This window comes from Roseobacter denitrificans OCh 114, from assembly GCF_000014045.1.
Lineage (GTDB): Bacteria > Pseudomonadota > Alphaproteobacteria > Rhodobacterales > Rhodobacteraceae > Roseobacter > Roseobacter denitrificans.
In genome coordinates this window covers 3,169,449-3,630,821 of record NC_008209.1, presented here as the reverse complement: position 1 = coordinate 3,630,821, position 461,373 = coordinate 3,169,449, and the positions used below count along the sequence as shown (strand labels likewise).

Genomic DNA, 461,373 nt, shown 5'->3' with positions numbered 1-461,373 from the left:
CAGCGGCGGCGGATGTTATCATCACAATCAATGGCGAGCAGGCCGCGACAGTTCAGGTGCCCCGCACCGTGCCCGCAGCCTTTACCGCGACCGAGAGTTTCGATGTTGGTCGCGACCTCGGTTCACCCGTGTCTTTGAGCTATGAGGAAAACCGTCCCTTTGCTTTTGACGGCACCATTCACAACGTTCAGATCGCACAGGGGGCCGCATTGAGCGAGTGATGCAACCCCCTGAGGTCAGCGCGAAGACAACGATGGAGGTCGTACCCCGCGACGGCGTTGGGATAGGTGCCTGCGGGACCGTGATGCCGGGAAACCTGACGGTCGCAAGGGTCACGTATCGACGGGATTGATCCACATCGACCGTGGCACCTTTCAGACGGGATCGGACAAAGGCTGGCGGTAGGAAGCCCGCGCGTCAGAGGGCTGACGACGGAGATTGCCGCGCGTCTATTTCACCGCGCCCGCCGCCATGCCCTTGATGATGTATCTTTCAAGGAAGATCGCGACGATGATCAACGGGAAGATCGCCGCCGTCGACAGGGCGGCCATGGACCACCAGTTGATGCCTTGCGATCCGGTCTGAGAGGCCACCATCACCGGCAGCGTTGTTGAGTTCGTGGCCGTTAGAAGGGCGGCAAAGAAATACTCGTTCCAGCACAGCACGAGGCTGAGGATAAAGGCCGCGACCATGCCGGGCAGGGCGATGGGCAGGACGATCTGCATGAACGCGCCCCAGATGCCAAGCCCGTCGACCAATGCGGCCTCTTCGAGTTCCACCGGGATGCCCTGAAACTGGTCGCGCATGATCCAGATGACAATCGGCAGCACCATCAGCGTATACAGCAGGATCAGACCGATGCGGCTGTCCAACAGGTCCAGCGAGCGGTAGAGCACCAGAAACGGCAGCGCCAGCACCACCGGGGGCAGGATCATCTGGCTGAGGAAAAAGAACGAGATGTCGGAATTGCGCATGAATCCAAAGCGGTAGTTGAACCGCGACAGCCCATAGGCCGCAAGCGAGCCAAGCACGACCGCAAGGGTGGAGGCGGAAACGGCGACGATGGCACTGTTCCAGAAGCGTTTGAAGAACTCTTCGCGCACGGTGGAAACCTCACCGATCAGACGCGGTGACAGGCCGAGGCTTTCCCAGCCGCGCCATTTGGGCTGGAAGTCGACCCATGGGATCATATTGCCCTTCATCACGTCGGGCGCGAGTTTGAACGACGTCGTGATCGTCCAGAAAATCGGGAACAGACAGACAAAGGCCCATGTGATCAGGGCAGCGTAAATTGCAATCCGACTGGCCCACCATTTCGTCGGCATGCGCTGGTCGCCCTCGTGATCCTTGAATACTGCGGTCATGCGGGGCGCTCCATCCAGCGGCTCACGAGTTTCAGCAGGAGCGTGACAAAAATGACGATCAGCACCAGATAGATCATCGCCAGCAAGGTCCCGTAGCCCACGTTGGAGCGGTCCCGGTATTCGCGGAATATGAAACTGGTCACGCTGTCCGTGGCCCCACCCGGCCCGCCGGAGGTCACGTTGATGATGATATCAGCCAGTTTCAGTTTGAAGATAATGCGGATCACGATCGCGGTCACCGATACGGGCAGCATCAGCGGGAAAATCACTTCGCGAAAGCTTTGCCAGCCGGATGCGCCATCGACTTTCGAGGCCTCGATGATCTCGCGCGGGAGCGCCTGCAAACCGGCCAGCAGCATGATCATCATGAAGGGAATAAACGTCCATGCGTCCATGGCCATGATCATGAAACGGGCGATTTCCGGCGTGCCGAAGAAGCTCGGTTCAATGCCCATTTCGCGCAACACGCGCGAGATCGGGCCGAAACGGACCTCCAGCATGGACTTGCCGATCATCCACGACACCGCCACAGGGCTAAGCATCAGCGGCAGCAAAAACACCACGCGAAAGAACTTGCGCGCCCTGATCTGCGCATTCAGCAGCAGGGCCAGACCGAAGGCGATGACATATTCCACACTGACCGCCAGCACGTAATACACCATGTTTTTCAATGCGTTCCAGTAAAACGTATCGTTCCACATCTCGCGCATATTGTCCCAGCCGTTTGGCTGCGGCCCATTGGGTGACGCGAGGTTCCAGTCAGTAAATGATATATAAAGCGCAAAGAGCAGCGGAAAGACCACAAGGCTGATCACAAAGAGAGCCGCAGGCAGCACAAAAAGTGTGCGTTTGCCCTTTTCACCGTTCACGATGACCTGTGCTGCACAAAGTGCCGTGGCCCAGAGCATATAGGCGTAAAGCACCGGTCGCCACGTATCAAAACCTGTCGTCACGCGGCCTGTCTCAAAGGCCATCTGCCATGCGGCCAACACAAACACCAAAGCCGCCGACCCCCACACAAGCGCCTTACCCAGCAGCCTGCGCTGATCCGAGATTGCATCCGCCGTAACCGTATGTAGAAGATCACCTTCGTTCGTCATAACGGGACGTTAGCGAGGATGGTGCAGAGTGTTAAGGCGAAAAAATCTCTGCGCGTGATTTTATGAAAACCCGATTCTGGCCCGTGGCCGGGGACTTTTCGTCAAGATGCTGGAAAGTGCGGGTCTGGGGGTGGTGCAGTAAACGCGCGGTGGCTTTTGTGCTGTTGCGTCCGTGTGAAGCAAAACAGTGGATCAGACCTGAGATCGAGAAATCAGACAATTCTTCTGACGCTTGAGCGTCTGTGCCGCCGGATGCAAGCGTTGCTTTGATCAGGGAGGTCCGCACTGCATCCTAACCACCTTATATGACCGAGAGCGTGAAAGGGCGCGCAGAGGTGCGCGCCCTTTCGATGTCCTGACAAGATCCCGTCTTGTCAGCCCCTGGTTATCACAGCGAGGATGCGGGCTTGCTTTCGATTTCTGTCCAGTTCTTGTCCGCCGTATCGATGGTGCCTGCTTCGTCCTTGAGGAACAGGTTGTGCGCTCCATCGGAGGAATTCAGGTAGAGTTGACCGTCAACCACCTTGAACAACTCAGGTTTAGTGGCGATTTTCTTGCCTTTGCTGGCCCCGACCGTGCACCAGCCGCCATAGGCAGGGGCAAATTTCGCCGGATCAGCCTGGAAAGCCGCCATGTTCTCGGCAGAAGAGAATTTCCAGACGACATCCATGTGCTCGTATTTGAAGTTCGCATCACCTTTTACCGGCTTTCCGGCCGTGTGATAGGCGACGGCATCATACCCATTGATGGCGATGTTCTTGTTTGTGTCGGAGATAAAGAATTCGTCAGCCGCGTGGGCACTGCCGACGGAAACGAGGGCGGCCAATGTGGCAATGGCAAAACCCCGGCGAATATTCTTGAGTGTCATGTGAAGTCCTTTTACTGAAGTGATCCGTTTGCGTGCCACAAGCCTATGTGGTGGTCGCGCGAATGACTAATGAACTCGGTTGACGTTTCATTCACAGTTTCGCCAAAAGTCTGTGATATCCGCGCGCACTGTTGACGCGCGGCGCAAGAGCAATTCATGCCTGCTTGCCACGGCGCTTGCTGTGCACGGGGCATGCAACCGGCGTGCGCGATAAGGTGTTGACCCCATGGCGCGCAAGGAACGGTTTGGTTTCGATGGGTGGCGCAGTCGCTGCGCAAGAGACGTTTTGCGCTTAGGTGCTGCAGCCCGGGTTGTACCCGGACCCGCCGCTGCAAGTCATGCGTGGTGTTTACGCTGCCTGATCAGGGCAGAAGGCGCGGAAACAAACCGCGCCTTCCCTTTTCAACCGGACTATGAAAGGCCCAGAGATGCCTTGTAAAGCGCGATCTGGCTTTCGCGACCGATCTGGTCGGTGATCTTCTCCCAGGCTGCCGCGATGGCGTCTGCCGTTTCCTGTGCTGAGGCGTATTGACCGGCGTAGCCCTTGGCCAATTCGTCTTCGGCGACGGAATAGTATTGGAAAATACCGGGAATGCGCGGTTCCACAGCGGCGTTCGGATGGTTGTAGCTGTCCGCGTTTGAACCGAGGTAGTCTTCGACAAAGGCGCGGTCATAGCCTGCCTCTTCCCACTCTTCATACTGGAAGTGCGAGTTGCGATAGGGCTGGAACCCGGTTGGATAAGCAGATGCCCAGAGCGAGATGTCTTTGCCGCCCAGATGTGCGGCCACCGACCACGCCGCCTTTTTCTTCTTCTCGTCGCCCTCTACGGTGGCCATCACATAGATGCCCCAGCCGATATAGGCGTTGTTCGGGGCGACGTTGGGCATTTCATCCCATTGCCCTGCGGCGGTGTTCCAGACCTTTTCGCTGCCCGGGTTGATGCTGAAGCCCACTACATCACCGACAACGGAAGTGTCGGACGTGCGTGCGGATGCACCAACATCGCCCCACCAGCTGATCATGCCGCCGGTGCCTGCAAGGAACTGCTGGAAGGCCGTTGTGCCGGGGTCTGCGTTGATCTGATCGGTGGGGTAAGCACCCGCTTCGATCAGATCCATCACGTCCTGGATCGCCTGCACGAAGGCCGGATTGTTCACGCGGGGTTTCATCGTGTCGGGATCAAACAGCCATGCCGGATCATCAGGGTGTTTGGCATAGGGAGCCGCGCGGTTTTCGAGGAAATAGAACCCGAAACCGCCCCAGCCCTTGAGCGGGTCCAGATAGCCATGCGCGGGCAGACCGGTCAGCGGATCTTCCTTGCCGATGAGGTCTTTGGTGATCTGATTGACCTCTGGCCATGTCGTTGGCACATCACGACCGGTGATGGAATCCGCGCCGAAATAGTCCTTGCGATAGGCGAATGTATGTGTGTCGCCATCAATCGAGACGCGATATGTCTTGCCATCCCATGTGCCGACCGGCGCTTTGAGGTAATCCACATAGTCGTCCATGTCGATCTGCTCTTTGACCCAGTCCGGCATCTCCGAGGCGAGGCCCTTGCCCAACACGTCGCCTTCAAACGGGGCACCCATTTCGATGATGTCGAAATCCACCGTCCCTGTCGCAATCGACTGTTGCAGGCGGGCGTTGTAATCGGCCTGTGCGAGGTCGATCCAGTTGATCTTGGCCCCGGTGTAATCCTCCCACGCGCGCAGGAAACCACGGAAGATGAAGTTGTGCTGGTTCTGGTTGTTCAGTCCCATGAAGGTCAGCTCAACCCCTTCGAATTCCCCTTCGGCCACATTCGCCTTGGTGCCTTCCATGCACATCGCGCCGACCTTCTGATAGTCGCTGTCCGTCGGCGTTCCCATGCCCACGCCGGGGATTTTCAGGATATCGGCACGCACATTGCCGTGCCCGTCCGCCATTGCGGCCCCTTTTGGCATCATGGCCATGGCGCCAACGGCGGCGGTGCCCTTGAGCATCTGGCGGCGATTCAGTTTTTGCGCCGCGCGGATGTAGTTGTAAAGTTCGACCTTCATTTGTGTCCTCCCTGGAAGTAAGTCAGATCTGCTGGAACGGGCAGGCGGCAGATAAGCCAGCCATCAGGTTTATCTGATTGACCGATACCGTAAGCTCCCCCATCAACGCGCGAGTATGGTCGAGAAATACGTTTAGTCAACAAAAGCTGTGTGACCCCGTGGACAGTGAATTTTTCATTGTTTAGCATCGCGTTAATTCAGGGGGAGTGGAAACGGCATGGCTGACGTCAGGATCGCGGATATTCGCAAATCATACGGGTCTGTTGAGGTCATTCGTGACCTGAATGTCGATATTGCGGATGGTGAGTTTGTAGCACTGGTTGGTCCGTCAGGTTGCGGGAAATCGACGCTTTTGCGCATGATCGCGGGGCTTGAGCCAATCAACGGCGGGACGATTTCCATCGGGGACCGTGTGGTGAATAACCTGCCCCCCGCGCAGCGCGACATTGCCATGGTGTTCCAGACCTATGCGCTTTATCCGCATAAATCCGTGGCCGAGAACATGGGCTTTGCGCTCAAGGTCGCCAAGACCGACCGCGCCGAGATTGACCGCCGCGTCAAAGAGGCGGCAGAGATCCTCAGCCTCACCGATTATCTGGACCGCAAGCCAAGGCATCTGTCCGGTGGGCAACGTCAGAGAGTGGCGATGGGGCGCGCCATCGTGCGCGATCCGCAGGTGTTCCTGTTCGATGAACCCTTGTCGAACCTTGACGCCAAATTGCGCATCCAGATGCGTACGGAAATCAAGGAACTGCACCAACGGCTCAAGACAACCACTGTGTTTGTCACCCATGATCAGATCGAGGCGATGACCCTTTCCGACCGTATCGTTGTCATGCAGGGCGGGGTGATCGAACAGCTCGGCACCCCGCTTGAACTTTATGACAACCCGGCCAATGAATTCGTGGCAACTTTTATCGGTGCGCCGTCGATGAACCTGCTGTCTGCCGAACTTGTGGGCGGGCAGATTCGCATCGGGGATCATTCGTTCGCGGGGCCGTCGGGGTCTGGCAAGGTCAACCTTGGGGTGCGGCCCGAACATCTGATCCTGTCGGATGACGGTCTGCCCATGGAGGTCAAAGTGGTCGAGCCGACCGGGTCGGAAACCATGGTGTTCTTGCGCTACGCAGGTCAGGACGTCACAGCGGTGTTTCGTGAACGCCACGCCTTTGCGCCGGGCAGCACCATTCACCTGATGCCAGATCCGGACCGGCTGCATTGTTTCGATGCGCAAACCGGCCAACGGATGGTGTGATCAGGTCGTGCTGTGCGCAGTCAGGCAGGCATCGCTGTGGCGGCGCCAACCGGAGTAAAGCGATGAACAGGAAAGGACGTGATCCATGTTGAAAGGAATTGACCCCATCTTGAATGCGGAGGTGCTCTTTGCCCTGCGCGCAATGGGTCATGGCGATGATCTGATCATTGCGGATACCAATTTTCCCTCTGACAGTGTCGCGCGGGATACTGTGCTGGGTGAAATCCTGCGCATTGACAGACCCGCTGCCGAGGTGGTGCGCGCGGTGCTGTCCGTCTATCCGATTGATACATTCGTCGATGATGCCGCCGCCCGAATGGAGGTTGTGGATGAGCCAGACACGATCCTGCCCGTCATGCAGGAGGTTCAGCAAGAGGTCTCTGCCGCTGGCGGGCTGACAATGATGAGCATCGAACGGTTTGCGTTTTACGACCGATCCAAAAAAGCCTATGCGGTGATCCAGACCGGTGAGCGGCGGTTTTACGGCTGCTTTGCCTTTCGCAAGGGCGTTGTGCCACCGGATGCGTCATAGATGGGCCGGGTCGTTATTCTGGGCGTATTCGTGGCTGATACGGCCTATCGGGCGGACCGTATGCCAAGGATGGGCGAGACGATCATGGGCAAATCCTTTGCCCTTGGTCCAGGCGGCAAAGGGTCCAATCAGGCCGTGGCATCTGCGCGGCTGGGGGCTGAAACACATCTGATTTCGCGGCTCGGGCAAGATGACTTCGGCCGGTTGGCGCTTGAGACCTGGCGCACAGCTGGTGTCACCCCGCATGCGGTCCAGATGGCAGACAGCTACACCGGTGCCGCACATATCTTTATCGAAGAGAGCACGGGCGACAATGCGATCATTATCGCGCCCGGTGCTGCGGCCTTTATCAGTCCGCAGGACGTGCAGGCACAGGCGGCGCTGATCAAGGGCGCGGATGTCTTCGTCACCCAGCTTGAACAACCGATGGACGCCGCCGTCAAAGCGCTTGAAATCGCGCGACAGGCCAGCGTCACGACAGTCCTGAACCCCGCACCCGCCGCCCCTTTGCCGCCCGGCATGTTGGCGCTGTGCGACTACGTCACACCCAATGAAACTGAAACCGAGGCCCTGACCGGCGTTGCCGTTACCGATGCAGGCAGCGCACAGAAAGCTTGTGAGGCCCTGTCAGAGATGGGGGTCGGCCGTCCCATCATCACCATGGGCGAACAGGGTGCCTATCTTGCAGGCCACGGTCTGGTCCCGGCCGTGAATGCCGGCCCGGTCGTGGAAACAACCGGTGCGGGGGACGCCTTCAACGGCGCCTTCGCGGCGGCCCTCAGCGAAGGCATGCCCGTCGAACGTGCGGTGCAGTATGGATGCGCCACTGCGGGCATATCCGTGACACGGCCCGGCACCGCACCTGCGATGCCAAGCCGCGCAGAGGTCGAGGCGCTGCTTTAGGCTGCGGATACACTCGGGCAGCGCCACTCTGGAGGTTGAAGGGGCGATGATCTGCGCCTCTGATCGGTGGCGTGTGATGCGGCATGACTGCAGGCTGATGTACGCGAGGCAAAGCGTGCCCCAAACAGACCAGTCTTTCGTTAAGTACACGTTTTAAAACCACTAATCATCATATTTTCTCCGCGTTGCAGTCGCGTTTCGCAATCGTATCAGACCCGTTTCCCCAAGCGCTTGATGCGCCACGCAGGGCACCAGAGGCATGTTCCCACGCAGCCTGGTTTGACTCAAGGCACTAGTTATGGTTGTATTAACTTTTAGATTACTGCCATTTTACAGCGCTGTTTTACAATTCGCACGATTTGCAAGGGTGTTTGACTGATGCCTTTTGATCTATCCTTGGTTGATCTTTTTCGCCCCTATATTCTGCGCGGCGAAGCAACCCCTTGGCACGCTGTTCTCTCCGTCATTTACGTTGAAAGCTACGAGACCGCGACCGGCCCCGGTGGCATGGTCATCCGTGGCATCGGGCGTTTTTCGGGGGATGTGGACCTGCCCACTTTTGATCCCAGCACAGGCACGCTCAGCGGGGCGGCGGCAAATTCGGAAGGACATCCCAGAAACCAGCCCGACCGCTCAGAACCGTGGCTGGACGTAACCGACACAAAGGTCGAGTTCAGCATGACCGTCCCGCGTGTGTCGGGCGCCATTATCGCCGACGGTGTTGCGGGGGTTGCCGGTGGGGATGCTGCGTTTCAAGCGGTGCGCGATGTGCTGGACGCGCTTGACGCGCCCCCGATTGATCCGCCGCCGTCGGATTATCCAAACACCGGGTTCACGCTGGATCTGGTCCTGTCGGGCATAGAAATGCGCCCGCCGTTCCTGGAGCCTGCCGAGATGCGCGCGGATGGCTTGCTGGTGCCACATCCGTCGCGCCGCGACGTCGTGTTTCATCTGCCCAAGGTCAAGCTGCGGCTGACCCAAGGGACCGATACGAACGCGCAGGTGCAGGTCTGCCTTTTGTCGCTGGGGGCCTCTGGCCTTGATGATCCGGGCGCGCTTTCGGCAGCCGAGCTTGTCACCATGGAGCCGCATCACGCCTTTATCGGGTCAGGCCGCGTGGTGGGGTTTGGCTTTCGCTCTGCCTATCTGGACCTGTCGGATGGCTACACACCGCCCGAAGTCCTGTCGCAATTCGGTTTTGATGAAGCCTGGACCGGGCTTTACCTCCCGGAAATACGGATTTTCTTTGCCCCTAACGGGGCGGAGGATTTCGCCGTCAACGCAGGTGTTGAAAACCTGTTGATCGGATTGGGTGGCTCCAACGGGGTCACGGGCGATTTTGATGTTGCTGTCATCAATCAGGGCGGCGGCGATCTGGTGATCGGTGCGAATTTCTTTGCCAGTGACGGGCGCGGGATCGGTATCACGCGCACCAGCCCGGGCAATGCAACTGCGGCCCTGCCGGAAACCACGCGGCTGGCGGTGGATGTGCGCGGGGGGCGCGCGCCTTACAGCGTCACCGTGGATCAGGGCAGTGGGGCGCAGGCGGGCATCGTGCATGACGTGACAGCGCCCGCAACCGGCACCCGAACGATCACGATTACAGCGAGTGATGCAAGCGCGCAGCCCAAACAAGCAACCCTGACCGTTTCGGTGGGACGGCGCGCGCCGCCCGCGATCGCGCCGCCGCCGGGCGCTCCGCTCGCCGCCATTCTGGAAACCACATCCATCACGCGCGGCGCGCAGTCGCTGGATGCACCGCCGCTGGCCTTGCTCAGCGACAACCGCGAGACGGGCGGCGTCAGGGTCAGTCTGGCGGGGTTCAGCGTGCCACCCGCAACCGAGTGGCGCATTGACGGCGGCCCGCCCACGGTCGGCGTGACGGTGGATATCGAAGTGACGGGCGGTCAGTCCCGCGCGATCGAGGCGCGCACGCCGGACGATGCGGTGACATCGCTCGTCGGGTTTTTCCGTTTTGATACGCCACCCAAGGTGGATTACACCGATTATGCGCGCGTGCCGGGGCATATCCGTGACAAGGAAGCACTGACCGCGAGCAAAACATCAGATTGGCAACCGGGGGCGCGGGCCTTTGATGTCGCCTACGCGGATATTCTGTCGCGCATCAATCCCAAGGATGTCACCATCACCGGCACGGCCAGTTGGGACGGGGACGATTCCAAGGCGCAGTATAACTGGAAGCTGAGCCAACGGCGTGCAGAAGGGATGCGCGCCTTGATCGAGGATCGTTTTCCACCCAGTTTCACCGGCGCCAACGCACCCTCGGGCGAGACCTTCACCGCCAGTTGGCGCGACAGCGTCTGGAAAACCCAAGGTCCGACCAATAGATCGCAATACTGGAAAGCGACTATCAGCGGCTTTTCGGTCAACCTGCCGGGTGAGGTCATCACCGGCACCGTGCGCAGGCCGGCAGCGCCCGAGCCATTGCCGCCCCCCGTGGTGCCCGATACACCGCCCAATGATCCCGCCACCCCGGATTGGTTCCATTCGGCGCGTCTGAAAGTGCGCATAATCCGCAACCAGTTCGTCGCACTTGAGCTTTCGGGCAAGATTGATTTCCAGACCGGTCTGGAAAGCACGCTGCAAAACGGCGGGGCGACCGAACTGCCGGATGATATTCGCGGGATTGGAAATAATCCGGCGGACGGTATTACCGATTTCCTGTTTCTCTACCAGACCGACCCGGCAAGCCAGACCGATGAGGTCAAGCTTTATATCGGCGCGGACCCGGCGGATAAAGACGGGCTTTTGATGACCGGGCAACTGCCGGGGCAAACCCTGAAGCCCAAGAACTTCGGGCGCGATCTGCTGGGCATGACCACGATTTTCACGCCCTTGCTGGCGGAGAGCACGCCAGCGCAGGGCTCGGATGGCAGCATCGCACCTCTTGTGGCGTCGGCTGCCGCGGTGGGTGTTGCAACGGGGCTGGCACAGGCGGGGTTTTTCAACATCGAACGGGTGATCCTGTTCGGCGGGGAAGGCGCGTTCCGGCGGCAGGGGGATCGCTGGCTGATGAGTTTCCTGTTCGATGTGGAGACGGCCGTATCCGTCAATATCGCGTTTGGCGATGGCGACCCGCTGCTGGAAATCCCGCGCGATACACCGCTCGCCGTGCGCTACAAAGCCATTGGGCTGAGCTTTGGTGTGCCGCCCGGCGGGGGCGGTCAGTTCGACCTGAGACCCGTTTTCGACAGTTCCAAAGGCTATTCCATTGATGTGTCCGGCCCCGGCGCCATCCGCGTGGCTGACCCTCTGGGGCAGATTTTACAGGTGCTGGGCGCGCGGATTGCACGGACAAACCCGCTGAATTTTGAAATTGACCTCGGCTTTGCCATTGATCTGGGCGTGGTGTCGGTGGATCGCGCGCGGGTGCGCATGCCGATTGATCCGCTGGGACCGCCGGAACTGACCGCCTTTGGCGCGGGGTTGAAAGTGCCGGGTGTGCTGGAGGGATCGGGCTATCTGGAGTTCAACAACGGGGATGCCGGCACCGAGATCAAGGGCGGCATTGATGTCCGCCTGATCCCCGTCAAGATGCGGATTGCGGCGCAAATCGCGATTGCGCAGATCCCGGAATCTGCGGGCGGCCCGGCAACAGGTGTGGCCATCGCGCTTGAGGTCGAACTGCCTGTCGCCATCCCGCTGGCGCAATCGGGCTTTGGCATTTACGGTTTTGTCGGTCTTTTTGCGATGCATTACGCGCGTGACGAAGACGGGATCACCTCGCTCACCCCGGCGCTGGAATGGCTGAAAAACCGCGCCAATGGGGATCCTACGAATTTACGGGCCTGGAAAACCAACCTCGACAGTTGGGCCTTTGGGGTGGGGATCACGCTGGGCACGATGGGCAGTCCGATCATCTTTAACGTCAAGGGCATGTTCCTGCTGGAATTGCCCGGGCCGCGTGTCCTGCTGGTGGTCAAGGCCAATCTGCTGGCGGTGCTGCCAGCGCTCAAGGACAAGACCGCCGAAGGCACGTTCCTCTGTGTCATTGATCTGGATTTCGGGCGCGGGACGCTGACCATCGGCATTTCCATTGACTTCACCATCGACCCGCTGGTGGAAATCAAAATCCCGATTGAGGCGTTCTTCAACCTCAGGGATGGCAAATTCTGGCACGTGTATCTCGGCAGTTTTGCGGGCAAGGACTTGCAGGACAACCCGTTGCCGGGTCCGATCCGTGCGTCCATCCTCGGGGCCTTTGACGGCTCCGGTTATGTGATGTTCTCCGGGCATGGTATCCCCAGCTATCAGCCGCCGGGCAACAATCTGCCCGCGCTCAGCCAGGTCAATGGCTTTGGGATCGCCGCCGGGCTTGAGGTGTCGATCATCTGGGGGAACACCTCGATCAACCTCTACCTCAAGGTGACGGCGGGCTTTAACGCGATCATCGGGTTCCAGCCATTTTACGTGGGCGGGCTACTCTATATCCGGGGCGAGTTGAAGCTGTTCATCATCAGCCTGTCGGCCTCTGCGGCTCTGTCTGCGCAGGTCGGGGAGCGGGCGGATGGCACGCAGGTCAGCCGCATTGATGGTGAGGTTTGCGGTGAGCTGGACCTCTTCTTCTTTTCCATCAAGGGCTGCGTCGATTTCCACATCGGCGAAGACTCCAAGATACTGCCCCCGCCCCCCGATCTTTATGCGGGGGCCGTCTTGGTCAGCCGCACGCCCGCACTTGCCGAAGGCACCGGGGTGGATCGTGGCATCGACAGCAAAATCGGAGACATGCCGCGCGGCACCAGCGCCCCTGCGGATGCGGACATCCCCGTCGTGCCGATTGATGCGATCCCGGTGATCAGCCTTGCGATGCCCGCATTGGACGGGGGCATCACTCCGCTGGGTGAAACGCCGGGTGGCAACACCGGCGCCCCCGCGGGTGGTTTTATCGCGCGGGGTGATTTCGCCTACCGCTTTACAATGACCGAGGTCACGCTGGAACGGGTCGGGGAGACCGATGCGGTCATGGCCGGAAATACGCCGTCAACATGGTGGACGCTTGAACCGCCCGATGGTGAAAACCTGACCACGCATCTGTCCTTGCTGAACTGGGTGCCGAACCCGGCACCCAAAGCGCTGGAACGCACGGAAATTCTTGAGGAAACGATCCGCGAAAGATGGGGCAAGGTATGTGAGCCCGCAGCCCCTGCGGCTCCGGTTCTGTGGACCTTTTCGGACGAACGTCTCGGCCCCTCGGCCACAGGTTGGGATCTTAAAGGCACCGCATGGCCCGATCCTGTTGATGCCAAGCGCTCGCGTGATCCGGACGTTGAACTGCATGTGCATGAAACATGGCGTTCGGGTGATTTCGCGCTCGATCAGATGCGCGGCATCGTCCCCGCGGTCGTCGAAGGGGGCTTGGTTGATTGCGCGCCCGAGGACCGCGACGGAAACCTAAATCGCGGCGGCTTTGAAACTGGCCGCCTGACGACAGGCATCAGGGGCGGTGATCTGACGGGTGCGATTGTCACCTCAGGGCGCGATCTGACGGGCACGCTCAACAAGATAGATGAAACCGGCATCTCCGCGTTGAAGATGCGGACGCTGACGCGGAACATGTCCTTGGGGGCAGGTACGTTGAACAAGAGTCTTGGTGACAAGATGACGGCCAAGGCAACGTTGAACACCAAGCTGAAACGCACGGCGGAGCGCGAAAAGGTCAACCGCGCGATCGCCGGATCTTTTGGTACGATCAGCCCGGTCGATGAGCTTTCGGCGGAGCATCTGGAGCTTGGCGAAGCCATCCGCCGGGTCACGCGTGGCGTTGAAATCCAGCGCAGCGCCCTGCTGGGCGTGCTGGCTGGGGCGAGTGCTGCGGGCCCGCATGGCACAACGGTGCCGGGGGGTGGACAGGTCGATGAACCCAAGTGTCCGGGCCGCGTGCTGGCCTCGCCGCTTTGGGACACGGGCGCGCCGGTCGTTTTCGGAGATCGCAGCCGTTCGGACGAGATCGCAGATCAGCTTGCGGCCCTTGGCCTCAAACACGGCCCCCTGTCCGACGTGATCGAAGTGGACAGCGGCGCCATCCTGTCGGGTCATGTGCTGATGTGGGTCAATCGTGGTCTTCTGAATGATGATCAGCAAGGCACCGGGCGGGGTCTGATGATCCACTTCCTTGATGCGGATGGGGATATTCTGGGGATGCGCCCGGTGCGGGTGTCGGATTTGCTGACTGTCACCAGCCTGCCTGCGAACTGGATGGATATGAATGGTCCGTGGTTTGAGGATCTCTATCACACGGTGCTTTATGGACAGATGCGCCTCAGCCCGCGCCAGCCCGTTTGTGTGGAGCTTTCGCCGCCCGAGGGCACGGAACGCTTCAGGATCGGTGTGCTTTATCTTGACGAAAAACAGGCGCAGCGTTTTGAGCAAGAGGGACGGCCCTATTATGTGGGCGCGATTGAACTGACCCGCCTCAGCGAAGCACGACGCGAGGCCTACGACAACACGGAGATCGAAAAAGACCGTCAGGTGATCGAAGACCTGGTCAGCGGCGCGAGCGCGGATGTTGCATTGCTGTTCCCGGACGCGCTTTACCGTGTCACATGTCGCGCCGATGTGCGCATCCTTGATGAAGAAGGCGATGAGAGCGACGGTGCGGATCAGGAAGCAACCTTCTGGTTCAAAACAGACCGCGCGGCCCCGAAGCGCCTTGATCCGTGGATCCTGTGCACCTTGCCAACGGAGGGGGAGGCACATGTCTTCGGCCTTGATGCGCCGCGCTTTGTCTTTGCGACGAATTCGGTCGATCAGCTCTTTGCAGCCTATGGCAAGGAGTTGCGCGTCAGGCTCAAGGCCGCGTCGTTCCGGCAGGTCGATGAACCGGGCGCGCCGCATCCCGTTCCTATTGATGCAGGCACGCTGGAATACGTCAAAGCCCATGTGCTTTCCCCGTTTGAAGCGGTGGTCGAAGACGTGCTTGGCGAGAGCGGTCCTTGTGTGCCCATTGACGAAAACCGGGTGCGTCATTCGATGCTGACCCTGCCGATCCCGCTTGATCCCTATACCGACTATGTCATTGATATCGAGGCGGTCGACATCGGCGCGGATGCCGAAACGGTCGGTGATCGGGTCTACCGGTTGAACTTCTCCACCGGTCAGTTCGGCCAGATGGAAGACTTTGCCAGTGATTTTCAGGCCACCCTTTACGAGCATCGCTTTGTGCAAAGCGGCGCGTTGCAGGCGATCGGGAATGATCCGCGTTTTGCCGGGCGCAGGCTGGACAGCATCCTCGCCGGTCAGGAACTTCTGAGCACCATGGGGCCGGAACTGGATGAGGAACTGATCGGTGCGGGTCTCGAACCGATGGACGTGCCCGGTGCGGCCCGTGTCATCGTCTTTTGGGAGCAGGCGAACCCGGCCGCCGATCCGCAGCCAGCCGCCTTGCTGCTGGATGCCAGCGAGCCGATGCACCGGATGCGTCCGATCCCGCAGGAAGTCACCGAAGAGGACCCCGACGGCATTGCGGCCACCCGCTGGCGTCTTGAACCTGCGCCGTGGTTATCCATCGCCGAAAATGCGGCATCGGATGACATCGTGGACAAGATATTGTTTGCGCCGGGGGCACAGCGCGCGCTTGTCACGCTCAAGGCCGGGTCGCGTGGCAAGAGCCTGCGCATGGATATGATCCGCAAGGCCTTTGACGAACCCTATCTTGATGAAGGGTTTTCGGGGAACGTCGAGATCGAGATCATTGCAACGGACCTGGCCCGCGCGCCCTGGGAAGAAGAGTAGGGGATGGCGGTGAAACGGACATTTTTCCCATATTGGTTCCGCGGTCAGGGCGCGATGATCACGGCAAGCTCTGTTTTGCGACCCTTTGCTGATGAGAATGATGTTGTGACGGCGCCATTTGGTCCCACAGGGGATACCGCCGCCGGGGCGGACGCCTTGCGCGGAACGGCCCGGCGCGAAACGCAGGGCATCGACCTCAATGATTTTGGCAATCACGTCTTTTCGGTCTTTCTGCGCTGGCAGCTCAACCCATCTGTTGGCCTGCCTTCCGAGCCGTTCAAGGTTTGGCGGCGGATCGCCTTTCCGCTGTTGTCCAAACCGGTTGCGGCAATGGCGCAAAAACTGGACTTGCCGCCGCTGGGCACGGTGCATCAGTTCTTTGAGCCGATGATGTCGGTCAACGTCACGATCAAGAGCAACGGCCCCCCCCTGACGGTCAACATCGCGCCGCTCGCAAATGGTGTCGGCTTTGAAAACATTCTCGGCTTTGAGAGCCTGAACATCCCCGCAAATGGCCAGCGGCGCTATCAGTTCTACGCCCCGCATATCACCGCGCTGCTGATCAGCGGTGCGGACGGTCAGGAGGTCAGCATCATCGGCGAACCTGTATCCCATGCCAATGAGATCGAAGGGTGGGAGTTGATCGAAACCGTCGGCCTGCCGGTGGACCCGGACAAATTCGCTGACCTTGGCGGACAGGCACATGGCAAGGAACAGGGTCTTGTGGGCGCCGAGTTGTCCGCCATGGAGGCTGCGAAACAGCGGTTTTCGCGCGGCCTGAACCCGTTCGGGTGGTATCCGACCTTTCCAAGCGGGGCCAAAGGGCCGGTTTGGGAAATGCCGGATCCGGCGGGCATGATTGATGATGCGCAAAAGACGCTGTTGCAGATGCTGCACAAGGCATTGCAGGCCCCGCCCAACCAACAGGTGAATGTGCTTGAGACGCATGTGATAAACCCACCGGAAAACCTGAGCGGTGAGGCCATGCCCGCGGAAAAGGGCGAGGCGAATGTATCGCCGATAAAGCTGTTGCAGATGGCCGTGGGCACCGATCCGATGCAATCGGTGCTGATGGGGTTCGGCACCGGGTTTCCCTATGTCAATCTTGACCCGATTGTGTTTGGTGACCGCAGCTTCCTTGGCTCCTCCGACATGGCTGATTACGACTACATGATCACGGGTCTGTGGGCGAATGACCTGAACGGCAAGGGAGAACCGCGCGAATTGGCTGCGATTATCCCGCGACCCCGCCGGGTGATGCGCCCTCTGACGGCGGCTGATATGCGTGTGCATTTCCTGTCGCACCAGCGGCCCGCCGTCCCGGATGGACCCTGGATTGCGACCAGCCGCGCCAGTTGGGAGCGCCTGCCGCTTGATAACCTGAATCCCGTTTCAAGTTTTGCCTTCAGTCGCGCAGAGAGCGGCACGACGGACCCCGCAACGCCGCTGATGGAGCGGCGACCTTCGGGCAAGGGGCACATGCCAATCGGAAACAATGAAAACCGCAAAGACCCGGAATACCCGCGCCAATCCGCGTCCGATACCGGGTTTTTGATCCCCAATGCCGCCGGTGCGGTCAGCGCGGAATATGGGATCGCGACCCAAAATCTCTTTGGGATCTGGAGCCCATGGGCCACGCGCGCATTTTCCAGCACACAGCCGCCGCCTGACCCGGTCAACATCGTATCCGCTGAACTCAGGCCGATTGATACCGGCAGCGGCACGGTATGCCCGGCGGATCTTGTTGTAGAATTCGTCGTCGACTGGCGCGTGCGATCGGTCGCGCGCATTGACTTTCGCGGTCGTCTTTTCGCAGCCCCCACACGGCATAGCGAACCGCCGGGCGGTTTGCCCGGGGCCGGTCTGCAAAAATCCATCGGCGGGGCGGTTCAGAATGTGCATATCACCTTTTCGGGTGATACTGGGGCCCTGGTTGATCCAGGCGTGCCCGGGTTGGACGGTGTTGCGAGCGTGGTGAACCTTGATGCGCAAGGCAGTGTCGAAGTGGCGACGCCGGGTTTTGCCACGCAGGGTCACGCGCGGCGCTACCGGGTGACCATCCCTGCCTTTTCGCTGGACTACGCTGCAACACCGCATGTGGGGCTGGCGCTTCAGGCGCGTCTGCGCGAGGCAGTCGCACCGGGGCGGGCAGGGGGCTATGGCCCCCGCAGCAAGCTGACCTATGCGTCGGATCCGCGCGCGCGGCCCACGCAAGTCATTGATATCGTGCGTCTTGCCAGCCTGCCGGATGCCAAGGGCGAATGCCACGCCATTGTCGAATGGCAAAGCGTGCCGGGGGCGGAGGGCTACATCCTCTATCAAAGCACAGAAACCAGAATGCTGGCGAGCCGGAACCTGCCAGAGGCTTTGTCCGGTGTCTCTCTGAGCGACCGGCTCGCCACGCTGAAGGGGGCATTTGCAAACAAGCCGGACCGCAGGGATTTCAACCGGGTCAACAAGAAACTGCTGACGGGCACCAATCTGGATGTGGCTTTGCCGCGCGGCTCGCAGGCGATTCACCTGTTTGTCGTCCTCCCCGTCAGCAGCGGCGGCATTGAAGGCCCCTGGCCCAGCGGGCCTGATGCGGACAAGGCGCTGATCCCCTTCGTGGCCCCGCGCATCGCAACGCCCGCGCCCCCCACCATTGAAGCCCTGCCAGTGGAAGGACCGGGCGGGTTTGCTGCGCGCATCCGTGTTGAAACCCGCCCCGCGTCCGGGGCGCGACCGGGCCGTATTGATCTTTATCGCACGCGTGTCGCGGACGCGGCGCGCCGCCTGGATAGTATGGGGCCGCCGCTGGCGTCGCTGACAGGCAGCACTCCCGACTGGGTGGCCGGGTCCGACACAAATGGATCGGAAACATGGATCACGGATGTGACCGGCACGGATGCGCCGGCCGGGTCGTGGAAACCGCAGTGGTATCGCGCCATCGCCTGGGGGTTGGATGATCCGCAACGCGGCGTGCGCAAGGGCCGCGGCCGACCATCGCCCGCCGTGTCGGTTGTGATCCCGCCTGCTGGCCCACCGCCGATGACGCCACCGGTGCTGATCTGGCCCGGCGGCGGGAACCTTGGCGATATATTGGTTTCATTTACCTCCACCGCGCCGGTTGATGCCACCGAACTGGGATCTCATACGATTTCGGTTGATGTGCGCTTTGAGGGGCAGGAACAGCCGCATTTCTTAACCGTCCCGGCGGAACCTGCTGACGACCCGCGCACTCCGGGCCAGAAACTGCCGGGCGCGACGCCATTGGAACTGGTTTCGGAAACCCCTGAAACAACGCAGACCGGGTTCTGGCGTGAACCGGATGGTCAGGCGCGCAACTATCGCCTCTTTATTCGCCGCCCCGCCGCAATGCCCGGTGGCAGCATCACGCTGAGACTCACGGACCCGCTTGGCCGGGTGACCGAGCATATGGCCCGGTTTGCGCAGGGCTCCATAATTCCGCCCCCGAGCCTGAGCGATGTCGACAGCTTCAGCATTGCGGGCCGTGGGACGGTATATTCGGTCACGACAAATGCGCCCATCACCGGGCCGCTGGAATACAGGGTTCGGATCACAATCAGACCACTGTCGCAAAAGGGCGGTGTTTTCGGGCCGGACCGGCTGCGCGCCTTGCGGGGCCGGACAGAGGAGATTGGCCGGTTTGGCCGCCGCTCCGGCAGCGAGCGGGACATCTCCGAAGGCCGGATCATACGGCGGTTTGAACCGCGCCCCGGTCCGATCATTGATCTGGGCTCCAACAGGCCCAAGTCGCAGTTCATCACGGACGGCAAGAACCTTGTCTATGAAGCAGCCCTTGATGACGTGCCTGTGGGCGGTGTTCCGGCAAGCACAGCCAAGAAATCGCCCCTTTTTTCCGCCAGCCGTCAGAGCATCGGGGGACGCACGGGCATCACCGTATTCGCGCGTGCTGACCTGCGGGCGATCACCTTTGAGATCATCATGCCGGATGGGCGGCGCGTCTCAAGTTCAGATCGGGAGTGAGCTTAATGACACAGCTTAACGTCTTTACGCTGACACCGCAGGCCGCTGCACAGGCCCTGCAGGATAATGGGCTGGATGCTCTGGGCCTGACCATGGCGCGCCTGTCCAATGTCTGGGGCAGCGCCAACCCGGCCTTTGATGCAAACACGCTGCGATTGACGCCATCGGGCAACGCGCTGGCCCCATTTCGCGGCACGCTTGAGTATCTGGATCAGGGGCATGAATTTCGTGATGTCACGGGGGCGGGGATTGCCGGGCCGGTTGCGGCATTTCGTTTGCATCCTCAAGCCGTTGAGCGCCTCAGCCGCCTGATGGCACGCTATGCCGTGGCCCCTGCGCCGCACCACCGCCCCGTGCCGGAGACGCTGGTCTTTACAGGCGCGGTACCGACGCCGGACCGGTCGCCGCAAACCTATGAGCCGGGTGAGAGTCTTGGTCGCACGGAACCCATGAGTTTTCACGACGCACGCGGCTTGATCATTGACCCGATTTCGATCGCAGCATTGTTTGATGATCTGATCACGACTTTTCCGGCCCTCGATTTCTCAAATGGCGCGGGCACGGGCGGGCCGGGCGGCGTTGGGACGATTGCGACCGGGTTGGGCGCGGGCACGGGCGTTCTGGTGCAGGTGGTGGATTTGCACGGATCACCCTTTGTGGGGCATCTGGGTGACGTTGGCATCGAAAAACAGGCGGCAGATACCACGTCGACAGGTGTGCCTAATGCGTCGGGTCTGATGACTTTGGCCGCGGCTGAAACGGTTGCGGCCACGGGGGCGAATGCCGCAAGCCGCATGCGGTTGGGATGGGCAACCGGTGGCACCATGGGGGCAGGGCCCCTGACGCAGCCTGCGCTGCCGGGTGGCATATCGTTGCCGCGCCAATTCCTGCGCGCCTATGCGGTTGATCTGGATTGGCATCTGCGGGGCAACCGCACCACAAGCGCCGTTGCGGGCGTGCCGGGCGAGGATGGCGACATGCCCTCCGATCTGAAACCGCAGGTGCGCAGCGAAGTTGTGATTGACTATGTGGTCGATGGCCCCGACCTGATGGCACGTGCGGATGCTGTGCTGGCGCGGGTCGAGGGGGCCCCCGGCGACCCGCTCATGTTTGTCGTCGCACCGATCATCGAAGATGAGGTCCCAACGCCTGCTGCGCCCGGTGCCGCGGCCCGCTGGCCCGCGTTTCCCACCCCGGCGGGCGCTGGCATGTTCGGGCCGAACCCGGCGCCAATCGTGGGCGCCACGGCGACATGGAGCGCTGATGAAGACGTGATCGTGCAGATCCCGGCCGACGCGGTGCCCGATGGCAGCGCCGTCAGGCTCTATTCCCAGCAGTTCGTTTCCATTCCCGCTATCGGAGAGACACCATCTTTCAAGCGAGGCGATGGCGGGGCGGCAATCGCCGTGGCAACCCAGCCGACGCTCATCCGGGTGCATAATCCGCTTGGGTTAGGCGCAGGGGATCCCAAACCCGATCCGGCAACGCTGGTCTTTGATCTGGTGGTCACACCGCGTGGCCAGAACCGCCGCCTGTTTGCTGCGCGCACCTTGCTGATTGCGCCGGGGCCTGCCGCCTTGCCCCCCGATGTTTTCGCGCCCGCGCTCGACCGTATGGGTGGGCTGTCCGACAATCTGAAATCGGTAGCCCCGGTTCCGATTTTCGGCACGGATGACGGGCCGGATGACGGCGCCGCGGGCACGCCTGTGGATGCCGCGCGTGCGCTTGCGTCCGAAACGGTGCCGCGCACCGGGCCGAGGCTGCCGACCATGGGGCGTCTCGAAGGCATCGTCGTCAGTGGTATCGGTTCGGCCAACGTAAGCGCCGGGCTTGACTGGGACGGGGTGCTGAGTGCTGCACCCTGGTCGCGCGACACGATGTCAGCCAGCCATGCGCAGGGCAACCCGGGCAACCCGCCCGGACCCGATACCCACAGCAGCGCCGTTCGGGTCGAGGGGGCGCTTGGCTATGACCTCGCACGCCACGCAGTGCGCCGCGTGCAGCCGTTCATTCCCTTGCCCGGTGGACCTCCTGTCGGGCAGGCACCGGGCTGGCTGGCGATGTCGGGCGGGGATAACATGAACCCGCCGGTACGGGCAGGTGCGGCGCCAGCGGGCGCCACATCATCGGGCGTTTTGCTGCACTCCATCGCGGCGGTGGCTGAAACGCCAGAACTGTCGCTGTTGCCTGATGGCAACCCGCTCAACTCAGCCACCCCGCTTGATTTGCAAACGGTGATCAATGATGTGGCCGCTGCTTTGGGCCTGCCGGCCCCCACGGTGGATGTCACCAACGGCAACCGCTTGCTGAACGAGTTGCGCCGCGAATATGAGCTGTCGGTCCATGGCGCGCGCGATGCGCTGTGGTCTTTGGCACGCGCCTTTCACGAGGCGCAGGAGCTGGTCTATGTGGAAACCGCAGGCCTGGCCCGCACGGTCCATACCGGTGCTGGCAGTGGCGCGGTCACGGTCGACCTGATCCAGATACTGGCGGACCGTCTGGCTGTGCAACCACGGCTCAAGGTCATACTGTGCACGCCGCGCGAGACCGATTTTGTCGATCCGCCATTTGTGCGCGCCGCGATCCAATTGCGCAACGAAGCACTTCTGGCGTTACAAAGCGTGGCCGCCGATCGTGTCGTCGCCTTTCACCCGGGGGCCTTTCCGGGACGGGCGGCACGGTTGCAGGGTACGACTGTCGTTGTGGATGATGTCTATTCGCTGACCGGTGCCACGCATCTGCGCAGGCGCGGCGTCAGTTTTGATGGCAGCGCGGCGGTCGCCTCTGTCGATCACGCCATCGCGCAGGGCTATAGCGCCAAGGTCAGAAATCAGCGTATCCAGTCGATGGCGGCACGTCTTGGCATTTCGCCCAGAGACGCCAGCGGGCTGCCATCGTCCGATTTCATCCGCTTGCAGCGCCCGGCTGCGGCATTTTCATTGGTGCGGGACCTTGTCGAACAGGGCGGGCTTGGCCGGTTAGAACCAAACTGGGACGGGCCGACAGACGCTGCTGTGATTGCGCAGACAGCGGAGGTTGCAGACCCCGACGGCAGTGACGGCGCCAACCTGTCGCTGTTTCTCGCAGCCCTTTTGGCCTGAGGTAAAGTGGCGTTCAGGTATTCTAGAGCGTCATGCGAAATACACCGATCATATAACGCTGCCTGAAATCAGAGATTTCAACGCGTTATGTGATAGATGATGTGCCGGGTTCTTAGTCAGACGTGACAAGTGCTGGCTATTTCTTGGCCGCTGCGGCCTCGGCTGCTTCCTGCTCCACCTGTGCCTGAACCGCACCGCTTGCGGCGGCCTCGATGGTGGTGCGTTGCTCTTCGGTCATGCCGTCCTGATCATCTACACCGGGCAGTGCAACGCGCACTTCGCGACGGGCGAATTCGATGCCATTTGCCTCGAATTCCTTGCGTACACGGTTGTAGATTTCCTTGCGGATGGTGAATTGCGTGCCGGGTTTTGCCATGAACTTACCGCGCATGACAATGCCCACATCGTCAAACTGAAACACCCCTTGGCTTTTGAAAGGCTCAAGGAAATCGTTCTTGAAGAGCGGGTCTTCGAGCATCTCTGCGCCGATCTTCTTGAAGATCTTCTTGACCTTGTTGGGGTCGGTGTCAAAGGGCACGGTGAACATCAGTTTCATGATGACCCAGTCACGGCTGAAGTTCGTCACCTTTTCCACGCTGCCATAGGGGATCGTATGCACGTTGCCGCGATGGTGGCGCAATTGCATGGAACGGATCGAGATTTTCTCGACCGCCCCCATTGTCCCGCCCACGTCCACATATTCACCAACGCGGAAAGCATCATCAATCAGAAAGAAAACGCCCGACACGATATCGGTGACGAGTTTCTGCGCGCCAAAACCGATGGCCAGACCCAAAATCCCGGCCCCGGCCAGCAAGGGCGTGATATCAATACCCAACGTGCCGATGGCAAGCAGCCCAAAGATCACACCAATCGCAATCTGCGCGGTCATCAGAACCAGAGGTAAAACCGTTGCGAGGCGCGAGCCACCCGCGCCGCCGCCTTCACCGGCTTCCTGATCAGATGTCATGCTGGAGGACTGCTCGCGCGCAAGGCGTCGGTTGATCCACAGCGACATCAGTTCGAACACGATGTAGCCGATCGCACAGATCACCAGAAACTCAACCAGATTGCCGATGAACTGTTCACCTGCACTGTTTGCACCCACGTTGGACAGGTCAATTTCCCACGCACTTGCGATAATCAGCACGATCATCCCAAAGGCGAGCACGCGCCCGATGCGGATCAGGCTGCGTTTGTTGGACTTATACGCCTGCTCTGCCACGGGGCCTTCACCGATCATCGGCGGTTGGAGGTGGCGCACCAGACCGCGGATGATCGTGTCAATGATCGGAGCCATGAGCAGCCAGAACATCGTTGTGTAGTGCGGTGCCTTGAGCAGCAACGCGATGTTGCCAAAGCCTGCCACGATCGTCGAAACCACCCAGATAAAGGCGGATACAAAGATCGCAAACATGGGATAAAATTGCGCCACCTGAACGTCATATCTGGTTCTGTCGGGGTCATTGCCCAGCATCATTTCCACAAGACCTTCGCGGGCTGTCCAGGCAATGACAATAATGTAGATGTGCAGCGCCAGCGTGAGCCAGAACCCCAGACGCGTCTCGCCGATGGGCACGCCGAACTGGGCGTTGAACCCGATGATAAACATGGTGAATCCGCCCAGCAGACCCAACCCGATCAGGTTGCGATGCAGGTATTTCGCCCAATGGTCATTCACACTCACCAGACGATATTGCGGCTCGTAAGGCGCAAGTGCAAAGCGTGACAGCGCCGCAATCAGCCTCGGTATAAGGATCAAAAGACGAACGGCCGGTGCAAGGATGGCAATCTGCTGCGGGCTCAGGAACGACGCGCCGATGATGCGGATCACGATGTAGAAAACGGCGAGGCCCAGAATTTCGCGGCCAAAGCGCTTGGCCAGAAAAACCAGCGTGTCGCGCAGCGAACCTGTATCTTGCGCAAGCGTCTTTTTTGTGCGCCGTTCCAACGTTTTGGTGACCAAGAGTTCGGCCGCATAGCCCAGAGCAAGGATGCCGACCAAAAGCCCGAATAAAACCGCCAGTCCGCTTGCGCCGAAACTGCCTGCAAAGGTGGCGAAGGCTTCGATCTGGCGTGCAAAGAGGATCGGAATGCGCTGCACCGCTTCGACCACGGGGGTGTAGAACGCTTCCCATGTCCGCGTCAGTGTCACGGCAAGTGATTGAAACTCAACCGTTTCCTCGGTGGATTCCGTCGCGACCGCATCCAGCCGCTCCAACAACATGACGCGCACCTGATCATCGGACATGCGCGCAACCATTTCGCGAATGGCTTCAGACGACAGCGGTTCTGGCATCTGTGTCGCGGCAGCCTCACCATCTACTGTTTGTGCATGAAGTCCCGGTCCGGGGGCCGCAATTGCGATGAAAAGCAAAGAAATAAAGACAATTAAGGGCAGCGCGAAACGAGTGAGCATGCAATTCTTCCTGCGGTTACTCTTTTGGCCTTAAGCATCATCTGTTTTCTTTGCAACCGGTAAGTGCAAACAAATGCTGCGCGTTTAACTGCACCGATTGTGGCCCAATTCGGCGGTTTTGCGCGTGTCCGGCGCGTTTTTTTGCCGCGCGCGCAGTCACATCAATGCGCAATCCGCGCCCGGCGGCAGGGGCTCTGCGCCCTCTGGCAGCGTGGGCGTATACTCGAAACTTGCAATGCTTGTCCCGCTGTCAAATGCGATGAACAGCTGGTTCGAACCGGGACGTATCGCAATGCCTTCGGGGTCCATGCCATATTCCAGCAGCGACGCGGTGGCGAGCAACTGGCCGTCAGCATCAAATTCGTACAGGCTGTTGGTGCCCTCCATATCGTCAACGATCAGAAGGTGCCCGCTGCGTGGGTCACGGGCGATGCCTTGTGCTTCGCTCAAAGGGGGCGTCAGTGTCATGGTGTCGATGCGGCGGATAATTTCGCCGGATGGGGTCATCCAGGTCAGGTATTCGGGGTCGTCCTCAACCATGATCAGCGTGCCATCTGCGTCCACCGCCAGGCCTTCGGTATCAGCCCATTGCGACGAAATCCGGAACGGATCAGCCAGCGCTGCGCCATTTTTCGTGATGCGCTGGAACCGCCCGGCGCCATCGGCCACGAGCAGATTATCCCCTTCGAGCGTGATCGCCTTGATCCTTGAAAGCCCGGAGGAAATGCGGCGCAGTTCCAGCCCGTCAAGCGTCATCAGAATGGCTTCGGGGCCTTCATTGGCAATCCATAGCCCGCAAAAAGCCGGGTCATAATCAAGGCTGGACGGGTAATTCAGATCGAACTGTCCGGTCAGTTTCAAATCCAATGCAGATCCCGGACCAGCGAAGCTCAGAACAAACAGGATGACGAAACGATACATGACAGACCCTCCGTTTTGCGGCGCCCTAACCCGCGCGTAATTCCCTGCCTCGTCGGTGCGCTGGAAACCATAATACCCGGTTCCAACATTTAAGCATTATTTGTCTTGACCTCTGCGTCGGATCGCTCCCAGGCATCCCAGTCCGGCAACGCCTTTTGCATTTGCGCTTACGTAACATAAGCCTCCCAAAGAGATGACAAATCGACCTTGGCCCCCAAGCGTCCGCAAAGCAGGAAGACGCCGCTAAATTTTCGCTGCAACAACAGGACATCAATTGGCAAGGGCGGCGGTACGAACCCCTCCTGGGCCAGTGCCATGCCTTCGGTTTGCATCTGTTGCGACAGGTCGGTTGCGGCAAATTCAAACTCTGTGCTGTCGCGCAGGGCGCCAAAGGCGAGCCGGATCATCTTCACGATCCGATTTTTGTGTACCTCCGGCGTGTCGGCGGCAAAAAAGCCAATGTCCTGTGCCGTTTGAAAGATCGCGGCTGTGTCGTCCTGCAACCCGGCGCGCATCAACACACGGTATTGTTGCACGACGACCGGATCGAGCGTGCGCGTTGCGCCAAAGTCAAGCAAGACGACTTGGCCCGTGTCAGGCTGATATCGATAGTTTGCGAAATTCGGATCGGTTTGCATCAAACCAAACTCGAAGAGTTCTTTCAACGTCAATTCAATCAGATGTTTCGCAATCCGGTTGCGCGTCTCCTGCGGCGCATCCTGCGCGCTTTCGATGGGTTCGCCTTCGACATAGCTCATGGCAAGAATGCCGGCTGTTGTCCAATCGCGGTATAGTTCCGGTATGATGAAGGCCGGATCATTGCGCAGCAGTGTGCCAAAACGCATCAGTTGCGCGCCTTCCAATACGTAATCGGTTTCATCATGCAGTTGTTTGCGCGCTTCTTCCAGATAAGGGGCGAGTTCGAAGCCTTTCGGCAAAAGGCCTGACATCCGCATCAGAACGCCGACATTTGCCACATCGCTGTCAATGCTCCTTGCGACACCGGGGTACTGCACTTTGATTGCAAGATCACGCCCGTCTTTCAGTTGCGCACGATGCACTTGCCCGATGGACGCCGCGGCAATGGGGCGGACGTCGAATTTCTTGTATTTTTGCAGCCAGCCTTCAGGCCAATTTGCAGCAAGTACCTGTTTGAGTTGTGCCGGCGGCATGAAATGTGCATCATCTTGCAGTCGAGCCATGATCTGCGCGAGTTCAGGTGGCAAAACATCACCCGTATCCATTGACATCAATTGACCGATTTTCATCGCGGCGCCGCGCATCTTTGCCAGTTGATTGGCAACGCGCGTGACATTCTGCGGTGTAAGCAACAGATCCCGCATCGAAGGGCGCTGACCTTGGCCGAGCTGCGCCAAGCCGTTTACGGCCATACTCCCGGCCACGCCGGCTGTCATGGAACTCAGACGGCCCAAACGGGCGATACGCCCTGACGGGACGGCCAAGGCGCGGGGATCGTCAGCTCTATCAATCATGGGCTTGACGTAGGTGGCAAGTACCGCACGGCAATGGAGGTTCGTGCCATTTTAGCGTGACTGAGCGGGAGTGCGGGTAACGGGTGCGAGAAAAACGTTCGAGAAATCGGTTACCGCCTTGGACAGATGCCGAGTTTGCCTGTGTGAGTGCTTAGGCTGTGACGGATATGGAAATTGCGAGCGCTACCTCTCCCCAAATGCGTTTTCCAGCGAACGGCTGATTGGTTTTAGCAGATATGCCAATACCGTTCGTTCATCAGTCACAATTTCGGCCGTTGCAGTCATGCCGGATTTCAAATCCCTTTGCCAGACACCTTCACCTATCGAGGCGTTGCCCAAGGCAACAGTGGCACGAAAGTGTTCTTGACCCGTATCGCTATCCATCACCGAATTAGGTGAGATACTTATGATTTCGCCCTCCACTTGCCCGTATCGTCTCGGATCGAAGGTGTCGAACTTCAATGCAACCGGATCACCCGTTGAAACATGACCGATGTCAGATGGGTTCACTTCAATCTCTGCAACAAGGCTTTGCTGAGTTGGAAGAAGTTCAAAAAGTACGTCCCCAACATTCACGATTTCGCCCGGATTTGGGAAGCCAATTGCGTGTAGAACGCCGTTTGCGGGCGAGCGTAATTTCAGCTTGTCGCGTTGTTGCACAACGGTTTCCAATTGACCCTTCAGCGCCTCGCGTTGCAATTCCAGTTCAAACAGCTTTTCGGTGTATTTTTCCTCCATAGACAGGCGGTTTTGCACGACCGAGGATTGCGAAAGGCTAACCTCCTTTTGAAGTTGGGACAGTCGTACATCTACATCAACGAGGCGCGCCTGCAATTGGTCCAGTCGGTCCTTTTGCGCATCAAGATCGCGCGAAGTGGTCAGCCCTTTGTTGAACAGGTCTTCATCTTTTTGGACTGACAGTGTTTTGGCGATCACGCGCTTTTCGGCTAGTTTTCGCGCACGCTCAAGCGTTGCGAGCGTTTCTTCCAGCCTTGTTATCAATTCCTTCTGCGCGCGCTGTCTGCTCTCAAAGAGTTGCAGTTGGGTATCAGCAAACTCCATCTCAGGATTGGACAAGGGCTCAGTCGTCGGATTGTCGGTTGTAACACCTGCAATTATTGCCTGAAAATTTTTCACTTTTGTTTCAATCGCCAGAAGCTCTTGGCGCAGGTTTTGTTCGAGTTGGTCCAGGGATGCGGAGGATAGCTCAGCCAAAACGTCACCGGTTTGAACCACTTGTCCTTCGTGAACGTGAACTGAAACGACTGTCCCGCTTTCTGGTGCCTGAATCTGGTGGTATCTTCCGGTCGGAACAAGCGCGCCGCTTGCGCGTGTCAACTCAGGAACGACTGTGGAGGCGGCCATCCACAAGGAACCACCAAGAAAGCCAACAAGCGTCAGGATCAGCAGGCTGGCCAGTTTCGGGCCCCGCCGCGCTGCGCGGGCGTCAGACTTCGCGAAAACACCCTTTTTGCCCCGTTTCAACTTGGTCTGCGTCATGTCAACTTGCTCCCGTGCGGTTTAACAAAGCGTTGAATTTTTTGAGGCCTGCATTGCCAAGGTCATCCGCGACGACCCTGCCGTTTTGCAAAAATATGTAATGGTCTGCCAACTGGGCAACACTGATGTCCTGCGTCGCAACGATGAACGTGCGAGAGCCTTTGAGGTCTTGCATGGTGCGGAGCAATGCAGCGCGGTGCTTTGTGTCCAAACCCGCGAACGGTTCATTAAGCATGCAAACAGAACCACCCCTTGCGATCGTGCGCGATATCCCCAGAGCTCGCAGGGTTGACAGTGGCAGCGTGCTGCGAAACGCCTCGGATAGCCGTGTATCCAAGCCATCGGTAAATCCGTCGATTTCTTCGAGAAGGTCCATCTGCACAAGGGCCTCAATGACGTCATCCCGGCTTAAAGACGGTGCGGCCAGTTTGAAATTCTGATAGATCGTGCCGTAAAACAACTCTGGCGGTGAGAGGCAATAACTCACGGAGCGTCGCAAGTCATCGACTGCGATGTGCCTTAAATCCAGATCATCAATCTGAATTGAGCCCAAGCTGGGTTGATAAAAGCCCTGCAGGAGGTTCAACAGAGTTGTCTTTCCGCTGTTGCTGCTGCCACCGAGCACGACAAACTCGTTTGCTTTGATGTCCATTGATACTTGTGACAAGACCGGCGCGCTTGCGGAATCGTAACGATGTGTAACGCCTGAAACAGAAATCTGACCTTTGAGTGTTTTCTGATGGTTCTGTGCTACGCCGCGTACCATCTCTTCGGGCAGGTTCAAAACGCGGTCACTTTGCGTCTTGCTGTTTTGAAACGAAACAATCTGCGCTGAGTTTGCATAAAGAGCCTGTAGCGGTGTCAGCACTTTCCAAACCAAAGACAAAACGGCAATCAAAGCGCCAAAGGACATAGTGCCTTGCATGGCACTGAGCGTGCCAAGAATTACGGCGCCCAATCCAGCGATTGCCATCAGGCTTTGGCCAAGGTTTTGCGTGACCAACTGGAGTTGTGATGCAAGACGCGTTGCGCGCGCAGCTTTCCGGTTCATAGCTTCACCTTGCTTGGTCCAGTGGTCAATTAGGCCAAGTCGCTGAATTGCTTGTTGATTTTGCGCGGTTTCAAACATGTAACTTTGCAAAGCTGCTTTGTGCTCTGCCGCACTGGCGTTGCGCGACGTTTGTATCGGCAAGGTAATGCAGGTGATGACAACGAATACGATGATCAGCGCTACGATCAAAAAAGCGATTTGAGGTGATAAAATGTATAAAACGGCCAGAAAAATCAGTGTGAAGGGTAAGTCGAGTACCGCCACCAAAATCTGGCCGGTAAATACATCGCGCAGGCTTTCAAACTGTCTAAACCTCGCCAATTGTTGTTCAACGCTGGCCTTTTGGATTTGCGATACCGGCAGAGCAAGTATCTTTTGAAACAAAGCGAGGCCAAGACCAAGTTCGGTTTCGCGCCCCATATGAGCGATAACCCGATATCTGATGAGGCGAAAACCAGCGTCGGTTGCCAATAGAATGAGGGCTACCAGAGCCAAGGACGTTATCAGGTCAACGGAGCCTGACGGGATCACACGGTCATAGATCACCATTATCAGCAAGGGTGTTGCAAGACTTGCCAAGTTGGACATGAACGAGGCAATGAACAACCATGGCATCAGACCTTTGAAGGGCCTGGTAATCTGGCTGAAACTATACCTGGTTTTCGCGTTTTGTTCGTTTTGGAACCGCTCAAGGCGGACCAGTCGTCCCGCCAAACTACTTGCTTTGACCCAGCGAGGGTCGGTGTCTCCCAGTTGGCAAACGAGAAGGTTGCCTTGGTCGGCGTCAAGAATTGCTTGCATGCAATCTTGGGTATCAACGAACAAGGCAGGGCAATCGTCAGCTTCTATTTCATTGAGTTTGCAGCGTTGCGAAGATGTGGGGACACCCAGATTTCGAAATGTGCTCACCATGTCAAACGGAGTGAGTTCGTCGGACATGTGTGGCACAGCTTCAAACAACCGATTTTGACTGCTGTGCCAACCTGCAGCTGACATCAATTGGTTGAGCAGGTTGAAGCTGGGTGAAACAGCTTTGTCCATCACGCGCTCCGCTCTTGTAAGGGCCCGATCATCAATTGTTTGGCCGCTCGTCTGTCGGCATGACCGTCTTCAATCCAAGCATCGATGTTTTTGGCCTCAGGTTGGTTGAGATTCAAACTTGCGTCCGCGTATTCCAGCAGCTCTTGGTCCATACTTGCGATTATGAGTGTCGTGTGTTGGTGAATGTCCTTGATCAGCGACAGAAAGCCATCGCGGGTAACTTTATCCATCGTCGCAGTGACATCGTTGAGAAGCAGGATTTTTGGTTGTAGCGCCATGGCCCTGACAAGAGAAATCCCCAGCAAAGCTGCCTGGTTGTTCGTTAAGGCCGGGCAGTCTTGCATCAGCGTATTGTAGCCAAGTGGTAAACGATGAAGTGCTTTGTCGAGCCCCAAACGCTCTGAAAACTCCAGCGCCCGTGCAATGCTTTCGCCATCCCCGAAAGCGGAAATATTACTGAGGACCGTACCCGCAAAAACAACAGGTTGTTGGTCGGCATAACCAATTCCACCGGTGCCTCTGGCATGAATCATGTCATGTGCAGGAACGCCATCGACAAGCACGCGTCCCTTTGTCGGTTTTTTCTCGCCCAGTATCAGTTGCATAAGCGCGGATTTGCCCGAACTCGCATTCCCAAGCAGAGCAAGGCTTTGATTGGGCATGATATCGGCGTTTAACCCTTGAAAGAGATAGCCATCCTTTGTCGGGTGTTTCAGCGCAACGTCTTCAAAACAAACGCGTCCCGCGAGCGGCGTTTCGTTTCCATTTGCCGTTGTACGGGAGGGAAGCGCAAAAGTTGCGTCCAATTTTGAACGGGACAACGATAGGTTTTCAGACTGAACCCACAGGTTGAGTGTTTTTAACATGGGTTGTATCGTGCGGCCGTTTAGAAGCATGCAGGCTGCAAGTTCGGCGATACCTAAATTACCGACTATAATCAGGTATCCGCCAAACAACCCCATTGCCGCCACGGCCATCTGCGAAAATAATGCGCCAAAAGACTGCGAAAAGCCGGAAATCTTGATAACGCGCTGACTTATGTCGACGGTCTGATCCTGCAACAATTCGTAGCGTCGTTTGATCTGGGCTTCCATCGCATTGGCTTTGAGTGTCTTGATTTGCGACAGGACCTCAACGAGGAAGGAGTACCGCCTGTCATCCAGTTTCTTGCGTTCCTCAAAAACCGAGGACTGGACTTGCTTCAGCCCGATTTTGAACATGATAAGCAAGGCAATACTGGCCAAAGGAACAAGAACCAGCCAGCCACCGATCAAACCGATCATCGCAACGAACAGTGCAGCGAAAGGTAAATCTATCGCTAAAATTCGCCCCTGACCTGCATAAAAGGTTCTGACTTGGGAAATTGCGCCAAAATGATCCAGATGCGCAGCCGGTGTCACCTTGGCGAAAGCGGTCGGATCGGCGTTAAGACTCGTTTGCATGAAACGAGTTGTCAGCGTCTGGTCAAACACCTCGCCAACGTTGCTTAACAGGACGACGCGGGCCCACTTCAATGTGAATTCCAGTATGGCGACCAAACACATCCCCAAGAAAAGGATGACGAGCGTTTCAGTCGCTTGGAAAGGGATCACGCGGTCGAAAATCTGCAGAACAACAAGCGGCAGGGCGAGCGCGAGTATATTTAAAGCAAAAGTGGCCGACAAAACGGCGGCGCCAACCCTTGGCCGAATTTCTTTTGCTACTGTCGCTTCGTCTGATGAGGTCATGCCGGCCCACTTTCCTTACAGGATTTGGATAGTGCCGGTGCGTTTACAAATCACTTAACCTGACTGCGTATGAACATAAAGATAAGTAAACTTTGAACTGTATTGAAAGAACGCGTTAAGACTTTTTTTCCATGTTTCTTTCATGCTGCCCAAAATTGACGTGGGAAGTTCAAATGGTTGACGATGACTATGCAGACGGGTCGCAAGGTGCGCCACAATCAGACGCGGAAGATCTTAAAAAGAAGGTCGCAGAGCAGTCACTGAAATCTGCAGGGCAGGTTTATGAAGACCCTGCACGCGGATCGCTGCATTATGGCAAAGACGAAGATCCTGAGACGGCGAACGAAGCGTTCCTCGACGGTGCCGCGCCTTTGATTCCTCAGCAGGGCGGGGCAGAAGACACCATTGCATCACAGAGCGAATTAGGCACGGGACCAACGCCTGACTTGCCGGCAAACGCCGCCGGGCCTGGCGCGAGCGAGTTTTCTTATACCGAGGGTGCGCTCTCACTTACGGATGCCGCGCCGCACTCAAGCGCGAACCGCTCGGCGCGCGCAGGCGAAAACCTCGACATTCCGCAGGTGACATCTGCCCAAAGCCCTGCCGCTGTGATCGACCAAGAAGAAGGGATGGTCGCGCAAATGGGTCAACGGCAGCTGCCAGCGGGCGGCCAGATGAGCGCAGAGACCACTCAATCACAGGGTTCTGAGGACGCCGCGCCCGAAGCAGTCCACCTTTCGAATGCTGCAATCGCGGAAAACGTCGAGGGGGCCGTTCTGGGGCGGTTGAGCGTCAGTGATGCTGACGTGGGTGATGTGCACCGTTTTTCTGTTTCGGATGATAGGTTCGAGATACTGGAGGGTGTCGTCAAACTTAAGGAAGGCGAAAGCCTGAGCATGGATGATGCTGCCAGTCTTACGCTGGAGATCACAGCAGTAGATAGCGCAGGCGGTACCGTAACCGAGCAGTTTTCTGTGAATGTTGTTGATATGCCTGAGGTCAGCCTCGACGCCGGGTTTCATGCCAGGTATTTCGATGTAGACCAGACCCTGCGCAAACTGGATGATATAGACTGGAGCGCAGAACCAACGCATCGGGAACTCGTAGAGCATATTGATTATACCAATGGCAGGGGTTCCTTCTGGGAGGGAGGCGCCACAGATACATTTGGTGCACAGATCAGCGGAAACATTGAGGTGGAAGAAGGTGGTACGTTCAATTTCTTCATGGGCGGCGATGATGGCGTGGTTCTTTACGTCAATGGCATAGAAGTTATTGAGGATGATGGCCTGCATTCCTACCGGACGCGGTCAGGCGAGATCGACCTCGAACCCGGCACCCATGTGATCGAGATACGCTATTTTGAGAATTACGGCCACGCGGGCCTGAAGCTCGAATGGGAAGGACCAGGAATTGAAGGCCGTGAATTGGTCACGACGCCACCCGTTGATGATCTGCAGACGGTGACTGGCATGCCGCTTTCTGTCCGTCTGGATATTGAACAAGGGTATGAAAATACATCTCACACGATAAAAGGCTTGCCCGACGGTAGTATCGTTCAGCTTGGTGACCAGCTCGTAGAGGTTGGCGAAACAGGCAGTATCGATATCTCTGGCAAGGATGTTTCTGTCGTTCAAATCACGCCACCGGTTGATTTTACAGGTGATGTCTCTGCGATCTTGAAAACGACGGTGACGCTTGAGGGTGGTGGTGTTGCAACAAGCCAAACTCCGATGGGTTTCAAGGTCAACGCTCTGGACATGTACACACCTGAGCTAGATGTCCAAACGGGTTTCAAAGCTACCTATTTCGATGTCGACCACAGTTTGAGCGCGCTGGATCAGATCGACTGGTCTGGCACGCCGACGCATGAGGAAGTCGTCGGCGAAATTGATTATGAGAACGGTGCAGGATCGTTCTGGGAGGGTGGTCCCAAGGATACATTTGGTGCAAGAATTACGGGCGACGTTACCGTTGAGGAGGGCGGCGTATACAATTTCTACCTCGGTGGTGACGATGGCGTTGTCCTCTACGTGAATGGTGAGGAAGTGGTTGAAGACGACGGGCTGCATTCCTTTCGGACCCGCGCCGGCGAAATTGAGCTTGAGCCCGGGACGCATGAAATCGAAATTCGTTATTTTGAAAACCACGGCGTTGCAGGGTTGAAGCTGGAGTGGGACGGCCCGGGAACAAATGGCCGGGAGCTTGTTCAGGCGGATAGTGATTTAACTGCGGAGCAGAATGGCGCGATCGACATTCGTCTTGATACCTCCGGTTTTATGTCTCACGGACCTGCCACGCTGTCTGGTCTGCCTGCGGACACCATTCTGGTCAGTGGTGATATGACTGCGGTCGCAGATGGGAATGATGTTGTGCTTGAGGGCTGGAACCTCGATTTGATCGAAGTCATGCCCCCTCCCGGTTTCTTGGGCGATATAAATGTTGATGTGTCAGTGCCTTCTTACGCCTTGAACGGCTCCGAACAGGAAGTCAGTACGTCCTTTCAGATCAGTGTTGTCACCGACGAGCAAAGTTTGGAGAGAAATGGAGGTCAGGAAGATCTCGTGCTGCTGGAACAATCAGATGATTCCGAGCAGACGTCAGGGTGGTCCGCCGATGCGACCGACGGGGGTCGTGATAGCAGTTCCGGTGATGACGACATATTGGACGAAGCTGTCGCCAGCGGTCAGGGCGCGGAACAAACGTTTGAGGTCGCGGAAACCTATGAGCGACAGGATTGGTGAAACGTGGCTGCGGTAAGCCACCGAAGTCAGGTGCCGAGACTCGTTTGTGCAGGCAGCCGGTAAGCCGCGTTACACTCAGAAGCTCTATGAGGACTTGAAAGCGGGGCAATCCTTGTGAGCCAGCTGCCACTCGCGCAAAGGTTGGGGTTGCGAGGAATTGATCTAACACTGTTCATTGTTTCTGCCTCAAAACCTGTAAGGCAACCGGCGAGGACAAAAGCGCACAGATCGTCCTCGGATGAGACGACTGAGCAGTGACCCCAGCGCGTTCCGAACATTCCAAGGAGGTTGCGCGCGCCAATACAGCGTTTATGCGCTTGCTTTTTGCCATCTCGACCGGTGCGACGGTTTTGAACCCCGAGCAGAAGATATTCGACCGCAAGGTTGGTCTGTAAAGCTCTGGGAAGTGATAGCATTTTCCAGTTGGTCTCATGGTGTTCGCCGCACCGACGTTCAATGGCATGACTAGGGTGCCCGGAATGGCCATAGCTTATACTCGAGGCGTCTTTAACACAGGCTGTCAAGGTTGCGGTTGTTGCGCTGGATAGACGGAAGTGGCGCGGGTCGAAGGCAGTTTTTTGATGGTGCCCGTTTGTTTTGCCTGCCAGAAATGGCGGTTAGCAATCAGGACTGACAGCCTAAGGGTTCGCTTCCGTTGATTGTACAGGCCTTGATCAGGCAGGCGATGGCTGTCCAGTTTTCTGTGTCTTGATCATGGCCTGCGATACTGCCTTTGTTGTGTTGTGCATCAGCTTGATTGCTGCGAGGAAAATGAATCGGTGCGGACCAGTCACGCTCTTTCTGCGCGGGTGATCCTGAGGTGTTTCGCTGGCGAGTCCAGCATTATAAAGCACCAAACCCACCGCACCCCGTTGGCAGGCTAAAGCATCAAACGCAGTGCCGCCGCGCGAGCGAGCAAACGAACGCCATGAGCGTCACAGCGCTTTACTTGCAACATGGTTCGACTCTGCGCAGTATGGGATCGGCGATACAAGAGTAGATTAACCTTGCCCAAATCATCAAAGCCAAGATCGCCCGTTACAATGCGGGACGTTGCGCGGGCCGCAGGCGTTTCCCGTATGACAGTATCGCGCGCGTTGCGCGAAAACAGTCCCATTTCATCTGAAACACGTGAGCGCATTTTGCAACTCGTGCGCGATATGAACTACGTGCCTGATCAAATGGCCGGCAGCCTGACCACGAAAAGATCGGGATTTGTGGCTGTTCTGGTCCCCTCGCTGAACAACCTGCATTTTGCCGAGACAGTGCAGGCTTTGACGGAAGAGCTAGAAAAAATTGGTCAGCAAATCCTGCTCGGTTACACGGATTATTCAGTCGAACGCGAGGAAAAGCTCGTTGAAAGCATGATGCGGCGCAGGCCGGAGGCGATCGTTTTGTCCTACGATGGCCACTCTGACAGAACCATTCAATTGCTCGGCGAGGCCAATGTTCCCGTTATCGAACTATGGGAACGACCGGACAATCCCATCGGGCACACTATAGGGTTTTCCAACTGCGAGGCAGCGGCCGAAATGACGCATGGGCTGATCCAGCGTGGATATCGCAACATCGCCTTTCTGGGTGAAGCGGATGACGCGTGGACACGCGGCGCGGCGCGGCGGCGCGGCTTTTCGCAGGCCATGCAAGCTGCGGGCTTGTCTGCACACCGGATCCTGCAACTGGGAAAACCGCCGCTCTCGATCCAGGATGGTGCCGTGGCAACGCCGGAACTGCTGCGTCGGTATCCGGATGTGGATTGCATCTTTTGCGTCTCGGATGTTCCGGCGTTCGGGGTTTTGTCCGCGCTGACCGGGTTGAACAAATCGGTGCCTGATGACATCGGCGTCGCGGGTTTCGGTAATTTTGAAGTGTCGCGGTTTTCAAACCCATCAATCACGACCGTAATTGTGGACCCAAAACGTATCGGTCAGGCGACAGGGACCCTTTTGTCCGACCTGTTTTCTGAAGCGTATGCCGCAAACGCGGCCCCAAGGACGGTCGCTGTGAAGGCCGAGTTGAGCTTTCGCGGCAGTACCAAATCCGGCTGAATTTAAAAGAAACGAAGCTGACACCTTCAAAAATTACTTGTGTTACCGGTCACAATCAATACGGTGGCGTGAAAATGTGACATAAGGTGCGGGCTGAATGCCGACTATTCATCTGGAAAACCTGATCAAGCGATACGGTGACGTAGAGGTTTTGCACGGCATCGAACTTGAGATGGCCGATAACGAATTCACGGTTCTTGTCGGGCCTTCGGGTTGCGGAAAATCCACGACGTTGCGCATGATCGCAGGGCTTGAGGATGTGACAGAGGGTGAAATCTACGTGGATGGGCGGCCCGTCAGCCGACTTGAGCCAAAAGACCGTGATCTGGCGATGGTGTTTCAGGATTACGCGCTTTACCCGCATATGAACGTCGCTAAAAACATGTCCTTCGCTTTGCGCCTGCAAAAGCGTCCCAAGGCAGAGATCGACGAAAAGGTCCGCACCGTCGCAGCGACCCTCGGGTTGAGCGATTATCTCAACCGCAAACCGGGTGAGCTATCAGGCGGTCAACGTCAGCGGGTTGCCATGGGGCGCGCGCTGACACGGGATGCCAGCACATTTCTTTTTGATGAACCGCTTTCGAACCTTGATGCCAAGCTGCGCGGTCAGATGCGCGCCGAACTGGCACTGATGAGCCAGCGTGTTCATAAGAACATGATTTACGTCACGCATGATCAGATCGAAGCGATGACATTGGCGGACAGGATTGTGGTGATGCATGGTGGGTACATTCAGCAGCAGGGCACCCCAGAAGAGCTGTTCAAGCACCCGGTCAACAAATTCGTGGCGGGTTTTCTGGGCATGCCACCGATGAATTTTCTCAACGCCGAAATCGAGCAGCGGGACAACAAGGTCTATGCCAAGGGTGACGGGTTTGATCTGTTGCTGCAGGGCGAGAGGGCGTCGGCGGCCCTGCGGAACAAAAGCAAGGATGTGATCATTGGCGTACGGCCATCCGACCTGACCTATGCGCCCGATTGCGACAGGGAGCATGCGTTGGAATTGCATGTGATGGTGTCGGAATACGTAGGTGCGCAGTCTGTTTTGCTCTGCACCTGCGGCGGGGCAAAAATCATGGTTGAACTTGGCTCGGACACGCCTGTCGCATTGGGCCAGACGCTGACGTTTGCGGTCAATTCAGGGGGGATACATCTCTTTGACCGCCAGAGTGAGGTTGCACTGTAGCGGCCTGAATTTTTTATGGGAGGAACCAGATGTATACGACACTAAAACGGGCAGGGATCAGCGTTTCCGCTGCGCTCTTCATGACGGGTGCGGCTTTCGCTAACCCTTATGCTGAATACGCGGGCACGACGCTGATCGTGAACTTTCCCGCACACCCGCATTACAATGCGGCAATGAAGGTTCTGCCTGAGTTCACCGCAGAAACCGGGATCGAGGTTGAGGTTGATCAACTTCCCTACCTCAAGATGCGCGAACGTCAGACGTTGGAGCTTGCGCAGGACGAGGGGGAATACGACCTGATTTCCTATGTTGTGTTTTCAAAGGCGGACTACGTTTTCGCGGATCAGCTTGAAAACCTTGCCAAATATTTCATGAACCCCAAGCTGGCTGACCCGAATTATGATGCCGAAGACCTGATCGACGGGTACGTTCAGAACATCGGTGTTGCGGGCGGGGAAAAAGGCTATCTGCCCGGTCCGACGGGCTCGCTCTTCGGGATACCTTTCGGGTCGGAAACTTCCGTGCTGGCCTATCGCAAGGACATCTTTGAAAAGCACGGGATCGCCAAGCCTGAAACCTACGACCAATTGCTGGATGCGGCGTGTAAAATACCCGAACTGGAACCCGGCATGGGCGGTATGGCATCGCGTGCCGCATCCGGACACCAGGCCAGCCATGCGTTTTTGCTGCACCTCGCGCCATTGGGCGGGCGCGTGTTTGATGATGCGTGGAACCCGATCATCAACAACGCCGCGGGCAAGCAGGCGGCCGAGGCGCTGAAGACCATCGTGGATTGTGGCCCCGAAGGATCGCTCAGCTTTGGACCATCCGAGGCGGCGGCGGCCTTTTCCAACGGCGAGGCGGCCATGTTCCTTGACTCCATCGCCTTCATGCCCGGGTTTGAAGACCCTGACCGCTCCAAGGTTGTGGGCAAAGTCGGCTATGCCATGCACCCCGAAGGTGTGCGCCGGGGCAGCCAGACAGGTGGCTTCGGAATCGCGATCCCGAAGAATGCTGAAAACAAGGAAGCCGCCTTTTTGCTGATGCAGTGGCTCACCTCCAAACAAGGGGACCTCAAGGTCGCGATGGCCGGCGGCAACCCTTCGCGGTTCTCCACCTATCAGGACCCCGGCCTGAACGAGAAATTCCCGTTCTCGGCCACATTCGGTGAGGCGCTGAAATATGCAGACCCGGACTGGCGCCCGATCATCCCCGTCTGGGGCAAGATCAACGCTGATATCGGCACCACGATGTCCAAGGTGCTGACCGAAGATCTCGATATCCAGGAAGCACTGGACGGCGTTGCCGAGCGGACGCGCGCCGTGATGGAAGACGCCGGCTATTATACCTGGCAGTAACCTCCCAGCGTTCGGGGCGCGCGCTGTTTTGTGCGCCCCGGGCCTGTTTTAGCTGAACCGGAAAAGAGTGGTTTTCATGCGCATCGCCATGGCCAACCGATTGACGCCTTACATGTTCATGGCCCCTGCCGTGCTCATCATGGCCATCGCGCTGATGTATCCGCTGGGCTACATGATCTGGGGCAGTTTTCGCGAATGGAACCCCAGTCAGACAATCGGCGAGGCCGAATTCGTTGGTCTGAAAAACTACATTACCCTTTGGGGGGATCCGAATTTCCACGAAAGCCTTGTGGTCACGCTGAAGTTTGCGTTCTTCGTTGTGACATTGGAGATGCTGATTGGTGTAGGCCTTGCGCTGCTGCTGGATCGCAACATCCGCGGCATGTCCATTTTGCGCACATTGTTCATTCTGCCGATGATGATCGCACCGGTGGTGGTGGGGCTGATGTGGCGCTACATGTACCACCCGACCATCGGCACATTTAACGGCTTTCTGGACAAGCTGGGTCTGCCCCGGGTGGACTGGCTGGGCGAACATGCGCTGATGTCGATCATCATTGCCGATATCTGGCAGTGGACGCCCTTCATTTTCATTCTGTCACTGGCAGCGCTGCAGTCCTTGCCCCGCTCCGCACTTGAAGCGGCGCGGATTGACGGTGCGACCGGCTGGCAGCAAATCTGGCATATCAAACTGCCGCTGATGATGCCCGTGCTGATCGTCACCGCGCTTTTGCGTCTGATTGATGCCTTCAAGGTGCTCGAGGTGATCCTTGTGATGACCGAAGGCGGGCCGGGTCTGTCCACGGAAATCCTTGCCTTGCGCATTTCCCGCACCGCGACGGAGTTTCGCGAACTTGGGGTGGCCGCGGCCATGTCGAATTATCTGCTTATTCTGCTGCTGTTTTTGACCCTGGGCATGTTCGCCTTCACCCGTTGGCAAGAGGCGCGCGCGGCCCGGCTGAACGCCATGATTCAGGAGGAGGACAGCTGATGGCCGCCAGACAAGAACGCCAACCGGTCGGTTTTTACGCCATCATCGTGGCGCTGGTCTTTATGTCTGTGGGGCCGGTTCTGTTGATGCTGGTCAATTCGTTCAAGCTGGATGTCGACATCCTGTCGGGCGGTACGGGCTTGTTGTTTTTGCCCACGATCCAGAATTATGAAACAGCGCTATGTGATATTCTCTGGTACGAAATCGACCACCTTGATTTCTGCTCGTTGAAATTCGGGGGCGCATTCATCAACTCGCTGATCATCGCGCTGATCTCGACCCTGCTGACGCTGATTATCGGCTGTATGGCGGCTTATGCGTTGGTGCGGTTCAGATTCATGGGCCGTGACACAGTGTCGATGAGCACGCTGATGGTGCGCATGGTCCCGCCCGCCGTGTTGCTGGTGCCGGTGTTCGGGCTGTGGAACAATGAATTCTGCCTTGATCGCGATGGGTTGATCGGCGGCATGATCCGCGACACCTTTGGCGGGCGCGGTGATGTTTGTCTGGCCGGGACGCATTCGGGGATCATCCTGATCTATGTCGCGATGAACCTGCCCTTTGTGATCTGGATCCTCCAGAGTTTCATTGTTCAGGTGCCACGATCGTTGGAAGAAGCCGCGCGCGTGGACGGGGCCGGCCCGTTTCAGGTGTTTTTCAAGATCGTTTTGCCGCTGATCAAACCGGGCCTCGCGGCGGCGGCCATTTTTACCTTTCGGATTGCATGGAACGAATACCTGCTGGCCTCGGCTCTGAGTGATCGTGATACCCGCACCGTACCCATTCTGATCGTAAACAACATGTCGGAATTCAATGTCGAATGGGGCGTGATCATGGCCACTGGCATGCTGCTTGCCATCCCACCGATCATCTTCACGCTCTTTGCGAGCCGTCAGATCATTACCGGCATGACGGCGGGCGCGGTCAAGGGATGATGTGGGACTGGCTGCTTGCGCCGATTGACCCGACACGGGTGCATGATGTCGGCTTTGCGGTTTCATGGCACGCGCGGACAATGGTCATTGCATGGGGCGTGATTGCCCCGCTGGCCGTTCTGATCGCGCGGTTTTTCAAGGTTTTGCCGGGTCAGGACTGGCCACGCGAATTGGATGTGCAGGTCTGGTGGCGCTGTCATCTGTTCGGGCAGTTGACGGTTGCCGCGCTTTCCGTCGTGGGGTTCGTTTTGCTCTACTGGGTCTCTTCTGACGGGCCTTTGTCGTGGCACGGGTGGCTGGGCTATGGTGTGCTTGCGGCCCTTTTTGTGCAGGTCACGCTCGGCTTCATGCGCGGTGACAAGGGGGGGCCGACCATGCCGGGCGGCACCATGCGCGGGGATCACTATGACATGACACCATGGCGCCTGTTCTTTGAACATGCACATAAATCTGTTGGATATGCGGCGATCCTGTTGGCCTTGGCGACAATCATTTTCGGGCTGTGGCACGCGAATGCACCGCATTGGATGTGGCTGACCTTGGGGCTGTGGTGGAGCATGCTGCTATGTGCATTCATCGTGTTGCAGCGCAAGGGTTTTGCCGTGGACACCTATCAGGCCATCTGGGGCGCGGACCCGGCGCATCCGGGCAACCAGCGCGCGGCACCGGGGTGGGGCGTGCGCCGTATGAATATACCTGATGAACAGAAGGAAGAACGCGATGTTCGGGATGATCGACGGGACCGGCTTCAACGCAATTGACCCCAGCTTTGACGATTGCCTGATCGGTCACGCGCGCGTGGAGCGGTTGTGGACCGGTGCGCGCTGGTCCGAGGGGCCTGTTTGGTTTGCGGCGGGGCGCTACCTGCTTTGGTCGGATATTCCCAATAACCGGATTCTGCGCTGGGATGACACCGATGGCAGTGTTTCGACCTTTCGCCAGCCTTCGAACAATTCCAACGGACACAGCGTGGACCGGCAGGGGCGTCTGGTTTCTTGCGAGCATCTGTCCCGCCGGGTGACGCGCACCGAGCCTGATGGCTCCATCACCGTGATCGCTGACAGCTACCAGGGAAAGCGGCTGAATTCGCCGAATGATGTTGTGGTCAAATCCGATGGATCAAGCTGGTTTACGGATCCGTCCTACGGCATCATGATGGATTACGAGGGGAGGCGCGCGCCCAGTGAAATCGGGGCGTGTCACGTTTACCGTGTCGATCCCAACGGGGACATTCGGATCGTCGCCGATGATTATGTCAAACCGAACGGGCTGGCCTTTTCCCCGGATGAAACGCAGCTTTATATCGCGGATACCGGCGGCACACATATGCCTGATGGCCCCGCGCATATCCGGCGCCACAGTGTGGCAGCTGATGGCACGCTGAGCGGTGGCGATGTCTTTGCCACCTGTGACAGCGGTTTTTTCGATGGGTTCCGGCTGGACACGGACGGTCGCATCTGGACCTCTGCGGCGGATGGCGTGCATTGCCTGTCCCCGGATGGGAAACTGCTCGGTAAAATCCTGATACCGGAGTTTGTGGCCAACGTCTGTTTTGGTGGCGAAAAACTGAACCGATTGTTTATCTGTGGCACCACATCGCTTTATTCGGTTTTCCTGAATGTGAACGGTGTCTCGCCCTACGGCCGTTTTTGACGGTGCTTTACGGCGGGAAAATCGGATGACACGCCCGAACATTCGACAAAGAATTAGTCAGGGGCGTCTTCCCGATAACCCCATGCACCGGTTTCGGCGGAATTTTCTGGGCAAATCGCGCCAAAGGATGTTGGCTAGAGGGCAAGACCTCAAGAACACCGGACGATTGAAGACATGAAAGCCAGCAAGACGACCTCCTTCAGCATGCGCCTCGCATCGCTCGTCCGCCAGATTTACCCCGACATTGATGCTGATATCCTCTCCAGCAAGATCGTTGAGGCGTTCTGGCCCGAGGGCACCAAGCCGCGCAAACGCGGGCGTTTGCCGGGCAACAACCTGTGGACGGAAAAAGACGCGCTGCTGATCACCTATGGCAACTCTATACTGGACGGGTCTCACAAGCCGCTGGACCTGCTGCATGACTTTTTGCTGCGCTACATGAAAGGCGTGGTCAATGGCGTGCACATCCTGCCGTTTTTTCCATTCACGTCCGACGATGGCTTTGCGGTGTCCGATTTTCGCGCGGTGAACCCGCAGCTTGGCGACTGGGCCGATATCAACCGGATCGGGGATGCGTTTCACCTGATGTCCGATCTGGTGCTGAACCATGTGTCCAGTCAGGGCGCGTGGTTCAATGCCTACCGGCAGGGGCAGGCGCCCTATGATCGCTTCTTTTTCGAGGCGTCCCCCGATGATGATCTGTCGGCAGTTGTCCGGCCCCGCACCACGCCTTTGCTGCAACAAGTCGACACGGTGAACGGGCCGCGCCATGTCTGGTGTACCTTCAGCCATGATCAGATTGATCTGGATTTCCGCAATCCGGAGGTCTTGCTGGAATTCCTGCGTATCATCCGGCTGCATGTGGACAACGGGGTGCAGATCATCCGCCTCGATGCGGTTGCGTTTTTGTGGAAGGAGGTGGGATCGTCATCCATCCATTTGCCCCAAACACATGCGATTGTGCAGCTGATGCGCATGCTGTGCGACTACGCGGCGGAGACGATCATTCTATTGACCGAGACCAACGTGCCCAAGGCCGAAAATCTCAGTTATTTCGGGAATCGCAACGAGGCGCATGCGATTTACAACTTCCCGCTGCCGCCGCTGATCCTGCATGCCATGATGTCGGGGTCCGCGCGGTATCTTCGGCGCTGGCAAAGCGGGATGCCGCCCGCGCAACTGGGCTGTGCCTATCTGAACTTCACGGCCAGCCACGATGGGATCGGCATGCGCCCCGCAGAAGGGGTGCTACCGCCGCAAGAGCAGGCGCGCATGATCCAGACGGTGCGCGACATCGGAGGGCTTGTGTCGATGCGCGCGCTACCGGATGGCGGCGAGGCCCCTTACGAGTTGAACACGACCTTCTTCGAGGCCACATCACGCACTTTCAAAGGAGAGGATGCCCTGCATTTCGACCGGTTTGTCTGTTCGCAGACCATCGTGATGTCGCTGGAAGGAATCCCCGCCTTCTACATCCACGCCATGCTCGCCACTCCGAATGATCACGCACAGGTCGCGCGGCGCGGGATGAACCGGGCGATCAACCGGCACAGATGGGATTACCCCACTTTGCAGGCGCATCTGGCGGATACCGGGTCGATACATGCGCGCGTGCTCGCGGCCTTGTCCGCGCGGTTGCGTTTGCGGGCGCGTCAGTCCGCGTTTCACCCCAATGCCACTCAATTCACCATGGCGTTGGAGGATCGGGTTTTCGGGGTCTGGCGCCAAAGCCTCGATCGGTTTCAGTCGATCTTTGCCCTGCATAACGTCAGCGATGAGGTCGTTGAAATCCCCGCTGTTTCCATGAACCTCATTGAGGATGAAGACTGGATTGACATTCTGAGCGGTGAAAAGATCGATACCTTCGCGGATACGATCGAACTCGCCCCCTATCAATGCCGGTGGATTACCAACCGGGCGCAACCGGGCTGACCTCGCGGCCCCCGTTACTCGTATTCTGCTTCATCCGCTGCGGCGGCCGCACGTAGATCGGTCAGGAATCGCGGATCCGCCGAATGCACCCGGTTCCACGTCGGGATAAAGGGCGTCTCATGCGGGTTTTCGATGAAAACCTGACCGGCGCGCATGATGTTTTCGGCAAACAGTTCAATCGCGGTTTCCTCTTCGTGGCGGTCAAGCGACAGACCATTCATTTTGGCGTCGTTGTAATAGCCCTCCAGCAGGTCCAGTGCGCTGCGGTAATAGGTGGCTTTCAGCGCGCGAAAGGTATTGGCGGTGAAAACCGTCCCGTCAGCGGCCAGTTTGCGAAAGATCGCCTTGCAAATATCCGTGGACATCCTGCTGAGGCCAGCATCGGCGTCATCAGTGCTCAGCGTCTGATGTTTGTGGTCGTAAGCATCTGAAATCTCGACCTGACACACCGCTTTGGGGGCGAGGTTGCGCCAGGCCTCGGACAACACGCCAATCTCCAGCCCCCAGTCTGAAGGGATGCGCAAATCCGGCAGGATCGCGGTGCGCATGGCAAATTCGCCCGACAGCGGATAGCGGAAACTGCGCAGGTAATCGATGTAATCCCTGTCACCGATCACACGTTTCAAGGCGATCAACAGCGGGCTGACCAGCAGCCGCGTTACCCGCCCGTTCATCTTGTCACCGCCAATGCGCGGGTAATAGCCCTTGGCGACCTGATAGGGGAAATTCGGATTGGCTACAGGGTAAACGAGGCGGGACAGCATTTCGTTCTTATACGTCAGGATATCGCAGTCGTGGATGGCCATCACCGCGCTGTCCGCACAGGCGATCAGATACCCAAGAGCCGACCAGACGTTCTTGCCCTTGCCCTGTTCTGCGGGGGCAAGGCCCATTGCATCAAGGCGCGCGCCAAGTTCCAACATACGCGGGCTGTCATTCCAGATCACCACATGGTTCTGGTTCAGGCCCTTGAAAAACTGCTTTGCATGGCGAAATTGCGCAGCATCCGCCTGATCAAGGCCGATGATGATGCGGTGCAGATAGGTGACCTGCGACAGTTCAGACAGAATGTTGGGCATCGCGTCGCCTTCAAGTTCCGAATAGAGACAAGGCAGGATCAACGAAATTTTGCGCGTCTGGGCAAAGGTCACCAACTCGTCATTCATCTCGGCAAGCGCGCGCGTCCGCAGGTTATGAAGGGTCGTGATGTTTCCATTCTGATGGAAATCGGCCATGTGGGAGTGTCCTTTTTATAAGTCGAGCCGCTCAAGCAGGCCCAGTATGGCTGTGTTCCACCCGACGGGGCCAGCCTGTTGCGCGCGGATAATGTGGCCTTGCGCTTCGCCTTTCAACTCAGGCAGCCTGCGGCCCTTGGGATTTGGGATCACAATACCGAAGTCTGCCGTTTCCAGCATTTCCACATCGTTGGGTGCATCGCCCAGGGCGATTGTATGTCGCGGTTTGTAGTGGTTGATGATCCTGGCCATCTGGTCGGATTTGTTCTTTCCATGGGACAGGGTAAGGAACCGGCCACCTTCGCGCGTGCTGATACCGAATGCACGCAAGGCCGCTTTGAACTCGACCAATGCGGCGTCATCGCCCCCCCAAAGCCCCGGTTCGGAAAAGGCACGTTCCCTCGCCTGTGCTGCGGCCTTTGCGGATAGCCCTGTCAGTTTTTCGATTTCGGCCGGTCTGAGATCGCCAAACCCGGTAAAATGCTGGCGCAACGCATCAGGTATCTCGCGCAGAGCGGCCCTGATCTGTTGGTATGCGTCAGGGTCGGGCGTGGCGTGGGTATGCGCGGGCACCACCCCGGCGCCGTTTTCGATGATGGCAGGCCAGGCGCCCAGTTGCAGTTGCGCGCGCAGGGCGCTGACTTCAGGTGCGGTTTTGCTGCTGGCCAGAACGACGCCAGCCGATACCCGTGAAAGCGCATCAAGTGCGGGCCGTGCGGCGGCCCACTCATACGTGTCGTGATCAATCAATGTGCCGTCAAGATCGGTGAAGACCAACAGAGGCGGTGCGTCTTGCATAGCGCTGATCTTGCCTCAGCCATCGTGGAACAACAAGACGGCGGTTGGCGGATTACGCCGAAAATCCGGCACGATCTGACGTTTCGACATTTCTGACGTATGTGTCGCCTGTTTTGTCACCCCGGGGCGCGATCCGCGCAGACTGATCTTTGCGGTGGAAACCGGGCTCAACTGTTTTGCGGCTGTTCCGGCATAAACAGATCGGACAAGTGCCGGTTTTCCCACTCAGGTGTCGTATTGAGAGCAACCACGCGCCAGCCTGCGTCGGTGTTTTTCAAAACGTAGTCAAGGCGACCTGTCTGCTCCCACGTTTGCCCGCCCAGATCGTAAGTGGCATGATAGCGCGCTGTCGCGCGTGCAACGATCGAGGACACGCCCAACACTTCGATCTGCGATATCTCATGGCGCGTGCTGTCAAAACGCGGCAGCAATTCTGCCCATATCTCGATCACCGTCCGCTCTTTGACCCGGGCTCCCTGATCGGTTTCCAGTGACAACTGGTTCAAAGTCACATGATCGCCGAATTTCATATCCAGACGGCTCCAATCCTGAGCATCGGCAGCTGTCGCGATGCCCTTGATCGTGGTCAGGATGGCCGCTTCGTCATCCGCAGCGGCAGGAAGCGGCACCGCAAGCAGGGCGGCGAGAATGATGTGTTTCATGGTTATGGCCTTTCTTGGGGGGGCGATGTCCGCCAATCTTTTCGAACTTACTGTCGGTCCTGATTGTTTGCGCGGTCATCCTTGTGCTGCCCCTAGAGATAGACGCAACGCGTACAGACTGATTGAACCGGTCTGCGCGATTTTTGAACAATCCTGCTTATTCGCCTCCTGCGTTGGAACTATTGATTTTTTTCAACTTTGGCGATAAGATGTCGATGTTTAAAGAGAATGGATTAGTTCGATGCTCCGCATTATTGCCCTGATAACCTTGTTCACTTTCGCAAGCTTGCAGCTTTTGCAGGTTTCCGATCAGTCGAATGACATTGCTGCGGGACCTTGTAATCCTGCAGTTCAAAAATGTTGGTAGGGCATCACCCGGACCGCGTGAACTGAGATGAACTGGCTGATTTACATCGGCGTGGTTTGTTTTGGTGCGATTGCGCTGCTGATCGAAGCGCGCAGAAACTACCGCGAGTCGCTGACGCAGACACCTTTCCAGCGCCATCCGATCCTGCAAAACGCGCGCGTCTCCGATCTTTGCACGCAAAAGGACGGCTTTTTCGGGTTCATTATCTATTCGATGCTGTACCTTGTGTCATACGGCATCATCCTGTCGTCCGCTGAACTCTATGAGTTGATCCGCAACGCCAATATGGCAAAACTTGAGGTCGGCGCCACGGCGAGTTTTGACCCCTTTGGCAATGATATACTGAACCTTGAGGGCACGGTCTACGCAAAGCCGATTTTCGTCTCCGCCTTTCTGATTGCCATCATGTCGGTAGGCGTGATGCGACCGATTGAGAATATGGTGCGGTCTGCAGCGCACCGCATTGCCGGTATTCCACGCGGGGTCTATCGCGTGATCGACGCGCTTCAAACGCAGGAAACAACACGGATTTGCAAGACGCGCAAACCCGGCGCTTTGACGGCCCATTTTCGCAAGACACTGGCACAAGCGCTGGAAGCGGAGGATGAAGAAGACGGCGCAAACCCCGAAGATAAGCTCGCCCCTGACCTTGCCGGGCGGCGCGAAGAGATCGACAAGGCGCTGACCATTATCGATGCGCTATCGCTTGCAGTGACGCCCAGCAAACGGGCGCAGTATTTCCCCGTGGCAGAGCTTGAAGAGCTGACCAAGATGTCGCGCCAGCTGGAGTGCGAGTTGACGGAGCTGTCCGATCTGCTTTTGGGCTATGATCCCACAACGACTGACGGGCTGGTGACACTGCACAAAACGGCGCTGCGGGTTGCTGAAAACACCAAGGCCCTGTTTGCCGTGCACTATATCCGCAACAATCAATCGGTGAAAAACCTCGATCCTGCGACGCCATTGGCAAAGATCGTGCATGTGATTGATCGCAATTACGTGCCGGAAAAAAATTCCTTCGCGCTGTCGGCGTTCTTTTCGTCCTTTTTATCGGTTGTGGCTGTGTTCATGATTTATGCCTTTTGGCATCAGGGGATGGTCGACAAGGAAGTGCACAGAGCGGCTGACCAGATTGAGACGAGTATTGCATCTTTCAACGCGAACCCACCGAAACGCTTTGAGCAAGCCGCGCCGCTGACCTTGACCGGGTGTTTTGTGACCAATCCAAGCGACGCCTGCGTCTATGTGATCAATCAGGGCAAGGTCGCCTATAAATACGACATCCGCCCTGATCTGCTGGTTCAGGCGGCATGGGACACCTTGCAGATGGCCCTTGTCACGCTAGCCGCCGCAGGTGCTGTGATCTTCGGGCGGGATGTCCGAATGGAACAGGAAAGCTGGAAGCCGGGGTGGAGCATGCATCGCATCCCCTTTTTGCGCTTGCTGGGTTTGTGCGTCGTCCCGGCGGTTCTGGCGTTTATTCTGGCGATTGCCGGATCATTGCTGGAACTCGCGTTTGACAGTAATTTTCAGGTGACGCAGTCGCAGATCATTTTGCAGATCGACAATGACTTTATCTACTACGCGATGATGCCACTGGTCGGGTTGTCGGTTGGCTTTGGCGTATTGGTCATTCTGGATAAACACGATGATTTCAGCCGCCTGCGCACGATCTTGACGCTGGCTGTGCCTTGCGCCATTTTTGTTGGTTTCCTCGTCGCCGCGGTGGTCTTTTTCAGCTATAAATTTGATGATTTCCCCTTGTTTGAGGGCAATCAGTGGATCACCTACAAGAAACGGGATTGGCTGATTCAGGCCTTCTTGCCGATGCTCTTCCTTGTGCTTTTTGCATTCTTCATTGAACTGACCGAGGACCGCTCCGAGGATGAAGAGGGCGAGGAGGCCGCAGGTGAGCAGAGAAAGCCGACAGGCTGGCTGCGCAAGTTCGTTGAAGGCAAACCGGCTGCGAAAGACGCGGGCCTCCCTCCCCAAAAGGATGTTGCGTAATGCGCAGGCTGGTTGGCACAGTGGCGGCAATCTGCATGGCGTTTTCTGCCGGCGCAAGCGATGAGGTTCAAACGGACACGAGCGCCCGGCAGGACAATTATCAACTGCGCATCGGGGTGCGCTCCAAGGCGATGCCGTTTTCCTTTCAGGCCGAAACGATGGTGGATGTTCTGACAGCGGCGACGCCGGGTCCCCTGTCCACGCAGAGGTATACCGGTTACATCACCCGCATCTGCGACTCCGTGCTGATCGAGATGATGCTGGATGCGGATGGGCCTGTCGGCCTTGCCCGCGACGGCGTACAGATCGTGGACCTCGACAAGGAAATCGCAAAGCTTGACAAACAGCCGAGCGAAGGACGGTTCGGCCTGCTGAAGGGCTATGAAGTCGAGATCGAAGCAGAGGGAGATGACAGTGCCACTCAGGTCGTCAGGACAGAGACGGTGGCGCCGACAATCGACATTCTGTGTGATCCCGCGACAATCACCAACGCCCGGCGCACCGGTCTGATCATTTCGCCGCCGGTTTATCTGACCGGGGTGTCTTATCTCACGCAGCCCGGTATCAGCCGCCAGATCGGCGGCATTGATGACGGTTCCTGCCCACAGATTCCGCCCGACAATCCAAAGGCTGCCAAATTCCTGTTTGGGCTGGTTGGCAATACGTCATCGGCGCGCTCGGGCATCCGGGCCTTGCTCGCGACGAACGAAATGCCGCAGTATCGCGACGCGCTGATCGCTTTTCTGCGTGGCGAATCCAATTGTGATCTGAGTGCGCAACAAAGACAGGCGATCAGTATTTTGCAGAACAATCTGAATGGCGAGATCAGCGGCTCCGTCATGATGTTTCGCTCGCATGAGCAGGCAGCAGAGGCTTTTTGCAACGGCCAGATCGGAAATTACATTGGCGACAGGGAGATCATTCTCGCCAATGTCAGCAACATTCCCGGCTGTGATTTCACCAACGGAAACCGGACCTTCACCACCGACCGATATGCAATATTCGGGCGGCTGGATTATGGGGATGACCCCGAACGGGCGCTGCGCGTCGCTCGGTTCTTTGAAATCCTGTCGCAAAAAATCGTCTCGCACCCGTCTATCATTGATCAGGCGTTTTACGATACCTTCCACCCCACATCGCCCACCCCAACACTGGATATGTTTTTCCGTTCGGTGCGCGGCGCGCCCTGAACGCGCTGTCCAGACCGAAATGGCCAAGGCGCAAACAGGTTTGGGTTCGCCGCTTTAAAGCGGCTGACGACGTACCCGAAACTTCAAGTATGATCCAACGCATTGAAGTCTTTGGTTTCAGGCGGCGTCGGGTGTTTCAGGTTTTAGCATACCGCTTTTTGCACATGGTGCCGTTGATCGCTTTGCAATCCGGCGTGACAGCGGCCTGTGAACCGCGCCCTTGGGAGCTATTGAAAACTGCACAGATTTATGTGTGACTTTACCCTGTCAAATTGATTTGGGCGGCCAACATCCGCCTGCGGTTGCAGGTGCGGTGCACCTTCGCGTTATCAATTTCGGTGGCATCCCGCCCTCGTTACGGGCAGGTTTCACGGTACAATAAATGAGCTAAGGGAGGACGACATGCTCGATTCAACGGTTGAAGACCAGACACAGGCGTTTCTGGATCAATTCGGCAAGGCGCTGGCAAGCGGGGATATCGCGGCCGCGACAGAGATGTTTGCGCAAGACTGCTATTGGCGGGATCTCGTGACTTTTACGTGGAACATCAAGACGGTCGAAGGCAAAGATCAGGTCGAAGACATGCTCAGGCATCAGCTTGCGACCACGAAGCCCAGCAACTGGCAGGTGGCAGACGGGGAGGTTCCCACCGAAGAGGGTGGCGTGACCACCGCATGGATACAGTTTGAAACCGAAGTCGCGCGCGGCTACGGGCTGGTGCGGCTGCGGGAGGGGAAAATCTGGACCCTGCTGACAACCATGGTCGAGTTGAAAGGCCATGAAGAGCCGAAAGGGTTTGATCGCCCCTTGGGCGCAAAGCATGGCGCAGGCAAGAACCGCAGCACATGGCAGGAAGAGCGCGAAAAGGAACTGGCGGAATTGGGCTATACCGAGCAACCCTACTGCCTGATTATTGGCGGCGGTCAGGGCGGCATTGCTTTGGGCGCGCGGCTGCGCCAGCTTGGGGTGCCGACGATCATCGTGGAGGGCAACGAACGTGCCGGGGACAGTTGGCGCAACCGCTATAAATCGCTCTGCCTACATGATCCGGTCTGGTATGACCATCTGCCCTATTTGAAGTTCCCGGACAACTGGCCGGTCTTTTCGCCCAAGGATAAGATCGGCGACTGGCTGGAAATGTACACGAAGGTGATGGAGCTGAACTACTGGACCAAAACCTGGGCCAGGTCGGCCAGCTATGACGAGGCGAGCAAGGAATGGACGGTCGTGGTGGATCGTGACGGGGAAGAGGTCACGCTGAGGCCCAAGCAACTGGTGATGGCCACGGGGATGTCCGGGAAAAAGCGAATGCCCGATTTCCCCGGCATGGATACATTCAAGGGCGTGCAGCAGCATTCTTCCGAACACGACGGCCCGGACGACTGGGCGGGCAAGAAAGCCGTGGTGATCGGGTCCAACAATTCCGCGCATGATATTTGTGCAGCCCTTTGGGAGAGCGATGTGGATGTCACGATGGTGCAGCGCTCATCAACGCATATCGTGCGCTCTGAAACGCTGATGGAGGTCGGCCTCGGCGCGCTTTATTCCGAAGAGGCGGTGCGCAATGGTATGACCACCGAAAAGGCGGATTTGATCTTTGCCTCGCTGCCCTATGCGATCCTGCATGAGTTTCAGATACCCGCCTATGCGCAGATGAAAGAGCAGGACAAAGAGTTCTATGACGGGCTGGAAAAGGCCGGGTTTCAGCTTGATTGGGGCGATGATGACTCGGGCCTTTTCATGAAGTACCTGCGCCGGGGCTCGGGGTATTACATTGATGTGGGCGCAAGCCAGCTGATCATTGATGGTGAGATCAAACTGGCCAGTGGGCAGGTCACTGAAGTGGTCGGGGATGGTGTTATCCTTGATACCGGTCAGATGCTTGAAGCCGATCTGATTGTTTATGCGACGGGGTACAACTCCATGAACGGATGGGTTGCGGACCTGATGGGCCAGGAGATGGCCGACAAGGTCGGCAAGGTCTGGGGCCTTGGCTCGAACACGACCAAGGACCCCGGTCCATGGGAGGGGGAGCAACGCAATATGTGGAAGCCGACCCAGCAGGAAAACCTCTGGTTTCATGGTGGGAACCTGCACCAATCCAGACATTATTCGCAGTTTCTATCGCTTCAGATCAAGGCGAGGATGGAAGGCATCGAAACACCGGTCTACGGCCTGCAGGAAGTCCATCACCTGTCCTAAGGCCCACAGCGGCCCGCCTTCGCTGGCGGGTCGCATACCTGTCGGAGCGCCTTCAGGTTACTGAGCGCCGGATGCCGGGATTTCCGGGCATGTCGCTTTTTGAAAACGACAGCGCTGTTTTAAAGGTATTTGTTCACCAGATTTTCCAGCCGCTCCTGCCGTCCTGAGCGGGGCTGTGGGTTGATGCCTTTTGCAATCACCAGATCTGATATCTCCGCCAGATCAGAGGTCAGCAGTTTTTGCCCCAAACCTTCTGACCAGCCTGCATAGCGCGCCTCGCGCGCGGCCTCTAGCTTGCCATCCTCCAGCATGGCCGCAGCGGCCTTTAACCCCGCAGCGCATGCATCCATACCACCCACATGCGCAAGGATCAGATCCGCCGGGTCAAGCGATTGCCGGCGCAGCTTGGCATCAAAATTGGTGCCCCCTGTGTCGAAGCCCCCGGCGCGCAGAACTTCGTAATAGGCAAGCGCCATCTCGGGGACATTGTTTGGAAACTGGTCGGTATCCCAGCCGGATTGGTAGTCATTGCGGTTCATGTCGATCGAGCCGAAAATCCCCAGTGCCCGTGCGAGCGCCAACTCATGTTCAAAACTATGGCCTGCAAGAATGGCATGGCCCTGTTCGATGTTGACTTTGACCTCACCTTCGAGGCCGAAATCCTTGAGGAAGCCATAGACCGTCGCCACATCGTAATCATACTGGTGCTTGGTCGGTTCCTGCGGTTTGGGTTCGATCAGGATGGTGCCTGCAAAACCGGTCTTGTGCTTGTAATCGACCACCATTTGCAACATACGGCCCGCCTGCGCGCGTTCGCGGGCCATGTCGGTGTTGAGCAGCGTTTCATAGCCTTCGCGCCCGCCCCAGAGCACATAGTTCTCGCCGCCCAGTTTCCGGGTCGCATCCATGCAGGATTTGATCGTCGCGGCGGAATAGGCAAAAACCTCGGGGTCGGGATTGGTCGCCGCCCCGGCCATAAAGCGGCGATGCGAGAACAGATTGGCCGTTCCCCACAGCAGTTTGACGCCTGTTGCGTCCATTTTTTCGGCGAAATAGTCGGTGATTTCTTCGAGGTTCTTGGTGCTTTCGGCAAAGGTGTCGCCTTCGGGGCGTACGTCTGCATCGTGAAAACAGAAATAGGGCACGCCCAGACGTTCAAACATGTCAAAGGCGACGTCCGCCTTGAGTTTCGCCAGCTCCATCGTGTCCCCGAACCACGGACGCTCAAAGGTCTGCCCGCCAAAGGGGTCGCCGCCCGGCCATGCAAAACTGTGCCAATAGGCGCAGGCAAACCGCAAGTGATCCTTGAGCGTCTTGCCCATGACGACCTCATCCGGATTATAGTGCCGGAACGCAAATTCGTTCTCGGTATCGGGTCCCTCATAGCGGATGGCGGGGATGTCCTTGAAGAAATCGGTCATGAGTCAAAGGTCCTTCAGAAGTGTATAGGCATGATTATACCGCGCATGCGCATCGGCCATGGCAGCGTGCAGGGCAGGATCAGGGTCAACGCTGCGGGAGATGGGCGGCTGCGATGCAATGTCCGCGCCCCCGCCTGTGCTGGCCATCATCGCCAATCGCGCAGCGCCCAGTGCTGCGCCGAAATCACCGTCCCTGGGGACATCGAGCGTGATGTTCAATGTCGTGGCCAGCATCGCGACCCAGTGATCGGATTTGGCCCCCCCGCCAAGCGCCAGCGCGCGTGTGACTTTCGTGCCCGTGGCGCTCAGCGCGTCCTTGCAATCGGCAAAGGCAAAGCTGACACCCTGCAAAACGGCGCGGGCGGCGGCCTTGGCGTCTGTCGCATGATCAAGATGCAGGAACTGTCCACGGATTTGCGCGTCGTTATGCGGTGTCCGCTCCCCGCCCAGATAGGGCAGAAACAGCGTCTTTTCGGGCGCGCGCACGACGCCAAGGTCGCGGGTCAAGGCCGCCGCACTCTGACCCGTGAGCCGGGCAAGCCATTCCAAAGCGTCAGTTGCCGCGAGGATCACGCCCATCTGGTGCCACGTGTCGGGCAGCGCATGACAAAATGTGTGCACAGCAGAGGAAGGGGCAGGGCGGTAGCCCGCGTTCGCGGCAAAAAGAACCCCCGACGTGCCCAGCGACAAAAACGCAGAGCCTTCCGTGACAACGCCCGCGCCGATCGCGGCGGCGGCGTTGTCACCGGCCCCGCCCGCGACGGTGCATTGCGGGACACCCGTCTGCGCGGCAAGATCCTTGCGCAATGTGCCAGATGGGGTCGACCCCTCGACCAGCGCGGGCATCTGCGCGCGCGTCAGGCCGCATTCAGAAAGCAGCGCATCCGACCAGTCCCGTTTCCCGGTGTCAAACCACGCGGTGCCCGCCGCATCCGACATCTCCGAGAAATATTCACCGGTCAGGAACCGGCGCAGGTAGTCCTTGGGCAGCAGGACTTTGGCGGTCTGATCGAAGACATGCGGCTCGTTTCGGCGGACCCATTCGACCTTGGGTGCAGTAAATCCGGGAAAGACGATATTGCCACTGATATCGCGAAATTGCGGATCGGCGTCCATGCCTGCGGCCTCGACGTGGCTGCGCGTGTCGTTCCAAAGCATACAGGGCCGCAGCGGCGCATCATCTGCCCCGATCAACGTTGCGCCATGCATATGGCCCGACAGGCCAATACCCATAACCTCGCCGCAGGCCGGGTGTGCTGCCAAAGCGCTCAGTGCTTCGATGGCAGCATCGCACCAACTTTGCGGGTCCTGTTCGGACCATCCGTCCTGCCGGCGCTCCACGCTCAGGGGAACAGCATGTTCGGACAGGATGTTCTGTTGTGCGTCCATCAGGATCGCCTTGAGCGATGAGGTGCCGAGGTCCAGGCCAATGAATGTCACGGTGCTACCTCAGCTTGACCCAGGCCGCATTGCGCGCGGACGACCGCACGCAGGCGTCGACAAACTCGACACCGCGCAACCCATCCATCACTGTCGGGTAGATCACCGCTGCATCCGCCTTTGAACCATCGCGGTGGGCTTCTATCGCATTTGCCGCTTCGGTGTAGATATTGGCGAACCCTTCGAGGTATCCTTCGGGGTGCCCGGGGGGCACGCGGCTCATCCGGGCGGCGGCATCGCCAGTGCCCGCGCCGTTGCGCGTAAAAAGCCGTTTTGGTTCACCAAAAGGCGTATGCCAGAGGTAATTGGGGTCTTCCTGCGCCCACTCCAGACCTCCGGTTTCCCCGTAAACGCGGATGCGCAGCGCGTTTTCATTGCCCGGCGCCACCTGGCTGCACCACAGCATCCCCTTGGCCCCACCCTCAAAGCGCAGCATCACATGGCCGTTGTCATCCACCTGCCGCCCGGGCACGAATGCATCAAGGTCCGCAGCGAGGCTTTCGACCTCAAGACCGGTCATGAAGCGCGCGAGGTTATGCGCGTGGGTGCCGATGTCGCCGGTTGATCCGCCCGCGCCGGATTGCGCGGGGTCGGTGCGCCAATTGGCCTGTTTGAAATCCTGCTCGATCGTCAGCCAATCCTGCGGGTATTCCACCTGTACGACACGTATCTTGCCAATCTGACCGCCGGTGATCATCTCGCGGGCCTGACGCACCATCGGATAGCCGGTGTAATTATGCGTCAGAATAAACAGCGCATCCGAGTTTTCGGCGGCTTTGACCATCTTCTTGGCATCCGCCAGCGACGAGGTCAGCGGCTTGTCACAGATAACGTGAATGCCACGTTTGAGAAACTCGCGCGCGGCGGCATAGTGCACATGGTTGGGGGTCACGATTGCCACAGCGTCGATGCCGTTCTTCAGCCGCGCCTCACGGATCGCCATCTGTTTGAAATCATCATAGATACGCGCCAGTCCGATGGCTTTGCCGGAGGCTTGCGACTTTTCCGGCGTGGAGGACAAGGCACCTGCAACCAGTTCGTAGCGATCATCAATGCGCGCGGCAATCCGGTGAACCGCGCCGATAAAGGCGTCATTCCCGCCGCCGACCATACCGAGTTTGATCTTTGTCATATTATGAAATCCCCAACATAGGTTTGTTTCTAACTTTCTGCGGCTCGCAGACGGCAAAGCCGTGCTGGCCGCGGCGCACCCTTGCCGCCCCAAGGAGCGCGCGATATTCTGATTGAGCTACCTGCGTTCCAATCGGCAGGGATATCCGCGAACGGCGGGGGAAAAAGGCCGTGGCCTTCGCGTGCTGTCATGTCTGTTCCTCCCGGTTCTTCTGCCGCTTTGCGCGGTTTTTTGGTGTCAGATGCGCGGGGCTACCCCGCCGCCTTGCCGCTGTTTCGAGTGAGCCGCATCGATCTTGTCCAAATTCATTGCATGCTCAGGCGAGGGTTGCCAGACCCTCGAACAACCGTGCCACGGCTTCGGCACCCGGATCATTGTGCCCGATCAGGTTTTCCTCTGGCACGTAGGAGGCGCGGCCCGCTTTGGCCTGCCCGATGCTTGCGGTCTCGCTGGCCCCTTTGCGCGCTGCCGTGGCTGCCGCTGCGATGCCTTCGTTCAGGGCGTGCAAGGCAGGCTCCAGCGCGTCGATCATCGTGCGGTCGCCCTTTGTTGCGCCGCCCACTTCGCTGATCCGTTCCAAGCCCGAGACAAGCGCTTTGGCGGGTGGCAGACCCTTGGCCGCCGCATCGCCTGCCGCCCCGAAGAAAATGGCAAGGATCACGCCGGAGGACCCGCCCATGGTCTGGCTGAGTTCATTGCTGAGGGCACGGAACAACTGTGCCGGATCCGCCAGCGGCAGACGGTCCAGCGCCCCTTTGAGATCGCGCGCAGCAGTGGCCAATGTGCTGCCCGTGTCACCATCGCCTGATTTCGCATCCAGCGCGTTCAACTCCGCTTCGCTGGCGATCAGCAGATCGCAGGCATGCGCGACCAGTCGGCGGGTTTGGTCATTGTCCGAGGCCGTGGGCTGAACCGGGCTCAACCCATCGGGCAATGCGATGACGGCGGGCGCGCTGATGGTCTGCATGCCGGGCCAGGCGGGCATGTCCACGCGATAACCCAGATGGGGCAGGATCGTCTCATCGACCGGCAGGACGGACAGGGAAAACCCATGCATGTCCAGCGATGTCATCAGCGGCGCCGGGCCGATGATATGCTTGATGTTTTTCGCCTTGGCCGAGGTTGTCAGCACGTGGGTCAGGACACTCATCTCCAGCGGTGTGGTGGCACCCAGGTTGTTCAGGATGGCAACGTGAGGTTCTTCACCGATCCTTGGGGCGAGTTTATCAAGCACCATATCCATGGCGTTTCGCGCGTCTCCAAAGGCAACCTGCTGCACACCGGGCTCACCGTGAATGCCGAGGCCAAGTTCTGCCATACCCGTTGCGATGCGGTCTTCTTTCTGCGCGCCGGGAACCGTACAGGTGTCGAGTGACATGCCAATCGTGGCCATTCTTTCGATGGCGTTTTGTGCAGCCTTGCAGATATCCTCAAGGGGGGCCCCTTGTTCCGCCATGGCTCCGGCGATTTTGTGGACAAACAACGTGCCCGCGACACCGCGCGGCTGCGGCAGATCCGGCAGCGCGATATCATCACCGACAACGACCATGGAAACCTTGAGGCCAAGCGCGCGGGCGCGCTCTGCTGCCAGCCCGAAATTGAGCCGGTCGCCCGTGTAGTTCTTCACGATCAAAAGACATCCCGCAGGCCCGGTCACGGCCAGAAGTGCGGCAAGCACCGCGTCCACCGATGGCGAGGCGAAAACCTCACCGCAAACAGCTGCCGTCAACATACCGCGCCCGACGAACCCGGCGTGCGCGGGTTCGTGGCCTGAACCGCCGCCTGAAATCAAGGCAACCTGCGATTTATCCCAATCGGCACGGCAGACGACCTTGATATGCGGATAGCCGTCCAGACGCCGCAGCGACCCGCCAGCACTGGCCAACAGCCCGTCAATCGCATCGGTGACCAGCGTTTCCTTTTTATTGATGAACTGCGTCATGCGTGTCTATTCCTCTTATGCAACTGGCTGACGGTGCGCTGTGCGCTGGACATCCGCCCAAACGTGTTCGCGGTCTTGTTTGCGACAGTGTTCCTGTGAAAGGGACCATGGGCGATGCCAAAGCTGTGTTTGCACCGCTCCATTGCGCCTTTGGCTCGGGACATAACGTTGCGCCCAGCTCTCTTCACCTCAGACCTCCCCCGCCTTCGAAAGCGACTGTAGTGCAGGTGGAAAGGTTTCGTCAAACGGCGTGATAAAGCCGTATGTTCGCGGGTCTGGGCACAGGTTCGACAGTACCGGGTGTTCCCGTTTCGAAACCGGAATGGTGGACGAAATGCCAAGAAAGATGTGCTCAGGCCACGTTCACAAAGCGGCACTGCGAACAATTTTAGGCAATCGTTCACCAGACCCTAACCAAAAGCACCTATAGCGGGGGTTTCGGAGTAGGGGTGGCGATGAAGTTCGAGACACTTCAGAGGATGTATATGGATCTCACCGGCGATGCGGTCGTGGTTGGATGCATCTCGCCCGGCTGCGATGTCCTGCGGGTCGCCTATATCAACAAGGGCTTCACGCGTCTGTTTGGCTATGCCCCCGAAGACCTGCGCGGACGCTCTTTCGAGGAGGTCGGTGAGCTTCAAACCACGTTGCGCCTCTATGACGCGATCGCTGGGGAAGAGACGGGCTGTGCGCAAAACCTGTCAACGCAATCGCAGTTTACGCGGGCTGATGGCACGCAATTCTGGGCGAGTATCTCGTTCCTGACCACCGGTGATAACCCGGAGGAAGATCGCTATATCTGCGCAACCTATCGCGAAATTTCGGCTTTGAAGGATGCTGAAGCAAAGGCCACCCGATCGCGCGCGCGGCTGATGGCGGCCCTTGATGCCTATCCCTCGCCCTTTGCAATTTACGACAAGGATGATTGCCTGATCGTGTGGAACGACGCCTACAGCCGGTCGATGACGGATGATCCTGCGGCGCTTTATGTTGGAATGCATCGCACTGAAGCGGCCCGCATTGCCATCGAAGGCGGCAAGATCGTGCAGGCCATCGGAAAGGAAAAGGAATGGGCCTCCCTTGAGCATCAGGAAGCGGATGTTGCCAAACCCGTGCAGGATCTGGAGTTGGCAGGTGACATCCATCACCGGTTGTTGAGATCACGTGCCAAGAACGGTGATCTGGTTATGCTGAGGATTGATACAACGGAACTTGTGCGACAACGCCGCGCGCTCGAGGCGGTTCAGGAGCGTCTGGTTTCTGCCATCAATGCCTATCCGGACCCGTTCGCGATTTATGATGCGTCACATAATCTGGTGGTCTGGAATCCAGCCTATGCGCGCTCTGTCACCGACACCCCCGAAAAGCTGCGCACCGGCACCAACCTGAAGGATCTGTTGCGCCAGGCGGCCTATTGCGGGCGTATTCCCGCGGCCCGGGGTCGGGAGGAAGAGTGGCTGCAAGCATACTATAGCCCGCACCTTCTCGACAGATCTGTCGAGGATTTCGAATTCGCGGATGGTCAGCACTTCCGGATTGTGCGCTCCAAAACCAAGAATGGGGAATATGTGGTTCTGCGGCTGAACATCACCGAAGTGGTGAATCAGCGGCGCGCGGTCGAGCGATATACAAAAAAGCTGGAACGCGCCAATGAAGAGATTAGCCACATCGCCGGTCATGATGCCCTCACGGGGTTGGGAAATCGGCGTCATTTGTCCCATAGGTTTCAACAGCTTGCTGAATCCCGCTGCAGGCAGGGTGGCGAAATAGCCATGCTGCACATTGACCTAGACCGTTTCAAACAGATCAATGACACGATGGGGCATGCGGCGGGTGATCATGTGTTGTTGGAAACCGCGAACCGGATCAGGAACGAGGTCGAACCGCAGGATGTCATCGCGCGCATCGGGGGGGACGAATTTGTGGTGTTGCTCCGGTTCGAAACCGGCAGCACGCGGCCCTTTCAGTTGGCAACCACTTTGCTCAAAGAGCTTCAGATGCCGGTCTATTTCGAAGGCAAGGAATGTCGGTTCGGTGCATCAATAGGCGTCGCAGAGACACCGCTCTCAGAAGTGGACAAGTTGCTGACAAACTCTGACATTGCGCTTTACAAGGCCAAGCGTGCAGGGCGGGGACGGTTGGGTTTCTTTGACCGAAGTGATCTACAGGATATCCTCAAAAGAAAAACGATGGCGGACGACATATTGCGGGCGATCGAACAGGATGAGTTCGTGCCATATTACCAGCCACAGATCGACGCCGAAACAGGTCATGTCGCGGGTGTTGAAGTTCTGGCGCGCTGGCAGCATCCGCAAAAGGGAATTGTTCTTCCCGAAGCGTTTCTGGCGATTGCAACCGATCTGAACATCACGGCAAGTATTGATGAGCTGATCTTTGAAAAAGCGATGAAAGACTGCGAAGGGGTGCTGCCGCGAATGCCATCCTGCCCCTCACTGTCTTTTAACGTCAGCGCCAGCCGGGTGCGCGAGAACAGCATCAATGACATCAGAGCGCGCGTTTCAGGGTATTCGGGGAAAATCTGTTTTGAACTCCTGGAGACGATGTTCGTCGAAGAGGAGGACGATGCATTCCTGTTCCAGCTGGACCGTTTGCGTGACATTGGCATCACCATTGAAATAGACGACTTTGGCAGCGGAAACGCTTCCGTTGTTGCGTTGCAGCGCATCGCGCCGGACCGATTGAAAATAGATGGTCGTTTGATTGCACAAGTGACGGAGAGTGACAGTGGTTTGCGTCTGGTGCGTTCCATTGTCGAAATCGGGCTCGCGCTCGAAATGGGCGTCACTGCTGAAGGTGTGGAGACGCGGGAGCAAGCGGCGGTACTTGCCGACCTCGGGTGTGATCGGCTGCAGGGTTTCCTGTTCGCCAAGCCGATGCCATTCGAAGACCTTCTCAGCTTCTTTGCCAGAGATGCCAGTACAGGATTTGCCGGGAACTGATCACGCGCATGATGTTATGCACGACGGAGCGTCGGGCGCGCGTTTGCGGGTCTGCCCCACGGGCGCCAGGGTTTTTGAAGCCGCAGGCGGAGCGCTGTGCGGTCGCGCCTGTCACCCAGACAGGGTCAGATCAGATGCTCAGGTTGATCACGGCGCGCAGCGCACTCGGTTAAAGCCTGCGATCGGGCGTTTGAAGGGGGATACCACCTTCGGGATGACAAGGCAATTCAGTCTTGCAGCCGACGCTCATCTTGGTTTTGATGCGTGTTGCAAGGGTTGGATGACGTTCGCAAACAGTGATGAGCCAATCAATATCTGCCTATGCGATAGTGCTGGCCCGGCTGGCAAACACCATTCGACAGGGCGCAGCGGGCAATAGATCATCCGCCCTTTCGCATCGGTCAGGCGCATGAAGTCAGCGAACCCCCTGGCAGAGAAACGTTGTCGGCCCGGTTGATGCAGGGCAGTAAAACCGCGAAGCCTTGGCGCAAAGCACCGTAAAAAGGCCGTCGCCCCCAGCGTGCAAATGGCGCAGTGGTTTACCAATCGTGACCTTCGGTGCAGCGGCATTTTTTGTGCGCACCGTCTCAGGGAAGGGCAATGGCACATCCCGCGTCTGATCCTCAGCCTGCCATTTTCTTTGGTCCTTCCTTGTTTTTTGCCGCGCTGCTTCGCACTTTGGCTGTGGTGGCGACGTGGGGTGTTTTCCAGAGGTGTTCTGGCAAATCCAATGCGCGCTTCAGCCAGCCAGTTGCGTTTTCCGAAGCCCTGAGAGCGGGTTCATCGCCAGCGATTGTCAGGCTCAATTGGGCGGCGTCGTGTTGCGCGGTGACTGTCAATCGGGTCCCGTCCGCTGCAGGTCGTGGATGATCAAGCAGGAATGCCGTTCGTCCCCAATGCCCATCCGATTGCAGGCCATTTGACAACACAATATCAGGCGCCAGCTCCATCTCGAAACTCACAAAAACGGCATGAATGGTGCCGGTTTGACCGCAGGCAAGGTTTGTTGTCGTACGCGCGGATCGTACAGTCGGTATGGTGAAATCAAACCCGAACAAGTCTGATGCCGGTCCCAAAGGGGTAAGCGCGCAGGCCGCGACATCGTTCGGCGTAAGCTGTGCGACGCTGGCAAAGCGATGAAAGGCGCTGAGGTCAAACTCTTCCGCCTCAGTCGGGCGCATCAGGTTCATCAATGCGTCGCTTTGCACGAGTTGCGCGATCAGCTTGCCACTTTCCGGAATCGCGCGTGCATTTGGTTTGGCCAGCATGTGCATGGCATGGGTAAGAGTGGCAAGCGCCCCTTCGCCAAGCAGGACGGTATCGACTATTTCCGAGATCACGACATCCGCCGGCTCCGGAATATCCACACCAACAACAAGATTATGCGACAGTTTCGGGATGACCGTGATGCAATCACTCAGGCCATTGTCCCGGATCACCTGCATGGCGGCTTGCGCGATCAGGGGCTGTTGTTCGCAGGTATAGACATGTTTGGCACCCGCACGCGCTGCCAGCATGGCGGTCAAACCCGCGCCGCAGCCAATGTCCAGCACGATGTCACCGGGCTTCACCTTGGCGTTTATGGCCCTCGCGTAAGCGTTGTTGCGCGTCTTGTCGGCAAGCATCGGGAAATGCCAGCGCGGCACGAACATCTGGTGCAGCCTTTCGCGCAGCACCCGCGCCTCATGATGGTCGGGTGCCAGGGCGAGCGTTTGCGCCAGCAGCTGTGATGTGCGCAGGCCACCATCCGTCAGCGGTTCCAGTTTTGCCAGTTCAACGAGGGTGTCCGCCTTCTGCGCGCCCCGCTGGGGCTGTTCGATATGTTCTTGTTTGTGTTGCAAAGATGTCGGTGAAATTCTTTCAGCCAATTTTGTTTTTCCTCATGTGGTGCAAATCCTGCCAAGCGGCATCATCCACGTGAGGCTCTAAGATATCGTAAAGGGGTGTGATGCCATCCGGTGCATGATCATACTGTCGGTTTGGTCGGTGCCGCCGAAAAGAAAACAACGGGGGCTTGCCTGACAACATCAGGGCAAATGCGCCTATTCCGCCTGCAGTGCCTCAAGATCAATGCCGCGTTTTTCAGCGCTGGCGCGCACAGCCGAGCGAAGTTTTTCGCTGCGCGACAACAAACGCCTGAAACGGGTTTCATCCAGAACAAGGAAGGTTGACGGGGCAATCGCACGGGCCTCGACACGCAGCTTTTTCCTAATCAGAATTGCCATCTGTCCGAACATCTCTCCGCGACCCAAGCGCCATGATTGGCCCGCACTTTCCAACTCAACGGCGCCGGATGCGATGAAATAGACCTGTTTCTCCGAGTTGTCCTTGCGGATCAGGATGTCGCCTGCATTGGCGTATTTCGTTTTGAACGTCCGGCACAGACGTTTTACGGCATCCTCATCAAGGTCCACAAAGAGCGGGAACTGTCGGATCAACTCCACCCGTTGCAGCGCCAGATCAAGATGCGGGCGTTCTTCGATGGCAGCCCGGCGCGTGCCAAGGTCCTGTATCAGCATGCCATGCACCTCGGAACCGATCAAACCATCGTCGCGCATGGTGTTGTATTCCCGCTCTTCTATGCGAAGTGCGGTGCGTCTGATGAAGCGACGCTCCAGTTCCTCGGCATAGCCCGGATATTGCAGGCGCAGCCCTTCCAGCGCGGTCTCGACCATTTCGATGCGCCTTGCGAGCATTTCCTGCAAAAGATCCGCAAGGCGGCGGCCGTAGATCCGGCGAATGCGACCCTCGATGAATGCCCCCAGATCCTTGAGGATCAAGCGTTGTGACAGCAATTGTTCAAAGCGATCAGCCGTCATGCGGGCCAGCGGGTAGGATATGCCCACACGGCTATGCAGCAATACAGCGGCGCGAAATGTTTTGCCATAGGCGACAGAGCGGCGCGCGGCGCGTTGATACCCGGTGCGCCCGCCGATGCGTGCGGCTTCAATCAGGCGATCCGCATTCTGGACCACCTGTTCGGCCATCGACGCGGATATGGTGCGTTCGCGGACGCGTTCGAGGATCATGTCCCGCTCAAAAGCGGCCAGTGCGATCAGGCCCAGAGTAACGCGATCACGCTCCAGAATGTCGTCCGTGTCCTCAGCCAGTTTCACGGCGGCATCCAGCCGCTCCCCAAACTGCTTTGCTTCTGCGCGCACGATGTCATGCGTCAGATCGTAGTTTTCCGAGGTGCGCGCCACGTCCTCGCGCACGGTTTGCAGGGCGACGGCAATAACCTGCCGCGACAGCGCATCCTCGATGGGGGACAAGCGGTCAAGGCCAAGCCGCCGGATCACCAGACGCAGGGTGGTCCCCTGAACCATCAGGGTGAAAAGCGTGAAACCGGTGGCCAGAATACCCACCACGCGCTGCAACTCATCCGGGACCCGCGCGCTTTCGGTAACAGCAAGAGCAAGCGCCAGCGTCACAGCCCCGCGCAGACCGCCCCACAGGATCGCGACACGGTACTGCCGCTCGACCGGTGGTGAAATCCTGAAAACAGTCAGCAGCGGCAACAGTCCGAACAGGATCACGACACGGGCTGCGATGGCCGCGAGGATCACAACGATGAGCAGGACGAAATCGCCAAGGCGGACTTCCTCAAGAAGGCGGGGAATGAGCAGGGCTGCGAGGATGAAGATCAGCGCCCCGGCCCAATGGGCCAACAGGCCCCAGACTTCGCGCAGGTTTGCCCAGGATTGCGGTGACAACCGGCCCGGTCCGGTCAGGTTCAGGGTGAGGCCTGCGACAACGACAGCAATCACACCGGAGGCGCCAACGCTTTGTTCTGCAACGATATAGGCCAGATAGGGCAGCGCGACAGAGATTGAAATCTGCGCCAGTTCATAGCGCCCGAACAGGGCCATGACCCAGACCGCGCATCGCGCGGCCAGCCACCCGATCAGCGCGCCGCCGATGATCAGCAGTGGAAATTGCATGAATGTGTCGCTCAGGGTGGGGTCAGGCAGACCGAGCATGACAAATCCCATGAACAGCCCAAAGAGCGCGATGGCCGCGGCATCGTTCAGCAGGCTCTCGCCCTCAATGATGCGCGACAACCGGCGCGGTGCCGAGATGGACCTGAAGATCGACACAACGGCCGATGGGTCCGTGGTGGAGACGATCGCACCCACCAGCAGACAGGCCATCAGCGGCAGGGCACTGACGGAGGCGAGCGCATAGCCTACCGACAGCGTGGCGACGACCACGGCGACGACGGCAAGGGTCAGGATCGGAACCCAGTCATCAATCATGCGCCGCAGGTTCATGCCCAATGTGGCCTGAAACAGCAAAGTCGGCAAAAAGACATAAAGAAACACGTTGGATTTGATCGGCAGGCCAAGGATCGCTTCGGCCACGGGGTTCAGCACATCCGTCAGGTCGGTGCGCAGAAAGAACAGCGCGCCCACCCCGATCAGAATGCCGACCAGCGCCAGAATAACGGTGTAGGGCAGCTTCAGACGCGCGGCCAACGGCTCCGACAGCCCGATGACGAGGAAAAGCGATGCTATGATCGTGGTGATTACGACGATGTCCATGATCATCCGATACCACATGGCTCGCAGCGCGTGTGCAGAAACAGGGGATGTTCAGCCGGAAAAGCGATCAGGATGAGAAACCTGCCCTTGCGGGCAAAGCGCGTTTTTCTGAAAAACCTGTCCGCTGACAGAGGGCGAAGTGAAACGATGCGGGCCTTGTGGGGTAAGGCATTTGGTTTGCCCACAGCGACTAAAGCCGCCTTCGATGAAAGGGGCGGGTCGCGCTCAGGATGTCTTGCCGGCCCAAAACGCGGCGGCCTTGGTGTATTCCTCTTCATGGAATGCCGCCGCTTCAGGCCCGGCATCATCGCCTGCAAATCGTCCGACGCGCGCGGCGCAGTCGAAAAAACCGGGGGCGGGCAAACCGCCCCTTGCTTTGCTGATCACGAGGGCTGCGATCAGGGGGTGGGACCGGGCGGCGTCCTCTTCGATCAGAAGTTCCAGCGCCACTGTCAACTGGTGGATGGTGTTGGGCGGTGACAGAGACAGATCGCGGGCCAGCGCCTGATAGGTGATCGGCGTCGCTTGCCCGGCAAGCGCGCACAGACGGGCGCGAACCCGTGCTGCCAGCGCATGTGATGTGGAGTCGGCGTTGGGCAAATCAGACCTCTCTGGTGGCGATGGGGTGCCGTCGGTTTTAACTGACGTCTGCGCATATGTCAGGCACTGCTCGCAGGTTTTGCGCAGAATGGTGCCGGGTCTGCTCGCTGCGCGGCGCAGCACCTAACCGATCACATGAACAACCGGCCGACGGGCAAACGCCAGTCGGTTTGCATTTTAAAACCACCTGTTACTGCACAGTTCCCTGCGCGCGCTTTTACAACGCGCTGTCCATCACCGAGCCCAGACGCCGGACAAATTCGGCCGGATCGGCGGGCGTCTCGCCGTCCGCAATGCGCGCCTGATCCAGCAGCAAATGTGCGGCATCCTTGAGCAACGTGTCAGACGCGGCTGCGCTGCCTTTCGCCCGTTCAGCCAGTTTCGTGATGATCCTGTGATCCGGGTTCAACTCAAGCACCCGTGGCATTGCGTCCTGCAACTGACCATGCCGTTTCAGCATTCTCTCAAGGTTGACGTCGATGTCACCCTCATCCGCGATCAGACAGACGGGGCTATCCGTCAACCTTTTGGAGGGGCGCACGTCCTTGACCGATGCGCCAAGTTCCAGTTTGAGCGCGGCAATCAGATCATTCAGATCGGGTGCTTGCGCCTCCTCTTCGGCATCATCCGCTTTTTCACCCTCGTTGATCTTGTCCAGATCAGCCGCCCCACGTGTGATGGATTTGAACGGCTTGCCTTCAAATTCCGTGATGTGCTGGAGCCAGAATTCATCGACATGATCAGACAGCAGCAACACCTCGACGTCCTTGGCCCTGAACCCTTCCAGATGCGGGGATTGCGCGATCTTTCTCGCGTCATCGCCTGCGATGTAATAGATCGCGTCCTGACCCTCCTTACAGCGGCTGATGTAGTCGGCAAGGCTGGTCACATCGCCGGATTTTGTGGACGAGAAGCGGCAGATTTCAAGGATGCGATCGCGCAGGGCGGGGTCTTCGATCAGCCCTTCCTTGAGGACCGGACCGAAATTCTGCCAGAAACCTGCATAGTCCTCGGGGGATTTTTTGGCCTTCTTCTTCAGCTCGCTCAGCACTTTCTTGGTGACAGAGGTTTTGATCTTGGCCAGTTTCGGATCCGACTGCAGCATCTCGCGCGAGACATTGAGCGACAGATCCTGCGAATCCACCACACCGCGCAGAAACCGCAGGTAGGCGGGGATCAGATCGCGTGTGTTGTCGGAAATAAATACCCGGTTCACATAGAGCTTCACGTGGCTCTTGCGCTCGGCCTCATAAAGATCAAACGGCGCCATGGAAGGCACATAAAGCAGGCTCGTGTGATTGACCGTGCCCTCAACGCGGTTGTGCAAGACATGCCATGGCTTGTCGAAGGCGTTCGAGACGTGGTGGTAGAATTCTGTGTGTTGTTCCTCGGTGATCTCTTTGGGCGCGCGGGTCCAGATCGCGGAGGCGGAATTCAGCGCTTCCGTGTCCAGCCGCACCGGAAAGCTGATGTGTTCGGAATAGGTCTTGATGATGTGGCGAATGCGGCTCTCTTCGAGGAATTCCTTCGCGTCCTTTTTCAAATGCAGCGTGACGGTCGTGCCGCTTTGGGCGCGCTCGCCGGGCTCGATCGAAAATTCGCCCTTTCCGTCTGAGGACCACAGCCAGCTTTCGTCCTCACCCGCTTTGCGCGTCAGCACATCCACACGCTCGGCCACCATGAATGCGGAATAAAACCCGACACCAAACTGGCCGATCAAGCCGATGTCGCCCTTTTCCTCGGATTTCAGCGCGTCCAGAAATGCACCGGTGCCGGACCTTGCGATGGTGCCGAGCGTGTCGAGCAAGTCACCATGGTTCATCCCGATGCCGTTGTCGGAGACCGAAAGCGTCTTTGCCTTCTTGTCAACCGCGAGCGAGATGGCGAATTCATCCGCATTTTGTGCAAGGGACGGGTTCGTCAGCGCCTCATAGCGGAGTTTGTCGCAGGCGTCCGAGGCGTTGGACACCAGTTCCCGCAGGAAGATCTCACGATTGGAGTAAAGGGATCCAGCAACGATATCCAGAAGCTGACCCACTTCCGTCTGAAAGGAAAATGTTTCTTTTACGCTTGCATCAGTCATTGTGAAAACCTCTTTTCATGTGGCGTCGGGGCCGATCGTGCGCAGGAACATAAGAAAATCGACTGTCGTTTCAAGCGCCTGTCGGTCCAGATGCAGTATTCCTTGAACCGCCGTCAAACGCATTCGTTTTCGGGCCTCGGTGCAAATCAGATTGCTGTTTTAAGGGCCGCGGCAGGTTTCCTCAAGAAGATAGCCGCGACGCGGGGACGTATTATTTTTTCGGCAGGTCTGCGCCATCCGCGCCGAGATCCCAAAAGACACCCGCCATGACCTGCAATGCGTCGCAACAGACGGATTTCAGTACATGTTCATCGGGCGCATGTTGCGCGCAGCCCCGATAGGAGTGCGGCACCCAGATCGTGGGAACCTCAAGAATATCGGTAAAGCTGTCATTCGGGAGCGACCCGGCAAGGTTGGGCAGGATATGCAGCGCCCCGCCACTGGTTTCGCGGATCGAGTTTGCGACGAATGCCGCCCAAGGGTGATCGGGGTCAAGACGCGTGGCCGAAAAGAAGCCGCGCGCATGCTCTAAGATCTGGACGTCTTCAAACCCATGCGCATCCAGATGGCGGCGCAAGGCGGGCACTATATCCGCCGGGTCAGTGCCCACCACATAGCGCAATTGGCATGTGGCGCGCGCCCATCCCGAAATCGCGTTGACCGGGGCCTCAGGTGTGCCGCAAACCTGAGCGAGAACCGCGAAACTGTTCCACCCGAAAACCCGCTCGGCGGGGGTGAGACCTTCTTCGCCCCAATCGGGCTTGACTGCTGGCCCATCCCTATCTGTGACCGGCAAATCCCTCAGGGCAGCGCGCACCCCAACGGTCAGGCTGTCGGGGCGCCATTCGGGCACCTTGATCTGGCCCCGCCGGTCGGTGATCGACGCCAGCGCATGCGCAAGGATCATCGCAGGGTCCGCCAAAAGCCCGCCCCAGTTGCCGGAATGATGCGCGCCATCATGTGTTTGCACCAGCAAATCAAAGGTCGTCGCCCCGCGTGAGCCCATGAACATGGTCGGCACGCCGGGTTGCAGGCGCGGGCCATCCGATGCGATCAGGACATCCGCCGCAAGACGCTCCTTGTAGCGTGCAAAGACCTGCGCCAGACCGATTGAGCCAACCTCTTCGCTCATTTCGATCACGATGCGCAGGTTGAACCCAAGACGCCCGCGCGTGGCCAGCACGGCCTCGACGGCGGCGATATTGATCAGATGCTGGCTCTTGTTGTCCGCCGTGCCGCGTCCATAAAGGCGGTCGCCTTCGTCAACCAGCGTCCATGGCGCAAGGCCCTCGCGCCACATAACCTCCTGAGCAAGCACGGTATCCCCGTGCCCATAGGTCAGAACGGTGATCTGGTCGTCGCTTTCGCGCCGCTCACCGATCAATAGCGGGCCGCCATTTGCGTCAGGGTTTTCAATGATTTCAAAGCTGAACCCCATCGCGGCAAGGCGCGGCCCGATGGCGACGTTCAGATACCGCGCGCTTTCCTTTCGCGCCATTTCGCTGCGGCTCTGGCTTTCGGTGCGATAGGCCACGAGGTCCGCCAGGTCAGACTGAAACTGCCCCTGATCGAAATATGCGCGCGCGCGCTTCAGTGCGGCGGTGCGGGTCATCGTATTCCCTGTTGTCTGTTGTGTACGCTTTTTCGTCCTGAAACCGAAGTGCCCCTGTTGGGTGTAAACCCTTAATCGAGATCGCTCCACGGCCAGGGTTTCACGGTGCTCGCCGCGGTCTGGTATCTGGCCGCCTTGGCGACCCAAATCCCCAGGTCGGTACCAAAATCCGCAATCCGTTCATTGGGTTGCTTGTTGTTGACCAGCATGATGATGAACTGGATGACGGTCATCACCCCCAGCACCGTTTGCGCAAACGAAATCATGACGGCGATGATCAGCACGTAGATCAGCCGTTCCAGCAGGTTGTCCGCCCCTTCAGGCTCGATCTGCTCGCCGTGCAGGCGCCCGGCGATCTTGTCCTCGTCGTTGTTCATGCGCGCTCTCCAAACCTGGCTGTGCCCTCGCACCGGATCATATCTCCGCCGGGCGTCTTTAATCAATTGATCTCTGGTTCTGGTACGGATGCGCCGAATTCCGTGCGCAGGAAGTCAAAATCACACCCTTTGTCCGCCTGTTCGATGTGTTTGAGAAACATCCAGCCATAGCCGCGTTCATAGTGCGGTTTGGGCGGCACCCAGTTTTGCCGCCGCTTTGCCAGTTGCTCTTCGGTCAATTCCACGTCGAGGCGGCGGTTCGGAATGTCGAGCGAGATCATATCTCCGGTTTCGATCAGCGCGAGCGGCCCGCCCACAAATGCCTCAGGCGCCACATGCAGGATACAGGCTCCGTAACTCGTGCCGCTCATGCGCGCATCGGACAGGCGCACCATGTCCCGGTGCCCTTCGTTCAGCAGCTTTTGTGGCATGGGGATCATGCCCCATTCGGGCATGCCGGGCCCGCCCTGAGGACCCGCGTTGCGCAGGATCAGAACGTGGTCGGCGGTAATGTCCGCCTGCGGGTCATCTATGATCGACTTCAGTTCGGCATAGGAATTTGCCACCATCGCAGGCCCGCGATGTGTCATGAACTTCGCATCCATCGCAGCGGGTTTGATGACCGCGCCATCCGGTGCCAGATTGCCCTTGAGCACCGCCAGCGACCCTTCGCCGTAGACCGGGTTGCGCAAGCTGCGGATCACATCGCTGTTGTAATTCGTGGCACCCGCGATGTTCTGGCCGACCGTGCGCCCCGAAACGGTCATTGCGTCCAAATCCAGCTTGTCGCCCAGTTCTTTCATCAGCGCGGGCAAGCCCCCCGCATAAAAGAAATCCTCCATCAGGTAGTCCTTTCCGGAGGGTCGGATATTGGCAATCACGGGCGTCGTTCTTCCGATTGCGTCCAGATCATCAAGCGTCAGAGGCACCCCGGACCTGCGTGCCATGGCAATCAGGTGAATGATCGCATTGGTGGAACAGCCGGTGGCCATGGCAACGGTCACGGCGTTCGCGACACTGCTTTGGGTGATGATCTGATCCGGCGTCAGGTCCTGCCAGACCATATCGACGATGCGTCGCCCGCAGGCGGCACTCATGCGCTGGTGGTTCACGTCAGGGGCCGGGATGGACGACGCCCCCGGCAGACAGAGGCCAAGCCCTTCGGCGATGGCCGTCATGGTGCTGGCCGTGCCCATGGTCATGCAATGCCCATAGGACCGCGCGATGCCCCCTTCGAGCCCTTGCCATTCCTCTTTGGAGATGTGCCCCGCGCGCCGCTCATCCCAGTATTTCCATGCATCGGCCCCGGACCCCAGCACCTTTCCGGCATAATTGCCCCGCAACATCGGACCTGCGGGCAGGTAGATGAAGGGAAGGCCCATGGACACCGCGCCCATCACAAGCGCGGGCGTGGATTTATCGCAGCCGCCCATCAGCACCGCGCCATCGACCGGGTTCGCGCGCAGGACTTCTTCGACCTCCATCGCCACCATATTGCGGTACAGCATGGCGGTTGGTTTCAACAATTGCTCGCCCAGTGAATGGACCGGGATTTCCACCGGCATGCCGCCTGCCTGAAGCACGCCCTTTTTGACGAAGGCGACCCGGTCCTTGAAATGCATGTGGCAGGGTTGCAACTCGGACCATGTATTGAGGATGGCGATGACCGGTTTACCCTCCCAATCCTCGCGCGACAGCCCCATCTGCATCGCGCGCGAGCGGTGGCCGAAGGACCGCAGATCGTCCGGCCCAAACCAGCGCGCGGAGCGGAATTGATCATATGGTTTCTTGTGCATCTACCGCTGTTCCCTTGCGACTGCCGGGAGCATAGCGCCAAATAAGCGGCGGTTTCCATGGGGTGCCTGTCTTTTGATGCGCTGCATACCCATTGCAAGGAGGCTGGAAGACAGAACCGTCAGGGCAAGGATCACCGCACAACGGTGCCGCCAAAGCAGGCCGATTGCGCGCCAAAAGGGATGTCCCCCTGTTTTGGTTAACCGTGCTTTAACCAAAACTGCGCATTTTATGCGATTGAAGAAACGAAATCGCTTTGAGGATTATGGGCATGAATAGCTGGCTGGCATCCACCTCTTCACTCTTGCGCAAGAAGAAGAGGTCTTCGGGCTCGGACCTGAAACACCCGCCTGCGCGCAAGATGCAGGGGTTTTCCGAAGACGCGCTGCGCGGCCTTGATGATCTGGAAGCGCGGATACCGCCTCCCGACACCGAAACGAAGCCGGCGTTCACACCCTCTTACAAACACACAGAACGCCTGTCCAAGGACGCGGCAGCGGGTGGGGGGCTGCTGATTGACGGTGCGGGCAATAAAGTCCCGCACTACTGGGGGCATCGTGAACGGCTGCGCCAGCGGTTCCTGAAAGGCGGGCATGCGCCCATGCCCGAGTACGAAATACTGGAGCTCTTGCTGTTCAATGCGATTCCACGCATCGACGTCAAACCTCTGGCAAAACGGCTTTTGAGCGCGTTTGGCGATCTGAACGGGGTCGTTGCGGCCTCCGAACACCGGCTGATGCAAGTCGAAGGGGTGGAGCCCAAAGTCTATTACCAGCTCAAACTCGCCGAAGCCTTTGCACAGCGCATGGGGCAGGCAAAGATTCTCGAGCGTTGCGTTCTGTCGTCCTGGGATGATCTGATCGAATATTGCCGCACGACGATGGCGCATCGCGAGACGGAACAGTTTCGGGTTTTGTTTCTGGACCGCAAGAACGTCATCATTGCCGACGAAGAACAGGCCAAGGGCACCGTGGATCACGTACCTGTCTACCCGCGCGAGGTCGCCAAGCGTGCGTTGGAGCTTAACGCAAGTGCGATTATCCTGGTGCACAATCACCCCTCGGGGGATCCATCGCCAAGTACACAGGATATCACGATGACGGATCAGGTATCCTCTGCCTGCCTTGCCATTGGCGTCACCATTCATGATCATGTGATCATCGGCAAGGAAAGGGAATTTTCGTTCAAGGAAGGTGGCTATTTGGTCTGACGCCGCCAGAAGGCGCCCATCTTGTGGCGATACGCTCACCATGTGCCTTCTCAGCATGGACCGCCGATTCTGTGCATGGCATGCGTATGGCTTGAGACGAAATTTGCAATACAGCAAAAGGTATTATCAAAAAGCACCCACGCCCTCGCGCGGGGCGCTCACACCATACCAAAGCGTCGGGTCTTCACCGTTGACTTGCGTCGTCGTTCGCGCAAACCTCGCCCCGTGGTTGAGGGTGTTTGCGTTCTCGCCATGCAAAATAGAAACGACGAGATACATTCTGGGAGGAATAAAAATGATCAAGCGCAGCTTGGCGGCGATGCTTTGCACGTCCATCTTATCCACGCCACTGATGGCACAGGACAACATGGACAAACTGAGCAACATGCAAAAGACGGACGCCACGTTCACTTTTGTTGAGCAAGACGGGGCGCGGGCGGAATCGCTCAAGGCAATCATCGACCATATCAACGTGCCGGACGGTTTTGAGGTGAGCCTTTACGCCGTTGTGCCGGATGCGCGCTCCATGGCGATGGCACCGCAGGGCACCGTGCTGTTTGCGGGCACGCGCAAGGATAAAATGTGGTCCATCGTGGATCGTGACCGCGACCGTGTGGCGGATGAGGTGAAGGATTTCGCACCCTCGATCACCTTTGACATTCCCAATGGGCCTTGTTTCTCGCCAGATGGGTTCCTCTATATCGCCGAGCGCAACCGGGTGCTTGTGTTCCCGGCGGCTGAATTCTTCTTTGAAGGGCCGGACCCGGCGGTAGGTGTCGTCGTCGCGCAGGGTGAACTCGTCCCGCCGGAGGAAGAGAGCTTCAACCACACGGCACGGGTTTGCGATATCGGACCTGATGGCAAACTCTACATCTCGCTCGGCCAGCCACATAATGTGCAGCCCGTTGAAAAACTGGAACTGTACGACGAATGGGGCATCGGCGGCATCATCCGCATGAACACCGATGGCTCGGAGCGTGAAGTATACACCCGCGGTGTGCGCAATTCTGTCGGTCAGGACTTCAACCCGGCAACGGGTGAGTTGTGGTGGACGGACAATCAAGTCGACGGCATGGGGGACGATATCCCGCCGGGTGAGTTGAACCGTCAGACCGCAGCCGGGCAGCATTTCGGCTTCCCCTGGACCAACAGCCGGGTGGAGATCCCCGCCTATAAGGATGTGCCGCGACCAGAGGGGGTCAGTTTTGTGGAGCCTCAACTCGAGTTGACGGCCCATGCGGCGGATTTGGGTATGCGGTTCTATCACGATGACAGCTTCCCCGAAGCCTATCACGGCGGCATTTTCTGGGCGCAGCACGGGTCGTGGAACCGCACCGAACCTGTGGGCGCACGGGTGATGTTCACCGCCCTTGACGAAGAGGGCAACGCCGTCGGCGCGCAGGTCTTCGCGGACGGTTGGCTGAACGAGGACACGGGCGAGTATCGTGGCCGTCCGATGGACATCGAATTCCTGCCTGATGGCTCGATGCTGGTATCGGATGACTTTGCCGGTGCGATCTGGCGGATTGCCTATGTCGGATCGCAGTCCGAATGAAGGCTCTGATGACACTGTTTCTCGGCGGGCTGATGCTCGCCGGGGGCACCGCCGTGCCTGTGCTGGCGGGGGACCCGGAAGCGGGGCGGAAGATCGCTAATATGTGCCGTACCTGTCACGGCATTGACGGCTATGCGACCATACCGATTGCGCCCCATATCGGGGGGGAGCCGGTGGAATACCTTGAAAGCCAGTTGATGGCCTTCAAGACCGGGCAGCGCCAGCATGAAATGATGAGCGTTGTGACGGCGGGTCTGACGGCGCAGCAGATTTCTGACGTGGCGGCGTGGTATGCCGCACATGAAGCGCGCGCGACACTGCCCGAGGGTGTTCTGGCGGCAAATGCGCCGCAAGCCTGCGTGTCCTGTCACGGCGCGGATGGCATTTCGCTGCTGCTTGATGCGCCAAATCTCGCCGGTGAAACGAACATCTACATTGATACGCAACTCAAGGCGTATAAGCGCGGGAAACGCCAGCACGATATCATGTCTGATGTGGCCGCTGGGCTCTCAGATGAAGAAATCAGGGCGATTGCGGATTGGTATGCCGCCGTAGGGTTGGAAATCCTGCCCCCACCTGAGTGAGCGGCGAAAAAGCCCAAAAACACGCGAGCTTGCAAAACCAGATGCGCCAGTCTGAACGGGTTTACCGTCCGGATTGGCGCATCTGATGTTTGCCGTCTTGCGCGGCACCGACCTGCGCATTGCACATCGCTTCTTGCCTTTGATCAAAGGAAGGGGCCGCGAACACGTGATGCACGGTTCAAGCGTCATGCGAAAAACCTGAAGCTCGTAACGCTGCCTGAAATCAAGAATTTCAACGCGTTACGTGATACTTGATGTTTCCGGTATTTCGTCAGACGCTTTAATTCAAAACGCTTTAACCCGTTGGTTCCAGCAGCATCGGGAACCAGTCTGTCCGAAGGCGCTGCCCCTCTTTCATGTCATGGCCGGGAAACGGCGGTGATGTCGGGCCAGGGCGCTCTACGTACCGTGCATCATCGCCCAGCAAACGCAGGGAAAACGCCCGGCGGCGGGTGCCGCTCTCATTGCCGCGCGCGCCATGCAACGTCTTGTAATTGAACGCCACGGCGTCGCCCGGTTCCATCTCATATTCGCGGATGTCCATCCCTTCTGCGTCTGGGTCGGGCACCTGCATGTAGTCGTCATCATTGGGATAAAAGCTGGTTTCGGCCAGCCAACGCGTGGGCAAGACCGGTTTTTCCCACAGATGCGAGCCCGCGACACAGCGCAGGGATGCATCGCGCACTGGATCGAGCGGCGACCAGAAGCTGACGGTCTGCTGCCCTTCCACGAAGTAATAGGGGCTGTCCTGATGCCACGGCGTCGGTTTGGATGTGCCCGGTTCCTTGACCAGCACATGGTCGTGAAACATCTGAACATTCTTTGATCCCATCAGTTCTGCGGCAACCGCAGCGGCCGGCGATGCCTTGATGGCTTCGGCAAATTCGGGAATGCGGGTCCAGTTGCAATAATCGTCAAAGAATCTGCCGCCTTCTCCCTCCCTGAGGTTTTCGGCCGCATAGGGTCCGGGGTCCGCCATATTGCGCGCCACGCCTGCGCGAAGCTGCTCGACCTGATCCTTGAACAGGCCTTTGACAAGGACCACGCCGTCGCGGGCATAGGCGTCGATGTGGTCTTGGGTGAGGAGGGGATGTGTCATCGGGTGCGTCCTTAATGAATGGATGATCGTGCGCGGGCTATTCGGCCATCTGGCGATCGACCTGTTGTTCTTCGTTGATCATCGCCTGCAACTGGCGGCGAAAGCGAAGCTGTCCGCCATCAATGGGCAGGTCGATATGCGGCGAGGTCTTGTTGGCCATGCCTTTTTGTACATCGTTCAATACGGCGCGGTCTTCTTCGAAGGCGTGCTGTACATCCTCGCTCATCATCTTGGACAGGGCTTCATCATCGGGTCGGATGTTGCGCAGCTGGAACCAATAGTACCGCGTGCGGCCCTCATCGGTGGGTGTCATGAAGTTATAGCTGTCCATGATGAAGGTGTTTTCATGCAAGGGGCCATCAGGCCCGCCAGTGCCCGCGGGCGTGAACACCGCCTTGATCAGGGCATGGGACGGGTAGCGGACCTCGTAGTGCTGAAGGCGGTCGCAATTGCCCTCGAACTCGACGACCTTCTTGTAGAACGGGGCCGGTTCATGATCCATCATCCAGCGATGCACGATCACGCCATCATCGGTTTTGGTGATCCGCAGGGGTGTGTCCTTGGTCGCATCTGCGGCAAAGCTGCTTTGATGCACCCAAGCCACATGGGTCGGGTCCAGCAGGTTGTCGCACATCAGCAGATAGTTGCAGTCCAACTCCATCGCCGCACCGCGGTTTATGCCCCAGGCCGGATTGTCGTAATTTTCGATCTCAAAAATATCGGCAGGATCGGCCAGCGCGGGGTTGCCCATCCAGATCCACACCAGCCCGTATTTTTCATGCAGCGGATAGGCATGCACCTTGGCGTTGGAGGGAATGCCGCCAGAGCCAGGCGCCCAGACACATTGGCCCACGCAATTGAAGGTCAGGCCGTGATAGCCGCATTCAACCGTATCCCCTTTGATGCGCCCCTTGGACAAGGGCAGCTTGCGGTGCGGGCAGGCGTCCTCCAGCCCGACCAATTCCCCGGATTCAGAACGGAAGACGCAGATTTTTTCACCAAGCACCGTAATCTGTTGCAATTCGCGCGTGATCTCATGATCCCAAGCGGCGACATACCAAGCATTTTTCAAAAACATCTGCGTGTTCCTTTTGTTCAGCGGCCCAGGATACCGGGCAGGTTCAAGCCATTCTCGCGCGCGCAATCAAGGGCGACATCATAGCCTGCATCGGCGTGACGCATCACCCCTGTCGCCGGGTCATTCCACAGGACATTCGCAATGCGGCGGTCTGCATCCTCGGTCCCGTCACAGCAAATGACCATGCCCGAGTGCTGCGAAAAGCCCATGCCGACACCGCCCCCGTGGTGCAGCGATACCCATGTCGCACCGCCTGCCACGTTGAGCATCGCATTCAAGAGCGGCCAGTCCGACACCGCGTCCGAGCCGTCTTTCATCGCCTCTGTTTCGCGGTTGGGCGAGGCCACAGAACCAGAGTCCAGATGGTCGCGACCGATGACGACCGGAGCGCTCAGTTCGCCAGTGCGCACCATTTCGTTGAACGCAAGACCCAGCTTGTCACGCAGGCCCAGTCCTACCCAGCAAATGCGCGCGGGCAGGCCCTGAAACGCGATCCGCTCGCGGGCCATGTCCAGCCAGTTGTGCAGATGCGGGTCGTCGATCAACTCCTTGACCTTGGCATCTGTCTTGTAGATGTCCTCGGGGTCGCCCGACAGCGCGCACCAGCGGAACGGGCCGATGCCCCGGCAGAACAGCGGGCGGATATAGGCGGGCACGAAGCCGGGGAAGGCAAAGGCGTTTTCCAGCCCTTCCTCTTGTGCGACCTGCCGGATGTTGTTGCCGTAATCCAGCGTGGGCACGCCCTGATTCCAGAAATCGACCATCGCGGCGACCTGTGTCTTCATGCTGGCGCGCGCGGCTGCCTCAACTGCCTTGGTATCGCTTTCCTGCTTTTCACGCCACTGCGCGACGCTCCAGCCTTGCGGCAGATAGCCGTGAATGGGGTCGTGGGCAGAGGTCTGGTCGGTGACCATATCAGGTTTCACGCCACGCTTGACCAATTCTGGAAACACATCAGCCGCATTGCCGATCAGGGCTACGGATTTGGCTTCACCCGCCGCCGTCCAGCGCTCGATCATCGCCAGCGCTTCGTCCAGATCATGGGTTTTTTCATCGACATAGCGGGTGCGCAGACGGAAATCGGCGCGGGTCTCGTCGCATTCCACCGCGAGGCAGCAGGCCCCGGCCATGACCGCCGCCAGCGGTTGTGCACCACCCATGCCGCCCAGACCGCCGGTCAGGATCCAGCGGCCTTTGAGGTTGCCATCATAATGCTGGCGACCCGCTTCCATGAAGGTCTCGTAGGTGCCCTGCACGATCCCTTGTGTGCCGATGTAAATCCACGACCCGGCGGTCATCTGGCCATACATCGCAAGGCCCTTTTTATCGAGCTCGTTGAAATGTTCCCACGTGGCCCAATGCGGCACGAGGTTCGAATTGGCGATCAGCACACGCGGTGCATCCTTATGCGTGTTGAACACGCCCACCGGTTTGCCCGACTGCACCAGCAGCGTTTGCGTCTCCTCAAGGTCTTTCAGCGCGGCGACAATCGCATCGAAATCTTCCCACGTGCGCGCGGCACGCCCGATGCCGCCGTAAACCACCAACTCATGCGGGTTCTCGGCTACATCCGGGTGCAGGTTGTTCATCAGCATGCGCATGGGCGCCTCGGTGAGCCAGCTTTTGGCCGTGATGTCCGGCCCGGTAGGGGGGTAGATGTCGCGCAGGTTATGACGGGCGTTGGTCATGGTTTTCTCCTTCAGTGCGCCAGCAGGTGGCCGGCGATGATATTGCGTTGAATTTCAGAGGACCCTTCGTAGATGCGCATGATGCGCAGATCGCGGGTCAGTCGTTCGATCGGGAAATCACGGGTATAGCCATAGCCCCCGTGGATTTGCAGCGCCGCGTCGGCCACACGATCCGCAGCCTCGCTGGCCTTGAGCTTGGCCATTGCCGCCGCTTCGCTGAAACGCGCGCCCGTATCGCGCTGCCGGGCCGCCTCAAGCGCCATGAGGCGCGCGCCGTATAGGTCGAGCGCCATGTCGGCGAGCATCCAGCGGATGCCCTGTTTGGCGCTGAGCGCCTCGCCGCCGATGACGCGATCACTGGCATAGGCTTTGGCCGCATCAAGGGCCGCTTGCGCCATGCCGATACATTGCGCGGCAACTTCGACGCGCCCATTGTCCAGCACTTTCATCGCCGTGCGAAAACCTGACCCTTCCTCGCCCAGCAGGGCCTCTGCCGGCAGGTGGCAATCCAGCGCCAGCGAAAACACATGCCCGCCCTTGAGGCCCATGGTTTTTTCCGCAGGTCCGGCGGTAAATCCGGGCGTGTGCTTGGGCAGGATGAAGGCGGAAATCCCGCGATGCCGCGCCGTCGGATCGGTGACCGCAAAGACAATGAGCACATCCGCAACGCCCCCGTTCGAGATGAAACACTTGGACCCTGTCAGGTGCCATCCATCCCCCTCGCGGGTTGCGCGGGTTTTCATATCGGCCGGATCGCTGCCCGCTGAAGGCTCGGTCAGGGCAAAGGCACCCAGTGCTTCGCCTGTGGCCATTCTGGGCAGCCAATGGGCTTTTTGCGCCTCGGTGGCGCCGATCAGAATGGAATCGCTGGCCAGAAAATGCGCGGTGAGTGCCGAGGCCGTCGATCCGCATCCACCGGCCACGATCTCAACGGCGCGCAGCAGGGCAGGGGCGGAAATATTCGAGCCGCCAAAGGCTTCGGGCAGGTTCGCCCCCATCATACCCGCCTCTGCCAGCACCTTGAGTTGCGCGTGGACGAAATTCGACGTCTCGTCCGTTTGCGTTGCAAGGGGCGCGATCTTGTCCGCAACGATCCGTTCGAGCACATCGCAAAACAGGGTCTCGTCGTCGTTCAACATATGCCAGATGAAGGTCATAGAACCACTCCCTTGTCGCGCAGATGGGCCAGCCGCGCCGCGTCCACATCGCAGAAATCCGACAGGATGCGGGTCGCATCCGCGCTCAAACCCGGTGCGGGGGTCTGGGCCATCGGTTTTTCACCGTCAAACCACACGGGCTGCCCCACTAGTGGGCGCGCGCCGTCCTGAACGAGGGTGCGCGCCTTTGCATGTGCGCTCGTGCTTGCCTCGGCGATGGTCCAGATCGGGGCAGAGGGCAGTTGCGCCTCGGCCAATGCGATCATGGCATCTTCTGTCGTTTGTTTTGCGCTCCACGCCTCGATGCAGGCCTTGAGCGCGGGTTCGTGCTTGGTGCGCAGGCTATCGGTGCCAAAGCGTGCATCCTGCGGCAAATCAGGCTGCCCGATCAGGACCGCCAGTCGGGCGAATTGCGCCGGGGTCAGCACCGCGATCACCACCTGACCGTCCCGCGTGGCAAAGCATCCGAAAGGGGTCGATAGCGGGTGCCGGTTGCCGACCCGCTCCGGCGTCTGGCCAGCATAAAAGTGCAGCGCGTGGCTGGTGGTCAAAAGAGAATAAACCGCGTCGTACATCGCGATGTCCAGCACGGCACCTTGTCCTGTGCGTCCACGATTGACGAGTGCGGCAAGGATCGCCCAACTGCCAAACAGACCGCCCATCAGATCAGCGACCGATTCACCGGTTTTGAGCGGCGCGCCGCCCTCTTCGCCGGTGGCAGCCATCAGGCCGGACATGGCCTGTACGACCAGATCATAGGCGGGCAGGTCCCTGAACGGTCCTGTCTGCCCAAAGCCCGACACGCGTGCATAGATCAACCCGGTGTTTTGCGCACGCAAGGTGTCAGGACCAAGCCCGATCTTTTCAGCCACGCCGGGGCGGAAGTTTTCGACAACCACATCGCAGCCTCTGGCGATCTGCTGCGCAAGCGCCAGCCCTTCGGGGTCTTTCAGGTTCAGTGCGATGCTTTTCTTGCCGCGATTGTTCAGCGAAAACAGCGCGCTGTCACCATCAAGGAATGGTCCGATGTGACGATAATCATCCCCGCGTGGCGGCTCCAGTTTGATCACTTCCGCCCCCAGATCGGCCAGCAACGCCGTGCAATAGGGCCCCGCAAGAACGCGGGTGAGGTCCAGAACCCTGATCCCGTCCAATGGCTTCATGTCCGCAATTCCGGCGCGAGGTTAGCTAGACCGTTCAACATCTGCGCCAGATGAAGGCGCAGCCGCGCAGCACGTTTGTCGTCATAGGTCCAGGGCGCGGCTTCGGACTCCAGATAGGCCGATTGCGCGATTTCCATCTGGATCGCATGCCAGCCCTGCGCGGGTCGTCCGTAATGACGGGTTGTCCAGCCGCCTTTGAAACGGGCGTTCAAAACGCTTGTGTACGCTGGTGCGGCGGCGGCGAGGTCCCAAACACATTGTTCGATCCGGGGCGCACAGGTCGCGCCCGAATTGGTGCCGATGTTGAGATCCGGCAACACACCATCAAACAGGAACGGGATATGCGAGCGGATCGAGTGGCAGTCATATAGGATCGCCACACCGTGCAGGTCCTGCACACGGGCCATCTCAGCCGCAAGTGCCGCGTGATAGGGCGCGTGAAAATCGCGTCGACGGGTGTCGATGTCTGCCTCGTCGGGCGGCGTATCCCAGATGTCGCGCCCGTCAAAATCCGTAAGCGGGATCAGGGTGGTGGTGTTCTGACCGGGGTAGAGGCTTTCGCCCTCGGGATCACGGTTGGCGTCGATCACATAGCGATGGAAGTTGGCCGTCACCGTCGTCGCATCCGCCAACAGACCACCATAGAGCCGGTCGATATGCCAATCTGTGTCCGCCAGCAGGCGGCCATTATCGTTCAGTCTTGCGGCAATATCATCGGGCACATACGTACCCGTATGGGGAAAGCCAAGAACGATGGGGCTGCTGCCCTGATGAACGCTGACGGGGGTCATGCGGCCTCTCCCTTGACGAAGGCAGGCAGATCCACGCATGCCGCCAGCGTGCCGTTTGCAACCAAGGCGCTGGCGGCTTCGATAGAGGGTGCCATGTAGCGGTCTTCGGCAATCGTTGGCACATGCGCGCGCAAAACGGCCATCGCGGCCTTGAGCGGGGCGCTGGTTTCCAGAGGGGCGCGGAATTCGATGCCCTGCGCGCCGCACATCGCCTCAACGCCAAGGATCACATTCAGGTTCGCGTTCATCCGCAAAAGGCGCCGGGCAGCGTGGGCTGCCATGCTTACGTGGTCTTCCTGATTGGCGGAGGTCGGGGTGCTGTCGGTCGTGCAGGGATTGGCGAGATGTTTGTTTTCGCTCATCAGCGCGGCGGTGGTCACTTCGGCGATCATCAGGCCGGAGTTGAGGCCCGGATCAGGCGTCAGAAAGGGTGGCAGATCAAAGGACAGTGTCGGGTCGACCATGAGTGCGACGCGCCGCTGCGCAATCGCGCCCAGTTCCGACACGGCCACGGCGATCTGATCGGCGGCAAAGCCCACGGGTTCGGCGTGGAAGTTCCCCCCCGAAACGATCAACTCGTCCTCCACCAGCACCAGCGGGTTATCGGTGACGGCGTTGGCCTCGATTTCGAGTGTTCTGCCTGCAAAATGCAGAATATCCATCGCGGCACCGGTCACCTGCGGCTGGCAGCGGATGCAATAGGGGTCCTGAACCCGCGTGTCGCCCTCCACATGGCTTTCTCGGATTTGCGAGCCTGCCATCAGCGCCCGTTGCGCGCGCGCCACGGCAATCTGACCCGCGTGCCCGCGCAGGGTATGGATTGCATCCTGCAAGGGTGCGGTGGACCCCATGATCGCATCGGTGGACAAGGCGCAGGTCAGCACGCAGGTCGCCGCATTGCGCCACGCGCCCCACAGGCCGACAAGCGCGCAGGCGGTTGAAAACTGCGTGCCGTTGATCAGCGCCAGACCTTCTTTCGCGCCCAGCACGATGGGGGTGATGCCCGCGCGGCGCAGGGCGTCACCTGCGGCCATGCGTGTGCCTTCGAAAACGGCCTCACCTTCACCGATCATGGCTGCGGCCATATGCGCCAGCGGAGCCAGATCGCCCGATGCACCGACCGACCCTTGGCTGGGGATCACCGGCGTGACGCCGCGCGCGAGCATGTTTTCAATGATTTCAAGGGTCGTCATGGCCACGCCGGATGCGCCACGGCCCAAGGACAGAAGTTTCAGCACCATCATTAACCGGGTGGTCGCTGCATCCAGCGGCTCACCCACGCCGCAGCAATGCGACAGGATCAGGTTGCGCTGCAGGGTGGCGACATCCTTGGCGGCGATCTTGACGCTGGCCAGCTTGCCAAAGCCGGTGTTCACGCCATAGACCGCGTCATCACCGGCGGCGGCCTTTGCCACAAGCGCCTGCGCCGCTTTGATCCCGGCATGGGCCGAGGGGCACAGTGTGACAGCGCGATTGTTCGCCCAGATATCCTGCAATTGCGCGAGCGTTGCCGCACCCGGTGTCAGCGTGAGTGTCATATCGCCCCCTTGAAGATGCGCTGATGCAGCGGGTTGAACCCGATGCGATAAGCCAATTCGCTTGGATGCTGCGCGTTCCAGACGCACAGATCGGCGCGCGCACCTGCCATGATCCGGCCGCGATCTTGTTCACCCAAAGCAGCGGCAGCATGGGCCGTCATTCCCAGCAAGGCTTCCAGCGGGGTCATGCGAAACAGGGTGCAGGCCATGTTCATCGCCAGAAGTGGCGATGTCAGTGGCGATGATCCGGGGTTGCAATCCGTGGCAAGCGCCATGCGTACAGCGTGCTTGCGGAAAGACGCGATCGGCGGGACCTGCGTTTCGCGCAGCGTATAGAATGCGCCGGGCAGCACGACCGCAACCGTGCCGGATTTCGCGAGCGCCTGCGCGTCGGCATCCGTGGCATATTCCACGTGATCCGCGCTCAGCGCGCCATAGCGCGCCGCCAGTTGCGTGCCGCCGATGTTTGACAATTGCTCAGCATGGAGTTTGATCGGCAGGCCAAGCTCCCCCGCCACGTCAAAAACGCGCGAGATTTGCGCCGTGTCAAAGGCGATGCCCTCGCAGAAACCGTCAACCGCGTCGACCAGCCCCTCGGCATGTGCGGCATGCAGGGTCGGAATACAGATGTCGTCGATATAGGCGTCCGGGTTGCCCTTGAATTCCGGCGGGACAGCATGCGCACCGAGAAAGCTGGTGCGCACATCTACCGGGCGGGCGCTTGCGATCTGGCGGGCGACGCGCAGCATCTTGAGTTCCGTGTCGCGGTCCAGCCCGTAGCCGGATTTCACCTCGATCAGCGTGACACCTTCCGCGATCAGTGCATCTACTCGGGTCAGCGCATCGGCCAGCAGCGCCGCCTCGGATGCGCCGCGCGTGGCCGTCACGGTCGATACGATTCCCCCGCCTGCGCGCGCCACTTCTTCGTAGCTCGCACCGTTCAGGCGCAGCTCGAATTCGGTCGCGCGATTGCCGCCGAAAACCACATGCGTGTGACAGTCGATCAGCGCCGGTGTGACCAGCCGCCCGCCCAGATCATGCGTTGTTTCGCTGCGATAAGCATCAGGCACATCGGCACTTGGCCCCACCCAGGCGATCTGGTCACCATCAGTGGCGATGGCACCTTCCTCGATCAGACCGTAGTCCTGATCGTCCCGCAGGGTCACAATTCTGGCGTTGGTGAAAAGCATCCGTCGACTCACTTGCAAGTTGGCGTTCTTGGTGTTTTATGTGCATACATAATATTATGTCAAGCGGAGTGAACCATGCAAAGGATTTGGGCTGAAAAGGCGCTGTTGCCCTCTGGCTGGGCGTCGAATGTGCAGGTTGATATTGATGCGCAGGGCCGCATCGGTGCGGTCCAGACCGACGCACCCGAGACCGGCAGCCGCGTTGCGATGTTGCTGCCCGCCCCCGTCAATGTGCACAGCCATGCCTTCCAACGCGCCATGGCGGGCCTGACCGAGCGGCGCGGCCCCGACCCAAGCGACAGCTTTTGGACATGGCGCCAGTTGATGTTCCGCTTTCTCGACCGCCTGACACCGGAGCATATCGAAGCAATCACGGCATTCGTGCAGATGGAGATGCTGGAGGCGGGATATGGCGCTTCGGTCGAATTTCACTATCTGCATCACCAGCCGGGCGGCGCTGTTTATGACAGTATCGCGGAAACATCCGAACGCGTGGTGGCCGCAGCGGATCGTACGGGCATGGGGTTGTGCCTGTTGCCCGCGCATTATCAATTCGGCGGCTGTGACCAGCGTGACCTGACCACGGGGCAGATACGGTTCGGCAACACGTTTGATCGGTTCCAGAGGCTGCATGCGGCGGCCTCGACCAGCATCAGGAATGCTTCGGCAGATTGCAGCATCGGCGTCGCGCCCCATTCCCTGCGTGCGGTCGGCATTGCCGATCTGCAAGCCTATGGCACGGCATTTCCGGACGGTCCGATCCACATGCATCTGGCTGAACAGCGCGCCGAAGTCACGGAGGTCGAAGCGCATTGGGGCGCGCGGCCCGTGGTCTGGGCGTTGGACAATATGGAGCTTGACGCGCGCTGGTGCCTTATCCACTGCACCCAGATGACCCCTGACGAGACGATCAGCCTTGCGCGTTCAGGTGTGGTTGCGGGTCTTTGCCCGATCACCGAAAGCAGCCTCGGCGACGGGATTTTCGATGCGGTGCGCTGGGTCGATCATGGTGGGGCCTTTGCGATCGGGTCTGACAGCAACATCCGCATTTCCCTGAGCGAAGAGATGCGGACGCTGGATTACTCGCAACGGCTGCGTGATGGCACGCGCGCAGCGCTGGCATCGCCCGGGAAATCAACGGGGCGGCGGATTTTTGATGGCATCCTGCAAGGTGGGGCGCAGGCGGCGCAGCGTGCGTCGGGGCGTATCGAGGCCGGATGCTGGGCGGATATGCTCTCGCTCGATACAACCTCGGAACACCTGTGGGGCAGGGACGGCGACACGGCGCTGGATGCATGGATTTTCGCAGGCGATGACCGTTTGGTGACGGACGTCTGGTCTGCCGGGCGGCATATGGTGAAAAACGCGCAGCACGTTGCGCGCGCGAAGATCGTCGCAGATTACAAACGAACAATCGAAGCGTTGCGGAATGCGTTGTAACCGCCCCTGATTGCGGGTTCGCGAATGCTGCGGGCCCCTGTGCGGGCCGGTTTCGGGCGGCATTTCGGATGCGTGTTTCTTGACAGCACAGAACGACAACCGCATCACAGGCGCAGGTGAAGCACAAGTGGGCGGGTGGTCATGGACAATACGGCAAAGCGCATTCAGCACTGGCAATCCGTCCTTGCGCAAAAGTGGCACATCAATGCAGAGCTGACGCCGCTGGACGGTGAATATGACCTGAATTTCCGCGCGACAGCCGAGGATGGCGCGGGCTATATCCTCAAGGTCATGCGGGTGGGCTGCGACCACTGGCTTGTCGATATGCAGGTGAAAGCCTTTGAACACATTACTGCAAGCCAGCCGCAACTGCCTTGTCCCACAGTTATCCCTGCGGCGGATGCGGCGTCTTTGCTGACGATCGGGGACGAGAATGGGCAGGAACGCCTTGTGTGGTTGCTGGGGCAATTGCCGGGGCAGTGCTATGCCCATATCGCCCCCAAAAGCGAGGCGTTAATCCATGAGGTGGGGCAGGTGCTCGCCGGGACGGCCATGGCCTTGGCGGATTTTCACCACGATGGGCTGGCGCGGGATTTCAAATGGGATTTGATGCGTGCGGGGTGGATCGGGGACAAGACAACCTGCATCACCGACCCCGCCCAGCGCGAGATGATTACCGATATCCACGCGCAGTTTGCCGCCCTGATGCCCGCGTTGAACGCGCTGCCGAAACAGGCCATCCACAATGATGCAAATGACTACAACATCCTTGTCACAGGTGCGCTGTCTGCGCCGCGCCGGGTCTCGGGCCTGATTGATCTGGGTGATATGTGCGCGGCCCCCCGGATCTGTGATCTTGCAATTGCGGCGGCCTATATCGTGCTTGATCATGCCCGCCCCGAAGCGGCGCTTGCCGCGCTCGTTGCTGGGTATCATGCGGTTTATCCGCTGACGACGGACGAGCTTGACATGCTCTGGCCGTTGCTGCGCATGCGCCTTGCGGTGAGTGTCGTGAATTCCACGCTCATGGCGGCGGATAATCCCGATGACCCGTATGTGACGATCTCGCAGGCGCCGGCCTGGCGGTTTCTGGAGGGCAACACCCTGCACGCCGGCCTGCTTGCCGCCCGCCTGCGAGCAGCCTGCGGTTTGCCCGTGGTCGAAGGGGCCGAGCGGGTTCAGGCATGGCTGGGGCAGGAACGGGGCAATTTCGCGCCTTTGATGGGGTGTGATATCTCAGACGCCCCGCTGGGTTCGCTTTCTGTTGAGCAGTCAACCTGGCCCCGGAACCCGTTTCACATGCCATTGGAAGAAGCCGCCAGAGTGGGCGCGGAATTCGAAGATCAGGGTCGCATCTGGCTGGGCTATTACCATGAGCCGCGCCTGATCTATGCCGAACCCGCCTTTCGCAAGGGGCCGTGGAAGGCCAGTGACCGGCGCACGGTCCATCTGGCCGTTGATGTGTTCACCGCAGCAGGCACGCCCATGTTCGCCCCCCTGCGCGGCGAGGTGTTTGTTGCCGAATATCGCGCCGGACATCTGGATTACGGCGGTGTCATTATCCTGCGCCATGAAACGCCGCAGGGCGATCCGTTTTACACGCTCTATGGTCATCTCGATCCGGAGTTTCTGGACCGGCTGCGCGTCGGTCAGGTGATCGAGCGGGGCGAAGAATTCTGCCGTCTGGGCGATGCAACGATGAACGGCGGCTGGGCTGCGCATGTGCATTTTCAGCTGGCGCTGACGACTGAGGGCATCGAGGCCGATTGGCCCGGTGTCGGTGACCCTGACGAGATGTATCTGTGGCGGGCCATCTGCCCCAATCCTGCGGCATTGCTGAACCTTGAGGACGACAAGGTGCGCTATGTTCCGACCTCAAAACACGACATTAGGGAAGCGCGGCAGCAGAAGTTTGGCGGCAACCTGAGCCTGTCCTATGCGGATCCGGTGATGCTGGTGCGCGGCTGGAAACACCATCTGTTCGATGAATGGGGCCGCCCCTATCTGGATGCCTATAACAACGTGCCCCATGTGGGTCATGCCCATCCGCGCATTCAGGCGGTGGCAGCCGATCAGTTGAAGCGCATCAATTCAAACACCCGCTATCTGCACCCGGCACAGACTGCGTTTGCGGACAAGATTCTGTCGAAACTGCCGGATCATCTGCAGGTCTGCTATTTCGTGAATTCGGGCACCGAAGCCAACGAATTGGCCCTGCGTCTGGCGCGCGCTCATACGGGTGCCAAGGGGATGGTCACGCCCGATCACGGCTATCACGGGAACACGACCGGGGCGGTCGATATCTCTGCTTACAAGTTCAACAAACCGGGCGGTGTCGGGCAATCCGACTGGGTGGAACTGGTGGAAATTGCGGATGATTATCGGGGGTCCTTTGGCCGCGATGATCCGATGCGCGCGCGGAAGTTCGCCGATCTGGTGGACCCGGCAATTGCCTCCCTGCAGCGCAAAGGACACGGGGTTGCGGGCTTTATCGCCGAAACCTTCCCGTCCGTCGGCGGGCAGATCATCCCACCCAAGGGCTACCTTGCTGCGGTCTATGCGAAAATTCGCGCCGCCGGGGGGGTGTGTATTGCGGATGAGGTACAAACGGGTCTGGGGCGGCTGGGCGCGTATTACTTTGGGTTTGAGTTTCAGGAGGTGCTGCCCGATATCGTCGTGATGGGCAAACCCATCGGCAACGGGCATCCGCTCGGCGTGCTGGTCACAACGCGCGAGATCGCGGCGAGTTTTGACAACGGGATTGAGTTCTTTTCAACCTTCGGGGGCTCAACACTGTCATGCCGGATTGGCCATGAGGTTCTGCAGATCGTGGACGATGAAAATCTGCAGGATAACGCGCGCCAGATCGGTGGGCAGTTGATGGCAGGTCTCAAGACGCTGCAAGCGAAATACGATTATGTGGGGGACGTACGCGGTATGGGGCTGTTTCTGGGGGTGGAACTGATCCGCTCGGACGGTTCGGAAGCGCCTGAGATATGCGCCTATGTCAAAAACCGCATGCGCGATCATCGCATCCTGATCGGCAGCGAAGGGCCCAAAGACAATGTGCTCAAAATTCGCCCCCCGCTGACCATCGAAGCTGAGGATGCCGCGATGATCATAGAGGTGCTGGATCACATCCTTGGCGAAGTTGCCTGAGCGTGCCTGATCACTTGAAATGTTTGTTCAGGTGGTCGGAATAATCCTGATAGGCCCCGATACAGTGGCTGACCCAATCCGGATTGTAATAGGTGTCGAGATAGCGATCCCCGCTGTCGCATAGCAATGTGACGATTGACCCATCGCGTCCGGCTTTGATCATGTCCTGTGCGCGCTTCAGTGCCCCCCAAAGGTTCGTTCCGGAGGAGGGCCCCGTCTTGCGCCCGATCAACTCTTCGAGCCACAGCATGGTTGCCACGCTCGCAGCATCCGGCACCGCGATCATGTGATCAATGACGCCGGGCTGAAAGGAGAGTTCGACCTTCGGCCGCCCGATCCCTTCGATACGGCTGGATTTATCCGACAGCAGACTGCGATCCCCTGTCATGTAGCTTTGATAAAACACGGAGTTTTCCGGATCCACGACCGTGAGTTCCGTATCATAGCCCTTATAGCGAATGTAACGGCCCAGGGTGGCAGACGTGCCGCCGGTGCCCGCACTCATTACCAGATGCGCGGGGATGGGATGGGGTTCCTGTTCCATCTGGGTGAACACGCTTTCGGCAATGTTGTTATTGCCCCGCCAGTCGGTGGCACGCTCGGCATAGGTGAACTGATCCATGAAATAGCCACCGATTGAGGCGGCGAGCGCAACCGAGGCGTCATGCATCTGCGGTGCGGCATCCACGAAGTGAACCTTGCCGCCATAAAACTCGATTTGCCGGATTTTGCTGCGGGCGGTGCTTTTGGGGAGAACGGCGATAAAGGGAACGCCGATCATCCGCGCGAAATAGGCCTCCGAAACGGCGGTGCTGCCAGAGGAGGCTTCGACGATGGGTGTGTCCGCTTTGATCTTGCCATTGCACAAAGCGTATAAAAAAAGCGACCGCGCGAGGCGATGTTTGAGGCTGCCTGTGGGATGCGTGCTCTCGTCCTTCAGATAGATGTCCACACCGGTGAGGCGCGGCAAGGGGAGCTTGAACAGATGGGTATCAGCCGAGCGATGCGCATCGGCGTTGATCTGTCGAATGGCGTGGGCGACCCAATTGTCCATTAAAACTCTCCTTTTGCGCGGCAGTCCTTGGCCCCTTTAAATGGATTTGAGCAAAAGCAAAAGCGCGCCCGTGGAAGAAATCAACCGCATCAGAAAATGACCAGTCGCGGCGCGATACAAGTGAGCTTCGGTTTTCAGCCGGGCGCGAAGTGGCTGCTGGTGCGCTGGCTGCCCGCTGCGGCAACAGGCCTCAATGCAGTCACGGAAACCGAAGGGTGCAGGGACCACACAGGGGCAGAGCAACCCACCCCCTTGCGCGTTATTCTGTTTTGTTTCCGAGGTTTATCATGACGGCGTCTTTTGCCTGTTGCAGGGTTTCGGGGTTTGTGGCGGCGCGGGCCATGATGCGCAGGCCGGAATAGACCGTGAGGATCAGTTGCGCCTGTTGAGCGCGCGCGTCCCGGGTCATGTCCGGGCGTGCCTCGCTCAGCGCATGGGCGATGGCGTGGCGCATCCGGTCATAGCCTGCGCGCACGAGGGCTGCCGTTTGTGCATCGAGTGCTGCGCGATCCGCCGAGGCGTTGCACAGGAAGCAGCCACGGCTGTCGGCGTGATCGCGCAGGGCGGTGAGCGGCGCGGAAAGAAACCCGTCGATCCGCGCCAGCGGGGCCGTGTCAGGCGCGCGCAGGATGCGCACCGCCCCCTCCACCATCCGGGCGTCGTAATGTGCAAGCGCCTTGAGGTACATCGACTGCTTGTTGCCAAAGGCCGCATAAAGGCTCGCCTTGCCCAGCCCCGTGGCCTTTGTGATGTCGCTCAGCCCTGTCGCCTCATAGCCGTGTTCCCAGAACAGATGCATGATTTTCGACAGGGTCTCATCGGGGTCAAATTCCCTCGGGCGCCCGGGTTGCTGCATGTGTCATTGTCCTCGCGAAGCTGTGAACAGATAGTTGTTGACCGATTGGTCCGTAATCTCTAGGTGTTGGTCATCGGCACTGACGCCGCACAGCTTTACCCAAATAAAGACCACTCGGTCAAGAAAGGAAACACATCATGACACATGTCACAGAAACCCCCGCCGCCGCCGTGAACCTCGCCGATCTGGGCGACACCGTGGCGAATGCGGGCACCCATGCGATCCGCTTTTCCAGCGCGATCGTGCTGGGCTGGATCGGCGCGATGAAATTCACCGCCTATGAGGCGGGCGCCATCGAGGGTCTGGTCGCCTCCAGCCCGCTGACCAGCTGGCTCTATTCGGTGTTTTCGCTGCAGGGGGCGTCGAACCTGATCGGATCCGCCGAGATCGCGATTGCCCTGCTGCTGGTGGTGGGTGCGAAATTTCCCAAGGTGGCGCTGCTGGGGGCCCTGGGCGCGCTGGCGACCTTCTTTGTGACGGCCAGCTTCCTGTTCACCGCGCCCGTGACCGAGCCGAGCCTCGGCGGCTTTCCCGCGCTATCGGTCGTGCCGGGCCAGTTCCTGCTCAAAGACATCGTCCTGCTGGCCGCCGCGCTGTTCTTGTCCGGTGACGCCCTGCGCCGCATCGCCCGCAGCTGACCCATCACCGCCCCCGCCAATGCGGCGGGGGCGCAGACCCGGAGACACCCCATGCCCCCTGAAATCACACTCTACACCAAGGGCTATTGCCCCCATTGCAAAGCCGCCCGCGCCCTGCTGAGCGCCAAAGGCGTGCGCTTCGTGAACCACGACATCGACATCACCCCGGAGCGGCGCGGCGAAATGATCGCCCGCGCCGGCGGGCGCACCACCGTGCCGCAAATCTTCATCGCAGACTTCCACGTCGGCGGAAACAGCGACCTCACCGCCCTCAACACATCAGGCACCCTCGACGCGCTGCTCAATATCAAACAACCAGCGTGAAACCAACACTGGTGACAAAAGGACCAAAACAATGAGCGAATATGACGTAGACGTTGCAATCCTCGGCGCTGGCACGGCCGGAATGGCTGCTTACCGCGAGGCCGCAAGGCAAACCGACAGGATCGCCCTGATTGACGGAGGTCCTTTGGGAACGACCTGCGCAAGGGTCGGGTGCATGCCCTCCAAACTGTTGATCGCGGCGGCAGATGCCGCGCATGAAGCGCGCCACACCGCGAAATTCGGCGTTCATGCAGGCGATGTAACAGTCGATGGCGTTGCCGTGATGCACCGGCTGCGCACAGAACGCGACCGTTTCGTGGGCTTCGTCAAGGAGGCCGTGGATGAATTCAAGGACGATCACCTGATCCGCCAGAATGCGCGGTTTGTTGATGATCACACCTTGGAACTGGCCGATGGCACCCGGCTGAGCGCCCGCACGGTGATCATTGCGACAGGCTCTCGCCCCGCAGTGCCGGCCCCCTTCGAGGTCGCAGTGGATCGGTTGATCATCAACGATGATGTGTTTGACTGGCAGGATTTGCCCCGCTCGGTTGCCGTCTTTGGCGCAGGTGTGATCGGGCTGGAACTGGGTCAGGCGCTGTCGCGTCTGGGCGTGCGGGTGCATCTCTTCGGGATGGGCAATGCCGTCGGCCCGCTGAGCGATCCGGATCTGGTGGCCTATGCCCGTGACACATTCGGGGCCGAGTTCGCCGCGCATTTTGATGCTGAGACGAAGATCACGCGCGACGGTGACGCGGTCGTGGTGCAGTGGCGCAACCGCAAGGATGCCAGCGACACAGGCGAAGAGCGGTTCGATTTCCTGCTGGCCGCAACGGGGCGTCGGCCCAACCTTGACCGGATCGGGTTGGAAAACACCTCGCTGGTGCTGGATGCGCGCGGCACGCCAGATATTGACCCGCAGTCCATGCAGGCACGAACCAAGAGCGACACGGGTGCACCGATCTTTGTGACCGGCGATGCCGCTGTTGATCTGCCCCTGTTGCACGAAGCTGCGGATGAAGGCCGGATCGCAGGCGAGAATGCCGCCCGGTATCCCGAAGTTTACCGCCGCGTGCGCCGCACGGGCCTCGGCGTGGTGTTTTCTGACCCGCAGATCGCGATTGCCGGTCGTGGCCACAAGGCATTGACAGAGGCGGGTGTCGATTTCGCCTATGGCGAGGTTTCCTTTGAGGATCAGGGCCGCGCGCGTGTCATCGGCAAGGACAAGGGTTTGCTGCGTGTCTACGGGGATCGCGAAACCGGGCTGTTGCTCGGGGCCGAGATCATAGGCCCGGCGGCGGAGCATCTGGCTCACCTGCTGGCCTGGACCATCGAGAGCAAACTGACCGTTACCGAAGTGTTGCAGCGCCCGTTCTATCATCCTGTGATCGAAGAGGGCCTGCGCACCGCGCTGCGCAACCTTGCAGCCACATTGGATTTTGGCCCCAATCCGCCGCTGCGCTGCATCGACTGCGGGCCGGGCGGCTGATAAGAACGACTGAACATGACCGTCCTGCTCACCCCCTTTCTGCTGATGCTTGCGTTTTGTGTCGGCTATGCGATCCGGCGCGGCAGTATCTGTGCGGTTGCCGCAACGCAGTCGCTGATTGTTGAACGCCGCAGCAGACGTTTTCGCGCTTTTGGGGTCGCGGCGGCAGGGGCGGGGGCAGTGATCTTGCCCTTGCACTGGCTGTTTCCGGCCAGTGCGACGCTGTCTGCCGGATACCCCGTGACGGTGCAGGTTCTCCTCGCGGGGGTTGCCTTCGGGCTTGGCGCGCGGATCAACCGGGCCTGCGCCCTTGGCACGCTGGCGCATCTGACGGGCGGTAACCTTGTCTATGGGCTCACGATTGTCGGGATGGTCGGCGGGGCCATCGCCATGGCCTCGCTCGGAACCGGCGCTGGCAATGACGCGCCGCTGCGCGTCTCCCCCCTCGAACAGCCGGGCATGGGCGCTTTGGCCGTCTGGGGCGCGCTGGTCGTGGTTCTGATTGTAGCGCTTTATCGGCGCGCGCCCCGCTGGCTGCGCAACATGCGCGATCCTGCATCCACGCGCATGGGGCCGTATCGGGCAATGCTGGTGGTTGGTGTCTGTGGTGGGCTGCTCTACACCTTGGCGGGCAGCTGGACCTACATGAGCCTTCTGTCGCATCGTGCCGAACGTCTTGTGCACCCCGACGCCCATGCGGATGGTTTGCCGGTGGTGATGTGTGCCGCGACGGTCGTGATCGGGGGCCTCATCGCGGCGTGGTGGTACGGTGATTTTGATCTGCGCCGCCCGAAAGCGTGGGGCGGCGCGCGCTGCCTGTCTGGTGGGGCCATCATGGGCGCATCGGCTGCCATCATCCCCGGCGGCAATGGTACGATGCTGATCCATGGCCTGCCGTCACTGGCGCCGCATGCCATCGCCGCCTACGCCGCCATGACCGTCACCTTGTGCCTGTCGTTTCTGATCCGGCGCAGGACGTGATCCACATGGGAATATGTCCGTTGCCCCGCAGTGGCGCTATTGAAGCGCCGGAAAGTAGTCAGCGGGCGACATGCGGACTTCGGTCAGATTATCGTCACTGTTTGTCAGAACCACAACCTTCGGTCCGAGGGTCTGCGCACTGCGCGCGGGCGCGGAAGCGGCCATTTTAATCGCCATTCTGGCCTGCACCATCGGGTCATCAAAAGACGCGGCCAGCACACTGGCGTTCATCAGGCCACGTTTGACCGTGTGGTTGACATAGGTCGCCACGAGAACGGGTTTGTCCCTGTGCGGGCGGGTTGCCAGCAAACCGAGCGCGGCCTCGATGGCCGGGGCGCTGCCGATCAGATAATTGGCACCAGGGTGGCGTTCCAGCGCCTGTTCGCTCAGCGCAAGCTGGTGGCGCAGGCCGGTATCTGCACCCAGCACGTCGAGGATCGTCACCGAACTCCGGGCAAGCCCTTCGCGCAGTCCGGCCTCCAGCGGACCCGTCCAGCCGGACCCGGCCGGGCCGGTGACAAGAACGGCCGTTTGCGCAGGCGAGCCTGCCGGATGCAGCGTGCTCAGGTGCTGGCCCAGAAGATATCCCATGTCGCGCCAGTCCACACCGACACGACCGGCCAGCGCATCGCTGTGCACCGCGTTGACCAGTCCAAAGACAGGGACATCCCGTGCCGCGCGTTCAATCGCCTCTGTCAGGCCGTTATGATCGGACGCCACCGCCCCGATCAAAATCGCATCGACCCCGCGCGTCACGCAGGTCTCAAGCTGGTCAATCTGCACAGCCGGGTCGCCATACCCGCCCGCCTCAAAGAACAGAATGTCTGTGTTGTTGCGCTGCGCCTCCTGCTCAAGGCCAAAGCCGACACTGAGCCAGTATTCATCCTTGAAATGGGGCACCAAGGCACAAAACACCTTGTGCGCCTGCGCCGCGGCCGACGGTGGCAGGGCCGTCACAGACAGAGTGAGCGCCAGACAGAATGTGGCGATTGTGCCGATACCGGTAGCCCCGTAGTGTCCGGTTATGCGACGAACGAGTTTTGACACGCGGCTTATTCAAATCCTGAGCGCTTTGGCGGCTTTGTCCATCATGGTGGGCCTCGTCGCGATTGGCGTCAACCGCTATCTGGTGCGCACGCAGGAGGCGTTGATCCAAGCCAATCTGCCCGCGATCGAACTGGCCAGCCGGATTGGCACATCCACCGAAGTCGTGGGATCGCTCGCGGCAGCCTTCGTTCAGGCGGACACAAGCGGTGACCTCTCGCAGATTGCGACCGCCCTGCAAAGCACGGTTCGCGACATCGAAGAAGGCGCGCAGAGGCTCGCCGAGATGACGGTGGCTGCGGATGAGGTCAGCGAGGGCTCGCAGGCGCGTGAGATCGTCGCCCGGATGACGACCAACGGGCATGCGGAACTGCGGCTGGCGGGACAAATCCGTCGCATGGCGCAGGAAGTTGCACAAGAGGGCGCGCGCCTTGATGCCCTGATCGCGGCGCAGACGGACCTGTCCCGCCTGCGGATAACGGCTGGTATTGCGGACCTCTATGACAATCCGGAGGCCAACCCGCGCCCGGCACTCGATGCATTGGCGGATCGCTATTTCTTTGCCTTTGAGCGGCTCACGGAACTGGCGCGGATGGTGGATGCCTTGCGGTTGCAGTTTCAGCAGGTGCCAGAAATAACGACACTGGCGCAGATGGCACAGATACAGACCGAGCTGGAGGCAGGGATCACCCTTGCGCAACGCCGTGTGGCCTATCTGCCGTCCCCACAGGCGGCGCAGGAAGCGGTGGCGTTGTTGCAGCGACAACAGCAGGCCGTAGCCAGTGGCGGCTTGACGGAAGCGTCGCGCGACAGGATCGCGCTGCGGGCGCTGATCGCGCAGGACAGCGTCTTGTTGCAAAACACCATCGCGGCACTGTCCGAGCGCGCGCGGCAGGCGCGCGATCTGGTTCAGGCCGAGGGACTTGCGCAGATTGCAGCGGCCAAGACGCGCTCCTCATGGATGCTTTTTGGCTTGCTGGTGGTTATCACGGGCGCGGTCATCGCGGGCGGGTTGCTGTGGGTCTATGCGCGCCGGCAACTCGTCACCCGACTCGGGAACATATCGCGCCGGATCGTGGCTGTGGCGGGGGGTGAATATGGACAGCCTGTTGCGATCAGTGGCCATGATGAAATCGGACGGATGGAAAAAGCGCTGAACATCCTGCGGCGGCGGGCGCAGGATGCGGCCCGGTTGCGGGGGCATCTGGAGGAGGCGGTGATCGCGCGCACGGGCGATGTCGTGGCAGAGATGCAGGCCTCGGATGCGGCGCGCGCCGAGGCCGAAGCGGCCAACCGCAGCAAGACCGAGTTTCTGGCCCGGATGAGCCACGAAATCCGCACGCCCCTGAACGGGATCATCGGTATGCTCGATCTGTTGCAGGCCGATATGACGGACCCCGAGGCCAAGGCGCGCACCGCCACCGCGCTGAATTCGGCGCGCGACTTGCTGGACATCACCAATGACATCCTGAATTTTGCTGGCGGCGAAGACAGTGCCAACCGTGGCAATCCGGTGCATTTCCCGCTGCGGGAACTGGTCGGGCAGTTGGGCCATCAGGTGCAGTCGCTGGCCGCGCAGAAAGGGCTGGAGGCGGTGGTGGACCTGTCCAACCCGGCACCGCTGGTCGTGTTGGGCGACGTTGTGAAGATCCGCCAGATCGTCGGGAACCTGATATCAAACGCGGTGAAATATACCCCTCACGGTGCGGCAACGCTGGTCGTGGATCACGCCATGGATGCGCAATCGGGGCAGCCCGTGCTCAGCTTTACGGTTGCCGATACCGGTGTCGGCATGACCCGTGAGGCGATTGCCCATGCCTTTGATGCCTATATGCGCACGGATGCGGCCAAACGCGCCGGGATCGAGGGCTTGGGCCTTGGGCTGGCGATTTCGCGCAAGTTGACCGAGGCGCTCGGGGGCGCGCTCAGCATCGAAAGCGAGGTCGGCGTGGGCAGTCGGTTCACCCTGACCGTCCCGGTGCTGCACGGCGATCCCGCACAGGTGGTGCAGGAAGAGGCGCCGCTCGGTGACGCCTGCATACGCCGTGATGTGCTCGTCATTGACGATCATGCGGTCAATCTGATGGTTGCGCGCGGGTATCTGGAACGGCTCGGCTGTCGCGTCACGGTGGCGCAGACCGGCGCCGCCGGCGTGCAAGCAGGTCGGGCGGGGCGCTTTGATCTGGTCCTGATCGACCTTGATCTGCCTGACATGGGCGGGGCGGATGTGGCGGCTGCGCTTGCACAGCAGGAAAATGCTCCGCTGCTGGTGGCGCTCACCGCCCACCTTATCGAGGACACGCCGGAAAACCGGCAAAGGCTGGGCGTTGCGCGGGTCCTGTCCAAACCGGTCTCACCGCGCGCCCTGGCCAAAGTGCTGGACGCTGGCACCACGGATGCGGTGCCCGCCGATTACGCGGGTGTTCTGGACAGCCTGTGCGGTGACGCCGCCGACTTGGGGCCGCAGATCACCGGGCAGATCGTGGCAGAGTTTCTGGATGATTTGCCCCGTGCCGTCGGTGCCATTCTTGATGGCCCACCGGGGAGCGCGCGTAAGAGCGCGCACAGGCTCAAAGGGGCTGCAGCCAATTTTCGGCTCGAAAGCCTGTGCGCGGTTCTGGCTCGCATCGAAGCGGCAGAAAACGGCGCGGACGCGGCCTTGCGCAGCCTTTTGAAAGACGCAGCACAGGAGGCAAAATCAGTGCTGCACAGGGCGGCACAGGCGGCGGAGCTTCAGATCGCGCCGGGATCGACAAAATGATAGCCGCGACCGTGTTCGGTCAGTATCCATTCGGGATTGGCGGGATCATGTTCCAGTTTCTTGCGCAAACGACCCACGACCACATCAATCATCCGGTCATTCGAGCGCAGCGCCCGACGGCCCATCATTTCGGCCAGCCGGGCCCGGCTGAGCGTCTGACCGGGGTGATCGGCAAGCGCGCTCATGACGTCGAATTCCTGTTTGGTCAGCGTTTCGGTGCGGGCCGCTGAAACCAGCCTGCGCCGGATGCGGTCAAAGGCCCATGGGCCGAATTCTTCAACGGGTGCTGCGCCTTGCGGGGCCTGTCCGATATCGGCAATCCGCGCGAGCAGATTCTTGACCCTGGCGGCCAGTTCACGTTTGTCAAAGGGCTTGGTGATGTAGTCATCGGCGCCCATTTCCAGACCGACGATCTTGTCCACCTGATCGTCGCGTGCCGTCAGCAGGATGATCCCGACCCTTGAGACGCTGCGCTGTTCGCGGGTGATGGTCAGCCCGTCCTTGCCCTCCAGATTGATGTCGATGAGCAGGAGTTCCGGGGGATCTTCGGCGATGATCTGTTCCATCGTGTCGGCGTTTTCGGCCTCGCTGACACGGTATCCCTGTTCTCTCAGATACGCGGCTAATCTTGTTCTTGTGGTTCTGTCGTCTTCGATGATGAGGATGTGTTGGGGCATGGTTTTTATTACATTTGCTTACATTTTCGCACAACCCTGTTTGCGTCGGATCAAGGTTTGAGGTTTCGCGTTATCGTAGTGTGGGGGCAGATCTTAATCTCACAGGAGGCAGGCATGTCCTTTTCCCAACCGACCCGACGCAGCTTTTTGCAAGGTGGTGCCGCTGTTTTTGGCGCAACCAGCCTGATGGGCACAACGGCGCTTGCAGCACTTGATCCGAACTCTTTTGACGGGCGTGTGTTTCACGCAACGCACTACGGCCCGTTTGAAGGTGTCGTGCGCGACGGCAAGCTTGTCGGCCTCAACACCATTATGGACATTGACGCCCGCCCAACCGAGATGCTGACCACGGGGGTGATGGACCGGACCTATGACAAGTCTCGCATCAACTATCCGATGGTGCGCAAATCCTATCTGGACGGCTGGGAAACCGGTGACATCAAGCCCGAGTTGCGCGGCAAGGAACCCTATGTCCGTGTCGATTGGGACACGGCCTGGAGCCTGACGGCCAAGGCGTTGCTGGACACGGCCACAAACCACGGCAATGAGGCGATCTTCAGTTCCTCCTACGGTGGGTGGTCCAACGCGGGCACCTTCCGCCCCAACGTGCTGCAGGGTCGGTTGATGAACCTGATCGGGGGCTGCACCGTGACCGCTGGCGACTGGTCGGCGGGAGCCTCGCAGGTCGCGCTGCCCCATATCATCGGCGATATGGAAGTCTATTCGACCCAATCCGCCTGGGAGACCATCCGCGATCACTGCGAGGTCTTTGTGCTGGTGGGGTGTGACCCGATCAAGAACAACCGTGTGGAGTACCGCGTGGCGGACCATGGCATGTATGCGCATTGGGAAACCATCCGCGATTCAGGCGTGAAGTTCATCTCGATCAACCCGCAGAAAACCGCCTCTGACGCCTATCTGGATGCCGACTGGGTCCAGATCGTGCCCAACACCGATGTGGCGCTGTTTTGTGCCATGGCCAACCACGTGCTGGCCGAGGGTCTTGAGGACCGCGCCTATATGGCGAAATACACGGTCGGTGCTGACAAGTGGATCGCCTATGTCAACGGCGAGGAGGATGGCGTTGCGAAAACCCCGGAATGGGCGGCGGAGATCACCGGGATTGAAGCTGCGAAAATCCGCGAGATGGCAGAGCTTTTTGCCAAATCCAACACCAATATCGCGGGGGCCTGGGCGCTGCAACGCGCACAACACGGTGAGATGACCCATTGGGCGATCATCAACTTTGCCGCACTGACCGGCAAGATCGGGAAACCGGGCTGCGGTGTCGGCTTCAGCTGGCACTATGGCAACGGCGGCATGCCGGCTTCGGGAAAATCGAACCCGGCGGGCCTGAGCCAGGGGCGGAATTTTGTCAAGACCGTCTGCCCGGCGAGCCGCATCACCGACATGCTGGAAAACCCCGGCAAGGAAGTGTTCTACAACGGTAACACCCATACCTATCCGGATGTGAAGGTCGTCTTTAACGCGGGCAACAACTTCATGAGCCACCAGCAGGATACCAACCGGCTGATCCGGGCGCTGGAGAAGGTGGAAACCGTGGTCAGCGTGGATGTCTGGTGGACCGCGGCGACACGCTGGGCTGATATCGTCATGCCTGCCGCCTCGACGCTGGAACAAGATGATATCTCCTCTGGCGGGACCTATTCCAACGACAAGGTCTATGCGATGAAAAAGATGATCGAACCCGTGGGCGAGAGCCTGCCGGATTACGAGATCTTCGAAGGGCTGGCCGATACGCTGGGTCTGTGGGCGCAGTTCACCGATGGCGAGGACAAGATGTATCACATCCGTCGGGCCTATGAGAAATCCAGCGCCGCCGCGCATACCCCGTTCGAAGAATTCTGGGAAAAGGGCTTTGCCCGTCAGGAGGTGCCGGAAGAGGCGCGCAAATGGACCCGCCACGGGGCGTTCTTTAACGATCCCGAAGGCAACCCGCTGCACACAACCTCAGGCAAGATCGAGATGTTCTGCGAGGATTTTGCCAAGCTCGACATCGACGACATGCCCGGCATGCCGATCTGGATGGAAAAGCACGAATACCTCGGCAACGCCAAGGAGGGCCAGTTGCACGTGGTCTCGCCACACCCGTGGTTCCGTTTGCACAGCCAGATGGACCAGTCGGAAAACCTGCGCGCGCTTTACAAGGTGCAGGGGCGCGAACCGGTGCGGATCAACACGCAGGATGCCGCCGCGCGCGGGATCGAGGACGGTGATCTGGTTGAGCTTTACAACGACCGGGGCACGGTGATTGCAGGCGCTGTTGTCAGCGACGAGATCATGCCCGGTGTCGTGTCGATCTACGAGGGTGCATGGCCGCAGCTTGACAGCAAGGGGCGGTGCAACTCGGGTCTGGTGAACTTCCTGACCTCGACACAGCGTTCGTCCGGTGTGGCGCAGGCAACGACTGCGAATACCACCCTGTGTTCGATGCGCAAATGCGAGGACCCGGAGGGGCCGAACCTCGCCTATGAGAAACCCGCGATCCTTGAGGAGTATGACTATGCCGCGATTGACTATGACAAGATCGGTGTCGATCGCCTCTATGAGCTGACCGAAAAGCTTTATGCGGATATGAGCCCGGGCGAGAAGATCTACTTCGAGCGCTGCACGGTCTGCCACGCCCCGCGCGAGGTGACCCACTTTACCCAGCAGCAGTGGAAGGGCATCACCCCATCCATGTTCCCGCGCGCAGGTCTGGACGAAGCCGAGGCGGCTCTGGTGACAGAATATCTCATGCAGAACGCCTCGGATGCACCAAAGTAAACGCATGTGCAACACAAGACGGGAGGCTGGTTTTTCCAGCCCCCGTCAAAAGCGCGTCGATCCTGACGCGCGCTGCCACAGGCGCAAGCAACACAGGGCCAGCAGTTGAATAAAACATGCGTTAGGCCCGATAGATAAACCTGAAAGGACGAAAAAGATGAGCAACGATCTACCCGGCGCGGCAGGAAATCTCGCCGCCGCCCATCCGGAGGTCTGGGATGCCTATGCCAGTCTGGGGGCCGCCACTGCCAATGCGGGCGAGCTGAGCGCGCGCGAACGGCGCTTGGTCAAACTGGCCCTTGCAATTGGTGCCGGGTCCGAAGGTGCGGTGCATTCGCATGCGCGTCGCGGTCTCGCAGAGGACATCGCCCGGCAGGACCTGCATCAGGTTGCTCTTTTGGCCATCGGGCCGTTGGGCTTGCCGCGCGCGGTTGCGGCGGGCACATGGATTTCGGACGTCACCGAAGCCTGAAGCATATCTTGAACCGGGCGCTGCGATGCGCAGCCCGGTTCAAGGTCAGATTGTCCATGGCCGATGCGACAGAGTGGCTAGCGTTGGGGCCGAATCCTTTAGCGTTCCGCGCGTTTGCGGCGGGGTGCTGCGGTGTCTGACTGTCCCTCGCGGTGAAAGATGTAGATGCCCGAGCCAAGGATGATTGCCACGCCGATCCACGTCAGCGTGTCCGGGAAATCGCCAAACACCAGAAACCCGAGGGCCGTGGCGGTTACGATTTCCAGATACTGAAACGGTGCCAGCGCGGTTGCGTCTGCGGATCGGTAGGCTTCGGCGATCAGCACAAAGGATGTGGCCGCAACCGCGCCAGCGCAAAGGATCAGCAGCCATGTCGACGTATCACTGGCGGCAGGTATGAACGCCGTCATGCCCGTCGTGCCCAGACCCGCAGACAGCAGGATGAGGCCAAGCCCGGCATAGATCGTCGTGCCACATTGAACGGTCAGGCCGGAGCGGGTCACGGTTGCTTTCTTGAGCACGATCATGTTGAGTGCATAGGCAAAGGCGGAGATCAGCGGCAGCAAGGTCGCCCAGCCATAAACGTCAAAACCGGGGCGGATCACGATCATCGCGCCGATCAACCCGACACCGACAGCGGCAAGGCGGCGCGGTCCGGCGGTTTCCCCCAGAAGGAACGCGGCAAGAATGGTCAGTATCAGCGGCTCGACAAAGAAGATCGCAAGTGCCGTCGTGATCGGCATCACCGCGAAAGCGCTGATCAGGCTGGTCAGCGACACGATCAGCAGCCCGCCCGACAGCGCCACAACGGGCGAGAACATCGCCCCGCGCAGACGGTGCCGCAGCACATAGGCCACCGGCACCAGAAACAGCGCCTGCGCCAGAATACGGCAGAGCGTGACACCGACCGGGTTTAGTGTCTCACTGATCAGTTTCGCAAATGTATCCCCCAAAGGAAGCAGCAGCATTGCCACGATCATGCAGATCATCCCGGTATTGGGTTTGGCAGGTGCAGCAATGTGGAGACCGGGCAGGGACGGGTTCTGGAACATCTTGGGACCTCAACAATCACTTCGGGACCGCTCCACTGCGGGAGCCGTCCAAATCCGGGCGTTCAGGATATTTGCGGTAAGGACAGAAAGCACACGACGCCATCGTGCGCACTGCCATTGATGCGCAGTTAGGCCGCCGCCCGGTTTGGGTCAACATGGGCAATGTGAAAGCCGCTATGCAAAAAGCGAATGGCTCACATCCGGACACGTCAGGGCGGTTTATCCGGGGCAAGCAGGTATCACCGCCATGTTTTTCGCGGCTCAGCGGTGGCGGATAGATGGCAGCCTCCCGTGATTATCCGCGAGTAACTCATAATGAAGCTGAAGAATATGAATTATGCTAATAATTAAAATGCTGATAGGCAGCGGCGACCAAACTCGGGGGGTGCCATGTCTTTACACGATCATCACTGCGTCAATGCACTGAGCGCGACCGCGCGCGAGCGCATCCTGATCATGGATGGTGCCATGGGCACGATGATCCAGGGGCTCGGTCTTGGGGAGGATGATTACACCGGTCATGGAACCGGCATGCCCTGCGCGCATGCGACGGACCTGCCTCAGAAAGGCAACAACGACCTGTTGTCCCTGACACAGCCGCAGGCGATCGAACAGATCCACTATGATTTCGCCATCGCAGGCGCGGATATCGTTGAAACCAATACGTTTTCCTCAACCGCGATTGCACAGGCCGATTACGGTCTTGAGGCTGCCGTCCATGATCTGAATGTGGAGGCGGCGCGCGTTGCGCGGCGCGCGCTGGACCGGGCCACGGCGCTGGATGGCAAGCCGCGCTACGTGGCCGGGGCCGTTGGCCCGACCAACCGTACCGCGTCTTTGTCCCCCGACGTGAGCAATCCCGGCTACCGCGCGGTGACTTTCGATGATTTGCGCCTCGCCTACCGCGACCAGATCCGCGCGCTGATCATGGGGGGCGCGGATCTGATCCTGATTGAAACCATTTTTGACACACTCAACGCAAAGGCGGCCATTTTTGCCGCGATCGAGGCGTTTCAGGCGCAGGGCATCCGCCTGCCGATCATGATCTCCGGCACGATCACCGATGCATCCGGGCGCACGCTTTCGGGGCAAACGCCGACGGCGTTCTGGCATTCGGTGGCCCATGCCCGGCCGTTTTCCGTAGGGCTGAACTGCGCGCTAGGGGCGGGCGCGATGCGGCCGCATATGGCGGAGCTTGCGGGCGTGGTTGACACGCTGACCTGCGCCTATCCCAATGCAGGGCTGCCCAATGCCTTCGGGCAATATGACGAGGGCCCCGAAGAGACCGCGGCACAACTGGCCGGGTTCGCCCAAGAAGGTCTGCTGAACGTGGTCGGCGGTTGCTGCGGCACCACGCCCGAACACATCCGCGCCATTGCGGAGGCGGTCGCCCCCTTTGCGCCGCGCCAGTTGGAAAAGGAGCAGGCGGCATGACCCGGTATTTGCGCCTGTCCGGGCTTGAGCCCTTTGTCCTCACGCCTGATATTCCCTTTGTGAACGTCGGTGAGCGGACCAACGTTACCGGCTCTGCGAAGTTTCGCAAGCTGATCACCAATCGCGACTATGCCGCAGCTCTTGATGTGGCGCGCGATCAGGTGGAAAACGGGGCGCAGATCATCGACGTCAACATGGATGAGGGGCTGATCGACTCCAAACAGGCGATGATCGAGTTCCTCAACCTCATCGCATCCGAGCCCGACATCGCGCGCGTACCCATCATGATCGACAGTTCCAAATGGGAGGTGATCGAGGCGGGCCTGCAGTGCGTGCAGGGTAAATCCGTGGTCAATTCCATCTCGATGAAAGAGGGCGAGGAGGAATTCCGCCATCACGCCCGGCTCTGTCTGGCCTATGGCGCCGCTGTTGTGGTTATGGCCTTTGACGAAGAGGGCCAGGCCGATACCGCCGCCCGCAAGATCGAGATTTGCGCACGCGCCTACCGTATCCTCGTGGAGGAGGTCGGTTTTCCGCCCGAGGATATCATCTTTGATCCCAACATCTTTGCGGTCGCCACGGGCATCGAAGAGCATAACAACTACGGCGTCGATTTCATCGAGGCGACCCGCTGGATCCGCCAGAACCTGCCTCATGCGCATGTGTCGGGCGGGGTGTCGAACCTGTCGTTTTCGTTTCGCGGCAATGAAACGGTGCGCGAGGCGATGCATGCGGTTTTCCTCTATCACGCCATTCAGGCGGGCATGGATATGGGCATCGTCAATGCGGGCCAGCTGGCTGTCTATGACCAGATTGACCCCGACCTGCGTACGGCCTGCGAAGACGTGGTGCTCAACCGGCGCGAGGATGCCACGGAGCGGATGCTTGACATGGCCGAACGCTTCCGGGACGGTGCGCGCGAGGAAAAGGTGCGCGATCTGGCATGGCGGGAATGGTCCATTGAAAAGCGGCTGGAACATGCGCTGGTCAACGGGATCACGGAGTTTATCGACGCCGATACCGAAGAGGCGCGATTGCAGGCCGAGCGTCCGCTGCATGTGATCGAAGGGCCGCTGATGGCGGGGATGAACGTGGTTGGCGATCTGTTTGGGTCGGGCAAGATGTTCCTGCCGCAAGTGGTGAAATCCGCCCGTGTCATGAAACAGGCGGTCGCCGTTCTGTTGCCCTACATGGAAGAAGAAAAACGCCTGAGCGGTGGGGACGGGCGCGAGGCGGCGGGCAAGGTCCTGATGGCCACGGTCAAAGGGGATGTGCACGATATCGGCAAGAATATCGTGGGCGTCGTGCTGGCCTGCAACAACTACGAGATCATTGATCTGGGCGTGATGGTCCCGCCGCAGAAAATCCTCGAAGTCGCCAAGGCGGAAAACGTGGATATCATCGGCCTGTCCGGTCTGATCACGCCGAGCCTTGACGAGATGGTACATTTGGCCGGCGAACTGGAGCGGGAGGGCTATGACATCCCGCTGCTGATCGGCGGGGCGACCACATCCAAGGTACACACGGCCGTCAAGATTGCCCCGCGCTACACCAAAAATCAGGCGATTCATGTGCTGGATGCCAGCCGTGCGGTGGGTGTGGTCAGCAAGTTGCTCAACCCCGAGAGCCGCGATGGCTACATGGAGGGCATTCGCGAGGAATATGTGAGCGTGATCGAGCGTCATGAACGCTCCGAACGGGCAAAGGAGCGTGTGCCGCTGGCCGCCGCGCGGGCCAACGCCATGAAGATTGATTTCAGCGATTACACCGTGCCCGCGCCGACCTTCACCGGCACCCGCGTGATTGAGGATTGGGACCTCGCAGAGATTGCGAAATACATCGACTGGACGCCGTTTTTCCGCACATGGGAATTGAAGGGCGTTTACCCAAAAATCCTTGAGGATGAACGGCAGGGCGAGGCTGCGCGCGCGCTATTCGCCGATGCGCAGGCCATGCTGAAACAGATCATTGACGAGAAATGGTTCGGCCCCCGCGCCGTCGCCGGGTTCTGGCCGGCCAATGCGCATGGTGACGACATTCACCTCTTTACCAGCGAGGACCGGGACACGCAGTTGGCCACGCTGCATACCCTGCGCCAGCAACACGCCAAACGCCCCGGGCGGCCAAATCTGGCCCTGTCCGACTTTGTCGCGCCTGTCGGGACGCCGGATTACGTCGGTGGTTTTGTCGTCACCGCAGGCCCGCAGGAGGTCGAGATCGCCAAGCGGTTCGAGGAGGCAAACGACAGCTATTCATCGATCCTCGTCAAAGCGCTGGCGGACCGGTTTGCCGAGGCCATGGCCGAGATGCTGCACCAGCGGGTGCGCCGCGAACTCTGGGCTTACGCGCCCGACGAAGGGTTTGCCCCGGATGAACTGGTGGGTGAGCCCTATCGCGGCATCCGCCCTGCGCCCGGCTACCCGGCCCAACCGGATCACACGGAAAAACTGACCCTGTTTTCCCTGCTGGACGCCGAAGCCAACACCGGGGTCGAACTGACACAAAGCATGGCCATGTGGCCCGGTTCGTCTGTATCAGGGCTCTATATCGGCCATACGGAGGCCTACTACTTTGGCGTGGCCAAGGTGGAACGCGATCAGGTGGCCGATTATGCCGCGCGCAAAGGCATGGAGATGGAGGAGGCGGAAAGGTGGCTTGCCCCCATCCTGAACTATACGCCGACCCCGGTCGCTGCTGTTGCCGCTGAATGAACGGGGTGTCGTTCCTTGCCGTTCGATTTCAACGGGCAAAGCGTAAGCTGAGGGTGTTTGTGATCGCTTGAAGGTGTCCGCGCGCGGCACACCTCTGCCTGCTGGGCGGGGCGCAAGTGTCATCGGGCATGTGCGAGGGTCGATCATTTGACACGCAGACGCACCCGAAACGCGGCCGGTTCTGATGAAAGCAAAAGGGACGCCATCGCTTGGAAAACAGGGTGCCACATTCGGGGGACAAATGGCCGCATCTTTGTGGGCCCGGACGGCAGGTTGCACCGGGGTTTTACCCTAGAAGTGCCCGCCTGTTGCAGCTAAGGCTTGCGCCAGTCGGTGAGCGATTCAAGAACCATTCGGAGATGTTATGCCACCCCGTCCCAACATTCGACATGTCGTCTTTTTCAGCGCCAAGGATAAGGCGGATTTACCTCGTATTATCGACGGGTTATCGCTGTTGGCGGATATCCCGCACTCGGAGGTTTTCGAGGTGCGCCAGAACACTCGTGATGACGCACTGTCGGGCGAAGTCGACGTTGTCGTCTATGCGGAGTTTGCGAGCAATGAGGATTTGACGGCCTACAAGGCACATCCACTCTACCTCAAGGCCATCGACATCGTGCGGCCCCTGCGTGATCTGCGCATCGCGGCGGATTTCTGAACTTGGCCAGCCGTGCTGCCCCACGACAGGTGATTTTTGACAATGGCCCGCTCGCGGGGGCCAGCGCATTTGTCGATCCTATTCAAACGATCCGCGCGGATGCGCCCGAAGACGTGGCCGCAGCCTTTGCCGCGATGGAGCAGGCAAGGGCGCAAGGTCATTGGCTGGCGGGATATGCCAGTTATGAGCTCGGCTATGTGTTTTCGCATAAACTGAGCGATCTGATGCCGGACAACCGAACCGTGCCGCTGCTGTGTTTCGGTGTTTTTGAGGCGCCATCCCAGGCCCAGTTTGATCACCCGCAGGTGCCCGCGCGCCTGCGGGATCTGGAACCTGTATGGGATGAAGCACAATACAACACCGCCTTTTGCGCGGTTCAGGATTTCATCTCGGCCGGTGATGTTTATCAGGCCAATCTCACCTTTCCGCTGACCGCCCGATATGACGCGCCGCCGATCGCGCTTTACCGGGATCTGTGTGCCAAACAACCGGTGCCGCATGGCGCTTTCGTTGATTTGGGGGGGCCTGTGCTGTTGTCCCGCTCACCTGAATTGTTTTTTACCATCGACGACAGTGGCCATTTTGAAACCAAGCCGATGAAGGGAACCGCCGCACGCGGAGCCACCCCGCAAGCGGACAGCCGGCAAAGGGCATGGCTGCGGGGCTCTGAAAAGAATCAGGCGGAAAATCTGATGATTGTCGATCTGCTGCGCAATGATGTGAGCAAACTGGCCAAGGTGGGCAGCGTCAAGGTGCCGGACCTGTTCAAGGTTGAAACCTATGCCACCCTGCACCAGATGACGTCACGCGTCACTGCGCAGATTTTACCCGGTACCACGCTGCATGATATATTCGAGGCCTTGTTTCCCTGCGGCTCGATCACCGGCGCGCCAAAGATCAGGGCGATGCAGATCATCCGCGCGCTTGAGAACGGGGCGCGGGGTGCCTATTGCGGCTCGATCGGCTGGATTGCCCCCAATGGTGCGATGGAATTTAACGTCGCCATCAGGACAGTCATCTGTAACGAGGACGGAACGGCCACGCTCAACGTCGGGGGCGGGGTCGTCCATGACAGCAGCGTGGGTGACGAATACGCGGAAGCGATCCTGAAATCCCGCTATGCTGTCTGACGGCTGCATCGTGATTGAACCGCGCATCCGGCGCAAGGCGGCCTGTTATCAGCGGCTTAGAGCGTCTGATGAAGCACCTGAAACATCAGGTATCACGTAACGCGTTGCAATCCTTGATTTCAGGCAGCGTTACGTGATCGCGGTTTTTCGCATGGCGCTTCAGTGTGTGCTGCCTGACCTTTGTGACAGGGGCATCGCTCAGGTCATACGCTGCAAGGTGCCATCGCGTTTGATAAAATGATGCCAGCCGACCGCCATCGCGATATGGCCCAGAACGAGCAGGCCGAGGATCCAGCCCAGTTCCCCATGCCATTCGGCCATTGCATCCATCCACGCGATTTCAGTCTCACGCGCGGCAAAGATTTCAACGCCCAGATAGCTGAAGCCTCGGGTGCTGCCTGCCGCGGCAATCAGGCGGAGTGTGGGAACAATCACCATAAGCGCATAGATCGCCAGATGCCCCACACGTGCCATGCGCCCGATCAGGCCTGAGCCATGTGCAGGGCGGCGGTGCATGTTGATCAGCCCCCAGAGACCGCGCAACAGCACGAGCAGAAACAGCGTGGTGCCGATAGGTGCGTGATAGGCCCAGAAAAATTCGCGTATGGGGTCTTCGCGGGGCAGGGCCCAGCGGGTCGCCGAGGTGACAAATTGCATCGCGAAGAGCAGGGCCATGCCCCAATGGAGGCTCCGGGAAATGAGGCTGTACCGTTCAGGGGTGTCGAAAAATCGTGGCATTCTGGCTCCTCTGTTTCGAATTAGGTGTGTCGTTGGTGGCGCGGGGTCGCGTGATACGCGCGCGCTTGGTTGTGGCTCAAGATCCGCCGCATAGCGAAAACCGATGTGGCGATGGCCTCGTTCAGGGCCGTGTAATCCGGTGGTTCGTGTGGCGATGCGGAAACAGCCCCCGCACAAAAGCAGGTTGGCGCAAGCCGCCATCATCTGATGAATTTTCGCGCTGATGATGGTTCTTTTCTCATTAAGACCCAACTCGCGAGATGCCGCCGGGAAAACGTCGGCTTTGTAATTGTTCCTTGCCTCCTTTCCTTCTTGCACTGTGTGTTTTGCATGGCCAGTCGGCGTCATGCGGGTTTGTTAAACGGGTAGCGCGCGGTGGGCTTGCGACCACCGAGCACTGTCTCGTCGGACGGCGTCGCGCGGGTCGGCGCGTCGTTTCAATCCAGCGCGGATGCTGGGCGCAGGGTGCCTGTGCAGTCGCCAAAGCCGATCCGGTATCCGTCGCCTTTGGCGGCACCGCGCAGGGTCAGCGTGTCTCCGTCTTCCAGAAACGTGCGGGTCTCGCCCGTGTCCAGCGTCAGCGGTTCCTTACCCGCCCAGCTCAGTTCCAGCAGGCTGCCGCGGTTTTCCTTTTCAGGGCCGGAAATCGTGCCGGAACCGAGCAGATCGCCAACCCGCATCGGGCAGCCGCTGGTGGTGTGGTGGGTCAGTTGCTGGGCTGCGGAGTAATACATCACGTTGTAATTCGTGCGCGACAGGATGGTTTCCGATTTGCCTTCTGGGGCGAGGCCCACTTCGAGGTCGATATCATAGAGCATCGGGCCCGTTTCTGCGAGGTATGGCAGCAGTTCCTTTTCGCGCGGCGGGGTCGAGGCGCGGAAGGGCTCAAGTGCGGCTTTGGTCACGATCCACGGGCTGATGGTGGTCGCGGTTGCCTTGGCCTGAAACGGGCCAAGCGGCTGGTATTCCCAGGCCTGAATGTCGCGCGCGGACCAGTCGTTGAGAAGAACGTAGCCGAAGATCATGTCGTCGGCCTCTTGCACGCTGACGCGACCTTTCGAGGGCTTGCCAACAATCGCGCCCATCTCAAGTTCCAGATCGAAGCGCTTGGACGCCTCGAACACCGGCATCTCCGCGTCCGGTGCTTTCAACTGTCCGTTGGGGCGGGTGATGTCCGTGCCGCTGACCACGACCGACGATGCGCGACCGTTATACCCGATCGGGATATGCAACCAGTTGGGCGGCAGGGCATTGGCCGGATCGCGGAACAGCGATCCGACGTTGAACGCATGGTGACGTCCCGCATAGAAGTCGGTGAATTCCGTCACGATGAAGGGCATCTCGAGCTTGGCATCGGCCATGGCAACCAAATGTGGCTCAAGGTCCGATTGCTGCGCCGCACCTTCTGCCAGAGCGGCCGTCAGGTGCGCACGGAAACTGGCCCAGACATCCGAACCCAGTGCCATGAAGTCATTCCATGTGCCACGGGCAAAAACGCCGGTTTCGGGCAGGTCAAGCAGACCGGCCTGTACAAGGGCGGTTACATCGAGGATGCGCGCGCCAATCGCGACACCTGCATGCAGGTCGCTGTCACCGACACGGAAAGCCCCATAGGGCAGGTTGTTGAGCGGGAAGTCGGTGTCGGGCGCATTGGCGCTTTCGACCCAAGAGCGGAGAAGTTGTGTCATCGTTTGTCCTTCAGGTGGCGTCTGGCTGGTTTTCGGGGCGTGCGGCATCGAAAGCCGGCAGTTTCAGGGCCTGTTCTTCGATCTCAAGCAGGCGGGCAAAGGGCGTCATGTCCACGCCCCAGCGGTGTGCGTTATAAAGCTGCGCAACAAGGCAGATGTCGCAAAGCAGCGGCGTGTCCGAGAAGCTGTAGGCGGGGCCATCGGGCAGCAGCGCCTGATAGGCGTGGAAACCTTGCGTCATCCAGTGGCGCATCCATTCGATGCCTTGATCGGCGCTCGCCCCGTGTTCGGATTTCAGGCGGTTCATGACCTTCAGGTTGTTCACGGGGTGAATGTCGAGCGCGATGATCTGCGCCGCCGCCTGCACCTTGGCCCGAAGCAGGGGATCGCTTGGCAGCAGGGCGGGGTCAGGCACGACGTGATCCAGATAGTCGAGGATCGCGAGCGATTGCGTCAGCGCGGTGCCGTCCTCCAGCACCAGTGTGGGCACCCCTTGGACCGGGTTCAACGCCACGTAATCCGGTCTGCGCTGATCGCCCGCCACAAGGTCCACCGGGACTGTCCGATAAGACAGCCCCTTGAGGTTCAGCGCCACCCGCACCCGGTAGGATGTGGTGGATCGCCAATAGGAATAGAGCGTCAGCATGGCGCTTACTTCTTGCCCGGCGTGCCGTCGAATTTCTTTTCGATGTCCGCCCAGCAATTGATGTAATCGTCCTGCAGCGGCGCTTCCTTGCCCGCGAACTGGGTCAGTTGCTGGGGGAAGCGGGTCTCGAACATGAAGGACATGGTGTTGTGCAGCTTGTCCGGGCCGAGGTTGGCGTTGGAAGCTTTCTCAAAGGCTTCGCGGTCAGGGCCATGGGGCAGCATCATGTTGTGGAGGCTGATCCCGCCGGGCACAAAACCCTGCGGTTTGGCGTCATACTCGCCATAGATATTGCCCATCAGCTCGGACATGATATTCTTGTGATACCAAGGCGGGCGGAAGGTATCCTCCATCACCATCCAGCGCTCGCGGAAGAGCACAAAGTCGATATTCGCCGTGCCGGGTTGACCAGAAGGTGCGGTGAGAACCGTGAAAATCGACGGGTCGGGGTGGTCAAACAGGATCGCACCGACTGGGCAATAATTGCGCAGATCGTATTTGTAGGGCGCGTAGTTGCCGTGCCAGGCCACCACGTCGAGCGGGCTTTGCCCGATCTTGGTCTGGTGAAACTGCCCACACCACTTGACCGTGACGGTTGAGGGCACTTCGCGGTCCTCAAAGGCGGCAACCGGTGCCTTGAAATCGCGCGGGTTGGCCATGCAGTTGGCACCGATGGGGCCGCGGCCCGGCAGTTCGAACTTCTGGCCGTAGTTTTCACAGACAAAGCCGCGCGCAGGCCCGTCCAGCAATTCCACACGGTAAACCAGACCACGCGGGATGATCGCGATTTCCTTGGGTTCAAGGTCGATGATCCCCAATTCGGTCGCGAAACGCAGGCGGCCTTCCTGGGGCAAGACAAGCATCTCGCTGTCCGCAGAGAAGAAATAGGCGTCCTGCATGGATTGGGTCACGAGATAAACGTGGGAGGCCATGCCCACCTGTGTGTTCACATCACCCGCCGTCGTCATGGTGCGCATGCCCGTCAGCCATGTCAGTGGCTCATCCGTATGCGGGATCGGATCCCAGCGGTATTGGCCCAGTGACGTCACATCCGGATGGATGTCGGGCGCAGAGCGGAAATGCGGCAGGTCAATCCTCTCATAGCGGTGGGAGTGCTTGACCGACGGGCGGATGCGATAACACCACGTGCGCTCGGGGCGCACATCGGTAAAGGCGGTGCCGGAAAGCTGCTCGCCATATAGCCCATAATTGCATTTTTGCGGGCTGTTCATGCCCTGAGGCAAGGCGCCGGGCAGGGCTTCGGTCTCGAAATCATTGCCAAATCCGGGCATGTAGCCAGGATTCGTCAGCCCGCCATCAGCCTGGACAAGAGGCGCGATATCTAGGTCTTTCATGGCATGTCTCCTCACGTTTTATGTGGTCGGCACCGATGCGAGTGACGGTGCGTTTAAACCGGCTTTGACGGGTGGGTCAAATTCGTTTCACTTGCAACGATTACCATTCCGTGCCAGAATGAGTCAAGATCATTTCATATGCAACGAAATCGAAGGTGGCGGATTTACATGACCTCAAGTGATTTCAACCTGTCTGAATTCCTGCCTTACAAACTGTCGGTGCTGTCATCGCGCGTCTCCAAGATGCTCTCGAAGGTCTATGGCGCGGAATACGGGCTTTCGACGCCGGAGTGGCGGGTACTGGTCCATGTTGCGCGGCGCGAAAAGATGTCTGTTCGCGAAATTCACGACAGTGTCTATCTGGACAAACCGAGCGTCAGCCGTGCGGTAACCAAGCTGGAAAAGGCGGGGCTTTTGGTAAAAACCACCTGCGATGCCGATCACCGCCTTGTCGAGATCGAAGTGACTGAGGCCGGGCTGGATGTGTTCAACGGGATCGTGCCAGCGGCCCTGTCGTTTGAAGAGGCGCTGATGAGCGCATTTTCAGATGCCGAGCGGGATCAGCTGAACACGCTGATGGAGCGCCTGCATGATGTTCTGGACGGGCAGCCGGGCGCGACGCGCCGGCCGCAGGTGGACGATGAAGCCTCAAAGACACTGCGCAATGGTGCCGATAAGCCGCGCGCGCGTGCCTCCAGTGACCCAGCAGGGCACTAAGAAAAACGAAAAGATTGAAGGCACTGGCAAAACAGCCGTTGTCACCGGTGCGATTGCGTCGCAAGGAAACATCAGTGGTGCGTCGGCCCTTGGAAAGCGCTGGAAAGCAACCGGGCGCGGTGTGGTCTGAGGCACGGAAGCCCCTGATCCAAGCGCAAGGCGGCATCAGGGCCTAAATGTCAGCGCCGGAGGCAAAGTGCCGACCTATGGCGTCTGCGGCTTCGGTGAGCCGCTCAAGATATGCGTCGGCGACCTCCTCAACGCTGTTTCTCTCGGCCAGCCAGACCAGACTGAGCGCCCCGATGGCGCGCCCGTCAGCACGCATGGCCACGCTGATCGCATTTGGAATGCCGCCATAATCCACTGCGCGGCCCCAATATCCGTATTCGCGCGTGGCATATCCCTTTGTCCTGATCTCCCTTAATTTGTCTGGCAGGCGCAAGGCGGCCTCTCGGTCTTTGCCCTTGGTGTTCACAGCCAGTTTGGCGGCGACCTCAGCCCTTTCATCCGCGCCAAGTGCTGCCAGAAACGCGCATCCCAAAGCCGAGCGAAACGGCGATGGCCGGTAGCCGATACAGTCGGGAAAGATACCATGTTCGGAGAATTTTCGGGTTGTGTCGACGATTTCGACGCGCCCGTTTCCGATTGCTGCTGCAAGATCCACACCGACACCGGTTTCTTCGGACAAATGGACAATTTCCGAACTGCCCGCCTCGACCAGAGCGTCGAGCGCGGCCGGCGCAGCGCCAAGGCGCGGAAATCGCGACCCGATCCTGTATCGGCTGTCGCTTCGGCTTTGCGTGAGCCACCTTTGGTTGACCGGAGTGGCACAGATTCTCATGATCGTGGGCTTCGGCAGTCCGGTTTGTTCGGCCAAAAAAGCCAGTGACGTCACGCCGCTACCGGAAACGACTTCGAGTATTTTCATGCTGCGCTCGACAGAGCGGTTCAACTTGGTCATCGCATTCCACCTGGTGAAACGCATGTTCGACCGGATCGGCTTTTCTATCTAGATATTTGTTTCAGAGGCGGGGCGGCGCGGGGGAAAAAGCGCTGCAACCGCCCACTGAGGAGGAGGGGAGCAATGCACAACATCGTGTCAAAATCAGTTGCTGGATTGAACCTGGCGTTATCCGCGCTGGTGATCGTAGTTGTGTTTTACGTGTCTGTGTTCGGCGTTTTCAGTGAATCCTACCTCCGGGTCGGGATGCTGCTGGTCGGCGGTCTGCTGATTCTGCTGGCGCAGATCGAGCGCAGCAACAGCCCGTTGGGCAGGGTGTTGGCGCTTGTTACGGCGGGTTTCCTCGGCCTCGCGGTCTATCAGTATTTTCGCGCCGCCGCAGAAATCGAGACCGGTCTTTATTTTCTGACCTCGGCGGATATCTGGCTTGGGACGCTGGGATTGATCGCCGTGATCGAACTGACGCGGCGGTCCGTGGGCATGGTCATGGCGGGCGTTGCGGCTTTCGTACTGCTTTATGGGGCCTTCGGGCAGTTTGCGCCGGGCTTCATGCGCCATGCGGGCATGACGTCCGAGGAATTGATTCAGGTCCTTTGGTATTCCTTTGACGGTGTATTCGGGCGCCCCATGGCCACGGTTGTTTCAACCATCCTGATCTTCATCATCTTCGGGGCCATTCTGGAATTTCTGACGATCGACAAGGTGCTGGTAAAGCTGGCACTGGCGGCCACGGGGCGGGTGCGGTCTGGCCCTGCGGCGGCGGCGACCATTGCAAGCGGGCTGTTCGGCACGATCTCCGGCAGTGCGGTGGCCAATGTCGTCGGCACCGGGGTCATCACGATCCCGCTGATCAAGAAGCGCGGTTTCAAGGCGCATTTCGCAGGGGCCGTGGAGGCCGCGGCTTCAAGCGGAGGGCAGATCACACCACCGATCATGGGGGCGGTTGCCTTTATCATGGCCGATGTGACTGGCGAGCCTTACCTGACGATCTGTGTCGCTGCCGCCGTGCCTGCGATCCTGTATTACACAGGGCTGTTCATGGCGACCTCAAGTGCCGCGCGGGATATGGACCTTGATATCTCCGACCAGCCCAAGATGAGTTTCGCATGGCGCGAAGTTGCGCAAATCATTGTTTTCATGCTGTCCCTGACGGCTATTGTCGTGGCCATGGTTGGGGGGTCTTCGCCGGCTTATGCGGGTTTTATCGGCGTGGCCTTTGCCGTCGTGTTCGGCTTTGCGCTTAAACCCAGCCTGCTGACGGACGCGCAATCCTGGCTCAGGTTCATCCGCTCCGCTGGCATGATCTCCGCGCAGTTGGTGGTGATCGTGGGTGCCGTGGGCATCATCATCGGCATTCTGAACCTCACCGGTGTCGGCCTGCGGTTTGCCTCTCTGGTGGCCAGCTATGCGGATGGGCAACTGGTGGTGTCGCTGCTGCTGATGGCTTTGGCCTGTCTGCTCCTGGGTATGGGCATGCCGACGGTGCCCGCCTATCTGATCATCGTGCTTGTGATGGGCCCTGCGTTGCAAAAGCTCGGCGTGCCGATCATTCACACACATATGTTCGTGCTGTATTTCGGTGTTTTGTCGGCGGTGACGCCACCTGTGGCGCTGGCCGCTTTTGCCGCGGCACCGATTGCCGGGGCAGGGGCGATGCGCACAGCGGTGGAAGCGTCCCGGCTGGCCTTGCCCGGTTTCGTGATCCCCTTCGCCTTCATCTACCAGCCTGCGATGTTGCTGGGCACGGGATACCCGTTGGCGGAGTCCGCGCAGTCGATCCTGTTCGTGGCCCTTGCCGTGCTGCACATCTCGCGCGCCTGTTACCCGGGCAAGGGCAAGGCGCGTTATGCGCCCATCGGTCTGGCGCTGGCCTTTGCACTCCTGTTCTTCGGACCGCTTGTTTCGTGGATTGCCGTCGCAGCGACCGCTGCGCTGTGGTCTGCGGTCCGGTTCGGAAACTTCCTGACACCTGAAAAGACCTGAATACTGAGGAGGAACGACCCATGACACATTCAATTTTGACCCGCCGGTCGCTGTTGGGCAGCGCAGCAGGCGCTGCCGCATTGGCCGCTCTGCCCCGCGCAGCTTTCGCCAAGGAATTGCTGCGCATGTCCACCCTTGGGCCGGGCACCAGCCCGAACCTCGTGATGACGACATTCGCCAATATCGTGAACGGCGCGCTGCCGGATTATGAAATCCAGCTGAACGCGACCGGTGCCGCCACGCGCCACGTTCTGGAGGTGGCCATGGGCCGCAGCGATTTCTGCATGTCCTCGCCGGTGATCCATGCGCTGATGCGCCGTCAGGCCGCCATGTACGAAAAGATCGAACAAGCCCCTGAACTGGTCAAGAACCTGCGCACCGTGCTGAACTTCCCGATGGGCGTCTATCACATCGCCGTTTACGGGGAGTCCGGCATCACCGCGATGGATCAGATCGCCGGCAAACGCGTCTTCCTCGGGCCGCCCGGTGGTGCCGCATTCACGACCATGCAGCGTCTGTTCAAAGCGGTTGCCGGCCTCGAAGCGGGCACGGATTACGAAGCTGTCACCCTCGGCTGGGACGCTGCTGCCGCTGCTTTCCAGGATGGGAATATCGACGTCTATTGCAACCCGACCAACGCGCCCAGCCCGGCGCTGACTCAGATCGCCGTTACCAACGAGATCCGCTTCCTCGGGATTCCCGCTGAGGCGCTGGAAAGCGAAGGGGTGCAGGCACTTGTGGGCCGCCCCGGTTTCAGGGCGGCAACACTGCCTGCGGGCATTTATGGTGACAACCAGCTTAACGAAGAGGATGTCACGACCCTCGGCGTGACCGTGGGCATCGTCACCAATCAGGACGCGGACGAGGAGATGATCTATCAGATGACCAAGGCCTTCTACGCCGGGGTCGAAGAAGCGGGCGATGGGTCGCCGTGGTTGCGGGCGATCACCCCCGAAGGTGCCGTGCAGGACATCAACCTCGCCCTGCACCCCGGTGCGCTGCGCGCCCTGAGCGAGATGGGTGTGGCCATCCCGGACGCCGCCAAAGGCTGACCGGTCTGGCCGGGGCGCATATCCCCGGCCATTCCCCCTTGTTTTCAATCATTTGCAGAACACGGATGCTCTTATGCCAAAAAACGTACTCTTCATCATGTGTGATCAACTGCGGTGGGATTACCTGTCCTGCGCGGGGCATCCGGGCCTTGAAACACCCCATATCGACGCGCTGGCAAAACGCGGCGTGCGCTTTGACCGGGCCTATGTGCAATCGCCCATCTGCGGTCCGTCGCGAATGTCCTTTTACACCGGGCGCTACGTCAGTTCGCATGGCTCGACATGGAACAGCATCCCGCTGAAGGTGGGTGAGATGACATTGGGCGATCATTTGCGCCCGCTGGGAGTGCGCACGGCTCTGTGCGGCAAGACGCATATGGCTGCCGATGCCGAAGGCATGAAGCGCCTTGGCCTTGCACCCGACAGCACCATCGGGGCCTTGGTGGCGGAATGCGGGTTTGAGCCCTATGAGCGCGATGACGGGCTGCATCCAAGCACGTCCTACGGCAAGCGCAACAAGAACTACGATCAATTCATGAAGGAACTCGGCTGGGAGGATGAAAACCCCTGGGACAGCGTGGCCAACAGCGGTGAGGACGCCGATGGCAATATCCTCAGCGGCTGGTTCCTCGATAACTCTGACCTCAAAGCGCGCGCCGCCGATGAGGAAAGCGAAACGCCCTATATCACCCGCCGCGCGATGGATTTCATCGAGGAGGCGGGCGATACCCCTTGGTGCCTGCATCTGAGCTACATCAAACCGCACTGGCCTTATATCGTGCCCGCGCCCTACCACGACATGTACCCGCCCGAAACACATTCCCCCGTGCTGCGCCATGACGTGGAAAAGGACGACCCGCACCCGGTCTTTGGTGCTTTCATGGAAGAGCGCGTGTCCAAAGCCTTCACCAACCAGACCACCCGCACCAAGGTGATCGGTGCCTACATGGGCCTGATCAAGCAGATCGACGACCAGATGGGCGAATTGATGGCCTACCTTGATGCCAAGGGCCTGCGGGATGACACGTTGATCGTCTTCACCTCGGATCACGGCGACTATCTGGGCGATCACTGGCTGGGCGAAAAGGAGCTGTTTCACGACCCATCGGCGCGCATACCGCTGATTGTGGTGGACCCCAGCCGCGAAGCTGATGCGACGCGCGGCACGGTTTCGGATGCGTTGGTCGAAGCCATCGACGTGGTGCCCACCATTCTCGACTATTTCGGCGGACAAGAGGTGCCGCATATCATCGAGGGCAAGTCCCTGCGCCCCTTGTTGCACGGCCAACAGGAAGCGCTGCGCGATTTTGTGGTGTCTGAATATGATTATTCCATGCGTCAGGTCCGCCGTCGTCTTGGCGTCAGCGTCGCGGATGCCAAACTGACGATGCTGTTTGACGGGCGCTGGAAATACGTCTTTGCCGAAGGGTTTCGCCCGATGCTCTTTGATCTGGAAACCGACCCGGATGAATTTCACGACCTCGGCGGTGATCCCGCCTACGCAACCGAATGCGACCGCCTTCAGGCGTTGTTCTTTCAGTGGACCCGCCGTATCAGCCAGCGCACGACCATTTCGGATGCCGAAATCGAAAGACGTGGCGTCGATCTGAACGAGGCGAGGGCGGGTATCATCATCGGTTTTCCAACAGAAGCCGACCTTGAGGCCGCGCTTGAGGCGGATAAAAAGCCGCCGTCCTGAACCCGCCATCTAGCAGTAAAGGGCAGGCTGCCATTGCCCTGTCTACTATCCACGATCCACCTGGAAGGACACGCCCATTTGTCGGACGGTATCAGTGAAAAAATGAAAAAGGCGGGTGCAGCGATCAGGGCGCCTGCTAGACTGCCAGATGAATGGGCCCGTGCCGCGATGCCAAAGCGTCTTGGACCGGCGAAAAGAGACATGTCGCTGGGTAAGCGCCTGAAAGAAATCTCGAAGTGAGGACATACTGTGACCCAATACAAGACCGATTTTGAATGGACACGCCAGCAGTTCGATCTGCCGGAGGGGATGATCTATCTCAACGGTAACTCTCTCGGCCCTATGCCGCGTGCGTCCGTGCCAGCCATGACCCGCTTTCTGAACGACGAATGGCGCACCGAATTGATCAAGGGGTGGAACACAAAGAACTGGTTCATGCAGACCAACACACTGGGCGACCGTATCGGACGTCTGATCGGGGCCCCCGCGGGCTCCACCTTGGTGAGCGATACGTTGTCCATCAAGGTTTTTCAGGCCGTCGCGGCGGGTATGGCGATGGTGCCGGACCGCAAGGTGATCCTGTCGGACAACGGAAATTTCCCGACGGACCTCTACATGGTCGAGGGGCTGATGAAGCTGAAAGACGCAGGCTATGAGATGCGCAAGCCCGATCCCGAAGACGTCATGGACCAAATTACCGAAGACGTCGGCGTGGTGATGCTCACTGAGGTCGATTACCGCACGGGCCGGCGCCACGACATGAAGGCGATCATCGACAAGGCCCATGCGCTGGGCGCGGTGGTGGTCTGGGATCTTGCGCATTCCGCCGGTGCGGTGCCTGTCGATGTGGGTGGCTGTGACGTGGATTTCGCGGTGGGCTGCACCTATAAATATCTGAACGGTGGGCCCGGCGCGCCCGCGTTCATCCATGTGGCACCCCGTCTGCTCGACACGGTCGAGCCGTTCCTGTCGGGCTGGTATGGGCATGAAGCCCCCTTTGCCTTTGACACCGCATTCCGCCCAATGCCGGGCAAGATCGAGCGGATGCGGATCGGCACGCCGTCGATTGCGTCTTTCGCGCTTTTGTCGGTGGCGCTCGACATCTGGGACAAGGTCGATATGGACGATTTGCAGACGCGTTCGGCAGAACTCTGCGGGCTGTTCATCCGCGAGATCGAGGCGCGTTGCCCCGGTTTGGACCTGATCACGCCGCGTGATCCAAAGCAGCGTGGCAGCCATGTCTCCTTTGCGTTTGAGCACGGCTATGCCTGTATGCAGGCGCTGATCGCTGATAATGTGATCGGTGATTTCCGCGCGCCCAACGTCATGCGGTTCGGGATAACGCCGTTGTTTGTGAGTGAAGATGATATCATCGCCGCCGTCGACAAGCTGGAAAAAATCCTCAAGCAAGAGCGCTGGAAAGATCCGCAGTTCCAGAAGCGTTCGCTTGTGACCTGATCGCAGGTAAAGCCCTGTGTGTCATATGTGGGCTGTGAAAAACCGGTCAGCGCGCAGCGCACAACCGCAGTTCTTTAGCCGCGCGCAATCTGTGCCCAGCGGGCAGCGTCCCTGCACCAGCGCGGTGGGGCCCACAGCAACCATCCGGCGCGGTCTGAGGCGTGTGCGCGCACGATTGGAACCCATGGGTTGCTATGTTGTTACCGGGGCACGGCGGCGCGCGATCGCGGATATGACGCTCATCGCGGCAAGGGCGGAACTGCGCGGGTTGTCGGGCAGGGCCGTGCCTTCGATCCGGAAGCTGAAGCGGCCGAATGCGCCGGATGCCTCTATTTCGTGAATGTTGGCAGTGACATCAGGGTCGGCGATCAGCGTCACACGTGTTCGCTCGAACCCCAGCCCTGCAATGGCCACGGCGGCCGCAACATTCGCATTCTTGGGATATTGCCGTGCCGCCTGCCGTGCTGTGCCCTCGAAATGGGCCGCGGCTGTTGTCAGCATATCCAGATCGACCCGTTCCTGCGCCGCAGAACCACGCCAGCCCGCAGGTGGTTTGCGCCCTGTGTAGCGCACCGCGCTCAACCCGCCGACCCGGGCAGCCTGCAGACAATCGAGCGCACCGATGGCCCCGCTTGCCAGATGCAATTGCGCGCCGCCGGTTAGTGCTGCTTGCCGCAGGCTCTGTTCAACGTGTTGATCCGCCAGCGCGCCGAGTGAGACCGTGACCAGATCAATGCCTCGTTTCAGGATGGCGGCGCCGTGTTCGATCAGGGCTGCATGCCCCGCGCAATCCACCATCAAATCCAAGCCGGGAGGCAGGTCGCACACGTGGAACACGCGGGTCATGCCCGTGTCCTGCGCCCCGATCAGGCGCTGAGGCCGCACCAGAGAAACAACCGGCGCGCGCCCGTCCCGGTCGAGTTGGTCCATCACGTAGCGGCCAATGGCACCTTCGCCGATAATACCGATCTTCATGCTGGCCTCCCCTGTTTCATTCTCAGTAGCGGAAAACACCGGCGCTTTGGTACTGTTTTCTCACACATTATTTTTGACCGCCGAGCATGGCATATGCTTGATTTTTCTCTTTTCTCGCAGGGGCACGCTCTGCCGGACCTATCGGGGACGCGCGATGGAACAGGCAGAACGAGACACCTGCGCATGTGTGATACAACACCGCGTCCGGGCGGCGCGCGCTGCGGTGCAGCGGATGTCGGTGTTGACTCAACCTGTCGTAAAGTGCAAAATTTTACACATGGTGGAATAAAATACGATTTGGCCTCGGTGCCAGATCGGTTCCATGGGGGAATGAATGGCGCTCACGGCGGAAAAGATGGCGATGGAGGCGAGCCTGTCGGTGCGCGCTGCATGGCTGCATTACGTCGGCGGGCTGACGCAGGCGATGGTGGCCAAACGTCTTGGTGTGCCATCGGTCAAGGCGCATCGCCTGATTGCGCGGGCGGTTCAGGATGGGCTGGTCAAGGTCTCGATCGAAGGGGACATCGCGGAATGCATCGCACTGGAAAGCGCGATTGCGTCGCGATACGGGTTGAGGACCTGCGAAATCGCGCCTGACCTTGGGGAGCCGGGTTTGCCGCTGCGCACGCTCAGTCAGGCGGGCGCGTCGTTCATCAAACGGGAAATCGACAATGGCGATCATGCCTGCATCGGTATCGGCCATGGCCGCACGCTGGCCGCATCGGTGGATCAGATGGGCCGCTGCGACGGCAGCAAGGTCAAATTCGTCTCGCTGCTGGGCGGGTTGACGCGCAATTACTCGGCCACGCCGCATGATGTGATGGCGCGGCTGACCGCCAAGACAGGTGCGGCGGCCTATGTGATGCCGGTGCCCTTCTTTGCCAATTCGGTCGAGGACCGCGAGGTGCTGTTGAACCAGCGTGGTGTGTCCAAAGTGTTCGAACTGGCGGCCAATTCCGAGCTTAAGATCGTCGGCATCGGTACGACGGAAACGAGCGCCTCACTGGTGTCATCGGGTATGATCGAAGCGCTGGAAATCAAGGATGTGGTCGCCAAGGGCGGCGTTGGTGAGCTGCTGGGGCAGTTCTTTGATGCCGAGGGGCGCACGATCCGCACGGCGCTGACGGAACGTACAATGTCGGCAGGGCTGAATGGCTCTGAGGGCAAGGAGATTGTCGCCATCGCAGGCGGCAAGGAGAAGGTCGGCGCGATCCGATCTGTTTTGATGAACGGTTGCCTGAGCGGCCTCATCACCGATGAGCGCACGGCACGCGCGCTTTTGCAAGACTGATACGAGTTTGAAACCTAGGGAGGAAATCTAATGTACGATAAAGAAAACAAGCTGATAGACAGCTTTACGGCTGGCAGGATGAGCCGGCGGGAACTGTTCCGGGGCCTCGGCGCGCTCGGCCTGTCCACATCCGCCGCAGCGGTGCTGGTCAATGCATCCGCCACGCGCGCACTGGCGCAGAACGGCTTTGACTGGAAAAAGCACGAAGGCACCACAGTGCGCCTGCTGCTCAACCAGCACCCCTATACGGATGCGATGATCGCCAACCTTGAGAACTTCAAGGAACTGACCGGCATGAACGTTGAATATGACGTCTTCCCCGAAGATGTATATTTCGACAAAGTGACTGCCGCCCTGTCGTCAGGCTCCAGCGAATATGATGCCTTCATGACCGGGGCCTACATGACATGGACCTATGGTCCTGCGGGCTGGGTCGAGGATCTGAACGAATGGATCATGGACGACACCAAGACGAACCCGGATTACATGTGGGAAGATGTGCTCGAAGGTGTGCGCAAGTCCTGTGCATGGAGTGGTGTGCCCGGTGCGCCCATCGGGTCTGAGGATGCCAAACAATGGTGCATCCCGCTGGCCTATGAGCAGAACAACCTGACCTACAACAAGCGGATCTTCGACGCCAACAACCTGTCCGTTCCCACCAACATCGACGAGTTGCTGGACACGGCGGCGGCGGCCAAATCCGTCATGGAAGGCGGTTATGGCATCGGTGTGCGCGGCTCACGCAGCTGGGCGACGATCCACCCCGGGTTCCTGTCGGGATACACCAACTTTGATCAGGTCGATCTGACCGTTGGCGATGACGGCATGTTGTCAGCGGCCATGAACACGGACGTATCCAAGGAATACCACAGCAAATGGGTCAAGATGATCCAGGATTCCGGCGCGCCTGACTGGTCCACGCACACATGGTATCAGGTCGGCACGGATGTGGGGGCTGGCAAGTCTGCGATGATGTTTGACGCGGACATCCTCGGCTACTTCATGAACGGTGGCGAAAATGCAGAAGCGGGCAACCTTGCCTTCTCCGGCTTTGCGGCCAATCCTGACGCAGCCGCGCCGACGCCAAACATCTGGATCTGGTCGATGGCCATGTCGCGGGCCTCGCAGAACAAGGATGCCACATGGTACTTCCTGCAGTGGGTCACGGGCCCTGAGCATGACCTTTTCGGTGCGCGCGAGATGGACCTCGTGAACCCGGCGCGTGCTTCGGTCTGGGCGGATGAGATCTTCCGGGATAAACTGTCATCGAAATATTCGGGATACGTCGAAATGCATGATGCATCGGCACCCGGGGCATCGATCAAGTTCACCCCGCAGCCGCTGTTCTTTGACCTTACAACCGAGTGGGCAGAGACGCTTCAGAAGATGGTCGCCAATGAGGTGCCTGTGGATGAGGGGCTGGATATGTTGGCCGAATCCGTCAACACCCAGCTTGCTGAGGCTGGCCTGCACTAAGCCGGCCTTGACAAACGGGTCCGCCAGCCCTGTGCAGGCGGGCCCCACTGTTTCACATACGCACAATGTGAAGTGCTTGCTCCGAAAGCGCTCGGAGATACAGGAGACGATTGTTCATGTCAGACGCAACGATAGGCGCCCCGCCCCGCAGGCGATTTAAAGTCAGCAGACGGATGCTGCCCTATGTGCTCAGCCTGCCTGCCCTGCTGGTCTGTATCGGCATTCTGATCCCGTTTTTCACGGCCGTGCTGTATTCGTTGCAGCGCTATCGTCTGTCGCAACCCTGGGCGCGGGAGTATAACTGGGGCCAGAACTACCTGAATTTCCTGTCGGATGCGTCGTTCTGGAACACGCTGAAAGTCTCGCTCACCTATGCGTTCTGCGCGGTGGGGATCGAACTGCTGCTCGGCTTGGGGATTGCCCTATTGCTGCAAAAGCGGACACGGTTCAACAATTTCGTGTCGATCATGCTGCTTATGCCGTTGATGACGGCCCCGGCGCTGGCGGCGCTGATGTGGAAGCTGATGACGAACCCGGGCTTTGGCATTCTGTCCTATTTTGCAAATTCGCTGGGCTTTACCGATTTCAACTGGGCGTCCGATCCGCAGACCGCAATGCTGACGGTCGTGATTGTCGATGTCTGGGTCTACACACCCTTTATCATGATCCTGCTGCTGGCCGGGCTGCGCTCTTTGCCGCAACAACCCTTTGAGGCCGCCGCATTGGACGGTGTGCCGCGATGGTTCGTGTTTTACCGCATCACCCTGCCGATGCTGACGCCCTTCCTGCTGACGGCTGTGCTGTTCCGCATGATCGAGAGCATTCAGCAGTTCGACATCATCTACGCGATGACCCAAGGGGGACCGGGCGATGCCCTGACGGTGTTCCAGGTCGAAGCCTATCTGAACTTCTTCCAATCGACGAATGTGGGGCGTTCTGCGGCGCTGATGATGATCCTCTGGGCCATCACCTACTTCCTGTCGAACATCTTTATCAAAAACTGGTTGCGCCTGCGTGAGCGGCAGCGCGGTGAAAGCTAGGGGCAAGGCCATGAATACCACCTCTCCACTTGAGACTGTCCTGCGCGGCATCGCGATCACCCTTGTGATCCTGTTCTTCATGTTCCCGATCTTCTGGATCATCCTGATGTCGTTCCAGACCAATGCAACGATCCTGCAGGTGCCACCTTCGGTGTTCTTTGAACCGACATTGCAGAATTACCGCGGGCTGATCACCGGCCAGCTTGTGACGGATACCAGCTCCCTTGAAATCAGGTTCATGGGCAATCTGTTCAACTCGCTGTTCTTGTCGACAGCCTCTGTCGCGGTCGGTCTGATCCTCGGTGTGCCTGCCGCCTATGCCTTTGCGCGGCTGAAATTCCGCGGTTCCGAAGACATCGCCTTTACGCTTTTGTCCTTTCGCTTCGCGCCGCCCTTGCTGGTCCTGTTGCCACTGACAATTTATTTTCAGCAGATTGGTTTGGCCAATACCTACGGCGGGCTGATCTGGGTCTATCAGTTGATCGTGCTGCCCCTCATCCTGTGGATCGTGCGGGGTTATTTCGAGGATATTCCAGCAGATATCGAATATGCCTATCGCATTGCAGGCCACCGCTGGTGGACGACATTCCGCAAGATCGCGCTGCCTCTGGCGGGGCCGGGGATCGCGGCGGCGGCGTTGCTGGCGTTTATCTTTGCCTGGAACAACTTTATCTTTGCGCTGGTGCTTGCCTCGGCGGACAAACAACCGGTCACGGTTGGCGCGCTCGCCTTCATCACCGCCTCCGGCGTGCAATACGGGCAGATCGCGGCGGGCATCATCCTGTCGATTGCGCCGACTTTTGCGCTCGCGCTTTATGCACAACGCTACCTTGTCGAAGGCCTCAGCCTTGGCGCGGTGAAAGGATAGACCATGACTCTGGCGCTTGAGAATATTGTCAAAGCCTTCAAAAAGGACGTGGTTCTGGACGGGGTCAGCCTGTCGGTCGATCAGGGGGAGACGCTGGTGCTGTTCGGCCCTTCCGGTGCGGGCAAGACCGTGCTTTTGCGCCTGATCGCCGGTGTGATCGAGCCGGATCAAGGCACCATCACCATTCAGGGGCGCGACATGAACGGTGTCGAGCCAGAGGACCGGGGCATCGGCATGGCGTTCCAGAATTTCGCCCTGTTTCCGCATATGGATGCGACTGACAACATCGCGGCCCCCCTGACCGCGCGCAACATGAGCAAATCGGGGATCACGGAGACGGTGGGCAAGATCGCCCGGATGCTCAAGATCGAACATGTGCTGCACCATAAGCCCAAGGAATTGTCCAACGGTCAAAAGCAGCGCACGGCGCTTGCCCGCGCCCTTGCGGGAGAGCCTGACATTCTGCTGCTTGATGACCCTTTGCGCAATGTGGATGCGAAGCTGCGCTTCGAGATGCGGCTGGAACTGCCGCGCCTGCTAAAGGAGCAGAACGCCACGGTCATCTACGTCACACAAGACTACAAAGAGGCGATGGCACTCGGGGACCGGATCGCGGTGATGAGCGCAAGCGGGATCGAACAGACCGGCACGCCATCCGATATCTATCTCGCCCCGGCCAATATCGAGATTGCCCGCCTGTTTGGCGACCCGGTGATCAACCTGTTAGATGTTACGCTCACACAAGGCGCAGGTGGTGTGCAATTTACCCTGTCCGGTGTTCCCGTGACCGTTGATGCGGGATATGCCGAAATGGTCGGGCGTGCGTGCACGGTTGGCATTCGCCCCGAAGCGATCCGCTTTGTCGAAGAAGGCACCGCCGGGGCGATCCCGCTCGTGATTGAAACCGAAACGCCGTTGAACGAGAAAACCGTGACGCTGGGGCTGACGCAGAATGGTCGCGAAATCATGGTGTCGCGCCCGGCAGGCAGGCCGGGACCTGCGCAGGGGATGGGCTTTGTCACGATTGATGCAACCCACATCCATCTGTTTGACCGCGCCACAGGCAACCGGGTTGCACCGACACAGGCCGCAAAAACACAAGGAGCCGCATGATGAGCGCGCTGTTGAAACTGACGGGCGTCGACAAGTTCTACGGTGCCATCGGCAAAAGCGTTCATGCGGTCCAGAACATCGACATGGACGTGATGAAGGGCGAGATCATCGCGCTTCTGGGCTCATCGGGCTGCGGTAAAACCTCGACCTTGCGGATGATCGCAGGCTTTGAGGAAACCAGCCGGGGGACGATCGAACTGGCGGGCCGCGAAATCCAGACGCTGCCGCCGGTTCGGCGCAATGTGGCGATGGCCTTTGAGGGGTATTCGCTTTACCCGACCGTGACCGTGGGCGAAAACATCGCCTTTGCGCTCAAGGCCGCGAAACTGCCCGCCAGCGAGGTAGAGGCCAAGGTCAAGGAAGTGACCGAGATGCTGGAGATCACCGACATCCTGCATCGCTACCCCACCTCTGTGTCTGGCGGGCAACAACAGCGGGCCTCGCTGGCGCGCGCGCTGATCCGGGATGCGGATTTGCACCTTCTGGACGAACCCATGGGCCAGTTGGAACCGCAATTGCGTACGCTGCTGCGCGGGCGGATCAAATATTACATCAAGGAACGCGGGCTGACGGCGATCCTCGTGACGCATGATCAGACCGAAGCCAATGCGCTCGCAGACCGGATCGCGGTGATGGAGGGCGGTGTGTTGCAGCAATTTGCCGCCCCGCAAACCATCAAGGAGGCACCGGCCAATCTGTTCACCGGTACGTTCGTGGGCGAGCCGCCGATGAATGTCTTCACCGCGCAGGCCCGCGATCAGGATGGGCACCTGCAACTGGACCTCGGGCAGGGTCTGCATCTGACCTATCGTGCTGACGCTTTTGCGCCCGAAGTGCGCGCGACCCTCTTGGCGCGCAAGGAGATCGTGCTGGGCGTGCGCCCCTATGCGGTGCACCGTGACACGGCGGGCGCTGAGGCAAAGGTCATCGCGAACCAGTGGTTGGGCGATCAGAGCCATATCGCCGCCAGTTTTGCAGACGGTACCATCGTTCTGGTCGAACATGACCGGGCGGATGTGGCGGTGGGGGATGCCATCCATGTGCGTCTCGCACCGGAGGATTTGCATGTCTTTGACAAGGACACGGGCGCCGCCCTCAGCCACGGGGCACATATGGCATGACGGCTCAGGCGCGTGATATTCTGATCGGGATTGATGCCGGGACCTCGGTCATCAAATCGGTGGCATTTCTGCTGGACGGTACGCAGATCGCCGTTGCCTCTGTGCCCAACCGCTATACCACCCGCGCGGATGGGGCGGCGTTTCAGTGTCAGGATACGACATGGGCGGATTGCGCCCGGACCCTGCGCGATCTGGCCGACAAGGTGCCCGATCTTGCCCGACGCACCGCGGCCCTTGCGGTGACGGGGCAGGGGGACGGCACGTGGCTTGTGGGCAAGGACAACCGGCCCGTGACGGATGCATGGCTTTGGCTTGATGCGCGCAGTGCTGCCACGGCGGCCAGCTTGCGCGCAACTGAGCCGCCGGAGCGGTTCCAGAGCACCGGCACCGGGCTGAACGCCTGCCAGATGGGCGCGCAGCTGGCGCATATGGATGCGACGATGCCGGAGGTGCTGGACGCCGCCGAGGTGGCGCTGCACTGCAAGGACTGGATGTATCTGAACCTGACCGGCGTGCGGGCCACCGATCCGTCAGAGGCCAATTTCACCTTCGGCAGTTTTCGCACCCGCGCCTATAGCGGCGCGGTGATTGCCAGCCTTGGGCTGACCCATCGCCGTGGATTGCTGCCCGAAATCGTGGACGGTGCGCAGCAAACCCATGGCCTGTCCGCACAGGCCGCCGCGCAGACCGGGCTGTTGGAAGGAACGCCCGTGGCGCTGGCCTATGTGGATGTGGCCTGCACCGGGATGGGCGCGGGCCTTTACACGCCGGATGCCGCGACGGGCTGCACCATCGTGGGATCAACGGGGATGCATATGCGCGCAACCCCGGCGGCAGATGTCACCCTGAGTGCGGAGCCTTCGGGCTATGTCATGGTTTTGCCCGTGCCGGATCTCGTGGCGCAGATCCAGACGAATATGGCCTCGACGCTCAACATCGACTGGTTGCTCGGTCTGGGGGCGGATTTGATCCGCGAGATGGGCGGCGCTGTTGAACACGCCGATCTCGTTGCCCGGATCGAGGGTTGGCTGGCGCGCACAAACCCCGGCGAGGTGATTTATCATCCCTATATCTCGGAAGCGGGAGAGCGTGGACCCTTTACCGACACAAATGCGCGCGCCGCTTTCATGGGGCTCGGATCAAAGCATGGCTTTGCCGATCTTCTGCGGGCGGTCATCGAAGGGTTGGGCTATGCGGCGCGCGATTGCTACGACGCGATGGGCGGCGTCCCGACCGAGGTGCGCCTGACGGGCGGGGCTGCGCGCTCGGCGGCGCTGCGCAAGATTTTATCTGCCGCTCTGGGCGCAAATCTATGCACGACCGCGCGCGAGGAAGCCGGGGCGGCAGGGGCTGCGATGACGGCTGCGGTGGCGATCGGGGCCTATTCGGATATGAATGCCTGCATCGCCGATTGGGTGCAGCCTTTGCTCGGTCCTGCCGAAGCGCCGGACGCGGACCTTGCGGCGCGCTACAGCGCCCTGTTTCCATCCTACCGCACCATTCGCACAGATGCCGCCCCGATCTGGGCGACGCTCGCCGCCACCAAGGAGACACATCATGCCTAAGTCAGTCGCGATCATAGGCGATCTGTTCATGCTGCCGGAAAAATTCGCCGATGCGCTTGCAGCGGCCTGTGGCGACGCGGTGGAGATTCGCACCCGCAAGGATAACTGGCCCGATGAGCCGATGGAACATGGCTATTCGGTCAAGGGCATGGATGACCTCAAGGAGTATTTCGGCACGGCGGATGATGTGGTCGATTTTGTCGGGGATGCGGAAATTCTGGTGACCCACCTGGCCCCAGTATCGCGGGATATGCTGGCGCGGATGCCGAACCTGAAACTGGTCGCGGTGTCGCGCGGCGGGCCGGTCAATGTGGATATGAAGGCTGCGGCGGAACACGGGGTCACGGTGGTCAACACACCGGGGCGCAATTCCAGTGCCGTTGCGGAATTTACCCTTGGCGCCATCCTGACCGAGACCCGCAAGATCCGCGAAGGCCACGAGGCGTTGCGCAAGGGCATATGGCGCGGTGATCTCTACCGGGCTGACATCACGGGCCGCGAATTGAACGAGATGACCGTGGGCGTCATCGGCTATGGCAATATTGGCAGCAAAGTGGTCAGGCTGCTGCGCGCCTTTGGAACCAAGGTGCTGGTTTGCGACCCCTATGTGCAACTGGCCCCGGAGGATGCGCAGGCGGGGGTGGAACATGTGACACTGGACCGCCTGTTGAGCGAGGCGGACGTGGTTACGCTGCATGCGCGCGTTACCGATGAGACAAAAGAAATGATGAATAAAGAGGCCTTCAAGAAAATGAAAAACGATGCGTTATTCGTGAACACGGCCCGTGGCCCGATGTGCAATTACGATGATCTTTACACCGCACTGGTGGAGGGTGAAATCGGCAGCGCCATGATGGAAACCTTTGGTGTCGAACCGGTGCCCAAGGACTGGCCGCTGCTGCAATTGCCCAATGTGACCCTGACCCCGCATATCGCCGGGGCGTCGGTGCGCACCGTGACCTATGCGGCGGAACAGGCCGCCGAAGAAGTCCGACGTTTCATCGCGGGTGAACCCGCGCGCAACCCGTGCTGATCTGATGGGACAGCGCGAGGATATCATCACAGCCTGCAAGAAGCTGGAAGCGGACGGGCTTAATCGGGGTGCATCGGGCAATGTGTCGATGCGGGATCGCGATCATATGCTGATCACGCCATCGGCTGTTGGCTATGACGTGATTGCGCCGGACATGATCGCCCGGATGCGTCTGGACGATGACAGCGGCGGTTGGGAGGGGCCGAACAAACCCTCATCCGAGTGGCGTTTTCATCGCGACATTCTGCGCGGGCGCTCGGACATCAACGCGGTGGTGCATACCCACGCGCCCTATGCGACCATTCTGGCGATCGCGCGCAAACCGATCCCGGCGGTGCATTACATGATCGCGGCCTTTGGCGGCCCCGACATCCGGGTCTGCGATTACGCCCGCTATGGCACGGCAGAATTGTCAGAGCATATCCTCGTCGCGATGGAGGGGCGCAATGGCTGTCTGATGGCCAACCACGGCATGGTGGTGGGGGCGTCTGACCTCACGCGCGCGCTTTGGCTGGCGGGTGAGCTGGAAGCGCTGGCGCATCAATATGTTCATACGCTGGCGATTGGCGGGCCGGTTTTGCTGAGCGACGCCGAGATCGAAGAGACTGCCAAAGGGTTCGAAAGCTACGGCGTGCAGGCAAAGGACACCGCCCAATGAGCGAACCCTGCGACCTCTTCATCATCGGGGGCGGCATCAACGGGGCAGGAATCGCGCGCGATGCTGCCGGTCGTGGCCTCAAGGTTGTGCTGTGCGAAAAGGATGATCTGGCGCAGGGCACATCTTCGCGGTCGGGCAAGCTGGTCCATGGCGGGCTGCGCTATCTGGAGTATTACGAATTCCGACTGGTGCGTGAAGCGCTGATCGAACGGGAAGTCCTGCTGAACGCCGCGTCGCATATCATCTGGCCAATGCGGTTCGTACTGCCCCATTCGCCGGATGACCGACCTGCCTGGCTGGTCCGACTGGGGTTGTTTCTTTACGACAACCTTGGCGGGCGCAAAAAGCTGCCCGGCACAAGGGTGCTGGATTTGCGCCGCGCTCCCGAGGGCGTACCGCTCAAAGAGGGGTATAAAAAGGGATTTGAATATTCCGACTGCTGGGTCGACGACAGCCGTCTGGTGATCCTGAACGCGGTGGATGCCGCTGAAAAAGGGGCCGAGGTTCTGACCCGCACGGCCTGCACATCGGCACGGCGCAATGGCGACAGATGGGACATCACCGTGCAGGGCCCGGCGGGCACACGCGCCTTTTCCGCCCGCGCGCTGGTCAATGCGGCAGGTCCGTGGGTGACGGATGTCGTCGGACGCGTGACCGGCACCAACAGCAAGCGCAACGTGCGGCTGGTCAAGGGCTCGCACATCATCACGCCGAAATTCTGGGAGGGTGAGCAGGCGTATCTGGTCCAGAACCACGACAAACGCGTGATCTTCATCAACCCTTATGAGGGTGACAAGGCCCTGATCGGCACGACCGATATTGCCTATGATGGCGCGCCTGAAGCGGTCACAGCGGATCAGAGCGAGATTGATTACCTGCTGGCGGCAGTGAACCGCTATTTCAAACAGGAATTGGGCCGTGACGATGTGGTCCAGAGCTTTTCGGGCGTGCGCCCGCTTTATGATGACGGCGCAGGCAACCCGTCGGCCGTGACGCGCGACTATGTATTCGATCTTGAAACACAGGGCGGTGCGCCGCTGTTGAATGTCTTTGGTGGCAAGATCACGACCTTTCGCAAGTTGGCAGAACATGCGCTACAAAAGCTAGATGGCTTTTTTCCGCAGATGGGTGCGGATTGGACGGCGAAAGCGCCGCTGCCGGGTGGTGATATTGCGGACGCGGATTTTGACCGCTTTGTTGCGGATATTCAGCGCGAATACCCCTGGCTGCCACAGGACCTTGTGCTGCACTGGGGCAGGCTTTACGGCACGCGGATGCGGATGATCCTTGGGGATGCAACCGCGCTGGAACATCTGGGGGTTCAATTCGGCCCGCGCCTCTTTGAGGCAGAGGTGCGCTATCTCGCGGCCCACGAATGGGCGATGTCCGCGCAGGATATCCTGTACCGCCGCACCAAGGAAAATTTGCAGATGAGTGCTGAGCAGATCGACGCGCTTAACGTTTGGGTTGCGCAAAATCTGGAGCCGCAGACATGACGACGCCGCCCGCTGATCTGGCAGAGCTTGCCAGCCTGTCCGCCCGGATCGGGGCCGATCCGATGCTGATACAGGCGGCGGGGGGCAATACATCCGTCAAGGATGGCGGTGTGATGTGGATCAAGGCATCGGGCACGCTTTTGGCCGATGCCGAGGCGCGCGATATCTTCGTGGCCTGCGATCTGCCAGCCATGCGGGCCAGTCTGGAAAAGGGCGAGGCCCGCGCCGATCAACCGATGGAGTTTGCGCTGGCGCAGGACGGTTTGCGCCCCTCGATCGAAACATCGCTGCACGCGGTTTTTGATCAACGCATCGTGCTTCATGCGCATTGTGTCCATACGCTGGCGCATGCAATTCAGGCCGACCCGGTCGAGGCCATCGGTGACAAACTGGCCGGGTTCAACTGGGGCGTCACACCCTATGCGAAACCGGGGGCCAATCTGGCGCGGCAGGTGCGCGATCTGGTCCGGCAAGGCTGCGACGTGATTGTTCTCGGCAACCATGGTGTGATCGTTGCGGCCGATACGGTCAGCGCGGCGGGTGATCTGCTGCTCGGCATAGCTGAGGCGCTGCGCCTGGAGGCGCGACCCCGTCGCGCGGCCTCACCGAGTGATCTGCCTGAGGGCTGGGTGGCGGGCCCGGCCTCCCTGTCTGCGGTGGCCTGCGATCCTGCGCTCTTGGGGATGGCGACGGGTGGCAGTCTATATCCCGATCACGTGATTTTCTGCGGCGTGGGGGCCATGGCCTGCGACACACCACCCGTGGGCGACAGCCCGCCCTTTGTCCTGATCCCGGGTAAGGGGGCCGTCATGCGCGCAGATGCAACCGCGGGTGCGTGGGCCCTTGCGCAGTGTCTTGGGGATGTGCTGACGCGTGTGCCCGAAAGCGCCGTTTTGAACTATCTGAGCATGGCGGAAAATGGCGAATTGCTCGATTGGGACGCCGAAAAATATCGGCAGGCGCTGAATGGCTGAGCTTTACCTCGGTATTGATCTGGGCACCTCCGGCGCGCGGGCCGTGGTGATTGATGCGGCGGGGCATCTTGTCAGCACGGGCAAATCTGCCCATGCCGATCACCCCGGTAGCCCGCGTGCCTCGTCCGTCTGGTGGGCAGCGACCGAACAGGCGGTCCTGGCGGCACTGGAGGATGTTGACGCGCGCGACGTACGTGCAATGGCGGTTGATGGCACCTCGGGCACGATGCTGGCGATTGATGCCATGGGCGTGCCCTTGTCCGACGGTGTGATGTATAATGACGTCTGCACCGATACGGACCTGTTGGACCGTATCACCGCCGCCTCACCCGAAACGACCGCAGCACGCGGGGCCACCAGTGGGCTGGCGCGGGCGGTGCAGCTGCTGGCGCATAAGCCCGCACGTGTGGTGCATCAGGCCGACTGGATCGCCGGGCAGTTCAGCGGGCGCTGGATCAGTGACGAAAACAATGCGCTTAAAACCGGATATGATCCCGTCAGCGGCGTTTGGCCCGACTGGATCGCGGAGGTGATCGACCCGGCAGTGTTGCCGGAGGTCGTGGCACCCGGCACGGTGGTCGGGCAGGTGGGCGACACTCTCTTTGGTCTCAGCCCGGATTGTGCGGTGGTTGCGGGCACCACGGATGGCTGCGCGTCCTTTCTGGCCACGGGCGCGGCGCAGGCGGGGGAAGGGGTGACGGCGCTTGGCAGTACGCTGACGATCAAGCTCTTGTCCGATCAGCCGGTATTCGCGCCGCAATTCGGTATCTACAGCCATAAGATATTGGGCCTTTGGCTCGCGGGTGGGGCGTCCAACACCGGGGGCAATGCGCTGTTGTCGGTCTTTTCCGCGTCTGAGATCGCGGCCCTGTCCACCCGGATCGACCCTGAGACCGACACAGGATTATCCTATTACCCGCTGGCCAAACCCGGTGAACGCTTTCCCATCAATGACCCGGAACACGCACCGGTCATGGGGCCGCGCCCGGCAGCGGACAGCACGCATCTGCAAGCCATGTTCGAAGGGATCGCAGACATTGAAGCGCAGGCCTACGCGCGGCTGGCTGAGCTTGGCGCGCCCGCCTTGCGCAGCGTTCGATCCGTCGGCGGCGGGGCTGCGAACCCGGCTTGGTGCAGGATCAGAGCGCGTCGCCTGTCCGTCACGATGCCCGAACCGCTGTCCGGTGAGGCCGCGTTTGGCACAGCGCTATTGGCACGGTCCGCTTTATGAAAACGGATTTGATGACCCTTGCCGCGCAGTATGACGCATTTCTGATCGACCAGTTTGGTGTGCTGTTGGATGGCGCAGGGGCGTATCAGGGGGCAGCGGCGGCCTTGTCCAGCCTGACGGGGATGGGCAAGCAGGTGGTGCTTTTGTCAAACTCCGGCAAGCGCGCTGCCCCGAATGCGGCGCGCCTGACGCGGTTGGGGTTTGATCGGGACAGCTATATCACCGTGATGTCCTCCGGGGAAGCGGCCTTTGGCGAAATCAAAGGTCGGATCGGGCAGGATATCGCGCCTGGTGCCGCCGTTTGGGTTCACGCGCGTGACGGGGATATGTCGGCGGTTGCAGGGCTTGACCTGACCCCGGTGAATGAGGCCGCTGCGGCGGATCTGCTGATCATCGCAGGCAGCCGCGCAGATGAATTTGACCGTGCGCATTACCGAACATGGCTGGCCCCGGCGGCGCAGCGCGGCGTGCCCGCTTTTTGCACCAATCCGGATATCAAAATGCTCACGCCACAGGGGCAGCGGTTCGGGGCAGGGGCCATTGCGCAGCTTTATGAAGAACTGGGCGGCACGGTGGAATGGGTTGGAAAGCCCTATCCGCTGATCTACCGTATGGCGCAGGCGGTTTTGGGGCCGTCGGAACGCATTTTATGCATTGGTGACAGCCCCGAACATGATATCGCAGGGGGGCGGGCCGCAGGCTTTGCGACGGCTTTGGTGCGCACAGGATTGCATGCCGGTCTGTCCGAGGCTGCGCTGCTGGAGCATTGCCGCGCCACGGCGATGCCCGATTTCATAATACCGAGCTTTCGCTGGGAGGGGCCTTGATGGCATTGACGCTTTCGCTGAACACGAACCCGCTGGTCAACCGCTTTGCACAGCCGGACGACCTGATCGACACCGTCGCGCGGGATCTGCGCATCCGTGATCTGCAACTGACCCATGAGTTCATCAACCCAAGCTGGCCCGCCCCGGTCGCTGCGCGGCTGACCAAGTCGATGGGCGCAGCCCTGCGCCGCACCGGGGTGCGCGTCACCAGCGGCATGACGGGGCCCTATGGGCGGCTCAACCACTTTGGCCATCCTGACCCGGACGTGCGGCGCTATTACGTCGAATGGTTCAAGACCTTTGCCGATATCACCGCTGAATTGGGGGGCACGTCGGTGGGTACGCAGTTTGCGATATTCACTTACCGTGACTACGATGACCCGGACCGGCGCGCGGCCCTGATCGACACGGCGATCGAGTGCTGGGCGCAGGTCGCGGAACACGCCAAAAGCGCCGGGTTGGGGTTCATTTTTTGGGAACCTATGAGCATCGGGCGCGAATTCGGGGAAACCATCGCAGCGGCGCTCGCGTTGCAAGAGCGGCTGGACGCTGCCGACATGGCCGTCCCGATGAAAATGATGGCCGATATTGACCATGGCGATGTGACCAGCCCTGACCCGGCGGATTATGACCCCTATGCCTGGGCGCGTGCGGTGCCAAAGGTCAGCCCGATCATCCACATCAAGCAAAGCCTGATGGACAAGGGCGGTCACCGCCCCTTTACCGCCGCGTTCAACGCGCAGGGCCGTATCCAGCCAGCACCCTTGCTGGCGGCCTTGGCTGAGGGCGGTGCGCTGGACAATGAAATCTGTCTTGAACTGTCCTTCAAAGAGCGCGAACCAAATGACCGCGAAGTGATTGGTCAAATCGCGGAAAGTGTCGCCTTCTGGGCACCACACATTGATAGCGGCGAGCAGGATTTGAACATATGAACAATGTACTGATGGTTGAAACGAGGTCGTCGCATGTCTGAACCGTCTTTTTGGATTGGCACCAGCTGGAAGATGAACAAGACCCTTGCCGAGGGGCTGGATTTTGCCCGTGCACTCGCCGCAGCGGACAGTGCGCGTGATCCGCGCATCCAGCGGTTCGTTGTGCCACCCTTTCCGATGGTGCGGGACATCAAGGCCGCCTTGGCCGATACCTCGGTCAAGGTCGGGGCGCAGAATATGCATTGGGAGGACGCAGGCGCGTGGACCGGCGAAGTTTCCGCGCCGATGCTTGTGGATTGCGGCCTCGACCTTGTGGAACTGGGCCACTCCGAGCGGCGCGCGCATTTTGGCGAAACGGATGAGACCGTGGGGCTGAAGGTGGCGGCCGCCGTGCGACACGGGTTGATCCCCTTGATCTGCATCGGCGAAACGCTGGAGGAACGCGAGGCGGGGCGCGCCAAAGAGGTGCTGGCAGCGCAGGTCAGCGCCGCGCTGGCGCGCGTTACCGGCAGCGCGCCGGTTTTGCTGGCCTATGAACCGGTCTGGGCGATTGGTGAACACGGCATCCCCGCGACATCGGACTATGCCGACGCGCGTCAGGCCGAGATCATCGACGTTGCTGGCGAAATGCTGGGGCGGCGGGTGCCCTGCCTATACGGCGGTTCGGTCAATCAGGACAATTGCGAGGAATTGATCCGCTGCCCGCATATCGACGGGCTGTTCATCGGGCGCGCGGCATGGGACGCGACCGGCTATCTGAAAATTCTGGAAAAATCTGCGGCAACCTTGGACTTGGGAGAAACGACATGAAAATTGCAGTGGCAGGCGATAGCGCGGGCGAAGGTTTGGCGAAAACCCTCGCGGAGCACCTTGGCGCGCACCATGACGTGGTCGAGATGTCACGCACGCAGGACGGCCCGGATGCGTTTTATGCGGACCTGTCCAACCGGGTCGCTCGTGCTGTGATCGCGGGCGAGGTTGAGCGTGCCATTCTGGTCTGCGGCACCGGGATCGGCGTTTGCCTGTCGGCCAACAAGGTGCCGGGTATCCGCGCGGCACAATGCCATGACACCTATTCCGCAGGCAAAGCGGCCACGTCAAACAACGCGCAGATCATCACGTTGGGGGCGCGCGTTGTCGGCGCGGAACTGGCCAAGGATATTGTGGATGCCTATCTCTCCAGCCATTTTGATCCCGAGGGGCGCTCGGCTGGAAATGTGCAGGCGATTGACCGGTTGGATGCCGCCTATAACAAGGCGTGATCCAGCGCGTCTGACGAAATACCTGAAACATCGAGTATTAGGTAACACGTTGAAATCTTTGATTTCAGACAGCGTTACATGATCGAGGTTTTTGGCATGACGCATTAAGCCCGTCAAAACGTGATTTGCAATTTCACATCCGCTGGCCGCTGTTCCACGGCCCGGTCAAAGGCCGCAATACTGTCGGAAAACGCGAACGTCTCTGAAATCAGCGGTTTCAGATCAACCTTGCCCGATGCGATCAGATTGATGGCGCGGTCATAGACATTGGCGTAGCGGAAAACGGTTTCCAGCCGCACTTCCTTGGCCTGAAGGGAGACGATGTCCATCGGCACAGGCTCCACCGGCATGCCCACCAGAACAATAGCCCCGCCGGGGCAGACAAATTGCGGGGCTTGTAGGATGGCTTGCGCCGCCCCTGAGCATTCAAACACAAGGTCACAGCCCCAGCCGCCTGTTTCGGCCTCGATCCTTGCAACCGCGTTGTCATCGCCCAGATTGATCGGAACAATGGCGTCATACTGGCCGATCAGGTCCAGCTTGGGCTCGGCAAAATCGGTGATGACCACTTTGGAACAGCCACCCGCCAATGCGGCCAGCGCGACCATCATGCCGATCGGGCCGGCGCCCTGCACCAGGGCCACATCGCCCGGTTTGATCTTCGCGCGAAACGCGGCCTGCATGCCGATGGCAAAGGGCTCGACCATCGCGCCCTCCCCGAAGGTCACATTGTCCGGCAGGGCGTAGGTGAATTTGGCCGGATGGACGACTTCAGGCGTCAGGCAGCCGTGGATCGGCGGCGTCGCCCAAAACCGCACGGCGGGATCCACGTTATAGATGCCCAATTTGGCCGCGCGGGAGTTCGGATCGGGGATGCCCGGCTCCATACAGACCCGGTCGCCTTTTTGCAGATGGGACACGGCGGTGCCGACCTCCACCACGGTGCCCGCGGCCTCATGGCCCAGCACCATCGGCTCCTTTACGACGAACGGGCCGATTTTCCCATGGGTGTAGTAATGCACATCGCTGCCACAGACACCGACCGTGTGCACCGCAATTCTGACGTCATGCGGACCAAGGGCGGTGTCGAGGTCTATCTCGCGCAGGGCAAGTCTGCCCTTTTCTTCCAATACGAGAGCTTGGGGCATAATTGGCCTTTCACAGTTCCTTAGGGTGCGCTGGTCAAACAGGTCTCCGACTGTTGGTCGAAAATATGGCTGGTTTGTTTGTCCACGGTGACATGCAGTGTTTCGCCGGGAACCCAATCGCGTCTTTCGCGTGAAATGACGCAGGCTTCCTTGCCGCCTATCCTGCCATAAAGATGTGTCTCCGGGCCAGTGGGTTCAGCCACGGAAAGCACCATCTTCAAATCTGACTCCGTGTCCGACAGGCTGAGGTGCTCGGGCCGGACACCCAGCAGAATTGCCTGCCCGTCTTGCAAGGCCAGACCATCGCGCACAGCAACGCGGGCGCCGCCGATATCAAGCGCGGTTTCGCCACCAGCGGTTTTGACAATCCCCTCAAGGATATTCATGCCGGGCGATCCGATGAACTGCGCCACGAACAGGTTCCTGGGGTTGTCATATACATCAAGCGGGGAGCCTGATTGCTCGATCACCCCGTCGCGCATGATCACCACGGTGTCGGCCATTGTCATCGCTTCGATCTGATCGTGGGTCACATAGACGGTGGTGGTTTTCAAACGCTGGTGAAGCTCCTTGATCTCGGTGCGCATCTGCACGCGCAGTTTGGCATCAAGGTTGGACAAGGGCTCATCAAAGAGAAACACGTCAGGGTCGCGCACGATCGCGCGGCCCATGGCGACACGCTGGCGTTGCCCGCCCGAAAGCTCTTTGGGATAGCGGTCCAGATAGGGTTCCAGCGATAGAATGCCGGCGGCCCAGGCGACCCTCTCGTCAATTTTGGCCTTGTCCATCTTTTTCAGATTCATGGAAAACGCCATGTTGTCGCGCACCTTCATATGCGCATAGAGGGCATAGTTCTGGAACACCATGGCGATATTGCGGTCCTTGGGGTGGACACCGTTCACGCGCCGCTCCGCGATCTTCACGTCACCCGAGGTGATGCTTTCCAGTCCCGCAATCATGCGCAGAAGGGTGGATTTACCACATCCCGAAGGCCCCAGCAGCACAACAAACTTGCCGTCTTCTATATCCAGATTGATGCCGTGCAGGACCTCAACATTGCCATAGGTCTTTTTCAGGTCTGCGATTGTCACTGACGCCATATCTGTGCCCACTTGGTTCCTTGCCAAGACATGCCTCCGGCTGCCTTGATGTATTCAACTTGCACGCCGCCGCCCCGAAAGGCGACGGCGCGTGTCACGGGTGAGAGGCTTAGCGCAGCTCTGCTTCTGCGACCTGTTGGTCCACCAGTTTCGCGATCTGATCCATGCAGGCTTTTGGATTGCCATCATAGTCCTGACCGGTGAGCAATTTGCCCAGTTCGGTCGGGATTTCATTGTTCGCAAGACCGGCCCAGATCGCCATGTCCGGCTCGGACGCCATATAGTTGTTGATCGTCTCGAGCACCGTGCCAAGGTGGCGGGTGGTGCCTGACCCTTCCAGGTTCTTACGCTCCAGAATACGCGGGTCGTTGTAGGACGATGTGCGCATCGGGGCAAAACCGCCCGCAAGCGTGCAGCGTGTCATGATGTCCTTGGAACAGGCCCACTGCAGGAACAACCACGCAGCGTCTATGTTGCTGGAATAGCGCGACAGGGCGATCGAGGATCCACCCTGATGGCCCCAGTTTGGAATCTCACCAAAGCCAACTGCATCGCGACCACGCAGGGTCGATGGACCTTTGAGAGGTGTCGTCATCTCCCACAGACCTTTCACAGCGGAATCATCCGCATTCCAGCCGGGGAAGAATTCCGCCCACGACTGGCAGAGCGCGATCTGGCCTGAGGCCCCCATCTGCCACTGGCCATCCCACGTTGCGGCGACGGAGTTCGCTGGCGCATTTGCCAGCAGGTTCATGTACCACTCCAGCCCTTCAATGCCCGCGGCATCATTGCCCGAGAACATCTTGTCGGAGTCAAAGATTGACCCGCCGTGGCCCCAAACCGCCTGCGACCAGTCACATTCCAGCGAATAGTGACCGGATTTCGCCTGAAGACCGGTGCCGTAGATGCCGTTTTCCTGCTCTGCTGCGGTGATCAGTTCCACTGCCTGCGTGAAGTCTTCATAGGTCTGGGGAACTGCAATGCCGTGCTTTTCAAGGATGTCCTTGCGGTACATCAGCGTAAAGATCGGAATGTCGAAGGGAAGGCCGATCCACTTGTCCTGATAAAGGCTGATGCCTTCGACCAAGGGCTCGGAGAAGTCATCAAAATCGAAACCCGGCATCGCAAGGTCGGGCTTGTCGGCATAATATTCCCGTGGATCAATCGTGTCGCGCGAGAAAGTCGCAGTCCACGCCTGATCGAGGTAGTAAAGGTCATAGGTGCCAAGCTGGCCCTGAACGTCCTGTGTCGCCTTGGCCAGAACCTGCTCAAGTGGCACGATTTCGATTTCCACGTTGATCCCGGTCAACTCGGTGAACTCGGATTTCAGCTGGTTCAGAACAACGGTGGGCGGTGTTGATTCCGAGGTGTAGCGGATCGTGGTGCCGGCGAAGGGCTTGCCCGCTTCACGCAGGAAGTTCGCGACATCCTCCGGCGTCTCCCCATGGGCATCGGCCATCGCCATGTTGCCAAAGGAGCGGAAACCGCCGAGCGAGCCTGCGGCGAAAGCCGACATGCCGACACCGGCCATGCCCAGTTTGCGCAGAAAATCCCGTTTCGAGATGCGTCTGTTCGTGAAGTCATTGGCGCTGTCTATGATGAAGCGCTGCTTGTCGTGGGTCCTGAAGCTCATTTGGATACCTCCCTGATATAATTTGAGCCGTATTTTGCCCTCGAATGAGGGTTCGTAAGATCAGTCCTTTATTGCCCCCATCGTCAGCCCGCGCACCAGATGGTTCTGAACGAGCAGGATGAAGATAAAGCCCGGTATGATGGCCGATGTCCCAAGCGCCGAAATATATCCCCACTCGCTCCCCGTGGATGTCACGAAGGTGGTGATTTTGACCGGGATCGTGCGGATCGAGCTTGTGAGGAACAGGGCCAGAAGAAATTCGGTCCAGGAGAAAATGAAACAGAGCACCGCGGTGGCCGCCAGACCGCCTTTTGACATCGGCAGGATCACTTTCCAGAACACCTGCCAGCGCGTCGCACCGTCGATCATGGCGGCATGGTCGATATCGACCGGAATGTCGTCGATGAAGGATTTCATCAAAAGCACGGCGATGGGTAAATTGATCAGCGTATGGGCAATGATCAGGCCCACATAGGTGTCGCGCAGCCCCATGTCGTGAAAGATGAAGACGAGGGGAATGATGATCGCGATGGGCGGCAGAAACCGCTGTGACAGAATCCAGTTCAAAAGGCCTTGCGAGCCTCGGAAATTCATGCGGGACAGGCCGTAAGCGGCCAGCATACCCATCCCGGCCGACAGAATCGTCGAGCCGACAGCCACGATGATCGAGGACAGGATCGAACCGCGCCCGTCATAGGAATTTCCCCCACTCGTGCCGAAATCCGACCGGGTGTTCTGGTTCACGTCAATCGAGGATTCGCCCAGCAGGGTCACGCGGTAGTTTTCCATGGTCGGCACGAAATCGAACCAGATCACGCCATCTTTGTCGAAAACCGCCGAAATCGGTTTGATCGAGGTCAGCGCGAACCAGAAGATCGGAAACATGAAAATCATCACGATCAGGATGGCCGCCGTGTAGCGCGCGATGATGAAGGGCCGGGACTGTTCCATCAAAAGCGTACCTTGAAGACTTTAATGAAGACATTGGCAACGATCAGCACCACCAGAAGCGTAAAGATCGCAACGGTGGACGCGAAGGGGAAATTCGCGCTCTTGAAATAGATCGTTCCGGTGTAGGCGGTCAGGGTTTCGGTTGCGGTGCCCGGCCCGCTGTCCGTCATCACCTTGACGTAGTCAAAGACGCGGAACAGGTCGATGCCCCGAATGAGCACCGCCAGTGCAATGATTTTGGACATCATGGGCAGGGTCAGCTTGAAGAACGCCTGCACATCTGTGGCGCCGTCAATCGCAGCGGCCTCAAACGGGTCTTTGGGCAGGGCGCGCAAGCCTGCCAGCATGATCAGCACCATGAACGGCGTCCATTGCCACACATCCACGATTATCACAGCCAAAAGCGCGGTGGAGCCGGTGGCCAGAAGCGGGTCGTCTTTCGATATGATCCCAAGATCGTAAAGCGCATGGCTGATCACACCAAAGGAGCCATCATACATCAGCAGGAACATCATTCCCGTGACCGCAGGCGGCACCACCAGCGGCAGTGTCATCAAGGCGCGCAGAATGCCAAACCCCTTGCGATCCGTGTCCAGCAAAAGCGCGATCAGCATGCCCAGCGTCAGCTGCAAGATGATGGCCACGAATGTATAGGTGAGGGTCACCTGAAGCGCATCCCAAACCCGTTCGTCGGCCCAGAGCCGCGACCAGTTCCATGCAGGATCAAAAGTCTCCATCCGCGTCGCCGGGTTGCGTTTGTACATCGTCAGCCACAGCGAATAGAGGATCGGGTAAAGCCCGAACACCAGAAGCAGCGAAATGCAGGGAAACAGCCACGGCAGCGGGTGTTCCGACGTCATCCACCGCGGCAGGCGCAGACGGTTGTCTGCTCTCTCATCGGCTGATGGGTGCACCGTGCTCACCCTCAGTGGCCTCCCGGACGGACCCAAGCGGTGGCGGTGCGGTTTGCGCGCAAACTCATCAGAATGTCCTCCCTCACCTTGGTATCTGGAACCGACTTTGCCATCTTTGCCGCTCAAAGCCCGCTGTATTCGGCGCGTTTGAACGGAAAAACGTGACAGACATTGCCCGTCGCCAGACCAAGCTTTCCCCTCGAAACCCTATACCATTCAAAAACAAAAAAAAAGAGGTAGTTTACATGTGTAAAGAAAGCTGCGCGCAAAATATATGCGCCCCGCGATCTGCGCGCCCTGACGGCGTCATTGGACGTGCGCTAAACCCGTTGTTTTCGGTAGACTCAGGTCGTCGGACAGATGAAGTCTGGCCGGATGCCGCAGCGGCGCATATACGCGGCAACGTCGTGGCCCTTGAACAGCCCGTGATCCTCGATCAGTACGGTTTTCATGCCCGCCGCAGCGCCGCCCAAAACGTCAGTGTGCAATGTGTCCCCGACCATGGCGATGCGCCCGGGGGAGACTGCGCCAAGGCGATCCATAACCGCCTGAAACGCATTGCCGAATGGCTTGCCGAAAAATTGCGGCACGACGCCGGTGCGATCTGCCAGCGCATGGGTGAAAAACCCGGGCTCGCAACTCAGTCCGGTTTCGCGCGGGGCCACAAGATCGGGGTTGGCGCAGACAAGCGGGCGCATCCGGGCGCGTAAGGCCTGTTCCAGCGCCTGCATGAGCGCGTCATCAATGCGCTCGCTGGAGAGCATCAAGAATCCATCCACTTCGGGCTGTGCCTCTGCGGTCCAGGCGACGATATCCAGATCTATGTCGTCCAGCGTGTCGCTCGCCTTGCACACGGCACCCCAGCGGCCCTTTGGCAAGTCGGTGCGGATATTCTGAACGCAGACATCGCGGCTGGTCACGATCTCATCGGCGGAAAAATCAAACCCCAGGCCCCGGAACTTGGCCACGGCAAAGGCATGATCATCGCTTGCGGCATTGGTCAGCACGATCAGCCGTTTGCCCATGGCGCGCAACTGCGCAATGCGCTCCACCGCGCCGGGAATGGGCGTCGCGCCCACATTCAAAACCCCGAAGGCATCCAGCACAAAGGCGTCCACATGCGCCGCAACATCCGCGAGCGTGCGGCAGGCCTGCGGTTCTGCGCAGAACTGCGCGCCCGGCAAGCGATCCCGGATTTGTTCATAGCGATCAAAGGCGGCCTCGGTGGATAAAACGGCGGCATAACTCATTGTTGTTCCTTGGTGAACTTGCGCAGCCCGGCGTTCCAGTCAGACAGAAGCGGCCACAGTTTTTCATAATGCCCGCGCAATTCCCGGTAGCGTTTGACGCGTTCGGGGTCGGGCTGCACGGTTTTCACGATCTCACCTTTCATGGCAAGAGAGGCCTCTGACAGGGTTGGATACCACCCGGCGCCCTGCGCCGCCGCCATTGCCGCCCCGAGAGATGACGCCTCGCGCACATCCGATTGCAGCACCTCCACGTTCAGCGCATCGGCCATGATCGACAAAAACAGGTTGGAAGAAGAGCCGCCACCAATCGCGACCACCTTGTTGAGCCGTCGGCCCGTCGCCTCGCGCGCTTTTTCAAAGGCCATTGCGGTATCAAGTGCGAGGCCTTCCAGAATGGCGCGGTAAATGTCGCCCGTCTGTGTCGATCCGGAAAGACCGGCGATCACGCCGCGCGCATCGCTGTCCCAGTTTGGCGTCATCGAGCCTTGCCAATAGGGCAGCACCACCAGCCCATGCGCGCCGATCGGGCTTTGTTGTGCCTCTTTTTCGAGGGCCGTCAAGAAGGCTGATTGTTCCTCTTTTTTGACCTGCGCCAACTGCTGCGTCATCCAGTCGATCAGGAAGGTGCCGGCCTTGAGCAGCGTTTCATAGATATAGCCTTGGTCGGCGACCGCGATTTCCGTGCGAAACGCCTGCGCATGTGCGTAATCGGCGGAGTAGCACCCCGCAACCAGCGCCGTGCCGAGGTTCATATAGGCGATGCCGGGTTCAACGGTTCCGGTGCCGGTGGCGGCGCATTGACCATCCCCGCCGCCCGCGACGACCGGAATACCCGCAGGCAGCCCGGTTGCCTCTGCGGCTCGCGCCGTGAGAGGTCCGATCACAGCACCGGGGCGATACAAGTCAGGCAGGATCGCCGCGTCAATGCCCGCCGCGTCCAGCAATTCCTGCGACCAGCACCCGTTCTTCATATCCACCATGCCCATCGGGTCGGCCGATGCCAGCGATGTCGCCCAACGCCCCGTCAGATTGCGGGTGATAAAGCAATTCACATCCGCGAAATGGCGGATCCGGGCATAGATATCCGGGTGGTTTTCGGCGATCCACAACATGCGATAGATCGGGACAATGACATCCACCGGCTTGCCGGACAGCGCGCGAATTTTCTCCGCGCCGTGTTTTTCGGCAAAGCGGCGCTGCTGGCCTGTCGCGCGTTCATCAAGCCACAGGCTGCCGGGCAGTAACGGTTTTTCATCCTCGCCAAAAACGCAAAAGGTCTCGCGTTGATTTGAAACCGCAACGGCTGCAACGCGGCGCGCATCAATCTGGCCCGTCACCTCGCGCAGCGCCTCTTTCGTGCTCAACCACCAGTCTTGCGCGTCTTGCTCAAAATGTCCCGGTTTGGGATTGGAAAGCGCGATGGGACACCGCCCTTCGGCCACGAACTTCCCCTCGCGCGTCCATGCAATCGCCTTGGTCGCGGTGGTCGATGAGTCGATACCAATCACGCAGTCTTTGATTTCAGGATGCTCTGTCATAATCCTCGCCGCACCGTTTCCAACAGTCGCTGACGCACCGCCTGCGCGCATGCCTCTGCGACATTATCCATCCCTTGGCTTCAGAATTTCTGCCGCGTCGGCGTGATGCAAATTTCCTGGATCAGCGCGTTTTGTGGCATCTGATAGCTGTGCAACATGATGGATGCCACATGTTCCGGGCCGATCCCGCCGCCGATCTTTTTCTTGTTGTCCTGATAGGCCTTGAGCGTATTGGGATCATTCACCGCGCCGAGGACTTCGGTTTCGATGATGCCGGGGGACACAACAATGACCCGCACATCGTAATCGGACAGATATTCGCGCAAGGATTCAGACACCGCGTGGACAAAGAACTTGGTGCCGCAATAGACCGTATGATCCGGATAGATTTTGCGCCCGGCAATCGAACTCATCATGAAAAGCGTGCCTGCGCGGCGCTCCATCATGTCCGACATCACCGCATGCACCGCGTTCATCACGCCCTTGGTGTTGATGTCGATCATCTCGTCCCATTCTTCCGGGGGCTGCGTGCCGATATCGGCAAGCCGCGCAATACCAGCGTTGCAGAACATCATATCGACGGGGCCGTATGCGGCTTCGCCTTTTTCGACGGCTGCACGGATCTGGGCACGGTCGCGCACGTCAACTTCGCAACACACCGCATTGGGCAGGTTCAGCGCCTCCATCCGGTCGAGCCGGCGCGCCATCAACAAGACAGGATGCCCGGCATCCGAAAAGGTTTTTGCCACGGCGGCCCCGATACCGGAACTGGCGCCCGTAATTGCGACCAATGGTTTTGTGCTCATCTTACCCTCCCCTGAAATGGCCTACGTCTGGATTGCGATGAATTGCTCAAGCTGACCGGCATTGGCGGCGATATCGACAAAGGAGAACCTGTCTCGCATCTCATGTCCATGGCGCACGGCCTCGCGGTAAAATTCAAGGTCAATCCCGAGGTCCGCAGCGGTCGTCGGCGCGCCCGCATCCGAGAGCAGTTTTTCCATCTCCTCGACCGGGATCATGAATTGGCGCAATTCGCGCTGCAACTCCGGCCACAGGGCGGCCAGTTTCTGATTGACCGCGTCCAAGGCGTCGCCGTCCAGTGCCTTGCGCTGCAATTGTTGGATACAGTCGGCGGCGGCGCCCCCCATGCGCTGTTTCATTCCTTCGGTATCAATCGGCGTCGGTTTCATGACCGGTGCGTTATCCTGCGCCAGAAGCCCCTGCTGAATGCGCGCCATGGTCAGGCTGGCCACACCCACCTGTTGCCCATGCAGCGTGCCGGGATGCCGCGCCCCTGCAAAGCAATCAATGTAATGCGATATCTGATGCTCACCCATGGAACCGGGGTTGGACATGCCGATAAACCCGATGCCCAGACCACAGAGCGTCAATACGCGATAAAGCCGTGCCGTTGCTTCGATATCGCCTTTCGGCAAAAGATGGGCACATTTGTTCAGTTCGATTTCATCCGCGATTTGAATATCAAACGGGACGGAGCGATAAAGCGTGCCGAGCACGCGGTGCGACATCCACCAATCGACCTGCGCGACCGAGCGGGCAATGCAGTCTGCAAACCCCGATGCGGTAAGATGCGAAGGTGCTGCGGCAGAGACAGCCATATCCACGAAGAACCCCGCCGGCGCCTGTGCGGGCAGCGAAACCTTCAAACCTGAATCCAGTGTCATGCTGGCCGTGGTTGACGTATATCCGTTCATCGAGGCCGCAGTGGCAAACACCGCATAGCGCCGCCCGTCCTGTGCGGTGACGTATTTGCACAGATCGTTGAGGGTGCCTGAGCCGACCGCGATGACGCTGTCATATCCCTTGAGTTGGTCCGCCAGTGCGGCTGCTGTCTGCATGTCCGCATGGGGGTTTTTCAGAACGATTGCCGGCTCGCTGCCGATGCGTTTCAGCGCGCGCGCGACCCGCCCGCCAAGCACGTCATAGGTGTTTTCATCCGCGACAACCGCAAGCTTCTCGCCCAGTTTAAGCCGGGAAATGAGCGCCTCTTCCTGCCCATCAAGGCTTTGTTCGAACACGATGGATTCGTAGGGAACCGACACCTTCTTGCCAGCCTCGGCATCATAGAAGTCGCCTGTCACAATATCGTCAATGAGGGATGTCCAGTTGCGGCTGTCTATTTCCGCTAGGCCCATGGCGTTGCTGCTCCCATTGCTGGATTGATGTGCGAAAGTCGGCTTAACCTAGCAGTATATTTACAAATGTAAATTACAAATATACATCTGTATCAGCGTTGTGCCCACGCTTGAATTGCGTCAAGAGTATCCTCTTTTGGCCAACAGAACTGACTGCGCATATGAAACGGATGAAAAAACCGGTGGAATTTTCGGATGCGGCTGTGTGGGCGGCATGGCTCTACTATGTGGATGAGCTGACACAAAAGGAAATCGCAGACCGGCTCGGCACATCGCGCGTGACGGTGATCAAGCTTCTGGCCGAGGCCAAGGAGCGCGGCCTCGTTAAAATCGAAATTGACACGACCGTTGCCTCGCATGTGGCATTGTCGCGCCAGATGGCGGATCGCTTTGGCCTGCAGGAGGCGCTGATCATTCCGTCGCTCAAAGATGGCGATGACCTCAAACGGCTGGGCCGTGCTGCGTCGATGATGTTGGTTGGCAGCCTGAAGGATGGCGAAACGCTTGCTGTGGCCTGGGGGCGTACGGTCGCGGCGGTTGCGCAATCCGTGCCCGGCCATACGCGGGTGAATGACATCACCGTCTGTCAGCTTGTGGCCAGTCCGGACGGGATGGCCAGTGATTTTTCGCCTGAACTCTGCTCGTCTCTGTTGGCCAATCGCCTGGGCGCCAAATGCGTCAACATCCTTGCCCCGGCGGTTGTCTCCAATGCCGGTGTGAGGGCGAGCCTGATGGCGGAACCCTCGATCGCCGCTCAGTTCGAGGTGATCCGCAACGCCTCCACCGCCTTGTTCGGTGTGGGCGAATTGGGTGCCGGGTCCACAATCTCGACCCATAACGTGCACAAGCCCGAAACGCTCAGCGCTGTGGAGGCCGATGGCGCTTTGGCGGTCATCATGGGGCTGTTTATCGACGCGGATGGCAACGAAGTACGTTCTGCGGTCCATGACCGGTTGATCGGCGCGACGCTTGAGAACCTGCACGCGATCCCGCGGCGCATCTGCGTGGCGGGTGGTTTGCATAAAACAGCCGCCATCCGGGCGGCCTTGCGCGGCAATCTGGCGACCCATCTGGTGATCGATGAGGCAACCGCGCAAAATGTCCTGCGCTCGGATGTGAGTGATCAGCCGGGTTGATCGCGCAAAGGGCCACGCCGCGCGCAAGGGGGTCAGCCCATTTGGGCCACAGGCCACCCGCCAGCGCGTTTTCATCACTTGCCGCGCAAGCCCATGTCCCAAAAACCGATCTCCAGCCGGGTGGCGGTGGTAAAGCGGGTTTGCAATTGCGGCCAGCGCACAGATGCGCTTGGGTCCGGTCCCAGACGGCGCGCGACGGCGGCGTCCAACAAGGCCCCGACCGATCGCATGGCGTCCTGATACCCTGCGTCTGCATAGGTGGTGATCCAGTCGCCATAGGGCGTGTCGGGCGCGGCCGTGGCGGCCAGTCGTGTTCCGATTTCGCCATAGCCGAAACAACAGGGGGCAAGTGCCGCCAACAGGTCAAGCAAATCCCCCTGCAGCCCTGCATCCATCACGTAGCGGGTATAGGCGAGGTTTTCGAACTCTTCACGGGCGGCAAATAGGGTCGCTTCGTCAATGCCCTCTGCGGCGCAGGTTTTCACATGGAGGGCCATCTCGTGATTGACCAGCGCATCAACGGTGCGGGCTGCATACCTCATCTCGTCGAGCGTCTCTGACTTGACCACGGCCAGCGACCACGCCCGGGCGAAATGAACAAGGAACACGTAATCCTGAACAAGGTAGTGGAGAAACGCGCGGCGCGGCAGCGTGCCATCTCGCAGACCTTCGACAAAAGCGTGGTGGGTATAGGCATGCCATGGCTCAGGGCATCCGTCACGCCAAAGCGCGAAAGTCTCGCCATAGATGGATTTGGTCATGTGATGGTCCTTTTGTCGGGTGTGTTCAACAAAGACGGGGGGTCAGAAACCCTTCACGTCCTTTGGGAATAAAACGATGCCAAATGGTGCGTGGGGCCGTGGCCGGTCCCGACAGACAAGGCGTCTGCCGCCGCGATGGCCTGTGCGACATAGGATTTGGCTGCGGACGCAGCTTTGGCCGGGGGGTGTCCTTTGGCCAGTTGCGCAGCCAGGGCCGAGGACAGGGTACAGCCGGTGCCATGGGTGTTTTGCGTGGCGGTGCGCTGTGCATCAAACCATGTCACGGTCTCGGCGGTCACAAGGCAATCGGGGCTTTCAGACCCCTCAAGATGCCCGCCTTTCATCAGCGTCGCTTTGGGGCCAAGCGCGCAAAGGGCGGCACCTTGTTTGGCCATGTCATCGCGTGTTTTGGCGATGTCGGTGCCAAGCAGATGTGCCGCTTCGGGCAGGTTGGGTGTCAACACGGTCGCGATCGGCAAAAGCGCGCAGCGCAGGGTATCGACCGCCTCCGGTTCCAACAAGGCCGCGCCCCCTTTGGCAATCATCACCGGGTCAAGCACGATGGGAATATCGCCGTGGCCCTGCAACGCATCTGCCACAGCGGCTGCGATCACGGCATTGGCGATCATGCCGATCTTCACCGCATCCACACGGATGTCGTCGAAGATGGCTTTGATCTGGGCCTGCACAAAGGCGGGCGGGATCAGGTGAATGCCGCTCACGCCTTGCGTGTTCTGTGCGGTCAAAGCTGTGATGGCGTTCATGGCAAAGGCGCCATTGGCGGAAATGGCCTTGATGTCGGCCTGAATGCCTGCGCCTCCGGAAGGGTCAGACCCGGCGATACTGAGGACGTTGGGTATCATGCTTTATGCTCCGGTTTGAAACTATGAAAAGCGCCAGCCGCCGCCTGTGGATCGGGCTGACCACAGATGGCGGACACGACGGCCATGCCATCGGCACCGCTGGCCGCGACGGCGTTGGTATGGTCGTGTTTCAGACCCCCGATCGCGACAGTGGGCAGGGGCGACAGCGCGACCAGACCCGCCAGCCCGTCAAAACCGATGGGCTGCGCGTGGTCATCTTTCGTTGCCGTCCCAAAAACGGGCCCCAGCCCGAGGTAGTCCACCAGCGTGGGGTCTGCATCGCGCACGGTTTGCGCGGTTTCGCAGGACAGGCCCAGAATTCTGCCGGGGCCAAGCATCGCGCGTGCCTCAGCGGGGGTAATGTCGCCCTGACCGATATGCGCACCGTCCACATCTGTGGCCACGGCGGCGACGACATCATCGTTGATGACCAGTGGCACGCCGCTGCTCTGCAGGGCATTCTTGAGCGCGATGGCAAGCTCAATGCGCTCTGGGGTCTTTGCGTGTTTGTCGCGCAACTGCACCATCGTCACCCCTCCGGCCACGGCACGCTGAACCGTGTTCATAACACCGGCCTCGGCGCAAAGCTGCGGGTCCGTCACGAGATAAAGCCGCAAACGGTCTTTGAGCAGCCCCGTCATCTTATGACCTGCGCCAGTTCAAAAGGTTGCGTATTGGCAAGCGCGTCCAGAAAATGCATCTGGAAACTGCCCGGCCCGTCGGCGCGCTGTGCAGCCGTGCTGCCTGCTACCTTGAAATGCGCAAGTGCGGCCAGCGCTGCGTCAAAGGCCGGGCCTGTGGCCGCATATGCGCCCATCAGCGCCGTCTGTGAACAGCCCAAAGCCGTGACCTGCGGCATCAGGGACGAGCCGCCGGAAACCTGCGCTTCCCGCGTGCCGTCGGTCAGATAATCAACGGGTCCGGTGATTGCGACGACTGTGCCGAACTGTGCCGCCAGCTTTTTCGCCGCGCCTTGTGCTGCGTCTACACTGTCCCCGCTGTCCGCACCTTTACCGGCCCCCGTTTCCCCGGTCAGCGCCAGTATCTCGGAGGCATTGCCGCGCAGGATCGTGGGGCGCTGCGCAAGCAGTTGCTGGGCCGCTTCTCTTCGATATACGGAAATGAAATGTGCAACAGGGTCCAGAACCCATGGGATGTTTTGCGCGCTCGCTGTTGCTGCCGCCGCCATCATGCTGGCCTGCCAGGGGGTGGAAATCGTTCCGATGTTGATCGTCAGCGCACCGCAAATCGGCGTAAATTCGGCAATTTCTTCGGGGGCGTGCACCATGGCAGGCGATGCGCCCGCTGCCAGGACCACGTTCGCGGCGATGTTCATCGCCACGTAATTCGTTATGCAGTGCACCAAAGGGTTCTGGTCGCGCAAAGCCGTCAGCAGGTCGTGTGGAGCCATCTGTTTTCCTCGTTTCGCGGGCGAAAAGAGGCGTGATCCATGTAGCATAAATGCTCATGTGACCTCCCTCCGCCAGCATTATCTGGTTCAGGTTCAAAGGGTACGTCTCAGCTTTTCAGCGCCCCTGGTGATGCGACGGCTATTTGTTTTCGCGCGCGTCGTCAAACGGATTTGGCCCAAAGCGATTTATTCGGCGGCCGACACGCGGCCCGCTGCAGGACGCGCGCCAATCTGCACATCCCTGCCGCTTGAGGCGACGCCTTGCGATCCGCCGACGGGAAGGTTTATCCGATTGCACCCGGTTTAGTAAGTAAACAGTTGTTGCGTTATCGGTCGGACTTGACCCATACTGAGTGTATAGGGCGACGTTTGAAGAGCCGCCATAAAACTGGGAGGATTTTATGAAATACCTTGCTGTAGCAACATGCATTGCATTGGCGTCGGGGGCCACGACGACTTCGGCGACCGAACTCGTGGGCGCTGTGCAGTTTGATGAAAACCACGCCTTTACAAAAGCGCTTAGAGAATTCGAGCGTGTTGCAGGTGAATGCTCCGGGGGGTCGCTGACGTTTGATCTGCACCTGAACTCAGAGCTTGGACTTGAGAAGGATTACTTCGAAAACATGAGCCAGGGCATTGCGGTGGATTACGCCATTGTCAGCCCGTCGCATATGTCGACCTTTTCGCAAAAGGCACCCTTAATGGACATGCCGTTCCTGTTCCGCGACCTTGATCACTGGAATGCGGTGATGGAACAGGATGCGCTCGCGCCCCTTGCCGCGGATGTTTTGGCGCAGGCGGATGTGCGGCTGATCGGCTATGCGGGCGGTGGCACGCGCAACCTGATCGTAAACAAGCCCGTGACCACGATGGAAGAACTCGAAGGGCTGCCGATGCGCGTCATGGGAGCACCGATCCAGACCCGTATTTTCGAAGCCATCAAGGCGGCCCCCTCGGTCATCGCCTACAGCGAAGTGTATAACGCCATCCAGACCGGCGTGATCGACGCGGCTGAAAACGAGGCCGCAGGCATCGAACAGATGAAGTTCTATGAAGTCGGGCCGGAAATTTCGCTGACGCGCCATGCGATCACGGTACGTCCGATTGCGTTTTCGAACGCGACCTTTGAGCGGCTGACACCGGAAGAGCAGGCCTGTGTGATGGAAGCGGGCAAGGCCGGTGGCAAGCTGGGCCGCGATATTGAAAGCGGACAGGACAGTGAAAAGCTCGCGGCGATGGAAAAGGCGGGCTTGCTCCAGACCCATGAGTTCGTGGAACGCGACAAGCTTCTGGAACTCGCTGGTCCTGTCAAGCGGGCCTACGCCGAGGAACTCGGCGCCACGGATGTGCTTGAAGCGATCGAAGCGGTGAACTGATCCACCCGGGTTCCGCGCCTCACGGTGCGGAACCCAACCCTTTCTCTTGCAAAAAACGAGACGCGCTATGCGTATGTTTCTGGAAGGCTACTACCGCCTTCTGAAAATCCTCATCACCTTGTTGATGGCCGCGCTGATCGTGCCGGTCACGATGCAGATTCTGAGCCGCTATACAGGCATGGTGCCGCGCTATATCTGGACGGAAGAGATCGCGCGCTTCTGTTTTGTATGGATTATCCTGATCGGTGCGATGATCGCTGTTCGGGACGGCACGCATTTCGACGTTGATGTATTGCCCCATACGCAGAACCGATACGTTGAATTTGCGTCAAAACTGTTTGTGCACCTGTCCATTCTTGTGATGGCGCTGTCGTTCCTGTGGTGGGGGCGCGATTTCTTTGTGCTTGGTGCACGTCAACAATCCGAAATATCAGGTCTGCCCATGTGGATGATCTATGTCGCCTGGCCCATCGCGGGGGGCACATGGGCGATATTCACCGTTGAGCGCATATTCGATGATTTTCAGGCGCTGAAGACTGGAGCGATTGATGGGGCCGGGTGAAGTCGCTGCCATTCTGTTTGGCACCTTTGGGATCCTTGTCGCGCTGCGTGTGCCGGTCGCTTTTGCGCTGGGGCTGGCCGTGGTGCCGGTCTTTTTCATCGAGGATCGCCTGACGCCCGTGCTGCTCATGCGCGAGATGTTCAAAAGCTACAACGCCTTCATCCTGCTGGCGGTCCCGTTCTTTCTGCTGGCGGCCAACCTGATGAATGCGGCGGGCATCACCGACCGGCTGATCCGGCTGGCGCGTGCGATGGTGGGGCATCTGCCGGGTGGGGTGGGGCATGTGAATGTGGTTGTCTCCATGCTGTTCGCCGGCACCTCTGGCTCCTCTACGGCGGATGCGGCGGGCATCGGGTCGCTCCTGATCCCGCAGATGAAGAAAGAGGGCTACGATTCCTCTTTTGCGGTGGCCATCACGGCCTGTTCCAGCGTCATGGGGGTCATCATTCCGCCCTCGATCCTGATGATCGTCTGGGGTGGGCTGATGTCGGTGTCCATCGGAGGGTTGTTTCTGGCTGGCGTGGTGCCCGGCATTCTGATCGCGGGCTCGCAGATGATCACGGTCTATGTCTACGCCAAGCGGCGCGGCTACCCGGTGCACACACGTTCCACCTTGATGGAGCTTTTCCGCGCGGCAGCCGGCGCGTCTTTGGCGCTCATGACGCCGCTGATCATCGTGGGCGGCATCGTCGGCGGGTTTTTCACACCGACCGAAGCTTCGGTGGTCGCTGTCCTTTATTCGCTGTTTCTGGGCATGCTCATCTATCGCACCATCACGCCGCGCCAACTGCCGCACATCCTTTATGACAGCGCGCGTTTCGCCGCGATTACCCTGTTCTGCATCGGCACGGCATCCGCCTTTGGGTGGTGTCTGGCCTATTTCAAAATCCCTGCCACATTGGTGGCCTACATCGACCAGTTGGGTTTGGGCGTCATCGGAATCGGGATCATGTGTGCGCTTGCGTTCCTGCTGATCGGCATGTTCATCGACGCAATCCCCGCGATCATCATTCTGGGCACGGTGTTGTTCCCGGTGACGCAGCATGTGGGGATGCACCCGATCCATTTCGGGATCATCGGGATCATGAGCCTCGCGTTTGGGCTGGTCACACCGCCCTATGGGCTTTGTCTGTTGATCAGTGCAGCCATCGGGCAGATAAAACTGATTGATGCGCTAAAGGACGTGGCGGTCATCCTGCTGCCGATGATTTTCGTGCTTCTGTTCATCATTCTGGTTCCCGACCTTATTCTTGCCCTGCCGCGCTGGCTGATGCCGAATTTCATTCAATGAAACATGGCCGGTGTTTTTTGTGGCGCAGCACCCCGCCAGATTTGGCGACCTGTCTTCACAGTCCTACCCGCGTTTCAGCCGGGTGCCGACCGCGACCTGTCATGCGGTCTGCGGCATCGCAACGCGCGCAGATTGCGGGGTCGCGAGATGAGGCAAGAGGCGCCGGAAAGCAGGCAAGAACCTGTTGAAGCGCGGGACAAGTCCGATCGCGGCAAGACCGATGCAATATTTGGAGCAGGACCCGATCGGATGGGAGCCGTTGCGGCGCAGGATGCTGTCTGCAATTCCCCTCCCAAAGGCTGACTTTGTTTCGATCACGACCATTTCGGGTGATGTCGCCGCCTCATTCCTGTCATTCCAGAACTGCAGATTACGATCAATGGTCAGACGTTCACCGCCCTCGCGGGCGACCAGCGTCATCCTTTCATATTGCATCTGCATCACCGGCAAATAGGGGGCATTCAGGCCCCGACCGTAGTGGCCGAGGTGGGATTGCTCCGCGAATTGCAGCGCGGGGTCCGTCAACTGGTCCAACGCATCGGGATCATGCGGCAGGCGCTTTTTGACGGTGACTTTCCGCAGTGACTTCAGTTTTACCTCGACGAAACAAATGTCGGCGCTGAGGTAGTGTCGCGTGCGCAGCTTGGACCGTCGCCGCCGCCCCTGCACGTGATGGCGAAAGCTCGTCATGTCGGGCGTGTCGAAATACTGCGTGCGATAGGCGAACCGTCGCGTACCATCGATTTCCAGAATATCAAAGTGATCGCCAAGAACGGGCGCGAGGCTCTCCAGAACGCTCAGCGGCACAACATATTTATTGTCCAGCCGCGTCAGCATCTCAGCCTTGGCGTTCAAATCCGCCAGTGAAATCGGGGTAAGTGCATTCTCGAGCACTATGAAACATCCCTTTGTTTGCTGTTGTAGGTGAGGCTCACGATGGCCAGTTCGTTCACGAAATTGAGGCTCACGATTTCGAACCCCGTCACATTCACGCCCAGCCTGTCGCTGAGCGTGCGGCGCATTTCATCGGAGTCCGACAACAGCTGTGGATCAATTTGATCCAACGTCACCGTGACAGCGCGCGAGCCACGCACAAGAGCAGGGTGATCGACAATATACACGCCCAGCAAAACGCAGGCGGAGATAACCACGACCGTCAGTATGTCGGTGCCACCGACGGAGCAGATCACGGCGATGGCGATTGATCCGAAGAAATAGGCGATCTCAATCCGTCCGATCTGTTCAGAACGCAAATTGAACAGCGCCAGAATGGCGAAAAGGCCAAACCCGGCCGCGAGACTGAATTCGACGCTGGAGAGTTTGGCGAGCACCGCAAAAGCAAAGATGTTGAACATTGCCGCAGTCGTTGCAAGAACGCGGTCCCCATGTCTGCGATAATACAGGCCGTAGATCAGGATCACCGTGGCGATGATATTGATCAGAAACCTGAAACCCAGGTCACCGAGTTCCGAAACTGCCGTCATGGCAACCTACCTCCTGATAAATTGCGGAGGATGTCGCATGATGTGTCATGCGCGTGCTCCGTCAGGCGTGAGATGCAGAACGATGCCCTCGCCCCGCAGGTGCTTTGATACCAGTTTAAATGGAAGCAAATCCTTAACAGTCCAGTCTGACGCGACAGAAAACTGTTTCATTGTTGCGCAGATTCAGTGGTATCTTTCTGAAAAAGCGGGGAAAAACGGCGCAACCGCCGGGTTTTTAGGCGGTCCGCATTCCGCCACGCTGCGCGGCTGGACGCCAACTGTGCCCGGGGATGGGCAGGGATGCGCCGGTCACAGATGGTAATTCCATATCCCGACTGGTCGCTGTTTCACAGCCTTGAGCACGGCTCTGCCAAGACCATTTTGCTTGGCAGTGCTCGGGTGCAGACCGGATCAGCCATCATCCGATTTGCGCAACATAACCCTTTGCCAACGGACACCAGTACCAAAGCGTCATGCGAAAAACCTTGATCGCGCAACGCCGCCCGAAATCAAGGATTTCAACGTGTTGCGTGATCCTTGATCCTTCAGATACTTCGTCAGACGCTCTAATGAGAAATCATCCAGGGCCGCTTGGTTGGAAATGATTTTGCGCCATTTGCATGATGCAACGTCTTTGAGGGGCGCGCTTTGGAGGATGAACAACAGGAACATCCGGGCCCATGATTGGAGCGTTTCGGGCTATCCGCGCTGCGTTCATTGGTTTCATGGGCGCGGCGTGCGCCACTGGACATCACGGCAAGGCGCGGGGCGTTCATCAGGACGCGCGGCGCGGTTGTTGCGCAGTGCGGGCAATCGCAGGGGTCCTGAAAGTTATCGAGTGAGGCAAAGGCTGTGAACGGACCGCAGTCATCACAGAAGTAGTCATAAAGAGGCATGGTCGGCTCCGGCTGCATTCAGGATGGGCGAGCGATGCGCATGGCACATCGCTCGGCGTTTGGAATTAAAGATCGTGGGCGATTGGCATATCGACGGAGCCGTCAAGATATTTGGTCGGCCCATTCGCATTTGGCATCATATCCCATTCAAAGATGTCATTTGGCAGCCAGAGCGTGGCGCAGGCGTTGGGTATATCCACCACGCCCGAGATATGGCCCTGCACCGGCGCGGTGCCCAGAATGGAATAGGCCTGCGCACCGGTGTAGCCGAATTTCTTGAGGTACTCGATCGCGTTCAGACAGGCCTGCCGGTAAGCGATATGCACATCCAGATAGTGCTGTTCGCCACTCTCATCGACCGAAATCCCTTCAAAGATCAGGTAGTCGTCATAAACCGGTTTGATCGGAGACGGTTTGAAGATCGGGTTCTTGATCCCGTATTTCGCCATGCCATCCTTGATGATCTCGACCTTGAGATGCAGCCAGCCTGCCATCTCGATGGCCCCGCAAAACGTGATCTCGCCGTCGCCTTGACTGAAGTGCAAATCGCCCATGGAAAGCCCGGCGCCATCTACATAAACCGGGAAATAGATCTTGCAGCCGCGGCTCAGATCCTTGATGTCGCAATTCCCGCCATGTTCGCGCGGGGGGACGGTGCGGGCGGCCTCTGCGGCGGCGGCATCGCGTGTCTCACCTTTCATGGCGCCCATATGCGCGCTTTGCGTATTTGGCAAAGCTGCAAGCGGCGGTACGCGCTCGGGGTCCGTATTGAAGAGCTTGGTTTCGCGCGTGTTCCACATGTCCAGCATCTTGCGGTCGGGCAAACAGCCAATGAGACCCGGGTGGATCAACCCCGCGTATTTCACCCCCGGCACGTGGCGGGATTTGGTGAACATACCGTCGAAATCCCAGATTGATTTCTGCGCCGATGGGAAGTGATCGGTCAGGAACCCACCACCGTTATTCTTGGAGAAGAAGCCGTTGAAGCCCCAGTTCATTTCCTCGACAGCACCAATATCGAGGATATCCACGACCAGCAGATCGCCGGGCTCTGCGCCCTTCACCCCGATGGGACCGGAGAGGTAGTGTACCTGCTCCAGTTCGACATCACGCACATCAGCGGCGTCGTCGTCATTCTTGATCTGACCGCCGGTCCAGTCATAGGTCTCGATCTTGAAATCGTCGCCGGGTTCGACCCAGACGTTGATCGGAATGTCCGGGTGCCAGCGGTTGTGCACATTCTCGTTCGTATGCGGGCTTTCGCTCAGATCTACTGAGATCAATGTGTCTGCCATGGGGTAGCTCCTCTCTTCTTGGTATTAAACGGATAGAAATTTCGAGACGCGCTCTTCGTCGATGCCATCGCGGGGGCTGTCATGCACAAAGGTGCCGTTCTCGATCACGATCACCCGATCCGCCACATCGAGCGCGAAGCTCAGCACCTGCTCGGACACGATGATGGTCAGGTTCTTCTCGTCCCGGATGCGACGCAGGGTGCGCGCCATCTCGCGGATGATCGAGGGTTGGATGCCCTCTGTCGGCTCGTCCAGCAGCAGCACTTTGGGCTCGCTTGCCAGCGCACGTGCAATTGCAAGCTGTTGCTGCTGGCCGCCGGACAGGTTCCCGCCGCGGCGTGATTTCATCTCCAGCAGAACGGGAAAGAGTTCGTAAATATCCGGGGGCACGTCCTTTGACCCCGTGGTCGTCAGGCCGGTTTCGATGTTCTCGCGCACGGTCATTGACGAAAAGATCATCCGCCCCTGCGGAACATAGGCGATGCCAGAGGCGACACGCTGATGCGGCTTCATCCCCATGACGGAGGTTTCGCCGATGCGGGCCTCGCCGCCTTTTTCCGGCACGATGCCCATGAGGGTTTTCATAAAGGTGGTCTTGCCCATCCCGTTGCGCCCCATGATTGCGACAATCTCGGCGGGTTTCACATCCAAGTTGATGCCATGGAGCACTTCGGACTCGCCATAAGCCGCGCGGAGATTCTGGACAGACAGCATGCGTGTTCCTTTCAATGGCCGAGGTAGACTTCGATGACCTTGGGATCGTTCTGCACACGGTCCATTGACCCCTCGGACAGGGTTTTGCCCTGGTGCAGAACCGTGACGCGGGTGGCGATATCCGCGACAAAACCCATGTCATGCTCGATCACGATGACGGATCGGTCCCCGATGATCTTGTTCAGCAGTTCTGCGGTTTTCTTGCGCTCAGCCACGGACATGCCTGCGACGGGTTCGTCCAGCATCAGCAGTTCAGGGTCCTGAATGAGCAGCATGCCAATCTCGAGCCATTGCTTTTGACCATGGCTGAGGAAAGCGGCCTTTTCGTCCAGCAGCGTGTCGAGGAAGATCGTCTCTGCGATCTCCCTTATCCGTGCTTTCACGGTTTCATTGCGCCGAAACGCGAGCGCGCCAAAGACGGTGTAGCCAATGGGGTAGCTCAACTCCAGGTTTTCAAAAACCGTCAGGTCCTCATAGACCGATGGGGTCTGGAATTTACGACCCACGCCGGCATGCACGATCTGGTCTTCGCGCATGGACAGCAATTCGCGCCCCTTGAAATTGACTGATCCGCTGGTGGCCTTGGTGCGCCCGCAGATCAGATCAAGCACCGTGGTTTTCCCTGCGCCATTGGGGCCAATGATTACGCGGCACTCGTTTGGTTCGACATAAAAGCTGAGGTCATCCACCGCTTTGAAACCGTCAAAGGAGACTGTCAGCCCTTCGACCGATAGCACAAAGCTGGGATGGGGGGGTGTGTCGCGCATATCCGGGCCTCCTATTCAGCGGGCGATTGTTTTGATTGCTTGGCTTCCGTGGTGCTGGTCTTTGAGAACAGCCTGGCGATGCGGGGTGCGACATGTTCCGCATAGACGCCGGCCAAGCCGTTCGGGAACAGCATGACAACCGCAATGAACAACCCGCCCAGACCCAAGAGCCAAAGTTCGGGGAATGTCTCTGACAGGGAGGTCTTGGCCCAGTTGACCAGAAGCGCGCCGTAAACCGCCCCGATGATGGACAAGCGACCGCCAACCGCGCAGAAGATCACCATCTCGATCGACGGGACGATGCCCACGAGGGTCGGTGACATGAACCCGACCTGCAGGGTGAACATGGCTCCACCGATGCCGGCGAAGGCAGCGCCGAGGCAGAAGATGAAAATCTTGAAACTCGCCACGTCATAGCCCGAAAACCGCACACGGTCCTCCTGATCGCGCATGGCGATCAGCAAGCGCCCGAGTTTTGACTTGCGAACGAATTGCGCAATGAACAGACAGGCAAACAGCAGGATGCCGTTCACAAAATAGAGCAACTCCTTGGCCTCATCGGTGCGGATGTCCCATCCGTTCAGGGTGCGCAAGTCGGTGATGCCATTGACGCCCCCGGTGAACCCTTGCTGGCCAATGATCAGAATGGTCAGGATTGCCGCGAAAGCCTGCGTGATGATTGCGAAATAAACCCCGCCCACCCGGCGGCGGAACATCGCAACCCCGATGATGAACGCAAAGATCACCGGCACCGCGACCACCGCAAAAAGCGCAAAGGCAAGGTTGTTGAACGGTTCCCACCACCAGGGCAGGGCGGTGAGCTGGTTCCAGTCCATGAAGTCCGGAATCCCCGGGGTGGACTGGATCGCGGTATTTTCGGGCGTTGAGGCCTCAAGCTTGAGGAACATCGCCATGCAGTACCCGCCAAGTCCGAAGAAAACACCCTGTCCAAGGCTGAGGATCCCACCAGCGCCCCAGCACAGCACCAGACCAACGGCGACAAAGGCATATGTGAGGTATTTGCCAAACAGGTTCAGCCGGAAGGTGTCGAGTGCCAGCGGCAGCAGGATGAAGATGACAGCAGCGAGGATGGCGAACCCGATGATATCCTGCAGGGAGAAGAGACGGTTGGAAGAGGCACTCATCTTTTGGGCTCCTTACTTGCGCAGTTTGAGGGAAAAGAGACCCTGCGGGCGGACCATGAGGATGCCGACCACCACCAGCAGGGTCAGCACCTTGGCCATGGAGCCGGAGAGGAAGAATTCCATGATGGACTGCGCCTGGCTGATGGAAAACGCGCTGGCGATGGTGCCGATCAGGCTGCCTGCGCCGCCGAAAACGACCACAAGGAAGGTATCAACGATGTAAAGCTGACCAGCCGTCGGCCCGGTGGACCCGATCATCGTAAAGGCAGACCCGGCAACGCCTGCCACACCGCACCCGATGCCAAAGGTCAGCCGGTCCGTCCAGGCGGTGTTGATGCCCACGGCATCCGCCATCACGCGGTTCTGACTGATCGCGCGCACCTGCAAGCCCCAGGAGGAGCGATACATCAGGTAATACACACCCAGAGAAATCGTCACCGCAAGCACCATGACAAAAACACCGTTGATCGGCACTTCCACCAGATCAGTCAGGGGCAGCGATCCCATCATCCAGTCCGGGATCGTCACACCCACTTCGCGCGCCCCAAAGATGCTGCGGTACACCTGTTGCAGGATCAGGCTGAGGCCCCAGGTCGCGAGCAGTGTATCAAGGGGGCGCTTGTACAGATGCCGTATCATCGCCCATTCCACGAAAAGGCCCAAAAGCCCGGACGCGATGAATGCGATGATCATGGCAACAAAGAAATAGATACTGAAGAGGCCGGGGATATAGGCCTGAAACAGTGTCGACGTCAGATACGTCATGTATGCGCCGAGGATCATGAATTCCCCATGCGCCATGTTGATCACGCCCATCTGACCGAAAATGATGGCAAGACCCAAGGCCATCAGCACAAACACCGAAAACAGGATCAGCCCTGCAAACCCCTGCATGGCAAAAATCGCACCAAGTTCGCTCATCGAATAATCTGCAAACATGTCCTGTCTCCGTCGCTTGTCTGGGAAAAAGGGAGGCGCGGCCTACGAAGCGCGCCCCCCGATGCCGCTTTTTACTGGTAGCCTTCGGGGAAGGGATCAGGCTCCACCAGTTCGGCGGTTTCAAACACCACTTCGTACTGCCCATCCGCCTGCGCGCGGCCCACGCGGGTCTTGGACCACAGGTGGTGGTTTTCGTGGATCTTGACGTAGCCTTCTGGCGCTGTCGTCATCTCAATGCCGGGGCTTGCCGCGCGGACTTTGTCCACATCGAACGATCCGGCCTTTTCGACTGCTGCTTTCCACAGCCACGGTCCAAGATAGGCCGCTTGTGTCACGTCACCGATCACCATGTCGTCGCCCCACATCTCTTTGAAGGCTTTGACGAATGCGATGTTGTTCTCATTCTCAAGGCTTTGGAAATACTTCATGCAGGCGTAGGCACCCTCGACGTTCTCGCCACCGATGCCGCGGATCTCGTCCTCCGTCACCGAGATGGTCAGAACGATCGGGCTTTCCTCAGCCGGATCAATGCCCGCGGCTTTGAGCTGTTTGTAGAACGCAACGTTCGAGCCACCGACAACAATCGCATAGATCACATCGGGCTTGCGCAGACGGATCTTGTTGATGACCGAATTGAACTGCGTGTGGCCAAGCGGGTAGTAATCCTCGCCAACGACCTTGGTGCCTTCCATGAACTTTTCGATGTGCGCGCGGGCAATCTTGTTCGAAGTGCGTGGCCAGATGTAGTCAGACCCCAGCAGGTAAAAGGATTTCGCGCCCTTGGTCTGTGTCACCCAATCAAGGCCTGCGATGATCTGCTGCGTGGCTTCCTGTCCGGTGTAGATCACGTTGGGCGATTGTTCCAAACCTTCGTAGAAAGTGGGGTAATAGAGGAACCCGTTGTGCTGCTCAAAGACGGGCAGAACGGCTTTGCGCGAAGCGGAGGTCCAGCAGCCCATGACGGATGCGACCTTGTCGTTCACCAACAGTTTGCGCGCCTTTTCCGCGAACGTCGGCCAGTCAGAAGCGCCGTCTTCCTGAATGTATTCGATCTTGCGACCAAGGATGCCGCCTTGTGCGTTGATCTGCTCGATCGCCAGTTTCTCGGCCTGAACCGAACCTGTTTCGGATATCGCCATCGTGCCCGTCACTGAGTGCAGGATGCCGATGGTGACGGTGTCGTCGGTTACTGCGAGCCCTGTTGTATTCACGTCAGCGGTCGGGAAATCAGCAGCGCGCAGGTGCTTCGGGGCGAAAAGCGATGCGGTCAGTGCGGCTGTTCCCGCCATGAATGCGCGTCGGCTTGGCCCTGCTAGTTTCGCGGGTATCTTCTTGTCAGTCATGGACAATCCTCTCGGGTTAAAATCGGTAGATGTGCAGAATCCGTGCAGATTAATTTCATCTTCTGTTAACCAGAGGCGGCGGCGTATACGTCGATTGACGTATGCCACTGCGCGTAACTACGCTGTATCAATAGTGGGGTAGTGGATGAGACGGGGAACGGGAGGCCCCAGGGGCGCTGACGACTTCAGCCAACCATCCGTTGTTGGATCAGGCTGTAGGCTGGGGGGTCTTCATGGCGACGTCATATCGCGCGACCAAGGAAAAAAGGCAATATAATCGGTGGGTTGCCAATGAAACCAAGGAAGACTTCGCCTTGCGTTTCACCGCCCACCGCGCCCGGCGGTGGTCTTATGGCCGGGTTGCAAATACAGCGATCGGGTCGATTTCTTTCCTTGCACTCGAAGCGATCGGCGCAGCACTGACCCTGTCTTACGGGTTCGATATTGCGGTCACCGCGATCATGCTTGTCGGTGCCTTTCTTTTCATCACGGCCTTTCCCATCAGCTATTATGCAGCCAGGTACGGTGTGGATATCGACCTGCTGACACGCGGTGCGGGCTTTGGTTACATCGGCTCAACGATCACCTCGCTGATCTATGCGACTTTCACGTTTATCTTTTTCGCCCTTGAGGCAGCGATCCTTGCGCTCGCGCTTGAATACAGTTTGGGCATCCCGCTGGTGTTGGGGTATCTCATCAGCGCGGTTGTGGTCATCCCACTGGTCATCAACGGATTTTCAAAGATCTCCGCCTTTCAGGCATGGACGCAACCGATCTGGGTGCTGTTGCACATGGCGCCCTTCGTGATCCTCGGCTTTGTCGGTTATGATCTTGAGGCATGGTCCGGCTTTCAAGGCGATGCCGCCGACACGCAGGAACAAAGCGCGCGATTGATCATGTTGGGGGCTGCTGCGGGCGTGATCTTCTCCCTGATCGCGCAGGTTGGTGAGCAGGTAGACTACCTGCGGTTTTTGCCCGTGCCCCGCACCGCTGCCGAAAAACGGCGCTGGTGGGCGGCGCTGATCATCGCAGGTCCCGGCTGGTCGGTCCTCGGCATGATGAAGATGCTTGCCGGCTCTTATCTGGCTGTGATTGCGATCGCCAGCGGCCTGCCTGAGGCGCAGGCAACTGATCCCACGCGCATGTATGAAACGGTTTTCGCCATGGCGCTGGACACGCCGTGGGTGGTTATCCTGCTCACCAGCAGCTTTGTCATTCTCAGCCAGCTAAAGATCAACGTGACCAACGCCTATGCAGGCTCGATTGCGTGGTCGAATTTCTTTTCCCGACTGACCCATGCCCATCCCGGTCGCGTGGTCTGGCTGGTGTTTAACGTCGGCATTGCGCTCATGCTTATGGAACTCGGCGTCTTTGGCGCGCTGGAGGCGACGCTGACCCTGTACTCCCACGTGGCACTGGCCTGGATCGGCGCGCTGGTTGCGGATCTGGTGATCAACAAGCCGCTCGGCCTCAGCCCGCCCGGTATCGAATTCCGTCGCGCGCATCTCTATGATTTCAACCCGGTTGGCATCGGCGCGATGATTACCGCATGTGTCCTGTCGCTTTCGGCATTTGGTGGTGTGTTTGGCCCGGTGGCCGAGGCTCTTTCCAGCTTTATCGCCCTTGGCAGTTCGTTCCTGCTGACACCTGTGATCTCATTGGCGACGCGCGGGCGCTATTATATTGCCCGTCCGGCCTTAACCAAGGTCGAGGCCACCTGCATCGTCTGCGACTACAGGTTTGATCCGCCGGACATGACCCACTGCCCGTTTCATGAAGGCCCCATCTGTTCGCTGTGCTGCACCCTGGACAGCAATTGTCGCGACGCGTGCAAGCCGCACGGCAGGCTCGACAATGCGACGCGCCGGTTTCTGGAGGACCGCTTCCCTGCACCCGTCGCGCAGGCGCTGATGTCGCGCATGTCCCGTTTCGTGATCAGCACCACGACGATAGGGGCCATTATCGGTCTGTTGCTGGTGTTCGTTCGGGATCAGCGGGATGCGGTGAATTTTGATGCCATTCTTTGGGTTGTGTTTTCGATGGTCCTGATTGTCGTGGGCATCTGCGTGTGGATGTATCTGTTGATATCCGAAAGCCAACAACAGGCGCGCAGCGAAGCGGAAAAGCAAAGTGAACGCTTGCTGTTCGAGGTTCGCGCGCATGAAAGAACCGATCGCAAGCTACAGCAGGCAAAGGAAAAAGCGGAGGCGGCAAACACCGCCAAGACCCGTTATATGACCGGCCTGAGCCATGAATTGCGAACCCCGCTCAATTCGATCTACGGCTTTGCGCAGATTCTGGAGAGGGACGAGGACATTCCGATCCGTCGCCGCAATTCGATTACGACGATCCGGCGCAGCAGTGAACATCTCGCAGGGTTAATCGAGGGGCTGCTCGATATCTCGCGGATCGAAGCGGGCCGGCTCAAGATCAGTCGGGACCGCATCAACCTTCGGGTTTTTCTACAGCAGGTCAGTTCGATCTTCAAAGAAGCCGCACGCGAGAAAAACCTGACGTTCACGGTAGATGTCAGCAAGTTCCTGCCCGTCTGGATCGTTTTTGACGAGAAACGTCTCAGGCAGATTTTCATCAACCTTCTGTCCAACGCCATCCGCTATACCGATGCCGGCCAGGTCTCGCTTCGCATCACATATCGGAACGAAGTCGCGGTCATCGAGGTCCGTGACACGGGGTGCGGGATCATGGCGGCAGATCACAAACGCATCTGGGATCCTTTCGAACGCGGTAACAACACCGTGGCTCAGGGGTCTGGGTTGGGCCTGACCATCACCAAATTGCTGGTGGAAATCCTTGGTGGCGAGATTGAAATGGAGAGCACGCCCGGACTGGGAAGTGTTTTCCGGGTGCGCCTGATGCTGCCGTCGGTGCCCGCCGATGGGCGCGATACGATGTCGTCGCCCGCCGTGGAAACCCAGTCACTATCTGTCGCAGGTGTTGTTGGTCCGCGCCGGACGCTTCTGGTGGTGGATGATGACGCAAACCATCTCAACCTTGTCGATAGCTTCCTGTCCCCTCTTGGCTTTGCAGTCTTGACGGCGACAACCGCAGAACAGGCCCTCACAATGCTGGAAGACATCACACCCGATCTCTTTGTGCTGGACATCGATTTACCCGGATTGGACGGCTACTCGCTTGCGGAAAAACTACGCAAGGGCGATCACAGATCATCACCCATCATCATGATTTCAGGTCATGCCATGGATACCCGTGCGCCATCGACCCAGGTCACCCTGTGCGATACGTTCATCGCAAAGCCCTATAATCTTGACGACCTTCTGCTCAGGATCGCTGAAATCCTGCGGGTGGAGCTTGTCTACAAACAAAAACCAGCCTCGCACAGCCACGAAAGCGTGGCCTTGTCGGATGCAGAACGCCGCGAATTGATCAGCCTGGCGCGAAACGGGATGGCGCGCGCCTTGACGGACCGGATCGCTGATCTTGCCGAACGGGGAAGCCTGCGGGGTCCGATGCTTGTCCGGCTGAACAAGATGGCATCCGTTTTTGACTTGCCCGGGATCGCCGAAATACTGGAGGAAGATGTGCATGACGCAACAGATTGATACGTCAGACCGCCGGATCGCTCTGGTTGTCGATGACAGTCCGGAAACACTCAGCATGGTCAGCACCGCTCTGGAGGAGAACGGGATCAGCGCTGTGGTGGCGACAAATGGTCAGGCGGGATATGATCTTGCGACGCGCATCCTGCCGGACGTCATATTGCTGGATGCCATGATGCCCGGGCTTGACGGTTTTGAAACCTGCGCGCTTTTGAAAGCTGACGAGCGTCTCGCCTATGCCCCGGTGATCTTTATGACCGGCCTGAGCGATTCAGAACATATCATACGGGGCTTGCAGGTGGGGGGCGTCGATTACGTCATGAAGCCTGCGGTCATTGATGAACTCATCGCCCGCATCACGATCCATATCCTGAATTCCCGCGCGATCCAGAGTGCGCGGCAAGCACTTGATGCATCCGGGCGCTCCGTCATTGCTGTCTCCGCTGCGGGGGTTCTGCTGTGGGGGAGCCCAACCGCTCTGCGCGTCTTGCGCGACACGGAAAACGTGGAACCCCAGCAGATTCTGGGCGGGCCGGTGTTCAAAAGCTGGCTTGACTCCTGCATTCAACTCCCCACCTCGCAGACCCGGCGGTTTTCATGCGAAGACTTCACACTCGATTTTCTGGGGGGTGGCCCGTCGGGCGAGCTTTTGCTTCAGATCGCACGCACGAGCAACATGCGACCGAGTACCTATCTTGAAACGGCATTTGATCTGACCCCACGGGAGGCGGAAGTTCTCTACTGGCTTTCAATGGGCAAAACCAACCGTGACATCGCGCAGATCCTTTCGCTCAGCAGTCGGACAATCAACAAACACCTCGAACAGGTTTTTCAAAAGATGGGTGTCGACAATCGCACCGCAGCGGCGGTCGCGGCCGATCGCCTGATCAGCAGGCTATAAACGGTTTGCAACCCGCAATACCAAAACCCGCACCGACGGCCCGCCAAGCCGACGGCAACGTTGCATCCTTTCCCTGAACCCCATGTGGTAAGCGTCGTTGGCCGTGTCCCGGTTTGACACGTCTTCTTTCCTGCAAGACCCGCGCTGTTTTAGCGGGGTTCCCCTGCGACAGTTGCGCTCTGTCCGCTGGGCTATCCTACAGCGAATTGCTTTTACGAAGCACCACATGCTTTGTGCGCACCATTTGAATTGAGGTGTTCAGCGTCCATCAGCGCGGTTTCGGTCAGTATCGCCGACTTGCGAGGATATTTTGATCTCTAGCTTTTCCTCCGGCTCACTGGATTGTGCAGAGGATATGGCGCCGAGAGCCTCTCCCGTCGTGCTGCCCTTCAAAAAAGGCGTTCGTTGCAGGGGTTCGGTGTTATTCCGGCGTGAGAAACATGACGCGAATTCTCAAGTCAGGGAATGGGAAAAACCACGCTACATGTTGCCTTTGCATGCTTTGACTCGGTACATCATCGGAACAGACTGCGTGACCGGTATTGGCTTTTTCAAAGGAGTTCCAAGTGCAACAATCGAAAAACCCTGCCGGGCGCATCGGGCTGGCTGTGGTCGCTATTCTGATTTTTCTGGTTGGCTTTTATGCGCTCACCGACCGGCTTGCGCCATCCTCCGCACGCGGAATTGTCACGGCGCATGTGGTCCAGATCGCGCCTCGTGTATCGGGCCGGATCACGCAGGTGCATGTCGAAGATGATGCAATCGTTCAAGCGGGGGACCCTCTGTTTTCGATTGACCCCCGCCCCTTTGCGCTGGCGGTCGCGCAAGCCGAGGCCAACCTTGCATCCACCACGCAGAACATCGACGCTTCCAGCGCGTCTTTGGTGGCGGCCCAGGCTTCGGTCACTCAGGCCCGCACGGCACTTGAAACCACCCGGGCGCAGGCGGAGCGTACATTCCGGCTGGAAGAGCGCGGCATCGCAGCCAAGGCGCAGGGCGATACCGCGCGGGGTCAAGTTGCCGATGCGGAGGCGCGACTTGCCACAGCCGAGGCCAACCTTGACAGCGCGCGCACGGCACTCGGGCCGCAGGGTGAAGATAATCCTGCAATTGCTGCGGCGCAGGCACAATTGGAGCAGGCACAATATGACCTGGCCTCGGCGACAGTAAAGGCGCCGCACTACGGGGTTGTAACCAATGTGGTGCTTTCCGTCGGACAATTTGCGAATGCGGGCAACCCGGCGCTGACATTCATCGACGCTGACGCGATCTGGATCACGGTGGATCTGCGGGAAAACCAGCTTCAGAATATTGATCCGGGCGACCCAGTCGGATTGCTTTTTGACGCCGCGCCCGGCCAGATTTTCGAGGGACGCGTTTTGAGTATCGCATGGGGTATCAATGCGGGCCGCACGATGCAAAGCGGACTGGTCGTCAACCAACCTGCAAACCGCTGGTTTGAACCGGCAAGGCGGATTCCTGTACGTGTCGAGCTGGCAGGCGGACTGGAGGAATGGCCCGAACAGGCCCGCGTGGGCGGAAAGGTTCACGCCGTTATCTACAGCGGTGGTACGGGCAACCCGATCGCATGGTTGGCCGGCGCCTTTCAGCGGGTTCAATCCTATCTCAGCTACCTGCACTGAAGGTATCGTTGATGTATGTGACACCGGCGCCCGATGCTGACAATGACCCGCTCTATGCGGTGCGTTTTGGCTTGACCGGAATGCTTGGCTACGCCGCCGTTGCCGTCTTTAACCCCGTGTTACCTGCTGTCATGGCGGCCATGCCGCTCGCCATCATTGCAGGACAACGCAAGGCCTTCAATCCCGTCGCGGCCATCGCAGGGCCTGTGGTGTTGATCGCCATGGCCTTTGTCACGGCGTGGATGGTAGAGCAATTGTTGCCGATGCCCTTGGTATTGATTGGGGCGATGTGGCTGTGCTTTTTCCTCGGTTTTCGGATGATACTGAAAACCGGCTCTCCGGTGGGGATGATTGTCGTTGTGCTGCCGCTTTTGATGTCGATCATGGGCATGAATGGCACGATGGCTTTGGATGCCATGCGTCTGGCGCTTGTTCAGGCTGCGTTGCTGACCCTGGTGCTTGGGCCTGTGGTTTACATGTTGCTGCCGCCCCGCACCCAAGAGCGCCACGTGGCTGTGCCGGCTCCCGGGGTGGGGCAGGTCGAGATCGGCGCGGCCATTCGCGCAACGGTTTTGCTGGCGCTGAGTTTCTGGCTGTATTCCGTCATGCAGCCGTCGGATTTGATGATGGCATTGATTGCTGCCATGGTGATTGTGTTCCCCTCGCGCCTGCGGGTCTGGGATGAGGCCTTTCAGCGCATTCGCGCGACGCTTTACGGTGCTGCAATGGCGTTGCTTTTGCTTGCTTTCTTCATGGTGTCTGCCCGGTTGCCGATCATTTTGGGTCTGATATTTCTTTCCGGTCTCTTCCTGGGGACCAAAATGATGCAAGGGAAACGCCCAAGCATGGTCTACCAATACGCGTTCTCGGTGACACTCGCGCTGGTCGCAGGTGCGCTATCGACGCAGGACCCGGCCTATGCCAGCTTTACACGGATTATTCTGACATTGCTGGGGGCCTTCACCGCCGCCTTTGCCGTCGCGCTGCTTGATGACCTCACGGGGTGGCATGGGGATCAGCCGGAAAATGAAGGTGCAACGCAAGAGGCCGCCTAGTCATCGCGCGCCTATCAGGTGTGTCCTGATCGGCAGTTGCAGAAAACGACACCCGCCTCTAGCAGATTCGCGCGGGGGATTGTGCTGACCGCTTCTCAGCCACGCCGCTCTCCCGGTGCCATGTCGCGCGCGGGCAAATCGCATCTGTGGAATGGACCCGAAGGGCGCGACAACGCACCCAGAGGGTCTGACCAGGTTCCTGAAACATCTAGTATCATGCAAGGCGTTGAAATCCTTGATGCCAGGCAGTGCTTGTGCGGTTCAGGTCTTCCGCATGACGCTTTCACGCCACCTCTGACAGTGTCCGAATTGCAGTGGCTGAAGGGTATTGCGGTCGAAAACGTACCGGCGAAGTGCATCGCCCTGATGGTGTTCCTTGGGTGTCTGCGGGGTACTCTCACAAGCCTTACAGAAAAAAAGAGTGCCCCGGATTGGGGCACTCTGCTGCTTTGACCATGGAAAACGGACTCTACTTCAACAGCACATCCAGCGGCACAGGCTCGCTGATCGTGAAGCTGCCAATCACGCCCGGCTTGCCATTGGTGATTTCCACGATCTGCATCTCTGCCGTATTCTGGTGGTGGAGTTGATCCGAGAAGCTGCGCGGACCAAAGGCCGTTGGCTCGTTGTCCATTTTTTCCAGTTCAGCGGTTACAGCCGATGCCTCGACGGTGCCGGCGCGTTCAACCGCCTTTGCCCACAGATCAATCAGCAGGTAACCCGGATAGGCATAGGTGCTGGACGGGCCTGCGCCTGTTGCCGCCTCAAATGCATCGCGAAGCGCGTTCACGGCAGGGCGTGTGTCATCGCCATAGATGGACCCCTGAACGGGTACGATGAAGTTCGACAGATCAGGCGCCGCGTCAAGCCAGTAAGAACCGTCCACCGCAGAACCATTGAGGATCGTCGAATTGATCCCGGCAGCCCGGATCTGACGCACGGCAGAGGCCGCACCCGGAATGTAGGAACACAGCATGATCACGTCCGGCTCCTCAGCGAGGCTTTTGATGCGGGTGATCTGGCTCGCAATTGAGGCGTCACCGTTCAGGAAAGTGTCGGTGCCCACAATCTCGCCCCCTGCCTTGGGGAACATCCAGTCAAAGCCGGTGCAGATGCCCTTGTTATATTCAATGGTCGTATCCAGAAGCACGTAGCCGGTTTTGGCATCGCGCTCCTGCACGGACCATTCCGCAACCGTCGCGCCCTGAACGGCTGCGAGAACGGAGGCCGAGAAACTGTTGGGGCCAACGCCCTGAATGCCCGCCTTGATGTCTTCGGCACACAGGAAGAAGGAGTTGAGCCCAGCTCCTTCAGCCGCCAAAGCCGCAGGCGCGCCGAAGTCGTAGTCACAGGACACGATCAACATGTCTGCACCTTCGTCCACCATCTGTAGGCCTGCGCTTGCAGATTGCGCCTGATCGCTTTTCGTGTCGGCTTCGATCCATCTGATCTGCTTGCCCAGCAGACCGCCTGCTGCGTTGATTTCGTCAATGCGGATGCGCGCGGCTGCCACTGCGGGCGCGTCGTAGGCTTCGACCCAGCCGGACTTTGCGATTGCAAAGCCGATCGTGATTTCATCTGCGATCGCCGTTGTGCCAAGGCTGAGTGCCAGTGTCGTGGCCGTCAAAAGGTGTTTCATATGTCTTCTCCCGTTGAGTGTTGGTGTTGTTGTTTCCCCGTCAGCGACCACCGATCCGCAGACGGAGTTCACGCCCCCCTGTCAGCCCGGTGGGACGCAGAATGAGAACAAGGATCATGATGACCCCGATGATGATTTCCTGAGCGCCTGTCGGCAGTGCGAATGTCGCTTCACCGATCTCCATGCCGCGTTCCATGCGCACGAGGGCTTCGATGATGATCGAAAGAACAAGCACGCCCATGACAGCGCCCGTCAGGCTGCCAATCCCACCTACGACCAGCATGGCGAGCGTGATGAAGGTGACGCCAAGATAAAAGCTGTTGGGGTTCAGAACGCCCAAGGAGTGGCCGAATAATGCCCCGGCCACACCTGCAAAGAAGGCAGAGACCACAAGCGCGATCAGGCGGTGGCGGTACATGTTGATGCCACTTGCATCTGCGGCAACCTCGTCTTCCCGGCTGGCGCGCAGCGCAAGGCCAGAGGCGGAGTTTGCGTACCACGCCGCGGCCAGAATAGTCGCGCTGGCCCAGCCAAGCGTGACCCATTGATCTGCGTATCGCGTCAGGCCAACGACAGAGGATGTCGCCCCGGTCACGCCCTCCCAACTGGAATAGACCGTGTAGACAATCGCAAGAAAGGCGAATGTTGCGATGGACGCAGCGATGCCTGACAGCCGCAGAATGGCAGCACCGGAGAGCAGCGCGATAAAGGCTGCGAGCAGGCCGGACACAACTGCCGCTGGAAATACCGACCATTCTGCCGTGGCCAGAAATGGCCACAGGTCGGGCAGGAACATCCCCTTCATCTGCGGTCTGAGTGTCAACCACGCAGAGCAATAGGCCCCGACGGCCATATAGCCTGCATGGCCAAAACTGACGATGCCGGAGTTGCCGACGAAAATCCACAGCCCCACGACAAAGGTGACACGGATCAGGGTCTGCGCCGCCATGCGGGCAAGTGAATTATCGCCCAGCAACGTGACCAGTAGAGTGAACACCGCCAGAATGGCTATCAGCAGGATCGGCGTTGACCATGCGCTGAGACGCTTTTGTTTATGTGTCTGGGCCATGGGTTACACTCTCGGCTTGGTGGATCGGGGCGCAAAGAGGCCGTCGGGTTTCAGCAGCAGGCTGACAATCACGAGCGTGTAGAGAAACGCATCGCGAAACGGGCGCGCCTCAAGCGGGAGAAACCCTTGCAAAACCACCGAAGCTGCACCGATCAGAAAGCCTGCCGCAACCGCTCCCGGCAAGCTGCCCAAGCCGCCGATCACCGTGGCGATAAAGGCCACCAGCATGATCTGGCCGCCCATCCGGATATCTGCGACGCCGGTTTGGGTGACCATGATCAGCGCAACAGCCGCAGCCAGCGCACCTGACAGGGCAAAGGCACCGGTGATGACGACATTGGCCCTTACACCGAGCAGCCGCGCCATGGTAAAGTTCTCCGCCGCGGCGCGCATTTCCAGCCCGATCCGCGTGCGTTTGAGCAGCAAAGCCAGCGTCACAACGACCAGCAGAGTGGTAAAGATAACGATGATCTGCAAAAGCGGGATCGAGGCACCGATGATACTGACCGGCTGGTTCAACTCTGGCCAAAGGCTGACCGCCTTGGGGCGGCTGCTATAGATCAGCAGCAGCGTATTCTGGATGACGAAGCCGAGCGCAAATGATGAAACCATCATCGCCACGGGCGTCGCATTGCGCATGTGACGGAAAACAAATAATTCGGACGCCACGGCTATGGCGGCACCGATCAACAGCAATACCGGGATCAGGATGATCGCGGGGGCCTTGCCCAGAAACATGACTGCGACAGCGTCCGTTGACGGGACGATCAAGGCAAAGACGCAAAAGGCAATGTATTGCCCATGCGCGAAGTTCACCAGCTTCATCACGCCGAAAATCAGCGCGATCCCAAGTGCGGCCATCGCGTAGATGCCACCAAGGCTGAGGGCGTCAAAAAGCAGTTGTGGCGTGGCGTTCATGACGGATCCTCTGATTGGTCCTGACCGAAATAGGCTTCCTTGAGCAGATCACTTTCCGCGAATTTCCCGGCATCGCCGTCGCCGACCACATTCCCACCGCGCAATAGCACCATGCGCCCGCCGACGCGGGCGGCGCGGGCCGAGCTTTGCTCCACGATGATCAGAGTGAGACCCCGTTCATTCTGCAGTCTGACCAGCGTTTCATAGACCTGGTCGACGATATTCGGGGCAAGCCCCAAGGACGGCTCATCCACCAGCATCAGCTTGGGATTGGTCATCAGGCCACGCCCGATGGCCAGCATTTGTTGTTGACCCCCTGACAGTGCACCGGCATTCGCGTTACGCCGCTCGCCCAGAATGGGGAAACTGCCGTAGACGTCTTCGATGTCCGTTTCAATTGCTGCGGTGTCGCGGCGAATGCCCGTGCCGACGCGCAGGTTTTCCTCAACCGTGAGGGTCCCGAAAATCTCTCTGCCCTCCGGAACCATCGTCAGCCCGAGACGCGCGATCATTTCCGGGGACCGTCCATTGAGCAGATCGCCATCCACTTCGATCCGCCCGTGGGTCGTAGGTACAGCACCGCATATTGCTTTGAGAAGCGACGACTTGCCCGCACCATTGGGCCCGGAGATGAAAAGCCGCTCACCTTCATCGACGGTGAAGGAGACGTCTGACAGGGCCGGCACTTTGCCATATCTGACAGCGACATCGAATATGCCCAGCTTAGACATTACGCGTCCTCCATCTGGTCAGCGCCCAGATAGGCTTCGCGCACGGCCTGACTGCCCAGAATTGCCGCCTTGTCGCCCTCTTCGATAATCTTGCCCGCATCCAGAACATAGACGTGATTGGACAGTGACAGCACGAGGCCGACATTGTGCTCAATCAGCAAAACGCCGCATTCAAGCTCGTCTGCGATGCGTCTGATGATCCGGGCGAGATCGTCCGCTTCCTTTTCGGACATGCCTGCAGCCGGTTCATCGAGAAGTAGAAAATCCGGTGCAAACATCAGTGCACGCGCAATGCCCACGCGGCGCTCGTCAGTATAGGGCAGGCCGGCAGCGGGAAGTTCGGCCAGATGCGCAACGCCCATCCAGTCAAGCAGACGCATCGCCTCATCTTCGGACGCGCGGCGCGAATGCCCAAGACCAACGCCCGTCACCGCGAGGTTGTCGAGCACATCAAGTCCCGTGAACAGGCGGCCTGCCTGAAAGGTGCGCGCAAGACCCCGGCGTCGGATGTCATGCGGTGCTTTCCCGGTGATGCTTTCACCATCCAGCGTGACCGTACCGGAACTGGGGTCCTGAAACCCGGTGATCACGTTCACACATGTGGTTTTGCCGGCACCGTTTGGGCCGATCAACCCTGCGATTTCTGCCTTCTTGAGGGAAATCGTCACATCATCGATGGCTTTGAAGCCGCCAAATGCAACGTTGATGGACCTTAGTTCCAGTGACAACAATTCTATCCTTCGTGGTTGGTGCGTCGCCGATGCTGCGGCGCGCAGATGCAACTACGTGGCTTGCGGCCAGCCTGAACGGACAGCCGCAAGCCGATCTATGAGATCACGACCAATGCGCGAGGCTGCGGCGTTCAAAGCTCTCGCGGAATTGCTCGATGGTCTTGGGCAGAGGCTCGCCCGTCTCCCAATCGAGGATCACGGCATAGCGTCGGACGGCGTCCATCGCGTCGATCTCACCGCTCTTGTAGAGCTTTGACACCTCTGCCGGATCGGAGCGGGCCCAGTCCTTGCGGTTTGCGCGGATATGGGCGCGCAGCTCGGCCGTGGCTTCTTCGTCAATCTCATAAGACAGCAGATCGCGGTCTATCTCCTTGATGACGACTCCGTAGTCCTTGGCCGCCCGGTCCACAGAGACATATTCGTCGATGACATCTTCGAGCACCATTTCGGGGGCGCGTTCCAGCGGATCCCCAAAGCCGCCGCCGCCCGCCGTGGGCCGCGCGAACTCATCCCCCGAATACATGGGAAAGTCCGAGAAGACGGAGCCAAGCCATTCCGACGTGTCAGAGCCAGCCCGTTTGATCGTCAGACCATGGGGCATGGACGGCAGCCCCCCCTCGACGCCCCAGACAACGGCACGCTCTCGGTCACAGACATAGGACATGACCGATTTTTCGCTTTCCAGCAGCAGAGATGTTTTCTGCACCCCAGCCCCACCGCGCCACTTGCCCGGACCCGCGCTGTCTTGTTTGATCTGGAATTCCAGCGTGCGGGTTGGATTGACCCGTTCATTGCCTTCATTGGGCTGAGACATCAGGCCGGTGCCGAAACATGCCGTTGTAACATCGCTGCCATCCTTGCCACGGCGACCTCCCCATCCACCGGGAAGCCATTCATAGAACATGAAAGTGGAATCTTCGTCGCGGCGCTTGTCGGTGCCGCCTGCCAGCAGGTATTCCAGATTGAATGCGCAGGCGATGGCACGTTCGGGCATGATCTGGGACCACATTTCAAAGACCGAATTCATGATCTTCTCAAACGGCATCAGGAAGCCCGTGACCGCGACAGGCCACTGGGCGCTGACGACAGAATTCTCCGGTGCCTCGACAGAGATCATCCGATAGAAACCGCTGTTGAGTGGCAGGTCGGGGAAGAAGGTTTTCATCCCAGCCACCACCGCCGAGAAGGTCGCGCCCGGTGCGGAGTTGTACATCGACCCGATTGTCGGATGGCTGCCCGAGAAATCATAGAAGATCTGATCGCCCTTGATCGTCATCTTGATGTGGATCGGGATCATTCCCTCGCCCGCGGCAGGGTCCCGGTCAATGTAATCCACCGACTCCCATGTGCCATCCGGCAGCGCAGCGATCCGCTGGCGCACAGCGCGTTCGACGTAATCCTGCACTTCGTTCATACCCTGGGTCACTTGCGCGCGGCCATATTTGCGCACCAGCCGCAGGATTTCGCGCTCTGCCACCTGCGTCGCCTGGGCCTGCGAGTGGATATCACCGATGATCGACGCAGGGTCGCGGGTGTTGTTGGCAATCAGGTTCGCCACGTCCGAGCAAAAATCGCCCGCGCGGAACAGGCGGACCGGGGTAATACGCACCGCTTCACGGAACATATCCCTGGCCGTCACGTCGAACGAGCCGGGAACAGACCCCCCCAAATCGGACCAATGGCCGTTGGACTGCGAGAAGCCGATCAGTTCGTCTTCGTCAAAAATCGGCCGCACCAAACGGACATCGCTGAAATGCGTACCGCCCGCGTAGGGGTCATTGATCGCGTAGACATCCCCCGGCATCATATCGCCCTTGAAGACGCGAATGACGTCCTTACAAGTGAAATGCAGCGTGCCCACATGCACGGCGATATCATCGTTGCCTTGCGCGACCGAGTTGCCTTCGGCGTCATGCAACGCGTTGGAAAAATCGCGATTGTAGATCACGAAGGAATAGCAGGTACGCAACATCTGCTCGGCCATCTGGTCGACCGAGGTGATGAATGAGTTCTTGAGAACTTCAAACGTGACGGGGTCTAGGGCTTTTGAATCACTCATGATTTTACTCCTGAACTCGGATGAGAATGTTCATGTATTTGTCGACTTCAGCAGTCGTGTTCGGCGGAATCACGGTGGTTGAGTCAAACTGCTCGACAATCGCGGGACCGTCGAATGTTGCCCCGGCGGTCAGATCATCACGCTCGAAAATCATCGCGGTGTGGGCCTTGCCGTCAAACCAGACGTCGCGCGTATTGTCGGTTGTTGGTGTGTTTTTCTTGACCTCGTGGGATTGCAGCTCCGCCTTGGGCACCATGCCCGTTGCGGTCAGCCCCACCCGGAAAATCGACACCGGCGCATCATCACGACGGAAGTTGAATTCCCGCTGATGCTCGTTGTGGAAAGCATCAATCAGCGAGTCGATGTCCGTGACCTTGGAAGGGGCGGCAACTGCCAGAGCACGCCACTGACCCTGATACATCATCTCGACGGTGCGCTGCATGACAATGTCCTTGGGTGCCACGCCTTCATGCTTCAGTCGCTCTGCGGCCATGGCTTCCAGACGTTCAAAAGCAGCCTCCACATCCTCTGGCTTGGTGTCTGCCGCTGCGGCCATGAAGCTGTCGGAGAAATCGTGCTGGATGTCCACGAGCAAGCAGCCCAAAGCCGAAGTCACGCCCGGATTTGGCGGGATAATGACAGTCGGAATCGACAGTTCCCTGGCGATCGCCGCGCCGTGCAAGGCGCCCGCACCGCCGAAGGCCACAAGTGCGAAGTCGCGCGGGTCATAGCCCCGGCTGATGGACAGCAAACGCACGGCGTTGGCCATATTTGCGTTGGCAACCGCAACAATGGCTTCTGCGGCTTCGTGCAGTTCCATGCCGAACGGCTCTGCCACGGTCTCTCTGACCGAGGCTTCGGCCAGAGCGGGATCAAGGGTAATCTTGCCACCTGCCAGTGAGGTGCCAAGGCGGCCCAGAACAACATTCGCGTCCGTGTTCGTCGCGACCTCATTGCCGTTCTTGTAGCACGCCGGCCCCGGGAACGCGCCCGCAGACTGCGGACCGTTGCGCAGCGAACCGCCTTCGTCTTTCCATGCCAGCGACCCGCCACCTGCACCGATGGTCAGCACTTCGATGGACGGGAACCGGATCGGGTAGCCGTATTCGATGTACCAGTCTTTCGTGACCCGTGACTTGCCCTCGTAGACCAGCGAGACGTCGGTGCTTGTACCGCCCATGTCAAAGCCGATGGAGTTGTCAAACCCACAAAGGTTGCCAATGAAACGGCTGGCAATTGCCCCCGCCGCGATGCCTGACCCGGCAAGTCGGGCCGCGAAGTCCTTGACACTTGCAGGCGTCATCACGCCGCCGCCTGTGTGCAGCAGCAGCAGGTCACGCTCATATCCTCCGTCAGACAGCTTGCCCTCAAGCCGTTCCACATAATCGACGACCGAAGGCGAGACGACCGCATTTGCCATCGTGGTGGAAAACCGCTCGTGTTCAAAGATCTCCGGCAATACCTGCGAAGAGATGGAAACAGGCACATCCGGCATCACGCTGAGCAGAATGTCACGCATCCGCTCTTCATTCGCGCCGTTGGTGTAGGAGTTCATGAAGCAGACCGCGACCGAAGCGACTTTGCGCTTTTTCAGAATGTTCGCGATGCGCAGTGCTTCTTCCTCGTCCAGCTTTTCCAGCACGGTGCCATTCGCATCGACACATTCCCTTACGGTCAGTCGATCACGGCGCGGGATGTAGGGTTTGGCGACGTCCTTGTATGTGTCCCAAAGGTCCTCCTTGTTGGCGCGGCGTATCTCGACCACATCGCGAAAACCTTCGGTGCAAATCATTGCGGAGCGCGCCAGATTTCGTGTGATCAGCGCATTGGTGGCAACGGTTGTACCATGCGAGAACATCGACACCTCACTGAGGTCGATGCCGCCCTGATCAATCCCGTTGAGGATGGCGACCATTGGATCATCCGGGGTGGATGACGTCTTTTCGATGCGGATCGCACCTGTGGTTTCATCCATGATGCAAACGTCGGTAAACGTTCCGCCCACATCCACAGCTACTCTGGTATTTTTCATTCTTTCATCCTTCAAAAGACAACAAGGCATCACAATGGTGTCGGCGCAGGCCGACCCAATGAGAGGTTTCCGTTTGTTAAGGTTGGTTTACGGTGAAGCAGCCCCTTGGACCTGCTGCGCCGATCTGCGCGTTTCGGTTGGTGTGCAGCCAAATTGCGCACGATAGGCTTTGTTGAACTGGGATTGGTCCGAGAATCCCCAGCGGTGGGCAATCTCGGCAATCGTTATCGTCCCCTCGACGCAAAGATCCTCGCGCGCACGGATCAATCGCTTTTCACGAATGAAGCCGGAGATCGACTTGTCCGCATCCAGAAACAATTGCTGAAGATAGCGCAGCGAGACATTGCAGGCCTCGGCCACAAGGCTGGAAGAGAGGTTTTCATTGCTCAGATTGTTGCGAATGAACTGTTCGGCGCGGTGTAAGTGGGCCGCACGGATCGTGGATGTATTGCTGTCCAGCACGCGATCATCCTTGCGGATTGCAAGGCACAAAAGATCCAGAATGTGCTTGCCCGCGGCAGAACGCGCAGCCTCGTCAAGCAGGTCGACGTGTTCTGCCGTGGTCTTAACCACATCGAGGAAGTAACTTGCCACGCCTGCCGTGCCGTCAAAGCTCAGCGCAGCAAGACGGTCGGTGGGTCCGATGCGCGCCCGGACACTTTCCGAAGAGACTTTGAGCACCAACAACTCGTTGGTCTGCTCATGCCAGAATTCATACGGCAGATCGCCCCGTTCGACCAGAAACTCTCCCGGCGAACAATTCGCTTGTCGGGCGTTCTGATTGAAGCCGACATTGCCCAAACGGGGAATTGTGATGAGCAGGCTGCTGTCCACCTCGTCCAGAAAGTGCCGCTTGTGCCGCTTGTAGAGAATTCCGTCACAACGCATGTGCGACAATCCCACGATCCCGAGGTTCCATGTGTTCATGGCACCGGCAAAGGTTTCTCCCTCGGCCATCGTCGTCTCAAGAGGAAAGAACGTGTCCGACACAGCCTCTTGCCATTGCGTGGCCGTCAATCGCTTTACTGCACTTTCGTTCTTGGATCTCACTATATGTCCTCCCGACACACATCACCTGTCACGAAACAGGTTATATCACCGAAGTCGGGAGGCCCTTTGGTAAAAAACGCACAAATTCTTGTACGACCCAGCGCGGCAAGCCAACATAGAGGTGAATGCGCAGGCGCATGCAGAACGAAGCGACAAAAATCATTTTTTTTCATGCTTGTATCATGTGAGCGGTGTCGGCTGATCAAACAGGATACGCCACTTCCGATTGAAGAATTCGGCATAATCCACAGGCCATGAGGCGAAGTGACGGTATCAAAAAGCCTGAACAAGGGGGAATCACTTACCGAATCCTGCAGGGTTCGCCGAACTTCAGAAGTGACCTTAATGACCCAATGCCGTGGGAGGCCAATCGTGCCTGAGTTATCGAAAAATCGCTGCTTTTGAACTCCACTGATGCGCGGGTAGGTTGCTCTTGAACTGTGAGCGTTTCGCGCATTAAAACTCCTCCCAGCCAGTAACAGGTGCGGCACCACCACCCGATCCCGCGGCCACGGCTTTGTTGGTTCGGGGCTGCGGCGGTGTTTGTGTCTCGCGCGGGACAAACTCCGCGATGTTTTCCTTTTGCTTGCCAGACTGGGATTGCGTGGAGAAGCGCTGTACCTGGCCTGTCAAGTCCGTTGCAACTCTCGATAGGTTCTGAGATGCAGCTGTGGTTTCTTCGAACATCGCGGCATTTTCTTGTGTGACCTTGTCGAGTTGAGACATGGCAGTGTCGATCTCTGCGATGCCGGATGATTGCTCCTGTGAGGCGGCTGAAATCTGCGAAACGAACTCCGAGATATGTGTAATGGAAGCGATGATCTGCTCCAGCGCATTTCCCGTTTTTCCGACCAGATCGACGCCGACCTCCACGTTTTCGGTTGATGTCGCAATGAGTGCACCGATCTCGCTGGCCGCTTCTGACGAGCGTTGCGCAAGTGTACGGACTTCAGAGGCCACAACAGCGAAACCACGCCCCGCGTCACCTGCTCGAGCCGCCTCGACACCGGCGTTGAGGGCCAGCAGGTTTGTCTGGAAGGCGATGTCGTCGATGACCTTGACGATCGAAGAGATTTCCGTCGAACTCTTTTCAATTCGCCCCATCGCGTCAACCGCTTCGTTGACAATTTTTCCCGAGGCCTGCGCCTCGCTTTGTGCGCCACCTACAACTTCATTTGCGCTTTTGGCATTCTGAGCAGAACTGCTTACAGAAGCGTTGATTTCAGAAATGGCTGCCGCCGTTTCTTCAAGGGTTGCTGCCTGGCTTTCCGTGCGTTTGCTCAGTTCGGTAGCGGCACTTGCAACACTTGCCACTTCCGTGTTGATCTCAATCGCCCCGCCGACAACGGAGTCAATCGCTTCATCAAGACGTTCGATTGCCGTGTTGAAGTCCTGACGAATGCGATCATTCGACCCTGCAAACGCTTCCTTGATCCGCACTGTCAAATCGCCGTTGGCAAGCTCTGAAAGGGCGTCACTCAGAGATGCAATCATTGCATCCTGATCGCGCTGCAGGCGTTCACGTTCCGCTTCTGCTGCCTCTTTCTCACTCTTTTCCTTCGTTACATCAGCGGCAATCAGCACGGTGCGCTTGAGATCGCCGTTCGTGTAGGTCACGGGGCTGAGCCCACCCAGAAGGTGAGAGACCTTTCCATGACCCTCGATCCGGATCTCGCCGAACATGGCTTTGCTGGGATCGGCTGGATTTTCTTCGACAAATACGGTTTGCGAGAAATTGCAATCCAACGCTGATGACTGAGCGCCGAGCAGGTCGCGGAATTGTTCGTTTGCATCCACGAGGCGGCCATCCTTGTCGAATTCCGCGCGCGCCTGGTTTTCATTCAGCGAGTCAAGCACGGCGGCATTCAGGTGCTGTTGCGTCACATCTGCCCATTCGACGATGTAACCGATCCGTTCGCCATCTTCCGAGTCAATCCTGGAAATCTTCAACTCTAGTGTGATGTCGTCCATTTCCAAGTTCGCTTCGTGACCATTGGGCCCCAATGCCCCCAGCATGTTGCGCTGCATATCCGGCTTTTTATGGAATATATCAATTGATTGGCCCACGATATTGTCCGGGTCAAATCCGGAGATGCGGGATTCAATGACGCCCCGATGCAGCTTAAGCAGTTCCAGCACGGCGCGGGACGCATACACCACCTTGAAATCGGCGTCCGCGATCATGATTGCCGCGGAGCCTGCGTCAAGCGCAGTGCTTTTCATTGCGGCGTCCTTGCGGTTATTCTCTGATGCCTGAAGCGTGTTGCGGAACTCGCTCAGGGCTGCTGACACGGGTTGAATCTCGTTCCCAGCCTTGAACTGCGTGACATCACTTTCATAGTCACCATCGGCGATTTTCTGCGTAGATGATGCGATGTCTTTCATTGGCTGCGCCACGACCCGCCGCATCACAAAAGCGGAAACTACCAACATTGCGATCGTGAGCGAAAAGGCGATCATCAATGCGAGCCTGTTCTTTTCCTCGACAACTGCATAGAGGATTTCGGACTGCCAGTCCAAAGCAACGACGCCCTTCAACTGCTGATCCTCGCCCATAAAAATGGGACGTGCCACAACCAGCCGTTCGAGGTTGGTTGTGACCTCCCCCGCCGCGAGCGCCTGACGCGCGGCTTCCAACAAGGCCGCTGACGAGTTTCCATCCCGCATCTCTTCGATCAAGACCGTACCATCCGCGCCCAGCACGATTCCACCGGCAACACTTTCGCCCATGCCGGCGATGGTTTCCGACATGATATTGCCCACACCAAACAGGTTATTAAATTGGATCGCCGGGGCGAGGCGGTCGGCGATTTGAACCAATGTCTGGCCCCTGAATTTAATGATGGAGTCTCTTGCCAAATCATCCGCTGCCTGCAGCGAACGATAGGTCAGCGTGGCACCAACAATCGTACAGGCAAAGGCCACGAGAAGCATGCATTTGAAGTAGATGGAGTGGATGAAAGACCCTTTGGTCGATTTGGGCGCGTCAGTCGATGGGTTCATGGATCAATCCTTCGGGAATCACAGACAGATTCCTTTGTCCCATGCCGTTATTAAATTCTCCTAAATGGCATCTCGACTGGTGCATATTACCAATCAGATGCTCGGTTTTTCGATAAAATATCTCTTGGTATCAACAGGATGGGCGATGCCACCCGCCGCATATGGCATGCTTTGTGCCATTCGCTTGGTCCGTCCCGATTGCCCAGATGTGCGCGGCACTGCCGGCGCGCGCCCGCAATGCGCATTCAAGGTTCAGTTGAGCTTTGCGTCGATGAATCTGTCCTGCACATTTCGGATTGGTTCCTGCGTCGTGGGTGTGCAGGCGTATCGAAAACTGGCATGTCCAAACGTGCTTGATTTCAGGAGCAGGAAGCAGTCGCAGTCATCGACCTTGAAGTCGATACGTTCGCCGATGGAGATGATCTCCTGTTGATCCGCGAAGCTGATCAGCAGGCTGCCACCGGAAAGACGGCTGACCCCCAGCATCAATTTGGGCTCGGACAGCCAATAGGCTTTGTCGCTCTGTGTGACGTCGATGTCCTTTGCCACGACATATCCGTTGGTGAGCTGGTCGCGCAGCGCTTCCAAGGCCCTGTCTTTTTCGTCCAGCTCATTCTTTGCCTCGTGCAACAGGTGGGTGATCTGGTTATCTGGCTGCACCTGCGGCGGCACCGGCGTTTGCGCATGGGTCACTGCAGAAGCCTGCGAAATCACGAACAGGCTTGTGGCGAAAGCAACGGTTAAAGTGCAAAGCAGCAAAGCGCAGTTTACGATCAAACAGGGGTTGCCGCTATTCGAGCGCTCGGGGGTAATCATCGTGGACTCCATGACTGGTGACTAAAGTTCAACTGAGCCGGTAGCTAGCGTCACAGACACGGTCCTGCCCGCATGCGAAGGGGTGGGACGCGCACAAAAAAGGGGGGGCGTGTGACCGAAAGGATAGGTGGTGTTCGAAAGGCCGGGCGCTGGACAGTGTCGCCTATTCAAAGCCCGCGTTTCGCGCGATCATGGCGGCCTGTGTGCGGTTCTTTGCGTCGAGCTTCTTGCACAGGGTGCGCACATGCAATTTGATCGTGACTTCCTGCAGGTCCAAATCGCGGGCGATCTCCTTGTTGGATTTGCCGTTGCACAGGCCGCTCAACACCTGCTTTTCGCGCCTGCTCAGCTTTTTTGTGAACTCGGTTTCGCCTGTCTCGCCGCTTTCTCCAAGGAGGGATGCGGGCACATATGTTTCCCCCGCGATCATGAACCTTACCGCGTTGACCAGTGATTTTGCGCCCATCGACTTGGGCAGATATCCGATTGCGCCACGCGCCACGGCTTGTTGTGCAATGCGGTTCGGGGCCGTGCCGCTCAGGATCGCAAACGGCTGATTGGGGTGAGACTTGATCGCCTCGGACAACCCGTCCAACCCGTTCATTCCGGGCATGCCAAAGTCCAGCAGAACCAGATCAAAGGGGCCTTTGCTGCGCAGCGTTTTCATAGCCTCGCCATAGTCTTGGACAGCGATGACCGCTGCACGCCCTTCGGTTTCGAGGTAGGCCGAGATCGTGTCGCGGACCAACCCATGATCGTCTGCCAATAGAATACGCATTTCCACTACCTGCTTACTTCATCTTTCGCACCACATAGCACAACTGAAAAGGCCGGGCGCGCCCGTGCAACGTCTTTTTGCCGAGGTGTGACCTGTCACTATGCTTTTACGTCTTAAGGCATAGCATTCAGCAGAGTGTTAACGGACTTTTGTTTATTTTCACTGTACGAAAGTATAGCGGGCTGACCCCCTGCGTAACATGGGTGCAGCGCGGGTATGCCATATAAATGCCGCGCCATCTCATCCCTTAAAGGAGACACTTTCATGTTTGCCCCCCTTCGCTCTGCAGCGCTCGTTTTGTCACTGTCACTTGCCGCCCCCGTCTTGGCGGATGACATCGTTCTCACCGTTACCGGCGCGGTCTCGCAGCCAGAGGGCGGGGATGCATGGACCTTCGACATGGCGGAACTGAGGCAACTGCCTGCGTCCAGCATCGAAACAACCACAATCTGGACAACCGGCAGCCAGACCTTCGAAGGTGTTTCGCTGGCGGATCTGCTGGCGCATGTCGGCGCGACAGGCAGTACGATACGTGCGGTCGCGCTCAATGATTATGCGGTATCCATACCTGTCACAGACGCAGTCGCCGGTGGTCCGATTGTGGCCTATACGCAAAACGGCGCGGAAATGTCGATTCGCGACAAAGGTCCGCTTTGGGTCATATATCCGTTTGATGATAAGCAGATCTACAAATCTGAAGAGTATTACTCCCGCAGCATCTGGCAACTTGATCGTATTGAGATCATTAAAGAAGAGTAGATTGACGATGTCACAGCCAATCGAGTTACGCCGCCAGTGATGGGTCGGATTTCGATCATTTTGTTCGTGTGTTTGCTGGGCGTGGGTGTCACCTTTATCACCTACCTCGGGCGCACCGTGGTAAGCGATCTGGATGCCCTGTCCACAGCGCGCCATGATGACATCAACTGGAACATGTCGCAGCTTGAGATCGAAACGCTCAACCTCAACAGCGCGGCCCATAACGCGGTTCACGGCCATGACAGCGACCTTTCGGTGTTTCGCAAACGCTATGACATTTACTACAGTCGTGTCAGAACCTTGACGCAAAGCGCGTTTTACAACGTGATCAGCAAAGAACCTGACGCGCAGGTCGGTTTGGCGGCGATCGCCGGCTTCATGGATGAAGTCACACCGATCGTTGACGGTCCGGATGCGGGTCTGCGCGCCGCACTTCCTGATGTCCAGCGGCGGGTGGAGGACTTGCGCCCGCAGGTCAGGGACCTTTCGTTGGCGGGCATTCAGGTTTTCGCAAAAGAAGATGCCATGCGCCGCGCGGCACTCTCGCAGACACTTGTGAAACTGGCCGCTTCCATCTTTGGCCTGATTTTGTTTCTTTTGTTCGCGCTGGCGACACTGCTCAAGGTGCACCGTCGAAGGCAGCAAGCCGCTCACGAAAATCTGGTCATGCGGTCCCGCTTTGAAGTCACGCTAGCATCGTCGCTTGATGCGGTTCTGGTCGTTGATACGAACGGCAGGATCATGGATTTCAACGGTGCGGCGGAAACGGTGTTCGGCTATTCCCGCGCTGAGGCGTTGGGCGGTGACATGGCCGACATGATCGTGCCGCAACACATGCGCGAGATGCACCGCAAGGGAATGGCGCGTTTTCTTGAAACCGGTAAGCGAAAGATTGTCGGCGCAGGCCGTGTCCGGCTGGACGGTTTGCGGAAATCCGGTGAGGTTTTTCCGGTTGAACTGTCGATCTCGTTGTCCGAAGTGAACGGCGAGCGGGTTTTCGTGTCTTTTCTGCGCGACATTACGCGCGAACTGGAGACAGAGGCTCAGGTGCGCGCCGCCAGAGACAAGGCGCAGGAGGGCGAAAAGGCCAAGTCCGATCTTCTGACCGTCATGAGCCACGAGATGCGCACCCCGCTGAACGGCATTCTCGGGTCACTTGCCTTGCTTGATAAGGAAAGGTTTGACGACCGTCAAAAACGGCTTTTGAATTCGATCTCCGTGTCCGGTGAATTGCTTTTGTCACACGTTAACGATGTGCTTGACCTTTCCAGTCTGGAGAAAGACGCGCCGCGTCGAGAGAAGGTAAATTTCGACCTTGCCGGCCTGTTGCAGCAAGTCACAGAAAGCCTCATGGCCAATGCCGAGGCGCGGGGCAACCGGTTGTTGCTGACCCGTCTTTCGGACGATCTGAAAACTGTCACCGGGGCGAAACGCGCGCTGCAACAGTGTCTGGTGAATCTCCTCGGAAACGCCATCAAATTCACAGCCGACGGCCGCGTCTCGGTCGAGGCTGAGCGGTTGAACGGCGGCGACCTTGTGGAAATCCGCGTGTCAGACACCGGCGTTGGTATCGCACCGGAAAACATGGACCGCATCTTTGATGAGTTTGTGACAATCGACACAGCCTATGCCCGGCAGAATACGGGCACCGGATTGGGCCTGGCCATCACCAAGCGCCTCGTGGAGGGCATGGGCGGCACATTGGAGGCAGAGAGCCTGTTGGGCGAGGGCAGTTTGTTTACCTTGCGCGTTCCTCTGCCTGTGGCGCAGGTTGAGCCGCACTTGGGCACGCATGTCTCATCCAAAACAGCGGACAGCCAATCCTATGCGCATCGCGCCCTTGTGGTGGATGACAATGACATCAACCGGATGATCCTCCGTGAAATGCTGCTTGGGGCGGGGCTACGGGTGGAAGAAGCGGCCGATGGCTTTGAGGCGATAAAACATATTTCGCAAGAGCGCTTTGATATCGTCTTTCTGGACATCAGCATGCCGGGGATCGACGGGATCGAAACCCTGCATCGCATACGCCAGTTGCCGGTGGACTGGCGCAATCTGCCAGCCATTGCGGTTACGGCCCATGCCGCCCCCAAAGATCACAATGCGATCATGCAGGCGTCGTTTCTTGATCTCTTGGTCAAGCCCGTTCACCCGCGGGAGATCGAGGCCAAGCTGGCGTCCGTTTTGGCGCAGGACACCGGGACAACGTCAGTTTCGCGCCTCGAAACCGCCGGGGCCAACTTCAGGGCGCAATTTGGTGAGGCGGAGTATCGCAAGGCTCTGACAACTTTCGAAACCGAGTTGAATGAACTGCACCACGAGCTTGCCGGCCTCGCCGCCTTGACAGATGAAGCCCGGAGTAAGGCGCATAAACTGAGCGGATCAGCCGCGATTCTGGGGCAAAGTGCGACACACGCGCGTCTGCAAACCATCGAGCATTGCGAGACAGAGGCTTGGGATGAGCTGAAAGAGCATCTTTTTGAGACCTCTGGCAAAGCCTGACCTAAAAGGGTTCGCTTTTTCAGCCTGTTATGATCAAACAACGACTCCTTGCGCGCCGCAGGGCAAATGCGTGAACGTCATAGTCGACATTCCTGCTCAAACGGCCGCCGCCTGCGTCAGCAAGCGCGTCGGTAAGAAATGTGTTGCCTTAAGCGTTGTGATTGAGTGTTCGGATTAGTGCTCATGTATGATTTCCTGTGATCGCCAACCATGGTGCTGACGCGGATCTGCTGTGTGTAGATCCCAGAAAATTTTTTTCTTGCAGCCGTGCGACGGTGCAAGATCGCGGATCTGGTCTGGACGCGCGGTGCAATGCTCTCTGACGGTAGGATCGTGTTTCCGGATGTGGACACAACGGCGCATGCGTGGCTGCGCATACCCACAAAAACCCGATGCAGCAATGTTACAACATTACTGGGCGTGGCAAATCAGTGACAAACGCAGGGAACCGTGAATTTCTGCAAAATCGGAGGCTTCCATGAGCCGGTGGACGCTTCATTTGCGGGCACTTTGGCGATCCCGGCCTTGCGGGTGCCAGCAATTTCAAACCCAACGCTTTCATGCGCATGACTTGTGTCGACCAGACAAAGGGCGTGGCGACCAACTGTGAATTTGGGTCAGGCACGATCGGCGATGTCAAAATCCTGATACGGGGCAACGACGTTACCTGCAGCCTGCGGATCAAAGCAACATCGCCATGGTATGTAAAAACCGCGCGTGTCGCATCGCTCGCACGCGGAGCAGATCTGATGGCGCTTGAACCGCTGCTGCATCGCAAGACTGCGCAGATATCAGGCGGGCAGCAACAGCCTGTTACCTGAGCGCGGCTTTGTCGATGCCGGAAACGGTGGTGTTGATCAATGCCGGACGGGGCGAACAGATCGGCGCTGCCACGGCGTTAAACGTCGCGCCCGCGCGCGTCATTGCCGCCGGGTTCATCGCACCACTGCCGATGGACCTGCTGCCCGCATCTGACGTAGCAATCAACGGCGATAGCGGGAGGGGACTGGATGTGGCGGGTGTTTTGACCGGTGTGCGGCGACAAGCCATGACCGCGCCGCAACCCTTTTGTTTTCTAAAACGACGGGCCATTGCATTGTGTCTGACCTATTAAGAAACGGTACACCATGCGCCGTTAACACCTGCAGGAGCAGAGCGAAGATTGATCGTTAAAACCACGACAGTGATCCCAATTGGCGTCACCGCTTGAATGGGGCCACGGCCCCGAGGTCCGTTTTCCGGTTGGGGTGAATACTCTGGCTTTGTCCATGTTTCAGGCATTGAGCGACGGCTGGCCTGCGGCGAACCCGCTGCGCAGCGTCACAACCTTCTACGCCAGCCCCTATGAGGGAAAGGCGACCAAGGCCCTGACGGCTGCAAATGCCGATGACCCGCAGCAAATGGCGGCTTTGTTGTCGACCGATCTGTGCACGCTGGTCGGGGAAGGCGTCATTCTCCCGAACGTGCTATGCGGGGCGATGCTTGAAGCGATCCAAAGGCAAGGGGCTGGGTGAGGCAAAAAACAACAAACCAACATAATGAATATGGAGTGAGAAACGTAATGTTGCCTAAGTGGGCGTTTGTCACAAAAAATTCACAAATATACTTGCCGTAAATGTTGTTTTGTTGGTTTCTTTGTTCTAGCGTCGTCAGGGAGCCAGCTTGGGGAGGCGGGATGTCATCGAAGAAGCGCAAACGGCGGGCGGCGATTTCGGAGCTTGTGCTTGAGCGGGGCGCGGTTGCCGTCGGGTCTCTGGCTGAGCGGTTTGACGTTTCCATGCAAACGATCCGCCGCGATGTGGATGCGCTGTGCGAAGGGGAAATGCTGCACCGGCGACATGGCCGCATTGAGCTGAGCCGCGAGTTCCTGAACACACCGTTTGATCAGCGCACAGCGACAAACAACCCCGGCAAGCAGGTGATTGGCGAGGCCGCGGCGGATCTGATCCCGGACGATTCAACCCTCTTTATTTCCATCGGCTCGACCCCCTTGCGCGTGGCAAAATCGCTGCGCCGGCGCAAAGGGCTGACAGTCATCACCAATAACCTCAGCGCTGCCATGGCGCTAAGCGAGGAAGTCTCAAACCGTATCCTGATACCGGGCGGGGAAATGCGCCTGCCTGATCGGGATATTCTGGGCAATGAGGTGCTGGATTTCTTCGCACGCTTCAGGGCGGAATATGCGGTCTTCGGCGTGGCCGGTATTGCGGAGGATGGCGGGCTGCTCGACTTTTTCCCGACCGAAGTACGCGCGCGTCAAGTCATCCGGGAAAACGCGCAACAGGCCTTGCTGGTCGTCGATTGGCTGAAATTCGGGCGGCAAGCGCCGGCCTTGGGGGACAATATTGCAGACATGGATCAGATCATCACGGATCGTCGGCCAGGCGATGCATTTGAGCCGTTGCTGACCCGGATCAACGACAAGCTGATTGTGGCAGGAGGGGATGAGGCATGACGACATCACCGTTTGTGAAACTCGATGGCGTGGCAAAACGCTGGAATGGTCAGCTTGGGGTGGAAGCGATCAGCCTTGATATCGCGCAGGGCAGCTTTACTGCGCTGCTCGGCCCGTCGGGGTGTGGCAAGTCGACGACGCTGCGCTTGCTGGCCGGGCTGGAACTGCCTGATGAGGGCAAGATATGGATTGACGGCCGGGATGTCACGACCAGTGCTGCGTCTGACCGGAACCTGTCGATGGTCTTTCAGTCTTACGCGCTGTTTCCGCATCTGTCGGTTGCCGAGAATGTGGTCTTCGGTCTGAAGGTGCGGCGCGTGCCCAAGAAGGAGCGGCAGGAGAAACTGCACCGCGCGCTGGAAATCACCGGGCTGCTTGGGCTTGAGGGCCGCAGACCGGGCGAATTATCCGGCGGCCAGCGCCAGCGCGTCGCCTTGGCGCGCGCGATTGTGGCGGGGCAACGGCTGTGTCTGATGGATGAACCTCTGTCGAACCTTGATGCAAAGCTGCGCAACGCGGTGCGCAAGGACATCAAGAAACTGCAGCGTGATCTGGGCATCACGGTTGTATACGTCACCCACGATCAGACCGAAGCCATGAGCATGGCCGACACCGTCGTCCTGATGAAGGATGGCCATATCCAGCAGGTCGGCGCGCCCGAAGACCTCTATAGCAGACCAAAGAACACCTTTGTCGCGGAATTTGTCGGCGCGCCCCCCATGGCCTTGATCGCGTCGCATGTTTTCAGCGGTTTTGGCACGGATAAGACCATTGGGATCAGGGCGGAAAACATCCAGATCGTGCCAAAAGGGCAAGGCCGGATGCAATGCAGGGTCAGTGAAAGCGAGTTTCTGGGGGCAGAGACCCTGATCGGTCTGGATCATGCAGATGCCTCGGGTTTGTGCGTGCTGAAGCCTGGACTCTCGATGATGGCGGAGGGCCGCGAAATCGACATCACGTTTGACGACGAAAACCTGCACGTTTTTGACGCGGCAGGCCATCGGCTGGCGGGGTAACACCTGCTGGGCGGCGAAATTCACCAGTAAAATCAAGGGAGAGAACAATGAGACACTTTTCGACAACAGGGCTGGGATTGGCCACGGCCATGGCGGCGGGGCTTGCCGTGCCAGCAACGGCAGAGACTGAATTGACGATGTATTACCCGATAGCGGTCGGCGGAGCGTTGACCGAAGTGGTGGACGGCATTGTTGCGGATTTCGAGGCCGCAAACCCGGACATCAAGGTCAACGCGATCTATTCGGGTAATTATGATGACACGCGTGTGCGCGCCTTGTCCGCCCTTGCATCCGGCGAGCCTGCGCAGCTTGCGGTGATGTTTTCCATCGACGCCTATGACCTGATCGAGCAGGAACTCATCATCCCGTTCGAAGAGGTCGCCACAACCGAGGCGGATCAGGTATGGCTGAACAGCTTTTACCCGGCACTGATGGCCAATGGCAAAATCGAAGGGCAGACATGGGGCATCCCGTTCCAGCGATCCACCATCGTGGCCTATTACAACAAGGATATGTTCCGTGCTGCGGGACTTGATCCCGAAGCACCTCCCGCCACCTGGGATGAGATGATCGAGATGGGCAAGGCCCTGACGAATGATAACACCTACGGGCTGATGATCCCGTCCACTGGCTATCCCTATTGGATGTTTCAGGCGCTGGCGATACAGAACGGCAAAGAGGTGATGTCGGGCGATGGTCTGACCACCTATTTCGATGATCCGACCGTTGTGGAAACGCTGGAGTTCTGGAAGTCACTCTCCACCGAGCATGGCATCATGCCGACGGGCACTGTCGAATGGGGCACATTGCGTCAGGCCTTCCTTGAGGGGCAAACGGCCATGATGTGGCATTCGACCGGCAACCTGACGGCGGTAAAGAATGGCGCGAGCTTTGATTTTGGTGTGGCCGAATTGCCTGCGAATGTGCGCAAGGGGTCGCCCACGGGGGGCGGCAATTTCTACCTGTTCAAGGACACAACGGACGAAGAGCGTGCGGCGGCCCTGAAGCTGATACAGTTCATGACCGCGCCCGAGCAGGCGGCAGCATGGTCCATCGGGACAGGCTACATGGGTGTGTCACCTGCCGCCTATGAGACCGAAGCGCTCAAGACCTATACGGAAGAATTCCCGCCTGCACTGGTTGCGCGCAACCAGCTGGAAAACGCCGTGGCCGAGTTCTCGACCTTCGAGACGGCCCGCGTGCGCGATGGTCTGAACAACGCGATCCAGTCTGCATTGACCGGCGCGAAGGAACCGGCCGATGCACTGGCCGAGGCGCAAGCCGCCGCCGAGCGTTTGCTGCGCGACTACCAATAACAACTCCGGTCGGGCCGGTGCATGAAACGCATCGGCCCGAGCTGTCCCAAGGCGGAGCGGCACGATGTCAGAACATGCCACCCTCGAACGTCGCAGGCAGGCCATTTACGGCTGGCTGTTGTTGTCTCCGGCACTCGTGCTGCTCTCTGCCTTTGCCTTTTATCCAAGCATTGCAACTCTTTGGACGAGCCTGTTTTCACGCGGCACACGCCGCAAACCCGTCGAATATGTGGGTCTTGAAAACTACACTGACCTTTTTGCCGATCCGACCTTCTGGCTCGTGGTCAAGAACAACCTGATCTACGCCGGGGTCACGATCCCGGTGTCGATGGGCATTGCGCTGGCCATGGCGCTGTGGGCAAACGGAAAAATCCGCGCGCGCGGTTTTGTGCGCACCGCCTATTTTACGCCGACCGTCCTGCCGATGATTGCAGCCGCAAACCTGTGGCTGTTCTTCTACACCCCTGGCCTTGGCGTGCTGGATCAGATCGGCAGCCTGTTTGGTCTGCCGTCGGTGAACTGGCTGGGGCAACCGGAAACCGCCCTGTGGGCGATCATCATCGTGACGATCTGGAAAGAGGCGGGGTTTTTCATGATCTTCTACCTCGCCGCCTTGCAAACAATCCCCGAGGATCTGAAGGAGGCCGCCGACATTGAGGGTGCGAGCCGCTGGACCTATACGCGGCGTATCGTGTTGCCGCTCCTGATGCCCACGACAGTGTTCATTGCGGTCAATGCGCTGATCAATTCGGTCAAGCTGATCGACCATTTGTTCATTCTCACCAAGGGCGGGCCGTCGGACGCCTCCAAACTGCTGCTCTATTACATTTGGGAAATGGCCTTTGCCTTCTTTGATGCGCCAAGTGCGGCTGCCATGACCATCATGGTCATCGTGGTGCTGGCCATCGTGGCGGCGATCAAGTTCAGCTACCTCGATAAAAGGACGCATTACCAATGAAGAGCCTGAGCAACTTCATGGACAGTTTCGGGGCGATCCTGCTGGCTGTCATCTGGGTGGCGCCCTTGCTCTTTGCCTTCTGGGCGGCCACGCATTCCACGTCTGACGCGGTCAACCTGAACCTCTTTTCCCCCTGGACGCTGGAAAATTTTCGCGTGGCATGGGCCGGGGCGCCGTGGTTGAAGTATTTCCTCAACACCTTCCTGCTGGTGACCGTGATCCTGATCGGGCAGTTTTTCCTGACCACATTGGCCGGATTTGCCTTTGCGCAGTTGCAGTTTCCGGGCAAGGATTTCGTCTTCATTCTGGTGCTGATGCAGCTCTTTATCCTGCCCGAAGTCCTGATCGTGGAAAACTATGCGATGGTGTCGCGCCTTGGGCTGTTTGACACCATTCTGGGCGTGGGCATGCCCTATATGGCCAGCGCGTTCGGCATTTTTCTGATGCGGCAGGCGTTCAAAGGGGTCCCGATTGAGCTGCACGAGGCCGCGCGCATCGAGGGCTGTGGCCTGCTGGGTATCTTGTGGCGGGTCTATGTGCCTTTGGCAAAACCGACCTATCTGGCCTATGCGCTGGTTTCTGTCTCCACCCATTGGAACAACTTCCTGTGGCCGCTGATCGTCACCAATTCGCCCGATACGCGGCCCCTGACCGTGGGCCTGTCGATCTTTGGCGCGCCGGAAAACGGCGTTGATATCAGCATCATTTCTGCTGCCACCCTCATGTCGGTAGCCCCCTTGCTGATCGCCTTCCTGATATTCCAGCGCCAGTTCGTTCAGGCATTTTTGCGCGCGGGGATCAAATGACGACGATCCTGCACATCACGGATACCCATATCGTGCCGGAGGGCGCGCTTGTGTCGGGGCGGCTGGATACTGCGGATGCGTTGGAACGATTGGTGGCGCGGATCAACAGCATCCGCGATCAGATCGGCGCGGTGGATGCGGTGCTTGTCAGTGGTGATCTGAGCGACGATGGCAGTGCCGAAAGCTATAAGCGGTTCAAAAGGCTGGTGGCCCCGCTGGGTTTGCCCATCCATGTGATCCCCGGCAACCACGACGGGCGCGCGACTTTGCGTGCCGCCTTTGCCGAGCAGTTTGCGCCGACCGGTCCGCTCAACTGGGTCCGGTCCATTGGCGATCTCCACCTGATTGGGCTTGATACATTGGTAGAGGGGCAGGGCGGGGGCAGGCTTGCGCCTGAGAGCCTGTCGTTTCTGTCAGACGCCCTGTCGCAGGCAGAGGGCGCGCCGGTCTTGCTGGCGCTGCACCATCAGCCCTTTCTCTGCGGCATCGGCTTTATGGACGCCATCGGGCTCAGCAACAAAAACGCGCTAAGCGAGATCGTGGCGGGCTATCAAGGGCCGCTGCGCTTGCTGTGCGGTCACATCCACAGCACGATGATCAGCGATGTGGGCGGGCATATCGCGATCTCCTGTCCCTCCCCCTGCAGTAGCTTTGCCTTTGACTGTCGCCCTGACGCCCCGCGGGGGTATATGCACCAAGAAGACGGCTGCCTCTTGCATCGCTGGGACGGTGGCTTTCAAACGATCCGTATCGGGCCCGTCGCTGGCGCAGGCCCCTTCCCTTTTGATGACACCCCCTGAACGAAAGTCCGCCCGGTGAACGACCCTCACATCCTCCAAGTCCTCGTGCAGATCGCAGGCGCTGCGGCGCTGTTGATCTGGGCCGTGCGTTTGGTGCGCACCGGGGTCGAGCGGGGGTTTGCCGCGCCTATGCGCATCTGGCTGCGCCATTCCGCGAAAAACCGCTTGCTTGCGGCGGGCACCGGCATGGGCGCGGCTGTGCTCTTGCAAAGCTCCACTGCGGTGGCTGTTCTGGTGTCCAATTTCGTGTCCAAAAGTGGGCTTGCCACCGCGACCGGGCTTGCGATCCTGCTGGGGGCGGATGTGGGGTCGGCCATCGTTACGCAGCTTTTGATGGTGCGTCAGCCCATCCTGATCCCACTGTTGCTGCTGTTGGGCGTCGTGGTGTTTCTGCGTGGTGAAGGCAGCAGCACGCGCCAGATTGGTCGCATCATGATCGGGCTTGCGCTGATCTTTGTGTCACTGGACATGATCCGCGCCGCAACCGAGCCACTGATATCCAATCCCGGCACGCAGGTCGTGATGGCCTATCTGGGCCGTGATCTATTAACCGCCTTCGCGATTGGCGCGGTGTTTGCCTGGAGCGTACATTCCAGCGTTGCGGCGGTTTTGTTGTTCGTCACGCTTGCGGGGCAGTCCATCCTGCCGGTGCTTGCCGCCGCGGCCATGATCCTGGGTGCCAATCTGGGCGGTGGCCTGATCGCCTTCCTGTTGACCTATACGGCCCCGGTTGCCGCGCGGCGGATGGTCATGGCCAATCTGATCCTGCGTGGTGGCGGGGCGGCCCTTGCCTTGCTGCTTGTTTCTGCCCTGCCGGAACTCTTGCGCTACCTTGGCGCAACCCCGGTGCGCCAGACGATTAACCTTCATCTGGCCTTCAATCTGATACTGGCAATCGCAGCCTTGCCGTTTGTGGGCCTGATCACGGCTGCGCTGTCGCGTGTCATGACCGAGAAACCCGTCGCCAACGCTGCATTGAATGTGACAAGCGCGCTTGATCCGGCCTTGCTGGATCGCCCCCAGCGGGCCCTTGATTGCACAGCGCGCGAGTTGCTGGGCATGGGACAAAAGATCGAACAGATGCTGGTCGCGGTCGAACCGCTTTATGACGCGTGGAACAGCGCGACGGCAAAGGGGATTGTCGATCAAGAAAAAGCGACCAAGCAAATGCATCTGGAAATCAAACTCTATCTCGCCCGCCTTGGTCAGACCGGTCTGGATGAAGATCTGAGCCGCCGGTCGATGGAACTTGCGTCCATCTCATCCAGCTTGGATTCCGCATCCGATGCGATTGCGCGGATCATGGTGGATCTGGCCCGGCGTCTGGACAGGCAAAAGCTACAATTCTCACAGCAAGGACGCGAGGAAATCCGCGATTTTGCCGACCGGGTTCAAAGCAACGTGCAACTGGCGCTGAATGTCATGATGAACCAGAATCCTGCCGAGGCACGCGAACTGGTGGCGGCAAAGGAAAAGGTACGCAAAGTGGAACAGAAACTGCAGCGCAGCCATATCGGGCGCCTGCGTGAAGGGCTCGCTGAAAGCATCGAGACGAGCAATATTCATCAGGAAACGCTCAGAGCATTGAAACAGGTAAACACGGCGTTTTCGATGGTCGGCCACCCGATCCTGCTCAAATCCGGCGACCTCCTGAAGAGCCGTCTTGCATGATCATCATGTTTCTCAAAATCCGCTAAGGCCCAAGGCCACGGTGCCTGCCAGATTTTTCATGTCAGAAAATGGTGGGCGACCCTGGAATCGAACCAGGCGTGCGTCTCCGCGAGGGAGTTACAGTCCCCTGCCACACCTTGCGGCCTGTCGCCCACGCTGCCGATGCATTGCATAAACAGTGTGGGCGTGATTACAAGCGGTGTCCTGAGCCGTCAAGGCGAAAACCGTCGCTTTCGTGCGTCTAAAATCAGTTGGAAGCCCGCAATGAAAAAACCAAAATGGGTCGTGCGCAAGGAGCAGGACAAAAAATCGGAAAATCGCGAGACAATCTGGCTGTTTGGCCTGCATGCGGTGCGCGATGCGCTGGAAAATCCCGCGCGTCAGAAATTGCAACTGATCGTGACGCTGAATGCGCAGGCCAAACTGGCAGGGGCGATTGAAGCAGCGGGTATCACGCCCGAAGTGGTGGACCCTCGAAAGTTCAGCGCACCGCTTGATCCCGGTTCGGTGCATCAGGGGGCGGCGCTGGAGGTCAAACCGCTGAACTGGGGCAGCCTTGAAGACGTTTGCGTCGGCGCCGAGCATCCGCGCGTCCTGTTGCTTGATCGGGTGACGGACCCGCATAACGTGGGGGCGATCCTGCGCTCTGCCGAAGTGTTTGGCGCGTCTGCCGTGATCGGGACACGGCATCATTCAGCGCCCGAAACTGGCGCCTTGGCCAAATCTGCCAGCGGTGCGCTGGAGCGGCAGCCCTATTTGCGGGTCCGCAATCTGTCGGATACGATTCGTGCTTTGCAGGGTATGGGCTACATCGTGCTGGGCCTGGATGGCGAAGCCAGCGACACGCTGGAACAGGCCATTGAGGGCAAGCGGGACCGCCCCGTTGCGCTGGTGCTGGGGGCAGAAGGGCCGGGATTGCGCGAAAAAACCAAAGAGACTGTCGATTCCCTCGTGCGGATTGATGCGGCAGGCCAATTTGGGTCGCTCAACGTATCGAATGCGGCGGCAATCGCCTTATATGCCACACAGAGGGTCTGAAAACAGTGCAGACCGAAAAGGGCAGACATGGGATATCCGACTAAAATCGCCACCTGTTGTTATTGCGGATCACGTGCCGCACTAGTGCTTGGCAAAGACCGTCATGAGCTGACATGCGCCAATTGCGGTGCCCCCCTGCATGACATGAAACGTTTCAAACAGGAGCGTGCAACCAACAGGCAGGAACGCGGCTATGTGCCGTCAAAACCGGTGAAAAAATCCAAGAAGCATCAGTATCATGCAGATTATGCGCAGCGCCGCAAGCCCGTGAAGCGGCGCAAGGGGCTGATGCGGCATATCCTCGAAGAAGCCTTTGACGTGATCGAAGACATTTTCGACTGAACCTGCGCCACTGCGACAAATTTACCTTTCCTTCACAGAAGTGCGAGCGGGGCTGGAACTGTGGATACCACTCCCTATCTATTCATCATGTCAGAAGGCTCGGAACGCCTTTTGAGTTTAGACTGTCCCTCGTTCCGTACCTTGCAGCGTCCTTTGCCTCAGGCACTGGACGCTCTTTTTTTCGCCCCGTGGCTGGGCTAGGGTGGCGCATGGACTATTCGGACGCTTCGCTCAAACGCATATTGCAGCAGACCAGGACGATCGCCGTTGTCGGTGTCTCAATGAACCCGGTGCGGCCCAGCTATTTTGTTGCGCGCTATCTGAACCTCAAGGGGTTCAAGGTGCTGCCGGTCAACCCGAGGCACACAGGCGAGACGCTGTTTGGCGAGGTCGTGCATGAGACGCTGAACAGTATTGATCGACCGGTTGATATGGTTGACATCTTTCGCCGCTCCGAAGCCGTGCTGGAGATTGTGGACGAAGCGCTCGCGGTGCTGCCGGATCTGAAAACCATCTGGATGCAAATCGGCGTGTCGCATGAGGCGGCAGCGCAAAAAGCTCAGGCGCGCGGCATTACCGTGGTGCAGAACCGCTGCCCCAAGATTGAATATCAAAGGTTGTTCGGCGAATTGCGCATGGGTGGCTTTTCGACCGGCATGATATCCTCGCGCCTGACCTGAGGCTGACGGTTACGGCGCCTTGAATCTGCCCTGTTTTTCAGCGATCCCAGATGTATTTTGTCGCCGCTCAAGTTCCGCCAGGACGTCTTTCAAGTCCACATCGCAGGCTGCAAGCATGACCAGCAAATGATACAGCACATCCGCGGCCTCGCCAGTCAGGGCGTCGCGGTCGCCCTTGACAGCTTCGATTATGGCCTCAACCGCCTCTTCTCCGAATTTTTCCGCGCATTTTTCCGGTCCTTTGGAGAGAAGTTGCGCCGTCCAGCTGCTGGCGGGATCGGCAGTTTTTCGGTCCAGAATGGTGGCGAACAGAGCGTCAAGTGTCATATGAGCCTCATGGGGATGCCAGCGTCCGACATGTGCTGTTTGGCCTGAGCGATCGTGTAATCCCCGAAATGGAAGATCGATGCGGCGAGGACCGCGGATGCACCGCCCTTTGTTACGCCCTCGACAAGGTGGTCGAGCGTGCCGACCCCGCCAGAGGCGATCACGGGCACATTCACCGCGTCTGAAATGGCGCGGGTGAGGGGCAGATTGAACCCGGCCCGCGTGCCATCACGATCCATGGAGGTAAGCAGGATTTCTCCAGCACCCTTTGCCGTCACTGTCTGCGCGAAGGCCACGGCGTCAATGCCGGTCGGTTTGCGCCCGCCATGGGTAAAGATTTCCCATTTGCCGGGCGAGGTGGTCTTGGCGTCTATGGCCACAACGATGCACTGGCTGCCAAACTGATCCGCCGCCTGCGCGACCACATCGGGGTTGGCCACGGCGGCGGAATTGAACGACACCTTGTCCGCACCGGCCAAAAGCAACGCGCGCACATCTGACACGCTGCGCACACCCCCGCCCACGGTCAGCGGGATATAGCAATGTTCTGCCGTGCGCGTGACCACATCAAACATGGTCGCCCGGTTTTCATGCGTCGCCGTGATGTCCAGAAAACACAGCTCATCCGCGCCCGCGGCATCATAGGCGATGGCGGCGTCCACCGGGTCGCCCGCATCGCGCAAATCGACAAAGTTCACGCCTTTGACCACGCGGCCATCAGCGACGTCCAGACAGGGGATGATGCGGGTTTTCAACATGCGGCATCTCTAGGGTGTCGTGCGCGGCGGGGCAAGCGGGTTGATCCTGTTGCCCCCGGGTATCACGGGGTGCGCCTCACGTTTTGAGCGCTTCAAGCGCCTGCGCCAGATCAATCGCCCCATCATAGAGCGCGCGACCTGATATGGCACCGGAAATCACACCGCTGTCCCGTAATGCCAGCAGATCATCGAGCGAGGAAACCCCACCGGATGCGATCACCGGAATACTGACGGCGCGCGCGAGGTCCGCCGTTGCCTGCGTGTTCGGCCCGCCCATGGCACCATCACGCAGGATGTCAGTGTAGATGATCGCCGCGACACCGGCGTCCTCAAAGCTCTTGGCCAGATCGGTGGCCTGCACATCGGTTTCCTCTGCCCAGCCTTTGGTCGCAACGAACCCGTTGCGTGCATCAATCCCCACGGCGACCTGATCGGGGAAGGCGCGCGCCGCCTCGCGGACCAGATCAGGGTTTTCCACGGCGACGGTGCCAAGAATGACCCGGGCCAGCCCCTTGTTGAGCCAGCGCTCGATGGTGGCCATATCGCGTATGCCACCGCCAAGCTGTGCCGGCACCGGGCAAGCCTTGAGGATCGCCTCGACCGGGGCCGCGTTCACAGGTTCCCCAGCAAAGGCACCGTTCAGATCAACAAGATGCAGCCACGTGCAGCCTGCCGCGACAAAGGATCGCGCCTGCGCTGCCGGGTCGTCGTTGAAAACGGTGGTGCGGTCCATGTCCCCGTGGACAAGCCGCACAGCCTGTCCGTCTTTGAGATCAATCGCGGGATATAGGATCATTGATTTCGTTCCGGTCTGGGCGCGCCATGGCGCGGTGCATCATATCAGCCGGGCTTGTGCACCGGATGGGCGTGATTTGCAACGCGACGTGTGGTCATGCTTGCCAGAATGCGCGGGCAAGGGGCAGGGTGTTATCGTCTGAAAAAGGAAGGGATCATGATGCGCGTTATCACTCTGGCGATTGCGTCATGGGTATGTGCAGGCGGCATGGCCATGGCGGACCCCCTGTTGGGAACCTGGCAAACCGAGCCTGATGACGGGGCCTTTGCACATGTGGCGATCGCGCCTTGTGGTGCGAATTTCTGCGGTACGATCGAACGGACGTTCAAGGAGGGGGCCGAATATACCTCGCCCAACCGAGGCAAAACGCTGGTGATTGATATGGCCCCTCAGGGGGATGGAAAATACACCGGGCAGGTCTGGCGGCCCAGCAATGGTAAAATCTATCGTGGCAAGATCGCGCTTGACGGGGACAGGATGCGGTTGTCCGGCTGTGTGGCGGGTGGTCTTTTGTGCTCGACACAGACCTGGGCGCGGGTGAACTGAAACGGCGGTTCGTCAACGCGGTTCTAGCGCTACCTGAATTGTGCTGCTAGCCTGAAGGGATGGCGGGCAACAGAATTCAGTAACGGCATGATGACTTCAACTTTCGATATTTTACCCCTGTGGGGCACATTCGCGCTCAGCCTTGCCTTTTTCTTTGCTGCCACCGAAGTCGGTTTTCGCATTGGGCGGCGTCGGCGTGAGCACGCGGATTTTGTCGAAAGCGGGTCAACCGGGATTGTCACCGGGTCCATTCTTGGGCTGGTCAGCTTTTTGCTCGCCTTCACCTTTGGCATAGCTGCATCGAATTTCTCCGAACGGCGCGGGGTCGTTCTGGATGAGGCAAACGCCATTGGCACGGCGTTTCTGAGGGCGGATCTGCTGGAAACGGAAGACCGGTCAAAGCTGCGTGCACTGCTCACAGAATACACCCGCATCCGTGTTGACATCATCCGACCCGAAACAACGATTGCTGAGTATTTTTCGGTCATCCGTGCGTCAGAGCAGCTTCATTCCGAAATGTGGCAAACAGTCGTCGCAGCGGGGCAGGCCGCGCCCACGCCGACACATGCGCTTGCCGTGAGCGGCATCAATGAGGTGATTGATGTGCACACTCTGCGCGTTGCCGTTGGCGTGCGCTATGCCATTCCGCCCTCCATCTGGCTCGCGCTTTATGTGGTATCCGCCGTCGGACTTGCCACGACGAGCTATCGGTTCGGCGTCAGTTTTGGCAGGCGATCGGAACTTCTGCCCGGGATGGTGATCGCTTTTGCATGTGTTATCACGCTGATCACGGATCTAGACGATCCAAGGCACGGTTTCCTGTTGAGCGACCAGACGCCCATGCAGGAGCTTTTGAAGTCCATGAGCAGAGACAACTGACGCTTGGGCGCTGCCGAGCCCCTCAGGGCCGCCATGCAAGAAAGTTGGCAATCATGCGCAGCCCGGCAGACTGGCTCTTTTCCGGGTGAAACTGCAGGCCGATCATATTGTCCCGCCCGATCACGGCCGTCACATCGCCTGAATAATCCACATGCGCCAGCCGTTCTGCGTCATGTGTCACATCCATATGATAGCTATGGACGAAATAGGCGTGATCCCCGGTGGTGATCCCTTCAAAGACAGGGTGCGGGGCATCAATGATCAGATCGTTCCAGCCCATGTGGGGGACTTTCAGTGACGAATCATGCGGCGTGATCCTGATCACTTCGCCACTGATCCAATCCAGTCCTTCCGTGTCGCGGTATTCCCTGCCCAGCGTCGCCATCAGCTGCATGCCAACGCAAATCCCCATGAAGGGGCGGCCTTTGCCCTCCACGGCTTCGATCATCGCAGCATAGAGCCCGGAATGCCCTTTGAGCGCGGCCATGCAGGCGGGAAACGCCCCGTCGCCGGGCAGCACGATGCGATCGGCACGCGCCACCACATCCGCATCGCCCGTCACAACCACGTCGCCGCCCCCGGTTTCATTTGCCATGCGTTCAAAGGCTTTATGCGCGGAATGCAGGTTTCCGCTTTCGTAATCGATAATCGCCGTCAGCACGCTCAGAGTGCGCCTTTGGTGGACGGGATCGCGTCAGACTTACGCGGATCCGTTTCAACCGCTTGACGCAGGGCACGGGCGACGGATTTGAACGTGGCCTCGGCGATATGGTGGGAATTGATCCCGTGCAGCAAGTCGATGTGCAGCGTGATTCCGCCATGGGTGGCGAGTGCGGTAAAGAATTCACGCACCAGTTCGGTATCAAAGGTGCCGATCTTGGCCGTGGGCATATCGACGTTCCAGATCAGATAGGGACGTGCGGACAGGTCAAGCGCACAGCGCACCAGCGCGTCATCCATCGGCAACAGACACGACCCGTACCGCACGATGCCGCGTTTGTCGCCCAATGCGCCCGCCAGCGCTTGCCCGAGGGCGATGCCGGTGTCTTCGACGGTGTGGTGATCATCCACATGCAGATCGCCCTTGGCCCTGACACTCAGGTCAATCAGCGAATGGCGCGCCAGCTGGTCCAGCATGTGGTCAAAGAAACCGACGCCGGTCTGATTGTCATAGCGCCCGGTGCCGTCCAGTTGAACGCTCACCTCGATGTCGGTTTCCGCTGTGCTGCGGGTGATGGAATGGCTGCGCATGGAAGCGGTCTCCGCACCTGTCAAAGTCGCGGCCCTTATAACAGGCTTGCCCGGCAGTAAAAGATGCCACATTCAGGGATTGCGGCCCCTGTGCCTGATATGCCAGCCTGCGCCCATGGGCGTGACGCCCCGAAGGAGCCGTTTCATGACCACTTGCGTTTTTGTTCAGATTCGCTGCACGCCGGGCACCACCTACAAGGTGGCCGAGGAAATCGCCCTGCGCGAGATACATTCGGAGCTTTACTCCACCAGTGGTGAATATGATCTGTTGATGAAGATGTATATCCCGAAGGACGCGGATGTGGGCAAGTTCATCAACGAAAACCTTCTGAATATCAAAGGGATCGAAAGGTCGATGTCGACCATGACGTTCAAGGTCTTTTGAAACGCTTCTGCTGCGCGTTTTTGCTGACGATATCCTGCGCCGCCGGCGCAATGTCCCAAACGCGCGTTTACGAGGGAACGGAGGCCGGTGCCTTGCGGTGTGCAAACATGATGGCGCTGACCGCGATCGTTTTGTCGGACACCGACCGGATGGGAGAGCAGGAAAAAGACGTCATGATCGGGATCTCCTTTCTGATCCTGCAGGGGCATGTCTCCGGCACATGGGCCGAAAAGAAGGCCGCCCTCGAAGTCGTGCGCGACCGGCGCGGTGTTCAGGAAACGCTGGATGACTTTGAGCGCTTGGCCGAACAATGCCTGCGCGACTTTCCGATCAACTGACATAATCCACGCCTTGGCAAGCGCTTCCTGACAGATACTGTCAGAGGAGTCTGACATTCAGATGCGATATCTGGCCGCAGGTATGCGTTTTTCCTGCGCGGTTCTGTGCAGAAACCCCATATCGACGAAGATTTTCACGGTTTCTCTTGAGGTTCGGGAAAATCTACCACATTAGGGGGGACCATTTCAGGCCCCAAAGATCAGGAGTTCGCGTGTCCCTCTTCCTTATCGTTGCTTTGCCTTTTCTGGGCGCATTACTGCCCGGACTTATGAATTCTGCCGGGCGTCAAGCCTGTGCGGGTATCACTTTCGTGGTGTCCCTGTCCGCCTTTATCGGCTTGTTGACCAATGCACCTGCGGTTTTTGCAGGCGAGGTCGTGACCGTCGGCGTTGACTGGTTGCCCATACTGGGGCTGAATTTCAACCTCATGCTGGACGGGCTTGGCTTTTTCTTTGCCTTGCTGATCCTTGGTATTGGCCTGCTGATTATCACCTATGCCCGCTTTTATCTGTCGCGAGACGACAATATGGGCGAGTTCTTTACCTACCTGCTGCTCTTTCAGGGCGCGATGGTCGGGATCGTTTTGAGCGATAACATCCTGCTTTTGCTGATTTTCTGGGAGCTGACGTCGCTGTCGTCATTCCTGTTGATCGGCTATTGGAAACACCTGCCCGAAGGTCGTCAGGGCGCGCGCATGGCGTTGACCGTGACCGGTATGGGGGGGCTTGCGATGATCGGGGGGATGCTGATCCTCGGCCAGATTGCGGGCAGCTACGACCTCAGCGTCATCCTGCAGAACCGTGAACTCATTCAGGAGAGCCCGCTCTACCTGCCGGCGCTTTTGCTTATCCTGCTGGGCTGTTTCACCAAATCGGCACAGTTTCCGTTCCACTTCTGGTTGCCCCACGCGATGGCCGCACCGACGCCAGTCTCAGCCTATCTGCACTCGGCCACCATGGTCAAAGCCGGGATTTTCCTGATGGCGCGGATGTGGCCTGTCTTGTCGGGCACGCCGGAATGGATCGCGATTGTGACGACGGCCGGGCTGATTACCATGGTGCTGGGCGCGGTGATTGCGCTGTTCAAACATGACCTCAAGGCCTTGCTGGCTTTTTCAACCGTAAGCCACCTCGGCCTGATCACCATGCTGCTGGGCACCAGTACGGCCTTTGGCGCCATGGCGGCGATGTTTCACATTCTTAACCATGCGACCTTCAAGGCGGCGTTGTTTATGTCGGCGGGGATCGTGGATCATGAAACACACACGCGTGATATCCGCAGGCTGGGTGGCTTGCGTCACCTGATGCCCATTACCTTTGTGATTGCGACGCTCGGGGCGCTGTCCATGGCGGGTATTCCTCTGCTGAACGGGTTCCTGTCCAAGGAAATGATGCTCGAAGAGGTCTACCGCACGGAACTCTTCGGCTCGGCGTGGCTTGTGCCGGGGCTTGCGGTTGTCGGATCGCTGTTCTCGGCGGCCTACTGCTTCAGGCTGATCGCGCATACCTTCCTTGGCCCCAAGCGCGACGACTACCCGGCCAAGCCGCATGATCCGGGTGCCGGAATGTGGATGCCGCCCGCCATTCTGGTGGTTCTGGTTGTTGTCATCGGCGTGGCCCCGTTTCTGGCCGAACCCTTTGTCAAAATGGTCACGGCCTCGGTTCTGGGCGGCGTACTGGATGTGCCCACGGCCTATTTCAAGATTTGGCATGGGCTGGTTCCCGCGCTCTACATGTCGGTGATTGCGACCATTGGCGGTGTGATCCTGCTGGCCATGTTCAAGCCGCTGCTCAAAGGGTGGGATGCCGCCCCGCGGCCCGAGGCCAAGGTCATCTTCGAGGGCCTTGTCGAGGCCATCGTGGCGCTGTCGCAAAGGCTGATGCGCCCGCTGCATGATGGCTCGTTTACGCGCTATTCACTTTTCGCGGCCGTCGCCATTGTGGGCGCGGGCATCTACGCCTGGATGACGGGCACGGTCGGCGAGGCCACGCGGGCAATTCAGCCCGCCGGGGTCGTCCCGATTGCGGGCTGGCTGATGCTTGTTGCGGCGGCGATTGCGATGGTTTTCCTCCACAGAAACCGTTTGCTGGCGCTGATCCTGATGGGGATTTGCGGGCTGATGGTTTCGGTCGGTTTTGTGTATTTCAGTGCACCGGACCTCGCGATGACGCAGTTCACGGTCGAGGCGGTGACGATCATTCTGCTGCTTCTGGCGCTGAACTTCCTGCCCAACAGATCGCCTGTTGAAAGCTCAGCGTTTCAACGCAGCCGTGACATCGCAGTGGCCGTCGTTGGGGGGCTATCGACTTTTGCGCTGACCTATCACTACCTGCTGCGCGAAGCGGTGGAGCCTGCCATCTCGGCCTTCCACGTCGAGAATTCCTACAAGGGCGGCGGTGGCACCAATATGGTCAACGTCATTCTGGTCGATTTCCGGGGCTTTGACACATACGGTGAAATCATCGTTCTGGGGATTGCGGCGCTGTTGATATATGCGCTGACAGAATCGCTGCTCAGTGGGCCAGTGCGGGCGCGTTTGTTGAACCGCAAACCCGACCAGCCCCGGGCGGGAGACATGCATCCGATGATGATGGTCGTGCTGACGCGGGTGATGATGCCCATCGTCATGCTGGTCGGTTTCTATATCTTCCTGCGGGGTCACAACGAACCCGGTGGCGGCTTCATCGCGGGGCTGGTCGTGTCGATCGGTGTCGTGACGCAATATATGGCCAGCGGCTTTAGCTGGACAACCGCGCGGCTGCGCTATCCGTATCACGGTGTGATCGGGGCAGGGGTTCTGATCGCGGGTCTGACAGGGATCGGGTCGTGGTTTGTCAGCAAACCGTTCCTTACGTCCGATTTCACCTATGTGCGCATTCCGCCCTTTAACGAATTCGAACTGGCAACAGCGCTGTTCTTTGACCTTGGCGTGTTTCTGGCGGTTGTCGGGGCGGTTATGCTTGCGCTGGAAAGCCTGTCGCGTCTGGCGCGCAGACAGCAGATGCCGGATGCGGAACACCCGATGGACATTGACCCTTCACGGCTGGACGTGCCGCCAAATACCACTGCTAAGGGGGAGGTGTGACATGGAGTTTCTGGTCGCTTCAGCCATCGGTGTGCTGACCTCGGCGGGTCTGTACCTCTTGTTTCGCATGCGCACCTTTCCGGTGATACTGGGCATTTCGCTGCTGACCTACGCGGTTAACGTGTTCCTGTTCACGTCGGGCCGACTGGCCGTCGGTGCGCCGCCTGTGCTGCAAAAGGGGGTCGATGGCGTGATCTATTCCGACCCATTGCCACAGGCGCTTGTTCTGACCGCAATCGTGATCTCCTTCGGGATGACGGCGGTCGTCGTGATGATTGCCCTTGGGGCCTATCTGGGTGGGGATGATGACAAAGTGAATGACGCAGTTGACGCATCTACCCAGCCTGCGGAGGATGCACAATGACCCACTGGCTCATTCTACCGGTCATGCTGCCGGCCCTTGTTGCGCCTTTCATCATTCTGGCTGCGCGCTATCACATTGGCATCCAGCGCGTGTTTTCCATCGCGGGTGTCATCGCGCTGATTGCGGTGGCTGTGGGGCTTGCATGGGCCACCTCTGATGGCACGATCATGCTTTATCAGCTTGGCGACTGGGCCGCGCCCTTTGGCATCGTCCTTGTCGGGGACCGCCTGTCGACGATCATGGTGCTGCTGACCGCCGTGCTTGCCCTGATGGTTCTGCTTTATGCCATCGGGTCGGGCTGGGATGACCGGGGCCGTCATTTCCATGCGCTGTTCCAGTTTCAGCTGATGGGCATCATGGGCGCGTTTCTGACCGGTGACCTCTTCAACCTTTTCGTTTTCTTCGAGGTTTTGCTGATCGCCTCTTACGGCTTGATGATCCATGCGGGTGGCAATGCGCGCCTGCGGGCGGGCGTGCAATATGTGCTGTTCAACCTGATCGGATCGACGCTGTTTCTCTTTGCCCTCGGGGCCATTTACGCCGAAACCGGCACGCTGAACATGGCGGACCTTGCCCAGAGGGTGCAGGCGGTTGATGCCTCGGAAACGGTCGGGATACGGGTCGCGGCTGTGCTGCTGCTGCTGGTGTTTGCTATCAAGGCTGCCCTTGTACCGCTGCACTTCTGGCTGCCTTCCAGCTATGCCGAAGCACCGGCGCCGGTTGCGGCTCTCTTTGCGATCATGACCAAGGTCGGTGCCTATGCGATCATCCGTGTTTACACCATGGTCTTCCCGCCGGAGTTCGAGGCGACGGCGGGCCTGCATGGCGACTGGCTGCTGGCCTTCGCCCTGATATCGCTCGCACTTGGTGCGGCAGGTGTGCTTGCTGCGCAAAAGCTCGATCGGATGGTGACCTTTGCGGTGATCAGCTCCATGGGGATGGTGATGGTGACGATCTCGCTCTTTACCCCGGAAAGCATCGCGGCGGCGCTGTATTACATCATCCACTCGACACTGGCGGCGGCGACGCTGTTCCTGATCGTTGATCTGGTGAAATCCAGCCGTGCGCACCTCGAACTGACGCCAACCCCGGCCATTGGAGGCGCGGTTGTGGTGTCTGCCCTCTTCTTTGCCGGTGCGATTGCCATGGCGGGGCTGCCGCCCCTGTCTGGTTTTCTGGGCAAGCTGCTGATCCTGCAAGCCTCTTTTCCGACCGACGCGATGACATGGGTTTTTGCGACGGTCCTGATCGCGAGCCTCGTAAACGTCGTGGGGCTGTCGCGCGCGGGCAGTATCGTCTTTTGGAAGGCAAAGAGCGTCGCGCCCATCGAAGGCATGCCGGAGCCGCAAAGCCCACCCGTCCTGTCCTGCGTTGCGGTGGGCGGCTTGCTGGCGCTTTTGACCGCGCATACGGTGTTTGCCGGGCCAATCCACGGCTATATGAGCACCACAGCCGCACAGCTGTTTGCACCGGCACCCTATATCTCAACCGTGCTTGAGACGCCGGGCAAGCTGAGCACACCGAAGGAGGGCTACTGACATGGGACGCGCGCTTCACTGGCTTTTCCCGCATCCGCTGCTGACGGTGATCCTCACAATCGTCTGGATCATGCTACAGAACGAAGTCTCGGCGGGTATGTTCGTCTTCGGCGTTATTCTGGGCATCATCATCCCCCGCGCCACCGCCGTGTGGTGGCCGGGCCGACCGGAGAGCATCCGGGCGGGCAAGTTTCTCGTTTATTGTCTTATCGTGCTCTGGGACATTATCGTTGCGAACATCGAAGTGGCGTGGATCATCCTGACCAAATCGAATGCCAAGCTGAAGCCGAAATGGGTTGAGGTACCGCTCGACCTGCGTCAGCCCGAAGCGATCACGATCCTAGCCGGGACAATCACGTTGACGCCCGGCACAGTATCGGCGGATCTGTCCAACGAGGGTCGCAGCCTGCTGGTCCATGCGCTGGACGCAGAGGATGCAAATGCTGTCCGGGATGAGATCAAAAACCGCTACGAGCGTCGCCTGAAGGAGATCTTTCAATGACCTTCGCACTGGAACTGGTACAACTGAGCCTCTATCTCGGGTTCGCCGTCCTGGGCATCAGCCAGCTCATGGCAATGGTGCGCCTCGTGATCGGGCCGAGCACAGGGGATCGTATCCTTGCCCTTGATACGATGGTGATGAATGCGATCGGGCTGATTGTGCTGCTGGGGATCACACAGGGCACAAGCGTCTATTTCGAAGTCACACTGATCATTGCCATGCTTGGTTTTGTCTCGACGGTGGCGCTGGCGCGATTCATACTGCGGGGGGACATCATCGAATGAGCCTTGAAGTTATCGAACTGTACATCACGGTCGCGTTTTTGCTGATTGGCGCTGTTTTCACCATGGTTGCCGCCATTGGCTTGCTGAAACTGGGTGATCCGATGACGCGCCTGCATGCGCCGACCAAAGCGGCGACTTTGGGGATCGGGTCATTTTTGCTGGCGTCGATGTCCTACTCCTTTGCCACATCCGAGGGCTCATTTCATGAGGTGTTGATCCTCGCCTTCCTGTTTGTGACCGCGCCGATTTCGGCCAACTTCATTGCCAAGGTGAACATCCACAAGCGATCATGCGACATGCCGCAGGCCCCCACCAAGGATGAAATGTGGTCCACCATGGATGTGCCAGAAACAGACCGGGATATCGAGGTGCAGACCAACCCGTAATCCGCGCAGGCGTTGGCTGAAACAGCAAAAGGGCTGATCCGGCGGGATCAGCCCTTTTGTTTTCAGTCTATGCCGCGTCATTGATGACGCGGTTGCCGGGCTGTCCTGTCAGCGGCGCAGCAGCGTTGGGAATCCAAAGAGTTTGGAAAAGGAGAACCGCGCCGCCTCGCCTTCGGTCGCTTCGGTATCCGCACGGCGCACGGTCAGCGGCAGAATTGCATCCGCCATCCGCGCATGACGCGGGAAAGCAAACTTATCAATAGGTTTACGTCTGCTCAGCAGGGGGATGGGAAAATTGGCCATCCGCGCGTGACGCTCAAAGGCGAATTTGTCTGCCGGCTTGCGCTTGCTCAGCAACGGAATGGGGAAATTGGCCATGCGCGGCCCCCCCGGGATCAGGGAGTTCGTGCCCGTTTTCCCATTGATGAGATGCGGGAAGGGCCAATTGGCCATCCGCGTGTGCCGCCCGATCATCGTCCCCGTATAGGGTTTGCGGTCACTCAGCAGGGGGATCGGGAAATCTGCCATACGCTTGTGGCGCGGAAAGGCAAAAATGTCCCAAGGTTTACGCTTGCTCAGCAGCGGGATGGGAAAATTCGCCATGCGCGCGTGGCGTGGAAAGGCAAAGTTGTCTTTCGGCTTGCGCTTGCTCAGCAGGGGGATCGGGAAGTTGGCCATCCGCCCATGCCTTGGAATGGCAAATTCGTCAGACGGTTTGCGGCGGCTGATCAGGGGGATGGGCCAGTCCGCCATGTGATATGTCGACGATTCCGGGTCGCGTTTGCGCGACAGCATGTGGGGATGACCGCTCAGCACGCTGGCGGTTCTGCCGGGCGGGTCCTTGACATAGACCTCTTCGACGAGGTCACCCATATCGGCGGCCCCCATCCTTGCCGTGATCTCACGCACCATCCGCGCCGCGCCGAGCGGCACATAGGTTGCCTTGGCCAACAAAACCGCACCGCCGGATGCCAGTTTCTTTTTGTAGGCCTCAGCCGTATCAGCGTCGACCTTTTCAGCGGTCAGTGCCTCGACCAGCCCCTGGGCCTCGGTAAATACCTTCAGGTCGCGTCCGGGAAACCGCTCCACAGTGAGTGTTCGTTTTATCAATGACGCCTGTGCCGCGTTTTCAAAATATCGCGTAATGACTTGTGTCATGATGCCTCCGCCGATTTAGGATGCGGATCCGGTATGGACCGCTTGGATGGGTGAATACCCGGGTGCTGCGCCGTCCTTGCTTTGCCGCACAGAGGTATGAGTGTAGCGCATGCGAGCGCGAGGAAAACAATCTCGATCAGGAAAACCGCATTATAGGGTGCATGCGCGGGCAGGTCGGCATAGGTGGACATGTTGACGATGATGTCGCGCACGATGCCTGCCAGCGCCACACCGACACCAGCGGCTGTTGCCTGAACGGCACCCCAAGTGCCGAGCGCAAGGCCGATCTGTTCACGCTCAGCCGAGCGCATGGTCGCGGTCAATGTGGCATGACCAAAGAGGCCCGCGCCGATACCTGTTGCCAGTGTTCCAGCCAGAAACAGCGGCGCACCGCCGCCAAAAGCCGACAGGATGATGCCGGAAAACCCCGGTATCCCGATCAGCGCACCGATCAGCCCGAGCCGTGTGGCCGCGCCATTCTCGCTCAGAACGCGCGAGGCGATGCCAAAGCCGATCAACGTGCCACCCGCCAAAAGGGCGGTCAGCCGTGTCGTTTCCGCTACCGAAAACCCGAGCGCCTGCGCGCCATAAGGTTCAAGCAGCACATCAGCGGCCCCAAAGCCAAAGGTGCCAAGTGCGATGACAACTAAAAGCCGTTTGCGGCCGGGCTTCTGGACCAGTTCGGCCAGAGTTTCGCGAAAGGGCGCGTGTTGCGCCGTCTGCATCTTTTGCGCGCGGACCCGATCCCGCGCCTCTTGTTTCCAAAGCGCGAACAGGTTCAGCGCGACAGTCATGACCGCCGCCCCCTGAATGACCTGTATGAGGCGCCCCGGCGTATAGTTTTCCAGCAATGTGCCAAAGACCAGCGCGCTGAGCACCATGCCGACAAGCAGCATGACATACATCAGGCCCACGACTTTTGGCTGATCTTCGTCCGCGACCAGATCCGTGGCCAGTGCAAGGCCCACGGTCTGGACCATATGCACGCCAGCGCCCACCAGCAGGAACGCGAGCGCAGCAGCTGACAAGCCCATCCAGCGAGGCGCATCGACCGCTTCGCCGTAGCCTGACAAGACCAGCAGCGCGAAAGGCATGATGGCAAAGCCACCGAATTGATACAGCGTCCCCTTCCAGATGAACGGGACCCGGCGCAGCCCAAGCGCGGAGACGTTCACATCGGATTTATAGCCGATCAACGTGCGAAACGGGGCGAACAACAGGGGCAGGGCGAGCATCATCGCGACAAGCGTCGCCGGAACACTGAGTTCGACGATCATGACGCGGTTCAAAGTGCCGACAAGCAGCACGATGGCCATGCCAACGGTGACTTGGAAGAGGGAGAGGCGCAGCAGGCGGGACAGCGGCACTTCTTTGGTGGCGACGTCCGCGAATGGCAAATAGCGCGGCGCGATCGAAACCAGCTTTCGTAAGGCAAATGCGCGATACTCGAACATTATCCTCCCGCCATTCTTATTCAAATTGGACCTGCTGGTGCAGTGACCCCGCAGGTATGGGTGTCGCAAGCCCCCCGCCACAAGGGCGAGGGACCGCGCGTTATTGCTCTATGGTTACAGGCTGCGTAACGCTGGCCTGAACGTAGGACGGGGATTGCAACGTCGCCATCGCCGTTGTGCCATCCGGCATCACCACTAGCACCTGCTGGCTGCCATCTGCGGAGGGAACTACGTAAGAGGCGTTTGCCACGTCATTATCCGCGTTCTCCAGGATCCTTGCGGCCGCTTCTTGCGCATCGCCGCTTCCCAGCTCATTGCCCGACAGGAAGTCGGAGACCCATGAGGTGTTGCTCAGCACGGCAACATGTACCGCGAATGAGCCTACAGCGACTGCGCCCAGAAAGACCGGAACGCCGACAGATGGGGAAACGACAAGCCACATTTTTGCATTGTTCATGTGTTTTCCCCCTTATCCGAGCCACGGCGTCGACGCAGCGACAAGCATGTGGGCAACGAGTGCGATTGCACCAAAGACACGGGTACCATCAATCAGGTAGCTGTGAACTTCTTCGGCTTCGAGTAGTGTAAGACCGGTCGGCCAAACTTTGTCTGGGTCGTCGGACATAATGGTTCTCCAATTCAGCTTCTAACCAAGTACATCGCAGTTTCCGAAAGGAACGGGGTACTGCCATGCAGCTCATTGGTCGCGACGCGCACACTCGGACCGTCCCTCCATTGTGTCAGAAAAAGTTGACATTACAAGTGTCATTTTTTATTTACCTTTTGGCTGTGCATGTATCCCGGCACTTGTCTCTTAACGCATGATTTCGCTGATTATTCTGTCAACGGTGTCCTCATTGCGCCCTGAAATGCTCTGGAAATCATAGTTGAAGCGCGCTGTGTAAAGGCATGGCTCCCCCGAATCCCAGGCTGGTTAATAGGCGTGCAGTCATGTGTGTGCTGGATGTCAGACACGCTATATGACGGCTATGCAGTGTCGGATCGACCCGACACAAAGGAGGTCAAAATCGAGCGCCGATACGGGATCATGCCTCAATGCTGATTGGCAGCCACAACTCTCAAGCGTCCTCTATGAGCGCGTTGCATGACGTTATGGTGCCACGAAAACCAACTCGGGCAAGACCGTTTCCCATTCATCCTGCTTGATATGTCGTTGAAATTCTTCTTGGCTATCCGTTTTGCGCCATATCACAATCGCGCCCAGCGTGCCCGAGAGAAAAGAGCTGCCCTCAGGAGGTTTCCAGTTTTTCGCCATGCGGGCGAGCGCGCGGCTGTTTTTATCAAGAATGACCCAGCGAGACGCGCGGTACTCCAGTGTAATGTCGTCCCCGGTTTGCGCGTCGCGGATCGCTGCATGGACGGGGTCATCTGATCCTTTGCGACCAGCATAGGACAGATCGACTGATTTGAGTGAGGGCAGTTGAAAAACCTTTTCAGGGCCGTGGCTTTCCGAATCTCGGGGCGTCAGGGCTCGGCGCAGGGTCGCGTCACCTTTGCTGGTCAGCAAAGCATGGGTGCCGCTGGTCATCACCGCGAGGCTGTGCCGGGCGCGGGTCATGGCGACATAGAACAAGCGCCGTGGCGCGGCGGCATCCTCGTTTTGGGAGGCTCGGTCCCAGCCGCCATTCAGGATTACCACATGGTCGAACTCAAGCCCCTTGGCCCGGTGCGCGGTCGTAAGCAGCAGCCCGCGTTGTGCGCCGCGGGTGTCGCGCGCCCATTCGGCGATCCATTCGATCACATCCGGTGCGGGCATGGTCTTGTCTTGCAATTCGCGCGCGAGGTCAGCGATGCCTTCAGCGAGCAGTTCGGTCCACTTGCTGGCTTGCAGCGCATTGAGGGCCGCAAGTATGTCATTCAGGCCAAGCAATTCACTCCCTTTGGCGCGCAGGGCCGCCACGAATGCTTGCGTCTCGCGCAGGCGCCAGATCGTTGGCAGGTCCTCATTCGCCATGTCGACGGAGATTCCTTTGGCCTCGGCATAGCTACGCACGGCATCGAGACTCTTCCAATCGCGCGAGATCACGGCCGCTTTGCGCCAGTCCCATTGCGGATCCAGCGCGCAGAGACGCAAGAGTTCATCAATCGCCGCAATGGCCTGTGGCTTTGGGCCGGGTGGGACATCTAGGAGTTGCACGCGGCCCTGCGCGACTGGGTCGGCGTCGGCCATGCGGCCTCCCGGATTTCCGACGCTGCGCGCTGCGTTGATGCGGATGGCCTGCTCTGCCTTCATGCGGCCCGGGGCCGGTTCGATCACCGAATTGGAAGCGGCGATGATGTGTGCCGTCGAGCGGTAATTTTCGATCAGAAAGGACGGTCTGGCGTGATAGTCCGCCTCAAACTGGCGAATGAAATCCACGGACGCGCCCGTGAATGCATAGATGTTCTGGTCATCATCGCCCACGGCAAACAGGCTCAGCTTCAGATCGGCATCCTCCAGAGATCGACCCGCCACTGCAGAGATCAAGGCGTATTCCTCGGGTCCGATGTCCTGATACTCGTCGACCAGAATCCAGCGATAGCCATCCAGCAGACTGTCGCGCTGCGCTTCCGCCTCGGATTTCGAGAGCCCATCACCGTTCAGAAGCCCCGCCGCATCTGTCACGATGCGGTCGAAATCGGCGTTTTGCGCATCGAAGCCGGAAAAGCTCGCACCCACAAGGCGCATCGCCAGCGCATGGCAGGTGCAAATCGTCACGCCGCGCGCATCTTCGCCCACCAGCGCGGCCAGACGCGTCCGGATCTCGGATGCCGCATGGCGATTATAGGCCAGCACAAGGATGCCGCGTGGATCCTCGCGCTTGATGCGCAAAAGATATGCGACCCGGTGCACCAGGACCCGCGTCTTGCCAGAACCGGGACCCGCAAGAACCAGCACATTGGTGCTGGCCCGGTCATCGGCGACGATGCTCTCTTGGGTCTTATTGCCAAGGTCTTCGACGATCTTTTTCCACGAGGCGCTGGTGGTCTGCCTGCGCAACTCTCGCGCTTTGCCAGGCATCCAGCGTTTCATGAACTGGTCCTGGGTGAGCAGGAAGTAGTCCTCCGACAAACGCATCGCATCGGGCATCGCGACCAGCCCGGTTTCGGCGTAATGCGCCATCACATGGGTTTGCAGGGTCTGTTCGGCATAATGCTCTTCCAGCGGAGTGAAATGGACCTGCGTAAATTGTCCGCCCTTTGGGTTGAGATGAACGGTCATGGCCTGGCGAAAGACGGTCAGGCCCTTCCCAAGGTTCAGGACACCCTGTTCATGCAACCACAATAACGCACGTTCCATCAGGCGGGTCATATCCGCAACACCTGACGTCTTGAGAAACGCGTCCTGAGCCACCGCGGCCAGCAAGTCGCCATAGGTCGTCTCAACCTGCAAATCCTTGCCCCGCGTGCCTTTCGCCAGCTTTTCGATCAAATGCGATAGCAGCAGGGAGGCAGCCACATGCCTCACTTCTGCTGTGCGGGCAATGCTACGCCATGGGCGCAGGAGAGTGACCATCAGGGTCTTGCGGCTCGCCTTGCGCAGGCGCAGGTTGCCCGTCCCGCCATCCAGATCGCGCCCGTCGCGCGCCATGCCGCGCAAAAGCTTGTCAATTTGATCGGGACGCACATCGTGATGGCCCTGTGACCTGAGGGCTGTGCAGGCCTCCGGCAGGTTCAGCGGCTGTGGGGTCTGCGCATCCGCATCAGGGGCAAGTTCTTGCATCTGAGCGATCAGATCGCGCTCCAGACCGGTGATCTTCCCCAACCGCGCGATCGAAGCGTCCGCGACGCCGACGTGCACAAACGCCGTCAGAGCCATGTCGTTGCGTGCGATGCCCAAGGTTTCCAGAGTGACCAGTGCCTTGGTCAGCGCTCCCGGTGTCAACCCGGCCACGCCGCAAAGAGAATCGGTCGACACGCCTTCATCCGCAGCCGCCTGTATCAAATGCCGCACGATTGCCAGCAGCGCATTGCGGTGCGCCATGGTGATCTTGGCGCCCGCAAGTTTGGTCTTGGCCTCGGCCAGCGAACGCACAGTCAAAGACGACGGGAATATCCGAACGCGGTTTTCCTCGCGCGAGAGCAGCTGCGCCTCTTCCAGCCAGGACACCGCTGTCTTGACCCGCGTGTCATCGGTCGCACTGTCACGTTCGAAGTCCTGATCCTTTTCGTGGCGAACAATTTCACCCGCTGTGGCGACAACGGCGCCGGATTTCTGCGTCTTGTCATCGATCCGCCGCAGCGCTTTGAGGATCGCGCCAATCTCGTGCCGGGCAAGGCGCGCGCTGGAGGTCAAGCCAAACTGCCGTTCCACGTCATCTGTGGCATAGAGCAGAACGCAATTTGCATGCAGTCTGTCGCGCCCTGCACGCCCTGCCTCTTGCAGGTAGTTTTCCAGAGAGCCGGGAATATCCGCATGGACCACGAGGCGGATGTCAGGCTTGTCAATGCCCATGCCAAAGGCGTTGGTCGCGGCAATCACCCGCAGATCGCCGATGCGGAACCGTTCCTGAACGGTCTGTTTGTCATCGGGGCTGAGCCCTGCGTGAAAATGGGCAGCGTCAAGACCTTGGGCCTTGAGAAACTCCGCAACGCGCTCCGTAGACTTACGTGAGGCGCAGTAAACCACTGCGCCGGAACGGCCCTCGCTGGGCAAGCTCTGTTCAATGACCGACAGCACATCCGCCAGTTTTGTGGTCTTGGTTGTTGGCCGGACGTCGAATGTCAGGTTTTGCCGGGTACTTCCGCCGTCCAGCACCGTCAGCGGCACATCCAGACGGGCGCGGAAATGCTCGACAATTTCGGCCACCACTTCCGGCTTGGCCGTCGCGGTCAGGCAGATGATCGGAGCAGGGGGTTGATCGCCTGAAAACTCGCGGATGAAGCGGCCAAGATAACGATAGTCGGGCCGGAAATCGTGCCCCCATTTCGACAGGCAATGTGCCTCGTCGATCGCCCAGAGGCCGACTTCGCGCTGCGCCAGCACAGAGCGCACGGCCGTGCTGCGCAATTGCTCTGGTGAGATGATCAGAATGCCGGCCTCGCCCAGCCGGACCTTGTCGAGCGCGTCCTGACGTTCGGGCATAGACAACATGCCGTTGATGGTGACCGCACAGGTTAACCCTGCGCGCTCCATCCCCTGCACCTGATCCGCCATCAGCGCAACCAGCGGCGAAATCACTACGGTCAGCGCGCCGGTTTTGTCAAATCGCGACAACGCCGGCACCTGGTAGCACACAGATTTCCCGGTGCCGGTCGGCAAAATGCCCAGCACGCTCTTGCCCGACATAGCCTCATCCACGATCCGTTCCTGCAGTGGACGCCCCTCCGGATCTACCGGTTGCGGGCGATATGCCTCGAACCCAAACCATTTTTGCAAGGCGCGCAAAGGATCGTTTTGCTCTGCGCACCACGCACAGTTCGGATCGCCGCAAGACGTATCACGCAAATGTTTGACGATCAGCGACGCCTTGCGAAACTGCGCCCGCACCCAGGGCGGCATCACGGAGTCCCCACCGGCGACCGTTATCCATGCCAGCGCATAGGCCATGGGCCAGCCGTTTTTGGGGCTTGAAAGCCGCTCCAGCGTTTGCGCGAGCCGGGCACCACAAACCTGCCCTGCCAGCATCCGCACCAGCGCGTCTTGCGCCTCGGTCTGAGAGGGGCAATCATGTCCGCGTATGTAACGAAACACCGCATCAAACCCCGTCATGCCCTCCGCGCGGGTCGTCAGGTAGTGATAGCAGGCAAGTGCATCCGGGTTGCTCTTGTGCAGAGCGCCGAAGGCCTCAAGCTGATTGTCCAGAACGTCGAATACCAGCAGCGCATCCTGCTCGGGATCGTTGATATGGCCCGTGGCGAGCCGACCATCCTGATAGTGTTTTACCAGGTGGTGATAAGGGTTGCGCGGGAAGGCCAGCGGGTTCAGCCATAGCGTATCAATGGCGCCCGTTACCGGAAGGTCGGGCCGCAGAGCCGCAAGATGGGGTAGATCATGGCTGAGAATATTGTGCCCGAGTGGATGACTGACGTTTTCAAGCGCCTGGTGAAGGGCATCAAGATCCCGCTTTTGCAGACCCTTTGTGCGCTTGGGTATCGCCGGACCATCGACGCGGACCGCGGCAAGACCAAATACAATTGCCGACCCGGGATCAACTTCAATGTCAATTGACAAGCAGCGCGCCAAAAATGCCTGATGGTGCGACCCCATTTCAACGAAACCTCTCAACTCAAAGCAATTGAAAGCTTTTTTCAGCTGAGTGCAAGCTATTGCTTTGCGCCAACTCCGCTTTCGGCCTTTAGCGGCAGTCGCGCAAATGGCCTCTCTTGGGAACCGGAGGCGGCAAAAGTCTTGGCACTGCACCGGCAGAGACACGCGACGCGACGCGGGCCGACGCAAGCGCGGCAAGCTGTAACGGGTCAATCGGCTCCTTTTCGTCCGGTTCTTCTGCGGGGCGATGGGTGGGCACCCACATCCGTCGGCGGCCGAAAATGATCAAGCGGTCAACCGGCGTGACCGTCTTGCCGCTCGCGCAGCGCGCCAATTCTCGGTCAGTCCATAGACGGCCCCAGTTACCAGCGCGCCCCATTTAACGGTGGCTGTCCGGCGCGCAGAGTCCCGCGCAACTAAACTCGCCGGTTGTGACGTCGCCCTTGCATGTAAGGCGGCGCAGGTCTTGAACGCGTCGCAGTACGTCGCTCAAATGGCAGCGCTCGAAAGCGGAGAATCCAACCGTCTTACATGTTTAGAAATCAAAGCGAATCCTTCGGAGTCCACAGTTCGGGAGACGGCGATTGATTGGGCGCGTCGGAGACAGCGCGGGAAGCGCGAGAGGTTGCTTCATCATGGCCTGCCGGTGCATTTGCAGCCTCTCTTGCAGTGTTTTGTCTCCTTAACACTGCCGACTTCGAATGCGTCCGACGTGGTGTCCCATGGAAACAATGCGGATGCCGTTGCGAAGCGCTGCGCTGGCAGGTGTGACCGGTGTTCAGGCGCATGCGGACGTGGTTGGGCAGTTTCTAAGCGGGCCGGGCATCACGCCCAAAAAGGCACGGGTCGCGACCTAGCGGTTGTTCGTTGAGTGCCAATGGTCCGAGCGACAAGGGTACCGCGCAAAGGCAGGGAAACAGCGCGATGGCTGGATTGAGCAGCGCGCGCGCCGGTTCCGAGCAATCAGAGCGTGTTGTCTTTTTTGCGTCTTGGGGCATCACTGCGCAATATCGGGCCAGCTAGTGGATGAGGCAACATGACCGGCCAGCCGGGGTGGGCACAACGGGGAGAACGGTTTGCTCATGGATGCCCCTTTTGATCCTAAAGCGTCATGCGAAGAACCTCGATCACGTAACGCTGCCCGAAACCAAAGGTTTCAACGCATTACGTGATACTTGGTGTTGCAGGAATTTAGTCAGATCCCCACGGAACTCGGATTTGCGCCGCAGGCCTGAGCGCCGTGGGCGTGGTCGCACTTTGAATCATCAAGGTTGCGGCATTCGCTACTGCCGTCGGTCAGTTTTCACCCCCGCGCCGGAGCTGAACCCTGCGGTTGCCCCGGAAAACCCCGCCCCACACGCGAACGCCGCCGCTGCGAAAGCGACGTGCCGGATGTTGGCTTTGGTTCTTGCTGCCACATACCCGTGACCGGCGCCCGATCGAGTTGGCCTTCTTAAAACTCGCCGTGCACCTGCGCAGGATCGTTGCGTGATCCCTTGATGACATGCTCAATGCGCTCACCGGAGACCGCGACCGGGACACGCCGCGCGTGCCGGAACTATTTCAAGAGTCCTGGGAGTGCGAGGAATAACGCAGGGTGTTTCAGAACCGGCAGATGTTCGTTTCTCCAGCTCTGCTGTTCTGCTTCAGTCGCGGTTTTCAATGCAATCGAGCCTCCCTGTTTTACAACAGAGAGGCTCAATGTATCACCATACCAAAAGGCTACTCAGCAGTCAGCAGAGGTGGTTTGTCCCCGGCTAGACGCGGTTTGTCCGGTCCTTCGATTTTGAGATCGATCTCGCCATTCTTGACACCTACTTTTACAACGCCGCCCTTGGCAAGCTTGCCGAACAGCAAGTCTTCGGCGAGCGGTTTCTTGATGTGCTCTTGAATGACACGGCCCAAGGGGCGCGCGCCCATTTTCGCATCGTAACCTTTGTCCGCGAGCCACTCTGCGGCGGGTTTTGTCAGTTCGATTGTAACATTTCTGTCCATCAACTGCGCTTCGAGTTGCAGCACAAACTTTTCGACCACGCGCAAGATCACCTCTTTGGGTAGCGGCGCAAAGCTGATCACCGCATCCAACCTGTTGCGGAATTCAGGCGTGAATGTGCGTTCAATGGCGGCGGTATCTTCGCCTTCGCGTCGATCACGCCCAAAGCCAATCGCTTCCTTGGCCTGTTCAGCGGCGCCCGCGTTGGAGGTCATGATCAGAACGACGTTTCGGAAATCAACGGTTCTCCCATTGTGGTCTGTCAGTTTGCCGTGATCCATGACCTGCAGGAGAATGTTGTAGACATCCGGATGCGCTTTTTCCATTTCATCAAGAAGCAATACGCAATGCGGATGCTGATCAACGCCATCGGTCAACATGCCGCCTTGATCGAAGCCGACATATCCCGGTGGGGCACCGATCAGGCGCGAAACCGCGTGCTTCTCCATATATTCGGACATATCGAAGCGTAGAAGTTCAACCCCCAGCGTATCCGCCAGTTGCTTGGCGACTTCAGTTTTGCCGACACCGGTGGGCCCGGCAAAGAGATAGTTGCCAATGGGCTTTTCCGGTTCGCGCAAACCGGCACGTGCCAGTTTGATGGCGGATGAAAGCGCTTCAATCGCTGCGTTTTGACCAAACACCACGCGTTTCAGCGACCCTTCGAGGTCCTTCAGGACTTCTGCATCGTCTTTGGACACGTTCTTCGGCGGAATACGCGCGATCTTAGCAACGACGTTTTCGATCTCCTTGGTGCCAATCGTTTTGCGCCGTTTCGCGGCCACGATCAAATGCTGAGCGGCGCCCGCTTCGTCGATCACGTCAATGGCGCTGTCGGGCAGCTTGCGGTCGTTGATGTAACGCGAGGCCAGTTCGACGCTCGTCTTGATCGCATCGGCCGTGTATTTCACCGCGTGGTGGTCCTCGAAATAGGGTTTCAGACCCCGCAGGATTTTCACTGCATCTTCGACAGATGGCTCATTCACGTCGATCTTCTGGAACCGGCGGCTCAGCGCGCGGTCCTTCTCGAAATGCTGGCGAAATTCCTTGTAGGTCGTGGACCCCATGGTGCGCAGTTTGCCGCCCGCCAAGGCGGGTTTGAGCAGATTGGAGGCATCCATCGCGCCACCCGATGTCGCCCCTGCACCGATCACGGTATGAATTTCGTCGATGAAAAGCACCGCGTCTTTATGATCTTCCAACTCGGACACGACGGCCTTCAGACGCTCTTCGAAATCACCGCGATAGCGCGTGCCGGCCAGCAGCGCGCCCATGTCGAGGGAATAAATGGTCGTCTTGGCAAGCACCTCAGGTGTTTCGCCCGCAACGATTTTGCGCGCCAGCCCTTCAGCGATTGCTGTTTTCCCGACCCCGGGGTCGCCGACCAGCAAAGGATTGTTCTTGCGGCGCCGACACAGCACTTGGATACAACGCTCGACCTCTGAGTCGCGGCCAATGAGCGGATCAATATCGCCCTCGCGCGACTTTGCGTTCAAATCGACGCAGTATTTTTCAAGCGCGCTTTCTTTCTTTTCGCCGTCGGTCACGCCTTGTGTTTCTTCTTCGGCTTCGGGCGCGCCGGACACGGGGCGCGGTTCACCATATGCAGGGTCTTTCGCTACGCCATGCGCAATGAAGTTCACCGCATCATAGCGCGTCATATCCTGTTCCTGCAGGAAGTATGCGGCATTGCTTTCGCGCTCGGCAAAAATGGCGACCAGCACATTCGCGCCGGTCACTTCTGTTCGGCCCGAGGATTGCACATGGATCGCGGCGCGCTGGATGACGCGCTGGAAAGCAGCGGTCGGCACGGCTTCGGATCCGTCTATGTCGGTTACCAGGTTGCTCAGATCCTCGTCGACAAATTCGACAAGTGTCTTGCGGAGATCATCGGTATCCACGCTGCACGCTTTCATCACGCGGGAGGCGTCAGGCTCGTCAATCAGGGCCAGCAACAAATGTTCCAGCGTGGCAAATTCGTGGCGACGCGCGTTTGCGAGTGCCAATGCCGAATGAATTGCCTGTTCCAGTGTCGTTGAAAATGAAGGCACGTTGTGTGCTCCTTCTGATCGGGGTCGGTATCAGAGCCGAGGGATATCAGCCCTTCATCCAACCATAGCCTCATTAAGTTAGAGTTTGGTTGATCCTAGCGCGGCTTCAAGTTTTTTCTTCATTTTTCCATTCACATTTTGTGATTCAGGCCGCGCAGGGGTCACGATGTGGGCGTTAGAATGCGTCTTTGCGGGCGCGAATTTCAGCAAAGACTTCGCTGTCGCTCGCGTGCTGCATATTGAGGTGCGCGCGGATGGCAGGGTCGGCGGCCCGCAGAAAGGGGTTTGTTGCGGCTTCTGTCGCCAAGGTGGATGGAACGGTGGGCTTTGCGGCCGCGCGCGCCGCCGTTATGCCCTCCGAGCGCGATATAAGATCTGGATTATGCGGATCAATGGTTAATGCAAACCTAGCGTTGGCGGCGGTGTATTCATGACCCGAATATACTTGTGTCTCGGAGGGCAGGGCCGCGAGCTTGCTCAGGCTGTCCCACATCTGATCGGCGGTGCCTTCGAACAGGCGCCCGCAGCCCAGTGCCATCAGGCTATCTGCGGTGAACACGGCCTTTGCGTCTGCACAATAATAGGCGATGTGGCCGACCGTGTGTCCGGAAACGTCCATCACGTCGACCTTGTGGCCGGCGAAATCAAAGCTCTCCCCGTCGCGCAATTCGACATCAAGTGCCGGCAGACGGTGCGCATCGCGCGCTGCCCCGCGCACCTGCGCCGGATGCGCGGACAAGATATCTCCGAGGCCCTGTACGTGGTCTGCGTGATGATGGGTGATCCAGACCTCACTCAGCTGCCACGTCCGTTCTGCAAGCACCTTTAGAATCGGGGCCGCCTCGGGAACATCAATCAGCGCGGTCTGACCCGTCGCCGTGTCATGCACCAGAAACGCGTAGTTGTCGTTCAGGCAGGGAATGGTCAGTATCTCGATGGGCATGGTCATTTTCCTCCGGCTTTGCGACACTGGTTTCAAGAGTGACCGATCACGAGGCTGGCCGCAATGCATCTGGACGTACAGGACCTGCGAAATTTCTACTACCGCAGTGCACTGGGGCGGGCCGCGCAGATGTCTTTGCGCAGCAGGATGATGGAAATCTGGCCCGAAGCGAAGGGGCAGACCGTGGTCGGCTTCGGCTTTGCGGCCCCTTTGCTGCGCCCCTACCTGAAAGATGCGCGTCGGGTGATGGCCCTGATGCCCGGGCCGCAGGGTGTCATGCCATGGCCCTCCGGCCTGCCCAATGTGTCGGTGCTGACCGAAGAGGTCGCCTGGCCCATCGAAACCGGACATGTGGACAAGCTCGTCCTGCTGCATGGGCTTGAGACATCCGAACGGGTGTCTGATCTGCTTGAGGAATGCTGGCGCGTACTGGGTCCGGGGGGGCGGGCACTGTTTATTGTGCCAAACCGTGCGGGGCTGTGGGCGCGGCGCGACCGCACGCCCTTTGGCTATGGGCGGCCCTATTCGACGAGCCAGCTGGAAACACAGTTGCGAAAACATCAGTTCTTGCCCGAACGCCACCTTGGCGCATTGTATCAGGTGCCGTCATCGCAGCGGTTGTGGATGAAATCCGGGGCCGCGCTTGAAAAGATCGGTCGCCGCATGCCGACGTTCATTGCCAGCGGCGCGTTCATGGTCGAGGCGACCAAGCTGGTCTATCCGCCAAAGGGCAAAGTGGAACCCAAACGCCGCGTTGCCCCGGTTGGCGTTTTGAAACCCGCGGCCAAACCGGTCTGAGCACAGAACCGATTTCGCGCGATTGCACAAAGTTTCGGCAGCGCAGAATCGCAATCTGGCTGCCTTTGCGTTGCAAAATCAAAACTTTTTGGAGGGCCAAACCGTCGCACTTTCGCCAAGCGCCTGAAAACATGAGGAAACCGCCGAAATGAACAAATGCTAAGACATGTTGCGGGGTGGAACCTCCTCTGCTACATCACCGCTGATTTCGTCGGTCAGAGGCAACTTTGTCCGCACCAACTTCTTAGACCGCGCGGGCATTCCGCGTATGTCGGGACCAGAACATCGGAAGGGTGGACGTGTCAGAACCAGCTTCGATTTCCACTGGCGTTGCTGCGCGATATGCAACGGCTGTTTATGATATTGCTAAAGACTCCAAATCGGTAAAAACACTCGAAGATGACATAAACGTCTTGCAAGGCGCGCTTGCCGAAAGCGCTGATTTCGGTGCTCTGATCATGTCGCCGATCTACACAAGAGAAGAACAGGAAGCTGCCATTTCCGCACTTGCCGCGAAAATGGGGCTTAGTGCGACAATGGCGAATACACTTTCCCTGATGGCTCAGAAGCGCCGCCTGTTCGTGGTGCCGCAACTGCTGTCCACGCTGCGCGAGATCATCGCAGAGGACAAGGGTGAAGTGACGGCCGATGTCGTCTCCGCCAAGGCGCTGACCAAAACGCAGGCCGATAAGCTGGCCAAAACGCTCAAAGCCTCCACAGGCAAAACTGTCACATTGAATGCGTCCGTTGATGAAAGCCTCATCGGCGGTCTCGTCGTTAAAGTCGGTTCGCGCATGATTGATACGTCAATCCGCTCGAAACTGAATTCCCTCCAGAATGCAATGAAAGAGGTCGGATAAATGGGTATCCAAGCAGCAGAAATTTCTGCGATCCTGAAGGACCAGATCAAGAATTTCGGTCAAGAAGCTGAAGTGGCCGAGGTTGGTCGCGTACTTTCCGTCGGTGACGGGATCGCGCGGGTCTACGGGCTGGACAATGTTCAGGCCGGTGAGATGGTCGAATTCCCCGGTGGTATTCAGGGCATGGCGCTGAACCTGGAATCCGACAACGTCGGTGTGGTTATCTTCGGCTCTGACCGGGACATCAAGGAAGGCGACACGGTAAAGCGCACGAATTCCATCGTGTCCGTGCCCACCGGTGATGAACTTTTGGGCCGTGTGGTCGATGGCCTCGGCAACCCGATTGACGGCAAAGGCCCGATCAAGACAAAAACAACCTCCGTGGCCGACGTCAAGGCGCCGGGCATCATCCCGCGCAAGTCCGTGCATGAGCCAATGGCGACCGGCCTCAAGGCGGTTGACTCGATGATCCCGATTGGTCGTGGTCAGCGCGAACTTATCATCGGCGACCGTCAGACCGGCAAAACTGCCGTTGCTCTGGACGCGATCCTGAACCAGAAATCCTACAACGACGCCGCGGGCGATGACGAGAGCAAGAAGCTTTATTGCGTATACGTCGCGATCGGCCAAAAACGCTCAACCGTTGCTCAGTTGGTCAAGAAGCTCGAAGAAACAGGCGCGATCAACTATTCCATCGTCGTGGCTGCGACAGCGTCCGAGCCTGCACCAATGCAGTTCCTCGCGCCTTACTCCGCGACAGCCATGGCCGAGCATTTCCGCGACAATGGCCGCCACGCGCTGATCGTCTATGATGATCTCAGCAAACAGGCCGTGTCCTATCGTCAGATGTCGCTGCTTCTGCGCCGTCCACCGGGTCGCGAAGCCTATCCGGGTGACGTTTTCTACCTCCACTCCCGTCTGCTTGAGCGCTCCGCGAAACTTGGGGACGATGCGGGCAACGGGTCCCTGACCGCGCTGCCGATCATCGAAACGCAAGGCGGTGACGTGTCGGCCTTTATTCCGACGAACGTTATTTCGATCACGGACGGTCAGATCTTCCTCGAAACGGAACTGTTTTATCAAGGTATCCGCCCCGCGGTGAATACCGGTCTGTCAGTTTCGCGCGTTGGGTCTTCGGCGCAGACCTCGGCAATGTCCTCCGTAGCGGGTCCGGTGAAACTGAGCCTTGCGCAGTATCGCGAAATGGCCGCCTTTGCGCAGTTCGGCTCCGATCTTGACGCATCGACACAGCAGTTGCTGGCGCGTGGTGCGCGTCTGACCGAACTGATGAAGCAGCCGCAATATTCGCCGCTGACCAATGCCGAGATCGTCTGCGTGATCTTTGCCGGTACGAACGGTTTCCTCGACAAGGTCGACGTCAAGGATGTGGGCCGCTTCGAAGAAGCACTGCTCAACCACATGCGTTCCAAGCACAGCGACGTATTGGACTGGATCACGAACGAAGATCCCAAGATCAAAGGCGATGCCGCAGATAAACTCAAAGCCGCGATCAGCGAATTCGCATCCGACTTCGCCTGAAGCGGGAGATAGGCAATGCCAAGTCTTAAGGACCTAAAAAACAGGATCGAGTCGGTCAAATCGACCCGCAAGATCACCAAAGCCATGCAAATGGTAGCCGCGGCGAAACTTCGCCGCGCGCAAGAGGCCGCCGAGCAGTCGCGCCCCTACACAGAACGCTTCAATGCGGTCATGGCAGGGCTCGCGGCGTCAGTGGGCGGATCGGACTCTGCGCCAAAGCTTCTGTCCGGAACGGGCAGTGACAAGGTGCAGCTTTTGATCGTCATGACGTCTGAGCGCGGCCTGTGCGGCGGTTTCAACACCAACATCGCAAAGCTGGCGCGGGCGCATGCCCAGAAGCTTCAGGGCGAGGGCAAGGACGTCAAAATCCTCACCGTCGGTAAAAAGGGCCGCGATCAACTCAAGCGGGATCTGGGGTCGCTGTTCATTGGGCACGTGGACCTCACAGAGATCAAGCGTGTCAGCTATGTGGATGCGCAGGGCATCGCCAAGGATGTTTTGAACCGCTTTGATGTGGGCGAATTTGACGTCGCAACGATCTTTTACGCGAAGTTCGTAAATGTGGTCAGTCAAATTCCGACGGCGCAGCAGATCATTCCGGCCAAGTTTGAACAGCAGGAGGGCGAAGAGGCCTCGACACTGTTCGATTATGAACCGGATGAAGAGGCCATTCTGGCTGACCTTCTGCCACGCGGTGTTGCGACGCAGATTTTCTCGGCATTGCTGGAAAATGGCGCGTCCGAGCAAGGCGCGCGGATGTCTGCAATGGACAATGCGACTCGCAACGCGGGCGAGATGATCGAAAATCTGACCATCGAATTCAACCGTTCGCGTCAGGCGGTCATTACAAACGAGCTGATCGAAATCATTTCCGGCGCGGAAGCGCTGTAGAACAAACCGGAGAAACGACATGGCAAATGCAGTCGGCAAAATTACACAAGTCATCGGCGCGGTCGTTGACGTTCAGTTCGCGGATCACCTCCCGGAGATTCTGAACGCTTTGGAAACAAACAACAACGGCAACCGCCTTGTGCTCGAAGTGGCGCAGCACCTTGGTGAAAACACCGTCCGTGCCATCGCGATGGATGCGACCGAAGGATTGGTGCGCGGTCAGACGGTGACGGACACCGATGGCCCGATTTCGATCCCGGTCGGCAATGCGACGCTGGGCCGTATCATGAACGTTGTGGGTGAGCCCATTGACGAAAAAGGTCCTGTTGCCACGGACGAGACACGCTCGATCCATCAGGAAGCGCCTGCTTTCGCTGAACAATCCACATCCTCCGAGGTGCTGGAAACTGGTATCAAGGTGATCGACCTTCTGGCGCCTTACGCCAAGGGTGGTAAGATTGGTCTCTTCGGTGGTGCGGGTGTGGGTAAAACCGTTCTCATCATGGAATTGATCAACAACATCGCCAAGGTGCACTCGGGTTTCTCCGTCTTCGCCGGTGTGGGGGAGCGGACGCGTGAAGGCAACGACCTTTACCACGAGATGATCGAATCCTCGGTGATCGTGCCTGACAACCTGACCGAGTCCAAAGTGGCGCTGGTCTACGGCCAGATGAACGAACCACCCGGTGCGCGTATGCGTGTGGCTTTGACAGGTCTGACCTTGGCCGAACAGTTCCGCGATCAGTCCGGTACAGACGTTTTGTTCTTTGTGGACAACATCTTCCGCTTTACCCAAGCCGGTTCCGAGGTCTCCGCTCTCTTGGGTCGTATCCCTTCCGCTGTGGGCTATCAGCCGACGCTGGCCACCGACATGGGGGCGATGCAGGAACGGATTACATCGACAAAGGCCGGGTCGATTACCTCCGTGCAGGCGGTTTATGTCCCTGCGGATGACCTTACCGACCCCGCGCCTGCGACGTCCTTTGCGCACCTTGATGCGACAACCGTTCTGTCGCGTGCGATTTCCGAGCTTGGGATTTACCCGGCGGTTGACCCGCTCGATTCCACATCCCGTCTGATGGACCCGCAGGTGCTGGGGGAGGAGCATTACAATGTCGCGCGTGACGTGCAGGGGATTCTGCAGCGTTACAAATCCCTGCAGGACATCATCGCGATCCTCGGCATGGACGAATTGAGCGAAGAAGACAAATTGACCGTGGCCCGTGCCCGGAAGATTCAGCGCTTCCTGTCCCAGCCCTTCGACGTTGCGAAAGTCTTCACCGGCTCTGACGGGAAACAGGTCCCGCTGGCCGAAACGATCGAGAGCTTCAAAGCGGTTGTGGCCGGCGAATATGACCACCTGCCCGAAGGTGCGTTCTATATGGTCGGTGGCATCGAGGAAGTAAAAGCGAAAGCGGAACAAATGGCGGCAGACGCTGCTTAAGGAGCCTGACCCATGGCAGATACAGTCCAGTTCGACCTCGTTTCGCCTGAACGCTTGCTTGCCTCCGGGCAGGTGACGGCAGTGCAGATTCCGGGTGCCGATGGCGACATGACGGCGATGGCGGAGCATGCGCCCACCATCACCACCCTGCGCCCCGGCCTGCTGGTGACCGAAGGCCCCGATGGCACGTCAGAATACGTCGTCACGGGCGGTTTCGCCGAAATCACCGCAAGCAGCATTTCCGTCCTCGCCGAGCGTGCGATCCCCAAAGCGGAAGTGACCAAGGCGGATCACGACGCGATGGTGAAAGAAGCCGAAGAGGCGCTGGTCAAGGCAAAAGAAGCCTTTGCGAATGAACCCGGACCCGTCGACGATGCCGCAAAGATGCTGGCTGACATGGTGGCGGTGGGCGATCACATCACGCTCTGAGCATGTGCATCAGACAATTTCAAAGGCCTCGCGGAGACGCGGGGCCTTTCTTTGTTGTGACCGGGGTTCGGGCGGCTGTGATGCACGCTCGCCACTGTTAGGGGCTTGCTCGCGACCCGTCTTTTATATCGCGATACCGGTTTTTGGACGCGGACTTGAGGAACTGGCAGACGCCAACAAGCGTTTGTGTTTGTCCGGGAACCCTCGCCATGACAGCCATTTACCGCTGTGCTTGGGGTGTTGTCGGTGATCATGCAGGGCCGGAATGACCCGCTGTCATATCGCTCGCTCGTAGGGTCGCTTGGTTTCAAAAAGTATCATTCAGCATGAAATACCAGATATGACGATCAATCTATAATTCACTTTTAGTGATTACGCTCACCAGACGTAGAATAATAGGATGCGTTACATGCGGCTTTCGGTGTTTATTTTGGTTGGTTTTGGTATCATTGGCACCATGTTACTGGCGCTCGGCGGTACTGTGGCGCTGAAATCTGTGCGAGAGTTGCAGGATGTTCGCAGCGCTGCGGTATTCGTCGACACGGAAACCACAGCCATGAGCGCGACGGTCGCCATGTCATTGGAGCGCAGCGTGACGCAGGTGGCTTTGGCGTTTGAGGAACCAATCCCTGCGAACTTCCGCGACCTGATTGACCAACAACGCGCGTTGGCTGACGCGGGGCTCAAAGCGGCGATAGAGATCGCTGAAAGTGCCGCTCATCTTCCGGTCAAGAACACGTTTATCAATCAAACACGGGAAAGCCTTGCGCGCGTAAATGCGATGCGCCGGGAAATTGACAGTCTGCTCAGGGTGAGCCGTTCTGAGCGGGATGCGAAACGCTCATACGAATTGCCGTTTGAGTTGAAAACCGAAGTCATCGCATTGAAAAATGCCACTCAGTTGCTGCGCAACAGGGTGAGCGTTTCGTCTAAAGTAGCGGGGGCATTGCAAGCTGCGCAACTGGGCGCATGGGAAGTCCGGGAATTCGGTGGACGCGCACGGACATATTTCGCGATCGCAACTCTCAACAACGAAGCGATAGGAGAAGTAGATGCTGGTCAGCTTCGGCTTGATCAATCACGGGCGCGAGGTGCATGGAATGCACTACGGAACAAAACCTTGGGGGTCAGCGGGCTTCCGGAAAGCATCGTGAACGATATATCTGCAGCAGAGCAACTCTATTTCAGTGAATATCAGTCTATTCTGGCGGACCTTAAAACGGAATCAGAAGCTGCGCTTGACGGGGCGCCTGTAAACTACAGCATATCATTTGCGGATTTCTTTGAACGCTCCAATGCGGCGTTGGGTGCCATGGAAAACCTGTCACAAGACAGCGGTGAAGCGCTCAATGCCTATTGGACGGGTCGGGAGCGCTCGGCATGGATGATGGCAATTGGAAGCATCGCCGTCGCATTCACCACATTTACAGTGCTTTGTGTGATTTATTTCCAGATACGTGCGCGTGTCGGGGGACTGTTGGGGGCAACATCCCGCATTCTAAAAGCGATGGCCCAAGGTGACTTGGATATCAGAGTTCGGGAAAACCGAAAAGAGCTTGAAGAGATCAAGGACCTGCACAAAGCGGTCATGGCCTTTCGGGAAAAGATGTTGCAGGCGCGTCAGGCAGAAGCTGATGCAGCAGCGCAGCAGCGGGCATTGGAAATACAGAGCGCCCAACAGGAAAAAGACCAGATTGAGCAGCAGGCGGCCCTTGCCGAGAAAGAGAAAGCCGATGCGCAAAAGCGCTATGCGAAAGAGCGCAAGGCGGCAGAAGATATCGCAAAAGTCGTTGAGGCCTGTGCGGCAGGGGATTTTTCGCAGCGCTTGAACATCGAAGACAAGGAGGGCGTTTTTGCAGAAATTTGCGACGGAATGAATAGAATTGGCCAGGCAGCTGATTTGGGATTGGGCGCTGTGCGTCATGCGCTGGACCAGTTGGCAGAAGGAAATCTGTCCCATCGTATGCCCGAAGACTTTGAGGGAATTTTTGCCGAAATAGCGGTCGCCATGAACAATACGACGAACAGCTTGTCCAAAACGATCTCTGACATCTCCGGCTCCTCCAATCTGCTTGACGAGGCATCACATAACATTGCTGAAGCCTCCAAGGATTTGAGCCGTCGGTCACAGAAAAATGCGTCATCGCTTGCGCAATCCGCCGAGGACTTGGCGCAGATGACAAACTCGGTAAGCACCGCGGCGGATGCGGCAAAAACAGCCGGCAGTGCCGTGAAGTCGGTTGAGGAAATGGCCGCATCAGGAAATCAGATCGTTACCCAAACCATTGATGCGATGAATGAAATCAAGTCCTCTTCCGATGAAATCGCCAAAGTGCTGAAGTTGATTGATGATATCGCTTTCCAAACAAACTTGTTGGCCTTGAATGCCGGAGTAGAAGCCGCGCGGGCTGGTGAGCAAGGAAGAGGTTTTGCAGTTGTTGCGACTGAGGTACGAGAGTTGGCGATGCGGTCTTCTCGGGCAGCGCAGGAAATCGCCGATCTTACGAATGTTTCGGCGGATCAGGTCAACCGTGGCGTTGATCTCGTAAATGCTTCTGGCGAAGCCCTGAGCGGCATAGTTTCAGCTGTGGCGGATGCCTCTTCCAAGCTGGAGGATATTGTTATCGCAACAACCGAAACATCAACAGGCATCAGAACAATCTCCAAAGCCACCAGCGATCTGGACGCGGATACCAAGAACAATTCAGTAGTATTTGCAGAGACGGAAACGGCAGTTCAGTCGCTCAGAAGTGTTTCGGTAGATCTGACAAAGTCTGTCGCCGCGTTTCGTTTGCAACCCGGTGCCGCGTTGTCAGACGGTGCGTCAAAAGTAATGCGAAAAACCGCCTGACTCAGCGTTCGTTCGAATTGGCAGGCGCCTCTGCCTTGACGGTGGACTTCGCCGGGAAGCAGGCATGATCACACGGAATAAGTCCCGTGGGGTCAAGATTAAGGTGGGTTTTGGTTGAGCAAAAAAATTCGATATGACAGGCGCACCCTAAGCAGTGCGAGGATCACAAAGAAATCGTGAACTGGAATGGTGTCCGTACGCCAGAAAAAGAGCGAGGTCCGGCTCGGCCTGCGCACAAGCTGTGTCGCCACCCATTGCAATTGGTTCGGTGGTCGATATTGGTTTCGCAGATCAGGGCGAACGTCTCTTTCAGGTGTACAAATGGGGCCGTGGTGGGACCTGACATCGCAATAGAAAAAGAGGCGGTCGCATCGGCGGATTTGTCTTTCGCAAACTGGATTACAGTATCTGCGCGAACGTCGACTTAATGCCTCGAAAACCCGCGGACAACAGCGCAATTGAATCTGCTCAACAGAAAGTTGAAGGCGTTGTGTTTGATCGCGCAGCGGCTCATTCATCCAGAAAATGCGCGAAAATGTCTGTAGTATTGACGTGGGCGCCACAACGAAGCCAATCCCTACAGCACTAGCCGTCCGATCGCTGTGCAATATCCCGATAGCGTCACCGACCTGTCATCGTGAGACTGCTCTGCAATCCGCTCCCGACGGTCCGAGCTTCGAAAGCAAGAACTCTAATCGACAGTCCCTTGTTGTGAACGAGCGGCCTGTTGAGGCGCAGGTCAGAAACGGTGCATGTGCGTACCGAAACAAAAGAAATGTTACGGCCAATCCGCCGATTTCTTTTGCTGTCTTTCATTTTGCGGCTGCGCTTTTCGCGTTATTCCCTTAGTTTACTCGCACAATAGGGCAGGCAGGGTGTTATATGCGGCGATTACTAAATCTGTTTGGACTGCTCGTGGCAGTTGTTTTTGTGACGGCTTGCGCACCAGCACCCAGAGACGTGACACAAAACGATATCAATATGCTTGCACGTGAGATACGCAACCTCAGCCCAAATGTTGACCCGCAAGAGGCCGACCGCGCCGCTCATATTGCTTATACCTACTCGCTGCAATTGGCCGAAGAGTATAACGTCACCGACATCCCGATCATCCACAACGCCAAGGTTAACAACGGATGGCGCGCGCGCGGATTGTGCGTCCACTGGGCGGAGGATATTCAAAAGCGACTGAATGCCGAAGACTTTCAGACACTTGAGATGCACCGCGCAATTGCCGAAGGAAATGAGCTTCGGATTGACCATAGCACGGCGATCATCAGCGCGCGCGGTGAGACGATGAACGACGGTATCGTTTTGGACCCATGGCGCACGGGTGGATTGCTTTATTGGTCGCCAACGCTGGAGGATCAACGCTACTTCTGGGAGCCGCAGCAGCTTGTTCTGGAACGCAAATACCAGGCGAAAATAGCGCGCGAGGCCGGCAGCGCCCCGCGTTAAGCCCCGACCGACTTTGCGACCCTATTCGGCCGCGTACATTCCATCGTAGATCGGGCCGAGCGTTTCCGCTTCAAACAGCGACGATACGGACGTGCCGTTCCAAATGTTCAGGATGGCTTGCGCAAAAACAGGTGCTGTTGGCACGATCCTGATATTGGTTGCCTCTTTCACGGCATCTGTGGGTGCGATGGTGTCTGTGATCACAAGCGATTTCATTACAGAATTCGTGACGCGCTCAACCGCCGGTCCGGACATGATGCCATGCGTGATGTAGGAATGCACCTCTTTTGCGCCATGTTCGATCAGCACCTGCGCGGCCTTGCACAGCGTACCCGCCGTGTCACACATGTCGTCGACGATGATGCAGGTTTTGCCTGTCACATCGCCAATCACTTTCATCTCGGCAATTTCGCCAGGCTTTTCGCGTCGCTTGTCTACGATCGCAAGCGGGGAATTGATGCGTTTGGCCAGCTCCCGTGCACGCGCGACCCCGCCCACGTCGGGGGAAACAATCATGAGTTCATCCATCCGGCCTTTGAACTCACTCTTGATATCAAGGGCAAAGATGGGCGAGGCATAAAGGTTATCAACCGGTATATCGAAAAACCCCTGAATTTGCGCGGCATGCAGGTCCATGGTCAAAACCCGCTCGATACCTGTCCCGACCAGCATGTTGGCCACCAGTTTCGCGGTAATGGGCGTGCGCGCCTTGGTTCGGCGATCTTGCCGCGCATAGCCGAAATAGGGCAGCACCGCCGTGACCCGCGCCGCGGAAGAGCGTCGCAGGGCATCCGCCATGATCAACAATTCCATCAGGTTGTCATTGGCCGGGTTGGACGTGGATTGAAGGATGAACATATCCTCGCCGCGCACATTCTCGAACACTTCGACAAAAATCTCTCCGTCATTGAACCGCTCAACCCGCGCGTCGACCAGTCCGACAGGGACGCCACGGTGCATGCTCATGCGTCGCGCGATACCCTGCGCGAGGGGCATATTTGCATTTCCAGAAATCAGCTTGGGTTCTTGGACGTGTGGCATGGGAGGTGTTTCCGAGATTAGGAAGAGGGAATTGTGACAGATTCGTGATGTTGACTTCACCTAACACGGCCTTACCAATCGGCAAAGAACCCAAGGCCACAAGGAAACGTAAAAATGGCACATATCGATTTGTTTTTCTCAACACTGTCGCCCTATGCCTACTTGGCCGGGAACCGGGCCGAAGAGGTTGCAGCGAAACACAATGCGACGATTACCTACAAACCGCTCGATATCATGGCGCTTTTCGCGCGCACAGGCGGGACAGCGCCAAAAGACCGGCACGTGAGTCGCGTGGAATACCGCGCGCAGGAACTTGTGCGCCAAGCCGCCAAGCTGGGGTTGGCCTTCAACCTCAAACCTGCACATTGGCCCACCAATGGGGCGCCGTCCTCCTATGCGTTCATCGCAGCGCAAAACGCAGGGGGCGGCGATCTGGGCAAGCTGATGTTTGCGATCACCCGCGCCGTCTGGGCCGAAAACAAGGATATTGCCGAGGACGGCGTGGTGCGAAGCTGTCTGTCCGAGGCCGGGTTTGATCCAGCACTTGCAGACAGCGGATTGCTTGAGGGGGCCGAAACCTACGCGGCCAACCTTGAAGAGGCGGTGGAACGGGGCGTGTTCGGCTCCCCCTTTTACATCACGGATCGTGATCAGCGTTTCTGGGGGCAGGACCGGATTGACGATCTGGATGCGGTGCTTGCGGGAAAAATGTGAGCGCAGGTACAAGACGTTTTGGTGACGGGGCGCGCAAGGCGCTGGCCATCCATTGCAGCCTCGCACATTCTGGCGCGTGGCGGGGTTTGGGGCAGGTTATCGGGGAAAAACTGTCCCTGACCGCGATTGATCTTCCGGGGCACGGGACCAGCCCGGCGTGGGACCGGCAATGTGATTTAACCGCCCTGTCCCTCAGTGATGCCGCGCCATATCTCACTGAACCGGTCGATGTGATTGGCCATTCCTACGGGTCTGTCGTTGCACTGTTGCTGGCTGTGTCGCGGCCGGAAATGGTCAGATCGCTGACCCTCATTGAGCCCGTGTTCTTTGCGATTACCAAAGTGGATGCGCCGGACGCGCTGGCGCGGTTCATGCATGTTTCAAAACCCTATGAAGCGGCGCTGCACAAGGGCGATTGGGAGGATGCGGCCCGTGCGTTCAACCGGCTTTGGGGCAGTGGCGTTGCATGGGCGGATATTCCAGCTGCGACCCGGCGCTACATGACCGACCGTATGCATCTTATCCCTGCGCAACATGCTGCCATTCTTGACGACAGCCATGCGCTTCTTGCGCCCGGGCGGCTGGCACGGGCGCGGATGCCGGTGTTGCTGATCAAGGGCGCACAAAGTCCGGAAATCGCGGGTTCGATCGTCGATGCGCTGGCGCACCGTTTGCCCGATGCGCGCAGCGTGACGATCGCGGGGGCAGGGCATATGTCGCCGATCACGCACCCAGAGGCCGTGGGGCAAGCGCTTCTGTCGTTTCTAAAAATGGCTTAGGAACTCAGCGATGTGTTCTTCGCTCAGGGACCAATCACAAACGAGGCGGGCGGCGAGCAACGCGTCCGGGTCATCCCCTTCCAGATTTCCGGACCAGATGTAGTATTTCGCGCCCGCGTCATGCAGGCGCTGGTGTATCCGGCGCGGGAAACTTGCGAAAATCATATTGGCATCAGGCGCATGGAGGAAATGCGCGCCTTTTTCCAACAGCCCCGCGCTGAGCTGTGCCGCGCGCGCATTGGATTGGCGCGCCATATCCAGCCAGATATCGTTTTTCAGATACCCTTCCATCTGGGCAGATAAAAAGCGGTGTTTTGAGAAAAGATGCGCGCCCCGTTTGCGGCGCAATTCGAATTCCCAGGCTTTGTCAGGGTCAAAGAAAACGACGGCCTCCACCCCCAGACAGCCGTTTTTCGTACCCCCAAAGCTGACGACATCGACGCCGCGTTTCCACGTCATTTCAGCAGCCGAACATTCCAGCGCCACCATGGCATTTGCAAACCGTGCCCCGTCCAGATGCACAGGCAGACCATAGTGTTTTGCAACATCCGTGAGGGAGGTAATCTCATCAAGGGTGTAGACACCGCCGCGTTCCGTGACCTGTGTGATCGAGACGGGACCACGCTGCGGCCCGTGCACGCCGCGGCTTTCCTCTGTTTCGATTGATGACCGCAGTGCATCCGGTGTCATCCTGTCCGAACCGGGCACGAGGGTGAGTTTGCTGCCCGCACTGTAAAATTCAGGCGCGTTGCATTCATCCTCGTGGATATGCGCCACTGGTGAGCAGAAAACCGTCTGCCACGGCTGACCATAACACGCCAGCGCCAGCGCATTGGCCGCTGTGCCAGTGGCGACCAGATAGACCGCCGCATCCGGGGCTTCAAAGACATCGCGCATCCTGTCACGCACGCGTTCCATGATCGGGTCTGCGCCGTAGGGCATAGCGTAGCCTTCATTGGCAGCCAGCACATGTTCCATCACTTGCGGGTGTGCGGGTCCGGTGTTGTCAGAGGCGAGATACATCAGGACGGCTCCTCAATGATATGTTCTTCCCATTCGTCCTGCGGGACATCGAATTCGCTCAGTGTGATGCCACGCACCGAGATGCCCGCGTCATGGACGGATTGCGCCGTGCCTGAGATCAGCGGGTGCCAGTCAGGCAGCGCATCGCCTTGCCACAAGAGGCGATAGGCGCAGGTTTGGGGCATCCAATAGGCGTGGGTGTCGAGGTTGTCAGGTTTGAGAACAATGCAGTCAGGCACGAATTGGTGCCGGTTTTCATAATGCGCGCAGCGGCAGCTGTCATCATCCAGCAGGCGGCAGGCGATGCGCGTGAGGGCCACCTCGCCGGTGTCTTCGTCCTCAAGTTTGTTCAGGCAGCATTTCCCGCATCCATCGCACAGTGCTTCCCACTCGCGCTGGTTCATCGCGGACAGCGGCTTGCGCTCCCAATAGCGGTCCTTGAGGCCCTTGCGGTCAATCGGGTCGCTCATAAAGCGTCCAGAATGGTGCGCGCGGCGGTGCTGTCCTGATCCATTTGCGCAATCAACGCATCCAGCCCGTCGAATTTGAGTTCTGGCCGCAGATGTTCCACCAATGCAACCGACAAGGGCGTGCCGTAAAGATCGCCGGAAAAGTCGAAGATGAAAGTTTCCAGATTGGGGCGGTTTTCGCCAAACATGGGGCGCACGCCCATTGAGGCAACGCCGTGATAGCTGCCCGCATGCGCCCCGTCGAGCACGTCAACCAGCACGGCATAAACACCAAAGGCCGGAGGGTGCAGACCGTCAATCGACATGTTCGCGGTCGGATAGCCCAGTTCGCGGCCGCGTTGCTCCCCGCCGATCACGGGCCCTTCGATCCGGTGCCAGTGGCCCAGCATCTCGGCGGCCTCACGGGGCTTGCCCGCACTCAGCGCGCTGCGGATGGCCGTTGAGGACACGGTGATGTCGGAGCGTGCCATCAGCGGTGCCACCGTGACGTCAAACCCCATGGTCTGGCCGAAACGCCTGAGGTCATCAGCCGTCCCGCTGCGCCCTTTGCCAAAGCAGAAATCCGCACCGACGATGACATGTTTCAGCCCGAACCCCTCGTGGATGACGCGCACGGCGAAGTCCTCGGGGGTCAGGCTGGCGAGGGCGGCGTTGAAGTTCACTTCGTAGAGGATATCCACACCGAGTTTTTCCAACCGGCTGGCGCGTGCCTCGCGGCTCATCAGCCTGAAGGGCGGTGCGTCGGGGGCAAAAAACGCGCGCGGGTGTGGCTCAAACGTCAGGATACCCAAAGGGGCATCCGGCGCGACGCTGCGCGCAAGGTCGATAACGGATTGATGCCCTAGGTGGACGCCGTCAAAATTGCCAATCGCAGCGCTGGCGCCACGATGCTCGGGTTCAACGAATTGGTAATCGCGCAGTATTTTCATGCGCCCTGCGTAGCCCGCAGCGTGAAAACACGCAAGCGCCGTGCGGGGTGCGCGTGATGCTTAGTCGAACTTGCGTGACGGCGCCATCACGGTCGCTTCGCCGACCAGCACCTTCTTGCCATCAACCGCGCAGTGACATTCCATTTTGACCCGCCGTTTTGCGGGGTCGATGTCAATGACCTTGACCTCTGCGTAGACCATATCGCCGGGACGCACGGGCGCGAGGAACTTGAGCGATTGCCCCAGATAAACCGTGCCGTGCCCGGGCAATTGTTCCCCGATCACGGCTGAAATCAGACCTGCGGTCAGCATACCGTGCGCGATGCGCCCCTCGAAAATCGTGTCCCGCGCGTAATCATCGTCAAGGTGCACCGGGTTACGGTCGGTTGAGATCTGCGCGAACATCTCGATATCTTCATCGGTCACAACCTTGTTCAGGTGGCGCGACATGCCCATTTCAATGTCTTCAATGCAGATTGTTCCGCGTGGCAGATTGTCCAACATGATGACCCTTCCGGTAATTTTCTAACAGCTAAGCGATAAGTCTTGAAACTTTATTACTTTGCGCGCGCAGAAAATCAAGCAAAAAGACGTCAGCGCAGGAAGCCGATTGTGAAGGTGGGGTTGGATTTTTCGTTATTCAGGTAAGTTTCAAGGGCTTGCGCATCGGGCTGGTGCCCGGTTTTGGTTTCCCGGGCCGCCAATCCCCCTGAAATGAACAGGGAATCAATGTCTTCGCCCATGGCGCCTGCGATGTCCGTCAGCACGCCATCGCCAATGGCCAGAATACGACCGTCGGGGATATCGACGTTCAACTCGGCCAGACGGCGGCGCGCCAGATCATAGATCGGGGGATGCGGTTTGCCGAAATAAAGGCTCTCTCCGCCCATTTTCTCGTACAGCTTGGCAAGTGCACCGGCACACCATTCGCGCGTCTCGCCGCGATCAACAATGATATCCGGGTTGGCACAGAGCAGTTTCAGCCCAAGCTGCTTGGCCATCAGAAACTGCGGGCGCATCACCGCAGGGTCGGCCAGACTGTCGAAGGGACCCGTGCAAACCATACCTTCGGCTTGGTTAAGTTCGACGCGTTCGATATCGACAGGGGTCTCCGACAGGAGCAGGGGTTCGAAAAACTTCAGATCCGTGGGCGGGCCGATGTGCCAGACCTTCTGACCCACGACACCGCGATAAAGAGCGGCGCGCGCGCTGTCACCCGAGGTCGCGATCGTGTCCCAGGAATCGTCCGGCACGCCGAAATGCGCCAGCTGTTTCTGAACCCCGGCGCGCGGGCGGGGCGAGTTGGTGACAAGCACGACCTTGCCCCCTTGCGCGCGGTATTCCTGCAAGGCCGCGACCGCTTCGGGCAGAGCCTGCACACCGTTATGGACACAGCCCCAGAGGTCGACAAAAAGCGCGTCATACTGCGCCGATACATCCGAAAGGGCCGAGATAATGCGTGTCATGGTCAGATCCTTTGCAGATAAAAAGACTGTCGGCCAGCGCGGGCGAACCGACGCTGGCCGACAAGTGAAAAGGCACGCGGCCCTGTGATCAGATTTTCAGGTTCGGAATGATTTGTTTCTTGCGGCTCATGATGCCGGGCAGGACGACAGTATCCGCATCGACCGTTGCGCCAAAGCTCTTTTCCGCGACGGTTTTCACTGTGTCATTCGGGACCAGAAGCGTTGCTTCTTCATTGAGGATGTCCACAACGAACAACAGAACCTCGTCTGCACTGTCCTCTTTGGCCACACCGGGCATGGCCGCCATCAGCGCATTCTTGCGATCAAGGACCTGTGCAGGCGACGTGGTTTCCAGCACGGAGACACGGAATTGCTTGCCGCCCACGGCGTATTCCTTGCTGTCCATACGCAGCAGTTCAGCCTCGGAAAAGGCGGAGACGTCGGATTTCGCGGCGAACAATGCGCTGGCGTAGGTCGGAATATCGACGCCCAGGTCTTTGGCCAGATCATGGGCGATGGCCTTGTCTTCCTGCGTCGTGGTGGGGCTGCGGAATTCGAGCGTGTCTGACAGGATGCAGGACAGCATCGCGCCTTTGATCGACGTTGGCATCTGGGCCATATCCTTGCCGATCATCTTCCACATCAATGTCGCGGTGCAGGCCAGCGGTTCAATTCTGATGTCAATCGGACCCTTGGTTTCAAGGCCGCCCACCAGTTTATGGTGATCAATGATCTGCGTGATATCGGCGTCGTTGATGTTGTCGGGCAGCTCAGCGGGGTTGTTGGTGTCCACGATGACAACGGGCGTATCGCTTGCCAATTCTGAAATGATTTCCGGCTTATCCAGCGACCAGTGATCCAGCATGAAAAGCGCTTCGGTATTCGGTTCCCCCAGCAGAACCGGCTTGGCCTCTGTTCCCTTGATGGTGTTGAGGTACCACGACCAGATGATCGGGGATCCGGTACTGTCGGTGTCGGGGGATTTATGGCCAAAAACGAGGGTTGTCATGAGATGATCCATTCATACGCAATTTGAGTGTTGCGCGCCTTATAACACCGTCCTGCGGCTTGTCACCCCATCAATGCTGCGGCGCGGCATTTTTACTTGGCTGAATGGCGGACATGAAAAAACCGCGCCCTAATTGGGCGCGGCCTTGTCACTTTGGCGGGTTCAGCTTTTGCGGCGGCGCGCGGCGGCCAGACCGCCAATACCTGTCAGCAAAAGCAACATGCCGGCAGGCAAAGGCACCGGTGCGAGATCTACGTTGATATCGCCCTGTCGGCCGGCAAGGCTCGAAATGTCCGATGCGTTATTGGTGCAAAAAGTGCCGCAGTTGCTCGACGTAACAGCGATTTTGAACCAGTTCGCCATGCCCAGGTTTTCGTTCTTGTTGTTTGCGCCGCGGATTCCCGCTGCCGGGCTTGACCCGACTTGCGTGGCGTCACTTCCATTTTCCGGCAACCGCGTCACGCTGAGGTTCAAACCAGCCAGAATTCCGGTGCCCATCATCGTGCCACCGGTCAAATTGCGCAGTATCGTATCGGGCGCCGATGCTGATCCGTTTTCGCTTTTGAACGTCGGTGTGAACGCCGTGCCGCCAGCCGTTTCAAAAACATTATTGTAATCGAAGCTGATGACGAAACCCGCGTTCGCATTGTCTTGTGAAATGACGGTGCCGGACAGGTTCATCGTGCCATCGCCCAAAACGCTTAGAAGCCCGTCGGGCGAAAAGTCGAAGTCACTGCCAATGGCGCCGCCAAGGCCGTTTTGGATCCACAAGCTATGGTCTGATGTTTGCGTTCCCGATCCAATCGCAGAGGATGCTCGGTAGTCGCCAGAAATCACACCCGCCGATCCGGCGCCCGCGATTATTGTAGCTGCCATTGCAGCCGCTATCGTTGTTCTAATTTTCATGGTTTGATTGTCCCAGTTTCGTTAACTTTATTTTTTAATTATTCGTTAACCCTACACCCTCCGGGCCGCCGCCAGAACAAAATAGTGCATAACTCAAAGTTGAATGAGCCCTTATTCTATGGTTTTTCAACCGCAGGTGGCTGCCTTGGCGCTGGCGACCAGTGACACCAAACCCCGGCTGTGGACATATCTGTTTTGAGTTTTCGCGTGCCAATGAACGGCATGCCAGAGGAAAAACATGCGAGAGACTGACTTGTATCCGCCGATAAAATCCTTGCTCGAAGGGCAGGGGTATCGTGTCAAGTCCGAGATCGGGGCGGTGGATGTGGTTGCGCTGCGCGGGGATGAGCCGCCGGTTGTGGTCGAGTTGAAAACGGGGTTTTCCCTGGCGCTGTTTCATCAATGCATCGCGCGTCAGGCGGTGACGGATGACGTCTATCTTGCGGTTCCGAGGTTGGCCGGCAAGCGGTTTGCCAGATCTCTGAAAGAGAATGTCGCCCTTGCGCGGCGTTTGTCGCTGGGTGTGATTACGGTGCGTCTGTCTGATGGTCTGGTTGAGGTGCATTGCGACCCCGGACCCTATCGGCCGCGCAAATCGAAAAAACGCCAGTCGGCCCTGTTGCGCGAGTTTGCGCGCCGTGCGGGGGACCCGAATGAAGGCGGGCAGACCCGCGCGGGGCTGATAACCGCCTATCGGCAGGATGCGACCAAGATTGCGCTTTACCTGTTTGAGGTCGGGGCGTCGAAAGGGGCCGAGGTTGCACGCGAAACAGGCGTTGTGAACGCGACGCGTATCATGCGGGATGACCACTATAACTGGTTTGAAAAAGTGGCAACCGGTGTCTATGGACTGACCTCTGCAGGGGCGGAAGCCGTGGCGCTGACGCCTCGGGTTTTGGGTGATTGAGTCCTGAAAAGCAGAAGTGTTCGAGATTGGGAAAAATTTGCGGACGTCGCTGTTGACTCGTATCGCGCCTATCCCTAACTACAGCGCGTTAGCACTCGTACCGAATGAGTGATAACGACGGCATTCCACAGGAACGAGGATGCTGTCTGGGAGAAACTTTGAGCCTTAAGGAGCTGCAAAGATGACATTCAAACCACTTCATGACCGTGTTTTGGTGCGCCGCGTTGAAAGCGAAGAGAAAACTTCCGGCGGATTGATCATCCCCGAAAGCGCGAAAGAAAAACCCGCAGAGGGCATCGTTGTTGCCTGCGGTGAAGGCGCGCGCAAGGACAGCGGCGAACTGATCGAGATGGCCGTATCCGAAGGTGATAAAATCCTCTTTGGCAAATGGTCCGGAACAGAAGTCACCCTCGACGGTGAAGAGCTGTTGATCATGAAAGAGAGCGACATCCTCGGGATCATCGCAGCCGCGGCAGAAGCCAAAGCGGCCTGAAAGCCCCGGATTGTCTGATCCAACGCTGAACACTTAATTTAAACGGAGAACAAAAATGGCTGCTAAGGACGTCAAATTCGACACCGATGCCCGGAACCGTATGCTCAAGGGTGTGAACATCCTGGCCGACGCGGTTAAAGTTACACTTGGCCCAAAAGGGCGTAACGTCGTTCTGGACAAATCTTTCGGCGCACCGCGCATCACCAAGGACGGTGTGTCCGTGGCAAAAGAGATCGAACTGGAAGATAAGTTCGAAAACATGGGCGCGCAGATGGTGAAGGAAGTCGCTTCCCGCACCAACGACGAAGCAGGCGACGGCACAACAACCGCCACTGTTCTGGCGCAGGCCATCGTCAAGGAAGGTCTGAAGTCGGTTGCCGCTGGCATGAACCCGATGGACCTAAAGCGTGGTATTGATCTGGCGACTGTCAAAGTTGTCGCTGCGATCAAGGACGCCGCACGTGAAGTCAGCGACAGCGCAGAAGTTGCACAGGTCGGCACGATCTCTGCCAACGGCGAAGCTGAAATCGGTCAGCAAATCGCGGATGCGATGCAGAAAGTCGGCAACGAGGGTGTGATCACCGTCGAGGAAAACAAAGGTCTGGAAACAGAAACAGACGTGGTTGAGGGCATGCAGTTCGACCGCGGGTATCTGTCGCCTTACTTTGTCACCAACGCCGACAAGATGACCACAGAGCTGGAAGACTGCATCGTGCTGCTGCACGAAAAGAAACTGTCCTCCCTGCAGCCAATGGTTCCCCTGCTGGAGCAGGTGATCCAGTCGCAAAAACCGCTTCTCATCATTGCTGAGGATGTCGAAGGCGAAGCGCTGGCAACTCTGGTTGTCAACAAGCTGCGCGGCGGTCTGAAAATCGCAGCTGTCAAAGCACCTGGTTTCGGCGATCGCCGCAAAGCCATGCTGCAGGACATCGCGATCCTCACAGGTGGTCAGGTCATCTCCGAAGATCTGGGCATGAAGCTTGAATCCGTGACAATGGACATGCTGGGCTCGGCCAAGAAAATCCAGATCACCAAAGACGAGACAACAATCGTTGATGGCGCTGGCGAGAAAGCCGAGATCGAAGCACGTGTCGCTCAGATCCGCACGCAGATCGAAGAGACCACATCCGACTACGATCGTGAAAAGCTGCAGGAACGTGTTGCCAAACTGGCAGGCGGTGTTGCTGTGATCCGCGTTGGTGGCATGACCGAAGTGGAAGTGAAAGAGCGTAAGGATCGCGTTGATGACGCGCTGAACGCCACACGCGCTGCCGTGCAAGAAGGCATCGTCGTTGGCGGTGGTGTTGCGCTGGTACAGGCTGGCAAGCACCTTGAGGGTCTGACCGGTGACAACAACGACCAGAACGTCGGCATCAGCATCGTGCGCAAGGCGCTCGAAGCACCTCTGCGTCAGATCGCGGAAAACGCAGGCGTCGACGGATCCGTCGTCGCAGGCAAGATCCGTGAAAGCGACGATCTGAAGTTCGGCTTCAACGCCCAGACTGAAGAATATGGTGACATGTTCGCGTTTGGTGTGATTGACCCGGCGAAAGTTGTGCGCACTGCCCTGCAGGACGCGGCATCTATCGCAGGTCTCTTGATCACAACCGAAGCCATGGTCGCAGATCGCCCAGCCAAAGAGGGCGCAGCACCAGGCGGCGGCATGCCCGACATGGGCGGCATGGGCGGCATGATGTAATCATGCCATACCTGACGGTATGAACTATGGGGGCGCGCCAGAGATGGCGGGCCCCTTTTTCTATCGCGCACGGGTCTGCGCGGGCGTGGTCCACGGGCTTGCGCGGGACGCGCGCGATGGTCCCCCTCTTTCCCTCGATACGCTTCCAGTATAGGCAGTTGCCCATGCCAAGGCGCATCAACGGACCGCAGGTTCAGCATCAGGGAACGGCCATGCGCTTGTTTTTCGTCACCAGTTTCACGATGATCGCCTTTGCGTCGAATTCCATCCTGACCCGTATGGCGATTGAACCGGGGCACATCGACCCCATCAGCTTTGCCTTGATCCGCGTTCTTGCCGGGGCGGCGCTGCTGTGTGGTCTTGTGCTGATGAAGGGCGCAAAGGTGCCCGTGCGCGGGCGTGCGCGCCTGATTGGAGCGGTGAGCCTTTGCATCTATATGATCGGCTTTTCAGTGGCTTACATCACACTTGATGCGGGGCTTGGGGCGCTCATCCTCTTTGGGGTTGTGCAGATTTCCATGTTTACCTACGGGGCTGTCTATGGGGTCACGCCGACCCTGCGCCAGTTGATGGGGGCGGGAATTGCCTTTCTGGGGCTGGTTGTCGCGCTCTGGCCGGAACCGGGTGACAGCGGCGGGATACTGGGGGCTGCGAGCATGATCTGTGCCGGGCTTGGCTGGGCCGCCTATACGATCAGCGGAAAATCCGAAGCCAACCCGCTGGCGGCGACCGCAGCGAATTTTCTGATTTGCCTGCCGATATTGTTGATCCTGACCTTCGCCTTTATCGAACAGGCCTCGGGTATCGGCGTTTTGCTGGCGATCCTGTGTGGGGCGCTGACTTCTGGTCTGGGCTATGCGCTGTGGTACAGTGTGCTGCCAAGCCTGCAGCAAAGCGTCGCCGCTGTCGTTCAACTGAGCGTGCCGATCATCGCGATCCTCGCTGGGGCCCTGGTGCTGAATGAACGCCTTACCCTCGAAATCGCAGTGGCGGCGGCACTTGTTGTCGCGGGCATCGGCCTTGCGGTCACAAAACAATCGTCTCCAGCGGATCGTAGCTGAATGCCATCTCGTCCCCGAACGCGACCGGAAACAGGCTGTCGGGTTTCACCCTGTGGTTTTTCATCTCCTCCGGTGATGCCCAGACCCATTGGGAGACGATGTTTTCCGGATCATTCCAGTCGGGGTCAATCGTGTCGCTGCCCGACAATGTGCACCGAAAGAATACCTCGATCTGGTGAAAGCCCGTATCGGGGTCGTGAAACTCGTTGATGAGGCAGGGGGCACCGACCTCGATGCGCAAGCCGGTTTCTTCATGGACTTCGCGCGCAAGGTTCTGCGGCAGCGAGGTGCCGACGTGCACCCCACCACCGGGCGCACAAAGCAGCGTGCTTTTGCCGTCAGGCCAGGCGTTTACCAGAAGAATACGGTTGTTCCTGACGATGATCGCGCGTGCCGCAATTCTTGGTGATTTTGGGCGCATTCGTGCAAATTCCTGTCAAACAGCGTTACGTCGTCCTTTTTAATGGCGCACAATAGCTCTATCTGACAGCCTATGAAACGCGTCTTCTTATCTGTTTTGATGGTTGCGAGCTTTTGGGCAACGCTCGGGGCGGCGGATGTGCAAAACCGATGTGTCGTCCTGTTGCATGGGCTGGCGCGCACCGAACTCTCCTTTGCGCTGATGGAGGCGGCCCTCGCCTCAGAGAACTACCGCGTGGTGCGTCCCGGATATCCGTCAACAGAGGCACCTGTCGAAGAACTGGTTGCCAGAACCCTGCCGGATGCGGTGGCCGCCTGCGGGGATGTGCCCCGCGTCGATTTTGTGACCCATTCCATGGGTGGCATTTTGCTGCGCCAATGGGCGGCCGAGGTCGGCTCTGACAGGATCGGCCGCGTCGTGATGCTGGGCCCGCCCAATCAAGGCAGCGAGGTGGTCGATGCTTTTGACGACATCGAAGCCTTCGGCTGGATCAACGGCCCTGCAGGCGAACAGCTTGGCACCGGGCCGAATGATCTGCCGCGCAGCCTGCCGCCTGTGAATTTTGAATTGGGGGTCATTGCGGGGGACCAGTCGATCAACCCCTATTTTTCGACACTCCTGCCCGGCGCGGATGACGGCAAGGTCGCCGTTTATTCAACGCGTGTAGCGGGCATGAAAGATCATATCATTCTGCCTGTTACGCATACCTTCATGATGAACAGCCCGACGGTGATCGGTCAGGTCATGGCGTTTCTGAACACAGGTGCTTTTGACCAGAGCATCACGTGGTTTGACACGATACTGGATCAACTGGGCTGTCCGGATGGCAGTTGCGTGCCGGGTGTGGGGGATCAGATTGGAAGACCTTAGATTTGTCGGTGGCGACGTGCTCGGCCCTGTGGGCATGCATAACGACCCGCTTTGCATGAGCGATGGCATGATTTGCGCGCAAGGGGCAGGGCGCGATGTGGACCTCAGCGGCTATATGGTGCTGCCGGGTATTATCGACGTGCATGGCGATGGTTTTGAGCGTCACCTCGCGCCGCGTCGTGGCGCGATGAAAGAAATGGCCGAAGGGTTGATTGCCACGGAAACCGAACTCGCCGCCAATGGGATTACGACGGGGGTACTGGCGCAATTCGTCAGTTGGGAGGGCGGATTGCGCGGTCTCACTTTTGCAGATCAGGTGTTCCGCGCGATAAAGGAAACTGCGCCCAAGCTGGTCACGGACCTGCGGGCGCAATTGCGGCTGGAGACGCATTTGCTGGACCTTTATCCGGATATTCCGGAAAAGATGATGCAGTGGGGCGTTGAATACATCGTTTTCAACGATCACCTGCCGCATGCGCGTCTGGCGCAGGGTCGCCAACCGCCCCGCATGGTCGGGCAGGCGCTCAAGGCCGGGCGTAACCCGGATGTGCATTTTCAGATGATGATGGATTTGCATGCGCACTCAGACGATGTACCGGTGGCGCTGGATGGTCTTTGTGCGCAACTGAGCGCGCAGGGTATCCGCATGGGCAGCCATGACGATGCGCAAAAATCAATACGGGACGACTGGCATGAGCGCGGCGCGCATATCGCCGAATTCCCCGAAACGCTTGAGGCTGCCAAGGCCGCGAAAGCCAAGGGGGATCTTGTGGTTCTGGGCGCACCGAATGTGGTGCGCGGGGGCTCACACAAGGGCAACGCCAGCGCCGTTGATCTGATCGCGCTTGGCCTGTGTGATGCCATCGCGTCAGATTACCACTATCCCAGCCCGAGGCGCGCGGCGCTGATGCTGGCGAAAACCGGGCTTGCCTCTTTTGCTGATGCGTGGGGGCTTGTGTCCTGCGGCCCGGCAAAGGTTCTGGGTCTTGAGGATCGCGGCGTGCTGTCGCCCGGAAAACGCGCTGATCTGGTAATCCTTGACAGAGAAACCCGGCGCGTCGCGGCGACGCTGGTCAAAGGGCGAATCAGCCATATGGCAGGCGATGTCGCGACCCGATTTTTCGCCGCCTGAGCGATCAGCGTGCGATACGGTTCACATGGCCCATTTTGCGCCCCGGTTTGACGTCAGCCTTGCCATAAAGATGTAAGGCTGCGCCGCTTTCGCGTGCAATTTCTGCGACGCGGTCCATATCGTCGCCGATCAGGTTTTCCATGACCACATCCGAATGGCGCGTTCCGTCGCCCAAAGGCCAGCCTGCGATCGCGCGGATATGCTGTTCAAACTGGTCGATGGCGCAGCCGTTCTGCGTCCAATGCCCCGAATTATGCACCCGTGGTGCAATTTCATTCACGATCAGACCTTGGGGCGTCACGAAAAGCTCAACCCCCAACACGCCAACATAATCGAGAGCGTTCAATATCTTCGCGGCCATCAATACGGCATCTGTGCGCTGTGTGGCGCTAAGGGATGCAGGGACGGTCGTCGTGTGCAGAATGCCGTTTTTGTGGATGTTTTCGCCGGGATCGAAACAGGCCACATCGCCATTGACGCTGCGCGCGGCAATGACGGAGACTTCGCGGCTGAAGGTCACAAACCCTTCGAGCACGGCAGGCTGATCTGCCATCGCCGCCAGTGCCGCAGGCTGGTCGTCAGGCGTGTTCAGCTTGGCCTGACCTTTGCCATCATAGCCAAAGCGACATGTTTTGAGGATTGAGGGGGTGCCGATCTGATCGACCGCCTTTTGCAGGCTCGCAGCATCGTTCACCGGCGCAAAGGGAGCCACTTGCAAGCCCAGACCCTCAAGATATGCCTTTTCGATCAGGCGGTCCTGACTGACGCGCAGGGCTTCGCGTTCCGGTCTTATCGGGGTGATGGCCTCGATCGTATCCAGCGCGTCGGTGGGGATGTTCTCGAACTCATATGTGACCACATCAACGGAGCGTGCAAATGCGATCAACGCTTCCGTGTCACTGTAAGCTGCGGTTGTCAGCCGGTGCGCGGTGTGGCTTGCGGGGGGCTCAGCACCGGGCTCAAAGACATGTGTCTTGAGGCCAAGACGGGCCGCCGCCACGGCCAGCATCCGGCCCAGCTGCCCGCCACCCAGGATCCCGATGGTGGATCCGGTCTTCAAGGGTTCATTCATCAACGGGTTCCTCAGGGATGGAGGCAGAAAGTGCAGCGCGCCATGCGTCCAGACGTGCCGCAAGGTCGGCATCGTTGAGCGCAAGGATTCCTGCGGCCATCAGCCCGGCGTTCTTGGCACCGGCGGCCCCGATTGCCATTGTCGCGACCGGATAGCCGCGCGGCATCTGCAGGATCGAATAAAGCGAATCAACACCGGACAGGGCCTGTGTCTGCACAGGGACCCCGATGACCGGCACGCGCGTTTTTGATGCCATCATGCCGGGCAGATGGGCCGCGCCCCCGGCACCGGCGATGATCACCTGCAAGCCCCGGTCCACGGCGGTGACGCCATAGTCCCAGAGCCGATCCGGTGTGCGATGGGCCGAAACGATACGTTTTTCATACGCAACGCCAAGATCATCCAGCACCAGTGCGGCCTCACGCAGGGTTGGCCAATCCGACTGGCTGCCCATGATTATTCCGACAGAGGGAGGTGTCATTGAAAAGGGCCCCTTGCGCCTGATATTTCTAAATCCGGACTATAATCAAACGGATGGGGTGCGCAATGCACCGGGCATGCCTCAGGCGATGATATCCGGGGTCAGACGGTCTTCGATCCGCGCGATGATGTCTTTCAACAGCAGCTTGCGCTTTTTCAGGCGCTGCAGGGTCAGCTGATCGGCTGTTCCCTGCTCGACCAGTGCATGAATTGCATCGTCCAAATCGCGATGCTCACGACGGAAAACTGCAAGCTCGACCCGCAGGACTTCATCCGTTTTCATCGACAGATCGGTAGGCGCATTCATGGGACTGTGATTCCGTTGACCGTTTCGCCGCATAATAAGCGATAACCCTTTGAGCGCATAGCCCTTGCTTTGCGCGACAAGCCTTCCCATATTGATGTTAGCCGGTTGCCTCAAAGGGGCCGGCGCTGACTGTCGCTTAATCCTAAAAGGACGTGTCGCATGACAAAAATGACCTTGGCGTCTTATCCCCACATGTTGGGATTTGAACAACTCGAACGTTTGCTGGAACGCACGGCGAAAGCCGGCAACGAAGGCTACCCTCCGTTTAACATCGAACAGACGTCGGAGTTTTCGTACCGCATCACACTGGCTGTGGCGGGTTTTTCCGAAGACGATCTGTCGATCACCGTTGAGGACCGCCAGCTGGTCATCCGGGGGCGTCAGACAGATGACAACGAGGGCCGTGTTTTCCTGCACAGAGGGATCGCCGCGCGCCAGTTCCAGCGCAGTTTTGTGCTGGCTGAGGGCGTGGATGTGGGGGAGGCCGTGATGGAAAACGGTCTGCTGCATCTGGATCTGAGCCGGGAAAAAACACCGACTGTCGTTCAGACCATCAACATCAAGAAGGGGTAAGACCATGCAGGAACCGTTTGAAACACCATCACGCGACAACCGTATCGTTTACGTCAAAACAGTTGATGTGAGCGATCTGCCGACCGAAGTGCAGGGCAAGATCGAAGGGCTTGAGCAGCTTTATGCGGTGCACGACAGTGACGGGCAGCAATTGGCGCTGGTCGCGGACAGAAAACTGGCCTTTGTGCTGGCGCGCCAGAATGATTACGCTCCGGTGCCGGTGCACTGACCCTAGACAGTTGAGCCTTGGTGAAAGCCGCGACGCATGCCGCGGCTTTTTTTGTGTCCGCCCTACCGCGCGGGCAAAAGAACGGGCAACCCGCCTTTGGGCTTTGGAATAGGCATTCTGTGCCATTCCGGCGCGCCGCCGGGCAGTTCTATCCTGCGTTGACGCAAGAGTGTCGCGATGAACAGTTTTACCTGCATCGTAGCAAAATGCATGCCGATGCATTTATGCGCGCCGCCGCCAAAGGGCGTCCATGCGAAACGGTGGATGCGGTCCTCTGCCCGGTCTGGTGCAAAGCGGTCGGGATCAAACTGTGTCGGATTTGAAAACAGCTCTGGTGAGAGCATTGTCACCCCGGGGTTCAGCGCAAGCGAGGTCCCAGCGGGGATGTCATAGCCGTGCCAGTGAAAATCCCGTGTGGCCATGCGCGGGATGAACGGGACGGGCGGCACCAGACGCAGGGCTTCGCGGAAAACCTTGTCTGTTTCCTTCATCTGACCCAGCGCTTCCTCGTCCAGATCGCCATCGCCCAAGCCATCCACTTCGTCGATCAGGCGCTGTTGCCAATCGCCATGTGTCCCCAGCGCCGCCATGATCACGGTCAGGGATGTGGCGGTGGTATCATGTGCTGCCATGATCAACAGGTTGAAATGGTTGAGGATTTCGTCTTCGCTCCAGCCCTTGCCGTCTTCATCCTTGGCCATGCACATCTGCGAAAAGAAATCGTCCCCGCCGCGGGCACGTCGTTCCGGGATCATCTTGCGGAAGGTTTCGCGCAGAAAATCGCGCCCGCGGATGCCGCGCCACATCGGGGTAAAGGGGATCGCGGTTCGGATTGGTGTGACAGAGGCGCGGATTTCATCGGTGATCGCCCGGTTGATCTGTTTGGCCAGATCACCGTCGAGCGGCAGGCCCATGAACACGGCGCCCCCCATGCGCAGGGTCAGGTCCTTGATCGCTTCGTAAAAGTCGAAAGGTGCATCTTTGGGCCAGTGTTGCAACAGATCAAGCATGATCTCGCCCATTCGCATGCGGTAATCGCGGATGGCCGAGGCGCGAAACGCGGCGGTGAGTATGCGACGGTCCTGCCGGTGTTTGTCAAAGTCCTGCAGGATCAACCCGCCGGGATAGATGCGGCGCAGCGCATCCCACCCTCCGGTCGAAGAGAAAATCTTGTCCTTGTCCAGCAGCACATGTTGCAAGGCATCCGGCCCACAGAGGTTCACCCGCCACACACCCAGCATTTTGGTTTTGTAAACAGGGCCGTAGCGCTTGATGTAGTCTTGCTGCGTGCCATAGCTGTCCCGGGCGATTTTCAGCGTATGGCCGATCAGGGGCGGCGTCGGCGGGCCGGGAATATGGGACAGGGCGGCTCGGGTGGGCATGTTGGACCTCGCTTTAAAGGGCCGCAAAGGCGGCATATCCAGCGTTATCCATAAGGCGGGTGAGCGTGCCCTTAACCCACCGTACGCACGCAACACCCGGCAGGGGTGCTGCGTTTGCTTTCAAGCAGTGCCAGAGTTATTCGGCGGCGACGCCCTCGTCGGCCTGCGCTTCGGCATCCTGTGCGGCGAGAAACTTTTCGGCCTCAAGGGCGGCCATACATCCCATGCCCGCAGAGGTCACAGCCTGACGGTAAATATGATCCGTCAAATCACCCGCCGCAAAGACTCCGGGAATGGAGGTTTCGGTGCTGTCCGGCTTGGTCACCACATAGCCGCCCATATGGGTTTCGAGCACGTCCTTGACCAGTTCATTGGCCGGGGCATGACCGATGGCCACGAAGACACCTTTCGCCGGGATTTCGGTGATTTCTGAGGTTTTGGTGTGCCTTACGCGGATCGCTTCGACGCCGAGCGGGTTTTCCGTACCGACGACCTCATCCAGTTCGTGGAACCACAGGGGTTCGATCTTGGGGTTTTTCATCAGCCGGTCGATCAGGATCTTTTCCGCCCGTAACTCATCACGGCGGTGCACCAGCGTCACCTTGGAGGCGAAATTTGTCAGGAACAACGCCTCTTCGACGGCGGTATTGCCCCCGCCGATCACCGCAATCTCCTGCCCCCGGTAGAAAAACCCGTCACAGGTGGCACAGGCGGACACGCCGAAGCCTTTGAATTTTTCCTCTGACGGCAGGCCCAGCCATTTGGCCCGCGCGCCGGTGGCCAGAATGACCGCGTCGGCGATATAGGTGGTGCCGCTGTCGCCCTTGGCCACGAACGGGCGTTGTTCAAGGTTCAGATCCGTGATGATGTCACCGATGATCTCGGTGCCCATGGCCTTGGCGTGATCCTGCATGCGGATCATCAGATCGGGGCCCTGAACCTCGCTGTCGCCGGGCCAGTTCTCCACCTCGGTGGTTGTCGTCAACTGTCCGCCCGGTTCAATACCCTGCACCAGAATGGGTTCGAGCATCGCGCGGCTGGCATAAACGCCAGCGGTATATCCGGCAGGTCCGGACCCGATGATTAGAACGCGTGTGCGCCGTGTGTCGCCCATAAGAATCCCCGATCTCACTGATTGCAGCGCGTTTGGATATATAGATGCATCAGGCGCTCTTAAACCCCTCATCTGCCGTGATCCTGCGCAGTGACGGGGATGTGAGAGAAAGAATATTGCGCAATTGTGAAATATTATTGCGCATGCCCGCGTCGGTGGTATAACAAACGCAAAAATGAGGGAGCACGGATGCCAATGCGTTTGGATCAGATAGATCGTAAAATTCTCGCCGAATTGCAAGCGGATGGACGCATGACCAATGTGGAACTGGCCAAACGCGTCGGTATTTCGGCCCCCCCCTGTTTGCGGCGCGTCCGCACGCTGGAGGAAGCCGGGTACATCAAGGGGTATCATGCCGAGGTGGATGCGCGCGAACTGGGGTTTGAGGTGCAGGTATTTGCCATGGTCGGTCTGGCCAGTCAGGCCGAATCCGACCTTACGGCCTTTGAGGACCGGTGCCGCGCGTGGCCACTTGTGCGCGAGTGCCACATGCTCAACGGTGAAGTGGACTTCATCCTGAAATGCGCAGCGCCTGACTTGTCCAGTTTTCAGCGGTTTTTGACGGGCGAGCTTTTGACGACGCACAATGTGGCGAGCGTCAAGACATCGCTCGTGATCCGCGTGGCCAAGGATGACCCCGGCGTTTCATTTGACGTCCTCGAAGAACGTCTGGCCGAAACCGTTTGAGCCGCGCGTCGCTGGTACGCGCGCAGCTTTTGATCAAGGTCCGGCGCGGGCAGGGGAGACGTTTTTTAGATCAGGTAGTGTCAGGCTGCTGCGCCATCATTCATGCGCCGCACCATGGGCACAGGATTTCGCTGCTAAAGGCGAATGGCCGCGATCAGGCGTCCGTAATCCGCCTCTTTGGCGTGGGTTGAGCGGCGGTAGGAATAGAAACGATCCGGGTCGGCGTAGGTACAATGCCGGGTCCATTCCGCGTGACCGATGCCTGCCTCGCGCAGGCGGTGCAGGCCAAAACCGGGCAGGTCAAACTGCATGCGACCCTCAGCCCCACCAGCGAAAAAACGGGCGTATTGCTCATCCTGAGACATGAATGTGTCAAAGAACTCGGGGCCGACTTCATAGGCGGCTTGCGAAATACTCGGGCCTATGACGGCGATGATTTTGTCGCGCTGTGCGCCCTGTTCAATCATCGCATCGACCGTCGCTTCGAGAATGCCGTCCAGTGCGCCGCGCCATCCTGCATGGGCGGCACCAATCACGCCTGCGTCCTTGTCGGCAAAGAGGACGGGCTGGCAATCCGCTGTCAGAACTGAAATCGCAATACCCGGTGTCGCGGTCACCAGCGCATCGGCGCGGGTCGTGTCCTGCCGGGGTTGGTTGACTGTTGCAGCCTCTGCCGAATGGACCTGATGCACACCGATCAGACACTCCGGTGCAACCTCCATCGCGTCGGATACCCGCTTGCGATTGATCGCCACGATCTCTGTCTGATCCGAACTGCCGTACCCGCAATTCAGCCCGGCAAATACACCCGAAGATGCCCCCCCACGCCGCGTAAAAAAGCCGTGTTGCATCGGGGACAGGCTGTCGGCTGTCAGAATTTCAAGGGTCATATTTCCAATCCCGCGGGGGGCGCCTTTCCATGGGGAAAGAGACCAAGCACTTTGAACAGGTTTCCCATTTCCTCCGGGTGCGTCAAGCGGCGATGTGCCTTGATGTGCTGTTCGAGGAGATCTTTGGGCAGGTTTTGCGCAAGGCGCTGCGCGCGCTGTGTAATGCCCAGCCGTTCCAGAAACACGCCTTGCGGTGTCAGGCGGGAGAAGGCGCAAGGGACGGCCTGCGCCAGCGCCTCGAAGTCCACATGCGCGGTCAGATCGCTTTCGCCCGGATGATCCAGAACGCCTGTGTACTCATGCTGACGCACAGCCTGCAAGGTATCACCCAGACTGCGCCAGTCGCCGTAGTCTATGATCAGCCCGGCCCCGCCATGGGTATCAATGCGGCTGCCCAGTTCTGACATGATGGGGGCGGCGGCGGGCGCATATTCGACCAGATCGTGTTCTTTCGTATCTGACAGGCGCGCGTTCAGGGCGGGTTGCGGTGTTTGCGCGCCCATCCCGAATATCAGCTGCTCAGCGTCGCAGCCGACCTGACGCTCGCGCCAATGGGGCCCTGATCTGACAAACTGCCGGATGGGAAGCGCGTCAAAAAACTCATTTGCCACCACGAACAGGGGGCACTGTGGCAAGCTGGCTACGTCCTTCACGAAGGTCACGGCATGCGCTTTGAGCGTGTCGCGCTGAATTTCTTGGAGCTTTGGCGATGCCTCAACAAGAATCACCTCCGCGGCTCTTGCAAAGTCAGGCACCTGAGCGGCGGCGCGCAGGATATCTGCCATCAGAACACCACGCCCCGGCCCCAGTTCGACAAGGGCAAAGGGTGACGGCCGTCCCTGATCGACCCAAGCCTGCACGAGGCAAAGACCAATCAATTCACCAAACATCTGGCTGGTTTCGGGTGCGGTGATGAAGTCACCCGAACCGCCAAAGGGGTGTTGCGTTGTATAATAACCCAAGGTCGGGTGCAGCAGGCAGTCGCCCATGTACTCCGCCACCGACATGGGGCCATGCGCCTTGATCCGCGCGATCAGCTGGTCTTTGAGGCTCACGCCGCGTGCCGCGCTCGGGCAATGAGCCATATCCCGAGCAGGATCATTGGAAGCGAAAGACATTGCCCCATCGTCAGCCCCCACCCATTGATATGCCACGCAAGACCCAGCGGGTTCCCGTCCGTTATGAATTGCGCATCAGGCTGGCGGAAAAATTCGACGAAAAAGCGCGAGACCCCGTAGCCGGCAAAGAAGACACCGGCAACATAGCCGGGCGTTTTCAACGCGGCTTTCTTCCAGACGAGCCAGATCAGCAACGCGCCGAGGATCAACCCTTCGAGCCCAGCTTCATAGAGTTGTGAGGGATGGCGCGCGCAAATGCCCTCCACGCCCGCGCAGTCCTGGGCCGCCGCGCCGGGGAAGGCCACGCCCCAAGGCATGTCGGTTGCACGGCCCCAAAGTTCGGCATTAATGAAATTGGCGATGCGCCCCAACAGCAGGCCGGGTGGTACGCCAAGCGCCATGATATCTGCCGCACTCAGGCGCGCGATCCTGTGCCGCCATGTATAGATGAACCCGGCGGCAATAACGCCCAGAAGCCCCCCGTGAAAGGCCATGCCCCCTTGCCAGACCGCGAGGATTTCAGACGGGTTTTGCAGGTAGTAGCCGGGTTGATAGAAAAACACATATCCCAGCCGCCCGCCAAGGATCACACCCACAATGACCCATGTCAGCAGGTCTTCGATCTGGGCGGCTGTCATCACAGGTTGATCATCGCGCCAAAGATCGGGTCGTTTCACGGCACGCAGAACCAGCCGCCACCCCAGAACGATACCGACGATGTAGGCCAAAGCATACCAGCGCAAGGCAAGGTCAAAGCCGAAGACCGAGATTGAAAAAATCTCGGGAGACATATCTGGAAATGGAATGGTAGCGCGCATGTGGCATGCATGCCCTTGCCACTTGGCGGAAGTCAACCTTGCAGAGCAGGGATGACGGGTCCATATAAGAGGGAGCAAAGCGGAGAAAACAGATGCAGACGCGCAATAAGATTTTTGATGACATTTCGCAGTTGATGACCAACGCGATGGGCGTGGCCCAGGGCGCGCGTGATGAAGCGGAAACCGCGATGAAAGGTATGATGGATCGCTGGCTGGCGGATCGTGATTTTGTGACGCGCGAAGAATTCGACGCCGTGCGTGCGATGGCGCAAAAGGCGCGTGAGGAGAACGAAGCGCTCAAAGCGCGTCTCGATTCGCTTGAAGCCAAAGGCTGATCCAAAGGCGGCGCTTGCGCGCCATTACATTTTTTGTTTGCCGCAACATGTTCCCTCAGGAGCGCCAAACCGACGTAGTGTATTAACAATCCGTTGATACTCGCCCGAACCTCACGTCACTTGTTAACAGACGCCAAGAAATTGGGCCTGAATTCAATGTATCCACAAGTTATTGTAGGTTACCCCAAGAATAGGGGTTGCCAGAGCCTCATTCGCACCGCACCATATCTGGTATGGATGCGGGGGCTCGCCCCGCTCCTTAGAGCAGGCACCTAGCCTTGGGGGCTATATGGCACCTCCTTCGCTAGAGCGATAAAAAGAGGTAACACCATGGCCTTGTCCGAGCAGTATCTTGAAGACGACATTCACCCCATTGACATCGTTGAACATCTGGCAGCCCATCATGACTGGGATTTTGACCGGATTTCCGATGAGCAGATCGCCATGGCCGTGGAGGGCCAGTGGCGCACGTATTCGCTGACGCTTGCGTGGTCGGCCTATGACGAAACGCTGCGTATGGTGTGTACCTTTGACATGGAGCCGCCAGAAGAAAAACGCGCAGAGCTTTATGAGTTGTTGAACAACGTGAACGATCAGTGCTGGGCGGGCGCTTTCACCTATTGGGATGAGCAGAAGCTGATGGTGTATCGCTACGGTCTGGTGCTCGCCGGCGGAAATGTGGCAAGTGCCGAGCAGATTGACACCATGATCAGCGCTGCCGTCATGAGTGCAGAGCGTTATTATCCTGCGATGCAATTGCTGGTCTGGGGAAACCAGAGCCCGAAGCAGGCGCTTGAGGTCGCCATTGCAGAGGCCTACGGACGCGCGTAAAACCCACCCCGGAACACGCGGCTTCCGGGGGAGAACACGCATGCAAGACAGTCGGGTTGCAACCAGGGGCCTTGTGCTTTTGGGTTGTGGAAAAATGGGGTCGGCCATGCTGGCCGGTTGGCTGGAGGCGGGATTACCTGCCAGTGCCGTCTGGGTGGTGGAACCAAACCCCTCGGACTGGCTGGTCGGCACCGGCGTAGACCTCAGCGGGACCCTGCCAGAGGCCCCCGCCGTTGTTCTGGTCGCCGTCAAGCCGCAAATGATGGCCGAGGCGCTGCCGCTTTTAAAGCCCATGGGAAATGGTGATACGCTTTTCATCAGCGTTGCTGCCGGCATAACACTGGCTGCTTTTGAAGAGATTTTGGGCGCACAGACGCCGATCGTGCGCGCCATGCCGAATACACCGGCGGCCATATCCCAAGGCATCACCGCAATCGTGGGCAACAATGCCGCCAGCGCGCAGCACCTGGCTGAGGCTGAGGCCCTTTTGCAGGCGGTGGGCGAAGTCGTGCATGTCACGGATGAGGGCCAGATTGACGCCGTCACGGGTGTCAGCGGCTCGGGCCCTGCATATGTGTTTCACATGATCGAAACGCTGGCGCAGGCCGGGCAGGCGCAAGGGCTGGATGCTGAAACGGCCATGCGGCTTGCCAAGGCGACGGTTGCCGGGGCGGGTGCGCTGGCGATGACCTCTGAAGAGACACCCGAACAGCTGCGCATCAATGTGACGTCGCCGAACGGGACCACACAGGCCGCGCTGGAAGTCTTGATGGATGAAAGCACCGGTTTCCCGTCCCTGATGGCGCGCGCCGTCAAAGCCGCTGCCGACAGATCGCGGGAACTTGCCAATGGCTGAAATTACCTTTGATGATTTCATGAAGGTCGATATCCGCACAGGCGTGGTTTTGCGCGCCGAGCCCTTTCCCGAGGCGCGAAAGCCCGCCATCAAGATGTGGATCGATTTCGGCCCTGATATCGGTGAGAAAAAGACGTCTGCACAGATCACCGTGCATTACACACCCGAAAGCCTTGTCGGGAAACGGGTTATGGCAGTGGTGAACTTTCCGCCGCGCCAGATCGGGCCATTCATATCCGAAGTACTTGTTTTGGGTGTGCCGGATGAAAACGGGGCGGTCGTTCTGATCAGCCCGGACCAAGACGTACCAATTGGAGGACGGATGCATTGACCAGAATTTACATGGCGAGACCCTTGCCGAAACGTGTTCAGGAGGCGGCGCGCGCGCATTTTGATGTGACCGTTCGCGAGATCACCACCCCGTTGACGGGTGATGAAATGCGCATGGCGCTGGCAGAGTTCGATGGTGTTGTGCCAACGCTCGGCGATATGTTCACTGCCGAGGTCTTTGCGGATGTGCCCAAGCCACGGTGTCAGGTGCTGGCGAATTTTGGCGTCGGGTACAATCACATCGACGTCGCGGCAGCCAAGGCCGCCGGGATCGCCGTCAGCAACACACCCGGTGCGGTCACGGATGCCACAGCCGATATCGCGCTGTTGTTGATGCTGATGAGCGCGCGCCGTGCCGGCGAGGGCGAGCGGCTGTTGCGTGCGCGACAGTGGGAAGGCTGGCATCCCACGCAGCTTTTGGGGATGCATCTGGGCGGCAAAACTGTCGGGATCGTCGGCATGGGGCGAATCGGTCAGGCAATTGCGCGCCGCTGCACCTATGGCTTCGGGATGCAGGTTGCCTATCACAGCCGGTCGCCAAAGGAGCTTGATTTCGAGGCTGAACGCAAGGGCAGTCTGCTGGAGCTTGCCGCGTGCGTCGATGTGCTGGTGATTGCCGTGCCCGGCGGGGCAGAAACCCATCACCTGATCAACGCCGAGGTGCTATCTGCGATGCAACCCCACGCGCATCTGGTCAACATCGCGCGCGGCAATGTCGTCGAGGAATCGGCGTTGATTGCTGCTTTGCAGGCGGGGCAGATCGCCGGTGCGGGCCTTGATGTCTATGAGTTCGAGCCCGAAGTGCCAAAGGCCCTGATCGACATGGAAAACGTGGCCCTCTTGCCGCATCTCGGCACGGCGGCGCTTGAAGTGCGCGAGGACATGGGGCTGATGAGCGTGGATAACCTCAAGGCGTTTTTCGCCGGGACCCCGTTGCCCAACGCGGTCTAACGGTCGCCGGCGGCTTCGCGCCAATGGCGGCGGCAGAGCGATACATAAGTCTCGTTGCCGCCGACCTGTATTTGCGCGCCATCGCGCAACACGGTCCCGTTTTCGTCTTTGCGGATGACCATGCTGGCTTTCTTGCCGCAATGGCAAATGGTGCGCACCTCGCGCATTTCATCGGCCAGCGCCAGCAATGTGGCCGACCCTGGAAAGAGTTTTCCGCGAAAATCCACCCGCAGCCCAAAGCACATGACCGGCACACCCAGATCATCCACCGCGCGCGCCAGTTGCCATACCTGTTCCGTGCTGAGAAATTGCGCCTCATCCACAAAAACGCATGCGACCGGGCCTTCCTTCAACCGATTGTCGATCTTGGAAAAAAGGTCTTCTCCGCTCGTGAAGGTGTCCGCCGGCTCACCGATGCCGATGCGCGATGCAATACGACCGTCGCCGGCCCGGTCATCCACCTGTGCTGTGATCAGGAACGGCACCATGCCGCGCTCTTTATAGTTGTGCGCGGCCTGTAACAGAACGGTCGACTTTCCGGCGTTCATTGTGGAGTAGTTGAAGTAAAGCTTGGCCATGCGGTTTGATAGGCCGTGCCGGTTCGCGCCGCAATAGAGCAAAGCAGCGGTAAAAAGGCCAATGTGTGGCTGTCAGCGGGCGCTGACCCACCGTTCCCCAAAACGCTGGCACACATTCGGCCTCACCAAAACCGGCGTTGGGAGCGCCGGCCACTCATCATCCCCCGAACAGTTGGGAGTGTTTTTATAAATGACATTTCCCAAACATCTGATTAATGGGTAAAAACGCTTTGGTGTTCCCCGTTGGGGCAGGACGATACCGAAACCGATAAGGAGCCTCGAATGTCAGTTGTCGGCAGATACCTAAAGAAACACACGGAAGCGCTGGTCAAGGATGTCGGCGTTGAACAGGCCTGCCTCGTGACAGGTAAATCAAAGGCGACGCTTGGGCGGTATTATTCGGATCATGACGAACATGCAGACCGCTTCATGCCGATCGAGGCTGTGGCGCTTTTGGAAAAGGCGGCAAGCTATCCGCATGTAACGGGGGCCTTGGCCGAATTGTCAGGATCGTCGCTGCAATATGACGAACGGCGACCCAATCGGGAACGTCCGGGCGGTGTGAATGCGGATGTGATCGCCCTGAGCCAGAGGTTTGCGATGCTGATGGGCGAATACCAGCAATCCATGGAAGATGGGAAAATCACTGTCAGTGAGGCAAAGCGGCTGTTGAAAGAAACCACGCTGCTGCAGCAGGTGCTGATCGACATGAAATTGCATCTGGAAAACGATCACGGCGGGGCGTGAAGGCGGACGAATACCGCGTTACTTGTGACGCTTGAGCAGGACGGACCCGACGGAGTATCCGGCCCCGAAAGAACAGATCAGCCCGAGGTCACCCGCCTGTAAGTCTTCGGAGTATTTTGAAAAGGCGATGATGGAACCCGCTGATGAGGTATTGGCGTAGTCTTGCAGAATATTCGGCTGTTCTGCTGGTTTCGGGGTGCGGCCGAGCACTTTGCGCCCGATAAAGTCATTCATGGTCTTGTTGGCCTGATGCAACCACAGCCGCTTGAGCTGCGCCGCGCTTACGCTTTCGGACGTCAGATGCGCGCTGATGTGCTCAGACACCATGGGCAGCACTTCCTTGAAGACCTTGCGCCCGTTTTGCATGAATTGCATGTCGCGCCGGTCCACCATACCCGCCGGGCGGGACCGGCGCAGATAGCCGTTGTTGTTGCGAATGTTGTTCGAGAATTCCGTCGCGCAGCGCGTTGATACTATTTCAAAATATCCGTTTTTTGCATCTTCTGTCCGTTCGATCAGCGTGGCCGTGGCCACATCGCCAAAGATGAAATGACAATCGCGGTCCCGCCATTCCAGATGGGCCGAACAGATTTCAGGGTTGATGACCAATGCGCGTCGGATGCTGCCGGATCTGATCATATCAGCGGCTGTCTGAATCCCAAAGGTCGCCGACGAACAGGCCACATTCATGTCAAAGGCAAAGCCGCCCGCGCCAAGAAGGTTCTGGATTTCCACGGCAATTGCGGGGTATGCGCGTTCCATATTGGAGGCGGCGCAGAGTATCAGATCCACGTCGCCCGCCTCACTACCGGCTTGCGAGAGCGCCTTTCGTGCCGCATCCACGCCCATCTCGGCCATCAGCGAAGGTTCTTCATCGCCCCGTTGTCGCAGCAGCGGGTGCATGACCTTTGGGTCAAGGACCCCTTCCTTATCAATGACATAACGCTGTTGAATGCCGGAGGCTTTGACGATGAACTCTTCGGACGAATACGCCTTGGCCTCTACCTCGCCCGCCGCAATCCCGGCTGCATTTTCCGCATTGTAAATATCCACATAGGCGTTGAAGGCCGCCACCAATTCCGCGTTGGTGATGACATTCTCAGGCGTGAAAACGCCGGTTCCGGTTATGGCTGGTCTGTGCATGGGGTCCTCCGACACATGCCCAAGTGAGACCGGATATAGGGCCTTGGGTCAAGCATGCAGACACATCTTGACGCAGCGTTCGAGCGGCAGGGGCTGGCCTATTTGCCGGTCGGTATGGAGAAAACGACAAAACCGTCCTGTCGGAAAACCTCCACCGCGCCGGTTTGAACGACAAAATCATCCAGCGTACTGAGGTTCACCGGGCATCCGACCAGATCGGCGGTATGGTCAAGATAATCAATCGTTTCTGCGGATTCTCCCAGCCGGCGGCACGGATCACCCTGTGCCGGATACCCTGTGCCAAAAAAGGGCAGGGAGGTTTCGGTCGGTTCTGTCGGCTGTATCAAGGGGGCGCAAGCGGTGCTGAGGGCAGTGGCTGTCAGGCAAAGATAAATGCGCATTCAAAACCTCGATATTGGTGATGGGCTGTAGGCGTTCAGATCAGCATTTAACGCATGACGGCGCAAGCCTTTTAAAGCGTCATGCGAAAACACTGCATCACGTGGCACTGCCTGAAATCAAGGATTTCAACGCGTTACATCAACGGTGCATGTCAGCCTTGCAGTGCTTTGACCCCCACATCGCCATCAGCTTGTGCACGGATGGCGAGCGCTGCTGCATAGCTGCCTGCCGCGGTCGTGAAATACGGGATCTTGTCATAAAGCGCGATGGAACGGATCGATTTGCTATCGTCCACGGCCTGCGCCCCTTCGGTGGAGTTCATGACCAGATGGATCGCCTCATCCTTCATCATATCGGTGATGTCGGGGCGGCCTTCGTAGACCTTGTTGACGACGCCGCAGGCCATGTCATGCGCATTTAGCCATTTCGCGGTCCCGCGGGTGGCGACCAGTGTGAAACCTTGTTCCAGCAAAAGACGCGCGGCATCCAGCATCTCGTCGGTCTTGTCCGCATCCTTGATCGAAATGAAGGCACATCCCTTTGTGGGCAGCGGGTTGCCAGCGCCCATCTGCGCCTTGAGGAAAGCGCGCGGGAAATCACGGTCCCAGCCCATCACCTCACCGGTGGAGCGCATTTCCGGGCCCAGAATGGTATCCACACCGGGGAAGCGCGCAAAGGGCAAGACCGCCTCCTTGACGGAGAACCAGGGCATGTTCGGATCGGCCAGCGTCATCGGGTCCCCCAAGGGCAAGACGTCCTCGTAGGCGGCATCTGCATCATAGGCAGGGCGCAGTGGGAAGTTGCGCAGCGGCTCGCCGGCCATGATGCGCGCAGCGATCGAGGCGATGGCCGAATCCGTGGCCTTGGCGACAAAGGGCACTGTGCGCGAGGCGCGCGGATTGACCTCGATCAGGTAGACTTCGTCATCCTTGACTGCGAATTGGATGTTCATCAGACCAACCACGTTGAGCGCCTTGGCCAGAGCATGTGTCTGTTCGGTGACTTCCTCGATGATTTCAGGTTTCAGCGAATAGGGGGGCAGCGAGCAGGCACTGTCGCCCGAATGCACGCCCGCCTCTTCGATGTGCTGCATCACCCCTGCTACGTGCACATCCGTCCCGTCACTCAGCGCATCCACGTCAAGCTCGACCGCGCCGGTCAGGTAGCTGTCTAGCAGCACGGGGCTGTCACCGGACACAACGACCGCCTGCGAGATATAGCGCTCAAGGCTTGCCTGATCGCGCACGATCTCCATCGCGCGACCGCCCAGAACATAGGACGGGCGGATCACCAGTGGAAAGCCGATGTCCTGCGCGATTTCGAGGGCTTCGGCATCAGAATGGGCAATGCCGTTTTTCGGCTGTTTGAGACCAAGGCTCTGCACAAGCTGCTGGAACCGTTCACGATCTTCGGCCAGATCAATGGCGTCCGGGGTCGTGCCGAGGATCGGAATGCCCGCCTCTTCCAGCGCATTGGCAAGCTTGAGCGGAGTTTGACCGCCAAACTGCACGATCACACCGTGCAGCGTGCCGTTTTCCTGCTCAACCCGCATGATTTCCATTACATGCTCGAAAGTCAGCGGTTCGAAATACAGCCGGTCCGAGGTGTCATAATCCGTCGAGACCGTTTCGGGGTTGCAGTTGATCATGATCGTCTCATACCCCGCTTCCGTCAGGGCGTAGCAGGCGTGACAACAGCAATAATCAAACTCGATCCCTTGTCCGATGCGGTTCGGACCACCGCCGAGGATCACGACCTTCTTGCGGTCCGTCGGGCGGGCTTCGCATTCGGCCTCGCCAAAGACGGGCGCCTCATAGGTCGAATACATATAGGGTGTTTGCGCCTCGAATTCCGCCGCACAGGTGTCAATCCGCTTGAAGACCGCGGCAACGCCCTGATCCAAGCGGATCTTTCTGACGTCTGCCTCGCTATGATTGGTCAGTTGTGCAAGACGTGCGTCGCTAAAGCCAAGCATCTTGAGGCTGCGCAGTGCCTTTTCACCCGTGGGCAGGCCGTTTTCGCGCAGGTCTTTTTCCGTATCGATGATTTCGCGAATACGCGCGAGGAACCACGGATCAAACATGGTGACGCCATATATGTCCTCATCCGTCAGCCCGTGGCGCATGGCCTGTGCGATGGTGCGCAGGCGCTGCGGCGTCTGCTGGCTGATCGCCTTGACGATGGCGGCCCTGTTTGCGTCTTCCACCTCCCAATGCCCGACCCCGACACCTGGAATGTCGATCTCGTTGAACCCTGTGAGCCCTTCCTCCATGGACGCCAGCGCCTTTTGCATGCTTTCGTGGATGGTGCGCCCGATGGACATCGCCTCCCCCACGCTTTTCATTGCGGTGGTCAGATTGGGCGTGCTGCCGGGGAATTTCTCAAAGGCGAATTTCGGAATCTTGGTGACCACATAGTCAATCGAAGGTTCAAAGCTCGCAGGCGTGACCTTGGTGATGTCGTTGTCCAGTTCATCCAGCGTGTAGCCGACGGCCAGCTTGGCCGCGATCTTGGCAATCGGGAAACCCGTCGCCTTGGACGCCAGCGCGGAGGAGCGCGACACGCGCGGGTTCATCTCGATCACCACCATACGGCCATCGACCGGGTTGACCGCCCATTGCACGTTCGATCCGCCCGTTTCGACGCCGATCTCGCGCAGCACGGCAATCGAGTGATTGCGCATGATCTGGTATTCCTTGTCGGTGAGCGTCAGGGCAGGGGCCACGGTGATGCTGTCGCCGGTGTGCACGCCCATTGGGTCCACATTTTCGATGGAGCAGACGATGATCGCATTGTCGGCGGTGTCGCGCACCACCTCCATCTCGAACTCTTTCCAGCCCAGCAGGGATTCATCCACCAGGATCTGTCCGACGGGGGAGGCATCCATGCCGGACCGGCAGATCGCTTCGTAATCGTCGCGATTATAGGCCACGCCGCCACCGGTGCCGCCCATTGTAAATGCCGGGCGGATGATCGCGGGCAAGCCCACCTCTTCCAACGTGTCGAGCGCCAGACGCACCCCTTCGGCCAGGTCCTTCTTGCCGTTGGCATCCTTGGGGGCGGTGACAATCGCCGCCTTGGGGTTTTCGATACCCAAACGGTCCATCGCCTCGCGGAAGAGCTTGCGGTCTTCGGCCATCTCGATGGCTTCGCGTTTCGCGCCGATCATCTCGACGTTGAACTTGTCGAGCACGCCCATCTCTTCGAGCGCCAGCGATGTGTTCAACCCCGTCTGCCCGCCCATGGTAGGCAGCAGCGCGTCGGGGCGCTCTTTTTCGATGATCTTTGCGACCATTTCGGGGGTGATCGGCTCGATATAGGTCGCATCCGCCAATTCGGGGTCGGTCATGATCGTGGCGGGGTTGGAATTGACGAGGATGACGCGGTAGCCTTCCTCCTTGAGGGCCTTGCAGGCCTGTGCGCCTGAGTAGTCGAATTCACACGCCTGACCGATGACGATGGGGCCGGCACCGATTATCATGATGGAGTTGATGTCGGTTCTTTTCGGCATGATCAGGCCCCCAATTTTCAAAACGCCATATGCGTCCAAATTGTCCTGCGTTATAGGCAAGCCGGGCTGACGTGCAAGGGGAAAGGGGGATTGTACCTCAGCTTGCGAAAAAGCTACGCACTGCCGTTTCGAATTCGCGGGGTTTGTCGGCGTGCAGCCAGTGGCCTGCGCCGCGCAGTTTCGCAAATTGCGCCCGCGTAAACAGCGATTTTATGGTTTGTCGATGCTGCGGTTGAACGTAGTCGGACTCTGCACCGCTCAAGAACAGCGTGGGGCCGTCAAAGCGCGTGTCGAACTGCGGAAAGGACATGATTTTATCCATTTCAGCTTCCAGCGTTGCAAGATTCAACCGCCAGCGTTTTTCGCCCAGATCAAGCGACTGCGTGAAAAAGCTGCACAGTGCAGGTTCGACACCTTGGGCTGCCAATTGCGCCTCTGCATCCGAACGACGTGACACGGCGTCCAGATTCACAGCTTTCATGGCGTGGATGAACGGAAGCTGGCTGTGCGTATATGCCACCGGCGCGATGTCGGCCACGAGCAGGCGGTGCACGAGGTCAGGGCGGGTCAGCGCGAGAGCCATCGCTGCTTTGCCCCCCATGGAATGGCCAACAAGCTGCACCGGGCCGCCCAGATGTTCGATCGTTTCGGCCAGGTCGGCGGCCATTTCAGGATAGCTGTGCGTTTGGGTGTGGGGGCTCAAACCGTGGTTGCGCAGATCGACCGTATAGACGCGAAAGCCATCAGACAGGCGTTTGGCAATCACGCCCCAGTTGCGCGCAGAGCCGTAAAGCCCATGGACAATCATCACGGCGGGGGCGGTGGGCGCGCCAAATTCATTCACGTTCAACATGGCCAAGGGCTAGCGGATTTCGCTAGGCTCTGCCAGAACCATTCGGCGAGAAGCGTTCTGACAGGGAGCAGCGCCATGCAGGAGAGCGAGAAGATCACCGCAAAAGTCACGGCGCTGCGGGATCTGTTTCGGGTCCATATGGGGATCAAGGCACCCACACTGGCAAAGGCGGCCTATCGTGCACGGCGACAGTTGCCGCAGGGATTGCGCGCAAAGGCCGCGATGCTGGTTGAGGCCGAAACCATGGCGCTGAACCCGAAACTCGCACGACGGCTGGATATGGCAGCGCTGGACAGCGCCTATATGGAGCTTGCCGAGCATCTGGAAGCCTTGGACCTTGCGGATGCGCGGTGGGGCCGGTTGGTGAATATGATCGCGGGTGTCGTGCTGAACCTGCTGATCTTTGGCGGACTGACCCTGTTGTTCCTGTGGTGGCAGGGTCTGGTCTAACGGTTAAACGTATGTCTTGCGCCGGGTCTGCGCCTTGACGTCAGACCTGCGCGCCCCGCCCCTTGGCAGCATTAAAAAAACCGACCCGGCACAAGCATTCATTTACAAAACTAGTTTTATGGTTATGTTGAGGCCATGGAAACGAACGAATCTGTCGCCACCGCTCTTGCAGCCCTCGGACACGCCACACGTCTTTCAGTGTTTCGCCTGCTCGTGCGCGCGGGGGATGAGGGGCTGAATGTTGGCGATATCGGCCATCATCTGGACATGGCGCCGTCAACGCTGGCGCATCATCTCAAGGCTTTGGTGGATGCGGGTCTTGTCCGGCAGGAACGGCAAGGACGCCAGATCGTGAACCGCGTCAAATATGACGCCATGCATCAGATCGTTTCTTTCCTGACGTCCGAATGTTGCGTGGGCGTCAAACTCTCCCGGGAGGATGCCGCATGAGCGGTCGTACTTTCACGCATAAAGAAACGATAAATCCAAGGATTTCGTCATGACAGAACTTGCGCTGAACCTGCGTTCGCGGGCCTCTGACCTGATCCATAGGCTGTGGACGCACGAAAGGGTCTGGTTGTTCTCGGCTTGCCTTCTGGGTGCATTGTTTCTGATCGTGCCTGCGCAGGGGGCTGTCAGCGCTGCTTTTGTGGCGCAGAACCTGATCAGTGTCGCGCCGTTTCTCGTCTTGTCCATCGGCATTGCGGCTTATGCGGGCGCGTCCGGCGCGGATGGGCTGATCGCCCGCGCGTTCACCGGATCGCCGCTTGTCATGATCGTCATTGCCGCATTGGCGGGTGGGCTGTCCCCGTTCTGCTCCTGCGGTGTCATTCCGCTGATCGCGGCGCTTTTGGCAATGGGCGTGCCGCTGGCGGCTGTCATGGCATTCTGGCTGGCCTCCCCGGTGATGGACCCGTCCATGTTCGTGCTGACCACAGGTGTCATCGGGCTTGAATTTGCGATTGCGAAAACGCTGGCGGCTGTCGGTTTGGGCATCGCGGGCGGGGTCGTTGTTCATCTCATGGGCAAAGCGGGCGGCCTCGGCGATCCGCTGCGCGACGGCGTCGGCAATGGCGGGTGCTGTGGCTCCTCCGTTCGGGGGGCAAAGGACGTGGTCTGGACATTCTGGCGCGACGACGAACGGATGGCCAAGTTCTGGCGTGAGGGGGTCAAGGCCACCCTGTTTCTTGCCAAATGGCTGACACTGGCGTTTTTGCTGGAGAGCCTGATGCTTGCTTGGCTGCCGGCGGATCTGGTTGCGCAAACGCTGGGCGGGTCTGGGCTTGCGCCGATTGCGGTCGCGACGGTGGTGGGTGTGCCCGCCTATTTGAACGGCTACGCAGCACTGCCCCTTGTCGGCGGCCTGATGGATCAGGGAATGGCGGCGGGAGCGGGCCTTGCCTTTCTGGTGGCCGGTGGCGTGACCTCCCTGCCAGCGGCGATTGCGGTCTGGGCACTGGTCAAGCGGCGTGTCTTTTTCCTCTACGTGGGGATCGCGCTGACGGGATCCTTTGTGGCGGGGCTGCTCTTGCACCTGTGGACATCGCTATGAGCATAAAAGCCCGCGCAGGGGGGCTGACAAACTGCGACAGGCTGGGAAAACGGGTCGGTCAGTTCCGGCCTCATACGCGTTTAAACCGTCATGCGAAAAACGTAGATCACGTAACGCTGCCTGAAATAAAGGATTTCAACGCGTTGCGTGATGCGTGATTTTTCAGGTTTTTCGTCACACGCTCTGGATCAATGACCGCCGCTGAACACTAGCGTCTGCACCGGCATCAGCAATAGTCTCAGTCTCAAACCAGCCGCATGGACCACGCCGATCGTGTCAATCACATGTAGTGCCAGCTTGTGAAGAGTGCCGAGGCTTTCGTCCTCAAGGCGTTCGTGATTGTCCGTGTAGACGTTCGCGATGCAGTTGCTGCCCGGCGGCAATAGTTCGGCCGTCCCTTCGTAAAGCGGTTCCAGATAGACCATGACGCTGCCCGGCTGCTGGTTGTTCTGCGGGTCCAGCAGGCGGTCGCTGGGGCGGACCTGTCCCGACGGGATCACGTCCTGAACCGCGACAACCACCATCGGAATGACGGTAAACGGCTTGGTCATACAACCGATTTCGCCAATCATTCCCGGTTTGATGACCTGTGCGGCCATTTGGTTGAAACCGGCCTGAAAGCGGCTCCGCCCGGATGTCACGGGCACCAGAACGCCCGCTGGTCGCAGGACCGGGCTGATGTAGTCACCGACCTGCAGGCTCAGTTGTTCGACACGACCGGTCACGCCCGCATAGACCACGGTTTTTTCCAGCTCGGCATTGGCTGCATCAAACTGTGCGAGCGCGTTGGCTTTCTGCGCGGGGATGAGCGAATCGATGCGTTCCTGCGTCTCCGCCAGTTGGGCAATCGCTGCGTCACGCTGTGCGGAGCGTTGCGCAACGAGGTTTTCAAAACGGTCGATTTCAGTAAGGCGCACGGCGGTCGAGCCCTGATCGCGCAGGGTCACATTGCGTTCGAGCTCTTCCTCCGCCTGCTTCAGGGCAGCGGTGGCCCCGGCGATGGCGGCGGTGGCCTCGGTCAGATCGGTTTGCGCGACTTTCAGGGAGGCATCGGCCTGCGCAATCATCGCCTTTGCGGCTTCGACCTGTGCGCGTTGGGAGTGGTCCTCCAGACGAAATATCGGCTGGCCCAGGTTCACCAATTCGTTGTTCTTGACGTAGATTTCCAGCACGCGGCCCCCGGCCTGCGGCAAGATCGTCACTGTGCGAAAATAGGACACGACGGAATTTGTGGCCGGGTGGAAATAAAACAGCGTGGTAATCACGGTGAGCGCCATGATCGCGCATCCGGTTATGCCCCACCTGAGTTCATACCAGACGCTGAAAAGGTTGATTTCAATACCTATTCTCTTGCCCTGCCGGAAGCGGCGATAGAGATAGTCAGGTAGGATCGTAAACAGCGCGCAGATCAGTGTCTCAAGCATCGGAGGTGTCTTTCGGCGCCGGATTGATCGGGGTTTGCGCAGCGGCGGGTGTGTCATGCGACCCGTTTCGATCAATCGCATCGGCAATGGCGCGCAGGGGGCTGCTGAAGTCTGGAAACTGGAACCCCGCCACAAGGATCGCGGCCACCCAGAAGAGCCCGTTGTGAGTAAACAGGGCGAGCAGGGACAAAATACCAACCAGTTGGAACTGCGGATGGTTCGACTTATGCGCCAGCTTTTCCGGAATCGCATGCAGCGTGAAATAGGCGACACCGATCAGGATCACGATTGCGACCGTGAAAAAAACCATGAAGGTGAAAAGGTAGTCGCTGCCATCAGCCGCGGTCACATATTTGGGAATATGTCCGGTCGCCATGGGGTGAAGCGTTGCAGGTTCCATGCGTTCTCCAAAAGATACCACAAACGCAGACCTTTGAGGCCCATGATACCAACACCTTCATAACGAGAAATCCGTTGGCATTGCAATGCTGCGCTTTTGGCCGACGGCATGTAAATGCGGACAGCACAGAGTTTCCCTTGACGCGCGGCAGAATGTCGGGAAAGGGTTCTGGGGATGGTGTTCGGAAAGCCAAAAGCAATCCGGGCTGAAAAGGGAATACGGTGCGGCGTTCGTAACAGACGCCAAGTCCGTGACTGCCCCCGCAACTGTAAGCGGTGAGCGACCCCGATGATCACCACTGGGTGCATCCGCATCCGGGAAGGATCGGGCAAGCTGTGACCCGCAAGTCAGGAGACCTGCCATCATCGATGTAACTTCAACCCGGGCGGGGTGTCCGGACAGGAGGTCATGATGGATTTACGGGCCAACCCGTCGAAAAATACATGTCCCACAAGGCACCCTGCGCAATCGCGGAGGGCGACATGGGAACACCGACACATAGAATAACAATCTGCACATCCTGCCGACACAAGGGCACCGACTGCAAACCTGGCTATGAATTGATTGCCAGACTGCGCGCGGCCATTGCTGCTGCGGGCGACAGCGTGAGCGGAGAATTCGAGATTTCCGGCGTGGCCTGCATGGCGGGCTGTGATCGCCCCTGCACGGTTGCCTATCACGGCACGCGCAAGGCGACCTATCTTTTTGGCGACATCGAGGCGGATGCGGATATCGCTGATCTGGTTCGTTTTGCACGTGATTACGCACTGCTGGAGGACGGATGGTGTTCGTCGGTTGATCGTCCCGGCAAATTACGCAAAACCACGCTTGCGCGCGTGCCTGCGGCCATCATCGCGCTTGAAGTCAGCGATGTGCGTGTCTCATGAACGCCACGGACATTGTCGCGCAGAACATCAGCTGGGCGCCGCGCCGCAAAGAGCCGCTCTTGCTGCACCCAACCAGTTTTCGCGCCAAAGCCGGCAGCGTGATGGGCGTTGTCGGTCCAAATGGGGCGGGTAAATCAACCCTGTTGCGTCTGCTTTACCGGTATCAGGCGCCCCTGAGTGGTCAGATCAGGATCGGCGGAGACGACATCTGGTCGATCCCGCCGCGCGCCGCTGCGCGAAAGGTGGCGGCGGTTTTGCAGGAACAGCCGTCGTCCTTTGGACTGACAGTGCGCGAAATCGTGACGCTGGGTCGCGCGCCGCACCGCCTTGGGTTTGCCACCGCAGGCGCAAAGGATGCGCAGATCGTGGAAGCCGCGCTTGAGACGCTGAACCTGAGCGATCTGGCGGATCGGGACCTCGTCAACCTGTCGGGCGGTGAACGCCAGCGGGTCATGGTGGCCCGCGCCCTTGCGCAAGAGCCGCAGGTGCTCGTGCTGGATGAGCCGACCAACCATCTGGACATCCGCCATCAGCTTGAGGTGCTCGCCCTCATTCGCGCGCTGGATGTGACGATCATCGTCTCTCTGCACGATTTGAATGTCGCGGCGGATGCCTGCGATACCATTCTGCTGCTCGAAAACGGACACACGCGTGGCGTGGGGCCGCCTGATGCGGTGCTTACTGCGCATCGTGTTTCGGACGTCTTTGCCGTCGAGGCGCGCGCAGAGCAGCTCAGCCCCAGCAAGGCCAAACACTTATCCTTCCATCTTCCGCATTAAGGTCGGCACAAAATGAAAACGACACATATCCTCTCTTCCCTCTTCATCACGCTTGTGGGCACCGGCGCGCTGGCGCAGACAACGGTGCAAAGCTGCAATCGAACCGTCACCTTCGACGCGCCGCCGAAGGCTGCAATTTCCAATGACGTCAACCTGACCGAGATGATGCTGGTCCTTGGGCTGGCGGACCGGATGGTGGGCTATACCGGTATCTCCGGCTGGAAAACGCTGGATGCGGAAATGACCGCAGGCGTCGAAGCCTTGCCAGAATTATCCGCCAAATACCCCAGCAAGGAAGTGCTGATCGGGGCGGACGCTGATTTCTTCTTTGCGGGGTGGAACTATGGCATGCGGGTCGGCGGCGAAGTGACCCCCGAGACGCTGGAGCCCTTTGGCATCAAGGTATACGAGCTGACCGAAAGCTGCATTCACGTTGGTGAGAAAGCCGCCGTCAGCATGGAAGATATGTATGCCGATCTGCTGAACCTCGGCGCGATCTTTAACGTATCCGAAAAGGCGGAGGCACTGGTCGCAGGCTACCGCGCGGAACTGGACAGCTTCACCGCGTCATTGTCGCCGCTCAGCACCCCGCCGCGTGTTTTTGTCTATGACAGCGGCGAAGACGTGCCTTTTACCGCCGGGCGCTATGCGATGCCGAATGCGTTGATCGAGGCCGCGGGCGGCGTGAACATAATGAATGATCTGGAAAAAAGCTGGGCGACGGTAGGCTGGGAAGCCGTCGTTGAACGCAATCCCGAGGTCATCGTGATCGTCAATTACGGGGACGTCACCGCCGAACAGAAGCGCGACTTCATGATGTCAAACCCGGCTTTCGCGGAATTGGACGCGGTGCGCAACGACCGTTTCGTGACGCTTGAGTATGTGGAGGCCACGCCGGGGCCGCGCAACATCGCCGCCGTCAAGACACTTGCCGCCGCCTTCCGGGCGCAGTGATCGCCATGTTCAGGGCCGCCGCAGCACGCTCCCGGCAGTCTGCGGTCTACCCTGTCGCCATGATCTGCGGCTGGGCAGTTTTGTTGGTGTCGCTCAGCATGGCGGTCAGCGTGGGCGCTGTTTCAATCCCCTTTGCCACGGTCTGGGGCGTGGTGCTGAACAATGCCTTTGGTGCATCCTTCGAGGGCGATTGGTCGGCTGGGCGCGAGGCGATTGTCTGGGACATCCGCTTTCCACGCGCCCTGCTGGCCTGTTTCGTGGGTGCCGGTCTGGCGATGGTGGGCGCAAGTCTGCAAGCCGTCACGCGCAACCCGCTTGCGGATCCGCATCTGCTGGGGATTTCTGCGGGCGGGGCTTTTGGCGCCATTCTTGCGCTGCTGCACACCGGGTTGTTTCTTGGGCTGCTGACGGTGCCTCTTCTGGCCTTTGCAGGGGCCTTGGGCGCGACGCTGCTGGTGCTGGCAGTCTCGCAGTTTGCCGCCGCCACCAGTGCGGATAGGCTGGTGCTGGCCGGGGTTGCGGTTTCCTTCATCGTGATGTCGATGGCGAATGTGCTGATTTTCCTTGGTGATCCGCGCGCGACCCATACGGTCGTGTTCTGGATGCTTGGGGGCTTGGGGTTGGCGCAATGGGATCAGCTCGTCTTTCCGCTGCTCATTCTGGTTTTCTGCGGCGTCTATCTGCGCATCCATGCCGAGAACCTCAACGCCATGACGGTGGGGGATGAAACTGCCGCAACGCTGGGCCTGAATGTGGCACGCTTTCGCTTGTCGATCTTTTTCATCGGCGCGTTGATCACGGGGGTGATGGTCGCCTTTTCCGGGATCATAGGTTTTGTCGGGCTGATGGTGCCTCATATCGTGCGGTTGATCGTGGGGGGCGATTATGCGCGGGTCTTACCAGCCTCGGCTTTGCTGGGCGCGGTTTTCCTGCTTTGGGCGGATATTGTCGCGCGCACGGTCATGGCGCCCGAAGACATGCCGATCGGGATCGTGACCGGGCTTGCGGGTGGCACCTTCTTTGTCTGGTTGCTGCGCCGCAGGCAGCGTTGAGGAAACGCGCCACGAGAGAGCACCACACGCGGGCGTATGTTCAAAAGCGGCAAGCACCGCCGTGCGCGCGCCAGCGCTGGTGGGTGGGGCCCGAAGCTGCGGGCCTTTCAGAACGATAAATGCCGATTTTCAAGCATAGCGTGTCGACAGATGAGATTTGTATTGCTAACATTCCATCTATTGTAGAACTGTATTTGGACGAAAAGACCTTTTCAGCGCCAGCCCCGGCGCCTGTGGACGGCAGGCGCCAGGGGGCCACCACGCTGATATGACGCGGTTTTCGCTGGTCGTGATGGCATTTGGTTTTTTGATAAAGTTAGAGGAATTGGACACATCATGACATTTCGAGTGATCTTGGCCATAGCGGCATTGGCAGCTGTCGCGGGGTGTTCGTCGCCTGTCTATCGCGGGTCTGTGGCGTCTTTTGGGGACGCAACACAAGCCGCCGCGCAGGCTCAAACCAAACGGCTCAGTACGTTGTCGGACAGTCAGATTTCAGACATCAGGGGGGACCTTGCGCAAAACGGCGTATTACTGGCCTATGCGCCGGAATGTGCCTTGCTGGCTGTGCCGGGGTCTTCGATTGACGATTGCAAAGTGGTGCGCCGGGATGGTGCGCCAATAGACAACCCGGAGAGCTTTGCCTCCATCGCAGCGCTGAACAAGGCCATGGGGGAATATGGTGCGAACCTTGCGGCCCTGGCCGCCGATGCATCAGAGGATGGGGCCGCGTTCAATACCTCGCTCACCAATCTTGCCGTATCTGTCGAAGGCCTGAGCGCGGCGCTGGGCGGGGCAGGGACGAAAGATCAGTTTGAAGCGGTTGGCGCGGCCTTCGGGGGCATCGGCACGGCCACATTTGCAGGCGCGCGCACCTCCAAGCTGCGCGAAATCATCGTGGCGGTCGATCCGCAAATCCAGCAGGCCACGGCGTTGCTCAGTGCCGCCTCCGAAGCGCTGACGCTGAGCGAAGTCACCACATCCCTGCAGCGTGTGGAACGTGCGGAACGCGCGCTTGCGTCGGCCTATGCCAACAACGCATCGACGCGCGATGTGCAGCGCTTGCAGGACCGGCTTTTTGATGAGGTGGCGGCGCTGAAACGCAGTGCCGCAGCCAGAGATGCCTATGCCAATATCGGCCAGACACACGCCAAACTGGCCAAAGCATCGCGTGACCGCGCCAGCAAAGAAGACTTGCAAGGTTCAATTGTGGAACTGTCCAAGCTTGTCAAACTCCTTTCGGAGTCCGCCGACCCATTTTGATCACAAAGGAATATTGAATGTCCAAAGCGCGTTTAAGCAACTGGGGGTCCTGGCAACAAACCCGTAACGCCATCGCGGTCAACCTTGGCTACAACATCGAATCCCGAAACAACGCGGCACCGGGGTCAGACGCGGAGAAACTCTATTCCGACAATATCGACGCGCTGCTCGACAGTATGAAGGTCCATGCCCTGAGTGGTCTGCGTCAGGTCGATCTGGAAATTGCCAATTCGACCCTGTTGAAAGAAATTGAAGCGGCATCGCGCGAGATCAAGAAAGAAACGGATCGCATCAAGGATGCGACAGAGCGCCTTGATGACCTCACGCGCCTTGTCAAGAAACTGGCGAAACTGGTTGGTCTGTTTTCCGGCCTGTAACGCAATCCGCTCGGTTTTATCTTTTGCGGCCTTTTTACTTTCCTGTTTGCGCTGCTGGCTTTGGAGCGCCATAGGGTAGCGCGTGCGCTGCAGGATATCGTCGGGGAAAAGATGGCCGAGACAAAGCAAATCATATTCGATCTTGACGGAACGCTGATCGACAGCGCCCCGGACCTGCGGGCGGCGATGAACGTCGCCCTGGGGCAGATGGGGCGCGCACCGCTCGATTTGAAAACGGTCATCGGCTTCATCGGCAATGGTGTTGAAAAGCTCGTTGCCCGCAGTCTTGTTGCCACAGGCGGGTCGGACGCACACACGCATGCGCGCGCGCTCGACCTGTTTCTGCAGGCCTATGCAAAGGACAAGGTGAACCTGACAAAGCCCTTTCCGGGTGTTCTTGAATGTCTTGACCGCCTGAAGGGGGCGGGCATACCGATGGCGGTGTGCACCAACAAACCGCATGGCCCGGCAAATGAGATTTGCGCCCTGATGGGGCTTGATGGCTACTTTGACGTGATTGCAGGGGCGCAGCCGCATATTCCCAAAAAACCCGACCCCGCACCGCTTCTGGCTGTGATCGACGCCCTGGGCGGGGAGCGCGCAGGCACGCTCTATGTGGGCGACAGTGCGGTTGATTATGAAACAGCCCGTGCGGCGCAGGTGCCTTTCAGGCTTTATGCGCATGGGTATCTGAACAGCCCGCTGCCGGATCTGAGTGCAGAAAATCGGTTTGACGACTGGGCGCGCGTCGATTTTTCCTAAAGGTCAGGCATCGACTTGTACCGCCAGCACAGCCAGACAATCGCCTGGCTGGATCAGGCCGGGGTGATGGCGCGCGATCATCAGGCCGGAGCGCTGCGCAAGCACCTGCAACGGTACGCGTCCTGTCGCGCCCGGCTCCCAGATTTCCGCAATCAGATCGCCACAAGCGACCTGCTGCCCGAGCCCTGTTTTGAAATCGACCAAGCCACCGGTTTGGGCAAAGTGAAAGCAGGCATCATCGGGTTGTGTCAGTTGGATGCTGGGCGCGCGACTCGGCGTCCCCTCCATAATCCCAGCATGGATCAGCAGATTGCGCAAGCCGTCCCGGGCAATCCTGACCGTTTCGGGGGTCGCGGTTCCGCCCCCGGCCAGTTCCGTGGTGACAAAGGTCTTGCCCTGACTTTCCGCCGCATGATCATACATGCCGCGCGCATCTATTTCGCGCATCTCAAGGCTATAGGGCGCGTTGAATGCATCACGGGCCGCCCGACAGCGGGCCTCCTGTTCCTTGTTCTCAAGGATGTGCGAGGCTGCAAAGGGCAGGAAATTCAGCGTCTTGCCGCCCGAATGGAAATCCAGCACGACATCTGCCATGGGCAGCAGGATACGCTGGACGTAATCGGCCATCTTTTGTGTCGGGCTGCCATCGACCCGGCCGGGGAAAGCCCGGTTCATGTTTACCCCGTCCACGGGCGAGGTGCGTGTGCCTGCCAGAAAGGCCGGATGGCTCATGGAAGGCAGGATAATCACCCGCCCGTTGATCTGATGCGGTGCCAGATCGCGCGCCAGATGATGCAGGGCAATTGGCCCTTCGTATTCATCGCCATGATTGCCACCGCTGAGCAATGCCGTGGGCCCTGCGCCATTCTTGATCACGCAGATCGGGGTCAGGATCGACCCCCACGCGCTGTCATCCCGGCTATGGGGCAGGCGCAGGTGCCCGTGCTGCACCCCCTCTGCATTGAAATCGACCGATGAATGGACCGCTGTGTCGCCCATCCGTCTACCCTTTGATGACCAAGGCGCGTGGCGTGCTGCACAGGCAGGTGGCGCCGGTTTGCGTGATGACAATCGGCTCGGTGATCTCAAGACCGCCATCATCCAGCCAGAGCGCGGGCATGAAATGAAAACTCATACCCGGTTCCAGCACGCTCTTGTCGCCTGTGCGAAAGGACATGGTGCGCTCGCCCCAGTCGGGGGGATAGGACAAGCCGATCGCATAGCCGCAGCGGCTGTCTTTTTGAAACCCGTATTTGTTGAGCGTTGTGTTGAAGGCCCGTGCGATGTCCTCGCACCGGTTACCGGGTTTTGCCTGCTCCAGCCCCGCGCAGATCGCTTCGAGCACGGCCTGTTCCGCGTCCAGATATTTTTGCGGCGGATTGCCCAGAAATAACGTGCGGGATTGCGGGCATTGATACCGTTTGTGCGCCCCGGCGATTTCGAAAAACGTGGCCTCCCCGGTGCGCAGGGGGCGGTCGTCCCACGTCAGATGCGGGGCGGTGGCATCCATGCCGGACGGGGCCATCGGCACAATCGCGGGATAATCGCCCCAATGCCCCTCGGCCCCGGAGATCGACGCGTGATAGATATCCGCAATCAGGTCATTCTTGCGTATGCCCGGTTCCGCCCGCTCCCGGATCACGTCATGCATATGCTCGACGATGGCAGCGGCGCGGCGCATGTATGCGATTTCGGTGTCTGATTTAACGGCGCGTTGCCAGTTCACCAAACCCGTGGCGTCCTGAAATGTTGCGCCGCTCAGGGCCTGTTGCAGTGTCAGATAAGCGGCGGCTGTAAAATAGTAATTGTCCAGCTCCAGCCCGATGCGAAAGCCCTCGGCGCCCTCTTCGCGGATCAGGCGCGCGAGGTCCTGCATGGGGTGTTTGTCCGGGTTCTGGACATAGGTGTCATCATAGCCTCGGATATTGTCCGCAGCCAAATAGGTAGTGAGACCAGCGCCAACCGCGTCCATCGCGCGTCCCCACCAGATCGGCTCGCCTTCGAGGGTCAGGAGAACCCCCTGATGCACGTAGAACGACCATCCGTCGTAGCCCGTCAGCCAAGCCATATTGGAGGGGTCCGTGACAAAGAGCGCCTCAAGGCCCCGGCGGGCCATCTCACTGCGGGTTTTGGCAAGGCGGATGTCATATTCCGCGCGGGCGAAGGGCAGATCCGGCATCAGCGTTCCAATCGTTCAGATGCGGCAGGTTAGCATGACTTGCCGCTCCCGCCAGCGATTTTGCACCACCGGATTTAATTTTTGGGGGCATTGACGCGCGGCGGGTTTATCGTAGCAATGGGGCGCATGAAAATCGTTCAAAACCCATACCGAGGCTCAGGCCTGACGCACCCCGCCCTGACTGATATGCCATGGACCGCTGCGGATGCAGCCGCCCCGCTGGATCTGGTGGCGCATTGTCCCAAAGCCGCTGAAACACCGTTGCAGTCGGCGGCGGCTCTGGCCGAGGCGACTGGAGTGTCATCCGTTCACATCAAGGATGAACGGGGCCGTATGGGGCTGGGAAGCTTCAAGGCACTTGGGGCCGCCTATGTGATCGCGTGTGATGCGCAGGCCGGCGAGGCGCGCGGGCAAACCTATGTCACCGCCAGTGCCGGCAATCACGGCCTGTCGGTTGCGGCGGGGGCGGCGGCCTTTGGCGCACATGCTTGCGTTTACATTGCGCAAACGGTGCCTGAGGCCTTTGCCGAGCGGTTGCGCAGCCATGGCGCGCAGGTGGTGCGCGAGGGGGCGGTATACGAAGACAGTATGGCCGCCGCTGCAAAGGCCGCTGATGATCAGGGGTATATCCTGCTGTCAGACAGTTCATGGCCCGGATACAGCACCCGCCCGCATCGCCTGATGGAAGGGTATCTGATCCTGATGGCCGAAGCCGTTGCGCAGATGACCCATGTGCCGACGCACATCTTTTTGCAGGCCGGTGTTGGTGGTCTGGCGGGTGCTGCGGCGGCGCATGCGCGCAAGGTTTGGGGCGATGGGCCGGTCATCGTCGTGGTGGAACCGGAGCACGCGCCTGCGCTGGCTGCTTCCATTGCGGCGGGTGGCCCGGTTGTTGCGCAGGGCGATGTGTCCGCCATGGGTCGGCTGGATTGCAAGGAACCCTCGCTGATCGCGCTCAAAAGCCTTGCGCGGGATGCCGATTGTTTCATGACGATTACCGAAGCCGAAGGCCAACAAGGTGCGGCGCGTGCAGCGCAGGAGGGGTTCGCCTCGACGCCTTCGGGGGCTGCTGGCCTCGCCGGGCTTCTGGCGGGGGCAGGGGCGCTTGAACTGGACGAGACGTCGCGGGTGCTGCTGATCCTCAGCGAAGAACCCGAACCGGCGTGAGCGCACCGCTCTCAAACGGTGAATACCGCCTGCGCACAGAGCAGGTGCAAAAACGGATGGCCGAGGCCGATATCGCCGCTTTGTTGCTCACCACCGAGGCGGATGTGCGCTATATCACGGGCTTCATGACCCGGTTTTGGGAAAGCCCGACGCGGCCCTGGTTCGTGATTGTCCCGGCGCAGGGTGATCCGATTGCGGTGATCCCGTCTATCGGCGTTGCGCTGATGCACTCCACATGGATCAGCGACATCCGCAGTTGGCGCGCGCCGAATTACGAAGATGATGGGGTGTCACTGCTGGCCGAAACCCTGTGCGAGGTTGCCCCCAGGGGCGGGCGTATCGCTGTGCCCGGGGGTGGGGGTACGCATCTGCGGATGCCTCTGCAGGACTGGCAGCGCCTGCAGGTCGTCACCACGGGGCGAACCTTTGTGGATGACGCTGATCTGATGGCCGCCCAGCGGATGGTCAAATCGGAAGCGGAGATCGCCCGTATTGCCAGCGCCTGCCGCGTGGCGGAGCGCGCCTTTTCCCGCGTGCCCGAGATCGCATCGGCGGGCATAGCCCTGCGCGATGTGTTCCGCCGGTTTCAGATGCTCTGTCTGGACGAGGGGGCCGATTGGGTGCCTTATCTGGCCGGGGGCGCGGGGCCGGGCGGGGTGCGCGATGTGATTTCGCCCGCAACGGACGACCCGTTGCAAGCGGGCGATGTTCTGATGCTGGACACGGGATTGATGCATGATGGGTATTTCTGTGACTTTGACCGCAATTTTTCGATCGGGCCGCCGTCGCCTGCAACGATCTCGGCCCATGCGCGCCTGATCGAGGCAACACGGGCGGCTTTTGACGTCGCCCGGGCTGGCTGCACCGCCGCTGACCTTTTCAAGGTGATGGATGACATCGTGACGGACGGGCAGGGCGGATCGGATGCGGGGCGGCTTGGTCACGGGCTTGGCCTGCAACTGACTGAACCGCCTTCGCTGATCGCGCAGGATCACACGGTGCTACGGGCCGGTATGGTGCTGACGCTGGAGCCGGGTATTGATCTGGACGACGGGCGCATCCTTGTGCATGAGGAAAACATCGTGATCCGGGAGGACGGCGCGCAGTGGCTCTCGACGCCGGCGGGTCCTGAAATGACGGTTCTGCGCCCATGAGCCCGCATCGCTTTTCATATACCCTGAGTGAGCCGGTTGGCGCGCGGCTTGGGTTGATCGTGCTGCAATCCGACGAAACCATCGAGGGGGACATGCGCCGCCTGCTGCCTTTTGACGCGCAATTCATGGTCAGCCGCGTGCCTTCCGACAGTGAAGTAACCTGCGACACGCTGGCTTTGATGGAGCAGTATCTGAGTGCCGCTGCAGCGCTTTTTCCCCAAGGCCTGCAATTTGATGTCATGGGTTATGGCTGCACCTCCGGCACTGCCCAGATCGGGGTCGAAAAGGTCGCCGCGCGCCTGCGCGACAGTCTTGAGACCCGCGCGGTGACGCAGCCGCTTTCAAGCCTGCTTGCAGCCTGCGAATACCTCGGGCTGAAGCGACTGGCGCTGTTGTCGCCCTATGTTGCGGCAGTGTCTGATACTTTACGCGCGGCGTTGCGCGAAAACGGTATCACAACGGATGTGGTCGGCAGCTTTGACGTCGGCACCGAAGCCGACGTCGTGCGCATAGATCCCGCCGCCGTGCAAGGCGCTGCGATCACCCTGATGGAAAATGCTGATGTCGACGGGCTGTTTCTGTCTTGCACGAACCTGCGCACACTGGACGTGATTGACCCCCTCGAAACGCGCCTTGGCCTGCCGGTCCTCAGCAGCAATCAGGTCTTGGCGTGGCATATGATGCGCCTTGCCGGCCTGCGCGCCCCGCCACATGCACCGGGGCAGCTTTTTGCGCAGATGCGCGCCTCAGACGCCCTGCAACAGCATCAACCAGACCCAGACGGTCAGGATTGACCCAAGCGTCGCCAGCAGCACGGATGATGCTGCGATCCGTCGGGCGCGTCCGTACATATTGGCAAAGATATAGGCATTGAACCCGGGCGCCATGGCCGCCGTCAGCACGCCCGAGCGGAACGCATCCGGAGGCACGGAAAGCGTGGTACCAAACCCCCACATCAGCGCCGGGTGCAGGATCAGAGCAATGACACAAACCATGGCAATGGCACGCAGATCGCCCTCGGGTTTGTATTGTATCAACACACCGCCCAAGGCGAAAAGGGCCGCAGGCAACGCCGCCTGAATGATCAGTGACAGCGCGTCATTGACCACACTGGGGATCGGCATCCCCGTGACATTGACCAAAAACCCCAGCGCAATCCCGATGACCAGCCCGTTGCGAAACATCGCCCGCCCCACTGAACGGGCCATCAGCAGCGGGGATTTACCCCGGTTGCGGGTGATCTCCATCACGGTGATGCCAAGGCCGTAGCAAAAGGGCGAATGCAGCGCGACAATGGCAAAGTTTCCGGTGAGCGCTTCGGCCCCGTAAGCGCGCTCCGTGATCGGCAGGCCCAGCAGCACCGAATTTGAAAAAAGACAGCAAAAGCCGATGGCCACACAGTCTTCCCAGTCGCGTTTGAACAACAGGCGCGCACCGGTCATCCCCGCGAAAAAGCATGTGGTCGCCCCGGCATAGAAACTGACCAGCAGACCGGGATCAAACGAACTGCCCAGATCAATTTCCGCGATGGCCTTGAACAGCAGGCAGGGGATCGCGAAACCTTGGGTAAAGCGCATGACCCCATCAATGCCTGAGATCGGGAAAAGCCCCTTCCACACAGCCACATACCCGAACCCGATTACGAGAAAGACGGGCAGGATGACATCAAGAAGGGTTTGCATGGTGCCTCGTTGTGCCGCTGCGTATCTTCACGGCGAGGGGGGCGTAAAAGAGGGTGAGGCTCAGGTCGTGGGGTAGGTCAGCCGCAAGCCATCATAGGCCGGTTGTACATGATCCGGCGTTTCCGCCATCACGGTTTCATAGTCAAGATCAATATGCATATTGGTCAAAACGGCAGATTTTGGTTTCACCTGCTCGATCCATTCGAGGGTCTGCGCGAGATGGGAGTGCGTCGGATGCGGGTCGCGCCGCAACGCATCCACGATCCAGCACTCCAGCCCGTTCAGTTTGCGCCACACGCCCTGGGGTATCTGCGCCACATCCGGCAGATAGGCGACGTCGCCGATACGAAACCCCAGTGCGTCCATACCGCCATGTCCCACCAGAAACGGCGAGAGCGTCACCGGGCCACCGGCACCATCAATCGTCACATCCCCGTCAATCGTGTTCATGTCGAGGATCGGGGGATAATTCGACCCCTCGGGCTGTACAAACACATAGCCAAACCGCTGCATCAACGCGTCCTTGGTCGGGATATCGGCCCAGACCGGCAGGCGCGCGCGCATGTTGAAAACGATCATGCGCAAATCATCAATGCCGTGCACATGATCCGCGTGGCTATGGGTATAGACGACCCCGTCCAGCCGCCCGATGTTTTCGCTCAGCAGCTGTTCGCGCAGATCGGGGGAGGTATCAATCAGCACCGTTGTGCGGCCATCCGGGCCAATACGCTCCACCAGCAAGGAACAGCGGCGCCGCCGGTTCTTTGCGTTATGCCGGTCACAATCGCCCCAAAGGCCGCCCAGACGTGGCACACCGCCGGAAGAACCGCACCCCAATATGGTGAACTCCATTTGATCCATCACGCGGCAAGCTCATAGGCTGCGGCTTTGGCAAACAGCCGGTCGAAATTCAACTCAAGTTGCGCTGCAAATTCGCTGTAGTCCATCCCAAAGGTCTCAGCAGCGCGCCGCGCGGTATGGGCGGTGTAAGCCGGTTCGTTGCGTTTGCCCCGGTGGGGTGGGGGGGCCAGATAGGGCGCGTCGGTTTCCACCAGAATACGATCGATCGGGGCGGCGGCAAAAATATCCCGCAGGGCCTGCGACTTGGGAAAGGCCGTGATGCCCGACATCGACAGATAGAACCCCATATCAAGCGCGACTCTGGCCAACGCGGCAGAGGATGAAAAGCAATGCATCACGCAGGTATAGGCACCCTGATCATAGGCCTCGCGCAGGATGCGGGCCATATCCTCATCGGCATCACGCGCGTGGATGATCAGCGGCAAGCCGGTTTCCCGTGCGGCATCAATGTGAATGCGGAGCGAGGTTTTCTGCACCTGCGCACTCTCGGCGGTATAGTGGTAATCCAGCCCGGTTTCGCCGATCCCCACGAATTTCGGATGCTTGGCAAGGGTGATCAGTTGCTCGACGCTCGCCAGCGGTTCGCTTGCCGCACTCATCGGATGCGTTCCGGCGGCATAGAAGATCGGCGCATGTGCCTCGGCGATGGCGCGCACGGCGGGCTCGTTCCTGAGTTTGGTACAGATCGTCACCATGCGCATGACGCCAGCCTCTGCGGCATTGGCCACAACCTCGTCGATACGTCCCTCGAAATCAGGGAAATCGAGGTGGCAGTGACTGTCGGTGATATGTGGTTGCGTGCTCATGGTCTGCTCAATACTGCCGCCGCGCATCGTGTGCTAGGCCACACGTGTTTGGCTGATCTTGATGAGGGTATCTAGGACCAGAGCCGCAGGGTCAAGGTTCACCGCAAGGCCATGGCGCGCGCGCGCACTTGTTTCCTGCGCGATTTCGGCCCAGGCCCGCGCGGCAGCAGGGTCGGGCGACAGGCGCATCAAGGTCGCCGCCTCGCCGGGCGTGGCCTCGACCGTAGGGGGCAGGCCCGTTGCCCCGGCGCGCGCCAGACGCGACATGAGCAAATCGAGCAGCACGAACAGCAGATCGCGTTTCGTCTCAGCCCCGCGCGCGGCGGCTGCTTCGGCCAGTTTCAACGCGCGCGCCCGGTCGAACTGCGGCAGCGCGATGATCAGTTGAACAAGCTCCGCATATGTTTTCAGGCCATCGAAGTTTGACAGCCGCACGGCGGCCCCGACCGACCCGCCTGATAACTCGGCCAGTGCAGGCCCATGCCCGGCGGGATCAATTCCTGCCTGCGTGAGCGCTTTTTCCATATCCTCCGGCTGCAGTGTGCCGAGGCGCAATACCCGGCACCGCGAGCGGATCGTTGGCAAAAGGCCGGAGGGTTGATGGCTGATAAGGATCAACGTGGCGCGCGCCGGGGGTTCCTCAAGCATCTTCAACAGGGCGTTTGCGGCCTGCGGGTTCATCTCATCCGCAGCATCCACGATGACAACCCGCCGCCCGCCTTCCGTGGCAGAGAGTTGAAAAAACGACGACAGGCCGCGGATGTCATCGACGGCGATCACGTCACGCATGCGCCCGGTTTTCTCGTTTTCGGACCGTGTGATATGTTTCAGGCCGGGCTCTGCGCCGGCCGCAATCCGTCGTGCAACGGGATGTTCGGGGTCGATCGCGAGCGTTGTGGGGGCGGGTGGCGCACCGAAGAGGCCCTCATCCTCTTGCGGTGGTGTGGCCAGCAAAAACCGCGCGATCGCCCATGCCAGCGTCGCCTTGCCCACACCGCGCGGCCCGGTGAGCAACCATGCATGATGCAGGCGTCCCGTTGCATATGCGTCCAGAAACCCCTGTTCGGCAGTGGCTTGACCAAAAACCTGCGGCGTGTCGCGCGGGTGCGGCGCGCCTTCAATTTGATCGGGGGCCGTCATGCCAGCGCCTGATCGACGATCTTGATCACCTCCGCTGCGACACTGTCGGCATCCCGCCCGCCATCCACAAGGCGAAAGCGGGCTTTGAACTCCTGCGCCAGTGCCAGAAAACCGGCGCGCATCCTCGTCTGCAAATCCTCGCCAAAGGCTTCAAAACGCTCGTCAGCGGTTTGTCGCGACAGCGCCCGGGACAGCCCGATGGCCGGGTCCATATCAATCAGCACGGTGAGGTCGGGTTCGCGGCCAATCATCAGCTCATGCAGCGTGTCCACGACCTGTCGCAGATCGCCGCGCGACAGGCCCTGATACATGCGCGTGCTATCGGCAAACCGGTCACATATGACGATTTTCCCATCCGCCAGGGCAGGGAGGATCAACCGCTCCATATGGTCGCGCCGCGCGGCTGTAAACAAAAGGATCTCCGTCTCGGCGGACCAGCGGTCGGGATCACCCTGCAAGACAAGCGCGCGGATTTCCTCCGCCCCCGGAGAGCCACCCGGTTCGCGGGTTTCGACGACCTCGTGGCCGCTTGCGCGCAAATGGGCGGCAAGCCTTTTGGATTGGGTGGATTTGCCCGACCCGTCAATGCCCTCAAAGGTGATGAAAAACCCGGTGTCGCGGGTGCGCGATATCACGACTGTTCCTCTGGCCCCTGTATCAGCGTCGTGACCAGAACCATGGCTGCCGTCATCATGCGGGTGACAAAACCGCCACTCGGCACGTCTTGATCCGCCACCAGCGGCAGGCGCATTTCCGGCAGACCCTCAGGAGTGAACACGAGCTCTCCCAGCGGGTCCCCTTTGGCGATTGGTGCCTCGATCGGGCCGGTAAACACCACCTCGGCCTCGATTTCACGCTCCGCAAGGGCGGGCATCAACACGCTCATGTCCTCGGCTGCGACCAGCCCGACCTGCGGGCTGCTGCCCATCCAGACGTCCGCCTTGGCAAATTCCTGACCTGCCTTGCCAATGTCGCGCATGGCGAATTGTCTGAAGGCCCAGTTCACGATGGCCTGGCTTTCCTGCGCGCGCGCCGCTGTCGTCTCCAACCCGGTGATGACAAAGATGATCCGCCGATCACCTTGCTTGGCCGAGCCGACAAGACCGTATCCGGCCTCTTGCGTGTGGCCGGTTTTCAACCCGTCCGCGCCAATACCCATGGTCAGCACCGGGTTGCGGTTGCGGCTGTTGCTGGGCACACGGTTGTCGAAGGGGAATTCGGTCTCCGCAAACATCGGGTAGAATTCTGGGAAATCGGTGATCAGCCGGTCAGCCAGAATGGCAAGATCGCGCATCGACATCACATGCCCGGTTTGCGGCCATCCGCTGGCGTTGATGAAAACGGAGTTGTTCATACCAAGCTGTTGCGCGCGCTGTGTCATCATGCGCGCAAAGCCGTATTCCGTTCCATCAGGCGAAAGCGCTTCGGCGATGACCACACAGGCATCGTTGCCTGACACGACGATGATGCCGCGCAGCAAATCCTCGACACTGACCGTCTCGCCGGAGCGCAAGAACATGCTGGAGCCGCCGTAGGACTGCGCATGTTCGGACACGGGCAAGCGTTCATTTAGGTCCAGCCCGCCGTCGGCCTTGCCGCGCCGCACGGCTTCGAATGCCATGTAAAGCGTCATCAGTTTGGACATGGAGGCCGGCGGCAAGGGCGCGTCGGCGTTTTTATTGAGCAGCACGGTGCCGGTGGTCTGATCCATTACAAAAGCAGCACTGGCTCTGGTTTCAAAGGCCGCTGCGGTCAGTGTCGATGCAACCAGAACAAAAGCGGCAAGAAGGATACGAAACATGTTTTTTCCTCGCTGACGGGTCAGTTTGTCACGACATAGGCGTCTGAATAGCCTTCTGCCTTGGTTTGCGCGAGCAGTTTTTCGCGCTCGGATATCGAACTCGCCGGGCCGACCAGGACCCGCCAGAACGCCTTGCCGCCGGAGTCCTGTGCGCGCACGGATGGCATCATTCCAGCGCCGCGCATCTGCTGTGCGACGCGCTGTGCATTTGCCTCGATGCTGAAGATTCCAACCTGAACGAAGGGCTTGTCCAGAGACGACACGGGCAGGCTGGATTGCACCGGTTCAGCCGCGTCAATGGCGGCACTGGCAACCGCGATCGGGTCCAGCGTCGTTTCGCCAGCCTGTGTTGTTTGCGGCTCGGCGGGGCGCCGGGGGATTTTCTCCTTGCGCAAGGCCACGACATTCAACTCGGCCGGGGCACCGGCGAGCACACCGAGCGCTTCGGCTGCATCAGATGACAGTTGCAAGCGCGGACCCGGTATTTCGCGTTCGCGGCGAAACAGCGCGCCGACGACAGATTGCCCATTCACCTGATTGCGGATCAAAACGCGTTCAGGTTCCGTAACATCCGGGTGTGCGACCCAAACGCCGCCCAAGGACGGACGCCCATCCCACAAACCCGCCTCTTGGGCCGCAAAGACTTCGGGCGCTTCCACATCCTTATCAGTGAACGCCATGTCCGATGCGGATTCGGCGGAACTCTCGGTCTCCGCCTGAGCATTCGGCAAAACGCTTTGAAAGTCGAACGCGCCGCTGTCGTTGCAGCCGCTTAAAAAGGTGCTGGCTACAACCATAACGACTATTACGGGGCGGCAAATCGCAGTGTAAGGAGTCAATCGAGATATGCTCATGTCGCCATCCTAGCCTGATTGCCCGCGGGCGCGGTACCTCATCGCCCTGTTTGAAACAGGATCTTTGGGACAACTTAGCTCGGGATAAACGCTCTGGGAAGTTGAAACACGGCAAGGTGGCAATATTCCCCGATCCGGATGCTCTGAAAATTCATGGTTTCAGAATCGGTTATCAGCCACTAGGACGGTGCAACCGGAGGAGTGGCAGAGTGGTCGAATGCACCGGTCTTGAAAACCGGCGTGCGTGAAAGCGTACCGTGGGTTCGAATCCCACCTCCTCCGCCACTTGTCCTTGAGAAACCGTTCTCCCGATCCGGCTTTGGCCGGATTTTTCCACTACATTCAAGGGTTATGCGGGCGGGGCTATTCACCGGTCCATGTGCCGGGAGGGCCGGAAGCAGCCTCTCAGCGCCGATATTCTCCAGACCTCATGACCGCGCCGATTTAGTGAATAGCTTGTAATTAGATGATTTATTGTTTTTGTTTCGAGGGTCGGAAATTGACTTCGACGCCAGTCTCCTTCGTCCACTTGGAACTGGGATCGGAATTTGAATCAGCTTGAAGCACATCATCCTGCATTTTTGTCGGCGATGACATCTGCATTCCCAATTTGGATTTCGGCAGCACTGCTAGCGGAGCCAACGCGCCAAGGTTCAAGCGACCTTTCTTGAAGCATATGATGTCCGCTCAACAATCGTGCACGGCGCGACCGACGCGAAGCGCAACTGCAATTCGGTAGACCGCCATAGCGCATTTATCTGTAACTTTAATCTGACTCAGCAGGCGCTCTTGAAGATGCTACTGACTGATGCCGGAGCCCACGACTAATTCTGGGCAGCTAGAACGGTTCGCAGACGGTGAAATCTAACTGTCCCAGATCGTGCACCTGCAGTGAATGTCGGATACGCGAGTTGCTTTCGCAGGATTAGTTGCCAGTTTTAGAGATCCGGTATGGGCCGTCCTGATCTCAGGGGATCGGTTTTTTGAGCCCACATGCTGCACCAGTTCCGATGGCGGCAACGAGCCCAAAGTACCTGATGTTGCACAGAGCATGAAAGATAGCTTTATCGGAGTGCGCTACGGATGTAGCATGGTGCTTCATATCAGTTTAGATCCGACCGCCCGAGCGGACTAGAAGCCAGTAGGGGCGTTACTGCAACGATTGAGGCGTTTCACGCATCTTTCTTGCTTAGCTGCACCCGTTCGTCACACCTGCGGCGCGGCGCCCTCACGCCCAAGCGGCGGGCGCGGCGGTTGTCCGCCACGCTCGGCAGGGACTGCTATGGACGAGCGGCGCTGGAACAGGCAATCTTCCGGCATGCCCCACGTCGCTTGGAAGGAGTCGCAATGCGCGTCTTGCTCGTCGAAGATCACCCGCAGCTCGCGGATGCCGTTCGGGACGCGCTGGTGCGAGCGGGTTTCGCGGTGGATCATGCTGGTACCGCGGCCGAGGCGCGCGAGATGTCGTCGCTGGCTGAGTATGATATCGCGCTGCTGGACCTCGGCCTGCCCGACGGCGACGGGATGGCATTGCTGCCGACGCTGCGGCGGGACGGCACGGTGCCGGTTATTGTCCTGACGGCGCGGGAGCAGCTCACTGACCGGCTGTCCGGGCTCGACGGGGGCGCCGACGACTACGTGGTCAAGCCCGTCGAGATGCCAGAATTGGTGGCCCGCTGTCGCGCGGTGCTTCGCCGTCCGGGCGACAGGTCGGGAACGGTGCTGAACCATGGCGATCTTGCGCTCGACACCGCCGCGCTCAGCGTTACGGTGGCCGGCACAGGCGTCCCGCTTGGGCGGCGCGAGGTTGCGGTTCTCGAGCATTTGATGCGCGCCGCAGGCCGAGTCTCGGCGCGCCGCGTCCTAGAGGAAGCGGTCTACGGCTTCGACGACGAGGTGAGCCCCAACGCCATCGAGGCCTCCATATCGCGCCTGCGTCGGACGCTGGCGATGGCCGGCAGCGGGGCGAACATAGTGACAGTTCGCGGCATCGGTTGGATGCTGCCGCGTGGGGACGGCGCGTGAACCGCCCCGACCGCGCAAGGCCTCTGGCGCGCACCCTCGCGACGCGCTTTGTCCTGATTGCCGCGATCGTCTTCGCACTCAACGCAGTTGGGGTCGGCCTCTACTATGGCACCGACCGCCGGGCCCTCGCGGCGGAGGCCGTCAACAACCAGGCCGAGCGCATGGAGGACGCGCTCGACGGAGCGATGCTGCCGGCAGACGCGCCAGTGCGGGGCCTCTATGCTGCGCACCCGAACGCCTACGCCTTCGCGCTGGTGGACCGCAGCGGCGAGGTGCTTGACGCAATGAACGCCGCGCTAATCCCGCCAGCAGCCTTGGGCCTCTTCGCCGACGAATGGATCACGCAGATCGACCGGCCTAGAGGGACGCTGACGGTGGCAGGCCACGAATTTCAGGAGCGCAGGGATGGCCTGCGCATGGTATTCGTTATGGACGAAGATCCGGCACATCTGGTCCGTTGGGCGTATCTGGACGAACTCTACCAGCATGTCCTTCTGCCCATCGTGCCGCTCGTGCTGCTACTGACCGGCGCGGGGTGGTTGCTTATTCGTCGCAGCCTCCGGCCATTGGTCGACGCTTCCGCCTGGGCGCGGGACTTGCGCCCGGGCGCCGGCGTTGCCCCGCCCGAAGCCAAGTGGCCTGCCGAGATCGCGGACCTCGTGGAGGCAACGCAGCGCACGCTTGACCGGCTGGGCGAAGCTTTAGCCGCCGAGACACGCCGCGCCGCCGATGCCGCACATGCGCTGCGCACACCCGTCGCCGTGCTGACGGCGCGTGTCGACGCCCTGCCGCCCGGCGAGACGGCGGACCGGCTGCGCGGTGACGTCGCCCATCTGTCGCGCATGGTCCGGCAGGTGCTGGCGGCCACGCGGGCGGACGGTATGCAGCTTGACGATGCCACGACTCTCGATCTGCGTGAGCCTGCCGAGGCGGCGGCAGCAGCGCTCGCGCCCTTCGCCTACGAGAAAGGGGCGGATCTCTCGCTCGAGATGCCCGAGGCGCCCGTCCCGGCGCGGGCGGATGCCGAGGCGGTCGAACTGGCGCTGACGAACCTGATCGAGAACGCGGTCCTGCACGGAGGCGAAGGCACCGTAATTGTCATGGTCGGACCGGGACCCGAGATCGCCGTGCGCGACGAAGGGCCCGGCCTTCCGCCGTATGCGGGCGAACGCCTCTACGAAACGTTCTGGCGGGCGCCGTGCGCCGTTCCGGGCGGAAGCGGGCTGGGTCTGTCGATCGTAGATCGGCTGCAACGCGCCCAGGGCGGTAAGGTCGCGGCCGAAGACGCTGAAGGCGGCGGGGCGCTCTTCCGCCTGAGCTATCGCAACGCCTGATTTTTTCGATCCCGTCAGAGTCCCGTCAGGTAGGCCCCCTAATACGTCCTCATCGAAATAGCCGCAATCGCGGCGCAACGCTCAGGGGACAACCTCGATGGATATCTACGGCACGAACAGAAACGACGTTATCACAGGCACCTCGCGTGGAGAGGACATTTACGGCCGGAACGGCGATGACATCCTCCGCGGCGGCGCGGGCAACGACGCTCTTTACGGGGGGAACGGCAACGACATACTCGATGGCGGGGCCGGGAACGACGAGATGGTGGGCGGTGCCGGGCGCGACACCTTTATCTTCGGCTCGGGTCGCGACTCGATCGAGTACTTTCGCTCCGATGACACCATCGAGCTGAACGCCGGACTGGGCGTGCGCAGCTTCTCCGACATCCTTTCCGTCGCCCGCACGGTTGACGGTGGTGACAGCACCCTGCTTGACTTCGGTGGCGGCAACAGCCTGCTGATCGAGGACGTCAGCATCGACGACCTGTCCGCAGGGCAGTTCAGCTTCGGCCAGACGGCACAGCCGCCTGCGCCTGCTGCTACGGCTCCGGGCAGCGGAACGGATGGCAATGACCGGCTGACAGGGACGAGCGGTCGGGACGTGATCGATGGCGGCGCGGGCAATGACGACATCCGCGGTTTTGGCGGGAACGACGAGATTGACGGTGGCGGCGGTAATGACCGCCTCTTCGGCAATAATGGCAACGACGACCTCGACGGTGGGGATGGGAACGACCGGCTGTCGGGTGACAACGGTAATGATGATCTCGATGGAGGACGCGGCAATGACCGACTCTTCGGCAACAACGGGCGCGACGATCTGAGCGGCGGAGCCGGGCGGGACTTGCTCAACGGCGGGCGCGGTAACGACACACTCGAGGGCGGCGCAGGCGCAGATACCTTCGTGTTCAACTTCGGGCGTGACGTGATCGAGGACTTCAGCACCGAAGACGTTATCCGCCTGACGGGCGCGGCCCGAAATGCCGATCTTGGCGACGTGCTCGCCAACGCCCGTGTGGTCGACGGTGGCGATGATGTGCTGCTCGACTTCGGTGGCGGCAACACGCTGCGGCTTGAGGACACCCAAATATCGCAGATCTCGACCGACGACTTCATTTTCTGACGCGCCAACCACCCGCGCGAACACGCCAACCCATGCGAAAGGAAAATACATGAAAGATCAATTCTCAAACCAGCACACCGAGACGGATCTGCAGCAACTCCGGACCTGGCTTTGGGGGCGAGGTGCGCATGCCGCGTGCGATTCCGGTGACCTGCGGGATGCTTCTACTCGTCTTGGCTGGCGTGGCCTTTGGATTGATCCTTCGCGCAACAGGACCCAGCATATGATAAACTTCTTCGTCATTACGGCCGTTCTCACCCTTGGATTAACAACGGCGCACGCGACAGGCATGCCCACTCCCATCGACGCGCTTGAGCGCGGCACGATTGTCACCGTCGAGGGTACAGTGGCGCAGATCACCGACGAGGACGAGTTCCGCCTCCAGGATGATACCGGTACGGTCCGCGTCTATGTTGGACGCAACTGGGTGCCGGCGGATGTGGGCGACGCTGTGCGGATCGAGGGTTTCGTCGACGACGACTTGTTTGGCCCGATGGAGATTTACGCCCGCACCCTGACGCACGCCGACGGCACCGTCGTCACGCTCGACGGCCGCTACGAATGAGTGCGAGCCCACGGTATCGACGAGTGGCAAAGGTAATTGCTATGACAACGCGGCCGTTGAAACGTTCTTTAAACCTATTAAAGCAGAACTGATCTGGAGGCATCCTTGGGAAACACGCAGGACTTCTGAGACGGCGATCTTGGAATACAACAATGGCTTCCACAATCCGCGACGCCGACACTCAGCACTGGGCCGGAAAAGCCCAATCGCCTTCGAACGAAAGGTGGCTTAAACGAGCACGTGGGGCCGCACGAAAGCGTGACAGGTCCATGCTGCATGTGTGCGGATGTGTTCACTGAAACCTTCTAGTCACGTAGCGAGCCCTGAAAGCTACGCTTTCAAGGTCCGCTGCGTGTTACGTCTTGCGCTGCTTATGTGGTTGAGACGTTGTTACCGAAGTACATGAAATCGCGATCCATGCCGGCAACTTCGGCTCCGTTAAGCGACAGAGTGGCGCAATCGAGCATTTTGAAGCTCTGCTGGCTTTTGACCCAATCATCCGCATGGCGTAGCGTAGACAGGGTGTAGGTGGACGTGAGCTACTCCCCATTTGTTGGACAGGATCTGTCGTAAATTAAGCTACTCTTTACACCTGCTGATCGGGGTTGGTTGTTTCGTATCTCTGTCAGTAGACCAGAGCGGGTGGTTTGCCGCCAAGGGCATAATGCGGGCGCTTGTGATTGTAGAACTCGATCCACTTTCTGATTCCATCCTTCGCCTCAGATCCGGTTTCCCAGGCGTGCAGATAGATGCATTCATATTTCAAAGACCGCCACAACCGTTCAACGAAGATGTTGTCGAGAAAACGGCCTCTTCCATCCATCGAGATACTCACGTTCGAGCGCCGCAGTCTGTCGGTCCAAGCAAACGATGTGAACTGGGACCCTTGGTCGGTGTTCATTATGTCTGGTGCGCCAAACTTGTGGATCGCCTCATTCAGAGCATCAACGCAGAAGCCAGCCTCCAGCGTGTTCGAGATGCGCCAAGCCAGCACCTTGCGTGTGTGCCAGTCCATGATCGCGACCAGATACAAAAAGCCCCGCCGCATGGGCAGATACGTGATGTCGGCACACCCACTGCCCGGCAGGGTCATGCGCAGCATGATCCCGAGAGGGGGACTTGGTTGGGCCGATCTACCCGCAACCCACGCAGCAGATAGGGGTAAATCTTGTGACCCTTGGCGGCTCTGCTCGTGTTGGGCTTCTGATAAATCGGCATAAGGCCCATCAGGCGCATCAGATCAAGTTTCATCTCGCTCTCGCCCTTCGGCTCATAGTAAAATGACGACCGCGAGATCGACAGCAACGCGCATTGCTTGCCGATAGACAGATCTGGAAGGCTCGGCTAAATTATCTTGCGCCTCACTTGCCGGTCCAGGGTTTGAGCTTTCTTGCCAAAGCTAGGGGGACCGTGGCCCCAGTGGGGCCGCGTAAGCCCCCGTACCGTTGGCGACGGCCAACTCGCCGATCTTGGCATGGAGGTCTTTGACCTGCTCTTCATCGACTTCCGGTGTCTTCCGGCCGCCACGCTCAAATACGCCTGACGCGCCTTCAAGCAAGGCACGCTTCCATTGATGGATCATCGTTGGGTGAACCCCAAATCGACTGGCCAACTCGCTGACCGTCTCTTCGCCCTTCAGCGCCTCTAACGTGACCTTGGCCTTGAATTCTGGGTGATGTTGCCTCCGTTTCGACATGTCCGATCTCCTTCGTGTTGAAGATCAGCAGAAAACAATTCGCAGCTTTCGTCAGTGTCCGAACTTCGGGGGGCAGCTCAATTCAATCAAATTTTTTCAACTAGTTGGGAAAATGCGAGCCCTACGTACAACTCATGCCCGAGTGACGTTTATTCAAATGAGAGAATTCAATGGTGGACGTGTCAGAACTTCTAACAAAAACAGGAAATTTTGCTTGAAGTATGCAGCCAAGCTCAACACTATCAGACCTGCTGTTAAGCTTAAGAATAAGCCGAAATTCCGTGTAATTTAATCTATCAGAAGTTGATAATTTAATCTGCCTGACTAATGAAAAGAGTATGAAATTTCCATGCCTGATACCCAAGACGATCAACTTCTGGTCGATAAATTTAACCGTAACCGTGACCTGATCAAAGAAAAATTTGAGAAGCGCAAAGCGGAAAATGAGCGGCTTAAGAATGATCCGTTGACCGATCAGAAGACGCTGGACAAGATCAATGCCACAGAGCAATCAGTTGACGATGCTTTGGATATATTACAAGGCGAAATCGACTCGATCGATAAGGTCAAAGACCTGCATTATGCGCGGCAGTCTTTGGTAGATCCGACGATCAATGACCCAAGCCAAATTATTAACAATGAAAATTACAAGCCCGCGCCAGACTTTCAGAATGCTTTTCATAAGAACAATGGAGCGGATAACAACGTAAAATATACTGGTCCGGACGGGCAAGAGTTTATCATTGGTACGGATGAGAACGGTAATAAATTCATTGATACCACTCCTGAAAATGTGGGAACTCCTAATTTCTTTGACAAAGAAGACTTACTTGGACACTACGATCTTGATGTTGAGCCGTTCATTAGATTTGGCAATACGGAAGAACACGCGCAGAGCAGTACGCGTGCCCAGCGTCAGCAAGCGTTCAATGACTCAGTTACTCCTGCCCTTGTAGGGAAAGCTGGGCTAACGGATGAAGTTGAGGCGGTCAAAGACGTCGTTGAAAATGTCGAAACTGGTATCGAGAATTTGTCGGACCGGGTTCAGGCAGCTCAAGACGCCAACGAAGAAGAGCTGCGCCAAAACGTTCAAGAGCTCAACGATGCGCTGGACGCCGTGAAAACTGAAGCCGCTGCTTTGCCCGACAAAGCACGTGGTTTGTTTTCTGACGCAGATGAAGCTGCTGATGCAATGCTCGCTGTTTTAAAAGATCCAAACGCCACTGAGGCGGAAAAACAGTTCGCGCGTGAACAGCTTTCGGAGCTTGGGCAAGGAATCAAGGGCCTGGCCGGTGATGTCGGCAAAATTGGTGAGAATCTTATTGATGCGGGTAAGAAGGCGAAAGCAGCCTTAGATAACATTGACCAACAAGGCGATCTGCAAGACACCAAAAAACTCTTAGATGATGTGCAAAGTGCGATCAACAAAGCGAAAGCTGCAGCGCAGGGCGCACGAGATAAGATCAATAAAGTTGGGGCCGATGTCACACAGATTGGCACCAATCTAATTGAAAGGGCCCGCCAGAAGGCCGACGACCTGCAGAAAAAGTTCGCTGAAGTCACTGACAGGGATAGTGACGGCGACACCGATGCGGCTGATATTCTGAAAGCGATAGGTGATTTTGGCCGCGGTATATTGAATGCCAGTCCTTTGGTACTGGATTTGGACGGCGATGGGATCGAGTTGATCTCCTTGGATGATGGCGGTGTGCTGTGGGATCTGACGGAAGACGGGTTTGCCGAATTCTCGGGCTGGGTCAGTGCCGATGACGGGCTTTTGGCGCTGGATGTGAATGGCAACGGTCGGATTGATGACAATTCGGAATTATTCGGGTCCCAAACGATAGATGGGTTTCGCGCGTTGAGGGGCTTTGACGACAACGCTGATGGGGTGATCGACAGTGCCGATGCAGTTTTCGACCAGTTGTTGCTGTGGCAGGATAGTGATCTGAGTGGGACTTCTGAGGCGGCGGAGCTTACCACGCTGATGGATCGGGGTATTTTGTCGATTGATGCGATCGCGCAGGAGGTAAACCAGACCAATGCGGGGCACCGCGTTTCGCATATCAGTACTTATACGCGGCAGGGTGCGGATGGTGCGGTTGAGACGCGCGTGATTGAAGACATTTGGTTCAACTACAATCCGGTGATAACGCGATATTCGGCAGAGTTTGAGCTCGATGAAAGTGTTTTGTGGCTGCCTGATGTACGTGGCTACGGACAGATTGCGGATATGGCGGTTGCACTGTCCTTGGGGCTACCTCACACGCAAAACCTGCGCACGCATTTGGAGGATTTCGCGGGGCTTACGTATCAAGAGATATTTGCAGACCCGGATGCTTTGGTAGAAAGGGTGCGCGAAATACTCTTCGATTGGGCCGGGGTTGCGGATGTCGGAATTGTAACGCGAGGCCCGAACATTGACGGCCGTGCGATGGTGTTTTTGGAAAAGCTCAACGGGCAGAATTTCTTGCAACGCGGGTGGAACCCTGATCCCGGGTACTATGCTGCGCAAGAGTTGCTGACCGGGTTTCATTCTGTCGTTAATTCAACACTGGCGCGCATCGTCTTGCAGACCGACGGAAACCGATTGTTCGTGGATGGGCCGGTCTATGACACATCGCTGGACAGCTTCTCAGGTGGTACGCAACTAGACGTGGATGTTTTGCGTGACATTCGTGACATCGCGCAAGCTTCTGGGCGGGCGTCTGAGATATGGACGCAAGTTGTGCGCACGATCGAATTTGGCACCGGTCTGGAGCGGTTGAACACCACGTCGCAGAACCTGTTGGATAGCTATATCCAGCAGTCGGATCCAACCCTGGATCTGTCGCAGATTGAAGCGCTGCTACCCTTCCAGAGCAACGTCGGAATCAATCTCACCGGGAACAACAACACGGATGACGTGCTGACTGGGACGGTGGGCGATGATCGGATCAATGGGCGCGGTGGCAATGACACTATTGAGGGTGGTGTTGGCGCGGACATTATCTTTGGTGGTACCGGCAATGACGACCTCTACGGTGATGCTGGGCCAGATTTGATCTATGGTGATAGTGGCGACGACACATACCACTATAGTCTGGGCAATGGTGTTGATACGTATGATGAGACCGGCACCGGCTTGGACCGCATCCTATTTGGAGCGGGGATCACGCTTGCCGATCTGGAAATTTCACGCGTTTCTAATCTCGATATGCGCATAGCAATTCTTAATGCGCAGAATGCTGAGATCCTGATAGAAAACCAGTTCAATTATGGTTCGGGGCAGGGGCATATTGAGCTTTTGGAATTTGCTGATGGCAGCACGTACAGGCTCGATGACAAGAGCTATCATCTAGTAGGGACCAAGTTTGCGGACACGCTATACGGCGTTGCGAGGGGCGCGCTCAACAGTGATACGATTTCTGGTGGCGATGGGAATGACGTGATCTACGCTTTTGGCCCGAACGAGCGTGAGGCCTCAGACAATTATCTTTTCGGGGACGGGGGCGACGATTATCTGGTGGGTGCTCGCGGTTCTGACACAATAGAAGGCGGCACAGGCGAAGACGTATTGCTTGGGTCATTGGGCAATGATCTGTTGCGCGGTGGCCCTGATGCGGATGTGATCCGAGGCGAGGATGGCGATGACACAATATTTTACGCATTAGGGGACGGTGACGACACTCTGTTTGAGACTGGCCGGGGTGGATGTTATTGAGATGGGCGCTGGCATCACCTTGGACATGCTGTCTTTCGTGCGAACCGGGGCTGATGCATTGCAAATCGATATTGCGGCCCCCGAGGGAGGGCGCTTGACGCTCGCAAGTCAATTCGCTTCTGCTGCGGGATTCAGCGGCGCGTTTGAGACGTTGCGATTTGCGGATGGTACGGAGTTTGACCTGACTACGGCGGTGTTTGAAACCATCGGGACTGATGGTGATGATATCATTTTGGGAATTCGGTTCGGTGGGTCTTCCAAGGATGTGATCCGAGGTCGAGCAGGCAATGATACCATCTATGCTTACGGTGCGAATGAACGAGATTTTGGGCCAAACGCGCTTTTTGGCGAGGAGGGGGATGACACTTTATTCGGGGCCTTGGGCGACGACAGGATTGAAGGTGGCGCAGGACAAGATACGTTGGACGGCGACGCCGGACAAGACCTTTTGGATGGTGGGGTTGGGGACGACTTGATCCGGGCAGGCACGGGTGATGACACTGTCTTTTACGCTTTGGGCGATGGTGACGATACGCTGACTGAAAGAAACGGACAGGATGTGATCGTCTTTGGTCCGGGGATCTCGCTAGATATGCTTGGGTTTACGCGCCTCAACGGCGATGAGCTTGAGATCAGCATCGACAGCGTTGCCGGTGGTATACTGTTGATCAGCACGCAGTTTGATTATGCATCAGGGTACAGTGGCGCTTTTGACATTCTACGGTTCGACAATGGCGATGAGATCGCTCTGGCAGATTTGATCATAGAGACGCGCGGCACAGATGGGGACGATATCCTGAATGGGATCGTCTTTGGCGGGTCGCGCCAAGATGTTTTCTTTGCTGGCGATGGCCACGATACGATTTATGCACAAGGGCCGAACTTTCGCGATTTCGGACCTAATACGTTGAACGGCGAGGGTGGTCGCGATGAACTATGGGGTGCCGAAGGGAATGACACGCTGATCGGGGGGGCGGATGTGGATACCGTCTACGGAGATGGCGGGGATGATCTTTACATTTGGGAAGCGGGAGACGGCGCCGACATCATGTATGACCGAGCGGGTTGGGACGGATTGTCCCTGCGAGGTGTCGATCATCTGGATCAGGTTGCCTTATTCGTTTCTGGTGATCATCTAGAAATAGACGCAGATGGCACTGTTTTGACGTCTCAGTTCCAGTTCGGTCGGTTTAGCGGGTTGGACTGGGTTGAAACGCGGCTCGGAATACAAGCGCTTTTGGAGCCCGCACTTTGGCACTACGGTACCGGCGCCGCTGAAACACTGGATCAAAACGAGTTGCAAGCCTCAGTTATATTTTCCGGTCAAGGGAACGATACAATAACCGGACGTGATATTGGTGATGTGATTTATGCTCAAGAAGGGGATGATACGATAAATGCGGGCGGCGGTAACGATGATGTAATTGCCGGAGCCGGGGCTGATCTGATCTCAACTGGTGATGGCAATGACCGAATTTTTGGCACCGTTTCTGATTTAAATGGTGATGTGATATCTGATTTTGAACAACAGGATGTTTTGATTGTCAGTTCTAGCTTCTTCAGTCTGCAAACTGTTTACACAACGGGTTCAGCAATCTCGTCATTTGACGTAGATGGCGATGGTACCGTCGACAGTGTCATAACTTTGCAAGGTTCATTCGCTTCAGCGGGCCTTGATTTTAGTGTTGTCAAAGGAACCACTGAAATCACGCTTGGTTCAGGTTCGATACAAAACTTAATAGTAGGGTCCATCGTTAATGACTTCCTCACAGGTACAGTGTCGAGTGACAAGATTGAGGGTTTGACTGGCAATGATCGGATACTTGGTTTCGATGGCCAAGATGTGCTGTCGGGGGGCGTAGGCGGCGATGTTCTGAACGGCGGCGACGATAATGACGAGATCAGAGGCGGCGACGGAAATGATACCATGTACGGCGGCAGTGGCGATGACGACATGGAAGGGGGTGCTGGGGATGATCTGCTGATTGGCAATGCCGGCGACGACAACATGTTTGGCGGTCTTGGTAATGATATGTTCCGCGGCGGGACAGGCAGCGATGTCATTGAAGGTGGTGACGGGGATGACGAAGCCTTTGGCGGTGACGGAAATGACACTCTGCGTGGTGGCGAAGGCAACGATGTGCTGGATGGCAGCGCGGGCAATGACTTTATCGCCGGGGAGAACGGCGACGACACTTTGGTTGGTCAGGTCGGAATGGATACGTTGGTTGGTGGCGACGGTCTCGACGAGCTGCGAGGCGGTGGTGGGAACGACCTTCTCTATGGTGACAACGGCAATGACATACTGTTCGGTGGCGCGAATGAGGACCGGCTTTTTGGCGGTGAAGGTGATGACTTTCTACAGGGCAACCAGCAGAACGATGAGCTGAATGGTGAGAATGGCAATGACCGGCTATTCGGTGGCGATGGCTTTGATTTCCTTGATGGTGGGTCGGGAAATGACCGCCTCGAGGGTGGCAACGGCCTCGATATTCTGGTTGGCGGCTTGGGGGCGGATGTCCTGCTAGGAAATGCGCAGAACGATATTTATCAATTCAACAGCGTCGAGGAATCGAACCCTACAAGCATGGATGTCATCGTGGGGATGGACGGCGTTGGCGTTGCAGGGGGCGACCGCATAGATTTGTCAAACATCGACGCGAATGCCCTTATCAGCGGAAATCAAACGTTCACCTTCCTTGGACTACAGACAACAGAGGCGGGCCTGTCTTTCGGTGCAGGCGGATTCTGGCTCGAAAATGCGGGCGGGCCGACGCTATTGTATGCGAACACTGACGACGACGACGTGATCGAATTTGCGATCCAGATTAATGATGGCGCGGGTACCTCATCTGGAGATTACATCCTTGGTGATTTCATCGTCTAAGAATGAGTCGTCAGTTTGAGATGGGCTAATTTACCACTGCGGAAGTACTGGGGTGGTTGGCAAACTGAGATGGAGTAAACTCAGTTATTGTGAATGTGTGACAGTTGCTGCTTGTCTGACTGAGGGCTAAGTTTCTTGGACACCTGCTTCATTCATTTTCGTCTGTTCTGCTTTATAGTCAATCGGCCCACTTGGCTAAGGCGTTCAACATGTCGCAAGCCCGCGTTTGGAGCCGAGAAGACATGACTTGGGATGGGCGTCGGTTTGTCGTGCCATTTACGGCTGACGAAGGCGCGGCTTCTGCTATAGACACACCTATCGCTGACACCGGGGCGCAACCGATCTTGGTTGGGGACAATGCTTATGCCTACCAACTGGAGGCGATGGCAGCTGTAGTCATCAAACTGGCCTGCTGCCGGTTTCGTGGACGGCAACTTAAGCTTTCATAGCTCGCTCCTCGAATGTGATAGGGCTTAGCTAGCCGATGGTCGAGTGGCGACGCTTCGGGTTGTAGAAGCGTTCGATGTAATCGAAGACATCTGCGCGCGCGTGCTTTCTGGTTCTGTAGGTTTTGCGTTTGATCCGTTCTGTCTTAAGCGAAGAGAAGAAGCTTTCCATTGCAGCGTTGTCCCAGACATTCCCTGAACGGCTCATCGAACAGGTGATGCCGTGATCGGCCATCAGTCGCTGGAACGGCTCACTGGTGTATTGGCTGCCCTGGTCGGAATGGTGCAGCAACTCGTCGGGCCTGCCTCTGCGCCAGATCGCCATGATCAGAGCGTCCGTGACCATCTGAGACGTCATTTGTTCGCTCATTGACCAGCCAACGACACGCCGCGAGAACAGATCGATGACGGCTGCAACGTAGAGCCACCCTTGCGCGGTCCAGACATAGGTGAAGTCGGCCACCCATTTCTGGTTCGGCCCATCCGCATCAAACTCTCGTTCAAGCACGTTGGCAGCTATGACCGACCTCATGCCTTGGTCTTTTGGCGGTTGCCGACGCTTGGGGCGGGCCTTGAACGCTGCTTGTCGCATCAATCGTTCAACGCAATGCAGGCCACAGGCATAACCTTCTTCGAGAAGATCGTGCCAGACCCGTCGGGCTCCATAGGTTCGGTCCGATCGCAGAAAGCTCGCACGGATCGCCGCCGAAAGCTCTTCGTCGCGAATAGACCGGTCGCTGCGCGGTCGCGTCAGCCAGGCATGAAAGCCGCTTCGTGACACACCGAGCGCATCACACATCCAACTCACTGGCCAGACCCCTCGGTGCTTCGCCACAAACCCAAACATCACAGCTGGTCCTTGGCGAAGTAGGCGGCCGCTTTTTTTAAGATGTCACGCTCCGCCTTCAGCTTGGCGACCTCACGTCGAAGAATCCTGAGCTCTTCCTGCTCAGGTGTTAACTTACCATTCCCTGGAAACGCTGCCGGGCCATCAACCGCTGCTGCCCGAACCCAACGGCGCAGCACAGTCGCATGTATTCCCAGATCCCTCGAAGCTTGCGCCGCACTCACGCCACGCTTCGTCACCAATTTCACCGCTTCCTGCTTGAACTCGCGGCTGAACATCCTTCTCGTCATATAGATCCTCCAGTTTCATAAAAACCTTATCTCGGTGTCCACGAAACCGGCAGCAGGCCACCATGACGGCGCACGACGACGGTTACGTAATCCATGAAACTACGGCCGAAGAAGTGGTAGAGCATGCATCCTCGCTCAAAATGACGCGACAGCACATCGCAGACATCTGTCAGGTCGTTGGAATTGAAGTCCCCACCAAAATGGATGGCGAGTTGCTGCGCATGTCTAACTTTTTAGGCAGTCAGTTTGATTGTCTCTCAGTCATGCTACGGGAAAACGGAGTGCTCTTGTCGGCGGATCTTAGGCTTCGGCAGGTAGCGACGAAAATTTGCAAAGAGCAGGCGTTTGGTCTGGACGCCTTATTACGGGTTGTGGCAATCGAAGGCACTTTGAGCATTGATGCCTACGCAGATGTGCTCCTCAAGCTCTGCGGGCATGGGCACTCCTACGTATCGCTCAATGGTCAGATGTTACATAGAATGTTGATTGTTGATGAAACAGCGACGCTGGAGAGGTTCGAAAGAGCAGCTGCCTATCTTGGCACGCCCAATGCGGACATCAACAGTAACATCCTTACGTCGGCAGAGTTCATTGGGCGTGCCTTTCGGTACTACGGCGGAGGGCTGAAAGCGCAGCGCGCTACAAGCATAGTCTTGCGCCGACTTTTGCGACTCGATGGGATTGAGCTTGCCGATATGCTGACCGAACTTGTTAGCGCGATAGGGGACATCAGGGTGACGAACTATGTTGGTCAATGGCTCAAAGGCCATGTTCTATTGGAAACATTCGAGCATCAGATTGACAAGAAGAGAAACGAAGTACGCTAACTGTAGGCTCAGCATTCATGTCTTGTGCGATCAAAAGGAATAGCACCGGTACCGGCTCAATGTCTGCTTTTGTTGGCGGCAACCGGCATTGTCGCGCCCGCAGCGAACTCCCGCTTCCCGCCGCTGGGTGCCGAATCCAAGACCGACTGCCTGCACTGTTCTGGGGCAGCTTTTCAGATCGAACAAAAGGGCAACCTCTGCAAACAGAAGGCTCCCAAACTCACCCAAAATGATGAAAGTTCCAGTCTTGCCCGGCAAAAGTGCCAACTCTCGCTGGATAACTGCCGATTTTCGCCGGATGTCACAAAGGGAGTGTTTGGCTGTGGTCTTTTTTTATCGCTAACCGGTCTGGACTTTTGAAAGGGCCTATTTCATTTTATGTCACTATATTAGTAGTTTATCGGCTGTTGCACCTGAACTGGACTTGGGGCGAAGACCTGAAACTAGCTGTAGTTCTGCAAAACTGTTGTCGTTTTGCCGGATCAGATCGTCGTTTGCCCGGATCAGATCGTCGTTTGCCCGGATGGGATTGTCGGAATGGCGGATGGCATCGCGCGTAAGGCGTAAAATCCTGTGCGTTTGTCGCACAGAGATGTTGGTTTTTGAGCAGCTATATGCGGTTGCTCGGTTCGGAATGTGGATATCTAGGATCGGATCTTCGCGGTTCACGCAATTGGGCGGTCCCAGTAATCTTCACCACTTTCAGCTAAATGAACCAGATGACATAAACTTTGGATACATGGCGCGATAAATAGAGACAAGCAACGCACCAACTCGCCAAGGTTCAAGCGCCCTTTCTTGAAGCATATTGGCAGGCGAACTCTTACCCGACATGAGTGTCATTCAAAGCTGTGGATGAAATACCCTTTCCAAAAAATGACATGGTCCATCTCTATGATCTCGCACGCATCGCTTCACAGCCCGCCGAGAAAAAATGCTTCAAGCCACTGCGCGAGGCCCTAGACCCAATAAGAGGTATCCCGAGGTCACACCCATAAATTGCTAGGGCGCTTCGAAAGAAAAGGACATTCGGGTTCACTGCAGCGTGTTTGTATGGCCCAAGTAGTAAGGCATAGGCCAGAAGGCGTTGTGGCCTACCTGTTGGTCGAACTCCCGCACGCGATCTTCATGGTGGTGACTGGTAACAGCATGGGTGCCTTCACCCGACGAAATTAAATGCCCGCAAATGCAGCTTTGCGAACAAAGACCTAGTAAAAGCTCAGCTTCTTCAACGTCGCGTTGAACAAAGCCGGCTGCTTAGGACAAGCTAATGATAAAACTGCTGATTGCTCGACATTAGCTTGTTCTCAAATGGAAACTTAATGGTAGTTGAAGTCGGAGTTTGCGGTTAACGGGGGTTATCATGGCAACGAGTAATCTGAGTTCAGAGCTTTTCCACGCCATATTGTCGATGGACGCGTATAGTCGGGGTTATGGCGGAGCGTTTGATTGTTTATCGAATGCTGCTGACGGGAGTTTGGATGTCGGTGGGGCTCGGATTGTACAAACGTCTTTAATCGGCTCTTTCGAACTGACCTGCTCCCCTGAAAAGTCCTCGAATTTTGGTTAGCCTGTTCTCCAACTGAGGAGACAGACGATGAAGAGAAGCCGTTTCAGCGAAGAGCAGATCATTGGCATTTTGAAAGAGCACCAGGCCGGGCTTGGCGCGAAAGAGCTGTGCCGCAAGCATGGGATCAGCGATGCGACTTTTTACAAGTGGCGATCCAAGTATGGCGGCATGGAAGTGTCCGACGCACGGCGGCTCAAGACGCTTGAAAGCGAGAACACCAAACTGAAGAAGATGCTGGCCGAGCAGATGATGGACGTGGCGACGCTGAAAGAGATGCTCGGAAAAAACTTCTGAGGCCCGGTTCGAGGAGGAATGCTGTGAACTGGGCCATGAAGACCAAGGGCTACAATCAGAAACGGGCCTGTTCCTTGGCCGGGATCGATCCGCGTGTTTATCGGCGAAGGTCGAAGCGCCCCGCCGACACGGAATTGCGGGCCAGGATGAAGGAACTGGCGTCCGAGCGGCGACGGTTCGGATATCGCCGTCTGCATATCCTACTGAAGCGCGAGGGATGGCAAGTGAACTGGAAGAAGCTGTACCGGCTCTACCGCGAAGAAGGGTTAACCGTTCGCAAACGGGGCGGGCGCAAGCGTGCTGTGGGCACCAGGACGCCTATGGCGATCCCGCAGGGGCCGAACCAGCGATGGTCACTCGACTTCATGTCGGATGCATTGGAGGATGGTCGCCGGTTCCGGGTTTTGAATGTGATCGATGACTTCAGCCGGGAATGCCTGGCCGCTGTGGTGGACACATCCATCGGAGGCACGCGTGTTGCCCGTGAGCTGGATCGCATCGCAGAACTCCGTGGCTATCCCTGCATGGTGGTCTCAGACAACGGCACAGAACTGACCAGCAATGCGATGCTGAAATGGCAGGAAAACCGCAAAGTTGGTTGGCACTACATCGCGCCAGGAAAGCCGATGCAGAACGGTCTTGTCGAAAGCTTCAACGGGCGAATGCGCGAAGAATGCCTCAATGAACACCTGTTCCCGTCTTTGCGCCATGCCCGCCGCATGATTGCGGCATGGCGCGGCGACTACAATCACTACCGCCCACATTCGAGCCTCGACGGGCTCACGCCGTGGGAGTATCACCAACGGTCAAAGGAAGACCAAAACCTGAACAGTGCTAACCTAAAGTAGCGGACTCTCAGGGGAGCAGGTCACCAGCTTCACAGGGGCGAGTTTTTCGCCAACCCGTCAATCTCTTTTGCGCAAAGTGAGGTCAACGCGCTTCTCCGCCATCCGAGCCTTACCTTCACGCCAGGCCACGGCGAGGCGCTCGTCGACTTCTCACGACTAAGCGACGGTCAGCAATCCTTGCTGTATATCTCTCTGGTACTCGCAATGCGCGAGATCGGCGACAAGGTGCTCGCCGGTGAACTAGAAGCTTTCGACATCGACAAACTGCGGCCCGCCATCTTTACCTTAATCGCGGTCGAAGAGCCGGAGAACAGCCTTTCACCGCACTATCTCGGGCGCGTAATCCGCGCGATTTCCGAATTTGCAAACGGTCAGAATGCACAGACCCTGGTGGCTACGCACGCCCCATCACTTTTGCGTCGCGTCGCCCCTGAGACTATCCGCTATCTGCGGTTAGACGGCGATCGTCGAACGGTCGTCGCTCGGGTTGTTCTCCCGGAAAATGAGGACGCGGCAAAATATGTGCGTGAAGCCGTACACGCCTTCCCTGAATTATACTTTGCCCGGTTCGTCATTCTGGGTGAAGGCGACAGCGAAGAAGTCGTCCTGCCGCGGATGCTCGCTGCACGCGGCGTTCTCACGGATGATGCATCGATTTCGGTTGTCCCTTTGGGCGGGCGCCACGTCAACCATTTCTGGCGGTTACTGCACGAGCTGGGCATCCCGCACGCGACTTTGCTTGATCTCGACCTTGCCCGCTTTCAGGGTGGCTGGGGCAGGATCAAGTACGCTGCGACGCAACTTCTGAAATATAGCGACGTGGAGAATGCGGGCATTGACGAAGATGAAATAGCAGCCATCCCAGCTTGGAATAGCGAACAAGGACTTTTGATCGATGACGATGATTGGTTCGAGTATTTCAACGAGCGCGGCGTCTTCTTTTCGTCGCCGCTTGATCTCGACTTTATGATGATCGAGGCGTTCGCCGAAGTCTATCGAGTTGAAGATGACGAGTGCGAAGAACCAGATGAGACAACGCTCAAGGCTGTCCTCGGCAAAAAACACGATACCGTGGCAGGGCAATATACAGACTACCAGCTTCAGCTGTTCGATGCCTACCACCATCGCTTCAAGTTAGGCAGCAAGCCAGCTTGGCATATCCGGGCAATGGCAGCGATTGATGATGCAGAAATTGCTGCGGACATGCCCGCGGCCATGACCGCGCTAATCGACTATGTCGAAACCGAGCTCGAAGGCTTACCTGAATGATTGCAGTGGAACGATGGTCTCCCGTGGATGGCTTAACGCTTGAGCCGAACGCGTTGGCTGCTGCAACAGAGATTGCGCGCAATTTGGCCCTCACCGCGGGTCCCGGCGCTGGCAAGACTGAAATGTTGGCGCAACGTGCCGACTTCCTGCTTCGCACTGGAACTTGCCGTTACCCTCGCCGGATCCTCGCCATATCGTTCAAGACTGATGCTAGCCAAAATCTCAAGGCACGCGTCCGGAAACGCTGTGGACCTGGGCTGGCTGCGCGATTCGATAGCTACACCTTCCATGCCTTCGCTAAACGGATCATTGACCGGTTTCGCCCGGTGCTGAGCGGACGCGATGCGCTAAACCCTGATTATTCGATTGGCCCGCGCCGTGTGCAGCATCAGTCCATCACGTTCGCTGACATGGTGCCGCTCGCTTGCAAGATCATCGAAGACAGCCTAGTCGCCCGAAATGCGGTGCGACAGACCTATAGCCATGTCTTCCTGGATGAGTTTCAAGACTGCACGGATGAGCAATATCGCCTGATACTCGCAAGTTTCGGCGACACCCCGACAATCCTGACGGCTGTCGGCGATACCAAGCAAAGCATCATGGGCTGGGCCGGAGCGCTCGAGGGTATCTTCCATACCTTCGCCGACGCTTTCGATGCGCTGCCGCGCAATCTCTATCAGAATTTCCGTTCAGCGCCGGCGCTCCGTCGGATGCAGAATGCGATGGTCAAAGTGATGGATCCGCCAGCAGCGCTCGACGATGCCGATATCATTGGCGACGAGGGTGAGATTTGCATTCTTCGATTTGAAGATGACGATGACGAAGCCAGTGGCTTGGCTGAGCGAATCCGCGACCTGATCGACGATGGCATCGAGCCCTCCGAGATTGCGATCCTAGTCAGCAAACAACAAAGTCTTTATTGTCGGCTTCTCGTGGCTGCTTTTGAGGCGGAAGAGATTCCGTTTCGGGAAGAAGATACGAAGCAGGACTTGGCGTCGGAGCCGGTCGCCTCCCTACTCATCGATTTTCTTCTGATCGCAAGTGGCTCGCGCCAACCCTCCGCTTATCGTCGTTTGCTTGATCTGGTTGTTTTCAACCATGGCTATGACGAGGAACGCGAATATCAGCTGCGATCACGCTGGGATCGCTTCGTAAACGAAACCAAGCAGAAGATTGCGGCGCATAAGCTCGATCTTCGGCAGATGGACGATTTGCAAGCTCTCGCAATATCACTGGTAGACAATGTTGGGCGTGATAGTCTCATCTCTTTATCGCCGGACTATGAGCATGGCGATCGCTTCGATGAGCTCATCGCCCAAACTCTTGAGCATGCGCACATGCTGCTGCAGAGCCAAGCGGACTCATCAACAGCTCTAGCCTCATTTTCGGGTGACAGCGCTGTTCGCATTATGTCGGTGCACAAGAGCAAGGGCCTGGAGTTCGATACGGTAGTCATCCTTGGGGTCGAAAAAGAAACCTTTTGGGGCGAGCCGTCAGCGGAACACGCAGCTTACTTCGTCGCGATCTCGCGCGCCAAACAACGGCTTCTGCTGACCACGTGCAGCCAACGCCAGCGACCGCAAGGAGCGAAACGCTGGTCTATTAAACGCCATGAGTACGACGAATTTCTTGCCTACGTACCATGACCACTAAAGAGTTGGACTGTCTGACGCCGGCGCCAATTGGACGGCTTAGGCCGATTTGATTAGGGAAGTTTTCTTCACCTTATCCGCCACTGGTGTTACACCCAAATGCTGCAACCGCAGCTTGCAGATGGGCACGGAGATGTGCACCCGGATCTTCTTCAAAGAACAATATGTTCCGATCTCCCATGAGTTCTCACTGCGTAATTGTTTCTGTGTCGGGCGGCGAAGAATTGGACACTTGCGGCCGGCGTGGATGCGCAGAAGTGTGTTTCCCTTAGTGCTACGTTGCGCCATCGCAGTATTTCTATTTGACCACTCGCAGGGAAGGCTTGCGAACCTCAAGTGAGGCGCCTTGATCTGGCGATAGCCGGAAAATCAAAGCTTCTATTTCTTCTAGCGGAATCCCAAGATCTCTAGCAATGTTCTCTTTCGTCATACCCTTGGACCAAAGAGCGGCCAACACCTTAGCTAGCACGGTCGAAACCTCTCGCTCGATCCCGTCGGGCTCGCCGCTGCGATAACCCCGCTTCCCGAGCTCAATCAGCAATGAACGGTAGTTCCATTCGCTGATGTAGCCCAGCGAGTTGAGCCGGTTAGCCAAAGCCATCGCGGACACCTTCCACCGTTTCTTTGCCGCGATAATCTGCCCCGCCGTAAATAGGTGCGCATAATCCATTACGTCGCTTTCGGGCATCAGGAACGCCGATGCGAACCTGTCGGCCTGCGTCTCTGCTTCTTTATCAGTCTTCGAGTCCGCATGATGATGCAAGACAAGGTGTCCAAGCTCATGCGCCGTGTCGAAGATGGATCGTTCCGCCGTCTTCTCTTGGTTTAGGAAAACGTAAGGATGTTCCCCGCGCCAAAAGGAGTATGCATCAACGTTCTTGGTCGCCTCTGATAGAGACAGGACGCGAATACCCTTGGACTCGATCAGCTTGAGAACATTGCCAATTGGCCTGTCCCCAAGCCCCCAATGCTGGCGCAGAAGGCGCGCGGCGACAAACGGGCGGCGGCGCTCTTTGCTCAGATCGATCAGGTCAGCGGAGGGCAGATTGAAACGGGCATCAATCCATTCGTAAAGCTCAATTCCCAACGATCCTGCCGCTTCCGCCGCGCGGCGTTCTTTCGCCTTCATGCGGGCCAGACTGCGGAAACTCACCGCATCGGTATCAATGCGTTCTGGTGCCTCTCTGAAAAAGAAATCAAGAGGGTAGGAAAGCGCCATGGCAAGGCGCTTTGCGGTCGCTTCATCGGGCGCATGCCCATTTTCATACTTCGAGAGAGTTACCGCTGACACGCCTACGCGCTCTGCGAGTCCCTTCGCAGTCAGCATCCGTCTTTCGCGGGCTGTTTTGAGACGGTCTGAGTTGAACATTAGTCTTTGAAAGAAAATTGGATTTCGAAGTCATCAATAGGACCGGTATCGGTGTCCGGCGCTGCCTCCCAGTCGCTGTCCGGCGAGTAAATGTAGATTCGCTCGATCCAATCGACGTACTTGCCCTTCTCGATGACTGGGCAGGAAAGCTCAACGCTTCCATCAAGACCGACAGTATGTCCGTATTCCGTCATGCACCCCAGTTAGGGGACCGGCTTCAACGCCAGCATGTTCAAAGAGCGTGGGAGACGACAGCGCAGCAGCACCGCTACCCTTTTCAGACCGAGGCAGCGGCGGCATGTCCGCGCAGCTCTTGTCAACATTTTGGAATGCAATGCGCACGCTACGATCCCGGCGCACTACGGATTCGACACCGCAGGCTCGGTCTGGGAGGTAGTCGGACCCGACAAGCTGTTGGCGGAGTTCGCCAACACCGTGAATATAGGACAGCATGCCGGCCGCGTTTTGCGGCATAGAAGGGCTGGCGTCGTCTGCGTAGGCGCGGGCAGTATGTCCGATAGCCATGATCTGTTGGCGCGTGCAGCCAAAGTCCTCAAGGCAGTTTTCTACGTCTACCAGCTTGCAGACAATCACGGTGTTAAATGTCGGCAAGGCTCGACCCCTTTAAGTTTTTCAACATCACATGATGTTGAAGTTCTTAAAGGCAAGTGAAATCTGCAGCTAAATTTGTAGTTTGCAAAGTTAACGTTCTGCGAGCTGCCGATTCTGGTGCGCATCATCGTATCACTGTCTTGATACTGCCGGTGGCAAATGACTGCTTTCCTTGTTTCGACTTGCCACCTTGCGCTCGCAGCGAACTTCCGCTTTCCGCCTATTTTGTTGAAAAAGTCGCCGTGACTTGGGAGGTTGGCGGCCTTGCAGGGGCGGTCGCGGGCTTATTGTTCCGCCCGTTGTACTGGGCGGCCTGTTGGGCTGTCGTTTTGCCGGTTCAGATCATATCGCGATCCTTGTTTCGGCGATCTTGGGTCTTAGTTTTGCAAGTTTTCGAAGGTTCTGGGCGATCGCTGCGAGCGTAAACTCGTCCCTCACACCGCAGGGTCCTCGAAGCCGGAGCCGGCCCAGCCCGAGAATGCGTTTAAGATGAGCGAAGAGCATTTCGACCTTCTTGCGTTTGGCCTGAGCCTTGGGGTTAAAGGGAGACTTGGCAGCCAGTCGGGCAAAGTCACGCGCGCCCTCATGTTCCTCGCGGCCAATGAAGCGGGTGTTTGTGTTTGGGCAGCATTTTGGTTTCGACGGGCAGGCATCGCAAACGGCTTTGGTGGCGCGGTATCTGCGCCGCCCGGTTTTTGGTTCTTTCCTGCGCAGGTCAGAGTAGTTCCGGCGGGACTGCAACAGGTGCTGGCCTTCAGGGCAGGTATAGCGGTCATTCTCTTCGTCCCAGTCGAAGTCTGAACGGGAGAACGTGCCATCTGTTCGCTCTGATTTGTCGATCAGTGGGATGAACGGAATGATGTTGCGCTTCTTTGTCAGCCACGCCAGATTCTCTGCTGATCCATAGGCCGTGTCCGCTACAAGCCAGTCCGGTGTGATGCTGAAACGCTCTTCCGTGCGATCAATCATAGTTTGGGCGGCACCGACTTCGGCCTGCCTGACGGAACGTGTCGCTTCAACGTCCACAATCACAGAATGTTCGGTGTCGATCAGATAGTTGTTCGAATAACAAAAGATCGCCGGACCTTTGCGTGCTGCAGTCCATTGGCTGGCCGGATCGGAGTGGGACGTGAACTTTGGTTTGACCGGTGTGGATGCGCCAAAGGCCTTATCGTCGAGAACGTCGAGATATTCCCTGACGGCCCGTGGCGCGTCATCTGGATCGATGGCAGATGCATCCCATTCCGACTGCGCAGTGGAGTTCATTCTATCGACATCGGCCTCAATCAAACTGGCATCGACTGCAAAGCCATGGCCGCCAACAAGGCCTTCGGAAATGCAGCGCGCAACAGTGGCTTCGAACACTGACCGAAGCAGGTCGCTGTCGCGGAATTTACCATGGCGATATCTTGAAAAGGTGCTGTGATCCGGAACTTTGCCATCGATGCCAAGATGACAAAACCATCGATAAGCCAGGTTTAGATGCACTTCATCACACAGACGTCTCTCAGATCGGATGCCCAGAACATAGCCGATCACCAACATCCGCACGATCAGTTCCGGGTCAATCGAAGGGCGCCCCAGATGGCTGTAGTGCGGCGCAAGCTGATGACGCACCGTCCCCATGTCCAGAAACCGATCAACCTCCTGCAATATGTGATTGGCAGGGACGTGTGCCTCCAAATCAAAGTCGTAAAACAACCGCGCCGGAGCTTCTTGAACACCCATCATCGTCAAATCCCTCCTCATCCTGCAATAACGAGTGAATCAAATGACTTGCTCCAAAGCAACAGAGACTTCTTCAACAAAACACGCCCCTTGTACCGGTTTTTCTCTCTAACGGGCTGGACTTTGGGGGCTGGCGGAGCGGTAGTGTCGGTGCGCGCGACGCGTGTTCGCGTGGTTTGCCTGGGATTCCCGGGCTCTGCTCGGTAGCGGCGGGGTGGTCCCGCTGATCCTCTGAGGAGATGGGTATGAGTAAATCACTGAAGAAGCGCGCCACCAAGAAAGACCAGTTGATCAGGTTGCTGGGGACGAAGGCGGGGCGTGATATCAAGGCGCTGAGCGCAAAGCTTGGCTGGCAGCAGCATACGACACGGGCGGCTTTGAGCAGGCTGCGTAAAGCGGGGTATGAGGTCGCTGCGGACGTCCCTGCATCGGGGGGTGGGACCAAGTATCGGATCGTGTCGGTACCTGCACCTGAGGTGGCTCCTGCAAAACCGTCTGAACATATGAAGGCCACCGCGCCCGCGCAAACGCCTGCATCCGAGGCGCCAACCGTTGGGGCGTGATCCGAACCCCGAGCGTCCCGCGGCATGCGCGCAGTGGGAGGCGGTCTTTGGATCGCATCCGCCGCCGTATCTGTCCGTGCCGTTTATGCAGAAGGCCATCTCTTATGAAGCGCAATGCAAGCCGCGGGGAGGCTTGCCTGCTGCGGCGCGGCGGGCTTTGAACGGGGCTTCGTATTCCACTTGCGACCGGCAGGAAGGTCATTGCGTGTATTGTAGAGCTCGTCTACGTTAAAGAGACTAAGTGCTTTTGCCACTTCGATTTATGTTGTCACAATAAAATGAATTCTCGGTGTTCTGCCGCAATTTTGATTGATACTTATTCAGTAGTGACATGAATTCATTTGCTTAATTTAACGATGAGGGGTTTTGAGTGGCAAAATTAGAAAGCGAACAGTTTGTTAACCTTGTGGAGTTATACGGTATTTGGACCGTCGCGATATTATGTGTAGTATAGAGAGTGGTTCCTCATATAGCGCCCATTTTGTCGGCGGTATTCACTGCTTACAATGATCGAAAGGACGCGGATTTGACCCACGAGCGCCATATGCTACAGTTGAAAGCAAAAATTGTTGAAGATGAGCGGCGGATCAAGGCGAGGGAGGGCGATTTAGATGTTTAGTGCAGATTTTCTTGTAAATATTGTGTTACCCATAGCACTGGTTTTCTTGTCTTTTTTTACGCCCTTGATTGCTAGAGCGGCTGAAAGAATGGAGAAGCTGGCGAAGCAACGTGCGGAACACATCGAACATTATCACAGCCATGCGATGCGTTTCATGGAGCTTACTGACGTACGCCGCGATGCCAAAATCCGTGAAGCGGTCTTTTCCACCGGTGAATTCATGATGCAAGGCACCAAGCTAATCCGGACTGTAATCGGGTTCCGATACAACAATGACAATGATAATGAGGCTGTGATGCAACGGCAGTCCAAAATAGAGATCGAGACGCTTTCAGACGACGCGGTAGACGAGTTGGGTCGAGCGTTCGCAAATGCTTTGATAGTCTCAACGTATCAATCCTTTTGGTTGGGTGGGGTGTATAGGTCAATTTTAAGATTGCTGTTCAGCGAAAATGATCCGGAGCTTAAGAGGCCGGAACGCATAGTTTACAGACTTCCTAGGTTCGCAACTAAGTCTTTCATGAAAGAGAACAACAGTGCGTTTGTCGGGTAAAAACTTGCAACAATATATTTTAACTGAAAGCCACAGAAAATCTCGTTCTCTCTGAAAGGTTGTTATGCGCCAGTGTAGGATCTCTAAATCGCCGTTAATTTGACGGAAAAAAGCTCTTCTAGAAAGTTTTCAGTCTGACTTAATCTAAACATAGTTTTCCCGCGCATATATTTGAAATCAGCGGTCTCGCCTGCCAGCGCGACTAGCTTTGCGGCTACGATTGCTTCGTCAGCTTCGGGTGCAGACATTGCCGCAAAAAGCGCCGCGCTCACGAACATCCCGACCAGTGCCACGGCGCTGCTGCGCCTTGTCGCGCGCATCGACCTGCGGCCCGGGTCGCTGACAGTCACGCTGGATCCGACCCGGCTTGCAACGCTTTGCAACGCCGCTGCGCATGCAATCGACCAAGAGACCCTCACCTTGAACGCCCCCTTCCTGATGCGCAAACGCGGTGTGGAAACCAGGCTGATCTTGCAGGATACCCCGGTCGATCCGGACCAGACCCTGATCCGCAATATCGCCAAAGCCCACCAATGGTATCAACAGGTTAAGGCAGGACATAGGCTGTCCGACATCGCGCGCGATGCGGGCACTTCGAGCCGCCGCATCCAGCACATGATCGACCTTGCCTTCCTCGCGCCCGATCTGGTGGGCCAGGTCCTTGCAGGGACGCAGCCGGCCGGATTTACCTCTGACTGGTTCAAACAGCACGGCCTGCCCGGCGACTGGCAGGACCAGCGCGATCTTATCGCGACTCTCACGCATCGCTGAAACGGACAGTGCGACCGCGAAAAACCCGATCCCAGACGACAGGGCAGTTCACGGACAGAACCATGACACACAACGGTCTGCACCAATGCCAGGATCCCACAACCCACTGAAATAACGCCACTATCCAAATGGACATACGCACCGTCTGCATTCAAGGGGGTGGTTGGCTGGGATGGTAGGATTCGAACCTACGGTACACTGTACCAAAAACAGTTGCCTTACCACTTGGCTACATCCCAACGTGAGCGGTAATTAAAACGATGCAGGGCGACGTGCAAGTCCCGTTTTTGACAAAAATTGATGTGATCTGTTAATTCCTGCCGAAACCGCGTCTTTGTGTCAGCGGGTGACGTCAATGAGGATCGCGCCTTCGCGTCCGCCCGCTTCGACTGCCTGATGCGCGCGCGCCGTTTGCGCCAATGTGTAGATTTCTGCGGTTGGGCAGCGCAGCGCACCAGCCGACAGCGCGGCCAGCAAATGGGCGGTTGCCTCGGCGCGCTCATCAGGTTTCAGTATGTAAATCAATGCGATGTCTATTGTGACGGCCTTGAACAGCAAGGGTCCAAAGGGAATCGCGGGCGTCATGTTTTTCGCGGAGCCATAGACCGATAAGGTGCCGTTTTCCGCTATGATCGCGGCATTGGTTTCGATGTTTTCTCCGAATTCGACATCTATGATCCGGTGGTATTGCTGCCCGTCGTTCATGGCCAGCAAGTCTTGCGCGAGGCTTGGGGCATTATAATCGACGACGCTGTCGGCACCTGCTTTCCGGCAGCGTTCAAAACCCGCTGGACTGGCGGTTGCAATCACGCGTGCCCCGCCCCATTTCGCCAGTTGCACGGCGAGGTGGCCAACAGTGCCGTTTGCGCCGTGGATCAAAAGCGACTGGCCGCGAATGCTGCCGCCGCCAAACACGGTATGGGCGGCTGTGAGGCCGGGGATGCCCAGACTTGCGCCGGTTTGCAGGTCGACCCCGGCGGGCAGGGTGACGGCCTGTTGTGCATCAAGGGTGATGGCCTCGGCAGCTGTGCCCAAAGCGCGGTTGAACTGTCCGTTCCAAATCCAGACGGAGTCGCCGATGCGGGCAGGGTCCACGCCTTCGCCAACGGCGACGATGGTGCCTGACCCGTCATTATGCGGACAAATCTGGTCGTAGGGCAGTTTGTTCTCACCCGGGCGCGCACCGGCCCGCCGCTTGATGTCTGACGGGTTCACGGCTGAATAGGCCAGTTCAACCTGTACTTCGCCGGGTCCCGGCGGCTGCCTGGGCAGGTCACTCAAGGCAAGGACCTCATCGGCGGGTCCGTAGCGGTTATATGTGATGGCGCGCATTTTCAGTCCCTCGGTCAGCTTGCACGAAACGATGCCGTGTCACGTCGCGGGCTGCAAGGCCATGTCTGACCCAAAGGACCTGAGGGAGTACCACAAAATCGCTTTTCACCTGATGCGTCGGCATCCACGGTTTCACACAGCATTGGGTGCTTCAGGTTTTGCGGATGACGCATCAATCGCGCAGCTCGTCAGGGCGAACACCCCAAAGCGATGTCTTGGGGCTCCATCCGCGAAATCCGCCTGAACGCAACTGGCACCAGTCCGGGTTGCATTTTCCCAGCCGCGCAATCACACCCGCTTCCAGCCGCGCGTTAACCGGCGCTTCGGCGTTTGGGCGGCTGTGAATGGTCAGCGTTTCCTCGACGATGACGGTGCGCACCCCGGACAGCAGCGAATAGTGGATCCAGCCGCCTTGCCCGTCGCGGTCCTCCACCCGGCGCCAGTGGCCGTGCTCTGCGACGATGCGCAGCGGCATGTCGCGGCGTTTGAACACCCAGTCGATGCGATGGGTCAGTGAGGGCCCGCGCCTGACGTTCGCCTCTGACGCTTTCATCGAGACATAACGCGGCATCGGCAAATTCGTGACCGGCCCGGTTGTCGCCACATCACTCTCGGTTGCGCGCGCAAAGGACACGCTCCCGCAGGCGCACAGCAGCACAAGGCAGCTGATACGCAGATACTCGATAATGGGTCGGCCCGTATTCTGCATTTTGCTCTTTTGCTTGCGACAGGTTCTTGTGCCTCGTCGTCAGTTCCGCCACCATGACAAAAAAATGGCCCTGCGCCAAGTCCGTGGAGATCAAAATGTCAAAGTCCAAATTGAGTGTTGTCGTCACACGACGCTTGCCCGAAGAGGTCGAAACGCGCCTGTGCGAACTGTTCGACGTGCAGTTGCGTCAAGATGACAAGCCGATGGAGCGCAGCGAACTGGTGGAGGCCATCAAAACGGCGGATGTACTTGTGCCCACGGTGACCGATGACATTGATTCTGCGCTGATTGCGAATGCGGGGGACAGGCTCAAACTGATTGCGAATTATGGCGCGGGGGTGGATCATATTGATGTGGCGACCGCCCGGCAGCGCGGCATTCTGGTATCCAACACGCCAGGGGTGCTGGCGGATGACACTGCTGATATGACCATGGCCCTGATCCTTGCGGTGCTGCGTCGTGTGCCCGAGGGGCTGTCTGTGATGCAAAGCGGTGCATGGGATGGCTGGGCACCCAATGCCTATCTGGGGGGGCGCGTCGGGGGGCGGCGACTGGGCATTCTCGGCATGGGGCGGATCGGGCAGGCGGTTGCGCGCCGCGCTGTGGCTTTCGGCATGCAGGTGCACTACCACAATCGCCGGCGGCTGAGACCGGAAGTCGAAGCGGAGCTGCAGGCGACCTATTGGGACAGCCTTGATCAGATGGTTGCGCGGATGGATGTGATTTCGGTGAACTGTCCTGCGACGCCTTCGACGTTTCATCTGATGAATGCGCGCCGTCTGCAACTGATGAAACCCGAAGCGGTCATCGTGAATACCTCGCGTGGGGAGGTCATCGACGAAAACGCGCTGACGCGGATGCTGCGAAGTGATGCGATTGCGGGTGCGGGGCTGGATGTCTATGAGCGTGGAACTCAGGTCAACCCGCGTTTGCGCAAACTGAACAACGTCGTTCTGTTGCCGCATATGGGATCAGCCACCCGCGAAGGGCGCGCCGAGATGGGCGAAAAGGTCATCATCAACATCAAGACTTTTGACGATGGGCATCGCCCCCCTGATCAGGTCGTGCCTTCTATGCTATAGGGGCTATGTCCAGCGTTGGGAGGAACGCGATGAAACCAGTTATTTTTGCACTCGCCTTGGGATGTGCCACCAGCGTGTCGGCGCAGCAGGCGGCGGATGCGGTGGCACCCGAGGCCGCGACGCAGGGCACGTTTGCTGCCATGTCCCCTGAAATCGCGGCGTCATTTGCAGCCAAGGCCGACCGCCGTCCGGTAGAGGCATCGAACTGGATGGTGGCCGCGGCCAATCCATGGGCGGTGCAGGCAGGTGCCGATGTTCTGGCGCGCGGTGGCACGGCTGCGGATGCGCTGGTTGCCGTTCAGGCGATGCTGGGGCTGGTTGAACCTCAATCCTCGGGGTTGGGGGGCGGGGCGTTTCTGGTCTATTACGACGCGGCGTCTGGCAGCCTGACCACCTTGGATGGCCGCGAAACGGCGCCACTGGCCGCCACGCCACGGCTTTTTCAGGATGAAGACGGGGAACCTCTGGGCTTTTTCGATGCCGTTGTGGGCGGCTTGTCTGTTGGGACGCCGGGCACGCCTGCGTTGATGCAGGAAGCGCATGAACGCTGGGGTTCGCTGCTATGGGCGGACCTTCTGGCCCCGGCGATTGATCTGGCCGAACAGGGGTTTCCGGTTTCGCCGCGCCTTGCCGGGCTGGTCGCTGCTGATCAGGAACGGCTGGCGCGCTTTGAAACGACGGCCAGCTATTTCCTGCCCGGCGGTGCACCGATTGCCGTGGGCGACACGCTCATCAACCCCGATTACGCAGATACCCTGCGCGAAATGGCCACCGGCGGGGCGGCGGCATTTTACACCGGCAGCATCGCGGCGGATATCGTGCAAACGGTCCAGAACGCGCCGGGCAACCCGGGTGTGTTATCCACGCTTGATCTCAGCATCTATGCCGTCAAGGAACGAGCGCCGGTATGTGTCGAATACCGCGCGCATGACGTCTGCGGGATGGGGCCGCCCTCGTCCGGGGCGCTGACGGTCGGGCAAATTCTGGGCATGCTGCAACCCTATGACCTCAGCGCGGGCCCCAATGATGCGACGGTGAGGCGGTTGATTGGGGACGCCTCGCGCCTCGCCTTTGCAGATCGCGGTCGCTACATGGCCGACAGCGATTATGTCCCTGTTCCGGTTGCGGGCCTTGTTGCGCCTGAATATCTCGCATCGCGCGCCGCCCTTCTGGACGGTGATATGGCGCTGCGCGATGTCGCCCCCGGCAACCCCGAATTTGACCATGCGCTGAATTGGGCGGATGACGCCTCGCTCGAACTGCCTTCCACATCGCATTTCGTGATCGTGGACACGCAGGGCAATGTCGCCTCCATGACCACGACAATTGAAAATGCATTCGGCAGCAGGCTGATGGTGCGCGGATTTCTGTTGAACAATGAACTCACGGATTTCTCCTTTCGCAGCCATGTGGACGGCGTGCCCATTGCCAATCGCGTGGAACCGGGCAAACGGCCCAGATCTTCCATGGCCCCGACCATCGTCATGCAGGACGGCGCACCGGTTCTCGCCATCGGCAGTCCGGGGGGCAGCCGGATCATCGGCTATGTCGCACAAAGCATCATCGCCCATCTCGATTGGGGCATGGATGTGCAGCAAGCGGTCTCTGTGCCGCATGCCGTGAACCGTTTCGGGACCTATGATCTTGAAGAAGGAACCGCGGCCGAAAGGTTGAGCGACCCGCTCACGGCTCTGGGGTTTGAGGTCGGCACGCGCGCGCTGACCTCGGGTCTGCATGCTATTTCCATCGGGCCCTCTTTGCTGGGCGGGGCGGATCCGCGCCGCGAGGGGATCGCGTTGGGACAATGAAACAGCGGCTGACAAAAGAGGCAAGCTGATATGCAACACGTAAAACTGCCCCGCAACGAACAGGGGATCGAGACGGCTCTGGCGGTGCTGAAGCAGAAATTCGGGGATCGGGTCCAAACCGGGACCTCCATTCGCGAGCAACACGGCCACACCACCACATGGATCGAAAACCAGCCGCCCGATGGCGTGGTCTTTGCCCACTCCACGGCCGAAGTTGCCGATATTGTCACGATTTGCAGCGCGCATGAGGTGCCCGTTATTGCCTATGGCACCGGCACTTCGCTTGAGGGGCACCTGAATGCGCCAGCCGGTGGCATTTCGATTGACGTCAGCCAGATGGACAAGGTTCTGGCGGTCAACGCGGGCGATCTGGATTGTCGCGTACAACCCGGTGTCACGCGGGAAGACCTCAACACGTATCTGCGCGACAGGGGGCTGTTCTTTCCGATTGATCCAGGGGCGAATGCCTCACTGGGCGGGATGGCTGCGACCAATGCCTCGGGCACCAATGCGGTGCGTTATGGCACGATGAAGGACAACGTGTTGTCGCTTGAAGCGGTCATGCCGGATGGCCGCATTATCAAGACCGGGACACGGGCGCGCAAATCTTCGGCGGGCTATGATCTGACGCGGCTGCTGGTCGGCTCCGAAGGGACGCTTTGCATCATTACCGAAATCACGCTGCGGTTGCAGGGTATCCCCGAAGCGATCAGGTCGGCGCATTGTTCCTTTCCTACGGTGGACGCCGCTTGCCAGACGGTCATGGCGGTCATCCAGTATGGGCTGCCGGTTGCACGGATCGAATTGCTCGACGAGGTGATGGTCAAGGCCATCAACCCTTACGCGCGCCTTGGCCTGCCGGAAACGCCCCTTTTGCTGCTGGAATTCCACGGCACTGAGGCGAGCGTCGCCGAACAATCGGAGATTTTTGCGGCCCTGTCAGAAGAGCATGGTGGCAACGGATATAAGGCGACCGAGACAACCGAGGAGCGCAACAAGCTATGGAAGGCCCGGCACGAAGCCTATTGGGCCATGTTGCAGTATCGTCCGGGGACGCATGGTGTGGCCACGGATGTCTGCGTGCCGATCTCCAAACTGGCGGAATGTGTGCGGGCATCGCAGGTGCGCGCGTCGGAACTCGGTCTGATCGTACCCATCGTCGGCCATGTGGGCGACGGGAATTTTCACGCGACACCATTGGTCGATATGTCCGACCCGGATGAAATCGAACGCGCCGCGCGTTTTGTGTCGTGGTTGAATGAGCTGGCGATTTCGATGGATGGCACCTGTACGGGCGAGCATGGGATCGGACAGGGTAAGATGCCCTATCTCGTCAAGGAACTGGGGGAGGCCACGGATTTCATGTCCGACATCAAGCGCGCGCTCGACCCCAAGGGCATCATGAACCCCGGCAAGATATTTTAGCACCCGCGCGCGGCTGTAATGTCGCTTTCCCGCGATTTCCGGTCGGGCGTGTTTGGCGCTGCTTTGTTCCCTGCTGTAATTCTGTCGCCAGATCGACAGCAGGGAGTCGCGCGTCATGAAAACCCAAGTCAAAGCACTGGTTGTCGGGGGCGGTGCCGTCGGCACGTCCATTGCCTATCACCTCGCCCGCGCGGGCTGGGACGATGTGATGCTGCTGGAACGCGACGAGTTGACATCAGGTTCGACATGGCATGCGGCGGGCCTCTTGCCCTATTTCAACATGTCCTTTGCGACCACCCACATCCATGATTATTCGATCCGGTTTTACAAGACGTTGGAAGAGGAAACCGGGCTGAATGCAGGCTTTGCCGTGGTGGGCAACCTGCGCATGGCACAGACGCAGGAACGGATGGATGAATACATGCTCTATGCCTCCACCGCTGAAACCTGCGGCGTGCCTTACCAGTGGATGACGCCTGACGAGATCAAGGCAAAATGGCCGCTGATCCGGACGGATGACCTCAAGGGCGCGCTCTATCACCATACGGATGGCTACATTAACCCTGCCGATGTCACGATGGCGATGGCCAAGGGCGCGCGCCAACGGGGCGTGGCGATTGAACGCAAATGGCAGGCGGATGCCTTTCACTGGACCGGCAACCATTGGGAAGTGACCGCTACCAAGATGGTGGAAAAGGGCGGCAATCTCGTGCCCTCGGACGAACAGGTCGTGATTACGGCAGAACATGTGGTGACGGCTTCGGGCAACCATGCGCAGCGCACGGCACAAATGCTCGGCATCAAGATCCCCGCGATCCCCGTTGAGCATCAGTTTATCGTCATGGATAAGGACCCCGATCTGGTGAAATTCCGCGCCGAGGGGCATGTCGAACACCCGGTGATCCGTGATGCGGATGCGCAATCCTATGTGCGTGAGGAACGCGGCGGCTGGATTTTGGGCGTGTACGAGCAAAACGCGCCTGCGCGGTTCGAATATGGCGTGCCTGACAGCTTCCGGGCGGATCTGTTTCAACTCGACCTTGAGCGGATCGAAGAGCAATATCTTGCCATGATCCACCGTATTCCGTCCTGCGAAGAAAGCGGTCTCAAGGATGATTTCAACGGCCCGATCTGCTACACGCCGGATGGCAATCCGCTGGTCGGACCCGCACCGGGCTTGCGCAACATGTGGCTGGCCGAAGGGTTTTCGTTCGGGATCACGGCGGCGGGCGGCACGGGCTATTACCTTGCGCAAATGATGGTCGAGGGCGAAGCCGAGATCGACATGGCGAGCCTTGATCCCAAACGCTACGGCGATTGGATGACCACGGAATTTGCCGCCCGCAAGAACGAAGAATGCTACAGCCACGTCTATATCCTGCACCACCCGGATGAAGAACGCCCGGCCTGTCGCCCCTTGCGCACCTCGCCCGCCTACGACCGGCAAGCCGCGCGCGGCGCGCAATTCGGCTGGGTGAACGGTTGGGAGCGCCCGAATTATTTCGGCCCGCTGGATGCGCCTGAAAGTTTCGATCACGATGCGCGGTCATTCCGGCGCGGCGGTTGGTGGCAATACGCCGTGGACGAGGCCAAGGCGATCCGCGAGGGCGTGGGCCTGATTGATGCCACCGCCTTTACCAAACATCTGCTCAAAGGGCCGGGGGCGACGCAGTTTCTTGACTGGTTCACCTGCAACAAATTGCCCAAAGTGGGGCGGATCAACCTGACCTATGCGCTGACAGGTCACGGGACGACACGCACGGAATATACCATCGTGCGTCTGGGTGAGGATGAGTATTACCTCGTCTCCGCAGGGGCCTGGACGGCTTATGACGCGGATTACCTGCGCAAGGCGATTGAGGATAAAGCGCCCGAGTTTGGCTATATCGAATGCCATGACGTGACCACGCAGTGGGGTGTTTTTGCCATCGCCGGGCCGAAATCACGCGATGTGTTGAACGCGCTGGTCAAGGACGCGGAGCCGTCCACGGTGCTGTCCAACAAGCGCTTTCCGTGGCTGAGCATGCGCAACATTGAGTTGGGCATGTGCCCTGTGCGCGCAATCCGCGTCGCCTATACCGGGGAATTGGGCTGGGAGTTGCACCACCCGATCGAGATGCAGAATTACCTGTTTGATCAGCTTGAAAAGGCCGGTGAAGAGCACGGTATGAAACTGGTGGGCGCGCGGGCGCAAAACTGGCTGCGGCAGGAGAAATCCTATCGTGCCTTCGGCACAGAGCTTGGCCGCGACGCCACCCCGCTGGAGGCGGACCTGCCGCGTTTCATTGACCTGAGCAAGGAGTTCCATGGCAAAGCACGCCTTGAAGAAACCGGTGTGCGCTCAATATGCGTGACACTGCTGATTGATGGCCCGCCGGATGCGGACCCCTGGGGGCGTGAGGCGCTTTATCATGGGGACACGCGGGTGGGGCGGCTTACGTCCGGCGGCTATTCCGTGGCTTTCGGTAAATCCATCGGCATGGGCTATGTCAACCCTGATCTGGCCGTTCCCGGCACCCGGCTCAAGGTGAAGATGCTGGACCAGTTGTGGGATGCCGAGATAACCGAAGACAGCCCCTATGACCCCCGAAACGAACGCATCCGTATGGATGGTTAGACCTCGGCGATGAAGGCAAGGTTGTTGGCGGGCATCTCGACACGCGTCACAGAAGTTGCACCCGCGCTTGTCAGCCAGCGCTCGACATCGGCGTCGTTCTTATAGCCGATGTCGGGGTTTGCGGTGCTCAGCTGGTGGTGAAAGCGGGCATCGCCGTCACTGATGAGGGCACCGTTTCTTTTGAACGGGCCGTAAAGGACGAAGCGTCCACCGGGCACCAGTGCTGCAAGCGCGCCCGCAACGGCCATTTGCGCGGCTGCGTCGTCGATCAGATGCAGCAGGTTGATGAGCACGACAAGCTGCTTGCCGCCCACCGCGTCCGCCCAATCTGCGCGCGTGACATCAAGATGGCGCGGCGTGCGCAGATTGGGCAACCGGGCCTCGCGCGCATAGGCGGAAATGCTGGCGATCCGCTCGGCGTCCACCTCACTTGGATGCCAGATCAAACCGGGAAAGCGCTGCGCAAAATGGATGATATGCTGTCCGGTGCCACTGGCGATTTCCAACGCATGCCCCGTTTTGGGCGCGTGATCGTGCAGCAAATCGCCCAAGGCTTGCGCGTTGCGCTCAGCGGCGGGGGCGTGCAGTTTTGCGCCAGACGCGGGCGTCGCGACACTGGCAGTGGCGGGCAGTTTTTTCATCATGGTGTTCGGCGGATGGCAGGCGTATCGCTTGTGTCAATCGAGCGCGCAAACCCCTTCATGCCTGCTGTTCCTCGATCCTGTCGGTCGCGGGGGGCGGTGTCGGGGTAAGCGCGCGCATCCGGTTGTAAAGATCGGGCGTCAGCTTGGTGTCAATCGCTGCAAGCGAGGGCGCAAGCTGCGTGGTCGAGCGTGCTGATATGATTGGCGTCGGCCCCATCGGATGTGCGGCAGCCCAGGCGACTGCGAGTGTTGCCGGATGCATCCCTTCGGCGGCGGCAATCCTGCCGAGGTCTTCTGCAGCGCTGTGCATCCAATCCTGACCATATCGCGTGGCATAGCGTTCATCCTCGCTAAGCCGACCTGAACCGCCGCTGGCGTATTTGCCGGTCAGCAACCCGCCGCCAAGCGGGGAATAGGGTGCGCAGGCCACACCCTGATCGGCGCACATGGGCAGGATTTCAACCTCCGCCTGACGCTTCACGAGGCTGTACATGGGTTGCAGAATATCTACCCGCAGATCGAACCGCGCGGCCACGGCGATGGCTTTCATCACTTGCCATGCTGCAAAATTTGACACGCCGACATAGCGGATGTGTCCTTTGGCCTTTATCTGTGCCAGCGTCTCGAAACTTTCGTTCAGGTCGGTGTCCGGGTCAAACCGGTGCAGATAAAGCACATCAACCATATCGAGGTTCAAGCGCTGGCGTGAGACTTCGAAGCTGCTCAGAATATTGTCGCGCCCGGCCCCGCCCGCATAGGCGACTTTGGTCGCGATGATCAGATCATCGCGCTGATCGGCGATCATCTCGCCCAGCAGTTTTTCCGATGCACCCCCCGTATAAAGATGTGCGGTGTCGAAATGAGTGATGCCCTTCGCGCGGCAGGCATCAAACATGTCCCGCGACGCTGTGGCATCTGCAGCGCCGCCAAATTGCATGGTGCCAAAGGCGAGGCGACTGGCGGGGGTGCCGTTCGGGCTGGTCAGGTGATTTTTCATGTCAAAAGAAGTGGCACGCAGACTGCGCGCATGCAACGTTCAAACGTGAAGAGATAAACGCAAACAGGGGCGAAAAATGATTGTTGTCGATAAAAACGACCTGCTTGGGACTGCGCGCGATGCGGCGGGTCCGGGCTGGAGCAGCCTGCGGCTTTTGGTGAAATCTGACGGTATGGGATTTTCCATGACCGAGACCAAAGTGATGCCGGGCACGGTTCTGGACCTCGAATACAAGCACCACATTGAGGCGTGTTATTGCCTTTCGGGCAGCGGTCGCATCGTCGAAACGGATACCGGGGTGGAGCATGTGATTACGCCGGGTGTTCTTTATGCACCCAACGCGCATGATGCGCATCAGGTCATCGTCGAAGGGGACGTGCCCTTTCACCTCATCTGCGTGTTTTCGCCTGCCTTGCAGGGGGATGAGGTGCATGGGCCGGATGGCAGCTATGCCAGTAGTTAATCGGGCGGATGATCTGGCACAAAACCCGTTACAAAGGCGGTCACTTTGACGTCGCTCATTTCGCAAGGGCGCAGCTTGGGGCCCGACGCAGGATTGTAGAGGTTGAGGCTGATATAATCTGCGCCGCCCAATTCTTCGGCAACCAGTTTCAGAGACTTGCCTGCGCTGAAAACCGATTTTGTGGTGACATAGCGCCGCCCCTCGAAAGTGCCGTAACATGTGCCAGTCGGCAGCCGTTCCAACGCGCGCATAAAAGCTGCGAGGTCGCCTTGCGTCACTTTTTCTGGCCGATTTTGGGCTCTGTCCCCGTTCTGATCCGCGCGATATTGCCGCGATGGCGCCAGAAGATAAGTGCGCCCAACAGGATCAGCAAAACAACCGCACCGGGAAACCCAAGCAGGAACGCCAGCGGCACGGCAGCAACTGAAGCGACCAGCGCGCCCATGGACGAAATGCGCGTTGCAAATGCGCCCGCAAGCCACGCCAGACAGCACCCGACACCGACCGGGAAGGCCAGCGCGAGTACGATGCCCAGAAAAGTCGCAACCCCTTTGCCCCCCGCAAAACGCAGCCAGACCGGATAGCAGTGACCGATCATGGCCATCAGCCCTGCGATCTGCGCGAGGTCTTCCCCTCCTGCGGCGCGCGCGGCCAGAACCGCCACGACTCCCTTGCCCCCGTCCAGAACCAGCGTGAGCGCTGCGGCAAGTTTGTTCCCGGTGCGCAGGACGTTGGTTGCGCCGATGTTGCCAGATCCGATGTCGCGCAGATTGCCCAGCCCCATGACCTTGGCCAGTACCATGCCAAACGGGATCGACCCCAAAAGATAACCGATAACGCCCCAAAGAGCGAGCGCGGGCAGGGTGCTTTCAATCAACGGCATCAGCTTCTTTCATAGACGCGCTGTCCCGCGACATAGGTCGCAAGCACGCGGCCCTGCATGCGCGCGCCGTCAAATGGTGTGTTGCGGGATTTTGACCGTAGCGTCGTGCGGTCCATCAAGAACGGTGCGTCGGGGTCAAACAGCACAAGGTCCGCAGGTGCGCCTGCTGCCAGACGCCCGCTGTCGAGGCCCAGCCGTTTTGCGGGGTTGAGCGACATGGCGCGCCAGAGCGTCGGCAGGTCAATCAGATCCGCATGATAAAGCCGCATCGCCGCAGGCAAGAGCGTTTCAAGGGCCACCGCCCCTGACGCGGCTTCTTCAAAGGGCAGGCGCTTGCTTTCCTCATCCTGCGGGGTGTGCATCGAGGAGATCACGTCAATCAACCCGCTGCGCACGGCATCAGCCACGGCGAGGCGATCGGTTTCATCGCGCAGTGGCGGTTTCAGTTTGAAGAACGTCCGGTAATCCGCCACATCCAGCGCGTTCAGCGTCAAATGGTGGATCGAGGTGCCAGCGGTCACGTCATGGCCGTTCTGCTTGGCCCGCTCCAACGCGGGAAGCGCGCGCGCGCAGGTGATCTGATCCGCATGGTATCGCGCGCCCGTCATCTCGACCAGGGCGATGTCCCGGTCGAGCGCCATGCGTTCGGCCATGGGAGATACCGCCGGCAACCCCCTGAGAGAGGCAAATTTCCCGGAGGTCGCCGCAGCGCCCGCACTCAGGCCCGGATCCTGCGGGTGTGCAATGACCAGAGCGCCAAGCGAGCGCGCATAGCTGAGCGCGCGCGACAGAACTTTGGTATCAGTGACCACACGGTCGCAATCGGTAAAGGCGACCGCGCCTGCGTCCATCAGAAAACCGATTTCGGTCATTTCGCGGCCCGCACGCCCTTTTGTCAGGGCGGCCATGGGCAGGACGTTCACGGCGGCGGCCTGATTGGCCCGCCGGGTGACGAATTCAAGCGCCTCAGGGCTGTCAATGGCCGGTGTCGTGTCGGGTCGCGTGACCATCGTCGTCACACCGCCTGCCGCCGCCGCCAGCCCGGCGGAGCGGTAGCTTTCCTTATGCCGTTCACCGGGTTCACAGACCTTGACGCCGATATCGACAATCCCCGGAGCGAGATGTTTGAGGTTGCAATCCACCGTTTCGCCGCCCGGCCGCTCGTCCCTGTCGAGCCGCTGTGAGATCCTGCCATTTTCGATGCGCAGACCACCGATGGAAATGCTGCCGGTTTCAGAATCAACCAGCCGCGCATTCACGAGGTTGAGCGGTTTCATCATCAGCTTCCCACCCAGAGCATCAAGCCGACCACGCCAAAGGCGACCAGCAGCGCGAGGGTTGCAATCCTGCCGGACATGGCCGCATCGGAGGGGCGTTTCTTGACGGGCGGATCCTCTGGCGGGTCCTGATTTGGTGCCGCCGAGGGCGTGCGCAGGTCCACACCGCCCGTCCAGTTCGTGCCTTCCTGAGGGTAGGAAGCGATCAGTGTCAACTCCGGCGCAGGCGTGATTTTCTGTGCCACGCCGCCAAAGGCAGAGGAATAAACGACCATGACCCAGCCATCCAGCGCCGCCAGCTTGCTGCGGTCTTGCTCAAGTGCGGAAGGCAGGGCACCGGCACCCTCCTGCAGGTATTCCGCGAGCGACATTTCGGACAAATCCGCAACCGTAAACACCTCCACATGCTGCAGGTTCAGTGCCCGGGCCCCGAGTGCTGCGTTCAGCGCGCTTGCGGCGTTGTCTGATCCGGCACCATCGCGCAGGGCCTTGGCATCCTGATCCGACATCGACAGGGCAAAAACCCGGATCACGCCGCTTTCCAGTGCCGGGATTGATAGGGTGGTCATTCAGCACCTCGCGTTAGTCTTAGGTTTTGAGACAGCAGATCCATCGCGGCCATGCGCACTGCGACACCCATTTCGACCTGATCCTGGATGACGCTGCGGTTGATGTCATCGGCCAGCGTCCCGTCAATCTCAACGCCCCTGTTCATGGGGCCGGGGTGCATGATGATCGCATCCGGTTTGGCGTTGGACAGCTTATCCGCATCCAGCCCGAAGCGGTGGTAGTATTCACGTTCAGAGGGGATGAACCCGCCATCCATACGTTCTTTTTGCAGACGCAGCATCATCACCACATCGACGTCTTTCAGGCCCGCGTTCATATCGTTGAACACCTCGACGCCGAACTCGGAAATACCGCTGGGCATCAGGGTCGGCGGGCCGATCAGACGTATGCGGTTTTCCATCTTGCCCAGCAGCATGATGTTGGAGCGCGCCACGCGGCTGTGCGCAATATCGCCACAGATCGCGATGGACAGGCGATGCAAGCGCCCCTTGGCACGCCGGATCGTCAGCGCATCCAGCAGGGCCTGCGTCGGGTGTTCATGGCGCCCATCGCCCGCGTTCAGTACGGCACAGTTCACTTTTTGCGCCAAGAGATCCACAGCACCCGATTGCGGGTGCCGCACCACCAGCAAATCAGGGTGCATCGCATTCAGGGTGAGCGCGGTGTCAATCAGCGTTTCGCCCTTTTTGACCGAACTGGCCTGCATCGCCATGTTCATCACATCCGCGCCAAGCCGCTTGCCCGCGATCTCGAAACTCGCCTGCGTGCGGGTCGAATTTTCGAAGAACATGTTGATTTGCGTCAGACCCTTGAGGGCATCGGCGTGTTTGTCGGGCTGTCGGTTCAGCGCTGCGTATTTGTCCGCCAGATCAAGCAGAGTATTGATCTCTTCCGGGCGAAGAGCCTCGATACCAAGCAGGTGTCGGTGCGGAAATGTCATGGGCCAACCTATTGCGATTTTCCACCTTATAGGCAGGGGTTGTGCCATCGGCAAGGTGCTGACGCCAATGTGCAACTGGCTGTTTAGTTCGCGTGATGGGGCGCGTAGAATACGCTCATGGAATCATCCGACTTTCATCATGCGTTGGCTTTGCTGGATTGGCAAATTGAACTCGGGGCGACCGAGGCGATTGGTGAAACGCCCGTCAACCGGTACGATTTGCCCGACAAAATCCAGCCAAAACAGAAGGCTGCGCAGACAACTGTTGCGCCGGCTGCCGCAAGGGCTGCGGAAAAGACCGATCCGGTCGATGCCGCGCGTAAAGCAGCATTCGCGGCGCAGGACCTTGATCAGTTGCGCGCGGCACTGGCGGGGTTTGAGCATTGTGATCTTAAGCGCGGGGCGCGCAATCTGGTGTTTAGCGACGGGGTGGCAGGTGCAAGGGTCATGGTCATCGGCGAGGCGCCGGGGCGCGAGGAAGACTTGCAGGGGCGTCCCTTTGTCGGACGCGCCGGGCAGCTGCTCGACCGTATGCTGGCGGCGATCGACATGGGGCGCGATCGCCAAAGCGACCCGGTCTATATCACCAATGTCGTGCCGTGGCGCCCGCCACAGAACCGGGACCCCAGTTCGGATGAAATCGCCATGATGCGCCCGTTTGTCGAACGCCATATCGCTTTGGCAAAACCTGAGGTGCTGGTCATCATGGGCAATGTTTCGGCGCAGGCCTTGCTGGGTAAACGCGGCATCACCCGGTTGCGCGGGCAGTGGGTCGAGGCCTTTGGCGTGCCCGCATTGCCGATGTTTCACCCCGCTTATCTGTTGCGCAACACGGCTGCCAAACGAGAGGCATGGGCGGATTTGCTAAGCCTGCAGGCGCGTTTGCACAATGGTTGAACCGCTCACCCTGCTTGCTTTCGTGCCTGCGGCGCTGGCGTTGAACCTCACACCGGGGGCCGACATGATGTTTTGCCTCGCGCAGGGCGTGCGTAACGGTGCGCGCGCGGCTTGGGCTGCCAGCGCCGGGATTGCTCTGGGCGGGTTGATCCATGTCTTTATCGCCGGTGCGGGGCTGAGCGCACTTTTGACGGCCTGGCCCGTGGCGTTTGATATCATCCGCTGGGTCGGGGTGGCCTATCTGGTCTGGCTCGCGCTTCAGGCTTTGCGCGCGCACCCCGGGGCAGAGCCAAGTGCGCTGCCGGGCTCCGGGCATGCTTTTCGCGGCGGCCTGTTGATCAATCTGGCCAACCCGAAGGTGATCCTGTTCGTGCTTGCCTTCGTGCCGCAGTTCGTCACGCCCGAGGCCGGGTCCGTGCTGGCCCAGTTCATGGTATTCGGCGGCGTCATGGCCGTTGGTGGTTTCATCATAAACGGCATCGTTGGCGCTTCCGCCGATGCTCTGGCGCAACGCTTCAAACAACGCAGCCGATGGCTGGACGTTGTCACCGCAGGTATTTTTTCCGCGCTCGCTGCGCGTCTGGCCATTCTGGAGATAAGTTGACATGAGCCGCATTGACCCCTCCAAGGACTTCATCGCCATCCGCATCGCGGTTTTGACGGTGTCGGACACGCGTGATCTATCGCAGGATAAATCGGGTGACGTTCTGGTCCAGCGCCTTCTGGACGCCGGGCACGAGTTGGCGGACCGGCGCATTTTACCGGATGAACGCGATCAGATTGCCGACCAATTGCGCATATGGTGCGAGGATACCAGCATCGATGTGGTGATTTCGACAGGTGGCACGGGGCTGACGGGGCGCGATGTCACGGTGGAGGCGCACCGCGATGTCTATGAAAAGGAAATCGATGCCTTTGGCACGGTTTTCACGATGGTATCTATGCAGAAAATCGGCACCAGCGCGGTACAAAGCCGTGCTACGGCAGGGGTGGCTTTGGGCACCTATCTCTTTGCGCTGCCGGGCAGTCCGGGTGCTTGCAAGGACGCCTGGGATGAAATTCTGGCGCGCCAACTGGATTACCGGCACAGGCCCTGCAACTTTGTCGAAATCCTGCCACGGCTCGACGAGCACCAAAGACGTAAATAATCGGCATATCCGACGTTTGGTCAGGGGTTGGTATTAACTGGCGATGCGCTACGTTTTCCGATACATTTGAGGGTATTCAAAGGATTGGAGTGCAATGCGCTTCCTGCGGCAAAGCATGATCGGCCTGTTCCTTGCGTCAGTGGCGCTGGGCCTGCTAGTTTACGCGGCGCAATTGGTCAGCGATGCGGTGCAATCCAGTCTGAGCAGCGAGCGTGCGCCGCCCGAGGTGCGGGAACGTGTGTTCGTGGTCAACCTCATCACCGCTGTGGAGGGGGCGCAAACCCCAGTCCTTGAAACTTTTGGGGAGGTCAACTCCCGGCGCAGGCTGGAGTTGCGGGCAGCGATTTCGGGGCGGATTATCAACCTGTCACCCGCATTTGCCGAAGGGGGCAGCGTCACCGCCGGAGAGGTGATCGTGTCGATTGATCCGGCGGATATGCAGTCGGCCTACGACCGTCTGGCAGCCGATCTGGCCGACGCAAAAGCGGAGGTGCGCGATGCGGACCGAGGGCTTGATCTGGCCCAGCAGGAAGAACGCGCCGCACAACAACAAGCGGTGCTGCGCGAACAGGCGCTTGCGCGTCAGGTCGATCTGGCCGCGCGCGGCGTGGGCTCGGCCGCATCGGTTGAAACCGCGGAACTGGCATCGGCGGCGGCTGAGGCCGTCGTCATTGCACGCAGGCAGGCCGTAGCACAGGCACAGGCCCGCATCGATCAGGCTGCAACCCGGGTTGCACGCGCGGAAATTGCCCTTGCCGAGGCCGCGCGTAACCTTGCGGATACGGTTGTCGATGCGCCCTTCAGCGGCACATTGAGCAACACCGCCGCTGTGGAAGGTGGTTTGGTCGCTGCAAACGAGCGGCTGGCCGATCTGATTGACCCTAGCGATCTTGAGGTCGCTTTCCGTGTGTCCACGACCCAATATGCGCGGCTGCTGGATGAACAGGGCGTCCTGATTGATGCGCCCGTTGCGGTACGGCTGGACGCCAACGGCTCTGATCTGACTGCGACGGGCCGGATCAATCGGGTCAGCGGGGACACGGGCGAGGCACAGACCGGGCGTCTGGTTTTTGCCCGGCTGGGGGCGGCCCCCGGATTTCGTCCGGGGGATTTCGTTACCGTTCTCGTTCAGGAGCCCATGCTGGAGGACGTGATCCGCCTGCCGGCCTCGGCGGTCGGGTCGGGTGGAGAGGTTCTTGTGCTGGGGCAGAACGATCGGCTGGACGCAGTCGATGTGCAACTCGTGCGTCGTCAGGGCGATGATGTGCTGGTGCGTGCCGAGGGGCTGGCAGGGCGAGAGGTCGTGCGTGAACGCTCGCCACTGTTGGGGGCGGGTATTGCCGTGCGTCCCTTGCGCTCTGACGCCGAAGAGGCACGTGCGATGCCCGCGCTTCTGGACCTGAGCGCGGATCGTCGCGCGCGGCTGGTCGCATTCGTGCAGAACGATACCCAGATGCCAGAGGCGGACAAAGCGCAAGTGCTGGCTCAACTGTCACAGCAGGAGGTTCCGGCGCATATGGTCGCGCGCCTCGAAAGCCGGATGGGAGGCTAGCCGGTGGCGCGCCAGATCCCGTCGTCGGCAGGCGGTCTTCTGTCCTATTTCACGCGCCATCGCACGCTGGCAAACCTGTTGTTTGTTCTGTTGCTTGTCTGCGGTCTGGCGGCGATCCCGAACATGCGCACGCAGTTCTTCCCGGACGTGGTGCTCGAAGAGGTGAGGGTCAATATAAACTGGGACAATGCCAGCGCCGAGGACATGGACCGCGCCATCCTGCAACTGCTTGAACCGGCGGTTCTGACGCTGGATGGCGTGGAAGGTACGATTTCTTTCACGGGCGAAGGCTGGGCGTCAACGCGCGTCACTTTCGCACCTGACTGGGACATGATCCGCGCGCTCGCGGATGTGCAGAACGCGGTGGACGGGATTGATGGCTTCCCCAGCGAAATGGAAGAGCCAAACGTGTTCCAACGGTCGTGGACGGACCGGGTAACCGATGTTGTCATCACCGGGCCGGTTGGGCCGGATCAACTGGCGAACTTTGCCGATGAGATGGTGGTGCGTCTCTTTGCGGCGGGTGTGACACGGACGAGCCTGCAGGGCGTGGCAGCACCACAAACGCTGGTGGAGGTGCCTTCGGTTGAACTGATCGCCAATGACATCACCATGGCGGACATCGCTGCCGCCATTCGCGCGGAGGTGGATACCGACCCCGCTGGCGATGTGTCGGGTGCGAATGCACGCGTGACGACGGGTTCTGAAAAACGGGATCCTGAGCAGATTGCAGCGATTGTTTTACGCTCCAACGCTGATGGCTCCAAGCTGACCATCGGGGATGTGGCGACGATATCGCGGCAGGGGTCTGACCGGGGGCAAAGCTATTTTGTCGGTGACAATCCTGCGGTGTCGCTGCGCGTGAACAGATCGGCGCAAGGTGATGCCATCGAAATCCAGCGCACCGTTGAACGCGTCGCGGAAGAGCTGCAATCGACACTGCCCGAAGGGGTCACGGTGGATCTTGTGCGCACCCGGGCTGAGGCGATCTCAAGCCGGTTGAGCATTCTGGTTGAGAACGGATTGACCGGGCTGGCGCTGGTTGTCTGTCTGCTGTTTCTCTTTCTGAATGCGCGCACCGCGTTTTGGGTCGCGGCAGGCATCCCGGTGGCGATGATGGCGGCGATTGCGATCATGTATGCCGCCGGTTTGACGCTGAACATGATATCGCTGTTCGGACTGATCATCACGCTGGGTATCGTGGTTGATGACGCCATCGTCGTAGGTGAGCATGCGGATCATCGGGCGCGGCACCTGAATGAACCCCCGATGCAGGCCGCCGAAAATGCCGCGCGCCGCATGGCGATGCCCGTATTGGCGGCCACGCTCACGACCGTCATCGCCTTTTTCGGCCTGATGGCAGTGGGCGGACGTTTCGGCACGTTGATTCAGGACATTCCGCTGACGGTGATCGCCGTGTTGATCGCCTCGCTGATTGAATGCTTCTTGATCCTGCCCAACCACATGGCCCATGCGCTGGCTGCCAAGGCCAAGGAGCGCTGGTATGACTGGCCCAGTCGGCAAGTCAATAAAGGGTTTCGCCACATCCGCGAAACCCTGTTCCGCCCCTTCATCGCCGGCGTCATTGCGGCACGGTATGTGGTGCTGGCGGGGGTGGTTGCGATTTTGGCCAGTCAGGTGGCGTTGTTCGTGCGCGGCGACGTGCAATGGCGGTTTTTCAACGCGCCGGAACGCGGATCAGTCTCTGGCAACTTTGCGATGGTGGAGGGGGCGACGCGCGAGGATTCGATGGAGATGATGCGCATGATGCAGCGCGCGACCAACGAGCTTGCCGCCGAATACGAGGAACGCTACGGCGCAAGCCCGGTTGCCTATGTTCTGTCTGTGGTGGGCGGGCACACCGGGCGCGGGTTGAGCGGGTCTGGCTCAAAAGACAAGGACCTGCTGGGCGGGATCGCAATCGAACTGATTGATGCCGAATTGCGCCCCTATTCCAGTTTCGCATTTGTGGCGGATCTGCAGGAACGGGTCGAAAACCACCCGCTTGTCGAAACGGTGGCATTCCGTGGGGGGCGGTCAGGGCCGGGTGGCGATTCGCTGAACGTGCGCCTTTACGGGGCGGAAACGGATCAACTCAAGGCGGCCGGTTTGGCCTTGCAGGACGCCCTGCTGCGCTATCCTGAGGTCAGCGCGCTCGAAGACACGCTGGCCTATGACAAGGAGGAATTGATCCTCGATCTGACGCCGCAAGGGCAGGCACTGGGCTTCAAGATTGATGATCTGGGCCGCAGTTTGCGCAATCGCCTCGGCGGTATCGAAGCGGCGACCTATCCCGAAGGGCCGCGCAGTGCAGAGATCCGCGTTGAACTGCCCGAGGGCGAGTTGACGGCTGATTTTCTCGAACGCACCCAGTTGCGCAGCCCGACGGGGGCCTATGTGCTGCTTGCGGATATCGTCAGTGTGGAGCGGCGCACCGCGTTCAACTCCGTGCGGCGTGAAAACGGGTTGCGTGTCATCTCGGTCACGGGAGACATCTCGGAAGATGATCCGGTGCGCGCCACTGAAATCGAGACAGCGTTGCGCGAGGAAATCCTGCCCGACATCGCCAGCACCTACCAATTGGACTGGCAGATGGCCGGGCTTGCCGAGGAAGAGAACTCCTTTCTCAGCGACGCCTTTACCGGGCTGATCCTCTGTCTGACGGGGATATACCTTGTGCTGGCCTGGGTTTTTGCCAGTTGGACGCGGCCCATCGTCGTCATGGCCATCATCCCCTTTGGCCTCGTCGGGGCGATTTACGGCCATTGGGTGTGGGACGTCCCCCTCAGTATGTTCACGGTCGTGGGTTTGTTGGGCATGACCGGGATCATCATCAACGATTCAATCGTTCTGGTCACGACGATCGACGAATACGCGCAGGATCGCGGGCTGATCCCGTCCATCATTGACGGGGCTGCGGATCGCCTGCGACCTGTATTGCTGACCACGCTGACAACGGTGCTTGGCATGATGCCGCTGCTTTATGAGACCAGCCAGCAAGCGCAGTTCCTCAAACCGACGGTGATCACGCTGGTCTATGGCCTCGGGTTCGGGATGCTGCTGGTGCTTCTGGTGGTGCCCGCCTTGATCGCGGTGCAGCATGATTTTGCCCGCCAACTCACCGCGACGCGGCGCGCGGTGTCCTCGCCCATGCGCGTCGGGTTCTATGCGCTCTGGTCCGGGATCGCGCTGTGGTTGGCGGTGACGCTTGGCTGGGCGTGGTGGCAGGGGGAAATCTACGCCCCCCTACGCGAGATGTTCGGCTTTGAGGCAGAGGGCAACGCGATGCTCGGTGCGCTGGCGCTGTTCATCGCAGGGGCGGGTCTGCTGGCGCTGCTCGGCTATGTCGTGCTGGCGCTGCGGTTGCGCCTCAAAGGTCCGCTGGACGCCTAGCCGCCGGCGCAACCGCGGATATCAACCGCATATTTCGAACCGAGAACGGTAATCCGGATGGCGGATCGGTCCAGCGCGATCGGTCCACCGTTCACGTTCACCATATCGGATGTGGCCACGATGGTCCCGCCGCGGCGCTTGGTCTTGGCCTCGCTGACCCAGATATCGCCCGGTCCGGGTTCAATCACAATGTATTCGGGATCCCCCGCCGATGGCATGGTCACCCGCGCCTCGATCTGCAGCCCGTCTGATGTGGGGCTGATGCTGCATTCCGTGGCGCGCACACCCGCTTCGCTCGCGCTGTAGGGTTGTTGTGCCAGCGCCGCCGCGATGGCGGGCGTGGGGTTGGGCGTATCCCCGGGGATTTCGCCACTCAGTTCCAGCTCATGCGGGATGCAGATGTCGGAACATATGCCAAGCTCCATCCTCGCATTCAGGCTGACCGGTTGGTTGTTGTGCTTGGGTTCGATACGCAAAGGGATGACCAGCGTGTTGTCATAGCCGACCGAGCGCATGCCGTTCTGGTCAAACACCTTTGGGGTCGGCCACGAAATCCCCACCGCTTCGAGGTTGCGTGAATATGACCAGTCGAAACGCGGCGGAATGCCCGCATCCCCCGGTGCGCGCCAATAGGTCTTCCACCCCGGTGCCAGCGTCAGGCGCAGGGCGGCCATGCGGCTGCCATCCGATTGAACCCAGCCCGGCAGGACCTCGGCCGTTATCGGGGTTTCAAAGCGGTCCTGTGCAGATGCAGCGCTGGCAAGCAGCACGGACAGAGCAAGAATGGATAGGTTTCGCGTCATGCCTTATTCTATGGGGTACTGGCAACAAAAAGCCAAGTCACGTTCGGGTCAGCGATGTTTCGCGGGACTTGCCCTCTTTGGTCTTGCGCCACGCCCATGGGCGCGCCATCTTGAAGGGCAGAGGGTCTACATGTTGCAAAGGACAGCATTTGAATCTGGAAGGTAAACTGCTTGTTGCGATGCCTTCGATGGGCGATCCGCGTTTTCAAAACGCGGTCATTCTCATTTGCGCGCATTCAGCCAAGGGCGCGATGGGGCTGATCATCAACAAACCCACTCCTGAAATCCGCATCAGCGATGTTCTGGACCAGCTCGATATCCTGTCCTCTCAAAAAACGCGGGAGATGGTCGTGCATTTTGGCGGACCGGTTGAGACCGGGCGCGGTTTTGTCCTGCATTCAACGGATTACGCGTCCAGCCTGAACACGCTGATCGTCGATGGTGCATTCGGCATGACCGCGACGCTCGATATTCTCGAAGAGATCGCTGACGGCCGCGGGCCTGCGCAGGCCTTGATGATGCTTGGTTATGCCGGGTGGGGCGGGGGGCAATTGGAAAATGAAATTGCCCAGAACGGATGGTTGACCACCAACGCCACCAGTGACCTCGTGTTCGATCTGCCTGCGGCGCGCAAATGGTCCGAGGCATTGCACAGCCTTGGGGTCGATCCCATCAACCTGAGCCCGGCGGCAGGGCACGCCTGAACTCTGGGGTCAAGGGCGCGGAGCCGCCGCGCGGCGTAAACGGTCATTGATGGCGGCACCAAGCCCATGCTGCGGGATCGGGGCCACGGCAATGGCCTTTCCCGTGGCGTCCAACTGGTGCAGGCTCTCAAAAAGAGCGCTGGCCGCTTCGGTCAGATCCCCGTCGCGGGACAGGTTGAGATCGCAGTCCATGTGACCAAATCCCAGCAAAACCTCGCCCGCCTGCGCGCTTGTTGCATTCAGGCGAACGTGCCCGTCGGGTGCGTAGTGAGACACCAGTTGTCCGGGTGCAGATATCTTGCCCTCGGTCGCACGGGACAGCGTTTGCCCCAGCACACGCTCGATCTCTTCGGCGGGCAATCCGCCGGGTCGCAGCAAACAGGGGGCGGCATCAAGACCGACGATGGTGCTTTCCAGCCCCACGCTGCAAGGCCCGTCATCCAGAATTGCCGCTACCTTGGTGCCCAGACCTTCGGCCACATGCCGCGCGGTCGTGGGACTGATTTTCCCAGACGGGTTCGCAGAGGGCGCGGCAACAGGGCCGTCAAAGGCCCGCAACAAGGCGCGCGCGGCGGGATGCGCGGGCACCCGCAGAGCAACCGTGGGCAGCCCGGCAGTCACGAGGGAGGACAGACCGTGCTCCTCACGCAGCGGCAGCACAAGGCTCACCGGGCCGGGCCAGAAGGCCGTGGCCAGTTTCTCGGCGCTGTCAGACCAGTGGCAGAACCGCCGGGCCTGCGTTGCGTCATGCACATGCACGATCAGCGGGTTGAAACTTGGCCTGCCCTTGGCTTCGAAAACAGTGGCGACAGCGCGCCCGTTGCGCGCATCCGCGCCAAGGCCGTACACCGTTTCCGTTGGAAAGGCGACCAGCGCGCCGGTGCGCAACAGATCGGCTGCTTGCGCGATACCATCCGGCGTTGGCGTCAGACATGTTGGCTCTGTCGTCTTCATCAAATCCTGTGACGCCGCGTTTCTATTGCTGTGCCGGACCGGGCGGCCCATGCTGTAGCGACGCTTTATAAGCTGTGCTGCCTCTTGCCAAGGCAGCAGTACGTTTGAGGAGACCCCGCAATGCCTTTTCGCGCGCCCGTCGATGAATTTTCTTTCCTGCTGAACAATGTGGTCGGATTTGATGAAGTATCCGCCACGTCGATGTTTGAGGCAGCCTCCCCGGATGTCACGCAGGCTGTTCTGGTGGAGGCAGGCAAGCTGTGCGACGAGGTGCTCGCCCCCCTGCAACGCGTCGGCGATGTGAATCCAGCGCGGCTTGAAAACGGTGTGGTCAGAACGCCGCCCGGCTTTGATGCGGCGTGGAAAGCCATCGCCCAAGGGGGGTGGGTTGGCATGGCTGCTGATCCCGAGTTTGGCGGCATGGCCCTGCCGATGGCGGTGACCAGTGCTGTGAACGAGATGATGAGTGGTGCGTGTTTGTCGTTGCAGATCGCACCGCTGATGGCACAGGGTCAGATCGAAGCGCTGGAGCATCATGCCAGCGACGAGATCAAGGCGCTTTACCTGCCCAAGCTGATCGCGGGCGAGTGGACCGCGACCATGAACCTGACTGAACCACAGGCGGGCTCGGATGTTGGTGCGTTGTCTTCAAAGGCGCAGCCCAACGGCGATGGCACCTATGCGGTGACGGGGCAGAAAATCTATATCAGCTGGGGCGATCACGACGTTGCGGACAACATCTGCCACCTTGTGCTGGCGCGTCTGCCCGATGCACCGGCGGGCACCAAGGGGATCAGCCTGTTTCTGGTGCCCAAGTTCATTCCGAACGCGGATGGCACGCTGGGCGCGCAGAACACGGTCAAGGTGGTGAGCCTGGAGCACAAGCTCGGTCTGCATGGATCGCCCACGGCTGTGATGCAATATGACGGGGCGACCGGCTGGCTTGTGGGTGCGAAAGAAGGCGGCATGGCGGCGATGTTCACGATGATGAACAATGCGCGTCTTGGCGTGGGCGGGCAGGGAACCGGCGTGGCCGAGGCCGCCTATCAACACGCGCTGAGCTATGCGCGCGAGCGCAAACAGGGCAAGAGCGCCATCGTGGATCATGCGGATGTGCGCCGGATGCTGGGCACGATGAAGGCGGATATCTACGCCGCGCGCGCCATTGGGCTGAGTTGTGCGGTGGCGATCGACATGGCGCATGCAACAGGCAGCGCCGACTGGCAGGCGCGCGCCGCCTTGCTGACGCCCATCGCCAAAGCCTTTGGCAGTGATACCGGGATTGCCGTCGCGGATGCGGGCATTCAGGTGCATGGCGGCATGGGATTTGTCGAAGAAACCGGGGCGGCACAGTACAGCCGCGACGTGCGGGTGACCGCGATTTATGAGGGCACCAACGGTATTCAGGCCATGGACCTTGTTGCGCGCAAGATGGCCGACAATGGCGAGGCGGCACACCGTCTGCTGGATGAAATCGAAGCCTGCGCGGAGCATGCAAAAACCACCCTGCCGGAGCTTGCCGAAGCGGTCTGGCAGGCCTCCGAAAGCCTGCGTGAAAGCACCGAGTGGCTGGTGTCCGAACGGGATATGAACGCGCGTTTTGCCGGAGCGACATGCTATCTGCGTGCCTTTGCACGGGTTCTGGGGGGCTATTTGCACCTCAAAGCAGCGCTTGCCGCACCCGGTGGGCCGCGAGAGGCGCTTGCACGTCTCTACATCCGGCGTCTATTACCGGAGCATACGGCCCTGCTGGCGCAGGCGCAGATTGGCGCGGAGGACCTGTTCGGTCTGAGCTTGGAAGAATTGGCAGCCTGATGAAAGATCACACCCCCCAGGGCCTGCGGTATCCGTGGGAAAATCCGCCGCAAGAGGGGATGGCGACGCAGGTTGCGCCCGGTGTGCTCTGGATGCGCCTGCCGCTGCCGATGAAGCTGGACCATGTAAACATCTACGCGCTGGATGACGGCGACAGCTGGACGGTGGTGGATACCGGTTTTGCCTCCCGGCGCACCAAGGCGATCTGGCGCACCCTGATGGATGGCCCCTTGCAAGGCAAGCCGATCACGCGCGTGATCGTCACGCATCATCACCCTGATCACGTCGGTCTTGCGGGGTGGCTGCAATCCGAATTTGGGGCTGAACTGCTGACCACGCGGACCGCATGGCTGTTTTCGCGCATGCTCACGCTGGATGAACAGGCCGTGCCTTCGGATGAGAGCATTGCCTTTTATCAAAGCGCCGGGATGGACCCGGAGGTTCTGGCGCGGCGCCGGGTGGAGCGCCCGTTCAACTTTGCGGATGTCGTGGCCCCGATGCCCCTGGGGTTTACACGCCTGAAACAGGGCGATGTGATCGAATTTGGTGGGCGTCACTGGGACATCCACATCGGGAATGGCCATGCGCCTGAACACGCCACCTTCTGGAGCCGGGACGACAATCTGGTGATTGCGGGCGATCAGATCTTACCGTCGATCAGTCCGAATATCGGGGTCTATGCCACTGAACCGATGGCCGACCCGATCGGCGACTGGCTCGAAAGCTGCGAGCGTTTCGCCGGGATTGCGCGACCTGATCATCTTGTTCTCGGCGGGCACAAGCTGCCCTTCACCGGGTTGCCGATGCGCCTGTCGCAACTGATCGACAACCATCATGGCGCGCTGCACAGATTGCTGGCCTTTATCGACACGCCAAAGGCCGCGGGCGAGTGTTTTGCGCCACTGTTCAAGCGCAGCATCGGGGATGGTGAATATGGTCTGGCGCTGGTGGAGGCGGTCGCGCACCTCAGCCACCTTTACCAATCCGGGCTTGCGACGCGAACCCGGCGCGGCGATGGTGCGTGGGTGTATCAGCGCAAGGAGTAAGAGATGGACGACCGCATCACCACCGCAGCCGAAGCATTGGAGGCGGCCGCGCTTGCGGGGCTGCATGAGGTCCATGCCGACCCTGAAGCTTCAAATGCCTGTGCCAAACCCCTGCCTAGGGCGATGACCGAAAAACCTGCTGTGGAAAAGTCGCCAGCCCAATGGGCCTATGAAAGAATTATACTTTATCTCAAGAACTTCGAAGAACAACTTGATAACTCACATGAAGTCGCAATGGGCTTTACCGGCGGGGATGCCGGGGTTTTGCGGATTGAGGGCATGGGGTATTTCGCGCCGGATATCGTGACGTTTTATGGTGTAGATGGCGCCGGTGCCAAGACACAGATGGTGCAGCATGTCAGCCAGCTGAACGTCATGCTGCGTGCGCTGCCCAAACCGGCGGAGAAGAAAGAACCCAACCGCATCGGTTTTCGGCTGGCGCAGGAACTGGACAAGCAGAGCTGAAGTGCACCGTCACGCGTATCGATGCGGGCAGGGCACGGAAACCACCATGGCTGTGATTTTTCCGCGCAGGTAGGCGCTGACCGCGTGACATGAGGGGGCGAATCCAGTACGGCTGGTGTCCAACGCGAAATTCAAAAGAAACAAAGGACTGCGGCAATGGCAGAACACAAACACGGCGAGATGGACATCGAAGCGCAAGAGAAAACCTTTGATGGCTTCATGCGCTGGTCCATGCGGACGGTTATCGCAATCATCGTGCTGATTATCTGGATGGCGATCTTCATCACTTGAGCGGCGTGACACGTTTGACGCGCCTGACCTGCGTCGCGACACTTCTTCTGATTTTGGCAGGCTGCGCTGGCGGTAGTTTTAACGACGCCACTGTTGAGGAGGCGCAGGCGGTGGCATATGTGCCGCGCGGTGCGCCGAAACTGACCGTCTTTACCGTGGTGAACAACCGAACCGGCAGCGGCGGTCACTCTGCACTGATGGTGTCGGGCAGCCAGCAGGTCATCTTTGACCCGGCCGGATCATTCGAACATGAACGGATCAAGCAGCGGGGCGATGTGCTTTATGGCATGTCGCCGGGTTGGGTGGCGGCCTACAAAAGTGCGCATGCGCGCGACACCTATCACGTGGTATCGCAAGAGATTGAAGTCACACCGGAACAGGCAGAACGCGCCCTTGCGTTGGTGCAATCCAACGGCGACGTGGGCAGTGCGTTTTGCGCCAATGCGACCTCGTCAATCCTGCGCCAAGTGCCGGGGTTCGAAGAGATTTCCGTGACGTTCTTTCCGGTCAATCTGATGGACCAAATTGACAAGCGGGACGATGTCGAGACATCAAAATACTATGAAAACGATGCAGGCGATGTGCTGGACGGGATCAACGCCGCCCCGATCTGACGCGCCTCAGCCCAGGAGATATAGCAATGCATAAAGCGTCACGGCTCCGGCGAATATGGCACCAAACACGTTGCGCGTGATCAGACCGATCGTGAGCGTCACCACCGCCGCCGCCAGCCGTGCAGGGTCCAGCGTGCCATCTGTGGCCGCTGGCCAGACGATCAGCGGCGCGACCAGAGCAGGCAGGATCGCCACGGCCGTGTAGCGCAGGTGTCGCAGCAGCCAGGGTGGCATGTGCCGCGACCCGACCAGCCCGATGAAGGCAAAGCGCAGGAAATAGCTGCCGACGCCAAGGCCGATGATCACGATCCACAAATCACTTTTGTCGATCATTGCGCTTGCTTCCGGCGATCAAAGAGGACTTCGGCCTGTGCGCCTGCCATCATCGCAAGCACCCCGGCGACCAGCAGTCCCATCGAATAGGGCAACCCCGCCGCAAGCAGGCTGACGAGGATGGACACAAAAGCTGCCACCAGATGCGCGGGGGTTCTGAGCATCGGCGCCATCAGGGCGAGAAACGTAATCGGCAGTGCGAAATCCAGCGCCCAACTGTCCGGGACCTGCGTGCCGATCACAGCCCCGATATAGGTGCAGACATACCACGCCGGCACCACTGGGGCGACGCAGCCGAAGAAATACGCCAGCCGTTCGGGCAGGGTCATCTGCGGTTTGGCTTCATACTCGACCGTGGCGCAGGCATAGGACTGATCGAGGATAAAATAGGCGAGAAAGGCCCGTTTCCACAAAGGTGCTGCACCCAGATAGGGGGTCAGCGATGCCGAGTACATCGCCATGCGCAAATTCACCGCCAGAGCGGATGCGAGAACGATAATCGTCGGGGCCTCTTCCGCCATCAGTTGCAGCGCGGTGAACTGCGCCGCCCCGGCAATGACCACAACCGAAAAGGCCAGCGTTTCCAGTATATTGAGCCCCGCCTCTGTCGCCAGCACACCAAAGAGCACGGCAAAGGGTCCGACCACGAAAACAAACGGTGTGCCACCGCGGAACCCGCGCCAGAAGACGGAATGCAAGTCGGGTGTTTTCGCTGTGGTGAAGGACATTGGATGCTTTTATATAGGGTGTGCGGACAGCTACATCAGTGTGGGGGGGGATGCAATTGGCCAGACTTGAAGATACGGGCGATTACCTCATCGCGCCCGACCCATCTGCGGCGCGGCTCACGCGTGCCGTCATGGGCACCGATCACACCGGCGCAGAGGTCGCCACAAATGTGGTCGAGGAACGGCCGTTGACGATTTTCCTGAACGCGCAGGAAGTCGTGACGGCCATGACCATCGGGGATTATCCGGACTATCTGGCGCTGGGTTTTTTACGCAATCAGGGCATGCTCAGCGATGACGATGATATCACCGGCGTTGAGTATGACGAAGAGCTCGAAACGGTGATTGTTCGCACCGCCCGCAAGACCGATTACGAAGAGAAAATGCGCAAGAAAACCCGCACCAGTGGCTGCGCGGTGGGCACGGTGTTTGGCGACATGATGGAAGGGTTGCAGGATGTGCGCCTGCCCGCGACATCTGTGCGCACTTCTTGGCTTTATGCGTTGAGCGCGCGGATCAACCGCACGCCTTCGCTTTACCTTGAGGCCGGTGCGATCCATGGCACGGTGCTGTGTCACGAGGCGCGCCCGCTGGTCTATATGGAGGATGTGGGCCGCCACAATGCTGTGGACAAGATTGCAGGCTGGATGCTGTCTGAAAAGGTGCAGGCGGCGGACAAGCTGCTCTATACGACGGGGCGTCTGACGTCTGAAATGGTCATCAAAACGGCGATGATGGGCATCCCTGTGCTGGCTTCGCGCTCCGGGTTTACGGCCTGGGGGGTCGAGATCGCGCGCGAAGTGGGCCTGACGCTGATCGGCCGGATGAAGGGGCAGCGGTTTATCTGTCTGAGCGGCGAAGACCGCCTGATCCGGGATGCAAACCCCGATGATGTTGCGCAGGAACCGCGTCGCGCCGGACGCAAGGGGGCGATGTGAAGCAACCTTTGGGTGTGATCCTCGCCGGTGGGCAATCGACACGTATGGGCGGGGGCGACAAGGGGCTGCTGGGCCTTGGGGGTGGCACCCTCCTGTCGCATGTGATTGAGCGTCTGGAGCCTCAGGTTGCGGGGCTGGCGCTGAACGCCAATGGCGATGCGACGCGTTTTGCACAGTATGGTTTACCCGTGCTGCCCGACAGTATTGATGGCTTTGCCGGGCCGCTTGCCGGTGTGTTGGCCGGGCTTGATTGGGCTGCAGAGAAAGGCGCGGATATGATTGTGACAGCGGCGGCTGACACGCCGTTTTTTCCGGGCGATCTGGTGCCGCGCCTGCTGCTGGCCAGTGAGGGCATGAGCCATCCCCTCGCGCTCGCCACAACACCGGATGCGAAACGGGGCCGCGTGCGCCATCCGACATTTGGCGTCTGGCCCGTGGCCTTGCGGGACGATCTGCGCGAGGCGTTGCGCGGGGGCTTGCGCAAAGTGGTTTTATGGACAGAGCAGCATGAGGGTCGCGAGGCCATGTTCCCTGTTACGACCTTTGATCCCTTCTTCAACGTCAACACACCCGAAGACCTGAAACACGCGGAGAGCTTGCTATGAGAGTTTACGGGGTCGTCGGCTGGAAAAACGCGGGCAAGACGGGGCTGATGGAACGGCTCGTGACCGAGATTTGCGGGCGTGGTTTCACAGTTTCGACCGTCAAACACGCGCATCACGTGTTTGATGTCGACCAACCGGGCAAGGACAGCTATCGCCACCGGTCCGCGGGGGCCACCGAGGTGTTGCTGTCTTCGCGCAAACGTTTTGCCCTGATGCATGAGTTGCGCGATGAGGCCGAGCCTGCGCTCGATGCACTGTTGGCCAAGCTGCAACCGGTCGATCTGGTGTTGATCGAAGGCTATAAACGCGACGCGCACGCCAAGGTCGAAGCCTTTCGCGCCGAGACCGGAAATGGGCTGCTCGCGGCGCATGATCCCACCATCAAGGCCGTTGCCAGTGGTGTCCCGTTGGACTTGGACCGCCCCGTCTTTGATCTGAATGACACAGAAAAAATCGCGGATTTCATCCTGTCGCAGGTGGGGCTGGCATGAACTTCGACACCGTCCTGATGGTGGATTGGTCCGGTGGCAACGACCGGGGGCCGCGACCGACAAAAGACGCCATCTGGCTATGCGTTGCGAGAGACGGCCGCGCCGAAGAACCACGATATATGCGCAACCGGCAGGTGGCTGAGGACTGGATCGCCGCATTTCTGACGGGGGAAACCACCGCTGGGCGCAAAACGATCGTGGGGTTTGATTTACCCTTTGGCTATCCCAGAGGGTTCGCGCAGGCGCTCACCGGGCAGGATAATGCCTTCGCCGTTTGGCAGTGGTTCGAGGATCGCATCGAGGACAGCCCGCAGTCCAACAATCGCTTTGATATTGCCGGTGAGATCAACCGCAAATTCGGTGGTGCCGGTCCCTTTTGGGCCAATGCACTCCAGCGCGATATCGAGGGGCTGCCGCGCACCAAAGCGGGGTACGAAAACCCATTTCCGGATCGGCGCCGCGCTGAAACACGGGCGCAGGGGGCTTTTACCTGCTGGCAGATGGCCGGGGCCGGGGCGGTCGGTTCGCAGGTGTTCATGGTGTTGCCGGTGCTGTCGCGCCTGCGCAGGCGGTTCGGGGCAAGCGTGTGGCCTTTTGAACCACTGACCAGCGACGTCGCTTTTATTGAAATCTGGCCATCCCTGACCCTGGGGGCGGCCCCGGCGCATATGATCAAGGACGCCTGGCAGGTTCGGGAAGTGGCGCGGACGGTATCCGCGCTGACGCCGGAACAGTTGGCCGAGGTGCTGGATGTTGATGCGCCCGAGGAAGGGTGGATTTTCGGACTTGGCCACGAGGCGCTGCTGAAAGAGGCGGCAAAGCTGCCGCCGCGCCTCAGCAACAGCTGTTTTGCGCTGCCACCGGGCGTGCACTGGACCCCGGTTGCCGAAGCGCTGGAGGCGTTGAAAACTCGGCTCGCACCTGTGACCGGCATATCAGAAACACCGATTGCGCAAGCCGCAGGGCTTGTCACCGCGCGCGATTGCATCGCGCAGCGCAGCAACCCACCCCTGCCCAACACGGCTGTGGATGGCTATGGCTTTGCCGGTGGGCGGGCAGAGGGCCTGCACAGGATGCCGCTGGCTGAAACGCGCGCAGCCGCTGGTGATGCGCCCGCGACCCTGCCCGCCGGCCAGGCGATGCGCGTTCTGACCGGGGCGGCCCTGCCACAGGGTGTCGATACGGTTGTCTTGCAGGAAGATGTGACCGTCAGCGACGGGCAGGTGGCCTTTCAGGGCCCGATCAAGCAGGGGGCCAATACCCGCAAAGCAGGCGAAGACGTGGTGGCTGGTGATGTGGCAGTGCCTTCTGGTGTGCGCATCAAGGCGGCAGATGTGGCCTTGCTGGCCGCGACCGGGGTGCAAACGGTCGAGACTTACGCGCCGTTGCGCGTCGCGGTCGTCTCAACCGGGGCGGAACTGGTCGACGCCGGACAACCCGCTCGCGCGGGCCAGATCTATGACGCCAATCGTCCAATGCTGATCGAACTGGTGCGGGTCTGGGGCCATATCCCGGTTGATATCGGCATCGTCCCGGATGACAGGGAAGCGCTGGCGCAGCAGCTGTCGCGCGCGGCGCGCGAGGCCGACGTGATTATCACCAGTGGTGGCGCGTCAGCAGGGGATGAAGATCATGTCTCCGCCCTGCTGAATGACGCAGGCAGCATGAGCCTGTGGCGCATCGCGGTCAAACCGGGGCGCCCGCTGGCCTTGGGGATGTGGGACGGGGTGCCGGTGTTTGGTCTGCCGGGGAATCCGGTGGCGGCCATGGTGTGTGCGCTGATTTTTGCACGCCCCTCTCTGGCGCGCCTTGCGGGGGAGGCGTGGCCCGAACCGCAGGGGTTCGATGTGCCCGCCGCGTTCAGCAAGAACAAGAAACCGGGCCGCTCGGAGTTTCTGCGCGCGCGCATCCGGCAGGGCCGGGCCGAAGTGTTTGCATCCGAAGGATCTGGCCGGATATCCGGTTTGTCATGGGCCGAAGGATTGGTCGAGTTGCCGCAGGAGGCAGCGTCAATCAAACCGGGTGATCCGGTCCGCTATATGCCGTTTGGAAGTTTCGGGCTTTAAAGCGTCATGCGAAAAACCGCGATCACGTAATGCTGCCTGAAATCAAAGAATTCAGCGCGTTACGTGTTATTCGATGTGTCAGGTGTTTCGTTAGCCGCTCTAGCCTGCTCAGTCGAAAGTCCCGGCAACGCGCCCCAGCAACATGAATGCCCGCGCGGTACGTGTTTCTGCAAGGGCTACAATATCACTGTCATCGGCGCGTTTCTCGAATTCGGCGAATGTCTTGTCAAACAGCCGCAAAAAATGATGCGCGGCATCGCGGAAAATCGGGTCCTGTTTCATGCGCCCGGATGTGAGCGCGAGCGAGGAGCGATCCCTGATCCCTCCGAGCGGCGCGATGGGGCGACCCCTGACGCCCTGTCCGAAATGACGCCAGATTTCAGGGCGTGCGCGGTCGGGCAACAGGTCGTCCATGTAAATCCCGTCCTGACTGAGCAGTGTCAGGATATCCTGTGCCGCCTGAATGAGCTGCGCAGAGGGGCGGTCTTTCAAAGCGCGCCGCAAGGCCGCAAAGCCCTGCGTATCCTCGGCGGTTTCCGGGAAGTTCAGCGCACGGATGAAATCGGCCGTGTCCAGCGGCGGGGCAAGGTCCTCGGCATGGGTGCCAAGGGCAAGCGCCTGTTGCTGATCAACCGCCGCGGGGGCCGGTGCGCGCGCCGGAGTTTGCCGCTCTTGTTCGCGCCGCGATGAAAAGGTGGCCAGCACCGTTTCGGTTTTGCGCGTGGCGGCTGCGATTTCATCGAGTTTCCTTGCAACGGAGGCAGGCTCCACCCCGGTGGCGGCATTCTGGCTTTGTGCGATATAGGTATGCCTGATCGCATCCAGCGAGGCTTGCAGACGCTGGCTTTCCTCGCGCATCACTTTGGAAGCGCGCGCCGCAGAGGCCGCAACCCACACCATCCCGATCGGCATGAATATGGCCATGATCGTCATCAGGAACCGCAAAGCGCCCGCGCCCTCGCCGCCCTCCGTTGCCTCGCTGGGCAGCATCAGGAAAAACAGCCCCGCACCCAAGAGCCAGATGGCCGAGATCGCAATCGCGATGATCTCTATGCCGGAGATAACCTGCGTTTTGGGACGATCATATATGCCCAAGGGTGTCGGTCGCGTATGCGCCGCGCCGGTCTGTGGGTCTTGTTCGCTGGCATCGGCCATATCACGGGGTCCTGTCAGGCATAGACGATTTTCAACACCTCATAGGCCTTTTGCCCGCCCGGCGTGCGCACCTCGACGCTGTCACCTTCGTCCTTGCCAATCAGCGCCCGCGCAATGGGCGATTTGATGTTGAGCAAGCCTTTTTCGACATTCGCCTCATGCTCGCCGACAATCTGCCAGGTTTTCTCTTCGTCGGTGTCTTCGTCCACCAGAGTGACGGTCGCGCCGAATTTGATCGCGCCGGACATCTTTGATGGATCAATCACCTCGGCCAGACCCAGCACGCCTTCGAGTTCCTTGATCCGGCCTTCAATGAACGAGTGCTTTTCGCGGGCCGAATGATATTCGGCATTCTCGGACAGATCACCGTGCTCGCGCGCTTCTGCGATGGCACTTATGATGGCCGGGCGCTCAACAGACTTCAGGTTCTTCAGCTCGGCTTCAAGATCGGAGTGGCCCTTGCGGGTCATGGGTATCTTATCCATTGGCGGTATCCACGAAATACGGCGGCCCGCCGGGGAGTCCGGGGGCCGCTGGTGACAATTGCACCCTACCTGACCCAAAGGCGCGGCAGATTGCAAGGGGAGTCGACCCTGCGGGGGCTGCCGTTCGGCGGAAAATTTCCCGTGACCCGCGCCATCGGTCATATTGTAGGGTTTCATGTTCAATCCGACCCGCGTTCGCGTACCGTGCGCGGTTTCGCATGGCATTGCATCACAAGCTCGCTTGGTTGACCGGCCTGCGCGTTGACCTTGACGGATGTGGCGGCCCGGGCCTGCCACGCTGTGCGCTGTGTACCCCGAAGAAGAAGGCCGCGACAAAGGGCGTCGGCCCCGGGTGTCTGATGAGCGCGCCGCCGGAGTGATCGGATTTCGCACGCTTGGGTGGCGCGCAGGTTGTTGATCCGCGCCAAAGATACATTTTGACGCCGTGTAGCGATTGCATTGCACCAAGACGTGGTTTAGCCAATCGCGAGCTTTATTTTACTTGGCATAACGCCGAATGGGAAATTGACAGGGGAATCGTCCATGACCGATACGCCACGCGAAACAATGGAATATGACGTCGTAATCGTGGGTGCGGGACCTGCCGGGTTGTCCGCTGCCATCCGCTTGAAGCAACACAACCCGGACTGTGAGGTCGTGGTTCTCGAAAAAGGGTCAGAAGTTGGGGCGCATATCCTGTCCGGTGCCGTGCTGGACCCGATCGGGTTGAACGCGCTGATCCCTGATTGGAAGGAAAAGGGCGCACCGCTCAACGTGCCGGTCCGCGAGGATAACTTCTATTACCTCGGCGAAGCGGGCCAGTTGCGCATTCCAAACGCCCCCATGCCGCCGCTGATGGACAACCATGGCAATTACATCGTGTCGATGGGCAATGTCTGCCGGTGGATGGCGGAGCAGGCCGAAGAACTGGGCGTCGAAATCTTCCCCGGCATGGCGTGTTCCGAGCTGGTTTACGGTGACAAGGGCGAGGTGAAGGGCGTTGTCGCCGGTGAGTTTGGCAAGAACCCCGATGGCAGCAAGAGCGATGCATATGAGCCTGGCATGGAACTGCACGGCAAATACGTCTTCCTCTCCGAAGGTGTGCGCGGATCGCTGTCAAAGCAGGTGATCGATAAATTTGACCTCAGCGCCGGGCATGAGCCGCAGAAATACGGCCTTGGCATGAAGGAAATCTGGGAAATCGACCCGGCCAAGCACAAAGAGGGCACTGTTACCCACACGATGGGCTGGCCTCTGGGCAGCAATGCGGGCGGCGGGTCCTTCATATACCACCTTGATAAAAATCAAGTTTATGTCGGTTTCGTCGTGCATCTGAACTACAAGAACCCGCATCTCTTTCCCTATATGGAATTCCAGCGCTTCAAACATCACCCGATGGTGGCGGACCTGCTGGAGGGCGGCAAACGCGTGGCTTACGGTGCGCGCGCCATCAGCGAGGGGGGCTATCAGTCCATGCCGAAGATGGTGGCACCCGGTGTCGCGCTGCTGGGCTGTTCGGTGGGGATGGTCAACGTGCCGCGGATCAAGGGCAACCACAACGCAATGCTTTCGGGGATTGCGGCGGCGGATGCTGCACTTGAGGCGATTGCCGCAGGGCGTGCCAGTGATGAGTTGAGCGCCTATGAAGAAGAAGTGCGCAGTGGCGAAATCGGTGCAGACCTCAAGAAAGTCAGAAACGTCAAACCCCTGTGGTCCAAGAGCGGCCTGATGGCGAGCCTTGTGCTGGGCGGGGCCGACATGTGGGCGAACACGCTTGGGTTCTCGCTTTTCGGCACCATGTCGCATGGTAAATCAGACGCCGAGGCGACCGAGGAAGCCGCCAAGCACAAACCCATCGACTATCCCAAACCGGATGGGAAACTGTCTTTTGATCGTCTGACCAATGTGGCGTTTTCCTTCACGAATCACGAGGAAAGCCAGCCTGCGCATCTGACGCTGAAGGATGCGTCGGTGCCCGTCTCCGTCAACCTGCCCAGATATGCGGGTCCTTCGGCGCGCTATTGCCCGGCGGGCGTCTATGAGTTCGTGGAGGAAGAGGGCAAGGACACGCGCTTTGTGATCAATTTCCAGAACTGCGTGCATTGCAAGACATGTGACATCAAGGACCCGGCGCAGAACATCGTATGGACGACGCCGCAGGGCGGGGATGGTCCAAATTATCCGAACATGTAAGCGCGTAGCAAAGATCACAGGTTCACTGCATCGCCCGCATGGCGCGAACAAGATATCGTGTGACAGGCGGGCGCGCCATTGCGCTCGCAGGCGAACCTGATAGCCTGCACCCATAGGTGATAGCCCATAAGGAACCTCGATTGTGATGCGCAAATTATTGACACCTCTGGCCGCCGTTGGCTTGTCTTTGATCCTTGCCGCACCGCTGGCCGCGCAATCCATCGCTGGTCCCTATCTCGCGGCGCGTTCGGCGGCGATCCAGAACGATTTCGAACAGGCCGCGTCCTATTACACGCGCGCACTGGCGCGCGATCCCGCGAACCTTTTCCTGATGGAAAGCGCGCTTGTGGCGCAGCTTGCCATGGGGCGGTTGGAACAGGCGCTGCCGATTGCCAAGACAATGCAGCGCGCAGGTCAGAGTGGTCAGGTCGCACAGCTGGTGTTGACCGCAGATCAGGTGATCAACGGCGATTATGATGCTTTGCTCAATGGGCAGGACGACAGGCAGTTGATCGGCCCCTTGGTCGATGGGCTGGTTGAGGCATGGGCGCTGATCGGAACGGGGGATGTGAGCGCGGCGCTCGACCGGTTTGACACGATTGCAGCGCAACAGGGGTTGCGGGCATTCGCGATGTTCCACAAGGCCATGGCCATGGCATCGGTCGGGGATTTCGAAGCGGCTGATGCGATTTTCTCGTCAGAAGCAAACGGCACGGTCTTGCAAACCCGTCGCGGCATCCTCGCCCGCGTCGAAATCCTGTCGCAGCTGGAGCGTGAGGATGAAGCACGCGCATTGCTGGAAACCACGTTTTCAGGAGCGACCGACCCCGAGATCGACGCGGTACTGGCAGCGCTGGAAGAGGATGAACCAATGCCCTTCAGCCACGTCAATTCCGTGCAGGACGGCTTTGCCGAGGTGTTCTTTACCGTAGCTGCTGCCTTGCGCAGTGAGACCGGTCCGGAATTCACCATCCTTTATGCTCAGACGGCCCGGATTTTGCGACCTGATCACGTCGATGCGATCCTTCTCACGGCCGAGCTTTTTGAAAGTCTTGAGCAATACGACGCGTCGATCGAGGTCCTGAAGGAGGTTCCGGCAAGCCACCCGGCCTATCACGCAGCCGAACTTGGCCGAGCGGCTGCGTTGCGGCGTTCAGGCAAGGAAGATGCGGCGATAGAAGTGCTCGAACAGTTGGCGCGCAGCCACGGTGATCTGGTCAGCGTGCAGTCCGCTCTGGGGGATGCCTTGCGCCAGAAGGATCGTTTTGACGAAGCCGTCGGGGCCTACAACAAGGCCATCGCTCTGGCGGAGGAGGTGAACGGCACCTCAAGCTGGTTCTTGCTCTATGCCCGCGCGATTTCTTATGAACGCCAAGGGCTTTGGGATCAGGCCGAGAAAGATTTCCGCGCCGCACTGGAGTTGAACCCCGGTCAACCTCAGGTGCTGAATTATCTTGGCTACTCGCTGGTCGAAAAACGGATCAAGCTGGACGAGGCCCTTGAGATGATCGAACGCGCGGTCGCGGCCAGCCCGAACAGCGGCTATATCATCGATTCTCTGGGCTGGGCCTTGTACCGTCTGGGCCGCTATGAAGAAGCCGTGCCACATATGGAACGCGCGGTGGAATTGATGGCCGTGGACCCGATCGTGAATGACCATCTGGGCGACGTGTATTGGGCAGTGGGGCGCTACCGCGAGGCGGAGTTCCAATGGTCGCGCGCCTTGTCCTTTATCGACGAGTCCCAAACGGTCGAGGACGTCGATCCGGAGCGGATCCGGCGCAAGCTTGAGGTCGGGCTGGACGTGGTGCTGGAAGAAGAGGGCGGCGCCCCGATCGAAGTTGTCGCCGACTAGGGGCTGATGTCCATGCCGGTGCCGCAGGTCGTCGAGGTCTTTGCCCCGGCAAAAATCAATCTCACCCTTCATGTCACGGGGCAGCGACCCGATGGCTACCACCTGCTTGATAGTCTGGTCGCCTTTGCGGATGTGGGGGATGTGCTGCGTCTTGAACCGGCTGACGTCTGGCAGATGAAAACTGTGGGACCCGAGGCGGAGGCGGTTCCGGATGGGGCGGAAAACCTTGTCCTGAAAGCCGCGGCGCTGCTTGATGGCGCGCCAAAAGCTGCCTTTACCCTGACGAAGAACCTGCCCGTGGCCTCTGGTATTGGGGGCGGGTCTGCTGACGCCGCTGCCGCCTTTCGCGGGCTGTGCGCCGCAACCCCGCATCATGACCCAAACAACATTGATACACAGCGGCGACTTCTGTCGCTTGGGGCTGATATTCCGATGTGTCTGCACTGCGTGACAGCCCGGATCACAGGAATCGGTGAAGAGATCACGCCGGTGGCGCAGTTTCCGGCCCTGCACGCTGTGCTCATCAACCCCCGCGTCGCCGTCTCAACGCCCGCCGTTTTCAAAGCGATGAAGCAGCGGAACAATCCGCCAATGCCCGATATCCCGCCGGAATCTTGTGACGTGAAAGACCTTGTGGAATGGCTGCGTGCGCAACGCAACGACATGCAAGAGGCCGCAACGACGCTGGAACCTGCCATCGCAACCGTTCAGGCCGCGCTTGAGGGGCACAGGGCGTGTCAGTTGGCGCGCATGTCCGGCTCAGGTGCGACCTGCTTTGGGCTGTTTCATACCGCGCAGGCAGCGCAGCAGGCTGCGCGCGATTTGTCCCGCGATTATCCGCAGTGGTGGATCAGGCCCACGCAGCTTGGATCACAGGCCGAACGCGCAGTACCCCGTCTCAGTTGATGCGTTCAACCACATAATCCGCCAGATCGACCAGCATGTCCTTGACCGGATGTGCGGGAAGGGGGGCGAGCGCTGCTTTGGCCCGCGCGGCTTGCGTGCGCGCGACAACGCTTGTGTCCGTGAGCGCTGCATGCTTGTGCAACAGGGCGATGGCGTGTTGCAAATCGCCCTCTTCCTGCTTGCCCTTTTCAATCGTGCGCACCCAAAAGGCGCGTTCTTCGGCATCCGCTTTGGCGACCGCTTTGATCAGTGGCATGGTCAGTTTGCGTTCGCGGAAATCATCCCCGATGTTTTTGCCGATTGCACCGGCATCGCCTTGAAAATCGAGCAGATCATCGACGATCTGAAAAGCAATTCCCAGCGCATCGCCATACTCGAAAAGGGCCGCAACGTGATCATCCGGCGCGCCAGCAATGACCCCGCCCACTTCGGTCGCGGCCGAAAACAACGCCGCAGTCTTGCCGCGCACGACCTGTAGATAGACCTCCTCTGTGGTGGCGAGATTCTGGCTGGCGGTAAGTTGCAAAACCTCGCCCTCCGCAATCGTCGCAGAGGCATTGGCGAGGATGTCCAGCACGCGCAGCGATCCGGTTTCGACCATTAATTGAAAACTGCGTGAAAACAGATAGTCCCCCACCAGCACAGAGGATTTATTGTCCCACAGCAGGTTCGCCGTGGGCCGCCCGCGCCGCTGGCCACTTTCATCCACCACGTCATCGTGCAAAAGGGTGGCGGTGTGGATAAACTCCACCGTTGCCGCAAGGTTGATGTGAAACGGGCCGTCATAGCCGCACAGATGCGCCGCAGCCAGCGTCAGCATGGGCCGCAGGCGTTTTCCCCCGGCTTCAACCAGATGCGCCGTCACTTCGGGAATCCGTGGGGCATGTTTTGACGCCATGCGCTCACGAATGAGCGTACTCACCGCCGCCATATCGCTTTCCAGATAGGCCGCCATACGGTCGTGTGGCTTCTGCGCGTTTTCGGTTTTTGACATTAAAATCCCGTCCGCAAGTCTCGACATTTCGGCCGGCTTGCCCTTACATCCCTGACATGAAAGAGCTTTTGCGCAGCACAGACCCGACCATCATCGCCTTCGCCACTGCCCTCTTACAGGGAGAGGATATAGACTGCTTTGAAATGGACGTAAACATGAGCATTCTCGAAGGTGGCATCGGGATTTTCCCGCGCCGGCTCATGGTGCGCACGGATGATCATTTCGCTGCGACGCGGGTTCTGACGGATAACGACATCCCTCTGGGATTATGAGCGAAAACCTCAGCAAAGATGCGTTTTTAGGCGGAAAACTGCATCTTTTGCAGCCCAAATCCGGATATCGTGCGGGCGTGGATCCGGTGTTGCTGGCGGCAACAGTCGATGCAAGGGCCGGAGATCGGGTGCTGGACCTCGGCTGTGGTGTGGGGGCTGCGGCGCTTTGTCTTGGGGCGCGGGTGCCGGGGCTTGTCCTGACCGGGGTCGAGCGTCAGCCGGTCTATGCCGACTTGGCACGGCGCAATGGCGGTGCCGCCTTTGAAGTTGTCACAGCGGATATTGCCGATCTGCCACTGCATATCCGGGAACGGCAGTTCGATCATGTTCTGGCCAATCCGCCCTATTACAAACGCAGTGACAGCCGCGCCGCACGGGATCTGACCCGCGAAGCCGCTCTGGGAGAAGAAACGCCTCTTGCGGACTGGATCAAGACCGCCGCCAAGAGACTGGCGCCAAAGGGACATGCGCATTTCATTCACCGTGTCGAACGGCTGCCCGAGATCCTGACCGAAATGGGCAAACGCCTTGGCTCCATCGAAGTGTTGCCCCTCTCGCCGCGCGCAGGCCGGATGCCGGAACTTGTGATCGTGCGGGGGCGCAAGAATGGGCGCGGTGCGTTTAAGTTGCACGCGCCACTGGTGCTGCACGAGGGTCAGCGGCATGAAAAGGACGGCGACAGTTACGTGCCTGTGGTCAAGGCTGTGTTGCGCGACGGCGCTGCACTGACATTCTAGGCAAAGTTAACCTGTCCTTAACACTTTCCAGTGGCATAATGCGGATGCGGCGTGACTTGACGCGAGCGATGTGCTCAAGTCGGAGCGTACTCGAACAAACAGGAGGACTGAATGAGCGTAACCGCACATGTTGAACAGCTGAAAAAGAAACACGAGAGCCTGAGCGAGGCTGTCGAAGCAGCCCAGCGTGCACCAGGTAGTGATGATCTTGCTGTCGCCGACCTCAAGAAACAAAAACTTCGCCTCAAAGAAGAAATCACCCGACTGTCAAACTAGACAGAAACAATGCGACGGGCACGCGGTTTGGCGACCGTGTTGCCCTGATCCGCCCTCAGGCGATTGGCACAATCTCCAAACCCTCCGTAATGTAAGCCGTTTTTGCAATTTCCGCGATCATCCATTCGCGGAACGCGCGCACTTGCGGCCTGTCTTCGGTGCCGCGTGTGCAGAGAAAGTGAAACCGCGCCCCCGTGTGCATGGCGCGCGGAAAGGGCAGCACAAGGCGACCTTCGTCAATGTCCTTTACCACCAAGGCGCGGCGCCCAAGCACCACACCAACACCCGCAAGTGCCGCGTCTATCGCATGATCCGCCTGACTGAATCGCGGACCGTGGTCGGGCCTGAATTCGACGCCCATCGTGCGGAACCATGCCGCCCAATCCGGGACAGGCTGCAGGAAACTGATCGAATCGTCAAAGATCAGCGGCGCTTTGGTCAGGCTTTCAGGGGTCGGGTATTTCTGCGCCAGGGCCGGTGTCATCACCGGTGCGACCCATTCCTTGGCCAGCGGCAGGGCCCACAGCGCCGGATCGACCCGCGGACCGAAACGGACGGCAACATCAACGGCGTCCCGCGCAAAGTCGACGATCTTCAGCGACGCAGAGAAGCGAAGTTCGATCTCCGGATGGGCTTGGGCAAATTCATAAAGGCGCGGCGCAAGCCATTTGGCCGTAAACGCAGGGCCCGCCGTGACCGTCAGGGTCTGTTCGTCCTGCAAACGCTGTGCGGCACGCCATGCTGCCAAGAGCGTTGCAAACCCGTCCGTCGCACCGGGGGCGAGCACTTGCCCGGCTTCGGTTAAGGCGACGGCCCGGTTAAGACGGCGAAACAAGGGCGCACCCAGATGTGCCTCAAGGGATTTGATCTGAAAGCTCAGTGCGGCAGGTGTCACGGATAGCTCATCCGCCGCTTTGGCAAATGACATATGTCGGGCGGCGGCATCAAAGGCACGCAGTGCAGTGAGGGGCGGGAGTCGATCGTTCATTTCGCATAAGTAATACTTAACTGAACCCAGCGAAAGTCTCGTTTGTGGCTTTGCTGCCAAAGTGTCATCTTTGTATCAGTTCAGAAACACTGAAGCTGAAAAGCAATACGGAGCAAGGCTATGATCGAGACACCAACAGACGAAAAGACCCGCGCAGCGATGGAACGCGCCCATCAGGAACGCAGCCAGGTCCTCGTTGAGGCATGGCGCTGGTTGTTCCCCTCCAAGGTTTCCCGCTGAACGGCTGCAGCGTTCTTACGGGATCAAAAAGGGCCGGTTCGCATGAACCGGCCCTTTGAACTTCCAAGATGTTATTGTTCAGACGAAGAACTGAGCGCCATTCGCGGAAATAGTCGACCCGTTGATGAAGCCCGCATCATCTGATGCAAGGAAGGCCACACAACGTGCGATCTCTTCGGGTTCGCCCAACCGGCCGGCCGGAATGCCCGCGATGATGCTGTCGCGTACTTTTTCAGGGATCGCCATGACCATTTCCGTGGCGATATAGCCGGGGCAGATCGCATTGGCGGTGATGCCTGCGCGTGCGCCTTCCTGTGCCAGTGACTTGACGATGCCCAGATCACCCGCTTTGGTGGCTGCATAGTTAACCTGCGCAAACTGACCCTTTTGACCGTTGATCGAACTGATCACGATCACACGGCCAAACTTGCGCTCGCGCATGCCGGGCCATACCGGATGTACGGTATTGAAAACCCCGGTGAGGTTCGTGTCGATGACTTCCTGCCACTGCTCGGGCGTCATCTTGTGGAAGGGCGCATCCCGCGTGATGCCCGCATTGGCCACAACCACGTCAATCGGGCCGAGGTCGGCCTCGACCTGCGCGATGCCATTTTTGCTCTCTTCGTAGCTGCCGACGTTCCATTTATAGGTTTTGATGCCGGTTTCGGCGGTAAATTTCGCGGCGGCTTCGTCATTGCCGGCATAGGTTGCTGCGACGGCGTATCCTGCATCTTTCAATGCGTTTGAAATTGCGGAACCGATTCCTCGGCTTCCTCCGGTGACAAGTGCAACACGGGACATATTCAGTCTCCTCAAGTGATCTGGAATCTTTGTTCAGGTTGGGCGTGCTGAGCCTGAAGCCCAGCACGGTGGTGTATCATGCGGCGCCCCAGGGCGCCGCTTCGGTCTGGGTTAGTCGCGCTCGAGGCACATGGCAACGCCCATGCCGCCGCCGATGCACAGTGTCGCGAGACCTTTCTTGGCGTCGCGGCGTTTCATTTCGAACAGCAGCGTGTTGAGAATGCGCGCGCCGGATGCACCGATAGGGTGGCCGATCGCAATGGCACCGCCGTTGACGTTTACCACAGCAGGGTCCCAACCCATGTCCTTGTTGACCGCACAGGCCTGCGCGGCAAAGGCTTCGTTGGCTTCGACCAGGTCGAGGTCTTCTGGCTTCCAGCCAGCCTTCTCCAGCGCTTTGCGGCTGGCAAAGATCGGTCCTGCACCCATGATCGAAGGATCAAGGCCCACGGTCGCATAGCTTGCAATGCGCGCCAGCGGTTCGATGCCGCGTTTTTCGGCCTCATCCACCGACATCAGCAGCGCCCCGGCAGCGCCGTCGTTCAGACCCGAGGCATTCGCCGCAGTCACCGACCCGTCCTTTGTGAAGGCAGGGCGCAGCTTTTGCATGGCTTCGATGGTGGCGCCATGGCGGATGTACTCATCTTTATCGACGACGATATCGCCTTTGCGCGTGCTGATGGTATAGGCGAAAACCTCGTCATCAAACTTACCGGCCTTTTGAGCGGCCTCCGCCTTGTTTTGGGAGGCAACCGCGAATTCATCCTGTTGCTCACGGCTGATCTGCCATTTTTCAGCGACGTTTTCGGCGGTTTGACCCATGTGGTAGCCGTTAAACGCATCCCACAGCCCGTCGCGAATCATGGTGTCGATGTATTTCATGTCGCCCATCTTGTGACCTGCGCGCAGCGGGGCTGCATGGGGGGAAAGTGTCATGTTTTCCTGACCACCCGCAGCCACAATCGAAGCATCGCCCAATTGGATGTGCTGAGCGGCGAGGGCAACGGTGCGCAACCCGGATCCGCACACCTGGTTGATGGTCCAGGCAGAGCTTTCCTGTGGCAGGCCCGCATTGATATGCGCTTGGCGCGCCGGGTTCTGCCCCTGCGCGGCTGTCAGCACCTGGCCGAGGATCGTTTCGGACACTTCCGAAGGGTCAACGCCCGCGCGTGCCACGATTTCCTTGAGCATTGCTGCCCCAAGATCATGGGCCGGAGTGTTTGCGAATGACCCACCAAAGCTGCCGACGGCAGTTCTTGCGGCGGAGGCGATTACGACGTTCGTCATGGTTTTTTGGTCCTTTGCCAGTTCTCGAAAAGACCAGACGTGCAAAACCGCAACGACCTAGCCCTTTCTGCGATGTGGGCAACTGTTAACGTAACATTAAGAACCGGGCAACATCTCAAAGCTGTGACACAGCACCGCAAACATGAAAGAAGTTGAATCGTTAAACGGCCTGACTGAGGTGTGTGTCGCGCAGCCAAGCGGGGCGGGTCGTGGCGGCCGCAAAATGATACCCTTGCAGGCAGTCGACCCCGAGGCTAACGAGTTTTTGCGCATCCGCTTCGCATTCCACGAATTCCGCAACCGTCAGCATGTCGAAGTGTTTGGCGATAGACACCAGAGCGGCGGTCATCGCCTGATTGTCGGGATCGTCCGCGATGCCCTTGATGAACTGCCCGTCAATCTTGATCACGTCAAAACAGAACTCCTTGAAGTACCGCAGAGCGGTGTAACCTGCGCCAAAGTCATCCATGGCAAAGCAGATACCCCTCAGTTGAAGGCGGTCCATGAAGTCCACGACCAGTTCAGGCGCGACCAGGGCGCTGCTTTCTGTGATCTCAAGAATCAACCGCTCTCCGATCAGTTCATTCCGCGTGAGCCATTCGTCGAGCATGCGATTCCACGGCGCATACCCAATGGAGCGTGCTGACATGTTGATTGACAAGCGTAACTCCGGGTTTTCGTGCAAGGCGCGCAGACCCTCATCCAGGGCCAGCGTGTCCAACTGCCGCCCAAGTTCGATGTTTTCGATCGCATCCATGAACGCGCCTGCGGGAATAATGCGGCCTGTTTCGTCAAGAACGCGGATCAAGCCCTCGTAAAAGGCAACTTTGTTTTGATCCCGTGCCTGCATGATCGGCTGATAGGCCAGCAACACCTGCTTGTTTTTGACCGCTGTCGCCACCATATCGATGGTCTTCTGGTCCCGTGCTGTAAGAGCGAAGTTCAAAGGGTTGTCACTCTGCGGAGCGACGTCGGCCACGACGCGTTGGATTGAAGCAGGCATGATGTTCCTAACGTTCTTGGTTTGTGCCATAATGTCACCACAGATGTTAAAACTCGGTGAACATTCTTATTTTGTTCCAATTTTATATGTGGTTTAAAGAAGCTGAAAACACTGAAAAGAAAAGATAATATGGCACTGCGCTGCGACTGGGCCGGACCCGAACAGATATATCTGGATTACCATGATACCGATTGGGGGGTTCCTGAGTACGACAGTCGCGCCCTGTGGGAGAAACTGATTCTCGATGGGTTTCAGGCGGGGCTGAGCTGGATCACCATTCTCAAGAAGCGCGAAAACTTCAGGGCGGCGTTTGCCGGTTTTGATCCTGATGTGATCGCGCAATGGGGAGAGGTGGAGGTCGCGCGTCTTCTGACGGATACCGGCATCATTCGACACCGGGGCAAGATCGAAGCGACGATTTCAAACGCGCGCGCCTGGCAGGAAATACAATCGCGCGAAGGCTTTGATACCTTTTTGTGGAAATACGTTGATGGCAAGCCGCTGCAGAACGCGTGGCAGACACAAGCAGAGGTGCCGACGCAAACGCCATTGTCGGTGCAGATTTCCAAGGACCTCAAGGCGAAGGGGTTCAAGTTCTGCGGCCCCACGATCGTCTATGCCTTCATGGAGGCGGTGGGAATGGTGAACGACCACCTTGTTACCTGTCACCGGTATGAGGATGTCGCCAAGATGGGGCGTTGACACGCGCGCAAAGGCACGTATAAGCGCGGCTTCATTGGTGTTGGTGGCCCCCGCAAGGGGTGACCTGTCGGGCGCAAGCCAGAGGACAACGCCCTTCATCGCCCGAAAGGGCCCTCAAGAAGGAGATCAGCCGTGACCAAACGCACGTCTGCCAAACATAAAATTGACCGCCGCATGGGCGAAAACATCTGGGGCCGTCCGAAATCCCCGGTGAACCGCCGCGAATATGGCCCCGGCCAGCATGGTCAGCGCCGCAAGGGCAAGATTTCCGATTTCGGCATCCAGCTGCGCGCCAAGCAAAAACTCAAAGGGTACTACGGCGACCTGACTGAAAAGCAGTTCCGCCGCATCTATGCCGAAGCAGAGCGTGTAAAAGGCGACACGGGTGAAAACCTGATCGGCCTGCTCGAGCGTCGTCTGGACGCCGTTGTCTACCGTGCAAAATTCGTCGCAACTGTCTTTGCGGCCCGCCAATTCGTGAATCACAAGCATGTGCGTGTGAACGGCAAGATCGTGAATATCCCTTCCTACCGCGTCAAAGAAGGCGACGTGATCGAGGTGCGGGACCGCTCCAAACAGATGGTCGCGCTGATCGAAGCGACACAACTGGCCGAGCGTGACGTACCTGACTACATCGAAGCGGATCATTCCAAGATGCAAGCGACCTTCGTGCGCACCCCGGCGTTGGGCGATGTGCCTTACCCGGTGATGATGGAACCGAACCTCGTGGTCGAATTTTACGCCAAGAACTAAGGCTTTTCGAAGCGATCAACGAGTGGCCGCGCTGGCAAACCCGGCGCGGCCATTCTTTTTGCGCTCACATCTTTTGACGGTTCAGCAATTCGCCAAGAATGCTGTGCTCTTGGCGCATTGCACGCAGGACCTCGTCAGCGCCTTTCGTTGTCCAATGGCCGTAATCTACGATCAGCGGCCCGCCATCCGCGCTCAGGAAAGTACATGTGGCCGCGCAAATCACATCGTAACTTGAGATATAGGTCACGGGCGAGTTGCTGAACTCAGCCTTGAGCGCGGTATCAAGCGCCAAAAATGCACTCATATCAAGCGAGGCGTATCGGGCTTTTAGATGCTCAATCGATTGAACCATGCCAAGTGCAATCCCGAGGGCGGGATGAAATTCGGGTCGCGGACCCCAATAAATCACAGACGTGCCTGTATTCTGGATGGCTTCCAGGCTGCTTCGTACGTTTTCAATTGCGTCGGGCGCCACCTTTAAGGTCGTCAGGTTTTCTTCTGGTGCACCGTGAAGCAAGCTTTTGGCACGCTGGGAATATACCACCACTTCAATGTTTTCCGCATGATCCATGATCCATTTCGATGCGATCTCTGCAAAATCCGCGCACTTCCTTGAGGTCTTCCTGAGGCCGCCATAGGAACATCCGGCAGCCGTAATCTGCATGACATTCCGGTCGGGCAAGCTGCGGGACAGGGCCGACCATATGCCCGCTGCGTGGCTGTCTCCGTAAACCACGATCAGATTGTCAAGCGCTTCGGGTGCGCAGGCGTCCAGCGCAACCTCGTATTCCTGACGGCTCATGTCTGTAAAATGACAGGTCGCCTGTCGAATGGCTTTCCTGCGCGCTTTTTTTTCGACACGAAGCGTTTCGTCAAAAGCGATCATTTCTGCAGGCAACCTGTCCTGTAGCCCGTCCTTCCGGTCGACAAAGACTGCCGCGCTCACGAGAGTGACGCTCGCCGCCATGAGACTAAAGGCCACTGCGCGGTTTCCAACCCGGTAAGTTGCCGGCATGGCGACTTGGCGTGTTTTCCGAAAGGGCTGCTCGACCGCGAAATACATCAAGCTGGCCAGCACTAGGACGAAGGCAATCAAGCCGACAACCTCAGCAGGGTTTTCAGGCATCTGGTACAGATACGCGTAATAAACAACCACGGGCCAGTGGACCAGATACAGCGAATAACTGATCCGGCCGATGTAAACCAAAGGTGCGAGCGTCAACCGCTTGTTCATCCAGCCCGCCGGACCGGCCCAGATGACAAGTGCTGCGCCGATGCAAGGCACAAGGGCTGCAATTCCGGGAAAGCGCGTCTCTTTCGTATAAAGAAATGCAGATGCAAGGATTGCGATGAGACCTGTGACGGATGCTGCGGATCGCATCGAAGATGCGCCTGCGTTGCGCACCGGGAAGAGAGCGAGGCCTGCACCGAAGGCAAATTCGAATATGCGAAACGGGGCGAGAAAAAACACGGTTTCCGGCGCGGTGTCGAGCATCATTTCCGAGGCGATCAGGCTGGCGACAGACAACACCAGCAAGAGCGCCCCCAGCGCTTTACGCCCAAAGTGTGCAACGAGCAGGAGCAGGACAGGCCAACCCACATAGAACTGCTCTTCAACTCCAAGGGACCAGGTGTGCAAAAGGGGCTTATAAATGGCATCGGCGTCAAAATAGCCAGCTTCTGACCAGAATAGAATGTTTGATACCGACAGCAGCGCTGCAAGGGAGGATTCTGCCAATGCCTCCAAGAGAGTGGGCGGCAGAATTAAAATGCCGACCAGCAGCGTCGCGAGCAACGTCACAAGCAGCGCGGGCCCCAGCCTGCGAATGCGTTTCATGTAAAACGCTTTGAACGAAAACCTGCCTGCGTCGATATCATTCAGCACCAGCGACGTGATCAGATACCCGCTGATCACAAAGAACACATCAACACCGACGAACCCCCCGGAGAGCGAGGTAACGCCCAGGTGGAACAGAACGATGGGCAAAACGGCGATGGCGCGAAGACCATCAATATCGGCGCGATACTGCATAACGTGCAACTCTCACTTAATCGGGCGGGATTTCAACTGCCGGTGCCACGCGCGCCGCCGATAAAGTTGAAAAGCGTGATGAAAAAACAATCAAGCAGCGATAGTCGATCCCAGCCCGTCTGGATGTGCTGTTTTCCACAGATCATCGCCCGTTGGGGGAAAATTGTCTGATGTTGTGAATTCAGGATGTTGCATCCCCTGGCTGCATTTGCGAAGCCCTTTTGCAGTTGCTATCTGCCCCGCACGCGCGCCATCTGTCGGCGTGAGACAAGAGGATCGAACAAAGATGAGGATTACCGCTCAGCCAGGTATTATGGATATTGCGCTGTATCAGGGCGGGGCATCCCAGATTGACGGGCAGGCAGAGCCGCTGAAGCTCAGCTCAAACGAAAACCCATCCGGCTGCAGTCCGGCAGCCAGTGCGAAAGTCGCTGAAACAGCGCTTGATCTGCACCGCTACCCCTCAACGGATCACAGCGCACTGCGGATGGCCATCGGGCAGGTGCATGGACTTGATGCGGGGCGCATCATTTGCGGTGTCGGATCTGACGAGTTGCTGACCTTGCTCGCGATGGCTTTCGCGGGGCCGGGTGATGAGGTGCTTTACACCGAGCACGGGTTCTCCATGTACCGCATTTTTGCACTGTCTGCCGGCGCGACACCGGTTGTGGCGCCCGAAAAAGACAGAACGGTGGACATCGACGCGATCATCGACCGGCTGACCCCGGCCACGCGTCTGGTCTACATTGCCAACCCGGCCAATCCGACGGGGACGGCGATTGGACTGGAGGCGTTAAGACGCCTTGCGCAATCGGTGCCGCCCACAAGTCTTTTGGTGCTGGATGGCGCCTATGCCGAGTTTTTCGAGGGTTATGATGGGGGCGCATCTCTTGTCGATGAATTTGACAACGTGGTGATGACCCGCACGTTTTCAAAGCTCTATGGCCTTGGCGGTCTGCGTGTCGGCTGGGCCTATGCCACGCAAGAGGTCATCGACGTGCTCAACCGTGTGCGCGGCCCGTTCAACCTGTCTTCGGTCGCGCTGGCAGGGGCCGAGGCTGCGGTGAACGACCGTGCCTTTGTTGAAACATGCCTGCAGGAAAACGCGGCACAGCGGGTGCGGCTCATGGGCGGGTTGAACCAGCTTGGCATCGCTTGTGACCCAAGTCATGCCAACTTTGTGCTTGCGCGGTTTGCGGACGAGGCCGAAGCATTGGCAGCGGATGCGCATCTGAAAAGCGAAGGCATTCTGGTGCGCATCGTGAAAGGCTACGGATTTCCCGAAGCGTTGCGTATCACCGTGGGTCGGGCAGATGATGTGACGCGTGTGCTTGATGCCTTGGCGCGTTTTAAGGGGGTTTCATGAGTGTGATTTACGACCGTGTGGCCCTGATCGGGCTGGGTCTGATTGCGTCGTCCATGTTCTGGGCGATGAAACGCAAGGGGCTCGCGGGCGAAGTGACGGGCTATGCGCGATCCGATGCGACCCGTGAGACGGCACGACGTATTGGCCTGTGTGATCACGTCTATGACAGCGCGGCTGAGGCCGTGGCGGGTGCCGATCTTGTGGTGCTCTGCGTGCCGGTCGGGGTGATGGGGCAGGTCGCTGCTGATATTGCGCCCCATCTGAAACCGGGGGCGACTGTGACGGATGTGGGATCGGTCAAACGCGACGTGATCGACAGTGTCGGGCCGCATCTGCCTGAAAACGTCCATTTCATCCCCGGGCACCCGCTGGCGGGTACCGAACACTCTGGTCCGGAATCCGGTTTTGCCGAATTGTTCGATCAACGCTGGTGTCTGCTGGTGCCGGTTGAGGGGTCAGACCGCGCGGCCGTCGACCGGTTGCGCCAACTGTGGGAAGGCATCGGCAGCAACGTGCAGGAGATGGAGGCAGACCATCACGACCTTGTCCTTGCCGTCACCAGCCATGCGCCACACCTGATCGCCTACACAATGGTGGGTGTGGCCGATGACCTCAGCCGCGTGACTGACCGGGAGGTGATCACCTATTCCGCTGCCGGCTTCCGGGACTTTACCCGCATCGCGGCGAGCGATCCGACCATGTGGCGCGATGTTTTCCTGTCCAACAAGGACGCCACGCTGGAAATACTCGGACGGTTCACCGAAGAGCTGTTCGCGCTGCAACGCGCGATCCGCACCGGCGATGGTGATCATCTGCACGATTACTTTACGCGCACGCGGGCCATCCGGCGCGGTATCATCGAAGCGGGCCAGGACACGGATGCGCCGGACTTCGGCCGCAAGAAATCCGGTCCATGAGATCGTTGATCCTTGCATTTGTGGTGTCGGCAGGGGGCGCGATTGCAGCGCCAGATACGTCTTTGCGCCCTGTTCACCGCGATGGCGCGGGGCTGAAACTGGAACAATCGGGATCCATCGCGCCGCGACCCAGAGATGCGGCGGGTCAAGCGGCTGTCGAGGGCGGGCGCGGGCTTGCCCAGTCTCTCCGACCAGAACTGCGACCGCGCAAGTTCCGCCGCATTGCCCGCGCGCAGGAACGGCTGCGCAAGAAAGGCGCGGTCTGCGGGGATGTCGACATTCAGGGCGTGGTTGTGGGCCGTGTGCCCGGTTCAAAAAGAGGTTGTGGCGTTACTGATGCGGTGCGTATCCGCGCGGTCTCCGGCATCGGGTTGAGCCAACATTCCGTGATGGATTGTGGTACGGCCAAGGCATTGAAAACATGGATTGATGAGACGGCCAAACCTGCTTTTTCGCGCAAAGGGGGCGGGTTGAAGAACATCCGCGTGGCGGCGCATTACGCCTGCCGCACGCGCAATAACCGACCGGGTGGGCGCATTTCCGAACATGGCAAAGGGCGCGCCATCGATATTTCAGGTTTGCAGATGCGCGATGGCACATTGATCACGGTGCGCAGCGGGTGGAATGATCCGGCCACATCGAAAGCGATGCGTCGTTTGCATAAAGGCGCATGTGGGCCATTCGGCACGGTGCTCGGGCCGGAATCAGATCGGTTTCACCGGGATCACTTTCACTTTGACACAGCCCGCTACCGCAGTGGCCCCTACTGCCGTTAACGCAGGATGAGCAGGGGGGCTTGCCCCAACGGTATAAAGCCGAGAAAGACCGTACCGTCGCGCAACGACAGGGTGACATCTATTGAATTCGGATTGCCGCTGCCGCGCGCGAGCGCTTGCAGAATGTTCTCTGCCTGTGGCTTGAGGGCGGGGGGCAAAACACCGGCGGTTTCGGCCAGAACCAGCATGTCCTGCCAGTTCTTTGCCTGCAAGGAAACCTCACCGGTCATGGCGCCTGTGGCGCTGACATCCAGATCTGCAGCCCCGCGCAACAACAACGTGCCCCATGCGGCCTGAGCCAGCGACAGATCAATTCTGCGCGGCTGCGGTCGTTGTGTTTCAAGTGTGCTGCGGTCAAACGGGCGATCGAAGGTGATGGTCATGTCCATCGTCAGGCTGTCAAAGGCGATCGGCCAATCCGTTGGGATTCGCAGTGCAGCGCGCGGCACGCTGCCTGGTTGAAAGGCGGGCGCATCCAGCGTCACGGCATACCGGTTTGCGTTTTCGACGTCCTGCCGCATGCCAACAGACAGCCCTTGCGCGGACATCAGGCTGCCGTCCGGCGTGTCAAGACGCCACGGGCCGGACGTCAGCGCCAGTTCTTCCACTTCCAGTGTAGCACCCGGATGCAGGCGCAGATTGGCGACCGCCGTATCGGCTGTTAAGGTGCTGCGACCGGATGGGCTGGCAAACAGCATCTCGTCTTGCGGGAAAAACAACGACACATAGCCCGGCCAATAGGTCGGCGCGCTGATCATGACCGAGGAGGTCTCAAAGGCGACGCCGGTTTCGGGATCTGCCAGCATGGGCCGCGCCAGTGTTACATCCAGTTTCAAAGGGAACCCGGAAAGCGCTGTGTCCGCTATTTCGGCCTGCCAGCCATCGCTGCGCCGGTCCTCGAACCAGCGCGTCAGGCCCGACTGCAAGCCAGAGGCGGCAAAAAACCACCATCCGCTCCATAACACGGCAAAGATAAACCCCAACCAAACCAGACGCCGCATCGTATACCTCTTTAATCTCCTGCCGTTTTGGGGTTTACGCAAAGCAGGCAAGGAGAACCAGTGCAATGACGATGTGGGTATTTGGCTATGGCAGTCTGCTGTGGAACCCGGGTTTTGAGGTGGCCGAACAGGTTATCGCGACCTTGCCCGGCTATGCGCGCTCTTTTTGTATGCGGTCCATTCACCATCGAGGCTCGGAAACGCACCCCGGTCTTGTCTTGGCGCTGGACGAAGAGCCGTCTCACGCTTGCGAGGGCGTGGCGCTCGCGGTCAAAGCGGGCACAGAAGCTGAGACGCTGGCCTATCTGCGCGAGCGTGAGCTGATTTCCTCGGCCTACCTCGAACGTGAGCTTGATGTTGATCTGGTTGATGGCCGCCGGGTGACAGCGCTGGCCTATGTGATCAATCCGGACCATGTGCAATACTGCGGCGGCTTGCCTCTTGAGGAACAGGCGCAGATCATTTCCACAGCGGTCGGTGGGATGGGGCCGAACACGGAATATCTTTATAACACCGCACAACACCTGACCGAGATCGGGCTGCATGACCCCGACCTTGAGTGGCTCAGCCAGCGGGTTCGTGCGCTGACCTCATAAATCCTTGGCACTTCCTTTACGTTTCTGTGTAAACTATGCGCAGAGCAGAACAATAACGGTCAGGAGCGGGAACGCATGGCGTTACCAGACCTCGAAACGAGACCTGTCTTTTCCCAGCCGGTAAGGCAAATATCTTTGATGCTGATTGTACTGGGACTGTCCGGTTTTGGTATTTTTCTGGCACTACCCAGCGTGTTGCCCGTGTTTCAGGCCAATCTTTACCTGAATGGCTTCATCATTTTCGTTTTCGCCATTGGTGTTGTGGCCTGTTTTTATCAGGTCCTGCAGTTGATTGGCTCGGTGCGCTGGATCGAGGGTTTTGCGACGGGCACGTTGGATTCCAGCACGAAGGCACCGCAGCTTCTGGCGCCGCTCGCATCGCTGTTGCGTCAGCGCGGTGCGCGCATGCAGGTCAATGCCTCGTCGTCCCGCTCCATACTTGAATCAGTGGCGACGCGGATCGAAGAGGTGCGTGAAATCACGCGCTACATCGTCAGTATGCTGATTTTCCTTGGGCTTTTGGGCACTTTCTACGGGCTGGCTACAACTGTGCCCGCCCTTGTGGAGACCATCGGCAGCCTCGCCCCGCAAGACGGGGAGGGTGGTGTTCAGGTCTTCAACCGGCTGATGAGCGGGCTGCAAGATCAGTTGGACGGTATGGGCGTTGCCTTTGCCTCGTCCCTTTTGGGGCTGGCCGGGTCGCTGATTGTTGGACTGCTCGAACTTTTTGCAGGCCACGGGCAGAACCGCTTCTACCGCGAGCTTGAAGAGTGGCTCAGCTCAATCACGCGGGTCGGATTCACTTCCGGGGATGAGGCTTCTGGTGATCAGCACGGCTTTGCCGGCGTGGTCGATCACATGACGGAGCAAATGGATACCCTGCAGCAAATGCATCTGCACGCGGATCAGGGCCGCAACGAGGTGAACCAAACCCTCGGTAGTCTGGCGGCCTCCATCGAAAAGCTGACCCAGCGGATGGAAGGGTCTGATCCTGCAAGTGCGGCGCTCGAACGTGTTGCTGCGGGTCAGGAAAGGCTGATCGCGCTGATCGAAACGCAAGGGCAGGGCGATGGGATCGACGCGGAAAGCAGGATGCGGCTGCGCTCCATCGACGTGCAGATGCTGCGCATTCTCGAAGAGATTTCCGCCGGACGCCAGGAGAGCCTTGCCGAGTTGCGCGCAGACATCAATCGCCTCGCCGAAGCGATCAAGCCGCGCGCGCCGAGGCCCTTGGGTAAAACCACACCCGGGGACGGCTGATGGCGCTGTCGCGGCGAACAGGTGCGCGGTTTCAGGCGTCGATCTGGCCCGGATTTGTCGATGCGATGACGGGTCTTTTGCTGGTACTGATGTTCGTGCTGACCATTTTCATGGTGGTGCAATTCGTCCTGACCGAGCGCATCACTGGACAGGAAACCGAATTGGACCAGCTCGCCGGAGAGGTTGCCGCACTGGCACAGGCCCTTGGTTTGGAAGAGCAGGCAAATGCGCAATTGCGCGGTCGTGTCGGTGAGTTGGATGCGACGTTAAATGATGCGCAGGCCCGCATCGCCGCGCTGACGGCGACGCGTGATGCGCAGGCTGAGGCCCTGTCGCAGGCGCAGACACAGATCACGGATTTCGAGGCGCAGGTTGCGGTATTGATGGCGCAGCGGGACACAGCTTTGGGTACGGTCGCCGCATTGGAAGATACGCGTGCCGAACTTGAGGACGCACAAGCGGAACTCATCCGCGAGCGCGACGCTCTGAATCGGGCTCTGACAGCATCGCGTTCAGAGATCGATGCGCAGATCGAACAGGCGCGACTGGCCGCGGCGCGGCGCGAGGCGCTGGAAGCGCTTGTCGCTGATCTTGAAAGACAAAATGCGCAGGCGCAGGGAGAAATTCTTGAACTGACAGCACAAGTGGATGCCACGGCGCAAGCATTCTCAGAGGAAGAAGCAGGGCGTCTGGCCGAGGCCGCCGCGGCGGAACTTCTGCGCGCGCGCCTGCAGGAAGCGGATGCCGAACTGTCGGCGATGACACTGGCGCTGGAACGCCAGCGGCGAGACGCAGAAGAGACATTGACACTTTTGGCAGCCGCACGGGCGGCAGAAGCAGATTTGGACCGTGAACTTGCCGCGGCTTTGCTCGCCATCGACGGTCTTGAGGCAGAAAGGGAGCAGGCCGACACCTTGCGAGAGACGCTGAGTGCTGCGCAAGCCGAGCGCGATCTGATTGCCGCACGGCTTTCGGAGGTGCTGGCCGATCTTGATGCCGCGCAGCAGACGGCAGCGCTCGAAGCTGCGGCGCGGGCGGCAGCCGAAGCGAAGGCACTCGAGACGCAACAGGACGCTGAATCCGGCGCGGCCGCCTTGCGTGCACAACTCGCAGCGGCATTGGCGGCAAAGCAAGCTGCGGAAATAATGGCCAGCGATACGTCCAGTGAAAGTGAACGCCGCGCTGCGCTTTTGTCTCAGGCACGCGCAGAATTGGCGCAACAACAAGACATCAGCGCGCGGGCGCAGCGGCAGACGGAACTGCTGAACCAACAGGTCGCTGCATTGCGAACGCAACTGGGTGATTTGCAGGCCGTGTTGGATGATGCAAAGGAACGTGATGCCGCGCAACAGGTACAGCTTCAGTCACTTGGTTCAGAACTGAACACGGCCCTTGCGCGTGTTGCCGCCGAAGAACGTCGCCGGGCGGCGCTGGAGGAGGCCGAGCGGGTCAGATTGCAAGAAGAAAAAGCGCGTCTTGAGGCTGAAGCCGCGCGTTTGACGGCGCAAACGAAGAACCTGGAACAGTATCGGTCAGAGTTCTTTGGAAGACTAAGAGATGTGCTTGGACGGCAGGAAGGTGTCCGGATCGAAGGTGACAGGTTCGTTTTCTCGTCCGAAGTGCTGTTCGAGCCGGCGCGCGCGGATCTGTCGTCGGAGGGCCAGGAGGAAATCGCGAAGGTCGCGCGGATTCTGTCAAGCGTTGCAGATGAAATCCCACCCGAAATTGACTGGATCATCCGCGTGGATGGACATACCGACAATTTGCCGCTTTCTGGTGTTGGACAATTTGCTGACAACTGGGAACTTAGTCAGGGGCGTGCCTTGTCCGTTGTGAAATACATGGTGGACACCCTTGGTATCCCACCAAACCGACTTGCTGCCAACGGATTTGGCGAATTCCAGCCCGTTGCGGTCGAAGACACGCCAGAAGCGCGGGCTCAAAACCGTCGCATCGAGTTGAAGTTCACTGAGCGCTAGAGCGTGATGCGAAGACCTGAATCACGTAACGCTGGCTCAAATACAAGATTTCAATGCGTTACGAAATGCCTGATATTTCAGGCAATTCGTCAGACGCTCTAGACTGTCGTTATGTCCAGCACTGCAAGGCTGTTTCGTTCGTTTTTAAAAAGGGCATCATGACGAACTAACACTATGATTATGACGCAGTCCCGTGAAATCAAACCATAGAGATCCTGCCAATTCGTGAAGGTAAACAATGAATTGTGAAACGTAGATTAACAGTGGTGTCCGTCGTCAGGGTTTTTGGCACCAATGGCTGCCTATGTCTGGACCGCGCAAGGGTGGCTCTACGTTGCAGCCGTCATCGATCTGTTCTCGCGGCGTGTCGTTGGCTGGTCAATGAGCGAACAAATGACGTCTCAGATGGTCACGGACGCTCTGATCATGGCGATCTGGCGCAGAGGCAGGCCCGACGAGTTGCTGCACCATTCCGACCAGGGCAGCCAATACACCAGTGAGCCGTTCCAGCGACTGATGGCCGATCACGGCATCACCTGTTCGATGAGCCGTTCAGGGAATGTCTGGGACAACGCTGCAATGGAAAGCTTCTTCTCTTCGCTTAAGACAGAACGGATCAAACGCAAAACCTACAGAACCAGAAAGCACGCGCGCGCAGATGTCTTCGATTACATCGAACGCTTCTACAACCCGAAGCGTCGCCACTCGACCATCGGCTAGCTAAGCCCTATCACATTCGAGGAGCGAGCTATGAAAGCTTAAGTTGTGACCTGCCCCCCAAGGCTCCCTCATTCATAACGAGAGTTTGCGGGTCTGATTTTCATATTCTTCGTTGTCCGTATGGGCAAGCGCGTCGGGTGCGGAGCCCTCAAATTGCTCAAGCGTCCGGCGCGCTTCTGTAGGCGTTTTGTTCCCGAGCGATGAGTGTGGCCTGATGTTATTGTAATCGTAACGCCAGAGGGCCAGCTTGCGCCGGGCATCGTCCAGGCTGTCGAACATCTCCTCGTTCAGCAGTTCGTCCCGTAGGCTGCCGTTGAAGCTTTCGATGAACGCGTTCTGTTGGGGTTTGCTCGGATCGATGTAGTGCCAATCCACCTTGTTGTCGTTTGCCCACTTTAGGATCGCCCGACTGGTGAACTCGGTGCCATTGTCCGAGACAATGCTCTTTGGCTTTCCATAGACACGCAACCAAGCATCCAACTCGCGCGCCACCCGGGCACCAGAGATCGACGTGTCTGCAACAAGGCATAGGTTTTCGCGGCAGCAGTCATCGTTCATGGCCAGAATGCGGAACCTACGGGATGCACCGAACGTGTCAGACAGAAAGTCCAAAGACCAACCTTCGCCCGGCCTCAGGGCTTCTGGCATCGGTGTTCGCGATCCACGCGCCCGCTTGCGGCCCCGCCGTCGCCTGACCCCCAGTTTTTCTTCTGTGTAGAGGCGATAAAGCTTCTTGTGGTTCATCACATATCCTTCGCGCTCAAGCATGATGCCGATCCGGCGATAGCCAAACCTGCGCCGCTTATTGGCGATCTTCTTCATTTCTTTGCGTATCTTGGGATTGTCAGGCGGACGGTCGCGTCTGACAGTCTTAGGGTCGACACCAACGAGCCTGCACGCCCGACGCTGCGAGATTTCATGATCCCGCATCGCCCGGAGCGCGGCGTCCCGCCGTTCAGCTGATGTCGTCAGTTCTTTCCCAGCAAATCCTTCAGCACCACGTTGTCCAACATCTGATCTGCAAGAAGGCGTTTAAGCTTGGCATTCTCGTCCTCAAGCGCCTTCAGCCTTGCGGTGTCAGAAACCTCCCTCTCACACATGCTCTGCATGTGTTGCCGGGCAATGCATGCCGCCATATCTGGATTTAAATTTGTAGAACGTGCCCTGACTGAGACCGTGCTTACGGCACACCTCCGCCGTCGGCATGCCAGCCTCTTGCTCTTTGATCATCCCGATAATTTGTGCCTCAGTAAAACGGCTCTTTCGCATTCGCTTGCTCCTTCAAAAGGTTGAGCAAACTCTACATCAGAATGAGGGAAGTTTCGGGGGGCAGGTCACACCTTATGCAGCAAACGGCTATTTAACACCTACGTTTCGAAGTGGCGAACATCAGAATTTTCGGCAGAAAACTACTCGTTTGGCAAAATGCGGGCGTAGCTCAGGGGGAGAGCATACACGCCGAAGCTCTGCTTCGAGCACCTTGTCTTCACAGACTTCGGAAACACTCCAGAATCATGATCATCCATAGCTGTGAACGTTAACACGAAACAATAAATTTGAGATTGACCAGCCTTACAGATGTTTTAAGCTAAACAACTGTAAGGCTTTGGTAAATTTGGAGCGGGCGAGGCGATTCGAACGCCCGACCCTAACCTTGGCAAGGTTATGCTCTACCCCTGAGCTACGCCCGCATCCTTGGGTGCTGTGGAGATACATAGAGCGGCGGTCCGCTGCAAGAGGTAAAACGCCGATACGCATATTTTTTTGGCCTCTGTGCCGGCCCGCTTGTGAGGGTCAGCCCGCCTGCGCGCTGGAGTCCAGCCAAAGGTCGTGCAGGATATGTTTGGCCTCTTCGATATCATTGGTCGCGCCATCAATATCCATGACGGCAACGAGGTCCGGTGATGTCCGCACGATCTGACCGCTCAGGAAAATGCGCATATCGGGTCTTGCCAGCCGCACCGCAACAATCAATCGCGCCAATGCGCCGGCAGAATGAGCGCCGCCCGCTGACAGGCCGAGAATGTGAAAGGGGCTTTGCGTGATCTGTTCCACAAGCGTTTCATGAGGCAGTCCGCTCATGACCTCGATGTTCCAGCCCTCGGCGCCAAAGAGGTCCGCTGCCATCTGTACGCCCAGAACATGGGTTTCATGCGGCACCGTTGCAAAGATTGCCGATTTCACCTCAACAAGTCGGTCAGGCACAAACAGATAGCCAAGATCCCGCATGATCGCGTAAATTCGACTGCTGCCAATGATCACCTCCAGAAAAGTGACATGGTCGTCGTCCCACCATTCGCCCAGAATAGCGGCAGCCTCCGCGAGATAGTTCAGATAGACGGCTTCGAGGGTCGCGCCATCTTCCTGCACATCGTGGATGAACGCGGCACCTTCGTTCATGTCATCCGAGATCAGCGCGTAACACAGCCTTTCGACTTTCTGGCGTGTGGGCAGGTTGACCCTGTCGCCATTGGCTTTTCTGAGCGCGGTGACGCGGTTCAACACCTCGGAGACGATATCCCCTACGTCTGCCTGAGGCAGGCGTGATTTGAGTTGTAGCACATCTGTCTGGACCCGGTGATAGCGGGCCTGCGTCCTCGCCGCGCGAGGGGAGTCTTGATCCGGCATTTTGCCCCCCAGCCGTAGTGTGGTTCATCCTTCAGCAGCCTGTATCTATCGTAGGTCCAGCGTACAGATGATCCTTGATCTGTGTCAACAAAAGTTGACAATTCCGAGGCGGCTTTTCGCGTAATAAGGGAATAGTGCCGGCGTTCAGGCCGACCCTTTCCAGATGTTATTCAAACTCGATCAGCAGGTCCTTGGCATCAATCTGGCCGCCGGGGCTGACGTGTACGGCTTTGACAGTGGCGGCCTTTTCGGCGTGGATACCGGTCTCCATTTTCATCGCTTCAATGGTGAGCAACAGATCACCCGCCTTGACCTTGCCGCCCTCCTTGGCCGCAACGGAGGCAACAACACCCGGCATGGGCGCGCCGATATGTTTGGCGTTGCCGGTCTCGGCTTTGGGGCGTTTTTGCGTGCTTGCCGTTACGAGGCGGTTGGGCACGCGGATCACGCGGGGCTGGCCGTTAAGCTCAAAGAACACCCGGACCTCACCGTCTTCACCCGTGTCGCCGACCGTCTGCAGACGAATTTCGAGCGTCTTACCGGGGTCGATTTCCGCGCTGATTTCTTCGCCCGGTTCCATGCCGTAAAAGAACGTCTTGGTGGGCAGCGCCCGGACCGGCCCATAGGTGCGATGGCGGCCCATATAATCTAGGAACACCTTGGGATACATCAGATATCCCGACAAGTCCTCATCATCAACGAGCTTGCCTTCCATCAGATTGGAGGCTTCTGCGCGCAGGGCTTCGAGATCGGCGGGGGGCAGGTGTTTGCCGGGGCGGTCAAGGATCGGTTGTTCATCCTTGAGCACCTTTTTCACAATGGCCTCGGGAAAACCGCCGGGCGGTTGGCCGAGGTTGCCGCGCATCATATCCACGACACTGTCCGGGAAGGAGACATCTGTGTCCGGGTTTTCCACGTCGGCCCGGCTCAGCCCTTGCGATACCATCATCAGGGCCATATCGCCCACCACCTTGGAGGATGGCGTCACCTTGACGATATCGCCAAACATCTGGTTCACCTCGGCATAGGTTTGTGCGACCTCGTGCCAGCGATCCGCAAGCCCAAGGCTCGCCGCCTGCGCCTTGAGGTTGGTGAACTGGCCGCCGGGCATTTCATGCAGATAAACCTCGGAGGAGGGCGCCTGCATGCCGGTTTCAAAGGCGGCGTAGTGATTGCGCACCTCTTCCCAATAATCGGAAATTTCGCGAATCGCGGACATATCCAGCCCGGTGTCGCGGTCGGTGTGTTTCAGTGCCGAAACAACAGAGCCCAGCGTCGCCTGCGAGGTGTTGCCCGACAGCGCATCCATCGCGCAGTCCACCGCATCCACACCCGCCTCGGAGGCAGCAAGGATTGTGGCACAGGCCACGCCGGCGGTATCATGGGTGTGAAAATGGATCGGCAGGCCGACTTCGGATTTCAGGGTGCGGACCAACTGGCGCGCGGCGGCGGGTTTGAGCAGGCCCGCCATATCCTTGAGGCCAAGCACATGGGCCCCCGCGTCGCGCAGTTCCTTGCCCATGTCGACATAATATTTCAGGTTATACTTTGCCCGATCCGGGTCATTGATGTCGCCAGTGTAGCAGATGGACCCTTCGCAGACCTTGCCGTTCTCGATCACGGCATCCATCGCAACGCGCATGTTCTCAACCCAGTTGAGGCTGTCAAAGACGCGGAACACATCCACCCCGGTCTTGGCGGCGACGCGCACGAATTCCTGCACCACATTATCCGGGTAATTGGTATATCCCACCCCGTTTGAGGCGCGCAGTAGCATCTGCGTCATCAGGTTCGGCATGGCGGAACGCAAATCGCGCAGGCGCTGCCAGGGGCATTCCTGCAGGAAGCGATAGGCCACATCGAAGGTCGCGCCCCCCCAACATTCAACGGAAAAGAGTTGCGGCAGGTTGGCCGAATAGCTCGGCGCCACCTTGATCATATCAATGGACCGCATCCGCGTGGCCAGCAGCGACTGGTGCCCGTCGCGCATGGTGGTGTCGGTGATCAAGAGCTGACGCTGTTGCTTCATCCAGTCGGCAACCGCCTGCGGGCCCTTCTGTTCCAGCAGGTTGCGCGTGCCCATCATGGGTTCCGCGCGTTCCTTGGGGGGGCGGGGGTCTTTGACATGGGCCGGCGGGCGCGGATGGGCCTTGGTTTCGGGATGGCCGTTCACGGTGATATCGGCGATATAGGTCAGCACTTTGGTGCCACGATCGCGCCGCTTGGAGAATTGGAACAGGTCGGGCGTCTCGTCAATGAATTTGGTGTGATATTCATTGTTCAGAAACGTCGGGTGTTTGAGCAGGTTCTCGACAAAGGCGATGTTGGTGGACACGCTCCGGATGCGGAATTCGCGCAGGGCACGGTCCATCCGGGCGATGGCCGCGTCCGGTGTTTGCGCTTTGGCGGTGACCTTGACCAGCAGGCTGTCGTAATAGCGCGTGATCACACCGCCGGAATAGGCAGTGCCGCCATCAAGCCGGATGCCCATGCCCGTCGCCTCGCGAAAGGCAGTAATGCGGCCATAGTCGGGGATGAAGTTATTCTGCGGGTCCTCGGTGGTGATCCGGGTCTGCAGCGCATGGCCGTTCAGTTGCACATCCGCCTGCGTCGGCTTGCCCGTGGCCTCGGCGATGGTTTTACCCTCTGCGATCAGGATCTGCGCCTGCACGATGTCGATGCCGGTCACCTCTTCGGTGACGGTATGTTCAACCTGTACGCGCGGGTTCACTTCGATGAAGTAGAACTTGCCATCGTCCATATCCATCAGGAATTCGACCGTGCCCGCGCACTCGTAATTCACATGTTTGCAAATATCATAGCCCAGTTTGCAGACTTCAGCACGCTGCGCCTCCGTCAGATAGGGGGCGGGCGCGCGCTCGACGACCTTTTGGTTGCGCCGCTGGACCGAACAGTCGCGTTCAAACAGGTGATACATGTCCCCATGCTTGTCGCCCAGAATCTGAACCTCCACATGGCGCGCCTTGAGGATCATCTTTTCCAGATAGCCCTCGCCATTGCCAAAGGCAGCTTCGGCCTCGCGCCGCCCCTCAAGGACCTTTTCTTCCAACTCGTCCTCTTGCTGGATCGGGCGCATGCCGCGCCCCCCGCCGCCCCATGATGCCTTGAGCATCAGCGGATAGCCGATTTCCTTGGCCTCGGCCTTGATCGCCTTCATGTCATCGCCCAGCACTTCGGTGGCCGGGATCACCGGCACACCTGCTTCAATGGCCACCCGGCGGGCGGAGGCCTTGTCCCCCAGCGCGCGCATTGTTTCGGCACGCGGGCCGATGAAGACGATGCCATTCTGATCGCAGGCGTCCACAAAATCCGGGTTCTCGGAGAGCAGCCCATAGCCCGGGTGAATGGCATCGGCGCCCGATTCCTTTGCCACACGGATGATCTCGTCAATGCTGAGGTAGGCAGCAACCGGCCCCAAACCTTCGCCAATCCGATAGGCCTCATCCGCTTTGAAACGATGCAGGCCCAGTTTATCCTCTTCGGCAAACACGGCGACGGTTTTCTTGCCCATCTCGTTTGCTGCGCGCATGATGCGGATCGCGATTTCGCCCCGGTTGGCAATGAGGATTTTTTTGAATTCTGGCATGTGACTCTCTTGGGTTTGGCGGTCTCGTCAACTGTCTAGGCGGATTTACACGTGGCGTAAACGCGTACGAACGGATGGCCCGCGAACTGCCGCAGTGCAGCATTTCGCCGACCTAAAGTAAAGTACCAAGCGCACAGCCCGACCATCACAGAGCAGGCCTGTCCGTGGCCAGATCAAAGGGCACTGGCACCGCGCGCAGCGTCCGCGCGCCAAGTTGGCCCATGTTCGCTTCGATGTCCTTGGTCAGAATATCAATCAGATGATCCACGCCAAGAGGTCCGAGAGCTGCCAGCGCATAATGAAACGCCCGGCCCAGCATGACGAAATCCGCACCACACGCATAGGCGCGCAGAATATCAAGCCCGCCTTCGATGCCGCTGTCAAAGATCAGCGGCAGGTCGGTCGCGGCCCGGATATCGCGCAGGGCGTCAATGCTGGCCGGGGCCGCATCAAACTGGCGACCCGCATGATTTGAGACCCAGATCGCATCAACACCGCGTTTTTTCAGCGGCTCTGCATCCTCGGCCCGCAGCACGCCCTTGACCACGAAAGGGCCATCCCAGGCGTCGCGCAGCCATGCGACATAGTCCCAGTCGGGGGAGGTGCGCAGCAGATATCCGGCATGTTGTGTCGAGGACAGGGCGTTTTCGGTTTTTGGGGTGTATTTTTCAAGCCCGCGCATGCGGGGCATGCCGCGCTGTGCCATTCCCCATGCCCACGCCGGTCTTGTGGCAACCTGCGCCAACAGGCGCGGTGTCAGGCGCGGCGGCTGGGTCAGGCCAGAGCGGGTCTGCCGCTCGCGGCGCGAGGCGACGGGCACATCCACCGTCAGCACCAGGGTGGCGAAACCCGCGGCCCGCGCCCGCGCCAGCATATCGGTGCGAATATCCGGATCGCGCGGTGGATACATCTGAAACCATGCATCCGGGCCAAGATGCGGTGCGACGTCTTCGGGGGATTGGCTGGCAACAGTTGACAGCGAATAGGGGATCTGTGCGCGCGCCGCTGCGCGGGCCAGATGCCCTTCGGCATCGGGCCACATCAGCCCGGACATGCCCACAGGTGCGACCCCGAACGGCAGCGGGCGTTTCACGTCGAGAAACGCGGTGCTCAGATCAGGGGCGAATTCGCCATGCAGGATCGAGGGGCGCAGGCCAATACGGTCCAATGCAGTACGGTTACGCCGCTGCGTGGCCTCGGTGCCGGTTGCCGAATCGAGATACTCCCACACGAATTTCGGTATACGGGCGCGGGCGCGGGTCCGCAGATCGGCGATCGCGGGATAGCGGTTGTGCAGGCTCATGCGCCTATTTGCCTGCCAGATCAGCGGATTGTCCAGAGCGGAAAAGCTGCAGAACAGAGTGTGAACTTCTCTTTATCTCCGTGCGATCGCGCGCTAGGGTGGGGTATGAGCAGTTTTGATGACATGGACGCTTTTGAGGGCGCATCGCTCTCCGCGCGCGCGATGGCGGCGCGCCCGCAACCCTATCTTGACGGGCTGAACCCCGCGCAACGAGAAGCAGTGGAGCAATTGGACGGACCGGTCCTGATGCTTGCGGGGGCCGGGACGGGCAAGACGCGGGCGCTGACGGCGCGGATAGTGCACCTGCTCAACACAGGGCGCGCGCGCCCGAACGAAGTGCTGGCGGTGACTTTCACCAACAAGGCCGCGCGCGAAATGAAAAACCGCGTCGGCGAAATGTTGGGCCAGCCGATTGAAGGGATGCCATGGCTTGGCACCTTTCATGCGATTTGTGTCAAACTGCTGCGCCGCCATGCGGAACTGGTGGGGTTGAAGTCGAATTTTACCATTCTGGACACGGACGATCAGTTGCGCCTGCTCAAGCAATTGGTGTCTGCCGAAGGCATTGACGACAAACGCTGGCCTGCCCGGCAGTTGGCCAGCATCATAGATGGCTGGAAAAACAGCGCATTCACGCCCGAAAAGGTGCCGACGAGCGAGGCGGGGGCGTATAACCACAAGGGCGTCAAGCTTTACGCCCAGTATCAGCGCCGCCTGATCGAGTTGAACGCGGTCGATTTCGGCGATCTGTTGTTGCATATGGTGACGATCTTTCAGACGCATGAGGACGTGCTGAAACAGTATCAGCGCTGGTTCGCCTATATCCTCGTGGATGAGTATCAGGATACGAACGTCGCGCAGTATCTGTGGCTGCGGCTTTTGGCGGCGGGTCACAAGAACATCTGCTGTGTGGGCGATGACGACCAGTCGATCTATGGCTGGCGCGGGGCGGAGGTGGGCAACATCCTGCGCTTCGAAAAAGACTTCCCCGGCGCACATGTGGTCAGACTGGAACAGAATTACCGCTCCACCCCGCATATTCTGGCCGCCGCCTCGGGCGTGATCGCGGGCAATGAGGGCCGTCTTGGCAAGACCCTTTTTACCGACGTGACCGAGGGTGAAAAAGTCCGCCTGATCGGGCATTGGGATGGTGAGGAAGAGGCCCGCTGGATCGGGGATGAAATCGAAGCCGCCCAACGCGGCACCCGCGGGCTTGAGAAATTCAGCCTTGATGACATGGCGATCCTTGTGCGTGCGAGCCACCAGATGCGCGCGTTTGAAGACCGATTCCTGACCATCGGTCTGCCCTACCGCGTCATCGGCGGCCCGCGCTTTTACGAGCGGATGGAGATCCGCGATGCCATGGCCTATTTCCGCGTCGTTGTCAGCCCGGACAATGATCTGGCGTTTGAGCGGATCGTGAACACGCCCAAACGCGGCCTTGGCGACAAGGCGCAGCAGACCATTCAGACGACAGCGCGCGCAAATGGCGTCTCCCTCTTTGAAGGCGCGCGCTTGGCCGTTGCCCAAGGGTTGATCAAAGGCAAGGGTGGCGCGGAATTGCGCAAACTGGTTGAGGGGATCGACCGGTGGATCACCATGCTGCATCAGCGCAAACAGGTGGATGGGGATGCGGTCATTGACGACGGGGGCGGGGGCGCGCTTGCGTTTTCTCACATCGAACTTGCCGAGGTCATCCTCGACGAAAGCGGGTATACGACCCATTGGCAAAACGAAAAGACACCCGAGGCGCCGGGGCGTCTGGAAAACCTCAAGGAACTGGTAAGCCAGCTTCAGAACTTTGAGAACCTACAGGGCTTTCTGGAGCATGTCAGCCTGATCATGGACAATGAAAGAGATGCGGGCGAAGAGAAAGTTACCCTCATGACCTTGCATGCCGCCAAGGGAACCGAATTTCCGTTAATTTTCTTACCAGGCTGGGAGGACGGTCTGTTGCCTTCGCAACGTTCAATGGATGAAGGTGGCACCGAAGTTAGAAATGGAAAACGAATTGCCAAAGGTTTAGAGGAAGAACGTAGATTAGCTTACGTGGGTATTACCCGTGCAAAAAAGCTATGTACAATATCGTTTGTAGCCAATCGTCTTATCTTTTCGAAAGGTATGAAGGGCTGGCAGTCTATGATGCCGTCCCGGTTTATCGACGAATTGCCGCCAGAGCATGTGGAAGTTCTGACCCCGCCGGGGCTTTATGGGGGCGGATACGGGGCCGCAGCTCCCCGCAGTACCCTGCATGATCAGGCAGCCGAAGCGAATGTGTATAATTCCCCCGGCTGGCGGCGGCTTCAGGCGCGCAGTCAGGACCGGCCCGTTTCTCAACCCCGCGAGTCGCGCAATACGGTGATTGACGCCTCTGCCTTGTCCAGTTTCGTGATCGGTGAACGGGTTTTCCATCAGAAATTCGGCTATGGTGCCGTGATCGCAATCGAAGGCGACAAGCTGGAGATCGCGTTTGAAAAGGCTGGCACCAAGAAGGTGATAGCCAAATTCATCACGGCAGCGGACGATATTCCGTTCTGAAAAAAATCGCCGCCGTGAAAGGACATTCGCGCAAGCTGCGGGTCGGACAGCCTTTGACGCGGTAGCGCCTGTTGGGAGATACGTGTCGCATGCCAAACCCTTATGTCCAGAAAATGACCAGACGCAACAACGCCAACGATCCGGCGCGGTTGGGCCAGCGCTATAGCCGTACAGCGTTTCTGCCCGAAGCTGGCAACACCGTCATTTGCCATCTTGATACGGCGCACCCGACCCATCACGCGATACTGGCGGCGCGCTCGAAAATGCAGGCGCTGCGCGGTGCCCAACGGTTTTTGTTCACGCCCGCCGCCAGCCTGCACATGACGGTCTTCGAGGGCGCGATCGAAACGCGACGCACGGCGGATGCATGGCCAAAAGACATCAGCCGGGACGCAGGGATCGACCATGCCACGGCGCATGTACTTGAACGGTTGGCCGGCTTCGTGCCGCCGCCCGCGTTTTCTGTGCGCATCGCCGGGGTCGCACCAACGGGACTCATCCTGCAAGGGGCGCAGGAAGCGGATGAGGCAGTATTACGGGCCTGGCGGGACGCGCTGATCGCCCCCTTTGGATATCGGCATGACACGCACGATCTTTACGTGTTTCATATGACGTTCGGCTATCCCATCGACTGGCTCACGGATGATGAAGCCCCGGTTTGGGAAAGCGCTTTGAGTGAAATCCATGCCGATCTTGTCAGGGATGCGCCCGTGGTGCCCCTGAAACCGCCCGCTTTTTGCAGCTTCGCGGATATGACCCGGTTTGAAGAGCTGTTGGTTCTGCGCCCCTGACCTTGGCCGAACGCCTCAGCCACACCTGCAGATGTTCCCGGCGGCGGGCTGTCGTTGATCGTTTTCCTGAAATAGGGACGGTGGCGCCTGGGAGGAGGATAGGCGCCACCGCCTTGGTACAGATCAACCCAGGGAGGAGGAGGGGTTGACCTGATCCGGTTGCCCACAAACGTATCCGCCGCCTGCGGGCCTGTGGTCTTGTTTGTAAACGGCGGCATCTGGGAGGAGGATAGATGCCGCCGCCAACATGCGGGCGTCTCAGGGAGGAGAGGATGCCCGAACGTCAGTCAGCTCACGCGAGCTGTTTGTTCAATTGCCGTCTGCATCGCAATGTCCTTCAGCACGTAACGGCTCATGCCAAGGTCTTCGAGTTCGCGATCGCTCAACGCGCGCAATTCGCTCAGCGAGCTTCGGTAAATTCTGTACCGTGCATGCGCGACGGCTGCCTGCTGCAATCCATGCGCACCCCACGCCAGCAGCCGTTCGAACGCGCTCGGTGATTTGATGTGATTGTAATACGTCATTTACTCTTGCTCTCAACCGCTCATCACTTGCACTCATACTTAGGATAATGCTGCGCTTGCACAATAGCTGATGCAAACATTTCTGCTATGCAGCATTTGCATAGGCCAAAAGAGCGAATTCTGTGCATCCCGCCGAAGTTTCAGGCAATTGGATGCTGCCGGTGGTACTTCGGTTTTCTGTTGCTATATGGAGTGGCTAAGATGAGGGGAAATCAGGCATGTCTATCACAAAAGCTGAAATCGAAGCCGCGCTGGATCGCATCACGCTGCCGGACGGGCGTAGCCTGATTGCGCATGATTTGATTCGTGCGATGGCGATTGACAGCGGCAATGTGCGCTTTGTGATCGAGGCGCCAAGCCCCGAGGTTGCCCGTCAGATGGGGCCTCTGCGCGATGCGGCAGAAAAGGCGGTTCGCGAACTGCCCGGCGTGCAATCGGCGTCCGTTGCGCTGACGGCGCATGGCCCCGCGCAGGCAAAACCGGCAGCGCCAAGCCTCAAGATTGGGGGCCACCCCAAGCCGCAAGCGGGGCCCACCAAACCCAGCGGCGTGCAGCACATTCTGGCGATCGGGTCGGGCAAGGGCGGTGTCGGGAAATCAACGGTGTCCTCGAACCTTGCGGTGGCTCTGGCCAAGGCCGGGCGCAGGGTCGGATTGCTGGATGCGGATATCTATGGGCCCAGCCAGCCGCGCATGATGGGGGTCAACAAACGCCCCGCCAGCCCGGATGGCAAAACCATCATTCCCCTGCGTGCACATGGGGTGACGATGATGTCCATCGGCTTCATGATGGAAGAAGGCAAGGCGGTGGTGTGGCGCGGACCGATGTTGATGGGCGCATTGCAGCAGATGCTGGGGCAGGTTGAATGGGGCGAGCTTGACGTGCTGCTGGTTGATCTGCCGCCCGGTACGGGGGATGTGCAATTGACGCTGTGCACAAAATCGGAACTGACCGGCGCGATCGTGGTTTCGACTCCGCAGGATGTGGCGCTGATCGACGCGCGCAAGGCATTGGATATGTTTGCGACGCTCAAGACACCCGTGCTGGGGCTGATCGAGAACATGTCGATGTTCGTCTGCCCCGATTGCGGATCAGAGCATCAGATTTTCGGGCAAGGCGGGGTGGCCGCCGAAGCGGATAAACTGGGCGTGCCCTTGCTGGGGACGCTGCCGATTGATCTTGAAACCCGTCTGGCCGGGGATGGCGGGACGCCGATCGCGGTGGGTCAAAGTGCCATGGCGCAGGCCTATGCGCGTATCGCGGACGGGCTCATCAAGGGCGGTATGGCCTGAGGACGGTATCGTTTGCAATGCTAACCCCCATTATTTGCCTATACGGGAATTAATGGGATTTACCTGCATCAGCGCCGATCCGGTGATTTGATTCTGGCTCATTGCGGTACTTTTCAGGGCGGCGTCATTGCATATGTGCCCTGAACTTCGGGAATCCGCGTGATTTATGCCAGTTTATTGGGAATTAACGGGAGACTTTTTCATTATCGGGCTGTGGCTACATATTGTGTAGAAATTGTCATTCATTGTCTATATGTGCTCAATTGGTGCGGTCAACGACCGGAATGCCCATATTCTCATCACGCGGAACGGCCACAGTTGAGGTAAATTTGCAAAATTTCCCTTGCTCTACCATGAATTCCCATATTATACCTGTCCTCACCAGATGAGAACGGGACCGGGGCAGCAAACGACCCCACGCAGATAAAAACTCTAGCAGGTTTCATACAGGCATCTCGCTTTCATCACGACAGAGATCCGGCGCGTGAGCGAGCAGACATCCCCCCAGGTGGCGCGCGCAGCTGGACTTCCCCGCTCAGCGGGACGAGGGCGGCGGGTTGATCAGTGGCAGCAGATCAACCCGCCGTTTCCATTTCAAGACCGGGGGATACGCGCCACCCTTTGAGGGGCGCATGAGATTGGGATGAGGCAGTGAGCCGCAGGTTCAGAGGCGAAAGCCATCACAAGGTCGATGCAAAGGGGCGGGTGTCTATTCCGGCCTCTTTCCGCCGTGTGATCGAGGCTTGCGACCCGAACTGGACGCCCGGCGCGGCCCCTGAATTGGTCATTGTTTACGGGGATCATCGCCGCAGCTACCTCGAATGCTATACCATCGAAGCGATGGATGAGGTGGATGCCAAGATCGCCGAGATGCCGCGCGGTTCTCCCGAGCGCAAGATCATGGAACGGCTCTTTCAGGGGCAGTCTGTCACCATCTCCGTTGACGATACCGGACGGCTGGTTCTGCCCGCAAAGCTGCGCCAGAAGATCGGCCTCGAAAATGAGGCCTTCTTCAGCGCGGCGGGTGATACATTTCAGATCTGGAAGCCCGAGACATACGAGACCGAAGAAACAGCTAAGACCGAAGCGATTCTCGATGCGCTGCCGGATGATTTCGACCCCTTGGTGCTGTTGGATGGCGTGCGGCTGTCGGACGTGCGCGGCACCGGTGGGCAGGGGGGCTGAGTTATGTCTGCTGCTGCCACAGCTGATACGACGTCGCCTCATATCCCTGTCTTGCTGCCCGCCATTCTGGACGCGGTGGCCCCAGTTCAGGGGGTGTGGCTTGATGGCACATTCGGGGCGGGGGGATATACGCGCGGGCTTCTGGAGGCTGGTGCCGATCGTGTGATCGCGGTTGACCGCGACCCGCTGGCCTTTGAAATGGCCGCTGACTGGGCGGGGTCCTACGGCACGCGGCTGGTGCAACAACCTGGTGTCTTCTCTGAAATGGACACCTATGCCGTGGCACTTGACGGTGTCGTTCTGGATCTTGGCGTGTCCTCCATGCAGCTGGATCTGGCGGAGCGTGGGTTTTCCTTCATGCGCGACGGGCCGCTGGACATGCGGATGAGCCAAGAGGGGCCTTCCGCGGCGGATATCGTCAATGAGGCTTCCGCCGAAACCCTTGCCAACATCCTGTTTCAATACGGCGAAGAGCGTGCAAGCCGTCGCATTGCCAAGGCCATCCTGACCGAACGCGCCCTTGCGCCGATCACCACGACGCTGCATCTGGCCGGAATAATCGAGCGCTGCCTGCCGCGGGCCAAACCCGGGCAATCCCATCCCGCAACACGCAGCTTTCAGGCGCTGCGGATCGCGGTGAACGATGAATATGGTGAGCTATACCAAGGGCTTATGGCCGCAGAACGGGCCTTGAAGCCGGGTGGTCAGTTGGCCGTTGTCACCTTTCATTCGGTCGAGGATCGCATGGTAAAGCGGTTTTTGACCGCGCGGGCAGGTGCGGGCGGGAATGCGAACCGTTTCGCACCCGAAGTGCAGCGGGATGCGCCCGCTTTTACGCTGCGCTCGCGCAAGGCGATCGTGGCGGATGACGCGGAAGTCGCGGCAAACCCGCGCGCGCGGTCGGCCAAATTGCGCATCGCGGTGCGCACGCAAGCGCCAGCGGGCGTGATAGATGCAAAATCGGTCGGCATGCCGGTCGTGAAAGTGGGGAACTGATGCGGACATTCTTGTTTATTGTGACCACATTGGGCGTCATTGCATTGGCGTTCTGGGCCTACCGGGAGAACTATGCGACGCAAGCGGCGCTGGCGGAAACGCGCGAATTACGCCAGGACATCCGTGCCGCGCATGAGCGCCTGTCCATGCTCAAGGCGGAATGGGCCTATCTGAACCGTCCTGACAGGCTGCGCGATCTGGCCGAGATTAACTTTGACCGCCTTGGCCTTTTGCCTCTGCGCCCTGAGCAGTTTGGCCATGTGGATCAGGTGGCCTATCCGCCGGATCCGCTGATCGAGATCGCCAACATCGTTGAACTGGCAAACCTCTCGGAAACAGACGCCGAGGTCGGCCAATGATCCGCACGCCACTGCGCCCGCTTGCCCGCATTCTGGATGCACGCAGCCGGGGCGAAAACCCCGATGCGATCGAGCGGGAAAACATCCGCATCCGCCACGAGCAGATGCGCGATCAGGCGCGCCAGCGGGCCGAGGGGCGGCTTTTGGTGCTGGGGCTGTTTTTCGTTGTGGCCTTTGGTGTTGTCGGCCTGCGCATGGGGATGCTGGCGACATCGGAACCGACCGAGCCGCGCGTCGGCGCACCCGGTGCGCAAATTCATGCGGCGCGGGCGGATATCGTGGATCGTCACGGCAACCTCCTGGCGACGAATTTTGAAACCCACGCGCTTTATGCGCAGCCGCCGCAGATGATCGACCCTGAGCACGCCGCACGGGAGCTTGCCAAGGTCTTTCCCGATCTGGATGCGGCGGACTTGCTCGAAGACTTCACCGGCAAGCGCAAGTTTTTATGGGTAAAGCGCAAGATCAGCCCCGAGCAGATGCAAGCGGTGCATGAAATTGGCGATCCCGGGCTGCTTTTTGCCACGCGCGACATGCGTCTTTATCCCAACGGGCAACTGGCGGCGCATGTGCTGGGCGGAGCGAGCTTTGGCAAGGAAGGCGTCCGGGCAGCCGAGGTGATCGGGGTGGCCGGTGTCGAGAAGTATTTCGACGACTACCTGCGTGATCCCGCGAAAGCGCATGAGCCGCTGCAACTGTCGCTTGATCTGACCGTTCAGGCGGCGGCGGAACGGGTGTTGTACGGCGGGATGAAACTGATGAATGCCAAGGGGGCCACGTCGATCCTGATGGATGTGCACACGGGCGAAGTGATCAGTGTTGTTTCGCTGCCGACCTTTGATCCCAATGACAGGCCACGCCCCGCCACCTCTGGCGATGCGTCCGACAGCCCGCTCTTCAACCGCTCGGTGCAGGGGGTTTACGAGTTGGGATCGACCTTCAAGATATTTACCGTGGCGCAGGCGATGGATCTGGGACTGGTCAACCCTGATACGATTATCGACACCAAAGGTCCGCTGCGCTGGGGCAAACACCGTATTCGTGATTTCCGCAACTACGGGGACGAAATGTCGGTCACGAAAGTCATCGTCAAAAGCTCCAACATCGGGACGGCGCGTATTGCACAAGATATTGGCGTAGAACGGCAAAAGGCATTCCTCGACGAGCTTGGGATGCTCGAAACCACCGGTTTCGAAATTGTCGAGGCCGCGACCGGTCGGCCCCTGCTGCCGCCCAACTGGTCTGAACTGAGCACGATGACCATTTCCTATGGCCATGGCTTGTCGACCTCGCCGATGCATCTGGCCGCGGGCTATGCAGCCATCGCGAACGGGGGCTACCGCGTGCAGCCAACGATCCTGAAAACGACCAATCCCGAAAAGGGGCCGCGTGTGTTCAGCGAAGAATCCTCTGCGGCGTCGCGCGAAATGCTCAGAAAAGTTGTGACCGAGGGCACCGCCAGCTTTGGCAATGTGGAAGGTTATGCGGTCGGCGGCAAGACCGGCACAGCGGACAAACCCGGCAGCCGGGGCGGATATTACGAAGACAAGGTCATCGCCACATTTGCCTCCATCTTTCCGATAGATGATCCGAAATATGTGCTGATCGTCACCTTGGATGAACCTGTTGAAACCACCAGTGATGAACCGCGCCGGACAGCGGGCTGGACGGCCGTACCGGTGGCGGCTGAAATGATCCGCCGCATCGCCCCGCTGCTGGGCTTGCGGCCAACCGTTGAACCCTTGGCCACACGCGATATAACGCTGACCAGTAATTAAACCGCAAAGGCGGGTGCGATGCTCGGGCAGACGAAAACACTATTCCAACTGGGTCTCACCGCGCGCAACGGGCGGCAGGCGACGCTGACGGGGCTTGCGGTTGACAGCCGCGAGGTCAGGGATGGCTATCTTTTTGCCGCCCTGCCGGGATCAAGGATTCACGGAGCTGAATTTATTCAATACGCCTTGCGCATGGGTGCGTCGGCCATTCTGACGGATGCTGCGGGCGCGCAATTGGCAGCGACCGAACTGGGCGCAAGCGAGGCGGCGCTCGTGATATCGGACGATCCGCGAGAGGCTCTGGCGCGCACCGCCGCCCTGTGGTTTGGCGGCCAGCCCAAGACCATGGTGGCCGTGACGGGGACGAACGGAAAGACATCCGTCGCGACCTTCGTGCGCCAAATCTGGACGCTGCTGGGGCATGAGGCGATCAACCTGGGCACAACCGGTGTTGAAGGCGCATGGAGCGCCCCGCTGGCCCATACCACGCCGGAACCGATCACGCTGCACCGTGCGCTGGCTGAGGCCGCGCGTCAGGGTGTGACCCATGCGGCGATGGAGGCTTCAAGCCACGGGCTTGACCAGCGCAGGCTGGACGGTGTGACGCTGGCCGCTGCCGGGTTCACGAATTTCACGCAGGACCATCTGGATTACCACGCCACTTTCGAGGATTACTTTGCCGCCAAGGCGGGGCTGTTTGCGCGCGTGCTGCCCGAAGACGCCACAGCCGTGATCAACATCGACGCGGATCGGGGCGTCGATATGGCCGCGATTGCCGAGGCGCGCAATTGTCCCGTGATCACCGTCGGGCGGGACAGTGGCGATCTGCATCTGGGCAATATCCAGGTGGATTCGACCGGTCAGGTGGTATGCTTCATGCATCATGGCACGCAATATGTGCGCCGCCTCGGGTTAATTGGCAGCTTTCAGGCCGAAAACGTGATGCTGGCGGCGGCTTTGGTGATCGCCTGCGGGGAAGACCCGCAGCATGTATTTGATACGCTGGAGCATCTGAGCACCGTGCGGGGCCGTATGCAGCTTGCGGGCACGCGCGACAATGGGGCCACGGTCTTTGTCGATTATGCCCATACGCCAGATGCGATTGCCACGGCACTCAAGGCGCTGCGACCGCATGTTGTCGGTCGTCTGATCGCCATTGTCGGCGCAGGCGGGGACCGGGATGCGACCAAACGCCCCCTGATGGGGCAGGCGGCTGCGGAAAACGCGGATGTGGTATTTGTGACAGACGACAATCCGCGCTCCGAGGATCCGGCAAGCATCCGCGCGGCGGTTTTGCTCGGTGCGCCTGATGCGATCGAAGTCGGCGACCGGGCGGAGGCGATCCTGCGCGGGGTCGACGCGCTGGGGCCCGGGGATGCCTTGTTGATCGCGGGCAAAGGGCATGAAACCGGGCAGGTGGTGGGTGATGATGTGCTGCCCTTTGATGATGCGGAACAGGCAAGCGTGGCGGTTGCCGCGCTGGACGGGAGGCTGGCATGACCCTTTGGACATCCGCAGAGGCGGCAGAGGCCACCGGCGGCACGACGACGTCGCAGTGGAACGCCACGGGGGTGTCCATCGACACGCGCACCCTGCAAGCGGGGGATTTGTTTGTCGCCCTTACGGATGTGCGCGACGGGCATGATTTTGTAAAACAAGCGCTGGACAAAGGGGCGGCGGCAGCACTGGTCAGCCATGTGCCGCCCGGTGTGCCCGAGGACGCGCCCCTGTTGATGGTCGAGGATGTTCAAGGGGCACTCGAAGACCTCGGACGGGCGGGCCGCGCGCGCATGGGCGGCAAGGTGGTCGCGGTGACGGGAAGTGTCGGCAAGACCTCCACCAAGGAGATGCTGCTGGCCATGCTGTCGGATCAGGGCCGCGCGCATGCTTCGGTTGCCAGCTACAATAACCATTGGGGTGTGCCGCTGACACTGGCACGCATGCCGCGCGACACGGAATTCGCAGTCATCGAAATCGGCATGAACCACCCCGGAGAGATCGCACCGCTGGCCAAGATGGCCGCCCCGCATGTGGCGCTGATTACCACGGTCGCGGCGGCGCATCTGGAAGCATTCGACGACATCACGGGGATTGCGGTCGAAAAAGCATCCATCTTTGAGGGCGTGGTGCCGAACGGTGTCGCGATCCTGAATGCAGATGTCGACACATCCGCGATCCTGATGGCCAAGGCGCAGGATTGCAGGTTGCGCGACATCACATTTGGCGAACACGGGTATGATTTCAAACTGATGCGCGCGGATCTGCAAGGTGACACGACTGTGGTGCGGGCTGAGATGGGCGAGGTGCCGATCCTTTACAAGATCAACTCGCCGGGGCGGCATTTCGCGATGAATGCGCTGGGGGCCATTGCGGTGATGGCCGCCCTGCGCACGGATGTGGCGCTGGCCTTGGGTTCACTTGGACGCTGGACACCCTACAAGGGGCGCGGCCAGCGGGAACGGATTTACCTCGACAGCGTCGATACGCGGCTGTTCGTGGATCTGATTGATGACAGCTATAACGCCAACCCGACCTCGATGGCGGCGGCCCTTGAGGTGCTGGCGGCTGCCGAGGTGACGAACGACATCGGGCGCGTCTCGAAGGGGCGGCGCATTGCCTATCTTGGCGACATGAAAGAGCTTGGACCCGATGAGGTTGCGCTTCATGCGGGCCTTGCGCATTTGCCCGCCACAAAAGAGATCGACGTGATCCACTGTATCGGACCTGTCATGCGCGCGCTCTATGACGCTTTGCCAGAGCCGCAGCGCGGCATGTGGTTTGAAGGCGCTGAAGAGGCCGCAACCCATGTAAAAACACATATCGATAGCGGTGACGTGGTGCTTGCCAAAGGCTCGCTCAGCATGAAGCTGGCCTGCGTCGTTGACGCCATCCGCAAAATGGGACATGCCCCGCTCGACGAAGAATAGGAATTCGCGATGCTCTATTGGTTAACGCTGCTGTCGGACGGAGGGGATTTTTTCAACCTCTTTCGCTATATCACATTTCGGGCAGGTGGTGCGTTTCTGACGGCATTGATATTCGGCTTTCTGTTCGGACGCCCCCTGATCAACGTGCTGCGGCGCAGGCAGGGCAAGGGCCAGCCCATTCGCGATGATGGCCCCGAGGGGCATTTCGCAAAGGCCGGAACACCAACCATGGGCGGTCTGCTGATCGTCGGGGCGTTGCTGACGTCTACGCTGCTCTGGGCGCGGCTGGACAATCCGTTTGTGTGGATTGTCCTTTTCGTGACCATGTCCTTTGCGATCATCGGCTTCATGGATGATTACGCCAAAGTGTCCAAGCAAACGACGGCGGGTGTGCCGGGCAAGGTGCGCCTGCTGCTGGGGCTGGTGATTGCGGCCATCGCATCCTATTGGGCGGCGCAATATCACCCCGAAGCCCTGCAGAACCGGCTGGCCCTGCCGGTGTTCAAGGATACGCTGATCAACCTGAGCTACTTCTTTGTGCCGTTTTCGGTGATCGTGATTGTCGGGGCGGCGAATGCGGTCAACCTGACGGATGGGCTGGACGGGCTGGCGATCATGCCCGTCATGATTGCGGCAGGCACGCTTGGCGTGATTGCCTATGCGGTGGGCCGTGTCGATTTCACGGATTATCTTGATGTGCACTATGTGCCGGGGACGGGCGAAATTCTGATCTTTACCGCCGGTATCTTTGGCGGGGGCTTGGGCTTTCTGTGGTATAATGCGCCCCCTGCGGCGGTGTTCATGGGCGATACGGGCAGTCTGGCCCTCGGCGGGGCGCTTGGCGCAATTGCGGTGTCTACCAAACACGAAATCGTTCTCGCCATCGTCGGCGGTCTGTTCGTGATCGAAGCGCTCAGCGTTATTATTCAGGTGCTCTACTTCAAGAAAACCGGCAAACGGGTGTTCCTGATGGCCCCGATCCATCACCACTATGAACAAAAGGGCTGGGCGGAAAGCACCATCGTCATCCGCTTCTGGATCATCTCGCTGATCCTCGCGATCATCGGGCTTGCCACGCTCAAGGTGCGGTGATGGCAGATCGTTTCTGGCATGAAACCGCACCCCGCACCCAAGGAGGCCGGGCATGATACCCGTTCAGGGATTGCGTGGCGCAACGGTGGCGGTGCTGGGTCTGGGGCGCACGGGTATGAGTGCCGCGCGCGCTTTGCGGGCAGGGGGGGCGCTGCCGCTGTGTTGGGACGACAACCCGGACGCGCGCGCGCGCGCGCAGCAAGAGGGATTTACCTGCACGCAACTGTCCCGTGTTGCGGATTTTGATGATATCGCCTGCCTGATAGTCAGTCCCGGCATCCCGCATCTTTACCCCGCGCCGAACCCGGTTGTGCGCCTTGCGTTACAGGCCGGGGTGCCCGTGGACAATGACATCGGTCTGTTCTTTCGCTCCTTTGCCACCAATGCTTGGGCGAATTTTGACACCGCCCCGCGGGTCGTGGCCGTGACGGGGTCCAACGGGAAATCGACGACCTCCGCGCTGATCCATCATATTCTGGAACATGTGGGGCGCCCGGCGACCTTGGCCGGAAACATTGGGCGTGGCGTTCTGGACATCGACCCGCCGCATGATGGCGAGGTCGTGGTTCTGGAACTGTCCAGTTATCAGACGGATCTCGCACGCAGTCTGACGCCTGATGTGGCGGTGTTTACCAACCTCTCCGAAGATCATCTGGACCGGCACGGGGGGATGGGCGGGTATTTTGCCGCCAAGCGCCGCCTGTTTGCCGAAGGCGGGCCGGACCGTGCGATCGTTGGGGTTGACGAGGATGAAGGGCTGTTTCTGGCGGGGCAGCTTGCCGAGGGCCGCGCGGATGATCGTGTTATTCGCATTTCGTTTGCGCAAAAGCTGACCGGACCCGGGTGGCAGGTTTTTGCGCGCAAAGGGTTTTTGTCTGAATACCGCAAGGGCAAGCAGATCGCGTCGGTTGATCTGCGGTCTGTTCCGGGCTTGCCGGGCGTGCATAATCACCAGAATGCCTGTGCGGCCTATGCCGTCTGCCGGTCCTTGGGTCTTGCGCCCAAAGTGATCGAGGCGGCGCTGCATTCCTTTCAAGGATTGCCGCACCGCAGCCAGCTGGTCGGGCAAAAGGACGGTGTGCGCTTTGTGAATGACAGCAAGGCGACGAATGCGGATGCCGCGGCCAAGGCGCTGGCGGCCTTTCCATCCATCCGCTGGATCTGCGGTGGGCTGGAAAAGGATGGCGGGATGGACGCCTTGCGCAACGCCAGTGCATCGGTTGTCAAAGCCTATGTCATCGGTCGCGAAGCGGCGGCTTTTGCCATGAAACTCCCCGTCGAGGCCGAGATTTGCACAACCATGGCGCAGGCCGTGGAAAAAGCGGCGCGCGAGGCCGAGGCGGGCGATGTTGTGCTGCTGGCCCCTGCTGCTGCCAGCTTTGATCAATATGACAACTTCGAACAACGCGGCGATGATTTCATGCAAGAGGTCGCCAAGTACCTTTAAAGCGTCGTGCGAAAAACTTGAACCACGCAAAGCTGCCTGAAACCAAGGATTTAAACGCGTTACGTGATACTCGATATTTCCGGTATTTCGTCAGACGCTCTAGCCGCGCATTATCACGCCAGCGCGCGGGCGGTTGCCATGGCGGATGACCACGCCCATTGAAAGTTATATCCGCCCAGCCAGCCGGTGACATCCACGGCTTCACCTATGAAAAACAGGCCGGGAACCTTCTTGGCCTCCATCGTTTTGGACGACAGATCATCGGTATCTATGCCGCCCAAGGTTACTTCGGCCGTGCGGTAACCTTCCGTGCCTGAGGGGTGCAAGGTCCATTTCTCCAGCGCGCCGGCGATGCCGGCGAGTTTTGCGTCGGACTGATCCGCGATGTTACCACCGAGGTCGAGCGTTTGCGCCAGCGTCTCCACCAGCCGCGCGGGCAGGAACTGCGACAGCTCGTTTGTCAGTTTGCGCGCGCCCGACTGGCTGCGTTTTTCTTTTAGGGCCTCAAACAGATTGGTGTCCGGCATCAGGTTCACATCAATCGGGCTGCCCTCACGCCAATAGGAGGACGCCTGCAAGACGGCCGGTCCGGACAGCCCGCGGTGGGTGAACAGAACCGCTTCGTCAAAACTGGTGCCACCCGCGGTTACACGCGCAGGTGCCGCCACGCCCGCAAGCGGGGCAAAACGCCCTTCGGGAAAGGTGAAAGGCACCAGTGCAGGGCGGGTGTCGGTCACGCGCAACCCGAACTGGCGCGCGATATCATAGGCAAGCCCGGTCGCGCCCATCTTGGGGATGGACTTGCCGCCGCTGGCAATCACCAGTGTGTTGCACTGCACCCGGGTGGTCTGCCCGTCCTTCAGGAGGTTGAATTCAAACCCGTTGACAGTCTTTGCAAAGTCCTGCGCTTGCGTTTGCAAATGCAGATCAACACCGTTTTGCTGCATGAGGCCGCGCAGCATCGCGATGATCTCTTTCGCGGAAGTGTCACAGAACAACTGACCCAGTGTTTTCTCGTGCCAGGCAATCCGATGTTGATCAATCAGATCAATGAAATCCCACTGCGTATAGCGCGCCAAGGCGGATTTCGCGAAATGCGGGTTTTCTGACAGGAACGCGTGCGGGCCGCAGTGCATATTCGTGAAATTGCATCGCCCGCCGCCGGAAATACGGATTTTCTCACCGGGCGCGCGGGCGTGATCCACGATCAGAATGCGCCCCGGCGCATAGGCGGCACACATCATGCCCGCAGCGCCTGCGCCAATTATTGCCACATCAACTTGCATGGCGGCCAACTGGCCTGAAACGACGGATAATACAAGGCTTGAGGCTAGCTTTGCACATCAAATCAGGCTATGCTTGCCAGACAGACCCCAAAAATGGGGCGCATCGGCAGTGAATTACTAAGGCAGACATCCATGACGGAAATGGTCTATGGCGCGGTACCGGTTCGTGATGGCGAACCGATCCTCCCCAAGTGGTGGCGGACAATTGATAAGTGGTCGCTGTCCTGCGTGCTTATTCTTTTTTGCATCGGCCTGTTGCTGGGGCTCGCCGCCTCGCCGCCACTGGCTGCCAAAAACGGGTTCGAGCCGTTTCACTACGTGCAGCGGCAGGCGTTTTTTGGGACATTCGCGCTGCTGGCGATGATCATCACCTCCATGATGCTGCCGACGCTGGTGCGGCGCTTGGCGGTGATTGGGTTTATTTGCGCCTTTATCGCGCTGGCCTTGCTGCCTTTCTTTGGCACGGACTTCGGCAAGGGGGCGGTGCGTTGGTATGGGTTGGGTTTTGCCTCTTTGCAACCTTCTGAATTTCTCAAACCCGGTTTCGTGGTCGTCACCGCGTGGATGATGGCCGCCTCGGCGGATCTCAACGGCCCGCCGGGCAAGACGTGGTCCTTTGTCTTATGCATCACGATCGTGCTCATGCTGGCCTTGCAGCCCGATTTCGGGCAGGCTTGTCTGGTCCTGTTCGGCTGGGGGGTCATCTATTTTGTGGCCGGTGCGCCGATGCTTTTGCTTGTCGGCATGGCGGTGCTTGTGGTGGCTGGTGGTGTGCTGGCCTATTCCAACTCGGAGCACTTTGCCCGGCGCATCGACGGCTTTCTCAGTGCCGAAGTCGACCCGACAACACAGCTCGGCTATGCCACCAATGCCATTCAGGAAGGCGGCTTTTTCGGTGTCGGCGTGGGCGAGGGGCAAGTGAAATGGTCCTTGCCCGATGCGCATACCGATTTCATCATCGCTGTCGCTGCCGAAGAATACGGGCTGATCCTCGTGCTGGTGGTGATCGCGCTTTATGCCTGTGTGGTTGTACGCTCCCTGATGCGTCTGGTGCGTGAACGTGACCCGTTCATCCGTCTGGCCGGGACCGGTCTGGCCTGCATGCTCGGTGTGCAGGCGATGGTGAATATGGGCGTGGCGGTGCGGCTGTTGCCTGCCAAAGGCATGACGCTGCCCTTTGTCAGTTACGGGGGCTCATCGGTGATTGCATCCGGCATTGCCGTTGGCATGTTGCTGGCCTTTACGCGCACGCGCCCACAGGGTGAGATCAGCGATCTGTTGTCGCGTGGACGCGCCCGATGAGCGCGCCGCTTTTGTTGATCGCTGCCGGGGGCACGGGCGGGCATATGTTTCCCGCGCAGGCCCTGGCGGAGGCGATGTTGAACCGGGGCTGGCGGGTCAAGCTGACCACGGATGCGCGCGGCGCACGCTACACCGGCGGTTTTCCGCATTCGACCCAGATCGAAGAGATCAGCAGCGCGACCTTCGCGCGCGGTGGTATCGCCGCAAAAATCGTCGCACCGTTCAAGATCGGTGCAGGTGTCTTGCGCGCCTTGCTGAGCTTTCGGCGGGATCGACCGGCCGTGGTGGTGGGTTTTGGCGGATACCCGACAATCCCGGCGCTGGCGGCGGCCTTTTTGATGAAGCTGCCCCGTATGATCCATGAGCAAAACGGCGTCCTGGGGCGGGTGAATACCGCCTTTGCCAGCCGCGTTGATGCCATTGCCTGCGGCACTTGGCCGACGGATTTGCCCGAAGGTGTCGAGGGCTATCACACCGGCAACCCGGTGCGCAAAGCCATCCTTGAACGCGCGGAGGCGGGATACATCTGCCCCGGTGATTATCCGATGGAGGTGCTCGTGATCGGCGGCAGTCAGGGGGCGCGCATCCTGAGCGATGTGATCCCCCCGGCCATCGCGTCGCTGCCCATGGCGATGCTCCGGAACCTGCGCATCAGCCATCAGGCGCGCGATGAAGATCAGGAGAGGGTGGCAAAATACTATGCGGAAAATGGTGTCAGGGCGGAGGTGGAGCCGTTTTTTCAGGACGTGCCGCGGCGCATGACCGAAGCGCAGCTGGTGATCAGCCGTTCGGGCGCATCCTCTGTCGCGGATCTGTCCGTGATCGGGCGGCCCGCCATTCTGATCCCCTATGCGGCCGCGACGGGGGATCATCAGACCGCCAATGCGCGCGGGTTGGTCGAGGCCGGTGGCGCGATCATGGTGCCGGAATCCAAAGCCTCCCCGGAGGCATTGGCCGAACAGATTCATTCCGTGTTGGACAATCCCACCGCAGCGATGCAAATGGCGGCGGCGGCGGCGCGTTTCGGCAAGCCGGAAGCAACCGAGATGCTGGCGCAGATGGTCGAAGGCTTGGCAGAAAAGGGGCAAAAGACATGAATGCAGCGACAAAACTGCCCGGCGATGTCGGGCCGATACATTTCGTCGGCATCGGCGGCATCGGCATGTCCGGCATTGCCGAGGTCTTGCTCAACCATGGGTACCGGGTTCAGGGGTCTGATCTGAAGCCAACACGCATCACGCGCCGCCTCGAAGAACTTGGCGCGCGTGTGTTCGTTGGCCAGCGTCCCGAGAACATTGAAGATGCCGAAGTCATTGTGATCTCCAGCGCGATCAAACCGGGCAATGCGGAACTGGATGCGGCCCGTGCGCGTGGTCTGCCCATCGTGCGCCGGGCCGAGATGCTGGGCGAACTGATGCGCCTGAAATCGAACATTGCCGTTGCGGGCACGCATGGCAAAACCACCACGACCACCATGGTGGCGACCTTGCTGGATGCGGGGGAGTTTGACCCCACCGTGGTCAACGGCGGCATCATCCACGCCTATGGCTCGAACGCGCGCAAGGGCGAGGGTGAATGGATGGTGGTGGAAGCCGATGAAAGCGATGGCACCTTCAATCGCTTGCCTGCGACCATCGCGATCGTGACCAATATCGACCCCGAACATATGGAACACTGGGGGGATTTTGACACGCTGCGTCAGGGGTTCCTCGATTTTGTCTCCAACATCCCGTTTTACGGCGTTGCGGTCTGTTGCACGGATCATCCCGAGGTGCAGGCCTTGGTGGGTAAGATCACCGACCGGCGGGTGATCACCTACGGGTTTAACGCGCAGGCCGATGTGCGCGCGGTCAACCTGCGGTATGCGGGGGGCGTGGCCTATTTCGATGTGGCCCTGCAGGCCGAGGGCACTGTGATCGAGGGCTGCAGCCTGCCGATGCCGGGGGATCACAACGTCTCCAACGCGCTGTCGGCCATTGCGGTGGCGCGCCATCTGGGCATGAAGGCCGAAGTGATCAAAACCGCCCTTGCCGCGTTCGGCGGTGTTAACCGTCGGTTTACCCGTGTGGGCGAAATTGACGGGGTGACGATTATCGACGACTACGGCCACCACCCGGTTGAAATTGCGGCGGTGCTGAAAGCCGCGCGGCAGGCCACGGAGGGCCGCGTGATCGCGGTGCATCAACCGCATCGCTATTCGCGCCTTTCTAGCCTCTTTGACGATTTCTGCGCCTGTTTCAACGATGCGGATGTGGTCGGTATCGCCGAGGTTTACGCCGCGGGCGAAGATCCCATACCGGGTGCTGGTCGCGATGATCTGGTGGCCGGGCTGATCCGCCACGGGCATCGCCACGCACGCGCCGTGGTGGGCGAAGACGATCTGGAACGTCTGGTGCGCGAACAAACCCGCCCCGGCGATATGGTTGTCTGCCTCGGGGCCGGGACGATCAGCGCCTGGGCGAACGGTTTGCCGGCGCGGCTGCAGAAAGGGGCCGCGTGATGGCGCGGGGGTTTCTTTCATGAGCCTGTCTTTGACACTTGCGGCCCTTTGGGCGGTGCTGGCGAATGTCCTTGCGATGTTGCCCAGCCGGGATCACCACTGGCGCACCGCCTATATGCTGATCGCGGTGGGCATCCCGATTGTCGGATATGTTACCGCGCAACATGGTCCATGGGTCGGCATGCTGATCCTTGCCGCCGGGATGTCCGTGCTCAGGTGGCCGGTGATTTATCTTGGGCGCTGGATCAAACGCCGCACGTTGCGCTAACAAGCAAACATGAGTGAGATGCCAAAAGTCCGGGGCCGTCTGACGCAAGCGCGCCCCCTGAGCGATCTGACATGGCTGCGCGTGGGCGGTCCTGCGGATTGGCTGTTTCAGCCTGCGGATGTAGAGGACCTGTCCGATTTTCTGGCGCGCTTGCCAGAAGAGGTCGCGGTTTTTCCCATGGGTGTCGGGTCGAACCTGATTGTGCGCGATGGGGGCTTGCGCTGCGTCGTCATACGCCTCGGGCGGGGCTTCAACCAGATCGATATCTCTGGCACTCGGGTTGTCGCCGGGGCCGCGGCGCTGGATGCGCATGTGGCGCGCAAGGCGGCGGATGCCGGGCTTGATCTGACGTTTCTGCGCACAATTCCGGGCAGTATCGGCGGGGCGGTGCGCATGAATGCCGGGTGTTACGGAAGCTATACGGCTGATGTTCTGGTGGAGGTTCAGGTGGTCAGCCGCACAGGAGAGGTCACGACCCTGGCGGCCCGTGATCTTCAGTTGGGATATCGTCACAGCACGCTGGCCGAGGGGGCCGTTCTGACAAAGGCGGTCTTTGAAGCGCCCCGTGGCGATCCTGAAACTCTGCATGCCCGGATGACGGACCAACTGGCCAGGCGCGACGCCACGCAGCCCACCAAGGAGCGCAGTGCGGGATCGACCTTTCGCAACCCTGCGGGATTTTCATCCACCGGGCGCAGCGACGATGTGCATGACCTCAAGGCGTGGAAGGTGATTGATGACGCGGGCATGCGCGGCGCCCGGCGTGGCGGCGCACAGATGAGCGAAATGCATTCGAACTTCATGGTTAACACCGGGCGGGCAACCGCCGCCGATCTGGAAGGATTGGGCGAAGAGGTGCGAAAAAAGGTTTACGATTCCAGTGGTATCACGCTAGAATGGGAAATTATGCGGGTCGGTGAAAAGTTAAGCTCAGATTAACTCAAATTGATTTAAAATCCGCATGTAAATTGACGGTGAACCGGCGCAAAAGTCGGACAACTAAAAACATGACGGGCCCTGAATGGGCTCATACCAGAGGCACCAAGGTGGGTCAGTCGAGCAGGACACCCCCGAAAGTGGCAGTATTATTGGGCGGACCTTCGGTTGAACGCGAGGTGTCGCTGTCCAGTGGGCAAGCCTGCGCTGCCGCTTTGCGGGACGAAGGATATGATGTCGTCGAAATCGACGCGGGCCATGACCTTGGCGCGCGCCTGATCGACGCAGGCCCGGATGCCGTCTTGAATTGCTTGCATGGCCGGTGGGGCGAGGATGGCTGCGTGCAGGGCCTGCTGGAGTGGATGGGCGTGCCCTACAGCCACTCCGGTGTTTTGGCCTCCGCCCTCGCGATGGACAAGCAGCGTAGCAAGGACGCATTCGTTGCGGCGGGTTTGCCCGTTGTGCCCAGTGTGATTGCCAAGGCCGCTGATGTGCGCATGGGCCACGTGATGCAGCCCCCCTATGTGGTCAAACCCAACAATGAAGGCTCCTCCGTGGGCGTTTACCTCGTTCACGAGGCGGCGAACGGCCCGCCGCAGCTCTCGGAAGATATGCCGCAGGAGGTCATGGTCGAAGCCTTCGCGCCGGGGCGTGAATTGACCACGACGGTTGTGGGGGACCGTGCGCTGACCGTCACCGACATCGTCACAGATGGGTGGTATGACTATGATGCCAAATACAAACCCGGTGGGTCCCATCACGTTGTGCCGGCGGATATTCCTGCTGATATATTCGATCTGTGCATGGACTACGCGCTGCGCGCCCATCACGCCTTGGGCTGTCGCGGTGTCAGCCGCACGGATTTCCGATGGGACGAAACAAAGGGTGCTGCGGGCCTGATCCTGCTGGAGACAAATACCCAGCCGGGTATGACGGCCACGTCGCTTACGCCCGAGCAGGCGGCGGTCACGGGCATGACCTTTGGCAAGCTCTGCGCGTGGATGGTGGAGGACGCCTCATGCGACCGTTGATGCGAAAAAGAGCGTCAGAGCGCGGTGTTGATCCGGCCCCTTCGCGGTGGGCGTGGCGCATGCAGCGCTTGTTGCTGACGCCTGCCTTTCTGCTTTTCTTGCGCGCCGGGGTGCCTGTGCTGCTGCTCTTTGGGGCAGCGACATGGTGGCTTTCGGATGCGGATCGCCGTGCCGCCATCTGGGAAACGGTGGCCGAAGCGCGCGCCAGTTTCGAGACGCGGCCGGAGTTCATGGTGCAACTGATGGCGATTGATGGCGCGACCGATGCGCTGGCCGCTGAAATCCGCAAGGAGGTGCCGCTGGACTTTCCGCTGAGTTCGTTTGATCTCAACCTGAGTGATATGCGCGATCGTATCGTGGCACTTGATCCTGTGAAATCCGCCACCGTACGTATCCGCCCCGGAGGCGTCCTGCACATTGATGTGGAGCCGCGTATGCCAGCGGTCATCTGGCGCAGCGCGCAGGGCCTCACGGCAGTGGATGTAAACGGTATTCACGTCGGCCCGATCGCACAGCGCATGGACCGTCCTGACCTGCCGCTGATCGCCGGGACCGGTGCCACTGAACACGTGAAAGAGGCGCTGGATCTCTATCGCGCGGCGGGTCCCTTGGGGACGCGTCTGCGCGGAATCGTGCGCGTGGGTGAGCGCAGGTGGGACATCGTGCTGGACCGCGACCAGCGCATTCTATTGCCCGAGGACGGCGCGGTCGAAGCGCTCGACCGGGTGATCGCCCTTGATACCGCGCAAGATATTTTAAGCCGCGATGTCAAGCGGGTGGATCTGCGTCTGGGCGCACGGCCCACGGTGAAAATGAGTGACTATGCCACCAACGTCTGGTGGGAAATCCGGCAGGTATCAAGGCAGTAAGTGATGACCGATTTATACGAAAGCCAAAGACAGATGCGCAACATGCGCCAGGCCGCGATGCAGCGGGGTGTGGTGGCCATTCTCGATGTAGGGACCTGCAAGGTCACTTGCCTCGTGCTGCGGTTTGATGGCGCACCACCGCTTGGCGATGAGGGGGAGATCGGCTCGCTCGCCGGGCAGTCCGGGTTTCGGGTGATCGGTGTGGGCACCACGCGCTCGCGCGGTGTGAAATTCGGTGAGATCAGCGCGATGCCCGAGACGGAAAGGGCCATTCGCACCGCATTGCAGTGCGCGCAAAAGATGGCCGGGATCCGCGTCGATCATGTGATCGCCTGTTTTGCAGGGGCGGAGCCGCGTTCCTACGGGCTGGACGCGCAGGTGCCGCTGGACGGGCAGGCGGTGGATGAAAATGATGTGGCGCGCGTTCTGGCGGCCTGCGATGTGCCGGATTATGGGGCAGGGCGCGAAGTGCTGCACGCGCAGCCGGTGAATTTCGCGCTGGATCACCGCTCCGGCTTGCGGGATCCGCGTGGGCAGTTGGGCAACAGTCTGTCGGTCGATATGCACATGCTGACCGTGGACGGTGACGCCATCCAGCACCTTGCCCATTGCATCAAGCGGTGTGACCTGGAACTGGCGGGGATCGCCTCTTCGGCCTATGTCAGCGGCATTTCTTCGCTGGTAGAGGACGAGCAGGAACTGGGCGCGGCTTGTATTGATCTGGGCGGTGGCACGACGGGTGTTTCGATCTTTATCAAGAAACACATGATTTACGCCGATACGGTTCGGATGGGTGGCGATCACATCACCTCGGACATCTCGATGGGCTTGCAAATTCCCATGGCCAATGCCGAGCGGATCAAGACCTTTTACGGCGGTGTCCATGCCACGGGCGTTGATGATCGCGAGATGATCGAGATTGGCGGCGATACCGGCGATTTCGAGCATGACAGGCGCACGGCAAGCCGCGCTGAAGTGATCGGCATCATGCGCCCGCGCGTCGAGGAGATCCTCGAAGAGGTGCGCGCGCGACTGGATGCTGCGGGTTTCGATCACCTGCCAAGCCAGCAAATCGTGTTAACGGGCGGTGGTAGTCAAATCCCCGGTCTTGATGGTCTGGCCAGCAAAATTCTGGGACAACAGGTGCGCCTTGGTCGCCCGCTGCGGGTGCATGGCCTGCCGCAGGTCGCAACGGGGCCTGCATTTTCCTCGGTGGTGGGGCTGTCGCTTTTTGCTGCGCATCCGCAGGACGAATGGTGGGACTTTGACATTCCGGCAGACAGCTACCCGCACCGCTCCTTGAAACGCGCGGTCAAATGGTTCCGCGATAACTGGTGACACCAATTGCGCAAGGGTCGAATCGACCCCACAGACGTTGGACACCGCCCATAGGCAGACCGAGCAGTCCGCCAAAAAAGACGAAGTTGCCCCGGCCCCTCGCGGCGCCGGGACCATGAGCGCGTGCGACTGTCTATGGGAATTTTGCCGATTTTCGCAAGATATTGCCGATCATGCCAAGGGTAAGCGGCTAAAGTACTAAAATTCCCTATATTTTGTGGCAATTTGGCGTTTTTTGCGTGACCCTTTGGCGCGCAGGCGGTAGACTGCATGGGGATTGGCAGTAAAAAACGCCCGCGAATGCGGGCAGCAGCACAGGCGGATTTGATCATGACACTTACTCTATCGATGCCGGGGACAGGCGGAACTCAAACCACGCATTACAGTTTTTGGTGTCGGCGGCGCTGGCGGTAACGCGGTGAACAACATGATCGAAAAAGCGCTGGACGGCGTGGATTTCGTGGTTGCCAACACGGACGCGCAGGCGCTTCAGCAGGCCAAATCCGACAACCGCGTCCAGCTGGGTGTGAAAGTGACCGAAGGCCTCGGTGCTGGCGCACGCGCGACAGTGGGGGCCGCCGCCGCCGAGGAAAGCATCGAAGAGATCGTCGATCACCTCGCCGGTGCGCACATGTGTTTCATCACCGCTGGCATGGGGGGCGGCACGGGGACAGGTGCGGCGCCGATCATCGCCCAGGCGGCGCGCGAACTTGGTGTGCTGACCGTTGGTGTTGTGACCAAGCCGTTCCAGTTTGAGGGCGGCAAGCGGATGCGTCAGGCCGAAGATGGCGTTGAGGCGCTGCAAAAGGTCGTGGACACGCTGATCATCATTCCAAACCAGAACCTGTTCCGCCTTGCCAACGAGAAAACAACCTTCACCGAAGCGTTTTCCATGGCGGACGATGTGTTGTACCAAGGCGTCAAGGGCGTCACGGATCTGATGGTGCGTCCCGGTCTGATCAACCTTGATTTCGCCGACGTGCGCGCGGTCATGGATGAGATGGGCAAGGCGATGATGGGCACCGGCGAGGCCGATGGCGAAGACCGCGCCATTCAGGCGGCGGAAAAGGCGATTGCCAACCCGCTGCTGGACGAGATCTCCCTGCGCGGTGCCAAGGGTGTTCTGATCAACATCACCGGTGGTCATGACCTGACGCTGTTCGAACTGGACGAGGCGGCAAACCGCATCCGCGAAGAGGTGGACCCGGATGCAAATATCATCGTCGGCTCGACCCTTGATACCGATATGGGTGGCCTGATGCGCGTCAGCGTCGTGGCGACCGGCATTGATGCGGTCGATGTAAACACGGATATTCCGGTGCCGCGCCGCTCCATGTCGCAACCGCTGACACCATCCGTCGCGGTTCAGGACCCTGTCGTGGAGCCTGCGCCGGATGAAGAAATGCCGCAGGACGTCGCCGCCAGTGCCGAGCATGTGGATGAGCCTTCCCTGTTCGAAGGGCTGGATGGTGCGGCTGATGCAGCACCTGCGCGGGACGATGGCCTGTTCGAGACAGCGCCCATGCAGGATGACGTGAGCGATCTGCCGCCCCCGGCCTATCAGCCACAAGTACCCGCATTCGAACCCGCGCGGGATATGATGGATACGGCGGCTGACAGTTTCGTCGCACCGCGCGCCCCTGCGCCGGGCACACCCTCGCCAGAGGCGATGGCCCGTCTGCGTGCAGCGGCGGAAAAATCAGCGCCGCGCAGTCAGGCGAGACCACAGGCAGCGCCAGCCGAGGCCGGTGAAGAGCGCCCGCGCTTCGGGATCAATTCGCTGATCAATCGCATGACAGGTCACGCCGAGACAGGCCAGCCTGCCGCGCCGCGGCAGCAGCCCCAGATGCAGAACCGCGCCTCTGCGCCCGCTGCAGTGCCGCAAGATCAGGATGATCCGGATCAGGAACGTATCGAAATTCCCGCGTTTTTGCGCCGTCAAGCCAACTGAACCGATCACGAAATGACGTTGAGGGGCTGCCGCAAGGTGGCCCTTTTTCTATGATTATCATGAATTTAGCCACGATATGGCGTGTTTGCGCTCAATTGTAACAGCTGTGTTTCAGACGGTTGCAAAGATTGAGTTGAGCCTTTGGCCCCCAGTCCATAACTACGTTAGCAACCGGACAGGAGTCCGCCGCTTTTGGAGGCCACGTGCAAACCACGCTCAAATCATCGATCAGCTTTTTCGGCTATGGCCTGCACTCAGGCCAGCGCGTCAGCATGGTGATCCGCCCCGCCTCTGCGGAGCATGGGATCTGGTTTGCGCGTACCGATGTGGCTGTCGGTGATCGCATGATCCCGGCGCGCTGGGATGCGGTTCTGCGCTCGCCTCTGTGCACGAAGCTTGAAAACGCGACTGGTCTGCAGGTGTCGACGGTTGAACATGTGATGGCGGCCCTCGCAGGCTGTGGCGTGCACAATGCCCTGATCGAAATCGACGGACCTGAAGTGCCGATCCTTGATGGCTCTGCGGCACCCTTCGTGCGCGGGATCATGCAGCGCGGCTTGCGCACGTTGAAGGCACCCGTGCGTGCCTTCGAGGTGTTGAAAAAGGTCACCGTGACGGACGGCGCAGCATCTGCCACTCTCGCACCTGCTGAAACGCTGAAGATCGATTTTGAAATCAATTTCGAAGACGCGGCCATCGGGCATCAAAAGAAATCCCTCGTCATGAACAACGGCAGCTTTGCGCGTGAGCTTTGTGACAGCCGCACGTTCTGCCGTCAGGCGGATGTGGATGCGATGCGCGCGAATGGTCTCGCATTGGGCGGCAGTTCCGGTGAGAACGCGGTCGTTTTCGAAGGAGATCGCGTGTTGAGCCCGGGTGGTCTGCGTCACAGCGATGAGCCTGTGCGCCACAAGATGCTGGACGCATTGGGTGATCTGGCGCTCGCCGGGGCGCCTCTGATCGGACATTACACTGGTGTGCGCGCGGGCCATTCGCTGACGAACACATTGCTGCGCACCCTGTTTGCGACACCGGATGCGGTACGGATGATTGTCTGTGATCAGGCTGCCGCCTCACGCTTGCCGGGCTATGGTCTGGTGTGGGATGAAATTCCAGCGGTTGCGTGAATAATTTGACGGACCGAATGGCGTATTTGCGTCCCTTTGCATTTTCTGCGGCAGGTGATCCACGCTTATCCAAATCGTGAACGCAAATGGCATTTTGCCTCCCGAAATTCTATGCTAGGACAAGCGGGAGCGGTGGGTGAGAGTCTGTCGCGGAGGAAGAATCGAAGGTATCTGGGCATGAGTTGGCGAGGATCTGCACAGCGTTTTTCAGCGGTTGCGCTCTTGATTGTCGGTATGGCCGGATGCACCAGCGATCCCGGCCGCACGACAGGTACGATTTTCAATCCGCAGGAAGTCCCGCTGGAGGCTTTCGAGGCAGAACAAATCTTTGAGCGCGGCGAATTCGAACTGACCCGTAACCGCCCTGACGATGCCGCGTTTTACTTTGCCGAGATCGAGCGCCTTTATCCCTATTCGGATTGGGCGCGCCGGGCTTTGATCATGCAGGCGTTTTCCTATCATCAGGATCAGGACTATCCCAACAGCAGGTCAGCTGCACAGCGATTCATCGACTTTTATCCCGATGATGATGATGCGGCCTATGCGCAATATTTGCTGGCGCTCAGCTATTACGATCAGATCGACGAAGTCGGGCGCGATCAGGGGCTGACGTTTCAGGCGCTTCAGGCGTTGCGCCAAACCATCGAACGCTATCCCGACAGCGAATATGCGCGCTCCTCCATCCTGAAATTTGACCTCGCGTTTGACCATCTTGCGGGCAAGGAAATGGAAATTGGCCGCTATTACTTGCGCCGCGACCATTTCGCCGCTGCGATCAACCGCTTCCGTGTGGTGGTTGAAGATTTTCAGACCACCTCCCACACGCCGGAAGCGTTGCACCGGCTGGTTGAGGCGTATCTGTCCCTCGGTCTGACGGATCAGGCGCAAACGGCAGCGGCGATCCTTGGGTATAATTATCAATCCACTGTGTGGTATCAGGACAGCTTTGCATTGCTGACCGGGCAGGGGTTGCGACCCGAAGCAACCGGGGACGGATGGCTTGGCCAGGTGTACCGTCAGACCGTGCGCGGCGAATGGCTCTGACGCAACCTGCAAGACCGAAAAACGGATAGGGCCTATGCTGCGCGGGCTGGATATTCAGAACATGCTGATCATCGACCGGCTGGAGCTTGCCTTCGAGCCGGGGTTGAATGTGCTGACCGGTGAGACCGGTGCGGGCAAATCCATCCTGTTGGACGCGCTCGGCTTTGTTCTGGGCTGGCGCGGTCGCGCTGATCTCGTACGGCAAGGGGCCGAGCAGGGAGAGGTGACCGCTTGGTTTGACCTCGGCGCCGACCATCCTGCACACGCCATCCTGCAAGAGGCGGGATTGCCCGCAGGAGATGAGCTGTTGTTACGTCGTATCAACATGCAGGACGGGCGCAAGACGGCTTGGGTCAATGATCGGCGCTGTTCGGGTGAGGTGCTGCGCGCCCTGTCGGAAACGCTGGTGGAATTGCACGGGCAGCATGATGATCGCGGGCTGTTGAACCCCCGTGGCCACAAGGCGATTCTGGATGAATTTGGCAAGCTTGACGCGCTGAAGTCAAAGGTGCGCAAAGCATGGGGCGCAAAGGGTGCGGCGGCAAAGGCGCTGGCAGCGGCTGAGGCTGCGATGGCCGCCATCCGTGAAGAAGAGGATTTTCTGCGGCACGCGGTGGCGGAACTGGACGCTCTGTCGCCCATGCCCGGTGAAGAGGCCGAGCTTGATCAGAAACGCCGTGCGATGCAGGGTGCTGAAAAGATCCGAAATGACGTGATCCGCGCCCATGAGGTTCTGGGCAATCAGGGGGCGGAGGCCGCCTTTTCGGATGCCCTGCGCTGGCTTGATGGCGCGGCGGAGCGGGCCGATGGCGCATTGGAAGCCCCGATGGCCGCGCTCGCCCGGGCCATGACGGAACTGGACGAGGCCATGGATGGTATCGTGAGCGTGATTGAAGGGCTGACGTTTAACCCGGCCGAATTGGAAGACACCGAAGAGCGGCTGTTCGCGATCCGTGCCATGGCCCGCAAATACGATGTACTGGCCGATGATCTGGCGGATTATGCCGACGGTCTGCGTCAGAAACTGGAAGCCTTGGACGCCGGGGATGCCGATCTGTCGGATTTGAAAAAGGCTGCTGACGCGGCGGAGATGCAATATCTTGACGTGGCCGCCAAGCTGACAGCGGCGCGGCGCAAGGCGGCGATCCGCCTTGATCGGGCGGTCGCGCAGGAACTGGCACCTTTGAAGATGGAACGCGCCGTCTTTACGACCGAGATCACACAAGACAGCGCCGGACCGGATGGGGTGGACCTTGTTGCCTTCAGCGTGGCGACGAACCCCGGTGCGCCCTCCGGACCGCTGAACAAGATCGCCTCCGGTGGGGAACTCAGCCGCTTTCTGTTGGCGCTCAAGGTGTGCCTGAGCAAAAGCCAGAGCGGTGTGACAATGATTTTTGACGAAATTGACCGGGGCGTTGGCGGCGCGACCGCAGACGCCGTCGGGCGCAGGCTTGCAGCGATTGCAGAAGGGGGGCAGGTGCTGGTCGTGACCCACTCGCCACAGGTTGCCGCCCTCGGCGCGCATCATTGGCGGGTGGAAAAACGAATCGCAAACGGCATGACGACGTCAACCGTGACCGCATTGCCGACCCTCGCGCGTGTCGATGAAATCGCGCGCATGCTCGCCGGGGATACGATCACCGAAGAGGCACGCGGGGCGGCCCGGGCGTTATTGGCGGGCTGACGACTTCAGGGGGCTTTCCCCTGCGTCTAGCTTGGCCTAGACAGGACGGGCGCAAGGGGCAAAACCAATGTCCGGGGATAAACATTCTTTTTTCAGCCAGCAGGTCGACAGGCTGAAGACCTTCCTTCGGGAGGCCTATGACCTTTTGCGCCACCGTGGGCCGAGCCAGATACAGTTTTGGTTCATCGCTTTGGGAGTCGGCGTGGCTGCCGGGTTTGCGGCATTGTTTTTCCGCAAAGGGATCAACGCGTTACAAACCTACCTTTATGGCACCGAAGACGTACGTCTGCTGCACAGCTTTGCGGAGTCGCTGCCATGGTACATGATTTTGATCATCCCCATTGGTGGTGGTCTGGTGGTTGGGGTCATCCTGCATCTCTTCACCAATGATGGCCGCGCGCGGTCGGTCGCGGATGTGATCCACGGGGCCGCCATGAACAATGGCAGGGTCGAGACAAGGGCAGGGCTGGCCTCGGCGCTGGCCTCGATGATCACGCTGGGCACGGGCGGCTCGACGGGGCGCGAGGGGCCGGTCGTGCATCTGGCGGCTGTGATTTCCACTTGGGTCAACCGCAGAATCCTCGCGGATGGGATCACCGGGCGTGACCTTCTGGGCTGTGCCGTTGCGGCGGCGGTCTCGGCCAGCTTTAATGCGCCCATTGCCGGGGCGCTGTTCGCACTTGAGGTGGTTTTGCGCCATTTTGCCGTCCATGCCTTTGCGCCTATCGTGATTGCCAGTGCAGCGGGCACCGTGATCAACCGGCTTGAGTTTGGCGGAGTGACCGAATTCACGCTGACAACGGTGAACGAGGTGCAATTCTATCAGGAATTGCCGGCCTACATTATTCTTGGACTCGTCAGCGGGCTGGTTGCCGTGGCCTTCATGAAGGCGGTTTTCTGGTCAGAAGACGTGGGCAATTTCCTGCAGGACGGCCTGTCCATCCCCCGCTGGCTGCGTCCTGCGATTGCGGGGGCGATGCTGGGGGGGATTGCGATCTTCTACCCCCATATCATCGGCGTCGGTTACGAGACGACCTTTCTGGCCCTGGACGGGCAGCTGTTGCTCTGGGATGCGATTGTTTTTGCCATTTTGAAAACGGCGGCAGTGGCCATCACCATGGCCGGGCGCATGGGCGGAGGGGTCTTTTCGCCCTCGCTGATGATCGGTGCCTTGACGGGCCTGAGCTTTGGTTTGATCGCAACCGGTATCTTTCCCGATGTGTCTGGGTCGATATCCCTTTATGCGCTCGCGGGCATGGGGGCGGTCGCGGCTGCAGTGCTGGGCGCGCCCATATCGACGACACTTATCGTGTTTGAATTGACCGGTGACTGGCAGACCGGTCTTGCGGTGATGGTCGCGGTGTCGCTGTCCACCGCCTTGTCGACGCAGCTTGTCTCGCGCAGTTTCTTTCTGTCGCAGCTTGAACGGCGCAACATTCACCTTGCGGCGGGTCCGCAGGCCTATCTGCTGGCCATGTTCCGGGTCAGCGGCCTTGTGCGGGGTCGTAATGATCCGAATGCCGCAGATGAATCCGCCTGCATGTCGATGATCGAAGAGGGTGTGTTTCTTGGCCCCAATGCGACGCTGGAAGCGGCGATGCCCCTGTTTGAAGACGGGCGTAGTTTTGTGCCCGTCGCCGCCAAAGCCTCAGGGGAGGGGCCGCCGGAACTGGTGGGGGCCCTGTTCCATGTGGATGCTCTCAAGGTCTATAACCGCGCCCTTGCCGCCACCGCCGCCGAAGAGCATTCCTGACGCGGCGATCAAATCTGTTCGACAGTGACATCCCCATCGGTAAAGAACGCCAGATGATCCTTGATGCGCGACACCGCTTCGCTGGGGGTTTCATAGCTCCACACGACGTCTTTCAGCGTCGTGCTTTTCGTGACGACCGAAAAGTAACTGGCGTCGCCCTTATGGGGGCAATGCGTTGATTTTTCTGACGTATCCAGAAAAGCCATCGCAATATCAGCGCGCGGGAAATAGATGACCGGCGGGTAACTCCCCTCGATCAGTTCAAGCGCGTTGCTGCTTTCGCCCAAAACCGCACCGCCTGCACGCACAGACCATGTTCCGTCCGCTTTTCGTATCGTTATATGTTGCGCCATCTTGTTTCCTTCCGTGCTGTGCGTCACCCTATTTTCACACCACATGATTGTAAACGCGGCATCCGGGGACCGCGTTCAGAGAGGTGCGGTCGCAGCCTCAAGCCATTTGCGCGTATCTGCACTGACCCGCGGGCCGATCTTTTCGGCCACATCTGCGTGATAGCTGTTGATCCAGTCGATTTCCGGGCCTGTCATCATCTCCTTGACGATCAGGCGACGGTCAATCGGGGCATAGGTCAGGGTGCGCCATTCCAGCATCTCGCGTTCGGCATCGCCGTCCGGCAGCGCGGGGGCCTTGATCACGACAATCAGGTTTTCGAGCCGGATGCCGAACGCGCCTTCGCGGTAATAGCCCGGTTCGTTCGACAGGATCATACCGGGTTGCAGGGGCACCGAACTCACCCGGCTCAGCCGTTGTGGTCCCTCGTGCACGCTCAGATAGGCGCCGACACCATGGCCCAGCCCGTGGTTAAAATCCTGCCCGGCCAGCCAGAGCGGCACGCGTCCCACCGCCTCGATCTCGCGCCCGGCAAGACCGACGGGCCAGCGCAGGCGGCTCATGGCGATCATGCCCTGCAACACGCGGGTAAAGGCTTCGGCAGCAGCGCGGGGCGGCTCGCCGATGGGGATTGTGCGGGTGATATCGGTGGTGCCGTCAAGGTATTGGCCCCCACTGTCGAGCACGATCAACTGACCCTCCTCCAGCAGGCTGTCGGTTTCCTCGGTGACGCGGTAATGCATGATGGCCCCGTTTGGCCCGGTGCCCGCAATGGTTTCAAAACTGATGTCCTGCAGGGCGTTGTCACTGCGCCGCAGCGTTTCAAGCCGCGTGACCACCTGCGTTTCCGTGATGCTCCCCGGTGCTTGCTGATCAAGCCACGCCAGCAGTTCCACCACAGCCGCACCATCGCGCAGATGGGCCGCCGCCGCCCCTTCGATTTCGGCCTCATTCTTGCAGGCTTTGGGCAGCGCGCAGGGGTCATCCCCCCAGACCACGCGGTCCCCAAGACGTTCCGCCAGATAAAGCGGCACGGTCGCTTTGTGGGCGCGCACCGGCCCTGCAAGATCGTCCAGAAAGCCCGGCAGGCTGTCCGGTGCGTGGATCGTCACGCCGTCGCCGAGATGCGCGCGCACCTCGCTCAGCTTGGCCTCGGCCATGAACAGATGCACATGACCATCCGCCATCAACACGGCAAACCCCTGCGCGACAGGGTTGCGCGCGATATCCGCACCGCGAATGTTCAACAGCCAGCACAGGGCGTCGGGCAGGGTGATCAGCGCTGCCGCTTCACCCGCCTCTTTCAGGGTCGCACCGAGGCGCGCGCATTTGTCACCGTGGCTTTCGCCCGCAAATTCAAGGGGGTGCACTTTGGCAGGGGCCATTGGCGGCGCGGGTTGGTCATGCCAGATCGCATCCACCAGATTGGGGCTAGGCTGCAAGGTGATACCGCTGTTTTTCAGCGCCTTTTCCAGCGTTTCGATTTCACCGGGCGTGTGCAGCCACGGGTCAAATCCGACGATACCGCCACTGGGCATCTGCTCTTTCAGCCAGTCGCCCAAGGATACGTCGGGCCAGGGCACGGGGGTGAAGTCTGCCGCGACCTGCGCCTTGACCTGCGTGCGATAGCGCCCGTCGATGAACACGCCTGCGACGGCCTGCAAAACCGCGCAGAATCCGGCGGAGCCGGTGAAGCCTGTCAGCCATGCAAGCCGTTCGTCATGCGGTCCTACATATTCGCCCTGATGCGCATCCGCCCGCGGCACCAGAAAGCCGTCCAACGCGGCCTCTGCCATACGGTCGCGCAGTGCAGCGAGACGCGGGGGGCCCTGTTCCGGGCGGGCTGTGACTTCAAATGACTGAAACATAGCGATGGATCCCTTTGATTGTGCCGCGATAGAACTGGAGCCGGGTTTAGCCTGCGCGGCGCATGCCCATGACGCGCGCGCGTGCGCGCGGGTCGCTGTCAAAAAGGGCGGCCAGTTGTTCGGTCATCGCGCCTGCAAGCTGGTCGACATCCGTAATGGTCACCGCCCGCTCATAATAGCGCGTGACATCGTGACCGATCCCGATTGCCAACAGTTCAACCGCTTTGCGCTTTTCGACCAAGGCGATCACATCGCGCAGGTGCTTTTCCAGATAGTTCGCGGGGTTCACGGACAGCGTGCTGTCATCCACCGGCGCACCATCCGAGATGACCATGAGGATCTTGCGCGCCTCGCCCCGCATCAGCATACGCCGGTGCGCCCATTCAAGCGCTTCCCCGTCGATGTTTTCCTTGAGCAACCCTTCTTTCATCATCAGGCCCAGATTGGGACGGGTCCGCCGCCAGGGCGCATCGGCCGATTTGTAGATGATGTGGCGCAGGTCGTTCAGCCGGCCGGGCTGTTGGGGGCGGCCATCGTTCAGCCAGGCCTCGCGGGCCTGCCCGCCTTTCCACGCGCGGGTGGTAAAGCCGAGGATTTCCACCTTGACGTTGCAGCGCTCCAGCGTGCGCGCCAGCACATCGGCACAAATCGCCGCAATCGAAATCGGACGCCCCCGCATGGAGCCGGAGTTGTCCAGCAGCAGCGTCACCACGGTATCGCGAAACTCGGTGTCCTTCTCGACCTTGAAGCTGAGCGGCGTGGTCGGGTTGGCCACCACACGCGCCAGCCGGCCCGCATCAAGCATGCCCTCTTCGAGGTCGAATTCCCATGACCGGTTCTGCTGCGCCTGAAGGCGTCGTTGCAATTTGTTCGCAAGGCGGCTCACGGCCCCTTTGAGCGGCTCAAGCTGCTGATCGAGATAGGCGCGCAGACGTTCCAGCTCAACCGGTTCGGCGAGGTCTTCGGCGTTGATCTCTTCGTCGTGATCCCCGAGGTAGACCATGTAATTCGGGTCCGCATCCGACACCGGCTGCGGGGCGGGTGGCTCAAGCGGGGCCTCGCCTTCGGGCATTTCCGCTTCATCGCCCATCTCCTGATCGGCCATGTCATCCATGGAGACCTGCGCCTGCGCGGCATCCTGCTGATCTTCCTGGCTCTGTTCGGGGGAGGCGTCCGCGTCTTCCTCGTCCTGATCATCCTGCCCGGTGCTGTCGGGTTCGTTCTGATCCTCGCTGCCCTCTTCGGCGTCGTCTTCCTGATCCTCGTCCACCTGATCGGGATCATCGCCAAGCTGGTCCCCATAGCCCAGATCGGAGATCATCTGACGGGAGAATTTCGCAAACGCCGCCTGATCCGCCAACGTCTCATCCAATGCGTCAAGCGTACCGCCGGCCTGCTCTTCGATGAAACCGCGCCACAGATCCATGACGTTTTGCGCCCCGGAAGGCAGATCGCGGCCCGTCGCAAGATGGCGGATCAGATAGCCTGCCGCCGTGGCCAGCGGTACATCCGCCGCCTGCGTGACCTGATCATAGCCCTTGCGCATCGCTTCATGCGCGATCTTGGCGTCAATATTGCCCGCCGTACCCGGCATGTCGCGCGCGCCCACGGCCTCGCAGCGGGCGGTCTCCATCGCCTCGTACAACTCGCGCGCCATTTCGCCTTGTGGGGCATAGCGGGCGTGGGTCTCACCATTGTGATAGCGCCGGTTCAGCGCCAGAGCATCCGCCGTGCCGCGCGCCAACAGAACCTCGGCGCGCGTCATGCGGCGGCTCACCTGCGGCAAACGCATCGCATCCCCGGACAGGCCCGCCGGATCCACCGAATAGCTGACCGACAGCTCCGGATCATCCGCCATGACCTTCGTCGCCTCGGTCAGCGCCTTTTTAAAGGCATCTGCGGGATTGTCAGAAGGCTTGCTCATACGGTTGTTCCCATCGGATTGGCACGGGGTCTCCGCGCCACGTTCAGCACCTTACCCCAAGCTCAGGCTTGCCGCGCTTTCGGGCAGTTCCTCGTCGAACAGGCGTTGGTAGAACTCGGCGACCGTCTGGCGTTCCAGCTCGTCGCATTTGTTCAGGAAGGACAGGCGGAAGGCATAGCCCACGTTGCGGAAAATCTCGGCGTTCTGGGCCCATGCGATCACGGTGCGCGGGGACATCACGGTGGACAGATCACCATTCATGAAGGCGGTCCGTGTGAGGTCTGCAACTGTGACCATCTGTTTGACGGTCTTGCGCCCTTTTTCGGTGTTGTAATGCGGGTTCTTGCTGAGCACGATGGCGGTTTCGGCATCAATGCTGAGGTAGTTCAGCGACGCCACCAGCGACCAGCGGTCCATCTGGCCCTGGTTGATCTGCTGTGTGCCATGATAAAGGCCGGTCGTGTCGCCAAGACCAACGGTGTTTGCCGTCGCGAAAATCCGGAAATAGGGGTGCGGCGTGATAACCTTGTTCTGATCGAGCAGGGTCAGCTTGCCATCCACCTCCAGCACCCGCTGGATCACGAACATCACATCCGCACGGCCGGCATCATATTCATCGAAGACGATGGCGGTCGGGTTGCTCAGCGCCCAGGGCAGGATGCCCTCCTGAAAATCGGTGACCTGCTTGCCGTCTTTCAGCTTGATCGCATCCTTGCCGATCAGGTCGATCCGGCTGATGTGGCTGTCGAGGTTCACGCGCACGGCAGGCCAGTTCAGACGCGCGGCCACCTGTTCGATATGGGTCGATTTACCCGTGCCATGATACCCCTGGATCATGACCCGGCGGTTGTGCGCAAAACCCGCAAGGATCGCCAGCGTCGTGTCGGGGTCGAATTTATACGTCGAGTCCACGTCCGGGACCCGGTCACTGGCCTCGGCAAAGCCTTTCACGACCATATCTGTATCAATGCCAAACACGTCACGGACATTGATGTCTTCGGTCGGCTTTGTATTAATGTCCAGTGCGCCATCGGCCATGAGAATTGGTCCTTCGAATTACGTGGTTGAGGGGCAGGTGCGAACCTGCGCCATCTCGTGCAATATATTGCAAGCAGGTGCAAGGGAAAGGGCGGTGATATTTGCGCAGCCTGTTTGGCCCGTCAGCTTTTGAAGTTCCGGCTGCCCTTGATCTGATCCCAGGCCCAGACGACTTCCTGCAATTGTTCTTCCTGACTGCGATCGCCGCCGTTCATATCCGGATGCAGCACCTTGATGAGCGCCTTGTAGGCCTTGCGCACTTCCGGTTTGCTCCAGGTGTCTTTCGCTTCGAGGATTTCCAAGGCGCGGCGTTCGGTCGGTGGCAGGCGGCGCCCGGACTGTGCCCCTTTTCCGGGGTTTTGCGTCGCGTTGGAGCCCAGCACCTGATGCGGATCCTCGATGCCAAGGCGTGCCCACGCGCGCGCTTCGGGGTCGCCCATCGGTTTGGTGTTGCGTTCCCACACCTTGTCCTTGGACATCTGCGCGTTCATCTCGGCTTCGGTGGTCCCGTCAAAGAAATTCCATTTCAGGTTATACTCACGCACATGGGTCTGGCAGAACCAGTAATAGTCATCCAGCACATCGGGGGCTTTGGGCGCGCGGTATTTGCCCGGATCATTGCACCCCTCCTTGTCGCAGATACGTCTCGACGTTTCCGAGGCGCCGGACATGCCGCGTCTGCCGCGTGGGTTTTTCTTCTTGGACGAAGAAACGGACATGTCGAATCCAAATGGATCAGGTTTTGTCATGATTGGCACCTATACGAGTCGAGGTTGCGTAGTTTAGACTGACTGAGAAAAGATTGAAGGGGGCAGAGGGAAAAAAATGTCGAAACGGCAAGATATTGAAGACAGCTTGCAACAAGCCTTCGCGCCGCGCCTGCTGGAGGTCGTGGATGATACCGAAAGCCACCGGGGCCACGCGGGCTTTACCGAAGGTGTCGAGAGCCATTTCAATGTGATGATCCGCTCGGACCACTTCGCCGGGATGAACCGCATCCAGCGCCACCGTGCGATCCATGGCGCGCTCGGGCCTGAGCTGATTGCCCAAATCCACGCGCTGGCACTTGATGTAAATGTTTAGGGTCGCGCTCTAATCATCTGTTTTGTCAGGTTTTCGTGTTTCTGCCAACTGTTTGAGCGACGTTGTAACACCGGATACATCACTGAGTTCCTCAACGCCGTTGTCATGCAGCATACGGCTGGCCCCGGCGCTGTGGGAGGCGTCATCTTGCGGTGTCTGGGGGGTGGTGATTTCGGGTAACTCCTCCGCCTTGGGTTCATCCGGGGCGGCCTCGGTAACGGTGACCGGTGTTGCGCTGGAAACTTCCGGTCTGCGGAACACCAGCACATTGCGCCATTTTGTGGTTGTGGAGGTCAGCCCGGACCGTTCCGTTGATGGCAGTGTTTCCGCACGCTGATATTCCCAGCCCTGAGCGGCCATCTCATTCATGACGGCTTCCAATGCGTGGGAGAACCGCGCCTCCGCCGTCTTGATCCCCTTGGCTTTCAACCCGCGTGTCGGGGCGGCAATAACCTTGTATTCGTAGCGTTGCATGTGCCCTCCTGCGACATGGGTTTCGCCGTTCTATAGCAATGGATGAGGTGGGCTGAAAGTCTGTTGCGCGGCCAGATCGTTTTGCAGCGCCGGTTCAGGCACCTGTCTGCGGGGTGCAATCAGACCTTGCGCCTGATCCCGATCTGCCGTCCGGCCCTGTCGGGGCGGGGCAATCTTGAATGCGCATCATGCAGGTTGCGCAGTTTATCAAGGATATGTCGCGGCATCGGGGCAACGCGCGGACCGGATTGATCGACATGCAGCGACAAGGCTTCGGCGGTGGCAGCGCACCACCCGTCCTCGTGCCAGATCTCCTGATAGAAGTGAAAGCGCTTTGCGTCGAAATCCAGCAACTGCAACGTGACTGTGACAGGGTCATGTAGATGAAGCTCTCTCAGATAGCAGATGTGGAATTCTGCGGTGTAGGTCGTGAAGCCGGTTTTCTGATATGCCGGGCCAAACCCGATCTGGGGGTAGATTTCGTCGGAGGCTTCATCAAACAGCACCGCGTAATAGGCCATGTTCATATGGCCGTTATAGTCGATCCACTCGGGGCGCACGTTCATCACGGATGAGCGAAAGAGAGTTGTTTCCATGGCTGCGAGGATAATGCGAAGCGGATGCCGCTGTCTATGTGATGATCCCCGTCGGCCATGCTCATCCAGACTGAGCGAGGTGAAGCTTAGGCCATCACCCAAGGATGCTAAAGGGTCATGCGAAAAACCTCGATCACGTAACGCTGCCTGAAATCAAGGGTTTCAACGGGTAACGGGATGTTTCAGGTATGTCGCCAGACGGGGATGACAACGAGTGCTGGCGTTTCACGACAAGCAGCGCCGATGTTCCGTTCTGGTCGGCACAGCCTGCGTTGTGTTTCATCGGCAGCGCACCGATGCAATCCCCCGATCAGCCGCTGCAGAACGAAGCCGAAGTGATGCCAATCCAGTCCAAGAAACAGGGAGGAACGCACCCAACCTGCCTGCCTTGTTGCGCTGCTTCCTCGATTTTCAGCAGGTTGAAGAAAAATCAAATGTTCTGCGGATTTTGGCTGCGGGGCCAGGTCAGTACATAGGCCAGTAAAAAGGGCCGGCGCTTTGCCGGCCCCATCGTTTCCAAAAGAGATTTTATCAGGCTGCTGGCTTCCTGCGGCGACGTACTGCCGCTGCGACCGCAAAGCCAGAGATCAGCAATAGCCCACCGGCGGGCAGGGGCACCGGCGCAATCACCAGATTGTCCACTGCGGCGCCAATGCCGGTTGTTTCTGATCCGACAAAGTTGAAGTCAACCGACGTGATGGTTCCCAACCCGGAGAAAGAGAAAGCCCAAGCCTTGCCGTCAAGCGAGGTGGCGGTGTTACTACCATTCGATGATCCCAAGAAGGAGAGAATTGATGACGATCCGCCTCCCAGAAGGTTTGCGGTTACGTTCCATTGCTCGGTATTGTTTACGCTTGTGCCATCAATATCCCAGATTTCACCGGATACGCTGGATGCGCCACCCGCAAAGCTCAAAGAGAAAACCGGTGTTGTATTGAGCGGACCGCTTAGTGCATTTGTCGTGCGCAGAAAGAAATTGCCCAAATCCGCAGTTGCGTCATCGTCGGTATCGTTTGGACGCATTGTATCGTTTACGAAGCCGATTGTATCCCCGCCAGGTGATCCGGTGGCTTCAACTGTCATGCTTCCAGAGGGTGCAGTCAATGTCACGCCGCTTGCGTTGCCAAGAGAGTTCAACAACTCAGTTGGAGACGTCAATTCTTCGTCGTCAGAATAACCGTTTTCAAAATTGATAATTGTAGCCGCGCTTGCGACTGCGGGCAGGCAAAGCGCCAAGGCTGATGCGGCGATGAGTGATTTGACACCAGAATTTATACGTCGACTCCGTTTAATCTCTATTACAGCTCTGACAGAAATTAACGATTTGGCAACCAATCCACCACTGATTTGTCCCCTTTTCGCGGCGCTGAAAAGCAACAAACCAGTGACCTGATGGATGGTTCACGTATAGCGTGTTTGATTTTCCACCCCTGCTTGTGACCAGTCCAATGCTGCACCTGAGCCAAGCGCAAAAACGCAAGACACTGCGCAACAGGACAGAATCGCTTGGGCCTGCGCGGCTCGCGCGCGTCAGCCCCGCTTTTGCCCTCTGTCCCGGGTGGTTCATTCTACCAAATGACCCCGCGCTGAGGCAGGGGAATTACTCTGCAAGCCTTTTTGCAATCAGTTGGTTGACCACTTTGGGGTTGGCCTTGCCGCCTGTCGCTTTCATTACCTGACCGACGAACCAGCCCGCAAGTTTCGGGTTTTCGCGCGCCTTGGCCACCTGGTCGGGGTTGGCGGCGATGATTTCATCCACGGCAGCCTCGATTGCGCCTGTGTCAGTGACCTGTTTCATGCCTTCGGTTTCCACGATCTCCGCCGGGTCGCGCCCGGTGGTATAGCAGATTTCAAAGACATCCTTGGCGATCTTGCCGGAGATCGCATCCGAGGCGATCAGATCGATAATGCCGCCCAATTGTGCAGGGCTGACGGGGCTGTCCGTGATGGCGTGGTCCTCTTTCTTGAGCCGCCCGAAGAGTTCGTTGATCACCCAATTGGCCGCCATCTTGCCATCCCGGCCTGCCGCCACGGCCTCGAAATAACCCGCTGAATCCAGATCGGCGGTCAGCACCGAAGCGTCATAATCCGACAGACCGAAATCATTGCGAAACCGCGCCTTCTTGGCGTCAGGCAGTTCGGGCAGGTTGGCGGCGATGTCATCCACCCATGCCTGTTCGATTTCGAGCGGCAACAGGTCGGGGTCGGGGAAATAGCGGTAGTCATGCGCCTCTTCCTTGGAGCGCATGGAGCGTGTCTCGTTGCGGTCAGGATCATAAAGGCGGGTTTCCTGATCAACCGTACCGCCAGCCTCGACGATCGCGATCTGGCGGCGCGCCTCGACCTCGATGGCCTGTTGGATGAACCGCATGGAGTTCATGTTCTTGATCTCGCAGCGCGTGCCCAGATGGCTGAAGTCCTGAGTGGCCTGATATTTTTCGTACTGGCCGGGCCGGCAGATCGACACGTTGACGTCCGCGCGCATGGCGCCCGACTGCATGTCACCGTTGCAGGTGCCGAGATAGCGCAGGATCTGCCGCAGTTTGCCCAGATAGGCCGCCGCTTCTTCGGGGCCGCGGATGTCGGGGCGCGAGACGATCTCCATCAGGGCGACGCCGGTGCGGTTCAGGTCCACAAAGGACATGTTCGGGTCCATATCATGGATCGATTTGCCTGCGTCCTGTTCAAGGTGAATGCGTTCGACCCGCACCAGACGGGCCGTGCCGTTGCCCATTTCGACGAGCACTTCGCCTTCACCGACAATCGGGTGGTAGAGCTGGCTGATCTGATAACCCTGTGGCAAATCCGGGTAAAAATAGTTCTTGCGGTCAAAAGCGCTGTGCAGGTTGATTTCTGCCTTCAGGCCCAGCCCGGTGCGCACCGCCTGTTCAACACAGTATTCGTTGATCGTGGGCAGCATACCGGGCATGGCCGCATCAACGAAGGATACATTATTGTTCGGCTCGGCCCCGAATTGGGTGGAGGCGGCGGAAAACAGCTTCGCAGCCGAGGTGACCTGCGCGTGCACCTCCATGCCGATGACCAGTTCCCAGTCTTCCTTCGCACCGGAAATCACCTTGGGTGCGGGGGTCTCATAAGTCAGATCGAGCATGGGCAGTCTCCCTCGGGCCAGTCGTCATGGACCGAGGGTTTAGGCCAGTGGGCCATCTGCTGCAAGTGTCTGTTGTGCGCAACCGCGCGCGCCGCATGCCGGGCGTTCTGTCCCTGTCATATCGGCCTAGAACGTGTGCGGCAGCGCTTGCCATGCCACGCGATAGGGCCCGTCCTTGGATTTGGGCAGATCGGCGCGGCTGATCATCCGGGCCTGCGCCGTAAAGTCATCCGAAATCTTCACAACGATCAGCGTCACAAAGTCATGCGACAGATCCACCTCCACCTCGTCTGATGGGCTGTGTGGCGCAAGGCATGCGACCTCGACACCGGTCTGCGCGCAGGTGCGGTCGGGCCCGTCCATAGGAAGGTCGCAGAAAATCGCGGCATGCACATGGGCGATCTGCGGGTAGACCGGCAGGTGGTGGCCTGTCATTTCAAAATACCCCTTGGCGGCGCGCAACAGGTTGATGTGCAGGGCCGTCATCTGCGCCTGCTGGTCCTGTGCCGCAGCCGCGCAGGGTCTGTGATCCACCCCTAAAGAGGTGCGATGCCATTCTATCCAGTCGCCAGTGTCCCAATGGGTGGCGTCGTCAGGTATCTCTCCCATGATGCGTCCTTTCCTATGTACTTCGGTATTCTGCGACGACGGGGCCGTCGGTGGTGAATGTGATGCGCTGTCCTCTGGCAATGTCGTGGCGGAACAAACCGGCCAGCGTGCGCAGGGCGGTCTGCCGCCCCTTGGCGGCAAACCAGCGCGATGAGCGCACGCGCATCGCGTTGTCAAACCCGTGGGCTGCGTGGGCCCAAACCATGGCGTGCACCTCTTTGAGGTGTTTGCGCACGATCCAATGCGCGCAATCCGTAATCTGGGTGCGCACAGCATCCGCCTTTGGATCGCCGGTGCGCTTTGCGCCGATTGTGCGGGCGCAATAGGCCGCAACCAGATTCGCCGTATGCTGATCGGTCTGGCGGGTCAGGATATCTTCCAGACCCTCGATGAAAAATGCCACGTCCAGATTGGCGCAGGCGACCGGATCATCGGCCAATGTGTCAAACATCACCCAGGCATACCCCGCGGCCCCCCATGCGTTTTGCGTGCGCGCGGCGGTGCGGCGGGCTTGGATCTCGACGTCCTGGTGGCTGCCGTACCAGCGGGGCGAAAGATAGGTTCCCAACGCGCGCATCGAGGCCGGATTCAGCGGGTTGAGGTCGATCAGCGTTTCATAGTCCCGGGCAAGGCGCGACGGGGGGGACACGCTTTGCGCGTTCAGCATGCACCACGTTGTGTGGAACAGGGGTGAACTGTCGGACAGATGCGCGAATGGTGTAAGGATAGCGCGTGCACGCTCGAAATGCGTGTAAAAGGCGGGTGGGTTCCGGGGGGGACCGCAACGTTTGCCGGGGCTTCGCCGCCAGGCCCAGCCGATATCCATATGCGCCTGTGCCACGGTAATCGCGCGGTAGGGGTCGCTCGGAGCGCTGGCGATCATCCGCTCCAGCGCGTCGATCCCTTCGGTCAGTGGCGCGCTGCGCGGCGGGCTGCCCTCCATGAACGCATGTTCAACGGCCGCCACCACATCGGCACGCGCGCCAAAACACAGCAAATCCGCGACGGGCATCGCTGCCGGCGTGATGGAGCGGGTCAGATCGGCAACCGCCATCTCCCGGCTCAACCTGTGCCATTTCTCTTGGCGGGCAAGGAACTGACCGCGCGCCTGATGCGCGTCGCGAATGCGTTCTTCTTCGGTCGGATCAGGGCAGGGGATCGTTATGGCATCGAGCGCGCGCGCATCGGCATCGTCCTGTGCGTCCAGCGGCGTTGCCGGTGCCGATCCGGCACGGCGCACCGGCCTGAACAGGTCTTTAAACCCCAGCATCGTCGACAAAACCATTTACCCGCGTCCTCAACTATGACGGTTGAGAAAATGCCGCAGCTTTGGGGCCGAAAAAAGGCGCGCACGCGGAGATATCACGATTATTGACCCTGAAGGGTGAACAATATGCAGGTGTTGTTCCGGGATCGTGAACGATGCCCCGGCCCGCCATGGTATCGCCCTGAACCGGCCTGCGGATTGCCGCCGATCTGATATCTGATGTCTTGTCAGAACAGTGAAAATGGACGCATATCACAGAATGAGACACGCAATTGTTATATGTTTGAGTGCGCTTGTGCTGGCCGGGTGTCAGCAAGCAAGTGGCGATGCAGCGGCCTTGTCGGAGGGGGATTTGCCACAGATGCGCTGGAGTGCGGCGCCTGGACAGGCAGAATGGAATGAGGCGGCACTGGAGGCGCTTGATGGTCACGGCGCGCCGTTGGTTCAGATGGTGCCGGAAGATATTGAAAAATGGTGTCCGGCCTATCCGGAGGCCGACGAAGCGGGACGCGAAGCCTTCTGGATCGGGTTCATGTCCGCACTGGCCAAACACGAAAGCACCTACAAACCCACGGCCGTGAACCCCAACGGCAAGTGGTTCGGGCTGCTGCAGATTTCGCCTGCGACCGCGCGCGGGTATGACTGTCGGGCCGGGTCGGGCGAGGCGCTCAAGGATGGTGGTGCAAACCTTAGCTGCGCAATCCGGATCATGGCGGTTACGGTGCCGCGCGATGGTGTGATCGAGGATTACGACGGACGCTGGCGCGGTGTGGCCGCCGATTGGGGGCCGTTGCGTGTGCCGTCCAAACAGCGTGACATCGCCGGATGGCTCAACGATCAGCCGTTTTGTCAGGTCCAGTGATCTGCCGCTGGCTCAGCCAATCAGCGAAAAATGGTGTCGCTCTGTGCGGACGCCCCGGGCGTTGAGCGCGGCTTCGAGCAATGCGTGATGGGGCGTGCATTCATAGGGCAGTCTGATTTTGCGCCCACTGGTCAGAACGGCGGTCGCCCGCACTGAAAAATCCAGCCGGGTATCGAGGCGAAAGCGGTCAATCTCGCACCAGTTGATCGCTGCCTGCCTGCGCCCGGTGAACCATGTTATCCGATCGGGGCGAAAATCGAGGCCCGAGGCCGGGTTGCTGTAAAGTTCCCAAAGAGCAGGCAGGGTAAAAGCCGCGACCGCCAGCATCAGCCAGGGCGCGGCATCGACGGTGATACTCAACAGGATCAGCACGCTCCAAACGCCCGTAACCGTCAAAAGGGCGGCGCGGCTGCGTCCTTGACGTCGAAAGCTGAAATCGTCAGCGTCCACCCGTCACATCCAGCGTGGACCCCGTAACGTAGCTCGCCTCGTCAGAACACAGCCACAGGATCGCCTGCGCCACTTCTTCGGCAGAGCCTTTGCGTTTCATCGGGACCATATGCGCCAGCTTGTCCGCACGCCCCGGCTCGCCGCCCTTGGCGTGAAGCTCGGTCTCGATCAGGCCAGGGCGGATGGCCATGACGCGGATATTATCGGCCGCGACCTCATCCGACAGCCCCTTGGTAAAGGTGTCGATGGCCGCTTTGGAGGCAGCGTAATCCACGTATTGATTGCCCGACCCCAGACGCGCTGCTGCCGAGGAAATATTGACAATCACCCCGCCATCGCCCTGCGCCTGCATGCGCTGCACGGCGGCCTTGGCCACCAGAATGGCCCCGATGACATTGATGTCGAACATGCGGCGCAGACGCTCATGGCTCATGTCAGTGACCTTCGCGGTCTGATCCACCACACCTGCGTTGTTGATCAGCGCATCCAGCCGCCCGTAGCTCGCATCAATGCTGGCATAAATCGCATCAATGGCCGCCGGGTCAGATACATCGCCCTTGCACAGCAGCACCTCAGCACCTGCGGCGCGACAGCTTTGGGCCACCGCTTCAGCCCCCGCATCATCCGAGCGATAGTTCAGCGCCAAATCGAAACCGCGCGTGGCCGCGATGGTGGCGCAGGCGGCACCAATTCCGGCGGATGCGCCTGTGATCAGCATGATGGGTTTCATCGCTCAGCTCCCTCTTATTCTGGTCAGCATTTCGGTGGTGTCACGCGACAGACCGGGCGTCGCAAGGATACGATCGAGCGCTGCCGCGATTTTCTGCTGGCGCCTATCGTCATAGCGCCGCCATGTCTGAAAGGCGGCGCACATGCGCGCGGTTGTCTGCGGGTTGACCGGGTCAAGCCGGATCAGCCAGTCAGCCATCAGGTCATAGCTTTGCCCGTCGGCATAGTGAAAGCCCGCATGATGCGCAGCAAGGCTGCCCATCACGGCGCGGAAGCGGTTGGGGTTCTTCCAGTTGAAATCCGGATGCTCGGTCAGGCGGGCAGCGGTCGCAGCGGTTTTGTCTGGGTCGGCATGTATCACCTGCATCCCGAACCATTTGTCCATCACGAGCCGGTCGTGTTTCCACTGTTGCTCAAAGGCCGCAAGCTCATCCGCGCCCTCATTGATGCGCAACAACACGCCAAGCGCTGAAAGTTGCTGTGTCATATTGTCGGCACTGGTGAACTGCGCGCGCGCCCGGTCAGGGCCGTCGATCAGCGACACCAGCCGCAGGGCCGCATTGGCCAGACTGCGCCGCCCGGATTGATCGGCATTTGGTTCGTAGGGCTCTGTCACCTGATGGGCATCAAAGAGGGCGGGCAATATATCTTGCAACCGCTCCGCCTGTACGTGGCTCATGGCCCGGCAAACTTCCCAGATGGCCTGCGGATCGGGCGTTTCGCCCATGTCACAAAGCGATTTCACCAGATCGGATTGCCCCGGCAGGTTGAGCATCAGCGCGCGGTAGGCCGGATCGAGTGTTGCATCCCCCATGACCGCATGGATGCCATCCAGATAGGCCGGATCGGGTGCGGCACCCTCCGTGATCATCTTGAGCAGGCTCGCGCGCGCAAGGCTGCGCCCGGCCTCCCACCGGTTGAACGGGTCCGTGTCATGGGCCAGCAAGAAGGCCGTATGATCTGCCGCAAGTTCACTTTCAAGCACAACGGGGGCCGAAAAGCCGCGCAGCACCGAAGGGACGGGCCGTTCCTTAAGCCCTTCAAAGGTGAAGGACTGTGTCGCTTGCGTCATTTCAAGCACCTGACTGGGCACGACTTCCTCTCCCGAAGGGCTGAGTAGTCCGGTCACAATCGGGATGACCTGTGGCTGCGGGTCCGGCGTTGTTTCCGAGGCCGCAAGGTTCTGGGTAAAGGACAGGATATAGGTGCCGTTATACCATGCATCCCTGACGGTCAGGCGCGGTGTGCCGGCCTGCGAATACCAGCGTTTGAACTGGCTGAGGTCGCGCCCGGTGGTGTCTTCAAACACCTTGAGCCAATCCTCGATCGTGCAGGCCTGCCCGTCGTGCCGTTCAAAATAGAGGTCCAGCGCCTTGCCATAGGCCTCAGCCCCCACCAGACAGCGCAGCATGCCAATGACCTCAGCGCCTTTTTCATAGACAGTGGCGGTATAGAAGTTGTTGATTTCCTGAAAGCTTTCGGGCCGTACCGGATGTGCCAGCGGCCCTTGATCCTCGGGGAATTGCCGCGCGCGCAAGTCAATGACATCCGTGATGCGCTTCACCGGGGCCGAGCGCATGTCAGAGGTGAACTGGCTGTCGCGATAGACCGTCAGCCCTTCCTTCAGACACAGCTGAAACCAGTCGCGGCAGGTGATGCGATTGCCTGTCCAGTTGTGGAAATACTCATGCGCGATGATCGCCTCGATGCGCAGGAAATTTTCGTCGGTGGAGGTCTCGGGCGAGGCGAGCACGGCTGAGGAATTGAACACGTTCAAGCCCTTGTTTTCCATCGCGCCCATGTTGAAATCATCCACCGCCACGATGTTGAACAGATCAAGGTCGTATTCGCGCCCGTAAACCTCTTCGTCCCACTTCATCGAGGCTTTGAGGGCGCGCATGCCAAAGGCGCATTTGCCCTCGTCGCCGGGACGCACATAGAGGTTCAGATCGACGTTGCGGCCCGAGGCGGTGACGAAACTGTCCGAATGCGCCACCAGATCACCAGCGACCAGCGCAAAGAGATAGGCGGGTTTGGGCCAGGGGTCGTGCCATTTGGCATGGGCCCGCGACGTGCTGATCACATTGCCATTGGACAACAGCACCGGATGGGGCCCGTTGATCTCAACGCTGAAGACGCTCATGACATCGGGACGGTCCGGGTAATAGGTGATCTTGCGAAATCCCTGCGCCTCGCATTGCGTGCAATACATGCCATTGGACATGTACAGCCCTTCGAGGGCGGTGTTGTTCTCGGGGTCAATTTCGACCTCCGCTTCCCAAAGAAAAGGCGCATCCGGTACAGCACAGGTCAGCCCTTCGGCGGAAATCACGGGCTGAACAGATGTTCCATCAATACGCGCAGAAATCAGTGTGAGATTTTCCCCATCAAGGAATATCTGCGCAGGTGCCCCCGGTTTTGGCACAAAGGAGATGCGGCTTTTCACGCGCGTTTTCGTCGGGTGAAGATCAAACGTCAGCTCGACGTTCTCAACGTCGAACCCGAATGGCTGGTAATCCTTGAGGTAAATCGTGGTGGGGGCTGCGTCGCGCATGATGCTGGCATCTTTCTGGGAACAATCAGGGTCGCCCAGACGTTAAGTCGGCGAGTGCCCATCGGCAAGGTGGGTTTGACAAAAGATCAGGAAAGGAAGTTTTATGTCAGCGCCTGACGTAACATTGGAACGCCAAAAGCACCGCCATCGGAAAATGGTCCGGGGCATCTGGATTGGCGTAGGAATTATCGCTTTGGTCAGTATTGGGGCTTATGTCGCGGTATTCGGGTTCGGTGCGGATCTGCAAGAGGCCGTGCCGCCGGAGCTTTGAGAGGTTTGACATGGGTATGCGCCGCAAATCGGATCTGCCGCAGAAAATATGTGCCACCTGTGGCAGGCCCTTCGCGTGGCGCAAGAAATGGGAGAAGGTCTGGGACGAGGTACGCTATTGTTCAAAGAAATGCAGCGGCCAGCGCAAGATGCCGTCAAAATGAGGCACACATCCGGTTGCCTCGTCGCGCCAAACTGCCTAAAGCGCAGGTGGTGAAAAGACTGCAATAAAGGAAACGCGCGCATGACCGGATTTCAGACCAGACATGAACTGCAGGTCGCTGATGTACTTGTCTCTTTCATAGAAGAAAGCGCATTGCCCGGCACAGACATAAAGGCGTCTGATTTCTGGAAAGGGCTGTCGGACCTTGTGCATGAGTTTGGCCCGGAAAACCGCGCATTGCTGGAACAGCGCGCGGCCATTCAGTCCAAGATCGATGACTGGCACATCGCACATCGCGACCAGCCCCATGACCACGAGGCCTATTCCGCGTTTCTGCGCGAGATCGGGTATCTGGTTGAAGAGGGTCCCGACTTTGAAATCGACACGGCGAATGTTGATCCCGAGATTGCCAGCGTGCCGGGTCCGCAGCTTGTGGTGCCCATCACCAATGCACGTTACGCGCTGAATGCGGCGAACGCGCGTTGGGGCAGCTTGTATGACGGGTTTTATGGCACCGATGCCATGGGCTCTCCGGCGCCCAAGGGTGGGTATGATCAGGGGCGCGGTGCGCGCGTGGTTGCACGTGCGCGGGTGTTTCTGGACGAGGCGTTTCCGATTGTCGGGACCAGTCACGCCGATGCGCGCCGCTACATCGTGCACAAAGGGGCCTTGCTGGTGGACGACCAACCCCTTGTCAGCCCGGAAAAATTCATCGGTTACACGGGCCATCCCAAAGCGCCCGACAGCATTGTTCTGCGTAACAATGGCTTGCACGTGAAACTGGTCTTTGACCGCACCCATGCCATTGGTGGGCGCGATCAGGCAGGGCTTGCCGATGTGCAGATGGAAAGTGCGGTCTCCGCGATCATGGATTGCGAGGATTCCGTCGCCTGTGTGGATGCCGAAGATAAAGTCGTCGCCTATGCCAACTGGCTTGGCCTGATGAAGGGCGACCTCGAGGAATCCTTTGAAAAGGGCGGTCAGACGCTGACCCGGCGGCTCAACGGTGATCTGACCCTGACCGGGCCGGACGACGGGGAGGTCGTATTGAAAGGCCGGGCCTTGATGTTGGTGCGCAATGTCGGTCATCTGATGACCAACCCGGCCATTCTTGATCGCGACGGCAACGAGGTCTTTGAGGGCCTGATGGACGCCATGATCACCACGTTGATCGCGATGCATGATCTCAAGCGGGCGGGGGGCAATTCGCTGACCGGGTCCGTCTATGTGGTCAAACCCAAGATGCACGGACCTCAGGAGGTCGCCTTTGCGGATCGCACGTTCACGCATGTCGAGAACGTGCTTGGCCTGCCGCAATACACGGTCAAGCTGGGCATCATGGATGAAGAGCGGCGCACGTCCGTGAACCTGAAAGAATGCATTCGCGCCGCCAAATCGCGGGTCGCTTTCATCAATACCGGGTTCCTGGACCGGACGGGCGATGAAATCCACACCTCGATGGAGGCAGGGCCCTTCAGCCGCAAGGACTTCATCAAGCGCAAGGCGTGGATTGGCGCCTATGAAAACCAGAACGTGGATATCGGTCTGGAATGTGGTCTTTCGGGGCGCGCGCAGATCGGCAAGGGCATGTGGGCCATGCCGGACCTTATGGCCGCGATGCTGGAGCAAAAGATCGAACACCCCAAATCAGGGGCAAACTGTGCCTGGGTGCCCAGCCCGACGGCGGCGACGCTGCATGCGCTGCATTATCACAAGGTCGACGTCTTTGCGGTGCAGCAAAAACTGCGCGCGGGCGGGCGGCGGGCCTATGTGGACACGGTGCTGGATATTCCGCTGGCAACCTATCAGAAATGGACACCGGAACAGGTGCGCCGCGAAGTTGAGAACAATGCGCAGGGAATTCTGGGCTATGTGGTGCGCTGGGTCGATCAGGGGGTTGGGTGTTCCAAAGTACCGGATATGAACGATGTGGGCCTGATGGAGGACCGCGCCACCTGTCGTATTTCGGCGCAGCATATCGCGAACTGGCTGCATCACGGTGTTGTGGATGCGCAGGACGTGATGGCCGCGCTGCGCAAGATGGCGCAGGTGGTGGATGCGCAGAACGCAGACGATCCGCTCTATGTGCCGATGGCTCCGGGATTTGACGGCATCGCGTTTCAGGCGGCGTGCGATCTGGTGTTCAAGGGTCGTGTGCAGCCATCGGGCTATACGGAACCGGTTCTGCACGCACGTCGGCTTGAGTTGAAGGCCCGGGCGCAGGGCTGAGGGGCCATCTGACAGGTTGCAAAAACTGAAAGGCGCGGGGCGGTCTCCATGATCAAGGCCCCGCGACCATTTTCTGCGCGGCAAGTGCCGGTTTGAGCGTGCAGGCGCACTGCGCCTGACCGGTCCGGCGCAAGATCTGCATTGCTAACACGCTCTGTTAACCTTAACTCGTGCAAGGTATAACACCCGAAACGCTCAAGAGGGATGCAGAATGGCTCGTCCGGTCATCGGAATTATTGGCAATGCGTATCTGTTGCATGATCAATACCCCGTGCATGCGGGGGGCACGATGAATTCTGCTGCCATCGCCGAAGTATCCGAATGTGTTCCTTTTATCGTGCCGTCCGATCCAAATTACGTCAGCGTGCCGGATTTGCTTGAGGTCTGTGATGGTTTTCTGTTCACCGGTGGACGGCCCAATGTCCATCCCGAGGAGTATGGTGAGCCTGAGACGCCCGCGCATGGTGAATTCGACCGCGCGCGTGATGCGGTATCGCTTTCCCTGATCCGGGCCTGTGTGGAGCGGGGGCAGCCGTTTTTTGGGGTCTGTCGCGGTTTTCAGGAGGTCAACGTGGCCATGGGGGGCACGCTTTACCCTGAAATCCGGGACCTTCCGGGCCGTATGAATCACCGGATGCCTCCCGACGGGACGTTGGAAGAGAAATTCGAACTGCGACACGCCGTGCGCTTTAGCGAGGCGGGCGTTTTCCATCGTCTGATCGGTACGCGCGAGGTGATGACGAACACGTTGCATGGTCAGGGAATCAAAACCGAAGGCGATCGGATCGTGATTGACGGTCATGCGCCCGATGGCACGCCCGAAGCGATCTACATCGAGGGCGCACCTGGATTTACGCTCTCGGTACAGTGGCACCCTGAGTATAACGCCGCCGCAGACCCGGTGTCGCGCAAGCTGTTCACGGCCTTCGGGGATGCGGCACGCGCATGGGCCACGAAGGGCAGGGCGCATGCGGCGCGCGTCGCCTGAACCCAAGTCTGGGCTGCCTCGGTCAGGCAGCTTTTTCGGCACTTGCCGTGCTTTCCCGGGTCTTTCTTTGAGCAGCGGTTTTTAAGTCGGCACGTCTCAGACAGGCGTGGGTGTTTGAAAAAAATAAAGCTACATCTGACCGCCTGCGATTTCGATGGCCTGTCCGTTGACACTCGCGGCGGCCTCGGAAACGAGCCACATCGCGGCGGCCGAGACTTCCTCCGGGGCGATCAGGCGGTTGTGACGGTTGGCAGAGACCATGATGTCGCGCGCCTCTTGCGTGCTGACACCGGCGCGGGCCGCGATGGAGTCCGTGTTGCGCGTGATAATTTCCGTGTCCACATAGGCTGGACACAACGCATTAAAGGTGATGGGCTTGCCCAGATAATCCTCGCTCAGACCCCGGATCAGGCCGATCATGCCATGTTTTGACGCGGTATAGCACGACGCGCCCTGCAAGCCGCGCAGCCCGGCGATCGAGGACACGGCAATCACGCGGCCCCACGGTGCGCCGCGCATGGTTTTGAGCGCTTCGCGGATGGTCAGAAAGGTGCCGTCAAGGTTTGTCGCCATCATGTTGCGCCAGAAATCCAGATCGGTTTTGTGCAGGGCGCGGCCCTCGGCGATACCGGCATTGGCGATGCAGATCTGAATTGGGCCCCGTGCGGCGACGGCGCGTTCGGTGGTGGCAATCACATCTGCCTGCGCGCGCACATCCATCGCCATGCCATGCAGGCCCGGAGTTTGCGCCGCAACCGCATCCAGCACTTCCTGGCGGCGTCCTGTAATCGTCACTTGTGCGCCCGCGGCGGCGAGGTCTTTTGCGATGGCAAGCCCGATGCCGGTGCCGCCACCGGTCACAAGTGCATGTGCGTTCGCCAGAGTCATGCATGTCCCTCCCTTTGGTTGGCCGCAGCTTAGAGTGGTCTTCGTGCAGCGCAAGCGGCAGGTCTGATCCCAAATGCGTGACAACGCGGGAATTTACTGTTCCGTCGCGAAACAACGCCTTGTCGCCTCACAGCGCGGCGTTGCGGGTCGGTGAAATTGCAGCTACCCAAGGGCTTGATGCACGGCCGAACAGGGTTTTCCGGACGCCTTGGACGATGCAAGTGAAACACGGCACACCCGGCACAAAAGGAGACGTGAAATGAAATGGCTCGATTTGCCGCCGGTCTGGACGCTGGTCTTTGTCACGATTGCCGCGGTGCAGGCGCGCAATTTCTCGCTCGGTCTGAGCCTCGCGCACCCCGTCACCTCGCTGCTGGCGGGGCTGCTGGTGGGGGCGGGGGTGGTCCTGATCCTGCTGGCCGCGATGGAGTTCCGGCGTCACAAAACGACGATCGTGCCGCATCAGGCGCCCGCCCAACTGATCCAGACCGGCGTTTTCAAGCGCAGCCGGAATCCCATCTACCTGGGTGATCTGGCGTTGTTCACGGGACTGGTGTTCTGGCTGGACGCAGTTTTGTCACTGGTGCTGGTGCCTGTCCTTTTCTGGGTGCTGGAAACACGGTTTGTCATCCCGGAAGAGGATAGATTACGCCGCACATTCCGCGCGGATTTTGCGCGATATGCCCAGAAAACGCGCCGCTGGCTGTGATATATACGGCCTCTGGGGGAACACAGACCATCTTGTACCTTGTGCCTTGACCCTGTTGACGCTAGTGGACATCGCACTTCTGTGCACCAGATTGCTCAAAAACGTATCAGACGGGGGAGCTAAAATTGAAGATCGGGACACCAAAAGAGATTTTTGAAGGTGAAGCGCGCGTCGCCATGACGCCGGACAGCGCTTTGCAACTGCAAAAACTTGGTCACACATGCGTGGTGGAAAGCGGCGCGGGCCATAGCGCCGGTTTTTCCGACGCGGATTATGAGGCCGCAGGGGTAGAGGTTGTCAAAACGCCTGCTGCCCTGTGGAAGGCCGCAGATATCGTTGCCAAGGTGCGGGTGCCTTCGGACGCCGAGATGAAACGGCTGCGCGAGGGCCAGACGCTGATCTCCTTCTTCAGCCCCGTCGCGGATGAAGACAAGATGAAGGCCGCCGCAGACAAGGGTGCCACCGTCATCGCGATGGAAATGATCCCCCGGATCAGCCGCGCGCAGAAGATGGACGCGCTGAGTTCCATGGCCAATATCGCAGGCTACCGCGCTGTGATCGAGGCCGGGAACAACTTTGGTCGCTTCTTTACCGGGCAGATCACGGCGGCGGGCAAGGTACCACCGGCCAAGGTACTGGTTGTCGGCGCCGGTGTCGCCGGACTGGCTGCGATCGGGACATCCACGTCTCTGGGCGCGATCACCTATGCGTTCGATGTACGACCCGAGGTTGCCGAACAGGTGCAATCCATGGGCGCGGAATTCGTGTTTCTGGATTTCGAGGAAGAGCAACAGGACGGGGCCGCGACTGGTGGTTATGCGTCGGTCTCCAGCCCGGAGTTCCGCGAAGCACAGCTTGCCAAGTTCCGCGAGTTGGCCCCGGAGGTCGATATCGTCATCACCACGGCCCTGATCCCGAACCGCGAAGCCCCCGAGCTTTGGACCGAAGACATGGTGAAATCCATGAAGGCAGGATCGGTGATCGTCGATCTGGCTGCGGAAAAGGGCGGTAACTGCAAATTGACGGTCATGGGCGAAAAGATCGTGACGGACAATGGCGTGACCATCATCGGCTATACGGACTTCCCGAGCCGCATGGCCACGCAGGCCTCGTCGCTCTATGCCACGAACATCCGTCACCTCATGTCAGACCTCACGCCCGAAAAAGACGGCGTGATCAATCACAACATGGAAGACGATGTGATCCGCGGTGCCACGATCGCGCATGCCAAGGAAGTCACCTTCCCGCCACCCGCGCCCAAGGTTGCCGCCATCGCGGCCGCCCCCAAGAAAGAAGCGCCCAAGGAACTGACGGCCGAGGAGAAGCGCGCCAAGGAAGCGGCGGAATTCAAGACGCAGACCCGCAATCAGGTGGCTTTGCTGGCGGTCGGTGCCGCATTGGTGCTGGCGGTCGGCCTTGTCGCGCCTGCCAGCTTCATGCAGCACTTCATCGTGTTCATTCTGTCCGTGTTCATCGGGTTCCAGGTGATCTGGGGCGTGGCGCACAGCTTGCACACGCCATTGATGGCGGTGACCAATGCGATTTCGTCGATCATCATTCTGGGCGCGATTATCCAGATCGGGTCAAGCTCGTTCCTGATCACGCTTCTTGCGGCGCTGTCGGTCTTTATGGCGTCGATCAATATTTTCGGCGGCTTCCTTGTGACACGGCGCATGCTCGCCATGTTCCAGAAATCGTAAGGGGTAGGGAACAATGGAATTCGGATTTACTATTGCAGCCTATGCGGTTGCGGCGGTTCTCTTTATCCTCAGCCTTGGCGGTCTGAGCGGTCAGGAAAGCGCAAAACGCGCCGTTTGGTACGGCATTGTCGGTATGGCCATCGCTGTTGTGGCGACGCTGATCGGGCCCGGTCAGGGTCTTGGCGTGGTGACGATCGTGCTGATCGCGCTGGGCGCTGCCGTGGGGTATCAACTGGCCACCAAGGTACAGATGACGCAGATGCCCGAACTTGTGGCCATCATGCACAGCCTTGTGGGGCTTGCGGCGGTCTTTGTCGGCTTTAACGCGGATATCATGATCAACAATATGAGTGCGCTTTTCGTGGAAAACGGTGGCGTATTGGGGGCTGTGGGGCCGGATGGTTACACCGCCATCGGCCTGCCCAAGGAAATCTATGACGGGCTGTCCTCCTTCGGGCAGCTGATCGCCAAGAAATCCAATGTCGAGATCAACATCCTCAAAGTCGAACTGGTGCTGGGCATCTGGATCGGTGCAGTCACCTTCACAGGGTCGGTGATTGCCTATGGCAAACTGGCGGGCAAGGTGGACACATCGGCCAAGAAACTGCCGGGCGGCCATTTGTTGAACGCAGGTGCGGCGGCATTGTCATTGCTTTTTGCCGCGATGTACCTCGGCGGCTCTGGCAGCTGGACGCTTGTGCTGTTGACGTTGCTTGCGCTGTTCATCGGCTATCACCTCATCATGGGGATCGGCGGGGCGGATATGCCCGTGGTCGTTTCGATGCTCAACAGCTATTCCGGCTGGGCGGCGGCGGCGATCGGTTTCTCGCTCGGCAACGATCTGTTGATCGTGGTCGGCGCGCTTGTCGGCTCCTCCGGTGCGATCCTCTCCTACATCATGTGCAAGGCGATGAACCGGTCTTTTGTCAGCGTGATCCTCGGTGGCTTTGGTGGCCCTGCGGGCGAACAGATGGCGGTTGAGGGTGAGCAGGTCGCCATTGAAGCGGACGGTGTTGCCACGGCCCTGAATGAAGCTGACAGCGTCATCATCATCCCCGGATATGGTATGGCTGTGGCGCAGGCGCAGCAGGGTGTCGCCGAATTGGTGCGTAAATTGCGCGCCAAGGGTAAAAACGTTCGTTTTGCGATACACCCGGTGGCGGGGCGCTTGCCCGGTCACATGAACGTGCTGCTGGCGGAGGCAAAGGTGCCCTATGACATCGTGATGGAGATGGACGAAATCAACGATGATTTCCCGGACACGGATGTGGCGATCGTGATCGGGTCCAATGACATCGTGAACCCGGCGGCGCAGGATGATCCGAACTCGCCCATCGCCGGGATGCCGGTGCTGGAATGCTGGAAGGCAAAGCAGGTGTTCGTGTCCAAGCGCGGGCAGGGCACAGGCTATTCGGGGATCGAAAATCCGTTGTTCTTCAAGGACAACACGCGGATGTTCTACGGCGATGCCAAGGCCAGCCTCGACAAGCTTTTGCCGATGATTGACTAGGTTCGATGCGCCTGCGCGCTTTGCGCGACCGGGGCGCGCGTGTGAAATGAATGAAAGCCCGGCACATTGGTGTCGGGCTTTTTCAATTGATTGGTGCCGTGACGCGGGCGGTATGGCCGGTGAGGTTGCTCATTGGGGCAGTGCACTTTTGGCACGCGGTTGCCGCAGCGTGTGGCACCGATGTTCGCTTGGTGCCTCAGAGCTTCAGCCGAAGGTTTGCCGCTAAAGCGTCATGCGAAAAACCTGAATCACGTAACGCTGCCTGAAATCAAGGATTTCAACGCGTTACGTGATATGCGATGTTTCAGGTATTTCGTCAGACGCTCTAAGTTGCGCTGACACGGTGGTTTTTGGGAGGCTCAAGGCCGGTCAGTCAGTGGGCAGTATACGATTGCACTCCGTTAACATATTGAAAACTATTCAGAAAATAATTGACATCGTTTGCTTCTACGCTATCCCTCACTGCAGACTGGAGATGTTTTTGATGCCGCCAATCGACGATCACCCGCTGCGCTATAAAATGGCGAATGAACTGCATGCGCGGCCCTTTCCATCCATGGAGGCGCCCTGTTCTGCGGCCTATATCGCGATCAAGCAGCCCAATGACGCCGTCAGCCGTGACCGGCAGAAGGATCTGGAGCATCTGATCGCGCTGCTGGATCGCTATGGTGCGCCCCACCCGCAACCGGGGGCCACGCATTACTATGGTCAGATTGGCAAGCACTGGCTCAAATGGGAGCAGCATACGGAGTTTGTGACCTATACGGTTTTTCGCGAAAGTGCGCCGAAACGCGCGTTTGATCCGGCGGAATTCGAGGTCTTTCCGGGCGATTGGCTGGAACAGGCCCCGGGGCAGCGGGTGACATCCGTTCTGATCGACATTCGCGAGCGCCCGGAAACCGACGCTGAAATCACCGAAAACCTGGATGAGTGGTTTGTGACCGAGAGCCTTGCCGCAGCCTGCGTGCTGGACAATTCAGGAGTTGTGGCGGGCGACTTTCGCATAGATGAGAACGGACACCTGCGTTTTGCGGTCTTTGCAAATGCCGGGACGAATGAGCGCCGTGTCGGGCGGATTGTACAGCGGCTGTGTGAGATCGAGACTTATAAGTCCATGTCGATGCTGGGGTTCGCGCGGGTCCGGTCGTTGCAGCCAAAGCTGAACACGCTGGATACGCAGCTGACCGGCCTGATGAGTGCGATGTCGGATGACAAGGCCAGCGCCGAAGAGACGTTGAATGATCTTTTGTCCATATCGGCCGAACTTGAGACGCTGTCTGCGCAATCCTCTTTTCGGTTCGGGGCGACGGGGGCCTATGAGGCGCTCGTCAATCAGCGCATCGAGGCGCTGCGTGAAGAGCGGTTTCAGGGCCGACAGCACTTTGCGGAATTCATGATGCGGCGCTATGCGCCGGCGATGCGGACCGTGACCTCGGCAGAGCGTCGGCTGGAAGCGATGTCGAGCCGTTCTATCCGCGCCTCGAACCTGTTGCGGACAAGGGTGGATGTGGAGCGCTCAGCGCAGAATCAGGCCTTGCTGGAAAGCATGGACCAACGGTCGGATCTGCAACTGAGGTTGCAGCGCACGGTTGAGGGGCTGTCTGTGGTTGCGATCAGTTATTACGCGGTGTCGCTGGTTGGCTATACCCTGTACCCCATGGCGCAGGCGACGGGCATCACCAAGGGCACGCTGAGCGCATTGGTCACCTTGCCGGTTGTGGCGTTTGTCTGGTGGGCCATCCGGCGCTTGAGGGCCAAGGTCGAATAGATCAGCCGTGTTTCGGGGGGCGGCGCAGCGGCGCTCTTTGCGCTGCGCGAAAGACGCCCCGCCCGCCGTCCCATATCGGTGCTGTGTCAGCGTCCGCGAATACGGGGGTCGAGGGCGTCGCGCAGCCCATCGCCCAGGTAATTGACGGATAAGACCGTCAGGGAGATCAATATACCGGGCAGCATCACACGTTCGGGGAATTCTTCCATGCGGGGGACGGCATCGGATAGGAGCTTGCCCCAGGTTGGAAAATCCGAGGGGAACCCGACGCCGAGGAAAGACAATGCGCTTTCCGTGATGATCGCCGTGGCAAGGCCAAGGGTCGCCGAGACCATGATTGGTGAGATCACATTGGGCAGCAGGTGGCGGCGTATGATCAGGAATGGTGTGGTGCCGATCGAGCGGGCAGCGAGGACGAACTCCCGCTCCTTCAGGGCGAGGATTTCGCCCCGGACGATCCGCGCCGTCGGCATCCAGGATGTGATCCCGATGACGCCGACGATCAGGATGAACATGCCGCCTTCGGGGCCGAAGGCCGCGCGCAGTGGTTGGCGAAACAGCGTTACCGCGACCAGCAACAGAGGCAGGATCGGCAGTGATAAAAACAGGTCCGTGATGCGCATCAGAACGCCGTCGAGACGTTTGAAATAACCAGCGATCACCCCGACGGCTGTACCGATCAGCAAGGACAGCACCATGGCAGCCCAGCCCACCGCAAGAGAGGCCTGACCGCCCGCGATCAGCGTCGCCATGATATCGCGACCAAGGTTGTCCGTGCCAAGCGGGCGTGACCACAGCACCTTGGCATCGGCGTCCCAGAGCGCTGTGTAAATGGGGCGCAAATCCTTGTTGCGGATGTCCAGCGCCTTTGCATCCACCTGCCAGATCAGTGGGCCGAGCAGTACAAAAAGCGTGATGAAGGCCAGAAAGCCACCCCCGATCAACGCGCCCTTGTGCTTGCGGAACTGATCCCAGACGTCTTTCCACTGGGAGCGCGGTTCTTTCTGCGGTTCCTTGTCCTTGAGCGCGCCGAAGCTTTCGATTTCCGTATTCTGATCAGTCATAGCGGATCCTCGGGTCAAGAACGCCGTAGAGCACATCTGCGATCAGGTTGAAAAATACGATCAGGATGGCGAAAATGAAGGTGAGCGTCATGACCATCGGCAAATCATTGGCAAAAAGTGCGGTGAGCAGCAATTGACCAATCCCGTTCACCTTAAACAGGGTTTCGGTGATGATGGCGCCGCCAAAAATCGACGGCACGCCCAGAGCGATCACCGTGATGATCGGGATCATCGAGTTGCGCAGCACATGCACCATGACCACGACGCTCTCCTTGAGGCCCTTTGCGCGGGCTGTGCGCACATAATCCTGATTGAGGTTGTCGAGCATCGAGGCGCGCATGAAGCGGCTGATCTGCGCGGTGGTTTGCAGGGCGAGCACCATGACAGGCATGATCATCTGTTGCAGCTGCACTTTGAAGCTTGCCCAGTCCGTGACCTCGTGGGTGGTGTCATAGATCGAGGGCAACCAGCCGAGGTTCACCGAAAAGATCACGATGACCAGAACGCCGGAGAAGAACGGGGGGATCGAAAAGCCGATCATGGAAACGAATGTCCCGGCCTGATCAAAGAGCGAGTATTGTTTGTATGCCGAGTAAATCCCGATCGGCAGGGCAATCAGGATACCCACGATATAGGACATGCCAACCACCCAGAGGGTTTGTGGCAGCCGCTGGATGACGATGTCCATCACCGGTGAGCGAGTCTGCCAAGAGATGACACGTAGCTTGCCTTCGGAAAACGATGTGCCGAACCAATGGTCGATCAGTACCTGCGGTTCGACCCAGAAGAACTGCACCAGCCATTTCCAGTATTGCACATGGATCGGCTCACCAAGGCCAAGCGCCTCGCGCATCAGCTGTTTGACTTCGGGTGGCACCGTCAGCGGAACCTGTGACATCGGATCGCCCGGTGCCAGTTGCAACAGCAGGAAAATGACGATGCTGATGAAAAGCAGCGTCGGGATTGCAAGAACCAGTCGCCTGATGGTGTATGTCAGCATGCCTGCGCTTTCATTGCGTCGTTCTTGCTATTGGTGCGGGCCGTCTTGCCTTCTGGCAATCGGGTCGGTCGTGTTCAGGGTGCAGGGCAGGCCGAAAGCGGATGCCCTGCACATGTGTCATTCAGCCGTCCTTGCGGTACCAATCCGCGATGTTCCACAGTTCGCTGTCCCAGTCGGACATCTTGATCCCGCCCAGGGTGTTGGCATGTGCTGAGGGGCTGCCGCGGTGTATCAGCGGAATGATCGACCAGCTTTGCACGAGCATGTCATTCATTTTCCTTGCCAGTTCGCCGCGTTCCGCGAGATCGGTGGTGGTGGACATCTGCTGCACCAAAGCGTCATATTCCGGGTCGCAGAACCGTTGGATGTTGTTTCCCTGCCACTGCGTTTGCGGGCGTGGGATATCGGCGCAGACCCAGTTGCCCATATAGGCTTCGGGATCAACCCCGGCAAAGTTGTTGGTATACATTTCCACATCGGCATAGAATTTCTGGAACGTATCAGGGGAACCGGGATCGCCCCCAAAGAAGACCGATGCGTCGATATTGCGCAATTCGGTTTCGACACCGATCTGACGCCACCAATCCTTGATCAGGGCCTGCGTGTCCTGACGCACGGCGTTGGTGGATGTCTGGAACAGGATGGACAATTCGACCCCGTCCTTGTCCCGCACGCCATTGCCATTCGTGTCAACCCAGCCTGCCGCATCGAGAACGGCGTTTGCGCCCTCAATGTCCTGTACGAGGCAGGCATCATTGGCAGTTGAGGCGTAAAGTTCGGGGGCGGGGAGCACGTTGCAGGTCGGCTGCCCGCCGGCGCCATATCCGATTTCATCAATCAAGGCGCGGTCAATGGCCATGGAAAGCGCCTGACCCACCGCCGGATCCGTAAGGAAGGGATGCGCGTTTTCGCCGTTCATGAAGACAGAGCGTTGATCCGGGCCAAGCAATGGATCCGGATTGGTCTGGTTCAGGTGCAGCCGCTCGACCGACGTGCCGTAGGCGGTGATCACGGTGCCCCTGCCGGCTTCTTCCATGCGCGACAGAACATCGGGGGCAAGCTGCAGGTTCCAGGCGTAGTCGAATTCGCCTGTTTCCAGCACCGAACGCGCCGCCGCCGCCGCATCGCCGCCACCTTTCAGCGTGACCCGGGCAAAGGCAGGTTTGCTCGCATCGCGGTAGTTTTCATTGGCCACATAGGTAATCACGTCATTGGGGCGGAATTCCTCAACCACGAAAGGGCCGGTCCCGATGGGGCCGAAATTGGCTTCGGTGCATTCGGGGGCGCGCGCACCAAGGCACTCCTGAAATTGCGCTTTTTGCAGGATCGGGGCTTCTGCCCCTACGAAGGCCGTATAGGGGAACGGTTTGGGGGTGTCGAAACTGATTTTGACACCACGCTCACCGACAGCTTCAATCGCGCTGATGCCGTCAAAGTAACTCAGCGATGCGCAACCGCTTTCGGGGTGTGTGCAATATTCATAAGTGAACAGGATGTCATCAGCCGTAACAGCGGTGCCATCGGACCAGACAAGGCCCTCACGCAATGTCCAGGTGATCGAGGTCTGATCCTTTGCAACGCCGCCGTTTTTGACCGTCGGGATGTCTTCGGCCAGCCAAGGGACCATCTCGCCCATTTCATTGAACCGGGCGAGGGATTCCAGCACGAGGCTTGCCGCTTCGTTTTCCTTGGTGCCCCCGGATAAAAACGGGTTCAGCGTCGAGGGGGCTTGCCAGTAAATGATATTGAGCTGCCCGTCGCGTCCGCGTTCGCCCTCATGCCCGTCGGCAAGGACGGCGGGGGCAAAGCTGGCGGTCGCGACTGCGCCCATCAGTAATGTTTTCAGTTTCATAATATTCTCCCAATTGGACACCGAAATGCCGGTTGTTCCCATGCGTTCAAGACGCCTTTTTGTTGAGCGACCGGGTGGGGGCGATTTGGGCTGGCGCGCAACCGCCTGCCTTATTAAAACGCGCTCCACTGTGCGCTTAGGAGTATCACAGCATGTTTCTGAGAAAATGCAAGGGTTGTGATACCGCAAACAGTCGAAACAGCCGCCTTAAGTTTGACAGTTGTGCGTTCTTGGCCTTAGCGTCGTCAAACAAGGAGCTGAGGCGCATATGCTAGATCACGAAATGCAGGGCCAGGACATCCATCCGATCGCGCAGATCAAGGGGCTGAGGGTGGAGTTTCAGACCAAGGATGGCCCCGTGCTGGGGGTTGAAAACGTGTCATTTGACATCAACCCCGGTGAGACCGTCTGCGTGGTCGGGGAAAGCGGGTCCGGCAAATCCGTGTCGTCCCTGTCGCTGATGCGGCTGGTGGAATTCGGTGGCGGTGCGATCACCGGCGGTCAACTGCTGTTTGACCGGGCGGAAGCGGCAGATATCGACCTCGCCAATACCGATCCCGAGGTGATGCGCAGCATTCGCGGCAATGAGATCGGCATGATCTTTCAGGAACCGATGACGGCGCTCAACCCGGTCTTTACGGTGGGTCGGCAGTTGACCGAAGGATTGCGCTTGCACAAAAAGCTCAACCGGAGCGAGGCCGAGGCACGCGCGCTGGAACTGCTGCGCGAGGTTCGGATACCGGAACCTGAACGGCGGCTGACGCAATATCCACATGAGTTGTCGGGGGGCATGCGCCAACGGGTAGTGATCGCCATGGCGCTGGCCTGCAAGCCCCGGCTTTTGATCGCGGATGAACCCACGACAGCGCTCGACGTCACCATTCAGGCGGAAATTCTGGCCCTGATGGACCGTCTCAAGCGCGAAACGGGCACGGCGGTGATGTTTATCACCCATGACATGGCCGTCGTGGCGCAGATGGCGGACCGTGTGGTTGTGATGTTTCGCGGCAACAAGGTCGAGGGAGGGCCCGGTCGAAACCATCTTTGAAAACCCGCAACACCCCTACACCAAGGCACTGCTGGCTGCCGTGCCCAAATTGGGGGAAATGACGGGCAAACGGTTTCCCGAACCGATGAAGCTGCTCGGGCGTGAAGGCCGCGCGATCAACCCGATCCCGGGTAGGGATGAGGTGTTGTTGAGCGTCAAGAACCTGATCACCCGCTTTCCGGTCAAAGGCGGGTTTTTCCGCCGGACGGTGGCAAATGTTCATGCGGTTGAGGACTTGTCCTTCACCATCAACAAGGGCCAGACGCTGAGCCTTGTGGGGGAATCCGGCTGTGGAAAATCGACCGCTGGCCGCTCGATCCTGCGGCTGGTTGATCCGATGGCGGGGGAGGTCCGGCTGGGCGACAAGGACATCATGGCATTGGATGCCAAAGGCTTGCGCGCGGCGCGGCTTGACATGCAGATGATCTTTCAGGACCCTTTCGCCTCGCTGAACCCGCAAATGCAACTGGCCGATCAGGTCGCGGAGCCGATCCGCAATTACGGCACGCTCAAGGGGCAGGCGGTCGCGGACCGGGTTGCGATGCTGTTTGACCGGGTGGAACTGCCGCGCAGTTTCATGCGCCGTTTTCCGCATGAGTTGTCAGGCGGGCAGCGTCAGCGCGTGGCGATTGCGCGGGCTCTGGCTCTGAACCCCAAGCTGATCATCGCGGATGAGGCGGTTTCCGCACTGGATGTGTCGGTGCAGGCGCAGGTGCTGAACCTGATGATGGAACTGCAATCCGAATTGGGCATTTCATTCCTGTTCATCAGCCACGACATGGCCGTCGTCGAGCGTGTCAGCCATCATGTCGGCGTCATGTATCTGGGTCGGATCGTAGAACTCGGGCCGCGCGCCAGCGTCTTTGAAAACCCACAACACCCCTACACGCAGGCCCTGATGAAAGCTGTGCCGATTGCGGACCCGCGTCAGCGCAAAGACGAAAAAGATCTGAATTTCAAGCCCATTCCCTCGCCTATTCATCCGGTGGGATATGAGCCTGAACCCTCTGTCTATCGCGAGGTCGCGCCGGGCCACAGGATTCTGGAAACGGACAGTGGCTATTAGGCCCGCCCCGAAGGTGCCTGCTGTTGGAATTCAAATGTTGGCGCGGGCCGTGGGCGCGTTTATCGCGGGCCGTGTCGCTGTGATTTATGGAGGATATGGACGATGACCGACCGCCTTTCGCCGCTCGAACTGATGCAGCGGCTCGTCGCTTTTCCCACGGTGAGCAGAGACACGAATATTCCGTTGATCGACTGGGTTGCCGGGTATCTGGCGAGCCACAACATCGAAAGCCACCGTTACATTGACCCCGAACAGCCCAAGCACGCGTTGTTTGCGCATGTCGGACCCTGGCAGGAAGGCGCAATTGTGTTGTCGGGGCACACGGATGTCGTGCCGGTGGATGGCCAGCCCTGGGATAGCGACCCGTTCGAGGTGGTGGAAAAAGACGGCAAGTATTTTGGCCGGGGTACTTGCGACATGAAGGGGTTTGACGCGCTGGCCATCTGGGCCCTCGTCGAAGCGCAGTATGCCGGCGTTAAACGACCGCTGCAAATCGCGCTGAGCTTTGATGAAGAGGTCGGCTGCACCGGTGCGCCCCCAATGATCGACGCGATGCAACCCGTCCTGCCAAAGGGCGCTGCCGTCATCGTGGGCGAGCCGTCGATGATGCAGGCGGTGTCGGGTCACAAGGGGGGCAGCGGCTTTGATACGCATATCCGGGGCTTTGAAGTGCACAGCTCTCTGATGGACCGGGGCGTGAATGCCATCATGTTCGGGGCCAAGCTGATCGAATGGGCGAATGCCACGAACGCCGCAAATCGCGATGCGGTGCCCGGCGTTCTGGCGCAAGCCTTCGACCCACCTTACACCACGCTTCATGTGGGGCAGATCAGTGGCGGAACGGCGCATAACATCACGGCCAAGGATTGCAATTTTGCGATGGATTTCAGGGTCGTGCCCGGAGAATCCAAGGCCGAATGGGAGGCGCGCTACCGCGATGTTGTCGCGGATGTGGAACGGCAGATGCAAGCCATCGTCCCTGACACATTCATCGAGATCAGCGAAAGGTTCAATGTGCCCGCCCTCGCCCCGGAGGAAAATGGCGAGGCGGAAACACTGGTGCGCAGTCTGACCGGTGACAACGCAAGCCATGTGGTGAGCTATGGCACCGAAGCCGGACAGTTTCAGGAGGCCGGATATTCAGCGATCATCTGCGGGCCGGGGGATATTGCGCAAGCCCATCAGCCCAACGAATTCATCACCAAGGCACAATTCGACGCCGGTCATGGTTTTATGCAGCGCCTGATCGCGCGGCTTTGCAGATAAGGGCGTGCGTCGCATCTTTTCTTGAACGGGGTATGTGCAGCGAGGCACAGGCTGGCACGGGACGCGTTTTGTGACCTGGGTGGTGCCACGGCACGTTTTGTGGCAGATGATGGACAACGGGCGATGCTGCTGAAAACAGGGCAAAGCAGTGCGCCATTGCCCTGTTACAACCAACACCATGCGGGCCAGGCGAGCCGCCACCCCGGGCGAGGTGCGCACCATGTCAGAGCCCGATCAATCCCGGCATCGGCTGGCCGCTGAAACCAATGCCGACGCCGATTTGCGCGAGGCGCTTGCTCCGCGCGGTCATAACTGGCAAACCCTGATCCATATCGCCCTTCAGGAGAGACCTCTGATGCCCATCAAGAACCGATTTTCCGAGCTTCAGTCTGAAATCGCTGCGTGGCGTCAGGATCTGCACGCACATCCCGAACTGCAGTTTGATACGCACCGCACGGCAGCGCTGGTGGCGGAGAGACTTGCGGCCTTTGGGTGCGATGAGGTGGTGACCGGGATCGGGCGCACGGGTGTGGTTGGCGTGATAAAGGGCCGCACTGACAGCTCGGGCCATGTGGTCGGGTTGCGTGCGGATATGGATGCCTTGCCCATTCCCGAAGAGACCGGCGTGGATTATGCCTCAACTGTGCCCGGCAAGATGCACGCCTGTGGTCACGACGGGCATACGGCGATGCTGCTGGGGGCGGCGAAATATCTGTGCGAAACGCGCAATTTTGATGGGACGGCCATTGTGATTTTTCAGCCCGCCGAAGAGGGGGGCGGTGGTGGGCGCGAGATGTGCGAAGACGGGTTGATGGACCGCTTCGGTATTCAGGAAGTCTATGGCATGCACAACTGGCCCGGTCTCGAGACAGGCAAGTTTGCGATCCGTCAGGGTGCGTTTTTCGCAGCCACCGATATTTTCGAAATTGAGATCGAGGGCAAAGGCGGGCATGCAGCCTTCCCGCATCAGACGATTGACCCCACGTTGGTCGCCAGTCACATCGTTGTGGCGGCCCAATCCATCGCAAGCCGAAACGCGGACCCCATTGAGCAGGTGGTCATGTCGATCACCTCGTTTGAGACTTCATCGCATGCCTATAACGTGATCCCGCAGACGGTTACGCTGAAAGGCACAGCGCGCACCATGAGCACCGCGATGCGAGACGTGGTCGAAGAGCGGCTGACAAAAATCGTCGAAGGGACAGCAGAGAATTTTGGCGCAAAGGGCCGGATCAACTATATGCGCAACTATCCCGTGACGGTGAACCATCCGGCGCAGACCGAGTTTGCAGCCGAGGTGGCCAAGAAAGTTGCGGGCGATTGTGCGGATGCGGAATTGGTCATGGGGGGCGAGGATTTCGCCTTCATGCTTGAAGAGCGTCCCGGTGCCTATATTCTGATGGGCAATGGCGCGAGCGCGCGGCTCCATCATCCCGAATATAATTTCGACGACGACGCCATTCCCGCCGGGTGTAGCTGGTGGGCCGAAATCGTGGAACAACGCATGCCGGCGGCCTGAAGCGTCATGTGAAATCCTGACCCGTCCACACCGCTGCCCCGGATTCCAAGAATTCATGACGGTATGTCGTCAGGTGCAAGGGCCAACTGCCTTGCGTCAAGCGCGCCCGAGCAGACCATGGTAGATGTGGAGAATGGACGCGGCTTCCTTCTCGATTGAAAAATTCTTGACCACGTTTTCACGTGCGGCCGTGGCAAAACTGGCGCGCATCTCTTCATCGACCAGCAGTCGCCGCAAGTTGGCTGTGATCGCGTCAACATCATCAACCTCGACCAGATTACCGGTCACGCCGTCCTCGATCAGCTCTTCAAACGCGCCGACGCGTGTGGCGACCACGGGCGCGCCGCACGCCATGGCCTCCAGCGGTGTCAGGCCAAAGCCCTCCCAACGCTGCGGTGCAATGTATAAGTCAAGCGCCTGAAAATGCAGCGACAGTTGGTCGATTGGCACCTCATCGCGAAACAGGATGCGGTCTGACAACCCGGCGGCTGCGACCTCATCCTTGAGCTCCTGCAGATAGGTTTTATGCTCTTCGGTCGCGCGACCCATCATCAGCGCCCTGCCGTGGGGCACCTCAGAAAAGATGCTGATCATCGCTTTGATAAAAAGATCGTTGCCTTTCTGATGGCGAATGCGCCCGAAACAGCCGACCAAAGGGCCATCCACTGGCAAATCAAGTGTGGCGCGCAGAGCCTCCCGGTTCTCGACAGGGCTGAAAAGCACGGTGTCGATACCGTGGTGTATGACAGTTGCGTCGCGTTCCAAGTAGCCCGCCGATTTCGCGGATGTGGCGATGACCGCATCCATCTGGCGAATGAGCCAGCGGGTAAAGCCCGTATGCCGGCGCTGCGCGGCGGAGGTGAAAAGCAGTTTCAACCGTTTCCCCGCAAGATATTTCAGCGCCAGCCCGGCGACCATTTCCACATTGCGCCGGGCATGCCAGACGCGCGCGCCAGAGGGGCCGGAGCGGGGCAGGCGCAGCAATCCACGGGGGGGCAGGTTGGGCACTTCGCCGGGCAGGTCAGGGCCCGAAGCCACAATCGCGATGTCGCGCGCCTGCAACGGCACAAGACGGATGACGGTCGATGTGACGCCGGAATGCCGCCGTTTGAAATTGGGCGCAATCACCTCGATCTCTCGAAGGGCGGGGATCTGGGCAGGGGACATCAGCGGACCTCACCTTGCAAATCCAGCGCACGGATCAGCCGCGTGGCAATCGTGCTGGTCTGGGATGACTTGCCGCGCACATAATCGCGCGCGGCCCGGCCCGTCGCTTCCATCACCGCGGTGTCGTTGAGCATCTTGTCAACCGCTTGGGCCAGTTCCGCATCATCCTTGACGAATTGCACGACACCGGCTTGGGTCATCTCGGCATATGTTTCGCTGAAATTGAAAACCTCCGGACCGGAGATGACACCCGACCCGCTCAGCGTGACCTCAAACGGGTTATGCCCGCCAATAGGTTTCAGCGACCCACCAAGGAAAATGGCGTTGGACAGAGCATACCAATTGCCCAACTCGCCCAAAGTATCGGCAAGATAGACGTTGCGGTTGCCCGGTAACTCATCCTGCGAGCGCACACGGAAACTCAACCCCTCTTCCTCGATCAATTGCACGACCTCCTTGCTGCGCTCGGGGTGGCGCGGTGCCAGGAGCAACAGAAGATCCGGATTATCTGCCAAAAGCCGGACATGCGCGCGCAACACGATTTCCTCTTCGCCCTTGTGGGTTGAGGCCGCGACCCACACACGCCTGCCTTTCAGGCTGGTGCGAATTTTTGCAAGCGTTTCAGGGTTTTGCTGCAAGGGGGCCGCCAGTGATTTGAGGTTGATGCCACGCGCCACCCGATCGGCAGGGGCGTGCATATCCACCATCGCCTGCGCCATCTCGTCGTTCTGGGTCAGGATCAGATCGAACGTGCCCAGCACGAAGGCCGCCGTTTTGGGCCGCCGCTGCCATGCCTTTTGCGAGGTCGCACTCAGGCGGGCGTTCACAAGGATCATCTTTGCGCCGCTGTCCCGCGTCAGGCGCAGCATTTGAGGCCACAGCTCGCTTTCCACGAAAACCACACACTCCGGACGCCAGTGCCGGATGAACCGACGCACCGGACCGGGCGCATCAAGGGGGGCAAACTGGTGCACCGTGCGCGGGGGCAGGTGGTTTGCCACCATCTTGGCCGATGTGGCCGTGCCAGAGGTGATCAGAAAATGGGCGCGCGGCATCTGCCGCCCCATTTCACCGATCAGTGACAGGACCGACATGCTTTCGCCAACCGAGGCTGCATGGAACCAGATCAGCGGGCCGGCGCCTGCGCGGGTGGCCGTGGCATGGCCCAGTTTTTCATGCGCGCGCAGGATTGATACGCCTGCGGCGCGCAATTTCCGGGTTTCAATCCAGGCAAAGAACGGGACGAGCAGCGCCGTTGCACCGACATAGAGATGGTAGAGCAAAGGGGGGCGCATGGCGCAGGTCAGCCGCCCGTATGGCTCATGTGGCGCGGCATCTGACCGTCAAGGCGCTGGCGCGAGTAGTCAAAGTCATGGCCCTTGGGCTTGCGTGCGATGGCGGCGCGGATCGCCTCTTGCAGCGGGGCATCATCCTCCGGGTGGGCGCGCAGCGGCGCGCGCAGATCGGCGGCGTCTTCCTGGCCGAGGCACATGAACAATTCTCCGGTGCAGGTCAGGCGCACGCGATTGCAGCTTTCGCAGAAATTGTGGCTGAGCGGCGTGATGAAGCCGATTTTCTGACCTGTCTCCTCCAACCTGACATAGCGCGCAGGACCGCCGGTTCGTTCGGCCAGATCGGTGACGGTGTAATGTTCGGCATAACGTGCGCGCACGTCTTTGAGCGACCAATACTGATCCAGCCGGTCCTCGTTTCCGATGTCGCCCATCGGCATCACCTCGATCCACGTCAGATCGACGCCGCGCGCGGCGCACCACTCGGTGATCGTGGGCAACTCATCTTCATTGAAGTTCTTCAGCGCAACAGCGTTCAGCTTGACCCGCATGCCGACCGCC

General features: G+C 59.1%; 383 protein-coding genes, 4 tRNA genes, 6 pseudogenes and 2 riboswitches (2 of these 395 running past the window's edge). Of the genes and pseudogenes, 215 read left to right on the top strand and 178 right to left on the bottom strand.

Annotated features, from left to right (window positions below; all coding sequences use genetic code 11):
• A protein-coding gene (locus RD1_RS17175; protein ID WP_011569825.1) for an arylsulfatase crosses the window boundary here: on the top strand, positions 1 to 221 show its 3' end. The gene continues 1,897 nt to the left of window position 1, outside the view; only the last 221 of its 2,118 coding nucleotides appear in the window; the start codon falls outside the window, past its left edge; it ends in the stop codon at positions 219 to 221.
• Positions 222 to 449: 228 nt separating this feature from the next.
• Here RD1_RS17175 and RD1_RS17170 read toward each other — a convergent pair whose 3' ends face one another.
• The 4 genes from RD1_RS17170 to RD1_RS17150 form a co-directional block, all read right to left on the bottom strand.
• A complete protein-coding gene (locus RD1_RS17170) occupies positions 450 to 1,364 on the bottom strand; it encodes a carbohydrate ABC transporter permease (RefSeq protein WP_044033239.1) in 915 nt (304 codons plus the stop codon).
• Entirely contained in the window at positions 1,361 to 2,464 is a 1,104-nt protein-coding gene (locus tag RD1_RS17165; protein ID WP_044033238.1) for a carbohydrate ABC transporter permease, read from the bottom strand. Before RD1_RS17165 ends, RD1_RS17170 begins: the two co-directional genes overlap by 4 nt.
• A 388-nt stretch (positions 2,465 to 2,852) precedes the next feature.
• Positions 2,853 to 3,332 carry a YHS domain-containing (seleno)protein gene (locus RD1_RS17155; RefSeq protein WP_011569822.1) on the bottom strand — a complete coding sequence of 160 codons (480 nt, stop codon included), beginning with the start codon at positions 3,330 to 3,332 and terminating at the stop codon, positions 2,853 to 2,855.
• 411 nt (positions 3,333 to 3,743) lie between these two features.
• Positions 3,744 to 5,375, bottom strand: coding sequence for an extracellular solute-binding protein (locus RD1_RS17150; protein WP_011569821.1), 1,632 nt, complete (start codon positions 5,373 to 5,375; stop codon positions 3,744 to 3,746).
• A 217-nt stretch (positions 5,376 to 5,592) separates the two neighbouring features.
• Between RD1_RS17150 and RD1_RS17145 the strand changes: the two genes are divergently transcribed.
• The 6 genes from RD1_RS17145 to RD1_RS17120 all read left to right on the top strand — a co-directional run bounded on the left by RD1_RS17145 (position 5,593) and on the right by RD1_RS17120 (position 22,908).
• Positions 5,593 to 6,630: an ABC transporter ATP-binding protein gene (locus RD1_RS17145; RefSeq protein ID WP_011569820.1), complete on the top strand. Its 1,038-nt coding sequence runs from the start codon at positions 5,593 to 5,595 to the stop codon at positions 6,628 to 6,630.
• Positions 6,631 to 6,715: 85 nt separating this feature from the next.
• Entirely contained in the window at positions 6,716 to 7,162 is a 447-nt protein-coding gene (locus tag RD1_RS17140; protein ID WP_011569819.1) for an RbsD/FucU family protein, read from the top strand.
• Positions 7,163 to 8,065 (top strand): ribokinase, encoded by a 903-nt coding sequence (gene rbsK / locus RD1_RS17135; protein ID WP_011569818.1) that lies wholly within the window; start codon positions 7,163 to 7,165, stop codon positions 8,063 to 8,065.
• 378 nt (positions 8,066 to 8,443) lie between these two features.
• Positions 8,444 to 15,817, top strand: coding sequence for a DUF6603 domain-containing protein (locus RD1_RS17130; protein WP_011569817.1), 7,374 nt, complete (start codon positions 8,444 to 8,446; stop codon positions 15,815 to 15,817).
• A gap of 3 nt (positions 15,818 to 15,820) precedes the next feature.
• Positions 15,821 to 19,807, top strand: coding sequence for a hypothetical protein (locus tag RD1_RS17125; protein WP_011569816.1), 3,987 nt, complete (start codon positions 15,821 to 15,823; stop codon positions 19,805 to 19,807).
• A gap of 5 nt (positions 19,808 to 19,812) precedes the next feature.
• The gene (locus RD1_RS17120; protein WP_011569815.1) at positions 19,813 to 22,908 is read left to right on the top strand and encodes a hypothetical protein; all 3,096 of its coding nucleotides are present in this window, start codon (positions 19,813 to 19,815) and stop codon (positions 22,906 to 22,908) included.
• A 136-nt stretch (positions 22,909 to 23,044) separates the two neighbouring features.
• On the opposite strand, the gene RD1_RS17115 is transcribed toward RD1_RS17120, so the two are convergent.
• The 6 genes from RD1_RS17115 to RD1_RS17090 all read right to left on the bottom strand — a co-directional run bounded on the left by RD1_RS17115 (position 23,045) and on the right by RD1_RS17090 (position 33,060).
• The gene (locus RD1_RS17115; protein WP_011569814.1) at positions 23,045 to 25,327 is read right to left on the bottom strand and encodes a mechanosensitive ion channel family protein; all 2,283 of its coding nucleotides are present in this window, start codon (positions 25,325 to 25,327) and stop codon (positions 23,045 to 23,047) included.
• Positions 25,328 to 25,483: 156 nt separating this feature from the next.
• Positions 25,484 to 26,248 carry a hypothetical protein gene (locus RD1_RS17110; RefSeq protein ID WP_011569812.1) on the bottom strand — a complete coding sequence of 255 codons (765 nt, stop codon included), beginning with the start codon at positions 26,246 to 26,248 and terminating at the stop codon, positions 25,484 to 25,486.
• Positions 26,249 to 26,415: 167 nt separating this feature from the next.
• Positions 26,416 to 27,741, bottom strand: coding sequence for an ABC1 kinase family protein (locus RD1_RS17105; RefSeq protein WP_011569811.1), 1,326 nt, complete (start codon positions 27,739 to 27,741; stop codon positions 26,416 to 26,418).
• 183 nt (positions 27,742 to 27,924) lie between these two features.
• The gene (locus tag RD1_RS17100) at positions 27,925 to 29,241 is read right to left on the bottom strand and encodes an HlyD family type I secretion periplasmic adaptor subunit (RefSeq protein WP_081432932.1); all 1,317 of its coding nucleotides are present in this window, start codon (positions 29,239 to 29,241) and stop codon (positions 27,925 to 27,927) included.
• Position 29,242: 1 nt separating this feature from the next.
• The gene (locus tag RD1_RS17095) at positions 29,243 to 31,333 is read right to left on the bottom strand and encodes a peptidase domain-containing ABC transporter (protein WP_011569809.1); all 2,091 of its coding nucleotides are present in this window, start codon (positions 31,331 to 31,333) and stop codon (positions 29,243 to 29,245) included.
• On the bottom strand, positions 31,333 to 33,060 hold the full coding sequence (locus RD1_RS17090; protein ID WP_011569808.1) for an ABC transporter transmembrane domain-containing protein: 1,728 nt from the start codon (positions 33,058 to 33,060) through the stop codon (positions 31,333 to 31,335). Before RD1_RS17090 ends, RD1_RS17095 begins: the two co-directional genes overlap by 1 nt.
• A 173-nt stretch (positions 33,061 to 33,233) precedes the next feature.
• Here RD1_RS17090 and RD1_RS17085 point away from each other — a divergent pair, with 173 nt between their 5' ends.
• The 10 genes from RD1_RS17085 to RD1_RS17045 all read left to right on the top strand — a co-directional run bounded on the left by RD1_RS17085 (position 33,234) and on the right by RD1_RS17045 (position 45,907).
• Positions 33,234 to 35,804, top strand: coding sequence for a PA14 domain-containing protein (locus RD1_RS17085; protein WP_105880272.1), 2,571 nt, complete (start codon positions 33,234 to 33,236; stop codon positions 35,802 to 35,804).
• A 254-nt stretch (positions 35,805 to 36,058) separates the two neighbouring features.
• Complete coding sequence (locus tag RD1_RS21185; RefSeq protein ID WP_011569806.1) at positions 36,059 to 36,199, top strand: hypothetical protein; 141 nt, start codon at positions 36,059 to 36,061, stop codon at positions 36,197 to 36,199.
• A 684-nt stretch (positions 36,200 to 36,883) separates the two neighbouring features.
• Positions 36,884 to 37,852, top strand: a complete 969-nt coding sequence (locus tag RD1_RS17080; protein ID WP_245897309.1) for a LacI family DNA-binding transcriptional regulator — start codon at positions 36,884 to 36,886, stop codon at positions 37,850 to 37,852.
• A gap of 97 nt (positions 37,853 to 37,949) precedes the next feature.
• A complete protein-coding gene (locus RD1_RS17075) occupies positions 37,950 to 39,038 on the top strand; it encodes an ABC transporter ATP-binding protein (protein ID WP_011569804.1) in 1,089 nt (362 codons plus the stop codon).
• A gap of 29 nt (positions 39,039 to 39,067) precedes the next feature.
• Positions 39,068 to 40,396, top strand: coding sequence for an extracellular solute-binding protein (locus tag RD1_RS17070; protein ID WP_011569803.1), 1,329 nt, complete (start codon positions 39,068 to 39,070; stop codon positions 40,394 to 40,396).
• 76 nt (positions 40,397 to 40,472) lie between these two features.
• Positions 40,473 to 41,387: a carbohydrate ABC transporter permease gene (locus tag RD1_RS17065; RefSeq protein ID WP_011569802.1), complete on the top strand. Its 915-nt coding sequence runs from the start codon at positions 40,473 to 40,475 to the stop codon at positions 41,385 to 41,387.
• Positions 41,387 to 42,322 (top strand): carbohydrate ABC transporter permease, encoded by a 936-nt coding sequence (locus tag RD1_RS17060; protein ID WP_011569801.1) that lies wholly within the window; start codon positions 41,387 to 41,389, stop codon positions 42,320 to 42,322. Before RD1_RS17065 ends, RD1_RS17060 begins: the two co-directional genes overlap by 1 nt.
• Positions 42,319 to 43,083: a cytochrome b561 domain-containing protein gene (locus RD1_RS17055; RefSeq protein ID WP_011569800.1), complete on the top strand. Its 765-nt coding sequence runs from the start codon at positions 42,319 to 42,321 to the stop codon at positions 43,081 to 43,083. The genes RD1_RS17060 and RD1_RS17055 overlap by 4 nt, the downstream gene beginning before the upstream one ends.
• Positions 43,043 to 43,975 (top strand): SMP-30/gluconolactonase/LRE family protein, encoded by a 933-nt coding sequence (locus RD1_RS17050; RefSeq protein WP_011569799.1) that lies wholly within the window; start codon positions 43,043 to 43,045, stop codon positions 43,973 to 43,975. The genes RD1_RS17055 and RD1_RS17050 overlap by 41 nt, the downstream gene beginning before the upstream one ends.
• 174 nt (positions 43,976 to 44,149) lie before the next feature.
• Complete coding sequence (locus RD1_RS17045) at positions 44,150 to 45,907, top strand: sugar phosphorylase (protein ID WP_044033236.1); 1,758 nt, start codon at positions 44,150 to 44,152, stop codon at positions 45,905 to 45,907.
• Positions 45,908 to 45,921: 14 nt separating this feature from the next.
• Here RD1_RS17045 and RD1_RS17040 read toward each other — a convergent pair whose 3' ends face one another.
• The 3 genes from RD1_RS17040 to RD1_RS17030 form a co-directional block, all read right to left on the bottom strand.
• Positions 45,922 to 47,142: a glycosyl transferase gene (locus tag RD1_RS17040; RefSeq protein WP_044033235.1), complete on the bottom strand. Its 1,221-nt coding sequence runs from the start codon at positions 47,140 to 47,142 to the stop codon at positions 45,922 to 45,924.
• 15 nt (positions 47,143 to 47,157) lie between these two features.
• A complete protein-coding gene (locus RD1_RS17035) occupies positions 47,158 to 47,940 on the bottom strand; it encodes an HAD-IIB family hydrolase (protein WP_011569796.1) in 783 nt (260 codons plus the stop codon).
• A 167-nt stretch (positions 47,941 to 48,107) separates the two neighbouring features.
• Entirely contained in the window at positions 48,108 to 48,602 is a 495-nt protein-coding gene (locus RD1_RS17030) for a nuclear transport factor 2 family protein (protein WP_050759102.1), read from the bottom strand.
• A 394-nt stretch (positions 48,603 to 48,996) separates the two neighbouring features.
• Between RD1_RS17030 and RD1_RS17025 the strand changes: the two genes are divergently transcribed.
• From RD1_RS17025 to RD1_RS17015, 3 genes are all read left to right on the top strand, one after another.
• On the top strand, positions 48,997 to 50,976 hold the full coding sequence (locus RD1_RS17025) for a hypothetical protein (protein ID WP_011569792.1): 1,980 nt from the start codon (positions 48,997 to 48,999) through the stop codon (positions 50,974 to 50,976).
• Positions 50,976 to 52,166, top strand: a complete 1,191-nt coding sequence (locus RD1_RS17020; protein ID WP_044033234.1) for a hypothetical protein — start codon at positions 50,976 to 50,978, stop codon at positions 52,164 to 52,166. Before RD1_RS17025 ends, RD1_RS17020 begins: the two co-directional genes overlap by 1 nt.
• Before the next feature lie 402 nt (positions 52,167 to 52,568).
• Positions 52,569 to 54,368: an NAD(P)/FAD-dependent oxidoreductase gene (locus RD1_RS17015; RefSeq protein ID WP_011569789.1), complete on the top strand. Its 1,800-nt coding sequence runs from the start codon at positions 52,569 to 52,571 to the stop codon at positions 54,366 to 54,368.
• A 119-nt stretch (positions 54,369 to 54,487) separates the two neighbouring features.
• Here RD1_RS17015 and xylA read toward each other — a convergent pair whose 3' ends face one another.
• The 4 genes from xylA to RD1_RS16995 all read right to left on the bottom strand — a co-directional run bounded on the left by xylA (position 54,488) and on the right by RD1_RS16995 (position 60,303).
• Positions 54,488 to 55,789, bottom strand: coding sequence for a xylose isomerase (gene xylA / locus RD1_RS17010; protein ID WP_011569788.1), 1,302 nt, complete (start codon positions 55,787 to 55,789; stop codon positions 54,488 to 54,490).
• A gap of 3 nt (positions 55,790 to 55,792) precedes the next feature.
• Positions 55,793 to 57,178 carry a xylulokinase gene (xylB, locus tag RD1_RS17005; RefSeq protein ID WP_245897340.1) on the bottom strand — a complete coding sequence of 462 codons (1,386 nt, stop codon included), beginning with the start codon at positions 57,176 to 57,178 and terminating at the stop codon, positions 55,793 to 55,795.
• A 55-nt stretch (positions 57,179 to 57,233) separates the two neighbouring features.
• The gene (locus tag RD1_RS17000) at positions 57,234 to 58,361 is read right to left on the bottom strand and encodes a Gfo/Idh/MocA family protein (RefSeq protein ID WP_011569786.1); all 1,128 of its coding nucleotides are present in this window, start codon (positions 58,359 to 58,361) and stop codon (positions 57,234 to 57,236) included.
• A gap of 316 nt (positions 58,362 to 58,677) precedes the next feature.
• Positions 58,678 to 60,303: a dihydroxyacetone kinase subunit DhaK gene (locus RD1_RS16995; RefSeq protein WP_011569785.1), complete on the bottom strand. Its 1,626-nt coding sequence runs from the start codon at positions 60,301 to 60,303 to the stop codon at positions 58,678 to 58,680.
• 485 nt (positions 60,304 to 60,788) lie between these two features.
• On the opposite strand from RD1_RS16995, the gene RD1_RS16990 reads away from it, so the two are divergent.
• Positions 60,789 to 63,263 (top strand): sensor domain-containing protein, encoded by a 2,475-nt coding sequence (locus RD1_RS16990; protein ID WP_253186872.1) that lies wholly within the window; start codon positions 60,789 to 60,791, stop codon positions 63,261 to 63,263.
• Between the two features lie 623 nt (positions 63,264 to 63,886).
• Here RD1_RS16990 and RD1_RS16985 read toward each other — a convergent pair.
• The 7 genes from RD1_RS16985 to araD all read right to left on the bottom strand — a co-directional run bounded on the left by RD1_RS16985 (position 63,887) and on the right by araD (position 74,272).
• Positions 63,887 to 65,104: a 50S ribosomal protein L11 methyltransferase gene (locus RD1_RS16985; RefSeq protein WP_245897339.1), complete on the bottom strand. Its 1,218-nt coding sequence runs from the start codon at positions 65,102 to 65,104 to the stop codon at positions 63,887 to 63,889.
• A gap of 201 nt (positions 65,105 to 65,305) precedes the next feature.
• A complete protein-coding gene (locus RD1_RS16980) occupies positions 65,306 to 67,804 on the bottom strand; it encodes a cation:proton antiporter (RefSeq protein WP_044033515.1) in 2,499 nt (832 codons plus the stop codon).
• Between the two features lie 225 nt (positions 67,805 to 68,029).
• Positions 68,030 to 68,404, bottom strand: a complete 375-nt coding sequence (locus RD1_RS16975; protein WP_044033514.1) for a hypothetical protein — start codon at positions 68,402 to 68,404, stop codon at positions 68,030 to 68,032.
• Positions 68,405 to 68,621: 217 nt separating this feature from the next.
• The gene (gene htpG / locus RD1_RS16970) at positions 68,622 to 70,487 is read right to left on the bottom strand and encodes a molecular chaperone HtpG (RefSeq protein ID WP_011569779.1); all 1,866 of its coding nucleotides are present in this window, start codon (positions 70,485 to 70,487) and stop codon (positions 68,622 to 68,624) included.
• 211 nt (positions 70,488 to 70,698) lie between these two features.
• The gene (locus tag RD1_RS16965) at positions 70,699 to 72,099 is read right to left on the bottom strand and encodes a M20 family metallopeptidase (RefSeq protein ID WP_011569778.1); all 1,401 of its coding nucleotides are present in this window, start codon (positions 72,097 to 72,099) and stop codon (positions 70,699 to 70,701) included.
• Between the two features lie 71 nt (positions 72,100 to 72,170).
• The gene (locus RD1_RS16960) at positions 72,171 to 72,476 is read right to left on the bottom strand and encodes a DUF4389 domain-containing protein (RefSeq protein ID WP_011569777.1); all 306 of its coding nucleotides are present in this window, start codon (positions 72,474 to 72,476) and stop codon (positions 72,171 to 72,173) included.
• A 62-nt stretch (positions 72,477 to 72,538) separates the two neighbouring features.
• The gene (gene araD / locus RD1_RS16955) at positions 72,539 to 74,272 is read right to left on the bottom strand and encodes an L-arabinonate dehydratase (protein WP_011569776.1); all 1,734 of its coding nucleotides are present in this window, start codon (positions 74,270 to 74,272) and stop codon (positions 72,539 to 72,541) included.
• 413 nt (positions 74,273 to 74,685) lie between these two features.
• Here araD and radC point away from each other — a divergent pair, with 413 nt between their 5' ends.
• The 3 genes from radC (at position 74,686) to RD1_RS16940 (ending at position 77,619) form a co-directional block, all read left to right on the top strand.
• Entirely contained in the window at positions 74,686 to 75,480 is a 795-nt protein-coding gene (gene radC, locus RD1_RS16950) for a RadC family protein (protein ID WP_105880360.1), read from the top strand.
• 295 nt (positions 75,481 to 75,775) lie between these two features.
• Complete coding sequence (locus RD1_RS16945; protein ID WP_044033233.1) at positions 75,776 to 77,035, top strand: PQQ-dependent sugar dehydrogenase; 1,260 nt, start codon at positions 75,776 to 75,778, stop codon at positions 77,033 to 77,035.
• Positions 77,032 to 77,619 carry a c-type cytochrome gene (locus RD1_RS16940; RefSeq protein ID WP_011569771.1) on the top strand — a complete coding sequence of 196 codons (588 nt, stop codon included), beginning with the start codon at positions 77,032 to 77,034 and terminating at the stop codon, positions 77,617 to 77,619. The genes RD1_RS16945 and RD1_RS16940 overlap by 4 nt, the downstream gene beginning before the upstream one ends.
• Before the next feature lie 295 nt (positions 77,620 to 77,914).
• On the opposite strand, the gene RD1_RS16935 is transcribed toward RD1_RS16940, so the two are convergent.
• From RD1_RS16935 to hutI, 8 genes are read right to left on the bottom strand one after another with little or no spacing between them, the layout of a single operon-like run.
• Entirely contained in the window at positions 77,915 to 78,718 is an 804-nt protein-coding gene (locus RD1_RS16935) for a phytanoyl-CoA dioxygenase family protein (protein WP_011569768.1), read from the bottom strand.
• 37 nt (positions 78,719 to 78,755) lie between these two features.
• Entirely contained in the window at positions 78,756 to 79,796 is a 1,041-nt protein-coding gene (locus tag RD1_RS16930) for an aromatic ring-hydroxylating dioxygenase subunit alpha (protein ID WP_011569767.1), read from the bottom strand.
• A 17-nt stretch (positions 79,797 to 79,813) separates the two neighbouring features.
• Positions 79,814 to 81,484 carry a urocanate hydratase gene (hutU, locus tag RD1_RS16925; RefSeq protein ID WP_011569766.1) on the bottom strand — a complete coding sequence of 557 codons (1,671 nt, stop codon included), beginning with the start codon at positions 81,482 to 81,484 and terminating at the stop codon, positions 79,814 to 79,816.
• Positions 81,485 to 81,495: 11 nt separating this feature from the next.
• Positions 81,496 to 82,641: an acyl-CoA dehydrogenase family protein gene (locus tag RD1_RS16920; protein ID WP_011569765.1), complete on the bottom strand. Its 1,146-nt coding sequence runs from the start codon at positions 82,639 to 82,641 to the stop codon at positions 81,496 to 81,498.
• Complete coding sequence (locus RD1_RS16915) at positions 82,638 to 83,804, bottom strand: CaiB/BaiF CoA transferase family protein (protein ID WP_011569764.1); 1,167 nt, start codon at positions 83,802 to 83,804, stop codon at positions 82,638 to 82,640. Before RD1_RS16915 ends, RD1_RS16920 begins: the two co-directional genes overlap by 4 nt.
• Complete coding sequence (hutG, locus tag RD1_RS16910) at positions 83,801 to 84,595, bottom strand: N-formylglutamate deformylase (protein WP_011569763.1); 795 nt, start codon at positions 84,593 to 84,595, stop codon at positions 83,801 to 83,803. Before hutG ends, RD1_RS16915 begins: the two co-directional genes overlap by 4 nt.
• Positions 84,592 to 86,133: a histidine ammonia-lyase gene (hutH, locus tag RD1_RS16905; RefSeq protein WP_011569762.1), complete on the bottom strand. Its 1,542-nt coding sequence runs from the start codon at positions 86,131 to 86,133 to the stop codon at positions 84,592 to 84,594. Before hutH ends, hutG begins: the two co-directional genes overlap by 4 nt.
• The gene (hutI, locus tag RD1_RS16900; RefSeq protein WP_011569761.1) at positions 86,130 to 87,323 is read right to left on the bottom strand and encodes an imidazolonepropionase; all 1,194 of its coding nucleotides are present in this window, start codon (positions 87,321 to 87,323) and stop codon (positions 86,130 to 86,132) included. Before hutI ends, hutH begins: the two co-directional genes overlap by 4 nt.
• Positions 87,324 to 87,398: 75 nt before the next feature.
• Here hutI and RD1_RS16895 point away from each other — a divergent pair, with 75 nt between their 5' ends.
• Both RD1_RS16895 and RD1_RS16890 read left to right on the top strand, forming a co-directional pair.
• On the top strand, positions 87,399 to 88,763 hold the full coding sequence (locus tag RD1_RS16895; protein ID WP_011569760.1) for a formimidoylglutamate deiminase: 1,365 nt from the start codon (positions 87,399 to 87,401) through the stop codon (positions 88,761 to 88,763).
• 141 nt (positions 88,764 to 88,904) lie between these two features.
• Positions 88,905 to 91,922, top strand: coding sequence for an aminotransferase class III-fold pyridoxal phosphate-dependent enzyme (locus RD1_RS16890; protein ID WP_011569759.1), 3,018 nt, complete (start codon positions 88,905 to 88,907; stop codon positions 91,920 to 91,922).
• Positions 91,923 to 91,932: 10 nt separating this feature from the next.
• Here RD1_RS16890 and RD1_RS16885 read toward each other — a convergent pair whose 3' ends face one another.
• Entirely contained in the window at positions 91,933 to 92,976 is a 1,044-nt protein-coding gene (locus RD1_RS16885) for a PLP-dependent cysteine synthase family protein (RefSeq protein ID WP_011569758.1), read from the bottom strand.
• 259 nt (positions 92,977 to 93,235) lie between these two features.
• Complete coding sequence (locus tag RD1_RS16880; protein WP_011568549.1) at positions 93,236 to 93,832, bottom strand: TetR/AcrR family transcriptional regulator; 597 nt, start codon at positions 93,830 to 93,832, stop codon at positions 93,236 to 93,238.
• 137 nt (positions 93,833 to 93,969) lie between these two features.
• Between RD1_RS16880 and RD1_RS16875 the strand changes: the two genes are divergently transcribed.
• Genes RD1_RS16875 through RD1_RS16860 form a run of 4 tightly spaced genes read left to right on the top strand, consistent with a single transcriptional unit; the run spans position 93,970 to position 97,264 of the window.
• Complete coding sequence (locus tag RD1_RS16875) at positions 93,970 to 94,470, top strand: YkgB family protein (RefSeq protein ID WP_011568548.1); 501 nt, start codon at positions 93,970 to 93,972, stop codon at positions 94,468 to 94,470.
• Between the two features lie 51 nt (positions 94,471 to 94,521).
• Positions 94,522 to 94,794, top strand: a complete 273-nt coding sequence (gene grxC, locus RD1_RS16870) for a glutaredoxin 3 (RefSeq protein ID WP_011569757.1) — start codon at positions 94,522 to 94,524, stop codon at positions 94,792 to 94,794.
• Positions 94,795 to 94,825: 31 nt separating this feature from the next.
• Entirely contained in the window at positions 94,826 to 96,283 is a 1,458-nt protein-coding gene (locus tag RD1_RS16865) for a dihydrolipoyl dehydrogenase (protein ID WP_011569756.1), read from the top strand.
• Between the two features lie 15 nt (positions 96,284 to 96,298).
• Positions 96,299 to 97,264, top strand: coding sequence for a YeeE/YedE thiosulfate transporter family protein (locus tag RD1_RS16860; RefSeq protein ID WP_011569755.1), 966 nt, complete (start codon positions 96,299 to 96,301; stop codon positions 97,262 to 97,264).
• A gap of 36 nt (positions 97,265 to 97,300) precedes the next feature.
• Here RD1_RS16860 and torT read toward each other — a convergent pair whose 3' ends face one another.
• Positions 97,301 to 98,311 (bottom strand): TMAO reductase system periplasmic protein TorT, encoded by a 1,011-nt coding sequence (gene torT, locus RD1_RS16855; protein ID WP_011569754.1) that lies wholly within the window; start codon positions 98,309 to 98,311, stop codon positions 97,301 to 97,303.
• On the opposite strand from torT, the gene RD1_RS16850 reads away from it, so the two are divergent.
• Entirely contained in the window at positions 98,289 to 101,069 is a 2,781-nt protein-coding gene (locus RD1_RS16850) for an ATP-binding protein (RefSeq protein ID WP_044033232.1), read from the top strand. The two genes, torT and RD1_RS16850, sit on opposite strands and share 23 nt — an antisense overlap.
• Here the strand turns inward: RD1_RS16850 and RD1_RS16845 are convergent.
• Positions 101,042 to 101,746 (bottom strand): response regulator, encoded by a 705-nt coding sequence (locus RD1_RS16845; protein ID WP_011569752.1) that lies wholly within the window; start codon positions 101,744 to 101,746, stop codon positions 101,042 to 101,044. The genes RD1_RS16850 and RD1_RS16845 overlap by 28 nt on opposite strands.
• 114 nt (positions 101,747 to 101,860) lie before the next feature.
• Here RD1_RS16845 and RD1_RS16840 point away from each other — a divergent pair, with 114 nt between their 5' ends.
• Entirely contained in the window at positions 101,861 to 104,533 is a 2,673-nt protein-coding gene (locus RD1_RS16840; protein WP_011569751.1) for a molybdopterin-dependent oxidoreductase, read from the top strand.
• 157 nt (positions 104,534 to 104,690) lie between these two features.
• Complete coding sequence (locus tag RD1_RS16835; protein WP_011569750.1) at positions 104,691 to 105,005, top strand: carboxymuconolactone decarboxylase family protein; 315 nt, start codon at positions 104,691 to 104,693, stop codon at positions 105,003 to 105,005.
• A 98-nt stretch (positions 105,006 to 105,103) separates the two neighbouring features.
• Here RD1_RS16835 and RD1_RS16830 read toward each other — a convergent pair whose 3' ends face one another.
• Positions 105,104 to 106,057 (bottom strand): DMT family transporter, encoded by a 954-nt coding sequence (locus tag RD1_RS16830; RefSeq protein WP_050759101.1) that lies wholly within the window; start codon positions 106,055 to 106,057, stop codon positions 105,104 to 105,106.
• Between the two features lie 390 nt (positions 106,058 to 106,447).
• Here RD1_RS16830 and RD1_RS16825 point away from each other — a divergent pair, with 390 nt between their 5' ends.
• The 4 genes from RD1_RS16825 (at position 106,448) to RD1_RS16810 (ending at position 111,990) form a co-directional block, all read left to right on the top strand.
• The gene (locus tag RD1_RS16825) at positions 106,448 to 107,491 is read left to right on the top strand and encodes a homocysteine S-methyltransferase family protein (RefSeq protein ID WP_011569747.1); all 1,044 of its coding nucleotides are present in this window, start codon (positions 106,448 to 106,450) and stop codon (positions 107,489 to 107,491) included.
• Entirely contained in the window at positions 107,488 to 110,202 is a 2,715-nt protein-coding gene (gene metH / locus RD1_RS16820; RefSeq protein WP_011569746.1) for a methionine synthase, read from the top strand. Before RD1_RS16825 ends, metH begins: the two co-directional genes overlap by 4 nt.
• Positions 110,203 to 110,566: 364 nt before the next feature.
• Positions 110,567 to 110,860: a Dabb family protein gene (locus tag RD1_RS16815; RefSeq protein WP_011569745.1), complete on the top strand. Its 294-nt coding sequence runs from the start codon at positions 110,567 to 110,569 to the stop codon at positions 110,858 to 110,860.
• Between the two features lie 2 nt (positions 110,861 to 110,862).
• Positions 110,863 to 111,990 carry an aminodeoxychorismate synthase component I gene (locus RD1_RS16810; RefSeq protein ID WP_044033231.1) on the top strand — a complete coding sequence of 376 codons (1,128 nt, stop codon included), beginning with the start codon at positions 110,863 to 110,865 and terminating at the stop codon, positions 111,988 to 111,990.
• A 198-nt stretch (positions 111,991 to 112,188) separates the two neighbouring features.
• Here the strand turns inward: RD1_RS16810 and RD1_RS16805 are convergent, their stop codons facing one another.
• The 4 genes from RD1_RS16805 to hmgA form a co-directional block, all read right to left on the bottom strand.
• Entirely contained in the window at positions 112,189 to 112,728 is a 540-nt protein-coding gene (locus RD1_RS16805; RefSeq protein ID WP_011569741.1) for a cytochrome b, read from the bottom strand.
• A gap of 437 nt (positions 112,729 to 113,165) precedes the next feature.
• Positions 113,166 to 114,416: a fumarylacetoacetase gene (fahA, locus tag RD1_RS16800; protein WP_011569740.1), complete on the bottom strand. Its 1,251-nt coding sequence runs from the start codon at positions 114,414 to 114,416 to the stop codon at positions 113,166 to 113,168.
• Positions 114,417 to 114,426: 10 nt separating this feature from the next.
• Positions 114,427 to 115,062, bottom strand: a complete 636-nt coding sequence (maiA, locus tag RD1_RS16795; RefSeq protein ID WP_011569739.1) for a maleylacetoacetate isomerase — start codon at positions 115,060 to 115,062, stop codon at positions 114,427 to 114,429.
• Positions 115,063 to 115,067: 5 nt separating this feature from the next.
• A complete protein-coding gene (gene hmgA, locus RD1_RS16790; RefSeq protein WP_011569738.1) occupies positions 115,068 to 116,417 on the bottom strand; it encodes a homogentisate 1,2-dioxygenase in 1,350 nt (449 codons plus the stop codon).
• A gap of 168 nt (positions 116,418 to 116,585) precedes the next feature.
• On the opposite strand from hmgA, the gene RD1_RS16785 reads away from it, so the two are divergent.
• The gene (locus RD1_RS16785) at positions 116,586 to 117,134 is read left to right on the top strand and encodes a MarR family winged helix-turn-helix transcriptional regulator (protein ID WP_011569737.1); all 549 of its coding nucleotides are present in this window, start codon (positions 116,586 to 116,588) and stop codon (positions 117,132 to 117,134) included.
• A gap of 172 nt (positions 117,135 to 117,306) precedes the next feature.
• Here RD1_RS16785 and RD1_RS16780 read toward each other — a convergent pair whose 3' ends face one another.
• Positions 117,307 to 118,095, bottom strand: a complete 789-nt coding sequence (locus RD1_RS16780) for an IclR family transcriptional regulator (protein WP_011569736.1) — start codon at positions 118,093 to 118,095, stop codon at positions 117,307 to 117,309.
• Positions 118,096 to 118,218: 123 nt separating this feature from the next.
• On the opposite strand from RD1_RS16780, the gene RD1_RS16775 reads away from it, so the two are divergent.
• The 4 genes from RD1_RS16775 (at position 118,219) to kynU (ending at position 124,287) form a co-directional block, all read left to right on the top strand.
• Positions 118,219 to 120,078: a TRAP transporter permease gene (locus tag RD1_RS16775; protein ID WP_011569735.1), complete on the top strand. Its 1,860-nt coding sequence runs from the start codon at positions 118,219 to 118,221 to the stop codon at positions 120,076 to 120,078.
• A gap of 20 nt (positions 120,079 to 120,098) precedes the next feature.
• The gene (locus tag RD1_RS16770; protein WP_011569734.1) at positions 120,099 to 121,130 is read left to right on the top strand and encodes a TAXI family TRAP transporter solute-binding subunit; all 1,032 of its coding nucleotides are present in this window, start codon (positions 120,099 to 120,101) and stop codon (positions 121,128 to 121,130) included.
• 73 nt (positions 121,131 to 121,203) lie between these two features.
• Positions 121,204 to 122,829: an alkaline phosphatase family protein gene (locus RD1_RS16765; protein ID WP_011569733.1), complete on the top strand. Its 1,626-nt coding sequence runs from the start codon at positions 121,204 to 121,206 to the stop codon at positions 122,827 to 122,829.
• A gap of 249 nt (positions 122,830 to 123,078) precedes the next feature.
• Positions 123,079 to 124,287, top strand: a complete 1,209-nt coding sequence (gene kynU, locus RD1_RS16760) for a kynureninase (RefSeq protein ID WP_011569732.1) — start codon at positions 123,079 to 123,081, stop codon at positions 124,285 to 124,287.
• 192 nt (positions 124,288 to 124,479) lie between these two features.
• On the opposite strand, the gene RD1_RS16755 is transcribed toward kynU, so the two are convergent.
• Positions 124,480 to 125,262 carry an aspartate dehydrogenase gene (locus RD1_RS16755; RefSeq protein WP_011569731.1) on the bottom strand — a complete coding sequence of 261 codons (783 nt, stop codon included), beginning with the start codon at positions 125,260 to 125,262 and terminating at the stop codon, positions 124,480 to 124,482.
• 334 nt (positions 125,263 to 125,596) lie between these two features.
• Between RD1_RS16755 and RD1_RS16750 the strand changes: the two genes are divergently transcribed.
• The 16 genes from RD1_RS16750 (at position 125,597) to RD1_RS16675 (ending at position 142,149) form a co-directional block, all read left to right on the top strand.
• A complete protein-coding gene (locus RD1_RS16750) occupies positions 125,597 to 126,553 on the top strand; it encodes a sugar-binding transcriptional regulator (protein ID WP_011569730.1) in 957 nt (318 codons plus the stop codon).
• A 30-nt stretch (positions 126,554 to 126,583) separates the two neighbouring features.
• On the top strand, positions 126,584 to 128,029 hold the full coding sequence (locus tag RD1_RS16745; RefSeq protein WP_011569729.1) for an ABC transporter substrate-binding protein: 1,446 nt from the start codon (positions 126,584 to 126,586) through the stop codon (positions 128,027 to 128,029).
• A gap of 116 nt (positions 128,030 to 128,145) precedes the next feature.
• Complete coding sequence (locus tag RD1_RS16740) at positions 128,146 to 129,069, top strand: carbohydrate ABC transporter permease (RefSeq protein ID WP_011569728.1); 924 nt, start codon at positions 128,146 to 128,148, stop codon at positions 129,067 to 129,069.
• A gap of 10 nt (positions 129,070 to 129,079) precedes the next feature.
• Positions 129,080 to 129,937, top strand: coding sequence for a carbohydrate ABC transporter permease (locus RD1_RS16735; protein WP_011569727.1), 858 nt, complete (start codon positions 129,080 to 129,082; stop codon positions 129,935 to 129,937).
• Positions 129,938 to 129,940: 3 nt separating this feature from the next.
• A complete protein-coding gene (locus RD1_RS16730; protein WP_011569726.1) occupies positions 129,941 to 131,050 on the top strand; it encodes an ABC transporter ATP-binding protein in 1,110 nt (369 codons plus the stop codon).
• On the top strand, positions 131,047 to 132,171 hold the full coding sequence (locus RD1_RS16725) for an ABC transporter ATP-binding protein (RefSeq protein ID WP_011569725.1): 1,125 nt from the start codon (positions 131,047 to 131,049) through the stop codon (positions 132,169 to 132,171). The genes RD1_RS16730 and RD1_RS16725 overlap by 4 nt, the downstream gene beginning before the upstream one ends.
• Complete coding sequence (locus RD1_RS16720; protein WP_011569724.1) at positions 132,168 to 133,736, top strand: FGGY-family carbohydrate kinase; 1,569 nt, start codon at positions 132,168 to 132,170, stop codon at positions 133,734 to 133,736. Before RD1_RS16725 ends, RD1_RS16720 begins: the two co-directional genes overlap by 4 nt.
• On the top strand, positions 133,729 to 134,769 hold the full coding sequence (locus tag RD1_RS16715; RefSeq protein WP_011569723.1) for a 2-hydroxyacid dehydrogenase: 1,041 nt from the start codon (positions 133,729 to 133,731) through the stop codon (positions 134,767 to 134,769). The genes RD1_RS16720 and RD1_RS16715 overlap by 8 nt, the downstream gene beginning before the upstream one ends.
• Before the next feature lie 4 nt (positions 134,770 to 134,773).
• Entirely contained in the window at positions 134,774 to 135,427 is a 654-nt protein-coding gene (locus RD1_RS16710; protein WP_011569722.1) for a class II aldolase/adducin family protein, read from the top strand.
• Positions 135,424 to 136,923 (top strand): glycerol-3-phosphate dehydrogenase, encoded by a 1,500-nt coding sequence (locus RD1_RS16705; protein WP_011569721.1) that lies wholly within the window; start codon positions 135,424 to 135,426, stop codon positions 136,921 to 136,923. Before RD1_RS16710 ends, RD1_RS16705 begins: the two co-directional genes overlap by 4 nt.
• Complete coding sequence (locus tag RD1_RS16700) at positions 136,920 to 137,897, top strand: class II aldolase/adducin family protein (RefSeq protein WP_011569720.1); 978 nt, start codon at positions 136,920 to 136,922, stop codon at positions 137,895 to 137,897. Before RD1_RS16705 ends, RD1_RS16700 begins: the two co-directional genes overlap by 4 nt.
• Positions 137,890 to 139,128 (top strand): FGGY-family carbohydrate kinase, encoded by a 1,239-nt coding sequence (locus RD1_RS16695; protein WP_011569719.1) that lies wholly within the window; start codon positions 137,890 to 137,892, stop codon positions 139,126 to 139,128. Before RD1_RS16700 ends, RD1_RS16695 begins: the two co-directional genes overlap by 8 nt.
• Positions 139,125 to 139,955, top strand: a complete 831-nt coding sequence (locus RD1_RS16690) for a TIGR01459 family HAD-type hydrolase (protein WP_011569718.1) — start codon at positions 139,125 to 139,127, stop codon at positions 139,953 to 139,955. The genes RD1_RS16695 and RD1_RS16690 overlap by 4 nt, the downstream gene beginning before the upstream one ends.
• Positions 139,955 to 140,887, top strand: coding sequence for a sugar phosphate isomerase/epimerase family protein (locus RD1_RS16685; protein WP_011569717.1), 933 nt, complete (start codon positions 139,955 to 139,957; stop codon positions 140,885 to 140,887). The genes RD1_RS16690 and RD1_RS16685 overlap by 1 nt, the downstream gene beginning before the upstream one ends.
• A gap of 33 nt (positions 140,888 to 140,920) precedes the next feature.
• Entirely contained in the window at positions 140,921 to 141,697 is a 777-nt protein-coding gene (locus tag RD1_RS16680) for a triose-phosphate isomerase (RefSeq protein WP_011569716.1), read from the top strand.
• A complete protein-coding gene (locus RD1_RS16675) occupies positions 141,694 to 142,149 on the top strand; it encodes an RpiB/LacA/LacB family sugar-phosphate isomerase (RefSeq protein WP_011569715.1) in 456 nt (151 codons plus the stop codon). The genes RD1_RS16680 and RD1_RS16675 overlap by 4 nt, the downstream gene beginning before the upstream one ends.
• A gap of 113 nt (positions 142,150 to 142,262) precedes the next feature.
• On the opposite strand, the gene RD1_RS16670 is transcribed toward RD1_RS16675, so the two are convergent.
• The 9 genes from RD1_RS16670 to RD1_RS16630 form a co-directional block, all read right to left on the bottom strand.
• Positions 142,263 to 143,297 carry an NAD(P)-dependent alcohol dehydrogenase gene (locus RD1_RS16670; RefSeq protein WP_011569714.1) on the bottom strand — a complete coding sequence of 345 codons (1,035 nt, stop codon included), beginning with the start codon at positions 143,295 to 143,297 and terminating at the stop codon, positions 142,263 to 142,265.
• A 20-nt stretch (positions 143,298 to 143,317) separates the two neighbouring features.
• Positions 143,318 to 144,397 carry an ABC transporter ATP-binding protein gene (locus RD1_RS16665; protein WP_011569713.1) on the bottom strand — a complete coding sequence of 360 codons (1,080 nt, stop codon included), beginning with the start codon at positions 144,395 to 144,397 and terminating at the stop codon, positions 143,318 to 143,320.
• Positions 144,398 to 144,506: 109 nt separating this feature from the next.
• A complete protein-coding gene (locus RD1_RS16660) occupies positions 144,507 to 146,030 on the bottom strand; it encodes an ABC transporter substrate-binding protein (protein ID WP_044033229.1) in 1,524 nt (507 codons plus the stop codon).
• A 60-nt stretch (positions 146,031 to 146,090) separates the two neighbouring features.
• Positions 146,091 to 146,981, bottom strand: a complete 891-nt coding sequence (locus tag RD1_RS16655) for a carbohydrate ABC transporter permease (RefSeq protein ID WP_044033228.1) — start codon at positions 146,979 to 146,981, stop codon at positions 146,091 to 146,093.
• On the bottom strand, positions 146,981 to 147,895 hold the full coding sequence (locus RD1_RS16650) for a carbohydrate ABC transporter permease (protein WP_245897308.1): 915 nt from the start codon (positions 147,893 to 147,895) through the stop codon (positions 146,981 to 146,983). Before RD1_RS16650 ends, RD1_RS16655 begins: the two co-directional genes overlap by 1 nt.
• Before the next feature lie 344 nt (positions 147,896 to 148,239).
• The gene (locus RD1_RS16645) at positions 148,240 to 149,145 is read right to left on the bottom strand and encodes a TIGR01459 family HAD-type hydrolase (RefSeq protein ID WP_011569709.1); all 906 of its coding nucleotides are present in this window, start codon (positions 149,143 to 149,145) and stop codon (positions 148,240 to 148,242) included.
• On the bottom strand, positions 149,142 to 150,683 hold the full coding sequence (locus RD1_RS16640) for a xylulokinase (RefSeq protein ID WP_011569708.1): 1,542 nt from the start codon (positions 150,681 to 150,683) through the stop codon (positions 149,142 to 149,144). Before RD1_RS16640 ends, RD1_RS16645 begins: the two co-directional genes overlap by 4 nt.
• Positions 150,684 to 150,763: 80 nt before the next feature.
• A complete protein-coding gene (locus RD1_RS16635; RefSeq protein WP_011569707.1) occupies positions 150,764 to 151,489 on the bottom strand; it encodes an SDR family oxidoreductase in 726 nt (241 codons plus the stop codon).
• A 21-nt stretch (positions 151,490 to 151,510) separates the two neighbouring features.
• Positions 151,511 to 152,842 carry a sn-glycerol-1-phosphate dehydrogenase gene (locus tag RD1_RS16630; RefSeq protein WP_011569706.1) on the bottom strand — a complete coding sequence of 444 codons (1,332 nt, stop codon included), beginning with the start codon at positions 152,840 to 152,842 and terminating at the stop codon, positions 151,511 to 151,513.
• A 161-nt stretch (positions 152,843 to 153,003) separates the two neighbouring features.
• Between RD1_RS16630 and RD1_RS16625 the strand changes: the two genes are divergently transcribed.
• Positions 153,004 to 153,978, top strand: coding sequence for a sugar-binding transcriptional regulator (locus RD1_RS16625; RefSeq protein ID WP_044033227.1), 975 nt, complete (start codon positions 153,004 to 153,006; stop codon positions 153,976 to 153,978).
• A 74-nt stretch (positions 153,979 to 154,052) separates the two neighbouring features.
• Here the strand turns inward: RD1_RS16625 and tenA are convergent, their stop codons facing one another.
• From tenA to thiM, 4 genes are read right to left on the bottom strand one after another with little or no spacing between them, the layout of a single operon-like run.
• Entirely contained in the window at positions 154,053 to 154,739 is a 687-nt protein-coding gene (gene tenA / locus RD1_RS16620; RefSeq protein WP_011569704.1) for a thiaminase II, read from the bottom strand.
• A gap of 53 nt (positions 154,740 to 154,792) precedes the next feature.
• Complete coding sequence (gene thiD, locus RD1_RS16615) at positions 154,793 to 155,602, bottom strand: bifunctional hydroxymethylpyrimidine kinase/phosphomethylpyrimidine kinase (protein ID WP_011569703.1); 810 nt, start codon at positions 155,600 to 155,602, stop codon at positions 154,793 to 154,795.
• Positions 155,599 to 156,243, bottom strand: a complete 645-nt coding sequence (thiE, locus tag RD1_RS16610; RefSeq protein ID WP_011569702.1) for a thiamine phosphate synthase — start codon at positions 156,241 to 156,243, stop codon at positions 155,599 to 155,601. The genes thiD and thiE overlap by 4 nt, the downstream gene beginning before the upstream one ends.
• Positions 156,240 to 157,013, bottom strand: a complete 774-nt coding sequence (gene thiM, locus RD1_RS16605) for a hydroxyethylthiazole kinase (RefSeq protein ID WP_011569701.1) — start codon at positions 157,011 to 157,013, stop codon at positions 156,240 to 156,242. Before thiM ends, thiE begins: the two co-directional genes overlap by 4 nt.
• A gap of 47 nt (positions 157,014 to 157,060) precedes the next feature.
• Positions 157,061 to 157,149: riboswitch (TPP riboswitch) on the bottom strand.
• 265 nt (positions 157,150 to 157,414) lie between these two features.
• On the opposite strand from thiM, the gene RD1_RS16600 reads away from it, so the two are divergent.
• From RD1_RS16600 to RD1_RS16590, 3 genes are all read left to right on the top strand, one after another.
• Complete coding sequence (locus tag RD1_RS16600) at positions 157,415 to 158,389, top strand: TRAP transporter substrate-binding protein (protein WP_011569700.1); 975 nt, start codon at positions 157,415 to 157,417, stop codon at positions 158,387 to 158,389.
• Positions 158,390 to 158,456: 67 nt separating this feature from the next.
• Positions 158,457 to 158,951 carry a TRAP transporter small permease gene (locus RD1_RS16595; protein WP_011569699.1) on the top strand — a complete coding sequence of 165 codons (495 nt, stop codon included), beginning with the start codon at positions 158,457 to 158,459 and terminating at the stop codon, positions 158,949 to 158,951.
• The gene (locus tag RD1_RS16590; RefSeq protein ID WP_011569698.1) at positions 158,938 to 160,242 is read left to right on the top strand and encodes a TRAP transporter large permease; all 1,305 of its coding nucleotides are present in this window, start codon (positions 158,938 to 158,940) and stop codon (positions 160,240 to 160,242) included. The genes RD1_RS16595 and RD1_RS16590 overlap by 14 nt, the downstream gene beginning before the upstream one ends.
• Before the next feature lie 99 nt (positions 160,243 to 160,341).
• On the opposite strand, the gene RD1_RS16585 is transcribed toward RD1_RS16590, so the two are convergent.
• The 9 genes from RD1_RS16585 to urtA form a co-directional block, all read right to left on the bottom strand.
• On the bottom strand, positions 160,342 to 161,136 hold the full coding sequence (locus RD1_RS16585; RefSeq protein ID WP_011569697.1) for a polyphosphate polymerase domain-containing protein: 795 nt from the start codon (positions 161,134 to 161,136) through the stop codon (positions 160,342 to 160,344).
• Positions 161,136 to 161,726: a DUF4956 domain-containing protein gene (locus tag RD1_RS16580; RefSeq protein ID WP_011569696.1), complete on the bottom strand. Its 591-nt coding sequence runs from the start codon at positions 161,724 to 161,726 to the stop codon at positions 161,136 to 161,138. The genes RD1_RS16585 and RD1_RS16580 overlap by 1 nt, the downstream gene beginning before the upstream one ends.
• Before the next feature lie 566 nt (positions 161,727 to 162,292).
• Positions 162,293 to 162,622, bottom strand: coding sequence for an FmdB family zinc ribbon protein (locus tag RD1_RS20755; RefSeq protein WP_011569694.1), 330 nt, complete (start codon positions 162,620 to 162,622; stop codon positions 162,293 to 162,295).
• A 65-nt stretch (positions 162,623 to 162,687) separates the two neighbouring features.
• Positions 162,688 to 163,917, bottom strand: coding sequence for a formamidase (fmdA, locus tag RD1_RS16570; RefSeq protein ID WP_011569693.1), 1,230 nt, complete (start codon positions 163,915 to 163,917; stop codon positions 162,688 to 162,690).
• A 24-nt stretch (positions 163,918 to 163,941) separates the two neighbouring features.
• A complete protein-coding gene (urtE, locus tag RD1_RS16565) occupies positions 163,942 to 164,631 on the bottom strand; it encodes an urea ABC transporter ATP-binding subunit UrtE (protein WP_011569692.1) in 690 nt (229 codons plus the stop codon).
• A gap of 11 nt (positions 164,632 to 164,642) precedes the next feature.
• On the bottom strand, positions 164,643 to 165,398 hold the full coding sequence (gene urtD / locus RD1_RS16560; protein WP_011569691.1) for an urea ABC transporter ATP-binding protein UrtD: 756 nt from the start codon (positions 165,396 to 165,398) through the stop codon (positions 164,643 to 164,645).
• 11 nt (positions 165,399 to 165,409) lie between these two features.
• The gene (gene urtC, locus RD1_RS16555) at positions 165,410 to 166,543 is read right to left on the bottom strand and encodes an urea ABC transporter permease subunit UrtC (RefSeq protein WP_011569690.1); all 1,134 of its coding nucleotides are present in this window, start codon (positions 166,541 to 166,543) and stop codon (positions 165,410 to 165,412) included.
• 12 nt (positions 166,544 to 166,555) lie between these two features.
• Positions 166,556 to 167,482, bottom strand: a complete 927-nt coding sequence (gene urtB / locus RD1_RS16550; protein ID WP_011569689.1) for an urea ABC transporter permease subunit UrtB — start codon at positions 167,480 to 167,482, stop codon at positions 166,556 to 166,558.
• A gap of 71 nt (positions 167,483 to 167,553) precedes the next feature.
• Positions 167,554 to 168,825, bottom strand: a complete 1,272-nt coding sequence (gene urtA, locus RD1_RS16545) for an urea ABC transporter substrate-binding protein (protein ID WP_011569688.1) — start codon at positions 168,823 to 168,825, stop codon at positions 167,554 to 167,556.
• Between the two features lie 233 nt (positions 168,826 to 169,058).
• On the opposite strand from urtA, the gene RD1_RS16540 reads away from it, so the two are divergent.
• The 4 genes from RD1_RS16540 (at position 169,059) to RD1_RS16525 (ending at position 176,002) form a co-directional block, all read left to right on the top strand.
• On the top strand, positions 169,059 to 172,406 hold the full coding sequence (locus tag RD1_RS16540; protein ID WP_011569687.1) for a hybrid sensor histidine kinase/response regulator: 3,348 nt from the start codon (positions 169,059 to 169,061) through the stop codon (positions 172,404 to 172,406).
• Positions 172,390 to 173,304 (top strand): response regulator transcription factor, encoded by a 915-nt coding sequence (locus RD1_RS16535; RefSeq protein ID WP_011569686.1) that lies wholly within the window; start codon positions 172,390 to 172,392, stop codon positions 173,302 to 173,304. Before RD1_RS16540 ends, RD1_RS16535 begins: the two co-directional genes overlap by 17 nt.
• Before the next feature lie 566 nt (positions 173,305 to 173,870).
• A complete protein-coding gene (locus tag RD1_RS16530; protein WP_011569685.1) occupies positions 173,871 to 174,947 on the top strand; it encodes an HlyD family secretion protein in 1,077 nt (358 codons plus the stop codon).
• Positions 174,948 to 174,958: 11 nt separating this feature from the next.
• Positions 174,959 to 176,002 carry an FUSC family protein gene (locus RD1_RS16525; protein ID WP_044033224.1) on the top strand — a complete coding sequence of 348 codons (1,044 nt, stop codon included), beginning with the start codon at positions 174,959 to 174,961 and terminating at the stop codon, positions 176,000 to 176,002.
• 469 nt (positions 176,003 to 176,471) lie between these two features.
• Here the strand turns inward: RD1_RS16525 and RD1_RS16515 are convergent, their stop codons facing one another.
• From RD1_RS16515 to RD1_RS16465, 11 genes are all read right to left on the bottom strand, one after another.
• Entirely contained in the window at positions 176,472 to 177,641 is a 1,170-nt protein-coding gene (locus tag RD1_RS16515) for an ABC transporter substrate-binding protein (protein WP_011569683.1), read from the bottom strand.
• Between the two features lie 40 nt (positions 177,642 to 177,681).
• Complete coding sequence (locus RD1_RS16510; protein WP_011569682.1) at positions 177,682 to 178,710, bottom strand: branched-chain amino acid ABC transporter permease; 1,029 nt, start codon at positions 178,708 to 178,710, stop codon at positions 177,682 to 177,684.
• A gap of 3 nt (positions 178,711 to 178,713) precedes the next feature.
• Positions 178,714 to 179,628 (bottom strand): branched-chain amino acid ABC transporter permease, encoded by a 915-nt coding sequence (locus tag RD1_RS16505; RefSeq protein WP_011569681.1) that lies wholly within the window; start codon positions 179,626 to 179,628, stop codon positions 178,714 to 178,716.
• Complete coding sequence (locus RD1_RS16500) at positions 179,625 to 180,359, bottom strand: ABC transporter ATP-binding protein (protein WP_011569680.1); 735 nt, start codon at positions 180,357 to 180,359, stop codon at positions 179,625 to 179,627. Before RD1_RS16500 ends, RD1_RS16505 begins: the two co-directional genes overlap by 4 nt.
• A complete protein-coding gene (locus RD1_RS16495) occupies positions 180,359 to 181,087 on the bottom strand; it encodes an ABC transporter ATP-binding protein (RefSeq protein ID WP_011569679.1) in 729 nt (242 codons plus the stop codon). The genes RD1_RS16500 and RD1_RS16495 overlap by 1 nt, the downstream gene beginning before the upstream one ends.
• 106 nt (positions 181,088 to 181,193) lie before the next feature.
• The gene (locus RD1_RS16490) at positions 181,194 to 183,149 is read right to left on the bottom strand and encodes a hydantoinase B/oxoprolinase family protein (protein WP_011569677.1); all 1,956 of its coding nucleotides are present in this window, start codon (positions 183,147 to 183,149) and stop codon (positions 181,194 to 181,196) included.
• A gap of 4 nt (positions 183,150 to 183,153) precedes the next feature.
• A complete protein-coding gene (locus RD1_RS16485) occupies positions 183,154 to 185,181 on the bottom strand; it encodes a hydantoinase/oxoprolinase family protein (protein ID WP_011569676.1) in 2,028 nt (675 codons plus the stop codon).
• 87 nt (positions 185,182 to 185,268) lie between these two features.
• The gene (locus RD1_RS16480; protein WP_011569675.1) at positions 185,269 to 186,231 is read right to left on the bottom strand and encodes a helix-turn-helix domain-containing protein; all 963 of its coding nucleotides are present in this window, start codon (positions 186,229 to 186,231) and stop codon (positions 185,269 to 185,271) included.
• A gap of 456 nt (positions 186,232 to 186,687) precedes the next feature.
• A complete protein-coding gene (locus tag RD1_RS20485; RefSeq protein WP_171960004.1) occupies positions 186,688 to 189,156 on the bottom strand; it encodes a methyl-accepting chemotaxis protein in 2,469 nt (822 codons plus the stop codon).
• 330 nt (positions 189,157 to 189,486) lie between these two features.
• Positions 189,487 to 189,927, bottom strand: a complete 441-nt coding sequence (locus RD1_RS16470) for a hypothetical protein (RefSeq protein WP_245897306.1) — start codon at positions 189,925 to 189,927, stop codon at positions 189,487 to 189,489.
• 286 nt (positions 189,928 to 190,213) lie between these two features.
• Positions 190,214 to 190,828, bottom strand: a complete 615-nt coding sequence (locus RD1_RS16465) for a response regulator transcription factor (protein ID WP_011569672.1) — start codon at positions 190,826 to 190,828, stop codon at positions 190,214 to 190,216.
• A gap of 264 nt (positions 190,829 to 191,092) precedes the next feature.
• On the opposite strand from RD1_RS16465, the gene RD1_RS16460 reads away from it, so the two are divergent.
• The 11 genes from RD1_RS16460 (at position 191,093) to RD1_RS16405 (ending at position 203,111) form a co-directional block, all read left to right on the top strand.
• Positions 191,093 to 191,587: a molybdopterin-dependent oxidoreductase gene (locus RD1_RS16460; protein WP_011569671.1), complete on the top strand. Its 495-nt coding sequence runs from the start codon at positions 191,093 to 191,095 to the stop codon at positions 191,585 to 191,587.
• A 39-nt stretch (positions 191,588 to 191,626) separates the two neighbouring features.
• Positions 191,627 to 194,089 (top strand): ATP-binding protein, encoded by a 2,463-nt coding sequence (locus RD1_RS16455; protein WP_044033221.1) that lies wholly within the window; start codon positions 191,627 to 191,629, stop codon positions 194,087 to 194,089.
• 835 nt (positions 194,090 to 194,924) lie between these two features.
• Positions 194,925 to 195,203 (top strand): hypothetical protein, encoded by a 279-nt coding sequence (locus RD1_RS16445; RefSeq protein WP_011569668.1) that lies wholly within the window; start codon positions 194,925 to 194,927, stop codon positions 195,201 to 195,203.
• A gap of 79 nt (positions 195,204 to 195,282) precedes the next feature.
• Positions 195,283 to 195,603: a hypothetical protein gene (locus RD1_RS16440; protein WP_011569667.1), complete on the top strand. Its 321-nt coding sequence runs from the start codon at positions 195,283 to 195,285 to the stop codon at positions 195,601 to 195,603.
• Positions 195,604 to 195,764: 161 nt separating this feature from the next.
• Positions 195,765 to 196,544, top strand: a complete 780-nt coding sequence (locus RD1_RS16435; protein ID WP_011569666.1) for a DeoR/GlpR family DNA-binding transcription regulator — start codon at positions 195,765 to 195,767, stop codon at positions 196,542 to 196,544.
• Positions 196,541 to 197,560 carry an ABC transporter ATP-binding protein gene (locus RD1_RS16430; protein WP_011569665.1) on the top strand — a complete coding sequence of 340 codons (1,020 nt, stop codon included), beginning with the start codon at positions 196,541 to 196,543 and terminating at the stop codon, positions 197,558 to 197,560. Before RD1_RS16435 ends, RD1_RS16430 begins: the two co-directional genes overlap by 4 nt.
• Before the next feature lie 47 nt (positions 197,561 to 197,607).
• The gene (locus tag RD1_RS16425) at positions 197,608 to 198,876 is read left to right on the top strand and encodes an ABC transporter substrate-binding protein (RefSeq protein WP_011569664.1); all 1,269 of its coding nucleotides are present in this window, start codon (positions 197,608 to 197,610) and stop codon (positions 198,874 to 198,876) included.
• A 64-nt stretch (positions 198,877 to 198,940) separates the two neighbouring features.
• The gene (locus RD1_RS16420; protein WP_011569663.1) at positions 198,941 to 199,834 is read left to right on the top strand and encodes a carbohydrate ABC transporter permease; all 894 of its coding nucleotides are present in this window, start codon (positions 198,941 to 198,943) and stop codon (positions 199,832 to 199,834) included.
• Positions 199,831 to 200,640: a carbohydrate ABC transporter permease gene (locus tag RD1_RS16415; RefSeq protein ID WP_011569662.1), complete on the top strand. Its 810-nt coding sequence runs from the start codon at positions 199,831 to 199,833 to the stop codon at positions 200,638 to 200,640. Before RD1_RS16420 ends, RD1_RS16415 begins: the two co-directional genes overlap by 4 nt.
• Positions 200,637 to 201,440 carry a phosphodiesterase gene (locus tag RD1_RS16410; protein WP_011569661.1) on the top strand — a complete coding sequence of 268 codons (804 nt, stop codon included), beginning with the start codon at positions 200,637 to 200,639 and terminating at the stop codon, positions 201,438 to 201,440. Before RD1_RS16415 ends, RD1_RS16410 begins: the two co-directional genes overlap by 4 nt.
• 15 nt (positions 201,441 to 201,455) lie before the next feature.
• Complete coding sequence (locus RD1_RS16405; RefSeq protein WP_011569660.1) at positions 201,456 to 203,111, top strand: Na/Pi cotransporter family protein; 1,656 nt, start codon at positions 201,456 to 201,458, stop codon at positions 203,109 to 203,111.
• Positions 203,112 to 203,180: 69 nt separating this feature from the next.
• Here RD1_RS16405 and RD1_RS21010 read toward each other — a convergent pair.
• Positions 203,181 to 203,264: transfer RNA gene (locus RD1_RS21010), tRNA-Tyr, on the bottom strand.
• A 111-nt stretch (positions 203,265 to 203,375) separates the two neighbouring features.
• On the opposite strand from RD1_RS21010, the gene rlmB reads away from it, so the two are divergent.
• The 3 genes from rlmB to RD1_RS16390 all read left to right on the top strand — a co-directional run bounded on the left by rlmB (position 203,376) and on the right by RD1_RS16390 (position 205,171).
• On the top strand, positions 203,376 to 204,149 hold the full coding sequence (rlmB, locus tag RD1_RS16400; protein WP_011569659.1) for a 23S rRNA (guanosine(2251)-2'-O)-methyltransferase RlmB: 774 nt from the start codon (positions 203,376 to 203,378) through the stop codon (positions 204,147 to 204,149).
• A 27-nt stretch (positions 204,150 to 204,176) separates the two neighbouring features.
• On the top strand, positions 204,177 to 204,491 hold the full coding sequence (locus RD1_RS16395; RefSeq protein WP_011569658.1) for a hypothetical protein: 315 nt from the start codon (positions 204,177 to 204,179) through the stop codon (positions 204,489 to 204,491).
• A gap of 209 nt (positions 204,492 to 204,700) precedes the next feature.
• Complete coding sequence (locus tag RD1_RS16390) at positions 204,701 to 205,171, top strand: CoA-binding protein (RefSeq protein ID WP_011569657.1); 471 nt, start codon at positions 204,701 to 204,703, stop codon at positions 205,169 to 205,171.
• Between the two features lie 9 nt (positions 205,172 to 205,180).
• Here RD1_RS16390 and RD1_RS16385 read toward each other — a convergent pair whose 3' ends face one another.
• From RD1_RS16385 to hisA, 3 genes are all read right to left on the bottom strand, one after another.
• Entirely contained in the window at positions 205,181 to 205,498 is a 318-nt protein-coding gene (locus RD1_RS16385; RefSeq protein WP_011569656.1) for a phosphoribosyl-ATP diphosphatase, read from the bottom strand.
• Complete coding sequence (gene hisF / locus RD1_RS16380) at positions 205,495 to 206,256, bottom strand: imidazole glycerol phosphate synthase subunit HisF (protein WP_011569655.1); 762 nt, start codon at positions 206,254 to 206,256, stop codon at positions 205,495 to 205,497. The genes RD1_RS16385 and hisF overlap by 4 nt, the downstream gene beginning before the upstream one ends.
• Before the next feature lie 76 nt (positions 206,257 to 206,332).
• Positions 206,333 to 207,052, bottom strand: coding sequence for a 1-(5-phosphoribosyl)-5-[(5-phosphoribosylamino)methylideneamino]imidazole-4-carboxamide isomerase (gene hisA / locus RD1_RS16375; RefSeq protein ID WP_011569654.1), 720 nt, complete (start codon positions 207,050 to 207,052; stop codon positions 206,333 to 206,335).
• Between the two features lie 159 nt (positions 207,053 to 207,211).
• Between hisA and RD1_RS16370 the strand changes: the two genes are divergently transcribed.
• Positions 207,212 to 207,598 (top strand): DUF2147 domain-containing protein, encoded by a 387-nt coding sequence (locus RD1_RS16370; protein WP_044033506.1) that lies wholly within the window; start codon positions 207,212 to 207,214, stop codon positions 207,596 to 207,598.
• 87 nt (positions 207,599 to 207,685) lie between these two features.
• Positions 207,686 to 208,477 carry a DUF4239 domain-containing protein gene (locus RD1_RS16365; protein WP_011569652.1) on the top strand — a complete coding sequence of 264 codons (792 nt, stop codon included), beginning with the start codon at positions 207,686 to 207,688 and terminating at the stop codon, positions 208,475 to 208,477.
• 22 nt (positions 208,478 to 208,499) lie between these two features.
• Here the strand turns inward: RD1_RS16365 and hisH are convergent, their stop codons facing one another.
• Both hisH and hisB read right to left on the bottom strand, forming a co-directional pair.
• Positions 208,500 to 209,138, bottom strand: a complete 639-nt coding sequence (gene hisH / locus RD1_RS16360) for an imidazole glycerol phosphate synthase subunit HisH (protein WP_011569651.1) — start codon at positions 209,136 to 209,138, stop codon at positions 208,500 to 208,502.
• 2 nt (positions 209,139 to 209,140) lie between these two features.
• Positions 209,141 to 209,728, bottom strand: coding sequence for an imidazoleglycerol-phosphate dehydratase HisB (hisB, locus tag RD1_RS16355; RefSeq protein ID WP_011569650.1), 588 nt, complete (start codon positions 209,726 to 209,728; stop codon positions 209,141 to 209,143).
• 145 nt (positions 209,729 to 209,873) lie between these two features.
• Here hisB and RD1_RS16350 point away from each other — a divergent pair, with 145 nt between their 5' ends.
• From RD1_RS16350 to RD1_RS16315, 8 genes are all read left to right on the top strand, one after another.
• The gene (locus tag RD1_RS16350) at positions 209,874 to 210,113 is read left to right on the top strand and encodes an Lrp/AsnC family transcriptional regulator (RefSeq protein WP_011569649.1); all 240 of its coding nucleotides are present in this window, start codon (positions 209,874 to 209,876) and stop codon (positions 210,111 to 210,113) included.
• Between the two features lie 107 nt (positions 210,114 to 210,220).
• Positions 210,221 to 210,451: a hypothetical protein gene (locus RD1_RS16345; protein ID WP_245897304.1), complete on the top strand. Its 231-nt coding sequence runs from the start codon at positions 210,221 to 210,223 to the stop codon at positions 210,449 to 210,451.
• Positions 210,452 to 210,663: 212 nt separating this feature from the next.
• Positions 210,664 to 213,537, top strand: a complete 2,874-nt coding sequence (locus RD1_RS16340) for a monovalent cation/H+ antiporter subunit A (protein WP_011569646.1) — start codon at positions 210,664 to 210,666, stop codon at positions 213,535 to 213,537.
• Between the two features lies 1 nt (position 213,538).
• A complete protein-coding gene (locus tag RD1_RS16335; RefSeq protein ID WP_011569645.1) occupies positions 213,539 to 213,901 on the top strand; it encodes a Na+/H+ antiporter subunit C in 363 nt (120 codons plus the stop codon).
• Positions 213,898 to 215,439, top strand: coding sequence for a monovalent cation/H+ antiporter subunit D (locus RD1_RS16330; protein WP_011569644.1), 1,542 nt, complete (start codon positions 213,898 to 213,900; stop codon positions 215,437 to 215,439). Before RD1_RS16335 ends, RD1_RS16330 begins: the two co-directional genes overlap by 4 nt.
• A gap of 1 nt (position 215,440) precedes the next feature.
• Positions 215,441 to 215,941 carry a Na+/H+ antiporter subunit E gene (locus RD1_RS16325; RefSeq protein WP_011569643.1) on the top strand — a complete coding sequence of 167 codons (501 nt, stop codon included), beginning with the start codon at positions 215,441 to 215,443 and terminating at the stop codon, positions 215,939 to 215,941.
• Positions 215,938 to 216,225 (top strand): K+/H+ antiporter subunit F, encoded by a 288-nt coding sequence (locus RD1_RS16320; protein WP_011569642.1) that lies wholly within the window; start codon positions 215,938 to 215,940, stop codon positions 216,223 to 216,225. Before RD1_RS16325 ends, RD1_RS16320 begins: the two co-directional genes overlap by 4 nt.
• The gene (locus tag RD1_RS16315) at positions 216,222 to 216,611 is read left to right on the top strand and encodes a Na+/H+ antiporter subunit G (RefSeq protein WP_011569641.1); all 390 of its coding nucleotides are present in this window, start codon (positions 216,222 to 216,224) and stop codon (positions 216,609 to 216,611) included. The genes RD1_RS16320 and RD1_RS16315 overlap by 4 nt, the downstream gene beginning before the upstream one ends.
• A 108-nt stretch (positions 216,612 to 216,719) precedes the next feature.
• On the opposite strand, the gene RD1_RS16310 is transcribed toward RD1_RS16315, so the two are convergent.
• From RD1_RS16310 to gloB, 7 genes are all read right to left on the bottom strand, one after another.
• Positions 216,720 to 217,769, bottom strand: a complete 1,050-nt coding sequence (locus tag RD1_RS16310; protein WP_011569640.1) for a PucR family transcriptional regulator — start codon at positions 217,767 to 217,769, stop codon at positions 216,720 to 216,722.
• The gene (locus RD1_RS16305) at positions 217,766 to 219,223 is read right to left on the bottom strand and encodes a PucC family protein (protein WP_011569639.1); all 1,458 of its coding nucleotides are present in this window, start codon (positions 219,221 to 219,223) and stop codon (positions 217,766 to 217,768) included. The genes RD1_RS16310 and RD1_RS16305 overlap by 4 nt, the downstream gene beginning before the upstream one ends.
• 100 nt (positions 219,224 to 219,323) lie before the next feature.
• Positions 219,324 to 219,680, bottom strand: coding sequence for a light-harvesting protein (locus tag RD1_RS16300; RefSeq protein ID WP_011569638.1), 357 nt, complete (start codon positions 219,678 to 219,680; stop codon positions 219,324 to 219,326).
• A 12-nt stretch (positions 219,681 to 219,692) separates the two neighbouring features.
• Complete coding sequence (gene pufB / locus RD1_RS20745; RefSeq protein ID WP_011569637.1) at positions 219,693 to 219,848, bottom strand: light-harvesting antenna LH1, beta subunit; 156 nt, start codon at positions 219,846 to 219,848, stop codon at positions 219,693 to 219,695.
• Positions 219,849 to 220,334: 486 nt separating this feature from the next.
• On the bottom strand, positions 220,335 to 225,434 hold the full coding sequence (locus tag RD1_RS16295) for a RecQ family ATP-dependent DNA helicase (protein ID WP_044033219.1): 5,100 nt from the start codon (positions 225,432 to 225,434) through the stop codon (positions 220,335 to 220,337).
• Positions 225,435 to 227,156: 1,722 nt separating this feature from the next.
• Positions 227,157 to 229,478 carry an ATP-dependent Clp protease ATP-binding subunit ClpA gene (gene clpA / locus RD1_RS16290; protein WP_011569634.1) on the bottom strand — a complete coding sequence of 774 codons (2,322 nt, stop codon included), beginning with the start codon at positions 229,476 to 229,478 and terminating at the stop codon, positions 227,157 to 227,159.
• 175 nt (positions 229,479 to 229,653) lie between these two features.
• The gene (gene gloB / locus RD1_RS16285) at positions 229,654 to 230,421 is read right to left on the bottom strand and encodes a hydroxyacylglutathione hydrolase (protein ID WP_011569633.1); all 768 of its coding nucleotides are present in this window, start codon (positions 230,419 to 230,421) and stop codon (positions 229,654 to 229,656) included.
• 63 nt (positions 230,422 to 230,484) lie between these two features.
• Between gloB and RD1_RS16280 the strand changes: the two genes are divergently transcribed.
• From RD1_RS16280 to RD1_RS16245, 8 genes are all read left to right on the top strand, one after another.
• Complete coding sequence (locus tag RD1_RS16280; RefSeq protein WP_011569632.1) at positions 230,485 to 231,219, top strand: methyltransferase domain-containing protein; 735 nt, start codon at positions 230,485 to 230,487, stop codon at positions 231,217 to 231,219.
• Between the two features lie 299 nt (positions 231,220 to 231,518).
• Complete coding sequence (locus RD1_RS16275; RefSeq protein ID WP_011569630.1) at positions 231,519 to 232,079, top strand: F0F1 ATP synthase subunit delta; 561 nt, start codon at positions 231,519 to 231,521, stop codon at positions 232,077 to 232,079.
• Positions 232,080 to 233,618: a F0F1 ATP synthase subunit alpha gene (gene atpA, locus RD1_RS16270; RefSeq protein ID WP_011569629.1), complete on the top strand. Its 1,539-nt coding sequence runs from the start codon at positions 232,080 to 232,082 to the stop codon at positions 233,616 to 233,618.
• A 15-nt stretch (positions 233,619 to 233,633) separates the two neighbouring features.
• Positions 233,634 to 234,509 (top strand): F0F1 ATP synthase subunit gamma, encoded by an 876-nt coding sequence (locus RD1_RS16265; protein WP_011569628.1) that lies wholly within the window; start codon positions 233,634 to 233,636, stop codon positions 234,507 to 234,509.
• A gap of 19 nt (positions 234,510 to 234,528) precedes the next feature.
• A complete protein-coding gene (atpD, locus tag RD1_RS16260; protein WP_011569627.1) occupies positions 234,529 to 235,953 on the top strand; it encodes a F0F1 ATP synthase subunit beta in 1,425 nt (474 codons plus the stop codon).
• A gap of 12 nt (positions 235,954 to 235,965) precedes the next feature.
• The gene (locus tag RD1_RS16255) at positions 235,966 to 236,382 is read left to right on the top strand and encodes a F0F1 ATP synthase subunit epsilon (protein WP_011569626.1); all 417 of its coding nucleotides are present in this window, start codon (positions 235,966 to 235,968) and stop codon (positions 236,380 to 236,382) included.
• 409 nt (positions 236,383 to 236,791) lie between these two features.
• The gene (locus RD1_RS20480) at positions 236,792 to 239,233 is read left to right on the top strand and encodes a methyl-accepting chemotaxis protein (protein WP_011569625.1); all 2,442 of its coding nucleotides are present in this window, start codon (positions 236,792 to 236,794) and stop codon (positions 239,231 to 239,233) included.
• A gap of 960 nt (positions 239,234 to 240,193) precedes the next feature.
• Positions 240,194 to 240,691, top strand: coding sequence for a hypothetical protein (locus tag RD1_RS16245; protein WP_342751908.1), 498 nt, complete (start codon positions 240,194 to 240,196; stop codon positions 240,689 to 240,691).
• A gap of 21 nt (positions 240,692 to 240,712) precedes the next feature.
• On the opposite strand, the gene RD1_RS16240 is transcribed toward RD1_RS16245, so the two are convergent.
• Positions 240,713 to 241,732, bottom strand: coding sequence for a ribose-phosphate pyrophosphokinase (locus tag RD1_RS16240; RefSeq protein ID WP_011569623.1), 1,020 nt, complete (start codon positions 241,730 to 241,732; stop codon positions 240,713 to 240,715).
• A 114-nt stretch (positions 241,733 to 241,846) separates the two neighbouring features.
• Here RD1_RS16240 and RD1_RS16235 point away from each other — a divergent pair, with 114 nt between their 5' ends.
• Together RD1_RS16235 and RD1_RS16230 are read left to right on the top strand one after the other, a co-directional pair.
• Positions 241,847 to 242,446: a 2-hydroxychromene-2-carboxylate isomerase gene (locus RD1_RS16235; RefSeq protein ID WP_011569622.1), complete on the top strand. Its 600-nt coding sequence runs from the start codon at positions 241,847 to 241,849 to the stop codon at positions 242,444 to 242,446.
• A complete protein-coding gene (locus tag RD1_RS16230) occupies positions 242,443 to 243,225 on the top strand; it encodes an alpha/beta fold hydrolase (protein ID WP_011569621.1) in 783 nt (260 codons plus the stop codon). The genes RD1_RS16235 and RD1_RS16230 overlap by 4 nt, the downstream gene beginning before the upstream one ends.
• Here RD1_RS16230 and RD1_RS16225 read toward each other — a convergent pair.
• The 7 genes from RD1_RS16225 to RD1_RS16195 form a co-directional block, all read right to left on the bottom strand.
• On the bottom strand, positions 243,211 to 244,248 hold the full coding sequence (locus RD1_RS16225) for a threonine aldolase family protein (RefSeq protein WP_011569620.1): 1,038 nt from the start codon (positions 244,246 to 244,248) through the stop codon (positions 243,211 to 243,213). The genes RD1_RS16230 and RD1_RS16225 overlap by 15 nt on opposite strands.
• Positions 244,248 to 244,718 carry a YcgN family cysteine cluster protein gene (locus RD1_RS16220; protein WP_011569619.1) on the bottom strand — a complete coding sequence of 157 codons (471 nt, stop codon included), beginning with the start codon at positions 244,716 to 244,718 and terminating at the stop codon, positions 244,248 to 244,250. The genes RD1_RS16225 and RD1_RS16220 overlap by 1 nt, the downstream gene beginning before the upstream one ends.
• A complete protein-coding gene (locus RD1_RS16215; RefSeq protein WP_011569618.1) occupies positions 244,715 to 245,647 on the bottom strand; it encodes a bifunctional riboflavin kinase/FAD synthetase in 933 nt (310 codons plus the stop codon). The genes RD1_RS16220 and RD1_RS16215 overlap by 4 nt, the downstream gene beginning before the upstream one ends.
• Positions 245,648 to 245,707: 60 nt before the next feature.
• Positions 245,708 to 246,151: a MaoC family dehydratase gene (locus tag RD1_RS16210; RefSeq protein ID WP_011569617.1), complete on the bottom strand. Its 444-nt coding sequence runs from the start codon at positions 246,149 to 246,151 to the stop codon at positions 245,708 to 245,710.
• A gap of 89 nt (positions 246,152 to 246,240) precedes the next feature.
• The gene (locus RD1_RS16205; RefSeq protein ID WP_011569616.1) at positions 246,241 to 247,113 is read right to left on the bottom strand and encodes a TIGR01459 family HAD-type hydrolase; all 873 of its coding nucleotides are present in this window, start codon (positions 247,111 to 247,113) and stop codon (positions 246,241 to 246,243) included.
• A gap of 88 nt (positions 247,114 to 247,201) precedes the next feature.
• The gene (locus RD1_RS16200; RefSeq protein ID WP_011569615.1) at positions 247,202 to 248,122 is read right to left on the bottom strand and encodes a manganese-dependent inorganic pyrophosphatase; all 921 of its coding nucleotides are present in this window, start codon (positions 248,120 to 248,122) and stop codon (positions 247,202 to 247,204) included.
• 162 nt (positions 248,123 to 248,284) lie between these two features.
• Entirely contained in the window at positions 248,285 to 248,998 is a 714-nt protein-coding gene (locus RD1_RS16195) for a VPLPA-CTERM sorting domain-containing protein (protein WP_011569614.1), read from the bottom strand.
• Between the two features lie 268 nt (positions 248,999 to 249,266).
• On the opposite strand from RD1_RS16195, the gene RD1_RS16190 reads away from it, so the two are divergent.
• The 4 genes from RD1_RS16190 (at position 249,267) to RD1_RS16175 (ending at position 253,188) form a co-directional block, all read left to right on the top strand.
• A complete protein-coding gene (locus RD1_RS16190) occupies positions 249,267 to 249,935 on the top strand; it encodes a DUF2161 domain-containing phosphodiesterase (RefSeq protein ID WP_011569613.1) in 669 nt (222 codons plus the stop codon).
• 181 nt (positions 249,936 to 250,116) lie between these two features.
• Positions 250,117 to 250,428: a co-chaperone GroES gene (locus tag RD1_RS16185; protein ID WP_011569612.1), complete on the top strand. Its 312-nt coding sequence runs from the start codon at positions 250,117 to 250,119 to the stop codon at positions 250,426 to 250,428.
• Between the two features lie 55 nt (positions 250,429 to 250,483).
• Entirely contained in the window at positions 250,484 to 252,127 is a 1,644-nt protein-coding gene (gene groL, locus RD1_RS16180) for a chaperonin GroEL (protein ID WP_011569611.1), read from the top strand.
• 212 nt (positions 252,128 to 252,339) lie between these two features.
• Positions 252,340 to 253,188: a DMT family transporter gene (locus tag RD1_RS16175; protein ID WP_011569610.1), complete on the top strand. Its 849-nt coding sequence runs from the start codon at positions 252,340 to 252,342 to the stop codon at positions 253,186 to 253,188.
• Here RD1_RS16175 and RD1_RS16170 read toward each other — a convergent pair.
• Positions 253,154 to 253,609 (bottom strand): NUDIX domain-containing protein, encoded by a 456-nt coding sequence (locus tag RD1_RS16170; RefSeq protein ID WP_011569609.1) that lies wholly within the window; start codon positions 253,607 to 253,609, stop codon positions 253,154 to 253,156. The two genes, RD1_RS16175 and RD1_RS16170, sit on opposite strands and share 35 nt — an antisense overlap.
• A gap of 99 nt (positions 253,610 to 253,708) precedes the next feature.
• Between RD1_RS16170 and RD1_RS16165 the strand changes: the two genes are divergently transcribed.
• Positions 253,709 to 254,479: an alpha/beta fold hydrolase gene (locus tag RD1_RS16165; protein WP_085978967.1), complete on the top strand. Its 771-nt coding sequence runs from the start codon at positions 253,709 to 253,711 to the stop codon at positions 254,477 to 254,479.
• Positions 254,466 to 255,611 carry an alpha-D-ribose 1-methylphosphonate 5-triphosphate diphosphatase gene (locus RD1_RS16160; protein WP_044033215.1) on the top strand — a complete coding sequence of 382 codons (1,146 nt, stop codon included), beginning with the start codon at positions 254,466 to 254,468 and terminating at the stop codon, positions 255,609 to 255,611. The genes RD1_RS16165 and RD1_RS16160 overlap by 14 nt, the downstream gene beginning before the upstream one ends.
• A gap of 4 nt (positions 255,612 to 255,615) precedes the next feature.
• Here the strand turns inward: RD1_RS16160 and RD1_RS16155 are convergent, their stop codons facing one another.
• The 3 genes from RD1_RS16155 to RD1_RS16145 form a co-directional block, all read right to left on the bottom strand.
• Positions 255,616 to 256,683, bottom strand: a complete 1,068-nt coding sequence (locus RD1_RS16155; protein ID WP_011569606.1) for a 5-(carboxyamino)imidazole ribonucleotide synthase — start codon at positions 256,681 to 256,683, stop codon at positions 255,616 to 255,618.
• Entirely contained in the window at positions 256,676 to 257,164 is a 489-nt protein-coding gene (gene purE / locus RD1_RS16150; RefSeq protein ID WP_011569605.1) for a 5-(carboxyamino)imidazole ribonucleotide mutase, read from the bottom strand. The genes RD1_RS16155 and purE overlap by 8 nt, the downstream gene beginning before the upstream one ends.
• 81 nt (positions 257,165 to 257,245) lie before the next feature.
• Positions 257,246 to 257,470, bottom strand: coding sequence for a YdcH family protein (locus RD1_RS16145; protein ID WP_044033214.1), 225 nt, complete (start codon positions 257,468 to 257,470; stop codon positions 257,246 to 257,248).
• A gap of 159 nt (positions 257,471 to 257,629) precedes the next feature.
• On the opposite strand from RD1_RS16145, the gene RD1_RS16140 reads away from it, so the two are divergent.
• Positions 257,630 to 258,043, top strand: a complete 414-nt coding sequence (locus tag RD1_RS16140; RefSeq protein WP_011569604.1) for an Hsp20 family protein — start codon at positions 257,630 to 257,632, stop codon at positions 258,041 to 258,043.
• 4 nt (positions 258,044 to 258,047) lie between these two features.
• Positions 258,048 to 258,272 carry a DUF1150 family protein gene (locus RD1_RS16135; RefSeq protein WP_011569603.1) on the top strand — a complete coding sequence of 75 codons (225 nt, stop codon included), beginning with the start codon at positions 258,048 to 258,050 and terminating at the stop codon, positions 258,270 to 258,272.
• Positions 258,273 to 258,334: 62 nt separating this feature from the next.
• Here RD1_RS16135 and RD1_RS16130 read toward each other — a convergent pair whose 3' ends face one another.
• Together RD1_RS16130 and trxB are read right to left on the bottom strand one after the other, a co-directional pair.
• Positions 258,335 to 259,654 carry a cytochrome P450 gene (locus tag RD1_RS16130; protein WP_105880358.1) on the bottom strand — a complete coding sequence of 440 codons (1,320 nt, stop codon included), beginning with the start codon at positions 259,652 to 259,654 and terminating at the stop codon, positions 258,335 to 258,337.
• Between the two features lie 136 nt (positions 259,655 to 259,790).
• Positions 259,791 to 260,768 (bottom strand): thioredoxin-disulfide reductase, encoded by a 978-nt coding sequence (gene trxB / locus RD1_RS16125; protein ID WP_011569601.1) that lies wholly within the window; start codon positions 260,766 to 260,768, stop codon positions 259,791 to 259,793.
• Positions 260,769 to 260,957: 189 nt separating this feature from the next.
• Here trxB and RD1_RS16120 point away from each other — a divergent pair, with 189 nt between their 5' ends.
• Positions 260,958 to 261,455, top strand: a complete 498-nt coding sequence (locus tag RD1_RS16120) for an Lrp/AsnC family transcriptional regulator (protein ID WP_011569600.1) — start codon at positions 260,958 to 260,960, stop codon at positions 261,453 to 261,455.
• Between the two features lie 134 nt (positions 261,456 to 261,589).
• Here RD1_RS16120 and pgeF read toward each other — a convergent pair whose 3' ends face one another.
• The 3 genes from pgeF to lgt are packed head-to-tail and all read right to left on the bottom strand — an operon-like array spanning position 261,590 to position 264,281.
• Positions 261,590 to 262,345, bottom strand: a complete 756-nt coding sequence (gene pgeF, locus RD1_RS16115; protein ID WP_011569599.1) for a peptidoglycan editing factor PgeF — start codon at positions 262,343 to 262,345, stop codon at positions 261,590 to 261,592.
• Positions 262,342 to 263,400, bottom strand: a complete 1,059-nt coding sequence (locus tag RD1_RS16110; protein ID WP_011569598.1) for a class I SAM-dependent methyltransferase — start codon at positions 263,398 to 263,400, stop codon at positions 262,342 to 262,344. The genes pgeF and RD1_RS16110 overlap by 4 nt, the downstream gene beginning before the upstream one ends.
• Complete coding sequence (lgt, locus tag RD1_RS16105; RefSeq protein ID WP_011569597.1) at positions 263,397 to 264,281, bottom strand: prolipoprotein diacylglyceryl transferase; 885 nt, start codon at positions 264,279 to 264,281, stop codon at positions 263,397 to 263,399. The genes RD1_RS16110 and lgt overlap by 4 nt, the downstream gene beginning before the upstream one ends.
• Before the next feature lie 92 nt (positions 264,282 to 264,373).
• Between lgt and RD1_RS16100 the strand changes: the two genes are divergently transcribed.
• The 5 genes from RD1_RS16100 to RD1_RS16080 all read left to right on the top strand — a co-directional run bounded on the left by RD1_RS16100 (position 264,374) and on the right by RD1_RS16080 (position 267,584).
• The gene (locus RD1_RS16100; RefSeq protein WP_011569596.1) at positions 264,374 to 264,616 is read left to right on the top strand and encodes an accessory factor UbiK family protein; all 243 of its coding nucleotides are present in this window, start codon (positions 264,374 to 264,376) and stop codon (positions 264,614 to 264,616) included.
• Positions 264,617 to 264,946: 330 nt separating this feature from the next.
• On the top strand, positions 264,947 to 265,447 hold the full coding sequence (locus tag RD1_RS16095) for a YbjN domain-containing protein (RefSeq protein WP_011569595.1): 501 nt from the start codon (positions 264,947 to 264,949) through the stop codon (positions 265,445 to 265,447).
• 40 nt (positions 265,448 to 265,487) lie between these two features.
• Positions 265,488 to 266,303, top strand: coding sequence for a pyrroline-5-carboxylate reductase (proC, locus tag RD1_RS16090; RefSeq protein WP_011569594.1), 816 nt, complete (start codon positions 265,488 to 265,490; stop codon positions 266,301 to 266,303).
• Complete coding sequence (locus RD1_RS16085; RefSeq protein WP_011569593.1) at positions 266,296 to 266,634, top strand: tRNA-binding protein; 339 nt, start codon at positions 266,296 to 266,298, stop codon at positions 266,632 to 266,634. The genes proC and RD1_RS16085 overlap by 8 nt, the downstream gene beginning before the upstream one ends.
• 11 nt (positions 266,635 to 266,645) lie before the next feature.
• A complete protein-coding gene (locus tag RD1_RS16080; protein ID WP_044033213.1) occupies positions 266,646 to 267,584 on the top strand; it encodes a 2-hydroxyacid dehydrogenase in 939 nt (312 codons plus the stop codon).
• Here the strand turns inward: RD1_RS16080 and RD1_RS16075 are convergent.
• The gene (locus tag RD1_RS16075; RefSeq protein ID WP_044033212.1) at positions 267,581 to 268,162 is read right to left on the bottom strand and encodes a thymidine kinase; all 582 of its coding nucleotides are present in this window, start codon (positions 268,160 to 268,162) and stop codon (positions 267,581 to 267,583) included. The genes RD1_RS16080 and RD1_RS16075 overlap by 4 nt on opposite strands.
• Positions 268,163 to 268,444: 282 nt before the next feature.
• Here RD1_RS16075 and RD1_RS16070 point away from each other — a divergent pair, with 282 nt between their 5' ends.
• Complete coding sequence (locus RD1_RS16070) at positions 268,445 to 268,909, top strand: hypothetical protein (protein ID WP_011569590.1); 465 nt, start codon at positions 268,445 to 268,447, stop codon at positions 268,907 to 268,909.
• An 18-nt stretch (positions 268,910 to 268,927) separates the two neighbouring features.
• On the opposite strand, the gene RD1_RS16065 is transcribed toward RD1_RS16070, so the two are convergent.
• The 4 genes from RD1_RS16065 to RD1_RS16050 all read right to left on the bottom strand — a co-directional run bounded on the left by RD1_RS16065 (position 268,928) and on the right by RD1_RS16050 (position 274,818).
• Positions 268,928 to 270,052, bottom strand: coding sequence for a beta-ketoacyl-ACP synthase III (locus tag RD1_RS16065; protein WP_011569589.1), 1,125 nt, complete (start codon positions 270,050 to 270,052; stop codon positions 268,928 to 268,930).
• A 98-nt stretch (positions 270,053 to 270,150) separates the two neighbouring features.
• Complete coding sequence (locus RD1_RS16060; RefSeq protein WP_011569588.1) at positions 270,151 to 270,453, bottom strand: hypothetical protein; 303 nt, start codon at positions 270,451 to 270,453, stop codon at positions 270,151 to 270,153.
• 152 nt (positions 270,454 to 270,605) lie between these two features.
• Positions 270,606 to 273,965: a carbamoyl-phosphate synthase large subunit gene (carB, locus tag RD1_RS16055; RefSeq protein WP_011569587.1), complete on the bottom strand. Its 3,360-nt coding sequence runs from the start codon at positions 273,963 to 273,965 to the stop codon at positions 270,606 to 270,608.
• 97 nt (positions 273,966 to 274,062) lie between these two features.
• Positions 274,063 to 274,818 carry an alpha/beta fold hydrolase gene (locus RD1_RS16050; protein ID WP_044033211.1) on the bottom strand — a complete coding sequence of 252 codons (756 nt, stop codon included), beginning with the start codon at positions 274,816 to 274,818 and terminating at the stop codon, positions 274,063 to 274,065.
• 75 nt (positions 274,819 to 274,893) lie between these two features.
• Here RD1_RS16050 and RD1_RS16045 point away from each other — a divergent pair, with 75 nt between their 5' ends.
• From RD1_RS16045 to RD1_RS16035, 3 genes are all read left to right on the top strand, one after another.
• Positions 274,894 to 275,268: a hypothetical protein gene (locus RD1_RS16045; RefSeq protein ID WP_011569585.1), complete on the top strand. Its 375-nt coding sequence runs from the start codon at positions 274,894 to 274,896 to the stop codon at positions 275,266 to 275,268.
• A 135-nt stretch (positions 275,269 to 275,403) separates the two neighbouring features.
• Positions 275,404 to 275,718 (top strand): ArsR/SmtB family transcription factor, encoded by a 315-nt coding sequence (locus RD1_RS16040; RefSeq protein WP_011569584.1) that lies wholly within the window; start codon positions 275,404 to 275,406, stop codon positions 275,716 to 275,718.
• Between the two features lie 49 nt (positions 275,719 to 275,767).
• Complete coding sequence (locus RD1_RS16035; RefSeq protein ID WP_011569583.1) at positions 275,768 to 276,820, top strand: permease; 1,053 nt, start codon at positions 275,768 to 275,770, stop codon at positions 276,818 to 276,820.
• A 188-nt stretch (positions 276,821 to 277,008) separates the two neighbouring features.
• On the opposite strand, the gene RD1_RS16030 is transcribed toward RD1_RS16035, so the two are convergent.
• Both RD1_RS16030 and RD1_RS16025 read right to left on the bottom strand, forming a co-directional pair.
• Positions 277,009 to 278,244 (bottom strand): HlyD family secretion protein, encoded by a 1,236-nt coding sequence (locus RD1_RS16030; protein ID WP_011569582.1) that lies wholly within the window; start codon positions 278,242 to 278,244, stop codon positions 277,009 to 277,011.
• Positions 278,237 to 278,644, bottom strand: coding sequence for a hypothetical protein (locus tag RD1_RS16025; protein ID WP_044033210.1), 408 nt, complete (start codon positions 278,642 to 278,644; stop codon positions 278,237 to 278,239). The genes RD1_RS16030 and RD1_RS16025 overlap by 8 nt, the downstream gene beginning before the upstream one ends.
• Positions 278,645 to 278,802: 158 nt before the next feature.
• Positions 278,803 to 279,023, top strand: a riboswitch (cobalamin riboswitch).
• Positions 279,024 to 279,126: 103 nt separating this feature from the next.
• Between RD1_RS16025 and RD1_RS16020 the strand changes: the two genes are divergently transcribed.
• The 7 genes from RD1_RS16020 to gph all read left to right on the top strand — a co-directional run bounded on the left by RD1_RS16020 (position 279,127) and on the right by gph (position 284,718).
• Complete coding sequence (locus RD1_RS16020; RefSeq protein ID WP_044033504.1) at positions 279,127 to 279,531, top strand: DUF1636 family protein; 405 nt, start codon at positions 279,127 to 279,129, stop codon at positions 279,529 to 279,531.
• Complete coding sequence (locus RD1_RS16015) at positions 279,528 to 280,310, top strand: ABC transporter ATP-binding protein (RefSeq protein WP_011569579.1); 783 nt, start codon at positions 279,528 to 279,530, stop codon at positions 280,308 to 280,310. The genes RD1_RS16020 and RD1_RS16015 overlap by 4 nt, the downstream gene beginning before the upstream one ends.
• Before the next feature lie 12 nt (positions 280,311 to 280,322).
• On the top strand, positions 280,323 to 281,264 hold the full coding sequence (locus RD1_RS16010; RefSeq protein ID WP_011569578.1) for an ABC transporter substrate-binding protein: 942 nt from the start codon (positions 280,323 to 280,325) through the stop codon (positions 281,262 to 281,264).
• A gap of 5 nt (positions 281,265 to 281,269) precedes the next feature.
• Positions 281,270 to 282,316, top strand: coding sequence for a FecCD family ABC transporter permease (locus RD1_RS16005; RefSeq protein ID WP_011569577.1), 1,047 nt, complete (start codon positions 281,270 to 281,272; stop codon positions 282,314 to 282,316).
• Between the two features lie 336 nt (positions 282,317 to 282,652).
• Positions 282,653 to 283,579, top strand: coding sequence for a hypothetical protein (locus tag RD1_RS16000; RefSeq protein ID WP_011569576.1), 927 nt, complete (start codon positions 282,653 to 282,655; stop codon positions 283,577 to 283,579).
• Between the two features lie 17 nt (positions 283,580 to 283,596).
• Positions 283,597 to 283,956, top strand: coding sequence for a hypothetical protein (locus RD1_RS15995; protein ID WP_011569575.1), 360 nt, complete (start codon positions 283,597 to 283,599; stop codon positions 283,954 to 283,956).
• A gap of 111 nt (positions 283,957 to 284,067) precedes the next feature.
• The gene (gph, locus tag RD1_RS15990; protein WP_011569574.1) at positions 284,068 to 284,718 is read left to right on the top strand and encodes a phosphoglycolate phosphatase; all 651 of its coding nucleotides are present in this window, start codon (positions 284,068 to 284,070) and stop codon (positions 284,716 to 284,718) included.
• 3 nt (positions 284,719 to 284,721) lie between these two features.
• Here the strand turns inward: gph and doeB are convergent, their stop codons facing one another.
• Both doeB and doeA read right to left on the bottom strand, forming a co-directional pair.
• Positions 284,722 to 285,717, bottom strand: a complete 996-nt coding sequence (gene doeB / locus RD1_RS15985; protein ID WP_011569573.1) for a N(2)-acetyl-L-2,4-diaminobutanoate deacetylase DoeB — start codon at positions 285,715 to 285,717, stop codon at positions 284,722 to 284,724.
• 4 nt (positions 285,718 to 285,721) lie between these two features.
• Positions 285,722 to 286,897, bottom strand: a complete 1,176-nt coding sequence (doeA, locus tag RD1_RS15980) for an ectoine hydrolase DoeA (protein ID WP_011569572.1) — start codon at positions 286,895 to 286,897, stop codon at positions 285,722 to 285,724.
• 126 nt (positions 286,898 to 287,023) lie between these two features.
• On the opposite strand from doeA, the gene RD1_RS15975 reads away from it, so the two are divergent.
• From RD1_RS15975 to RD1_RS15965, 3 genes are read left to right on the top strand one after another with little or no spacing between them, the layout of a single operon-like run.
• Positions 287,024 to 288,064: a pyridoxal-phosphate dependent enzyme gene (locus RD1_RS15975; protein WP_044033503.1), complete on the top strand. Its 1,041-nt coding sequence runs from the start codon at positions 287,024 to 287,026 to the stop codon at positions 288,062 to 288,064.
• Positions 288,065 to 288,120: 56 nt separating this feature from the next.
• Positions 288,121 to 289,218: a M24 family metallopeptidase gene (locus RD1_RS15970; RefSeq protein WP_050759145.1), complete on the top strand. Its 1,098-nt coding sequence runs from the start codon at positions 288,121 to 288,123 to the stop codon at positions 289,216 to 289,218.
• Positions 289,215 to 290,012: a maleate cis-trans isomerase family protein gene (locus RD1_RS15965; RefSeq protein ID WP_011569569.1), complete on the top strand. Its 798-nt coding sequence runs from the start codon at positions 289,215 to 289,217 to the stop codon at positions 290,010 to 290,012. The genes RD1_RS15970 and RD1_RS15965 overlap by 4 nt, the downstream gene beginning before the upstream one ends.
• Here RD1_RS15965 and RD1_RS15960 read toward each other — a convergent pair.
• The 7 genes from RD1_RS15960 to RD1_RS15930 are packed head-to-tail and all read right to left on the bottom strand — an operon-like array spanning position 289,965 to position 296,362.
• Positions 289,965 to 290,900, bottom strand: coding sequence for an AEC family transporter (locus tag RD1_RS15960; protein WP_011569568.1), 936 nt, complete (start codon positions 290,898 to 290,900; stop codon positions 289,965 to 289,967). The genes RD1_RS15965 and RD1_RS15960 overlap by 48 nt on opposite strands.
• 60 nt (positions 290,901 to 290,960) lie before the next feature.
• Complete coding sequence (locus RD1_RS15955; RefSeq protein WP_011569567.1) at positions 290,961 to 291,761, bottom strand: MBL fold metallo-hydrolase; 801 nt, start codon at positions 291,759 to 291,761, stop codon at positions 290,961 to 290,963.
• On the bottom strand, positions 291,761 to 292,567 hold the full coding sequence (locus tag RD1_RS15950) for a TatD family hydrolase (RefSeq protein ID WP_011569566.1): 807 nt from the start codon (positions 292,565 to 292,567) through the stop codon (positions 291,761 to 291,763). Before RD1_RS15950 ends, RD1_RS15955 begins: the two co-directional genes overlap by 1 nt.
• A gap of 33 nt (positions 292,568 to 292,600) precedes the next feature.
• Complete coding sequence (locus RD1_RS15945) at positions 292,601 to 293,707, bottom strand: DNA polymerase III subunit delta' (protein WP_011569565.1); 1,107 nt, start codon at positions 293,705 to 293,707, stop codon at positions 292,601 to 292,603.
• Positions 293,704 to 294,342: a dTMP kinase gene (gene tmk / locus RD1_RS15940; protein WP_011569564.1), complete on the bottom strand. Its 639-nt coding sequence runs from the start codon at positions 294,340 to 294,342 to the stop codon at positions 293,704 to 293,706. Before tmk ends, RD1_RS15945 begins: the two co-directional genes overlap by 4 nt.
• Complete coding sequence (locus RD1_RS15935) at positions 294,339 to 295,508, bottom strand: D-alanyl-D-alanine carboxypeptidase family protein (protein WP_011569563.1); 1,170 nt, start codon at positions 295,506 to 295,508, stop codon at positions 294,339 to 294,341. The genes tmk and RD1_RS15935 overlap by 4 nt, the downstream gene beginning before the upstream one ends.
• Before the next feature lie 20 nt (positions 295,509 to 295,528).
• The gene (locus RD1_RS15930; RefSeq protein WP_011569562.1) at positions 295,529 to 296,362 is read right to left on the bottom strand and encodes an SPOR domain-containing protein; all 834 of its coding nucleotides are present in this window, start codon (positions 296,360 to 296,362) and stop codon (positions 295,529 to 295,531) included.
• A gap of 195 nt (positions 296,363 to 296,557) precedes the next feature.
• Here RD1_RS15930 and RD1_RS15925 point away from each other — a divergent pair.
• The 6 genes and pseudogenes from RD1_RS15925 to RD1_RS20740 all read left to right on the top strand — a co-directional run.
• Positions 296,558 to 296,647: transfer RNA gene (locus RD1_RS15925), tRNA-Ser, on the top strand.
• 1,062 nt (positions 296,648 to 297,709) lie between these two features.
• Positions 297,710 to 298,387, top strand: coding sequence for a response regulator transcription factor (locus tag RD1_RS15920; RefSeq protein WP_011569561.1), 678 nt, complete (start codon positions 297,710 to 297,712; stop codon positions 298,385 to 298,387).
• On the top strand, positions 298,384 to 299,721 hold the full coding sequence (locus tag RD1_RS15915) for a sensor histidine kinase (RefSeq protein ID WP_011569560.1): 1,338 nt from the start codon (positions 298,384 to 298,386) through the stop codon (positions 299,719 to 299,721). The genes RD1_RS15920 and RD1_RS15915 overlap by 4 nt, the downstream gene beginning before the upstream one ends.
• Before the next feature lie 97 nt (positions 299,722 to 299,818).
• Positions 299,819 to 300,847, top strand: coding sequence for a calcium-binding protein (locus RD1_RS15910; protein WP_011569559.1), 1,029 nt, complete (start codon positions 299,819 to 299,821; stop codon positions 300,845 to 300,847).
• 49 nt (positions 300,848 to 300,896) lie between these two features.
• The gene (locus tag RD1_RS20475; protein WP_050759097.1) at positions 300,897 to 301,412 is read left to right on the top strand and encodes an OB-fold nucleic acid binding domain-containing protein; all 516 of its coding nucleotides are present in this window, start codon (positions 300,897 to 300,899) and stop codon (positions 301,410 to 301,412) included.
• Positions 301,413 to 301,425: 13 nt separating this feature from the next.
• Positions 301,426 to 301,644, top strand: a pseudogene (locus RD1_RS20740) (IS3 family transposase); the annotation flags it as partial.
• Between the two features lie 393 nt (positions 301,645 to 302,037).
• Here RD1_RS20740 and RD1_RS21005 read toward each other — a convergent pair.
• Positions 302,038 to 303,108: pseudogene (locus RD1_RS21005) on the bottom strand (IS3 family transposase).
• Positions 303,109 to 303,457: 349 nt separating this feature from the next.
• On the opposite strand from RD1_RS21005, the gene RD1_RS15890 reads away from it, so the two are divergent.
• Together RD1_RS15890 and RD1_RS20470 are read left to right on the top strand one after the other, a co-directional pair.
• Positions 303,458 to 306,811 (top strand): calcium-binding protein, encoded by a 3,354-nt coding sequence (locus RD1_RS15890; RefSeq protein ID WP_044033208.1) that lies wholly within the window; start codon positions 303,458 to 303,460, stop codon positions 306,809 to 306,811.
• Between the two features lie 193 nt (positions 306,812 to 307,004).
• A complete protein-coding gene (locus tag RD1_RS20470) occupies positions 307,005 to 309,698 on the top strand; it encodes a calcium-binding protein (protein ID WP_187148492.1) in 2,694 nt (897 codons plus the stop codon).
• A 477-nt stretch (positions 309,699 to 310,175) separates the two neighbouring features.
• Here the strand turns inward: RD1_RS20470 and RD1_RS15875 are convergent.
• Positions 310,176 to 311,281, bottom strand: a protein-coding gene (locus tag RD1_RS15875; RefSeq protein ID WP_085978949.1) for an IS3-like element ISRde1 family transposase whose coding sequence is annotated in 2 segments (ribosomal slippage) — positions 310,176 to 311,035 and positions 311,035 to 311,281 — 1,107 coding nt in all. Because the reading frame shifts where the segments join, the coding sequence is not laid out codon by codon here.
• Positions 311,282 to 311,343: 62 nt separating this feature from the next.
• Here RD1_RS15875 and RD1_RS15865 point away from each other — a divergent pair.
• The 4 genes from RD1_RS15865 (at position 311,344) to RD1_RS15840 (ending at position 317,735) form a co-directional block, all read left to right on the top strand.
• Complete coding sequence (locus RD1_RS15865) at positions 311,344 to 312,108, top strand: PIN domain-containing protein (protein ID WP_011569554.1); 765 nt, start codon at positions 311,344 to 311,346, stop codon at positions 312,106 to 312,108.
• A 1,597-nt stretch (positions 312,109 to 313,705) separates the two neighbouring features.
• Positions 313,706 to 314,820, top strand: a protein-coding gene (locus RD1_RS15850) for an IS3-like element ISRde2 family transposase (RefSeq protein WP_076611555.1) whose coding sequence is annotated in 2 segments (ribosomal slippage) — positions 313,706 to 313,961 and positions 313,961 to 314,820 — 1,116 coding nt in all. Because the reading frame shifts where the segments join, the coding sequence is not laid out codon by codon here.
• 60 nt (positions 314,821 to 314,880) lie between these two features.
• A complete protein-coding gene (locus RD1_RS15845) occupies positions 314,881 to 316,089 on the top strand; it encodes an ATP-dependent nuclease (RefSeq protein ID WP_074958834.1) in 1,209 nt (402 codons plus the stop codon).
• On the top strand, positions 316,086 to 317,735 hold the full coding sequence (locus RD1_RS15840; protein WP_011569552.1) for a UvrD-helicase domain-containing protein: 1,650 nt from the start codon (positions 316,086 to 316,088) through the stop codon (positions 317,733 to 317,735). Before RD1_RS15845 ends, RD1_RS15840 begins: the two co-directional genes overlap by 4 nt.
• 304 nt (positions 317,736 to 318,039) lie before the next feature.
• Here the strand turns inward: RD1_RS15840 and RD1_RS15835 are convergent, their stop codons facing one another.
• The 3 genes from RD1_RS15835 to RD1_RS15825 all read right to left on the bottom strand — a co-directional run bounded on the left by RD1_RS15835 (position 318,040) and on the right by RD1_RS15825 (position 321,453).
• On the bottom strand, positions 318,040 to 319,068 hold the full coding sequence (locus RD1_RS15835; RefSeq protein WP_245897302.1) for a helix-turn-helix domain-containing protein: 1,029 nt from the start codon (positions 319,066 to 319,068) through the stop codon (positions 318,040 to 318,042).
• Positions 319,069 to 319,109: 41 nt separating this feature from the next.
• A complete protein-coding gene (locus RD1_RS21210; protein ID WP_011569550.1) occupies positions 319,110 to 319,304 on the bottom strand; it encodes a hypothetical protein in 195 nt (64 codons plus the stop codon).
• 760 nt (positions 319,305 to 320,064) lie between these two features.
• Positions 320,065 to 321,453 carry an IS1182 family transposase gene (locus RD1_RS15825; protein ID WP_011569549.1) on the bottom strand — a complete coding sequence of 463 codons (1,389 nt, stop codon included), beginning with the start codon at positions 321,451 to 321,453 and terminating at the stop codon, positions 320,065 to 320,067.
• A 242-nt stretch (positions 321,454 to 321,695) separates the two neighbouring features.
• On the opposite strand from RD1_RS15825, the gene RD1_RS15820 reads away from it, so the two are divergent.
• From RD1_RS15820 to RD1_RS15810, 3 genes are all read left to right on the top strand, one after another.
• Positions 321,696 to 322,013 carry a DUF3489 domain-containing protein gene (locus tag RD1_RS15820; protein WP_011569548.1) on the top strand — a complete coding sequence of 106 codons (318 nt, stop codon included), beginning with the start codon at positions 321,696 to 321,698 and terminating at the stop codon, positions 322,011 to 322,013.
• Positions 322,014 to 322,624: 611 nt separating this feature from the next.
• Complete coding sequence (locus RD1_RS15815; RefSeq protein ID WP_011569547.1) at positions 322,625 to 323,185, top strand: hypothetical protein; 561 nt, start codon at positions 322,625 to 322,627, stop codon at positions 323,183 to 323,185.
• A gap of 171 nt (positions 323,186 to 323,356) precedes the next feature.
• On the top strand, positions 323,357 to 323,956 hold the full coding sequence (locus tag RD1_RS15810) for a hypothetical protein (protein ID WP_011569546.1): 600 nt from the start codon (positions 323,357 to 323,359) through the stop codon (positions 323,954 to 323,956).
• Between the two features lie 164 nt (positions 323,957 to 324,120).
• On the opposite strand, the gene RD1_RS15805 is transcribed toward RD1_RS15810, so the two are convergent.
• From RD1_RS15805 to RD1_RS15795, 3 genes are all read right to left on the bottom strand, one after another.
• Positions 324,121 to 324,195 (bottom strand) — tRNA-Gln (locus RD1_RS15805).
• A gap of 100 nt (positions 324,196 to 324,295) precedes the next feature.
• Positions 324,296 to 325,288, bottom strand: coding sequence for an NADPH:quinone reductase (locus tag RD1_RS15800; protein WP_011569545.1), 993 nt, complete (start codon positions 325,286 to 325,288; stop codon positions 324,296 to 324,298).
• Positions 325,289 to 325,460: 172 nt separating this feature from the next.
• Complete coding sequence (locus RD1_RS15795; RefSeq protein WP_011569544.1) at positions 325,461 to 325,997, bottom strand: SH3 domain-containing protein; 537 nt, start codon at positions 325,995 to 325,997, stop codon at positions 325,461 to 325,463.
• A 95-nt stretch (positions 325,998 to 326,092) separates the two neighbouring features.
• Here RD1_RS15795 and RD1_RS15790 point away from each other — a divergent pair, with 95 nt between their 5' ends.
• The 4 genes from RD1_RS15790 to RD1_RS15775 all read left to right on the top strand — a co-directional run bounded on the left by RD1_RS15790 (position 326,093) and on the right by RD1_RS15775 (position 332,929).
• The gene (locus RD1_RS15790) at positions 326,093 to 327,079 is read left to right on the top strand and encodes a 2-hydroxyacid dehydrogenase (RefSeq protein WP_011569543.1); all 987 of its coding nucleotides are present in this window, start codon (positions 326,093 to 326,095) and stop codon (positions 327,077 to 327,079) included.
• Between the two features lie 29 nt (positions 327,080 to 327,108).
• Entirely contained in the window at positions 327,109 to 328,887 is a 1,779-nt protein-coding gene (gene ggt, locus RD1_RS15785; protein WP_011569542.1) for a gamma-glutamyltransferase, read from the top strand.
• 30 nt (positions 328,888 to 328,917) lie between these two features.
• The gene (locus RD1_RS15780) at positions 328,918 to 330,312 is read left to right on the top strand and encodes an FAD-binding oxidoreductase (protein ID WP_011569541.1); all 1,395 of its coding nucleotides are present in this window, start codon (positions 328,918 to 328,920) and stop codon (positions 330,310 to 330,312) included.
• 115 nt (positions 330,313 to 330,427) lie between these two features.
• A complete protein-coding gene (locus tag RD1_RS15775; RefSeq protein WP_011569540.1) occupies positions 330,428 to 332,929 on the top strand; it encodes a GcvT family protein in 2,502 nt (833 codons plus the stop codon).
• On the opposite strand, the gene RD1_RS15770 is transcribed toward RD1_RS15775, so the two are convergent.
• Both RD1_RS15770 and RD1_RS15765 read right to left on the bottom strand, forming a co-directional pair.
• Positions 332,926 to 333,573, bottom strand: coding sequence for a DUF938 domain-containing protein (locus RD1_RS15770; RefSeq protein ID WP_011569539.1), 648 nt, complete (start codon positions 333,571 to 333,573; stop codon positions 332,926 to 332,928). The genes RD1_RS15775 and RD1_RS15770 overlap by 4 nt on opposite strands.
• Before the next feature lie 55 nt (positions 333,574 to 333,628).
• On the bottom strand, positions 333,629 to 334,570 hold the full coding sequence (locus tag RD1_RS15765; RefSeq protein ID WP_011569538.1) for an aldo/keto reductase: 942 nt from the start codon (positions 334,568 to 334,570) through the stop codon (positions 333,629 to 333,631).
• Between the two features lie 76 nt (positions 334,571 to 334,646).
• On the opposite strand from RD1_RS15765, the gene RD1_RS15760 reads away from it, so the two are divergent.
• The gene (locus RD1_RS15760) at positions 334,647 to 335,033 is read left to right on the top strand and encodes an ectoine synthase (protein ID WP_011569537.1); all 387 of its coding nucleotides are present in this window, start codon (positions 334,647 to 334,649) and stop codon (positions 335,031 to 335,033) included.
• On the opposite strand, the gene RD1_RS15755 is transcribed toward RD1_RS15760, so the two are convergent.
• The 5 genes from RD1_RS15755 to RD1_RS15735 are packed head-to-tail and all read right to left on the bottom strand — an operon-like array spanning position 335,030 to position 338,703.
• Positions 335,030 to 335,284: a hypothetical protein gene (locus RD1_RS15755; protein ID WP_044033203.1), complete on the bottom strand. Its 255-nt coding sequence runs from the start codon at positions 335,282 to 335,284 to the stop codon at positions 335,030 to 335,032. The two genes, RD1_RS15760 and RD1_RS15755, sit on opposite strands and share 4 nt — an antisense overlap.
• A gap of 23 nt (positions 335,285 to 335,307) precedes the next feature.
• The gene (plsY, locus tag RD1_RS15750; protein WP_044033202.1) at positions 335,308 to 335,916 is read right to left on the bottom strand and encodes a glycerol-3-phosphate 1-O-acyltransferase PlsY; all 609 of its coding nucleotides are present in this window, start codon (positions 335,914 to 335,916) and stop codon (positions 335,308 to 335,310) included.
• Positions 335,916 to 337,196, bottom strand: coding sequence for a dihydroorotase (gene pyrC, locus RD1_RS15745; protein ID WP_011569535.1), 1,281 nt, complete (start codon positions 337,194 to 337,196; stop codon positions 335,916 to 335,918). Before pyrC ends, plsY begins: the two co-directional genes overlap by 1 nt.
• Positions 337,196 to 337,762: a hypothetical protein gene (locus RD1_RS15740; RefSeq protein WP_011569534.1), complete on the bottom strand. Its 567-nt coding sequence runs from the start codon at positions 337,760 to 337,762 to the stop codon at positions 337,196 to 337,198. Before RD1_RS15740 ends, pyrC begins: the two co-directional genes overlap by 1 nt.
• A complete protein-coding gene (locus RD1_RS15735; RefSeq protein WP_044033201.1) occupies positions 337,759 to 338,703 on the bottom strand; it encodes an aspartate carbamoyltransferase catalytic subunit in 945 nt (314 codons plus the stop codon). The genes RD1_RS15740 and RD1_RS15735 overlap by 4 nt, the downstream gene beginning before the upstream one ends.
• Positions 338,704 to 338,820: 117 nt before the next feature.
• Here RD1_RS15735 and RD1_RS15730 point away from each other — a divergent pair, with 117 nt between their 5' ends.
• From RD1_RS15730 to RD1_RS15710, 5 genes are all read left to right on the top strand, one after another.
• A complete protein-coding gene (locus RD1_RS15730; RefSeq protein ID WP_011569532.1) occupies positions 338,821 to 339,600 on the top strand; it encodes a uracil-DNA glycosylase in 780 nt (259 codons plus the stop codon).
• A complete protein-coding gene (locus RD1_RS15725; protein WP_011569531.1) occupies positions 339,593 to 340,204 on the top strand; it encodes a LysE family translocator in 612 nt (203 codons plus the stop codon). The genes RD1_RS15730 and RD1_RS15725 overlap by 8 nt, the downstream gene beginning before the upstream one ends.
• A gap of 1 nt (position 340,205) precedes the next feature.
• Complete coding sequence (gene moaB / locus RD1_RS15720) at positions 340,206 to 340,748, top strand: molybdenum cofactor biosynthesis protein B (RefSeq protein ID WP_011569530.1); 543 nt, start codon at positions 340,206 to 340,208, stop codon at positions 340,746 to 340,748.
• Positions 340,749 to 340,842: 94 nt separating this feature from the next.
• Entirely contained in the window at positions 340,843 to 342,300 is a 1,458-nt protein-coding gene (locus tag RD1_RS15715) for an efflux RND transporter periplasmic adaptor subunit (protein WP_011569529.1), read from the top strand.
• 3 nt (positions 342,301 to 342,303) lie between these two features.
• Positions 342,304 to 345,693: an efflux RND transporter permease subunit gene (locus RD1_RS15710; protein ID WP_011569528.1), complete on the top strand. Its 3,390-nt coding sequence runs from the start codon at positions 342,304 to 342,306 to the stop codon at positions 345,691 to 345,693.
• On the opposite strand, the gene RD1_RS15705 is transcribed toward RD1_RS15710, so the two are convergent.
• Positions 345,690 to 346,496, bottom strand: a complete 807-nt coding sequence (locus RD1_RS15705) for a protein-disulfide reductase DsbD domain-containing protein (protein WP_011569527.1) — start codon at positions 346,494 to 346,496, stop codon at positions 345,690 to 345,692. The two genes, RD1_RS15710 and RD1_RS15705, sit on opposite strands and share 4 nt — an antisense overlap.
• A gap of 149 nt (positions 346,497 to 346,645) precedes the next feature.
• Here RD1_RS15705 and RD1_RS15700 point away from each other — a divergent pair, with 149 nt between their 5' ends.
• Positions 346,646 to 347,200 (top strand): YqgE/AlgH family protein, encoded by a 555-nt coding sequence (locus RD1_RS15700; protein WP_011569526.1) that lies wholly within the window; start codon positions 346,646 to 346,648, stop codon positions 347,198 to 347,200.
• 9 nt (positions 347,201 to 347,209) lie between these two features.
• On the opposite strand, the gene RD1_RS15695 is transcribed toward RD1_RS15700, so the two are convergent.
• Complete coding sequence (locus tag RD1_RS15695) at positions 347,210 to 348,154, bottom strand: L-threonylcarbamoyladenylate synthase (RefSeq protein ID WP_011569525.1); 945 nt, start codon at positions 348,152 to 348,154, stop codon at positions 347,210 to 347,212.
• A 120-nt stretch (positions 348,155 to 348,274) separates the two neighbouring features.
• On the opposite strand from RD1_RS15695, the gene RD1_RS15690 reads away from it, so the two are divergent.
• From RD1_RS15690 to RD1_RS15670, 5 genes are all read left to right on the top strand, one after another.
• Positions 348,275 to 349,969, top strand: coding sequence for an acyl-CoA dehydrogenase (locus RD1_RS15690; RefSeq protein WP_011569524.1), 1,695 nt, complete (start codon positions 348,275 to 348,277; stop codon positions 349,967 to 349,969).
• Positions 349,969 to 351,015, top strand: a complete 1,047-nt coding sequence (locus RD1_RS15685) for an MBL fold metallo-hydrolase (RefSeq protein WP_011569523.1) — start codon at positions 349,969 to 349,971, stop codon at positions 351,013 to 351,015. The genes RD1_RS15690 and RD1_RS15685 overlap by 1 nt, the downstream gene beginning before the upstream one ends.
• A gap of 3 nt (positions 351,016 to 351,018) precedes the next feature.
• Positions 351,019 to 351,480, top strand: coding sequence for a DUF6173 family protein (locus RD1_RS15680; protein WP_011569522.1), 462 nt, complete (start codon positions 351,019 to 351,021; stop codon positions 351,478 to 351,480).
• A 156-nt stretch (positions 351,481 to 351,636) separates the two neighbouring features.
• Entirely contained in the window at positions 351,637 to 351,771 is a 135-nt protein-coding gene (locus RD1_RS15675; protein WP_011569521.1) for an aa3-type cytochrome c oxidase subunit IV, read from the top strand.
• A 5-nt stretch (positions 351,772 to 351,776) separates the two neighbouring features.
• Complete coding sequence (locus RD1_RS15670; RefSeq protein ID WP_081432942.1) at positions 351,777 to 352,385, top strand: hypothetical protein; 609 nt, start codon at positions 351,777 to 351,779, stop codon at positions 352,383 to 352,385.
• Between the two features lie 6 nt (positions 352,386 to 352,391).
• On the opposite strand, the gene RD1_RS15665 is transcribed toward RD1_RS15670, so the two are convergent.
• Positions 352,392 to 352,718 (bottom strand): AzlD domain-containing protein, encoded by a 327-nt coding sequence (locus RD1_RS15665; protein ID WP_011569519.1) that lies wholly within the window; start codon positions 352,716 to 352,718, stop codon positions 352,392 to 352,394.
• Positions 352,715 to 353,446: an AzlC family ABC transporter permease gene (locus RD1_RS15660; protein WP_011569518.1), complete on the bottom strand. Its 732-nt coding sequence runs from the start codon at positions 353,444 to 353,446 to the stop codon at positions 352,715 to 352,717. The genes RD1_RS15665 and RD1_RS15660 overlap by 4 nt, the downstream gene beginning before the upstream one ends.
• A gap of 50 nt (positions 353,447 to 353,496) precedes the next feature.
• On the opposite strand from RD1_RS15660, the gene RD1_RS15655 reads away from it, so the two are divergent.
• From RD1_RS15655 to glp, 4 genes are read left to right on the top strand one after another with little or no spacing between them, the layout of a single operon-like run.
• On the top strand, positions 353,497 to 354,384 hold the full coding sequence (locus RD1_RS15655) for a formate dehydrogenase accessory sulfurtransferase FdhD (RefSeq protein ID WP_011569517.1): 888 nt from the start codon (positions 353,497 to 353,499) through the stop codon (positions 354,382 to 354,384).
• The gene (gene mobA / locus RD1_RS15650; protein WP_011569516.1) at positions 354,381 to 354,989 is read left to right on the top strand and encodes a molybdenum cofactor guanylyltransferase MobA; all 609 of its coding nucleotides are present in this window, start codon (positions 354,381 to 354,383) and stop codon (positions 354,987 to 354,989) included. Before RD1_RS15655 ends, mobA begins: the two co-directional genes overlap by 4 nt.
• A complete protein-coding gene (gene mobB / locus RD1_RS15645; protein WP_011569515.1) occupies positions 354,986 to 355,480 on the top strand; it encodes a molybdopterin-guanine dinucleotide biosynthesis protein B in 495 nt (164 codons plus the stop codon). The genes mobA and mobB overlap by 4 nt, the downstream gene beginning before the upstream one ends.
• Entirely contained in the window at positions 355,477 to 357,546 is a 2,070-nt protein-coding gene (glp, locus tag RD1_RS15640) for a molybdopterin-binding protein (protein ID WP_011569514.1), read from the top strand. Before mobB ends, glp begins: the two co-directional genes overlap by 4 nt.
• 108 nt (positions 357,547 to 357,654) lie before the next feature.
• Here glp and RD1_RS15635 read toward each other — a convergent pair whose 3' ends face one another.
• Both RD1_RS15635 and greA read right to left on the bottom strand, forming a co-directional pair.
• Positions 357,655 to 358,701 (bottom strand): hypothetical protein, encoded by a 1,047-nt coding sequence (locus RD1_RS15635; protein ID WP_011569513.1) that lies wholly within the window; start codon positions 358,699 to 358,701, stop codon positions 357,655 to 357,657.
• 14 nt (positions 358,702 to 358,715) lie between these two features.
• On the bottom strand, positions 358,716 to 359,186 hold the full coding sequence (gene greA, locus RD1_RS15630) for a transcription elongation factor GreA (RefSeq protein ID WP_044033199.1): 471 nt from the start codon (positions 359,184 to 359,186) through the stop codon (positions 358,716 to 358,718).
• Positions 359,187 to 359,729: 543 nt separating this feature from the next.
• Between greA and RD1_RS15620 the strand changes: the two genes are divergently transcribed.
• The 3 genes from RD1_RS15620 to RD1_RS15610 all read left to right on the top strand — a co-directional run bounded on the left by RD1_RS15620 (position 359,730) and on the right by RD1_RS15610 (position 364,140).
• Positions 359,730 to 361,379 (top strand): electron transfer flavoprotein-ubiquinone oxidoreductase, encoded by a 1,650-nt coding sequence (locus tag RD1_RS15620; protein WP_011569511.1) that lies wholly within the window; start codon positions 359,730 to 359,732, stop codon positions 361,377 to 361,379.
• 145 nt (positions 361,380 to 361,524) lie between these two features.
• A complete protein-coding gene (locus RD1_RS15615; protein ID WP_011569510.1) occupies positions 361,525 to 363,234 on the top strand; it encodes a tetratricopeptide repeat protein in 1,710 nt (569 codons plus the stop codon).
• Positions 363,235 to 363,240: 6 nt separating this feature from the next.
• A complete protein-coding gene (locus RD1_RS15610) occupies positions 363,241 to 364,140 on the top strand; it encodes a 4-(cytidine 5'-diphospho)-2-C-methyl-D-erythritol kinase (protein WP_011569509.1) in 900 nt (299 codons plus the stop codon).
• Here RD1_RS15610 and RD1_RS15605 read toward each other — a convergent pair.
• Positions 364,133 to 365,134: a polyprenyl synthetase family protein gene (locus tag RD1_RS15605; protein WP_011569508.1), complete on the bottom strand. Its 1,002-nt coding sequence runs from the start codon at positions 365,132 to 365,134 to the stop codon at positions 364,133 to 364,135. The two genes, RD1_RS15610 and RD1_RS15605, sit on opposite strands and share 8 nt — an antisense overlap.
• A gap of 56 nt (positions 365,135 to 365,190) precedes the next feature.
• Here RD1_RS15605 and RD1_RS15600 point away from each other — a divergent pair, with 56 nt between their 5' ends.
• From RD1_RS15600 to RD1_RS20725, 3 genes are all read left to right on the top strand, one after another.
• Entirely contained in the window at positions 365,191 to 365,406 is a 216-nt protein-coding gene (locus RD1_RS15600; RefSeq protein ID WP_011569507.1) for a DUF2007 domain-containing protein, read from the top strand.
• The gene (locus tag RD1_RS15595) at positions 365,403 to 366,143 is read left to right on the top strand and encodes a tRNA1(Val) (adenine(37)-N6)-methyltransferase (RefSeq protein ID WP_011569506.1); all 741 of its coding nucleotides are present in this window, start codon (positions 365,403 to 365,405) and stop codon (positions 366,141 to 366,143) included. The genes RD1_RS15600 and RD1_RS15595 overlap by 4 nt, the downstream gene beginning before the upstream one ends.
• Positions 366,144 to 366,254: 111 nt before the next feature.
• A complete protein-coding gene (locus RD1_RS20725; RefSeq protein ID WP_011569505.1) occupies positions 366,255 to 366,419 on the top strand; it encodes a YdcH family protein in 165 nt (54 codons plus the stop codon).
• A gap of 55 nt (positions 366,420 to 366,474) precedes the next feature.
• On the opposite strand, the gene RD1_RS15590 is transcribed toward RD1_RS20725, so the two are convergent.
• From RD1_RS15590 to RD1_RS15575, 4 genes are all read right to left on the bottom strand, one after another.
• Positions 366,475 to 367,407 (bottom strand): transcriptional regulator GcvA, encoded by a 933-nt coding sequence (locus tag RD1_RS15590; protein WP_011569504.1) that lies wholly within the window; start codon positions 367,405 to 367,407, stop codon positions 366,475 to 366,477.
• A gap of 318 nt (positions 367,408 to 367,725) precedes the next feature.
• Positions 367,726 to 368,448, bottom strand: coding sequence for an acetoacetyl-CoA reductase (gene phbB, locus RD1_RS15585; protein ID WP_011569502.1), 723 nt, complete (start codon positions 368,446 to 368,448; stop codon positions 367,726 to 367,728).
• A gap of 111 nt (positions 368,449 to 368,559) precedes the next feature.
• Positions 368,560 to 369,735, bottom strand: coding sequence for an acetyl-CoA C-acetyltransferase (locus RD1_RS15580; RefSeq protein ID WP_044033197.1), 1,176 nt, complete (start codon positions 369,733 to 369,735; stop codon positions 368,560 to 368,562).
• Between the two features lie 160 nt (positions 369,736 to 369,895).
• Positions 369,896 to 370,738: an EAL domain-containing protein gene (locus RD1_RS15575; RefSeq protein WP_044033196.1), complete on the bottom strand. Its 843-nt coding sequence runs from the start codon at positions 370,736 to 370,738 to the stop codon at positions 369,896 to 369,898.
• Positions 370,739 to 370,867: 129 nt separating this feature from the next.
• On the opposite strand from RD1_RS15575, the gene RD1_RS15570 reads away from it, so the two are divergent.
• Entirely contained in the window at positions 370,868 to 371,440 is a 573-nt protein-coding gene (locus RD1_RS15570; RefSeq protein WP_011569499.1) for a DNA-3-methyladenine glycosylase I, read from the top strand.
• Between the two features lie 132 nt (positions 371,441 to 371,572).
• Positions 371,573 to 372,193 carry a 30S ribosomal protein S4 gene (gene rpsD, locus RD1_RS15565; protein ID WP_011569498.1) on the top strand — a complete coding sequence of 207 codons (621 nt, stop codon included), beginning with the start codon at positions 371,573 to 371,575 and terminating at the stop codon, positions 372,191 to 372,193.
• A gap of 64 nt (positions 372,194 to 372,257) precedes the next feature.
• Here rpsD and RD1_RS15560 read toward each other — a convergent pair whose 3' ends face one another.
• Positions 372,258 to 374,225, bottom strand: a complete 1,968-nt coding sequence (locus RD1_RS15560) for an acyltransferase family protein (protein WP_011569497.1) — start codon at positions 374,223 to 374,225, stop codon at positions 372,258 to 372,260.
• A gap of 286 nt (positions 374,226 to 374,511) precedes the next feature.
• Between RD1_RS15560 and hisC the strand changes: the two genes are divergently transcribed.
• The 3 genes from hisC to RD1_RS15545 are packed head-to-tail and all read left to right on the top strand — an operon-like array spanning position 374,512 to position 377,284.
• A complete protein-coding gene (gene hisC, locus RD1_RS15555) occupies positions 374,512 to 375,591 on the top strand; it encodes a histidinol-phosphate transaminase (protein WP_011569495.1) in 1,080 nt (359 codons plus the stop codon).
• Entirely contained in the window at positions 375,588 to 376,508 is a 921-nt protein-coding gene (locus RD1_RS15550; protein WP_011569494.1) for a prephenate/arogenate dehydrogenase family protein, read from the top strand. Before hisC ends, RD1_RS15550 begins: the two co-directional genes overlap by 4 nt.
• Complete coding sequence (locus RD1_RS15545; protein WP_011569493.1) at positions 376,505 to 377,284, top strand: extensin-like domain-containing protein; 780 nt, start codon at positions 376,505 to 376,507, stop codon at positions 377,282 to 377,284. Before RD1_RS15550 ends, RD1_RS15545 begins: the two co-directional genes overlap by 4 nt.
• Here the strand turns inward: RD1_RS15545 and RD1_RS15540 are convergent.
• The gene (locus tag RD1_RS15540) at positions 377,281 to 378,285 is read right to left on the bottom strand and encodes a DUF2125 domain-containing protein (protein WP_050759093.1); all 1,005 of its coding nucleotides are present in this window, start codon (positions 378,283 to 378,285) and stop codon (positions 377,281 to 377,283) included. The genes RD1_RS15545 and RD1_RS15540 overlap by 4 nt on opposite strands.
• A gap of 65 nt (positions 378,286 to 378,350) precedes the next feature.
• Here RD1_RS15540 and RD1_RS15535 point away from each other — a divergent pair, with 65 nt between their 5' ends.
• The 4 genes and pseudogenes from RD1_RS15535 to RD1_RS15520 form a co-directional block, all read left to right on the top strand.
• Entirely contained in the window at positions 378,351 to 378,881 is a 531-nt protein-coding gene (locus tag RD1_RS15535) for a gamma-glutamylcyclotransferase (protein WP_011569491.1), read from the top strand.
• Positions 378,882 to 378,956: 75 nt separating this feature from the next.
• Positions 378,957 to 380,141 carry a MotA/TolQ/ExbB proton channel family protein gene (locus RD1_RS15530; protein WP_011569490.1) on the top strand — a complete coding sequence of 395 codons (1,185 nt, stop codon included), beginning with the start codon at positions 378,957 to 378,959 and terminating at the stop codon, positions 380,139 to 380,141.
• Complete coding sequence (locus RD1_RS15525) at positions 380,141 to 382,120, top strand: peptidoglycan -binding protein (protein WP_011569489.1); 1,980 nt, start codon at positions 380,141 to 380,143, stop codon at positions 382,118 to 382,120. Before RD1_RS15530 ends, RD1_RS15525 begins: the two co-directional genes overlap by 1 nt.
• A gap of 303 nt (positions 382,121 to 382,423) precedes the next feature.
• Positions 382,424 to 382,840: pseudogene (locus RD1_RS15520) on the top strand (IS3 family transposase); the annotation flags it as partial.
• 72 nt (positions 382,841 to 382,912) lie between these two features.
• Here RD1_RS15520 and RD1_RS15515 read toward each other — a convergent pair.
• From RD1_RS15515 to RD1_RS15490, 5 genes and pseudogenes are all read right to left on the bottom strand, one after another.
• A pseudogene (locus RD1_RS15515) lies at positions 382,913 to 384,109 on the bottom strand (IS3 family transposase).
• Positions 384,110 to 384,456: 347 nt separating this feature from the next.
• A tRNA-Gly gene (locus RD1_RS15505) sits at positions 384,457 to 384,531 on the bottom strand.
• Between the two features lie 103 nt (positions 384,532 to 384,634).
• Complete coding sequence (locus RD1_RS15500; protein WP_011569487.1) at positions 384,635 to 385,468, bottom strand: cobalamin B12-binding domain-containing protein; 834 nt, start codon at positions 385,466 to 385,468, stop codon at positions 384,635 to 384,637.
• A gap of 166 nt (positions 385,469 to 385,634) precedes the next feature.
• Positions 385,635 to 389,075: a pyruvate carboxylase gene (locus tag RD1_RS15495; protein ID WP_011569486.1), complete on the bottom strand. Its 3,441-nt coding sequence runs from the start codon at positions 389,073 to 389,075 to the stop codon at positions 385,635 to 385,637.
• Positions 389,076 to 389,220: 145 nt separating this feature from the next.
• The gene (locus tag RD1_RS15490) at positions 389,221 to 390,378 is read right to left on the bottom strand and encodes an alpha-hydroxy acid oxidase (RefSeq protein WP_011569485.1); all 1,158 of its coding nucleotides are present in this window, start codon (positions 390,376 to 390,378) and stop codon (positions 389,221 to 389,223) included.
• A 105-nt stretch (positions 390,379 to 390,483) separates the two neighbouring features.
• On the opposite strand from RD1_RS15490, the gene RD1_RS15485 reads away from it, so the two are divergent.
• Both RD1_RS15485 and RD1_RS15480 read left to right on the top strand, forming a co-directional pair.
• Positions 390,484 to 392,916, top strand: coding sequence for an ATP-dependent helicase (locus RD1_RS15485; protein ID WP_011569484.1), 2,433 nt, complete (start codon positions 390,484 to 390,486; stop codon positions 392,914 to 392,916).
• An 89-nt stretch (positions 392,917 to 393,005) separates the two neighbouring features.
• On the top strand, positions 393,006 to 393,707 hold the full coding sequence (locus tag RD1_RS15480) for a DUF1868 domain-containing protein (RefSeq protein WP_074958681.1): 702 nt from the start codon (positions 393,006 to 393,008) through the stop codon (positions 393,705 to 393,707).
• 287 nt (positions 393,708 to 393,994) lie between these two features.
• On the opposite strand, the gene RD1_RS15475 is transcribed toward RD1_RS15480, so the two are convergent.
• Positions 393,995 to 394,231: a DUF1127 domain-containing protein gene (locus RD1_RS15475; protein ID WP_011569482.1), complete on the bottom strand. Its 237-nt coding sequence runs from the start codon at positions 394,229 to 394,231 to the stop codon at positions 393,995 to 393,997.
• A 218-nt stretch (positions 394,232 to 394,449) separates the two neighbouring features.
• Between RD1_RS15475 and RD1_RS15470 the strand changes: the two genes are divergently transcribed.
• From RD1_RS15470 to murD, 9 genes are all read left to right on the top strand, one after another.
• Complete coding sequence (locus RD1_RS15470) at positions 394,450 to 395,523, top strand: Mrp/NBP35 family ATP-binding protein (RefSeq protein WP_011569481.1); 1,074 nt, start codon at positions 394,450 to 394,452, stop codon at positions 395,521 to 395,523.
• Positions 395,524 to 396,174: 651 nt separating this feature from the next.
• A complete protein-coding gene (gene mraZ, locus RD1_RS15465) occupies positions 396,175 to 396,708 on the top strand; it encodes a division/cell wall cluster transcriptional repressor MraZ (RefSeq protein WP_011569480.1) in 534 nt (177 codons plus the stop codon).
• A gap of 3 nt (positions 396,709 to 396,711) precedes the next feature.
• Complete coding sequence (gene rsmH / locus RD1_RS15460; RefSeq protein ID WP_011569479.1) at positions 396,712 to 397,704, top strand: 16S rRNA (cytosine(1402)-N(4))-methyltransferase RsmH; 993 nt, start codon at positions 396,712 to 396,714, stop codon at positions 397,702 to 397,704.
• Positions 397,704 to 398,063 carry a cell division protein FtsL gene (locus tag RD1_RS15455; protein WP_011569478.1) on the top strand — a complete coding sequence of 120 codons (360 nt, stop codon included), beginning with the start codon at positions 397,704 to 397,706 and terminating at the stop codon, positions 398,061 to 398,063. Before rsmH ends, RD1_RS15455 begins: the two co-directional genes overlap by 1 nt.
• A complete protein-coding gene (locus tag RD1_RS15450) occupies positions 398,060 to 399,841 on the top strand; it encodes a peptidoglycan D,D-transpeptidase FtsI family protein (RefSeq protein ID WP_044033195.1) in 1,782 nt (593 codons plus the stop codon). The genes RD1_RS15455 and RD1_RS15450 overlap by 4 nt, the downstream gene beginning before the upstream one ends.
• A gap of 18 nt (positions 399,842 to 399,859) precedes the next feature.
• The gene (locus tag RD1_RS15445) at positions 399,860 to 401,341 is read left to right on the top strand and encodes a UDP-N-acetylmuramoyl-L-alanyl-D-glutamate--2,6-diaminopimelate ligase (RefSeq protein ID WP_011569476.1); all 1,482 of its coding nucleotides are present in this window, start codon (positions 399,860 to 399,862) and stop codon (positions 401,339 to 401,341) included.
• On the top strand, positions 401,338 to 402,768 hold the full coding sequence (murF, locus tag RD1_RS15440) for a UDP-N-acetylmuramoyl-tripeptide--D-alanyl-D-alanine ligase (protein ID WP_011569475.1): 1,431 nt from the start codon (positions 401,338 to 401,340) through the stop codon (positions 402,766 to 402,768). Before RD1_RS15445 ends, murF begins: the two co-directional genes overlap by 4 nt.
• A 9-nt stretch (positions 402,769 to 402,777) precedes the next feature.
• The gene (gene mraY, locus RD1_RS15435; RefSeq protein WP_011569474.1) at positions 402,778 to 403,860 is read left to right on the top strand and encodes a phospho-N-acetylmuramoyl-pentapeptide-transferase; all 1,083 of its coding nucleotides are present in this window, start codon (positions 402,778 to 402,780) and stop codon (positions 403,858 to 403,860) included.
• Positions 403,861 to 403,912: 52 nt separating this feature from the next.
• Positions 403,913 to 405,307 (top strand): UDP-N-acetylmuramoyl-L-alanine--D-glutamate ligase, encoded by a 1,395-nt coding sequence (gene murD, locus RD1_RS15430; RefSeq protein ID WP_011569473.1) that lies wholly within the window; start codon positions 403,913 to 403,915, stop codon positions 405,305 to 405,307.
• Positions 405,308 to 405,420: 113 nt separating this feature from the next.
• Here the strand turns inward: murD and RD1_RS15425 are convergent, their stop codons facing one another.
• The gene (locus tag RD1_RS15425) at positions 405,421 to 406,593 is read right to left on the bottom strand and encodes an NAD(P)/FAD-dependent oxidoreductase (RefSeq protein WP_011569471.1); all 1,173 of its coding nucleotides are present in this window, start codon (positions 406,591 to 406,593) and stop codon (positions 405,421 to 405,423) included.
• A 132-nt stretch (positions 406,594 to 406,725) separates the two neighbouring features.
• Here RD1_RS15425 and ftsW point away from each other — a divergent pair, with 132 nt between their 5' ends.
• The 13 genes and pseudogenes from ftsW to RD1_RS15360 all read left to right on the top strand — a co-directional run bounded on the left by ftsW (position 406,726) and on the right by RD1_RS15360 (position 422,396).
• Positions 406,726 to 407,895, top strand: a complete 1,170-nt coding sequence (gene ftsW / locus RD1_RS15420; RefSeq protein WP_011569470.1) for a putative lipid II flippase FtsW — start codon at positions 406,726 to 406,728, stop codon at positions 407,893 to 407,895.
• Positions 407,892 to 408,992, top strand: a complete 1,101-nt coding sequence (gene murG / locus RD1_RS15415; RefSeq protein WP_044033194.1) for an undecaprenyldiphospho-muramoylpentapeptide beta-N-acetylglucosaminyltransferase — start codon at positions 407,892 to 407,894, stop codon at positions 408,990 to 408,992. The genes ftsW and murG overlap by 4 nt, the downstream gene beginning before the upstream one ends.
• Entirely contained in the window at positions 408,989 to 410,395 is a 1,407-nt protein-coding gene (gene murC / locus RD1_RS15410) for a UDP-N-acetylmuramate--L-alanine ligase (RefSeq protein WP_011569468.1), read from the top strand. Before murG ends, murC begins: the two co-directional genes overlap by 4 nt.
• Positions 410,396 to 410,414: 19 nt before the next feature.
• Positions 410,415 to 410,663 carry a DUF2484 family protein gene (locus RD1_RS15405; RefSeq protein ID WP_011569467.1) on the top strand — a complete coding sequence of 83 codons (249 nt, stop codon included), beginning with the start codon at positions 410,415 to 410,417 and terminating at the stop codon, positions 410,661 to 410,663.
• Positions 410,664 to 410,672: 9 nt separating this feature from the next.
• Positions 410,673 to 411,602, top strand: coding sequence for a UDP-N-acetylmuramate dehydrogenase (murB, locus tag RD1_RS15400; RefSeq protein WP_011569466.1), 930 nt, complete (start codon positions 410,673 to 410,675; stop codon positions 411,600 to 411,602).
• Between the two features lie 107 nt (positions 411,603 to 411,709).
• Positions 411,710 to 412,630, top strand: a complete 921-nt coding sequence (locus RD1_RS15395) for a D-alanine--D-alanine ligase (protein WP_050759142.1) — start codon at positions 411,710 to 411,712, stop codon at positions 412,628 to 412,630.
• A complete protein-coding gene (locus tag RD1_RS15390) occupies positions 412,618 to 413,499 on the top strand; it encodes a cell division protein FtsQ/DivIB (RefSeq protein WP_044033192.1) in 882 nt (293 codons plus the stop codon). The genes RD1_RS15395 and RD1_RS15390 overlap by 13 nt, the downstream gene beginning before the upstream one ends.
• 3 nt (positions 413,500 to 413,502) lie before the next feature.
• Entirely contained in the window at positions 413,503 to 414,837 is a 1,335-nt protein-coding gene (gene ftsA / locus RD1_RS15385; RefSeq protein ID WP_011569463.1) for a cell division protein FtsA, read from the top strand.
• A gap of 330 nt (positions 414,838 to 415,167) precedes the next feature.
• Positions 415,168 to 416,788, top strand: a pseudogene (ftsZ, locus tag RD1_RS15380) (cell division protein FtsZ).
• Positions 416,789 to 416,991: 203 nt separating this feature from the next.
• Entirely contained in the window at positions 416,992 to 417,915 is a 924-nt protein-coding gene (gene lpxC, locus RD1_RS15375; RefSeq protein ID WP_011569461.1) for a UDP-3-O-acyl-N-acetylglucosamine deacetylase, read from the top strand.
• Between the two features lie 177 nt (positions 417,916 to 418,092).
• Positions 418,093 to 418,959, top strand: coding sequence for an outer membrane protein assembly factor BamD (locus tag RD1_RS15370; protein ID WP_011569460.1), 867 nt, complete (start codon positions 418,093 to 418,095; stop codon positions 418,957 to 418,959).
• A gap of 34 nt (positions 418,960 to 418,993) precedes the next feature.
• Complete coding sequence (gene recN / locus RD1_RS15365) at positions 418,994 to 420,643, top strand: DNA repair protein RecN (RefSeq protein WP_044033190.1); 1,650 nt, start codon at positions 418,994 to 418,996, stop codon at positions 420,641 to 420,643.
• 67 nt (positions 420,644 to 420,710) lie between these two features.
• Positions 420,711 to 422,396, top strand: coding sequence for a chloride channel protein (locus tag RD1_RS15360; protein WP_011569458.1), 1,686 nt, complete (start codon positions 420,711 to 420,713; stop codon positions 422,394 to 422,396).
• Positions 422,397 to 422,404: 8 nt separating this feature from the next.
• On the opposite strand, the gene RD1_RS15355 is transcribed toward RD1_RS15360, so the two are convergent.
• From RD1_RS15355 to RD1_RS15335, 5 genes are all read right to left on the bottom strand, one after another.
• On the bottom strand, positions 422,405 to 422,749 hold the full coding sequence (locus RD1_RS15355; protein WP_011569457.1) for a DUF427 domain-containing protein: 345 nt from the start codon (positions 422,747 to 422,749) through the stop codon (positions 422,405 to 422,407).
• 75 nt (positions 422,750 to 422,824) lie between these two features.
• Positions 422,825 to 424,615: an aminopeptidase P family protein gene (locus RD1_RS15350; RefSeq protein ID WP_011569456.1), complete on the bottom strand. Its 1,791-nt coding sequence runs from the start codon at positions 424,613 to 424,615 to the stop codon at positions 422,825 to 422,827.
• Between the two features lie 46 nt (positions 424,616 to 424,661).
• Positions 424,662 to 426,539 carry a cobaltochelatase subunit CobT gene (cobT, locus tag RD1_RS15345; RefSeq protein ID WP_011569455.1) on the bottom strand — a complete coding sequence of 626 codons (1,878 nt, stop codon included), beginning with the start codon at positions 426,537 to 426,539 and terminating at the stop codon, positions 424,662 to 424,664.
• A 51-nt stretch (positions 426,540 to 426,590) separates the two neighbouring features.
• Complete coding sequence (gene cobS / locus RD1_RS15340) at positions 426,591 to 427,577, bottom strand: cobaltochelatase subunit CobS (RefSeq protein WP_011569454.1); 987 nt, start codon at positions 427,575 to 427,577, stop codon at positions 426,591 to 426,593.
• 122 nt (positions 427,578 to 427,699) lie between these two features.
• The gene (locus tag RD1_RS15335; protein WP_011569453.1) at positions 427,700 to 428,326 is read right to left on the bottom strand and encodes a J domain-containing protein; all 627 of its coding nucleotides are present in this window, start codon (positions 428,324 to 428,326) and stop codon (positions 427,700 to 427,702) included.
• Positions 428,327 to 428,402: 76 nt separating this feature from the next.
• Here RD1_RS15335 and RD1_RS15330 point away from each other — a divergent pair, with 76 nt between their 5' ends.
• Positions 428,403 to 428,660: a BolA family protein gene (locus tag RD1_RS15330; protein WP_011569452.1), complete on the top strand. Its 258-nt coding sequence runs from the start codon at positions 428,403 to 428,405 to the stop codon at positions 428,658 to 428,660.
• A 9-nt stretch (positions 428,661 to 428,669) separates the two neighbouring features.
• Here RD1_RS15330 and RD1_RS15325 read toward each other — a convergent pair whose 3' ends face one another.
• The 6 genes from RD1_RS15325 to RD1_RS15295 form a co-directional block, all read right to left on the bottom strand.
• A complete protein-coding gene (locus tag RD1_RS15325; protein ID WP_011569451.1) occupies positions 428,670 to 429,134 on the bottom strand; it encodes a DUF4177 domain-containing protein in 465 nt (154 codons plus the stop codon).
• A 119-nt stretch (positions 429,135 to 429,253) separates the two neighbouring features.
• The gene (locus RD1_RS15320) at positions 429,254 to 429,730 is read right to left on the bottom strand and encodes a thioesterase family protein (protein ID WP_044033189.1); all 477 of its coding nucleotides are present in this window, start codon (positions 429,728 to 429,730) and stop codon (positions 429,254 to 429,256) included.
• A gap of 531 nt (positions 429,731 to 430,261) precedes the next feature.
• Complete coding sequence (locus tag RD1_RS15310; RefSeq protein ID WP_143090253.1) at positions 430,262 to 431,110, bottom strand: VPLPA-CTERM sorting domain-containing protein; 849 nt, start codon at positions 431,108 to 431,110, stop codon at positions 430,262 to 430,264.
• Positions 431,111 to 431,330: 220 nt separating this feature from the next.
• Complete coding sequence (gene gatB / locus RD1_RS15305) at positions 431,331 to 432,842, bottom strand: Asp-tRNA(Asn)/Glu-tRNA(Gln) amidotransferase subunit GatB (protein WP_011569448.1); 1,512 nt, start codon at positions 432,840 to 432,842, stop codon at positions 431,331 to 431,333.
• Between the two features lie 126 nt (positions 432,843 to 432,968).
• Positions 432,969 to 433,451, bottom strand: a complete 483-nt coding sequence (locus tag RD1_RS15300; protein ID WP_011569447.1) for a hypothetical protein — start codon at positions 433,449 to 433,451, stop codon at positions 432,969 to 432,971.
• Between the two features lie 13 nt (positions 433,452 to 433,464).
• Complete coding sequence (locus tag RD1_RS15295) at positions 433,465 to 434,736, bottom strand: hypothetical protein (RefSeq protein WP_011569446.1); 1,272 nt, start codon at positions 434,734 to 434,736, stop codon at positions 433,465 to 433,467.
• A 241-nt stretch (positions 434,737 to 434,977) separates the two neighbouring features.
• On the opposite strand from RD1_RS15295, the gene RD1_RS15290 reads away from it, so the two are divergent.
• On the top strand, positions 434,978 to 435,580 hold the full coding sequence (locus RD1_RS15290) for a transglycosylase SLT domain-containing protein (protein WP_245897300.1): 603 nt from the start codon (positions 434,978 to 434,980) through the stop codon (positions 435,578 to 435,580).
• A gap of 12 nt (positions 435,581 to 435,592) precedes the next feature.
• Here RD1_RS15290 and RD1_RS15285 read toward each other — a convergent pair whose 3' ends face one another.
• The 3 genes from RD1_RS15285 to pepN are packed head-to-tail and all read right to left on the bottom strand — an operon-like array spanning position 435,593 to position 439,313.
• Positions 435,593 to 436,030: a hypothetical protein gene (locus RD1_RS15285; protein ID WP_044033185.1), complete on the bottom strand. Its 438-nt coding sequence runs from the start codon at positions 436,028 to 436,030 to the stop codon at positions 435,593 to 435,595.
• Positions 436,020 to 436,760 (bottom strand): SDR family oxidoreductase, encoded by a 741-nt coding sequence (locus RD1_RS15280; protein WP_011569443.1) that lies wholly within the window; start codon positions 436,758 to 436,760, stop codon positions 436,020 to 436,022. Before RD1_RS15280 ends, RD1_RS15285 begins: the two co-directional genes overlap by 11 nt.
• 3 nt (positions 436,761 to 436,763) lie before the next feature.
• Entirely contained in the window at positions 436,764 to 439,313 is a 2,550-nt protein-coding gene (pepN, locus tag RD1_RS15275; RefSeq protein ID WP_011569442.1) for an aminopeptidase N, read from the bottom strand.
• A 103-nt stretch (positions 439,314 to 439,416) separates the two neighbouring features.
• On the opposite strand from pepN, the gene RD1_RS21180 reads away from it, so the two are divergent.
• The 4 genes from RD1_RS21180 to RD1_RS15265 all read left to right on the top strand — a co-directional run bounded on the left by RD1_RS21180 (position 439,417) and on the right by RD1_RS15265 (position 442,963).
• Positions 439,417 to 439,584: a hypothetical protein gene (locus tag RD1_RS21180; RefSeq protein WP_011569441.1), complete on the top strand. Its 168-nt coding sequence runs from the start codon at positions 439,417 to 439,419 to the stop codon at positions 439,582 to 439,584.
• 10 nt (positions 439,585 to 439,594) lie between these two features.
• On the top strand, positions 439,595 to 439,747 hold the full coding sequence (locus RD1_RS20720; RefSeq protein WP_074958678.1) for a DUF2256 domain-containing protein: 153 nt from the start codon (positions 439,595 to 439,597) through the stop codon (positions 439,745 to 439,747).
• Positions 439,748 to 439,827: 80 nt separating this feature from the next.
• Positions 439,828 to 441,975, top strand: coding sequence for a malate synthase G (locus tag RD1_RS15270; protein WP_011569440.1), 2,148 nt, complete (start codon positions 439,828 to 439,830; stop codon positions 441,973 to 441,975).
• 211 nt (positions 441,976 to 442,186) lie between these two features.
• Positions 442,187 to 442,963, top strand: a complete 777-nt coding sequence (locus RD1_RS15265) for a gamma-glutamyl-gamma-aminobutyrate hydrolase family protein (RefSeq protein WP_011569438.1) — start codon at positions 442,187 to 442,189, stop codon at positions 442,961 to 442,963.
• A gap of 129 nt (positions 442,964 to 443,092) precedes the next feature.
• On the opposite strand, the gene RD1_RS15260 is transcribed toward RD1_RS15265, so the two are convergent.
• Positions 443,093 to 443,851, bottom strand: coding sequence for an SDR family NAD(P)-dependent oxidoreductase (locus tag RD1_RS15260; RefSeq protein ID WP_011569436.1), 759 nt, complete (start codon positions 443,849 to 443,851; stop codon positions 443,093 to 443,095).
• 259 nt (positions 443,852 to 444,110) lie between these two features.
• On the opposite strand from RD1_RS15260, the gene RD1_RS15255 reads away from it, so the two are divergent.
• The 4 genes from RD1_RS15255 to RD1_RS15240 all read left to right on the top strand — a co-directional run bounded on the left by RD1_RS15255 (position 444,111) and on the right by RD1_RS15240 (position 449,538).
• Complete coding sequence (locus RD1_RS15255; protein WP_011569435.1) at positions 444,111 to 444,560, top strand: methyltransferase family protein; 450 nt, start codon at positions 444,111 to 444,113, stop codon at positions 444,558 to 444,560.
• Between the two features lie 125 nt (positions 444,561 to 444,685).
• The gene (locus tag RD1_RS15250; protein ID WP_011569434.1) at positions 444,686 to 446,260 is read left to right on the top strand and encodes a Re/Si-specific NAD(P)(+) transhydrogenase subunit alpha; all 1,575 of its coding nucleotides are present in this window, start codon (positions 444,686 to 444,688) and stop codon (positions 446,258 to 446,260) included.
• A 13-nt stretch (positions 446,261 to 446,273) separates the two neighbouring features.
• Positions 446,274 to 447,770, top strand: a complete 1,497-nt coding sequence (locus RD1_RS15245; RefSeq protein WP_011569433.1) for an NAD(P)(+) transhydrogenase (Re/Si-specific) subunit beta — start codon at positions 446,274 to 446,276, stop codon at positions 447,768 to 447,770.
• 484 nt (positions 447,771 to 448,254) lie between these two features.
• Positions 448,255 to 449,538 carry a DUF3422 family protein gene (locus RD1_RS15240; protein WP_044033494.1) on the top strand — a complete coding sequence of 428 codons (1,284 nt, stop codon included), beginning with the start codon at positions 448,255 to 448,257 and terminating at the stop codon, positions 449,536 to 449,538.
• A gap of 86 nt (positions 449,539 to 449,624) precedes the next feature.
• Here the strand turns inward: RD1_RS15240 and RD1_RS15235 are convergent, their stop codons facing one another.
• The 3 genes from RD1_RS15235 to RD1_RS15225 form a co-directional block, all read right to left on the bottom strand.
• Entirely contained in the window at positions 449,625 to 450,602 is a 978-nt protein-coding gene (locus RD1_RS15235; RefSeq protein ID WP_044033184.1) for an ABC transporter permease, read from the bottom strand.
• Entirely contained in the window at positions 450,595 to 451,602 is a 1,008-nt protein-coding gene (locus RD1_RS15230; RefSeq protein WP_011569430.1) for an ABC transporter permease, read from the bottom strand. The genes RD1_RS15235 and RD1_RS15230 overlap by 8 nt, the downstream gene beginning before the upstream one ends.
• Before the next feature lie 121 nt (positions 451,603 to 451,723).
• Positions 451,724 to 453,454 (bottom strand): peptide ABC transporter substrate-binding protein, encoded by a 1,731-nt coding sequence (locus RD1_RS15225; protein ID WP_011569429.1) that lies wholly within the window; start codon positions 453,452 to 453,454, stop codon positions 451,724 to 451,726.
• Positions 453,455 to 453,722: 268 nt separating this feature from the next.
• On the opposite strand from RD1_RS15225, the pseudogene RD1_RS15220 reads away from it, so the two are divergent.
• The 3 genes and pseudogenes from RD1_RS15220 (at position 453,723) to RD1_RS15210 (ending at position 458,353) form a co-directional block, all read left to right on the top strand.
• Positions 453,723 to 455,568, top strand: a pseudogene (locus tag RD1_RS15220) (ABC transporter ATP-binding protein).
• A 102-nt stretch (positions 455,569 to 455,670) separates the two neighbouring features.
• Complete coding sequence (gene argE / locus RD1_RS15215; protein ID WP_011569428.1) at positions 455,671 to 456,834, top strand: acetylornithine deacetylase; 1,164 nt, start codon at positions 455,671 to 455,673, stop codon at positions 456,832 to 456,834.
• Positions 456,835 to 457,189: 355 nt separating this feature from the next.
• Positions 457,190 to 458,353, top strand: a complete 1,164-nt coding sequence (locus RD1_RS15210) for a M20 aminoacylase family protein (protein ID WP_011569427.1) — start codon at positions 457,190 to 457,192, stop codon at positions 458,351 to 458,353.
• Between the two features lie 96 nt (positions 458,354 to 458,449).
• Here the strand turns inward: RD1_RS15210 and RD1_RS15205 are convergent, their stop codons facing one another.
• The 3 genes in view from RD1_RS15205 to moaA are tightly spaced (at most 8 nt apart) and all read right to left on the bottom strand, a layout consistent with a single transcriptional unit that may run on beyond the window.
• A complete protein-coding gene (locus RD1_RS15205; protein ID WP_011569426.1) occupies positions 458,450 to 459,520 on the bottom strand; it encodes a glycosyltransferase family 4 protein in 1,071 nt (356 codons plus the stop codon).
• On the bottom strand, positions 459,520 to 460,815 hold the full coding sequence (locus RD1_RS15200) for a 3-deoxy-D-manno-octulosonic acid transferase (RefSeq protein WP_011569425.1): 1,296 nt from the start codon (positions 460,813 to 460,815) through the stop codon (positions 459,520 to 459,522). The genes RD1_RS15205 and RD1_RS15200 overlap by 1 nt, the downstream gene beginning before the upstream one ends.
• Positions 460,816 to 460,823: 8 nt before the next feature.
• A protein-coding gene (gene moaA / locus RD1_RS15195) for a GTP 3',8-cyclase MoaA (protein WP_011569424.1) crosses the window boundary here: on the bottom strand, positions 460,824 to 461,373 show its 3' portion. The gene runs 458 nt beyond the window's last position; the window shows 550 of its 1,008 coding nt (coding positions 459–1,008); its start codon lies off the right edge, out of view — the gene reads right to left on this strand; the stop codon is at positions 460,824 to 460,826.

Bases quoted from the DNA above. Each gene is read 5' to 3' on its own strand.
- RD1_RS16345 (WP_245897304.1), top strand. From the start codon at position 210,221: ATGATGGCGCTGACCGCGATCGTTTTGTCGGACACCGACCGGATGGGA.
- RD1_RS16995 (WP_011569785.1), bottom strand. From the start codon at position 60,303: ATGACGCAGTTCATCAATAAAAAGGAAACGCTGGTCACCGATGCGATT.
- RD1_RS16710 (WP_011569722.1), top strand. From the start codon at position 134,774: ATGGGACAGCGCGAGGATATCATCACAGCCTGCAAGAAGCTGGAAGCG.
- RD1_RS16310 (WP_011569640.1), bottom strand. From the start codon at position 217,769: ATGACACAAGTCATTACGCGATATTTTGAAAACGCGGCACAGGCGTCA.
- RD1_RS15735 (WP_044033201.1), bottom strand. From the start codon at position 338,703: ATGACATTTCCGCACCGACACCTGCTTGGTATCGAGGCTCTTCGCCCG.
- gatB (WP_011569448.1), bottom strand. From the start codon at position 432,842: ATGCTCGATCTGACTTATGAGACCCCCGCACCCAAGGTGATTTCCGGT.
- RD1_RS15935 (WP_011569563.1), bottom strand. From the start codon at position 295,508: ATGTTTCGTATCCTTCTTGCCGCTTTTGTTCTGGTTGCATCGACACTG.
- RD1_RS16590 (WP_011569698.1), top strand. From the start codon at position 158,938: ATGGGGCCGGGTGAAGTCGCTGCCATTCTGTTTGGCACCTTTGGGATC.
- RD1_RS15975 (WP_044033503.1), top strand. From the start codon at position 287,024: ATGAAAATCGTTCAAAACCCATACCGAGGCTCAGGCCTGACGCACCCC.
- RD1_RS17145 (WP_011569820.1), top strand. From the start codon at position 5,593: ATGGCTGACGTCAGGATCGCGGATATTCGCAAATCATACGGGTCTGTT.
- RD1_RS16120 (WP_011569600.1), top strand. From the start codon at position 260,958: ATGCCAATGCGTTTGGATCAGATAGATCGTAAAATTCTCGCCGAATTG.
- RD1_RS17025 (WP_011569792.1), top strand. From the start codon at position 48,997: ATGAACTGGCTGATTTACATCGGCGTGGTTTGTTTTGGTGCGATTGCG.
- RD1_RS16660 (WP_044033229.1), bottom strand. From the start codon at position 146,030: ATGAGCTTCAGGACCCACGACAAGCAGCGCTTCATCATAGACAGCGCC.
- RD1_RS16945 (WP_044033233.1), top strand. From the start codon at position 75,776: ATGATCAAGCGCAGCTTGGCGGCGATGCTTTGCACGTCCATCTTATCC.
- RD1_RS15500 (WP_011569487.1), bottom strand. From the start codon at position 385,468: ATGCCGGATCAAGACTCCCCTCGCGCGGCGAGGACGCAGGCCCGCTAT.
- RD1_RS16025 (WP_044033210.1), bottom strand. From the start codon at position 278,644: ATGGAACCTGCAACGCTTCACCCCATGGCGACCGGACATATTCCCAAA.
- RD1_RS16630 (WP_011569706.1), bottom strand. From the start codon at position 152,842: ATGGGCCTAGCGGAAATAGACAGCCGCAACTGGACATCCCTCATTGAC.
- RD1_RS16095 (WP_011569595.1), top strand. From the start codon at position 264,947: ATGGCCTTGTCCGAGCAGTATCTTGAAGACGACATTCACCCCATTGAC.
- glp (WP_011569514.1), top strand. From the start codon at position 355,477: ATGAACTTCGACACCGTCCTGATGGTGGATTGGTCCGGTGGCAACGAC.
- RD1_RS16220 (WP_011569619.1), bottom strand. From the start codon at position 244,718: ATGAGCGACCCGATTGACCGCAAGGGCCTCAAGGACCGCTATTGGGAG.
- RD1_RS15595 (WP_011569506.1), top strand. From the start codon at position 365,403: ATGAGCGAAAACCTCAGCAAAGATGCGTTTTTAGGCGGAAAACTGCAT.
- RD1_RS15245 (WP_011569433.1), top strand. From the start codon at position 446,274: ATGGAATTCGGATTTACTATTGCAGCCTATGCGGTTGCGGCGGTTCTC.
- greA (WP_044033199.1), bottom strand. From the start codon at position 359,186: ATGGATAAGATACCCATGACCCGCAAGGGCCACTCCGATCTTGAAGCC.
- RD1_RS16070 (WP_011569590.1), top strand. From the start codon at position 268,445: ATGTCAGTTGTCGGCAGATACCTAAAGAAACACACGGAAGCGCTGGTC.
- RD1_RS15580 (WP_044033197.1), bottom strand. From the start codon at position 369,735: ATGACGAACGTCGTAATCGCCTCCGCCGCAAGAACTGCCGTCGGCAGC.
- RD1_RS15490 (WP_011569485.1), bottom strand. From the start codon at position 390,378: ATGAGCCTGCACAACCGCTATCCCGCGATCGCCGATCTGCGGACCCGC.
- pyrC (WP_011569535.1), bottom strand. From the start codon at position 337,196: ATGATGAAACCGCTCAACCTCGTGAATGCGCGGCTGGTTGATTCTGAA.
- urtE (WP_011569692.1), bottom strand. From the start codon at position 164,631: ATGCTGTCTGTCCAGAATCTCCGCGCGGCTTATGGCGAGTCCGAAGTG.
- RD1_RS16155 (WP_011569606.1), bottom strand. From the start codon at position 256,683: ATGAATGAACCCTTGAAGACCGGATCCACCATCGGGATCCTGGGTGGC.
- RD1_RS16700 (WP_011569720.1), top strand. From the start codon at position 136,920: ATGACGACGCCGCCCGCTGATCTGGCAGAGCTTGCCAGCCTGTCCGCC.
- RD1_RS16195 (WP_011569614.1), bottom strand. From the start codon at position 248,998: ATGGCAGCTACAATAATCGCGGGCGCCGGATCGGCGGGTGTGATTTCT.
- RD1_RS17090 (WP_011569808.1), bottom strand. From the start codon at position 33,060: ATGACCTCATCAGACGAAGCGACAGTAGCAAAAGAAATTCGGCCAAGG.
- pepN (WP_011569442.1), bottom strand. From the start codon at position 439,313: ATGCGCGACGCAGCCCCCACCACGATTTACCTCAAGGATTACCAGCCA.
- RD1_RS16435 (WP_011569666.1), top strand. From the start codon at position 195,765: ATGTCATCGAAGAAGCGCAAACGGCGGGCGGCGATTTCGGAGCTTGTG.
- RD1_RS15335 (WP_011569453.1), bottom strand. From the start codon at position 428,326: ATGACAAAACCTGATCCATTTGGATTCGACATGTCCGTTTCTTCGTCC.
- RD1_RS15610 (WP_011569509.1), top strand. From the start codon at position 363,241: ATGTCCATGCCGGTGCCGCAGGTCGTCGAGGTCTTTGCCCCGGCAAAA.
- RD1_RS16635 (WP_011569707.1), bottom strand. From the start codon at position 151,489: ATGAGCACAAAACCATTGGTCGCAATTACGGGCGCCAGTTCCGGTATC.
- urtC (WP_011569690.1), bottom strand. From the start codon at position 166,543: ATGAGTGCCTCTTCCAACCGTCTCTTCTCCCTGCAGGATATCATCGGG.
- RD1_RS21180 (WP_011569441.1), top strand. From the start codon at position 439,417: ATGTCAGCGCCTGACGTAACATTGGAACGCCAAAAGCACCGCCATCGG.
- RD1_RS16190 (WP_011569613.1), top strand. From the start codon at position 249,267: ATGCGAGAGACTGACTTGTATCCGCCGATAAAATCCTTGCTCGAAGGG.
- RD1_RS15350 (WP_011569456.1), bottom strand. From the start codon at position 424,615: ATGTTTCAGTCATTTGAAGTCACAGCCCGCCCGGAACAGGGCCCCCCG.
- RD1_RS17030 (WP_050759102.1), bottom strand. From the start codon at position 48,602: ATGAAACACATCATTCTCGCCGCCCTGCTTGCGGTGCCGCTTCCTGCC.
- RD1_RS15825 (WP_011569549.1), bottom strand. From the start codon at position 321,453: ATGATGGGTGTTCAAGAAGCTCCGGCGCGGTTGTTTTACGACTTTGAT.
- RD1_RS15455 (WP_011569478.1), top strand. From the start codon at position 397,704: ATGCGGACATTCTTGTTTATTGTGACCACATTGGGCGTCATTGCATTG.
- htpG (WP_011569779.1), bottom strand. From the start codon at position 70,487: ATGACTGATGCAAGCGTAAAAGAAACATTTTCCTTTCAGACGGAAGTG.
- RD1_RS17055 (WP_011569800.1), top strand. From the start codon at position 42,319: ATGATGTGGGACTGGCTGCTTGCGCCGATTGACCCGACACGGGTGCAT.
- RD1_RS15530 (WP_011569490.1), top strand. From the start codon at position 378,957: ATGGCGTTACCAGACCTCGAAACGAGACCTGTCTTTTCCCAGCCGGTA.
- argE (WP_011569428.1), top strand. From the start codon at position 455,671: ATGACCGACCGCCTTTCGCCGCTCGAACTGATGCAGCGGCTCGTCGCT.
- RD1_RS17015 (WP_011569789.1), top strand. From the start codon at position 52,569: ATGCTCGATTCAACGGTTGAAGACCAGACACAGGCGTTTCTGGATCAA.
- murC (WP_011569468.1), top strand. From the start codon at position 408,989: ATGAATGCAGCGACAAAACTGCCCGGCGATGTCGGGCCGATACATTTC.
- RD1_RS15835 (WP_245897302.1), bottom strand. From the start codon at position 319,068: ATGCTGACTGCGAAGGGACTCGCAGAGCGCGTAGGCGTGTCAGCGGTA.
- RD1_RS15470 (WP_011569481.1), top strand. From the start codon at position 394,450: ATGTCTATCACAAAAGCTGAAATCGAAGCCGCGCTGGATCGCATCACG.
- RD1_RS17120 (WP_011569815.1), top strand. From the start codon at position 19,813: ATGACACAGCTTAACGTCTTTACGCTGACACCGCAGGCCGCTGCACAG.
- RD1_RS15445 (WP_011569476.1), top strand. From the start codon at position 399,860: ATGCTCGGGCAGACGAAAACACTATTCCAACTGGGTCTCACCGCGCGC.
- RD1_RS20480 (WP_011569625.1), top strand. From the start codon at position 236,792: ATGCGGCTTTCGGTGTTTATTTTGGTTGGTTTTGGTATCATTGGCACC.
- RD1_RS16465 (WP_011569672.1), bottom strand. From the start codon at position 190,828: ATGCGTATTCTATTGGCAGACGATCATGGGTTGGTCCGCGACACGATC.
- RD1_RS15330 (WP_011569452.1), top strand. From the start codon at position 428,403: ATGTCGAAACGGCAAGATATTGAAGACAGCTTGCAACAAGCCTTCGCG.
- RD1_RS16015 (WP_011569579.1), top strand. From the start codon at position 279,528: ATGAACGCCACGGACATTGTCGCGCAGAACATCAGCTGGGCGCCGCGC.
- purE (WP_011569605.1), bottom strand. From the start codon at position 257,164: ATGACACCTCCCTCTGTCGGAATAATCATGGGCAGCCAGTCGGATTGG.
- RD1_RS15715 (WP_011569529.1), top strand. From the start codon at position 340,843: ATGCGCTTCCTGCGGCAAAGCATGATCGGCCTGTTCCTTGCGTCAGTG.
- RD1_RS16085 (WP_011569593.1), top strand. From the start codon at position 266,296: ATGGCTGAAATTACCTTTGATGATTTCATGAAGGTCGATATCCGCACA.
- RD1_RS17115 (WP_011569814.1), bottom strand. From the start codon at position 25,327: ATGCTCACTCGTTTCGCGCTGCCCTTAATTGTCTTTATTTCTTTGCTT.
- hisA (WP_011569654.1), bottom strand. From the start codon at position 207,052: ATGATCCTATATCCCGCGATTGATCTCAAAGACGGACAGGCTGTGCGG.
- RD1_RS20720 (WP_074958678.1), top strand. From the start codon at position 439,595: ATGGGTATGCGCCGCAAATCGGATCTGCCGCAGAAAATATGTGCCACC.
- RD1_RS16695 (WP_011569719.1), top strand. From the start codon at position 137,890: ATGGCTGAGCTTTACCTCGGTATTGATCTGGGCACCTCCGGCGCGCGG.
- fmdA (WP_011569693.1), bottom strand. From the start codon at position 163,917: ATGGCAGACACATTGATCTCAGTAGATCTGAGCGAAAGCCCGCATACG.
- RD1_RS16200 (WP_011569615.1), bottom strand. From the start codon at position 248,122: ATGACAACCCTCGTTTTTGGCCATAAATCCCCCGACACCGACAGTACC.
- RD1_RS17065 (WP_011569802.1), top strand. From the start codon at position 40,473: ATGCGCATCGCCATGGCCAACCGATTGACGCCTTACATGTTCATGGCC.
- urtB (WP_011569689.1), bottom strand. From the start codon at position 167,482: ATGTTTGCAGATTATTCGATGAGCGAACTTGGTGCGATTTTTGCCATG.
- RD1_RS16040 (WP_011569584.1), top strand. From the start codon at position 275,404: ATGGAAACGAACGAATCTGTCGCCACCGCTCTTGCAGCCCTCGGACAC.
- tenA (WP_011569704.1), bottom strand. From the start codon at position 154,739: ATGACCAAATCCATCTATGGCGAGACTTTCGCGCTTTGGCGTGACGGA.
- RD1_RS16215 (WP_011569618.1), bottom strand. From the start codon at position 245,647: ATGAAAATACTGCGCGATTACCAATTCGTTGAACCCGAGCATCGTGGC.
- urtD (WP_011569691.1), bottom strand. From the start codon at position 165,398: ATGCGCGACACACCCCCCCATCCCAGCTTTGTGCTATCGGTCGAAGGG.
- mobB (WP_011569515.1), top strand. From the start codon at position 354,986: ATGAGAGTTTACGGGGTCGTCGGCTGGAAAAACGCGGGCAAGACGGGG.
- RD1_RS15235 (WP_044033184.1), bottom strand. From the start codon at position 450,602: ATGACTGATCAGAATACGGAAATCGAAAGCTTCGGCGCGCTCAAGGAC.
- RD1_RS16815 (WP_011569745.1), top strand. From the start codon at position 110,567: ATGCCACCCCGTCCCAACATTCGACATGTCGTCTTTTTCAGCGCCAAG.
- phbB (WP_011569502.1), bottom strand. From the start codon at position 368,448: ATGTCCCGTGTTGCACTTGTCACCGGAGGAAGCCGAGGAATCGGTTCC.
- RD1_RS15680 (WP_011569522.1), top strand. From the start codon at position 351,019: ATGGACGACCGCATCACCACCGCAGCCGAAGCATTGGAGGCGGCCGCG.
- RD1_RS16240 (WP_011569623.1), bottom strand. From the start codon at position 241,732: ATGCCACACGTCCAAGAACCCAAGCTGATTTCTGGAAATGCAAATATG.
- RD1_RS16020 (WP_044033504.1), top strand. From the start codon at position 279,127: ATGGGAACACCGACACATAGAATAACAATCTGCACATCCTGCCGACAC.
- proC (WP_011569594.1), top strand. From the start codon at position 265,488: ATGCAAGACAGTCGGGTTGCAACCAGGGGCCTTGTGCTTTTGGGTTGT.
- gloB (WP_011569633.1), bottom strand. From the start codon at position 230,421: ATGCCCATCGAGATACTGACCATTCCCTGCCTGAACGACAACTACGCG.
- RD1_RS15475 (WP_011569482.1), bottom strand. From the start codon at position 394,231: ATGACGTATTACAATCACATCAAATCACCGAGCGCGTTCGAACGGCTG.
- RD1_RS20755 (WP_011569694.1), bottom strand. From the start codon at position 162,622: ATGCCTCTTTATGACTACTTCTGTGATGACTGCGGTCCGTTCACAGCC.
- RD1_RS15560 (WP_011569497.1), bottom strand. From the start codon at position 374,225: ATGCAGTATCGCGCCGATATTGATGGTCTTCGCGCCATCGCCGTTTTG.
- RD1_RS16745 (WP_011569729.1), top strand. From the start codon at position 126,584: ATGTACGATAAAGAAAACAAGCTGATAGACAGCTTTACGGCTGGCAGG.
- RD1_RS15425 (WP_011569471.1), bottom strand. From the start codon at position 406,593: ATGCAAGTTGATGTGGCAATAATTGGCGCAGGCGCTGCGGGCATGATG.
- cobS (WP_011569454.1), bottom strand. From the start codon at position 427,577: ATGGCCGATGGCGCACTGGACATTAATACAAAGCCGACCGAAGACATC.
- RD1_RS16690 (WP_011569718.1), top strand. From the start codon at position 139,125: ATGAAAACGGATTTGATGACCCTTGCCGCGCAGTATGACGCATTTCTG.
- RD1_RS17110 (WP_011569812.1), bottom strand. From the start codon at position 26,248: ATGTATCGTTTCGTCATCCTGTTTGTTCTGAGCTTCGCTGGTCCGGGA.
- RD1_RS15545 (WP_011569493.1), top strand. From the start codon at position 376,505: ATGAGATCGTTGATCCTTGCATTTGTGGTGTCGGCAGGGGGCGCGATT.
- RD1_RS16485 (WP_011569676.1), bottom strand. From the start codon at position 185,181: ATGAAAAATACCAGAGTAGCTGTGGATGTGGGCGGAACGTTTACCGAC.
- RD1_RS16445 (WP_011569668.1), top strand. From the start codon at position 194,925: ATGCCGGAAACGGTGGTGTTGATCAATGCCGGACGGGGCGAACAGATC.
- RD1_RS15240 (WP_044033494.1), top strand. From the start codon at position 448,255: ATGCCGCCAATCGACGATCACCCGCTGCGCTATAAAATGGCGAATGAA.
- RD1_RS16640 (WP_011569708.1), bottom strand. From the start codon at position 150,683: ATGACAGAGCATCCTGAAATCAAAGACTGCGTGATTGGTATCGACTCA.
- RD1_RS16045 (WP_011569585.1), top strand. From the start codon at position 274,894: ATGCAGGAGAGCGAGAAGATCACCGCAAAAGTCACGGCGCTGCGGGAT.
- grxC (WP_011569757.1), top strand. From the start codon at position 94,522: ATGCCCCCTGAAATCACACTCTACACCAAGGGCTATTGCCCCCATTGC.
- RD1_RS16135 (WP_011569603.1), top strand. From the start codon at position 258,048: ATGCAGGAACCGTTTGAAACACCATCACGCGACAACCGTATCGTTTAC.
- RD1_RS15740 (WP_011569534.1), bottom strand. From the start codon at position 337,762: ATGACCACCCTATCAATCCCGGCACTGGAAAGCGGCGTGATCCGGGTT.
- ftsA (WP_011569463.1), top strand. From the start codon at position 413,503: ATGACCGATTTATACGAAAGCCAAAGACAGATGCGCAACATGCGCCAG.
- RD1_RS16600 (WP_011569700.1), top strand. From the start codon at position 157,415: ATGAAATACCTTGCTGTAGCAACATGCATTGCATTGGCGTCGGGGGCC.
- RD1_RS16420 (WP_011569663.1), top strand. From the start codon at position 198,941: ATGTCAGAACATGCCACCCTCGAACGTCGCAGGCAGGCCATTTACGGC.
- RD1_RS16350 (WP_011569649.1), top strand. From the start codon at position 209,874: ATGACCACTTGCGTTTTTGTTCAGATTCGCTGCACGCCGGGCACCACC.
- RD1_RS16320 (WP_011569642.1), top strand. From the start codon at position 215,938: ATGACCTTCGCACTGGAACTGGTACAACTGAGCCTCTATCTCGGGTTC.
- araD (WP_011569776.1), bottom strand. From the start codon at position 74,272: ATGCACAAGAAACCATATGATCAATTCCGCTCCGCGCGCTGGTTTGGG.
- RD1_RS16130 (WP_105880358.1), bottom strand. From the start codon at position 259,654: ATGCCCACCCGAGCCGCCCTGTCCCATATTCCCGGCCCGCCGACGCCG.
- RD1_RS16920 (WP_011569765.1), bottom strand. From the start codon at position 82,641: ATGACCTTCATCTGGCATATGTTGAACGACGACGAGACCCTGTTTTGC.
- RD1_RS17040 (WP_044033235.1), bottom strand. From the start codon at position 47,142: ATGGCCGATTTCCATCAGAATGGAAACATCACGACCCTTCATAACCTG.
- RD1_RS16940 (WP_011569771.1), top strand. From the start codon at position 77,032: ATGAAGGCTCTGATGACACTGTTTCTCGGCGGGCTGATGCTCGCCGGG.
- rlmB (WP_011569659.1), top strand. From the start codon at position 203,376: ATGAAAAAACCAAAATGGGTCGTGCGCAAGGAGCAGGACAAAAAATCG.
- RD1_RS16010 (WP_011569578.1), top strand. From the start codon at position 280,323: ATGAAAACGACACATATCCTCTCTTCCCTCTTCATCACGCTTGTGGGC.
- RD1_RS16505 (WP_011569681.1), bottom strand. From the start codon at position 179,628: ATGAACGCCACGCCACAACTGCTTTTTGACGCCCTCAGCCTTGGTGGC.
- RD1_RS16840 (WP_011569751.1), top strand. From the start codon at position 101,861: ATGTCCTTTTCCCAACCGACCCGACGCAGCTTTTTGCAAGGTGGTGCC.
- RD1_RS17125 (WP_011569816.1), top strand. From the start codon at position 15,821: ATGGCGGTGAAACGGACATTTTTCCCATATTGGTTCCGCGGTCAGGGC.
- RD1_RS16775 (WP_011569735.1), top strand. From the start codon at position 118,219: ATGCACAACATCGTGTCAAAATCAGTTGCTGGATTGAACCTGGCGTTA.
- RD1_RS15660 (WP_011569518.1), bottom strand. From the start codon at position 353,446: ATGTCCTTCACCACAGCGAAAACACCCGACTTGCATTCCGTCTTCTGG.
- RD1_RS16065 (WP_011569589.1), bottom strand. From the start codon at position 270,052: ATGCACAGACCAGCCATAACCGGAACCGGCGTTTTCACGCCTGAGAAT.
- RD1_RS15255 (WP_011569435.1), top strand. From the start codon at position 444,111: ATGAAATGGCTCGATTTGCCGCCGGTCTGGACGCTGGTCTTTGTCACG.
- maiA (WP_011569739.1), bottom strand. From the start codon at position 115,062: ATGCTGACGCTCTATTCCTATTGGCGATCCACCACATCCTACCGGGTG.
- RD1_RS15995 (WP_011569575.1), top strand. From the start codon at position 283,597: ATGTCCAAAGCGCGTTTAAGCAACTGGGGGTCCTGGCAACAAACCCGT.
- RD1_RS15300 (WP_011569447.1), bottom strand. From the start codon at position 433,451: ATGGGAGAGATACCTGACGACGCCACCCATTGGGACACTGGCGACTGG.
- RD1_RS15840 (WP_011569552.1), top strand. From the start codon at position 316,086: ATGATTGCAGTGGAACGATGGTCTCCCGTGGATGGCTTAACGCTTGAG.
- RD1_RS15695 (WP_011569525.1), bottom strand. From the start codon at position 348,154: ATGAAGACGACAGAGCCAACATGTCTGACGCCAACGCCGGATGGTATC.
- RD1_RS16185 (WP_011569612.1), top strand. From the start codon at position 250,117: ATGACATTCAAACCACTTCATGACCGTGTTTTGGTGCGCCGCGTTGAA.
- RD1_RS16895 (WP_011569760.1), top strand. From the start codon at position 87,399: ATGCAAAGGATTTGGGCTGAAAAGGCGCTGTTGCCCTCTGGCTGGGCG.
- RD1_RS15965 (WP_011569569.1), top strand. From the start codon at position 289,215: ATGAGCCCGCATCGCTTTTCATATACCCTGAGTGAGCCGGTTGGCGCG.
- RD1_RS15765 (WP_011569538.1), bottom strand. From the start codon at position 334,570: ATGAAAAATCACCTGACCAGCCCGAACGGCACCCCCGCCAGTCGCCTC.
- RD1_RS16965 (WP_011569778.1), bottom strand. From the start codon at position 72,099: ATGACCCGCACCGCCGCACTGAAGCGCGCGCGCGCATATTTCGATCAG.
- RD1_RS15725 (WP_011569531.1), top strand. From the start codon at position 339,593: ATGGTTGAACCGCTCACCCTGCTTGCTTTCGTGCCTGCGGCGCTGGCG.
- RD1_RS16765 (WP_011569733.1), top strand. From the start codon at position 121,204: ATGCCAAAAAACGTACTCTTCATCATGTGTGATCAACTGCGGTGGGAT.
- ggt (WP_011569542.1), top strand. From the start codon at position 327,109: ATGAAACCAGTTATTTTTGCACTCGCCTTGGGATGTGCCACCAGCGTG.
- RD1_RS15790 (WP_011569543.1), top strand. From the start codon at position 326,093: ATGTCAAAGTCCAAATTGAGTGTTGTCGTCACACGACGCTTGCCCGAA.
- murB (WP_011569466.1), top strand. From the start codon at position 410,673: ATGAGTGAGATGCCAAAAGTCCGGGGCCGTCTGACGCAAGCGCGCCCC.
- RD1_RS15705 (WP_011569527.1), bottom strand. From the start codon at position 346,496: ATGACGCGAAACCTATCCATTCTTGCTCTGTCCGTGCTGCTTGCCAGC.
- RD1_RS16050 (WP_044033211.1), bottom strand. From the start codon at position 274,818: ATGTTGAACGTGAATGAATTTGGCGCGCCCACCGCCCCCGCCGTGATG.
- RD1_RS15890 (WP_044033208.1), top strand. From the start codon at position 303,458: ATGCCTGATACCCAAGACGATCAACTTCTGGTCGATAAATTTAACCGT.
- RD1_RS15605 (WP_011569508.1), bottom strand. From the start codon at position 365,134: ATGTCAAAAACCGAAAACGCGCAGAAGCCACACGACCGTATGGCGGCC.
- RD1_RS17150 (WP_011569821.1), bottom strand. From the start codon at position 5,375: ATGAAGGTCGAACTTTACAACTACATCCGCGCGGCGCAAAAACTGAAT.
- hmgA (WP_011569738.1), bottom strand. From the start codon at position 116,417: ATGAAAGACCTAGATATCGCGCCTCTTGTCCAGGCTGATGGCGGGCTG.
- RD1_RS15615 (WP_011569510.1), top strand. From the start codon at position 361,525: ATGCGCAAATTATTGACACCTCTGGCCGCCGTTGGCTTGTCTTTGATC.
- RD1_RS16755 (WP_011569731.1), bottom strand. From the start codon at position 125,262: ATGAAGATCGGTATTATCGGCGAAGGTGCCATTGGCCGCTACGTGATG.
- RD1_RS17070 (WP_011569803.1), top strand. From the start codon at position 39,068: ATGTATACGACACTAAAACGGGCAGGGATCAGCGTTTCCGCTGCGCTC.
- RD1_RS15955 (WP_011569567.1), bottom strand. From the start codon at position 291,761: ATGGATCAAATGGAGTTCACCATATTGGGGTGCGGTTCTTCCGGCGGT.
- RD1_RS15780 (WP_011569541.1), top strand. From the start codon at position 328,918: ATGCAACACGTAAAACTGCCCCGCAACGAACAGGGGATCGAGACGGCT.
- RD1_RS16255 (WP_011569626.1), top strand. From the start codon at position 235,966: ATGGCAGATACAGTCCAGTTCGACCTCGTTTCGCCTGAACGCTTGCTT.
- RD1_RS16410 (WP_011569661.1), top strand. From the start codon at position 200,637: ATGACGACGATCCTGCACATCACGGATACCCATATCGTGCCGGAGGGC.
- RD1_RS16525 (WP_044033224.1), top strand. From the start codon at position 174,959: ATGTATGTGACACCGGCGCCCGATGCTGACAATGACCCGCTCTATGCG.
- RD1_RS16005 (WP_011569577.1), top strand. From the start codon at position 281,270: ATGTTCAGGGCCGCCGCAGCACGCTCCCGGCAGTCTGCGGTCTACCCT.
- RD1_RS15230 (WP_011569430.1), bottom strand. From the start codon at position 451,602: ATGCTGACATACACCATCAGGCGACTGGTTCTTGCAATCCCGACGCTG.
- RD1_RS16865 (WP_011569756.1), top strand. From the start codon at position 94,826: ATGAGCGAATATGACGTAGACGTTGCAATCCTCGGCGCTGGCACGGCC.
- RD1_RS15865 (WP_011569554.1), top strand. From the start codon at position 311,344: ATGACGGCGCACGACGACGGTTACGTAATCCATGAAACTACGGCCGAA.
- RD1_RS15600 (WP_011569507.1), top strand. From the start codon at position 365,191: ATGAAAGAGCTTTTGCGCAGCACAGACCCGACCATCATCGCCTTCGCC.
- RD1_RS15370 (WP_011569460.1), top strand. From the start codon at position 418,093: ATGAGTTGGCGAGGATCTGCACAGCGTTTTTCAGCGGTTGCGCTCTTG.
- RD1_RS15685 (WP_011569523.1), top strand. From the start codon at position 349,969: ATGAAAGATCACACCCCCCAGGGCCTGCGGTATCCGTGGGAAAATCCG.
- RD1_RS17100 (WP_081432932.1), bottom strand. From the start codon at position 29,241: ATGACGCAGACCAAGTTGAAACGGGGCAAAAAGGGTGTTTTCGCGAAG.
- RD1_RS15355 (WP_011569457.1), bottom strand. From the start codon at position 422,749: ATGGCGCAACATATAACGATACGAAAAGCGGACGGAACATGGTCTGTG.
- murF (WP_011569475.1), top strand. From the start codon at position 401,338: ATGACCCTTTGGACATCCGCAGAGGCGGCAGAGGCCACCGGCGGCACG.
- RD1_RS17050 (WP_011569799.1), top strand. From the start codon at position 43,043: ATGTTCGGGATGATCGACGGGACCGGCTTCAACGCAATTGACCCCAGC.
- RD1_RS15265 (WP_011569438.1), top strand. From the start codon at position 442,187: ATGGCTCGTCCGGTCATCGGAATTATTGGCAATGCGTATCTGTTGCAT.
- RD1_RS15485 (WP_011569484.1), top strand. From the start codon at position 390,484: ATGAGCAGTTTTGATGACATGGACGCTTTTGAGGGCGCATCGCTCTCC.
- RD1_RS17045 (WP_044033236.1), top strand. From the start codon at position 44,150: ATGAAAGCCAGCAAGACGACCTCCTTCAGCATGCGCCTCGCATCGCTC.
- RD1_RS15590 (WP_011569504.1), bottom strand. From the start codon at position 367,407: ATGAACGATCGACTCCCGCCCCTCACTGCACTGCGTGCCTTTGATGCC.
- RD1_RS15270 (WP_011569440.1), top strand. From the start codon at position 439,828: ATGACCGGATTTCAGACCAGACATGAACTGCAGGTCGCTGATGTACTT.
- RD1_RS16785 (WP_011569737.1), top strand. From the start codon at position 116,586: ATGACCTCAAGTGATTTCAACCTGTCTGAATTCCTGCCTTACAAACTG.
- RD1_RS17060 (WP_011569801.1), top strand. From the start codon at position 41,387: ATGGCCGCCAGACAAGAACGCCAACCGGTCGGTTTTTACGCCATCATC.
- RD1_RS16780 (WP_011569736.1), bottom strand. From the start codon at position 118,095: ATGACCAAGTTGAACCGCTCTGTCGAGCGCAGCATGAAAATACTCGAA.
- hutI (WP_011569761.1), bottom strand. From the start codon at position 87,323: ATGCTTTTCACCAACGCCAGAATTGTGACCCTGCGGGACGATCAGGAC.
- RD1_RS16100 (WP_011569596.1), top strand. From the start codon at position 264,374: ATGCAGACGCGCAATAAGATTTTTGATGACATTTCGCAGTTGATGACC.
- RD1_RS16205 (WP_011569616.1), bottom strand. From the start codon at position 247,113: ATGACACGCATTATCTCGGCCCTTTCGGATGTATCGGCGCAGTATGAC.
- thiM (WP_011569701.1), bottom strand. From the start codon at position 157,013: ATGGCTCCACACGACCTGCTGACGGCTTTGCGCGACCAGAACCCTTTG.
- RD1_RS16750 (WP_011569730.1), top strand. From the start codon at position 125,597: ATGGCGCTCACGGCGGAAAAGATGGCGATGGAGGCGAGCCTGTCGGTG.
- RD1_RS16645 (WP_011569709.1), bottom strand. From the start codon at position 149,145: ATGAGTTATGCCGCCGTTTTATCCACCGAGGCCGCCTTTGATCGCTAT.
- RD1_RS17140 (WP_011569819.1), top strand. From the start codon at position 6,716: ATGTTGAAAGGAATTGACCCCATCTTGAATGCGGAGGTGCTCTTTGCC.
- murG (WP_044033194.1), top strand. From the start codon at position 407,892: ATGAGCGCGCCGCTTTTGTTGATCGCTGCCGGGGGCACGGGCGGGCAT.
- RD1_RS16305 (WP_011569639.1), bottom strand. From the start codon at position 219,223: ATGTTCGAGTATCGCGCATTTGCCTTACGAAAGCTGGTTTCGATCGCG.
- RD1_RS15770 (WP_011569539.1), bottom strand. From the start codon at position 333,573: ATGATGAAAAAACTGCCCGCCACTGCCAGTGTCGCGACGCCCGCGTCT.
- groL (WP_011569611.1), top strand. From the start codon at position 250,484: ATGGCTGCTAAGGACGTCAAATTCGACACCGATGCCCGGAACCGTATG.
- RD1_RS15200 (WP_011569425.1), bottom strand. From the start codon at position 460,815: ATGCGCCCCCCTTTGCTCTACCATCTCTATGTCGGTGCAACGGCGCTG.
- RD1_RS16460 (WP_011569671.1), top strand. From the start codon at position 191,093: ATGTTTGCCCCCCTTCGCTCTGCAGCGCTCGTTTTGTCACTGTCACTT.
- RD1_RS15920 (WP_011569561.1), top strand. From the start codon at position 297,710: ATGCGCGTCTTGCTCGTCGAAGATCACCCGCAGCTCGCGGATGCCGTT.
- RD1_RS15225 (WP_011569429.1), bottom strand. From the start codon at position 453,454: ATGAAACTGAAAACATTACTGATGGGCGCAGTCGCGACCGCCAGCTTT.
- RD1_RS15950 (WP_011569566.1), bottom strand. From the start codon at position 292,567: ATGAGCACGCAACCACATATCACCGACAGTCACTGCCACCTCGATTTC.
- RD1_RS16675 (WP_011569715.1), top strand. From the start codon at position 141,694: ATGAAAATTGCAGTGGCAGGCGATAGCGCGGGCGAAGGTTTGGCGAAA.
- RD1_RS16805 (WP_011569741.1), bottom strand. From the start codon at position 112,728: ATGCCACGATTTTTCGACACCCCTGAACGGTACAGCCTCATTTCCCGG.
- RD1_RS15675 (WP_011569521.1), top strand. From the start codon at position 351,637: ATGGCAGAACACAAACACGGCGAGATGGACATCGAAGCGCAAGAGAAA.
- RD1_RS15205 (WP_011569426.1), bottom strand. From the start codon at position 459,520: ATGTCCCCTGCCCAGATCCCCGCCCTTCGAGAGATCGAGGTGATTGCG.
- RD1_RS15655 (WP_011569517.1), top strand. From the start codon at position 353,497: ATGCAATTGGCCAGACTTGAAGATACGGGCGATTACCTCATCGCGCCC.
- pgeF (WP_011569599.1), bottom strand. From the start codon at position 262,345: ATGACCCTTGAAATTCTGACAGCCGACAGCCTGTCCCCGATGCAACAC.
- RD1_RS16535 (WP_011569686.1), top strand. From the start codon at position 172,390: ATGACGCAACAGATTGATACGTCAGACCGCCGGATCGCTCTGGTTGTC.
- hisB (WP_011569650.1), bottom strand. From the start codon at position 209,728: ATGCGCAGCCATTCCATCACCCGCAGCACAGCGGAAACCGACATCGAG.
- RD1_RS16170 (WP_011569609.1), bottom strand. From the start codon at position 253,609: ATGCGCCCAAAATCACCAAGAATTGCGGCACGCGCGATCATCGTCAGG.
- RD1_RS15945 (WP_011569565.1), bottom strand. From the start codon at position 293,707: ATGACGGCCCCCGATCAAATTGAAGGCGCGCCGCACCCGCGCGACACG.
- RD1_RS15820 (WP_011569548.1), top strand. From the start codon at position 321,696: ATGAGTAAATCACTGAAGAAGCGCGCCACCAAGAAAGACCAGTTGATC.
- RD1_RS16735 (WP_011569727.1), top strand. From the start codon at position 129,080: ATGAATACCACCTCTCCACTTGAGACTGTCCTGCGCGGCATCGCGATC.
- RD1_RS15535 (WP_011569491.1), top strand. From the start codon at position 378,351: ATGACGATGTGGGTATTTGGCTATGGCAGTCTGCTGTGGAACCCGGGT.
- RD1_RS16825 (WP_011569747.1), top strand. From the start codon at position 106,448: ATGTCTTTACACGATCATCACTGCGTCAATGCACTGAGCGCGACCGCG.
- fahA (WP_011569740.1), bottom strand. From the start codon at position 114,416: ATGACACAACTTCTCCGCTCTTGGGTCGAAAGCGCCAATGCGCCCGAC.
- urtA (WP_011569688.1), bottom strand. From the start codon at position 168,825: ATGACTGACAAGAAGATACCCGCGAAACTAGCAGGGCCAAGCCGACGC.
- RD1_RS15480 (WP_074958681.1), top strand. From the start codon at position 393,006: ATGCCAAACCCTTATGTCCAGAAAATGACCAGACGCAACAACGCCAAC.
- RD1_RS16885 (WP_011569758.1), bottom strand. From the start codon at position 92,976: ATGGACAATTGGGTCGCCCACGCCATTCGACAGATCAACGCCGATGCG.
- RD1_RS16335 (WP_011569645.1), top strand. From the start codon at position 213,539: ATGGAGTTTCTGGTCGCTTCAGCCATCGGTGTGCTGACCTCGGCGGGT.
- RD1_RS17095 (WP_011569809.1), bottom strand. From the start codon at position 31,333: ATGGACAAAGCTGTTTCACCCAGCTTCAACCTGCTCAACCAATTGATG.
- RD1_RS17085 (WP_105880272.1), top strand. From the start codon at position 33,234: ATGGTTGACGATGACTATGCAGACGGGTCGCAAGGTGCGCCACAATCA.
- RD1_RS16330 (WP_011569644.1), top strand. From the start codon at position 213,898: ATGACCCACTGGCTCATTCTACCGGTCATGCTGCCGGCCCTTGTTGCG.
- plsY (WP_044033202.1), bottom strand. From the start codon at position 335,916: ATGCCGTTGATTGAAAGCACCCTGCCCGCGCTCGCTCTTTGGGGCGTT.
- lgt (WP_011569597.1), bottom strand. From the start codon at position 264,281: ATGCGCGCTACCATTCCATTTCCAGATATGTCTCCCGAGATTTTTTCA.
- RD1_RS15540 (WP_050759093.1), bottom strand. From the start codon at position 378,285: ATGCGGCGTCTGGTTTGGTTGGGGTTTATCTTTGCCGTGTTATGGAGC.
- RD1_RS16035 (WP_011569583.1), top strand. From the start codon at position 275,768: ATGACAGAACTTGCGCTGAACCTGCGTTCGCGGGCCTCTGACCTGATC.
- atpD (WP_011569627.1), top strand. From the start codon at position 234,529: ATGGCAAATGCAGTCGGCAAAATTACACAAGTCATCGGCGCGGTCGTT.
- RD1_RS16655 (WP_044033228.1), bottom strand. From the start codon at position 146,981: ATGGAACAGTCCCGGCCCTTCATCATCGCGCGCTACACGGCGGCCATC.
- RD1_RS16175 (WP_011569610.1), top strand. From the start codon at position 252,340: ATGCGCTTGTTTTTCGTCACCAGTTTCACGATGATCGCCTTTGCGTCG.
- RD1_RS16990 (WP_253186872.1), top strand. From the start codon at position 60,789: ATGGATCTCACCGGCGATGCGGTCGTGGTTGGATGCATCTCGCCCGGC.
- RD1_RS15325 (WP_011569451.1), bottom strand. From the start codon at position 429,134: ATGCAACGCTACGAATACAAGGTTATTGCCGCCCCGACACGCGGGTTG.
- RD1_RS16860 (WP_011569755.1), top strand. From the start codon at position 96,299: ATGACCGTCCTGCTCACCCCCTTTCTGCTGATGCTTGCGTTTTGTGTC.
- hutG (WP_011569763.1), bottom strand. From the start codon at position 84,595: ATGACCCCCGTCAGCGTTCATCAGGGCAGCAGCCCCATCGTTCTTGGC.
- RD1_RS16875 (WP_011568548.1), top strand. From the start codon at position 93,970: ATGACACATGTCACAGAAACCCCCGCCGCCGCCGTGAACCTCGCCGAT.
- moaB (WP_011569530.1), top strand. From the start codon at position 340,206: ATGAGCCGCATTGACCCCTCCAAGGACTTCATCGCCATCCGCATCGCG.
- metH (WP_011569746.1), top strand. From the start codon at position 107,488: ATGACCCGGTATTTGCGCCTGTCCGGGCTTGAGCCCTTTGTCCTCACG.
- RD1_RS16880 (WP_011568549.1), bottom strand. From the start codon at position 93,832: ATGCAGCAACCCGGGCGCCCGAGGGAATTTGACCCCGATGAGACCCTG.
- RD1_RS20475 (WP_050759097.1), top strand. From the start codon at position 300,897: ATGAAAGATCAATTCTCAAACCAGCACACCGAGACGGATCTGCAGCAA.
- RD1_RS15635 (WP_011569513.1), bottom strand. From the start codon at position 358,701: ATGGCCGATGCCAGCGAACAAGACCCACAGACCGGCGCGGCGCATACG.
- hutH (WP_011569762.1), bottom strand. From the start codon at position 86,133: ATGACACTCACGCTGACACCGGGTGCGGCAACGCTCGCGCAATTGCAG.
- RD1_RS16265 (WP_011569628.1), top strand. From the start codon at position 233,634: ATGCCAAGTCTTAAGGACCTAAAAAACAGGATCGAGTCGGTCAAATCG.
- gph (WP_011569574.1), top strand. From the start codon at position 284,068: ATGGCCGAGACAAAGCAAATCATATTCGATCTTGACGGAACGCTGATC.
- pufB (WP_011569637.1), bottom strand. From the start codon at position 219,848: ATGTCCGACGACCCAGACAAAGTTTGGCCGACCGGTCTTACACTACTC.
- RD1_RS15260 (WP_011569436.1), bottom strand. From the start codon at position 443,851: ATGACTCTGGCGAACGCACATGCACTTGTGACCGGTGGCGGCACCGGC.
- RD1_RS16210 (WP_011569617.1), bottom strand. From the start codon at position 246,151: ATGTTGGACAATCTGCCACGCGGAACAATCTGCATTGAAGACATTGAA.
- RD1_RS17165 (WP_044033238.1), bottom strand. From the start codon at position 2,464: ATGACGAACGAAGGTGATCTTCTACATACGGTTACGGCGGATGCAATC.
- RD1_RS15755 (WP_044033203.1), bottom strand. From the start codon at position 335,284: ATGCGCGCGTTGGAACGGCTGCCGACTGGCACATGTTACGGCACTTTC.
- RD1_RS15960 (WP_011569568.1), bottom strand. From the start codon at position 290,900: ATGCAAACCCTTCTTGATGTCATCCTGCCCGTCTTTCTCGTAATCGGG.
- xylA (WP_011569788.1), bottom strand. From the start codon at position 55,789: ATGACCGATTTCTTCAAGGACATCCCCGCCATCCGCTATGAGGGACCC.
- RD1_RS15290 (WP_245897300.1), top strand. From the start codon at position 434,978: ATGAGACACGCAATTGTTATATGTTTGAGTGCGCTTGTGCTGGCCGGG.
- RD1_RS17170 (WP_044033239.1), bottom strand. From the start codon at position 1,364: ATGACCGCAGTATTCAAGGATCACGAGGGCGACCAGCGCATGCCGACG.
- RD1_RS16385 (WP_011569656.1), bottom strand. From the start codon at position 205,498: ATGACACTTGACGCTCTGTTCGCCACCATTCTGGACCGAAAAACTGCC.
- ftsW (WP_011569470.1), top strand. From the start codon at position 406,726: ATGACGGAAATGGTCTATGGCGCGGTACCGGTTCGTGATGGCGAACCG.
- RD1_RS16365 (WP_011569652.1), top strand. From the start codon at position 207,686: ATGATGACTTCAACTTTCGATATTTTACCCCTGTGGGGCACATTCGCG.
- RD1_RS16515 (WP_011569683.1), bottom strand. From the start codon at position 177,641: ATGAAACACCTTTTGACGGCCACGACACTGGCACTCAGCCTTGGCACA.
- hisC (WP_011569495.1), top strand. From the start codon at position 374,512: ATGAGGATTACCGCTCAGCCAGGTATTATGGATATTGCGCTGTATCAG.
- RD1_RS16425 (WP_011569664.1), top strand. From the start codon at position 197,608: ATGAGACACTTTTCGACAACAGGGCTGGGATTGGCCACGGCCATGGCG.
- RD1_RS15910 (WP_011569559.1), top strand. From the start codon at position 299,819: ATGGATATCTACGGCACGAACAGAAACGACGTTATCACAGGCACCTCG.
- RD1_RS15970 (WP_050759145.1), top strand. From the start codon at position 288,121: ATGGCCGAGGCCGATATCGCCGCTTTGTTGCTCACCACCGAGGCGGAT.
- RD1_RS16670 (WP_011569714.1), bottom strand. From the start codon at position 143,297: ATGCCCCAAGCTCTCGTATTGGAAGAAAAGGGCAGACTTGCCCTGCGC.
- RD1_RS16595 (WP_011569699.1), top strand. From the start codon at position 158,457: ATGCGTATGTTTCTGGAAGGCTACTACCGCCTTCTGAAAATCCTCATC.
- RD1_RS16030 (WP_011569582.1), bottom strand. From the start codon at position 278,244: ATGCTTGAGACACTGATCTGCGCGCTGTTTACGATCCTACCTGACTAT.
- RD1_RS15280 (WP_011569443.1), bottom strand. From the start codon at position 436,760: ATGAAACCCATCATGCTGATCACAGGCGCATCCGCCGGAATTGGTGCC.
- RD1_RS20725 (WP_011569505.1), top strand. From the start codon at position 366,255: ATGAGCGTAACCGCACATGTTGAACAGCTGAAAAAGAAACACGAGAGC.
- RD1_RS16720 (WP_011569724.1), top strand. From the start codon at position 132,168: ATGACGGCTCAGGCGCGTGATATTCTGATCGGGATTGATGCCGGGACC.
- RD1_RS15320 (WP_044033189.1), bottom strand. From the start codon at position 429,730: ATGGAAACAACTCTCTTTCGCTCATCCGTGATGAACGTGCGCCCCGAG.
- rsmH (WP_011569479.1), top strand. From the start codon at position 396,712: ATGTCTGCTGCTGCCACAGCTGATACGACGTCGCCTCATATCCCTGTC.
- RD1_RS17020 (WP_044033234.1), top strand. From the start codon at position 50,976: ATGCGCAGGCTGGTTGGCACAGTGGCGGCAATCTGCATGGCGTTTTCT.
- RD1_RS15760 (WP_011569537.1), top strand. From the start codon at position 334,647: ATGATTGTTGTCGATAAAAACGACCTGCTTGGGACTGCGCGCGATGCG.
- RD1_RS16625 (WP_044033227.1), top strand. From the start codon at position 153,004: ATGAAACGGATGAAAAAACCGGTGGAATTTTCGGATGCGGCTGTGTGG.
- RD1_RS17000 (WP_011569786.1), bottom strand. From the start codon at position 58,361: ATGACAAAGATCAAACTCGGTATGGTCGGCGGCGGGAATGACGCCTTT.
- RD1_RS16225 (WP_011569620.1), bottom strand. From the start codon at position 244,248: ATGTATCTCGCCTCTGACAACACCGGACCCGCACACCCGCAAGTGATG.
- RD1_RS16725 (WP_011569725.1), top strand. From the start codon at position 131,047: ATGATGAGCGCGCTGTTGAAACTGACGGGCGTCGACAAGTTCTACGGT.
- RD1_RS16580 (WP_011569696.1), bottom strand. From the start codon at position 161,726: ATGACGGCAGTTTCGGAACTCGGTGACCTGGGTTTCAGGTTTCTGATC.
- RD1_RS16165 (WP_085978967.1), top strand. From the start codon at position 253,709: ATGGTTGCGAGCTTTTGGGCAACGCTCGGGGCGGCGGATGTGCAAAAC.
- RD1_RS15360 (WP_011569458.1), top strand. From the start codon at position 420,711: ATGTCCGGGGATAAACATTCTTTTTTCAGCCAGCAGGTCGACAGGCTG.
- RD1_RS16390 (WP_011569657.1), top strand. From the start codon at position 204,701: ATGGACTATTCGGACGCTTCGCTCAAACGCATATTGCAGCAGACCAGG.
- RD1_RS15525 (WP_011569489.1), top strand. From the start codon at position 380,141: ATGGCGCTGTCGCGGCGAACAGGTGCGCGGTTTCAGGCGTCGATCTGG.
- RD1_RS17075 (WP_011569804.1), top strand. From the start codon at position 37,950: ATGCCGACTATTCATCTGGAAAACCTGATCAAGCGATACGGTGACGTA.
- RD1_RS16685 (WP_011569717.1), top strand. From the start codon at position 139,955: ATGGCATTGACGCTTTCGCTGAACACGAACCCGCTGGTCAACCGCTTT.
- RD1_RS17155 (WP_011569822.1), bottom strand. From the start codon at position 3,332: ATGACACTCAAGAATATTCGCCGGGGTTTTGCCATTGCCACATTGGCC.
- murD (WP_011569473.1), top strand. From the start codon at position 403,913: ATGATACCCGTTCAGGGATTGCGTGGCGCAACGGTGGCGGTGCTGGGT.
- RD1_RS15575 (WP_044033196.1), bottom strand. From the start codon at position 370,738: ATGCCTGCTTCAATCCAACGCGTCGTGGCCGACGTCGCTCCGCAGAGT.
- RD1_RS16935 (WP_011569768.1), bottom strand. From the start codon at position 78,718: ATGACACATCCCCTCCTCACCCAAGACCACATCGACGCCTATGCCCGC.
- RD1_RS17035 (WP_011569796.1), bottom strand. From the start codon at position 47,940: ATGCAAGACGCACCGCCTCTGTTGGTCTTCACCGATCTTGACGGCACA.
- RD1_RS16845 (WP_011569752.1), bottom strand. From the start codon at position 101,746: ATGCCCCAACACATCCTCATCATCGAAGACGACAGAACCACAAGAACA.
- atpA (WP_011569629.1), top strand. From the start codon at position 232,080: ATGGGTATCCAAGCAGCAGAAATTTCTGCGATCCTGAAGGACCAGATC.
- RD1_RS15405 (WP_011569467.1), top strand. From the start codon at position 410,415: ATGAGCCTGTCTTTGACACTTGCGGCCCTTTGGGCGGTGCTGGCGAAT.
- RD1_RS16980 (WP_044033515.1), bottom strand. From the start codon at position 67,804: ATGGACATCGTCGTAATCACCACGATCATAGCATCGCTTTTCCTCGTC.
- recN (WP_044033190.1), top strand. From the start codon at position 418,994: ATGCTGCGCGGGCTGGATATTCAGAACATGCTGATCATCGACCGGCTG.
- RD1_RS16075 (WP_044033212.1), bottom strand. From the start codon at position 268,162: ATGGCCAAGCTTTACTTCAACTACTCCACAATGAACGCCGGAAAGTCG.
- RD1_RS16315 (WP_011569641.1), top strand. From the start codon at position 216,222: ATGAGCCTTGAAGTTATCGAACTGTACATCACGGTCGCGTTTTTGCTG.
- RD1_RS15295 (WP_011569446.1), bottom strand. From the start codon at position 434,736: ATGGTTTTGTCGACGATGCTGGGGTTTAAAGACCTGTTCAGGCCGGTG.
- RD1_RS16000 (WP_011569576.1), top strand. From the start codon at position 282,653: ATGACATTTCGAGTGATCTTGGCCATAGCGGCATTGGCAGCTGTCGCG.
- RD1_RS16395 (WP_011569658.1), top strand. From the start codon at position 204,177: ATGGGATATCCGACTAAAATCGCCACCTGTTGTTATTGCGGATCACGT.
- RD1_RS17105 (WP_011569811.1), bottom strand. From the start codon at position 27,741: ATGATTGATAGAGCTGACGATCCCCGCGCCTTGGCCGTCCCGTCAGGG.
- RD1_RS16835 (WP_011569750.1), top strand. From the start codon at position 104,691: ATGAGCAACGATCTACCCGGCGCGGCAGGAAATCTCGCCGCCGCCCAT.
- RD1_RS16705 (WP_011569721.1), top strand. From the start codon at position 135,424: ATGAGCGAACCCTGCGACCTCTTCATCATCGGGGGCGGCATCAACGGG.
- RD1_RS16930 (WP_011569767.1), bottom strand. From the start codon at position 79,796: ATGTTTTTGAAAAATGCTTGGTATGTCGCCGCTTGGGATCATGAGATC.
- doeB (WP_011569573.1), bottom strand. From the start codon at position 285,717: ATGGGCGACACAGCGGTCCATTCATCGGTCGATTTCAATGCAGAGGGG.
- RD1_RS17130 (WP_011569817.1), top strand. From the start codon at position 8,444: ATGCCTTTTGATCTATCCTTGGTTGATCTTTTTCGCCCCTATATTCTG.
- RD1_RS16145 (WP_044033214.1), bottom strand. From the start codon at position 257,470: ATGAATGCGCCTACCGATCTGTCGATGAAAACGGATGAAGTCCTGCGG.
- hisF (WP_011569655.1), bottom strand. From the start codon at position 206,256: ATGTTGAAAACCCGCATCATCCCCTGTCTGGACGTCGCTGATGGCCGC.
- RD1_RS15690 (WP_011569524.1), top strand. From the start codon at position 348,275: ATGCCTTTTCGCGCGCCCGTCGATGAATTTTCTTTCCTGCTGAACAAT.
- mraY (WP_011569474.1), top strand. From the start codon at position 402,778: ATGCTCTATTGGTTAACGCTGCTGTCGGACGGAGGGGATTTTTTCAAC.
- trxB (WP_011569601.1), bottom strand. From the start codon at position 260,768: ATGGGCGACACACGGCGCACACGCGTTCTAATCATCGGGTCCGGACCT.
- RD1_RS16740 (WP_011569728.1), top strand. From the start codon at position 128,146: ATGTCAGACGCAACGATAGGCGCCCCGCCCCGCAGGCGATTTAAAGTC.
- RD1_RS16325 (WP_011569643.1), top strand. From the start codon at position 215,441: ATGGGACGCGCGCTTCACTGGCTTTTCCCGCATCCGCTGCTGACGGTG.
- RD1_RS16715 (WP_011569723.1), top strand. From the start codon at position 133,729: ATGCCTAAGTCAGTCGCGATCATAGGCGATCTGTTCATGCTGCCGGAA.
- RD1_RS16500 (WP_011569680.1), bottom strand. From the start codon at position 180,359: ATGTCTAAGCTGGGCATATTCGATGTCGCTGTCAGATATGGCAAAGTG.
- RD1_RS17080 (WP_245897309.1), top strand. From the start codon at position 36,884: ATGACAGTATCGCGCGCGTTGCGCGAAAACAGTCCCATTTCATCTGAA.
- RD1_RS15550 (WP_011569494.1), top strand. From the start codon at position 375,588: ATGAGTGTGATTTACGACCGTGTGGCCCTGATCGGGCTGGGTCTGATT.
- RD1_RS21210 (WP_011569550.1), bottom strand. From the start codon at position 319,304: ATGACGGAATACGGACATACTGTCGGTCTTGATGGAAGCGTTGAGCTT.
- rbsK (WP_011569818.1), top strand. From the start codon at position 7,163: ATGGGCCGGGTCGTTATTCTGGGCGTATTCGTGGCTGATACGGCCTAT.
- RD1_RS16080 (WP_044033213.1), top strand. From the start codon at position 266,646: ATGGCGAGACCCTTGCCGAAACGTGTTCAGGAGGCGGCGCGCGCGCAT.
- RD1_RS15570 (WP_011569499.1), top strand. From the start codon at position 370,868: ATGGCACTGCGCTGCGACTGGGCCGGACCCGAACAGATATATCTGGAT.
- RD1_RS16430 (WP_011569665.1), top strand. From the start codon at position 196,541: ATGACGACATCACCGTTTGTGAAACTCGATGGCGTGGCAAAACGCTGG.
- RD1_RS16235 (WP_011569622.1), top strand. From the start codon at position 241,847: ATGGCACATATCGATTTGTTTTTCTCAACACTGTCGCCCTATGCCTAC.
- hutU (WP_011569766.1), bottom strand. From the start codon at position 81,484: ATGACCAACGCCCGTCATAACCTGCGCGACATCTACCCCCCTACCGGG.
- RD1_RS16830 (WP_050759101.1), bottom strand. From the start codon at position 106,057: ATGTTCCAGAACCCGTCCCTGCCCGGTCTCCACATTGCTGCACCTGCC.
- RD1_RS15795 (WP_011569544.1), bottom strand. From the start codon at position 325,997: ATGCAGAATACGGGCCGACCCATTATCGAGTATCTGCGTATCAGCTGC.
- thiD (WP_011569703.1), bottom strand. From the start codon at position 155,602: ATGATACCCAACGTCCTCAGTATCGCCGGGTCTGACCCTTCCGGAGGC.
- RD1_RS16300 (WP_011569638.1), bottom strand. From the start codon at position 219,680: ATGAACAATGCAAAAATGTGGCTTGTCGTTTCCCCATCTGTCGGCGTT.
- RD1_RS16665 (WP_011569713.1), bottom strand. From the start codon at position 144,397: ATGGCGTCAGTGACAATCGCAGACCTGAAAAAGACCTATGGCAATGTT.
- RD1_RS16680 (WP_011569716.1), top strand. From the start codon at position 140,921: ATGTCTGAACCGTCTTTTTGGATTGGCACCAGCTGGAAGATGAACAAG.
- RD1_RS15450 (WP_044033195.1), top strand. From the start codon at position 398,060: ATGATCCGCACGCCACTGCGCCCGCTTGCCCGCATTCTGGATGCACGC.
- RD1_RS16455 (WP_044033221.1), top strand. From the start codon at position 191,627: ATGGGTCGGATTTCGATCATTTTGTTCGTGTGTTTGCTGGGCGTGGGT.
- RD1_RS15730 (WP_011569532.1), top strand. From the start codon at position 338,821: ATGGAATCATCCGACTTTCATCATGCGTTGGCTTTGCTGGATTGGCAA.
- RD1_RS15815 (WP_011569547.1), top strand. From the start codon at position 322,625: ATGTTTAGTGCAGATTTTCTTGTAAATATTGTGTTACCCATAGCACTG.
- RD1_RS16890 (WP_011569759.1), top strand. From the start codon at position 88,905: ATGGACAATACGGCAAAGCGCATTCAGCACTGGCAATCCGTCCTTGCG.
- RD1_RS16730 (WP_011569726.1), top strand. From the start codon at position 129,941: ATGACTCTGGCGCTTGAGAATATTGTCAAAGCCTTCAAAAAGGACGTG.
- carB (WP_011569587.1), bottom strand. From the start codon at position 273,965: ATGCCGAAAAGAACCGACATCAACTCCATCATGATAATCGGTGCCGGC.
- RD1_RS16770 (WP_011569734.1), top strand. From the start codon at position 120,099: ATGACACATTCAATTTTGACCCGCCGGTCGCTGTTGGGCAGCGCAGCA.
- RD1_RS16370 (WP_044033506.1), top strand. From the start codon at position 207,212: ATGCGCGTTATCACTCTGGCGATTGCGTCATGGGTATGTGCAGGCGGC.
- RD1_RS16490 (WP_011569677.1), bottom strand. From the start codon at position 183,149: ATGAGTGATTCAAAAGCCCTAGACCCCGTCACGTTTGAAGTTCTCAAG.
- RD1_RS15775 (WP_011569540.1), top strand. From the start codon at position 330,428: ATGAAAACCCAAGTCAAAGCACTGGTTGTCGGGGGCGGTGCCGTCGGC.
- cobT (WP_011569455.1), bottom strand. From the start codon at position 426,539: ATGAGCAAGCCTTCTGACAATCCCGCAGATGCCTTTAAAAAGGCGCTG.
- RD1_RS15210 (WP_011569427.1), top strand. From the start codon at position 457,190: ATGCCCATCAAGAACCGATTTTCCGAGCTTCAGTCTGAAATCGCTGCG.
- RD1_RS16915 (WP_011569764.1), bottom strand. From the start codon at position 83,804: ATGAAGCCATTGGACGGGATCAGGGTTCTGGACCTCACCCGCGTTCTT.
- xylB (WP_245897340.1), bottom strand. From the start codon at position 57,178: ATGGACGCACAACAGAACATCCTGTCCGAACATGCTGTTCCCCTGAGC.
- RD1_RS15620 (WP_011569511.1), top strand. From the start codon at position 359,730: ATGACCGATACGCCACGCGAAACAATGGAATATGACGTCGTAATCGTG.
- RD1_RS15495 (WP_011569486.1), bottom strand. From the start codon at position 389,075: ATGCCAGAATTCAAAAAAATCCTCATTGCCAACCGGGGCGAAATCGCG.
- doeA (WP_011569572.1), bottom strand. From the start codon at position 286,897: ATGCCGGATCTGCCCTTCGCCCGCGCGGAATATGACATCCGCCTTGCC.
- RD1_RS15800 (WP_011569545.1), bottom strand. From the start codon at position 325,288: ATGCGCGCCATCACATATAACCGCTACGGACCCGCCGATGAGGTCCTT.
- RD1_RS16060 (WP_011569588.1), bottom strand. From the start codon at position 270,453: ATGCGCATTTATCTTTGCCTGACAGCCACTGCCCTCAGCACCGCTTGC.
- RD1_RS15390 (WP_044033192.1), top strand. From the start codon at position 412,618: ATGCGACCGTTGATGCGAAAAAGAGCGTCAGAGCGCGGTGTTGATCCG.
- RD1_RS16850 (WP_044033232.1), top strand. From the start codon at position 98,289: ATGCGACGAACGAGTTTTGACACGCGGCTTATTCAAATCCTGAGCGCT.
- RD1_RS16510 (WP_011569682.1), bottom strand. From the start codon at position 178,710: ATGGCCCAGACACATAAACAAAAGCGTCTCAGCGCATGGTCAACGCCG.
- thiE (WP_011569702.1), bottom strand. From the start codon at position 156,243: ATGACGGGGCTGCTCAAAGACCGTTTGCGGCTTTATCTCGTGACGGAC.
- RD1_RS16540 (WP_011569687.1), top strand. From the start codon at position 169,059: ATGGCGACGTCATATCGCGCGACCAAGGAAAAAAGGCAATATAATCGG.
- RD1_RS16415 (WP_011569662.1), top strand. From the start codon at position 199,831: ATGAAGAGCCTGAGCAACTTCATGGACAGTTTCGGGGCGATCCTGCTG.
- RD1_RS15930 (WP_011569562.1), bottom strand. From the start codon at position 296,362: ATGAGCATATCTCGATTGACTCCTTACACTGCGATTTGCCGCCCCGTA.
- RD1_RS15665 (WP_011569519.1), bottom strand. From the start codon at position 352,718: ATGATCGACAAAAGTGATTTGTGGATCGTGATCATCGGCCTTGGCGTC.
- RD1_RS16960 (WP_011569777.1), bottom strand. From the start codon at position 72,476: ATGAACAACGACGAGGACAAGATCGCCGGGCGCCTGCACGGCGAGCAG.
- RD1_RS16295 (WP_044033219.1), bottom strand. From the start codon at position 225,434: ATGGGGTCGCACCATCAGGCATTTTTGGCGCGCTGCTTGTCAATTGAC.
- RD1_RS16140 (WP_011569604.1), top strand. From the start codon at position 257,630: ATGACAAAAATGACCTTGGCGTCTTATCCCCACATGTTGGGATTTGAA.
- RD1_RS16280 (WP_011569632.1), top strand. From the start codon at position 230,485: ATGCATCTGGACGTACAGGACCTGCGAAATTTCTACTACCGCAGTGCA.